The 336162-nt window shown below is 69.9% G+C and carries 272 protein-coding genes, 17 pseudogenes and 1 riboswitch; of the genes and pseudogenes, 119 read left to right on the forward strand and 170 right to left on the reverse strand.

Annotated elements, in window-relative coordinates:
• Window positions 1-127: 127 nt before the first annotated feature.
• Window positions 128-970, reverse strand: coding sequence for an IS5 family transposase (locus PV364_RS16480; protein WP_319660753.1), 843 nt, complete (start codon window positions 968-970; stop codon window positions 128-130).
• A gap of 370 nt (window positions 971-1340) precedes the next feature.
• On the opposite strand from PV364_RS16480, the pseudogene PV364_RS16485 reads away from it, so the two are divergent.
• Window positions 1341-1763, forward strand: a pseudogene (locus tag PV364_RS16485) (transcriptional regulator); the annotation flags it as partial.
• Between the two features lie 84 nt (window positions 1764-1847).
• Here the strand turns inward: PV364_RS16485 and PV364_RS16490 are convergent.
• The 13 genes from PV364_RS16490 to PV364_RS16550 form a co-directional block, all read right to left on the reverse strand.
• Window positions 1848-2450, reverse strand: coding sequence for a hypothetical protein (locus tag PV364_RS16490; RefSeq protein WP_319660754.1), 603 nt, complete (start codon window positions 2448-2450; stop codon window positions 1848-1850).
• A 220-nt stretch (window positions 2451-2670) separates the two neighbouring features.
• A complete protein-coding gene (locus PV364_RS16495) occupies window positions 2671-3558 on the reverse strand; it encodes an SDR family oxidoreductase (protein ID WP_319660755.1) in 888 nt (295 codons plus the stop codon).
• A 55-nt stretch (window positions 3559-3613) separates the two neighbouring features.
• Window positions 3614-3997 (reverse strand): MmcQ/YjbR family DNA-binding protein, encoded by a 384-nt coding sequence (locus tag PV364_RS16500; RefSeq protein ID WP_319660756.1) that lies wholly within the window; start codon window positions 3995-3997, stop codon window positions 3614-3616.
• 55 nt (window positions 3998-4052) lie between these two features.
• Window positions 4053-4970 carry an NADP-dependent oxidoreductase gene (locus PV364_RS16505; RefSeq protein WP_319660757.1) on the reverse strand — a complete coding sequence of 306 codons (918 nt, stop codon included), beginning with the start codon at window positions 4968-4970 and terminating at the stop codon, window positions 4053-4055.
• Between the two features lie 51 nt (window positions 4971-5021).
• The gene (locus PV364_RS16510) at window positions 5022-5651 is read right to left on the reverse strand and encodes a nitroreductase family protein (RefSeq protein WP_319660758.1); all 630 of its coding nucleotides are present in this window, start codon (window positions 5649-5651) and stop codon (window positions 5022-5024) included.
• 7 nt (window positions 5652-5658) lie between these two features.
• Window positions 5659-6501 carry an isocitrate lyase/phosphoenolpyruvate mutase family protein gene (locus PV364_RS16515; RefSeq protein WP_319660759.1) on the reverse strand — a complete coding sequence of 281 codons (843 nt, stop codon included), beginning with the start codon at window positions 6499-6501 and terminating at the stop codon, window positions 5659-5661.
• Between the two features lie 271 nt (window positions 6502-6772).
• The gene (locus PV364_RS16520) at window positions 6773-7246 is read right to left on the reverse strand and encodes a GNAT family N-acetyltransferase (RefSeq protein WP_319660760.1); all 474 of its coding nucleotides are present in this window, start codon (window positions 7244-7246) and stop codon (window positions 6773-6775) included.
• A gap of 27 nt (window positions 7247-7273) precedes the next feature.
• The gene (locus PV364_RS16525; protein ID WP_319660762.1) at window positions 7274-8542 is read right to left on the reverse strand and encodes an MFS transporter; all 1269 of its coding nucleotides are present in this window, start codon (window positions 8540-8542) and stop codon (window positions 7274-7276) included.
• 124 nt (window positions 8543-8666) lie between these two features.
• The gene (locus PV364_RS16530; protein ID WP_319660763.1) at window positions 8667-9047 is read right to left on the reverse strand and encodes a nuclear transport factor 2 family protein; all 381 of its coding nucleotides are present in this window, start codon (window positions 9045-9047) and stop codon (window positions 8667-8669) included.
• A gap of 334 nt (window positions 9048-9381) precedes the next feature.
• Entirely contained in the window at window positions 9382-10767 is a 1386-nt protein-coding gene (gene lpdA / locus PV364_RS16535; protein ID WP_319660764.1) for a dihydrolipoyl dehydrogenase, read from the reverse strand.
• A 102-nt stretch (window positions 10768-10869) separates the two neighbouring features.
• Window positions 10870-11466, reverse strand: coding sequence for a TetR/AcrR family transcriptional regulator (locus tag PV364_RS16540; RefSeq protein WP_319660765.1), 597 nt, complete (start codon window positions 11464-11466; stop codon window positions 10870-10872).
• Between the two features lie 25 nt (window positions 11467-11491).
• Window positions 11492-11833: a GNAT family N-acetyltransferase gene (locus PV364_RS16545; RefSeq protein WP_319660766.1), complete on the reverse strand. Its 342-nt coding sequence runs from the start codon at window positions 11831-11833 to the stop codon at window positions 11492-11494.
• A 99-nt stretch (window positions 11834-11932) separates the two neighbouring features.
• Window positions 11933-12847 (reverse strand): NADP-dependent oxidoreductase, encoded by a 915-nt coding sequence (locus PV364_RS16550; RefSeq protein ID WP_319661027.1) that lies wholly within the window; start codon window positions 12845-12847, stop codon window positions 11933-11935.
• 607 nt (window positions 12848-13454) lie between these two features.
• On the opposite strand from PV364_RS16550, the gene PV364_RS16555 reads away from it, so the two are divergent.
• Window positions 13455-14084 (forward strand): TetR/AcrR family transcriptional regulator, encoded by a 630-nt coding sequence (locus tag PV364_RS16555; protein ID WP_319660767.1) that lies wholly within the window; start codon window positions 13455-13457, stop codon window positions 14082-14084.
• Between the two features lie 9 nt (window positions 14085-14093).
• Here the strand turns inward: PV364_RS16555 and PV364_RS16560 are convergent, their stop codons facing one another.
• A complete protein-coding gene (locus tag PV364_RS16560; RefSeq protein WP_319660768.1) occupies window positions 14094-14438 on the reverse strand; it encodes a GNAT family N-acetyltransferase in 345 nt (114 codons plus the stop codon).
• A gap of 185 nt (window positions 14439-14623) precedes the next feature.
• Here PV364_RS16560 and PV364_RS16565 point away from each other — a divergent pair, with 185 nt between their 5' ends.
• Window positions 14624-16597 carry a SpoIIE family protein phosphatase gene (locus tag PV364_RS16565; protein ID WP_319660769.1) on the forward strand — a complete coding sequence of 658 codons (1974 nt, stop codon included), beginning with the start codon at window positions 14624-14626 and terminating at the stop codon, window positions 16595-16597.
• A gap of 214 nt (window positions 16598-16811) precedes the next feature.
• On the opposite strand, the gene PV364_RS16570 is transcribed toward PV364_RS16565, so the two are convergent.
• The gene (locus tag PV364_RS16570) at window positions 16812-17018 is read right to left on the reverse strand and encodes a hypothetical protein (protein ID WP_319660770.1); all 207 of its coding nucleotides are present in this window, start codon (window positions 17016-17018) and stop codon (window positions 16812-16814) included.
• Window positions 17019-17317: 299 nt separating this feature from the next.
• Here PV364_RS16570 and PV364_RS16575 point away from each other — a divergent pair, with 299 nt between their 5' ends.
• Window positions 17318-17506, forward strand: a complete 189-nt coding sequence (locus tag PV364_RS16575) for a hypothetical protein (protein WP_319660771.1) — start codon at window positions 17318-17320, stop codon at window positions 17504-17506.
• 118 nt (window positions 17507-17624) lie between these two features.
• Here the strand turns inward: PV364_RS16575 and PV364_RS16580 are convergent, their stop codons facing one another.
• Window positions 17625-17924 carry a muconolactone Delta-isomerase gene (locus tag PV364_RS16580; RefSeq protein ID WP_319660772.1) on the reverse strand — a complete coding sequence of 100 codons (300 nt, stop codon included), beginning with the start codon at window positions 17922-17924 and terminating at the stop codon, window positions 17625-17627.
• 174 nt (window positions 17925-18098) lie between these two features.
• Here PV364_RS16580 and PV364_RS16585 point away from each other — a divergent pair, with 174 nt between their 5' ends.
• From PV364_RS16585 to PV364_RS16595, 3 genes and pseudogenes are all read left to right on the forward strand, one after another.
• The gene (locus PV364_RS16585) at window positions 18099-18299 is read left to right on the forward strand and encodes a phage tail protein (RefSeq protein ID WP_319660773.1); all 201 of its coding nucleotides are present in this window, start codon (window positions 18099-18101) and stop codon (window positions 18297-18299) included.
• Complete coding sequence (locus PV364_RS16590; protein WP_319660774.1) at window positions 18296-18844, forward strand: hypothetical protein; 549 nt, start codon at window positions 18296-18298, stop codon at window positions 18842-18844. The genes PV364_RS16585 and PV364_RS16590 overlap by 4 nt, the downstream gene beginning before the upstream one ends.
• Window positions 18845-19002: 158 nt before the next feature.
• Window positions 19003-19730 (forward strand): annotated as a pseudogene (locus tag PV364_RS16595) (helix-turn-helix transcriptional regulator).
• A gap of 147 nt (window positions 19731-19877) precedes the next feature.
• Here the strand turns inward: PV364_RS16595 and PV364_RS16600 are convergent.
• The 3 genes and pseudogenes from PV364_RS16600 to PV364_RS16610 form a co-directional block, all read right to left on the reverse strand.
• A pseudogene (locus tag PV364_RS16600) lies at window positions 19878-20222 on the reverse strand (transcriptional regulator); the annotation flags it as partial.
• 156 nt (window positions 20223-20378) lie between these two features.
• Window positions 20379-22826 carry a S8 family serine peptidase gene (locus PV364_RS16605; RefSeq protein WP_319660775.1) on the reverse strand — a complete coding sequence of 816 codons (2448 nt, stop codon included), beginning with the start codon at window positions 22824-22826 and terminating at the stop codon, window positions 20379-20381.
• Entirely contained in the window at window positions 22823-24073 is a 1251-nt protein-coding gene (locus PV364_RS16610; protein WP_319660776.1) for a S8 family serine peptidase, read from the reverse strand. The genes PV364_RS16605 and PV364_RS16610 overlap by 4 nt, the downstream gene beginning before the upstream one ends.
• A 1077-nt stretch (window positions 24074-25150) precedes the next feature.
• Between PV364_RS16610 and PV364_RS41255 the strand changes: the two genes are divergently transcribed.
• Both PV364_RS41255 and PV364_RS16620 read left to right on the forward strand, forming a co-directional pair.
• A complete protein-coding gene (locus tag PV364_RS41255; protein ID WP_415924569.1) occupies window positions 25151-26401 on the forward strand; it encodes an ISAs1 family transposase in 1251 nt (416 codons plus the stop codon).
• A gap of 177 nt (window positions 26402-26578) precedes the next feature.
• Window positions 26579-28396: an acyltransferase family protein gene (locus tag PV364_RS16620; RefSeq protein ID WP_319660778.1), complete on the forward strand. Its 1818-nt coding sequence runs from the start codon at window positions 26579-26581 to the stop codon at window positions 28394-28396.
• Between the two features lie 97 nt (window positions 28397-28493).
• Here the strand turns inward: PV364_RS16620 and PV364_RS16625 are convergent, their stop codons facing one another.
• The 3 genes from PV364_RS16625 to PV364_RS16635 form a co-directional block, all read right to left on the reverse strand.
• Window positions 28494-29741, reverse strand: a complete 1248-nt coding sequence (locus tag PV364_RS16625; protein WP_319660779.1) for a HAMP domain-containing sensor histidine kinase — start codon at window positions 29739-29741, stop codon at window positions 28494-28496.
• A 1-nt stretch (window position 29742) separates the two neighbouring features.
• Window positions 29743-30459, reverse strand: a complete 717-nt coding sequence (gene cseB, locus PV364_RS16630) for a two-component system response regulator CseB (protein ID WP_319660780.1) — start codon at window positions 30457-30459, stop codon at window positions 29743-29745.
• A 276-nt stretch (window positions 30460-30735) separates the two neighbouring features.
• Entirely contained in the window at window positions 30736-30879 is a 144-nt protein-coding gene (locus tag PV364_RS16635) for a hypothetical protein (RefSeq protein ID WP_319660781.1), read from the reverse strand.
• A 112-nt stretch (window positions 30880-30991) separates the two neighbouring features.
• Between PV364_RS16635 and PV364_RS16640 the strand changes: the two genes are divergently transcribed.
• From PV364_RS16640 to PV364_RS16650, 3 genes are all read left to right on the forward strand, one after another.
• Window positions 30992-31324, forward strand: coding sequence for a transposase (locus PV364_RS16640; RefSeq protein ID WP_319660782.1), 333 nt, complete (start codon window positions 30992-30994; stop codon window positions 31322-31324).
• On the forward strand, window positions 31321-31560 hold the full coding sequence (locus tag PV364_RS16645; RefSeq protein WP_319660783.1) for a hypothetical protein: 240 nt from the start codon (window positions 31321-31323) through the stop codon (window positions 31558-31560). Before PV364_RS16640 ends, PV364_RS16645 begins: the two co-directional genes overlap by 4 nt.
• A gap of 157 nt (window positions 31561-31717) precedes the next feature.
• Window positions 31718-32083 (forward strand): DDE-type integrase/transposase/recombinase, encoded by a 366-nt coding sequence (locus PV364_RS16650; RefSeq protein WP_319660784.1) that lies wholly within the window; start codon window positions 31718-31720, stop codon window positions 32081-32083.
• Between the two features lie 591 nt (window positions 32084-32674).
• Here the strand turns inward: PV364_RS16650 and PV364_RS16655 are convergent.
• The 5 genes from PV364_RS16655 to PV364_RS16675 all read right to left on the reverse strand — a co-directional run bounded on the left by PV364_RS16655 (window position 32675) and on the right by PV364_RS16675 (window position 37921).
• A complete protein-coding gene (locus tag PV364_RS16655; RefSeq protein WP_319660785.1) occupies window positions 32675-33046 on the reverse strand; it encodes a toxin Doc in 372 nt (123 codons plus the stop codon).
• 1 nt (window position 33047) lies between these two features.
• The gene (locus PV364_RS16660) at window positions 33048-33281 is read right to left on the reverse strand and encodes a hypothetical protein (RefSeq protein WP_319660786.1); all 234 of its coding nucleotides are present in this window, start codon (window positions 33279-33281) and stop codon (window positions 33048-33050) included.
• A 651-nt stretch (window positions 33282-33932) separates the two neighbouring features.
• Window positions 33933-34793 (reverse strand): hypothetical protein, encoded by an 861-nt coding sequence (locus tag PV364_RS16665; RefSeq protein ID WP_319660787.1) that lies wholly within the window; start codon window positions 34791-34793, stop codon window positions 33933-33935.
• Window positions 34794-35027: 234 nt separating this feature from the next.
• Window positions 35028-36863 carry a DUF2201 family putative metallopeptidase gene (locus tag PV364_RS16670; RefSeq protein ID WP_319660788.1) on the reverse strand — a complete coding sequence of 612 codons (1836 nt, stop codon included), beginning with the start codon at window positions 36861-36863 and terminating at the stop codon, window positions 35028-35030.
• Window positions 36860-37921 carry a MoxR family ATPase gene (locus tag PV364_RS16675; RefSeq protein WP_319660789.1) on the reverse strand — a complete coding sequence of 354 codons (1062 nt, stop codon included), beginning with the start codon at window positions 37919-37921 and terminating at the stop codon, window positions 36860-36862. The genes PV364_RS16670 and PV364_RS16675 overlap by 4 nt, the downstream gene beginning before the upstream one ends.
• A 558-nt stretch (window positions 37922-38479) precedes the next feature.
• On the opposite strand from PV364_RS16675, the gene PV364_RS16680 reads away from it, so the two are divergent.
• Complete coding sequence (locus PV364_RS16680) at window positions 38480-39073, forward strand: hypothetical protein (protein WP_319660791.1); 594 nt, start codon at window positions 38480-38482, stop codon at window positions 39071-39073.
• Between the two features lie 224 nt (window positions 39074-39297).
• Window positions 39298-39581, forward strand: a pseudogene (locus PV364_RS16685) (hypothetical protein); the annotation flags it as partial.
• Between the two features lie 69 nt (window positions 39582-39650).
• On the opposite strand, the gene PV364_RS16690 reads toward PV364_RS16685, so the two are convergent.
• From PV364_RS16690 to PV364_RS16700, 3 genes are all read right to left on the reverse strand, one after another.
• Window positions 39651-41267 carry a metallophosphoesterase family protein gene (locus tag PV364_RS16690; protein ID WP_319660792.1) on the reverse strand — a complete coding sequence of 539 codons (1617 nt, stop codon included), beginning with the start codon at window positions 41265-41267 and terminating at the stop codon, window positions 39651-39653.
• A gap of 847 nt (window positions 41268-42114) precedes the next feature.
• On the reverse strand, window positions 42115-42510 hold the full coding sequence (locus PV364_RS16695; RefSeq protein ID WP_319660793.1) for a hypothetical protein: 396 nt from the start codon (window positions 42508-42510) through the stop codon (window positions 42115-42117).
• Between the two features lie 1234 nt (window positions 42511-43744).
• Window positions 43745-45142, reverse strand: coding sequence for a helix-turn-helix domain-containing protein (locus tag PV364_RS16700; protein ID WP_319660794.1), 1398 nt, complete (start codon window positions 45140-45142; stop codon window positions 43745-43747).
• A 536-nt stretch (window positions 45143-45678) separates the two neighbouring features.
• Here PV364_RS16700 and PV364_RS16705 point away from each other — a divergent pair.
• Window positions 45679-46275: a DUF4232 domain-containing protein gene (locus PV364_RS16705; RefSeq protein ID WP_319660795.1), complete on the forward strand. Its 597-nt coding sequence runs from the start codon at window positions 45679-45681 to the stop codon at window positions 46273-46275.
• A gap of 276 nt (window positions 46276-46551) precedes the next feature.
• On the opposite strand, the pseudogene PV364_RS16710 reads toward PV364_RS16705, so the two are convergent.
• A pseudogene (locus PV364_RS16710) lies at window positions 46552-46792 on the reverse strand (IS630 family transposase); the annotation flags it as partial.
• A 237-nt stretch (window positions 46793-47029) separates the two neighbouring features.
• Between PV364_RS16710 and PV364_RS16715 the strand changes: the two are divergent.
• Window positions 47030-47203: pseudogene (locus tag PV364_RS16715) on the forward strand (IS630 family transposase); the annotation flags it as partial.
• Here PV364_RS16715 and PV364_RS16720 read toward each other — a convergent pair.
• The gene (locus tag PV364_RS16720) at window positions 47172-48152 is read right to left on the reverse strand and encodes an NADP-dependent oxidoreductase (protein WP_319660796.1); all 981 of its coding nucleotides are present in this window, start codon (window positions 48150-48152) and stop codon (window positions 47172-47174) included. The pseudogene PV364_RS16715 and the gene PV364_RS16720 sit on opposite strands and share 32 nt — an antisense overlap.
• A gap of 102 nt (window positions 48153-48254) precedes the next feature.
• Between PV364_RS16720 and PV364_RS16725 the strand changes: the two genes are divergently transcribed.
• Complete coding sequence (locus tag PV364_RS16725; protein ID WP_319660797.1) at window positions 48255-48821, forward strand: helix-turn-helix domain-containing protein; 567 nt, start codon at window positions 48255-48257, stop codon at window positions 48819-48821.
• A gap of 418 nt (window positions 48822-49239) precedes the next feature.
• Here PV364_RS16725 and PV364_RS16730 read toward each other — a convergent pair whose 3' ends face one another.
• Window positions 49240-50181, reverse strand: coding sequence for an aldo/keto reductase (locus PV364_RS16730; protein WP_319660798.1), 942 nt, complete (start codon window positions 50179-50181; stop codon window positions 49240-49242).
• Between the two features lie 85 nt (window positions 50182-50266).
• On the opposite strand from PV364_RS16730, the gene PV364_RS16735 reads away from it, so the two are divergent.
• On the forward strand, window positions 50267-50938 hold the full coding sequence (locus PV364_RS16735) for a TetR/AcrR family transcriptional regulator (protein WP_319660799.1): 672 nt from the start codon (window positions 50267-50269) through the stop codon (window positions 50936-50938).
• A 355-nt stretch (window positions 50939-51293) separates the two neighbouring features.
• Here the strand turns inward: PV364_RS16735 and PV364_RS16740 are convergent, their stop codons facing one another.
• Window positions 51294-55943 (reverse strand): family 78 glycoside hydrolase catalytic domain, encoded by a 4650-nt coding sequence (locus PV364_RS16740; RefSeq protein ID WP_319660800.1) that lies wholly within the window; start codon window positions 55941-55943, stop codon window positions 51294-51296.
• A gap of 772 nt (window positions 55944-56715) precedes the next feature.
• Here PV364_RS16740 and PV364_RS16745 point away from each other — a divergent pair.
• Window positions 56716-60021: a GH92 family glycosyl hydrolase gene (locus PV364_RS16745; RefSeq protein WP_319660801.1), complete on the forward strand. Its 3306-nt coding sequence runs from the start codon at window positions 56716-56718 to the stop codon at window positions 60019-60021.
• Between the two features lie 538 nt (window positions 60022-60559).
• Here PV364_RS16745 and PV364_RS16750 read toward each other — a convergent pair.
• Complete coding sequence (locus PV364_RS16750; protein ID WP_319660802.1) at window positions 60560-60994, reverse strand: SUKH-3 domain-containing protein; 435 nt, start codon at window positions 60992-60994, stop codon at window positions 60560-60562.
• Window positions 60995-61489: 495 nt separating this feature from the next.
• Here PV364_RS16750 and PV364_RS16755 point away from each other — a divergent pair, with 495 nt between their 5' ends.
• Window positions 61490-62119: a DUF6461 domain-containing protein gene (locus PV364_RS16755; RefSeq protein ID WP_319660803.1), complete on the forward strand. Its 630-nt coding sequence runs from the start codon at window positions 61490-61492 to the stop codon at window positions 62117-62119.
• Window positions 62120-62471: 352 nt separating this feature from the next.
• Here the strand turns inward: PV364_RS16755 and PV364_RS16760 are convergent, their stop codons facing one another.
• The 9 genes from PV364_RS16760 to PV364_RS16800 form a co-directional block, all read right to left on the reverse strand.
• Complete coding sequence (locus PV364_RS16760; RefSeq protein WP_319660804.1) at window positions 62472-63146, reverse strand: 2OG-Fe(II) oxygenase; 675 nt, start codon at window positions 63144-63146, stop codon at window positions 62472-62474.
• A 67-nt stretch (window positions 63147-63213) separates the two neighbouring features.
• Window positions 63214-64890: a B12-binding domain-containing radical SAM protein gene (locus tag PV364_RS16765; RefSeq protein ID WP_319660805.1), complete on the reverse strand. Its 1677-nt coding sequence runs from the start codon at window positions 64888-64890 to the stop codon at window positions 63214-63216.
• A gap of 131 nt (window positions 64891-65021) precedes the next feature.
• Window positions 65022-68096 carry an adenylate/guanylate cyclase domain-containing protein gene (locus PV364_RS16770; RefSeq protein WP_319660806.1) on the reverse strand — a complete coding sequence of 1025 codons (3075 nt, stop codon included), beginning with the start codon at window positions 68094-68096 and terminating at the stop codon, window positions 65022-65024.
• A gap of 161 nt (window positions 68097-68257) precedes the next feature.
• Window positions 68258-69955 carry an MFS transporter gene (locus PV364_RS16775; protein WP_319660808.1) on the reverse strand — a complete coding sequence of 566 codons (1698 nt, stop codon included), beginning with the start codon at window positions 69953-69955 and terminating at the stop codon, window positions 68258-68260.
• Window positions 69952-70650, reverse strand: a complete 699-nt coding sequence (locus PV364_RS16780; RefSeq protein WP_319660809.1) for an iron-containing redox enzyme family protein — start codon at window positions 70648-70650, stop codon at window positions 69952-69954. Before PV364_RS16780 ends, PV364_RS16775 begins: the two co-directional genes overlap by 4 nt.
• 3 nt (window positions 70651-70653) lie before the next feature.
• Window positions 70654-71670, reverse strand: a complete 1017-nt coding sequence (locus PV364_RS16785) for a radical SAM protein (protein WP_319660810.1) — start codon at window positions 71668-71670, stop codon at window positions 70654-70656.
• A complete protein-coding gene (locus tag PV364_RS16790) occupies window positions 71645-72742 on the reverse strand; it encodes a radical SAM protein (RefSeq protein WP_319660811.1) in 1098 nt (365 codons plus the stop codon). Before PV364_RS16790 ends, PV364_RS16785 begins: the two co-directional genes overlap by 26 nt.
• A gap of 6 nt (window positions 72743-72748) precedes the next feature.
• Window positions 72749-73393, reverse strand: coding sequence for a GAF domain-containing protein (locus PV364_RS16795; RefSeq protein WP_319660812.1), 645 nt, complete (start codon window positions 73391-73393; stop codon window positions 72749-72751).
• Window positions 73390-74292 (reverse strand): S8 family serine peptidase, encoded by a 903-nt coding sequence (locus PV364_RS16800; protein ID WP_319660813.1) that lies wholly within the window; start codon window positions 74290-74292, stop codon window positions 73390-73392. Before PV364_RS16800 ends, PV364_RS16795 begins: the two co-directional genes overlap by 4 nt.
• Window positions 74293-74799: 507 nt before the next feature.
• On the opposite strand from PV364_RS16800, the gene PV364_RS16805 reads away from it, so the two are divergent.
• Entirely contained in the window at window positions 74800-75834 is a 1035-nt protein-coding gene (locus PV364_RS16805; RefSeq protein ID WP_319660814.1) for an XRE family transcriptional regulator, read from the forward strand.
• A gap of 235 nt (window positions 75835-76069) precedes the next feature.
• On the opposite strand, the gene PV364_RS16810 is transcribed toward PV364_RS16805, so the two are convergent.
• A complete protein-coding gene (locus PV364_RS16810) occupies window positions 76070-76948 on the reverse strand; it encodes an NmrA family NAD(P)-binding protein (protein WP_319660815.1) in 879 nt (292 codons plus the stop codon).
• A 285-nt stretch (window positions 76949-77233) separates the two neighbouring features.
• Here PV364_RS16810 and PV364_RS16815 point away from each other — a divergent pair, with 285 nt between their 5' ends.
• From PV364_RS16815 to PV364_RS16835, 5 genes are all read left to right on the forward strand, one after another.
• Window positions 77234-77896, forward strand: a complete 663-nt coding sequence (locus tag PV364_RS16815) for an HAD-IB family phosphatase (RefSeq protein WP_319660816.1) — start codon at window positions 77234-77236, stop codon at window positions 77894-77896.
• Window positions 77897-78078: 182 nt separating this feature from the next.
• A complete protein-coding gene (locus PV364_RS16820; protein ID WP_319660817.1) occupies window positions 78079-78963 on the forward strand; it encodes a GNAT family N-acetyltransferase in 885 nt (294 codons plus the stop codon).
• Window positions 78964-79882: 919 nt separating this feature from the next.
• A complete protein-coding gene (locus tag PV364_RS16825; RefSeq protein WP_319660818.1) occupies window positions 79883-81133 on the forward strand; it encodes an IS256 family transposase in 1251 nt (416 codons plus the stop codon).
• Window positions 81130-81597 (forward strand): hypothetical protein, encoded by a 468-nt coding sequence (locus PV364_RS16830; protein WP_319660820.1) that lies wholly within the window; start codon window positions 81130-81132, stop codon window positions 81595-81597. Before PV364_RS16825 ends, PV364_RS16830 begins: the two co-directional genes overlap by 4 nt.
• Before the next feature lie 213 nt (window positions 81598-81810).
• Complete coding sequence (locus PV364_RS16835) at window positions 81811-82611, forward strand: hypothetical protein (RefSeq protein ID WP_319660821.1); 801 nt, start codon at window positions 81811-81813, stop codon at window positions 82609-82611.
• Window positions 82612-82939: 328 nt separating this feature from the next.
• Here PV364_RS16835 and PV364_RS16840 read toward each other — a convergent pair whose 3' ends face one another.
• A complete protein-coding gene (locus tag PV364_RS16840; RefSeq protein ID WP_319660822.1) occupies window positions 82940-83536 on the reverse strand; it encodes a CGNR zinc finger domain-containing protein in 597 nt (198 codons plus the stop codon).
• A gap of 181 nt (window positions 83537-83717) precedes the next feature.
• Between PV364_RS16840 and PV364_RS16845 the strand changes: the two genes are divergently transcribed.
• Complete coding sequence (locus PV364_RS16845) at window positions 83718-84461, forward strand: metallophosphoesterase (protein WP_319660823.1); 744 nt, start codon at window positions 83718-83720, stop codon at window positions 84459-84461.
• 7 nt (window positions 84462-84468) lie between these two features.
• Here PV364_RS16845 and PV364_RS16850 read toward each other — a convergent pair whose 3' ends face one another.
• Window positions 84469-84645 (reverse strand): hypothetical protein, encoded by a 177-nt coding sequence (locus PV364_RS16850; RefSeq protein ID WP_319660824.1) that lies wholly within the window; start codon window positions 84643-84645, stop codon window positions 84469-84471.
• Between the two features lie 31 nt (window positions 84646-84676).
• On the opposite strand from PV364_RS16850, the gene PV364_RS16855 reads away from it, so the two are divergent.
• The gene (locus tag PV364_RS16855; protein ID WP_319660825.1) at window positions 84677-85096 is read left to right on the forward strand and encodes a hypothetical protein; all 420 of its coding nucleotides are present in this window, start codon (window positions 84677-84679) and stop codon (window positions 85094-85096) included.
• Window positions 85097-85325: 229 nt separating this feature from the next.
• Here the strand turns inward: PV364_RS16855 and larE are convergent, their stop codons facing one another.
• The 7 genes from larE to PV364_RS16890 form a co-directional block, all read right to left on the reverse strand.
• A complete protein-coding gene (larE, locus tag PV364_RS16860; protein WP_319660826.1) occupies window positions 85326-86150 on the reverse strand; it encodes an ATP-dependent sacrificial sulfur transferase LarE in 825 nt (274 codons plus the stop codon).
• Window positions 86140-87321 (reverse strand): nickel pincer cofactor biosynthesis protein LarC, encoded by a 1182-nt coding sequence (larC, locus tag PV364_RS16865; RefSeq protein ID WP_319660828.1) that lies wholly within the window; start codon window positions 87319-87321, stop codon window positions 86140-86142. Before larC ends, larE begins: the two co-directional genes overlap by 11 nt.
• The gene (gene larB, locus PV364_RS16870; RefSeq protein WP_319660829.1) at window positions 87318-88007 is read right to left on the reverse strand and encodes a nickel pincer cofactor biosynthesis protein LarB; all 690 of its coding nucleotides are present in this window, start codon (window positions 88005-88007) and stop codon (window positions 87318-87320) included. The genes larC and larB overlap by 4 nt, the downstream gene beginning before the upstream one ends.
• Window positions 88004-89284 (reverse strand): nickel-dependent lactate racemase, encoded by a 1281-nt coding sequence (larA, locus tag PV364_RS16875; protein WP_319660830.1) that lies wholly within the window; start codon window positions 89282-89284, stop codon window positions 88004-88006. Before larA ends, larB begins: the two co-directional genes overlap by 4 nt.
• A complete protein-coding gene (locus PV364_RS16880) occupies window positions 89281-90234 on the reverse strand; it encodes an amidohydrolase family protein (RefSeq protein ID WP_319660831.1) in 954 nt (317 codons plus the stop codon). Before PV364_RS16880 ends, larA begins: the two co-directional genes overlap by 4 nt.
• Complete coding sequence (locus PV364_RS16885) at window positions 90231-91163, reverse strand: aldo/keto reductase (protein WP_319660832.1); 933 nt, start codon at window positions 91161-91163, stop codon at window positions 90231-90233. Before PV364_RS16885 ends, PV364_RS16880 begins: the two co-directional genes overlap by 4 nt.
• Before the next feature lie 229 nt (window positions 91164-91392).
• Window positions 91393-92112: a FadR/GntR family transcriptional regulator gene (locus tag PV364_RS16890; protein WP_319660833.1), complete on the reverse strand. Its 720-nt coding sequence runs from the start codon at window positions 92110-92112 to the stop codon at window positions 91393-91395.
• A gap of 304 nt (window positions 92113-92416) precedes the next feature.
• Here PV364_RS16890 and PV364_RS16895 point away from each other — a divergent pair, with 304 nt between their 5' ends.
• The 7 genes from PV364_RS16895 (at window position 92417) to PV364_RS16925 (ending at window position 101138) form a co-directional block, all read left to right on the forward strand.
• The gene (locus PV364_RS16895) at window positions 92417-93724 is read left to right on the forward strand and encodes an enolase C-terminal domain-like protein (RefSeq protein WP_319660834.1); all 1308 of its coding nucleotides are present in this window, start codon (window positions 92417-92419) and stop codon (window positions 93722-93724) included.
• Window positions 93721-93936, forward strand: a complete 216-nt coding sequence (locus PV364_RS16900; RefSeq protein WP_319660835.1) for a hypothetical protein — start codon at window positions 93721-93723, stop codon at window positions 93934-93936. Before PV364_RS16895 ends, PV364_RS16900 begins: the two co-directional genes overlap by 4 nt.
• Window positions 93937-94024: 88 nt before the next feature.
• Window positions 94025-95095, forward strand: coding sequence for a sugar ABC transporter substrate-binding protein (locus PV364_RS16905; RefSeq protein ID WP_319660836.1), 1071 nt, complete (start codon window positions 94025-94027; stop codon window positions 95093-95095).
• Between the two features lie 20 nt (window positions 95096-95115).
• On the forward strand, window positions 95116-96624 hold the full coding sequence (locus PV364_RS16910; RefSeq protein ID WP_319660837.1) for a sugar ABC transporter ATP-binding protein: 1509 nt from the start codon (window positions 95116-95118) through the stop codon (window positions 96622-96624).
• Window positions 96617-97678, forward strand: a complete 1062-nt coding sequence (locus tag PV364_RS16915; protein WP_319660838.1) for an ABC transporter permease — start codon at window positions 96617-96619, stop codon at window positions 97676-97678. The genes PV364_RS16910 and PV364_RS16915 overlap by 8 nt, the downstream gene beginning before the upstream one ends.
• A 135-nt stretch (window positions 97679-97813) precedes the next feature.
• A complete protein-coding gene (locus PV364_RS16920) occupies window positions 97814-100234 on the forward strand; it encodes a glycoside hydrolase family 95 protein (protein ID WP_319660839.1) in 2421 nt (806 codons plus the stop codon).
• 472 nt (window positions 100235-100706) lie between these two features.
• Window positions 100707-101138, forward strand: a complete 432-nt coding sequence (locus PV364_RS16925; protein ID WP_319660840.1) for a VOC family protein — start codon at window positions 100707-100709, stop codon at window positions 101136-101138.
• Window positions 101139-101209: 71 nt separating this feature from the next.
• Here PV364_RS16925 and PV364_RS16930 read toward each other — a convergent pair.
• Window positions 101210-101970: pseudogene (locus PV364_RS16930) on the reverse strand (transposase); the annotation flags it as partial.
• 124 nt (window positions 101971-102094) lie between these two features.
• On the opposite strand from PV364_RS16930, the gene PV364_RS16935 reads away from it, so the two are divergent.
• The 4 genes from PV364_RS16935 to PV364_RS41260 all read left to right on the forward strand — a co-directional run bounded on the left by PV364_RS16935 (window position 102095) and on the right by PV364_RS41260 (window position 105168).
• The gene (locus PV364_RS16935; RefSeq protein WP_319660841.1) at window positions 102095-102658 is read left to right on the forward strand and encodes a dihydrofolate reductase family protein; all 564 of its coding nucleotides are present in this window, start codon (window positions 102095-102097) and stop codon (window positions 102656-102658) included.
• Window positions 102659-103396: 738 nt separating this feature from the next.
• The gene (locus PV364_RS16940) at window positions 103397-104278 is read left to right on the forward strand and encodes an NmrA family NAD(P)-binding protein (protein ID WP_319660842.1); all 882 of its coding nucleotides are present in this window, start codon (window positions 103397-103399) and stop codon (window positions 104276-104278) included.
• A gap of 337 nt (window positions 104279-104615) precedes the next feature.
• Window positions 104616-104933: a hypothetical protein gene (locus PV364_RS16945; RefSeq protein WP_319661036.1), complete on the forward strand. Its 318-nt coding sequence runs from the start codon at window positions 104616-104618 to the stop codon at window positions 104931-104933.
• A 58-nt stretch (window positions 104934-104991) separates the two neighbouring features.
• A complete protein-coding gene (locus PV364_RS41260; RefSeq protein ID WP_401979896.1) occupies window positions 104992-105168 on the forward strand; it encodes a hypothetical protein in 177 nt (58 codons plus the stop codon).
• Here the strand turns inward: PV364_RS41260 and PV364_RS41265 are convergent.
• From PV364_RS41265 to PV364_RS16965, 4 genes and pseudogenes are all read right to left on the reverse strand, one after another.
• Window positions 105139-105372 (reverse strand): annotated as a pseudogene (locus PV364_RS41265) (MarR family transcriptional regulator); the annotation flags it as partial. The gene PV364_RS41260 and the pseudogene PV364_RS41265 overlap by 30 nt on opposite strands.
• 48 nt (window positions 105373-105420) lie before the next feature.
• Complete coding sequence (locus tag PV364_RS16955; RefSeq protein ID WP_319660843.1) at window positions 105421-105852, reverse strand: STAS domain-containing protein; 432 nt, start codon at window positions 105850-105852, stop codon at window positions 105421-105423.
• Complete coding sequence (locus PV364_RS16960) at window positions 105849-106943, reverse strand: B12-binding domain-containing protein (RefSeq protein WP_319660844.1); 1095 nt, start codon at window positions 106941-106943, stop codon at window positions 105849-105851. The genes PV364_RS16955 and PV364_RS16960 overlap by 4 nt, the downstream gene beginning before the upstream one ends.
• A complete protein-coding gene (locus tag PV364_RS16965) occupies window positions 106940-108562 on the reverse strand; it encodes a SpoIIE family protein phosphatase (protein WP_319660845.1) in 1623 nt (540 codons plus the stop codon). The genes PV364_RS16960 and PV364_RS16965 overlap by 4 nt, the downstream gene beginning before the upstream one ends.
• An 855-nt stretch (window positions 108563-109417) precedes the next feature.
• Between PV364_RS16965 and PV364_RS16970 the strand changes: the two are divergent.
• Window positions 109418-109860, forward strand: a pseudogene (locus tag PV364_RS16970) (hypothetical protein).
• 200 nt (window positions 109861-110060) lie between these two features.
• On the opposite strand, the gene PV364_RS16975 reads toward PV364_RS16970, so the two are convergent.
• A complete protein-coding gene (locus tag PV364_RS16975; RefSeq protein ID WP_319660846.1) occupies window positions 110061-110819 on the reverse strand; it encodes a class I SAM-dependent methyltransferase in 759 nt (252 codons plus the stop codon).
• A gap of 121 nt (window positions 110820-110940) precedes the next feature.
• Between PV364_RS16975 and PV364_RS16980 the strand changes: the two are divergent.
• A pseudogene (locus PV364_RS16980) lies at window positions 110941-111114 on the forward strand (IS5/IS1182 family transposase); the annotation flags it as partial.
• Between the two features lie 106 nt (window positions 111115-111220).
• Here the strand turns inward: PV364_RS16980 and PV364_RS16985 are convergent.
• A complete protein-coding gene (locus PV364_RS16985; RefSeq protein WP_319660847.1) occupies window positions 111221-111589 on the reverse strand; it encodes a nuclear transport factor 2 family protein in 369 nt (122 codons plus the stop codon).
• Window positions 111590-111659: 70 nt separating this feature from the next.
• On the opposite strand from PV364_RS16985, the gene PV364_RS16990 reads away from it, so the two are divergent.
• Window positions 111660-112535 carry a LysR family transcriptional regulator gene (locus PV364_RS16990; protein WP_319660848.1) on the forward strand — a complete coding sequence of 292 codons (876 nt, stop codon included), beginning with the start codon at window positions 111660-111662 and terminating at the stop codon, window positions 112533-112535.
• Between the two features lie 97 nt (window positions 112536-112632).
• Here the strand turns inward: PV364_RS16990 and PV364_RS16995 are convergent, their stop codons facing one another.
• Both PV364_RS16995 and PV364_RS17000 read right to left on the reverse strand, forming a co-directional pair.
• Window positions 112633-113643 carry a WGR domain-containing protein gene (locus PV364_RS16995; protein ID WP_319660849.1) on the reverse strand — a complete coding sequence of 337 codons (1011 nt, stop codon included), beginning with the start codon at window positions 113641-113643 and terminating at the stop codon, window positions 112633-112635.
• A 231-nt stretch (window positions 113644-113874) separates the two neighbouring features.
• Entirely contained in the window at window positions 113875-115068 is a 1194-nt protein-coding gene (locus tag PV364_RS17000) for a DUF4241 domain-containing protein (RefSeq protein WP_319660850.1), read from the reverse strand.
• A gap of 928 nt (window positions 115069-115996) precedes the next feature.
• Between PV364_RS17000 and PV364_RS17005 the strand changes: the two genes are divergently transcribed.
• On the forward strand, window positions 115997-116839 hold the full coding sequence (locus tag PV364_RS17005; protein ID WP_319660851.1) for an enoyl-CoA hydratase/isomerase family protein: 843 nt from the start codon (window positions 115997-115999) through the stop codon (window positions 116837-116839).
• 69 nt (window positions 116840-116908) lie between these two features.
• On the opposite strand, the gene PV364_RS17010 is transcribed toward PV364_RS17005, so the two are convergent.
• Window positions 116909-117055 (reverse strand): winged helix-turn-helix domain-containing protein, encoded by a 147-nt coding sequence (locus PV364_RS17010; protein WP_319660853.1) that lies wholly within the window; start codon window positions 117053-117055, stop codon window positions 116909-116911.
• A gap of 93 nt (window positions 117056-117148) precedes the next feature.
• On the opposite strand from PV364_RS17010, the gene PV364_RS17015 reads away from it, so the two are divergent.
• Together PV364_RS17015 and PV364_RS17020 are read left to right on the forward strand one after the other, a co-directional pair.
• The gene (locus tag PV364_RS17015) at window positions 117149-117850 is read left to right on the forward strand and encodes a DUF6882 domain-containing protein (RefSeq protein ID WP_319660855.1); all 702 of its coding nucleotides are present in this window, start codon (window positions 117149-117151) and stop codon (window positions 117848-117850) included.
• A 391-nt stretch (window positions 117851-118241) separates the two neighbouring features.
• Window positions 118242-119363: a helix-turn-helix domain-containing protein gene (locus PV364_RS17020; RefSeq protein WP_319660856.1), complete on the forward strand. Its 1122-nt coding sequence runs from the start codon at window positions 118242-118244 to the stop codon at window positions 119361-119363.
• 45 nt (window positions 119364-119408) lie between these two features.
• Here PV364_RS17020 and PV364_RS17025 read toward each other — a convergent pair whose 3' ends face one another.
• On the reverse strand, window positions 119409-120020 hold the full coding sequence (locus PV364_RS17025; protein ID WP_319660857.1) for a TetR/AcrR family transcriptional regulator: 612 nt from the start codon (window positions 120018-120020) through the stop codon (window positions 119409-119411).
• 444 nt (window positions 120021-120464) lie between these two features.
• Between PV364_RS17025 and PV364_RS17030 the strand changes: the two genes are divergently transcribed.
• Both PV364_RS17030 and PV364_RS17035 read left to right on the forward strand, forming a co-directional pair.
• Complete coding sequence (locus PV364_RS17030; protein ID WP_319660858.1) at window positions 120465-120932, forward strand: nuclear transport factor 2 family protein; 468 nt, start codon at window positions 120465-120467, stop codon at window positions 120930-120932.
• 146 nt (window positions 120933-121078) lie between these two features.
• Window positions 121079-121963, forward strand: a complete 885-nt coding sequence (locus PV364_RS17035; RefSeq protein WP_319660859.1) for an alpha/beta hydrolase — start codon at window positions 121079-121081, stop codon at window positions 121961-121963.
• A 1710-nt stretch (window positions 121964-123673) separates the two neighbouring features.
• On the opposite strand, the gene PV364_RS17040 is transcribed toward PV364_RS17035, so the two are convergent.
• Both PV364_RS17040 and PV364_RS17045 read right to left on the reverse strand, forming a co-directional pair.
• Window positions 123674-124936, reverse strand: a complete 1263-nt coding sequence (locus PV364_RS17040) for a hypothetical protein (protein WP_319660860.1) — start codon at window positions 124934-124936, stop codon at window positions 123674-123676.
• The gene (locus PV364_RS17045; protein WP_319660861.1) at window positions 124929-126470 is read right to left on the reverse strand and encodes an alkaline phosphatase D family protein; all 1542 of its coding nucleotides are present in this window, start codon (window positions 126468-126470) and stop codon (window positions 124929-124931) included. The genes PV364_RS17040 and PV364_RS17045 overlap by 8 nt, the downstream gene beginning before the upstream one ends.
• 1160 nt (window positions 126471-127630) lie before the next feature.
• On the opposite strand from PV364_RS17045, the gene PV364_RS17050 reads away from it, so the two are divergent.
• Window positions 127631-131224 (forward strand): S8 family serine peptidase, encoded by a 3594-nt coding sequence (locus PV364_RS17050; protein WP_319660862.1) that lies wholly within the window; start codon window positions 127631-127633, stop codon window positions 131222-131224.
• A 1046-nt stretch (window positions 131225-132270) separates the two neighbouring features.
• On the opposite strand, the gene PV364_RS17055 is transcribed toward PV364_RS17050, so the two are convergent.
• The 3 genes and pseudogenes from PV364_RS17055 to PV364_RS17065 all read right to left on the reverse strand — a co-directional run bounded on the left by PV364_RS17055 (window position 132271) and on the right by PV364_RS17065 (window position 135125).
• A complete protein-coding gene (locus PV364_RS17055) occupies window positions 132271-133242 on the reverse strand; it encodes a cytochrome P450 (protein ID WP_319661029.1) in 972 nt (323 codons plus the stop codon).
• A 291-nt stretch (window positions 133243-133533) separates the two neighbouring features.
• Window positions 133534-134901 (reverse strand): annotated as a pseudogene (locus PV364_RS17060) (NAD(P)/FAD-dependent oxidoreductase); the annotation flags it as partial.
• Window positions 134898-135125: a ferredoxin gene (locus PV364_RS17065; RefSeq protein WP_319660863.1), complete on the reverse strand. Its 228-nt coding sequence runs from the start codon at window positions 135123-135125 to the stop codon at window positions 134898-134900. The pseudogene PV364_RS17060 and the gene PV364_RS17065, both read right to left, overlap by 4 nt.
• Before the next feature lie 602 nt (window positions 135126-135727).
• Here PV364_RS17065 and PV364_RS17070 point away from each other — a divergent pair.
• A complete protein-coding gene (locus PV364_RS17070) occupies window positions 135728-136285 on the forward strand; it encodes a GNAT family protein (protein ID WP_319660864.1) in 558 nt (185 codons plus the stop codon).
• 87 nt (window positions 136286-136372) lie between these two features.
• Here PV364_RS17070 and PV364_RS17075 read toward each other — a convergent pair whose 3' ends face one another.
• A complete protein-coding gene (locus tag PV364_RS17075) occupies window positions 136373-137398 on the reverse strand; it encodes a cytochrome P450 (RefSeq protein ID WP_319660865.1) in 1026 nt (341 codons plus the stop codon).
• Window positions 137399-139101: 1703 nt separating this feature from the next.
• On the opposite strand from PV364_RS17075, the gene PV364_RS17085 reads away from it, so the two are divergent.
• Both PV364_RS17085 and PV364_RS17090 read left to right on the forward strand, forming a co-directional pair.
• The gene (locus PV364_RS17085; RefSeq protein ID WP_319660866.1) at window positions 139102-139263 is read left to right on the forward strand and encodes a hypothetical protein; all 162 of its coding nucleotides are present in this window, start codon (window positions 139102-139104) and stop codon (window positions 139261-139263) included.
• Window positions 139264-139473: 210 nt separating this feature from the next.
• A complete protein-coding gene (locus PV364_RS17090; RefSeq protein ID WP_319660867.1) occupies window positions 139474-140937 on the forward strand; it encodes an amidase family protein in 1464 nt (487 codons plus the stop codon).
• 1478 nt (window positions 140938-142415) lie between these two features.
• On the opposite strand, the gene PV364_RS17095 is transcribed toward PV364_RS17090, so the two are convergent.
• The 4 genes from PV364_RS17095 to PV364_RS17110 form a co-directional block, all read right to left on the reverse strand.
• Window positions 142416-143012, reverse strand: coding sequence for a cation transporter (locus PV364_RS17095; RefSeq protein WP_319660868.1), 597 nt, complete (start codon window positions 143010-143012; stop codon window positions 142416-142418).
• Window positions 143013-143244: 232 nt separating this feature from the next.
• Window positions 143245-144078: a helix-turn-helix transcriptional regulator gene (locus tag PV364_RS17100; protein ID WP_319660869.1), complete on the reverse strand. Its 834-nt coding sequence runs from the start codon at window positions 144076-144078 to the stop codon at window positions 143245-143247.
• Between the two features lie 495 nt (window positions 144079-144573).
• Window positions 144574-145443 carry an NAD(P)-dependent oxidoreductase gene (locus PV364_RS17105; protein ID WP_319660870.1) on the reverse strand — a complete coding sequence of 290 codons (870 nt, stop codon included), beginning with the start codon at window positions 145441-145443 and terminating at the stop codon, window positions 144574-144576.
• 296 nt (window positions 145444-145739) lie between these two features.
• The gene (locus PV364_RS17110; RefSeq protein WP_319660871.1) at window positions 145740-146669 is read right to left on the reverse strand and encodes an SDR family NAD(P)-dependent oxidoreductase; all 930 of its coding nucleotides are present in this window, start codon (window positions 146667-146669) and stop codon (window positions 145740-145742) included.
• A 1329-nt stretch (window positions 146670-147998) separates the two neighbouring features.
• Here PV364_RS17110 and PV364_RS17120 point away from each other — a divergent pair.
• The 6 genes from PV364_RS17120 to PV364_RS17145 all read left to right on the forward strand — a co-directional run bounded on the left by PV364_RS17120 (window position 147999) and on the right by PV364_RS17145 (window position 153295).
• Window positions 147999-148736, forward strand: a complete 738-nt coding sequence (locus tag PV364_RS17120) for an SDR family oxidoreductase (protein WP_319660872.1) — start codon at window positions 147999-148001, stop codon at window positions 148734-148736.
• 82 nt (window positions 148737-148818) lie between these two features.
• Entirely contained in the window at window positions 148819-149325 is a 507-nt protein-coding gene (locus tag PV364_RS17125; RefSeq protein ID WP_319660873.1) for a nuclear transport factor 2 family protein, read from the forward strand.
• Between the two features lie 216 nt (window positions 149326-149541).
• A complete protein-coding gene (locus PV364_RS17130) occupies window positions 149542-150450 on the forward strand; it encodes a LysR family transcriptional regulator (protein ID WP_319660875.1) in 909 nt (302 codons plus the stop codon).
• Between the two features lie 567 nt (window positions 150451-151017).
• Entirely contained in the window at window positions 151018-151884 is an 867-nt protein-coding gene (locus PV364_RS17135; RefSeq protein ID WP_319660876.1) for an alpha/beta fold hydrolase, read from the forward strand.
• A gap of 503 nt (window positions 151885-152387) precedes the next feature.
• Window positions 152388-153014, forward strand: a complete 627-nt coding sequence (locus tag PV364_RS17140) for a hypothetical protein (RefSeq protein ID WP_319660877.1) — start codon at window positions 152388-152390, stop codon at window positions 153012-153014.
• Between the two features lie 113 nt (window positions 153015-153127).
• Window positions 153128-153295, forward strand: a complete 168-nt coding sequence (locus PV364_RS17145; protein ID WP_319660878.1) for a hydrophobic protein — start codon at window positions 153128-153130, stop codon at window positions 153293-153295.
• A 605-nt stretch (window positions 153296-153900) separates the two neighbouring features.
• Here the strand turns inward: PV364_RS17145 and PV364_RS17150 are convergent.
• The 4 genes from PV364_RS17150 to PV364_RS17165 form a co-directional block, all read right to left on the reverse strand.
• Window positions 153901-155115, reverse strand: coding sequence for a phospholipase D-like domain-containing protein (locus PV364_RS17150; RefSeq protein ID WP_319660879.1), 1215 nt, complete (start codon window positions 155113-155115; stop codon window positions 153901-153903).
• A 98-nt stretch (window positions 155116-155213) separates the two neighbouring features.
• Window positions 155214-156059, reverse strand: a complete 846-nt coding sequence (locus PV364_RS17155) for an RNA polymerase sigma factor SigF (RefSeq protein WP_415924564.1) — start codon at window positions 156057-156059, stop codon at window positions 155214-155216.
• 219 nt (window positions 156060-156278) lie between these two features.
• A complete protein-coding gene (locus PV364_RS17160; protein WP_319660880.1) occupies window positions 156279-156710 on the reverse strand; it encodes a response regulator in 432 nt (143 codons plus the stop codon).
• Window positions 156707-157063, reverse strand: coding sequence for a hypothetical protein (locus tag PV364_RS17165; RefSeq protein ID WP_319660881.1), 357 nt, complete (start codon window positions 157061-157063; stop codon window positions 156707-156709). Before PV364_RS17165 ends, PV364_RS17160 begins: the two co-directional genes overlap by 4 nt.
• Window positions 157064-157930: 867 nt before the next feature.
• Here PV364_RS17165 and PV364_RS17170 point away from each other — a divergent pair.
• Window positions 157931-158422, forward strand: coding sequence for an SPW repeat protein (locus tag PV364_RS17170; protein WP_319660882.1), 492 nt, complete (start codon window positions 157931-157933; stop codon window positions 158420-158422).
• A gap of 109 nt (window positions 158423-158531) precedes the next feature.
• On the opposite strand, the gene PV364_RS17175 is transcribed toward PV364_RS17170, so the two are convergent.
• Window positions 158532-159212 carry an HSP18 transcriptional regulator gene (locus PV364_RS17175; protein ID WP_319660883.1) on the reverse strand — a complete coding sequence of 227 codons (681 nt, stop codon included), beginning with the start codon at window positions 159210-159212 and terminating at the stop codon, window positions 158532-158534.
• A 127-nt stretch (window positions 159213-159339) separates the two neighbouring features.
• Here PV364_RS17175 and PV364_RS17180 point away from each other — a divergent pair, with 127 nt between their 5' ends.
• The 6 genes from PV364_RS17180 (at window position 159340) to PV364_RS17205 (ending at window position 163096) form a co-directional block, all read left to right on the forward strand.
• Window positions 159340-159774 carry an Hsp20/alpha crystallin family protein gene (locus PV364_RS17180; RefSeq protein WP_319660884.1) on the forward strand — a complete coding sequence of 145 codons (435 nt, stop codon included), beginning with the start codon at window positions 159340-159342 and terminating at the stop codon, window positions 159772-159774.
• A gap of 114 nt (window positions 159775-159888) precedes the next feature.
• A complete protein-coding gene (locus PV364_RS17185) occupies window positions 159889-160278 on the forward strand; it encodes a DUF2267 domain-containing protein (protein WP_415924565.1) in 390 nt (129 codons plus the stop codon).
• Between the two features lie 83 nt (window positions 160279-160361).
• Window positions 160362-160796, forward strand: a complete 435-nt coding sequence (locus PV364_RS17190; protein WP_319660886.1) for a DUF2267 domain-containing protein — start codon at window positions 160362-160364, stop codon at window positions 160794-160796.
• Between the two features lie 267 nt (window positions 160797-161063).
• Complete coding sequence (locus PV364_RS17195; RefSeq protein WP_319661031.1) at window positions 161064-162029, forward strand: LLM class F420-dependent oxidoreductase; 966 nt, start codon at window positions 161064-161066, stop codon at window positions 162027-162029.
• Between the two features lie 663 nt (window positions 162030-162692).
• Complete coding sequence (locus tag PV364_RS17200) at window positions 162693-162842, forward strand: hypothetical protein (protein WP_319660887.1); 150 nt, start codon at window positions 162693-162695, stop codon at window positions 162840-162842.
• Window positions 162843-162871: 29 nt separating this feature from the next.
• Window positions 162872-163096 carry an ATP-binding protein gene (locus PV364_RS17205; protein WP_319660888.1) on the forward strand — a complete coding sequence of 75 codons (225 nt, stop codon included), beginning with the start codon at window positions 162872-162874 and terminating at the stop codon, window positions 163094-163096.
• 69 nt (window positions 163097-163165) lie between these two features.
• On the opposite strand, the gene PV364_RS17210 is transcribed toward PV364_RS17205, so the two are convergent.
• From PV364_RS17210 to PV364_RS17235, 6 genes and pseudogenes are all read right to left on the reverse strand, one after another.
• Entirely contained in the window at window positions 163166-163687 is a 522-nt protein-coding gene (locus PV364_RS17210; RefSeq protein WP_319660889.1) for a hypothetical protein, read from the reverse strand.
• A 151-nt stretch (window positions 163688-163838) separates the two neighbouring features.
• A pseudogene (locus tag PV364_RS17215) lies at window positions 163839-164051 on the reverse strand (catalase-related domain-containing protein); the annotation flags it as partial.
• Between the two features lie 61 nt (window positions 164052-164112).
• Window positions 164113-164370, reverse strand: a complete 258-nt coding sequence (locus PV364_RS17220) for a DUF6479 family protein (RefSeq protein WP_319660890.1) — start codon at window positions 164368-164370, stop codon at window positions 164113-164115.
• A gap of 518 nt (window positions 164371-164888) precedes the next feature.
• On the reverse strand, window positions 164889-166064 hold the full coding sequence (locus tag PV364_RS17225) for a zinc-dependent alcohol dehydrogenase (protein WP_319660891.1): 1176 nt from the start codon (window positions 166062-166064) through the stop codon (window positions 164889-164891).
• A complete protein-coding gene (locus PV364_RS17230; protein WP_319660892.1) occupies window positions 166061-166999 on the reverse strand; it encodes an SRPBCC family protein in 939 nt (312 codons plus the stop codon). Before PV364_RS17230 ends, PV364_RS17225 begins: the two co-directional genes overlap by 4 nt.
• Window positions 167000-167953: 954 nt before the next feature.
• A pseudogene (locus PV364_RS17235) lies at window positions 167954-168515 on the reverse strand (hemerythrin domain-containing protein).
• Between the two features lie 28 nt (window positions 168516-168543).
• Here PV364_RS17235 and PV364_RS17240 point away from each other — a divergent pair.
• Complete coding sequence (locus tag PV364_RS17240) at window positions 168544-169716, forward strand: PP2C family protein-serine/threonine phosphatase (protein ID WP_319660893.1); 1173 nt, start codon at window positions 168544-168546, stop codon at window positions 169714-169716.
• 403 nt (window positions 169717-170119) lie between these two features.
• Here PV364_RS17240 and PV364_RS17245 read toward each other — a convergent pair whose 3' ends face one another.
• Both PV364_RS17245 and PV364_RS17250 read right to left on the reverse strand, forming a co-directional pair.
• A complete protein-coding gene (locus PV364_RS17245; RefSeq protein ID WP_319660895.1) occupies window positions 170120-170593 on the reverse strand; it encodes a hemerythrin domain-containing protein in 474 nt (157 codons plus the stop codon).
• Between the two features lie 367 nt (window positions 170594-170960).
• A complete protein-coding gene (locus PV364_RS17250; RefSeq protein ID WP_319661032.1) occupies window positions 170961-171152 on the reverse strand; it encodes a DUF5670 family protein in 192 nt (63 codons plus the stop codon).
• Window positions 171153-171324: 172 nt separating this feature from the next.
• Here PV364_RS17250 and PV364_RS17255 point away from each other — a divergent pair, with 172 nt between their 5' ends.
• Window positions 171325-171510 (forward strand): CsbD family protein, encoded by a 186-nt coding sequence (locus PV364_RS17255; protein WP_319660896.1) that lies wholly within the window; start codon window positions 171325-171327, stop codon window positions 171508-171510.
• 410 nt (window positions 171511-171920) lie between these two features.
• Here the strand turns inward: PV364_RS17255 and PV364_RS17260 are convergent, their stop codons facing one another.
• The 8 genes and pseudogenes from PV364_RS17260 to PV364_RS17295 all read right to left on the reverse strand — a co-directional run.
• Window positions 171921-172910 carry an amidohydrolase family protein gene (locus tag PV364_RS17260; protein WP_319660897.1) on the reverse strand — a complete coding sequence of 330 codons (990 nt, stop codon included), beginning with the start codon at window positions 172908-172910 and terminating at the stop codon, window positions 171921-171923.
• Window positions 172911-172947: 37 nt separating this feature from the next.
• Window positions 172948-173430, reverse strand: coding sequence for a (2Fe-2S)-binding protein (locus PV364_RS17265; RefSeq protein WP_319660898.1), 483 nt, complete (start codon window positions 173428-173430; stop codon window positions 172948-172950).
• Complete coding sequence (locus tag PV364_RS17270; RefSeq protein WP_319660899.1) at window positions 173427-174359, reverse strand: FAD binding domain-containing protein; 933 nt, start codon at window positions 174357-174359, stop codon at window positions 173427-173429. Before PV364_RS17270 ends, PV364_RS17265 begins: the two co-directional genes overlap by 4 nt.
• Window positions 174356-176668, reverse strand: a complete 2313-nt coding sequence (locus PV364_RS17275) for a xanthine dehydrogenase family protein molybdopterin-binding subunit (RefSeq protein WP_319660900.1) — start codon at window positions 176666-176668, stop codon at window positions 174356-174358. Before PV364_RS17275 ends, PV364_RS17270 begins: the two co-directional genes overlap by 4 nt.
• Window positions 176669-177026: 358 nt before the next feature.
• Window positions 177027-177515, reverse strand: a pseudogene (locus PV364_RS17280) (transposase); the annotation flags it as partial.
• Between the two features lie 195 nt (window positions 177516-177710).
• Complete coding sequence (locus tag PV364_RS17285) at window positions 177711-178703, reverse strand: ribosome-inactivating family protein (protein WP_319660901.1); 993 nt, start codon at window positions 178701-178703, stop codon at window positions 177711-177713.
• A 1129-nt stretch (window positions 178704-179832) separates the two neighbouring features.
• A pseudogene (locus PV364_RS17290) lies at window positions 179833-180138 on the reverse strand (integrase core domain-containing protein); the annotation flags it as partial.
• A 16-nt stretch (window positions 180139-180154) separates the two neighbouring features.
• Window positions 180155-180400: pseudogene (locus PV364_RS17295) on the reverse strand (IS30 family transposase); the annotation flags it as partial.
• Between the two features lie 37 nt (window positions 180401-180437).
• On the opposite strand from PV364_RS17295, the gene PV364_RS41270 reads away from it, so the two are divergent.
• Window positions 180438-180833 (forward strand): hypothetical protein, encoded by a 396-nt coding sequence (locus tag PV364_RS41270; protein ID WP_415924570.1) that lies wholly within the window; start codon window positions 180438-180440, stop codon window positions 180831-180833.
• A gap of 30 nt (window positions 180834-180863) precedes the next feature.
• Here the strand turns inward: PV364_RS41270 and PV364_RS17305 are convergent, their stop codons facing one another.
• Entirely contained in the window at window positions 180864-181175 is a 312-nt protein-coding gene (locus PV364_RS17305; RefSeq protein ID WP_319660902.1) for a helix-turn-helix transcriptional regulator, read from the reverse strand.
• A gap of 116 nt (window positions 181176-181291) precedes the next feature.
• Here PV364_RS17305 and PV364_RS17310 point away from each other — a divergent pair, with 116 nt between their 5' ends.
• Window positions 181292-181726: an STAS domain-containing protein gene (locus PV364_RS17310; RefSeq protein WP_319660903.1), complete on the forward strand. Its 435-nt coding sequence runs from the start codon at window positions 181292-181294 to the stop codon at window positions 181724-181726.
• A gap of 268 nt (window positions 181727-181994) precedes the next feature.
• Window positions 181995-182534 (forward strand): phosphate-starvation-inducible PsiE family protein, encoded by a 540-nt coding sequence (locus tag PV364_RS17315; protein ID WP_319660905.1) that lies wholly within the window; start codon window positions 181995-181997, stop codon window positions 182532-182534.
• Here the strand turns inward: PV364_RS17315 and PV364_RS17320 are convergent.
• From PV364_RS17320 to dnaK, 12 genes are all read right to left on the reverse strand, one after another.
• Window positions 182508-184685: an FUSC family protein gene (locus PV364_RS17320; RefSeq protein WP_319660906.1), complete on the reverse strand. Its 2178-nt coding sequence runs from the start codon at window positions 184683-184685 to the stop codon at window positions 182508-182510. The two genes, PV364_RS17315 and PV364_RS17320, sit on opposite strands and share 27 nt — an antisense overlap.
• Window positions 184686-184992: 307 nt before the next feature.
• Window positions 184993-186168, reverse strand: a complete 1176-nt coding sequence (locus tag PV364_RS17325) for a glutathione-independent formaldehyde dehydrogenase (RefSeq protein WP_319660907.1) — start codon at window positions 186166-186168, stop codon at window positions 184993-184995.
• A gap of 313 nt (window positions 186169-186481) precedes the next feature.
• On the reverse strand, window positions 186482-187603 hold the full coding sequence (locus PV364_RS17330) for a hypothetical protein (protein ID WP_319660908.1): 1122 nt from the start codon (window positions 187601-187603) through the stop codon (window positions 186482-186484).
• A 256-nt stretch (window positions 187604-187859) separates the two neighbouring features.
• Complete coding sequence (locus tag PV364_RS17335; RefSeq protein WP_319660909.1) at window positions 187860-189605, reverse strand: FAD-dependent oxidoreductase; 1746 nt, start codon at window positions 189603-189605, stop codon at window positions 187860-187862.
• Window positions 189605-189868, reverse strand: coding sequence for a UBP-type zinc finger domain-containing protein (locus tag PV364_RS17340; RefSeq protein WP_319660910.1), 264 nt, complete (start codon window positions 189866-189868; stop codon window positions 189605-189607). The genes PV364_RS17335 and PV364_RS17340 overlap by 1 nt, the downstream gene beginning before the upstream one ends.
• A 298-nt stretch (window positions 189869-190166) precedes the next feature.
• Entirely contained in the window at window positions 190167-190616 is a 450-nt protein-coding gene (locus PV364_RS17345; protein ID WP_319660911.1) for a DUF1931 family protein, read from the reverse strand.
• A gap of 281 nt (window positions 190617-190897) precedes the next feature.
• Window positions 190898-191347 carry a thioredoxin gene (gene trxA / locus PV364_RS17350; protein WP_319660912.1) on the reverse strand — a complete coding sequence of 150 codons (450 nt, stop codon included), beginning with the start codon at window positions 191345-191347 and terminating at the stop codon, window positions 190898-190900.
• A complete protein-coding gene (gene clpB / locus PV364_RS17355; protein ID WP_319660913.1) occupies window positions 191344-193983 on the reverse strand; it encodes an ATP-dependent chaperone ClpB in 2640 nt (879 codons plus the stop codon). The genes trxA and clpB overlap by 4 nt, the downstream gene beginning before the upstream one ends.
• Window positions 193974-194381 carry a chaperone modulator CbpM gene (locus tag PV364_RS17360; RefSeq protein WP_319660914.1) on the reverse strand — a complete coding sequence of 136 codons (408 nt, stop codon included), beginning with the start codon at window positions 194379-194381 and terminating at the stop codon, window positions 193974-193976. Before PV364_RS17360 ends, clpB begins: the two co-directional genes overlap by 10 nt.
• On the reverse strand, window positions 194378-195331 hold the full coding sequence (locus PV364_RS17365; RefSeq protein WP_319660915.1) for a J domain-containing protein: 954 nt from the start codon (window positions 195329-195331) through the stop codon (window positions 194378-194380). The genes PV364_RS17360 and PV364_RS17365 overlap by 4 nt, the downstream gene beginning before the upstream one ends.
• 6 nt (window positions 195332-195337) lie before the next feature.
• On the reverse strand, window positions 195338-195958 hold the full coding sequence (locus tag PV364_RS17370) for a nucleotide exchange factor GrpE (RefSeq protein ID WP_319660916.1): 621 nt from the start codon (window positions 195956-195958) through the stop codon (window positions 195338-195340).
• Between the two features lie 8 nt (window positions 195959-195966).
• Window positions 195967-197859, reverse strand: coding sequence for a molecular chaperone DnaK (dnaK, locus tag PV364_RS17375; protein ID WP_319660917.1), 1893 nt, complete (start codon window positions 197857-197859; stop codon window positions 195967-195969).
• Between the two features lie 449 nt (window positions 197860-198308).
• Between dnaK and PV364_RS17380 the strand changes: the two genes are divergently transcribed.
• Window positions 198309-200102, forward strand: coding sequence for a helix-turn-helix domain-containing protein (locus PV364_RS17380; RefSeq protein ID WP_319660918.1), 1794 nt, complete (start codon window positions 198309-198311; stop codon window positions 200100-200102).
• 193 nt (window positions 200103-200295) lie between these two features.
• Here the strand turns inward: PV364_RS17380 and PV364_RS17385 are convergent, their stop codons facing one another.
• Complete coding sequence (locus tag PV364_RS17385; protein ID WP_319660919.1) at window positions 200296-200673, reverse strand: MerR family DNA-binding transcriptional regulator; 378 nt, start codon at window positions 200671-200673, stop codon at window positions 200296-200298.
• Window positions 200674-200749: 76 nt separating this feature from the next.
• Between PV364_RS17385 and PV364_RS17390 the strand changes: the two genes are divergently transcribed.
• Window positions 200750-201478, forward strand: a complete 729-nt coding sequence (locus tag PV364_RS17390; protein WP_319660920.1) for an SDR family oxidoreductase — start codon at window positions 200750-200752, stop codon at window positions 201476-201478.
• A gap of 270 nt (window positions 201479-201748) precedes the next feature.
• On the opposite strand, the gene PV364_RS17395 is transcribed toward PV364_RS17390, so the two are convergent.
• Window positions 201749-202918 carry an alpha/beta hydrolase family protein gene (locus tag PV364_RS17395; protein ID WP_319660921.1) on the reverse strand — a complete coding sequence of 390 codons (1170 nt, stop codon included), beginning with the start codon at window positions 202916-202918 and terminating at the stop codon, window positions 201749-201751.
• A gap of 106 nt (window positions 202919-203024) precedes the next feature.
• Between PV364_RS17395 and PV364_RS17400 the strand changes: the two genes are divergently transcribed.
• A complete protein-coding gene (locus tag PV364_RS17400; RefSeq protein ID WP_319660922.1) occupies window positions 203025-203639 on the forward strand; it encodes a TetR/AcrR family transcriptional regulator in 615 nt (204 codons plus the stop codon).
• A 297-nt stretch (window positions 203640-203936) separates the two neighbouring features.
• On the opposite strand, the gene PV364_RS17405 is transcribed toward PV364_RS17400, so the two are convergent.
• From PV364_RS17405 to PV364_RS17415, 3 genes are all read right to left on the reverse strand, one after another.
• Window positions 203937-204932: a hypothetical protein gene (locus PV364_RS17405; RefSeq protein WP_319660923.1), complete on the reverse strand. Its 996-nt coding sequence runs from the start codon at window positions 204930-204932 to the stop codon at window positions 203937-203939.
• Between the two features lie 232 nt (window positions 204933-205164).
• On the reverse strand, window positions 205165-205839 hold the full coding sequence (locus PV364_RS17410) for an alpha/beta hydrolase (protein ID WP_319660924.1): 675 nt from the start codon (window positions 205837-205839) through the stop codon (window positions 205165-205167).
• A 357-nt stretch (window positions 205840-206196) separates the two neighbouring features.
• Window positions 206197-207123 carry an EamA family transporter gene (locus tag PV364_RS17415; RefSeq protein WP_319660925.1) on the reverse strand — a complete coding sequence of 309 codons (927 nt, stop codon included), beginning with the start codon at window positions 207121-207123 and terminating at the stop codon, window positions 206197-206199.
• Between the two features lie 21 nt (window positions 207124-207144).
• Between PV364_RS17415 and PV364_RS17420 the strand changes: the two genes are divergently transcribed.
• Window positions 207145-208713: a PLP-dependent aminotransferase family protein gene (locus tag PV364_RS17420; protein WP_415924566.1), complete on the forward strand. Its 1569-nt coding sequence runs from the start codon at window positions 207145-207147 to the stop codon at window positions 208711-208713.
• 95 nt (window positions 208714-208808) lie between these two features.
• On the opposite strand, the gene PV364_RS17425 is transcribed toward PV364_RS17420, so the two are convergent.
• Window positions 208809-209138: a LysR substrate-binding domain-containing protein gene (locus PV364_RS17425; RefSeq protein WP_415924567.1), complete on the reverse strand. Its 330-nt coding sequence runs from the start codon at window positions 209136-209138 to the stop codon at window positions 208809-208811.
• 56 nt (window positions 209139-209194) lie between these two features.
• Here PV364_RS17425 and PV364_RS17430 point away from each other — a divergent pair, with 56 nt between their 5' ends.
• Both PV364_RS17430 and PV364_RS17435 read left to right on the forward strand, forming a co-directional pair.
• A complete protein-coding gene (locus tag PV364_RS17430) occupies window positions 209195-209422 on the forward strand; it encodes a hypothetical protein (RefSeq protein WP_319661037.1) in 228 nt (75 codons plus the stop codon).
• Window positions 209423-209703: 281 nt separating this feature from the next.
• Complete coding sequence (locus PV364_RS17435) at window positions 209704-209856, forward strand: winged helix-turn-helix domain-containing protein (protein ID WP_319660927.1); 153 nt, start codon at window positions 209704-209706, stop codon at window positions 209854-209856.
• Window positions 209857-210062: 206 nt separating this feature from the next.
• Here the strand turns inward: PV364_RS17435 and PV364_RS17440 are convergent, their stop codons facing one another.
• The 7 genes from PV364_RS17440 to PV364_RS17470 all read right to left on the reverse strand — a co-directional run bounded on the left by PV364_RS17440 (window position 210063) and on the right by PV364_RS17470 (window position 221278).
• A complete protein-coding gene (locus tag PV364_RS17440) occupies window positions 210063-210722 on the reverse strand; it encodes a hemerythrin domain-containing protein (RefSeq protein WP_319660928.1) in 660 nt (219 codons plus the stop codon).
• A gap of 362 nt (window positions 210723-211084) precedes the next feature.
• Window positions 211085-213871 carry an AAA family ATPase gene (locus PV364_RS17445; protein ID WP_319660929.1) on the reverse strand — a complete coding sequence of 929 codons (2787 nt, stop codon included), beginning with the start codon at window positions 213869-213871 and terminating at the stop codon, window positions 211085-211087.
• A gap of 583 nt (window positions 213872-214454) precedes the next feature.
• Window positions 214455-215225 (reverse strand): IclR family transcriptional regulator, encoded by a 771-nt coding sequence (locus tag PV364_RS17450; protein WP_319660930.1) that lies wholly within the window; start codon window positions 215223-215225, stop codon window positions 214455-214457.
• Window positions 215226-215728: 503 nt separating this feature from the next.
• Window positions 215729-217798, reverse strand: a complete 2070-nt coding sequence (locus PV364_RS17455; RefSeq protein WP_319660931.1) for a SpoIIE family protein phosphatase — start codon at window positions 217796-217798, stop codon at window positions 215729-215731.
• A gap of 640 nt (window positions 217799-218438) precedes the next feature.
• Window positions 218439-219461, reverse strand: coding sequence for an NADP-dependent oxidoreductase (locus PV364_RS17460; RefSeq protein WP_319660932.1), 1023 nt, complete (start codon window positions 219459-219461; stop codon window positions 218439-218441).
• Between the two features lie 19 nt (window positions 219462-219480).
• Window positions 219481-220584, reverse strand: coding sequence for a Gfo/Idh/MocA family oxidoreductase (locus PV364_RS17465; RefSeq protein ID WP_319660933.1), 1104 nt, complete (start codon window positions 220582-220584; stop codon window positions 219481-219483).
• 79 nt (window positions 220585-220663) lie between these two features.
• The gene (locus PV364_RS17470) at window positions 220664-221278 is read right to left on the reverse strand and encodes a nuclear transport factor 2 family protein (RefSeq protein ID WP_319660934.1); all 615 of its coding nucleotides are present in this window, start codon (window positions 221276-221278) and stop codon (window positions 220664-220666) included.
• A gap of 191 nt (window positions 221279-221469) precedes the next feature.
• Between PV364_RS17470 and PV364_RS17475 the strand changes: the two genes are divergently transcribed.
• Window positions 221470-222051 (forward strand): helix-turn-helix domain-containing protein, encoded by a 582-nt coding sequence (locus PV364_RS17475; RefSeq protein WP_319660935.1) that lies wholly within the window; start codon window positions 221470-221472, stop codon window positions 222049-222051.
• A gap of 544 nt (window positions 222052-222595) precedes the next feature.
• Here PV364_RS17475 and PV364_RS17485 read toward each other — a convergent pair.
• Window positions 222596-223066: a MarR family winged helix-turn-helix transcriptional regulator gene (locus PV364_RS17485; protein ID WP_319660936.1), complete on the reverse strand. Its 471-nt coding sequence runs from the start codon at window positions 223064-223066 to the stop codon at window positions 222596-222598.
• Between the two features lie 179 nt (window positions 223067-223245).
• Here PV364_RS17485 and PV364_RS17490 point away from each other — a divergent pair, with 179 nt between their 5' ends.
• Window positions 223246-223758, forward strand: coding sequence for a hemerythrin domain-containing protein (locus PV364_RS17490; RefSeq protein ID WP_319660937.1), 513 nt, complete (start codon window positions 223246-223248; stop codon window positions 223756-223758).
• Between the two features lie 134 nt (window positions 223759-223892).
• The gene (locus PV364_RS17495; protein WP_319660938.1) at window positions 223893-225422 is read left to right on the forward strand and encodes an MFS transporter; all 1530 of its coding nucleotides are present in this window, start codon (window positions 223893-223895) and stop codon (window positions 225420-225422) included.
• 266 nt (window positions 225423-225688) lie between these two features.
• On the opposite strand, the gene PV364_RS17500 is transcribed toward PV364_RS17495, so the two are convergent.
• Together PV364_RS17500 and PV364_RS17505 are read right to left on the reverse strand one after the other, a co-directional pair.
• Window positions 225689-226348: a response regulator transcription factor gene (locus PV364_RS17500; protein ID WP_319660939.1), complete on the reverse strand. Its 660-nt coding sequence runs from the start codon at window positions 226346-226348 to the stop codon at window positions 225689-225691.
• Window positions 226345-227529, reverse strand: coding sequence for a sensor histidine kinase (locus tag PV364_RS17505; protein ID WP_319660940.1), 1185 nt, complete (start codon window positions 227527-227529; stop codon window positions 226345-226347). The genes PV364_RS17500 and PV364_RS17505 overlap by 4 nt, the downstream gene beginning before the upstream one ends.
• Window positions 227530-227738: 209 nt before the next feature.
• Here PV364_RS17505 and PV364_RS17510 point away from each other — a divergent pair, with 209 nt between their 5' ends.
• A complete protein-coding gene (locus PV364_RS17510; protein WP_319660941.1) occupies window positions 227739-228347 on the forward strand; it encodes a DUF308 domain-containing protein in 609 nt (202 codons plus the stop codon).
• A gap of 156 nt (window positions 228348-228503) precedes the next feature.
• On the opposite strand, the gene PV364_RS17515 is transcribed toward PV364_RS17510, so the two are convergent.
• Window positions 228504-228788: a DUF3040 domain-containing protein gene (locus tag PV364_RS17515; RefSeq protein WP_319660942.1), complete on the reverse strand. Its 285-nt coding sequence runs from the start codon at window positions 228786-228788 to the stop codon at window positions 228504-228506.
• Window positions 228789-229061: 273 nt separating this feature from the next.
• Between PV364_RS17515 and PV364_RS17520 the strand changes: the two genes are divergently transcribed.
• A complete protein-coding gene (locus tag PV364_RS17520) occupies window positions 229062-230009 on the forward strand; it encodes a HAMP domain-containing sensor histidine kinase (protein ID WP_319660943.1) in 948 nt (315 codons plus the stop codon).
• A gap of 2 nt (window positions 230010-230011) precedes the next feature.
• A complete protein-coding gene (locus PV364_RS17525) occupies window positions 230012-230671 on the forward strand; it encodes a response regulator transcription factor (protein ID WP_319660944.1) in 660 nt (219 codons plus the stop codon).
• Window positions 230672-230865: 194 nt separating this feature from the next.
• On the opposite strand, the pseudogene PV364_RS17535 reads toward PV364_RS17525, so the two are convergent.
• Window positions 230866-231074 (reverse strand): annotated as a pseudogene (locus PV364_RS17535) (hypothetical protein); the annotation flags it as partial.
• A 106-nt stretch (window positions 231075-231180) separates the two neighbouring features.
• Between PV364_RS17535 and tatA the strand changes: the two are divergent.
• Window positions 231181-231405 (forward strand): Sec-independent protein translocase subunit TatA, encoded by a 225-nt coding sequence (gene tatA, locus PV364_RS17540; protein ID WP_319661033.1) that lies wholly within the window; start codon window positions 231181-231183, stop codon window positions 231403-231405.
• Between the two features lie 683 nt (window positions 231406-232088).
• Here tatA and PV364_RS17545 read toward each other — a convergent pair.
• Complete coding sequence (locus PV364_RS17545; RefSeq protein ID WP_319660945.1) at window positions 232089-232997, reverse strand: NmrA/HSCARG family protein; 909 nt, start codon at window positions 232995-232997, stop codon at window positions 232089-232091.
• Window positions 232998-233096: 99 nt separating this feature from the next.
• On the opposite strand from PV364_RS17545, the gene PV364_RS17550 reads away from it, so the two are divergent.
• Window positions 233097-233657, forward strand: a complete 561-nt coding sequence (locus tag PV364_RS17550) for a helix-turn-helix domain-containing protein (protein WP_319660946.1) — start codon at window positions 233097-233099, stop codon at window positions 233655-233657.
• Between the two features lie 157 nt (window positions 233658-233814).
• On the opposite strand, the gene PV364_RS17555 is transcribed toward PV364_RS17550, so the two are convergent.
• Entirely contained in the window at window positions 233815-234777 is a 963-nt protein-coding gene (locus tag PV364_RS17555) for a zinc-dependent alcohol dehydrogenase family protein (protein WP_319660947.1), read from the reverse strand.
• 162 nt (window positions 234778-234939) lie between these two features.
• Here PV364_RS17555 and PV364_RS17560 point away from each other — a divergent pair, with 162 nt between their 5' ends.
• Window positions 234940-235581 carry a helix-turn-helix domain-containing protein gene (locus PV364_RS17560; RefSeq protein WP_319660948.1) on the forward strand — a complete coding sequence of 214 codons (642 nt, stop codon included), beginning with the start codon at window positions 234940-234942 and terminating at the stop codon, window positions 235579-235581.
• 118 nt (window positions 235582-235699) lie between these two features.
• Here PV364_RS17560 and PV364_RS17565 read toward each other — a convergent pair whose 3' ends face one another.
• Window positions 235700-236095 (reverse strand): helix-turn-helix domain-containing protein, encoded by a 396-nt coding sequence (locus PV364_RS17565; RefSeq protein ID WP_319660949.1) that lies wholly within the window; start codon window positions 236093-236095, stop codon window positions 235700-235702.
• Window positions 236096-236255: 160 nt separating this feature from the next.
• Between PV364_RS17565 and PV364_RS17570 the strand changes: the two genes are divergently transcribed.
• Both PV364_RS17570 and PV364_RS17575 read left to right on the forward strand, forming a co-directional pair.
• Complete coding sequence (locus PV364_RS17570) at window positions 236256-236987, forward strand: alpha/beta fold hydrolase (RefSeq protein WP_319660950.1); 732 nt, start codon at window positions 236256-236258, stop codon at window positions 236985-236987.
• 539 nt (window positions 236988-237526) lie between these two features.
• The gene (locus tag PV364_RS17575; RefSeq protein ID WP_319660951.1) at window positions 237527-237682 is read left to right on the forward strand and encodes a hypothetical protein; all 156 of its coding nucleotides are present in this window, start codon (window positions 237527-237529) and stop codon (window positions 237680-237682) included.
• Window positions 237683-237832: 150 nt separating this feature from the next.
• On the opposite strand, the gene PV364_RS17580 is transcribed toward PV364_RS17575, so the two are convergent.
• Window positions 237833-238306, reverse strand: coding sequence for a VOC family protein (locus tag PV364_RS17580; RefSeq protein ID WP_319660952.1), 474 nt, complete (start codon window positions 238304-238306; stop codon window positions 237833-237835).
• 502 nt (window positions 238307-238808) lie between these two features.
• On the opposite strand from PV364_RS17580, the gene PV364_RS17585 reads away from it, so the two are divergent.
• On the forward strand, window positions 238809-239435 hold the full coding sequence (locus tag PV364_RS17585) for a CGNR zinc finger domain-containing protein (RefSeq protein WP_319660953.1): 627 nt from the start codon (window positions 238809-238811) through the stop codon (window positions 239433-239435).
• Window positions 239436-239555: 120 nt separating this feature from the next.
• Here PV364_RS17585 and PV364_RS41275 read toward each other — a convergent pair whose 3' ends face one another.
• Window positions 239556-240449 (reverse strand): HAD family hydrolase, encoded by an 894-nt coding sequence (locus tag PV364_RS41275; RefSeq protein ID WP_415924568.1) that lies wholly within the window; start codon window positions 240447-240449, stop codon window positions 239556-239558.
• Window positions 240450-240528: 79 nt separating this feature from the next.
• Here PV364_RS41275 and PV364_RS17595 point away from each other — a divergent pair, with 79 nt between their 5' ends.
• From PV364_RS17595 to PV364_RS17610, 4 genes are all read left to right on the forward strand, one after another.
• A complete protein-coding gene (locus PV364_RS17595; RefSeq protein WP_319660955.1) occupies window positions 240529-240930 on the forward strand; it encodes a RidA family protein in 402 nt (133 codons plus the stop codon).
• Between the two features lie 187 nt (window positions 240931-241117).
• Window positions 241118-241666 carry a GNAT family N-acetyltransferase gene (locus PV364_RS17600; RefSeq protein WP_319660956.1) on the forward strand — a complete coding sequence of 183 codons (549 nt, stop codon included), beginning with the start codon at window positions 241118-241120 and terminating at the stop codon, window positions 241664-241666.
• Between the two features lie 449 nt (window positions 241667-242115).
• The gene (locus PV364_RS17605) at window positions 242116-243750 is read left to right on the forward strand and encodes an ABC-F family ATP-binding cassette domain-containing protein (RefSeq protein WP_319660957.1); all 1635 of its coding nucleotides are present in this window, start codon (window positions 242116-242118) and stop codon (window positions 243748-243750) included.
• Between the two features lie 82 nt (window positions 243751-243832).
• Window positions 243833-245488 carry an ABC-F family ATP-binding cassette domain-containing protein gene (locus PV364_RS17610; RefSeq protein ID WP_319660958.1) on the forward strand — a complete coding sequence of 552 codons (1656 nt, stop codon included), beginning with the start codon at window positions 243833-243835 and terminating at the stop codon, window positions 245486-245488.
• A gap of 88 nt (window positions 245489-245576) precedes the next feature.
• Here PV364_RS17610 and PV364_RS17615 read toward each other — a convergent pair whose 3' ends face one another.
• From PV364_RS17615 to PV364_RS17625, 3 genes are all read right to left on the reverse strand, one after another.
• The gene (locus PV364_RS17615; protein ID WP_319660959.1) at window positions 245577-246311 is read right to left on the reverse strand and encodes a GNAT family N-acetyltransferase; all 735 of its coding nucleotides are present in this window, start codon (window positions 246309-246311) and stop codon (window positions 245577-245579) included.
• Between the two features lie 231 nt (window positions 246312-246542).
• A complete protein-coding gene (locus tag PV364_RS17620; protein WP_319660960.1) occupies window positions 246543-247385 on the reverse strand; it encodes a GNAT family N-acetyltransferase in 843 nt (280 codons plus the stop codon).
• Between the two features lie 251 nt (window positions 247386-247636).
• Entirely contained in the window at window positions 247637-248209 is a 573-nt protein-coding gene (locus tag PV364_RS17625; RefSeq protein ID WP_319660961.1) for a TetR/AcrR family transcriptional regulator, read from the reverse strand.
• A gap of 1265 nt (window positions 248210-249474) precedes the next feature.
• Here PV364_RS17625 and PV364_RS17630 point away from each other — a divergent pair.
• Together PV364_RS17630 and PV364_RS17635 are read left to right on the forward strand one after the other, a co-directional pair.
• The gene (locus PV364_RS17630; protein WP_319660962.1) at window positions 249475-250566 is read left to right on the forward strand and encodes a PP2C family protein-serine/threonine phosphatase; all 1092 of its coding nucleotides are present in this window, start codon (window positions 249475-249477) and stop codon (window positions 250564-250566) included.
• A gap of 121 nt (window positions 250567-250687) precedes the next feature.
• On the forward strand, window positions 250688-252229 hold the full coding sequence (locus PV364_RS17635; protein WP_319660963.1) for an ATP-binding SpoIIE family protein phosphatase: 1542 nt from the start codon (window positions 250688-250690) through the stop codon (window positions 252227-252229).
• A 104-nt stretch (window positions 252230-252333) separates the two neighbouring features.
• Here the strand turns inward: PV364_RS17635 and PV364_RS17640 are convergent, their stop codons facing one another.
• From PV364_RS17640 to PV364_RS17650, 3 genes are all read right to left on the reverse strand, one after another.
• On the reverse strand, window positions 252334-253740 hold the full coding sequence (locus PV364_RS17640; protein WP_319660964.1) for an FAD-binding oxidoreductase: 1407 nt from the start codon (window positions 253738-253740) through the stop codon (window positions 252334-252336).
• 314 nt (window positions 253741-254054) lie between these two features.
• Window positions 254055-254618 carry an NAD(P)H-dependent oxidoreductase gene (locus tag PV364_RS17645; RefSeq protein ID WP_319660965.1) on the reverse strand — a complete coding sequence of 188 codons (564 nt, stop codon included), beginning with the start codon at window positions 254616-254618 and terminating at the stop codon, window positions 254055-254057.
• A 699-nt stretch (window positions 254619-255317) separates the two neighbouring features.
• The gene (locus PV364_RS17650) at window positions 255318-256277 is read right to left on the reverse strand and encodes a helix-turn-helix domain-containing protein (protein WP_319660966.1); all 960 of its coding nucleotides are present in this window, start codon (window positions 256275-256277) and stop codon (window positions 255318-255320) included.
• 329 nt (window positions 256278-256606) lie between these two features.
• Between PV364_RS17650 and PV364_RS17655 the strand changes: the two genes are divergently transcribed.
• From PV364_RS17655 to PV364_RS17665, 3 genes are all read left to right on the forward strand, one after another.
• Window positions 256607-256969, forward strand: coding sequence for an HIT family protein (locus PV364_RS17655; protein WP_319660967.1), 363 nt, complete (start codon window positions 256607-256609; stop codon window positions 256967-256969).
• A 494-nt stretch (window positions 256970-257463) separates the two neighbouring features.
• Window positions 257464-261609, forward strand: coding sequence for a carboxypeptidase regulatory-like domain-containing protein (locus tag PV364_RS17660; RefSeq protein ID WP_319660968.1), 4146 nt, complete (start codon window positions 257464-257466; stop codon window positions 261607-261609).
• A gap of 756 nt (window positions 261610-262365) precedes the next feature.
• The gene (locus tag PV364_RS17665; protein ID WP_319660970.1) at window positions 262366-266055 is read left to right on the forward strand and encodes a S8 family peptidase; all 3690 of its coding nucleotides are present in this window, start codon (window positions 262366-262368) and stop codon (window positions 266053-266055) included.
• 202 nt (window positions 266056-266257) lie between these two features.
• Here the strand turns inward: PV364_RS17665 and PV364_RS17670 are convergent, their stop codons facing one another.
• From PV364_RS17670 to PV364_RS17720, 11 genes are all read right to left on the reverse strand, one after another.
• Window positions 266258-267850 carry an aldehyde dehydrogenase family protein gene (locus PV364_RS17670; RefSeq protein WP_319660971.1) on the reverse strand — a complete coding sequence of 531 codons (1593 nt, stop codon included), beginning with the start codon at window positions 267848-267850 and terminating at the stop codon, window positions 266258-266260.
• Entirely contained in the window at window positions 267847-269226 is a 1380-nt protein-coding gene (locus PV364_RS17675; protein ID WP_319660972.1) for a phenylacetate--CoA ligase family protein, read from the reverse strand. Before PV364_RS17675 ends, PV364_RS17670 begins: the two co-directional genes overlap by 4 nt.
• Window positions 269227-269305: 79 nt before the next feature.
• A complete protein-coding gene (locus PV364_RS17680) occupies window positions 269306-270421 on the reverse strand; it encodes a GNAT family N-acetyltransferase (RefSeq protein ID WP_319660973.1) in 1116 nt (371 codons plus the stop codon).
• A gap of 70 nt (window positions 270422-270491) precedes the next feature.
• Window positions 270492-271406 carry a DMT family transporter gene (locus PV364_RS17685; RefSeq protein WP_319660974.1) on the reverse strand — a complete coding sequence of 305 codons (915 nt, stop codon included), beginning with the start codon at window positions 271404-271406 and terminating at the stop codon, window positions 270492-270494.
• Window positions 271407-271455: 49 nt separating this feature from the next.
• Window positions 271456-272421: a cysteine synthase family protein gene (locus PV364_RS17690; protein ID WP_319660975.1), complete on the reverse strand. Its 966-nt coding sequence runs from the start codon at window positions 272419-272421 to the stop codon at window positions 271456-271458.
• Between the two features lie 132 nt (window positions 272422-272553).
• Window positions 272554-273282 (reverse strand): TauD/TfdA family dioxygenase, encoded by a 729-nt coding sequence (locus PV364_RS17695; protein WP_319660976.1) that lies wholly within the window; start codon window positions 273280-273282, stop codon window positions 272554-272556.
• 9 nt (window positions 273283-273291) lie between these two features.
• On the reverse strand, window positions 273292-273999 hold the full coding sequence (locus tag PV364_RS17700) for a TauD/TfdA family dioxygenase (RefSeq protein WP_319660977.1): 708 nt from the start codon (window positions 273997-273999) through the stop codon (window positions 273292-273294).
• 50 nt (window positions 274000-274049) lie between these two features.
• Complete coding sequence (gene lat / locus PV364_RS17705; RefSeq protein ID WP_401979906.1) at window positions 274050-275444, reverse strand: L-lysine 6-transaminase; 1395 nt, start codon at window positions 275442-275444, stop codon at window positions 274050-274052.
• Between the two features lie 388 nt (window positions 275445-275832).
• On the reverse strand, window positions 275833-277143 hold the full coding sequence (locus tag PV364_RS17710) for an aldehyde dehydrogenase family protein (RefSeq protein ID WP_319660980.1): 1311 nt from the start codon (window positions 277141-277143) through the stop codon (window positions 275833-275835).
• Between the two features lie 256 nt (window positions 277144-277399).
• Entirely contained in the window at window positions 277400-278608 is a 1209-nt protein-coding gene (locus PV364_RS17715; RefSeq protein ID WP_415924571.1) for a PP2C family protein-serine/threonine phosphatase, read from the reverse strand.
• Window positions 278609-279302: 694 nt separating this feature from the next.
• Complete coding sequence (locus PV364_RS17720) at window positions 279303-279533, reverse strand: hypothetical protein (protein WP_319660982.1); 231 nt, start codon at window positions 279531-279533, stop codon at window positions 279303-279305.
• Between the two features lie 479 nt (window positions 279534-280012).
• Between PV364_RS17720 and PV364_RS17725 the strand changes: the two genes are divergently transcribed.
• Window positions 280013-281839, forward strand: a complete 1827-nt coding sequence (locus PV364_RS17725; protein ID WP_319660983.1) for a thiamine pyrophosphate-requiring protein — start codon at window positions 280013-280015, stop codon at window positions 281837-281839.
• A 184-nt stretch (window positions 281840-282023) separates the two neighbouring features.
• Here PV364_RS17725 and PV364_RS17730 read toward each other — a convergent pair whose 3' ends face one another.
• Window positions 282024-282476, reverse strand: coding sequence for an endonuclease (locus PV364_RS17730; protein WP_319660984.1), 453 nt, complete (start codon window positions 282474-282476; stop codon window positions 282024-282026).
• A 580-nt stretch (window positions 282477-283056) separates the two neighbouring features.
• Between PV364_RS17730 and uvrA the strand changes: the two genes are divergently transcribed.
• Window positions 283057-285543 (forward strand): excinuclease ABC subunit UvrA, encoded by a 2487-nt coding sequence (gene uvrA, locus PV364_RS17735; RefSeq protein ID WP_319660985.1) that lies wholly within the window; start codon window positions 283057-283059, stop codon window positions 285541-285543.
• 877 nt (window positions 285544-286420) lie between these two features.
• Window positions 286421-286987, forward strand: a complete 567-nt coding sequence (locus tag PV364_RS17740) for a type 1 glutamine amidotransferase domain-containing protein (protein ID WP_319660986.1) — start codon at window positions 286421-286423, stop codon at window positions 286985-286987.
• 96 nt (window positions 286988-287083) lie between these two features.
• Here PV364_RS17740 and PV364_RS17745 read toward each other — a convergent pair whose 3' ends face one another.
• The 3 genes from PV364_RS17745 to PV364_RS17755 form a co-directional block, all read right to left on the reverse strand.
• Window positions 287084-287515, reverse strand: a complete 432-nt coding sequence (locus PV364_RS17745) for a PP2C family protein-serine/threonine phosphatase (protein ID WP_319661034.1) — start codon at window positions 287513-287515, stop codon at window positions 287084-287086.
• A 182-nt stretch (window positions 287516-287697) separates the two neighbouring features.
• Window positions 287698-288858, reverse strand: a complete 1161-nt coding sequence (locus PV364_RS17750) for an ATP-binding protein (protein ID WP_319660987.1) — start codon at window positions 288856-288858, stop codon at window positions 287698-287700.
• A 38-nt stretch (window positions 288859-288896) separates the two neighbouring features.
• Window positions 288897-289862 (reverse strand): AraC family transcriptional regulator, encoded by a 966-nt coding sequence (locus PV364_RS17755; protein WP_319660988.1) that lies wholly within the window; start codon window positions 289860-289862, stop codon window positions 288897-288899.
• A 103-nt stretch (window positions 289863-289965) separates the two neighbouring features.
• On the opposite strand from PV364_RS17755, the gene PV364_RS17760 reads away from it, so the two are divergent.
• Both PV364_RS17760 and PV364_RS17765 read left to right on the forward strand, forming a co-directional pair.
• Window positions 289966-290670, forward strand: a complete 705-nt coding sequence (locus PV364_RS17760) for an SDR family oxidoreductase (RefSeq protein WP_319660989.1) — start codon at window positions 289966-289968, stop codon at window positions 290668-290670.
• Window positions 290671-291239: 569 nt separating this feature from the next.
• Window positions 291240-294146, forward strand: coding sequence for a S8 family serine peptidase (locus PV364_RS17765; RefSeq protein WP_319660990.1), 2907 nt, complete (start codon window positions 291240-291242; stop codon window positions 294144-294146).
• Between the two features lie 128 nt (window positions 294147-294274).
• On the opposite strand, the gene PV364_RS17770 is transcribed toward PV364_RS17765, so the two are convergent.
• Entirely contained in the window at window positions 294275-294841 is a 567-nt protein-coding gene (locus PV364_RS17770; protein ID WP_319660991.1) for a class I SAM-dependent methyltransferase, read from the reverse strand.
• Between the two features lie 132 nt (window positions 294842-294973).
• Here PV364_RS17770 and PV364_RS17775 point away from each other — a divergent pair, with 132 nt between their 5' ends.
• The 13 genes from PV364_RS17775 (at window position 294974) to PV364_RS17835 (ending at window position 310710) form a co-directional block, all read left to right on the forward strand.
• Window positions 294974-296212: a sensor histidine kinase gene (locus PV364_RS17775; protein WP_319660992.1), complete on the forward strand. Its 1239-nt coding sequence runs from the start codon at window positions 294974-294976 to the stop codon at window positions 296210-296212.
• Complete coding sequence (locus PV364_RS17780) at window positions 296209-296919, forward strand: response regulator transcription factor (protein ID WP_319660994.1); 711 nt, start codon at window positions 296209-296211, stop codon at window positions 296917-296919. Before PV364_RS17775 ends, PV364_RS17780 begins: the two co-directional genes overlap by 4 nt.
• Window positions 296920-297329: 410 nt before the next feature.
• Window positions 297330-298271 (forward strand): ABC transporter permease, encoded by a 942-nt coding sequence (locus PV364_RS17785; protein WP_415924572.1) that lies wholly within the window; start codon window positions 297330-297332, stop codon window positions 298269-298271.
• A gap of 1 nt (window position 298272) precedes the next feature.
• The gene (locus tag PV364_RS17790) at window positions 298273-299190 is read left to right on the forward strand and encodes an ABC transporter permease (RefSeq protein ID WP_319660996.1); all 918 of its coding nucleotides are present in this window, start codon (window positions 298273-298275) and stop codon (window positions 299188-299190) included.
• On the forward strand, window positions 299187-301274 hold the full coding sequence (locus PV364_RS17795) for an ABC transporter ATP-binding protein (RefSeq protein WP_319660997.1): 2088 nt from the start codon (window positions 299187-299189) through the stop codon (window positions 301272-301274). Before PV364_RS17790 ends, PV364_RS17795 begins: the two co-directional genes overlap by 4 nt.
• A 76-nt stretch (window positions 301275-301350) precedes the next feature.
• On the forward strand, window positions 301351-303042 hold the full coding sequence (locus PV364_RS17800) for an ABC transporter family substrate-binding protein (protein ID WP_319660998.1): 1692 nt from the start codon (window positions 301351-301353) through the stop codon (window positions 303040-303042).
• Between the two features lie 55 nt (window positions 303043-303097).
• On the forward strand, window positions 303098-303904 hold the full coding sequence (locus PV364_RS17805; protein ID WP_319660999.1) for a hypothetical protein: 807 nt from the start codon (window positions 303098-303100) through the stop codon (window positions 303902-303904).
• A gap of 10 nt (window positions 303905-303914) precedes the next feature.
• A riboswitch (SAM riboswitch) is annotated at window positions 303915-304028 on the forward strand.
• A 35-nt stretch (window positions 304029-304063) separates the two neighbouring features.
• Entirely contained in the window at window positions 304064-304180 is a 117-nt protein-coding gene (locus PV364_RS17810) for a putative leader peptide (RefSeq protein ID WP_319661000.1), read from the forward strand.
• 281 nt (window positions 304181-304461) lie between these two features.
• Entirely contained in the window at window positions 304462-306027 is a 1566-nt protein-coding gene (locus PV364_RS17815) for an ABC transporter substrate-binding protein (protein WP_319661035.1), read from the forward strand.
• A 4-nt stretch (window positions 306028-306031) separates the two neighbouring features.
• Entirely contained in the window at window positions 306032-306991 is a 960-nt protein-coding gene (locus PV364_RS17820) for an ABC transporter permease (RefSeq protein WP_319661001.1), read from the forward strand.
• Complete coding sequence (locus PV364_RS17825) at window positions 306988-307917, forward strand: ABC transporter permease (RefSeq protein WP_319661002.1); 930 nt, start codon at window positions 306988-306990, stop codon at window positions 307915-307917. The genes PV364_RS17820 and PV364_RS17825 overlap by 4 nt, the downstream gene beginning before the upstream one ends.
• A gap of 41 nt (window positions 307918-307958) precedes the next feature.
• The gene (locus PV364_RS17830) at window positions 307959-309620 is read left to right on the forward strand and encodes an ABC transporter ATP-binding protein (RefSeq protein ID WP_319661003.1); all 1662 of its coding nucleotides are present in this window, start codon (window positions 307959-307961) and stop codon (window positions 309618-309620) included.
• Window positions 309621-309633: 13 nt separating this feature from the next.
• The gene (locus PV364_RS17835; protein WP_319661005.1) at window positions 309634-310710 is read left to right on the forward strand and encodes an LLM class flavin-dependent oxidoreductase; all 1077 of its coding nucleotides are present in this window, start codon (window positions 309634-309636) and stop codon (window positions 310708-310710) included.
• A gap of 49 nt (window positions 310711-310759) precedes the next feature.
• On the opposite strand, the gene PV364_RS17840 is transcribed toward PV364_RS17835, so the two are convergent.
• From PV364_RS17840 to PV364_RS17865, 6 genes are read right to left on the reverse strand one after another with little or no spacing between them, the layout of a single operon-like run.
• A complete protein-coding gene (locus tag PV364_RS17840) occupies window positions 310760-311524 on the reverse strand; it encodes an ABC transporter ATP-binding protein (protein WP_319661006.1) in 765 nt (254 codons plus the stop codon).
• Entirely contained in the window at window positions 311521-312321 is an 801-nt protein-coding gene (locus PV364_RS17845; protein ID WP_319661007.1) for an ABC transporter ATP-binding protein, read from the reverse strand. The genes PV364_RS17840 and PV364_RS17845 overlap by 4 nt, the downstream gene beginning before the upstream one ends.
• On the reverse strand, window positions 312318-313193 hold the full coding sequence (locus PV364_RS17850) for an ABC transporter permease (protein WP_319661008.1): 876 nt from the start codon (window positions 313191-313193) through the stop codon (window positions 312318-312320). Before PV364_RS17850 ends, PV364_RS17845 begins: the two co-directional genes overlap by 4 nt.
• Window positions 313190-314155, reverse strand: coding sequence for an ABC transporter permease (locus PV364_RS17855; RefSeq protein ID WP_319661009.1), 966 nt, complete (start codon window positions 314153-314155; stop codon window positions 313190-313192). The genes PV364_RS17850 and PV364_RS17855 overlap by 4 nt, the downstream gene beginning before the upstream one ends.
• Window positions 314155-315672 carry an ABC transporter substrate-binding protein gene (locus PV364_RS17860; RefSeq protein WP_319661010.1) on the reverse strand — a complete coding sequence of 506 codons (1518 nt, stop codon included), beginning with the start codon at window positions 315670-315672 and terminating at the stop codon, window positions 314155-314157. The genes PV364_RS17855 and PV364_RS17860 overlap by 1 nt, the downstream gene beginning before the upstream one ends.
• 46 nt (window positions 315673-315718) lie before the next feature.
• Window positions 315719-316447, reverse strand: coding sequence for a DUF1684 domain-containing protein (locus PV364_RS17865; RefSeq protein WP_319661011.1), 729 nt, complete (start codon window positions 316445-316447; stop codon window positions 315719-315721).
• Between the two features lie 575 nt (window positions 316448-317022).
• Here PV364_RS17865 and PV364_RS17870 point away from each other — a divergent pair.
• The gene (locus tag PV364_RS17870; RefSeq protein WP_319661012.1) at window positions 317023-317571 is read left to right on the forward strand and encodes a GNAT family N-acetyltransferase; all 549 of its coding nucleotides are present in this window, start codon (window positions 317023-317025) and stop codon (window positions 317569-317571) included.
• 124 nt (window positions 317572-317695) lie between these two features.
• Here PV364_RS17870 and PV364_RS17875 read toward each other — a convergent pair whose 3' ends face one another.
• The gene (locus PV364_RS17875) at window positions 317696-318520 is read right to left on the reverse strand and encodes a helix-turn-helix transcriptional regulator (RefSeq protein ID WP_319661014.1); all 825 of its coding nucleotides are present in this window, start codon (window positions 318518-318520) and stop codon (window positions 317696-317698) included.
• A 272-nt stretch (window positions 318521-318792) separates the two neighbouring features.
• Window positions 318793-320226, reverse strand: coding sequence for an aldehyde dehydrogenase family protein (locus tag PV364_RS17880; RefSeq protein ID WP_319661015.1), 1434 nt, complete (start codon window positions 320224-320226; stop codon window positions 318793-318795).
• A gap of 293 nt (window positions 320227-320519) precedes the next feature.
• Between PV364_RS17880 and PV364_RS17885 the strand changes: the two genes are divergently transcribed.
• Both PV364_RS17885 and PV364_RS17890 read left to right on the forward strand, forming a co-directional pair.
• Window positions 320520-320948, forward strand: coding sequence for a pyridoxamine 5'-phosphate oxidase family protein (locus PV364_RS17885; RefSeq protein ID WP_319661016.1), 429 nt, complete (start codon window positions 320520-320522; stop codon window positions 320946-320948).
• A gap of 166 nt (window positions 320949-321114) precedes the next feature.
• Window positions 321115-322098 (forward strand): aldo/keto reductase, encoded by a 984-nt coding sequence (locus PV364_RS17890; protein ID WP_319661017.1) that lies wholly within the window; start codon window positions 321115-321117, stop codon window positions 322096-322098.
• A 114-nt stretch (window positions 322099-322212) separates the two neighbouring features.
• On the opposite strand, the gene PV364_RS17895 is transcribed toward PV364_RS17890, so the two are convergent.
• The 4 genes from PV364_RS17895 to PV364_RS17910 all read right to left on the reverse strand — a co-directional run bounded on the left by PV364_RS17895 (window position 322213) and on the right by PV364_RS17910 (window position 329047).
• The gene (locus PV364_RS17895) at window positions 322213-323379 is read right to left on the reverse strand and encodes an ROK family transcriptional regulator (protein WP_319661018.1); all 1167 of its coding nucleotides are present in this window, start codon (window positions 323377-323379) and stop codon (window positions 322213-322215) included.
• 208 nt (window positions 323380-323587) lie between these two features.
• Window positions 323588-326893, reverse strand: a complete 3306-nt coding sequence (locus PV364_RS17900; protein WP_319661019.1) for a PQQ-dependent sugar dehydrogenase — start codon at window positions 326891-326893, stop codon at window positions 323588-323590.
• Between the two features lie 140 nt (window positions 326894-327033).
• Entirely contained in the window at window positions 327034-328002 is a 969-nt protein-coding gene (locus PV364_RS17905; RefSeq protein WP_319661020.1) for a sugar phosphate isomerase/epimerase, read from the reverse strand.
• Window positions 328003-328096: 94 nt separating this feature from the next.
• On the reverse strand, window positions 328097-329047 hold the full coding sequence (locus tag PV364_RS17910; protein ID WP_319661021.1) for a hypothetical protein: 951 nt from the start codon (window positions 329045-329047) through the stop codon (window positions 328097-328099).
• A gap of 1370 nt (window positions 329048-330417) precedes the next feature.
• On the opposite strand from PV364_RS17910, the gene PV364_RS17915 reads away from it, so the two are divergent.
• Window positions 330418-331077: a hemerythrin domain-containing protein gene (locus PV364_RS17915; RefSeq protein ID WP_319661022.1), complete on the forward strand. Its 660-nt coding sequence runs from the start codon at window positions 330418-330420 to the stop codon at window positions 331075-331077.
• 258 nt (window positions 331078-331335) lie between these two features.
• Here PV364_RS17915 and PV364_RS17920 read toward each other — a convergent pair whose 3' ends face one another.
• From PV364_RS17920 to PV364_RS17930, 3 genes are all read right to left on the reverse strand, one after another.
• Complete coding sequence (locus PV364_RS17920; protein ID WP_319661023.1) at window positions 331336-332112, reverse strand: SDR family oxidoreductase; 777 nt, start codon at window positions 332110-332112, stop codon at window positions 331336-331338.
• A gap of 274 nt (window positions 332113-332386) precedes the next feature.
• Entirely contained in the window at window positions 332387-332584 is a 198-nt protein-coding gene (locus tag PV364_RS17925) for a hypothetical protein (RefSeq protein WP_319661024.1), read from the reverse strand.
• A gap of 29 nt (window positions 332585-332613) precedes the next feature.
• Window positions 332614-333216, reverse strand: a complete 603-nt coding sequence (locus PV364_RS17930) for a TetR/AcrR family transcriptional regulator (protein ID WP_319661025.1) — start codon at window positions 333214-333216, stop codon at window positions 332614-332616.
• 115 nt (window positions 333217-333331) lie between these two features.
• Between PV364_RS17930 and PV364_RS17935 the strand changes: the two genes are divergently transcribed.
• A complete protein-coding gene (locus tag PV364_RS17935; RefSeq protein WP_319661026.1) occupies window positions 333332-335569 on the forward strand; it encodes an MMPL family transporter in 2238 nt (745 codons plus the stop codon).
• Window positions 335570-336162: the final 593 nt, after the last annotated feature.

Here is a 336162-nt window from a genome sequence, read left to right on the forward strand (position 1 = left end):
GCAGCATCGACCGGCTCAGCCGCGGACTCGTGCTCGATCGTCATCTCACTCACTTGGCGTCTCCATGATCAACAGATCCGCCGTTTATTAGACACTCCCCCCTAAGGCCGCGCGGATAGGCGTGTGGTCATGGTCGGCGGTTCGGGCGTTCGTCCCAGCGGAGGGTCGTCCATGCCCGGCGGATCAGGCAACGTACAGTGATGATCGTGTCGGCGAGGTCGAAGAAGGCGTCGATGACCGTGGTCCGCCGTTCGTAGCAGCGGGCGAGGCGGTGGAAGGCGTTCTGCCAGGCGTGGGTGCGCTCCACATGCCAGCGCTGGCTGGCTTGGATGGGTGCCTTCTCGCCTTTGTGGGCGATGCGTCCGTGCAGACCCCGTTCGTCGAGCAAGATGCGGGTTTTGTCGGAGTCGTAGCCGGCGTCCAGGTGCACGGTGATGTCGTCGGGTAACGGCCCCAAATCGTTCAGGCGGTCCAGGGTCGGAGCGAGCAGCGGGGAGTCGTGGCGGTTGGCGCCGGCCAGTACGCGACCCAGTGGAATGCCGTATCCGTCCGTCATGCCCGAGCGTTTCAGGCCCTGTTTGCCGCGGTCGACCGGTGAGCGTCCGGCGGCCTCGCCGCCTCCGGGAGCCTTGGTGATGGAGCCGTCCACGGCGATCTGGTCGAGGACGAGACCGACGATCCGGTCGTAGGAGGCCAGCGCGATCTGCTTGAGCCGGGCGAAGACGCCCTGTCGTATCCACTCGTCACGGCGGCTGCGGATCGTGGTGGCCGAGCAGGTGGTGTCGGCGATCGCCTCGTAAGAACAGCCGAAGCGCAGCAGTTGCAGCATCTTGTCGAAGATGATCCGGTCGCCGATGCGTCGGCGGTGGCAGCCCAGTGGATGGTCCGGGTGGTACTCCGGCCGCTTGGGCAGCAGGGCCGTGAATTGGTCCCAGAGCGGTTCGGTCAGCCATGATGGAAGCGCGGGCACAGGTCTCCCCAGTGATCACGAAGCGTCGCAACTCCATGATCGCCGGGACCTGTGCCCGTTCTGCTTCCCGGGATCCCCAACCGCGCCTATCCGCGCGGCCTCTAAGTAACCCGGCCGCGGCAGATACGGCGAGCCGCCCACGCTCCTGGCCCTCCATGCGAGCGACGATCCGGACCAACAGCGCGACTCGGCAGCCCCAGACGCGCGCCGTGCCAGATGGCGTTCCGGAAACCGGCGTGCGGCGCTGTCGGACCCGCCTCAGCCACCCCCGTTGACGCCCGCGCACTCTGAGCAGACGTGCGGCGTGGCGACATGACAGGTACAGCTATCGGCGCGGCCCGACATAGGAACAGCCACCCCCACGACAGCCGAACCGCCCCACTCTCGCCACTTTAACTTCCTTGACCCCGCGTCCCGCCGCTTCTACCCCGACTGGGACCAGGCCGCCGACGTCGCCGTCGCCATCCTGCGGACCGAAGCCGGCCGCAACCCGCATGACAAGGACCTGCACGACCTCGTCGGCGAGCTCTCCACCTGCAGCGACGAATTCCGCACCCGCTGGGGCGCCCACAACGTCCGCCACCACGGCACTGGCACGAAACGCTTCCACCACTAGGCAGTCGGCCACCTCACCCTCGCCTACGAGGGGCTGGAGATGGCCGCCGAACCCGGACTCACCCTCACCATCTACACCGCCGAACCGGCCTCCCCCTCCGAAGAGGGCCTGCGCCTGCTCGCCTCCTGGTCCGCCACGCCCCAGACCCCCTCGTCCGCACCGCCCTCCGGCAGCTGACTTGTGCGCGGATCCCGGGCGCCGTGAGGGTCACGCGTGCGACGTGCGGCAGACGCCGCTGTCGGTCAGGAGGCACTTCGACGGTCACTGCTCGGGGGCGGACCAAGTCGCCACGAGTGCCTGCCAATCCGGAAAGCGCGGGCCGGAGACCGTCTCCCGCACGGGTGCACCGTTGAGCCAGCACACCTGCTCGGGGGCGCCGTCGCCGGTGTCGAACAGGCAGCACACTCCTCCGCTGTCCGCGGTGAGGTCGGTGAACACCTTTCTGACGTTGGCCGATTGCGCGAACAAGCGGCTCATCCCCGACGACGCGGCCCAGCACTCCACCGACGTGTAGCCAGGGTGCAGTACAGACGCGAACCGGATCGTCGCGTAGATGTACCCGCTCCGGATGCGCCCGTCCGCGTCGGGTTCGGATCCTCTCGCCTGCGCGTACTGAAGCAGTGCGTCATCGACGTCGAACAGGAGGGACATGTCGAGTTCGAGCGTGCTGCTCGTGGAGCAGTCGACCGGCTCTCCCGCCAAATGCGACGTGAACGGGAGAAGGAGCCGGTCACCGCCGGGCAAGGTGACATCGAGCGGCGGCACGGCAGGTGCCCGTGGTGCCGCCAGCGCGGCCAGATTGGTCAACGCCCTGGCGACATTCCCAGGACGCAGATAGATGTCGTAGCCATAGATCAGGCCCACTTCTCCCCATGCCGCAGATCGGACCGCACACCCTCTCACGACCCGCCCTTCGGGCGCTTGCCGGTTTCGTGGGCAGCGGTTCCGGCATGGCAACCCGCCGGAGGCGTGCACGCGTGAGGCGGCGGCCCGGTGCTCGGCGCAGCGGGCCGCCGCCTCAGGACGCGGGGATGCCGATGGTCGTCGTGGAGTTCACCGCCGCCGCGATCGTGGCAACGGGCCTTCACCCCAGGGACGGATAGTCGCCCGCGGCGAGGTCGTCGATCAGGCTCGGATGGGTGGGCTTCCAGCCGAACCTTTCCTGGGTCAGTGCAGCTGACGATGCCATGTCGAGGGCGAAGATGTGCCCGATGACGCCGAAGCGCTCCTGCGGCACCGACTCGACGGGCACCGACAGAACGCCGCCGATGGTCTCGGCAAGCGACTTCATGGTGTCGCCCTCGTCCGCCACCGCGTGCAGGGCCGTGCCGGGCGCGGCGTCCTCGAGCGCGATGCGGAACAGCGGGGCGGCGTCGAGCAGGTTGACCGCGGGCCATCGCTGCGTGCCGTCGCTGACGTATGCGGACACGCCCGTCTTCTGCGCGGTGGCGATCAGCACCGAGCAAAAGCCGTATGCCGAGGCGCGCTGGTGCACGGAGCGGGGCAGCCGCACGACGGAGGAGCGGATGCCCTGGGCGGCCAGGGCCAGGATCTCCTGTGAGGTGCGGCCGCGGCCGCCGGTCGGGCCGTCGGTGGTGTCGGGGTCCTCCTCGGTGGAGGTGTGGCCGGGCATCATCGGTGTGAGGCCGGCATGCACGAACGGCTTGCCGCTGCCGGCGAGTGCGGCCGCGAGGGTCTTCACGGCGCGCGCCTCCTCCTCGATGCCCTGGTCCATGTTGTTCCAGTCGTTGCTGAAGGCGAGGTTGACGACACCGTCAGCTTGCGCGGCGCCGGCGCGGAGGCTGTCGAGGTCGGTGAGGCCGCCGCGGAGCGGTGCTCCGCCGGCGGCAGTGACGGCCTTGGCCGCGGCATCAGATCGGACGAGGCCGAGCACCTCGTGACCAGCGGCGATGAGGTGGGGAACGACAACTGAACCGATGCTGCCGCTGGCGCCGGTGACGAATACACGCATGGGAGGCTCCAGATGACTGCTGCGACGCTGCGTCGCAGGACGGGCATGTCGGGGGTCAGACCTGGCGGTTGAAGATGTGCGGATCCACGGGTCGCCTGGACTTGGGAAGCCCGGCGACCACGAGACGGTAGGAGTCGGTCACGAGTTCCTCCACCAGCTTGTCGTCGATGGTGTCCCCGCCCTGGACGGTGATCCAGTGTGTTTTGTTCATGTGGTAGCCGGGGGTGATGTCCGTGTACCGCTCCCGTAGGGCTGTGGCGTCGTCCGGATCGGCTTTCAGGATCAGGACGGGACGGCCCGGCATGTCAGTCATGAGCATGAAGACCTTGCCGGCCACCTTGTGGAGCTCCCAGTCGGGGTCCGAACGTTGCTCCCGGTCGGTGCCGGGCAGTTCCGCAGTGCAGTCGCGTGCGATCTTCTGCAGTTCCTGTCCGTCCAAGGTGATCAGCTCCTTTGTCGTTCGGGTCCCTGGCGTATGCCGGGCCGTCCGCCGCCTACGGGAGGACGCGGATGACTGTCTTCCCGAGGCGTCGCGTGGTCGGGTTGAGGGCGCCGACGGCATCGTCGAGACTCGCGACGTCACCAATGTTGGTCCGCAGCCGTCCGTCCCGCACCCGCTGCACGATCTCACCGAGTCCGAGGCGATCGGCCTCGACGACGAAGTCCATGGCCAGGCCCTCGGCGGGCCGTGCTTCGACCGGGCCGACTACGGACACCAGCGCTCCTCCGGCCCTGATCAGGGCGGCGGACTGCTTCTGAACGTCGCCACCGATGACATCGAAGACCAGGTCGACGCCGCCGACGTCTTTCAGCGCGTCGCTGGCGAGGTCGAGGAACTCGTGCGCCCCGAAGTCGAGCGCCTTCTCGCGGTCGGCGGCGCGTCCGGTGCCGATGACGTAGGCGCCCGCTTCCCGTGCGATCTGGGTCACCATCGTCCCGACCGCTCCGGCCGCGCCGTGGGCGAGGACGGTCTGGCCGGACTGGAGGCGGCCGTGCTGGAACAGGCCTTGCCACGCGGTCAGGCCTGAGATCGGCAGGGACGCGGCCACCGTGAAGTCGACGTCGCCCGGCAGCGGTGCGAGGTTGCGTGCCTCGATCGCCACGTACTCCGCGAGGGTGCCGTCGCGGTGCCAGTCGGCGAGGCCGAACACGCGCTGCCCGATCGAGAGCCCCGCCGTGCCGTAGCCGAGAGCGGTGACCACGCCGGCCAGCTCGTGGCCGGGGATCGACGGAGTCTTGTCGCGGCCGGCGCGGTCGGTCCAGGTGGAGGGCCACTCCATCTCTGTGGGGACGAAGCCTGCTGCATGGATCCGAACAATGACGTCGTTGATCGCCGCGAGCGGCTCAGGCCGCTCCGTCAGCGTCATTCCGGCCGTTCCCGCGGCCTGGTCGGTGACCACAATGGCTTTCATTGGTATGGCTCTTCCTGGTAGGGGCGGAGGGTTTTGTCTCCGGGCGGGTGCTCAGACGAAGGTGAACAGCTCGTCCGCGTCGAAGCGCGAGATCGGGGTGGGGTACACCCGCTCCGGGTCGGGGTAGCCGAGGGCCAGCAGGACCGTCGTGGTGTGACCGCCTTCCCGGATCTTGAAGGCCTTGTCGACACTGGTCGGGTCGAAGCCCTCCAGCGGAGTGGCCTCCACGCCGAGCTCGGCGGCCGCCATCATGGTCAGGCCCACGGCCATGTAGGTCTGCTTCTCCATCCAGTGGTTCAGGTCCTTGTACCCGTAGGTGCGAAGGTCGAGGAAGTTCCTGGTCATGGATTCCCACAGCTCCTGCTTTGCCAGGTCGGGGAACCGGCCGTCGGCCCTCTCCTTGGCGAACACCGCCTCCAGGTGAGCGTCGGGCAGATCCGCCCGGGTGGTGAGAATGATGGTGTGCGACGCGTTGAGGATCTTCTCGGCGTTGTCCCGGAACCGTTCGCCCAGGTTGTCGGCGAGCCGTTCCTTGCCTTCCGTCGTGGCGAGGACGTAGAAGTGGTTGGGCTGTACGTTCACCGATGTCGGCGTGGAGCGCAGGAACCGCAGCAGCTGCTGGAGGGTTTCCCCCGGAATGGTCCTGCTGGGATCGAAATACCTGGTGAGATGCTTGTTCATGAGCTTTTCAAGATTCACGTGAATCTGCCTCTCTCGTGCGACGAATGGGTTGGGGCTGTGCCGTTCGGCGGGCGAGCAACTCGCTGATGCGTTCGAAGCTGATTCCTGTCGTCGCGGTGCGCAGGTCACCCGCGACGAGTGCCTTGATGGCCTGGTCGAGTGCCTGCATCGCGTGGGTGTAGAGCGCCGGACCCAGGCTGATGCGCTTGACCCCTGCCTTCTGCAGTTCGGCGACGGTCAGCACCTCGTCCGCCGGTGAGATGAGGACGTTCACCGGTGTCGGCGCCACGGCGGCGACGATCGCGACGAGTGCGTCGAGGTCGGGCGGGAAAGGGGCGTAGAGCACGTCCGCGCCGGCCTCCGCGAAGGCCGTCAGACGCCGGATGGTGTCGTCGAGGTCGGGCCGCCCCTGGAGGAAGTTGTCGGTGCGGCCGGTGACGACGATGCGCCCCTTGGCCGTCTTCACGGCGCTGCGGATGCGGTCGACCGCCTCGTCGAAGTCGCGGATCGGGTGATCGGGACGGCCCGAGGTGTCCTCGATCCCGATACCGGCCAGGCCGGACTCGACAGCGGCCTCCACGGTAGCGGCGACGTCCTCGGGCGTGTCGCCGTAGCCGTCCTCGAAGTCCCCGTTGACGGGCAGTCCGGTGAGACGGCCGAGCAGTCGCGCATGCTCAAGGTGCTCATCACGCGTGACTTCGTGACGTCCGTCGGGCCGACCGAGTGTGGTGGCGAGTGCCGCCGACGACGTTGCGATCGCCTCGAAGCCGGCATCGGCCAGCATCAGAGCCGAGAGGCCGTCCCACGCGTTCGGCATGACGAGGCCGCCGTCGCGGGTGTGCAGCGCCATGAATTTTTCATAGAGCTCGGAGCCCGGCATATCGAACCTTTCCCTGGTGATCGTTTTTGGGCGGTGAGGGGATTCCTGGCGCAGGGACCACCTTCCCCACCGTACCGCAGATCGGCCACTGCATAGGACTAAATGGTCCTCTAATTTCAGGCTTTGCGTCCGGCATATGTGCAGTTGAATTCCCGCTCTGTGGCGACAGAGGGCACGAATCGATGGACGAAAACGTCCTTCGGTGGTCAGGCGCTCCGTGAGTCGTGTCGTGACCGGAGAGCTACGCCAAGTCGTGCTCGATTGCGGTGAGCTCATCGTCGTGGCGGGCTGCCACGGGCTCGTGCTTGACGAAGGCGCCGGCACCGGGATGGACCGTGTCGATGAGGTCGGCGTACTCGGGGTTGCGGTCGATGAACTCTCCCACCACCGGGCAAATGACGGTGATCTTCTTCCCGCTCTCGCGGACTTCGTCCAGCACGCGGGAGATGAGCTCGGAGGCCACCCGGTTCTTGCGGTAAGCGGGGTCGACCCAGGTCGTCAGGAGTACGACGCGGCCGCCTACGAACCGGTACGAGAGCTCGGCGATCCCATCGTCACCGAGAGCGGCGATCCAGCGACCGTGCTCCGCGTCGTGGACGACATCGAGCACCCACCTGGACTCCGCCTCGCCGGGAATTGCCTCGTCCAAGGCGGCGATGAGCGCGGCGTTGTTCTCTTGACGGGCGGACGCCTCCGCCCCGAAATCGAACGTCATTGTCGTACTTTCTGTCGAGGGACCCGATCAGTGGGTTCGGTCAAACGGGCGTGGCCGGGAGTCGGCGAGGTTCGTCGTGATCCGCGTGCCGGTGTGCGGATCGCGCGCGGCGAGGACGCAGAAGAGGGTCGCGACGAGGGCGAACACGGCGTATCCGAGAGTGATCCGCGGCAGCGAGAGGGCGTTCGAGAGCTGGCCTGAGACGAGGCTGGGGAAGGCGGCGCCGCTGTAGCAGAGCAGGTAGACGGCGCTGAAGATCGGCGCCCGGTCGGCGAGGGTGCTGCCGTGGAGCAGACCGCGGGTGGCGGAGCTGATGGCGATCCCTTGACCGGTGCCGGCGATGACGGTCGCGGCGACGAACAGTGCCAGCGTGCCGATGGCGATCGCGGTGATGATGCCGATCCATCCGGCCAGGAAGACGACCATGCCGATTCGCTGGGCCGCGGCCGAGGTGAACCGGCCCCCGATGGGAGCACCGAGAACGCTGGGGGCCATGTAGACGGCGAAGACCAGTCCGAGCGTGAGCGCGCTGCGGGTGTGGAATCGGTCTGCGACCAGCGCCGGCATGAAGGCCTGGTAGAAAGCCCCGGTCGCCCAGGTCGCGAGGAACACTGCCGCGGCCACTGGGAGCAGGTTCCTGACCCGCGCCGGTACGCGGACCCGGGGCAGCAGGGACTGCCAGGCACCCGGCGTCGGCTTCGCGGTCTCCGGGCTGATGACGACGAGCACGGCGGACAGTGCGAGGAAACCGGCGCACGCCAGGTAGATGAGGTGGCGTGGCCAGGGGCCGAACTGGACCAGGGCACCGGAGGCGATGGCGCCGAGCGTGAGGCCGAGCATGGGTCCCTGGCTGGAGGCGACGGATGCCAGCCATTCCGGTCTGCTGGGTGCGGTGTCGACGATGTAGGAGGTGAGGCTGCTGCCGGCCACCCCCGTACCGATACCCATCAGGAGCCGGCCCGACAGCAGGGTCCCGATGTCGTGCACGTTCAGCAGGAGCAGGCAGCCCAGCAGGAGCAGGCTGAGACTGATGATCGCGGTGGGCCGTCGGCCCAGGTGATGGGAGAGTCGTCCCAGCACGAGCAGTCCGGCGATGGTGCCGACGGCATTGCTGACGATGGCCAGCGAGATGCCTGCGTTGGTGAACCCGTCCTCGGCCCGGTAGGTGTTGAACAAGGGGATCGGTGCGGCCGACGCGGCAAACGAGGCCACCAGGGCGACCACCGCGGCGGAGAAGGCCAACTGGAGCGTCGTGCCCCGGCGGGTCAGGTTGATCACTGGTGCCAGGTCCTGCATCGAGCAGTGCCTTTCCATGAGTCGGTACGTCAGATCCCGATGCGGGGCTGTGGTCTGCCCGCATGTGGCCGGCGCCTGTGCGGCCGACCGTGCCGGCGGCCGTACCGGCGCCGATTCGGCCGGGTCAGGTGCCTGGGGCGATCGCGCAGGCCGAGACGCAGACCCAATTGCCGTCACGCTTCTGGTAGGTGTCCGTGTAGAGGGCTTCCTGATGCGCGCCGTCGGCGAGCAGGGTGTAGGTGGCACGGGCGTGGATCAGAGCGACGTCACTGAGGATGCGGATTTTGACGTCGTGCACGGCGAGATCCTTAAAGGGTCGCGGCTCGGCGATGTATTCGAGAAACTCGGCACGGTTGCGTGTGACGCCCGGAGTCTGAACGACGAAGTCCTCGGCGAGGAACTCGCTGAAGCGCTGCACGTCGTTGAACTGGTCGGAGTGGACATAGTCGTTGTTGAGCTGGTCGAGGATCGCCAGGTCTTCGATGGTCTGCTTGGTGTCGTTCATGTGTCTGTTCCTTCTCTGCGTGGTGTGGCGTTCACTGCAGGCCGGATCGACGCGGCGAATGTGGCCGTAAGGGGGGAGGCCCGCAATGGGGAATGCCTCACGGTCGCTGTGGAATGCGGCCGTCGCGCTATGGAGGGCTCCGGACGAAAGCCACTGCTTGCGACGAACTCTCTTCAGCGTCTCAAAGACAAAACGGGACTGTCAAGTCCTCTTGTATTTGGTATTGCTGATCAATGTCCCGGAAACGTGCAGGTCAAGGGCGAAATGCCTCAGATTGACGCCATGACGTATGGACTGCGTAACTCTTTGTGGTGGCGTGCCAGCGGTCGCCGTATCAGACCTGCACATGCAGCGGTTTGCCGGTCAGCGCGAGAGTTGCCTCACCGAGCGCGTCGCCCTGCGTCGGGTACGCGTGGATGAGGCCGGCGACGTCCTGAGGACGCGCTTCCCAGTTGTAGATGAGCTGCGCTTCCCCGATCTGCTCACTGATCCGGTCGCCGATCATGTGCACCCCGACGACTGCCCCGTCCTTCCTCCGGACGACCTTGACGTGGCCTTCCGTTCTCAGCGTTCGGCTGCGGGCGTTGGTCGCGAGATCGTAGACGACGGAGTCGATGTTCTCGGCCCCGTACACCTGCTCGGCCCTGGCTTCCGTCAGGCCGACCGAGGCGATCTCAGGGCGGGAGAACGTGACGCGCGGGACGCCGTCGTAGTCGATCGGCACGGCACTCTGCCCGGCCAGGCGGTCGGCGACGAGGATGCCCTCGGCGAAGCCGACGTGTGCGAGCTGCGGAGTGGGGACCAGGTCTCCGATGGCCGAGACGGTGGGGACACTCGTGCGCATGTACTCGTCCACCAGCACGTGTCCCCTGTGCATCGCGACGCCCGCCTCCTCGAAACCCAGGCCCTGGGAGACCGGGCCTCGTCCGACGGCCACGAGCAGGAGGTCCGCTTCCAGCGTCCTGCCGTCGGCCAGCCGGACGCGGATACCGTCCTCCGTGTACTCGCTCCCGGCGAAGGGGACGCCGAGGTGGAGGGTGATGCCGCGCTTGATGAACTCGGCCTCCAAGCGGCCGGAGACGGTCTCGTCCTCCGCCGGGACAAGGTGCGGCAGCGCTTCGACAACGGCGACCTGGGCTCCGAACGACGACCACGCGGACGCGAACTCGACGCCGATGACGCCGCCGCCGAGCACGATCACGGACGCGGGGACGTGGTCGAGGGCGAGAGCGTGATCGGACGAGATCACGCGCCGTCCGTCGATCTCGAGTCCGGGCAGGGTGCGCGGAACGGACCCGGTGGCGAGCACGACGTGGCGGCCCGTGAGCCGTAGGCCACCGACATCGACGGAGGTCGCCGACGACAGCCGGCCCTCTCCCTCCACGTAGGTGATGCCGCGTGCGTCGACGAGGCCGGTGAGCCCCTTGCAGAGGCTCGAGACCACGCTGTCCTTGTAGGCGTGCAGGGCCTCCATGTCGATGCCTCGAAAGGACGAGTGCACTCCCACGTCACGGCCATGGCGCGCCTGATCGGCCAGTTCTGCCGCGTGCAGCATGGCTTTGGTGGGGATGCAGCCGTTGTGGAGGCATGTGCCGCCGAGCTTGTGGCGTTCGACCAGGGCGACGCTGAGGCCGAGCTGGGCCCCGCGCAATGCGGCCGCGTACCCGGCGCTGCCGGCCCCGAAAACGACCATGTCGTAGGGCTCTTTGTTGTCGCTCATGTCCTTGTTCCTTTGGGGTCTGCCGCGCGGATTTCCGGTCGGCGCGTGTGTTGTCCGTAGGGGTCGCGAGATGCGGCGCGCAGGGGCCTCGTGCGCCGCGTATCAGTCCACGGTGTAGGTCTTCACGTGTGCCAGGGCCATGTCCATGGCGACGCGCATCGGTTCGACGTCACGTGCCACCTGGGCCAGCACATAACTTCCTTGCAGCGCGGCCATCACGGACACAGCGAGCTTCGCGGGATCGACGTGCTTCTTGAGCGAGCCGTTCTCCTGCATCCGGCGCAGGCCCGCCGCGATCAACTCCTGCCATTCGCCGAACTTCTCGGCGAGCAGGTTCCGGGCCGCGGGATCGTGAGGCGCGCGGGATGCGACGAGTGCACCCAGTGCGCACCCGTAGGCCCCGTCCCGCAGCGAGTTGAGGCGGATGATCGACTCGTTCCAGTGTTCCAGGGCGCCAAAGGAACTCATCCGCTCCAGGTGCTGCTGGTCGCGTTCGAGAATCTGCTGGGCACGCAACTCGATGACGCTGTGCACAAGCTCGTCCTTGTCCGCGAAACAGCGGTTGAACTGGGACTCGGTGAGCCCGCTCGCTGCCAGCACGTCCTCCAAGGTCACCGAGTTGACGCCCTTGACGTAGAAGAGGTCCGCGGCGGCCTGGACCAGGCGAGCACGCGCTATGGCTTCGCCGGCGATCGCCATTCTCTGCCCTTCTGAACAATTCGCCTCAGTTGCGGGCGTCGTCGACGGCCTGCGGGCCGAGGTCGAGGTCCTCGCGGAACCGGGGGTACCTCTCGATGAAGCGGTCGATGACGGGGCACCGGTTGGTGACCGCCGCCTGTTCCTGCACCAGATCGAACAACGCTTCGCGGATCAACGCGGTCCCCAGACCGCGGCCGCGGAATCCGTTTTGGACGTAGGTGTGCGTCAGGCTGTACTGGGTGCCCTTGCGCTCGTAGGCGAGCAGGCCCGCGTAGTTGCCGTCCTCTTGAACCTCGTAGAACCTGTTGTCCTCGTCCTTGAGGACCCTGATCGAGCCGCTCGTGTCAGTCCACAGCACCTTGGTCATGGCCGTTCCTGTATCTGTGCCGGCCCCGCCTGGATGACGGGGCACCCCTGTCGATCACCGGGCGGAGCGGATCGCTCGGCCGGCAACGTGGATGAGCCCTCAGCGGACGCGGATGATGGTCTTTCCCTTGACCCGCTCGGTCGGATTGAAGGCCGCGACGGCGTCATCGAGCGTCGCGACATTGCCGATGGCCGTGCGGAGCCGTCCGTCCCGCACCCGCTGGACCACCTCGCGCAGTTGGGCGCGATCGGACTCGACAACGAAGTCGACAGCCAGACCGTCCGCAGGTCGCGCCTCTGGCGGGCCAGCGATGGTCACCAGCGTCCCTCCGGCGCGCATCAGGCCCGTGGACCGCTTGCCGATGTCGCCGCCGATCACGTCGAACACCAGATCAACTCCGCCGGCGTCCTCCAGCGTGTCGTTGTCCAGGTCGACGAACTCCGCCGCGCCGAAGTCGAGCGCCGTCCGGCGATCGGCGGCACGTCCGGTGCCGATGACGTAGGCACCCGCCTCGCGTGCGAGCTGCGTCACCATCGATCCGACCCCGCCGGCGGCGGCGTGCACGAGGACGGTCTGACCGGGCTCAAGCCGACCGTGCTGGAACAGCCCCTGCCACGCCGTCAGGCCCGAGATCGGCAAGCTTGCGCCGACCGTGAAGTCGACATCGCCGGGCAGCGGCGCGAGGTTGCGTGCTTCGACGGCCGCGTACTCCGCCAGCGTGCCGTCGCGCGTCCAGTCCGTGAGGCCGAAGACCCGCTGTCCCACGGACAGGCCCGTCGTGCCGTAGCCGAGGGCGCTGACCACGCCGGCGAGCTCATGACCGGGGATCGACGGCGTGCGGTCGCGGCCGAGGCGGTCCGTCCAGTTCGAGGGCCACGTCAGCTCCCCCGGGGTGAATCCGGACGCGTGAACCTCAACAAGCACATCGTTCCCCGCAGCCTCAGGCGTGGGGCGCTCCGTCAGCCTCATTCCGGCCGTCCCCGCGGCCTGGTCGGTCACCACTATCGCCTTCATCGGGTACCTCCCTGGAACCGTCGCCGTCCGCGCGCCGCGCACGGTCGGCTACAAGTTCCCAAAAGTGAACTAAAAGGTCCGCAACTATGATCCGACCTGCACTCTAACAGGTCGCTTAAGTCGAATGACTGGTCGAGATGGTCCTGTTTCCAGATGTGCCGTGATCCGTCTCGGGGCCTCGCGGCGGGCGGGCGACCGGCCACTGGGGCCGGTACCCTCCTGGGAACCCTGCAGGGGTCGACTTGCCGCAGATAGGGCGCGAGCGCGCCACACACGCCAGTCTCCGGGCTCAGGCCTTGATGGGCACCTTGAGGCTCCCGCGCTCCGCCCTCGGCTCCGCCGAAGGGACCGTGTCGTCCAAGCGTCCGCACCGCGCCCACAAGGACCGGCCGTCGCGCAGCGAAGCCGCGTCCATGCTTGACCGCTCCCCGCTCCCCGCTGCGCGTCCAGCGATGTGCGGAGGTGGTCCGCGCGGCAGGCATGTCACGCGCACCCGCGAAGAGTCGCACCTCGTGCGGCTCGCCCCAGTCCGGAGGCCGGACGGGCACTCGGCACCGCTCTCGGGCTCTTCCGTGGACTGGTGATCGCCCGTAGTAATATCGGGCACATGTCCGTCGACGATGCTCCCAGGCAGGAGCGGCGCCTGACCTCACGCGGGGCTGTCACCCGCGACCGAATTGTTCAGGCCGCTGCCGAGCTTTTCCATGTCAGGGGCGTCAACGCGGTCTCACTCGACGACGTACGAGCGACGAGCGGGACGAGTAAATCCCAGCTCTACCGCCACTTCGCGGACAAGGACGAACTGGTCCACAGTGTCATCGAGTTGCGGACCGGCCAGGTACTGAACCGTGATCGGCAAATGCTGGAGCGGATGAATTCCCTGCGCGCGCTCGAACGGTGGAGCGACAAGCTCATCCAGCTCAACTCCTTGCAGAACGGTGCCTACGGGTGCGCACTGGGCTCGCTCGTCAGCGCGCGGGCGGCGCAGGACCCCACGTCGAGGAACAAGCTCGCCGACACGTTCGCGGAGTGGCAGCAACTCATCTCGGCAGGCTTGAAGCGCATGCAGGCCAACGGCTCGCTGCGTGAGGAGGCGGACCCGGAACAGCTCGCCACCGCCGTCATGGCTGCCCTGCAGGGCGGCTACTTGCTGGCCCAGACCGCCCAGGACGTCGAGCCGATGCGCGTCTCCATGCAGATGGCGTTGGCCCACGTGCGCTCCTACGTCGTGGACTGAGCCGGATTCTCAGCTCGAAGTCGAGACCCAGGTGCCTGAATGCTTGGCGTCGACCAGGCCGATGTACTCGGGATTTTTGCGCATGAACCGCTCGACCACTGGGCAGTAGTTCGAAATGGTGTTTCCGTGGACGCGCAGAAAGTCCAGGATGCCCTTGATGAGGACATTGGAGAGGCCGCGCCCCCGGTATGCGTCGTAGATGACCGTGTGCATCAGTACGCGTCGGTCGCCAATTGCCCGGTACCCCATGTGGCCGGCCGTCTCACCGGCTACGGATATCTCGTAGCGATGCTCTTTCTCATTGTTGCTCACTGTCACAGCCGATTCCGCGTCTGAATACAGCACGTCGGGCATCCCGGTCCTCCAGTTCTTCGTGCGCGGCGCGTCGCAGCCTAGATTAAGAGGACCAAAAGGTCCAGTCTGGATCGAGGGTGCGCCGTTCCGGATCCTGTACGGGGAAGGCGCGACCTGCTCCGCGGCGGATAGGATTGTTAGGTCTATCGGGGTCATATCGCTCGATGATGGTCAGGGAGCGGCAGATGGACGCCTCGGACGAACTCCTGCAGCGGGCCACACCGTCGGCTCTGTTGACCCTGAACGGTGTCATCCGCCGTCTCAACGCCGCCATGGCCACGACGCTGGGCAGGCTCGGCGACCAGTGCGTGGGGCGCCGCTTCACCGATCTACTGTCCGAAGATCAGCGCAGGTCGGCGAGGAGCCTGCTGGCGCACGGCGCCACGACGAAGCGGCTCGCCATGCGGGTGCTGGAATTCCCCGGATCGGGGGAGGCGTCCGTGCTCTGCCTGGTCGAGGCGCGGCCGGTGACGGACCCCGCGGACGGCGAGCGGCTTGTGTGGGTGCATTCGCTGGACGCCCGCCATGACCTGGGCGCCCTGCTGATCCCGTTCGACCTGGCGGCCAAGGCCGCCGGCCTCGGCCTCTACATGTGTTCACCCGATGAGCACCGGATCGAGTGGCTGGGGGGCGAGCCCTCCCTGGCGACGCTCTTCCCGCAGGCGTCGATGTCCCTGCCCATGGTGATCCGGCGTGTGCACCCCGAGGACCGGAAAGACGTGCAGCGGCTTGTGCGCTCGTCCGTCGCCCAGTCCCCGTGGTTCAGGGCGCGGTTCCATACCGAGCACGAAGGATGGCGCACGCTGGCCGGCCAGTCCCGCCGCGTCAGGCTGGGGTACGACGGTCCCGAACGGGTCTTCGGGGTGATCCACGACGAGTCCACGATGGACGCGCACCGCAAGGACATTTTGGCCGCGGTGAGTGCGGAGCGGCAGCGCGCCGACGAGATCGCCGCGTTCTCCTCAGCCCTGTTCACCGCCGCCAACGAGCAGGATCTCCAGCAGGTCGTCCTGACCCGACTCGCCGCGACGTTCGGCGGTTTCGGCGCCCTCTTCGCACTCGTCCACGACGGACGTCTGCGGGTCTCCTCGGACGCCGGGATCCCTACCTGGCAGGCCGATGCCCTGCTCGGTCTGTCGCTGGGTGAGGACCGGCCGCTGCCCTGTGCCATCCGTACCGGTCAGCCGCAATTCATCGCCAACCAGGAGGAATTCGCGCGGTGCTGGCCGAGCGATGCCGCTGCCGCTGGGTCGCAGGCACCGCCCGGCCCCGACGTCGCCATGTCGATCACTCCTCTCAGTCCGCCGGGCGACCGGCCCCTCGGCGCCTGGGCGGTGACGCACGACTGCGAGGACCCTCCGTCCCCGGAGAAGCGCGCCTTCATGACCACGCTGGCCGATCTGGCGGGCCAGGCCCTGAGGCGCATCCGTCTGCAGCAGGCCCACGTCGAGCTGTCCACGGCGGTCCAGCAGAGCATGCTGCCCACCCTGCCCGACCATCTCCCGGGCCTCGAGGTCGCCGTCCGCTACCAGCCCAGCCGCGACGGGCTGGACATCGGCGGAGACTGGTACGACGCGTTCTTCCTGCCCGACGGTGCGGTGGCGCTGGAGATCGGCGACGCGCAGGGGCACGACGTGGACGCCGCGGTCTTCATGGGTCAAGTGCGCTCGTCCATGCGCGCGATCGCCGCCCACGAGCCCGAGCCGGCAACGGTGTTGACACGCACCAACGAGTTGCTCACCACGATGGACGCACCACGCTTCGCCAGCTGCACCATGCTGCACGTCGATCCGCGCGACGGTCGGGTCATCGGCACCAGCGCCGGCCACGTCCCCCTGCTGCAGGCCCGCGACGACGGCAGCCACCGCATCCGCACCCTCCCCGGTGGGCCCGTCTTGGGCGTCCTCCCCGACATCGACTACGGGGAAGAGACCTTCATATTGGAACAGGGCACCGCCCTGGTCCTGGTCACCGACGGCCTGGTCGAGGGGCCGGGCCTGACGCTGGAGGCCGGACTGGAGCGAGCGGGCACGCTCGCCGGCCAGGCCCTCCACGACCGGCTCGACGTCCAGGCGACAGCGGATCTCCTCCTCGACGCCGTCGTGGCCGCGGACCATCTCGACGACGTGGCCGTCCTGGTCATCCGCCGCACGCTGTGAACATGCGGGGATGGTCGGCAGGTCTGCTTTGCCCTGCGGCTGGATCCCTCGCAAGGGTCGTGCGGCGTCCTGCCCATATCGCTGAGGGGGACGGGACCGCGCGGTGGCTGTCCGGCGACTACCCTCCCGCTGCCAGCGCGAGGCGCTCACTCGCCAACTCGAGCCCTCACTCGCCAACTGAAGCGCTCAGTCACAGCGACAGCGCTCACCGGTGTCAGTCCGGGATCTTCCAACCTCTGATCTCGAGGTGGGTGAGGGCTGCCGCCGGCTGCAACCGGCCGGTCTCCACCAGCCACCCCACGACCGCGGCCGTGACGTCGCCGCGAGCGGCGTCGACCCGAGCCTGGAACTCGCGGGCGTCGAAGCCGCTGTGCAGGTCGGGATGTGCGGTGGGAAATGCCCCCGCCTCGGAGCGAAACACTTCGGCTTCGCGTACGACACGGCACAGGAGCGCTCATCCGCCCACGATCGTAGTGATCCTGAGGAGTTCCTTCATGGAAGAACCGGGTCCGGCTGCTTGGGGTAGGTGGCGATGGCGGGCAGGCCAAGGCGGATGCTCTCCCGTGCCCGACGGTTTTTGCCCAGTCTGAAAACGTAACGGTGTTCTGTGGACATACGCTGTGTTGCCCCATGTCGTGTTGCGGCTGAGGAAGTCAAGTGGCGTACGAATGGCGACTGTTCTGGGTTGGCGACGGGGGTGTTCCTGCTGGGGACCGACCCGTGCCCGGCTGGGAAGACTTGGAGGAACGCGAGCGGGCGCTCCGGCTGCGCGAGCGGCAGCCGATCCTCGTCTCGCCGGATGGCCGGGTCGATCCTCGGCTGAGCGAGTGCCTACGGCGCTCGGCGTTCTCGGCCAAGGCCCAGGGCACGCCGCGGCCCAGACCTTCGACGAACTTCTCCGTGCGGTGAAACGCAAACTGAAAACGATCCAGTACCGGCCCGACGTCATCGCCGGATGCCTCGCCGGGACCGGCCTCACACTCGAACCACCCTGACCGACAAGACCAGTCAAAGATCAGTAGGCTGTCTATTCACGGAAGTGTCGTTTGCAGTCCTCGACGAAGCTGGAGAACTCGCGTAGCGCCCAGATGATCTCGATGTCGAGATATTCTCTCAGCGGGAGCGTTGCCATGAAGATACGATCCAGCTCATCTGCGGATTCCGCATCTAATAGGGCAATGACGCGCCGCTGGCCAGCCACTTTGTACATGTGGACGGCATTTACCTTACCGCCGACCTCCTCTTGCTCTCTTACTTGATAATCCCACATTTCATCGAAGCTCATGCGACCCTCGATGTTCCAGCGCATCTGGACGTAGAAAAGCATGCCGCACACCCCCAGGGCTGTTGCAAGGTTAATTGATCTTACATGTGTGCTGGTCAGGGTTCCGTGACTGAGATGAACGAAGCTCGATGACCTGACAAGTCTTCGATGAGCAACGGAGCTTCGGTGCTTCCTGAGTTTGCCACGTTCTGCCGGTGTCCGGGGTGTGCTGGAGGCGTGTCACCGCCACGAGCCGACCGACATCACAAGTTCAAGTTCAGTACGCTCAACGCCAAGAAGGAGCCGGTCCGCCGGTTCGAGGACCAAAACGCGATCGTCAAGGCCTGGGACGGCCCTGCTCTGCAGGCCGGGGAATCCAGGGCGGTGGTGGAGCAGATCTCCATCGCCTACACGGCGATGGAGATCGTGGACGTATGACGTCCTTCATGGTGCAGACCCTCGCCGCCACCGGCGGACTCCAGCGCGAGTTCACCTACGACGGGTTGCGGGCCACCGAGGCCAAGTTCAGCAAGGGCGGGCGCCGCCCCGTGCCGGCCGACAAGACCGCCGACGTACGAGTCGCGTACCTGGAGGGCCGCTCGATCGCGGCCCTCGACCGTGACTACGGCGTCAGTCGCGGCGCCATCCGTACGGCCGTCGCCGACCTCGTGACCGACCGCACCGCTATCGAGGGAGATGCCCCCGCCCCGGAGCTGCCGGTCACCCTCGGCATGCCGGGCAAGGTCGCCGACTTCCTCCGCACCGCCGAACTGGAGCCCGCCGAACGGGCGGCACTCGACCAGGGCGTGACCGTACGGCGCGGCCAGGGCTACACCCTGCTCGTCACCGCCGTCCCGGCCGTGCACCACCGACTCCTCGCCCGCTGCCAGCCGCTCGACGGCGGCCCGGGCCTACCCGCAGTCCCGGCCCAGCGCAAGGCCCGCCGCGAGTGCGTGAACCGCGTCAGCACCCTCACGCCCTGAACAAGATCGTTCTCACTCAGTCTCTTCACTGGCAGGGCACCTAACCAGGGACAATCGATACCAGCCAGACACAGGGGAGGAGGCGACCGGTGGCCCGAGACGAACTGGCCCGCTTCTTGCGTGACCGTCGCGCAGCTCTGCGGCCCGAGGAGGTCGCCGTGCCAACGGGGTCACGTCGCCGCACCGGAGGGCTGCGCCGGGAAGAGATTGCGGACCTTGCGCACATGTCGGTCGACTACTACGTCCGCCTGGAACAGGCGCGCGGGCCAAAACCCTCCCCGCGGATCCTCGACGGCCTCGCGGCGGCTCTCCGCCTGGCCCCGGCCGAACGCAGCCACATGTTCCTGCTGGCCGGCCAGACCCCCTCTCCGCCCATGGCACCCCCGCGGCGTGTACGCGGGCACATCGCCAACCTGATCCATCGGCTCCCGGACACTGCCGCCCTGGTCACCGCGGCGAACTACGATGTCCTGGCCTGGAACCCGTTGGCCCAAGCGTTGCTCGGCGACCTGGATTCCCGGCCGAACCTGGCGCGACGCCGCTTCCTGCTCCGCGAGCAAGTCTTGACCACAGGCCACGAGGACTTCGCCGAGATCGCGGTCTCCCGTCTGCGTACCGCCGCCGACCGCTATCCCCATGACGAGAGCCTGTCCGACCTCCTGACGGACCTTACGGCCGGCAGCCCGGAGTTCGCGAGATCTGGGCCTCGCCCTCTGTGCGCATCCCCGGACACCGTACAAAGACCATGGTCCATCCCGAACTCGGAGAGCTTCGTATCAACTGTGACGTGCTTCCCCTTCCCGAGGACGACCAGCAAGAGGTGTTCATGACGGCCGACCCCGACACCTCGACCGCCCGCGCCCTGCGCCGTCTATCCGGCCACTGAACCTTGATGCGCTGCCACCCTGGCTGGTAATCCACCGTTGTTGCCAGGCCGGCATTCACGATCAACACCGCGCCACTCTCACCTCGGGCGGTCCAGCCCGCCCTGCAATGCGGCGGGCAGGGAGGGCACTCGAAGGCACGCTCGTGGTCAGGAGCCCGTCGGCGTCAGGTCCTGCAAGCCCACCACCCGCAGCAACTGCAAGCGCTCGTAAGACTCCGTGCCCGGGCGGGCCGTGTGGACGACGAGCTGCTGGTGGTGGTCGGAGTTGACGAGGATCTCGCAGTCGAGTTCGAGGATGCCGATCGCAGGGTGCCGGAAGCGTTTCGTGGAGGCACGGCGTACGGCGACCTCGTGTTCGTCCCAGAGGCGTGCGAACTCCTCGCTCGTGGCGCGTAGTTCGACGACGAGGGCGGCGGGTTCGGGGTCCGTGGGGCGGGTCGAGGCCGCTGCTGGTGACGGATGGCGCGCCGTAGCGATGAGGTGGTCGACGATCCGTGCCGCAGCCGGCACACGCCCTGTCCGTCAACGAGACTGTCATCGCCCTGCTCCGCCCGAGGCCGGACCTGGCCTGACTCGTGTGCGACGGGCGGCGCCGCAACCGGCGCCCGCACCCGAATGAGGGTGCGGGCGCCGGCCATTCGCGCGGGACTACTTCAGGCCGAAGGCCCGGGTGACGGTCTGGGTGATGCCGCCGCCGTTGTGCTGCTTGGCGGTGACGCGGATGGACACGTAACCCGCCCTGGCCGGCGCGTGGAGCTGCGCCTGCCAGGTGCCCTTGGCCGCCCTCAGTTCCTGCGGCTGCCAGGAGGCCCCGTCGTCGTAGGACACCTCGAGCTTGACCGAGGAGACCCCGTCTTTCGCGTCGTCACTGCCGAGGACGACGGGTTTGACGGAGAAGTCCGACGTGCGCTTTGCCCACCCCGCGAGGTCCACCGCCGTGTCGTAGTCGAGCTGGACCAGCGGGATGGGCTGGTCGTCTGCGGTGCTGGACTGGAAACTCCATTCGGTGTGCGTGGTGGCGGAGTAGGGAGTGATGTCGGTGTCTCCCCGTGTGTCGACCACGAGCCGGTAGGGGAGCTTCTGCGGGGCCAGACCGCCCACACCGAATTCGTCAGGCCCGTCCGGGAAGTTGCCCATGATCTTCGTGTCCCCCTGATAGAGGGCGAAGTCCCGGTCCGTTGACAGGTGCGGTGCGCTACCGCTGTGGGCGGATCCCCCGTCTCCGTAACCCTTGATAATTCCCTGCATGAAGTCGCCGTACCGGTGCGGTAGTTCGAAGCTGAGGAAGCGCGGGCGGATGATGGGGCCGTACCAGTGCTCGCTCTGCACGCTGCCCGGACGGTAGCTGACGATGTCGGTGTAGGTTGTCATGCCGTCGGCGACGCCGGCGTACTGCTGCCATCTCACGTCGGCGGACACCCAGTCGGTGCGGGGGCCCGGTGCGACCGGCTCCCTCGGGAACACCACCGGGGGCACCCGCTGGTAGACGTTGTAGGGGAAGGCGGCCGGGCGCTCCTGGTACGGCGGGTTGTCCTCCCGGCTCTCCCGGATCTCCTTGCCGGCGGGCGAGGCGAAGACGTTGTCGACACGGGCGAGGCTGCCCGGGTCGGTCGCCGCGGAGGGGTCGTCGGGGATGCCGCCTTGGTGGTAGTCGGCCAGATCGTACAAATACTCCGGCGAGGGATGGGCCTCCACCTTCAGCTTGGTCGTCCCCGGGGACGTGATCGCCTTGATCAGATCCGCGCCCTCGTCGACGGTGACGGACGCGACCGGAATGGGCCCGGCCGTGCGGCCGTCCGGGTTGCCGTACCAGTCGACCAGGCGGCCATCGGCGTTGTTGACCACCAGGAGAAACTCCGCACCCGCGGCGCGGGCGGCTGCCATCCGGTCGGCCGGTGTCACCTCGGCGTCGGCGCGGACGATCACGGCCTTGCCGCGCGCGGACAGGCCCGCGTAGTCGGCGGGCCTACCGGTGCCGGCGAAGACGGCCTCGACGTGCGAGGCGCCGTCCTGGAACGGGGCGGAACCTGGCTGCACCAGCACGGTGTCGTCGAGGCTGTGCCGGCCGTAGGTGATCTTCAGCGGGGTCTGCTTGGCGCGGATCCGGGTGGTGAAGACGAAGCTGCCCTTCTTCACCTCGCTCTTGGTCGGAAGCGCCCACAGGCTGTCGTACTCGGGCGAGATCATCATGATCTCGTACAGCGCCTGTGCGTCCTTGTACGTGGGCTCGCTGGAGGTGAAGGACCGGTAGAGGTCGACCCTGCTGGTGGTCACGGCCGTGGGCTTCGGTGTGTCCACCTTGACCTGGCGGATGCGCGACGCGTCCAGTTCCACCTCCCGGTCGGCCTTGAGTTCCACCTCAGGCTCGGTCAGTACGGCGTAGCCCAGGGAGTGCGGCCCGTTGCGGCCCTCCACATCCATCATGGAAACGAGGGTGTAGGAGCCGGGAACCCAGCGGCTGGTGAGTCTGCCGTCCGGGACCCACACGTAGGTGCTCTTCCCGTCGGCGCCGACGATTTCGACGCCGCCGCTCACGGGCTTGCCTGCGGAATCCTTCAGATGGACCGTCAGGTCGTATCTCTCGGACTCGACGGACATGCCGACAGCCGTGTGCACGACGCCTGCCCCGGAACGCGCTATGACCTGGGCGCCGTACTGGCCCGCCGCGAGTCCCGTCGGGGCCGCGACGACCTCGACCGTCGAGGTACCGTGCGCCGGGACCGTGACGTGGTCGGCTGCCAGGGTGAACGCCCCCGCAGGCGAAGCACCGCGGTCCACCGTGAGACGCAACGTGACAGCACTGCCGGTGGTGTTGATATAGGTGATCTTCCGCTTGACCGGATCGTGCTTCCGGTCCTTCGTCCAGCGCACCAGCCCCACGTCCACGGACCCGGTCGCGACCACCTGGTCCCGAAGGTAAGCGGCGCCGACGTCCAGGCGACCGGCGCCTGCCTGGTAGGGCGTGTAGTCCGGGGTCAGCGCGCTGGTACTCAGCAGCGTGTCCTTGATCTGCCGAGCCGACCACTGCGGGTGCTTCTGCGCCAGCAGTACCGCCGCACCAGTGACGTGCGGCGCCGCCATCGAAGTGCCGCTCATCGTCTGGTAGTAGCCTTCGGCACCACTGACCTGCTGCGAGTTCGCCGCCAGCACTCAATGCCCGGCGCGGTCAGGTCGGGCTTGAGCCCGTCGTCCTTGAGTCGCGGCCCGGTGCAGGAGAGCGCGGCGAGGACGTCGGAGGAGTCCACCGCGCCAACGGTGAGCGCGGCGTCCGCGGTGCCCGGAGCGTTGACGGTGCACGAATCGCCGGTACCCGGAATCAGATTGCCCGCGGAGATGACGAACAGCGCGCCCGTCTCGGCGCTCAGCTTGTTCACGGACTGGCTCATGGGATCGTCCTGGGTGTGCATCGCCGCCGTGCTCAGGCTCATGTTGATTACCCTGGCGTGCTCGGTGCGCGCCGCCCACTCCATGCCGGCGATGATCCCCGAGTTGGAGCCCGAGTTGTCGTCCCCGAGGACCTTGCCCACGATCAGGTCCGCGCCGGGGGCGACTCCCCGTTCCTTCCCGCCGGAGGCGGCGCCGGTACCGGCGACGGTGGAGGCGGTGTGGGTGCCGTGGCCGTTGCGGTCGACGACCTCCTGGCCCTCGACGAAACTGCGGGACGCCACAACGCGATCGACCAAATCCGGGTGGGTGAAGTCCACCCCGGTGTCCAGAACGGCGACCCGGACGCCCTTGCCCGTACCGCCGGCCTTCCACGCCTCGGGCGTGCCGATCTGCGCGTTGCTCTCCGCCATGGTCCCCTTCGCCTTGGCGTCGAGCCACACATCGTCGACACCGGCGGCGAACGCTGGACCCTCCGCGTCGTCCGCGTCGTCCGGGTCGTCCGAGCTTCCTGCGGTCCGTGCAGCCGACCGCGAGGCGTCCTGTCCGGAGGCGTCGGTGAGCGCCGACCAGAAGGTGGCGGCTGTCGACCGCTGGGCCTTGACGGCAGCTCCGTTGATGGACGGAAGCCCCAAGGTGGTCTTCGCCCCCGGCAATGCCGTAACGGACGGCTGGGCGTCCTGGGTGTCACCGCTCTTGCGAGCGGTCGCGTTCTCGGTGCGAGTGATGATCAAGGGAAGTGCGCCGGTGTGGGCGTCGTCGTAGCCCTGAGCCAGCAACTGCGTGATGTTGAAGAGCTGCTTGTCGAGCCGGCCGGTCGCGATGTAGCGCAGCGCCTCGTCGGGGTACACGAAGGTGTCGCCGCCCTCGACAGCGACACGCACCGAACCCCGGGCTCCCGGCGCGCGCTGGACGTCGTCCACCGACACCGCCCCGCCCGCCTGCTGAGTTGCCTTCACCTTGTCGCCGGTGATCAGTGTGACGGCGAACGGCGCGGGTTGCGCCCCGCCCTGGCCGACGGCCGTGGACTGCGGAGGCGAGGGAGGCGTGACGCCGGACGCTGTGGGAGAGACCAGTAGACCGGCAACAACTGCTGCGGCAAGGGAAGTCGCAGATCTTCGGGTTATTGGCACTCGCAATGAGTCCTCCTGAGTCGATGTTCGAGCGCATCTGATCATCAACTTCATGGAGGTGTAAAGTTATTGAACTTCCGGCTGGCGGTCGATATCATGCGGAATTCTGTTGACGCTTCGCCCATGGGCCGGCGGCGGGGCGTGAACGGCGCAGCGGTCGCGACGTTGAGTCACTCAAGTCAACTAGCCTTATCCGAGTCCGTGTTGGTGACGGACGACGGTACGGAGACGGAGTCCGCGCGAAAGGACAATCCCGGCCTTCAGCGAGCGTGAACAAATGTGCGCGATGGCCCGCTTTGGCGGAATGTGAGCTGTCCGGAATCCTGCCGACCGGTACCGCTGCGATCTCCGCGATCATTTACGCGAGTGAAACACCGCCGTTTCCTCGCTTTGACGCGATCCCTGTGGAATCGCAACCCGGAAACACGCGCAGGCTCCACGGGGACAGGGGACTTCACCGCCTGAACGTTTCGTTCACCGTCCCGTCACTTACCGGCCATTTCGTGACGGCGGTCGGCACCCGGCAGAGTGGGCGGGCCACTTGGGTACATGGCCGCGGGCTCCGGCCCCTGCGCAGCACCAGGTCGACACGGTGGGCGACAGCCGACTGCCCTGAACTGCTCTCGGGGGCAGGGCTGTTGCAAAGTCTTGATGATCTTGCATGTGTGCAGGTCGGGTGCGTGAGCGAGCCCGAGAGGCGTGCCCGTGTCCGACACAACGAAACTCCGGTTGGTGCCGGTGACCTCCAAGTCGCCTGCGCCCAACGGAGTTTCGATGTGCCGTCAGTCTGCCACTGTGTGTCTGGTCAAGTCCCCCTCTCGCGGGCAACGCGCCGAGGCGGATCTGGTGGTGCGGCTCGCTGGGCTGTCCGACCCGCGTGACCGGCGCGGCCGCCGGCACCCGATGGTCGCAGTCCTGCTGACGGCGTGCGCGGCCGTGGTCGCCGGGGCGAAGTCCTTCGCCGTGATCGGCCAGTGGGCCCGCTCCGCGCCGCAGGGGACCCTGGCCCGGCTCAGCACCCGCCAGGCCACCGCCTTCGGCGTCCGTATCCCACCCAGCGCCGCCACGATCCGCAGGGTCGTGGGCGCGGTGTGCCCCGGGGGCCTGGCCGACCTGCTCGGAGCCGACCCCGCGGGCGCGCAGACCCTGGCCGTGGACGGCAAGACCGCACGCGGCTCCCGCACGGCCGGCACGCCGGCCGCTCACCTGCTGGCCGCGTTCACCGGCACCGGGCAGACCGTCACCCAACTCCGCGTCCCGGACAAGACCAATGAGATCACCTGCTTCGCGGCCCTGCTGGCCCCCTACGACCTGGAAGATGTCACCGTCACCGCCGACGCCCTGCACACCCAGCGCGCGCACGCCACCTACCTCGTCGAGGAGAAGAAAGCCCACTACGCCTTCACCGTGAAGCGGAACCAGAAGAACCTCTACCGGCAATTGGCCACTCTCCCGTGGGCGTTGGCGACGAAGAAGCACTACGACCGCACCGCCGGCCACGGCAGGCTGGAGACCCGCGTGATCCAGGCCCTGACCATCACCGAACTCGGCAGTTCGACATCCCGCACGCCACCCAGGTCGCCCGCATCACCCGCCACCGCACCGACCGGCGCACCGGCAAACGGACCCGCGAGGCCGTCTACGTCATCACCGACCTGGCCTCGGGGCAGGCATCCCCGGAGCGTCTCGCGAAGATCGTCAGGTCGCAGTGGGGCATCGAGAACCGGCTCCACTTCATCAGGGACACCGCCTACCAGGAGGACAAGTCGAAGATCCGCACCGGTCACGGCCCCGAGAACAAGGCAACCCTGCGCAGCCACGCGAACAACGTCCACCGCTCGGCAGGGCACACCAACATCGCTGCAGCCGTCCGCGAAGCCTCCTACGAGCCCTTCACTCGCCCCCTCGATCTCCTCGGCATCGCCTGACCAGCACACCTACATGGTCACTGCGACTTTGCAACAGCCCTGGGTCGAGGCACCCTCGAACCGCGCACCCGACAGCCGGCGTCGGTCGGTCTCCGCGAGGGAGGGGGACGTGCGTCCTGCTGCGACCCGGGGCCCAGCCGAAACCCCCTCCATGAAGCCCGCCTTCATGCGCCGCCCTGCTGCCAGAACCCCCTGCACGACAGATACCCGCGCGCCTGATGCGTGACTGATACACGACGGATACGGGACGGCCGCGCGGGCGAGCGTAAGCGGATACGGCACTTCGGCCGTACGGACACACGGCTCACCGAGGGTGTTCCGGAACCGGTACGCGACTCCTCGCGCCCCAGTCCCGGAGGTCTTTCATGGATTCTGTTCATATACGTTCATCAGTGAGCACGGCGTGACGAGCCGCGTGATGGTGGCCAGCCGTCCCCCGGGGGCGTCCCGGTCGTCCGATCGTCACCGGTACGTTCCGGCGCTCGACGGGCTGCGTGCTTTCGCTGTCGCCGTTGTCGTCGTCTACCACGTCCACCCGGCGTGGCTACCCGGTGGCTTCCTCGGCGTCGACGTCTTCTTCGTCCTCAGTGGATTCCTGATCACCGATCTGCTGATCACCGAGCGAGCAGTCAATGGCTCCATCGACATGTACCGATTCTGGGTCCGCCGTGCTCGAAGACTGCTGCCCTCCCTCGCACTGGTCCTCCTGGCGATCACAGCCGTGTCCACCGCGCTCCGGCCCGCCCGGACGACTCCGGTCCCCGGCGCTCTCCTGTCCGCGGCCGGCTTCACCAACAACTGGTGGCAGATAGCCACCCATACCTCGTATTTCGCCACCTTCGGCCCCCTGCCGTCGTTCCAGCATCTGTGGACACTGAGTGTGGAGGAGCAGTTCTACCTGCTCTGGCCCCTCGTCCTGGTCGGATTGCTGCTCATTCGCAACCGCACCGCATCGATGGCTGTGGTCCTCGTCATGGCGGCTGCCTCTGCCACCTGGATGCTGTTGCTGTACCGGCCGGGCGACGATCCCTCGCGCGTGTACTTCGGCACGGACACCCATGCCTTTCCGCTGTTGCTCGGCGCGGCCCTTGCCCTGGCCCGCCCGGCTCTCCGGGGTACCGCCGGCCGTCCTGCACGGCTGCTGCCGCTGTGCGAGATCACTGGTCTTCTCGGCCTGGCGGTGTTGCTCGCTCTTGCCGCCACGGTCTCCCAGGAGGACGAACTGCTCTATCCGTACGGCTTTTTGGCGGCCGCCCTCGCCACGGTTTCGGTCCTGCGGAGCGTTCTGCAACGGGACGGATGGCCGGCCAGGCTTCTGTCGAACGCTTTGCTGCGCTGGATCGGCAAGCGTTCCTACGGGATCTATCTGTGGCACCTACCGCTGATCGCGCTGGCGGCTCCGGACGACGCAGGCTCAACCCGTGTGCCTCTCAGGCCCATCGTCGCGGCAGCGCTCTCGGTGGGGTTCGCGGCGGTGTCCTACCGCTGGGTCGAGCAACCGGTACGGCGCCTCGGCTTCCGAGGAGCCTTCCGAGAGGTGCTCCGATCGCTGGCCAAGGCGGAGTCGTCCAGCCGCTTCAGGCTCGTGACAGCCAGGGCGGCAGTCGCAGGAGCGGCCGCGACAGTGTTGCTGGCGAGCTGCGGACTGGCCACCGCGCCACATTCCGCAAGCACTTCATCGGCCGCGGTCGCCGCCGGTGAGGCGGGCCTCGAAAGCGACTCCTCGGTGCCTCTTTCACGCCGGATCACCGCCATCGGTGACTCCGTCATGCTGGCGGTTGCCCCGGCTCTGCAACGGAGATTCCCGGGAATCAGTATCGACGCGAACGTCGGCCGCCAGCTGCGCACAGCCCCGGACCTGCTCGGCACCCTCAAGCGGAACCACTCGCTGGGACACACCGTCATCATCGGTCTCGGTACCAACGGGCTCGGCGGGGTGCAGGACTTGAGAGCCGCCATCGAAGAGATAGGCCCTGAAAGACGCCTGCTGATCATTACGGTCCATGCCAAACGCGACTGGTCGCGGAGGGTCAACGTGGACATCAGACAGGCCGCCGATGAGCACCCCCGCACAGTCGCTGTCGCCGACTGGGACAGGGCCGTTGCGGGTCGTGAGGACCTCCTTGCGGACGACGGCATACACCCCGGCCCCGGCGGCGCGAAACTCTACGCCGACACCGTCGCGAAGGCCCTGGCAAGGCTCCAAAAGCACGGATCATGACAGCGGGATGCGACGACGGCGCGCCTTCGGCACTGAAGCGGCGGCCGCACGCACCGCCCGCAGGCGGGCGTGCGTCCACCAGTCGGTGAGGGTCCTTTCACCAGGAAGGGCCCGACGTCCTGCTGGAGGACGCGGAAAAGCGGAGCGTGGCCACCGCACCGCCTTCCGGGGAATTGGAGAAGGAGAGGTCCGCACCGATGACACCGGCCTGACCTGAGGCGATGATCAGGCCCAGGCCGTGGCCACGGCCTCGCTCGACCACCCCTGTGCGGAATCGTTGCGGTCCGTCGGCCAGGAGTGTTACGGGGTAGCCGGGGCCGTGGTCCCGTACCGTGATCACTGTGCCCTTCAGCGTCACTTCGACCGGTGGACGGCCATGCCTCTGAGCGTTGGCCACAAGGTTGGCCACGATCCTGTCCAGACGGCGCGGGTCGGTTCGGACCTCCGCCGCCCCGGTCATGTCCAGCTCTGCCGCCAGCCCGATCCTGGCCAGGCATTCAACAAGGAAGTCGTTCAGGCGCACCGGTCGCAAGTCCGCCTGCTCCCCGCCCGCGTCGAGGCGGGACACCTCCAGCAGATCCTCTACGAGCGTCCGCAACACCCGTACCCTGCCCCTGACCATCTCGGTCGCCTCACTGTCGGGAAGCAGTTCGGATGCCGTGAGCAACCCCATGAGAGGTGTGCGCAATTCGTGGGCGACGTCGGCCGTGAAGTGCTGCTCGTCCAGGAGACGCTTTTGGAGGGAGTCGGCCATCGAGTCCACGGCGGCCGCGATCTCGGTGATCTCGTCGCTGGCAGGATGTGCCGCGGCGATGCGCGCGCCGAGGTCGCCGCCCGCGATGCGACGCGCCGTGACTGCCACGCGCCGCAGTCGTCGGTTCGGCAGTTCCGCAGCCAAGGCAGCCATCGGAACCACGACCGCGAGCACGGCGATCGAGGCCAGCCACATGTGGCGGTCGAGTGCCTGCAGGTTGCGGAGATCCGGGCCCATGTCGATCCGCACCGCACGGACCTGTCCGTCGACCCGGCGGGCCGCCCACATCCAAGGTTCTCCCGGGCGCCTCGCGTCGTACCAGGTGACCATGGATTGGTTTTCCAGCTGCCGGCGAACCGGTTCAGGCAAGGCGCCGGCGTCGTACGCCTCGCCTGCGTCGACATCCGCAAGCGCCGCCAGCGCACGCCCCCTGCCCTGGGTCAGAGACCACTCGCTCGTGCTGTGGTGGACCAGGAGACCAACCGCCAGCGCAACCGCGCAGGAGCATGCCGCAGCCAAAGCGGCGATCTTCCACCGCAGCGACCTCCAGTTCAGCGATGCCCCCAGGGCATGGATGAGTCGGGAGCTCATGTCAACGACGCAGCTTGTAGCCGAACCCACGAACCGTCTGGACATGGTCCGCCCCGATCTTCTTGCGCAGCCTTTGAACGGCAAGATCGACGACACGTGTGTCACCATCCCACCCGTAGTCCCACACGTTCCGCAACAGGGTCTGGCGGTCGAGCACGATCCCCGGGTTCGCCACGAACTCCAGAAGCAGCCGCAGCTCCGTGGGGGTCAGATCCACCCGGCGACCGGCGACGAACACCTCCAGCCCCGCCGCGTCGACGTCCAGGTCTCCGAAGGTACGGCGTTCGGAGCTCCCGGGCGCCACCGCCTCCGCAGTGAAGGCAGCGCGACGCAGCGCCGAGCGAATCCGGGCGACGAGCACCGACGTGTCGACCGGCTTGACGACGTAATCGTCAGCACCGGCCTCCAGGCCCGCGACCACATCCAATCCGTCGCCCCGCGCCGACATCATCAGGACCGGAACGGTACTGGACTCCCTGACTCTCCGGCACAGGCCGATGCCGTCTAGTCCCGGCAACATCACGTCCAGCAGGAGCAGATCATGCGACTGCTCCCGAAAAAGCTCCAACCCGTCCAAGCCGTCACCCACAGTGGTGACCCGGTACCCATAGCGCTCCAGCGCCAGGGCCACCGCCCTGCGGATCACCTCGTCGTCCTCGACCAGAAGGATCGACGGATGGCGAGACCTTCCTGGTTCGCCGGCGGTCGCGTGTTCCATTCGAAGGGCTCCAAGGGTCGCCGTACATGCCGTACAGGGGCGCGGCAGATGCCGCCGCACAAGAGATCGCTACCGCGCAGGATCAGGCAGCCACCGCGCAGAAGGGGATCACCACGCCGGCGCGCCGAGCAGATACCGGGCCTGCGGACACCGGGTCCACCAATGGGAGCGCCGACGCGGGTCCGCGCCCCGGCCAGGCATCCGTAAAGACGGTGGACATGACGACGGACCAGGAGTGGACCTGGTCCGTCGGCATGTACTCATGTGGCCCGACTCCTACTGGACGGTGGTGGCCGTGCTTCGCCGCAGCAACTCGGTGAGCGCCTCGCGCTCTCCACCCAGGGTATCGAGGTACTCCGACAGGCAGGCGCTGACGATCTCGAACGGCCTGTCAGTGATCTGGCCGGGCATCGTCTTCATCACATCGATCATACGGGTGAAGCGGTCATTCACATCGGCGCTGAGCCTGCACACGGGCCGCTGCTGTGCTTCCCCTCGTAGCGTGGAGTCGTGACTCGATCAGGAGTTGAGGGTGGCGAAGCGACGTAGCTATGACGCCGAGTTCCGTGAGGGGGCGGTTCGGATCGTGCTGGAGACGGGCAAGCCAGCCGCGGTGCTCGCACGGGACCTGGGCGTGCACGAGGGCACGCTGCAGACGTGGGTGAGCCGGGCACGCGGGTCCGCGGAGGCTGGCAAGGGACCGTTGAACGAGTCCGAGCGGGAGGAACTGGCCCGGCTGCGGGCGGAGAATGGGCGGCTGCGCAAGGACAACGTCGAGCTCGGCATGGAGCGCGATCTCCTCAAGCGATGCATGGTCCTGTGGGCGAAGCAGCTGACGCGGACCCGGCAGCGGTTGTCGGGGTGATCAGCGACTGCAGGACCGAGGACAAGATCCCGCACACCGTGGCCTGCCGCACGCTCGGCGTCTCGACGGCCTGGTACTACAAGTGGCGCAAAAGACCCGCGAACCCGATGAAACGCGAGGTCAGACGAGCAGCGCTGACCGAGCGGATCAAGCACTTCTTCACCGCCTCCGGCAGAACCTACGGATCGCCGCGGATCGCGCTCGACCCTGGGCCGAGGGCTGGCAGGTGTCGGTGAACACGGTCGCAGAGATCATGGCCGAGCAGGGCTGGTAGGGCCGTGAGCCGAAGAAGCGCAAGAGCCTGACCCGGCAGGGCAAGCGGCCCGCTGCCCGGGACCTGGTGGGCCGGCACTTCGACGCCGTCGCCTCCGACGTGCCCTGGTGGGGGGCGATATGACCGAGATCGGCACCGGGGAGGGGAAACTGTACCTGGCCACGGTGATCGACCTGTTCTCCCTCCGCTGCCTGGGCTACGCCATGGGCGCCCGCCACGACGCCGCCCTGGTGGCCGCCTCCTTGCAGATGGCGGCCGCGACGCGAGGTGGCGACGTGGACGGAGTGATCTTCCACGGCGATCGCGGCAGCGAATACACGTCCGCGGCCTACAGCGACCTGTGTGACAGGTTGGGTGTGGTGCAGTCCATGGGGCGGGTGGGCTCGTGCTCCGACAACGCCGCCGCCGAGGCCAGGCGCGATCCTGCTCAGCAACATCCCCGAATCAGCCACAGCCCGCCCGCAAGATCATGTGACGAGCCTTGAGTGACGGGCAACCTGCCTCCGTAGCAACATCCGTGCTTCGCTTGCCGGCAGTGGCCGACATCGATGCCGTCGCCGAGCTCTACAGCGCGAAGTCGAGCTGCTCGACGCCGGTAAAGGTCACCTGCAGACCAGCGGCACGACGTCCGCGGTCGCGGAAGTAGATCTCCCCCGAGCTACCGCATACGGGCCCGGGACGACTTTGGGATCGGGCGGGTCAACGCGCTCTGCACGGCCTCGTCCAGGCTGTCCTGGAGCATACCCATCGGGCACGTCCTCGCCTGCCGCAAGCAGATCGGTCGTCTGTGCCGGCCGCAGGCGGACGGGCCGCTCTTGGCCCGGTACGGCCATCCAGGCATCCGGAAGCGTTGATCAGGAGTCGGCATCCAGGTCGGAGACTGTCGGCGCTGGTGGGCCCGACTCCGCCGCCCCTCTTGGGCGCGGCAGGTGAGCGGCCCCCGCTGTCGTGTGCCGCCAAGCCACAGGGGGCAGAACTACACCACCCGGAACGCGGGGAAGCGAACCACAGGATGGTCAGAACCCGATGTCGCTCCCCCGGCGTTTCAAGCGCCGCCAGTGAAAGGCGCAGGCAATTCAGAGCCGCCAGCGGCGGATCTGCTCAGCGCACGCGTACACATCCGCGCGCCCGGCACGGACCTGTCGTGCCAGGTCGCCGAGTGCACCGTAGGGAGCATCGACGGCTTCGCCGGACGCCGCCATATAGGCCACCGCGATCAGCGCTCCGTACATCGCGTTACGGGCCGGCAGCGGGCGCACCGAGACGATCTCGTGGAAGAGCGCCGCTGCACGCCAGGCTGCGTCCACGGTGTAGTCCAGCTTCGGAGCGTTGACCCGGTGCCGGGCGACTGCTGCGACAAGGCCGGAGAAATCGTGCACCGACGGCTCCTTCGGCAGGACCTCGGCCTGACGTTCGAGCAGCCAGCGGATGTCGACCTGCAGCTCCACCTCAGGCGGCCCGTCCGTTGGCGCTGTCCGGCTCTTCTTCCGGGAACGCCTCGGCGAACTCGGCGGCGTGCTTGGCCAGGAACGCAGCGGCCGTCGCGGCCCCGTTGTCGAGACGGGGGTCGCGCTCGGCAGCCTGCGTGATCAATGCGGTCACCGTGGTGCCCTCGGCCTCGGCCCGCGCGACGAGACGGGCATGAACCGCGTCATCGAGCCGGATATTGATCTGCTTCGTCATACTCACAGTGTATAGCAGATCGCTATACACTGGAAGCGGTCGCGGCAGTCGGCATCCCACGAGCCCTCCCAGGGCCGTCTGCTCTCACATCCACCCCGCCGGGCAGGACTCCCACGCCCCGGCGCAGGCTCATCGCAATGCTTCCTGGGGGGCGTCTCCCCCGCTGCACTGCGCTGATCAGTTGGTGTCCATTCCGTACAGCCGCAGATGGGCTGCACGGCCCTTCTCAGTTACTCCGGTGCCGCTCGAGGACCCTCGCCGTCTCGAAATCGGGACCCGCCGCCGACACGAAGAAACGCTTTAGGGCGACAGCCGCTCGCTCCCGCAGCTTGCGGTCGCCGGCGGCAGCGCGGATCGCCGGCAGGGCGCGCGCGCCGCGTAGCCGAAGCTGTCCGGCATGCAGATGTGGCCTTCGGACGGTGTTCGAGGCAGCTCCACTGGGCAGGCTGACGGAGGACTCGACGGCGGGGTTGTCGCCTCAACAGATGACATTCGGGTCGGCCGGAGACCCCACCTACTGGACCTGGAAACGGGGACGGTCACATCGCTGGGCTCGGCCGCCGGATCCTGGGCCTGAAATGGGCCACGAACATGAACTGCGCGTACTCATGGCGCCGCCCGACGACTGGCAGGTCAAGAACGGCAAGGGGCTCAGTGGGTGCTGGCGACGAGGCCGGCCAGCGCCTCGGCAGACTCAGGGGCCAGTCGGTAGAAGCCCTGGAGGCTGACCGAGCGCTCCAAGCGGCCGTTCTCCACGAACTTCAGATTGCGGGTCTTGCCTCGGTTGTTTCGCCAGGTGAGCGTCGGCAGAAGATCACCGGGTATCGGCGTGTCGAAGCGTACGGGCGTCGCGTCCACGTGGACCGCCGTCGCACCGCAGCCGCCGGCGCCGAGCATCGACCAGTCGTCGTGTCCGGGAAAGTGCGGGTCGTGCCACGTCGCTGGGGCCGTGCCGCAGCAGTCGCCGCGTTCCCTGTCGATCACGCGCATGCGGGACACCACGAAGACCTCGCACCGGTTGACGTGCAACGCATACACCTCGTCACCGGCACGGGCGCCTGACCAGGTGGGCAGGGACTGGTGGATTCCGGAGTAGGCGACCGGCGGCCGCTCACCCACGCGTCCCGCCCTGCGCAGGGCACGGCAGGTGTCGTGTGTCCACAGAACAGTGAAGGCATCAGACATGCGGTGATCGTATGAACGGGGACTGACAATCCCTGTGATGGCGGCGTCTTCCGACGAGCGCCGGAACTGAGCGTCCTGGCCGTAGGCCGAGCCCACGGTGACCCAGGCGATGGGCAGTGAGGAGGCCAGTTCGCGCAGGATCATGTCGCGCGCGAGTTCGCCGTTGGCGGCGAAGGCACGCTCGTCGGGGAAGTGGGCTGCTCCGCGTTCACTCGAGGGCACCGGCCGCGACCTGGCCGTTCCCCAGCGGACGCCCGCCCGTTCCTTTCCGAGGCGAGACGCGCGAGCGCGGCCACGGACGTGCCCAACCGCGAGTTCATCCGGCAAGCAGCGCTCATCCCGCCCAGCGCCACCGCAACCGCGTTCCTGGAAGCTGCGATGGAAACGCATGGCCACCCGCCGTCGAGCGGCCCGGCGACCTTTGAGGCCGTCGCGGCAGGGGATCAGGACAGGTCCGACCCCATGAGGCTTGGGCTGGTGCCTGCCCTGGACCACTGCGAGAGCAGGCTCCTGCTCTTCGTGGTCCAGGAGGGCTCGTTCCCCCAAGAACGGCGGCCGGTGTCAGCGCATCCGGAAGACCGGGCCGCGTGCCGTGAACGGTAGTACCGCTTCCTGCGGTACGAGGAAGGCGTGCTCGCGCCGGATGCGAAGGACGTCGCACTCACCGTCGGTGATCACCAGGATCGGTGCCGTGGCCGGAAAGTCCTCGGCCCGCTGCAGGAGGTCGACGGCCGGTTGCAACAGGGTGCCGCCGCGGCCCCGGACCCGGACCCGATGGGCGATCTCTGCGACAGGCAGGTAACCGGCGTCGAAGGGGGCGGCGTCGCAGAAGACCACGCGTGCCCCGGTCACGTCGCGGGCTGCGGCGTAGGAGGCGATCGCGCCGAGGGCTTTGCCCAGCAGCATCCTGCTCATGGACAGCGAGGTGTCCAGCACCACTCCGAAGGTGCAGCGTGCCACTTCCTCGGGCGGAAAGCTGCGGCCCGCGCGGGGGATGTGCGGCGTGGAGGCCTGACGACGGGCGGGACGGGCGTAGCTGCGCACGGCTTCGGGCCGAGGCACGTACTCGTCGAACCAGCGCGCCAGTCTGGCGTCCCAGGGAAGCGGCGGATGGGAGAGCGCCTGGATCTCCTCGACGAGTCCGGCGGGCAGGAAGCCGCGTTCGCGCCGGTGCAGATCGAAGCCCTGGCGCAGTCCGCGCCGGTAGAACTCGTCCAGGTCCACCCAGGTCGGGGCGGTTTCGCCGGGACGAGGCAGGGCCTCGCCGAGGATGTCCCCGAGTCCCTTGCCGCGCAGCGTGGCAAGACGGCGCATCCTGCGCTGGTCCCGGGCGATGCGGTCGTAGATCTCCTCGGTGGACAGTCCCGCGAGCCCGGGGTCGTGGAGCAGTCCGTCGGGTATCTGTCCGACGTCCATCTCGACCAGCCAGCCGTTGATGACGTAGTCGGCGGCGACGTTGAACAGGTACGGGTCGCGGCCGCCGAGGCGCTCGCCGTGGCGCAGCGCGGCGTGCAGCATCTCGTGGGCGAGGACGAACCGCCATTCCTCGTCGCTGTACCGGCAGAGGGGGTTGAGGTAGATCTCGCCCGCCTCCGCATGGACGGCCGCCACCGAGATCTGCTGGGCGCGCGCCAGTTCGGCATCGGCCACCAGCGTCATGCCTGCGGCGATGCCGCCCAGGAGCGGGTACGAGGTGACGAACCAGCTCAACGCCCTTTCCCAGGGCCGCTGGGGCCGGCGCGCGCCAGTGAGCTCCTCGCGGCGGCCGCCGGCGAGGTCCATGGCCGCCGACATCGTCCGCGTGAGGGCGCTCGCGAAGGCTGCGGTCCAGTCCTCGGGCGGCAGCCAGGGCCGGTGCCAGGGGCGCAGCAGTTGATCGAGGTCCGAGCCGGCCGTTCCGCATGCGGCGTACTCGGGCGGGATACCGTCGCGACGCCAGCGTGCGGCCAGTTCGTCCTCGTCGCCGCCCGGGAAGCTTTCGGGCAGGGCGATGGGCGCGCGGCCCACAGGGAACGTGGCCAGGAAGCGGTTGACGACCGTGCAGCGAGCGGCCAGGTCGTACCGGTCGGGCTGCTCTCGTGTGCCCTGGGCTGCTGGAACGTGACCGAAGCCGAGGTGCAGGAGGCAGTGGGCCAGTACCCAGGCCCATTCCTCAGGCTCCGTACGACGCAGCGGGTCGGCATGGACGACGCCGTTGGACGTCACCGCGGCCCAGCCGCCGCCCCGGGGGTGCTCCGTGCACTCCTTGCTGCGGCACAGGGTGCCGTTGACGGCGGACAGGGCGGCGAGCGCGGTGTTGCGCCGCAGCAGGTCCACCCCGGCGGCGAACGCCTGGGCGGCCGGGTCGTCCTTGGCCTTGGAGCGGTCCCGCGACGTGGAGCCGCGCGCCCCGCTCACCGGCGCGCCTCGACCAGCCGGGGCATGTCGCGGGCGGCCTCGAACAGGAACCACGAGGGCAGCACGGGATTGTCGTCGTCGCCGTCGGCAATGACGGTCTGGGCGACCTCGACGGAGATCTCGGCCAGCTGCACCAGCAGGGACTTGGCCCGGTAGGCGGTCTGCCGGACAGCCACGGAAGCGTGCTCCTTGCTCGCCGGGAGTTCCTTGATGAGGCGGCCGCGGAAGGAGTCGGCGAGGTAGTAGAGCAGGTCGCGGTCCTCGACACGATTCGGCCAGGACGCGTCGCCCTTGAGGATGGCCTCCAGGCCGTAGGAGTGACGGACGATCTTGACGTAGCCGCAGAAGGCCACGGCATGCGTGGGGGTGAGCATGCCGTGGGCCAGGACCTTGAGCGTCTCCTCGTCCAGGGCCGGCCCGAAGGAGTGCAGCGCGTCCGAGAGCATGTGCCAGGACCGCGGGGTGGAGAAGGGCTCCTCGGTCTTGGGCGGAGCGGACCACAGGTGGTCCGGCCGGTCGGTGAGGTGGTCGGTGATCCACGGATGGATGCCGGCGGTCGCCGCCCAGACCAGCCAGTCCGAGGCCGAGGCCCGCAGATGGACATGGGCGAGCCGGTTGACCAGGGCGGAGGCCATGGGCCGGGCCAGGGCGTTGTCCGTGGCCCGGTTGCCCGCACCGATCACGATGCTTCCGGCCGGCAACTCGTAGGAGCCGATCCGTCGGTCGAGGATCAGGGAGTAGAACGCCTTCTGCACATCGGGAGTGGCGGCGTTCAGCTCGTCCAGGAACAGGCAGTACGGCTCGTCACGGGCGATGGTCTCCGGGGGGCAGAACCGCGAGCGTCCGTCGACGATCTGGGGGACGCCGATGAGGTCCTCCGGAGCGAGCTGGGTTCCGATGAGGCTCACGCACTCCAGCCCGAGCGACTCCGCGAACTCCCTGACCAGGGACGACTTCCCGATGCCGGGCGCGCCCCACAGGAAGACCGGCCGGACGGTGGCGAGGTTGAGCAGCAGTTCGGGCACCTGGGAAGGCGAAACGGTGACGACACCCTGCAAGCGGGGGCTCCTTGGCGGATCGGCGAGGGAAGAACGACGGGCCGCCGCGCGCTGCGCGCGGGGCGGCAGTCAGTGTCACCTTCGGCGGCACCCGCGCGCATCCGCTTTTTCAGGGGGGAGGTCGTTCTCCGCGCGGAGCGGCGCGGCTGCGGCGTCGCCGGTCTGGCCGGGCGCCGCCGGCATGCGGGCGTGCACCACGCCCCGCAGGGGTCGCTCGCGAGGTGACGCGAGGGGGAAGCGCCTGCCTTCCGCTGACGCGGCCGCCAGTTGGAGCGCGTGCTCCGCTGGCGCGGCTGCGCTGCGGAACTGCCGCCACGGGCCGTGCGGCTCGGTCTCCCAGCGCTCGAGCGGTGGCTCCGCTTGGTAGCCCTGATCGCAGTACGAGCGAACCCTTTGCGCAGCACGGCACGGGCGTCCCCTTCGTTCTGGACTTCCCCGTTTTCCTCCATCTGCAGGACGTCGGCGAAGGTCGCAAAGACCTGCTCCAACGGTGAGCCGAACGGCAGGAGCTGAGGCGCGGACGGGGCACGCACGGGTGGCTCGCCTAACCTGAGGCCGGTGCTGGCCGAGAACAGTCATGAAGGCGGGGGGAAGTCCATGGGGACCTACCGGCAGACCGTTGTGGACCTCGATGCCTCAGCGCAGGAGGCTGTGGTGTGGGGCGAGCGTGGCAGGGATTGGCTGGAGGCGGAAGGGTTCATCCGCCTGGTGCCGTGGCAAGACGGCGTGGTGCGGTTGGCCGGGCCACGCTGGCGGGAGGCCGTCGACCTGGTCCCGTGGGACTGGCGGGCGCGGATCGAGGAGTTGGAGGAGGAGCCCGGCGGGGAGGTGCGGGTCGTGACGGGTCGTACCGTCTTCCTTGCCGGTCCGGGCGACGTCCCTTCCGCGATCTGTCCCCGCTGCCGAAACGCGACCCCCGCCTGGCCCGCTGAGGTCGTCACCACCTGGTACACCACGGGCGCCGCCGACCTCGGCTGCCCGGCTTGCGCTTGTCGCGCCCCGCTTCCCGACTGGGACTGGACGCACGACTACTTCGCCTTCGCCTACCTGGGCTTCCAGTTCGACGACTGGCTGCCCCTTGATCCTCACTTCACTGCCGCCTTCGGAAAGGCGCTGGGCCACCGCATCCGGGTGCTCGAGGGAAAGTGGTGAGATCGCAGCAGAGGTCGGCGTGTCGGCTGTGGGCGGGACCTGCCAGGGGGCGAGATCGCGGGCCCGTAAGCTTCTCGCGACGCGGGAAGTCGCCGGACCCGCCCGCGATAGCTCGATGCGGGCCCCGATCTTCGAGTCCCGCCCCGTGGTCGCTGCTTCCTCATGTCATGTGTCAGGGGTCAGGCCGGCCGTGCGGTCGGCGAGGTGGGGCCGTAGCGGCGAGCGATCTGCGAAAAGGGCTACGGGGTGAACGCGTCTGCGTACGCGTCGCACGCAGGGGCGTCCAGTCCAGCGAACGATCAGGAAGTCCCCGCTGGGCCGTCGACCGCACCATGTCCTGGCTGACCGGCTGACCGGCTGCCGCCGGCTCAGCCCCCGCTGCGAACGAGACCCCCGCAGCTGCTCGGCCTTCCTCGGCCTCGCCGCCGCCCGATGGTGCTACGAGCTATGCGTTCGACTCACCGCGTCGGGCGTGGTCCAAGGAGCGCGACCGTCGGCAACCTCCTGACCGGCAACGCCCGGGCCGGACGTCGTCCCGGCCCAGGCGTTGCCGGCTACTGTTGCCGGTCGCGGTGGGTCAGTGGTGGCCGTTGCCACCGTCACTGCGACGGCGCTGGAGCGTGAACTTCTCGAAGACCGACAGCTCACCTGTGGGCGTGATGATGTTGTAGTAGGTGACGTGGATGCGGGTCATGTCACCGGGGCGACGGCCCGGGTCGACGGCGAACTCGGCGAAGCCGTACGGATGCTCCGCGTCGCGGACGCCGATCCAGACCGCCGTCTCCTGCTCCTTGACCGAGTTGAACTTGCCGACGTGCTCCGTCTGGACGTATGCCGAGTGATGCCCGTGACCGTCGGCGTCGTCGGTGGTGAAGCTGTTGTTGGTGATGCCGGACACGCCGCCACCGCCGAGGACCATGTGGGTGGTGCCATGCTCGCTCTCGATCACATCGAGAGCGGTCTGACTCGGGTTGGGGGTGAGGGTGACGCTGCCGGGGACGACGCCGCGCACCGCCAACGAGCGCTCGTAGTCGTGCTCGTGGCCACAGACCACCAGGTCGACGCCGTACTTGTCGAACAGCGGGCCGTACGCCGCGCGCAGTGCGAGATCGGCGCCGTTCGCGGCGGTCGCCGAGCTGATCATCACCTGGTGCATGCAGATGACGATCCAGTCGATGTCCTTCGAAGCCCGTGCCGACTTGAGCTCCTTCTCCAGCCAGGCGAGCTGCCGACCACCGGAGTAGCCGTTGATGTAGACGTCGCCGCCCTCCTGCAGGGCGATGTCGTCGTTCTGCAGGGTGATCACCTTCACCGAGCCGACCGTGAAGGAGTACCAGAGGTTGTCGAGTTCGGGCTGGGTCTCGGTCGAGGGCAGCTCGAAGTAGGTCTGGTAAGCGTCGAGACCGAGTTTGCCGTTGCCCAGCTCGATCTCATGGTTGCCCGCGGCCGGCATCCACGGACGGAATCGCGCCGAGCGGCTGTTGTTGGTGAGGAAGTCGCGCCAGACGCGGATGCGGTCGGGCCCGGTGTTGGCGTAGCAGAGGTCACCGTTGAGGAGGTGGAACAGCGGGCCGACCTTCTCGATGCCGGTGACGATGTCGGCAGCGGCGGGCGTGGCGTTCGGTTCGAAGTCCCGGCCCGAGGCGTCGGCAGGGTTCGCTCCGGTCTTCCACGTCACACTGGGCGCACCCTGGTCGCCGAAGCTGGTGAAGGTGAACGGAGCTCTGCCGGACGGCGCCGTGTGGAAGGTGCCGGCGTCGGGGGTGGCGCCGTCGTGCTGGGCCGCGTACAGGTAGTCGGTGTCGGCCTTGAGCTTGCTGATCAGCGCGTGATGGACCCAGACGGTCCGCCCGGAGGTGCCGTCCACGTAGGTCTTCGTCTTCGCGTGCGCTGTGGAACCGAAGCCGCCACTGAGCGTGCCGTAGACCACCCGGGGGTTCTTGACGGCCGCGTCGGTGACCCACGAGACGACCATCTGGCTGCGCGGGTCGGCGCCGAAGGTCAGGTGCAGGCCCTGGACAGGGGTGGTGGCCGAGCCGGTGGTGAGACCGGTGACCTCCGACGTCGCCGGAACCGCCTCGGCGGTTCCGGCGCCGAGGACCAGTGGCCCGGCGGCGGCGCCGGACACTGTCGCGCCGAACAGGCCGAGCGCGTTGCGACGAGAGATTCGGGTTTGCTTGGATTCTTCGGACATTCCGGGGGCCTTTCGCGTCTTCGGGTGCAGTCGAACACCGACCGGACAGCAGCGGTTCGAACCTCACGGCGGACTGCGGCTGGCCAGTGGTGCGCAACACTCACGGACGCTAGGAAGAACGTGCCAACCAGCGCGTCGGGACGGGCATGAACGCCAGATGCCAGTCACCCCAACGGACGGTAACTCCCAACGGCCTGGCTCTTGCGGGCGGCCGGCAGCGCGGCCGGCCACCCATCACGTTCACCGGACGATCCGAACGCCATCGGCGAGGCGGCGCGGCGCGTGCGGCCCTGCTACTGGGCGGCGGGGTGGCGGATGGTCGGTGATTCAGACTGCCGGTATTCAGTCTCCCGCAGGCTCAGTACGCGGGAACTGCCTTCGCGTTCCCGTCTGTTGCGATCCGCAGTCCCTTCGGCCGCTCCGGCTCGCCCCCATTCCCGCACCCCGCCATCGTGCCCATCACCGCGGCCGCGCAGACCGCGGCGCGACACGAGACACCCACCCGTTCGACTTCGACATGCCCATCCCTGACACCCGTCCCGGCCCCTGGCATCCGCCGTTGAGGGGCCCCTGACAGGGCATCGCACACGGCATCGCAAGCAGGCCGTCACCGGGTTCGCAGTGTCCTGGTCCGGAGATGTGTGAGCGGTAGCGGCAGATATGGTCGACGATCCGATCGCCGGTCTTGGTCCCCTTGAAGGGCCGAGCGTTGTCGTTCCGGGTCTGCGGCGTCGCTCCAGTTCGGCGAACCATCGGTCGACCCGGGCTGATCCAGGATGGTCAGGTCAGGGTGAGATGCAGCTGGAACCGGGGATGCCCCATCAGCCATCGGTGGATGAGTGGCCGGTCAACCGGCCGGACTTGCGTCGGATCCGAGCTTCTTGACACAGGCGTCATCGAGGGCCACCAGGGTGATCACGCCGTCGTCATGGAGGTTCCGGTAGTCCGCGACCACAGTCCAGCCGCGCTGCTTGAGGAGCGCGATGGCCTCGTAGGTCATCCCGGAGATGAACTTGCGCTTCTCCGGCTTCCGAGCCTGCAGCCAGTCACGTTCGCGCAGCTCGCGTACCAACGCCTCCCAGCGGGGTACGTCGAGTGGGGTGCTCTCAGTACCACGGCTCTCGAAATCGATCCCGCACGAGTTGAGCGTGCCCGCCTCGGCGTCCTCGTTCATGCGGGCGTATTCCGGCACGGTCAGCGAGAGGCCGACGGCCGCAGCCGAGGTGTCGAGGTCCGCCCGCACGACCTTCTCCGTGAGCGGCCCGGTGCCCGCGGGCCGAGGCTGAGGCGACGCCGGAGCCGGGGTGGCGGACGCGTCGGTGCCGGCGTCGCTGGTGCCGCAACCCGCAACTCCCAGCGTAATGACCGCTACTGCCCCGGTTGCCCACTTCATCCCGCGCACAGCCGAACCCTCCCCGGTCGGGGCCTGCGTGCCCCGTGATCAAGGAAGGAGTATGTCACGCGGCTCTGACAGAGCGACACGGATTATGCGGCAGATCAATTGCGGGACAACCTTTGGGCGAGACGCCGAGGCATCAGGTATCAATGCAAGACCCGACAGCGCGCAGCGAGCCTTTGTGCTGACGCGTGACGCTGGTGGTGCCGCTGTTGGTTGGGCAGGCCGCAGAGAGGATGGCTTTGTCAGGATGCCGTCATCGGGAACGCACGTGCGTGGCCCGTGTCGCCGACCCCGAAACCCGGGGAGGCGCTGAGCCTCGCTGAAAGGCTGCTGTCGGTCGCGTCTTGCACAATCCGAGCAGATACCCGCACGCCTTGGCGACCAGCGACTGGCAGGCCGTGCTGGTGTCGCCGGTGGCGACGGCAAGAACGGGGCGGTTGGTGTCGTTGGCGCCTCGGAAACCACCGGCTCAGCGAAAAACGTGCAAACTCTGACCCATGTTTCATCCCGGTCCAAATAAGTCGCCGCACACAAGGAACTGGGTTCGCAGCCTTGACTGCCGGCAGTGTTGCATTTCCCTGCCGGATTGCGAAGACCCTTTTCACAGCCACAGGCTTGCACCGACGGCTCTCGCAGGCTGTGCAGCCCAGCATGACCTCGCGCCGCTCGTACCGGCCGGCCACTGCGCCTCCGAGGGGCGCGGCGAGCACGGCGGGCAGCAGGGCCGGCATGGTGATCATCGAGTAGAAGCCGACCTTGCGGGTGCGCTGGTAGACCCATACGCCGAAGCCGAAGGCGGTCAGGCTCGCGCCCGTCAGCAGGATCGTTCTGGCTCAGCGCCAGCAGGGCGAATCTCCTGAGGTCGCGCAGGTCCTGACCGGCGGGCCGGGCTGGACGTGCCGGGACTGCGGGTGACGGGCTGCCGGGCTGCCGGGCGCGGCATCCGCTGCCGGACGGGCGGTGATCGGTGCGGAGATGAGGTCCGCCGGTTGGCTCGCCTGGTGATCCTCGTCGGCACCCCACAGGAACAGCCCTCTACCTGGCACTTTCCCGCTGCCCGCCTGAGATCCGGGCCCTGTCAGCCGCCCGCTTCGAAATCCTCGTGAACGGCCGTCATCGGGACCCAGCCACCGGGGTGGCGATACCAGTAGTGCGGTAGCCCCTTGATGGTCGTGGTGCGGAACGGGCGGCCGTGGTCGTCGATGCGGACCGAGCCGGTCCGGCCCTGCGACGACCAGTCGAGCTCGAGGTACCAGTCACAGGTGCAGGCCCCCGTGCGCGCGGAGAGGAACAGGACCTCCGGCTCACGCAGAGACACCCGGTAGGGGAAGTCGATCGCGGGGGCCGGCCTGTCCGGATCGTTGCCCGGCACTGAACGGGCCAGGGGCCGGTGCGCGTCCAGATTCACCGAGAAGTACCGGGGAATGAGGACGGCGCCGCAGCCCTCGTACATGGAATAGGCGATGCTTCCGCGCGCGGCGGCAGCACTGCGCCCGACCATGCGCACATGCAGCGCCGTCAGGACCACGGCGCCCGAGCCCCGGCCCTGCACCGTGATCCGCAGATTGGTGGTACGCCCGTGCACCGCCCCCTGGGACGCCGCCCACACTGCGGCGTCCGCCGGGGCGGGGGGCGGCGGAACTTGACGCGGTGGCCTGGCCATGACGTAGTCGTGGTCGCATTCGAGCTGCCAGACATGGGAGTTGGCGGTCCAGGTGAGCGGCGCCCCGGCGGAGACCGTGCCGGTGTCCGCCCGCTCCTCACGCGAGCTCTCGCCGCTCCCTGCGGCCGGTGCCGAGGGTTTCGACGAGGATCGCGCGGAGGCCGACGGCCCCTTGCCGCTCGCGGAAGGGGCTGCGGCCGGATGTGGCCTGCCGTCGCTCCGCGGCGCCGATGCCGAGGCACTCGGCGAATCGCGGCCCGAGACCGCTGACACTCGGTCATGCGAGCTGTCGCGAACGGCAGCGGATGCGGTGAGACCCGCCAGCGAGACGACGAGCGACACCGCCAATGCCGCCACTCGCAAGGGCCGTCGCCGGGGGCGCCCGTCACGGGAGCGCCGCTCCGCCGACGAGACCCGTTCCCGACCGGGACGGGCCGGCGAGCCCCGCTCGGCGGACTCGTCCGCCGAGCCGTCCGGACTCCCGGCCGTGGGCGGCACGGAATCGCCCCCGTTCACTCGTGACGTGACTGCTCGGCGGGCACCGGACGAGCGCTGTCGGCGCCGTTCCGCGTCCGCCAGGATCCACCGGCGGTGCAGGTCCTCGCGCTCCTGCCAGGAGGCTCCGCAGAGTTCGGCGAACCGCTCGACCACGCCGAAGTCCGCCGGCACCACCTCCCCCGCGCAGTAGCGGTGCAGGGTGGAGGCGTTCATGCTCAGGCGGCGGGCCAGCGCCGAGTAGCTGCGGTCCGTGCGGCTCTTCAAACGCGTCAGCAGGGACGCGAACTCCGCCGCCTCGTCACGGATTGCGTCCAAGCGGTCCGACCTCGCATCCGTTCATCGGTTCCGCGCCTGCATGGCCCCGATCCGCGCCGGCCACCAGCTGCCCTGCCTACGTGCACGCAACTGGGGCCGGGGCGGTTCCGCCCTCACGCCATCCCTCTCTTCGTCACCTCCGTCACGCATGGCCTCGCCGCCAAAAGGTTGTTTCTGTGCTCGGCGCCCGTGGCGCCGGCCGTCCCACCTCCGGCCCGCGGAAGTCCTCCGTCCCGGAGCGGCATCCCAGGGACGTGCGTCTTCCCAGGTCACCAGCACTGGGACCGTCCCACCGTTGCAGCCCGCGCGGCAGCTGTTGTCCCACGGCCACAGGGCACCCGACGCTATGCCCGTCGCACCGGCTGAACCGGCCGGAGCACCCGCCTGTACCACGACAGCCGTTCATCGAAATGCCCTGGTGTGCCCACGGCCCCGGAAGGGACGGCGGTGTGGCGCGACCGTCTGGACGCACCTGGCTCCCCAGTTGCGGACCGCGGCCGCGTGCGACCTCGTGACGATCGAAAAGGAACTCCCACATGAATATGAAGTACCCCGCTGCCCGCCTCGTGGCCGTTGCGACGGGCCTCGTCCTCGTGCTCGGATGCGGTGTCTCGGCGCAGGCCTCCGCTGACGGGCCGCAGACGGCCAAGAAGCAGACCCGCGAGGCGGCGACGCACGGCACCAACGCCACCGTCTCCGCCTGCTCCCAGAAGGACCTCGGCGTGTCCGCCGTGAAGGAGCCGGCGGACAGCACTGACGCCAGGCACCTGCTCCTCACCGTCCAGAACGCCGGCGACAAGAAGTGCAACGTCTACCGCTACCCGCTCGTGCGGCTCGGCGACGGCCGGACCACGGCCCCCGTCATCGAGGACAGCGCCCCGACGCCCGGCGAGCCCGTCACCCTCGCACCCGGTCAGGAGGCGTACGCCGCCCTGCTCGTGAACGGCCCCATGGACGAGTACGAGGCGAAGAGCATCACGCTCAGCCTCCAGGGCCGTAAGCCTGGCAGCACAGCCGGCAAGCCGATCGACGTCCCCATGCCCGTCGAAACCCTCTACGCCAACGACGGCCAGCGTGTCACGTACTGGACGACCGCCCCCGGCTACGCGCTGGACTTCATCATGTCGAGGTGACGCCCTTCGACCGGACTGCCGGTCCAAAAGCCGGCCGGGCAGACCGCTCCTCTGCCCGACCGGCCGGGCATATACGGACCGCCGTCTTCAGTGCCTCTTACGGGTCAGTGTGCGCCCGGTGCAGCGATGGCGCCGGGCCCGGCAGGACGCCGGCACCGAAGGGCTGCGGTCGGCGGGGCCGGTGTCCTTGCCGAAGCTGAGTGACCGGTTGTTCGTGGTGCTGGAGCGGGAGTTGGCCAAGGGGCCGGTCGCGCACGGCTGGCCGGACCGGACCACGCCGAGCTGCTGGTGTGCTGTGATCAGCAGGTCGCGGCAGTCGGTCCAGGTGAAAGCGCCGACCGCCGCGTACGTGGTCCTCGTGCCGTCTGGGCCGGTAGATCAGGCGGGAGCGTTCTCCTGGCTCGCAGCAGGCCAGCTCGGCGATGGAGCACCGTCGTCGGGAGCGTCCATGCACGCGGACGGCGGGCGTGTGCCCGCGCAGGGACCAGGTGCGTCGGTCGGCCGCGTGATCGGGAATCCAGGGGTCTGACCCGCGGGACAACTGGCAGTGCTTGCCCAGTTCAGGATCCGTCGGCTCCGGTTCCGGGCGGCGCCCGCTGCCACCGGGCCGGCAGGCGTGTCCCGACAGGCTCAAAGCCGTTCTCCTCGCCGTCGATCCTGAGCCGCGCGAGTCGCTGCCTGGTCTCAGCAACCCGTACCTGATCGCTCGATGCGCGGAACTCGACGAGACCGGCGATGCGGCCGTCTTCACAGGAACCCCGTCGAGGGGATCTGGTCGCCGCTACGGCGCAGCTCCCAGGCCAACACCGCTTTCACCGACCCCGGCCACCTCATCCGCGCCCTCCGCCACGGCCTGCGAAAGATCCCGTACCGCAGCGACCTCATCACCGGGTGCCTCACCCAAACCGGACTGATCCCGCCGACACCACGCCCGCAACCTCACTGGTGCGGGTCATGTCGAGGACGATCTTTCCCCGTCGGGGCGGTTGTGCGGCTGTCTCGTGTGCCTGCGCCGCCTGATGAGCCGGATAGATGTCCCGGACCGGGACGCGGAAGCGGCCCCGCTCGGCGAGCGCTGTGGCTGACGTCAGCCCGTGGACGCCGTCGGGCTCGCCGCCGAGGCGGCCCACAGACAGCCTGACCCCGTAAGCCGATGCCCCGAAGTCAGCCAGGGTGACGACGCTGTCCGAGGTGCCGGCCAGTTCGATCAGTTCGCCCAGCGACCCGGCCCCCGCCACGTCAAGTGCCCGGTCGACCGGAGCGGCGGTCACCGCGCGGACCCGGGCCGGAAGACCCGGCCCGTAGTCCACGGGTTCCACCCCCAGTTCCCTGAGGAACTGATGACTGTCGGGGCGCGCGGTGCCCAGCACGCGGGCGCCGCGTGCCACCGCGAGCTGTACGAGGATGCTGCCGACGCCGCCGGCCGCACCGTCCACCAGCAGCGTCGTGTTCCCCCGTATGTCGAGCAGGTCGAGGGCGCGGGTCGCGGTCTCGATGCCGGTGCCCGCCGCGCCGGCTTCGGCCCACGTCATGCCGTGCGGTTTGCGGGTCCAGAAGTCCAGGACCGCGTACTGCGCGCTCGCCCCACCCAGCCGTGCCACGTCGACCGCGCCGAAGACCTCGTCGCCGACGGCGTAACCCGATACCTCAGCACCGATCTCGTCGATCACCCCGGCGGCATCGACGCCGGGAACATGCGGAAGGGCGAGGTGCTTGCCCGCCGGGGACGAGCCTTCGCGCAGTGCGAGATCGACGGGTGAGACCGCCGCGGTCCTGACGGCGATACGGACTTGGTCGGGGCCGGGATGGGGCTCTGGCACGGTGCCCAGGGTCAGGACCTGCGGCGGGCCGAACCGCTTGAACTGCACAGCAAACATGATCACCTCTCCCGCCCGGAGTCTCCGCGCGTTCCATGAGGTAAACATGGTTCCGGAGCACCTGTTCCACTACAGGGGAAGACGATAGGGACGCGGGGAAAAGTGACTCGGAAAGTCAGGGCCGACGCGGCCGACAACCATGACCACATCATCGCGACCGCCCGCGAGGCTTTCGCCGTCGAGGGCGTGGACCTCCCCATGCGCGAGATCGCGCGGCGCGCCGGGCTGGGCATCGCGACACTGTACCGACACTTCCCCACCCGCACGGACTTGATCAGCGCGGCCCTTGCCGGGCATGTGGCCGCCTGCCGGGCTGACATGCAGGCCGCACAGAAGGAGCCGGACGCCTGGACCGCGCTCAGCGGAGCCATCCGCCAGTTCGCTGAACACCAGATCCGGGCCCCCGGCCTCAACGAGGCACTGCTGGGCTCGCACACCGCAGGCGACGCCTTTCGTGCCGACCGGCAGGCCCACGCGGCAGCACTGGAACAACTCGTCGCCCGCGCACACCAGCAGCACGTCCTGCGGCGAGGAACCACCGTCGCAGACGTCCGCGTCGTCCTGATGGCGCTGTCCTCGCTCCGCCCCACGCAGGCCACCCGGCGGCCCGAGGCGATCCGCATCTTGCTGGACCTGCTTCTGGCGGGGCTCCGCACGCCCGGTCACTGACCTGCCGAGCGGCCGGGCCGCGCCGCTTGCCCCTATCGTGTCCCGCTCGGTCGCCTTCTTGTACGGGGCGCGCGCCGAGCCGAAGTCACCGCTGTGGGCGAGATGTCGCCGCACAACCAAAGCTCGTCCATATCCGCCCGAAGCCCCGTTCACCGCCCAGGAGATCGACCTTCGCGAACGACTCCAGGCACAGCGAACGTGGAGACCGGCTGCCCCAAGTGGCCCGTGCTCGCCGACGCGGGCGGGTTGGCCCGTGCGGGAGCGGACTCCGGGTAGCGATGGTGCTCGACCTGGTGTGGTCGTCCGCATGACCGTCAGGCTGAGGCATCCTCCGTCGGTGGCCGCGTGTGCAAGGGCCGCAATGACATCTCACCGCGAGCCGGCGCCTGCGGCGAGCAGGTCACCGGCCGTGCGTGAGTCAGCCCTGCGCGGCGTCCCCCTGTCCCCGCGGGACGGCATCGAGGGAGGCCAGCGTCGCGTGGTCGAGTACGACCGCACCCGCCGCGATGTTCGCTTCGAGGTGCTCGGCGTTGGCTGTGCCGGGAATGAGGAGGACGTTCGGGGCATGGTGGAGGAGCCACGCAAGACCGACCTGGGCGGGGGTGGCGCCCAGGGATCGCGCCGCGGTGACGACGGCCGGCTCGTCGGTCACTTTCCGGAGGCCGGGAACGGCGCTGCCGAGTGGGAAGTACGGTACCCAGGCGATGCCTTCGGCGGCGCAGAGGTGGACCATGTCCTCGTCGTCGCGTGCCACGAGGCTGTACGCGTTCTGGACGCAGGCGATGCCCGCCGGAAGGGCTCGCCGCAGGACGTCCGGGGTGACGCTGCTGAGCCCGATCGCGCCGATCTTGCCCTCCTCGCGCATCGCGACCATGACCGCGAGCTGGTCGTCGACATCGACCACCTGGTCGCCTTCGGCACGCAGTCCGGGCCCGGTGTCCGTGCGCCGCAGGTTGACCAGCGGGATTCGGTCGAGTCCGAGGCTCTTGAGGTTGTCCTCCACGCTTGCCCGGAGTTCCTCGGGCCGCTGCGCGAGGCGGAGCCGGACGGCTCCGCCGGGGTGGGAGTCGGCGCCGACCTTGCTGGCGACCAGGACGCCGTCCTCCGGCCGGATCGCCTCGCGGATGACGTCGTTGACGAAGCCGTCGCCGTAGAACTGGGCCGTGTCCACGTGGTCGACGCCGAGCTCGACCGCGCGCCGCAGGACCGCGACAGCCGCGGCGCGGCCACCGTGCGGCTGCAACTGCATCGCCCCGTATCCGATCCGGGAGACGGTTCGGCCGGCGAGGAGTGCGGGGCCGCCGGGGCGGGAAGCGCCGGTGGGCGTGGTTTCGGCGGAGGGGGTATCGATAGGAGGCATGGACATCCCGTCCTCATGCGATGATGGAAGAAACGGAGGAGCATCCGTTTCATTGCACCCTAGCACTACCGGAGGTTCCTCCGCTTTGAGTCCCCGCAATCCGGCGTCCCCCGACGTCCCAGCCGACCCCGCCGTCGCCACAGCCCGTCCGGCCCGCGCCGACGCGCGGCGCAACCGCGAGAAGCTCCTGACCGCGGCCCGGGCCGCCTTCGCGACCGCCGCCGAGCCGGTCGTGCTCGAGACCATCGCCCGCGAGGCCGGAGTCGGCATCGGCACCCTCTATCGCCACTTCCCCACCCGCGAGGCACTCGTCGAAGCCGTCTACGCCGCCGAACTCGACGAGGTCACCACGAACGCCCCCGCCCTGCTCGCCGAGTTCCCACCCGAGGCCGCGCTCCGCGCGTGGATGGACCGGTACGCGGCATTCCTCGCAACGAAACGCGGAATGATCGACGCGCTTCGCGCCGGCTGGGCATCGGGGAGCATGGCGACCCCGACCACGCGAGAGCGCGTCACCTCGGCGATCGAAACGATCCTCACGAACGGGGTGCGAGCGGGTTCGTTCCGGGCAGACGTCCATGCCGAGGACGTCACCGCCATGCTCCTCGGCGTCTTCCTCTCCACGGCGGCCAGCAACACCCCGGAGCAGACCGGCCGGCTCTTCGACCTCATCGTCGACGCGCTGCGCCCACCTGCCGGGCGCCGAAGGACCGGCCCCGCAACCAGGACCCCGACGACCGGGAACGTGAACGGGTGATGTCAGGTCGGTTCGCCTGACGGCGGCCTCGCCGCCACCGGCCCTGCCATTCGCGGGTGACGAACCCAGGGAACGGCAGGCCGGCACGTGTCCCCACGGTCGCGGCACCCGCCGAACGCCTGTGCCCGACGAATCGAGTGGCCCGTGACCGACGACGTCCTGTCGATCATGCCTCCGATCCCCAGTGGCAGCCCGCCCTGGCGGCGGCCGAGCGGACTGCTGCGCTCGCCGCGGACCTGGCTCCCGGCCCCCCGGAGGCGCGGACGGCTTCGCCCACTTCGAGAGCGCCGCGGGTCGTGTGCCTGAGCACCCCCACCGCGGGGGTGCTCAGGCACACGAGGTGTCGCGGGCCGCATCAGTCGGCCGGCATCACCCACACGTCGGCGATCGAGGGGTCGTAGTCGGCGCCGGTGTCCTGGAAGCGGAGCCGCACGGTGCCGTCCGACGTGCCGGCGGAGGGGTCGACCACGAACTGGTGGGTGATGGTGCCCTGGCCGCCCTCGCTTCGCTGGAGGTCGACGCTGTGCACCACCTTGCCGTCCACCTGGACGTCGTAGGTCTTGCGCCGGGCGCCGTCGAAGGTCTCGACGATACGGACCACGAAGCGACCCTTGGTGGGTACGGCGGCGTCGAACTCCAGCCAGCCCCCCGGGTAGGAGGAGTGGGTGTAGCGCCGTGTCAGCCCGGCTTCGATGTTCGTCCCCGAGTGCTCCGACGCCGTCAGCCGGTGGGCGGACTCCGACGGCCCGTCACCGAGGTCGATGTGGTCGCTGGACTGCGCGGGCGGGGTGGGCAGCGAGACCGCGATCGTGCCGGTCGCCTGCTCCGCCGGCGTCGAGCCGGTCGCCGCGGTGACCGTGGCCGCCTGGCCGACGACGGTGAGCGGCACCGTCACGACGGCCTGGACCGTCCTCTTCTCCCCCGGGTTCAGTCGGTAGCCGACCGGGTTCGGCGTCGGCCAGCCGTCAGGGAGGGCGAGCGTGAGCTTGCCGGACTGCACCACATCGGTGCGGTTGGTCAGCACGGTGGCAACGGTGGCCTCCTGGCCCGGGCCGGCCGGGTCAGGCGTAGTGGACACACCGTCGATGGCGACGCCGGGGGCGACCGGCAGGCCCGCCGACACCGGGAGCGTCGCCGTTCCTCCCCCGTACTGGTAGGACACCGAGCCGGTGAGGTCGGCCATGGACGCCTGCGCGTCGGTCGCCACCGTGATGTCGTAGGCGTGCTCGAGCGTACTGCCCGCACCCGTGGTGGACGCGTGCCGGCCCACCGGCTTCACCGTCCAGCCGCTGGGTGCGTGCAGGGACGAATCGACGCCGGTCAGCGGCCGCTTGCCGGTGTTCTTCAACGCCACCGTCACGCGGACGACATCGCCCGGGAGGATCTCGTCGGCCGGCACCTCCAGGCCGGCGACTGCGCCGACCAGGCGCGACGATGCCCGCGACAGGGTCTGCTCGATGCCGGTCAGCGCATCACGCAGCGCCGTGGCCGCCGTCTTGTCGATCGTGCCCTGCTCGGCGTACGTCCGCGTCCATCGGTCGAGGTCAGCCACGCCGGCGAGCGCACGGTGCACTGCGGCGGCGGTCGGCCGCTCGTCCGCGCCCTCGCTCTGCAGGCGCCAGGCGGCTGCGAGCTCGGTCCGCATCAGGGCGGTGCGCACCTGCAGGTGGCCCTTGGCGATCTTGCCGGCCCCACGCACCTGCAGCGCGTCGACACCGTCGGAGAACGACGCTGCCTGCGCCCGGGCCGCCCCCAGGTCCCCGAGCACCGGGTCGACCGCGAACGCGTAGTGCCCCGAGCCGACCTCCAGCACGACGTCCCCGCCGGCCTGTTCGACGTATCTCACGTCGTCGACCTCGCTGATCGGCGTGCCGCCCTCGGTGACCGCCCAGCGGTTCGCCGCCGGGATGCGCACCTGCGCGGTGGTGTTCGCCGGCACGGTGACGTCGAGCTTCATCGTCCCGCTGGTCGTGCTCCACGCGCTGCGCACCGTGCCGTACGGCGTCTGGTGGCTGAAGTCGACGTGGTCGATGCCCTCACCGGGCTCGGGGGCGATGAGCACCTTGCGGTAGCCCGGCTCGGCGGCCGAAACGCCCGCCATGGTGCGGTACATCCACTCGCCGACCGCGCCGTACGCGTAGTGGTTGAACGAGTTCATCCCCACGTCGTTGAAGGTGCCGTCGGGGTTGATGGAGTTCCACCGTTCCCAGACCGTGGTCGCGCCCTTCCCGATCTCGTAGCCCCAGGACGGGTAGTCCTTGTTCTGCAGCAGCCGGTAGGCGATGTCGGAGCGCCCCGCCTCGGTGAGTGCGGGCAGCAGTCCGTCGACACCGAGGAAGCCGGTCGACAGGTGGTAGTCGCGGCGCTCCAGGGTCTTGACGAACTTGGCGACGACCGCGTCGCGCCGATCGGCGGGGACGAGGCCGTTGGTCAGGGTCAGGATGTACGAGGTCTGGCTGTCGCCCTTCACGGTGCCGTCGGCGCCGATGAACGCCGCCTGGTACGCCGACCTGATCGCCTCGTAGCGCTGCTGGTACGCCGCCGCGTCGCCGTCCCGGCCGATGGCGGCCGCCATCTGCGCGAACTCGCGGGTGCTCTTGGCGACGAACGCGGTGTCGAGCACGTCGGCCGGGGTCGCGTCGTCGAGGTTGAGCCAGTCGAGGTAGCCGCCGGCGGAGCGGATGTGGCCGGTGGAGTCGGCGTCGAGGAAGTCGACGTAACCCTTCATCATGTCGTAGTTCTCACGGATGACGTCGGTGTCGCCGTACGCCTGCCACACCGTCCACGGCACGTGCACGCCGGAGTCCATCCAGCCGGCCGACTCGTAGCCGCCGTCGAAGCGGCCGGGGACCACGGGGGCGACGCCGGGCAGCGAGCCGTCGGGCCGCTGGGTGTCCCGCAGGTCCTGCAGCCACTTGGTCAGGAAGGACTGTGCGTCCATGTTGTAGACGGCGGTGCGGGCGAAGACGTTGATGTCGCCGGTCCAGCCCATCCGCTCGTCGCGCGCCGGGGTGTCCGTGGGGATCGACAGGAAGTTGCCTCGCATGCCCCAGACGATGTTGCTGTGCAGCTGGTCGACCAGGTCGGAGTTGGTGTCGAGGCTGCTGGTGAGGTCACCGTCGGTGCCGACGACGACACCGGTCAGGTCCTCGGCCGCGGGGGCCTGGTCGACGCCGGATATCTCGACGTACCGGAAGCCGTGGAAGGTGAACGACGGCTCGAAGGTCTCCGGCTGGTCGGTGGCGAAGGTGTAGTGGTCGGTCGCCTTCGCGGTGCGCAGGTTCGCGGTGTAGAGCGTGCCGTCGGGGTTGAGCACCTCGCCGTGCCGGATCGTCACCGTGCGGCCCGGCTGGCCCTTGAGGGTGAGGCGTACGTGGCCGACCATGTTCTGCCCGAGGTCGTAGAGGTAGACGCCGGCGGTCGGCGAGGCGATCCGCTTCGCGGTCCTGAGCTCCTGGGTGACCCGTACGTCGACGGCGGTCTGTGGCTCGAGTACGTTCACCGGCTCGTCGCGGACGTCCGCGGTGGCCCAGTTCGCGTCGTCGAAGCCGGGCTTGTCCCAGCCGCCGACCTGCTTCGCCACGCGTGCGTCGTAGGACTCGCCGTCGAGCAGGTCGGCCTCGCGGGTCGGACCGCCGGTGGTGGTCCAGGTGCCGTCGGTACGGACGGTGGCACTGGTGCCGTCGGTGAACTCGACGAGCATCTCGGCGATCACCGAGTCGTCCTTGCCGTACACGTCGGTGCCGAACATGGCGACCTTGCCGCTGTACCAGCCCGGTGCGACCTCGGCGCCGAGTACGTTGGCGCCGGCGCGGACCTGCCGGGTCACGTCGTAGGTCTGGTAGTCGATGTGCTTGTCGTACGCCGTCAAGCCGGGCGCGAGTTCGGCGTCGCCCACCCGCGCGCCGTTGAGCCGCAGTTCGTACACGCCGCGTGCCGATGCGTACACGCGTGCCCGGGCGACCTTCTTGCCGCCGAGGTCGAACTCCTTGCGCAGCAGCGGGACAGGCTCGTCGCGGCGCAGCCAGGCCTCGCCGCCCGCGCTGTCGACGCGCAGGCCGCCGGCGGTCACGGTGCCGGACGCGAAGGTGCGGTCGCCCGCCGGGAAGGCGGTGTCGACCAGGAGGGTTCCGTCGTCGCTGGTGACCGTGACGTCGCGGACCAGACCGCGCTCCGCGCCGCTGGTGCGGAAGCCCATCGTGCCGGGGCCGCCGAACGTCGCATCGGTGCGCTGGTCGAGCTGCTTGCCGTCGACGGTGGTGGTGATCGTGTCGCCGTCGACGGCGATCGCGTAGTCGTGCTCGGCGGCGAAGTCGAACCCGGCCGGGAACGGCGTCGCCTTGAGGACCGAGTAGTTGCTGTTGCGCTTGACGTGCGGGCGCAGCGCGTCATCGGCGTCGCTGATCTGCCACATGTAGGCGTTCTCGGTGTCCTGACCGCGGAAGTAGACGCCGAGCGCCCCGTTGATGTCGGAGGCGGTGAACTTGATCGTGTAGTCGGTCCACTTGGCGCTCAGCGCCGGTGTGTCCGCACCGATCCACGCGGCGGTCCACGGCCGGTCGCCCAGAGCGGTGCCGAACGTGGCGGGCGCGCTCCACTTGGAGGCGATGCCCCGGTCGTCCCATACGCGGACGGACCAGACGTAGTCGGTGTGCGGCTGCAGCGCGGGACCGCCGTAGCGGACGTCGACCGACTGACGGGAGGAGACCTTGCCGCTGTCCCAGACGTCGGGCTTGGCGAGGCGGTCGGCCGAAGAGGCGACGTGGATCTCGTACGCCCGCTGCGTGACGCCGCGGCGCTCGGAGTCGAGCTGCCAGCCGAGGGTGGGAGCCGTCAACGGGATACCGAGCGGGTCGTCAAGGGCGTTGACCGTCAGATCGCCGACGCTCGTTGCAGCGGCGGCGGGGGTGGCGGTGGCGGCGGGTGGACTCGCTGCCGTCGCCGTCGCGGGTGCCACCACGACGAGGACTGATGCAGCGACCACCGCGGCGATCTGCTGACGCACGGGCGCTCCTCCAGAAAGGGGTACTGAAACGCTTCAATGACACCCTGGCGGCGATCACCCCTCCATGGCAACGAGTTGGACAGATTTGATGGAACAGATTCGAGAGATCAATGAATCGGTTTAAGTCGAGGGTGCCATCCCCTCCACGATGCAGCGGGCCGATCCGGTGGCCCGGCCCCTGAGCCCGTCGCCCACGCTTTGCGACGGGGCCACCGGTCGGGCGATGGCTCGCTGTTCAGGGGCCGGCGCGGAACGGGCAAGCCCCATCGCCGGGTGAGCGCGGTGTCCGACGTCTCGACTCGCCGCCCGAGGACTCCGGCTCAAGCCGCCGGAGCGCCGCTGTCGTCGCTGCACCGATTCGTCATGGCTCGCGCCGTGGCGGCCAGGGCAGCGGCGGGGTGGCGACGGATCGGAAGGCACGGGGTGCCGTCGCAGATCGCGACGCCCGCACCATCGGCGCGGATCGAGGACAGATCCGAGGCCGGCCGGCGACGCGCGTCCGCGAGCGGCCCTGATAGGCGCGCCCCTCGTGATCGTGCGCGAGCGGCGCTGGGCACATCTCGCTGCACGCGCACTCTTGACACCTGGCGATCAACCGGAGGAGCATCCTGTCCGCACCCTGACAACGTTGTCTAATGAGGCGTTGTCCGGACTAAATGAAGGGCAGACAACGGTGTCAGACATACAATCAGGTCGTTCTCGCGCGGGGCGGTTCCGGCCGAAGCTACGCTCCCCACGGCGCCGGACCCCCGGCGGCGCGGCGGTCGCCCTCGTGGCGGCACTCGGTACCGTCCTCTCCCTCGCCGCCGCCGTCCCCGCGACGGCCGCGACGGCCACCTCGGCCAGGGGCGAGGTGCAGGACACCGTGGCGTACGTCGATCCGCTGATCGGCTCGACCAATGCGGGCAACACCTACCCCGGCGCCGTGCAGCCCTTCGGCATGCTCGCCTGGAGCCCGCAGAACACCCGGGGCCAGATCTCGACCCCCGCTCCCGGCGGGTACGAGTACGGCGCGACGAAGATCCGCGGTTTCAGCCTCACCCACCTCAACGGCGTCGGCTGTTACGGGGCCAACGGCGACATCCCCGTGATGCCGTACGTCGGCGACGTCGACTCCTCCCCCTCCGCCGACGCCACCGACGCCAAGTACGCCAGCTCGTTCTCCCACGCGGACGAGACCGCGGAGGCGGGCTATTACAAGGTGGGGCTGGCCAGCGGGGCGTCCGCGGAGCTGACCACGACCCCCCGCACCGGCTCGGGACGCTTCGGCTTCCCCGCCGACAAGCCCGCGAGCATGCTGTTCCGTACGTCCAACTCCGAGACGGGCAGCGGCGACGCGACCGTGCGGGTGGACAAGGCGGCGCGGACCGTGACCGGCTCCGTCACCGCCGGCAACTTCTGCGGCCCGATGAACGCGAACAACACCCACGACCTCTACACCCTTTACTTCACCGCGCACTTCGACCAGCCGTTCGCGAAGGTCGGCACCTGGACCGACACCACTCTGAACCCGGGATCGACCTCGGCCTCCGGTGGCACCGGTTACGGCACGAACGGCATCCCGGCGGCGGGCAAGGGCTCGGGCGCGTACGTGACGTTCGCTCAGGGCACGACGCAGGTCCAGGCGAAGGTGGCGATCTCGTACGTCAGCGCGGCCAACGCGGAAGCCAACCTCAAGACCGAGAACCCGCCCCGCGAGACCTTCGCCTCGGTGCGGTCGCAGGCGGAGTCGGCGTGGCGGCACGAGCTGGACAAGGTGAAGGTGAGCGGCGGCACCGACGCCCAGCGCACCACCTTCTACACCGCGTTGTACCACTCGATGCTGGAACCGACGCTGACCAGCGACGTCGACGGGCGCTACCTCGGCGCGGACCTCAAGCCGCACCGGCTGGCGAAGGGCCAGAAGGCGCAGTACGGCACCTTCTCGGGCTGGGACCAGTACCGCGCACAGGTGCAGTTGATGACCCTGCTCAACCCGAAGGCGGGCAGCGACTACGCCCAGTCCCTCTTCAACTACGCGGGCCAGCGCGACGGCGAGTGGGACCGCTGGCTGCTGGAGAACGGCAAGACCAGTGTGATGTCCGGCGATCCGTCGGCCGCCGCGCTCGCCGGGATCCACGCCTTCGGAGGACGCGACTTCGACGTCAAGGGCGCGCTGCGCTCCCTGATCACCGCGGCGACCGTGCCGACGGCGAACGACTCGGACAGCGCGGGCTGCAACGTGGAGTGTGTCGGGCAGCGCCCGGCGCTCGACAAGTACCTGAAGCTCGGTTACGTACCGTCGGACGGCTGCCACTGCTGGGGCGGCGCGGCCGAGACACTGGAGGACGCGGCGGCCGACCACGGGCTGTCGGAACTGGCCGGCGCCATCGGTGACCGCGCCAACCAGAAGAAGTTCCTGGAGCGTTCGGGCGCGTGGAGGTACGTCTTCGACGCGAACGCGACCCCGCAGGGCGGCTACATGCGGGACAGGAAGGCGGACGGGACCTGGGTCGGCGGTTCGTTCTCGCCGAGCACCGAGAGCGGCTTCGTCGAGGGCACCAGCGCCCGGTACACCTGGATGGTCTACTCGGACGTGGCGGGCCTCGCCCGCGCGATGGGCGGCAACGAGACCGCGGTGAAGCGGCTGGACGCGTTCTTCCGTACACCGGACGGCGCTTTCGACTTCTCGGCGCAGGACCCCACGCGCTTCGACCCCACCAACGAGCCCGACATCAACGCGCCTTACCTGTACGACTACTTGGGGGCGCCCTGGAAGACCCAGGAAACCGTACGCGCGGAGCTTGACAAGCTGTGGACCGACCAGCCCGGCGGCATTCCCGGTAACGACGACGCGGGCACGATGTCGTCCTGGTACGTCTTCTCCGCGCTCGGCATGTACCCGCAGGTGCCCAGCCGGGCCGACCTGGTGCTCTCCGCGCCGCTGTTCCCGCGCGCGGTGATCCGTACCGGGCACGGCAAGAAGATCACGGTCAACGCACCGGGCGCCTCGGCGGAGAACCTGTACATACGGGGTCTGCGGACCGACGGCAAGAAGTCCGACAAGCCGTGGGTGCCCGCCTCCTTCGTCACGCACGGCGGCACCCTGGACTACACGCTGGGCAGCACCCCGGACAAGTCCTGGGGCAGCGCCCCGGCCGACGCCCCGCCGTCCTTCCGCGAGGGCGGGGTGCCGTTCTTCACCGGGACCGCGCCCAGCACGGTGAAGGTCGAGCCGGGAAGCAACGGGACCGCCTCCCAGGTCAAGGTGCAGACGATCGAGGACGCGGCCGCCACGGTGCACTGGAAGGCGACACCGCCGAAGGGCATCACTGTGACGCCGTCGGAGGGTGACCTCAAGGTGCCCGGCGGTGGTTCGGGCAGTGAGAAGTTCACCGTCACGGCCGCGGCCGACACCCGGCCCGGCTTCTACACGGTGCCGGTGACACTGACCTCGGCGTCCGGCGCGGCCGTGCCCAGCACGTCGCTCGCGGTGACCGTCGCCACGCGGGACAGTGTCCTGTGGAACCTCAACAACACCGGCATCTCGGCTGACGACAGCAACCCGCAGGCCAACTTCGACGGCCAGGGCTGGAGTTACTCGGCAAAGGCCCTCGCGGCAGCGGGCGCGAAGCCCGGTGGCACGGTCTCCGCGGGTGGCTTCGACTTCACCTGGCCCGCGGTGAACCCGGGCGACCCGGACAACATCGAGGTAGTGGGCGGTGGCGCGCCGCAGGTCCTCGACCTGTCGGCCGGCTCCCCGGACGCGACGAAGCTCAGCCTGCTGGGCAGCGCCATCAATGGCACGACGACGGGCACGGTGACGCTCACGTACACCGACGGCACGACCCAGGAGGCCCCGATCGGGTTCAGTGACTGGACGCTGGGCGGCGGCACCCAACAGCCGTCCTTCGGCAACGTCGTGGCGCTCCACACCCCGTACCGCGATGTGTCGGGCGGCGGGGTGGACCAGGTGGGTACGGACGTCTTCGCCACCGCGCCGATCTCCTTGCAGGCGGGTAAGCGGCTGGCGAGCGTGACCCTGCCGGGCGCGACCGACGGCGGCGTGATCCACGTGTTCGCGGTGGCCACGGCCTGATCCCGCGACGGGGGGCGGGGTGGGGACGGCCGCGGCCGTCCCCACCCCGCCCCTTTCGCGCGTGCGCTCGCTTCGGTACGTACTCCGGGTCCCGGAGGGGAAGGCCGAGCCGGGCCAGTCGTTCCGGGCGGCGGGCAGTGCCTCCCGCTCGGGGCCGACGCCCCTCGGGGCCGGTGATCGGGCGGCCGGTTCGTGACCGGGGGCGCCGTACCGCGGTCGGTACGGCGCCCCCCGGTCGCCGGCGGAACTGCCATGCAGAGCCGAAGTCCAGCTTTGCCCCCGAATCTCCGATTCACGGCTGGAGCGAGTACCCAACCCTGGTCGCCTGACGCGCGATGCCGACCCGTGCTGAAGCTCCACGAGCCTTTCGGCAGCGGAGAGATCCGACGCGGATCCGTAGCGCAAGACCACACTCGCCGGGCGGAACGGCAAGTCGCACAGGACAGGTTCCATGACGGCGAAGAGCGCGTCGGCATCAGGGCCGTAGGCGAAGAGCGCCACCTCCCCGCCCCCGAACTCGTTACTGGCACGGTGCTCCCTAGGGCCGCGTGAAACGCTGGACCTCTCCTGTCAGGCAGATCAGCCGGTCCAGCGCCTCTTCGAAGGACTCTGCGACCAGCCAGTGCTCCCATTGGGTGTGGCAGACCGTGGTACCGCGCGCTGACACGTAGAGGCCGTCAACGTACATCAGCGCGACGGGGAAGAACTCCAAGGGGCCGAAGCGGTCAGCCAACTCCGTGAGGATCTCCCGATCGGCCGCCAGGTTGGGGTCGAAGCGGAGCAGGTCGACGTAGAAGTTGGCCCCGTCGTGGCCAACTGGTTCCACGGTGAGCCCGTGTAGCGCTTCTAGGATCGAGCGGGCCAGCGGATGCATCGGCAGGCCCCAGTCGGCGAACTCCCGCGCCTTCCCGCTCATACCGACGTGACGTTCAGGCCACCAGCCAGCATGCTCCAGCATGGCCTGGGTCGCCATGTCCAACCGTTCCGGTTCGAAGACTCTACCCAAAGCTCTTCCAAACGGGTCGTGGCTCTGTCCTGCGGGCCCCAAGACACCCCAGTCACGGGATGGCGGTGAGCGTATCCGACAACGCCCGTCAGGGCGCAGCCCTTATGGACCTCGCGCCCCACGCTGACCACCGCTTCACACGTCCGAGCCCAGGCACATACGGACAGCAGAAACCCCTGCCGACTCACGGTGCCCGGCTCCGCCCACGTTCGGCTCAGTCCATCGCTATGCGGCGACGTTGGGGCTGGCGGGCGATGTCAGTCCGGCCTTCTCCCGCTGTCGGCGCGCGACGCGGACGGAAAGCGCGATACAAGAGGCGGAGTTCGCTGAGAACCCCAGGCGCGGCGACGGTGGAGCACGCAAGGATCACGACTCTGGGCCCGCTGGCTGAACATTGACCCCTGTCCCGCCGCTGTCAGCGCTCCCCGACAGGATGTGCCCACCATCGACAGGGGAGGGCTCATGAGTGACGGCATCCGGTGGCTGATCGACGCGGGGGATCGTTGGATGGACTGCGTCACCTTCGCGCGCGGCATCAGCCCGGAGGAACTCGCGATACGGCTTGGTGCGAAGCCAGGCTCGTCGGCCCCGCTGCTGACCGCCTCGGAGGCCTGGGATCTCGCCTACGGGTGGGACTCCGTGATCGTGCGGGTCGGTTCCTCGGACGGATGGTCCTTCGCTGTGGAGTCCGGGCTCCCGCAGAGTGCCGACGTCCTTGAGGAACTGTCTCGGGGCGGGGTGGAGATCGTCCGCCTCGACCCCCAGCCCGATCACCCGCCGATGCAGTTCGCGTACCTGCGAGACGGTGCTCCCGTCTGCTCCTTCGGCATCACGGAAGAGGGGATCCGGTGGGGTAATGACCCGGACTTCCTCCTGCCGGACCTCATCCGCACGGGGGTCCTGCGTGCCGATGGTGAACGTCTGCACGACGACGGCATGGACTACGCGGCTGAGAAGCGCCGGACGTTCGGGGTACTGGAGCACCGGTTCGGGCTGTCCCTGCCCCGGAAGCAGGTTGAGGAGGTGCGGCTGCCGGCCTATGCGCTCTACGAGAGCCCCGGTTTCGTCTGGCCTCCACCGGAGCGCAGCTGACCGCGCCGACGGTGGAGCGATCGATCGGCCGGCGTCCTGGCCGGGTTGGGTCGGAGCCTCGGCGGGGGCCCCCACGCCGGTCCGGAGAGTGGGGCCCGCAGGCTCCCCGCCCGGCTTGGATCCCGCGAGCGGCCGTCGTTGCTCCGAGCGGGCCCCCGACGCGGTCATCGGTCGTTCACCCGGATTGCCTCCCAAGCGGGGCTTCGGGTGGTCCGACCGCACGACAGCCGCCGGGAGCGGGGACTTGGGGGTGCGACCAGGGCTGTGTCGTGGTGGGACCCCGCCCGGTCGATGCCGCGGAAGACCTTGTTCAAGCTCTTCTTCATACCTGTGTCTCACGCGACGGTTCAGGTCACGCCCTGCGCAGAAAGAACCCGGCGACCGACACCCGGAGCCGGTCCCCGGCGTGGGGTTCCACCTTCTTGATCATGTGGGGGACGCCCGACCGGATGACGACGAGGCGGTTCGGCAGCGGAGCGACGTAGTGCCCGATCTGCTCGGTGAGGCGGGCGTGGCGTCGGGCGACGGGAAGGACGCCGGACGGCGCCGGGCAGACCAGTAGTTCCGCTCCCCAGGAGGGCTGCCACTCGGGGTGTGCGTAGAAGACGAAGGAGGCCGCCCGGTTCCCGGAGTCGTCGTGCCAGGCGAGCCCGCTTCCTTGGGGGTAGAGGAAGGGCCGGTAGCTGAAGGCGTGCCAGTCCTCGCCGAAGCGGCCGGTCCAGGGCAGGAGTTCCGGCGTCGCCTCCTCGATCTGCTTCGCCACGCAGTCGGTCGCGGCGCCCGTCGGGTGGTTCGCGTGGTCGGGGAAGCGTCCGGTGAAGTGGCCGTCCGGGTCGTGTATCGTGCCGGGGCCGCTGAGCGGGCTGCCGTCCAGCAGCCCGTACACCTTGTTCCACGCGCCCTCTCGGCGGCCGTGGACGAAGTGGAACTCCTCGTCGCGCAGCCGCTCCCACAGCGATCCCGCGGCACCAGGGTCGAGGAAGTCGTCGAAAACGGCGAAGTCGGGTGTCCGGTGGGTCAGTCGCACGGTGTCCTCCGGTGGGATCGGGTCGGTGGCGGCGGGACTCGATTCGTCGCCAGGGGTCCAGAGGTGGCTAGGGGTGAACGGCCGGCCGACCGGCTGCCGAGGGCACCGGCGACCCCGTTTCCGGGGCGGCCGCCGCTTCTTGGAAGAGGCGCTGTGCCATCCGGATCCCGGTCGCGTCACCTTCGCCCAGCACCCGGCGCACCATCTGCGCGGTGTCGTCGACGCGGCCGTGGGCCAGGTGCCAGGTGGCCACGTTCAGCGGGGGCAGCCACGCGGGCATGCGTGCTTCCTTCACCGGTCCTTCGTCGATGAAGCCGACGTTCGGGCAGTCGGAGAAGCGGTCGGCGAGATAGGCGGCCAGCTCGCGCGGGGGCATGGGTGCGCAGTACACGAGTGGGGTGAGGAGCTCGCCGGGAGGGATCAGCCGTGGCGTCTCGCCGGGCCGGGTGACCGGGCCGGATGCCCTGTACAGGTGCTGGGGGTCGAGAGGTGTCCGTGCCAGCGGAGTGTGCGGGTACACCCGCAGGCCGCAGGAGTAGTTCACGGACACTCCCCTGTCGGCCAGTCGGCGTATGTGGCCGATGGCGTTCTCCAGGCTCGCGGCTGATTCCCCCGGCTGGCCGAACAGGACGCCGACCTGCACCTGCATCCACGGCGGCCTGCGGCGCAGCAGCAGTCCGAAGGTGTCCTCGACGTCGCGCAGCCGGTAGTTCTTGCGGTGGCCGCGCAGCATGCGGTCGTCGAAGGCGTCCACGGAGAAGCTGGGGCGGACGCATCGGGACCGGACCAGGGCGTCCATCAAGTCGGCGGAGAACGGCTTGACGTTGAAGTAGCCGTGCCAGGTGACGGCCTCGGCGTAGCGGCTCTTCGCCAGTGCCTCGCACACCTCGATCAGGGCGCGCTCGTAGGGCAGGTTCACTTCCGGCGCGGCCAGGTGGAAGTGGGTGAGCCCGTACCGTCGCACATAGTGCTCGGCCTCCTCGGCGACGGCCGCGGCGGGGCGTTCGTCGACCCGCCGCATGTTGACGTGGTCGATGCAGTACGAGCAGCGCAGCGGGCAGCCCGCGTGGGAGCGCAGTGCCGTGGGGATGCCGCGTGCCTTGGAGAAGAGCACGTATTCCGGGGCGATCGCCGGAAGGGCCGTCGAGGGCCGGGACAGGACGCCGGTGCGCGGGGGTGGGGCGGTCGGGATCGAGCCGTCCGCGGCGCGGGCCAGGCCGCCCGGCAGCGTCGCGAGCACGCGGGCCGTCCGGCGCCGCAGGTCGCGGGTCCCGCCGTCGGCCAGGGCACGCAGCAGTTCGGTGAAGGCGGCCTCTCCGGGGCCGGCGATGCCGAAGTCCAGGCCGAGCCGGTCCATTACCTCCGCCGGGCAGGATGTGAAGGCGGCGCCGCCGGCCACCACCGGCAGTTCGGGGTTCCAGGCGCGCAGGACGGCGGTGAGACCGGCGATCGGCTCCAGGTAGTCGACCACGTCGATCCAGCGTCCGTCGGGGCCGGGTTTCGGGTCGCAGGCGACCACCGCGTTGTCGATGTTGCGCACGGACAGGGCCACCAGGTGGGGCCTGGTGCTGTCCAGGACCTGCGTCAGGCGCGCCCGCGGGTCGAGGGACTCGAGGAAGGGGTTGCACATGCTGGTCTCGACGGGCAGTGCGAGGTCGTCGACGGCTGCGCGGATGACCTCCAGTCCGTAGGGGCTGACGGGCAACACCTGGTGGGGGTTGGCGTACAGCAGGAGAACACGCACGGGCGGCTGCTTTCTCGAGGTTCGTCGGGGCGGTCCGGGGGTCTGTTCCCCCAGGGGTCACGGGCGGGCCAAGTCCTCCTGGGTCCGGGGCCGGGACCTCGGCGGCGTGCCGCGGATTGCGGGGCCGTTCATCACGCCGGGCGCGGCAGCCGCACGCCGCGGTCCTGCTTCCGGTCCACCAGTTCCCCGAGGACGCCCAGGGCCCGTTCGGCGACGGGCAGGCCGGTGCGGCGGGCCAGGGAGGCCGCGCACAGCAGCGGGCTGATCAGCGCGCCGCTGCCTCGTACCGCAGACAGGTGGTCGAGGGTGGCGTCCAGGTATGCGGCCGCGGTGTGCCGGTCGCCCGCCGCCAGGGACCGTGCGGCACGGGCCTGGAGGACCACCGCGTGTTCGACCCACGGGCGGGTGGGGTCGTCCTCGGGTTCCGCCGTGGTGGCGGGATCCTGGACGGCGAGGGGTTCTCCGCCGATCGCCAGGGCGAGTTCGACGTGCAGGCGGGCGATGCGCGCCTGCTGGGTCATGCCCAGCGCATCGCACCGCTCGCCCTGGACGGAGGACCAGTGGGCCGCTTCCGTCCAGTCCCCGGCCCTCGCGGCGAGCACCGCGCGCCAGCCGGCGATCATGGCCGCGCCGGTGCCCTGCCCGAGTTCGCGCAGCGACTCCTCCGCCTCGTCCATGGTGGCTTCGGCACCGGCGAGGTCCCCGGCCATGTGCCGGACCAGGGCCAGTGGCACCGCGATCGCCGAGGACAGCAGGCGCGACCCGGCGACCTCCCGGTGCAGGCGCTCGCAGTCCGCCAGGGCCGCCGGGACCGGGGTGTCGCCGTTGACCAGGGCCATCGCCAGATTCGCGTAGATCTCCGTCCGGCCGAGGCACTGCGGTGCCCCGTCGGCGGCCCGCAGCGCCGCGTGCAGCTCGCGTTCGGCCGCGGGGTGGTCGCCCGAACGCAGGGCCTGCAGGCCCGCGTACAGATGTGCTCCCGCCCGCGCCTCGGGGCTGTCGGCGCCGACGGCCGCGAGGTAGTGCGGGTCGTCGGACACGGCGGGGGCTTCGCCGGTCACATAGGTGCCGGCGTACAGCGCGTTGAGGCGTGCGTGGATGCCCGCGGCCTCGGGGATCCGGCCGGGATCGGCGGCCAGCACGCGCCCCACACGTTCCAGGGCCTCCTTCGGCATCCCCCGGCTGCCGAGGGCGTACGCCTCCAGGACGTCGATGTCCCAGGTGGCCGGGCTGTCGTCGGGGGTCAGCCGCCGGGCTCGTTCGGTGAGGCCGAGCACGAGTTCGGGACGGCCCCGCGACAGCGCGAACCGGGCGGCGGCGCCCAGTGCGCCGACCGCGGCGGAGGCGGCCCCGGTGGTGCTGGGGGCCGAGGGTTCCACCCCGCGCAGCGCGGTATGCACGGCTTCCCAGTGCCCCGCGAGGAGTTCGGCGACGGCCGGGCGGCGCTCGGCGACGGACTCCACCGCCCGGGCGAGCCGGGTGTGCACGGCGGCGGTCTCGGCGAGTGTCATGCGGCGCAGCGCGACCTCGGCGACCACCGGGTAGGCCGGTGCCAGCTTGCCGCGGCGTGCCTCCGCCTTGGCCAGCAGCCCCGCCTCGACCAGGGCCGCCGCGGCCGTGGCGACCTGCGCCGACGGCATCAGTGCCGCCAGGTCCTCCAGTGCGAGGTCGCGTCCCGCGGCGGACAGCAGCGTGAGCAGCTCGCGGGTCTGCGGGGCGAGCCGGTCCAGCCGTGCGCCGAGGGCGGCGTGCGCGGAGGGCGGGACCCAGTCGTCGCCTTCCTGCCCGTAGCGGCGCAGGGCGACCATCTGCTCGATGTAGAGCGGATTGCCGCCGGCGCGGGCGGCGATCTGTGCGGCGGTGTCCGTGCCGCCCGGTCCGGCGGTGGAGTCCTCGGCGTCGTCCTGGCGCACGGTCAGGAGCCGCTGGGCGAGCAGGCGGGCGTCCTGTTCGGCGAGCGGCGGTACGGTCAGCCGGTGTGCGGCGCTCCCGGTCAGCGCGGGCGGAGCGGTGACGCCGACCAGGACGACCGCGGTCTGCGGCAGTCCGGCCACGCACAGTTCGCCCAGGACGTCGGTGAGGACGTCCGGCATCCATTCGGCGCGCTCGACCACCAGCGCCAGGGGACGGTCGCCGCGGAAGCGGGCCAGTGCACTGCCGAGTGCCCGTACGAGCTCGCCGCGGTCCTGCGCCACGGCGCGTTCGGCGCGGCTGGACAGGCCGGTGACGTGCGCGGTGACTTCGACACGGGCCGACTGCGCCGCGGCGGCCTGTTCCAGTTCGTCCTGCAGCAGGTAGCAGGCCAGGAGGCCGAGCCCGGATCCCGCGGGCGGGCAGGTCAGCAGGGCCGTCGCGTGCGGGGGGCAGCGGTCGAGGGCTTCGGCCACCAGCCTGCTCTTGCCGACGCCGGGCGCGCCGTCCACGATCAGCGGGCGGGCGGCGGGCAGTTCCAGGGCGGTCGTGAGGGCGGTGGCGAGTTCGCCGAGGAGTGCGTCGCGGCCGAGGACCGGGCCGTCGCCGGACCGGGGCGCGGCGCCGGACGCGCCGACGACCCAGGCGGGAACGGCCTGGTCGAAGCCCTTGGCGGCGACCGGTTCCACGGCGTGCAGCGGCACGTCGTCGGGTAGTTGGAGGCGGGTGGCGAGGTCGACGATGACGCCGTCGTCGGGGGCGTACTGCTGCAGGCGCGCGGCCCGGTTGAGTACTGATCCGATGACGAAGCTGGAGGTCCGGGCGCTGACCGCGACGTGCCCCGAGGCGACCGCGGCCCGTACGGGGAAGTCCCCCGCCAGGAGTTCGCCCAGTTCCGCCGCGTAGGCGCGGGTGCCGCGGACGATCGCCGACGCGGCGGCCACCGCCGCGGCGGCGGCGGACTCCCCGTGGGCGTCGACGCCGAAGACGGCGACGACCGCGTCGCCGATGAACTTCTCCACCTTGCCCGCGTGTTCCTGCACCAGGGCGCCGACGCGGGTGAAGTAGCCGTCCAGCACCGCGGCCCAGCGGTCGGGTTCCAGTGTGGTGGCCAGGCCGGTGGAGCCTACGACGTCGCAGAAGACCACCGATACGAAGCGCAGGCCGCCCGGGGTCTCCGGCCGGGCCAGTTCGGTGCCGCAGGCCATGCAGAACTGGGCCGCGGGGGGATTGCGGACGCCGCAGTCCGAGCAGTCTTTCGTTGCCGGCTCGGCCAAGCTGTCGGGAACGCTCATGGTCTCCTGCCCGTTCACTCATGGACGACCGGGTGGTTCACGGCGCTTGCACCGCCGTGAACCACCCGGTCCTGTGCCGGTGTGGAGTCATGACCCGCCGTCGGCCGCGGGGCCGCCGGAGGACCGGTCACCGCCGTCGGCGGGACGTGGTGCCTGGCGCATTACCAGAGGTAGCCGCCGCTGGGGTCGGAGACGACGTGGCCCTCGACGTCGGCGCCGGCCGCTTCGACACGGGACTTGACGCTCAGCAGGACGCCGATCTCCTCGTCGCTGAGGGACTTCAGGACCTCCTGCTGGGCCTCGGTGGCCTGCGCGACGACGAAGCCCGCCGCTGCCAGCTTGTCGATCTTCTCGCTCATGGTGGTGTCCTCCTTCGAAGAGCCCGCGCGCCTGTCGCGCGGGACTGCGGGGTCCCGGCGCGTTGCGCCGGAGTCGAGGGGGGCCGAACCGGTGGTCCGGCCGGGGCCCGTGGCGAGCGCGGGTGGGTCTCCCCCGCGGTCGTGCCGGTCCTGGTGGGTCGTCGTGCCGGCCCGGCCGCCTGCCGTGGCGATGGCCGGGCCGGCCGGCGTGCGAGTCTGCGTGCCCTGCGTTGCCCCGGCTTCGGCGCCGGCGGCCTTGCCGTCGCTCGCGCCGGTCGTCTCCGGCTCGGTGGGACGGGGTACGCCGCCGAGCCGGACGGCCACCACGAGCGCTACCAGCAGCAGGGCCGTGCCCGCGGCGAGCAGGAGCCGGCCGATGCCGAACCCGGCGACCAGGAGTGCCGCGAGCGGCGGGGCCAGTACGTTGAGCAGAACGGGAACTGAATTCATGAGCGCCCATACCCGGCCGGTGAGTTCCACCGGCGTCTGCGAATGGACGACACTCGGAAAAGTGACCAGGATTCCTGCGCTCGCGATTCCCAGCAGAAAAATAGCACACAGCCAGAGTGCCGGGTCAATACGTATTCCCCGAACGATGGAGAATCCGATGAAAACGATGATGCAGCCGATGACGGACACGGCCGCCGCCATGGTCACGAAGGGCCTCAGCCGCGTCGCTATCCGCCCCATGAGCAGGGATCCCACCACGCCGCCCACTCCGACGGCGGACACCATGTAACCGATGTACGAGGGCCCCATTCCCAGCGCCGGGACAATCAACGCGGCCATGGAGTCGTAGAGGAACACGACGAACATGAGACAGCACATGACGAACAGCAGGGAACGGAGGATGCGCGTTCCGAAGACGTGGCCGAAACCCTGTTTCAGCTCCGTCAAATAGCGTGATCCCTTTTCCTTGGAAGGCTGTGACGTACCGCGCAGGGCCCATACGCACAGCACCGCGAAGACAAAGGTGCAGGAGTTCACAGCGAAGATGGCCCGGGGTGACATGAGAGCGATCAGCAGACCGCCGAGCGCCGGACCGAGGATCTTGACCGACTGCGTCGCCGTCTGCAGCAGCACCGTGGCGGACGGGATGTCGCGCTGCTCCACCGTCGCGCGCAGCTGGATCTGGCCGGCGATGCCTGCCGCGGAGCCCAGCGTCGAACGCGCCAGGACCAGCGCGGCGGCCCAGTACGTCCCGGGCGCGAACACGAGCCCAAAGGTCAGCACGGCCTGAACCGCGTCCGTCACCAGCAGCGTCCGCCGGGACGGCCGGCGGTCCAGCAGCACCGCCAGGAACGGGCCGGCGAGCATCGGCAGCATGCTCGCGGACACCACGAGCGCCAGATCGCCGGCGCCGCCGTGCCAGACCGTGGTCACCAGCACCAGCAGCGCGACCTGGTCCAGCCAGTCACCCAGCCCCGAGACGACCGAGCCGCCGAACAGCAACCGGAAGTCCCTGACGCGCAGCAGCCCCCATGTCCCCGGCCGTCTCATCCGGCAACGGCCACGGGTACGCGCGCCTCGACCCGGGTCACGACGGCCTCCATCACCTCGATCAGCCCCCGCATGGTGTGCAGCGCGCTCACGCCCACCAGATCCTCCAACTCGGCGTCGAGCGGCAGCCGGTCCACCAGACGCAGCACGTCGTCCCGGTGCTGCACGTCCAACTGCGCGTGACGCGCGATGGTACGAAAGGCATCTGCCGGCAGCCCGGTGCGCGCCGCCAGGTCCCCGGCAAGACCCGGCCCCGGCGGGTTGCCCTCCAGCACCGCGATGTGCCCGATCAGCGCCACCGGATGGACGTGCCGCAGCCAGTAGTACTGGGATCCGACGAGCGAGGCGATCGCCGGCCCGGGCACCGCCGTTGGCAGCTCCGCGGGGTCCCCGCCGGCCAGGGCGTGGTCCTCGGCGACCCACTGGTCGTGGCCGTACTCCTCACGGATGTGCTTGGACAGGTAGCGGCCCAGCATGTCCGCGACCGGATCACCCTGGCGGGCCACGCACTGCTCGGTGGCGGCCAGCATGAGGGGTACCGTCGCGCGGATCGTGCCGTGCAGCGTCTTGAGCCACTCCACATACATCACGTCGCTGCGCGAATGCGTCCACATCCGACGGGACGCGGCGTCCACCGCCGGCATCAGCAGGCCGGTCTTCTGCCGGAGCCTGCTGGACCGCGACTGCTCCTCCACCGGTCAACCCCTTCCAGGTGTCTCGTCCGTTGCGGCCAGCAGCCCGCCCAGTGCCCGCACCGCACGCGCGGCCGAGGGCGAGGTGCGGGCGACGTCGTACGACTTCCAGCACCCTGCGCAGACGTTCTCGAAGCGCCCCTCGCGCAGGGCCTCGAAGCCGGGCAGCCGCGCGGCCCCACCGGGGCCGACGCTCCCCATCACCGTCAGCAGCGCGTCGCCTCGGAAGGCCGACAGGGCTTCGGCCACGTCCGCGGGACCGTGAACACGGGTGCGCAGCTCGATCGGTCCGTGCCCGGTGATCAGCGCCTCGTTGCAGCAGGGGATCACCACGCCGTCGTAGCGCACGGTGGGCGAGCCCAGCAGCGAGCACGCCGCCAGCGCGCTCACCTCGTGCAGCCGCCGGATGGCGAACACCTCCGAGCCGCGGCCGTAGCGCAGTGGCGTGATCAGCTTCGTCTCGGCCCACTCGTCCCATCGCGGGCCGAACGCCTCTTCCAGAAGCGCCTCCGCGTCGCGGGCACCGTCACCCTCGTCCAGCGCCTGCACCACGATGTGGCTCCCCGCGTCACGGACCGCTCGCAGCGCGGACACGAAACGCGGGCCCGAGACGCCCCCTTGGTGAAAGCCGTCCGTGCTGAGGAAGACCGTGGAGATCGCGGGCAGCAACCGGCGGACCCAGGACGGAACGCCGCCGTCCTCGCGCGCCCAGTAGCCGCTGGTGAACACGACGGTCTCCAGCCCGGCGGCGGTGAACTCCCCGATCGCGTAGGGCAGGGCCCGCTGCTCGGCGAACGGCTCGCCCCCCGAGACGGCGACCGACCGCAGCCCCTCCAGGTCCCGGATGCCCGCGACGACGTCCCGGAAGACCTTCCAGTCCACGACCCGGCCGCCGTCGGCCCTGGCGTCCACCGAGCAGTGGGCGCATCCCACGGGGCACTGATCGGTGATGTACAGCAGAATCGATTCTCCCGCGCTGCGGCGGGCCGCTTCGGTGTCAGCGAGCGTGGGCCGGCGTCCCATGGTCCTCCTCCGATCCCAGAGCGACGAGTCCACCGTGCCGGGAGCGGCGGCTGGAGAACGCCGTCGCGTCCTGCCGCTCGACGACCTCCCGTGCCGTGCGTTCCAGCAGCCGGCCCGAGTCCGTGCGCAGATACGCCGTCAGGCGCTGCTCGGCCTCACGGTCGCCGGCCAGGCCGACGCAGTTGCCGCACATCCCCTTGTCGCACGCCGCCTCGGAGAACCGGCCCGCGACATAACTCGGGCCGAGGGCCCGCAGCGCCCGGAACATCTCCCGCTCCAGCAGGAGCTCGCGCAGTTCCGGCCACGACTGGCGCGCCGCGTGACCGAGGATCAGGTGCTCGGGCTGCCGCCGCTCCACGAGGTCCTGGTTGCAGCAGGCGTACACCGTGCCGTCGTACGTCACCAGCGGCCAGGTCACCCGGTCGCACGGGTCCACGGCGGCCACCGGCTGGCCGGACGTCGGCGTGGGTGTCAGTCCCGCCAGGCCACGGCCGCGGCCGATCGCGCTGAGCGTGCCGACCAGGATCGGCACCTGGTCGTCGAACTCCCGCCGCACATCGGCGATCAGACCCGTCAGATAGGGGTCGTCGTCGTTCCGGCCGGTGATCTGGAAGCTGACGCCCGGCACGATGTCCCGGATCAGGTGCATCGCGCGGAAGACCTCCGCCCGGCTCACCTCGCGTTCGTGGAACTCGTCGAGACTCGCAGCGAAGTGGTCGACCTCGCGGGCGGCCGCGGCGACGGCAGCCGGCAGGCGGCGCCCCTCCCGCGCGAACCACATGCCCGACAGCACGTACGACCGGGTGCCCACCGCCCGCGCGGCCCGTGCCAGGTCGCCGACCAGCCGCGCGCGAAGCAGCGCCTCTCCCCCGGACATCAGCAGCAGATCGGGCCGGGTCTGCGGATCGAAGGAGTCCACCAGCCTGCGGAACGGTAACTCGGAGTGCTGCTCACTGCTGAGCGAGGAGTCCGTGGAGCAGTGCGCGCAGGACAACGGGCAGCGGCGGGTCAGGGCCAGGTAGACGCCGGCCGCGGCGATACTGCGCCGGGCGCCGATCTCCAGGAGATGCACGTGCGCTCACCCTCTCCCGCGCGCAAGGGCTCCGGCGATCTCCTCGAGGGAGCTGAGAACGCGCTCGGCGGAGGGGTCGTCGGACCGGGCCAGCGCGGTCACCAGGGACACCAGCCGCTCTGCGGTGGCCGCGTGGGGAGCGGACGGGCCGGGCGGGCCACCCGCGATCGCGAGCGCCGCCGAACACTGGCGGGCCAGCTCCGACACCAGCTCGATGACCGCGGCCTCACCGCGCGAGCCCAGATCGGGGTCGAGGACCTCCATGATCCCGAAGATCGAGCCCGCGGTCTCCAGCGGCGCCGCCACAATGGTCTTCGGCACCAGTCCGGTGGAGGCCGCGAAGTCCTTGTTGAACAGGGGGTTGTGCTCCAGGTCGTCGGCGATCACCGCTTCGCCGCTCTGGAACACCCAGCCGGCGATCCCGCTGTGGTCGGGAATCTTCCAACCCAGCAGATGGTCCTCCCGCGGGTTCGACGTGGCCTCCAGGACCAGGGAGTCGGCGCCCGCGTCGTGCAGGAAGATCGAGGATGCGGGAGCGCCGAACACGAGCCGCGCCAGCCGCACGGTCGAACGCAGGATCTCGTCACGCCGCGACAGCGCGGCACCGGCCTGCGCCCCGGGAGAAAGATCGTCATTCCCCGCTGACGTCATATCCGGGCTCCTTCGCCTGGGTCGCTGATTTCCATGAAATTATCGGACAGGGCGGCGAGAACATGCTTGATCTCGCCGACAGGAAGATTCGGGTGTTTTCCGAGAATGCGAGCGACGAAGCCGCTCACATGCGGAGTGGCGAAGCTGTTCCCGGAAAGCAGCGAGCTCGACCCGTCCGTCCACGGAACCGAGATCTTCACACCCGCCGCAAAGAATTCCACGGGCGGATCCGCACTGACCTCGATACGTTCGGTGTCCTCACTCTCGTGCGAACCGACGGAGATCACGGAAGGGAACGTCCAGGGAAAACTGCGCACCGGACTGTTGTGCGCCGCGGCAACGATGGCCACCCGGTTGAAGTAGGCCTCGTCCGCGATCTCATGGAGGGCCGCCTTGTAATCGGCCTTGCGGGAGGACAGGCTGAGGTTGATCACGTGGAACCGTTCGGCGACCGCCCAGCGCAACGCGGCCAGTAGGGCGTTCCCGTCCCCGCCCAGCCCCGGCCCCAGCATCCGGACGCTGGTCAGCGCCGCTTCGGGGGCCACTCTGCGGATGATCGCGGCGCAGGCCGTGCCGTGACCCGCCGCATCGCCCTCCGCGTCCGGGACCAGGCGGTATTCCGCCGGGGATCCGTCGGCGGCGACACGCTCCACGGTGAACGCGCCCTCCAGCGGGGCGACCTCGGGATGGTCCGGCGTCACACCGCTGTCGATGACACACACCCGGACCCCGGCGCCGCGCGAGTCACCCCACGCCCATGTCCGGTCGATCGCGTCAGATCCAGGGAATTGAGATCGGTCGACGAGTTTTCCCGAATTCATATGGGCGAAACGAACGGAGGCCCGCCGCGTCCCCGATATGGTCAAGTGCACCGTCCAGTTCGTTCCGGAAAAATCCACGCCGAAAGGAACCGTCCAGCCGGCGCCTTGCGAAAACGAAGTCCGACACTCGCTCGGCCGGCCTGTGCAGAGATGACATTAGGACGACGTGTGAACGACCCGCAAGGGTCTCCCGAAAATTTCTCCGAGACACATCCGTCCGAACCCCGGAGTTACCCGCACTTCATCCACCCCAAACACGGTCGCCCGCATAACGCAGAGAAGCCAATGAGAAAGATGTTATTCAACGCGACTCCTGTGACATACGCGCCAACCGACGGTTCGTGATCAAGCCGGCTCGGCCGGCACCGGGTAAAAGGTCGGCCGCCGCAAAGATGCGAAGAGCCTCGATCAGGCCGAGGCGGAGCACGCGGCCGACGAGTAGACGCTTCGGGTGGAAGTGCGATAGGGGATTCTTCGGCGCTGAGTGAGAGTTGACGGACCTGCGTCGCCGAGGGCCTTCGGCCTCCCGGTGAGCGTCGTCGACACCGCATCTGGCCGCAGTGGCTGCACGGCACCAACCCGAACGTGACCGCGCTCGGCCCCTACAACATCGTTCCCGCCCTCAGAGAGGCACTGAGTACCGTGGACCGCCGCATCTTCCTGTCCGTCACCGGAGCAGCACTTACCGCCCTCGCGGCCGGCTGGGCAGCCGGCGACACCCACGCGCAGTCCGAGACGGCATCCGGGCCGCCGGTCGGGGACGAACTGGTCGCCATGCTGGAGGAATCCAGCGCAGGGCTGACCTCGCTGCCCACCGAACAGCGCCAGTACATCCCCGACTTACTCGACGCCCACCTGACGACCGTGACCAACCTGCTCGAGAACGGCCGCTACCCCAAGCGCGTGGGCCTGCGCCTGCATACCCTGGCCTCCAGCCTCTCCCAGACCGTCGCCTGGCACCGCTTCGACGTCGCCGACCACCCGACCGCCGCGAAATTCTGGATCGCGGGCCTGCGCAGCGCCCACGCCAGCGGCGACCGCGACATGGGCGCCGCACTCCTTGGTGATCTCGCATACCAGGCTGCCTGGCGCAAGGACCACGTCACCGCGGCCGGCCTCCTGGAACACGCCCTCACTCGCAGCGAACACCCCGCCGCCCGATCCTTGTTGAACCTGCGTCTCGCCCGCACCCTGGCAGCACAGGGAGAACGCCGCGCCGCACTGCGGTCGCTCGACGCGGCCGAGCGACTGCTGGACACCGCCTCCGGCAGCGAGCGGCCCGCCTGGCTCTCCGAGGCCGACCTCGCCGTCGACTCCGGGCAGGCCCTGCTCGACCTCGGCGACACCGCCCGTGCCCACCGCCTCATCGGCGAGGGGCAGGCCTTGCTGCCCCCCGCACGGGACAAGACCCGAGGTGTCTTCCTGGCTTATCGCGCTGCGAGCCACCTCAACCTGCGCGAACCGGAACTCGCCGCGGCCACCGCCCGGGAATCCCTCCAACTGGCCCGCCGCATTGGGGCACCCCGCTGCGTCCAGCTCGTCCACGACCTCATCCCGCGCTTCCGCAGCTACCGCAATGCAGAGGGTGTCCCTGAACTGCTCCACCTCGCCGCGAGCTGATCCGACAGCGCGCGGGAGATCGGGCGGGGCAGTGACTCCCGCCTCGGAGGCGACCGCGCAGGTGCACCTGCAGTTGCAAGCGCAGGCGGACAAGGGGCCCTCCAAGGGGCGTGCCCTGCCCTGCCCAGAATTGGCGGCGCGAACGAGTCTGTCGACGGGCCTCACCGGCCGTTGCGACAGACCTGACAGGACACCCTCCCAATCAGTATCCGGGCTCAGCCGTGCAGCTCGATGATCACGACGGGTAGTGGAGCTCGAAGAGGGAGCGGTTCTCGTTGACGAATTCCTCGACGGTCACCAGCGGCCGGCCGGTGATGGTCGGGGCCGCAGCACTGACGCCTGCCAGACGCCCCTCTTGCTGGTCAATGGCGGCCGCATCGAAATGCTTGAGTTTGGCCGTGTCGTCCGCAAGACCGATCATCTCGAGGAACGTGGACACGGTGACCTGTTCGAAGGGAAGGTCCCTGCCCAGCACCCGGCCCACCTCGGCTGCGAGTTCCTGGTGGCTGTACTCCACCGGGCCCGTGAGCGTGTAGATCTGGCCGCCATGCTTCTCGGGCGAGGCGAGGATCTTGGCGGCGGTCAGTGCGATGTCACGGCCGGCGATCGGAGCGAAGCGGCCGTCCCCGTTGAAGGGCATCACGTAGCGGCCGTAGCGGATGAGCCTGGAAATGTAGAGCAGCCACTGCATGAAGAAGGTGACCCGCAGGTGGCTGGTCGGGACTCCGGACCAGTCGAGGACCTGCTCGGCCAGCCAGTGGTTCTGGGTGGTCTTGCTTCGCGCGTAGGGGCGGGATTGGATCTGCGACAAGTTCACGATGAGCTCGAGATCTTGCTCCTTTGCGGCCTGCGCGAACATGACGGCCGCCTCCACGAGGCCCTCCCCCAGAGGGAAGTTGAAGTAGGCACGCTGGACCCCTTCCAGGGCGGCACGGACGTCGCGGAAGTCGAGGAGGTCACCGAGGACAACCTCCGCCCCCGCCGCGCGCAGTTCCTGTGCGCGTGCATCGTCGCTACGGACCATGGCGCGGACGTTGAAACCGTCAGCGAGCAGGTAGTCGACCATCGGCCGACCGGTCGCGCCGTTCGCGGTCGTGATCAGGATCGTGGTCATCACATCTCTTCTTTCCGCTGCCGCCCGGTGTGGTCGCGGGATGCGCACCGAGTTCGAGGCGATCACCGCACATCGTTAGATTACCAACATAATCCACGAGGTCGGATCGTGCATCCGGGGCCGTGACCTGCGCGCCTCTCTTCGTCGATCTTCAGCGTCGGCCGACCTCTCGACCGATGAAGCGCGAGAGGAAGAGATGCCCCGGGCGGCTGGGGCGAGGATCGGAAGGAGGCGGGGCAGTGCAGTCCCGACCCGGCCTTCGCGAGATGGTGGCATCCTTGGCGGGTGGTCTCATCCGATCATGCGGGCGCCGCGTTCTTCGATGTCGACGGCACCCTCGTTCCAGGCACGAGTTCGTCGGCCTTTCTGGCCGGCTTCCTTGGTCATCGCGAGGAGCTGGTCAGGGCTGAGGACGCCTACGCCTCGGGTGTCCTGGACAATCGGCAGGTCTCCGAACTGGATGCTGCGGGCTGGGCCGGGGTTCCCGAAGACCAGGTCTGTGGCCGGCTCGACGGGCTCCCCTTGGTCTCGGGCATCACGGAGACCGTGGCATGGTGCCGGCAGAACGGGTTGGTGCCCGTGCTGGCGACCCTCGCCTGGTCGCCCGTCGGCAGCTACCTGACTGACCGCTTCGGTTTCCACACGTTCAGCGGACCTCGGCTGGAGACCGCCGACGGCCGGTTCACGGGCCGGGTGGCCCGTCACTTCGACGAGTACGACAAACGCGATGTCGCCCTCGCACAGGCCCGAGAGCTCGGGGTGGCCCCCCGTTTGTGCGGAGCCATCGGAGACAGCCGCTCCGACCTGCCGCTCTTCGCATCCGTCGGGTTGAGCGTGGCGTTCAACGCATCGGCAGGAGCGCGCGAGGCGGCAACCGTCACGGTGGACGACGACGACCTGCGAAGCGTGCTTCCCGCTTTGCGTCGCTTGCTCACGGCCACTCGTTGATAGCCGCGACCAGGACGGGCGCCTCGTAGCGGACCGCGAACCTGTCGTACCTCGCGGCTACGGCCCGGTGGCTTGTGAGGCGGTTGCTCCCCCACTCGACAGCGTGTCGCTCGCAAGGGTCGGCGCGGTCCGACTTCGGCGGCCGGCCGCCATCTCACCCTGCGCAGGGGCAAGATGGGCGCATGATCCTTCGCCTCTTGCGCGACACCGACGAGGACGCCGACGCGATAGCGGTCGTGGCCTCCGCCGCCTTCGGCGCCTCCGATGCCCTGCCTGGCGGCGACCCGCCCGAGGAGATGCCTCCCGAGCTGGCGCCTCTGCTGCGGCGGCGCAACCGGTACGTCGCACGGACCGACCCCGGTGGCTGCTGGCTGGCCGTGGACGAGACCTCCGGCATGCCGCTCGGGGTCGCCCTGTCGACACGCCGCGAGGGGACATGGGGCCTGTCGCTCCTTGCCGTGCTGCCCTCCGCGCAGCGGCAGGGGGTCGGACGCGAACTGCTCGCCGCCGCCATGGCCCACGGACGCGGCTGCCTGCGCGGCATCATCTGCAGCTCCCCCGACCCCCGGGCGGCGGCGACCTACCGCCGGGCGGGCTTCACGCTGCACCCGGCGATGCGCCTGGAGGGTGCCGTCCGCAAGGGCGACCTGCCGGCGCCGGACGGGGCGGTGCACGAGGGCTCGGCCAAGGACCGCGACATGATGGACTCCGTCGACCGGCGCACCCGAGGCAGCGCCCACGGCCCCGACCACGACCAGCTGCTCACCGAGAGCGACCTGCTGGTGGTCGACGACCTCGCCGGAAGCGGCTACTGCTACATCGACCGGTACGGGAACATACGGCTGCTCGCCGCCACCTCCCGCCGCCTGGCGACCCGGCTGCTCACAGCCGCGCTGCTGAGCCTGCCCGAGGGCACCCCGGCACAGGTCGGCAATCTGACGGCCGAGCAGCAGTGGGCGGTGGACGTCGGCCTGACCGCGGGCCTGGAACTCAGCACGTCCGGCTGGATCTGCCTGCGCGGGGTGCGGCCGCCGGAGCCGTACATCCCCTCGGGCTTCTTCGGGTGACGTCGGAAGCACGTGGCGTGCCTTCCCTGCCCCAGGCGCTTGACTTCGTTCGGCGTCGGACCTTGGCGAGAACCGGTTCTCGCTCGGTCTCGGCATCGGCGGTGCGCTGACCGGGCCGGGCCCCGGGCCGGACAGAGATCCGGACCCCGGGCAGAGGCCCACCACGTGCGGCGGAGGATCGTGTTCGGTTCAGCCGCACCACCAGCGGCTGGCCGGAGAGGTCCTGTGACGCAGCCTCGGAGAGATCATGGCGATCTCTGAGCACACGACCTGGCCGAGACGGTCTGGTCGGCGGCCATCCTCATGGCGGACGACCCGAAGACTGTCACGCGGCATGTCGAGGCCCGCGCGGACGGGCACAAGCCGTACGAACGCCAGCCGCGGAGTCGCGACGGCAAACCGCCGGAAGAGGGCCAGAACGAGCGCGGCAACTTCACGCGGCGCGCCAGCAGGACATGAGGGGTCAGCGACGCGCCGCAGATGACCGTCGGCGTTCAGTGCACACGAACAGTTCGTGGAGTGAGCCGCCGTAGAGTCGTGAACTCCCGCGGCTGTGCTCGAGGATCAATCGGGAGCAGCGGTGACGGCTACGGTGTGCGTTTGCGAGACAGACGGCATTTGGTCGAACTGGCTGCCACCGAACCGAGCAGGCTGCAGACGACCTGGAGCCTGGGTCCCGTCTGCCACTCAAGCCGAACAGCCGCGGACAGGGGTGTCAGAGCTGACCTTTAGGCTCCCATTCATGATCGGCGGGGTATGCCCGCAGTACGTAAAACGGGGCTGGGGTGGGCTGGTGGAGAGCAATGCTCAGGATTTGTGGATCGGTTTCGGGAGGGCACGCGGAGGGCGTACCTTCCCGAATGATCCGTAAGGTCTCCGAGTAGGCCCGCGTTGCAGCGCGGGTCGGGAAGGTACGCCCGTGCTCAGCGTAGTCACCGACGACGGCTCCACCCAGGCCGGCTCCCTGATCGACGAGATCGTGAGGGAAGGCGCCCGCCGGATGCCGGCCCCCGCGTTGGAAGCGGAAGTCAATCGGTACATAGCCGAGTTGGCGGCCGCGACTGACGGGTCCGGTCGGCGTCTCGTTGTCCGCAATGGCCACCACCGGCCCCGGACGGTGGTCACCGCGGCCGGGCCGGTCGAGGTCAAGGCCCCGCGGGTCAACGACCGCCGCGTCGACGAGGAGACCGGCGAGCGTAAGCGGTTCTCCTCGAAGGTCCTGCAGCCGTGGTGCCGCAAGTCCCCGAAGGTCTCCGAAGTACTGCCGCTGCTCTACTTGCATGGCTTGTCGTCGGGCGACTTCGTCCCGGCGCTTGAGCAGTTCCTCGGCGGCACTGCCGGCCTGTCGGCAGCGACCGTGACAGGTCTGACCAGGCAGTGGAGCGAGGACCATGCCGCCTTCCAGAATCGGGACCTGTCGGATCGTGACTTCGTCTACGTGTGGGCTGACGGCGTCCACCCGACGGTCCGGCTCGGCCAGGCTCACTCGTGTGTCCTGGTTCTGCTCGGGGTCCGGCTGGACGGCACGAAGGAGCTGATCGCCCTGGCCGAGGGCCTGCGGGAGTCGACCGAGTCGTGGGCCGACCTGCTGCGCGACTGCCGCCGGCGCGGGATGCGTGACCCCGAGCTGGTCATCGGCGACGGTGCCATGGGCCTGTGGCGGGCGCTCGCCGAGGTGTTCCCGGCGGCCAGGTCGCAAAGGTACTGGGTTCACAAAGCCCGCAACGTCACCAACTGCCTGCCCAAGTCCGCGCAGCCCGGCGCGACGAAGGCGATGCAGGAGATCTACAACGCCGAGGACCGCACCCACGCCGAGAAGGCGATCGCGGCGTTCATGAAGACCTACGGGGCGAAGTTCCCGAAGGCTGTCGCGAAGATCACCGAGGACCGGGACGAACTGCTCGCCTTCTACGATTTCCCCGCCGAGCACTGGATTCACTTGCGGACCACCAACCCCATCGAGTCGACGTTCTCCACGGTCAAGCTGCGCACCAAGGTCACCCGCGGCGCGGGCAGCCCGGCGGCCGCGCTCGCGAAGGTGTTCAAGCTGGTCGAGTCCGCTCAGGCGCGATGGCGTGCGATCACCGGAGCTCACTTGGTGTCCCTGGTCCGCGCCGGCGCGCGATTCGAGAACGGCGTCCTGGTCGAGCACGAGGAGCAGGCCGCATGAACATTCACGACATCCTGCAGGACCCGGACGAGCACGTCCGCTTCGCGGCCTACCTCGACAAGCTGGAGCACGTTGGCGACCCGGACGAGGTTGACCTGGTCAGCCGCGTGCTCACTGATCCGGACCAGACGATGGCCCAGTCCGCTGTGCTGCGGCACCTGGACCGTCGAGCCACCGGGCTCTACGCCGGTCCCGCCTACGAGGGGTGGGCGCAGAGGATGACCCAGGCCACGATCGACCGTCCCTTCCTGGCTCAGCGCCTGCGGGAGTGGTCGCTCTTCCGCGCCATCACGCTCAAACTGCCCTGGCAGCCGGACGACCTGCTCGCGTCATCGAACTGGCTCCAGCTCAAGACCGCCGACGGGACAAACACCGAGGCCATCGAGATCCTCGCAGAAGCCGGCCGCACCAAACGGATCCGCAGCACTGCCAGGACCAGCCTCACCCACCGCAGCGAGAGCTGAAATCAGCTCACCCACAACTCTTGACTATTGCTCGCTGGTGGAATGGGACGCCGGAGCGTCACGGCTGTACAGGGAAGTTCTGCGGGTGCGGTTGTCCTGGTTGCTGTACTCACGCTTCGTTCTCAGCACGCTCCAGGCGCTCGATGGCTTTGCGGCACCATCGTCGGGCAATTCCGATGGCGCTGCAGGTCGTCGAACGACAAGACTGCACCGGTGACCATCCTGCCGCCGAAGCTCGGTTCGCTTCCTCTGCCAGTGCCGGACCCCCGTAGCCGGGGCACCGTTCTCGACTACGCGGGCATGCACGCCCTGGTTGCTTCCCTGGTTCTGCCCGGCAACGCGTCGATGCACGTCATGATCGCGATGGAAACCTCCCGGGAGCTCCTCCGGCACTCCTACTACCGGTACGAGTTCGCCACCGTTGCTGTCACGCATTCTCTGCTCGCCCTGGAACACGTCCTGGCCGAGCGTCTGGCCGTCAACGAACCACTCGGAGAGCTGATCAAGCGAGCCACCGACACAGGGCTCATTACAGCGGATCTCGAAGCCGAACTCGACCGAAGCCGACTGCTGCGCGACAAGCTCGCGAAGGGCGCCGTGACAAGTGCCGCCCTCACCCCAGTCCAGGCCATCACAATGGTGCATGCCGTCTTTGACGCTGTCTCGCTATGCCTTCGAGAAGCCAGGGCCGCCGAGATGAGTGAAGGGCAGCCCGTCGACCGACTCGCCCGACTGTGGGAGGAACACTGCCGCGCGCCGTATCCCCCAGGCTTTCGTGGAGTGGACATCGAGGGAGTGGAGCTGATCCTCCAGGACGCCGACGTCGCCGGCCTCGTCCAGAGAGAACTGAGCGGCGGACTCGACGACAACGGCATTGCCATCCTCTGGGCCTGCATCGCCGACCTCGACAAGATCGCGCCCTTGATCAATGAGGAGTACTGCGTCTCCTACTTCGGGAGACTTCGGGCGGCGGCCGGACTCATCGCGGCGCGCCACCTCCCTGCAGCGACCTGACCGCTGGAGTGCTTGAGGCTCGTCACGCTCGTAAACGGACGGCCGGCCTCGGCTCGATGTTCCAGTGAATCTCCGGGGAAACCGGCCTCGTGCTCCAGGCTGTCGACTCCCGCCAGGACGGCGTTGCGACTGCCCTCGCTGGTCTGGCAGTACGCGGCCACCAAGCCGCCGATCGCATGCACGGCCTGGACGACAGCAGCGAGGACGTCCGGCGACAGTGCGCGGAGGCAGTTGGCGCCCGCAGTGAATGCGGAAGTAGGCAGATCTCCTCGATCGGCCGTCATCCCTGGTTCGAGCGCTGCTGTCACCAGGGCCGATGACCGGGGCCCTACGCGCCCGTGGCCGCGCGCTGCCGTCCGTAGTGGCGGGCGACCCGGGCCCGGTTGCCGCAGGAAGGTTTACACCATTCCTGCCGTCCATGGGTCTTGAGGAAGTACCGGACGCACCGAGGTGCCGTGCACGCCCGCAGCCGCGCCCGATCCGGGCCGGTCAGGAAGTCGATCACGGCGCGCGCCAGCGTCGCGACCAGACGGGTCCGTGTGTCGCCTGCCGAGGAGGCCAGTCGGACGGTGGGTTCGCCGTCGCCCGGCCAGTCCAGCTGCGGGACGACCGGCTCGGCTGCGGCACACCCGTTCAGCAGCTCGAGCGCCTCGGCGGCCGGTATGAGCCGGCGCGCATCCGCCGGGCTCGGCGGAGCCGGGCTGACCGCCCTGGCGAACAGGGCCCGGGCGGCCTGCCGCAGCGCGATGATCTCGCCGTGCAGTCGCACGTCCACGGTGAGCCCCGACGTCGCCTCGGCCGAGGGTTCGCCGTGCGTCGCCAGCCACGCAGCCGTCTGCTCGGCCGTGGCCAGGTCGTCAACGACGCCCCCATTCCCGTCATGGCGAATGGTGCTCACCAACTCCAGCGCCAGACAGCGCTCCATGTCGCCGCTCCCCCTCTCTACCGGACGATCGGGCACCACTTGATCACAAACTCTTGATCACCTCAACGCCCCTACCCTATGGTCACTAACGCCAAAGTGAAAGCTATCCATTAGCTGCCCTGGTCCGACCCTGCCCTGTCCTGAGCGGAAGGGTGACCACGTAAGCAAGGGAGACAGATCAATGACAGTCCTGCTCGCACAGATCAGCGACCTGCACCTGGACGGCAGCGAACGGGCGACCGAGCGAGCCGCGCGGGTCATGGACCACCTGCGCGACCTGCCGCACCCCATCGACGCCCTCCTGGTCACCGGCGACATCGCCGACCACGGCACGCAGAGCGAGTACGAGGAGGCCGCCAGGCTCCTGTCCGCACCGTTCCCCGTGCTGACCTGCCCCGGCAACCACGACGTGCGCCCGGCCTACCGCAAGGCCCTGCTCGGCGAGGCACCCGGCGGGCAGCCGATCAACCAACTCCACCACGTTGCCGGTACGGCGGTGCTGATGTGCGACTCCACCATCCCGGGCCGGGACGAAGGGCTGTTGGAGCAGCAGACCCTCGACTGGATCGACACCACCCTCGCCGGCCTGCCGTCGTCCATGCCGGCGCTGATCGCCTTCCACCAACCGCCGGTCGCGCTCCACCACCCTCTGCCCGATTCCGGCATGCTCCGCCGGCCGGAAGGCCTCGCGGCCGTGCTCGACGCGTATCCGCAGGTCGTCGCGGTGATCACGGGGCACGCGCACACCGCCGCCGCCTCGACCTTCGCCGGCCGTCCGCTGATCGTCGGACCGGCCGTCACCTGGACCCTGCGGATGCCGTGGGAAGGCGACCGGCCCGCCGACCGTGACCAGCCGCCCGCGCTCGCCTTCCACGTCCTGGACGACGCGCACCGCCTCACCACGCACTTCCGCGTCGTGCTCTGACGGCCCCTCAGTCGCAGCCACCGCTGTGCACCCGTCCGCCGTCGCCGGGTTCCTGGCGTCGGTCTTCCCGCTGATCGCCACCCCCGGCGCCAGCCTGGCCCTGCTCATCCGGCAGGTCACCGAACACGGCCGCCGCCACGCGCTGCCCGTCATCCTCGGCACCGCCGGTGGCCTGTACGTCCACGCCACCCTCGCCATCGCCGGGCCGGCCCGCCGTGGCCATGCACTCCGGCCGTGCCTACGCCGCGGTCCGACTCGGCGGCGCCGTCTATCTCATCGGCCTCGGCCTGTGGACCTGGCGGTCCGCCCACGTCGGTCCGGCCGCCGACGGGCCCGGCGGCCGCCCGGCGACCCGGACCCGCCTTTCTCCATGCACTGCTGGCCAACGTCCTCAACCCCAAGGCGGCCTCGATCCATCTCACCCTCGTCCGCAGTTCCTGGACCGACATCAGCCGCTCGCCGGCCAGGTCCTCACCCTGGCCTGCGCCCACGCACTGCTCGTCACCGCCTGGCTGCTGGGCTGGACCGTCCTGCTCGGCCGGACGACGCAGGCACTGCGACCCGCGGCTGCGGCACTGGGGACGAGAGCCACGGCCGTCGTCCTGCTCGCCATGGGCATCCGATCCATTGCCTGAAGGCCCTGCCCGCGGGCTCCACGTGGCGCTCCGACGCGCCGGTCCAGCGGCTCGGTTCACCTCGACCCGGCGCTCGCGGACCCGGGCCGGATCCGCGGACACCTGTCACGGCGGGTCGGGCGTCCTCCGGCTACGCGCAGCCCATGTGCGAGCAGTCACCATCTGCCGGCAGCACCGAGGGGCGGTCCGGCCCGTACGAAGGCGCACGGGCCGAGGCCAGGCGGGCGGGTCAGACCTCGGAGTTGAGCCGGCCGGAGCGAAACGGTTCGACCTGGTGGGGCAGGTCGGCGAAGCCTGCTTCTGCGAGCGCTCGGGCGAGTCCCGGCAAAGCCGCGATGCGGGCGACGAGGAGCGGGTCCACCTCGATGCGGGCGCGGTCCCCGAGGTCGCGGACGCGGAGGTCCCGCACGTTCACCCCGGCCTCGGTCGTCAGCGCCCGAACGGCCCTCTCCGCGCGGTCGATGCGGGCCAGGCGGTGAGAGGTGACCTCGATCCCGTAGCGGACGCGGCTGGCGAGGCAGGGGGTCGCGGGTTTGTCCCAGGTGGGCAAGGCCCAGTGTCTGCTGAGGCGGCGTACGTCCGCCTTGGTCAGGCCGGCGTCGAGGAGCGGTGTGCGGATGCCGCGCTCCCGCCCGGCGCGGATGCCCGGACGGTGGGGGTCGGATGCGTCGTCGGCGTTGGTGCCGGTGGCCACGACGTCGACGCCGTGCTCGTGGGCGAGCGCGGTGATGGTGTCCAGCACCTCGGACTTGCAGAAGTAGCAGCGGTCGGGCCCGTTGGCCCGGTATCCGGGCCGGGTCAACTCGTGCGTGCGCGGCGTGAGATGGATGATCCCGAGGTCGCCGGCGAGGTGCCGCGCACGGGACAGCTCACCGTCGGCCAGGCTCTCCGAGACGGCGGTGACGGCCAGGACGCGCTCAGGCCCGAGCGCCCGTGCGGCCGCGGCGAGGACCAGGGCGGAGTCGGCGCCGCCCGAGTAGGCGACGGCGAGGGAACCGCCGAGCGCGCGCACGCCGTTCAGCAGCCGGCGCTCAAGGGTGTCGTCACTGTGCACGGTGTTCCTCCTGGCTCGTCTCCGTCGCCCCTTCCCGGCTCAGGCGCAGTGCGCGCGCGGCGACGGCGCGCAGGGGCAGACCCAGCGCCGTGGCCGCGGCCGCCACGTCGTCGTGCTCGGGTTTGGCCGCGTACGGACCGTGTTTGACCCGGATGGCGTGTCCGTCGACGTCGACGGTCTCGAAGGCGCGCGGCAGCGCGGTGCGGGTCGCGGTGATCCGCCGGATGCCGAGGGCACCGGTCTCGGCCAGGACCATGTCGCGCAGCCGTCCTTCGTGGTGCGCGGTGGTGAGGAGGTGCAGGACCTGCGCGGGCCTGCCCTTCTTCATCACCGCGGCGGTCGTCCAGGCGTCGAGGGCACCGGCGTCCAGGAGGCGGGTGATGAGGTGCCCGAGGAGTTCTCCGGTGACGTCGTCGAGGTTGGTCTCCAGGACGACGACTTCCTCGTTCGCCGTGGTCGGGACCGGGTCGCCGAGGGTGACGGAGACGAGGTTGGGCCGGTCGGACAGGCGGCGCGACCCCGCCCCGTAGCCGGTGGCGCCCAGTGTCATGGGGGGCGGCGGGCCGTAACGGGTGCGGACGGCGCGCAGGAGTGCGGCGCCCGTGGGTGTCACCGTCTCCCCGGAAAGGTCGCAGCCCCTGACGGCCGCTCCGGTCAGCAGGGCGAGGGTGGCCGGCGCCGGGCAGGGCAGGACGCCGTGCGCCGCGTTCACCTCGCCGCGGCCGAGCGGCAGGGGCGAGCTGATGACGTCGGTGATGCCGAGGGCGTGCAGGGCCGCGGCGTTGCCGACGATGTCCACCAGGGTGTCGTGTCCGCCGAGTTCGTGCAGATGGACGGTGGCGGGGTCGGCCTCGTGCAGTCTCCCCTCCACCTCGGCGATGGCCGTGAGGGCGGCGACGGCGAGGGTCGCGACGGGGCGGGGAGCGGCCCGGGAGGCCATCTCGATCACCTCGGCGGCACGCCGCTCGGTGCACGGATCGGTGACCTCCACGCGTACGCGGGTGGCGGCCAGTCCGTGGTCGGTGACGCGTTCGGCCGTCAGGTCCCAGCCGGTCAGGCCGGTGGCGGAGACGGCGGACCGGATCCGGTCGAGCGGTGCCCCCGCGTCGATCAGGGCGCCCAGCAGCATGTCCCCGGCCAGTCCGGTGAACGGGTTGATCCAGCAGATCACCTGGCACCTCCCGGGTCCGCCGTACCGCGGGACCGGGCGATGCGGTGAACGGCCATGGCCGCCGAGAACCCGGAGTCGATGTTGACCACGGTCACGCCGGCGGCGCAGGAGGCGTGCATGGCGAGCAGCGCGGTCACGCCGTCCAGCGAGGCGCCGTACCCGGTGGAGACCGGAACCGCCACGACGGGGGCGGCCACCAGACCGCCGACGACACTGGCGAGGGCGCCCTCCATGCCCGCCACGACGATCACCGCGTCCGCGGCCCGCAGCAGACCGCGGACCTGCAGCACGCGTTCGAGTCCCGCCACTCCCACGTCGTGCACGGCCGTCGTGTCCAGCCCGACGGCCGTGGCCACAGCGGTGGCTTCGGCGGCCACCGGCCGGTCGGAGGTCCCGGCGGCGGCCACCACGACGGAGAAGCCCGATGCGGCGGCAGGTCGCCAGAGCAGCAGCCGGGCCTCCTCGTCGTACGATCCGGACTCCACCCGCCCCAGGACGGCCGTCGCGGTGTCCGGGGCGACGCGGGTGACCAGGACGGGCCCGGTGTTGTGCTCCAGGAGGCCGGTGACGATGCCGGCGATCTGCTCCACGGTCTTGCCGGGGCCGTACACGACCTCGGGCAGTCCTTGCCGTGCCTCGCGGCCGATGTCGACGCGTGCGTATCCGAGGTCCAGTACGTCGTTCACAACCGGCTCCCTTCGATGAACGGGATGGTCTGCGGACCTTCCGGCAGGACGCACAGGCGGGCCTGCGGGCCCGCGGCGGCCAGGGCTTCGGCGACGGTCGCGGAGATGTCCCGGGTCTGCCGCAGGTGGGCCGCGGCCAGTTCGTCGTCACTGAGGTAGGAGGTGTGCATGATGACCTGACTGCCCGACTGGATACGGGCCTGGATCTGCACCTGCCACTGGTCCGGAATCGTCTCGGTGCGCGCGGAGATCTCGTTCAGGAGCGCCTGCGGGGACGGGGCCGAGGCCAGGACCCGGCGGTAGGAGCCGTGGTCGGGGAAACCGTCGCGGCACTCGGCCGCGCACACGATCGTCCCTCCGGGGCGGACCACCTGGTAGGCCGCCGACATCCCCTTGACCGCCTGGTACAGGTTCTGGTCCAGCGGGAAGCCGGAGTTGGTGGTGACGACGACGTCGAACGGTGCCCGCACCGGGCGCATCGCCATGCGCGCGGCCGCGGCCGTGGCGGCGGCGTGCATCGGCGGCAGATCGCCGCCGAACGCCGCGACGACGTCCTTGTCGCGGTTGAGCACCACGTCGAACGCGAAGGTGACACCGGTGGCCTCCGCGATGGCGCGCACGTCGTTGTGAACCGGGTTTCCGCGGGTGATGCCCCAGGTGGCGCGCGGATCGCCGATCCGGGCCGCGTCGTGCAGCACGAGCACGGTCTCCAGACCCGCCAGGCCGGGGGCGACGAGCTTCGGGCCGCCGGAGAAACCGGCGAAGAAGTGGGGTTCGACGAAGCCCGTGGTGATCCGGACGTCCGCCTCCACCCACTCCCGGTTGAGCCAGACCGGTACGCCGTCGCCGTGCCTGCCCATCCACGTCAGCCGCGAGGCGTCGCGGGCGTCGTGGTTGACGATCCTCACCGTGTCCGCGATCTCGTCGCCGAACATCGTCCGGAGTTCGGACGCGTCGTTGCCGCGATGGGTGCCCGTCGCCACGAGGATCACCACGTCCTCCCTGCGGACGATGCCGTCCAGCTCGTCCAGCAGGGCCGGGATCATCAGGTGCCGGGGCTGCGGCCGCGTGCCGTCGCAGGCCGAGATGGCCACCGTCTGCCCCGGGCGCACCCTCTCGGCCAACGGGGGCCCGGCGACCGGTTCGCGCAGGGCCGCGCGCAGGACGGCCGCCTGGTTCCGGGCCGCCGGGTGGTGGACGGGCTCGACGACGGTGGTCCTGTGCGGATCGACGTCGATGTCGAGCCCTGACTGCCCGTAGGCGAGACGTACTTTCACCGGACCGCCTCCACGGCCTCTGCGTCGTCGGCCCGCCCCCGACGGTGCCGCTCTTCCAGGCGATAGGCGCGTTCCGCCGTCGCGCGGAAGACGTGGGAGCGCTCGGCCTCGGTGAGGCCGTCCGTCAGTGCCTCCGCCGCGCCGACGACCTCCTCGTGCGAGGCGGCCGGCAGGCACACCGGCCAGTCGGAACCGAACATCACCCGCTCGGGACCGAACGCGTCGAGCACCACGTCGGCGCAGGGACGCAAGGTTGCCACGCTCCAGCGGTTCCGGCCGGCCTCGGTGGCCATGCCGGACAGCTTGCAGAACGCGTTAAGAAGGGCCGCCAGTTCGCGGACCAGCGAGGTCCAGGGCTGCATCTCACCGGTGGCCACGGGGGGTTCTGCCGGATGGTCGAGCACAAAGGTGAGTTCCGGCAGCTCCCGGACGGCCTCGATGGCCGCGGGCAGTTGATGCGGACGGACGAGCAGGTCGTAGGCGAGGTCCGCCCGCGCGACCAGGCGCAGACCCCGCCGTACATCAGGCCGGCTGAGCCAGCGGGGGTCCCGCTCGTCCTGCACGAGGTGCCTGGTGCCCACGAGCAGTTCGCCGCCCGGTGCCGCCCGCAGGGTGTCCAGCGTGCGCGGGAGGCGGTCGGACGGGAGGTCGACCCAGCGCACGACCCCGGCGACGGTCCCGGCCGTCGAGGCCAGGGTCAGGAAGTCCTCGGTCTCGCCGGTGTCGGGCAGTACCTGGACCAGGATCGTGCGGTCGACGCCCGCTGCCTGGCCCGGCGGCGCCAGGTCCTCCAAGGTGAAGTCCCGCCGCACCGGGGCCGTACCGGGTGCGTCGAGCCACGCGTGCACACGGCGCCGCGGACCAGGACCAGGGCTGGGAGCGGGGCCGTGCGTGGCGGACGGGGACGGTGCCGGCCGCCGGACGTGGTGGTGTGCGTCGATCCGGCTCATCGCTCCTCCGCTTCCAGGACGTCGAGCTCCGGCCACAGCTCCTCGGGGATCGTCATCGAGGCGAGCGCGGCGTTCACGGTGATCTCCTGTGCGCTGCGCGCCCCGACGACGACACCGGTGACAGCCGGATGGCGCAGGGGGAACCGCAGCGCGGCGGCGGCAAGCGGGACACCGTACTCGGCGCAGCGCTCACCGAGGGCCCGGGCGTGGCGGAGGACCGCTTCCGAAGCCGGCGCGCGGTCGTACACGGCGTCCGGGGCCAGGTTCGCGAGGATGCCGCTGTTGAAGACACCGCCGACGAGGACGCCCACCGCGCGTTCGGCGCACGCGGGCAGCAGTTCGTCGGCCGCGCTGCGGTCCAGCAGCGAGTAGCGGCCGGCCACGAGCACGCAATCGAGGTCGGTCTCGGTCACGAAGCGGGTGAGCATCGCCGTCTGGTTCATGGCCGCGCCCATCGCCCGGACGGCTCCCTCGTCGCGAAGCCGGGCCAGCGCCGGGTAGGCACCGCTCACGGCCTGCTCCCAGCAGCCGTCCGGGTCGTGGATGAAGACGATGTCGAAGGCGTCGAGACCGGAGCGCTCCAGGCTTTCGGCGAGTGAGCGGTAGACGCCGTCGGCACTGTAGTCGCGGACCGTGACGAGACCGGGCGCGCCATGGAAGGCCTCGTCTCCCGGGGCCGGTTCCCCCGGTACGGGCAGCCGGCCGACCTTGGTGGACACCGTGGTCTCCGCGCGCGGGTGCCCGGCCCCGGTGAGGAACGCGCCGAGCCGCTGTTCGGCGAGTCCGGCGCCGTCGTGCGGGGCGGTGTCGAAGTACCTGATCCCGGCGGCCCAGGCGGCCTTCAGCGTCTCGGTGGCCTGCCGGCGGCCGGCGGCCGAGGCGAGGCCGCCCAGCGGCGCGGTGCCGAGCCCGACGCGGCTGACGCTCACCCCGGAGCGTCCCAGAGGTACCCGTTCGGTGTACCAGGGCCGGATCGCGGGGGGCATCAGGCCCGCCCGAGGACGTGCCGCCTGCGGCTGGGCCGTTCGATCTCCGCCCTGACGACGTCGCCGGCGCGCGGGAATCCCATCGGGCTGCTCCTCGTCGTCGGTGTCACGTGCCCGCCGGCGGGCGGCGGGTCGTTGGGCCGGGCCTTCGAGCGGACGACGCCGTGTCGGGTCACCGCCGGCCCTCCGGGACGTCGCCCGTGGCACCGGAGGCGGGTTCGAGGTGCTCGCGCAGCCACTGTTCGGTGTTGCTGACGTGCAAGAGGGCGGCCGCCTGCGCCAGGGGGGCGTCACCGGCGGCCAGCGCCCGGTGGATCGCCTCGTGTTCGGCGACCGTCCGTCCCGCGGCGTCGTCGTCGACCAGGCCACGCCAGACACGGGCACGCAGCGTCCGCCCGGAGATCCCCTCCAGCAGGGTGGCGAGGGTGGCGTTGCCGGTGGCCGCGACGACGGCACGGTGGAAGGCCGCGTCGTGCTCGTTGAGGCGCTCCACGTCGTCAAGGGCCGCCCGCATCGCCTCCAGATGCCGTTCGACCTCCCGCAGTCCCGCGGCCGAGATCCGCGTGGCGGCCAGACCCGTGGCGATCGGTTCGAAGAGCCGGCGCACCTCGGTGAGCTCCAGCAGAGTGTCGCCCCGCAGCAGCTCCACCGCCGAACCGATGCTGCTCAGCAGCAACTCCGGTTCCAGGCTGGTCACATACGTCCCGTCGCCCCGGCGGATCTCCAGCACCCGGGCGACGACCAGCGCTTTCACCGCTTCCCGCATGAGGTTGCGGGACAGGCCCAGCTCCGCTGCCAGTTGCTGCTCGGGCGGCAGTTTGGCGCCGGGCCGCAGCTCGCCCGAGTGGATGAGGTCCCTGATGCGGTCGATCGCCTTGTCGGTCAAAGACATCCGTCTGCTCCCTGCTCGTCACCCAGGCGGCGGCAGCGTAGCAATACATCCCATCACTGCGGAATACATGGGATGGCCCGCACTCCACGCCCGATGTGGGACTGTCACATATCTGCAGGTCAGAAGCGTCTCGCGATCCTTTGCCTGCCGGGGGTATGGACATCCATGCGAGCCGACTCTATAAATCCATCCAATGTCCGACGCTGGTCGCAACGAAGAGAACATCTCGTTGACACATGAGGACGGGTGGTTGCCATGAAGCGGGGAGTGCGCCGGAGCCTCCGAGCCGGAGGCGCCGGAAGCGATGACTGAGCTGATCACCGCAGTCGAAGCGGTCGACGTACGGTTCCCCACGTCGCGGGAACTCGACGGTTCCGACGCCATGAATCCCGAACCCGACTACTCGGCCGCCTATGTGACGGTCCGTACGAGTGCCGGGGCGGAGGGATACGGACTCGCCTTCACCGTGGGCCGCGGCAACGAGGTGGAGGTCGCCGCCATCAGGGCCCTGGCGCCGCTGGTCGTCGGACTGCCCGTCGAGGAGGTACTGGCCGATCTGGGAGGCTTCTCGCGTCGGCTGACCGGCGACAGCCAACTGCGTTGGCTGGGCCCGGAGAAGGGGGCCATCCACATGGCCGCCGCAGCCGTCGTCAACGCCGTCTGGGACCTGTACGGCCGCCGTACCGGCAAGCCGGTCTGGCGTCTGCTGGCCGAGCTCTCCCCGGAACAGCTGGTCGACCTCGTCGACTTCCGCTACCTCCAGGACGCCCTCACCCGTGACGAGGCGCTGGAGATCCTGCGACGCGCCGAGCCCGGCCGCGCCCGGCGTACCGCGCACCTGCTGGAGCACGGCTACCCGGCCTACACCACGACTCCGGGCTGGCTCGGCTACGACGACGAGAAGCTGGTGCGCCTGTCCAAGGAAGCGGTCGCCGAGGGCTTCGGGCAGATCAAGCTGAAGGTCGGCGCCGATCGCGAGGCGGACGTACGCCGGATGCGGCTGGCGCGCGAGGCGGTCGGCCCGGACGTCAGGATCGCCGTCGACGCCAACCAGGCGTGGGGCGTGCGGCAGGCGATCGACTGGATGGCGGCGCTCACGCCCTACGACCCGTACTGGATCGAGGAGCCCACTTCCCCGGACGACATCCTCGGCCACGCCGCCATCCGCAGGGCGCTGGCTCCGGTCAAGGTCGCCACCGGCGAACACACCCACAACCAGGTGATGTTCAAGCAGCTGCTCCAGGCGGGCGCGCTCGACGTGCTGCAGCTCGACGCCAGCCGCACCGCCGGGGTCACCGAGAACGTCGCCGTCCTGCTGCTGGCCGCCAAGTTCGGCGTCCCGGTGTGCCCGCACGCCGGCGGGGTCGGGCTGTGCGAGATGGTGCAGCATCTGGCGATGTTCGACTACGTGGCGGTCAGCGGCACCACCGAGGACCGGGTCATCGAGTACGTCGACCATCTGCACGGGCACTTCACCGACCCGGTGCGCATCCGCGACGGCCGCTACCTGGCGCCCATCGCTCCCGGTATCGGCGCCGAGCTGCATCCGCGGTCCCTGGAGGACCACCGCTATCCCGACGGCCCCGTGTGGGCCGCAGAGGCCGGCGGATGAGCGCCCCCGAGTCAGCGGGCCCGAAGGCGCTCGGGACCGGCGCCACCTGCGGCATCCGGCCGGCCGCAGCCCGCCTGCCGGCGTTCCGCGGGGCCAGGACCGCCTGCCCCGGCCTCACCCCCGACGACGTCCCCGAACCCCTCACCGGCATCAGCGCGGACGCCGCCGCCGACGGAGGCACCGGAAGCCTGCCCGGCCGCCCGCGCGCCTGACCCCGGCCCCTCCCCGGACTCCGGCACGCCCGCACGTCCGCCGGCGTACAGCCCCGCCCCTGCGACCCACCGGCAAGGAGAACGAGCAATGGAGCTCAGATTCACCCGGCACGTATGCTTCGGCGGCCTCGCCGCCCTGACCGCCTTCGCACTCACCGCCTGCGGCGACTCCGGATCCTCGTCGGGCACGGGCGGCGGTTCGACGGTGATCGGGGTCGACTACCCGCGCTCCGACACCGACTTCTGGAACTCCTACATCAAGTACACCCCCGAGTTCGCCAAGGAACTCGGGCTGGACCTGAAGACCACCAACTCGCAGAACGACGTCGCCAAACTCACCGCCAACGCGCAGACCTTCATCAGCCAGGGCGTCAAGGGCGTCGCGATGGCGCCTCAGGACACAGCGGCCATCGCGCCGACCCTGGCGCAGATGGAGGCCAAGAAGATCCCGGTCGTCACGGTGGACACCAGGCCCGACACCGGCAACGTCTACATGGTGGTCCGCGCCGACAACCGCGCCTACGGCGAGAAGGCCTGCCAGTTCCTCGGCACCAAGCTGAAGGGCGAGGGCAAGGTCGTCATGCTCCAGGGCGACCTCGCCTCGATCAACGGCCGGGACCGCACCGAGGCCTTCAACGAGTGCATGGCGAAGAACTACCCCGGCATCAAGGTCCTCGGTGAGGCCACCAACTGGGACGGGGCGGTCGCGGCGCAGAAGCTCCAGACCGACCTGACCGCGCACCCCGACATCAAGGGTGTCTACATGCAGTCCAGCTTCGCGCTCGCCGGCACCCTGCAGGTGCTCAAGCAGAAGAACCTGCTGGTCGGCCCCGATGACGAGAAGCACGTCTTCATCGTCTCCAACGACGGAATCCCCGAGGAGCTCAAGGACATCGCCGCCGGGAAGATCGATGCCACGGTCTCCCAGCCCGCCGACCTGTACGCCAAGTACGCCCTCTCGTATCTCAAGGCGGCGATCGACGGCAAGACGTTCAAGCCCGGCAAGACCGACCACGACAGCACGATCATCCAGGTCCGCGAGGGTCTGCTGGAGGATCAGCTCTCCGCCCCGCTCGTGACCGCGGACGGCGGCACCTACGGCGGGGTTGCCAGCCTCAAGAGCGACGACCCGTCCCTGTGGGGCAACAACCTCGGCTGACCGGAAGGGCGGTACACACCATGGTCACGGCTCATCCCGTGGTCCAGGCGTCGGGGCTGACGAAGCGGTTCGGCTCCACGGTCGCGCTGCACGACGCCGGGATCACGATCAAGCCCGGGGAGACGCACGCGCTCGTGGGCCGCAACGGGGCGGGCAAGTCCACCCTCGTCTCCGTCCTCACCGGACTTCAGGCACCGGACGAGGGGACGGTGGCCTTCGACGGCGCGCCGGCCCCCCGGCTCGCCGACCGGGATGCCTGGCGCAGGCGGGTGGCCTGCGTCTACCAGAAGTCCACCGTCATCCCCCAGCTCACGGTCGCGGAGAACCTCTTCCTGAACCGGCACGGCCGGGGACGGGGTGGCCTGATCAGCTGGCGCACGGTCCGTGACCGGGCACGCGAGGTCCTGCGGACCTGGTCGGTCGACGTGGACGTGCGCACCCCCGCCGGGGAACTGAGCATAGAGCAGCGGCAGTTCGTTGAGATCGCCCGCGCGCTGTCGTTCGGCGCACGCTTCATCATCCTGGACGAGCCCACCGCGCAACTGGACGGATCGGCCATCAACCGGCTGTTCGCGCGGATCCGGGACCTCCAGCGCCAGGGCATCACCTTTCTCTTCATCAGCCACCACTTGCAGGAGGTCTACGAGATCTGCGACATGGTCACGGTGCTCCGCGACGCCCGGCACATCCTCACCGCCCCCGTGGCGGAGCTGCCCCGGGCCGAACTCGTGGCCGCCATGACGGGCGAGAACGCGGACAGGGGCGGTGAAAGGCGCCGCCGGCCCGCCGGCTCCCACTCCCCCGCCGTACTCGCGGTGGAAGGCGCGGCTGTGCGGGGAACGTACCGCGACGTGTCCTTCGAGATCCGGGGCGGGGAGATCGTCGGTCTCGCCGGCGCGGCCGGCAGCGGCCGTACCGAGGTCGCGGAGACGGTCGTCGGACTCCGGGCCGCCGAAACGGGAACGGTCCGGATCGCGGGGGTCCGGCCGCGGCCGGGCAGCGTCCCCGCCGCGCTGGCCGCGGGTGTGGGGTTCGTCCCCCAGGACCGTCACCACCATGGGCTCGTGCCGGAGATGTCCATCGCGGACAACGGGACCCTGACCATCCCCGAACGGCTCGGCTCAGCGGGCCTCATCGACAACCGCCGCCGCGACGCCTACGCCCGCTCGATGATCGACAAGCTGGAGATCAAGACACCGGGGCCGCAGCTGCCCGTCTCCGGACTCTCGGGAGGCAACCAGCAGAAGGTCGTCATGGCCCGGGCCCTGGCCAACGATCCGAAAGTACTGGTGCTGATCAATCCGACCGCCGGCGTGGACGTGCGGTCCAAGGAGTTCCTCCTCGGCAAGGTCGAGGCGATCGCCGAGTCCGGCACCGGGGTGCTCATCGCCTCCGACGAACTCGACGACCTGCGCACGTGCGACCGGGTCCTGGTGATGTTCCGGGGCCGCGTCGTGGCCGAGAGGGCCGGAGGCTGGCACGACCACGAGCTCGTGGCCGCGATGGAAGGAGTGGACCTCGATGTCTGACAGCGCGGCCGCGGCTGCCGAGAAGAGCCCGGACGGCGGGTCGCCCGACGCCGCGGGCGCGCGGCCGGCCGCGGCGACCGGAAGCGGTCACCGGATCGCTCTCGCACGACGGCGCGACCTGGCGCTCGTTCCCGCGATCATCGCGATGGCGATCGTCGGCCAGTTCGTCAATCCGGTATTCCTCCAGGCGGACAACCTGATCAACGTCCTGCAGACGATGTCCGAGATCGCCCTGCTCGTCCTGGCCCAGACCCTGGTGCTGATCGTCAAGAAGATGGACCTCTCCCTGGAGTCCACGATGGGGATCGCACCCGGGGTCGCCGCCTGGCTCACCGTCCCGGCCGGCGCGACGCACGGAATCGGCCTGCTGCCCGGCGGCTGGTCCGTGCCGGTCACCTTGGCGGTGGGTCTGCTGATCGGCGTGGTCAACGCCCTGTTCATCATCCGGTTCGGCCTCAACGGCTTCATCGTCACGCTCGGCATGCTGATCGTGCTGCGCGGTGTCCTGACCGGCATCTCCGGTGGCCAGACGTTCTTCCAGCTGCCGCCGTCGATGCTCTACCTCGGCACCGCCCAGTGGGCGGGCATGCCCGCCTCGGTGTGGATCTGCCTGCTCCTGTTCGCCACCGGCATCGTGGTGCTCGGCTTCACCAGCTTCGGCCGCTCCTTGTACGCGATCGGCGGCAACGTCGACGCGGCGAAAGCGGCGGGCATCCGTACCGACCGTGTGCTGTGGACCGTCATCGTCACCGCGAGCGTGCTGGCGGCGCTGAGCGGCCTGCTGCTCTCCGGACGCCTGGCCTCGGTGGCCTCCGCCCAGGGCAACGGCTACATCTTCACCGTCTTCGCGGCGGCGGTCATCGGCGGCATCAGCCTCAACGGCGGCAAGGGCACCATGTTCGGAGCCTTCACGGGCATCCTGCTGCTGTTCATGATCCAGAACGTCCTGACCCTCGGCGGCGTTCCCGCGCAGTGGATCGGCGCCCTCAACGGCACGATCATCCTCATCGCCCTGGCGCTGTCCCGCATCACGGGCGGCAGGGCCCAGGAATAGGAACCCTCCGACCGGGCCGAGCCGGGCGACAGCCATCCGCGCGTGCGGACCGAGCGTGCGGACCGCGCCCGCGGTTCCGCGGCGCACTCCTCGGAACCGGCCCGGACACCTGCGACCGAAAGGCATGGCAACCCCGTGGAACGAAGAGACTTTCTCGTCGCCTCCGCGGCCGCTACGGCCGCGCTGACCGCCGGACTGCCGGCCGCCGAGGCGGCCGCGGCGCCGCATCCCGCTCCGGGACCGGAGCCGCACCCCGCCCCCAAGCCGTCTCCCCTTTCCCTGTGGTACGACAAGCCCGCCGCACAATGGCTGGAGGCCCTGCCGCTCGGCAACGGCCGTCTCGGCGCGATGGTGTTCGGTGGCGTGAACACCGAACAACTCCAGCTCAACGAGGACACGCTGTGGGCGGGAGGCCCCTACGAGCCCGCCAACCCCAAGGGCCTGGCCAACCTCGCGGAGATCCGGCGCAGGGTCTTCGCCGGGCAATGGAGCTCCGCCCAGAGCCTGATCGACTCGTCCTTCATGGGCATACCGGTCGGCGAGCTGATGTACCAGACCGTCGGAAACCTGCGCCTCACCGTCGCGGGCACAGGCGACGTCACCGGCTACCGACGGGAACTGGACCTCGACAGGGGCGTCGCGACCGTGACGTACAGCCGCGGCGGGGTCGCGTACCGGCGCGAGGTCTTCGCCAGCCACGCCGATCAGGTGATCGTGGTCCGGCTCACCGCCGGAGGCCGCGGCGGCCTGTCCTTCAGCGCGGCGTTCGACACTCCCCAGCAGGCCGGGACGGACTCCCCCGACCTGCTGACGGCCGCGTTGGAAGGTGTCGGGCAGACCCGCGAGGGAGTCACCGGACAGGTCCGCTTCCGCGCACTGGTCCGGGCCGACGCCCACGGCGGTACCGTGCGCAGCGAGAACGGCACGCTCACGGTGACCGGGGCCGACTCGGCGACCCTGCTGGTGTCCGTCGGCACCGGCTACCTCGACTACACGGATGCCTCGGGCGACCACCGTGCCCGCGCCGAGGGCCCGTTGAACGCCGCTGCCGCCGTCCCGTACGAGGAGCTGCGCGCACGGCACGAACGGGACCACCGCGCGCTCTTCCGCCGCGTCACGCTCGACCTCGGCACCACCGACGCGGCCGGCGTGCCGACCGACCAGCGGGTGGCCGCCTTCGCCGAGACGGAGGACCCGCAACTGATCGCGCTGCACTACCAGTACGGCCGCTACCTGCTCATCGCCTCCTCCCGGCCGGGCACCCAGCCCGCCAACCTGCAGGGCATCTGGAACGACCAGCTCTCTCCGCCCTGGGATTCCAAGTACACAATCAACATCAATACGGAGATGAACTACTGGCCCGCCGCCACCACCAACCTCCTGGAGTGCTGGGAACCGATCTTCGCGCTCCTCGACGACCTGTCCCAGGCCGGGCAGAAGACGGCCCGGGTGCAGTACGGCGCGGACGGCTGGGTGGCGCACCACAACACGGACGCCTGGCGCGGGACCGCGCCCGTCGACGGCGCCTTCTGGGGGATGTGGCCCACCGGCGGCGCCTGGCTGGCGACCTCCGTCTGGGAGCACTACCGCTTCACCGGCGACCGCGACGCCTTGCGCCGTCGCCTGCCCGTGGTCGAGGGAGCGGTGCGCTTCTTCCTCGACTCACTCGTGCTCGACCCCGGCACGGGACACCTCGTCACCTGCCCGTCCGTGTCGCCGGAGAACGCCCACCACAACGGTGTGTCGGCGTGCGCCGGGCCGACCATGGACAACCAGATCCTGCGCGACCTCTTCGACGGCTACCTGGCGGCCTGTGACACTCTCGGTGCCCCGAGCCCCTACGTGGAGCGGGTGCGTGCGGCCCGGGACCAGCTGCCTCCCATGAAGATCGGTGCGTTGGGGCAGTTGCAGGAGTGGCAGGAGGACTGGGACGCCGGCGCCCCGGAGCGCCAGCACCGCCATGTCTCCCACCTGTACGGCCTGCACCCCAGCAACCAGATCACCAAGCGCGGTACCCCGGACCTCTTCCAGGCCGCCCTGAAGACACTGGAGATGCGCGGCGACGCCGGCACGGGCTGGTCCCTCGCCTGGAAGATCAACTTCTGGGCGCGGGCGGAGGACGGCGCCCGCTCCTACAAACTGCTCAGCGACCTCCTCACGCCCTCCCGCACCGCGCCGAACCTGTTCGACCTCCACCCGCCGTTCCAGATCGACGGCAACTTCGGTGCCACGGCGGGCGTGACCGAATGGCTGCTCCAGTCGCACACGGACGAGGTCCATCTGCTGCCCGCGCTGCCTCCCCAGCTTCCGGACGGACGCGTCAAGGGCCTGCTCGCCCGCGGAGGCCTCACCGTCGATCTCGACTGGCGCGGCGGAGCGCTGTCCCACGCCCGCCTGGCGGCGCGGCACGACGGCACCGTCCGGCTGCGTACCGCCGTTCCGGTCGACGTGGACGCCCCCGGTCACCCGCGCCGGCCCCCTGTGGAACGTCCGGAGGACACCGTCGCGGTGTTCGAGGTCACGGGAGGCCGCGACTACACGATCAAGCCGCGCTGACACCACGGGCCGCCGCAGCCCGCGTCACGGTTACGGCGACTCGGGTACGGGTGTACTGACGGGTCCCTGCCAGGGTGATCGGCAGCCGCACCCACTCGAGTCGCCGTGCCGACCCGACCGGTACGAGGGGCCCCGGCGCCGATGCGCCGGGGGCCCTTCGAGGTGCACCGCGCCGGCGCGGCCTCCGGCATGCGGCCGGGTGGTGGCCGGAGGTGGCTGACGTGGTGCCGGTGCGGCCTTCTCGACGTAATGATCCGGCGAGGTGACCAAGGGTTGTCCCGTAACTGATCTTTGGCAGCACGAGAGTGGCTGGCCGGGATCGCATCCCAGATCCCCCCTTGGGGGGGAGGCACCGTCCTTGGTTCACCCCCGGACCGCACGACACAGCAGCGGACAGCGGGGGCCCTCCTCCCGACAACGTGCGGACCCACCCACCCAGGGAGATGAGCGGGACCTCTGTTATCGTGCGCCGATGTCAACGATCAAACAGTTCCAAGTGACCTTCGACTGCGCGGAACCTGCGCGCCTCGCTGCTTTCTGGTGCGAGGTGCTGGGGTACGTCGTACCGACGGTCCCGGAGGGCTTTGCCACGTGGGAGGAGTACCACCGCTCGCTGCCGCCTGAGGATGAGATCTACTTCGCATGCACTGATCCCTCCGGTGTGGGTCCACGCCTGCTCTTCCAGCGAGTTCCCGAAGGCAAGGTCGTCAAGAACCGGGTGCATCTCTGCGTGCGGGCCGGCGCCGGGCTCGTGGGTGACGAGCGCCTGGCCACACTCGAGGGCGAATGCGCACGGCTGATGGCTCTCGGCGCGAAACACGTGCTGACGCAGCGTGCCGATGACGTCAACGAGTCGTGCATCACGATGCAGGACATCGAGGGCAACGAGTTCTGCCTCGCCTGAAACTCCTCCAGGCTGCGAGGTGGGGAGCCGTCTCCCGTGGACCTCTCAGGTCCCCTATGCGGCAGGAGCTGTCCCGTGAGAGCAAGGTTGTGTGTGGGGGGGCGATGCCGAGCATGGCGTGGTGGACGCCGTCGCCGCGCAGGCGGCAGTCGCGGGAGGATCTTCCATCTTCATGCGGACGGAGCAGTGCTCGACGCGGGCGCGGACCTGCTTGTGCGATTTTGTTGTGGACCTGCTTCCAGTCGGGAAGCTCCTCGCCCGGGCGGCGGTGCGGCATCACCAGGCCGGTGCCCGCGTAGCCGCCGCCGGCGATCGTGGTGGTGTTGCCGACGGAGGCCCTGGCGCCGGACTCGGCCCGGGCCCGGCAGTCGTGCCGGTTGCCCGGCAGCGGTCGGCCAACCGCGACAACCAGGCGGCTGCCGGCGTCGATGACCACCTGGTGGGTGGTGGAGTAGCGGTAGTTCTCGGACTGTTCGGCCACCTTGTGGTCGCGGGTGGACACCAGCGTGCCGTCCACGATGAGCACGGCGTCCTTGGCGAACCGCTGGGGGGGCCAGAACGCCGGGAGCGGTCCTAGATGGTCGATGACCCGGTCGGCGGCGGACTTCGACACCCCGAACAGCGGGGTCAGTTGTCGCATCGTCAGGTTGGTCCACCCGTACGCGGCGACCAAGAGGACCCGGTCCTCCGGCGACAGCTTCCACGGCCGGCCCCGACCAGGGGCGACACCCTCACGGCGCAGCTGCGCCGCCAACTGGCCAAAGGCACGCGGGCTCAACCCGGTGAACGGGGCTGTCCGGGACGACTCAGACGCCGTGATCACACCAGCCACAACCAAGATCATCCCACCGCTAGATCACTTACGGGGCCCTTAGGCCCAGTGGATCTCGCGTCGCGATGAGTCCTGCGGCGTCCGGCGGTCGTACTGTCGACACCGTGACCGAGGAGGACTTCTGATGCGCAGCGTGATGTATTCGATGGGCGTCTCACTGGACGGCTACGTCGTCGGGCCGGACGGCCGCTTCGACTGGACTCCGGTCGACGAGGAGGTCTTTCGCTTCGCTACCGACGAGGTGCGAGAGGCCGGCGTCCACCTCTTGGGACGACGGCTGTACGAGGCGATGCTCTACTGGGAGACCGTCGACCAGAGTCCATCGCTCGACTTCTCAACGGTCGAGTTCGCCGCGCTCTGGAAGGCGCTCCCCAAGGTGGTGTTCTCCACCACCCTGTCAGCGGTGCAGGGCAATGCCCGCCTGGCCTCCGGCAGCCTGGCGGAGGAGATCGAGCGATGGCGAGCCGAGCCGGGGGACGGCACCATCGCGATCGGCGGGGCGACTCTCGCCGCCGAGGCGGCCGCATCGGGTCTGATCGACGAGTACCGGCCCAGGGTCTACCCGGTACTGGTCGGCGGCGGCATTCCGTTCTTCCCCCAGCACGAGCGCCGGGTGGATCTCGAACCGGTCGAGACCCGCACCTTCAGCTCAGGAGTCGTCCACCTCCGCTACCGCGTGGCGCGTTAGCCGACCGGTCCGCCGAACCCGGGGAGAACGGGCTGCCAGTGATGTTCCCTCAGCGAGACGACCTGCGCGAGGCGGTGTGAACCACCATCTGGGGCAGCCGAGTCGGACGGACAACACCCGACCGTCGACGCATCCAAGGCCCCTGGCAGGCCGATGGAGCGGCGCATCAGGGGGTCTCCGGACGACGGCCTGTCGGGTTCCGTACCGTGGCCCCCGGACTCGCCCTCTCAGCCTCCCCGGTCGCCGTTGCCGACGCGCGCGGAGTGGCGCTCGGCGGGCGTGCGAGCCGTCTGCTCAGGCAACCCCGACGCGGGGGCAACGTCCTGCTCGGGACGTGCGGGCGGGGCAGCAGTTCCAGCCCGCATGCGGGCACTGGCACACGCATTCCGGACTCTGGACCACCGCGTGATCGTCGTGCCGCTCGGGCGTTGCCGTCAGCGCGAGCCGCCTGCTCACGTCCTCCGGCGCGCGGGCCTGGACCCCGGCATCGGGGTCTGACCGACCCCGAGTTCATCGACTGACGCGGGGAACAGGGGTCCGGCATCCACGGGTTTGCCACCGCCGACCCCCGCCGCGGCACACGAGCGACGGGGGCTTCCCTCACTACGGTCGGCCCCGCCCGGAAGGCGCGGAGTTGCCGGCATGCGAGCAGCCCGCACCCTCGCGCCGGGTTGACTCGGAGGCGATCGGCAAGGCCCCCCGGGCTTCCGTCGCCGACCGCCTACCACGGAGGAATTCATGATCGTCATCACCACACCGACCGGCGCCATCGGCCGACAGGTCGTGGACCGCGTCCTGGACGGCGGCGAGACGGTCCGTGTGATCGTCCGCGACCCCTCCCGGCTGTCGGCGCACGTGCGCGCACAGGCCGAGGTGGTGCAGGGCTCCCACGGCGACGCCGCCACGATCACGAAGGCGCTCGACGGCGCCGACCGGCTGTTCTGGCTCGTGCCCCCGGCCGGGTTCCGCGATGCCGACAACGCCAGGCGCTACTACCTGGAGTTCACCCGGTCCGCCTGCCAGGAAGCCGCGAGCCGGGGCGTGCGGGTGGTGGGCGTCACCTCCCTGGGCCGCGGCTACCAGGGCGAGAGCGGGCTTCTGTCTGCCGCGCTGGCCATGGACGAGCTGATCGAAGCCAGCGGCGTTCCCTACCGGGCGCTGGCCCTGCCGTTCTTCATGGAGAACCTGCTCCACCAGGCTTCGGCGATCCGGGGACAAGGGGCGTTCTCCATGGCGAACGCCGCAGACCGGCCGCTGCCGACCATCGCCACCCGGGACGCCGCCGCCGCGGCGGCGGCGCTCCTCCTCGACACCTCCTGGAGCGGGCAGGTCCGCGTTCCCTTGGCCGGTCCCGACCATCTGACCCCCGACGCCATGGCGGAGGTCATCTCCGAGACCCTGGGCCGCACCGTCCGCTATCGCCAGGTCCCGCTCGCGGACTTCCAGGGCGCGATGCTGCGGCGCGGCGCGAGCCCGGCACTGGCGCAGGACATGGCGGACATGGTCGAGGCGCAGAACAACGGGATCTACGACGCCGAACCCCGCGACCCGGGCTCCGCCACCGCCACCGGTTTCCGCCAGTGGTGCCAGGACAACCTCAAGCCGGCCGCCCGGTCCTGACATGACGCCGATCGGCGTTCGGCCCAGCGCAGGAACGCACTGGCCCGTACGGCGACGGCGGCGGTCTGTGCGCGTGCCGCCTCGGTCGCCCGCTCCGGCCGCGTCCTCCACATCGACAGCAGGGCCGGGGCAACTGCCGTCGTATCTCGCCGTCTCGTGAACACATCCACTCGTTCGCTGACAATCCGCACACCTGGAGGCTTCCGGCTCCCCCAGGCAACCATGAGCCGGGAGCCCTGCGCCAGAGCCGAGCGGGTGTTCTGGATCGTCGACAACGGCTCTTCCTGCCGCGGTCAGAAGGCCGCCGACCGATGGTCGGCGGCCTTTCCGGGAACAGGTGGAGGTCGACTTCTCCGTCGTGCAACGCAAGGTCGTCTCGCCCGACGACTTCACCGAACTGACCAAGGTCGGGGACCGGCTTCGAGCCGACCTGGACGATCAGCCGGACAGGCTCGACCGGCGTACCGCCGATCACCAGGAAGAATCCCCGCCCGTGTCGAGCATGGCTGCCACCTTGCCGAGCACCCCGATTCAGCGTGCCGGCAACGACGGGGCAGTCGCCATGGCACAGACGACTCCAGGCTTCGGCGCAGGAATGGGGCTGCGAGGTGTGCGCCGGGTCTCCTGCCCTCCTCGTCGTCGGCGGCGGCGGTGAGCTGCGCGGCGAGTCCGGTGAGCCCTCGTGCCAGAGCACGCAGTTCACTCGCCGGCATGTGGTCGATGACCTGACAGAGCATGGCCTCGCGCTGCTCGCGGATGCCCTGGAGGTGTTTCTTTCCGGCGGGGCTGAGCCGGAGGGTGATTTCGCGGCCGCTCTCCGGAGAGGGGAGGCGTTCGAGGAAGCCGATGGCCTGGAGGCGGTCGCACATGCGGCTGACGTTCGGCGGTGAGGAGGCCAGCAGGTGGCAGACGGTGCGCATCCTTATGCCGTCCTGCCGGTCGACGACATACATCAGCCGCAGCTGTGAGGTGGAAGCGGGCGCGGTGGAGACCCTTGAGCGCTCCCACATGACGTCGAGGAGCTCGGTAAGGCTGCTGACGGTCTGGGCGGCCTCACGGCAGATCCTGCTGGGGGCGGCTTCGGATGCGGGCATGACTCCCCGTCGTTGTGTGCTCTGCCCGACGGCTGGCCGGGCAGTGGCTCAAGTGATGCCGTCCGGTCCGGTGAAGCGGGCCGCTTGTGTTCTCCCCTTGGCGATCGAGGGTTCTGCCACGTGCTGCTGCGAGGTCGTGGCGGGGGTGGGGGTCGTCGCCGTGAGGTGTGCGAGCGTACCGGTGATGTCGAGGAGCCGGTCCAGCTTCGCGGACCGGTCGTCCAGGTGCAGACGCGTCCCGGCCGCGGTGGTGCGACGGCTGATCATCAGCAGGACGGACAGCCCCATGGCGTCGACGGCGCCGATCCCCGCGCAGTGCAGGTGCAGGTCTTTCAGATCCGGCCGGGCATCGAGTTGGGCGGTGACCTCGTCCGAGAGCAGTTCGGCGTTGTCGCGGTCGAGGTCCCCGGTGATCTCTATGCGGACCGTGTCCTCGGAACTGGCCGTGACCAGTTGAAGTGCGGGGTGCTGTGTGGTCATGCGGGTGTTCCGGCGGCGGTGGAGTGGCCGGTCGTGAGGGCGTCGACTCCGCGCTGGAGGGTACGGGTGGCCCGGGGGAAGTCCTTGAGCTCACGCGCGAAGAGGTTCAGGGCCGGCGGCAGGGACAGCGCGGGCACACCTCGCGCCTGGAGGATCCTGGCGGTCCAGGTGATGAACCCGGTGAAGATGTCCACGTCGCCGAGGTACAGGGCGGTGGCGAGGAACTCCGCGATGTGCGCGAGGTCTTCTGCCGTGCGTTCCCGCTGCAGGTCGTCGTAGGTGCGCATGGCGGGGAACGCGTCTTCCAGGGCGAGGAAGACGGTGCGTACCAGGGAGTCGCTGCTGCGGGCCACCATCGTGTATTCGTGGTCGGCCAGATGCGGCAGATCGTCCATCTGCTGGTGGTCGACCTGCGGCCGCGGCAGCGGCCCCTCGGCGAGCCGGTCGGCGGCGGTACGAGCATCGGGAGCCCACGCATCGGCGCCCAGCAACTGCGCGTACCGGCCGTCCGGTCCGAACGCGGCGCCGCCGACCAGGACGGGTACTCCGATCGCTTGGCACGCGGTGATCGCCGCATGCGCGGTGGGAAGCCGTGTGGCGATCGAGCTGGACAGGGCGACCGCGTCGGCCTGCGTGGTGTGCAGGTGGGAGATCAGATGCGGTGCGGGGACCTGCGCTCCGAGGTAGTCGACATGCCAGCCGCGCAACTTCAGCACCTCGGCCACCAACCGGGCGGGCAGAGCGTGCCATTCACCGTCCACGCACGCCACCGTGATCCGGCTCCGGTCGGGAGTCCTCCGGGCGGCGGGGTGCAGGGCGAGCGCGGCGACGGCGCGTTCGTTGATGGACGTCGCGGCGTGCTCCTGCGCGACGCTGATGCGGTTTGCCGCCCATTCCTCACCGACTTTGCCCTGGACCACCGCGATCACGTCCAAGAGCACGGACTCCGGGTCGATGCCGTCGTCGAGGGCACGCAGGACGATCTCGGTGGCGGAGTACTCGTCCCTGGCCGCCACGGACGTCCACAACCGCTCGGACAGCTCACGCAGGCGGGCGCTGTCCGAGACGCGAGGCGGGGTGCTCGTGCTCATGCGGTGAACCTGCCCCGGGTGTGGCCGTTCACCGCGCTCAGGTGATGGGTGCGGGGGGCGGAGATGGCGACGACGGCCATGTCGTCGTGACGGCGGTTGCCAAGCCACTGGGAGGCGAGCATCTGGACGTGCTCCACGATGCCCTCGGACGGCATTCCGGCGCATCCGGCGAGGGCGCGCTTGAGTCGTTCTTCACCGAAGAGGGCGTCGCCCATCGGGCCCCCCTCGGCTTCGGTGATTCCATCGGTGTACAGGATGCAGGCCTCCCCGGGGGCGAGCGTGACGGTCGTGGTGCGCGCGGGCACGTCCGGCAGGGCCCCGACCAGGGTGCCGCGGGTGTCGGCTTCCTCGACGGTGCAGTTCGCGCGGATGATCAGCGGATTCGGGTGGCCGGCGCTGGTCAGCCGCACGTGCACATCACTGCCCTTGCGGACGGCGGAAGCCAGGACCAGGGTCGCGAACCGGGCGTGGTGGGAGGTCAGCAGTGCTGTGTTGAGCAAGGTGAGCATCCGCTGATGGTCGTCAGCCAGGGGCAGCAGCGCATGCAGGGTGCTGCGGATCTTGCCCGTGAGGACTGCGGCCTCCAGACCCTTCCCGCACACGTCGCCCAAAGTCACCAGCGACGGCTCGCCCTCCACGGAGGCGGGGTAGACGTCGTAGAAATCCCCGCCGATCCGCTCGTGGTCCGCCGATGGGCGGTAACTGCCGGCGAAGTCCACTCCGGCGATCTGGTGCAGTGTCGGAGGCAGCAGCTCCCGCATGAGTGTCTCGGTGATGGCCGCCTGCTCCGCGTACAGGCGGGCGGCCGACATCGCCGCCCCGGAACGTGCGGCGAAAAGGCGGGCGAAGACTTCCTCCTCTTCGGTGAAGGCGGCGCTGCCCTTCTTGCGCAGCAGGACCAGTGCACCGGCCGGGACGCCGTGCCCGGGCAGCGGAGTGATCACTAGTGCTCCGATGGGGCCGAAGCCTTCGGGAATCATCCATTGCGGCGCCACCGACGGGTCGATCCACCGGGAGGGCACCGGCGGGAACCCACGCAGGGCTTCGCCGAGTCCGGGCACGTCGTCGGGGTCGACCGCCTCCTGCGACGTGGTGGGGGCGCCGCCGCGCAAGCAGGTCACCACGGGCAGCCGCTGACCGCGGGCCGGTGCGATGGCCAGAGCCGCGTCCGCAAGGTTCTCGGCGGCCAGCTGCGCGGTGACGTCCATGCAGCGCCCCAGGTTGAGAGAGGAGAGCAGGATGGTGGATGCCTTCACCAGGAACGCGGTCCGCTCCCGCTCTGTGCGCAGGGCATCACGGGCGAGCTGGTGGTCGGTGTCGTCCACCAGCCACCACGCCACCGTGCCGTCGTCCCGCACGCTGGGGTACGCCTCGAAGCGGCGGGCTTGAAGGGGCCCGGACGCCGGCGCGCCCGGCTCCTGCGCGGCCCGCGGGCCGGCCGGCCGCATCGCCTGGTGGGCGGCGGCCAGCCAGGCCGGGACCACGTCGGCCAGGCGTCTCCCGGGGCGGGCCGCGGGCAGAAGTACTTGTGCGGCCCCGTTGCGCTGCAGGAGAGTGCCCGCCGCGTCAGCGACCAGGACCGGGTAGGGGGCACGGTCCCAGGGGAAGTCCGGCTCCATGTCTGCGACGGTCTGTGATCGGGTGGAGACCAAATATCGAGGACCCGCTGGGCGAATCCCTCACCTCACCAACTCGAAAGGAATCATTTCCTTCCGGCAACAATCCCCCATGGGTCGTACGCCTGACAACCCGCCCCCCTCCCCACCCCACCATCTGCACACATATGAAGGTGATGTGCGGGTGGGGAGCAGGCGGACGACCCCTGCGGTGGCCCGGCTCCGTCGCCGTTCGCGCCCGCGCCCCCTCCGACGGCCGGCGCCGCGATTCGGCGGAGGCCGCTTACAGACCCCTGGCGGTCAGGCAGAGTCGGGCACGCGACGGTGTTCTCGAACAGCATGCGGTGCGGGCCGGACCCCACGCCTGTGCGGGCGGCGGCAGTTGAACGACACCAGATGAACGTGCAGCAGCGGCTCCCCCGGCTCCCGATGGGTGGTGTCGGAAGGCAACCGCCAACCGGACTCCGGGGGCATGAGCATGGTGAATGCAGGCCCCGGCCCAGCCCACCACCTGGATCGCGCTCGATGTCGTCCGGGCCGGGGCAGTCGCGCGGCCGAGCGAGCACTGATCACCTACGACAGGTAACCGTGACCCCGCCCCTTGGACTCACGCATCTCGGGCATACCCGGTGGGTCGAGGGTCGTGTGGGCGTCCACCACGAGGTATCGCCGGCCGCCCGAAATTCCGTGGCACCGCACTCGCGCGTGCCGTTACCGTTCTCCTGCCCACAGTCACCCTGTCAAGGACGTGCCGTTGTACACCGAGTGAGTCCCCCCGAGCGCTGATCCGTCGCGCGTCGCACTTGTGCGCCGCGCTCCTTTTCGCTGCGGTCTTCTCACTGGAACCGGTGTATTTCCATGTCCAAGAACTGGGTGGTCGTGCCCACCTGCCTGCCGATGGTCCTCCGCCGTTGCCACCGATGCGCCTCCGGGCGCTTCCGGCTCCTGGACCTGCCCTACGACAACGACCCCTGCATGGCAGCCAGGCTGCTCCAGGGCCCGGTCGTACGGCGCCGGGACGTGGGCGGCTCGGCTCGGACCGAGCGCCCGGCCTGGCAGTCGCCGTACGGTCCGCCGCCGTACCGGGCGCACCGCGGCCGGTGGGCGCCTGTGCCGGGGGTTGCCTGGTCGCGGTCCGTTCTGCGGCGGGGACACCTGTGCGACCGGTGCGTCTGAGCGTCGAAGGTTTCGGCTCTTCGCGAGCCCTGGTCGAGAGACTGCCCGCCGAGGGGAACCTTGTGTCGGCAGTCCCCCTGAGCGGCAAGTTCCAGGGCGACTTCACCTTGACGCTCAAGCGCTGAGTCCGTCCGTCCCCGGGCCTGTCCGGCAGTATCCGATCCGCCGGACAGGTCCGAGGGCTGTCGCGTAACGGGATCTACCCCACGGCTGCCGAGACGGCGGTGGCGTCCGGCGCGTCACCGCCAGGCGTTGCCGTCGGTTCGCGGAGAGCCGCCCTGCCGGGAGTCCGCCGCCATCACTGCGTCGGTCGCGTGAGGCGCCGTCAGTCTGTTTCCAGGACGAAGAACAGGAAGCTCGGGCTTTGGGAGAGGGCGCGGAATTCGTCGGGGAACCGTTCGCGGGCGGCCGGGACGGGCTGTGGCTCGCTGATGACGGAGATCCGGAAGCCGGCTGCGGTGAACGAGTCCGTCATCGCGTGCAGCGGCCGGTTCCAGAAGCTCATGGGGACGACCCGGCCGCCCATGGTCCACTCCTCGGTCCAGTTGTACGTCGCGAGGTAGTGTGGCTTCTGCCCCGCCATGCGGTGCATGGCGTAGATGGCGAAGGGATGGTCGACGGACACGATCAGCCGGCCGCCGGTCCTCAGAACACGCCGTAGTTCAGCCAGCGTCGGGGTCCAGTCCTCCAGGTAGTGCAACACCAGGGAGGCGATGACGTCGTCGAATGCGTTGTCAGGGAACGGCAGCGGGTCACGCAGATCCGCCACCTGGAGCTCCGCGCCGTCGCCCAGCCGCCGTCGGGCCACCCCCAGCATCCCTGGGCTGGCGTCGACACCGGTCACGACGGCACCGCGGTCACGCAACTCGGCGAACAGCGGGCCGGCACCGCACCCGGCGTCGAGAATCCGGCGGCCGGCCACTTCTCCTGCGAGGGCCAGGATGGCGGGCCGCTCGTAGTAGGCGTTCTGGATGCCGCCTTCGTTTGCGACCGAGTAGGCCTCGGCAAGGCTGTCGTAGTCGTTCACCCGGGCCGGGTGCGCGGGTGCGACGTGATCCTCAGGAACTGCAGTCATGCCGAGCATCCTGGTCCATCCGTGCAGGCGGCGCGGCATATCGAGTGGATCGGCGCCGAAGTACGGTCGTTTGACAGAGGACGGGCGGGCGATCCCCGACGGCGAGCAAGGTGAGACGATCCAGCCGTGGCTGGTGGTCACGGCGCCGGAGCCGTCCTGGACAGTCCCGTTCACCGGACTGAGCCCGCGAGCGTTCCGCAGACCGATCACGTCCCTGCGCTATGAGGCGGACAGGGCTCGCCGAGGACGTCCGTGGTCGCTGCCGCGCGAGGACCGGGTCCTGCCGGCAGTCGCCAACTGGCGCTGCCCTCCCGTCGGAACCCTGCCCGCCACCTATCAAAGATCCATGACGGGACAGCCCTTGGGGCGCGTATCGAGTTGTGACCAACCCGGTTCCGGGGTCTTCCTCGTCAGCTCTGCCTCTCGAATCCCGCCAGCAGTGCGCGGGGATCGAAGGTCACCCGGATCCGGGTGACCTTCCCGTTCTCCGCGTGCATCCAGTTCGCCGTCGGGGTAGGCGGCGCAACGCTCGTATGCAGGTCGAACCAAGTGATCGCTTCATCGTTTTCCGCCACCCGCACCTTCACGTCGATCTTCTCCAGCACCTGGCCGAGCCCCTTCAGCCCAGCGAGCGCCTCCTCCACCCCAGACGCTGTTCCCAGCGCTCCGACGAAGTCGACATCCTCGGCCAGCAACCCCCGCAAGGTCTCGAAGTCGCCTGCTTCCCAGGCGGTGAAGTAGGTCTCGGCAAGCTCTCGCACAGTCTTCGTCGTCGTCATGCCGTCATCCTTCAGCCACCGCCTCCATCCGTCCAACAGATAGATCAGATGACTTCTATCATTACTGGCTATGGAGATTCACCAGCTTCGCTACTTCGCCGCGATCATGGACGAGGGCACCTTCACCGCTGCCGCTCATCGCCTGCACGTCAGCCAGTCCGGCATCAGCACCCAGGTGGCCAAGCTGGAGTTGGAGCTGGGCCAGCAATTGCTCGACCGCACCGGCCGACACATCCGCCTCACGCCGGCCGGCGAGGCCGTTCTCCCTCTGGCGAAGAGCGCCCTCGCCACCCTTGAGGCCATCCGGCACACCGTCGCCGAATTCGCCCATGCCGTCCGCGGCCGGGTCCGTCTCGGCATGATCATGGGCTGCTCGATCCCGGCCTTCCTCGATTCCGTCGCCGATCTCGGCCGTACCCACCCCGGTATCGAACTCAGCCTCCATGAGGGCTACTCCGGCGACCTCCAGGCCCTCGCTCTCTCCGGCTCTGTCGACCTCGCCCTGATCGGATACGCGGGCGACGTTGCCCCAGGCCTGGAGGTGAGCATCGTCCTCGACGAACCGGTCGCCGTTGCCGTCCCGGCCGGGCACCCTCTCGACCGGAAGGAACTGAGCCTCGCCGACCTCGGCGGAGAGAAAATCCTCTGCCTTTCCCAAGGCACCGGCATCCGGGCCGCCTACGAGGACTCCTGCCACAGGATCGGTCTCGACCCACGCGTGGACATCGACGCCAGCTCCCCAGTCACCCTGCTCCGTCTCGCTGAGCGCGGCATGGGCGTGGCCGTCCTCAGCGCGTCCTCCGTACACGGCACCGGCCTGCAGACCGTCCCGCTCACGGATGCCGCCACGCACGCCCGGCTCGGACTCATCATCCGCCAGGGCCAGTCCTCTCCAGCCGTACAACTCCTGCGCACCAGGCTCCTTGCCGCTCTGCAAGCCCGCTAGGGTGCGCTGACCACATGCCTTCACCAGGCGAGGGTTGTCTCCGGTGGGGCAGGCCGGAGTTGCGTCGTGTGCGCTCGCGGACGAGGCGCCAAGCAGCTCAGCCGTGGAGGAAGGAGGTGACTTCGGAGAACGGTGTGGTGGTCCCGGGTGTGAAACGCCTGGTCTCGCCTCGGAAGGAGCGGACCTCCAGCCAACTCTGCGCTGCCGCGGTCGGGAGGACGTCCAAGAGCGCCTTGAGGTCTGCGAATCCGAAGACCTTGAAGGTCTGCGTCCGCCGGTAGTTGGACGGCTGGACATCGAACCTGAGGTCGACGACCGGCTGTGGTGGGCGGCTCCAGTCGCTGCAGGGCAGTGCACCGTGGCCGCGGATTCGCGCGTCGACGAGGACTTCCGTATCCGCGTCGCCGATCTCGCAGTCGAAGATCGGAAAGGCTGTCGCGACGCGAGCGGCGATGGCTGGATAGGCGATGCAGGCTTGCCCAAGTGCCGGCGCGCAGAACAGGGCGTGAGTAAAGGGTCCCACCGGGGATGACAGCGGCACCTTGTGGTGGGATTGCCCGCCGAAGGGCAGATCGCGCCTGGTGCAGAGGACGGCCAGGAAGGACGACACGGTCGCGGGGTCATGGCACTGTCCGCGCACGGTGAAGCGAACGGCGCTGCGTCCCTGGTCTCGCAGCACGAAGTACTCGTGAAATCCCATCGGGTGGCCCGGGGCATGGCTGCGGTGGTACGTCTCCTCGAAGCCATCGATCGGCAGGTACTCGGGGACCGGCGCGTGCGACCGGGAGCTTGACTTGATCACGTCGAGGACGCGCGTCTGCTGGTCAAGTTCGGCGACGTCAAACGGCCGAGCGACCTCGGTGAAGCCCTTACGGAGCCATTCGTTGATCTTGCGGGAAGCGTGACGGCCTGCATGCTGTTCGTCGTCCAGCGTCGACGTGCCCGCCTTGCCGCTGGTACCTGTCCCGCCCCAGCGGAGGAAGCAGCGGATGCCTTCCTGGCGAATCTCCCGGTACTCGGTCTCAGCCCCCTGCAGGAGCTCGAATCGCCGCCAGCCCGTCACCAGTTCCTCCCGCGCGATGTGAACAGGGGTGCGGCGCAGTGCCAACCCGGGCCGTCCTCCGGCCGACACGCTATCCCGTGACTGAGCCGGTCGTCGCCACGCCGGGTGTCGTCCAGGCCGCCGCTGGGAGTGGCAACGGCTGCGATGTCAGGATCGGTGGAGCGAGGCGCCTGCCAGGCTTCCGGCCGGGCTACCGCCTGGATGGTTACGTCGGTGCCGAAGCAGCACGCAGCCTCGAGTGGACGTTGCAGGACATCCAGGGAGCGGGAGTCGATCTCACTCTCCCCCGTCGGCGGAACGGAGCTGGAAGTCGACGACGACGCAACCAACCTGTCCGTCATCGGTGCGGCCGATCCAGACGGGGTAGGCCCCGTCGCCCCGGCCGGCACGGAAGGCGATGAGGTTCGGTTCGGGCTCCGTGCCCGGCAGTTCGACGGTGAACTGGCTGCCGAGTGCTGCGAACAGGTCCTCGTCCAGCCGGTCTTCGATCACCGTCCGAGTCGCATCCATGAAAGCCGCTGTGCCGGTGTCCACGCCAACCCCGTAGAACTGGCCCTCGCCGAGCAGCCCCAGGTCCTCCTCGGGCCGGAGGGCCATTTCCCACTCATGGGGCGGGATGTCCAGGAACGTCACCCTGGCCGCAGCGACACCGGCCCCCCGTGTCGTGCGCAAAAGCGACAGCGTGACCGGGAACTCGCCCGGTGGCACAGCGACGGTCCGCGAGGTCTCTCCGATCCAGCCGGGGTCCGAGACCGCCAGTTGCCCTGAGGTGATCCGCAGCAGGCCGGCGTCAACGGGCTCGACGACGGCCGGCCCATCCGCAGTCTCGCACGCGCCCGGAATGAACAGTTGCTCGATTCCGCTGGCGCGCAGCGGTCCCGATCCTTCGTCCACCGACACGTCGTTCAGGACTACCGTCGTGGCGGGCTCGTGGCCCTGCTGGGCGAGGAACGGCGCGAACACCTGCCAGTCGCCGAATTCCGGTACGGGGCAGAGGAAGCTTTCGACGGGCGTCTGGAACCGCCGCACGGGGACGCCCGTCGGGCCGGCTGTCAGAGCGTGCAGTGCTCCCCTCGGTCCGGCGAACTCGGAGCTCACTTCGACCTGTCCGTCGGCCGAGACGGTCGTGGTCTCCTGAACATCCCAGTTCCAGGACGAGTGCTCCTGCTCGTGGGAGAACTGCCATCGGGTGCTCCTGTGAGCCAACAACATCCCCGCGCTGTGCGGCTTGAGGTCGATCATCTGCATGCGCCAGGACCTGTCGTCGAACAGATACACACGCCACATCCGGCGCGGCCAGTATTCGACCAGTGCCAGCGGTCGCTCCCGCGCGGACAGCAGAACCGCGTACTCCATCCCGGCAGCATGCCGGCGTGCCGCGACCGCGCGCGACATCGGGTCCGGATGGGTCATTCCCCTCTGGGAACCCCACATGTCGCCGTACGACACATCAAGACTGTCGAAGATCACAGCCGCGCATCTCCCCCCGTGGCACCAGCCGCCCCCGAGCAGTGGCGCTCGACGGGTGACCCCGCCGCATCGCACTGCCCTTCCGGAGCTTCGTCGTGCCGCCAGTCTGGCACTGAGGTGTGACACACAGGGTTGTGGGAGGCCGGCAACCCGGGGTTACCGACGATAGGGGCCGCCGCAGGTGACGAAACACAGCTGGTTCGGCGAGCCCCACCGGTGATGCGTGCGTTCGCGTCAGCGCCGACGCTCAGGGGCGGGAACGCGGGCACCCCTGCGTGGGAGCCCAACCCGGCGAAAGCCGCGCTACGGCCGGTCGACGAACGCACAGCACAGCGGTGCGTACCAGCGCATGCACACCGATCACCAGCGCCCGCTGACCGTGCGTCGGAAGCCGCTCCTCGGCGGCACGGTGCGGCGGCTGTTTCGGTACCCGCGACCGGGCCTCCCTGGCCGCGACGTTCGAACCGCGGTGACGACCAGCGCCTTTCCGGCCGACCTGGTCGGACGAGCCGTTCCCGATCACTCACGGACGGCCTTACGTCCTCCGTGACCCACGGATGCTGCCGATCGTTCGCGAGCTGTTCGCCGGTGAAGTTCGCGCTTCAAGGATTTGCACACGGGCTCGATGCATCCGACAACGCGCCCGCGACGCGGACCATGCGAATGGCCGAACGTAGCCTGGTGACGCACATCAAGTACGCAGGAACCCGGCAAACGCGCGTCAGCTGCACCGGATCGGAAGGGCTCACGGCGATGGTCCGTGCCGCCGCGGCCAGCCGGAATCGTGAGCTGGTGCGCACCCGAGGGCAACCGCTGACGATGAAGCAAACCATGCGGACCAGGACCGACGCCGGGGCCTCCCGTACACCTCACCCCTGTCGCATGACCTGCTCGGCGGGCGGGTCACTGCAAACAGAGGAGATGAATCATGAAGCAATGGACCCATTTCTCGGTGACCGTCGAGACCGGGCGTCTATGGAGGATCACGTTCGACAGCCCGCCGATCAACCTGGTCTCCCCGGAGATGCTCACTGAGCTTCCGCGGCTGGTCGATCAGATGGAGGCTGCTCCGGAGCTGCGTGTGGCCGTGTTCGAGTCAGCGAACTCCGAGTACTTCCTGAACCACTACGACACCTCCCGGGTCACCGAGACGCCCAAGGAACTGGGCGCAAGCGGCTACCCGCTGCTGATCGATGCGACCACGCGTCTGTCACGCCTGCCCGTCGTCTCGATCGCGAAGGTCCGCGGACGGGTCAGGGGTGTGGGGAGTGAGCTGATCCAGGCGATGGACATGCGTTTTGCCAGTGAGCGGGCATGGTTCTGCCAGCCTGAGACCGCCAACGGCAACGTCCCCGGCGGCGGCGGCCTCGAGCACCTGCCCCTGCTGCTCGGCCGTGCTCGCGCGCTGGAGGTGGCCCTGTCCAGCGACGACTACTCGAGTGACCTGGCCGAGCGGTACGGATGGGTCAACCGCGCAGTCCCCGACCGTGAACTCGACACGCTCGTCGACACCCTCGCCCGCCGGGTGGCCTCATTCGACAAGGAGTCGATTGCCGCCGTAAAGCAGCAGGTCAACCGATATACGTTGCCGTCCGCAGAGGATCTGCAGTCCTCCTACGACATTTACGTCCACTCATTCGGCTGGCCGGGATCCAAGCGCAGACTTCCGGCGGCGCTCGCCGCGGGACGCAACCGACCAGGCGACTACGAAATGCGCCTGGGCTACCACCTCGGACGGCAGCCGGAAGAAGACACACAGGCAAGTCCGTGAGATGGACCAGCAACGCTCGTCTCGAGAGCTGTCCAGAGAACGTTGGCGTTCCCCGATGGGACCGCATCGTCACCCTCCACTGCCCGCCGAGCGCTGCTGGCTGGACCAGTCGTGCCGTCGCAGCAACTCCCAGGCCCCGCGCACCGACAACGCCACCCCCGTCCGGCTCTCGATCAGCACACGGTCCGGGGACAGCGTCCAGCTGTGGACGATCACGTGATCACCCGCCTTCCCCACCTGCCGACGGCCAGGTAGTTGCTCCAAGGGGTCGTTGCCGACTGGTCAGTGTCCTCTGGCAGACTCCGCAGCATGGGATGGTTCATGCGCGCCCAGGAGACGGAGAGTGCCGGTCAGGCCGCAGAGCGGGCTGACCTGAGCGTGCTGCTCCTGCAGGGCGAAGACATGATCGAACAGCTGGGTCGTGCGCATATGTCCTGGGGCCTGGGATCGGCGGACCGCTGGGATCTCGACCAGACGACGGGCATGATCACCTGGACCTTCCCCGACAGGACAGCCACGGCACCGGCACAGATTCTCGGCAGCTTCAGCCCGGCCTCGCGCTCATGGCTGTGGGCCTGGGCCAACCAGAGCATCCTTCCGGACATGAGCCGAGACGCGCGCGTCTTCCGGGACTGGGCAGAGGCCAACGGGCAACCTTCTCTCGCCCAGCCGAGGATCGAGGCCGATGAGACAGCCGCTGCGACGCTCGTGGCCTTGGCTGTTCGGGTCACCGAGGCGACCGGCTATTACCGGGGCCCGGGAGGCAACTCCGCCGTCATCATCACGTTCGGTCCGGTCACCCTGACCTCCGCGGACGGCAGTGTCTCCGACGTCGACATCAGCGTCAGTCAGCGCGCGCCAGAGAAGTGGGCCGCGACCCGGCGCCTGGGCCTCAGTGCTCAAGCGCCCACGGAAGACCCACGCGGTCAGCTGTCCGTCACGGTCGCGGTCCGCTTTTGTCGGTGCGGTTCCCGGGGCGCTTGTTGCGGCGGTAGCCGGGTCCGTTCATGATGACCTGGTGGCTGGTGTTGATCAGCCGGTCCAGGAGCGATTCGCGTGATCGCTGACACCACCGCTCATCCACCTACACCTGAGCCTCCGGCGTCGCGGAAAAGCCGCTCCAACGTCGCGACATCGTTGTCACCCCTCGATCGTTCGCCGGCCGCCCCAAGGCCTGCAACCCGCCACACCACAACCGGCGCCCGTGAGCCGCATGGGACGCGCTCCGTGCCGTCGCCGACCATTCCGCTCGTGGATGGACCTGCTGTGGTCGTCTAAAGCAGGGAGCGGTGCCGGACTCCTGATGACGGCCCGTGCGATTTCACCGGCATGTTTCGGGTTTCCAGGGGTCCCCGAATCGCGTTTCTGCGGGTATCCCGCAGTCTTGCACGACACGCGGTCCGTGAGCGCGGCCGGAGCTTACGGTGGCAGGGCAAGGGGTTCCGCGATCTCGCGCTCGGCACACTGCTCCAGAACCCAATGCCACATGGAACTTCGCGAGGGCATCGTGATCCAGGCATTCTTCACGGACATCAAACCACCCGCGGAGCGGGCCGCGTACTGGACGGACGCCGTAGGGAAGGCGTTCACCCGGCTGGAGGTCCGCGCGCGGGAGGACGCAAAGATCCACGGTGCCATTCGGCAGGCATCTGTCGCGGGCGTCCACGTCGGGTCCCTGGAGGCGAGCCCGCAGCGCATGACGCGGACCGCGCCCCTCATCGCCGCGGACGGCGACAATTCGCTGGTCGTGAGCCTGCAACGGGCGGGTGCCGGCGTCGCGACCCAGGACGGCCGGGAGGTCCCGGTCACGGCCGGCGAGCTCGTCATCCTCGACACGCGCAGGCCCTACGCCTTGAACTTCACCGGCCCGGTGCGACAGAGCGTCGCCACGGTCCCGCGCGAGATGCTGGACCTCCCCGACTCGGCACTGCGCCTGGCCACCGGCCGGACCTACTCAACCGTCCAGGGCATCAGCGGCGTCCTCGCGTCGTATGTGAACGGGCTCGTCACCATCACGGACCACTGCAGTTGCGCGCCCGACCAATGCGCCTGCGCGCCGGCTTCGAAGGAATTCCTCGGGCGGGGGATCGTCGACATTCTGACGGCCCTGGTCGCGCTGGAAGGCAACGCCAAGGACGTGGCCGCATACGAAGTGCAGGAAACCCTGCTCCTTCGCCTGCGCACCTACATCCGCTCCCACCTGCACGATCCGTCGCTCTCCCCGGCATCGGTCGCGGCGGCACACCACATCTCCGTTCGCTACCTGTACCAGCTCTTCCAGGGCGAGCCCATGACGGTCGGTCGCTGGATCCAGCGCCTCAGGCTCGAAGGCTGCCGCCGGGACCTCGTGACCCCGGAACTCGCGGGACAGACCGTCGCGGCCATCGCGCACCGCTGGGGCTTCGCCAGCCACGCGCACTTCAGCCGCACATTCCGTTCGGTGTACGGCCTCTCCCCTGCCGAATTCCGGCGGGCCGGCCTCTCGCCGACGGGTACGGACCCAGACGTCGGCCACCGCGCCTGACAGGCTGCTCGAGACGCTCCTCAAGACCGGCCAGGACGACGCGATCTATTCGGACCGGAGCGGTTCACCGGCAGACAAAAAGCCATCCACAACAAGGTTCGCCAGGATCTCGGCGGTGGCGACCCGATCCTCGGGCGATGGCGCAGCGTCCCGTCCCAGCCGCTGCGCGAGGGGCTCCTGGGTCAGACCGGCCACCGGGCTGATGAGCGCGAAAAACAGCACGTCCAAAGGGACCTCTGGCAGACGCCCGGCCGAGGTCAGCGCTGCGACGCTCGGAGCGATCAAGGCCAGCGTCGGCCCGATGTAGTGCTGGTAGAGGTAATCCAGACGCTCGCTGTCCCGGGAGAACTCGTCCGTGCACAGGCGGTCCACCCATGGCCTGTCGACGGCCGTGCGGTAGAAGCGGACGATGATCCATCGCAGCCGCTCGGCGTCGTCCCCTTCCGGAGCGGCCTCCCCGCCGAGCTCCGCCAGCTGAGAGGTCAGGGCATGGTCTACCACGGCCCGCCAGAAGGCTGCTTTGGAGCCGTACCGGTCATTGATGAAGTTGTGGCTCACACCGAGGCGTCCAGCGAGTTCCCTCGCCGAGGCGCGGTCATACCCCAGCTCGGCGAAAGCCTCCAGCCCCTTCTGCAGGATGACCTGCTCCTCCGGCACCGGAGGAGTCTGCCTCCCTGGCCGCCCGGGTCGCCTGGTAGCCGGCCTCGCCTCTGCAGGCACACATCCTCCGTACGTTCAACCAAGCCGGGCGCCCGCGACAGGCCGCACGGTGGGCATCTCAGATTACCGGTCCGGTCGGGAGACCACAGAAACCCGCAGTGAGTCTGACATGCGTCACACATACGAGCCGGCTTGAGGGGGTCGGCGGTCACCACGTCGGCCCGGGCCGGCCGATGCCGCACAAGCAAGCCGTGGTGCAGCAGCAGGTCGCGCTGGCGGCCGGATGCCCCGCTTCTCACCCCGGGGCGAGAAGCCCAAGCCGAAGCACGTGACGAGGATGCATTAATATGACAGGTGTCAGGAAACGTGCGTGTCCCCGCCCCGCTGCGGCGCGCCCCGTCCGGAGCTTCAGCTCCGCCCAGCACAGGAACGGAACCCAACATGTCCGAAGCAGGCACGACCACCGACCCTTCCTCTGCCTCTGCCTCTGCCTCTGCCTCTGCCTCTGCGGGCAACATCGCATTGGCCAGCCGCCTCCTGAGCAGCCTTGGATCCGAGGAGGTGTTCGAATTCTTCGCGGACGACGTCGTGTTCGAGTACCCTTACGCCCCCTCGCTGGGCATGCCGGACAGACTCGAAGGCAAGGCCACCGTGGTTTCCCATATACGCTCGCTGTTGGCTCAGCTCACGGGCCTGACGGTGCGCAACATACATTCCTATTCGGTTGCTGGCGACCCTGATACCGTCTTCTCCGAATACGAGGGCGAGGCTCTGACTCGCAATGGCGGCACCTACCAGCAGATTTACATGAGCAAGATGCTGTTCCGGGACGGCCAGTTGGTCTTGCTCAGGGAGCTGTGGAACCCCATGAAGGTGATCGAGGCCGCCGGCGGTACCGCCACGGTATGACCCCCGGATCTCGGTCCGGACTCTCAGCGTTCGACCCTGTCCGAATCTGTCCAATTCATGGTCCCGGCTCACATCGGGTGACAACCGAGAGCCGCGTCGTAGCAGTGTGCCGTCATCCAGCCGACTGCGGGAAAGGACCGTCATGTGTGGAGACGATCAGAATGTTCACGATACCCCTGCCGGATCAACGACTGCTTGCTGTTGAGGTTTCCGGGCCCTCTACTGGAGTTCCTCTTGTCTACCATCATGGATCGTCGACATCGGGAACGCAGTTCCGCTTTCTTCAGCGCGCCGCCCATGATCGTGGCCTTCGGCTGGTTTCGTTCTCCCGCCCGGGCGTAGGAGCGTCCACTCGACTGCCCGGCCGTTCGGTGGCGGATACGGCGAACGACGTTGCTGCCGTGCTGGATCATCTCGGAGCTTCGAATTCGCTCCAGTTCGGCTGGTCCGGAGGTGGCCCCCACGCACTGGCGGTCGCGGCCCGGCTGCCCGAGCGGGTGGCCGGGACGGTGGTCATGTGCAGCGTGGCCCCGTACGAGGAGCTGGGGTCGGATTTCTTTGCCGGCATGGCCCAGAGCAATGTCGATGAATTCAAGAGGGCGCTCATGGGGGAAAATCTTCTCCGTCCCTCGCTGGAGGACGACGCTCAAAAAATGCGTTCAGCCAGTGCCGAGGACGTTCGCCAGATCCTGATGAATCTGCTGTCGCCCGCGGACCGTGTCCTTGCGACAAAGGAAGTGGCGGCAGACATCGGTGCGAGCTGGGCCGAGAGTCTGCGGCACGGAGTCGACGGCTGGGTCGATGAAACTCTCTCATATGTCAAGCCATGGGGATTCTCGGTACAGGAGATAGCGGTACCCACCGCGGTCTGGCACGGAGCCGAAGATCTGGCTGCGCCTTTCGCTCACGGCACGTGGCTCGCGCAGCATATTCCTGGCGCAACCGCACATCTACTCGAGGGACATGGGCACATGTCGATCTTTCTCGCTTCGGTCGATCAGGCCCTCGCCGAACTGGCCTCGACTCTCTGAGTGACGTGGTGACGATGCCGGGGACCGGCCGGGCCCGGCCCGGCCGATCACTCCCCGGCAAGCGACCCGGTGCAGGCGGACGCTGCTGTCCGGGCGATCCCCCCGGCGACGTTCTCGGGGAAGGCCCGCTTCCCGAAGCCGATCGCCGAGCCAACTCGGGGCCGGTGTCGACGCGCGAGTCCATCCAGCACTTCGCGGCGGGATGGGACCGAAAGGGCGGTCGGCCACGCAAGACGCCGCCGCCGGCGGCCTGAGCATGCGCACGGCGGCCCGGAATCCCCATCGGGGTTCCGGGCCGCTGTGCTGTGCCGTGGCGCGGATCGGGCCGCCGAATCCCGCCGCGCCAGACCACGTGCCGGGCCTCGTCGCGGTCTACCACCAGATGACGACGTATCCGTTGCCGCCAGCGTCACCGGGGTTGAGAGGACCACCGGCGCCGCTGTTGCCGCCGGTGCCCGCGTTCGGCGGTGCGGGCTGGACCACTCCGTCCACTGCCGGACGGCCGCCCGGGGTCGCGGGAGCAGTCGGGTTGCCAACGATGCCGGTCCCGCCGCTGGCGCCTTGCCTGGCTGTGCCCTGACCAGGGCAAGTGCCCGTGCCGCCGGCGCCACCCATCGAAAAACTCCCGCCCCCGCCGCCGTTGGCGGTCACGTTGTCGGGGCCGTTGCTCACGACGGTGTTGCCGCCTGTCAGACCTGGCCCAGGCCCGCCTGGGGCGCCCGGCCCTCCGGCGCCGACGACTACCGTCACCGGTCCGGTCGCATCAAGGACGCACCAGGCGAAGCCCCCGGCACCGCCACCGCCTCCAGTGTGCAGGCCGTCTGATCCCGCGCCGCCCCCGCCGGCACCCCATGCCTGGACGAAGACTGAGGTGACCCCTGCGGGCGGGACGAATGTGAAGGTACCGGGCTCGTCGTAGTCCATCAGGCCGTGAGCCGGGGCGACACCAGGTGGCCCCTGCGGGCCGGTCTCGCCCTGAGGACCGGCAGGACCAGCAGGACCGGGAGGCCCTGGCGGGCCGGGAATCCCGGGGCGCCCCGGGTGCCCGTGATGCCCGGGGCGGCCGGGGCAGTACCCGGGGAAGTCCGGGAACAGCAAGCACGGGTCCGCGAGACCGGCGACGGCGCTGGGTTTTGCGGCATCAGCCATGCCACCCTCGGCGCTTTCCGCATACGCGGCACCTGTCAGAGCACTGGACGTCAGGGCCACGCTCGCGGCCACCGTCCACATCCGCACACATACTCGGCGCCGCCGTTGAGGCGCCTGAGGCACGTCTATTCGAGACAACACGCCACCTCCAGCAAAGCGGCCCGCAACGCGCGGCAGCGCCGCTCACCAGAAGAGAAGAGCTTCGGAGGCAGCAGCGAGCCCACAGCAAGAATCGCCCTGCGTACTGACCAGTGCACTTCAGTAGCCGACCGGGTGATCTCAGCCTTCACGCAGCCCAGCGGCCCGCATCCCCACGGTTGGGGGATCCGAGCCGCTGGGCCTCGCCGGACGCCCGTCAAGCGAGGCAGACGTCCTCGAGCCAGGCGCATCGGCGGCGGCCACGGGGGCGGTACGCGACGCACGCCGTGCCAGGTCCTCGAACCAAGTGGCCGGTGATCCGGCAGCGGTGCTGGAGGACCGCGTTCTCGCGCGGTTCCGGAACCGGCTGCCGGATCTCCCCACGCGGGGTGGCCCGATGCTCGTCCGCGGATCGAGAGGACGTCACCAGTCCGAGTTGGTCGCCCCCAGACTCAGCAGGACCTGGTCGAAGGAATTGCCGTCGTTGTCATCGGTGTACGCCATGGAGAGTGTGCCGAACGGGGAGGAAGCCAGCGAGAGCTGCTCCTGCCGACCGGTCGTGACCTGGCTGACGGACTGGGCCGGCAACCGGCCGGCGAACGTGCCGTCGGGGTTGAGGCCCCGGGCCCAGACCGCTGGATCGGTGCCGGCGACGCTCCAGCCGACCACGGTGTCGCGCTGGTCGTCGATGCCGACAGTGGGGTTGCCGGCTCCGGCTCCGCTGGAGAGCTCGACCTCGGCGGAGCCGGCGGTGCCGGTCGCGGTGAACGATCGGGCCCAGACGCCACGGGTCCCGGTGTGATCGGACTCCCACGCCACGGCGAAGTCGCCGTTGAAGTCGGCGGCCACGGCTGGGCGCTGCTGCTGCCCGCCGCCGAGGCTGTTGGCACTGCGGCGGCTGAGTGCGACAGCCCCGTTCGCCTTGGCCAGCTTCACCAGACCGATCTGGTAGACGCCGTTGTTGTCGGTGTCCTCGTCCCAGACGACGACGGCGTCGCCCGAGGCGGAGGTCGCGACGTCGGGGTTGTGGTGCGCGCCGCCGGCCGCGTTGACCGTCACCTCGTAGGCCTTGGTCGTGGTCCCGGTGAAGCCGGCTGCCCTCACCGTCGCCGCCGCCGTGCCCTGGATGTCCTCCCACACCACGGAGAACGCGACCGCCGTGGTGCTGTTGGGCGCGCCGTCCGGATCGACCGCGACGCGCGGATGGATCTGCTGGCCGTCGGCGCTCGCATTGGCCTGGCCGGAGCCGAGGAGCGCGCCGGCCGGGGAGAGCACACGGTAGGTGATGTTGTCGTACCCGTTGCCGTCCGGGTCCTCCGCCCACACGACGACGGCGTTGCCCCGGTCGTCGAGTCCCACGTCGGGTTGGAGATGCCGCCAGGCCACGCCCGCGGTCCCGCCGGCCGAGAGCTTCTTCTCGTACGCCGAGACGCCGTTGCGGTACATCCGCACCCACACGTCGCTGTGCGCGTCGTCGCCCGGGTTGGTCGAGTCGCGGTCGTCCTCCCACACCACCGCGACGTCGCCGAGGCGGTTGGCCGCGGTCGAGGCGGTGTCCTGGTCACCCGCGGAGTCGCTGTTGGCGGTCGCCCAGGACGAGGGACCCGCCGCCGAGGCCGGGGCGACGACGGCGAGGACGGTGACCAGGCCGGCGATGGCTGCGCCGAGTACGGAGAGCTTACGCATCGGCCAACCCCGGCTTTCCGTCGTGGATGACAAAGGTCCGGGCGGTGGTCGCCGGCGCACCGTGTTCCGTCACCGTCGCCACCGACCGGAAGTCGGCTGTGAGCTGCGACGGCGTGATGTGCGTGCGGACGTAGCCGCGCCGTTCGGAGTAGAAGCGCAGATGCGGGTTGAGCGATCCGTTGGGGATCGCCGTGGTGGCGCTTCCGTTGCCGGTGCTGGTGATGGAGGTGCAGACGAGTTCGGAGCCGATCGTCGCCGACGACGGATTGGCGTAGTCGGCCTTGAGGTCGTTGCCCCACGACGCGTGCACGTCGCCGGTGAGGACGACCGGGTTGCGTACGCCGCGGTCGATGATGCCCTGCTGGATCCGTGCCCGGCTGCCCCGGTACCCGTCCCAGGCATCCATGTTCATCGCGCCGGCCGAGTTCACGTTGCGGGCGAAGAAGACCTGCTGGCCGATGAGGTCCCAGGTGCTCAGGTGCTGGCCGAGTCCGTCGAGCAGCCATGCCTCCTGAGCCGCGCCGGTGATCGAACGGGCCGGCAGATCGGCGTCGGCGCAGACCTTCGTCCCGTCGCCGCAGGCCTGGTCGTCGCGGAACTGGCGGGTGTCGAGCATGTGGAACGTGGCGAGGGTGCCCCAGCGGACCCGGCGGTAGAGCTGGATGCTGTTGCCGGAGGGGGTCGCGGCGGCCCGCAGCGGCATGTTCTCGAAGTAGGCCTGGTACGCGGCGGTACGACGTGCGGTCCACTGGGCCGTCGTCAACACGGGGCTGCTGTCGGCGCGGACCATGTCGGCGTAGTTGTTCTCCACCTCGTGGTCGTCCGGCACGACCAGCCACGGCGCGATCGCGTGCGCGGCCTGCAGGTCGGGGTCGCTGCGGTAGAGCGCGTAGCGGCGCCGGTAGTCGGCCAGCGACACGATCTCGCTGCCGAGGTGCTGGCGCACGGCGCCGGCGGTGGCGCCGCCCTCGTAGATGTAGTCGCCCAAGTGCAGGATCAGGTCGGGGCGGTCGTCGGCCATGCGTCGGTAAGCGGTGTAGTAGCCCTGCTCGTAGTGGGCGCACGAGGCGAAGGCCATGGTGAAGTCTCGCCCGACCGTGTTCGGAGCCGGCGCGGTGCGGGTCCGGCCCACCGGGGAGATGAATCCCTGGGCCCGGAACCGGTAGTAGTACTCCGAGTCCGGGGCGAGTCCGCCGGCCAGCACGTGCACCGCGTGGGCCTGTGCGTAGCGCGCGGTCGACGTACCGGAGCTGACGAGGGTGGTGAAGTTCTGGTTGGTCGACACCTGCCAGTCGACGGCGACGTCGGCGTTGGGCATGCCGCCCTGACCGTCCGCGTTGGTGGGTGCGGGAGCCAGACGCGTCCAGAGAACCACGCTGTTGTCGTCCGGTTCGCCGGACGCGACACCGAGAGTGAAGGGGAACGGAGTGGAGGCGGCGGCCGACGGCTGGGCCACCGCCCCGAGTTGGAGCGCTGCGACGCTCGCGGTGGTGAGCCCGCCTAGGATGAAGATGCGGCGACTGAGGTTGCTCATGGCCGCAGATGCTCGCGGTCGCAGGTGAACTTCCCGCCCCGCGATGAGGGCGGTCAAGTGACATGACAAAGCCGCGAGTTGGTGGGTTTTGTATGGGTGTCGCGGGTGTTTGAGCTGGGATTGCGCCGCTGATCAGCCGTTGCGGTTCAGCCGCACTGTTCACATCCTCGGCCTCCGTTCACCGCCCGTCCAATGACGGCCCTGACACGCAACCCGTCCTTCATCTGCCGACATGCCTCGACCCGACGAGCAGCACATCCTGACGGGCCCTCACCTCGCACGCTGGGGAGTCCAGTGGATACCACCGATGTCTCCCGGAACGCGCCAAGGCATCACGCCGGTCGGATGCTCGCAGCGGCCGGCGAGAACGCAGCCGCCATGCTCGGTGTCCGGCGACTGCACAACCTCACCCTCGGCGGGTAACCCTCCGGAGCAGGTGAAGGCCCACCCTGCACAAGACGGCGTGCAGATCGTTTACGGGACAGCCCTTGGGCCCAACAGGACCCGCCGGTCGGCCGTGTACCGAGGAGGCCGGACTCGTCGAACGCGTAGGCACGTGACCGAAGTCGCCAGTGGATTGCGACGGACCATCCCCGCCGCCCGTATTGTTTCGCAGACCTCATTTGCATGAATCCGGGCGCCATCTTTCTTGGATATGCGCGCCATTTGTTTCGTCTCCATTGAACCGAATGCCGGCCGCCCCCGGTCCGGAGTCCAGCCGGCTCGGGTATTCGCATTCTTCGACGAGTCCTCGACCTCAACTCGCCTGCAATCCAGCCACGTTGAGCCATGCCGGCGTCTTTCGGGAGGCCATTTCTCTCACATTGGGTCTGATCATGTCTTACGTGATGTCGAATCTGCCGGTACTGTCACGCGAAACAAGGTCCGACAGACCGGCAGGAACTTTGTGCCGCGCTGGCGGCCGACCATGCTCATCTCGGAAAGAATCACTCTTATCCATGCGAAGAATCAGAAATTCATCTGTACCTGCCGGCAGACGCGTGGCGACTGCGGCCGCTGTGGCGCTGGCCGCCTTGGTGGTCCAGCCGCTCCTGCCCGCCTCGGCTGTTTCCGGGGGTGGTGCGTCGGAGCGGGCGTCGATCGGGGCGGCGGCATCTCGTCCGGCCGCGCGCACCGTCACGCTGATCACCGGTGACAAAGTGACGGTAACCACCGACGCCCTGGGCAGGGTCACCCGTTCCGTGCAGGGTGTGGACGGCCGGCTCACCGGCGTCACGACCTACAAGGTCGGCAAGGACGTCTACATGTACCCCGACGCGGCCGTTGGTTACGTCGCGGCAGGGAAGCTGGACCGTGAGCTCTTCAACGTCACGAAGCTGCTGGCGGACGGTTACGACGACGAGCAGCGCAGCAGCCTGCCCCTGATCGTCACCTATACCGACGCCGCCGTCCGCGCGCGGACCCAGGGCGTGCCGTCCGGCGCCGCCAGGACCCGCACCCTGAGCAGCATCCAGGGGGCGGCGCTGTCCGAGTCGCGGTCCAAGGCCGGTGACTTCTGGCAGTCGCTCACCGGCGGCACCGCGACGGCGAGCGGCCGCGGTGCCGATGCCGATGCCGGTCGCCAACTGCACGGCGGGATCGCGAAGGTCTGGCTGGACGGGAAGGTCAAGGCCGCTCTGGCCGACACCACCGCGCAGATCGGCGCACCGCAGGTATGGGCAGGCGGTGACACCGGCCAGGGGGTGGACGTGGCCGTGCTGGACACCGGTGTGGACACGCAGCACCCCGACCTGGTCGGTCAGGTTGCCGCGAGCGAAAGTTTCGTGCCCGACCAGGATGTCGAGGACCGCAACGGCCACGGCACCCACGTGGCCTCGACCATCGCCGGCACCGGCGCCGCTTCCGACGGCAAGGAGAAGGGCGTCGCGCCCGGCGCGCGCCTGCACATCGGCAAGGTGCTGGACAACGAAGGCAGCGGCCAGGACTCCTGGCTTCTGGCGGGTATGGAGTGGGCCGCCCGCGACCAGCACGCCAAGGTCATCAGCATGAGCCTGGGCGCCGGACCCACCGACGGCCACGACCCGCTGAGCGAGGCCGTGAACCAGCTCAGCGCCGAAACCGGTGCGCTGTTCACCATCGCGGCCGGCAACGACGGCCCCTACACCGTCTCGACGCCCAGTGTCGCCGACGCCGCGCTGTCCGTCGGCGCGGTGGACACCTCGGACACCCTGGCCGAGTTCTCCAGCACCGGCCCGCGTCAGGGCGACGCCGGCCTGAAGCCGGAGCTGACCGCACCCGGCGTCGATGTGCTGGCGGCCCGCTCGCAGTACGCCGAAGACGGCACCGGCTACTACCAGACGCTGAGCGGGACCTCCATGGCCACCCCGCACGTCGCCGGCGCCGCCGCGCTGCTCGCCGCCGCCCACCCGGACTGGACCGGTCAGCAGCTCAAGGACGGCCTGGTCAGTACCACCCACGCGACTCCCCAGTACAGCCCGTACGAGGGCGGCAGCGGCCGCCTCGACGCCTCCGCCGCGGTCAAGGGCACCGTGTTCGCCACCGGCAGCGTGTTCGGCGGCTACCGCGACGCCTCGGCTCCCACCGGCCAGAAGACCGAGAAGGAGGTGACCTACACCAACACCGGGAACGCCCCGGTCACTCTCGACCTGGCGATCCAGGTGCCCGCGGCTCCCGCGGGCGCGTTCTCGCTGTCCGCCCGCCAGGTGACCGTCCCCGCGCACGGCAGCAGCAAGGTCACCCTCACCACCGATTTCGGCCTGATCAAGGGCGACACCACGACCTCGGGACAGATCCTCGCCACCGGCCCGTCCGGTGCCCTGCTGGCCCACACCCTGATCGGCGCCTACCTCCAGGCTCCGCGCTTCACCCTCACGCTCAACGGCAAGGACCGCAGCGGCCGCCCGATGACCGGCGAGGTGTACCTGATCAGCGAGAAGACCACCATGGGGCCGCTGCAACTGGACGCATCGGGCACCGGCACGGTGAACGTGCCGGCCGGGACGTACCTGGTGACCCTCGAGGGCGACGTCCAGGGCGCTCACGGACCGCACTCCAAGGGCAGGGCGATCCTGACCGCCCCCGAGGTCGTCGTCGAGAAGGACACCACGGTGAACCTGGACGCGTCCGGCGCGAAGCAGGTCTCCGTCCGGACCCCGCAGGAAAGCACCCCCGCGGACACGCGCATCGACCTCTACCGCGGGTTCGACAGCGGGAACTCCCTGATGATGCAGCGGTGGCCCTCCACCGAGTACGACAGCGTGTGGGCCCTGCCCACCAAGCCGGTCACCACGGGCACGTTCGGGTTCGGCGGCGACTGGCGCCTGACGGAGCCGGCCCTGACGGTCGCCTCCGACACGCGCACCTTCGACGACATGATCGTCGCCCGCGGACAGACACCGCTCAAGGACGGTACGCGCCGGCTCAAGGCCGTCTTCGCCGGTGAGGGCGGCAGCGACGCGTACGCGGGCCTCAACGCCTCGGGCAAGGCCGTCGTGGTCCGGCGCAGCGATTCCGTCGGGCCGGCCGAGCAGGCGCAGCAGGCTGCCCAGGCCGGCGCGAAACTGCTGCTGGTCGTCAACGACAGTGACGGCCGCCTGGACCCGTGGGGCACCGACCTCGACAACCCGTACGCCCAGGAGGGGAACCCGCCTCCCCTGACGGTGGCCTCGCTCACCGCGGACGAGGGCGACGAGCTGATCGCCCAGATCAAGCCGGGCCGGAACATTCCGCTCGAGGTGACCTACCAGCCCACCACGGACTACCTGTACGACATCAGCAAGCACTGGGACGCCATCCCCTCGGACCCGACCTACCGGCCGGAGAGCGGCGACCTCAATCGGGTGGATGTCTCCTTCCGCAACAACCGGCCGGCGCGGGCCCTGGAGTTGCGTTCCGCGGTGTGGCAGACCTTCTACGGGTCGAACCCGCTGCCCACTCCGGCCCAGGCCGAGCGCACCGACTGGGTGTCACGCGACACGGACTGGGTGGAGCAGGCCGATGTCAACCAGCAATTGCAGATCAGCAGCGACTTCGTGAAGCGGTACCCGAGCGGCACGACCTCGCACCTGGCCTACTTCGGGCCGATCCAGCGTCCCCGGTTGAACAGCACCTTCGTCCCGGTGCGGGTGGGCGACCAAGTGCTGGCGGTCATCCCGGGGTGGGCCGACTCCGAGCCGGGGCACGTCGGCAGGACCCTGTTCAACACCGGTGTCCGCAACAGCGTGAAGATGTACGAGGTACTGCCTGAGGGCGATCCGCTCCTGCTCAGGGAGTCCACCACCGACACCATCGGCAGCCCTCGGTACCCCCTCACGCTGGACAGTCCCGACAAGCGGCCGTACCGCCTGGTCTCGGAGAACGCCCGGGACTTCTGGGAGAACGACTACTCGGTCACGACCAGGACCGAGTGGGGCTTCACCTCCGCGCAGCCCGCGCCCGGCACCTACGCCGTTCTGCCGCTGATCCAGCTCGACTACACGGTCGAGGGCATCAACGCGGAAGGCAAGACCGGCCGCCATGCGGCGATCACCGTCACTCCCTCGCACCTCGCCGGAGCTCCCGCCTCCGACACCATCGGAACGGTCGGCCTCGACATCTCCTACGACGACGGCGCCACGTGGCAGCACGCGGCCCTGACCCGTACCGCAGCCGGCTGGAGCACCAGTCTGAAGGCCCCCTCCAAGGCGAAGTTCGTGACCCTGCGCACCAGCGCCGCCGACAACCAGGGCAACACCGTCACACAGAAGATCAGCCGGGCCTTCGGCCTGAAGTAGGGACCCACCGGGCCGGCCCGGGCCGGCCGACCCATGGGCGGGACCGCATCCAGCGGTCCCGCCTCAGGCCGACAGGGCCACCGCAAGCCCTGGATCCCCGCCTCGTGTCCGAGGTGCCCCACCGGGGTTGCCGATGGGCGCAGCCCTGGCATCACGAGAGTGAGACGAGGAGCCCGGTTGCTCCCGCCGGCACTCCAGGCTGCCCGAGGGCGCGAACGTCGGCCTCGATCGTTGCCGGGTCCAGGACGCCGGCACGCACGGCGCGGTAGCGGATGACCGGTATCTACACTCAGTATCCAGCTGGCGTCAGTGGGCGCCCCTCCCGGTGCGACACCCGGTCAGTACATGTGATTCCGGGAGCAGATGACCGGCAGCGCGACCTCGATGCCCGGGCTGCCGTCGCCGCAGGGCGGCCGGGACGCGCACCCCTTCGTGCACACGAAGGAGCCGAACGGCCCGTTCCTCAGGGATGCGACGGGGAGCCGATCGCATGCGGGTGATCACCCCCCAGTAGTCGGCGATGACGCTCTTTCCGTCCGCGACAGCGGCCGAGGGTCCTGACGCCGACGCCGCTATTACACCCGGGGCATGGTCGCCAGTGCCTTGCCTCGGCGGGACGACTGCAGCGATTGGGGCGGCAGCGACCCCATTGTCGTGGTGGGGTTCGTGGATGCGCCGTAGGGGTTGTTCTCTTCCTGGTGATTCTGGCCACCGCCGTGGTGGCTACGGTTGGGCCTCCTCATGGTTGACGGACTGCACCGCGCCTCGTCACCCAGTCGGCCAGGTACTCGCAGCGCGCGGCCGCGTACGGCGGCAGCCATTCGGCGACGTCCTGACCCGACTTGGACCGGTTGGAGCGCGCGGTGACGGCGACCAGGGCGCGTGATTCATGGAGGTTGTTGGCGTAGGACTGACGTTGGGCGGCAGGGGCCTCGCCGTGCTCCGATGACAGGTGCTCCTGCGGCGCGCCGAGCTTCGGCCACCCTGGACAGTCCGCCCCGACCCGTGATCAGACTGGCTACTTTCATCTGCCCGCGGCTGCCGTATCAACGGTCACATTGCTCGATGTCCAGATGGAGCGGGCCCCGAAGAACGGGGCTGGGCCGGTACGGCGGCGGGTCGGCGACCAGCCTGGGGCGTTCGAGCCGGCGTACCAACTCGGTCAGCGCGATCTGCGTTTCCCGCCGGGCCAGCGGGCCGCCGAAACACAGGTGGATGCCGCTGCCGAACCCCAGGTGCTGGTTGTCGTGACGATCCGGGTCGAAGCGGTCCGGATCCCGGAAGCGCTTCGGATCGCGGCTGGCTGAGGCCAGCACGAGCATGATCCGCGAGCCCTGGGGGATGACGGTGTCGGCTACGGTGACGTCGCTGTAGGCCACCCGCCAGGGGAGGATGTGGACGGGGGGCTCGTAGCGGAGCAGTTCCTCGACCAGTGGCACGACGAGATCCGGTTCGTCGCGCAGTCGCTGCAGCATCTGCGGGTGGCGCAGCAGTGTCAGCACGCCGTTGGTGATGAGGTTGACGACGGTCTCATGGCCGGCGACGAGGAGCAGTCTGGCCGTGGCGACGATTTCGGCGTCGGCCATCCGACCTTCGGGCCCGTCGTCGTTGGCCAGCCGTGACAGCAGGCCGCCTCCCGGTCGGCGGTGGCTTCGTTCCACCAGGTCGCCGAGGCACTCCCGCAAGTCACTGCGGGCCCGTACGCCCTTGTCCAGCTTCTCCTTCGGGTCGGTCTCGGGGTTGTAGTCGACCGAGTTCATCAGGTCGCGCACCCAGCGGTGGACATGCGGTTCTCTCTCGCGTGGCACGCCGAGCAAGCGACAGGTCACGGTCACGGGGAAGGGGAAGGCGAAATCGTCGACGACGTCGATCCGCTCCTTGCCCGCGACATCGTCGATCAGGCCCGCGACGACGGCGGTCAGGTCGCTTTCCATGCCGATCACCAGCCCCGGGGTGTGCGGGGGGCCGAAGTGGCGCATCGCCATACGCCGCAGGCGATCGTGCTCGGGCGGGTCCATGTGGATGAACGACGACGCGGCCCCTCCCTCGACCGGGGGAGGCGGCTGCGACAGATTACGCAGGTCGGAGCTCAGATGCGGGTCATTCAGCACGTCCGTGATCTCACGGTACGTACTGATGACGTAGCTGCCGTCCTCTTGCCGAGCCACCGGCGTCTCACGCAACTCGGCATACAGCGGGTACGGGTCCGCCCGTGCGGAATAGTCGAAGATCCGTTGCAGGGTGCCGGATGTCGCGGTCGCGGTCGTCCGGTCTTCCCCCTGCGGATGCCGATGCCGGTGCACGGCCGTGACGTGGCGCCCACCGGGGTCCTGGCCGGTCACGACCACTGTGGCGCCCTGAGCGAGCTGGATGGGGCCGGGGAGGCCGACGGGCACCGGTTTCATGTCGGCCGGCTGGTCCGGCGTGGGACATGGGGGCGGGAAGGGCGCGGCCGTCTCGATCAGGCGTCGGTAGTGGTCCAGCCACGTGCCGTTGTTGAAGCTCACGGCAGCCGTGACACGGCCCCGACAGCCGTATGCGGTGACGAAGCGGTGGTCGTCCAGCGAGCCCTGGGTAACGGCCACTTCGTCGGCGAAGGTCGGCACACCTACGGACTTGATGTTGACGCCGAACTGGATCGACCAGAACAGCGGGATGGACCGGTGGGGCCGGCGGTCCTCCGGGAGGCTGACCATGTTGTGTGCCGCGACCTGTGCCTGCTCCACGGCGTTGGCCCAGTGCTCCATCGAGATGAGCCGGTTCTCGTAGAGGGGGTTCGGGCAACGTGCCACGTCTCCCGCGGCGAAGACGTCGTCGGTGACACGGCCGTTGATGTCGAGGGCGCGGCAGCCCGTGTCGCACGTGATGCCCCATACGCCCGCCGCCAGTCCCGACTCCCGCAGCCACTCGGTGTTCCGGACGCTCCCGAGAGCCACCACCGCCACATCGGCGTCGACCGTACTGCCGTCGTCGAAGTGAGCTCGGCGAAACCGTCCCTGCCCGTCGCCCTCCAGTCGGGTGACTTCGACACCGCACCGCAGGTCGACTCCGTGAGCGCGCTGCATGGTGGCTGCAACCTCGCCGATCATGGCGCCGAGCGCCCCGACCAGCGGGGCCGGTGCGAGTTCGGCGACGGTCACCGGGATGCCCCGCTTGCGGCAGACGGAGGCGATCTCGCAGCCGGTGAATCCCGCACCGATGACCAGCACGCGCGAGGGCCCGGCGGCGAGGGCTCGCTGCAGGTTCTCGGCATGCTCGCGTGTACGGAGGACGAACACTCCGTCCAGGGCCGCCTCGGACTCGACGCACCAGGGCCGGGCCCGTACCCCGGTGGAGATCAGCACCCGGTCGAAGGGAACCTCGCGTCCGTCAGCGAGTCGTACGTGGTTCGTCGCGAGGTCCAGCCCGCTGGCTGGCACGCCACGCAGCCACTCCGCATCGATGCCACGGCGGCGCGGCAAAGCGGTGCCCTGGGCCGGCACCCACCCGGTCAGTACTTGCTTGGACAGGGGGGGCCGGTCATAGGGCTCGCCCAGTTCGTCACCGATCATGGTCAACGATCCGGCGAAGCCCTCGTCCCGTAGAGCCTCGGCAGCCCGCAGTCCCGCCAGGGATGCCCCGACGACCACGATGCGGCCATCGCGCTTGAACGCACGCTGGTGGTCGGCGCTGGTCATGGCTGTGGGTCCGCCGGCGGTGCGTTCCGCGCCTCCCGCTGGTCGACCAGGATTGCCTGGACCGGGCAGGAGGCCGCGGCGCGGAGCACCTGGTCGCGCCGGACGTCATCCGGGTTCGGGTCGTACATGAGCGCTTCCTCACCTTGCATCCGGAACGCCTCCGGAGCCAGGAACGCGCACTGCGCGTACCCCGCACATCGGGAAAGATCAACGACAACCTTCACCCCGGCCTCCACAGGGAGTGGCCGCTGCAGTCCCTCGAGCCGACGCCGCTTCGTCGCGCGAAGGATTCCCCCCGGCACCTGCCCCGGGAGGCGAGAGGGGGTGCACCGGGCTCGTCGGGTCACCCCGGAAAGAATTGATCATCGCGGCTCAGCGATCGGCGCCTGACTGGTGACGGAGCCCAGCTGCGGCTGCATTTGCTACGCAAGCGGCGTCCTGCGGATTGCCGTTCCGACGAAACCCGTATGGCTCGGTATGCCGGAAAACCGTCACAAATCCAGCGTAACAGTGGCACGGACACCGGCGCGTCCGATTGCCCGGGAGACGTCGGCATCCAACGGGGCACGCCGTCGATCGCGTGGACAGGCTCCGAAACGGGAGCTCGATATTCACAGCCGTCGCCACGGGTACCGCCACGAGATGCTCGCCGACCTCCCGCCTCAGGACAGCCGCACCTCGGTTCAGTCGAAAGGAGTCTGCCGCAGTCGGACTCGCGTCCGCTGCACGCCCCGCTGCTCCGGCGGTTGACACGGAGCACGGCGGGCACCGTCTGCCTCGGCGTGCCTGTCGGCCTCGCGCGCACGGCAGCGTGATCAAATGGGGCATGGCATCGTCCTGGACCGGTAATCGGGTACGCCTGCGCGCTGTCGAGCCCGACGATTGGACGGCATTCGCGCGTTTCGCCGACGATGACGGGCCGCGAGAGGGCCGGCTGGATGTGCCGAGGTCTGCCGAAAGCTACCGTGCCTGGGCGCAGGAGCAGGCCGTTGCCGACTGCGACGACGACCGCTTCCGGTTGGCGGTCGAAGCGACGGCCACGGGAGAGTTGGTCGGTACAGTCGGCTCACATCGCACCGGCCCCCGCTCAGGCTGGTTCGAATTCGATATCACCATCGGCGTCGGTCATCGGCGCAAGGGCTATGCGACGGAAGCCGTGGTGCTCCTGCTGCGCTTCATGTTCGCCGAGCGGCGCTATCACAAGTGCCTGGCGGCGGTCTTGGCCCACAACGACGCATCGCTGGCACTTTTCCGTGGGCTCGGCTTCACCGAGGAGGGGCGCTTGCGGGAACACGTTTTCTTCGCCGGCCAACATCACGACCTCGTCATGATGGGCATGCTCCGCAACGAGTTCGACCGGGGACACACGATGAGCAAAGCGTGACCGGGATCCGAGGATGCGTGGAACGGTACCCGGAGTTCATTGTTGTTTGTGGTTCTCGGGCGGGACGCCACCGAGGCAGGGCAGCCCTCAGCCGCGCAAGGTCGCACGCAGGTGCAGGCCGGTGGTTGCGAGACCTTCGAAGGTGGTGACCCGGTAGCCGGGTCCCGCGCCGGGCGGCTCGCTCACGTGGTACCGGCGGGCCGTCTGCGCGGTCATGAGCGTGAGCATGGCCATGGCCAGAGCGGCTCCCTCACAGCCATGCGGCCCGGTCCCGAAGCCGAGGAAGACCCCGGGGTTCGCCGACGAGCCTGAATCATCGAGCCAGCGTTCGGGCCTGAAGCGGTCCGGTTCGGCATGTTCCCGTGCATCGCGGTGGGCGGTGTAGGGGCAGACGAGAACGGTGGATCCAGCGTCGATGGTGTAGTCGGCGAGCTGAGTCTGTCGCGGGGCGTGCCGGGTGAGCAACCAGCTCGGGGGATGCAGCCGGAGCACTTCGCGTACCAGCGCCTGGGTGTACTGCAGGTTGCCGAGGTGGGTGCTGGTCGTCGTGGCCGGGTCGTCGGGCAGCAGGGCGGCTTCGGCCGCTACGCGGTCCGCGGCCCGGACGTACCGGGCCAGGTGGAGCAGGATCCATCCAGCTGCCCGGGAGGGTGTCTCGAAAGTGGCGACCGTGATCCCGGGGAGGGTGTCGAGGATGACTTCTTCCGACAGCAGGCCGTAGCGGGGGGAGGGCCGGAGCATCTGTCCCAGCACGTCGTCACCGAGCCGGCCCGATGAACGGCGCCGGCGGACGACGGGCCGCAAAGCATGGGTAAAGGCGACTTGCCGCCGTGTGCGGAACCGCCGAGCCGGTGTGGGGACCCAGCGCGGCAACACCCAGTGCGAGGGGCGTACGAGCACCTCGCGGGCCACGAAGAGCTGCCAAGCCAGAGGCAGCAGGGCGGGAGCGTCTTCGGAGAAGAGGTAGCGCACGCCGATCTCTGCCAGCACAGGACGGACCAGGGGGAGAATCTCGACATCCCGGCCCGCGGGCCACTGGTCGGCAAATCGAGCGGTTCCGGTGGCGATCTCACCGATCTGGGCAGCAACCGCTTGCGGGCGCAGTCCGCGCATGCGGGCGGCGCGAGCGTGCAGCCGTTCCTGGGGCGTCGGCGCTCCGCCGGCCCGCTTCAACGGCGGGAAGAGGGGGGAGGACGGCTTGGGGAAATCCTGCGCGCGGCGCAGGACCGCTTCGCACACCTCGGCTGTAGCGGCTACGTAGACACCTGGCTCCAGCTGCCAGACGTCCCCGCACTCGTCAGCGCCACGGCACACGATTCCAAGCCGGTCGCGGCTCCAGGCCGCGAAGCTTCCTCCGGGCAACCGCGGCGGCTCATTCGCTCGGCCCATGGGATCGCCCCTGACTTCTCGAACCAGTCAGGCCCATATCGTCGGCAACATGGCCAGGAGCCGACGGGAGCCTGGGCGCCCGCCGACTTGATGGTCACACCCTGTCGTCGACGGTGTGCGTGCCCCAGTCGTGGGCCCCGTACGCACCGTAGTTGCGGGTGAAAGACAACTTGGCGAGCAGCTTGGCGATCATGAGGCACTCCTCTCGCTTGCCTTCCAACTCCCTCTACCATACGTCCAACTTCTACGCATATGGCGCATGGATGCAGGGCGCGTGCTTGAGGGCGGGTAGCAGCCGCCGACCCCCTGCCGGGACCACCTCGCAGACACCAGACCGACTGCGGTGACGGCCGTCACCGCCTCCACGCGTTGTCAGCGGTGGCGGCGACCACCAGCCGTATCCTGCGGGTGGGCGCGTCACGACGTGTCGGACCGGGACCAACGGTGAGGGGCGTCGCGGCCGCCATGGTCACGGCGACAGCCGTTCCGTGCTCCTCGTGCGTTTCCCAGCGCGGCGGGCCCTGGAGGCGACGATGGCAGGTTGTCCCGTCGTTGCAGCCCTGCACAGCTGCCCGCGTCGCTGCCGACGTGCTGCAGACGCCGACCGGGGCGAGTCCCACCTGTCACGTCCGTGTTGTGGCGCGGCGAGGACCATACTCAACGGGGTCACCTGGCTGTGGTGGCGCAGCAGGGGCGGCGGATGACCGCAGTTGACCGTCCTGACACCCTCTTCCTCGCTCCGTGGCCGGTCGGGAGTTTCGTGACAGGAGCGAGTGAGAAGAAGTGCATGGCGAACCATGGGTGATCGGATTTTCGTGGAATGGCTGCTCCCCGCAGGGTCCGCAGCTTCTGTGCCGTCCACACCGCCGGATACTGCCGCACCAACGAACGGTTCCTCGAACACGCGGGCGGGCAACGGCGCGGCGCTCGGTGGCGGGACACCCACGTCAGGGTCACCGGCCCCGCGGTGGACGGGCTGGCCGCGGCCTCCGCCCAGAACTGGGCCGACTGTCGGCGCAACGGGCTCTTCGACGACCGCGACCGCTTCAGCGAGCACGAGCAGAGCGGAGGCGCGATCGCCCAGGTCGTACGCGGCTCGGCGAGCGTCGGCTGTCAGGACATGCGCACCCTGCTCCTCGTTCGTGGTGATCGCCTCCGCGGAGCAGCGCACCCGGCTCGCGACCGCGTACTTCGCGCCCGACCCCCACTTCGTCGGCCTGCTCTGCCACGCGGCGGCGCGCGGTGTAAAGGTGTGATGACCTTGGCCTGCATCATCGTCGGCAGGTAGCGCCAGATCCGCACACCGCAGTCCAGGAACCGCGTTAGTACCGCTGCCCGCCCATCTGGCAGACGCGTTTGTCGGCGTACGGCCCCGGCAGCAGGATCTCGACTTCAACCGCCGCTCCCTCCACCACGACGAGGAGGTCATGCTGGCGGTGCTCGACCAGTCCTTCACGTCCGTCCTCGACGCCCACTTCGACAAGGACCTGCTGCGCAGCGCCCCCGTCGACGGCACCCGCCGGCACGACCGGCCGGCACTGGAGCGGGTCCAGGAGGTGGCGACCGCGCCCATCCGCCGCTTCGTGTGAGCATCATGGTGTCGCCCCACGAGACGGCCGCCGGGGCGTACGGACACCGGGCGCGTCAGCGCACCGCTCACCCTGGAGGGCGACATCGACGTCAACACCAACCCCGAACCGGCATCGACAGGCAGCCGGACCGACGCCGCCGTCGCGGCGGCGCACGAACCGTTCCCCGCCGACCTGGAGGTCGCGGCGGTCGCGGAGCTGTCGGCCCTGATGGCTTCGGGCCGCACGACGAGCGTCTCCCTCACCCGCGCCTACCTGCGGCGCATCGAGGACCTGGACGTCGGAGGACCGGCCCTGAACGCGGTGCGCTGCGTCAACCCCGCCGCCCTGCAGGAGGCCGCGGTGGCCGACGCGCGCAGGGCCGGCGGCGACCCAGGCGGGCCGCTGCTGGGCATACCGGTGCTCGTGAAGGACAACATCGACGTCCTCGGCATGCCGACCACCGCCTGTTCGGTGGTGCTCGCCGGTTCCCATCCAGCACAGGACGCGCCACTGGTGACCCGGCTGCGGGAGGCGGGGGCGGTGATCCTGGGGAAGGCGAACCTCACCGAGTTCGCCAACTACCTCACCGTCGGCATGCCCAGCGGCTACAGCTCGCTGGCCGGCCAGGTGCTCAACCCGTACGACCTGAGCGAGACGCCGAGCGGCTCCAGCGCCGGTTCGGGGGTCGCCGCCGCGGCCGGACTGGCCGCCGTCACCATCGGCACCGAGACCGACGGCTCCATCCTCAGCCCGGCGTCGGCCACGTCGGGGGTCGGGGTGAAGCCCACCCTGGGCCTGGTCAGCCGCACCGGCATCGTGCCCATCGCCTCCAGCCAGGACACCGCGGGCCCGATGACCCGCACCGTCGCGGACGCCGCCGCCCTGCTCACCGTCCTGACCGGCAGCGATCCCGAGGACCCGGCCACCGCCGGCAACCCGCTCGAAGGGCACGACTTCACCGCCGACCTGTCACCCGACGCCCTGCGCGGCGCGCGCATCGGCGTCGTCGCGGAACAGACGCCCGAGGACGGCACGGACGAACGGGCTCTGTGGGACGCGGCCCTGGACGCACTGGCGCGACGCGGCGCCGAGCTCGTCGACGTCGGCATCGAGGCGCGCCGCCGGTACGACGTCGCCTCCCCGGTGCTGAGCCACGAGTTCAAGCGCGACCTCAACGCCTACCTCGCGCGACTGCCCGAGGGGGCACCGGTGCGCACCCTCGCCGACGTGATCGCCCGCAACGAGGCCCACGCGGACCTGGCCCTGAAGTTCGGGCAGACGCTCGCCCTGGCCGCCCAGGCCAGGGACCTCGGACCGGACAGCGCGGACACCGTCGAGTACAAGGCCGCCCGCGCCCGGGACGTGGAGGAGAGCAAGGACCGCATTGACGCCCTCATGGCCGAACACGACGTCACCGCCCTGCTGTTCGTGAACAGCGGCAGCTCGTCCATCGGCGCCAAGGCCGGCTACCCCTCGGTCACCGTCCCCGCGGGCTACCTGGCGGCCAACCGCAGGCCGTTCAACATCACCTTCCTCGGGCGGGCTTGGAGCGAGCCGCTGCTGCTCGGCTACGCGTACGACTACGAGCAAACGACGCGGCTGCGCAGACCGCCGTCCGCCGTCAACCCCACCCTGCTGCGCCGCCGTCCCCCGGTCCTGCCGGCGCCGAGGACGGCGGACGCGGAGCACTGACGGGCGGCCGCTCGCGGGACCGCCCCTGCACCCAGTGGCTGTCCCGTGCTCAGCCCTCCCCGGCGTCCTCCATCAGGCCCCGCGCTATTCGGCGGTGGTCTCGCGGAGTTCCTCGCCCACGAGCAGCCGGCGCGTGATTCCCGGGGGAGTCCAGGAACGGCAGTCGCCGCGCTCAGCCGAGTCGCGGCCACTGTCGTGCACGCGTCGGTACAGCCCCGGCGGCAGCAGGACCCGCATTGCGCCGTGCAGCTGCGCGGTAGCCGGGTCCGGTCCGTGCCGGGCAGGCAGGACCGATTCCGCCCACAGGTGCCCAGATCTGCTGTCGTCCGCCGCTGTTGTCGTCAGCCATGGTTGTCAGGTTCCGAGGCACGTCGGCGCCCTCGCAGCTGGCGGTAGATGCGGTACAGGCTGAAAAGTGCGACGCCCACGGCAGCCGCTGCCGGCCAGCCCAACGAGCCCCCGTGGGTGGATATATCGCCGTAGAGCTTCATCAATGCAGTCCCGAGCAAGAGCCACGGCATAACCTTGTCCACGATGCCGCCATCTTCGAACGGATCTCTCACTGGCCCCCCTGTTCACCTGCTGTCACCGTCGTCCACATCCTCGCAGGTGATTCGCCGCGTATTCGAGGCGCTGGCCACCTGGCCGGGCTCGGGTGGTGGGCAAGCCAGGGATGACGTCCCGGTTCGGCGTGGCCCGGTGGCGGGTGCCGGCTCGGGGACGGCAGCTCCGAAGGGGGCCTGGACGGCCATGGCCGTGGTGGCGGCCGCGCCAGCGCTCCGATCAGAAGCCCGCCGACGGGTGGGCCGGCGCTGGTGCTGATCCAGTTGGTCGTCTCGAACAGACTGTTGGCACGAGGACGGTGCTCGGGCAGACAAGTGCCTTCAGGTGCGCCCCACTCGCCGCGTCGAACGCGACAGATGCCGCCGTCTGGAGAACTCCGACGCATACAACGGGGCGAAGGTGATCCCGTCGAAAGCATGGCGACCGGAACGCTCACCAGCAGCACCCAGCGGGCCAGATCGGCAGTGATTATGACCGGCCGCTTGTACTGGTGCTCGATACGCACACCGAGCGGCAAAGCAATCACCCCACTGACCACTGCGGACGACGCAGCCAGCAAAGAGACCTGGAATGCGGAGGGATCCAACACGAGGAGGGCAATCAGCGGCAACGCCCCATGCCGACGGCACTGCCTGCTGCGCTGACCGCGTAGACACCCCACAACCATCGGAAGTCCTGCCCGAGTGTGCTCCCCCGTATCAACCGAACCTCCCGAGCGTGAAGGCGCTCAGCGTAGGGACTCGGCCCACCTACCACCTCGTGATCAAGCCATCACCAGACGCACCTCAGAGCTGAGCTCAGAAGCAGGTATCCACTCCCGCGTGTCAGCGGCCAGTGTCAATTCCCCGGGGACGGCCAGATGGCGGTCCCCGCCAGCGGCCAGTTACGGGTCGTCTCTGCCTTCGTCCTCCCTGTCAGTGGTGGCCGGCGAAGATCTCCCTGACCTCGCGGATGGCGTAGTAGACGAGCACGTAGCCGGCGGCCGGGTCGGCCCACCACCAGCCGACGGCACTGTTGAGGACCAGGCCGAGCAGGACCGCGGCGGCCAGCAGGCCGTCGATCAGGGTGACCCGGCCCTCGGTCTGCAACACGGGGTTGTCCAGCACGGCGCCGGTGCGCGCCTTGCCTGCGGCGAGGGCGAACATCACGGCGGCGGTGATCGCCGTCCAGATGATGCCCAGCGGCGAGTGGTGCGGGTGGTAGCCGGCCACCAGCACCCAGGTGGACTGCACCAGGAGGTAGACAGCGAGCAAGGCGAACCCGACGCCTATCAGCTTCAGCGCGCGGCGTTGGCGGGCCTCACCGGTGCCCGACAGCTCCCAGACCACCGTCGTCGAGGCGCCGATCTCGATCAGGGAGTCCAAGCCGAACCCGGCCAGGGCCACCGACCGCGCCGACCAGGCGGCGATCGCTAGGACAACGATGCCGATCACATTCCAGGTGAGGGTCGCGTACTCCAGGATGAAGCCCCGGCGCAGCAGAGCCGGGCGGATGGTGTCGTTCGCAGTCACCGCCCGAGTCTCTCAGCCACCTGAGGCAGCCTCCAACCGGGCACGGAGCGTAGCCAGTCAAACGGCGGTGACGTTCCCGTTCACAGTGCCCGACGACGACCACGAGGTCTTCTTGCTCCACCTGAAAGGCCAACCGAACGGCGGCTGCGGGAGCCTGTCCGCTGCAACCCCATAGGACGCGGGGTCCAGGTCGCCAATGGATGGCCCGGCCACGCCAGACCGCGCGGGTCGCTCATCGGGGAAGCCTGGAGCTGGCCGTCTCGGCCTGGAGTTGGGCCAGCTTCTCCGCGGACGGGCTGCCGGGTTCGGCATGGAAGACGACGATGAGCTGACCGTGGGTCCCCGCCACGGTGAGCCGCTCGTACTGCAGGGTCATCTCGCCGACGCCCGGGTGGTTCAGCCGCGCTACGCCGGCGCCGCGCGGGCTGACGTCGTGGCGGACCCACAGGCGCTGGAACTCCGGGCTGGCGGCCGTCAGTTCGCCGACGAGTTCCACCACTCGTCCGTCTTCCAGTTCTGTCCCTACCAGGGCGCGGAGGCCGGCCACGGCACGGATGCTCATCTCGTCCCAGTTGAGGTACAGGCTGCGCAGGTCTGTGTCGAGGAACGCGGCACGGATGACGTTCACACCCGGGAGGAAGATCGGGGAAATGGCGGTGGCCAGCGCGTTGGAGGCGAGGACATCCATGGACCGGTTGAGGACGATCACGGGTGTTTGCGACCACCACGTCGAGATCAGTTGTCGCATCCCTGGGCTGACGTGGTCCGGTTCAGGGAGCTCGTGGTTTCGCCGCGGCGGACCGGCCAGTGCGTGGAGATGGGCGGTGGCGGGTCCGTCCAGCTGCAGGACGCGCGCCAGGGCGTCGAGGACCTGCGGTGAGGGGTTCTGGTCCCGGCCCTGTTCCAGTCGCAGGTAGTAGTCGGTACTGATGCCTGCGAGCAGTGCGAGTTCTTCTCGGCGCAGGCCCGGCACCCGGCGGCGGCCGCCCGGAGGGAGACCGACGTCTTCGGGCCGGACGATTTCACGGCGGGCCCGCAGGTAGTCCCCCAGTTGCTTGCCACCCATGGTTTCCACGGTACGTCGTCATGTGCGTACGGGAGGAACCGAAGGGCCCTGTGAGTGGACTGGCCATTGATGGAGCGGCGGTTTGTCCGCGCCTCACCAGCAGGTCAAGAGTCCGACAAGGAGGATGTGGTGCCGGTCTTGGCAGATTACTCCCGGTGACCTTCGGTCGCGCTGCGGCGGGAGTCGCAGGGAGCGCGGGAACACGGATGCGGTCTCAGGCCCCTCCTACGGAGCGCTGCTCCTCGTTGGGGAATGGGGGCCGGTGACGTTTGCCGTCACCGACGGGAACTCGGCGTGTTCGACCACGGAGGCGAGGGTGGCGGTACTGGGCGACGTGTCGGCCCTCCACAGCACCGTTGGGTGGATGGCCGTCCGCGTCATGGCCTGGTGGGCCATGACGCGGACGTGGCGCGTGCCAGGTGGCGTCGTTCTCACGGCGGTCGCCTTGCCCATGCCGGCCGCTGTGCCGCCTGGTGCGCAAACGGCGGCCGGAGTTCAGGCGGCCGGCGCCGGGCCGGGTACGCCGGCGGTGATGCGGGCCGCTCCGGGCAGGCCGCGTGCTCCCTCCACCGCCCGGGCGGTGATGTCGGGGACGCTGTGTCCCAGGGCCCGGACGGCGTCGTCGAAGATGTCCATGTCGATGAGCTGCAGCGTCGTCAGGTGCTCGGCGTTGCCGGTGGTGACGGCGCCGCCGAGGGCCTGCAGGGCAAAGCTCGAGCCGGTGCCGGAGCGCAGGAGGTCGACCAGGGCGGCGATGTCCAGGCCGAGGTCCTGGGCCAGTTGGAGGATCTCCTGGACGTTGCGCTGGTTCATCATCAGCAGGGTGTTGTTCATGAGCTTGCCCAGCTGGCCGGCTCCTGTCGGGCCCATATGGGTGACCTTCTTCGAGAAGGTCTCGAAGACCGGACGGCACCGTTCGACGATCCGCGCGTCGCCGCCGACCATGGTGGTCAATCGGCGGGCGACCGCTCCGGCGTTGCCGCCGCTGACCGGCGCGTCCAGGACGTGAATGCCCCTGGCTGCCGCCATGTCGGTCATCTCGTTGGCGAACTGGGGAAGGCCGGTGCCGTGATTGACGATGACGGAGCCGGGCTTCATGCCGGCGAGCAGCCCGCCGTCGGTGAGGACCTCCCGGATGTCGGAGTCCTCACGCAGGCACAGTCCGACGATGTCGCCGGCTGCACCGAGCTCGGCAACGGTGGTGTGGACGGTGTAGGGCAGGCCGTCGAGCGCGTCGAGCGAGCTGCTGCGGCGGGCCCATACCTGGAGCGGGTAGCCGGAGTCGGCGATTGCGCGGGCCATGGGTGCGCCCTGGTCGCCCAGGCCGATCCATCCGATGTTCTGCAGCGCGTGGTTGTTCGTCACGTAGCTCTCTCCTGGGGTGATGGTGCTCGGGCTCGGCGGTGCCGGTGACAGGGTGTCCGTGCACGGGCGTGTGGGAGGGCCGGCTCCGGGTTCCGCTCGGGTGGAGCGGATGGAGCCCGGGGTGGGTCCGGCCTCAGCCACCGCCTGGTGGCTGACGGCCGCGGCCCGTTCTTCGTGTGTGCGTAACTCGTTCGCGTCCGGCGGGCAGGTGCGGCGTTCGTGGCGTCGTCCGCCTGCGGGGGACTTCCACCGGCGAAGTGGAGGTCATGCCCGCGTTGGCGCGGGGGGTGGTGGCGTCAGCCGCGGCCCGCCTCGCGCAGGAAGCGGTGGGAGATCTCCCAGATGCGGTCGGCGTTGTCGGGGTCGAGGGCGTAGGGGGCAACGCCGCTGGTCCAGCCGTTGCCGTCGGGCACCTGGATGGCCTCGTTGCAGTCCTCGAAGTAGTGGCCGCCGACACCGGCGAGCTGCGGAGACGTGGCGACCAGGAGGGTGGTGGCCGCGCCCTGCTCCACGGTCTTGCGCAGCTCCACGGGGGTCCGCAGGCCGCCGGTGTGCTTCTGCAGGTTGGTGGCGATGGCGCCGGGCATCAGGGCGTTGGCGGTGATGCCGTCGGCGGCCCAGCGCTGGTTCGCCGCGACGGCGAACAGCACGGTCGCGGTCTTGGACTGGCCGTAGGCGCCGATGGCGTCGTAGGCGCGGTAGCGGTAGTTGATGTCGTCGAAGACCACTGGGGAGATGAGGTGTCCCTGGGAGCTGACGACGACCACGCGGGCTTCGCCGTCGGCGGCCAGCGCGCCGTGCAGGCCGTTGGTCAGCGCGAAGTGGCCGAGGTGGTTGGTGGCGAACTGCATCTCCCAGCCCTCGGGCGTGCGCTGCAGTTCCGGGATGGCCATGACGCCCGCGTTGTTGACCAGCAGGTGCAGCGGGCCGCTCCAGGACCTGACGAAGGCCGCGACCGACTCCTGGTCGGACACGTCGAGGCGGCCGACGTGCACGTTCTTGTTGCCGGTCGATGCGGTGATCTCGGCAGCGATCTTCTCGCCCGTGTCGGTGTTGCGTACGGCCAGGGTGACCTCGGCGCCGATGGAGGCGAGGACACGCGCCGTCTCGACGCCGATACCCGAGGACGCGCCGGTGACGACCGCGCGGCGGCCGGTCAGGTCGATGCCTTCCGCGACTTCCGCTGCCGTGGAAGAAAATCCGAAGGAAGTGGTGATGCGAGTCATGGTGTTGAAGCCCTGCCTGTCGTGAGGTTCCTGGCGGCGAATGGAACGCCATTACGGATTTCCGGTCCCGACCTGTCGCGCAATCCCGGGCGAGCGCATTGACGAGAACAGTCCGGGGCATTACCGCTCAGGCCGACACAGCAATACTGGGCGAGGGCTCGATGCGGAGCCAGAACCCTGCGAACCCTGGGACTGGCAGGGCTATGCCCGGCCTCGTGCCGATTCGCCGGAACCTCTCGGACGGGTCCCGCGGAGCCTGGTGGGCGCAGGGCCGGCCATGTGCGGCGTACAGCGCCTGGCCTCCCGGTACGCCTTCTCAGAATGCCCTCGGCAGCTTTCCGCGTGCCCGTCGCGGACTGATCAGGCCGGAGGACGCGGGGATCGGCACCGGAGGGCGCAGGCGAGTCCTGGGCCTGGGTCGGGAGGAGCTCGCGATGCTCGCCGGCATCAGCACGGACTACCGGCTGGGCTTGGAGCAGGGGCGCGACGTTCAGGCGTCAGCACACCACCCTGCGGATACCGCATGCACCGGTCCCGCGACGCCGCGCCGCGCTCTTGCCCACGGTCGGCTTGAGTGGCCTGGCGCGTAGCAGCGTCATGGTCGCTACCTGTGCGTGCCGCGGGGGCCCGCCAGGCCGTCACACCACCCAGGCGCGCCCCCATGCGCCCGCCGCGCTCCCCCGAACCGTGCCGACACACAGCGGTGGCGGGGTTGTCCAGATCTTCGCCCCTGATGAGGCGGGTTTGGGCGGCCTGCCGGAACCGGGCGGACAGACCTGTGCATCCGAGGATGGTGCCGGCGCCGCTCCCGATGGTCAGTAGGGCCGGGCACCGGACCCTCACCCCTTCCAGAAGGGGAGTCGCGAGAGGGTATAAGAAAACACGTGGCCGCCGAGTGGGTGATCCGGTTCCCTTTGTGGTCAGATGGAACTGGCGGGACCGCCTGCCGGCTACTTCCCTCTCACCCTTTACCACTTCAAGCCGGCGGACATTCACTCCCCGCGGGTCCGCGCCGTAGCATTCGGTACTTTCGGAAGTAATTATCATGCCCTTTCCCGCATATTCTCGGAAGTACGCAATCCTGGGTTCCCTCGCGTCCGGGACGGCGTTCCGGCCTTGCCCGGCCCGGCCTGCTGTGGGCGCCGTCAGCCAGGTCGTCGAGCACGGGCGGGCACCGGAGCGGGGCATGGAGATCGCCCACAGGTCCCGAACCCGGCGCTGTACCGGTCGCGGCAGAAGCAGACCCCGACCACGGCCGAGTCCGGCCACCGGCCGACACCGACGTTCGACAAGCTTTGGCGCTATTGCCATACAAACGAAGGAATCACCATGGACCAAGAACTGAAGGACCAGACCGCACTCATCACCGGTGGCACCGCCGGCATCGGCCTGGAGACCGCGCGGCTGTTCGTCCGCGAGGGCGCCACCGTCGTCATCGCGGGAAGAAACCCCGAGCGGGGTGCCGAGGCTGCCGCCGAACTGGCGGGCGGTCCTGGCACAGCGCGGTTCGTCGCGGCGGATCTGGGCGACCTCGAAGCCGTCGCCAGGCTCGCCAAGGACGCCGGCCCGGTGGACATCCTCGTCAACAACGCCTCTCTGTTCCCCGTCGCGGCGACCGTGGAGCAGGATGTTGAGTCGTTTCAGAAGATATTCGACACCAACGTCCGCGGCACGTTCTTCCTCACTGCCGCGCTCGTACCGGCCATGATCGCCAAGGGTGCGGGAAACATCATCAACGTCTCCACCATGGCGGCCGTGATGGGTGTGCCCGGGGCCTCCGCCTACAGCGCCACCAAGGCTGCCCTGGCCTCGTTCACCCGCAGTTGGGCGGCCGAGTTCAGTCCCAGCGGTGTCCGCGTCAACTCGGTGGCACCCGGCCCGACCATCACCGACGGCGTTGTCGCCGAATGGGGCGACGGTGTGGCCGCGCTCGGCCAGGGCATCCCACTGCGCCGTACCGCCGGACCCTCCGAGATCGCCGAGGCCATCCTTTTCCTCGCCTCGTCCCGCTCCAGCTTCTTCACCGGCGCCAACCTCGCCGTCGACGGTGGGGCGACGGCCATCTGACCGCCCGTCCAGCGGGTGGCCAGCGGCCGTATCCGGATCGCCCGCCGCACCATGGACCCCCGCAAGGAACGTGAGAACTGTCATGACCAGTGCCGACACGACCACCACCACCGCCGCCGCAATCGGTCTTCTCCAAGACCGGGCGGCCATCGCCGATGCCATGCACCGCTTCGCCGCGGGTCTCGACCTCGCGGACGCTGAACTGCTCACCTCCTCTCTGACCGAGGACGCCGTGGTCGACGTCACCCCGGCGACCGAAAAGATCGGCCTGGAGTTCCCCGTCCTCGGTCCACGGGGGATGGTGGTCGGCGCGCTCATGGCAGGCGTCGGCCCGCTCGACACCAGCCACAGCCTCAGCAACCTCCGCATCGATGTCACCGCCGACACCGCCACCGTGCGCTGCAATGCGCAGGTCATGCACTTCCCGCCGGGCGAAGGCCCCGACCCGGCACGGACCCGGCACGCCCTGCTGATGAACCGGTACACCGCCGCGCTGGTCCGCCACAGCGAGACGTGGCGCATCAAGCACCTCCTGGGCGAGCTCGCCTGGTTCCAGGGCGACCCGGCGGTCCTGGGCTCCCCAACCTGATCCGGCCCGGCCGGCACGGTCCCATCGCCGGGGGCCCGGTCTGTGCGTACGCGATCGCCGCCACGCCGAGGTCGGGCCACAACCACGGGCCTCCAGTGCGGGTGTGCCTCACCCAGGGCGGCCCGGAGCACCGCCGGTGACGCCCGTCCTCCCGGGGGGCATCATCCCGGGCCGTTGCTCGCTGGATCATCTCTGCCAGGAAGGGGCCTTGACGCGATGGAGATCCGAGAGATGCGGGCCTTCGTGGCCGTCGTGGACGAAGGCGGCCTGTCGGCGGCAGCACGCGCGATGCACGTCAGCCAGTCCGCCCTGTCGCAGACGGTCCGCTCACTCGAACGCCAAGTAGGTGGGCGGCTGCTCGTGCGCGACCACAGTGGAGCGCGCCCGACAGAACTCGGCGTGACACTGCTCGCCCGGGCGCGGGCTCTCGTCGAGGAGCACGACGAACTCATGGCCACCCTCACTCGCCCCGCTGCCCCAGTGGGACGACTGCGCGTGGGGGTCCCACTGGAACTTCCCACGGACCTGCTGCCCATGGCGATCGCGGAGGTCAGCGCCACATATCCCAATGTGCCCGTGGACCTCCAGCACGCGCCCAGCACCGCACAGCTCGCGGCTCTGCGAGCCGGGGAGATCGAGATCGCCCTCGTGCGCGACCGCCCGACAGACGCCGTTCTCGACAGCGTTCTGGCAGTGGAGGAGTCCATGGGTGTCGTCCTCACCGTCTCGCGCGCGGATGAACTGGCCGACGCCGGCGGTGTACGGCTGCACCGCCTGAGCGGCCTGTCCTGGGTCGGCTTCGCCCGATCCGACGCGCCGGCATGGCACGACCAGGTCGTTGCCACCCTTCACAGCCACGGCATCACGGACATCGACAGCGCAGGAGACGATGATCGCCCTGTCCCGCGTGAAGTGAAATTCGCGGCAGTGGGAACGGGTCGCGCCTTCGCCCTCGCCTCACCGGCCTGGGTCCACCCCCTGCCCGGAGGGCTGGTCTGGCACCCCCTGATCGGCAACCCGGTCGTCCGCCACACCTGGGCCGTCTGGCGAGCCGACTCCCGGCAGCGCGAACTCGCCGCACTCGTCGCGGCGCTGGCGTCTCCGATCGCGTGTGGCCCGGGGTGATCCGCTCGGTCGGCTCAGCGTCACCGACCGCGCGGGGACGCGGGCGCAGTGCGGCTGCCGACTCGCAGTCGGCACGAACGCGGCGAAGCCGGAGCCTCGGCGAAATGCTCGCCGGGGCGACCGGGGTCCGTGATGCTTCCCTCCGCCGAGTAGCTCACGTGGATCAAACGGCCGATCAGCGCCGCGACGGCAGATTGCCAGACGTGAGCGGGAGTTGTCGGCGCGTCGGTGACGCCGCCGCCTGCCGGAGCCCCGAGGCCGGAGCGCCCGCCCCCCCACACCCGTGAAGATCCCCCGCGGCAGCGAGCCGGAATGTCCGGAAAGGCCGGCGCTCCCGTCATTTGCACCTACGGTAACGGGGCCACTTCACCCCGACGCTGCGCTGGGGCCCGCCCCCGTTTCCAGTGGCCCCGCCTCGAAGACGGGTCTAGCGTTTGACGGAGAACGAAGCGTCAGAGCGTTGTGCCACCGTCAAAGGGGACGAACTCGCGTCGATGGTGCCGATGTCCGGCCACGTCGATTCCCGGCTTGATTGCGTTCCATGCTCGGATACTTCTGGAGGGCAGCATGCTCCCCACCCATCACCGCACGGCGGCCATCGAGGGGCAGCGGGTCTTCTACCGCGAGGCCGGTCCTGCCGGTGCGCCGGTCGTCCTCCTCCTGCATGGATTCCCGAGCAGTTCCCACATGTTCCGTCACCTCATCCCTGCGCTTGCCGACGACTATCACGTGCTCGCGCCGGATCACATCGGCTACGGACAGTCCTCCATGCCCAGGGTCGACGAGTTCGAGTACACCTTCGACAACCTCACGAAGGTCACCGCCGGACTGCTCGACAGTCTGGGCATCAGCCGTTTCTCCGTGTATGTCCACGACTACGGTGCCCCTATAGGGTGGCGGCTGGCGCTCGATCCCGCGTACGAGGTGACCGCGATCATCTCGCAGAGCGGTAATGCCTATATGGAAGGGTTTGCCAAGCCCTTCTGGGACGACCTCTTCGCCTACGCCACGACCCCCGGAGCGGACACCGAGCCAGGCGCACGAGCCAAGTTCACGGCTGAGACGACCCGTTGGCAGTACGAGAACGGCGCTCCGGACAAAAGCCTGGTCAGCCCGGACAACTGGCTGCACGACCAGACTCTGCTGGACCGGCCCGGCAATGATGAGGTCCAGCTGGCGCTTTTCCGGAACTACCCGACCAACATCGACGGCTACCCCCAGCTGCAGGAGTACTTCCGCACCAGCCAGGTGCCGCTGCTTGCGGTCTGGGGCGAAGGCGACGAGATCTTCGGGCCTGACGGTGCGCGGGCGTTCACGCGCGATCTGCCGGACGCGGAAGTCCACCTGCTGCCGGCCGGGCACTTCGCCCTGGAAACCCACCTGACCGCCATCAGCGGCTACATCCACGGATTCCTCGGCCGCGTCCTCAGCTGAGCGCGACCGAGGCAGGTCCCCGCCTCACATGGCGGCGCGGGGCTCGGAGGCCGGCATCGTCCCCAGAGGCCCGGAGTAGGTTGCCGGCGGACGGCGAGCAAGTCCTCGACGTCGACACACCGCTCTACGGCGACCCGTACTCCGTGCCCGCGGTGCTTCCACGGTGCCCACGGCCTCCCCGCGGGTCCCTTTCGAACCCGGTGGGCCGCGGCCTTTGCCCGCGCGATCCACGGCCCGACGTGCACCTGGTCAGGGCAGCGTGGAAGGACTGTCGCCAGATCTACGTCCGCGACGCCCGGCCCCTGGTCGGCGTCCCCCCGGCCCCGCGGGCTGCACGCCGGGCGGGCCCCGGCAGCATCAGGACCGGGCTCAGGACCCGGCGGGCGTGGGATCCGCGGGCTCGTTCGTACCAGCTGCGCTGGCGGCGACAGCCGCGGTGGGTGACGGTGAGGGAAAGCCGAGGGCCACCGTCGTCTGAGATCGCTACCCCAAGGAGCGCGAGCATGTCCGAACGCCATACCGTCCTGCGGAGCTTGCACGATGTGGGACTGGCCGCATGGCACGGCGGCTCCCTGATGGGCGCGGTCGGCCTGAACGGCGCTGCCCGGGCCGAAGGTGGCAACGAGCGTGGAAACGCCCGGATCGCCGCTTCGGGCTGGGAGAAGTGGGCACCGGTCAACGCCGCGGCGATCGGCTGCCACCTGATCGGCGCCGGCGGCCTGCTCGCGGTGAACGCACCCCGCGTCGCCGTCCAGCAGGGCGTGGCGACCTCCACGCTGGTCAAGACCGTGCTCACCGGGGCCGCTCTGGCCGCCACCGCATACAGCGGCCTGCTCGGAAGGAAGATCAGGCTCGCGTCCTCCGACCGGCCGGAGGACGCGCAGAAGGCCACGGAGCACCCCGTCGACCTGACCACCGCGCAGCGTCATCTGGCATGCCTGCAATGGCTGGTGCCGGCGCTGACCGGTGGTCTGGTGATCGTCAACGCCCTGCACGGAGAGCAGCAGCGTCCCACCGAGCAGGTACACGGCATGTGGCAGCGCGCCCGCTCCCTCGCCCAGCACACCCCCTCACTGCCCCCTCACGTGCCCACTCACATGCCCACCACCAGCTGGCATCTGGCGTACTGACGCGCGCGACCGCGACACCTGCGAACCCGCGGACCGCACCCCGAGGCGACTCCGGCCTGCGCACGCGTAGTGGCCGGTCCGCGGGGCAGACGCAACGTCAGGAGGTTGACGACATGGTTCCTTTGCTGCTTGTCCTGCTACTCGCCCTGGTGCTGTTCGGCGCCGGGTTCGCCCTCAAGGCCCTGTGGTGGATCGCCATCATCGTGCTGGTGGTGTGGGCCCTCGGCTTCGTCTTCCGGGCCGCCGAAGGCGGCGGACGCCGCCGCTGGTACCGATGGTGAGCTGACACCATCCAACTCCAAGGGTGGGGCTCGTGCCGCCGACATGGCCGCGAACCCCACCCTTCGTACTTCCCACCCGCTCCGGGGGGTGGACGCAACCAAGGCGGCTCGCCGTCAACGCGCGGCGGCGCGCTCCGCCAACCCTGTTCCCCGAGGCCGCCCTGTTCCATGCGTGCTGCATTTCCAGAGGCCAGGGACGGCGGGCCCCGCGCTCGGGGTCGGACCGACGATGCGGTCACATTTCCGGTCGGACTCCGCGCGTCGGCCTGGGAGGCCGTCGTTCATGGCAGAGGCGCCGCTAGGCTTCCATCGTTGTCTGTCCTTCGCGGACAGGGCCCGGGGCCCCGCCGGCGACGCGGGGCCCCTTGTTCACGACGGTTCGACGCGGCCGGGACTGTCGGACTCTCCGAACCCGGAACTGATGCACCGGCATTCTGCGCAACGGACCTCCTGATGCGCGTTGTCCAGGGACTGTGCGTCCGTGAACTTCTCACAGCGAGTGACGCTCGATCCCCCGGAGGCTCTCAATTCGCGGCGGCCCTCTGCACCGGAAAGAGACAACCTTCAATGGCCAAGGGTCCGGCCCCCCGTGACCCGTCCCCAGGTCACAGAAAGCGCCGCACGGGGATGACGGCTGCTTCCTTCAGTCGCTGCGGCAGGGACCGGCGCTTCCACCGGTCCGCCTCGATCGCCTCGCTGCGTGTCAGGTCGTGATCGAAGTCGTCGTCCAGGATGCCGGTGAAGGTCTCGTCGAGGACGGCGAGCATGACTTCCTCGTCATGATCCATCGAGCGGCGGTTGAAGTTGGTGGAGCCGATCAGCGCGGCGACCCGGTCCACCGTCATGATCTTCGTGTGGAGCATCGTCGGCTGGTACTGGCGGATGTCCACGCCGGCTGCGAGCAGCGCCGCGTAGTGGTGCTGGCCCGCGAGTTGGCAGGCGCGCTGGTCGGTGTGCGGGCCGGGGAGCAGGATCTGGACCTGGACGCCACGTCGGGCGGTGGCGCACAGCAGGTCGATGAAGTACGGGTCGGGGGCGAAGTAGGCGGTTGAGAGGCGAAAGCGTTCCTGTGCGGAGGAGAGCATGACGCGGATGAGGGTCTGCAGGTCCTGCCAGCCGAAGCTGGCCGAGCCGCGCACCACCTGCACGGTCGAGGAGCCCGGCTGGGTGTGTTCGCTGAAGCGGTCGCGCTCGTCGAACAGTTCGTCGTGGCACTCGGCCCAGTTCTGGGCGAACGCGGCCGCGATCCCGTCAACCGCGGGGCCACGGACCTTGACGTGGGTGTCACGCCACTCCTCGGGGGTGCGGGCGTTGCCGCACCATTCCTCGGCGATGCCGACCCCGCCGGTGAACGCGGTGTGCTCATCCACGATGAGAGCCTTGCGATGGCACCGGTGGTTCTGCTTGAGCGGGGAGGTCCACACAGGTTTGCGGAACCAGGCGACCTGCACTCCGGCGGCGTCCATGTCGTCGAGGAGGTCCTGTTCGATCTCCTTGGCCCCGAAGCCGTCCAGCAGCAGCCGCACCCGCACACCGGCGCGGGCTCGGTCGGCCAGAGCAGCGGCGAAGTCGCGGGCTATCTGGCCGCGCCAGTACACAAACGTCATCATGTCGATGACGTGAACGGCCTCGCGGACCGCCGCCAGCATCGCGGGGAAGATCTCGTCCCCGTTGCGCAGCGGAACAAGCTCGTTGCCTTCGGTCGCGGCAACCCCGATCAGCCTTTCCAGACGCCGGCGCAGACGCTGCTTGCGCTCCTCCGCCTGCACCAGGCCGTCGCCACCCGGCTGGGGTGTGACAAGGGTCTTCTCGATACTCATGCGGTGCTTCTCCTGGAAAAACAGAAGTCGAAAAGGTGGGTGGGGCCGGCCACCTTGCCGCTGGCCCCACACCGCAGTCCCGGGGGCGCTGGTCCGGACTACTGGAGAGCTTGGGTGCGCAGCCGGGTGAGGATCCGGGTCAGGAGACGGGAGACCTGCATCTGGGAGATGCCGAGGCGCTCGCCGATCTGTGCCTGCGTCATGTCGTGGCCGTACCTCAGGGACAGGATCAGCCGGTCCCGCTCCGGCAGCTGCCGGATCAGCGGCTTGACCGCCTCGATCTCCTCCACCTTGCCGAAAGCGTTGTCGTCGTAGCCCAGCCGGTCGGCCCAGCCGGTCCCGCTGTCGCTCTCCTCGGTGGGCGGTGCGTCCAGGGAGGCGGCGGAATAGGCGTTGGCGGCCGTCATCGCCTCCACGACCTCGTCCTCGCCGATCTCCATCCGGGCCGCGAGCTCGGCGACCGTGGGCGCCCGGTCCAGCTCGACCGCCAGGAGGTCGGTCGCCTTGGCCAGGTCCAGGCGCAGCTCCTGCAGCCGCCGCGGCACGTGGACCGACCAGCTGGTGTCGCGGAAGAACCGCTTCATCTCCCCCACGATGGTCGGCAGCGCGAAGGTCACGAACTCCACCCCGTAGTCGGGATCGAACCGGTCGACCGCCTTGATCAGGCCGATCGTGCCGACCTGCAGGATGTCCTCCATCTGGTCCGCGCGCCGGGAGAAGCGGCGGGCCGCGAAATGCACCAGCGCCCCGTTCATCTCGATCAGCGTGTTGCGGACGTACTGGTAGTCGGCGGTGCCCTCTTCCAGCGTCTGCAGCCGCGCGAACATCACCTTGGAGACCTGCCGGACCTCCGGGGCCGTCATCGTGCCGGACACCTCCGGCAGCTCCTCCGGCGCACCGAAGTCTTGCGCCGTCTCGACCACGTCATCGGCCACTACCTGCATCCCAGCGCCCTCCTCAACCTGTTTCCTGGTGCGTTCTGCACTTCCAAGGCATCGCCCATCTGCCCCGGATCACGCCCGGCATTCGAACCTTCGGCGAAACGAGGCGGTGGCCGGAGTCGGGCAGGGCCGGGCGCCTGGCCGGGGTCGGCTCGGCGCGGCCTGGGGCGGCCACTCGAAAGGGCAGCCGGCAGGTCCGCGAGCCGTCCCGCGGCCGACACGCTACTGCCGTGGGAGCTTGGTGACGGTGTCGAGGTAGAAGGCGTCGATGCTCTGCACGGCGCGCTCGAAGTCGTCCAGGTTGACGGGCTTGGTGACGTAGGCGTTCGCGTGCTGCTGGTAGGCGCCGGAGACGTCGGCGGGCGCGGAGGAGGTGGTGAGGACCACCACCGGGATCGTCCGCAGGTCCTCGTCGGTCTTGATGACGGCCAGCAGTTCGCGGCCGTTCATGCGCGGCATGTTCAGGTCCAGCACGATGAGGTGCGGCCGCGGGTTGCCCGGATCACGAAGGTAGTCCAGGGCCGCCATGCCGTCCTCGACCTGCGTGATGTTGCGGGTGCCGCGCGCGGTGAGGGCGTCCTCGATGAGCATCGCGTCGGCGGCGTCGTCCTCGACCAGCAGCACGTCGTAGGGGCGGGCGGGGGCGATCATCATCGAGAGCTCCGGGGAGTGTCGTGGGGGGTGGGGTCGTGGGTGATCAGTCCCGGCCATCGGCGGCGCGCGCCCTGCCGGGTCATGTTGGAGGCCCTGCCGATCTGCGGGTAGCCGGCACCGGCGTCGGCCGCCTCGTGCGCAGCGTTCTCTTCCAGGCGCTCGATGGCCTGCCGGAGATGAACCAGCATGTGCAGACGTGCCAACGCCTCCGCCTGGGCGGGCGACTGCTCACCCCACGGCAGGCGCTCAAAGGCACGAGCGACCAGGTCACGAACAAGGTCGTCGACCGCGCCGGCGGTGAGCGCGGCGATCTCCTCCTCGCTCATCCGCAGGGAGAAGTGGATGCCAGGCATGTTCACACCATAGGCGCGCGCCCCCGAAAACGACAACAAGAGTTGTCACCCGGGGGCTGCGGTCGAGGTCGGCGCCCAAAGCGCTTCGCGTCTTGCACCTCACCACGCCAGTCGCGTGGTGGCGAGCGTGACGGTGGCCGACGCCCTGGAGGGCACCGCGGCACGGTGAGCTGAGCAAAGACCCGACCCCCGCCGTAGTCGTGCGGCGGGGGTCGACTCATGGTGGAGGGTCCGCCTGGGGGTGAGCGGAAACCTCTGCTCCGACACACTCTGGTGCCGATCTTGACGGCGTGCACGCCGGGCGCGGCCGGTTGCGTGAGGGGCGGTCCCGCCCTGAGGGGCTGTGGTTCCGCCGGGCGGGACCGCACCACCAGGATGCGGCCACCTCCGGCGGCCGGCCACGGGTCACGGCGACAGAGCCCCTGCCGCTACCCGGCAACAGGGGCCCTGTCATGGCTGGCGACCGGAGGGGGCCCAGCATGCCTGCCGCTCCCCACCCTGCCCAGCCTCGCCGGATGGCGCCCGTCGACTGCCGCCCCTCGGGTGGCGGCGTCCGGCGCAGCCCTGTGCGGAGACCCCGGACCACGCCGGACCGATCGTCGCGCGGCCCCCGCCCGAGACGGAAGCCCGGCCGGGACGATCGGAACCGCTCTTCCAGAATGCGCCGCAATTCCGCCGGGGTCAGCCTTGCCGTGGCATCACTGGCGCCGTGGACCCCCACTCACCGCGTGGGCTACTTCCGTAACGCTGATGCCGGCGCAGCAGCAAAGGGCAAGCCTGCTCCTGCACACAGGGTGACCGGACTCGGGTGCGCGAGTGCGGGTAGACGGACCAGTGGAATGTCCGACATGACAGGAGATGGTCAGTATGTCTCGCACACAGCCCGGCATCGAACAGCACCCGGATCTGCTGGAGCTCCGCGCCGATTACGAGCGTGCGACCGCGACCAATCGCGGTCAGGCAGTAGAGGCGATGGGTCTCCTCATAGGCACCTACCTGGCTGCTTCACCGTGGATCGCGGGCTTCAACGCGATTTTCGGCTTCAGCACGCTGTCGACGATCGCCGTCAACAATCTCATCGCCGGTATCGCGTACGCGCTGCTCATGGGCGGCGTGGGACGAGGCTTCGAGCGCACTCATTCCAAGGCCTGGGCGGCGGCCGTCATCGCCCTGTGGACGATCATCTCGCCCTGGTGTGTCGCGGGTGACGTCAGCAACTGGCGCACCATCACCAACAATGTGATCGTCGGGGTGATCGGCCTGGTGGTCGCGCTCGCAGCGGCGACAACGCGCCCCGGCAGCGCCCGCACGGCGGGGCACACCATGTCGGACACCCCTGGAGGCATGAGGCGCGGCTGACACAAACTGGCCGCGGAACGTCGCCGCAGATGACGCCAGATGGCCACGGCCGCTCACTGCGTCAAGGAAGGCGACTGCGGCTCGGGCGTTGATCCGGGAGCCGACTTCACTAGTCCCTACGGCGCTGCTGATGGCTGCTCTCGCGTAGCCGGTCGGTGTGACGAGTGAGGCTGCCGACGGCCGCGGCGAGATCGGGGTGGCCGGACTCCAGAAAGGGATGTGTGGCGGCGAGGGGAGCCAGCAGCCTGGCCGCGTCGTCGTGGGCCAGAGCGCGGTCCACGGCTGCGACAGCGGGGCGTGCCGATTCGGGCAGGTCGGTCAGAGCGGTGACCTGTGCGGCGAGCCGGCGCAAGTCGGCGGCTTTGTCCCGGGCCCACACATTGACCGAGCGATCGGCGGCCCGGCCGTCGCGAGTGGCTTTCACGCGCTGCTCCCCCGTGGTGCCCGCCGCTCCCGGCCGTAGGCGGAGATAGCGGCGCTCGGCCGCCTGCCGGCTCGCGACGCCGAGCGGGTCGGCCAGGTCGGCCCAGCTCGCACCAGCGGCGCGGGCGGTCTCGATCAGGCCGCTTTCCCAGCGGGCCAGCTGCTCGCGCACCTCACGCAGAAGGATGAGTGAGGCCAGTGCCTCCGCCGGACCCTCGTCAGGACCTGGTCGCGGCGCGGTGTCGTCCGCGGCACGGGCGACACGAAGGGCCTCCTCGATGGAGGCCAGGGCGATCGCGGCGGCGGGGAACGGAACGGCTCGGTCGTCGGCCGTTCGGGCGGTCGGGTCGGTCGGGTCCGTCGCCAATGGAGGCACCCCCTGTTGTCGTCCTTCCGACGACGTCTTGTTTGTCATCGCTTGGATGACATGCTACAACGGAAGGCAGGTGAAGCGCATTGGCAGTTACTGCCCGAACGCTTGGAGGTGTTTCACGATGTTGATGCGCACCGACCCCTTCCGTGAACTGGACCGTCTGGCCCAGCAGCTGGTGGGAGCGACCGGCACCTGGTCCAGGCCCACCGCCATGCCCATGGACGCCTTCCGCGAGGGCGACCAGTATGTGATCCTCTTCGACCTGCCCGGCGTCTCGGCCGAGGCGATCGACATCGACGTGGAACGGAACATGCTCACCGTCAAGGCCGAGCGACGGCCCACGGCCAAGGCCGAGGACGTGCAGATGGAGCTGTCCGAGCGGCCGCTGGGTGTCTTCTCCCGGCAGCTGGTGCTCGCCGACACCCTCGACACCGAGCACATCCAGGCCGACTACGACGCCGGCGTGCTCACGCTGCGCATCCCCGTCGCGGAACGGGCCAAGCCCCGCAAGATCTCCATCACGTCCTCAGGCGACCGCAAGCAGATCAGCGGCTGATCCCGGAACCGGACGGAACCCCGCACCACACAGGCAGCGGAGGACGGACGGCCATTCCTTGGTCATGCCGGCCCCGTCCTCCGCGCCAGACAGCAAGGGGGCAGATCCGTGGTCATGCGATCCGAAGCATTCCTGGCGCGGGTTCAAGAACGCGGCGAGTACTCCACACCTCAGGAAGCGGACCGGGCGGCCCGCGTGGTCCTCGCCCTTCTGGGCGCACACGTGGTCGGCGAGGAACGCGCCGAACTCGCCGCACGGCTGCCCGAGACGTACGCGCTCATCCTGCTCAACCCCATGCAGGCCACCGAACCACTGGACGCGGAGCGGTTCGTGCGGGCCACCGCCGCCTGGATCGAAGGCGCCACCGACCAGACCGCACGGTGGGACGTGGGCGCGGTGCTCAGCGTGGCCGCCGAGGAGGCCGGACCGGGCCTTCTGCGACGGCTCCTGCTGCAACTGCCCCCCGGCTACGACCTGCTGTTCGGCCATCTCGGACCCGGCTGACCACGGTCGGCAAGAGCGAACACCTTCCTCCCCTCCCCCTCCCACCGCATCCAGCGCACCAAAAAGAGAAAGAGCACCCGCAGATGTCCCAGCAACTCCAGTCAGCGCGCCCAGCAGCGGCGATGTCGTTCGAGCAGATGGTCGAACACGTCCGGTACGAGGGCGCCTACGCGACGAGCGAACAGGCCGAGCAGGCTGTACGCCACGTGCTCGCCGCCCTCGGCCGGCAGCTCACCGGCGAAGAGCGCGTCGCCCTGGCCGCCCGGCTTCCCCTCGACGCCGCCCTCGAGCTCACCGCCCAGATCCCCGCCACCACCCCCCGGACCGGCTTCGGCTTCGTCAGCGACCTGGCCCAACGCACCGGCGGCACCCCGGCCACCGCACGCTGGGATGCCGGCACCGTCTTCGCCGTCGTCGCCCGACTCGCCGGAGACGACCTCATCACCCGCATCCTGAACCAACTGCCCAACGGCTACGCGCTGCTGTTCGGCCGCGCCGAACTCACACTCTCCGCCTGACCCCGCACACCGCGGCCAGACCCCCGAACCGGCAGCCGCGGGGCCCGCGGCTCCGGTCCGCCCCACGGAGTGCGTCAGCCTCCGGCAAGCAGGTACACAAGCAGCACGGGAATGCAGACGGCCGCGACGACGAGCACGACAGCGACGACCGTGCACAAAGGGTCACGCAGCGCGTCCAGTGATCACGGGCGGCACACGCCGGCGCGGTGCGCCGGCGTACCCGCGTCACCGCCGTTTTCCCTGGACGTCCGTGGGCAGCCGCCCGGTATGACGCAATTCGGATACACGATGATGACCGAGCAGGCTGGCCCTCAGGAGCTGGTGAACCATGTGGTTCGCGCCGAGGAGGCCGGCTTCGACTTCTCCGTGACGTCCGACCACTACTTTCCGTGGCTGAAGGAGCAGGGTCACGCGCCGTACGCCTGGAGTGTGCTGGGCGCGGCCGCGCAGGCGACGTCCCGGATCCCCCTGATGACCTACGTCACCTGTCCGACCATCCGCTACCACCCGGCCGTCGTCGCGCAGAAGGCAGCGACGATGCAACTGCTGTCCCGGGGGCGGTTCCGGCTGGGGCTTGGGTCTGGGGAGAACTTGAACGAGCATGTGGTCGGTGGTGGATGGCCCTCGGCGAACGTCCGCCAGGACATGCTGAACGAGGCAGTGGAAATCATTCGAGCGCTCTTCGACGGAGGCTACGTCAACCACCGGGGCGAGCACTTCGACGTAGAGTCAGCGAAGCTGTGGGATCTGCCCGACCGCCCTCCGCCGATCGGGATCGCAGTGTCCGGGGCACAGTCCTGCGAAATGGCGGCCCGTCTCGGAGACCTGATGATCGCCGTCGAACCGGACGCAGAACTGGTGACCGCGTTCGAAGAGCACGGTGGGATGGGTAAGGCCCGCGTCGGCCAGCTCCCTGTCTGCTACGACCCGGACAGGGGTGCGGCCGTGCAGCGGGCGCACGAGCAGTTCCGCTGGTTCGGGAGCGGCTGGAAGGTCAACGCCGAACTCCCCGGCCCCCCCGCCTTCGCCTCCGCGAGTTCGTACGTGCGCGAGGAGGACGTCGCGCGGTCCATCCCCTGCGGCAACAATCCCGAGGTCTTCGTCGAAGCGGTACGCCCGTATGTGCAGGCGGGATTCACCGAGGTCGCTCTCGTACAGGTTGGAGGTGACGCTCAGCTCACGTTCCTGGACTGGGCCGAGAAGACGCTCCTGCCCGCGCTCCGGGAACTGTGAGCCGCTCCTGGGCCGAGGGTTGCCAGCACCCCTCCTCCCCGGTGGAATTCCCGCCGCCATGCGTGGCCCTGCCCGCCCCCTGCGACGCGGGCCGGCAGGGCGCGGCGTCACCGGGCAAGGCGCATGCTGGAGGTCGGGTGCTCCTGCGGCTCGGAGCGTCTGCGGGGCTCAGCACATAAGCCGGCCCCCCGCTCAGGCGATGGCACTCTCCGAGGAAGCCGGGAACCGCGCAGGGCGGCCTCACCGTCGGACGCTCCCACTCGCGGTGGGCTCCCAGCAGCGAAGTGACCTCGGCTTCGTGGTCACGGAATCGGCCAGGGGCGTGGTCACGAGTCCCCAGGGGGAACTTGACCACGGCGGAAGCGTGAATACCCCGGATCAGGTGGTTTGACCCGCGAGTGACTAAGTCCACTGGTACGCGGGCCGGTCGAAGAACCAGCTCGCGGCCTCGTTGGGGGTAGACCGCAAGACGATCAGGAAGTATCTGGCGCCAGCGGAGGCTTCGGAGATGGCCCCGGGTGGGCCGCCCACGAGCGAGGCGGACTGGGGCAAGCTGATCAAGAGCTGGTTCCCGAGCCGGCCCGGCGCCGACTGAACCAGGTCACGTGGGCAGAGATCGAGCCGCACCGCGACCGGGTCAAGGGGCTGCTGGAGACGACCACGGTGACCACGATCCATCAGCGCCTCAAAGACGAGGGGAAGTTGACGGTGTCATTGTCGACGTTCCGCCGGTGGGTGACCGAGACCCTCCCGGACGAGTCGGTCCGGTCGAAGGTGACGGTGCTGCGGGACGACGTCGAGCCGGGCTCGTAAGCCCAGATCGACTACGGCTTCCTGGGTCCGTGGAGCAACCCGAGCACAGGCAATACGAACTGGTCTCCGAGCGGCAAGGGCGCTCGCTGATCATCACCAGCAACCGGGCTCCCAGCGACTGGTATCCCCTCTTCCCCAAGCCCGTCGTCGCCGAGTCGCTCCTGGACCGGCTGATCAACACCAGCCACCAAGTAATCATGAACGGCCCCAGCTACCGGCCGAACAAGCGTCCAAAGAACCCCACTGACAAGTGACTTCTCCCACCGCGCTTGGCCGGTCTGATCAGGTTGACCAGCCACACTGATCAGGCCGGCCGGCGGCGTTCACTCGTAGACGCGGGCCGCACCGAGCTGCCACGCCACAGAGGCCCAGGTCACCGGTTCGATCGGTGGGACGCCCGGGAACGCCGGTGGCCTGCCTAGCCTGGCCCCGAGCCAGGCCTCCCACGACTCCAGGAACTGGGCCATCGAGCCGCTCGCCCAGCCGCCGCCGTCACCGGCCCAAAGTCCCTGGGCCAGCCTGTCCTGCGTCCAGGCACGGTCCCGGGCAAAGTCGGCGGCCAGGGCCAGCAGCAAGACTCGTAGCTCTCCAGGAGAAGAGACCGGCGGCTCGTCTCCAAGGGGCGCCGGCTCGGCGAGCCCGACCGACGGCGCGTCCAGCGCACTGAGCAACTGGTCGGCCAGGCCCTGCCAGCCGGGCTCCGGACCCTCGTCAGGCAGGGTGCCGGCCCAGCGGAGCAGGATGTCGTCGATCTGCGGCGCATCGGCGCCGAGGCCCTCGAAGCGCCGACTGAGGCACCGCAGCAGAACACGGAGGTCCTCGCCGGTCTCCACGTTGTTCGTCACCGCGCGAGAGTATGGCAACGAGCTCCGGCCCATCGACCGGATATCAGGGCGGTCAGGCATTGTCGCGGCGCATCTTCCGCCTGCGGCCCGAGACGTCGAGCCGGTGGGGAATTATCTGGCGTTCGACCTGGGGAATTCGCTGACCGTCGATATGGCCCACCTGCGACAGCGTGGGACTGAGTTGTACGTCCGCGAGCGGCTCGGAAGGCTCGGGGGCGGGCAGACCCAGGCCTTGGACGACCTGCCGAGCTCGAAGGTGCAGGGCCGCCACGATGTGCTCTCGCTCGGCGGGGTTCATGCTGAGCCAGAACAGCCGGGGCTGGCTGAAGTGGTCGTCGAACGATGCTGGCGCCTGACGCACCTTCGCGGGGGCCTCGCGATCGGGGTGGGGTGCTCGGTGTACGGGCCGGCTCCCGCCGCTGCGCTCAACCGTGGCGGATGCCGTCCTGATGGCCGGGACCGTGGTCCGGCTGCGGAGGCATCCCGTGCTCCTCGCGCGTGCTCCACGCTTTGGCCCGGGGCTGTGCGGCCTGCTCAGGAGCCGGTTGCCGCGCCCGATACCGACGACCGACCACGACCGCCCCCACGAGAATCACCACGAGGACCACACCCACGATCAGCGGCACGGTGCCGACCACCATGGCGTGCGATACGGCGAGCTGGATTTCGTTCAGTGATCGCATGTGAGTCGGCTACCCCTTCGGCGGCGTTCAACGCCGGGGGCCTGCCCGTCGCCGTACTCTCCGGGCAAGGCCCCCTGGCAGACGTCCAGGTCGGCCGCGCGCTTGAGGAGGGCACGGAAGTCGGCGACGGCGCACACGGCAACTCAAGCAGTGCCTTGCGTACCGTCTGCCTGCCGCTCTGATCCGTACCTCTCCCGGAGACTGGATACGGTGCGGCGAGTTGTTGCCCGTCCGAGATATTCGGCAGGGATTCGCCCCGCACGGCCCATCAATGGGGCGCACGGCGGTGCCTGAGCCCGCGGCCCATCCGGGACGGCGAGCCGGCACCTCAGGGAAGAGATTCCGGGGGGAGAGGCCGACGGCAGTACTGTACGCAGCATCCGGACCGGGCGGCCTGGCCGCCAGCGCAGGACAAGGCCGCCCACGTCTCAGCGTGTCTACTCACACTCTTGAGGGCCGGGCCGGCACGGCTCGTCGGCGTCAACGACGCATGGTGCCGCGGTTCATCGGTGCTGCCCTCACGGCGTGAGGACGACCTTCTCGCAGCCGTCCTTCTTGTTCTTGAAAAGGTCGTAGCCGGTCGGTGCTTCGGTCAGGGGCAGCCGGTGGGTGATGACCCTGGTGGGGTCGATCTCGCCCTGCTCGATCAGGCCCAGGAGCGGCTTCATGTACTTCTGCACGTGGCACTGCCCCGCTCGCAGGGTCAGGGACCTGTTCATCCAGGCACCCGCCGGGAACTTGTCGATCAGCCCGCCGTAGACGCCGATGACTGACACCACTCCGCCGCTCCGGCAGGACAGGATGGCCTGGCGCAGGGCGTGGGGCCGGTCGGTCTCGGAGCGGACCGCCTGCTTGGCCCGGTCGTAGAGGCGCACGTGGGAGGCACCGTGTGTGGCCTCCAGGCCGACCGCGTCGATGCACTTGTCGGGGCCCCGGCCGCCGGTGAGTTCGAGCAGTGCCGACCGTACGTCGGTGTCCTCGAAGTCGACGGTCGTGTAGCCCTGGGCAGCCGCCATGTCGAGCCGGTAGGTCTCCTTGTCGATCGCGATGACCTTCTGCGCACCCAGGACCCGGGCGCTGTCCATCGCGAACTGGCCGACCGGGCCGGCGCCCCAGACGGCGACGACGTCACCTTCCTGGATGTCGCACATCTCTGCGCCCATGTACCCGGTCGGCAGGATGTCGGACAAGAACAGCACCTGCTCGTCACTGAGGTCCGACTCGATTCTGAGGGCGTTGACGGCAGCCAACACCACCCGGGCGTACTCGGCCTGACCTCCGGCGAAACCACCGGTGAGGTGGGAGTAGCCGTAGATGCCGGCGGTGGGGTGGCCGAAGAACTTCTCCGAGATGCCGGCGTTGGGGTTGGTGTTCTCGCAGCACGAGTACAGCTCCGCCCGGCAGGACGCGCAGACGCCGCAGGCAATGGGGAAGGGCACCACGACCCGGTCGCCGACGCGCAGTTTGTCACTACTGACGCCAGGGCCGACCTCGACGACCTCTCCCATGAACTCGTGGCCCATGATGTCGCCCTCTTGCATGGTGGGGACGCAGCCGTCGAGCAGATGGAGGTCGGAGCCGCAGATCGCCGTCGAGGTGATCTTCACGATGGCGTCGCGGCTGTTCAGGACCGTCGGTTCGGGGACGTCCTGCACCTCGACCGAGTTGCGTCCCATCCAGCAATTCGCCTTCATGCCAGGGCCTCCTTCAGTTCGCCGTCGGTCAGCGGTCGGGCCGGGTGCTGCGGGAACTCGCCGCGGGCCCGCTTGCCGCCGGGAGCGCCCTCGGAGCGGACGACCTCGCCGGTCTCCGCGACCTGCTTGAAGCGGCGCAGGTCGTCGTCCAGCTGCTGGTGCGGTTCCTCGCCGAAATAACGCGCCGCGGCCCTGCCCAGCGCCCCGCCGGGTACGTCGTAGCGCAGCGTCACCCCGATCTCCGTGCCCCCGCCGCCGGGGGCGGGCTCGAAGCGGACCTCGCCGGAGTTGTCGATGTCGGAGCCGTCCACCGACCGCCAGGCGATCATCTGGCCGGGGACGTCCTGAGTGGTCTCGGCGTCCCATTCGACCGCCTTGCCGAACGGCGCGCTGGCCCGCCAGTGACTGGTACGCGGGCCGGTGACGTGCACCTCCTCCAGGTGCCCCATGAAGTCCGGCAGTCGCTCCAGGTCGCTCCAGAGGGCGTAGACCTCGTCCGGGGGCGGGGTGACGGTGGTGGTCGCGGTCAGTTCCACGGGAGTGCTCCTATGGGTGCGGGTCATGGCCGCGTAGACGTCCGTGGCCGTGATCGCGGTGACCGCGGCGGTCGCAGCGACGGTGCGGCCGAAGCCGCGACCGTTGTGGTTCTTCATGGCCCGGGTCAGCATCGTCAGATCCATGAGGTCGCCGCCGACACGGCCCCAGAGCCAGGCGGGATGCGGCCGCCCCAGCAACCCGGCCGCCGCCACCAGCTCGCGCACACCGACGACGGTCGTGACCGTCCGGTGCCGGGACGCGTCGTCCATGCCCAAGGCCCGGGCGAAGCCCGCCGGGGCGACGACCTGGGGCACACCCAGGAGCGCGCTGGCCCAGCCGAGGCCGCGTACGAGCGGATCGTGTCGGAGGGGGGAGGTGGAGCGGGTGTCTGTCTTCATGGGTGCTCCTCACGTGCGATGGGGTGACGGGAAGGCAGGGCCACTTGCGTGAGGAGTGAAGGCTGCGTCGCGGACAACGCCGGGGTTTCCGCGTGGCCCGTCCGATCCTCGACTCGTCACCGAACCGGCAGCGCAGTCGCCGGGTCGTGGTGTGGACTTGACTGGCTTCATCAGGCCTGCCTTCCGTCCTCCCGAGCCGGACAGGGTTGGCCGCCGCTGCTCAGGTAGGACGCGATCACAGGCGACGCCGGCGCGTCCGGCCTCGGCCGAAGCCGGGGTTGGACGCCGCTCGTCGGCCGGCCCGGTCGGGGCGGCAGGCGCGCGATGAGTCCTGCCGCTGGGGATGTCTTATGTCACTCCTCTCCGCGATGGGCGGAATCAAGAGATTTCAGCCGATGCCGGAGCCGGAGCAGTCATCGGGGACCGGCGGGAAGGTGTGGCCCTGCTCGTCTGTGCTGGTGAAGCAGTTACCGTTTCCACAGGTCCACTCGGCTGATCTGCAAGGCCCTGTCACCGAGGGCCGGAGGCCCTTCGGGGAACCACCGCACGGGCAGGATCTGGCTGTGTCGTCTTCGCGGGTCGCCTTACCTGCGTGGCTTCGCTGAAACCCCGCGCGGCGCTCACGCCGCGGCGTGGTCGCCGAGGTGTCCGTCTCGGATACCCGGCCGGCTGTCCGCGACCGCGGAGCCGTAAGCCCTCGCAGGGCGCCGAGCGCCAGGAAGTCGCCGCACGGCCCGGTTCTCCGGGTATTCCCGCAGCCGTGTACAGCGCCACCCATGGGCGCGGGAAAGTGTCCCACACAGCGATTCGGTCGGCGGGCAGACAGGGCGACGGCGCCAAAGGGCTGCGTGCCTGCCTGGCTCTCTCGCGGGCCGGCAGGCAGGTCATGCCCGGGAGCCGCTCACCAGGCCACCCGGCAGTACAAGAAGGTCGTGCAGGGTGGCGGTCCTGCAGTCAGGACCGGCCGCGGCCGCTGACGAAGTCGCTGACTCGGTCTACGAGACCTGCACCGGGTGCGAGCAGCTTGTTGGCCGGCGGGGTGTCGGGGGCGCTGGGGTGCGGACGGGTGGGCGCCGTCTTCCTGACGGTGCGGACCTTGTCGCCGAGGCCGTCGGGCTGCTTTGCGGAGCAAGCCTCGGCAAGCATCGGGAACAGGCGCTGTTCCTCGTCCTTGACGTGCTCGCCTACCTCGGAGATCAGGCTCTGGATCAGCTCATCGAACTGCGGGTCGTCACTGTCGCGCTGTACGAGTTCCTTGAGAGTCTTCTCGATCGCGGCGTGATCCTTCAGTTCCTGGTCCGCGAGTGCATCCTTCCGGAACGGGTTTCCGGACGGCAAAGTACAGGCACACCTCCTCGGCCGCCGAGTGACGGACGAGTTCCTTGGTCGCCTCATCCATCAGACGACGGCGTTCCTCATCACCCCTGGGCAGTGCCGGCCCGTGTCCTGCGGATGCGGCGCTGCGCAGCCTCACGTGTGATGGGAATCGGGGTGCGTCGCAGATTGGCAGGACCATGGGCTTCAGTGACACAAGTGACCCGGTCATGGACGCGTTGCTGGACACGCTGCATCGTACGGAACCGGGACGGCTCGCTCGCGTGATCCAGAATATTTACGCCGATGCCGGCCTGAGCCGGGTGGGTATTTTCGTGGCCGACCTGCAGCAGAAAGCGCTGGTGGAGCTGACCGACGCACGGAGCACCCAGCCGCCTCAGCGGTTGGCCATGCATGCCAGTCTCGCCGGATGGGCTTTCCGGTCCGAATCGTTGCGCATCCAGCCAGGTGAGCAGGACCGGGTGGTGCTGTTCGTGCCGATCATCGACGGCGTTGAACGGCTGGGCGTTCTTCGCGTGGAGACCCTGGCGCTGACAGCCTCGACGATCCGGCGTTGCCAGTCCCTTGCTGCCGTGGTGGCCATGGCACTGGTGACCAAGGGTGCCTACAGCGACGAGTTGGCTTGCAGCCAGCGTGCCACAACGATGGGGGTGGCCGCGGAGATGGTGTGGGCATTCCTGCCTCCCCGCACTATCGGCACCGAGCTGATCACCTCCAGCGCCGTCGTGGAACCCGCCTACGAAGTCGGCGGTGACGCCTTCGACCACTCCGTCAGCGACGACGTGCTGCACGTGGCCGTCACCGACGCCATGGGACACGATCTGGCCGCTGGCCTGACGTCCTCGGTGGTCCTGGCCGGCTGCCGCAACGCCCGCCGTTCCGGCGCCGACCTGCCTGCCATCGTGCGCACCATCGACGACCATCTCGAGCAGCTGTTCCCCGACCGCTACGCCACCGGAGTCCTTCTCCAACTGCACATGACCACCGGCCACCTGAGGTGGGTCAACTGTGGGCATCCTGAGCCCTACCTGCTGCGCGAGGGCATTTTGGTGTCCGGAGCCTTCCACCAGGAACCGTGTCTGCCCCTGGGCATTCGGCTCCCCGAAGATGAGCGGGCAGTCCACCACATCCAGCTGAAGCCCGGCGACCGAATCCTTGTCTACACCGATGGCGTCACCGAGGCCCGGCTGACCGGAAAGAGCTTCGGGGAGGACCGCTTCATCGACTACATCAACCGCGCCGTCGCGGCGGGAGAACCTGCACCCGAAGTCTTGCGGCGACTCGTCGACGCCATCCTCGCCTCGCAGAACGGGCGCCTGAGTGACGACGCGACCATACTCCTCTTCGAATGGCACCCTCTGCGTGAAGCACAGGGACGGTAACCAGTCGCTCAACGTCGCGGCAATGCTGCTGCGAGGAAGCCCTGCGCCGTACGGGGGTATACGCGCTCTCCCCAGGTCTCGCCACGGAAGGGAAGCGGTGGACCAGGGGTCGACATTGGGGTCCCCGTCGCAGCCGACGCATACCCTGCGTACATGTAGCCCACAAGTCGGTCGCGGGCCCGTCCAGTGGACAGAACGCCCAGCCGGGGGCCCAGCGCTGACCTGTGCCAGCGCATCCCGGCCGGGCGGACCAGCACACCCTAGAGCCTCGACGGACCTCCATGCCGCAGCAACACACAGGTTTACGCCACCCCCGCTGCCGTCCCGGTAAAGCGGAACCACGCCACGTCTGCCTGCCCTGCATGAGCGATCGACGGCGTCAGCGAGAAGCGGGAGTGGTCGCCTATTCCTTCGCGGAGGGCACCGCCAGCGGATCGCGCGGTGCGTCCGCCTTCGCTTTGTGCATCTGCTCGCCCAGCTCAACCAGCAGGTTACGGCCCATGGCCTTGCGTACCTCCGGGAACCAGTCCTGTTCTTCCTCCTCGACGTGGTGGCGGACGTTCTCCATCAGGACGGTCATCTTCGCCTTGAAGCGTTCGTCCTCGGGGTCCATGTCCTTGAGCTCCGACAGCATCCACACCACGGCGTGGTGCTCCTCGACGCTCTCCAAGACGTGGTCGGTGGTGTCCGGCGCCGCCTCCCGCGCAGCGGGGTAGAAGATCTTTTCCTCGATCCAGGCATGGACCGTGAGCTCGCCGATCACCTCATCGACGATCGCTCGCCTCTCCTCGTAGGCGCCGGCGTCAGTCTTCTCGAAACGCTTGAACAGCTTCTCGACCGTCTTGTGGTCGTCCCGAAGCAGCACGATGCCGTCCACGGAGCCTCCTCGTCCTGTGAGATGGCGGGCACCGCTCGCCAGTGCCGCTCACTCCGCCTACCCCCAAGGGCGCATTCAAGGGCCGGTACCTCCTCGGAAGCACCCGAACAGACCGCCCGGCACCGGCGCAGATCCATCGCCATCTCGCCACCCCGGCAAGGGAAGCGCTGCCCAGCCGTGTTCATGACCCAGCCGGTCGGGCCGCGCAGAAAGGAACGCAGGCTTCCGGAGCCACTTCATCGGACATGCCAGAACCGGGTCTGACGCCGCGGCACGTACGAACGTGGGCGGGGTCCAGCCACTTCTGGCTGGGCCCCGCCCACGAGGGCGCCACCATGCGTGGCGCCACGGTCGCTGCGCTGTGCGTCTACCAGCGATACCAGCGGCCCCTGCGGCCACCGCTCCCGGTGGACCGCGCGACGAAGCCGAGCAGCCACAGAACGAGAACGATCACCGCAATCCACCACAGCGCCTTCAGCGCGAAGCCCGCACCGAACAAGATCAGGGCCAGAAGAAGTACCAGAAGCAGGGGAACGATCGTTATCGACCTCCTCGACACCGCGTGCCCCTGACCTCGACCCGCAAGCACGCGAAGACCATGCCTCTTCACTGGCCGAAGGGCCCACGAAAACACGCCGCGGCCTCTCGGGTCGCTCGGCATGTTTGCGGCACTTCGCACGGGTCAGACGAAGCCACAGCACACGTCGTCGATGCCAAGGAAGGTGAGCGGGATGACTGCCAGCGAAAAGGCCAAGGCGAAGACCGAGCAGGCCGTCGGCAAGGCCAAGGAGACCGTCGGCGAGGCCGTGGGCAACGAGAGGCTGACCGCCAAGGGCCGCGCCGAACAGGCCAAGGGCGACGCCCGCGAGGCCAAGGAGAAGGTAAAGGACGTCGGCCACGACATCGCCCGCCCCTGACCCGCGGCGTTCAACGGGTCCGCAAGACTCCGGGGCCGCTCCCGTCATGGGCGTCATGGGGGGCGGCCCCTCGCGGGAGTTGCGAGTGCATCGGGTGCTCGCATCCGCCGGCCCGACACGGACCAGGCGCTCCTCGTTGATGCCGCGCAGCGGCCCGTGGCAAGACGGCTGGGATGTGCGGGAGAACGCGACGGAGCTGCGCCGCGGCGTGCTGCGCGGCAGCCTGCGGAACCTGTCGTCCCGGGCATTGCTCACCAGTTGCTCAAGCTCCAGCCCGCGCCTACACCCCGCCTCGCCATCGACCCATGTGCCGGCAGCAGTGCGCGCACCTGCGCGGTCCTGCGGACACGGACGTTGCGAATGCGGTATTCGCCGGAGTTCTCGGGGGTTCGGTCAGCCGGGCACGAGGTTCAGTCCGGGTTGGGGATGCCGAGGAAAGCCCGGCCGTTGGTTTCGAGTGTTTTGGCGTCGAGGCCGTGGTCCAGCAGGTAGCGGACCGGTTCGGGCTGCGCCATGTCGAAGGGGTAGTCGCTCCCGCACAGGATCCGGTCCGGTGCGGCGTGGGCCGACAGCAGTCTCAGTACTTCGGGATCGTGGGTGACGGTGTCGAAGTACAGCTTGGCGAAGGAGTAGGCCGGAGGTCGGCCGCTGCCGTGCCGTACGTCCGCCCGTGAACGCCATCCGTGTCCCCATCGTCCGAGCAGTGCTGGGGCACAGCCTCCGCCGTGGACGAAGCAGATGCGAAGCCCCGGCAGTTCTTCGACGACTCCCGTCAAGAGCACGGACGCGACGGCGGTGGTGGTCTCCACCGGGTTGCCGATCAGGTTGACCAGGTAGTGGTCTTCCCACTCCGGGCGCGGCAGCTGCATCGGGTGGACGAGGACGGCCAGACCTGTTTCGGCGGCGACGGCCAGCACTTCGCGCATGCTGCCCGTTCCGTAGGATTGCCCCTGGCGCAGAGGTGGGACGGCAACACCTGCGATGCCCGCCATGCTTTTCAGGCGCGTCATCTCCTGACGGGCGGCATGCACGTCATCGACGCGGACCAGTCCGAGCCCGACCAGGGTGCCGTCCGAGGACCCGACTGCCTCCGCGAGTTGGTCGTTGTAGGCCGCGACGTATTCGTCCGCGTCGCCGGGCGCGAAGACGGGGAAGGCAAAGGGCGGCGCCGAGACAACGCGGGCGCCCAGGCCCGCTTTCAACGTGTCGGCGATGACCGCCTCGATGTCGGTCATCGCCGTGGTCGGGAAGAACAGCGGGCTGTCGCCGAGGTACAGCTCTCCGTCGCGGTCGTTCATGCCGCCCAGGGGGAAGCCCGGTGGGAGGGAGAGCAGTTCCCGGGGCAGCCAGTGGGCGTGGACGTCGATGATGCCCGCGCGAATGCGTCCTGTTGCGGACATGTCTCCTCCTCAACCGGCCGGGTTGGCGCGAGGCAGGTCAGGTCGCGGGCTGCCGCGGTTCCCGCGCTGCACGCGTGATCGCTCGGCGGATGGGTTCATAGCCGGTGCAGCGGCAGACGTTGGATCCGACGATGTGGTCCACGCGCTCGGGGTGATCGGCCAGGTCCGGGTCGGCTTCCAGCGCCCCGGCGGCCACCATCAGGAAGCCGGGCGTGCAGAAGCCGCACTGCAGGGCGTGCTCGGCGGAGAAGGCCCGCTGCAGAGCGCTGGGCTCGCCGTCCGGTGCGGCGAGTCCCTCCACGGTCCGGACCTCGCTGCCGTCGCACTGCACGGCGAGCATGAGGCAGGAGCGCACGGCCTCGCCGTCCACGAGCACGGTGCAGGCCCCGCACACGCCGTGCTCGCAGCCCAGGTGCGTGCCGGTGAGCCGGCAGTCCTCCCTCAGCACGTCGGCCAGGATGCGCCGGGGCTCCACATCGAGGGGGTAGTTCGCGCCGTTCACGGTGAGGGTGATCTTCATTGGCCGTCTCCCTGGGACTTGCCACTGCGGGACCGGTGGTCGTTCGCCGCCTGGCACAGGGTCCTGGCGGTCACGACGGCGATGGCGTGCCGCCGGTATTCGAGGCCCGCGTACGGTTCGGCGATCGGGTCGGCGTCCTGCTCGGCGGCGATGCGGCCCGCGCGGGCGAAGGGGTGGCTTTCCGGCAGCTGGTAGCCGTCCGCGGGTGGGCCGATCTCGACGCCGGTAAGGGCTTGCTCGGCGGCGTGGGCGCGCAGGGGGCGGTCGGCGCAGTTGACCAGTCCGATGCGTGCTTCGCGGATCACTCCGTCGTGCGCGGTGAGGACGGCCGCGGCGGCGACCTGGGCGAAGCAGAAGTGCGTGCGCCGGTGCTCGATGAACCCGACGCCGGTGTCCTCGGTGAGCAGCGGATACGTCACCGAGGTGATCAGTTCTCCGGGTCGGCGTTCCGTTGTGAGCGGGCCGTGGAAGTAGTCGCGGGCCGCGACCGTTCGGGCGCCCTGGCGTCCTTGCAGTTGGATGTCGGCGTCCAGGGCCATGGCGATGGCGCACCATTCGGAGGCGGGGTGTCCCCAGCCGAAGCTGCCCACCATGGTCCCGCGTGACCGGATGGGCGGGTGGGCGATGTTGACGACGGCGAGGGCGAACAGCGAGCCGAGGGGACCTGGCGCGGCCTGCGCGGACTCGAAGACCTGGTGCCTGATCAGGGCGCCGACCTGCAGTGTGTTGTCGATGACGCGCAGGTGGTCGAGTTCCGGGATGCGGTTGATGTCGACGACCAGGTCGGGGCGGATGCGCTCCAGGTGCATCTCCAGGAGCAGGCTCTGGCCGCCGGCCAGGACCTGGGTCATGCGGTCCCCGTCTGCGAGGGCGTCGAGGGCCTCGGGCACGGTGCGGGGGGCGATGTAGTCGAAGGCTGCGGGCTTCACCGGTTCTCCTCCTGCTTCGGTGCCCTGGCGGCTCGCCAGATCACGTCCGGGGTGAGCGGCATCTGCAGCAGGTCGGGATCGGCCGGACGCAGTGCGTCGACTACGGCGTTGACGATCGCGGCCGGCAGGCCGATGCAGCCGGACTCGCCGGCGCCCTTGGCGCCCAGTGGTGAGTTGGGGCTGGGCGTGCAGGTGTCCTTGACCTCGATGGGCGGAACCTCGGTGTAGGTCGGCAGGAGATAGTCCAGGAGCCCGTTGTCCAGCATCGGGGTGCCGGCGTCGTCGTAGGGGATGGCCTCGTACAGGGCCTGGCCGATGCCCTGCAGCGCAGAGCCGAAGGCCTGAGCGCGGACGATGTCGGGGTTGAGTTGGACCCCGCAGTCGTCGACCGTCACCACCTTCAGCAGTTCCACGGTGCCGAGTTCGGGGTCGACCTCGGCGACCGCCACGTGGGCGCCGAAGGGGAAAGCCATGCCCGTCTCGAAGCGGTCCTCCACGCGCATCGGGCCGGTGGCCTTGACCAGCTCGCTGACGTCCATGGCCGCCGCGCCGTCGTGGGCGGCGTGCACCGCGCCATCGGCCCACTCGACCTGTTCCAGGGGCAGATTCCACAGCTCTGCGGCTCGCTGCCTGGCCTCCGTGATGACCAGTTCGGCGGCGTGCTGCAGCATCGCACCGGCGACCTGGGCCGTGCGGCTGGCGAACGAACCCAGGCCCTGGGGCTGTTCGCCGGTGTCGCCCTCGATCAGCCGGACGCGCTGTTCATCCACCCCCAGGGTCTTGGCGACCAGCGCGGGGAACACCGTTTCGTGGCTCTGGCCGCTGGAGGCGGCGCCGCACCGCGCGGTGATCGTGCCATCCGCGGCAACCTCGATGCTGCCGAACTCGTGCAGGCCGCCCGGCTCCCCGCCGGAGCGCTCGACATAGCAGGACAGGCCGATTCCCAGGGGCTTGGCGGCCGGATCCGTCCTGCGCCGGGCCTGCTCGGCCCGCCATGCGTCGTACCCGACGGTCTCCAGCGCCAGGTCGAGAGCGCGGGCGTACTCGCCGCTGTCGTAGGTCCGCCCGGTGGGGGTCGTGTAGGGGAAGCTCTCGGGCGGGATGAAGTTCCGGCGCCGCAGCTCCGCGGGGTCGAGCCCCAGCCGGCGGGCCATCATGTCCATGCACCGTTCCAGCGCCATCACCGCCTCGGGCCGCCCGGCACCCCGGTAGGGGTAGGTGAGCATGGTGTTGGTCAGGACCGAGCGGACGGTCGAGTGGACCCGCGGGGTGGTGTACGCGCCGGTCGCCATCCAGGCCGTCTGCATCGGCAGCCCCACCCCGAGGTGAGGGTAGGCGCCGACGTCGGCGTCGATGTGCAGCTCGTAGGCGAGAAGCCGTCCTTCGGCGTCGGCGGCCAGGCGGGCGCGCTGGTCCTGCCCGCGGCCGCGCGTGGCGGCCGTCATCGATTCCAGACGGTCCTCGATCCACCGGACCGGTCGCTGGAGTTCGACCGCCAAGAAGACCGCCACGACGAACTCCGGGAACGAGGCGCTCTTGCCGCCGAATGCGCCACCGGTGTCCGGCACCACCACCCGGATCTGCTCCTGCGACCAGCCGAGCAGTGCCGCCGTCTCACGGCGCAGCCGGTGCGGCATCTGGTGCCCCGACCAGATCGTCAGACGGTCGCCCTCCGGGACGACGAGGATCGTCCTGCACTCCATCGGCGTGGGCATCAGGAGGTTCTGGCGGTACCGGCCCTCCACCACGGCGGCCGCTTCCCGCCACACCTCGTCCTCGACGGGACTGCCGGTCTCGCCCCGCAGGGCGATGTTGCTCAAGCCCTCGAAGAGCCGCGTCGCATCCGTGGCGGCCTCGGACGGCGTCACCACGGCGGGCAGCGGGTCGACCTGGAAGGTCACCTCGGCCGCCCCGTCCTCGGCCCGGTAGCGGTCCTCACCGAGAACGACCGCGACTGCCTCGCCCGCGTAACGCACCCGATGCTTCACCAACGCCGGCCACTCCCGGCCGGCAACCGCCTCGTCCGAGGACAGCTTGGCGAGCACGGTGTGCGGCACCGGAGGCAGGTCCTGCAGGTCCGCGGCCGTGTGCACGCACGCGGGCAAGTCCGCGAGATCCGCGGCGGACCAGGCTCCCACCACACCGGGCACCTCGCGAGCCGCACTGCAATCGACCGCGCGCAGCAGACCGTGACCGACCTTGCTCCTCACGAACACCGCGTCAAGACAGCCCGGCACATCGATGTCGGCGACGTAGCGACCCTTACCCGTGAGCAGCCGCTCGTCCTCACGCCGTGACCAATGATGCACAACCACACCTCTCACTGGTACTGGCTCAGGTTCCGGGTACGACGCCGCCCGGTCCCCATCGGGCCTCACACCCGGGGTCCCGCATCGCGACAGACCAAACACGCGTTGAAGCGGTTGTAGTGGAGCTTAAGCACCCCGCCCGAGTCCGCGCATGTCGAGCGTTCGGGCCACCGCTTCGCATCGCTTCAAACCCCAGGAGTGGCTGACCGCCCCGGCAGGCGTGAGGAAGCCACCAGCGACGGGCGCCTGGCCGACCTGCGCCAGCCTGAACTGGACCTCAACGCAGTCCTGTTACGACTCGAGGTGAGAAGGCACTGACCACGTTGCCGAGGCGGTGCTGATTGCCTGAGCTTGATCTTTAACCCTGCTGCTGTTTCGAGCGGACGTGTTCGGTGAGGGTTGCGACTCGTTTCGCGGTCTTGCCGGGCTCGTAGTGTGGTGCTGGCCTGCGGTTTTTCGATCCCGGTGGGCGTCCGGGGTCGGGCTTGGAGGGTTTGGGCACCGCTACCGGGCGGGGCGCCTTCGCGCGGAGGTGCCGGAACCCCCGGCGGACGCGAGCGGGGGTGAGCCGGCGGGGTTCGACGGGGCGTTCCCAGGGGCGGCGGAGGTCCTCGGCGAGTGGTCGGGCGAGGCGGAGTTGGGTGTGGGCGGCGATGATCAGCCAGGTCCACAGGTCGGCGGTGTGTAGGTCGCGAACCTTCGGGACAGTCCGGCCGAGGGTCTGCTTGATCAGGCGGAAGGTGTGTTCCAGGTCGAAGCGCCGGAGGAACGCCTGCCAGCGAAGGTCGACGTCGGCGCCGGTCATGCCGGTGCGTGAGGACCACAGCCAGACGGGCTTGGGGTCGCGGACGCCGGTGATCCAACTGGAACCCGGCGCCACCCCGAGACGACACTCGGGCCCTCAGCCTGCCAGCCTCCGCCACCCGCAACAAGATGGTCCGCCGACTCCGTCGGCGGACCATCAAGAAAGACCGAGGCCAGGCGTAAGCGTCAAACCAGAATTACGCCAGGGCCACTGCTACTGGGCGCGCACGGGACCGAGTTACAGTTCTGTGTGCCACCAGTCCTCAGTGGGATTGACGTAAAGAACATTCCCCAGGCCCATCCTGAGATAGCGTGTCGCGTCAGTGGCACTGTACAGAGTGCCAACATGGGGGCCGACGTAAACAGGCGGGAAACCCTGATTAGCGAACGCGCGATTCAGGGAATCAGAAATCGCCCGCCAGTGGCCTTCAAGTTCCTGCTGAGCTGCCGGGATCCCCACCCTTTGAGTACCAGACATCACGCCTCTGAAGCTGCCTTCCACATCGTTGAATCGGGCCGCTTCGGAAGTGAACTGGATTAGGAACAGTAGTGAACGAGCCATGGTCGAGCTGTATTGGTCGTTCTGATTCACGTACAGAAGATTATAGACCGAATTGTTCAGGCCGAAGGAGCCGTAGAAACTTGCATCCAATTGCGACCTGTCGTACGGGTTTCCGTTGACGTTGCCGGTGCGCGACACCACGTCATTATAGTCGGCCCCGTAGGGAAGTTGCTGCATCGTCCCCAAATTGGGGAGCAAACCAGCACTCGAGCCTGCCGTTCTGCTCAGGTTTTCCATGACCTCTGGCAGGTTGTAATTCTCCTCGGAATCCGGCCTAAACCAGAACGTGACGCCGGCTTGATTAGTGAATCCGCGAAGGTACAGATTGTGGGGAGAAATCCAAAGCCGTAGACTCTGTCCATTCACGTTGATATCTGCTCGAACGAGCGAGGTTGCCGCATTCTGCGTGGCGTACACCCCGCCAACAGAGTGACCCGCAGCATTCCGAATGCTGGCTAGAAATGTTGAGTACTGGATTACAGCGTTACTGCTGGGACCTGAACTAATATCCAGCCACACGTGGGATATCTGACCAGATGGGGTGTCCGCTTTGGCCGGCCCTGCCGCAAAGGCCAAAGCTGCTGCGGCCATAAAGAGAGCCACAATTGAAGCGAACAATCTGTTGATTGTGCTGCGACCCAGCACTGGGAACAGCGATTGGTTTAGCATGTTATTCCTTTCGTCAGATGAAAGAGGGCTGGGCTAGACAGTGCCATGCACCTCTTCGGAGAATTCTGCACTATTGCATATACCACTCGGCGAGCCAGGCATTTGGGCGAGGCCGACAGAGGAAGCGGAATCAATAGGGCGACTCAACCGATCGACCGTCAGCACGAAAGTGACAGGAATCGAGTTCTCCGGACGGCGACTGATGCCGCTGGTGACTCTATGAGTCTCCTGTGGCCTTTATCGCGCGTTCCCTACCCTCAGTCGCGTCTTGCCGCACGGCGCTGACCCAGCCCAGTTGGCATGCGCTGGGTCGGCGGAGACATCGGCCTTGAACCGAGGGGCATTCCGCCACTCCTTAATCCTGCAGGGGTGCAAACGTCGACCCTCGAACGCAGCCGATGTGCTTGCCGTGTCAACTACATTAACATGAGAATGATGGACATCATCCAGATGTGCGTGTTACGTCAGCCACACCGCCAAGGCGGCGGCCGACATGTGCCCGCTGCACGCTGCGGGCATGCGGTCGAGCGCCGCCCCGTTTCGTGGACTCCGGGTATTTGGCCCTTGGTTCGGTCCCGCACCGCGCAGACCAGACTTCGAGGGGCCTGGACATGACCGCAGCACCAGACCAACTGCCACCTGCCCAGACCTCGAGTTGCCGCCGGGTGCGGTCATCGGACTGGCCGAGTTGGCATGGGGGCGGGTGCGCTGTGGGGCGCGGTGGGAGCGTCGTGCGGGTCTGGGCGGGCTTTCGGTCTCGGTGGGGCCGGCGGCGGGTGAGGGTAAGCCGCTCGTCCGGATCACCGGACACGGGGACTCTTCCGCCAGCGTCTCCTGCATCCGACTGCCGGATCCACCGCGCTTCTAGCCTCGATCTTGCATGAGGGTCCGTCAGCTTCCTGACGGACCCTTTCGGCTTGTTCCGGGACCGAGATTCGTGCAGGTGGGCAGGCTGGTGGCCCGGCTGTCGCGTCGGGTGGGCGCCGGCTTCCACGGCTCCGGTCGGGTGGTCCTGATCGTGACGACGGGAAGTTGCTGGTCAGCCCGGGTCTGGTAGGGCTGTGAGCCGTTGCAGGGCGTTGGTGATCACGTCGGTCCAGGGTGAATCGCCCTGGGTTTGGTGGAGATCTCAGATGGTGGTTGTGACCTGTGGTTTTGTGGCTGCGGTGTAGTAGGCGGCCTCGTATTCGACGGGCGGGACGTGGCCGATCTCACCGTGGAGTCGGCGGTGGCAGTACCAGTCGATCCACTCGGCGGTGGCGAGTTCGACCTGGGCGAGTGTCTTCCAGGGTCGGCCGGGCTTGATGAGCTCGGTCTTGAACAGGCCGATCGTGCTCTCCATCAGGGCGTTGTCGTATGCGTCGCCGACGGAGCCGATCGATGCCGCGATGCCTGCTCGGTCGAGATGCTCGGTCAGCGCGAACGATGTGTATTGCCTGGACTCTACCGGTCGTTGCAACACCGGCTTGTTGGAGCGACAGTAGCTGCTCGTTGAATGCCTCGGCCGGGGTCCTCCAACCGAGTGTCTTGCGGGGTCTGGTGTTCAGTGTGTGAGCGACGGCTTCGATTTCTTCGGCGGACCAGCGCGAGAGGTCAGTGCCCTTCGGGAAGTACTGGCGCAGGAGTCCGTTGGTGTTCTCGTTCGTGCCTCGCTGCCATGGGCTGTGCGGATCGGCGAAGAACACGGGGATGCCGGTGGCGGGCAGCCGCCCGGCCGACCGGCAGCTATGGCACATGATCGGCGAACTGCGGACACACAGCGACCGCTTCGCGGAACTGTGGGACTCCGGCGCGGTCGGCCGACACGAAGCGGCACGCAAAACCATCGACCACCCGCAAGTGGGACCGATGCGGCTGGACTGCGACGTACTCACCGTGGCCGGCAGCGACCTGCGCATCATGATCTACACCCCCGACCCTGGCACCGAGGACTCCGAACGCCTCACCCCGCTCACCCCGCTCGACACACGAGCCATGTCGAGCACTCCGCCCTGTCACCGTCTCTGGAGGGTACGGCCAGGTGGCGTGAAGGGATCTGAGCCGGTCGGCGGTGCCAGGCCTGCGTTGCCGGTGCAGGTGGGCGGGCGGGCGGGCGGGCCGGGGTGCAACTGCGTATCCGCTCATTCGTAGCAGCTTGCAGCAGCGGCGACGCTGCCGGCCTCAGGGCGCCGGGGGTTCGGTGATCAGTGCCAGGAGGCCGGCGATCTCGTGGTCGGACTCGGCCGGATGACGGAACATGGCGCCGGGGACGATCTCGTATCGGTTGCGCCGACCCTCCCGGGACCTGACGAGGTATCCGCCCTCCTCCAGGTCGGAGACGATGCCCTGCACCGTGCGCTCCGTGAGGCCGCATGCGGAGGCCACGTCGCGGAGTCTGATGCCGGGGTCGCGGGCGATCATGATCAGCACCCGCGCGTGACTGGTGAGGAACGTCCACCTTGGCTGGTCCCGGTCCTGTGCGTCTCCGTCCATACGCCCCATCATGCGCTCGCTGTTTCCGGATTATCAACCCACGAAAAATATTTCGTGATTCATTTGACGTACGTCGCCGGTCTGGGCATCATCACAGGTGGCAGGAAGTCCCCCTGGTGGAGCAGCGGGAGCCCACGATGTCGCGGCCGGACCACACCCACGAAGACGACGACACCGCTCTGGACCCCTGGGCGCTGCCCGTCCATCTGCCTCCCGGAGGCACGCGGAGCTTCGCCGGCCGGGCCACGCTGAGCCTCGCCACGCGCGGAACGGACGGAGTGGTGGCGGTGATCACCGGGGAAGTGGACGCTGGATGCGCCGCGGACCTGGAACGCTGCCTTGTCGCGGCCATGCGCGCCCATCCCGAAGGCCTCGAGCTGGACCTGTCCGGGGTCACCTTCTTCGATTGCGCGGGCCTCAACGCGCTACTGAAGGCCAGGACCTTCGAGGCCCGCGGCGGCGGCAACCTGACGATCAAGGTCATGAGCCCGCGCGTCGCGCGCGTCCTCGATCTGACCGAAACCCGCACATTGCTTACTCGCAGCCTCTGACAACAGTGGGTGGGCACTGTGCGCAGCGGATGTCGAAGAAAGCTGTTCGGGGTGGTCTCGCCCCGTGTCGTGAACTCCACCTGCACTTGCGCGCAGCAGTTCGTCCACGGCGGCGCGTAGCGTCCCCGTCGCCTTGTACGGGTCGTTGTGGCCGGTCCGACCGCATCCGACGCCGCCGAAGACCTGCATCCATGAACCTCGGGCACCGACGAGATACTGTCCACCCGTTCGGCAGCACGCCGCGCCTGCGGGCCGGGGCACACCTAGCATGCTGCCTGTGCGACTCACTCTCCCGAAGACCGAGGGCGGCGGCCGGGTACAGGGCCTCCTGCAGTTCATCGAGGACGGCATCCATCTCGTTGTCGCGGCGCTCCTCGTGCTGCTCGCCGGGCTTCTGACGGTCGGGGTGGTCCACGACGTCATCAGGTCGGTCCAGGGGCCGTACCGGCAGGAGACGGTCGTTCTTTCCACTCTGGACAACGGCCTTGTGCTGTTCATCGTGGCCGAGCTGCTCCATACCGTGCGCCTCACCATCAGGAACCAGACCCTGGACGCGGAGCCGTTTCTCGTCGTCGGCCTGATCGCCGGCGTTCGCAAGGTGCTCATCGTGACGGCCGAGGCGGAGAAGTCCTTCCGGTGGAACGTCGAGGGGGTCGAACTGCTCATCCTTGCGGGGCTGATCCTCGTGATGGCGACTGCGGCGTACGTGTGGCGGCGCTCGACGCGGCCGGGAGACTACTTCCCGCTCCAGGAGGCGCGGCGCCAATCGTCGCCGACGCCGTCACCCACCCCGGTGCGCGGGTCCTGATCCGCCGTCTTCCGCCGCAGCGGCCGCCCGCATCCGCTGCTCCTCGCGGGCAGAGCCGACGTCCCGTTCCAGGGGTGTGCGGCTGACGGCCGTCGTGAGGTCCTCCAGGGCCCGCTTCTGGAGTTCCGCCCCGCGCCGCACTACCGGGCTCCGGTCCCCGGCGGCGGCGCTTTCCCACGCTTGGAGCGCCTTCTCCACGCGCCCCCAGTCCGGATTCCTGTGCTCGCGCACGTCGAGTGCCGCCTGGGCGGTATCCGCCTCCAGGGCCTCGGCGAACCGCTGCGCCTCGGGGACGAGACGGCTGTCGGCCTGCGGGACGTGGCTCTCCATGAGCATCGCCGCCCGGCCGAACCCCTTGAGTGCGTCCTGCGCCTCCTCCGCCTCCCGTGACGTCAGCCCCCTGGGCCGGACCGGTTCCTGCCTCGCCCTGTCGTGGGCCCTTTGCCAGGCAGCGCGAGCCTCCCTGCTCGCCAGCAGTGCCCTGCGCATGGCGGCGCGATGCTCCCGGGTCGGTTCGGCGTGGCTGCGGAGCACCGCGGCCGCGTAGCGGCCGTTGGCCGCGAGCCAGTCCGCGAGCCGGTTCGGCAGCCGGGGCGTCTCCCATGCGGGGAACACCACGTACGCCAGCATGGCCAGGGCCCCGCCGAGCAGGGTGAGCACCACCCGCTCCGGGACCGTCTGCTCCCAGGCCTGGCCGCCCATGCCGAGCAGGAAGACGACATATGCGGCAGTGAAGCACTGGGAGTAGGCGTAGCCGGTACGGATCAGCGTGTACGACAGGCCCGCCGAGACCACGGCAAGCGCGCCGGACACGTGGGGGTCCGGGCCCAGGGTCTGCACCAGCGCGGTGGCGAGCGCGACCCCCGCCAGGGTCCCGGCGAGACGGGCCACCGCACGCGCGTACGTTCGGTGGAAGTCCGGCCGCATCACCATCACCGAGGCGACGGGCGCCCAGTAGCCGTGAGCCAGGGGTAGCCGGGTGGCGATCAGATAGCCGAGCGTGGCGACCGCCGCCAGGCGGATGGCGTGCCGGAACACCGGGGAGTCGCGGCGGAGTTCACGGCGGACCGCCCGGACGACGACCGGGAGCAGCCGGAACATGGTCGGGCGCAGCAGGATTTGGGCGCCCGCGGGGCCGGGTGGCGTGGGCGCCTCTTCGCGCGCGCCGCCGCTCCCGGCGATCTCCATCGCCTCGCCGAGTAGTTCCACGAGCCGCTCGGCGGCCTGCCGGGCGGGCCCCTCCAGCACCTCGTGCTCGTCGTCGACGTGCAGGACCTCCGCGCTCTTGGCCGGCACCTCGGCGGGAGTGCCGCGGCGGATCGTGCGGGCAGCCGCGTCAAGGACGTCGGCGGCCGCGTCGAGCAACTCCCGCGCGCGGTCCCGGCCGGGTCCCTCCGCCGGGGCGCCGACGTCCGGGTCGGCGAGCGCGGCGACGACCGGACGGATGCGCTCGGCCAGACCCCTGGGGCCGTGGAGCACGGAGGGACGGGTGCGGGCCTGTGATGGCGTCACGGCGGCCGCGTCCCGGGCCGTCATCAGCGGCTCCGGGTCGAACGGGGCGGTGGGGTCGTGCCGCAGCCGACGGGCGTAGTCCGCCACGGCGGCCAGGGCGTCGGCGAGCGCGTCACGATGCGCCCCCCAACGGCGGATCGGGAACAGCAGGATCAGCACGGCCTGCGCCACGCCTCCGAGCGCGATGATCCCGGCGTGCTCCAAGGCTCGCCCGACGCTCGTGGGCAGGGTGATGGTCACCAGCATGCTGCCGACGGTCGTCGCGGCGACGATCCCGGCGGTCGATCCGACGGCCCACGCCATCCCCGCGAGAAACGCCCAGACGGCCAGCAGGGGGAGGAAGGTCACGAGCCGACCCGCAGCCAGGTAGCCCACGAAGGTGCTGAGCGCCAGACCCGCGCCCGCGCCGAGCGCGATCACCTTGCGTGGACGCCAGGTGCGCTGGAAGGTGGCCCCACCCGCGGAGTAGGCACCGAGGGCGGCGGACGCGGCGTACGCAGGGGAGACCAGCCACAGCACCGGCCCGAGGACGATCGCCACCCCGGCAGCCGTACGCAGTGCGAGCAGGGGTTCCAGCCGCGTCTCCTCGATCGTGAGCCCGGATCGCACGACCTCCCCGAGGGCCCGCAGCCACGTCACGGGTGCGAGCCCAGCCGGAACACCCTGCCGAGTCGCGTCCGGCCTGATCGAGGTGTTGCAGCCGTCGGGCAAGGAAACCTCCCCCTCCTCGCGAACGGGCGGGCGGCCGCGGCGGCTGCGACGGGGCGCAGCCAGGCGGACACTGCTGAGCGTCAGCCGTCCGGCCTACCGGGCCGCGCGGGCATCGCCGTTGGTCCAGGTCCGCCCGGAGCGCGGGGAGCGCCCGAGCCCCGGCCGGAGGACGGGCGGACCGCCGCCCGTCCCCGGCCCGGTCCGGGGGACCGGTGGGACGGCGGACCCGGGACGCTTACCGCTTGTGGCCGTTCCCGTGGCCGTTCGGATGCAGGACCACCTTGGTCCAGCCCTCGTCACGGGCGTCGAAGTGCTCGTAGGCGGTGGGGGCCTCATCCAGGCTGAGTTCGTGGGAGACGACGAAGCTCGGCTTCGCCTTCCCGCCGGCGATCAGATCGCGCAGCGCCCGGTTGTACCTCTTCACCGGTGCCTGCCCGGTGCCCATGTGCTGGCCCTTGAACCACATCATGCCGAAGTCGATCGGGACCTTGCCCTGCGCCTCCAGCTCCCCCTGAGCCTCGGCGCCGCCGGGGTCCCGGGGCAGGAACACGCCCACCACGCCGATGTCGCCCGTGAACCTGACCGAGTCGATCAGTCCGTTGACCGTGAGGCTGGCGTCCTCGTGCCCCTTGGAGTCGTGTGCCTGGTAGCCGACGCACTCACAGCCGTTGTCGGCGCCCAGACCGAGGGTGGCTTCCTTGACGACCTCCGCCGGATTCTGCTCGGCGGTGTTGATCGGGATGGCCCCGATCTCCTCCGCCTTGCGCAGCCGGTCGGGCTGGTGATCGGCTACCCAGACGCGGCCGGCGCCCTTGATAAGGGCGGAGTAGGCCGCCATCAGCCCGACGGGACCGGCCCCGAAGACGATTGTCTGGTCGCCCGGTTTGACGTGGGCCATCTCGGTGGCGTGATAGCCGGTGGGGAAGATGTCCGCGAGCATCACGTAGTCGGTCTGCCGGTCGGCGGCGTCCTCGCCCAGACGCAGCGCGTTGAAGTCGCCGTAGGGCACCCTCAGCAGTTCCGCCTGGCCACCCTGGTAGGGGCCCATGTCGGCGAATCCGTAGGCGGCTCCGGCCAGGGCCGGTTCCGGCTGCATGGTCAGGCAGTAGTTGGTCAGACCCCGCTCGCACTGCTTGCAGAACCCGCAGGCGATGTTGAAGGGCAGGACCACGTACTGGCCGACCTGGACCTTGCGGACAGCCGAGCCGACCTCCACGACCTGGCCCATGTTCTCGTGTCCCAGGGTGCGACCGGACTCGAACGAGGTGCGGCCCTCGTACATGTGCAGGTCCGAACCGCAGATGTTGGTAGTGGTGATCTTGACGATGATGTCGCAGGGGTGTTCGATCTTCGCGTCCGGTACGTCCTTCACTGTGACCGTTCGCGGGCCTTCATATACCGCTGCTTTCATGATGGCTTCCTTTGGTGCCGCGGCATGACCGCAGCACGGCAGGGATGGAGACGGCGCAAAGCGCCTGACTCCGGGAGTGGATGCGACGGGGTCCGTGGCTCCGGCCTGCCTCTGTGGGCCGTGCCCACGGTTCCGATGGAACGGTGATGCCGCAGCCGGGCCCGTCAAGCGGAACCCCGGCGCTCCGGCGGCGTATCGTCCGAACCCGTCGGCCCCACGACGCGAAATATCCACGCATCGATCGACCAGCGGAATCTTCGAACCCGGACGACCACCGACAAACAACGCTTCTCCGGCCCACGTTACCAGTTGGCTAGTCACCATGGCCGTCCTGGAGCAAGTGGCGACGTTCCTGTTCACGCTTGGAGTAAGCGGCCGCCCGGATCGCCTCGTCGCTCTCCAAGCCTGACCCCAGCGCGCCGCCAACGGTGGCGACCGAAGCGACGAACCAGGACAACGTCCAGTATTCCGCGGCGTGAAGCGGGGTCCCTGTCGTGGAGGCGAACACGTGGCCGTTGACGATGAACAGAGCCCACACCAGGTTGATGACGATCAAACCGCCGTAGCAGACGAGCACCCCGATACCCACGGTCATGACCGTCGAGGCGTTGTAGAGCCTCGCCCTCTGCCTCGCCTCCCGCGAGACCTCTGCTGATCGATGCCACAGCTGCGCGTCCACGATAAGCCAGCCGATCATGAGCGCGACGGACCCGACCGTGGCGATCACAAGGCGTGGCGCGCTCAGGGACTCGGCCAGCATCCAGATGGTGGAGTTCACGGTGGCGACCGCTCCCGTGGCGAGCGCGGCCGCAAGGGCTTTCGACAAGCCCGGCACCAAACGCCACGGCCGGTTGGCGCGGACCATACCGACGAGCACCCTCAGGTAACCGCGCGGCCCGCTGACGACGTATCGAAGATCAGCCGTCTCCTCCGCACCGACCTGCCCCGGGCGAACAGGCGCGAAGCGACTGACGAAGGGCCCCAGGAGCTGCTCGGTCTGCGGAGGGCCCCCAGCCCCGGGGGCCCGGGGGCCCGCCAAGCTGAGGACGGCTTCTTCCACGGCCCGCCGGGCCCTGGTCTGCAGCCGCAAGCCTCCCAGCGGAGGAAGAGACAGCAGGGCCAAGCCGTGTTCGTGACTCAGATCCACAACGAGCCTGCGCCCGTGTGAGTGCAGCGGAAGGTCGGTGAGGGCCACGACGATGTCCCAACTCTCCGCTCTTCCGCGGTCCATGATCCGGCGCATCAAGGTGGGCGGGTCCTCTGTCCCTGCGGTGAACGGCTCACTGACCACCTCGACGTCGAAACGCCGCCCCTGGCCCCACTTGTCGGCGAGCCGGGCAGGAAGTATCCGGGCCATGCGCTGCGCGATCTCCGTCGGCGCGTCCGGATCCGCCAGGAGAGCAACGACCGTCACGCCCTGAGACGACACCCGCATGACTCCTTCTCGACGGCTGCCCCTGCGATCGCCCGTGCCCACAGGATGCCCCCGAGGTAACGCGGACGCGGCGTGACACGCTGGCCCCCGCCGGCGGGTGCAGGAGGTACGGCCGGCCCTCCTCCACCTTGCCCACCGGCATCACCTGCCTCCACGCCGTGCTGTTCGTGCTCGTCGAGTCACCGTCACCGCGGCGTTCCCGCTCACTCCGGAGTCGTTGCGCCCAGTCGCCGGGCACCAGTCCGATGCCGGGTCACTACCTCTCCCCCGCCCGGTCCGTCCCGCCCATGGGGGGGCCGGCAGAGCGGACCAGACTTCCCGTCTTTCCCCGGTGCTCGTGCACGAGGCGGATCGCCATGGCACCCTCACCGGCCGCCGAGGCCACCCGCTTGACCGAGCCGCTCCTGGCGTCGCCGGCGGCGAAGACCCCGGGAAGGGTGGTCTCCAGCAGCAACGGGCCCCGGCCGAGCGAGTCCCACCGGGTCGGGTCGGCCGCCGCCTGGGCGTCGGCGCCGGTGAGGACGAAGCCCTTCTCGTCCAGGGCCAGCACGCCCCGGAGCCATTCCGTGTGCGGCCGGGCCCCGATGAACACGAACAGTGCCCCGACCCGCAGCTCCCGGCGCTCACCTCCTGCGTTGTCCTCCACCATCAGCGACTCCAGCTTCTCCTCCCCGAAGGCACCCCGGACTTCGGTGTGGAGCAGCACCTCGATCTTCGGGTGCCGTTCCACCTGGTCCACCAGGTAGCGCGACATGTCCGCGTTGAGGTCGTCGCCCCGGACGAGGAGGTGGACCCTGGACGCGTGGTTCGCGAGGAACAGCGCGGCCTGCCCGGCGGAGTTCCCGCCGCCGACCACCGCGACCGGATCCGCCTGGCAGAGACTTGCCTCGTGGACCGTCGCGGCGTAGTAGACGCTGGTGCCCTCCAGACGGTCGATGCCGGGCACCTCGAGCCGGCGGTACCAGACGCCCGAGGCCAGCACCACGGCGCCTGCCCGGGTCCGGGACCCGTCGGTGAAGGTGACGACGTACTCGTCGTCCTGCGAGGTGAGCCCGCTGACCTGGGCCGGCACCGAGAGGCGGGCACCGAACTTGTGGGCCTGGAGCACCGCGCGTTCGATGAGCTCGCCCCCGGAGATGCCCGACGGGAAGCCAAGGTAGTTCTCGATGCGAGACGTGGTACCGGCCTGGCCTCCGGTGGCCACGGCATCGACAGTGACCGTGGCGAGTCCGTCGGAGGCACCGTACACGGCGGCGGCGAGTCCCGCGGGGCCCGCACCGACCACCATCACGTCACACCGCCCGGCCTCCGGGGAGGGGGCGGGCATCCCGATGAGCCGGGCGAGTTCGGCGTTGCTCGGGTTGCGCAGCACCCGCTCGCCCTTCCAGAGGACCACCGGAGTCTCCTCGGGGCGGATGGAGAACCGGCGCAGCAGCGCCTCCGCCTCCTTGTCCTTCTCCAGATCCACCCAGCGGTGCGGCAGCCGGTTGCGGGCGGCGAACTCACGCAGCCGCAGCGTGTCCGGTGAATAGCAGGACCCCAGGATCCGGAAGCCGGCGCCGAGGCCGATGAGCAGATACCGGCGGCCCAGGTAGGCGCGGAGGATCAGGTCGCCGAGGACGGGGTCGCGGCCGACCAAGGAGCGCTGCCGCTCCACCGGCACGGCCAGGACCTCGCCCGCCTCGCGCACCACGGCGGTGTCGAACGCCGCCTGGCCCTCCAGCAACCCGAGTTCACCCAGGAATCTGCCGGGTCCGTGCACGGCCACCGTGCGCTCGCCGGGCCCGCCGAGGTCGTGGACCATCTCGACGGTCCCGCTGAGGATCGCGAGGAACTCCCGGAACGGGTCGCCCTCGCAGTACAGCACCTGACCCTCGGCGGTCCTCCGGCGCTCACCGTTCGCGGTGAGTGCCTCGAACTGCTCCGGTGTCAGGCGCGGGAACGCCCCGTACCGGTCCGGTGTCTCGTGGACCGCGCTCTGCTTGTGCTCGGCCGCGCTCATCAGACCAGGGCCTCGTGGACGTAGCACCAGCGCCAGTCCTCTCCCGGCTGGAAGGACCGCACGATGGGGTGACCGGCGCTGCCCGCGTGCTGCCTGGCGTGCTTGAGGGGCGAGGAGTCGCAGCAGCCGACGTGCCCGCAGGTGAGGCAGAGCCGCAGGTGCACCCACGGGGAATGCACCTTGAGGCACTCCTCGCAGCCCTCCGGGGTGAGCGGCGTCACCGGGCGTACCAGCGCCAGGTGCGGGTCGGGCATCGTGACCATCAGGGTTCTCCTTCCGTGGGTGGGACTGCTCAGCAGCGGCCCGTGATGGCTGGAACGTGTCGGTGGGGTGGTCGATGAAGGGGCGGGCACGGTACGCCTCCATCACTCGTTGCCCGCGTCGTCGGCGAGGTTTCACAGCACCAGCGCGCTGTTCCCAGCCCCGCGCAGCGGTCCCTTGGGCCGGGGATCGCCCGGCTGCGGCGAGCCGGCAGGCCCTGCCTCAGGGCCTGCCGCGTTTCCGGCGGGGGTCGCAGACCGCTCTTGGCGGCACCCTGGACGCGGATGCGGCGATCGGCACTCACAGCAGGAGGTCGAAGACTGCTCGGGCCTCGTCCCAGTGCTGGGTCTGGGGGTTCTTCAGGTCGGGGTGGAGGACCTTGAGGCTCTGGGCGAGGGCCAGGCTGAGTCCGCCGATGATGTCCGGATAAGCCGCCTCGGTCTCCTCGTCGGGCGTCCGGTCCAGCGCGGGGTGAGTCGCGAGCTGTTCGAGAATCGGCTTGATTTCCACTTCCTGGTCGATCTTCTGGAAGTGATGGATGCTCTCCTGCAGGCCCTTCGTGATCGGCAGGTCACAGGTCCGGATGATGTCGCGCCCGTTGGCCTTGGCAGTGGCCTGGGCAACGGTCAGCAGATCGTAGAGCTTGGCATCGACGAAGTCGCTGTAGCGCTTGAGATCGTTCTTGTCGACGTCCAGCCCCGCGGCCGCACGGAAGAACCTTTCGAACCTGGCGATGGACATCACGGTCATAACGGCAACCTCCGACAGTGGGCGCCGGGGTGGCTCCCGGCCCCTGGGTTTCTCCGCCAGCCTCGCCGACGGGGCACGTGAACGCCTACGCATGTCGGGACCAATCGGCCTCCCTGACTTGCCCTGCCAGGCCCAGGCGTCCGACTCCCCGGGCAGGCGGACGAGCGTCGTGTTGTTCGGCACGCTGCCGGGTGAATCGGGCCCAGGCAGACGCGGCCTTGCGTTCGTGTGCGGCCGAGCGCCGACGTGGCGTCCCGGAGCCCCCGGCACGGCCGCACGACTCACGTGGTTTGCCGGCCCGCCATTGCCTGCTCGACCCACGAGCGCAGGACGTCCGCGGGTGCCGCGCCGGCCTGGCGGGCGACCGTCTCCCCGTGGTCCAGGACGAGGAGGGTCGGCACCGCCTGCACCTCGAATCGCCGGCTGACTCGTGGGTTCTTGTCGACGTCGACCTTGACGAGCTTGATCCGTCCGGCGAGGTCCCGGCCGACCTGTTCGAGGGCGGGCGTGACCATGCGGCAGGGACCGCACCAGGTGGCCCAGAGGTCGACGACGACGGGCTGGGTGGCGTTGTCCGCGACTTCGGCGAAGTCGTCGTCGCCCGCGTCGACGATCCAGGGCAGTGGCTGCTTGCAGTGCCCGCATGTGGGGCGTCCCTCGCCGGCCACCGGAATCCGGTTGTCACGCCCACAGTTCGGGCAGGTCACAGTCGTCGTCCTGGTGGTGTTCACGCTGCTCTCGCTTCCCGGGCCGCGGCCGGCTGGTCGTAGGTGACGACCAGCTCTCCGTGTTCGGCGTCGACGCGGACCGTGGCGCCGTCCTGGACGTCGCCGCGCAGCAGGGCGCGTCCGATCAGCGTCTCGACCTCGTGGGAGATGTAGCGGCGCAGGGGCCGGGCCCCGTACACCGGGTCGTAGCCCTGGTGTCCGATCACTTCCCGGGCCGCATCGGTGAGTTCGACGGCGATGCGGCGTTCGGCGAGCCGCTGCCGCAGTTCGTCGAACTGCAGCTCGACGATCCGCTCGATCTGCCGCTCACCGAGCGGCTTGAACAGCACGATGTCATCGACGCGGTTGAGGAACTCCGGGCGGAAGTGCCCGCGCAGTTCGCCCATCACCAGGGCTCGGGCGTTCGGCTTGATCTCACCCTCGGCGGTGGCGCCGTCGAGGAGGTGCTCGGAGCCGATGTTGGACGTCATGATGATCACGGTGTTGCGGAAGTCGACGGTGCGACCCTGGGCATCGGTGATGCGGCCGTCATCGAGGATTTGCAGCAGGGTGTTGAAGACATCGGTGTGCGCCTTCTCGATCTCGTCGAAGAGCACCACCGAGTACGGCTTGCGCCGTACGGCCTCGGTGAGCTGGCCGCCTTCCTCGTAGCCGATGTATCCGGGCGGTGCGCCCATGAGCCGGCTGACGGTGTGCCGTTCCTGGTACTCGCTCATGTCGAGGCGGACCATGTTCTCCTCGGAGTCGAACAGGGTACGGGCGAGGGTCTTGGCCAGCTCGGTCTTCCCGACGCCCGTGGGGCCGAGGAAGATGAACGATCCGATGGGGCGGCGAGGGTCGCGGATGCCGGAGCGGGCTCGGATGATGGCGTCGGTGACGAGCTTGACGGCCTCGTCCTGGCCGATGACGCGCTCGCGCAGGATCTCGTCGAGGCGCAGCAGCTTCTCGCGTTCGCCCTCTTGCAGGCGGGCGACGGGGATGCCGGTCCAGGCGGCGACGATCTCGGCGATCTCCTCCTCGGTGACGACCTCGCGCAGCAGCCGGTCCTGACCCTGTTTGGCGGCCAGTTGCTCCTCTTCCGCGGCGAGTCGCCGCTCCAGGTCCTGGAGGCGACCGTAGCGGAGTTCGGCGGCGCGGTTGAGGTCGTAGGCGCGTTCGGCCTCCTCTGCGTCGTGGCGGACCTGCTCCAGTTCCTGGCGCAGTTCCTGCACGCGGCGGATCGCCTGCCGTTCGGCCTCCCACTGGGCGTGTTTGGCGTCGGCCTCGCCGCGCAGGTCGGCCAGTTCCCTGCGAAGCTCCTCCAGGCGGGCCTTGCTGGCGGGGTCGGTCTCCTTGGACAGGGCCGCCTCCTCGATCTCCAGGCGGGTGACCCGGCGGGTGATCTCGTCGAGTTCGGCGGGCATCGAGTCGATCTCGGTACGCAGCCGGGCGCAGGCCTCGTCGACGAGGTCGATGGCCTTGTCGGGCAGGAATCGATCGGTGATGTAGCGGTGGCTGAGGGTGGCCGCCGAGACCAGCGCCGTGTCCTGGATCTTCACGCCGTGGAACACCTCGAGGCGTTCGCGCAGTCCGCGCAGGATGGAGATGGTGTCCTCCACGCTCGGCTCGTCGACCAGGACCTGCTGGAAGCGGCGTTCGAGGGCGGCGTCCTTCTCGATGTGCTTGCGGTACTCGTCGAGCGTGGTCGCGCCGATCATGTGGAGCTCGCCGCGGGCGAGCATCGGCTTGAGCATGTTGCCCGCGTCCATGGCCCCTTCGGCGGCGCCCGCTCCTACGACGGTGTGGAGTTCGTCGACGAAGAGCAAGATGCGCCCCTGGGCGGCCTTCACCTCGGCCAGCACCGCCTTGAGGCGTTCCTCGAACTCGCCGCGGTACTTGGCACCGGCGACCAGGGAGCCCATGTCGAGGGCGAACACCGTCCTGTCGCGCAGGCCCTCGGGGACGTCGCCGCGAACGATGCGCTGGGCCAGGCCCTCGACGATGGCGGTCTTGCCGACCCCGGGGTCGCCGATGAGGACGGGGTTGTTCTTGGTCTTGCGGCTGAGGATCTGGGTGACGCGGCGGATCTCCGCGTCACGGCCGATGACCGGGTCCAGCCGCCCGGACCGGGCTTCGAGGACCAGGTCGCGGCCGTACTTCTCCAGAGCCTCGTAGGCCACTTCGGGGTTGGCGGAGGTGACGCGCTGGTTGCCGCGGACCTGGGTGAGCGCGCTCAGGAACGAGTCCCTGGTGATGCCGGCCTGTTTGAGCAGTCGCCCGGCGGCGGTCGAAGAGCTCTCCTCAGCCAGGGCGAGCAGGAGGTGTTCCACGGACACGTACTCGTCCTTGAGGCGCTTGGCCTCCTGCTCGGCGGCGTCGAGCAGGCGGGCGAGGCGCTGGGTGACGAAGACCTGGCCGGGTGCCGCGCCGGGGCCGGTGACCTTCGGGCGGCGGGAGAGTTCCTCACGCACGGCCGCGCGCAGTTCCTTCGGCTCGGTCCCGGCCTGCTGCAGCAACCGCGGGATCAGACCGTCCTCCTGATCGAGAAGTGCGAGCAGCAGGTGTTCCCCGTCGACCTCGGTGTGCCCCATGCCGACGGCCGCTGTCTGGGCCTCCTGGAGGGCTTCCTGGGACTTCTGGGTGAGACGGTTCATGTCCATGGGGGTGTTTCACTCCTCGTGCCGCGGCCGCGCAAGGCGGCTTCGAGCAGGCTGATGCGGTCCAGCAGGTCGAGAACCAGGCCGATGGATGCGTAGTTGAGGCAGAGTCCGGTGCGCAGCCGCTGGATGCGGGCGAGAACCGTCGGGGCCGTGGGGTCGAACACCAGGTCCCCCACGGCGTCGCGTTCGGCGTCGACAAGGCCCAGGGCGACGAAGCGGCGGATCAGATCGGGATGGAGGCCCGAGCGACGGGCCACGGCGTCCAGGGTGAGCCTGGGGGCGGGCACGAGCCCGTACCGGACAGCCGTCGAGGCGGTGATGTCGGCGCCCGTTCGTACCGGACGAGCGCCCGCGGCGGCCCGGCCGATGCCTGCCGCTCCCGCGGGTCGGTCGTTCATCGCGTCCTCCTGGGGTCGAAGGAGGAGGTGGCGGCGAGCTCCTCGAACAGTTCGCGCTCCCGGTCGCCGAGGGTGGGCGGCACCATGATGCGGAGTTCGGCGTACAGGTCGCCGTCGGCGCCGCGCGGGTTCGGCATGCCCTCGCCGCGCAGCCGCAGCCGCCGGCCGCTGGACGAGCCCGCGGGCACCGTGACCTTGGCCGTGCCGCCGCCGGGGGTGCGTACCGGCACGGTCGCACCCAGGGCCGCCTCCCAGGGGGTGACGGGGACTTGTATGTGCACGTCGCGGCCGTCCAGCCGGAACCGGGGGTGGGGCTGGATGCGCACCCGCAGGTACAGGTCGCCCGCGGGGGCGTCACCACTGCCCCGGCCGCCCTCGCCCACCAGCCGGATGCGCTGCCCGTCGGTGACGCCCGGCGGCACGTCGACCTCGTACCGCCGCGGCTGCCCGGTGGGACCGGCGAGCGTGACGGTGCGGCGGCCGCCTCGGAAGGCCTCCTCGACGGTGAGCGGCAGCTCGGCCTCCTGGTCCGCTCCGGGGACGCCGCCTGAAGCGGCGCCGGCTCCGAACATGGAGCCGAGCAGGTCCTCGATGTCGATGCCCTCCGCGCCGAAGTCGTCGCCGACACCAGTGGCGTACCGGACGCGGGGACCGCCCCCGCCTGCGGTCCTCCGACCGCGGAAGCCGCCTCCCGCTCCAGCCGCGACCCGTTCGTCGAAGTCCTCGGGGACCTTGCGGAAGTCCTCGCCGAAGCGGTCGTAGCGGGCCCGGGTGTCGGGATCGGACAGGACGCTGTACGCGTCGTTGAGGTCCTTGAAACGCTCCTCGGCCCCGGGGTCCTTGTTGACGTCGGGGTGGTACCTGCGGGCGAGTTTGCGATACGCCTGCTGGATCTCGTCCTGGGTCGCGCTCCGCGACACCCCCAGCACCTCGTAGTAGTCCCGTGCCATGACCGGTCACTCCCGCTTCGCGACGGTCACCGCGGCGGGCCTGAGCTGCCTCTCGCCGTCCCCGTAGCCGGGACGCAGCACCTCGACGACCGTGCCCGACGGGGCCTCCGGGTCCTGGACGACGCCGACCACCTCGTGCCGGGCGGGGTCGAAGGCGACGCCGGTCTCCGCATGCCGCGGGTAGCCGAGCAGTTCGAGGACGTTCACCGCCTGGTCGCGTACGGCCCGGACGCCCTCCACGATCACGCCCGGGTCGGCGCCGGCGTGGGTCAGGGCGCGTTCGAGGTTGTCGAGGACGGGCAGGAAGGCGGCGGCCGTGCGGGACCGCTCGACGGCCCGCTCCCGCTCCAGTTCCCTGGCATGACGCTTGCGAAGGTTGTCGAGGTCGGCGAGCGCGCGCCGCCGGCGGTCCTCCAGTTCCCGGATCGTGGTCGTGTACGCGTCCTCGGCGGGCGCGGGGGCGGCGACGTCGGCGACGTCGGGCCCCGGTTCGCCGTTCGCCGCTTCCGGCCGGGGCGGCGGGCCAGGTTGCGGCACATCCCCGCGCGGAGGGCGTCCGGTGTCGTCCGGGACCGGTTCGACCGGATCCGAGGGGGGCCGCTCGGGTTCCTGGGGACGGCTGGGCATGGCGCGCCTCAGCTCCTGTCGAACTCGGCGTCGACGACATCGTCGCCACCGGCGCTCGCGGGACCGCCGGCGGCGGCGTCCTGGCCGGGACTGCCCGTGGGAGCGGCGCCTTGATGGGCCGCCAGCCCGGCGAGCACCTGCTGCAGTTCGGAGGTCAGGGGCCGCACGCGCTCCACACCCGCCTCCTCCTTGACCGCGGCCCGGGCGTCGGCCACGAGCATCTCGGCGCGTGCCTTCTCGTGCGCGGGCGCTGCGTCGCCCAGTTCGGCGAGGGTCCTCTCGACCTGGTACGCGACCGCGTCGAGTTCGTTGCGGGCGTCGACGGCCTCGCGCAGTGCCTGGTCCTGGCCCCGGTTGCTCTCGGCCTCCTGCACCATGCGTTCGACCTCACTGCGATCCAGGTTGGAGCTCTCGCTGATGGTGATGCCCTGTTCCTTGCCGGTGTCCTTGTCGCGGGCGGTGACGTTGAGGATGCCGTTGGCGTCGACGTCGAAGGTGACGTCGACCTGCGCTTCGCCCCGCGGCGCCGGCCGGATGTCGGTCAGCTGGAAGCGGCCGAGCACGCGGTTGTCGGCCGCGGACTCGCGCTCGCCCTGCAGCACCACCACGTCCACCGCCGGCTGGTTGTCCTCCGCGGTGGAGAAGGTCTCGCTGCGGCGCACCGGGATGGTGGTGTTCCGGTCGATGATCTTGGTCATCACGCCACCGCGGGTCTCCACGCCGAGCGACAGCGGGGTCACGTCCAGCAGCAGGACGTCCTTGACCTCGCCCTTGAGCACGCCGGCCTGGATCGCGGCGCCCAGGGCCACGACCTCGTCGGGGTTGACGCTCATGTTGGGTTCCTTGCCGCCGGTCAGCCGGCGGACCAGCTGCTGGACCGCCGGGATACGCGTGGAACCGCCGACGAGGATGACCTCGTCGATGTCGCTCTCGCCGACCTTGGCATCGGCCATCGCCTGCTTGACCGGCCCCAGGCAGCGCTCCACCAGGTCGCCGGTGATCTGCTCGAACGTGGACCGCATGATCGAGTCGGTGAGGTGCTTGGGGCCGGACGCGTCGGCGGTGATGAACGGCAGGCTCACCTGCGTCTGCGTCACCGAACTGAGCTCGGTCTTGGCCTTCTCCGCGGCCTCGAAGAGGCGCTGCAGTGCCTGCGGGTCGTTGCGCAGGTCGATGCCGTTCTCCTTCTGGAAGTCGTCCGCGAGGTAGTCCACGAGGCGGCGGTCGAAGTCGTCGCCGCCCAGGTGGCTGTCGCCCGCGGTGGACCGCACCTCGACCACGCCGTCGCCGACGTCGAGGATGCTCACGTCGAAGGTGCCGCCGCCCAGGTCGAACACGAGGATGGTCTCGTGCTGTTTCTTGTCCATGCCGTACGCGAGGGCAGCCGCGGTCGGCTCGTTGATGATCCGCAGCACCTCCAGGCCAGCGATCCGGCCGGCGTCCTTGGTGGCGGTGCGCTGGGCGTCGTTGAAGTAGGCGGGCACCGTGATGACCGCCTCCGTGACCCGCTCCCCGAGCTGCTTCCCGGCGTCGTCGGCGAGTTTGCGAAGCACCTGTGCGCTGATCTCCTCCGGCGCATAGAGCTTGTCGCGCACCTTGAAGCGGGCCGCTCCGCCGTCACCCTCGACGACGTCGTAGGCCACAGCCCTGGCCTCGTCGGAGATCTCGTTGAAATGCCGGCCTATGAACCGCTTGGCCGAGTAAATGGTGCCCTTGGGGTTGAGGATCGCCTGGCGCCGGGCCAGCTGTCCCACGAGACGTTCCCCGGTGTCGGTGAAGGCGACCACGGACGGTGTCGTACGGCTGCCCTCGCTGTTGGGCACGACGGCGGGCTCACCGCCCTCCCACACGGCGATCACCGAGTTCGTGGTGCCTAGGTCGATGCCCACTGCCTTGGCCATGAGGAACTCCTCCCGGTGCGGCGGTATGCGCCGGCACTGCGGATCTGATCGGTACGGGTCACCGCTCCGACATAGGCCGTAAAGGGCGGCGAGCAGGGCGCAGGCGGGTCCGCCCGGTCCGGGGCCGCGGAGCCGGCCGATCACCGCACGGGGAAGGGCCTCGCCCACCACCGCGTGCCCGGCTGACGAGGCGTACGGCACCCCCAGACAGCCCCAGACTCGCGAACCGGGCGGCTCTACGCCTGCACCCGGCAAGTCAAAGAACAGCCGAGCCGGTCACCCCGCGAGCACCAGACCAAGACTCCGGACATCTCGGATAAGTCAGAACTCAGGGGGCATACGAAAAGGGTCGCCGCGACCTCTCGGCGGCCCCGGGTGAAGGGAATGACCCGTGGCCGGCTGCTGGGCCCGGACCGTGTACCACCCACTCGGGAGAACGGAGTGATCCCATGGCCCGCAGCCAGGCGCACCATCTCCACCGCCGCTGCTCCAACCGGGAGAGCAGCCTTCCGCGGTGCAACTGCGGGCGGCACCTCAGGGCCGCGCGAAGAGGGCCACGTCCGCTCGTTCCGACCCCGGCCGACCATGCCCCCCACGAACTCGCGGCGCTCTCCCGCGCCCAATTCGACACTTGGGACGAAGGCGAGATCCTGCGCCTGGCCATGAACCACATAGCCGCCGCAGGGCCGTACAGCGCCGAGGCCGGATACCTCAGGGTGGACGGCGACCTGGTCCCCGGCCCCGGGGACGGGCCGGCCCGTGCCCTGGGCGTGGACCAGCAGGTGCGGGAGCTGGCCGGGCAGGACGGGCCTGTGAACGTACCCGACCGACCGTGGGGCCAGGCCCTGGGGCTGCGCGGACTCCAAGGACTCCACGGCTACCTCGTGGTGACGTCCCGATCCAGGCCCACCGAGGCCGAGCGGTCCCGGCTCGCCACGCTCGTCCGGCAGACCGCTGCCGCCCTGTCCGTCGCCCTCGCACACCGCTCCCGCCGCGAGGACGCCCTGGAGCTTCATCGGCTCAGGGGGGAACGGACGGCCCTTCAGCGGCAGCTGATCTCCGTCATGGCTGAGCTGGGGTGGCAGCAGGCCGTTCACGCGCTCACGGCCGACGTCGCTGCCTCGGGCGGCGGCGAGGAAGCCATCACCCGCGCACTGCACGAGCTCACCGGACTCCCCGCACTGGTCGAGGACCGCTTCGGTCGGCTGAGATCCTGGTCCGGCCCCGGCCGCCCCGACCCCTATCCGGAACCGGATCCCGCGCGCCGGGACGAAATGCTGCACGCCGTCGCCCGGGAGGGCGGGCCGGTGCGGATCAAGGACCGGCTGATCGCCCCGGTCCGGCTGCACGGAGAGATCCTGGGCGTGCTGGCCCTGGTCGACGCCCAGGACGAGGCCGACTCGCACACCGTGCTCGCGCTGGAACACGCCGCAACGTCGCTCACCCTGGAGCTGGCGCACCTGCGTCGTCTGGCCGAATTGGAGCTGAGGCTGCACCGCGAGCTGGTCGACGACCTCCTGGCCGGGACGGACGAGACCAGCGCCTACGCCCGGTCCGAGGCAGTCGGACACGACCTGCACCGCACCCAGTACGTCGTCGTGGTGCAGTGGTCGAGCCGGACCGCGGACGATTCCTTCACGCAGACGGTGAGCCGGGCAGCCTCTGCCGTGGGCATGCGCTCGCTGTTGACCGGACGTTCCGACCACGTGGTTCTGGTCGCCGACGACAGACCGCACACCCGCGCCCTGTACGAGGCGCTCGCCCGGGAGACCGGGACAAGGTCCGGGACGATCGGGGTGAGCGCCCCGTGCAACTCCCCGGACGACATCCCCCACCGCTACCAGGAGGCGCGGCGCGCCCTGGAAGTACGCCGCCGCTCCCGCGAGAGCTACGGAACGGCGTTCTTCGACGAACTCGGCCTCTACCGCATCCTGGGACCTGGCAACGACTTGCTGGAACTGGAGACGTTCGTCCGCGAGTGGCTCGGCCGGCTCATCGACTACGACTCCCGGCACCACGCAGCCATGGTGGAGACCCTGTCCCGGTACTTCGACTGCGGCGGCAACTACGACGAGACCGCCGAATCCCTCGCGATCCACCGCAGCACGTTGCGCTATCGGCTCCAGCGCATCCGCGACATCAGCGGCAACAGCCTCACGAACGTCGAGGACCGGCTCAACCTTCAGGTGGCGACCCGAGTGTGGAAGATCGTGCTGGGCGGACCCGACCGATGCCGCCGATGAGACGGACACGGCACTGTCCGGTGCGGTCGGCAACGCCATTGCCTCCGATGTCCAACCCACTCTCGCGGCGTTGAGAGCAGCTGGACTGAAAGCGGCGGGTCATCAGCGACGTCCGCGTCGGCGTCCGCCCCGCTCTCCCGCGCAACGACCCCTCATCGGTCACATCACTGGTGAGACGCCCGGCCGACCGCGGCTACGGGTGCGTATCCGTGATCGCGATGACCTCGTCGAGGCGGTCCAGGGCGGCCTGCAGGTCGTCGATCTTGCCCTGGATGCGCTCACGCTCGGCGCGCAGCATGGCTCGTTGCTCGGCGTCGGTATGGCCGGAGACCCAGCACGGAAGGAGTTCGGTGATCCTTCGGCTGGTCAGGCTGGCGGCGAACATCTGCTGGAAGAAGCGCACCAGGACGATGGCGTCCTGCCGGTACAGGCGCTGGCCCGACGGGCTGCGCTCAGCGATGAGCAGCCCCTGCTGCTCGTAGTAGCGCACGGCGCGCACCGAGACGCCCGCACCCCGTGCCACCTCGCCAATGCGGATCAACCGCTCGGCCGCCGCCGCTGTAACGGTCATGGTGATTCCTCTCACCCCTGGCCATGACGACCAGGACTTGCCTCTGACGTCAGCGTCAGGTTTTAGCGTACCGGACATGGACATCAACAACTCAGTCGCCCTTGTCACCGGAGCCAACCGCGGCCTGGGCCGCGCCTTCGCCCAGCGTCTGCTCGAACGGGGCGCCCGCAAGGTCTACGCGACGGCCCGCCGACCGGAGAGCGTGGACCTGCCCGGGGTCGAGGTGCTGCCCCTCGACATCGCCGATCCCGCATCCGTGAGGGCCGCCGCCGAGGCCGCCCCGGACGTCTCGCTGCTCATCAACAACGCGGGAATCAGTACCGGGACCGACCTGGTGACCGGTTCGCTGGACGCGGTGCGGCACGAACTGGAGACCAACACGTTCGGCCACCTGGGAATGATCAGGGAGTTCGCGCCGGCGCTCGCCGAGAACGGCGGGGGCGCGATCGTCAACGTCCTCTCCGCCATGTCGTGGTTCGGGGGCAAGGGCGCCAATGCCTACCACGTGAGCAAGGCCGCCGCCTGGGCCATGACCAACGGCGTCCGCCTGGAGCTCGCCGAGCAGGGCACGCTCGTCACAGCGGTCCACCTCGGCATGGCCGACACCGACATGGCCGAAGGCTGGCCCGTGGCCAAGATCGCGCCGTCGGACCTGGCCGACGCAGCGCTCGACGGAGTCGAGGCGGGCTCCGCCGAGGTCCTCGCCGACCAGTGGAGCCGGGACGTCAAGTCCCGTCTGCCCCTGACGCCCGAAGAGTTCAACGCCGCAATGGACCGCGCCCTGGCGGCCCTGATCGCGGGCTGAGGGACGACGTCGGTCGTGGCGTCAGGGAGCAGCCGGGGGCCGGTCGGCGGGGGCAGGACGATCTCGTCACCGTTGATGTCTCCTCTGGAGCAGGACCGGCAGGCCGTCCGTGCCGACGTACGGTTGCGCGACGGTCTCCGGGCCGAACCTGCCGGGTCAGGAGTCCTGGCAGGACGGTCGGGATGCTGGATGCTCGGTGACGCCTGCCGGAGCGGCGATCCGCAGCCGCTCCGGCAGGACTCGACCTGATCTGCGGCCCGCACGCCGGGGTCAGTGGGCGAGCAGGGTGTCGAGCCAGTCGAAGGCGCGCTGGTGGAACAGGGAGATGGCGCCCTCGTGGCAGTGCTCGCCTGCGCCTTCGTCCTCGCGGAAGAGGATCAGTTCCTTCTGGCACGTCATCTCGTCGACCAGGCGCTGGGGCTGGCCCTGGAAGAACTGGTCGTTCTCGGCGTCGAGGACGAGTGTCGGGCAGGTGATGCGGTCGGCGATGCCGGCCATGGTGTACGGCTCGGTCGCCTTGACGAGCTCGTCGAAACCGGACACACCCAAGGTCCACCGGCCGTTGCGCACCACCCACCGCACCTGGGTGTCCCGGGCCATCATCTCCTCGATGCCGCCGGGCATCTCGGCGGCGCGGTCGGCCAAGGTCTTGACGACGGTGTGGAAGTCGTAGACCCCGTCGTGCAGCACGCACGCGGCGATGCGGTGCTCGAAGGCGGCCGCCCGGGCGGCGAGGTAGCCGCCGAGGCTCGTGCCGACCAGTACGAGCTTGTCGGCGTCCAGTTCGGGCACGGTGAGCGCGAAGTCGACGGCCGGGGTGACCACGGCCTCCCAGTCGGGCCGGAAGTGCAGGCCCTGGTCGCGGACGGTGCTGCCCTGGCCGGGGCCGTCGAAGGTGAGGACGTTGTAGCCGCGCCGCAGTGCGCCCGCGGCCAGCGCCAGGTAGTTCTCCTCGAGAGTGGAGTCGTACCCTCCGTGGTAGATCAGGGTCGGGCGCGGGGTCCCCGAGTCGTCGGCGAAGAACAGATAGCCGGGCAGCGCGGTGTCCTCGTAGGGGATGCGCACCGCGCGGGCCGGGGTGCCGAGCAGGGCGGCCGCGTCGGCGAACGTCTGCTGCGAGGCCTTGGCCAGCCGCGCCGACTCGGCGTCGTGGGCGGGGTTCTCCCGGCGGTAGAAGTCGGCGGCCCGGTAGTAGTTGGACGCGCGCAGCAGGGCTTCGCGGGCGCTGACCCGGTGACCGGCGGCCAGCGCGTCCCGGCCGATGCGCTCGACACGCGCCGCCGTCGCGCCCCACCGGGCCGACCAGGCTTCCTCGTCTCCCTCAGGGATCGTCCGGCAGGTGACCAGGACCTCACCCAGGTCGGCGCCGCCGTAGGCGGCATAGCCTGCGGCCCGCAGCGCCTCGAAGGAGAAGGACTCGTCGTCGTAGAGGAACTTCATCTCCGGCTCCCTTCCACTGAGGGAACGGAACAGCACCGTTCCGTCTAGCTCCGACCGTAGCATAGGGAACGGTGCTGTTCCGTTCGTTATGCTCGTGTGCGTGGCAGTGCAGCAGAAGAAGGGCCGGCCGGTGTCCGGCGGGGCGGTCCTGCGCGAGCGGGTGACCGAAGCGATCACCGAAGCGGCCTTCGGTGAACTCGCCGATGCCGGGTATGCGAGGTTGTCGATGGTGGCGGTGGCCCGGCGTGCCGGTGTGGGCAAGGCCGCGCTCTACCGACGCTGGCCCTCGAAGCAGGCAATGATCACAGAGTTGATCCGCAGCAAGGTCACCGAAACACTCCCCCGCACTCCGGCTACCGGCGCCCTGCACACCGACCTGCGCGAACTGCTGGCGGCCTACCGCAGCCAACTGGCCAATCCGCTGCTCGCCCTGATCGGGGCCGAGCTGCTCGCCGAATCCCGCCGCGACAGCACCCTGGCGACCATGCTGCACACGGAAGTGGCCGCGCCGCGGCGGCTCGCGGCACGCGCGATCCTGCAAGACGCGATCGACCACGGCGAACTCCCGCCCACGCTGGACATGGATCTCGCCACCGACCTGCTCATCGCGCCCCTCGTCTTCCGCATGGTGCTCATAGACGGGCACAGCGACGACGACTACCTCGAAACACTGACAGCCGCCACCCTCGCAGCCCTGAAGGCGGCCGTCCGCCGTCCCTGACCGTCAGGGCGGTCCGGCGACGGGCGCCGGGCTGCTCCACGTGCGGGGCTGGTGGTGAGCAGTCTGCTCACCACCAGCAGCGTCTGCACACGGTTCACCGCCGTCATGCCGGCCCTCCACGTGGTAGGGACCGGACCCGTTCAGCCTCGGAACCGGCCCTCGCACGCCATCGGCGACAACGAGCGCCGGCTTCCCGGAACCTGTGCGGCGACTGCGCGAAGCGGTGCGAGGCCGGGCGGGCGGGCCCGGTCCTCCTCGCGCCCTGCCGCGAGCCGACGCGAGACGGTGGGGGCCCGATTACTGCATGATCGTGCGCGGCAGGTGCCTCGGGTCGGCCAGGCAGTAGTAGAACTGGAGGACGTAGCCGCGCCCGATCTGGATCCGTGTGGGCTCGTAAGCGAGCGGATACGCGCCCGGGTCCGCCTCGACAAGCTCTCGGAGCTCCACCGCGGTCCAGCTTCCGCCACCCGAACCGCGCTCGCCGCCGCCGACCGTCAGCAGCGCCTCCACCGGGCCGCCGCACTCGCCGCAGCACAGCTCATCGTCGGGTTCCGCCGGGTCCCGGAAGGTGAACTCCGCCGGCCATCCGCCCGCCTTCCAGCCGGGCGCGACGGACAGCTCCCACTGGTACTCCAGCGACGCTCGCTTCGACCAGGCCGTGATGCGCTGCTGCAGCTCCTCGCCCAGCAGATGCAGCGGCGGGAACTCCAGGATCTCCTCCGGCTGCAGGAGGCACGGCTGTGGCACATGGTCGTCAAGCTCCACGTATGCCGGCTCCGGCGGCTCGGCCAGCACTTGCCGCACCTCGGCCGCCGCCCGCCACCGCAGCTGCACCGCGGGCCAGCAGCCTTCGATGTCCGGCAGCGGCAGCCACAGCACCTGGAGTACGTCCGTCCCTTCCGGGAAGGGCAGCCCCGGCACGTCGCGCGCGTACAGCTGCGCGACCGGTATCAGCGGCATCGGCCCGGACGACGTGATGTCCTCCGCGTCGTAGCCGTCCATCAACCGCGTCACGGCGAGTCGCTGCGCCGGCGTCGGTTCGGGCAAGGTCAGCAGCGTGCGCAGCTCCCGTATGTCCGCGAGCGTCGTCACCGGCATGAACGGCAGACCCGGCGACTCGAATACCGGCCACTCCTCGTCAGCGGGCCACAACAGCGGCCCGCCCACTGAGCTGTCGTGCACGGTCGGCGCCCCCGGCACAGGGTGCAGCCGCACCGCCGTGCGGGCCGACCCCGCCAGCTCCGGAAACTCCACGCTCACGTCCACCGGACGCGGCGGTGTCGTACGCGCCATGCCTCCCCCTCAGCGTTTACCGCCACCCCTTCCAGCGACAGCGCCCACCATCAAAGCACCCCCCTGTGACACCCTGGAGTCCCCCACCGGTGCGGCTCGCCGCACTGGAGCTTCACCACCGGCATCGCCGCCCCGGTCAGAGGCGCGGCATCCCGCTCAGCACGCCCGCCGAAGGGCGAATGATGCCCGGAGCGGGCCGTCTTCCCCGCCCAATGTACCGGGACGGTGAACATCACCGGTGACCTGTCGCACGCCCGGCCGATCGCCAGGTCAGCCCACCGATGGGGGGCCTTCTGAGGATCCCCGACCGGTCGGGGCGGCGAAGTGTTCTCGTGACGCGGTAGTCGGCGAAGTAGGCCGGCAGAAGGGTGCCGAGGTAGCGCTCCTTCGACGTGTTGTCGACGACGTCGAGAGTCCCGGACATCCGGGCCTCCCACACCCGGCCCGCCTCGGCGGCCTCAGGCCGGTCCGGCCAGCGCCGGACGAACACGGCCATCTCCTTGGTGGCCGCCTCCATCAGTTCCGGTCCGTATACGGGCGCGGTGTCGTAGAGGACCAGTCCGTCGAGGCGTTCGGGGTGGTCGAGGCCGAACTGCAGCGCGACGAAACCGCCGTGCGAGTGGCCGAGGAACCAGGCGGTCGGTGCCCCGAGGCCGTCGAGTACGGCCGCGGCGAAGCGCGCGTAGCGGGACATGGAGTAGTCCCCGTCCGGCAGCAGGTCGCTGTCGCCCGCCCCAACGGGGTCCAGGTAGACCATGGTCAGATGCTTTTCCAGAGCGGGTATGCGCAGGTACTCAGGGTGTATGCCGGGGCCTCCCGAGTGAACGAGGCACACCGGCCCGGTCCCCCGTGACCCGGTGGACCTGGCGCACCCCGTCGACCATGACGGTGCGCACCTCGGCGGCACGCTCGCCGTGCTCCGCCTCGTGAGGGATAGCGTTCATACCCACACGATGCGGTGGCCCCCGGAATGGTTCGATCGGCCTTCAAGATTTTTTGCGGGGCGCCCCGGCGGTCGCGCGGGTGGTACAGGCGCAGTCTGTCGTCACCCTTCACGTCCAGGAAATGCACCCAGACCACGCTGGGCGGGCAGTGGAACGGGTCCTCCGGCGGGCTGCTGATGGCAGCCTCCCAGATGACCACCTCACGGCTCGCCACCACGTTCAGCAGCTTCTGACGCACGCCTTCAATCAGAACGACTACGCGCCCCTGATTCGGCGCCCACGTCACGCAGCCCTCTGATCTCGGCTGCTGTTGTCAGCTGCTACCTGGAGCGTGCGGAGGCGGGAGGGTCCACTCGGACGGCCTCCGCGGCAGGGACGTGGTGCGGGCGCAGACCCAGCACCAACCCGAGGATCAGCACGGTGATGCCCAGCCATACCGACGGGCTGGGCATGCCGCTGCCGGAGATGCCGCCGACGGCCGCCGCGGCCAGCGGCGCGATGCCGGTGAGCAGTCCGGCCCGCCCGGATCCGACGGCGCGGACCGTCGAGTACCACAGGACGAAGGCGACCGCTGTCACCATCAGCGCCAGATATCCGATGGCGGCCCACTCGGGACCGGTCAACTCCCGCGCCGCCGAGGGGCCTTCGCAGGCCGCGGCGAGAACGGCCAGCAGCGCGGCGGCCATCCACATCGCGTGCACGGACACCCCCCACGGGGAGTGCCGCCGCAGGACCGGAACCGCGAGAAGGGTGAAGGCGGCCTCGCAGGCCAGGGCCAGCGCCGCCCAAGCCACCCCGACGGCGTCGGTGCGCCCCGTGCCCTCCACCAGTACCGCTCCCGCCACGACCACGGGGGCCGCCAACAGGAGCCGCCGGCTGGGCCGGCGCCGTTCCAGCGCCGGGCCCACCACCGCGAGGACCACCGGTACGCACGCGACCGCGACGGCAACCGCCGCGGGCTCGGCGTGGTCGACGCCCCGGATCACGGCCACGTTGAACAGCAGCAGACCGGTGACGGCGATCCCGGCGAGCCACAGCCACTCCCGTCCTCGTGGCCACACCAGGCGTGTACCGGCGAGCCGGGCGACGACGAGCAGGATCACGGTGGCGATCGCGTAGCGAATCGCCTGCGGGGTGAACAGCGGGGCGTCCACGAGGGTGTGCGAGACGGTGACGCTGCTGCCGACCAGCGCCATCCCGATCATGCCGGGCACGAGCGGGGCGAGGGAAGCGGAAGGTGTGTGCATACCGCTCACGCTGCCTGCACAATGGACTTCATGGACAGGTCCACAAAGGCGTCGGTGGAGGGGTCCAAACAGACGGAGGATCCAGCGGACGAGGTGCCGGACCGCGGTACTTCACCGGGCTCGGACTTCCTGCAGCTGGAGATCGGCCGGGTACCCGCAGGCGGGCGCACTGCCTGGCTCACGGACCAGCTACGGGCCGCCATCGCCGACGGCCGGCTGCGTGTCGGAGCGAGGCTGCCCGCCAGCCGGGTCCTGGCGGAGGAGCTGCGCGTCACCAGGGGCGTGGTCACCGAGGCCTACCGGCGGCTCGCCGAGTCGGGACAGATCGCCGGTCGGGGCCGGCTCGGGACCGTGGTCGTGGCGGCTCCCGCCGCTCCGTACGGACGCGCACACGACATTCCGGGGACCGGAGCCGGATCCGGGGCCGCGATCTTCACTTCCGGGGACCGCGAGGGCGTCGTCGACGTGCTGCGGGCCACGCCCTGCCGGATCGACCTGTCACCGGGTGTCCCCGACCTCGCCGCCTTCCCGCGCGCCGGGTGGTTGCGCGCCGAGCGTGCCGTCCTCGCGGACGTCACCCCGGCCGACTTCGGCTACGGCGATCCCAGGGGCGCACCCGCCCTGCGCCGGGCGGTCGTGGGCTGGCTGGCGCGCAACCGCGGCATCCGCGCCGACCCCGACGAGGTCGTGGTGGTCGCGGGCGTGGCCCAGGCTCTGAGCCTGCTCGCGCGGCTTCTGCTGGCGGACGGCATCCGCCGTGTCGCCGTCGAGGACCCCGGATCCCTCGGAGCGCGCCAGCAGTTGGAGTACGGAGGCCACTCGATCGTGCCCATCCGTGTGGACGCGGGTGGCCTCGACGTCGGTGCGCTGCGTGCCAGTGGCGCCCGGGCGGTGCTGCTCACCCCGGCCCACCAGTTCCCGACCGGTGTCGTCCTCGACGGGGAACGCCGCCGAGAACTGCTGGGCTGGGCCGCCGAGGGCGGGGTGGTGATCGAGGACGACTACGACGCCGAGCACCGCTACGACCGGCCGCCGGTGCCCGCGCTGCGCTCGTTGATGCCCGAGGGGGTCTGCTACGCGGGCAGCGTCTCCAAACTGCTCGCGCCCGCACTCCGCATCGGATGGCTCCTCGTACCTCAGGACCGGCTGGACGCCGTCGTGGCGGCCAAGCGGTACGCCGACCTGGGCAACGGCGTCCTCGCTCAGCTGGTCCTCGCCCGGCTGATGGACTCCGGCGAACTGGAACGCCATCTGCGCCATGTCCGGGGGCGCCACCGCAGGCGCCGCGACGTGATGCTCAAGGCCATCGAGGAGCACCTTCCCGGTGCCCGCGTGCACGGGACAGCCGCCGGCCTGCACCTCATGGTCACCTTCGGCGACCGGCCCGACGGCGCCCACGACTCCGGCCTGTGCGACGGCGCCCTCGCCGCGGCGGCCCTCGACCGGGGCGTGAAGGTCCATCCGCTGTCCTGGCACCGGATCGGCTCCGGGCCGCCCGGCCTCGTACTCGGCTACGCGGCGGGCCCGGCGCACGACATCGAGCGAGGCATCGCGACCGTCGGTGCCGCCCTGCGCGGACTTCTCCCCTGACGCCAGTCCGACTCAAGTCGTGGGACCCGCGCAGTGCGTGCCGCCGAGCTGAGCCGGCGGATCACCGCCGTCGACCGGGTCGCTCGCCGCGATGATCAGGCGTTTGGTGCTGTGAACAGTGCCTGGACGGTTTCGGTGGCCAGGTCGCGCAGCCGGCTGTGGGCGCGGTCGCCGTCGTAGCGCTGATGCCACAGCAGGTACAGGGGGACCTCGGGCAGCGGGAGTGGCTGCGGAAGCGTGACCAGCCCGAGTTCGTCCCTGGCTGTACGGGTGACCGCGTCAGGAAGGGTGACGACCAGGTCGGTGCCGAGCACGAGGCGCAGCGCGAAGGCGGCGGCGGGGCCGGCGGCGACGACGCGCCGCTCGAGGCCGCGGGCGGTCAGGGCGTCGTCGATCGGATCGCGCAGGCTTCCCCGCCTCGACACGGTCAGGTGCTCGGCGGCCGCGTAAGCTCGACGCTCAACAGGCCCTCGGTGAGCGGGTGGCCGGGTCGCACGGCGACGAGCAGCCTGTCCTTCCGGCCCTGCGCGGGGCCGGGGCGGTGTGGGACACCTTCCCCGGCGTTGAGGACCCCGACGACCCCTGGGCTGAGGAGGAGTTGGCGAGGCGGTTGTTCGGGGCGGTGGGCGACCGTCTCGGGCTGTCGCTGCCGCGTCGGGAGATCGAGAAGGGACTGCTGCCCGCGGTGGTCTTGACCTCGCCGTTCTGAACCGGAGCAGCGGGGGCGCCGCGGCTCTCGACGCGACGCCCCCTGTGGGCGAGGTGGTGCGATGGGTTGTTCGCGATCGTGGGTGCACTTCCGGATCGCGCCGTCGTAAGAGCACGCCGCGCTCATGCTCGTACTCGGCCGGCACGGGTCCCCGTCCGGCAGAGGCTGGTTCGGGTTGAAGGATCCGAACCCGGCCACCGAGCCACTGTTGTCGTAGCTGCCCCGCCGCTGACCGGGTTCAGACGGCCCGCGAGCGAGGACACGCCGCTGTTGTAGGTGGAGTGAACGTACGGCCGGACCCTGAGCGATCACCCGTTCCCCAGGACGTATCCGACGAGGGGGTAGCCGCCCTGGTCAGGCGGCACGGCTGGACCTGCCGAGTCCCGGCTCGCCACGCGATCGAACGGGACGAGGCGGCGGTGGTGAACTCCTGATGGTGGCATTGGACCGCCGCACCGAACGGGGCGACGTCGTCGCTGGAGCCGGGACGCAGGCGCACCACCGGAACGCCGGTACACCCTCCTCAAGCCTCAACCCGCACGAGGCAATTCACTGGTGGCCATGCCCCGAGAAGGGCCGCGCATCCACCCGTTACCGGGAGGGGCTGACGCGCCGCCGTCCTGCGAGGCCGACGGGCCGCTCAGGCGCCGATGCGGGGCGGTGTGGCAGTGCCGTGGACCCGCTTGGCGTGCGCCGCGTACTGGCGGCGTGCCATGGCCGGGGCGAGTAGCCGAACGGGCAGTGGGGCCGCCGCGAGGACGGCCTTGACGACCTCGGGGTCGCCCTCGTACATGGCCATTCCGAAGACGAGCGCCATGTCCTTCTTCGGGGTGACCGCCGTGCCGTGCTCCGCGAGCTGGTGCCACTCCTTCTGGGTGAGATGCTTCTCGACCAGCGGCAGGATCTCCTTCTCTTCCAGCGCCATGTGCTCCACGAGGGCCGTCGTCAGCCTCTCGAACGCGTCAGCGAGCCCTTCGCCGCCCTGCGCGGTTGAGCGCCAGTGGTCGAGCAGTCCGGTGACCTCCGTGTGCCCGTCCTCGATGGCCTGGTGCTGCTGCTCCATGGTCGGCACGATGGCCGCCGCCTCCGCTCCCCCGCGCTCCACGAGTCTGGGCCACAACAGCAGGTCCTCGCCCCCGTGGTGTTGGTGCAGGACGGCGCACACGAGAGCGGCGTGGGCGCCGACAACCTCCGTGCGCCGGGTGTCGCCCGGTGCGACGGACCGGATGAGGTCGGGAAGCAGCCGGAATTCCCGGCGCAGCCCCGCGTGGGCCATGTACATGTCGCGTGTGTCGGCCATGGGTTCATTGACGAGTGGAGCCATTTTCTCTTCCTTGTATCGCGGCCGCGGCTCCCGTCACGGGGTGCGGCCGTTCTTCGTTGAGCGGGCACGACTCCGTCCACGGCCGGACCGCAGGTCAAGCGGTGCGGATCACGCCGCTTGCTCTGCCGGAAACGCAGAACGGGCCGCAGCCGCCAGAGGAGCATGCCCATCGGACGCGTCCCACCGCATCGGCCAGATGACCTGACCACGCGGCCCAGGTAGGGATGACGGAGCGGTCTCAGGCGACAGGGGCGTCGAGGACCCACCCCCTGGACTGTGCCGTTCTCGCGGTCGGCGCAGCTGCCGGGTTCAGGCCGGACGGAACCGCCGCGACGAGGTCATTGCCGGTCCAGGTCGGCCAGGGCGTCGCGCAGAGCCGCGCGGGTGGTGATTCCGAGCTTGGGGAATACCTGGTACAGGTGGCCGCTCACGGTGCGGTGGGACAGGTGGAGCTTCTCGGCGATCTGCTTGTTGGTGAGTCCGGAGGCGGCGAGGTGGGCGACCTCCGATTCCTGTGGCGTGAGCGCGGCTGAGCCCGACGCACGCCGGGCTGCCCACCCGGCTGCCCTGAGTTCACGTCCGGCCCGGTCGGCCCACGGCCGCGCGCCGAGCTCCTCGAAGATGTGCAGCGCCGCCAGCAGTGCCCTTCTGGCAGCGCTGGTCATTTTCGCTTTCCGTAGCCGTTCGCCGTAGGCGAGGGTCACACGCGCCCGTTCAAAGGGCCAGTCGTCGATGCCGGGAAGCGACAGAGTCCGCTCGAACAGCGCCGTCGCCTCGTCGTTCGCCGTGGCCGCCAGGGCCGCGGCGCCGCCGACGAGCAGCGCGAGCCGCGGTGAGACGCTCGCGGTCCCCGCTTCCTGAACGGCCCGCACGTGGGCGGTTGCCGCTGCCTGGCGGTGGGTGCGCACGGCCGCTTCCACCAGGTCCATCACCACCCAGAGGGCATGGGGGACGTAGCGCGCCAGCGTGCCGGCGGGGCTGATGGCCTCCGCGTGCCGGAAGGCGCTCTCGAAGTCCCCATCCGCGAGGGCGGTCAGTACCCGCAGGTGCGCGGCAGCGGTCATCATCTGGCCTGCCCCACGGGAAACGGCCCAGGACGTCATCGCGTCGGCTGTCTCCGCGGCGGCACCCAGGTCACCGCGTGCCGCCGCGACAAGCGCCTTCTCGTACCGGAAGTACCAGGTGTAGGACGGGTAGTCGACCTGCTCCCTGAGCAGGAGACCTTCGTCGGCCAGGCGGATCGTCTCGTCCCACCGGCCGGTGTTGAAGGCGTCCTGGCACAGGAGCGGAAGAACGCCGAGTTTCTTGACGGGCAGACCCGCGTCCTGCTCCTGGCTGTAGATGCGGCGGGCAGCGTCGCGCGCCCCGGGCAGCCTGTCCACGTAGACGCCCGCGGTGCCGACGCGCACGATCCTCGTCGGATCGCTCTCCTGGGACAGCCCGGCGAGCAGTTCGTCCAGGCCGCGCAGCGCGGCGGCGCTGACCCGTGCGGGATCGCCGAGTGCCGCCGCGGACACCGTCATCACCGCGGACACATCGGGCACACGCTCCACGATCCCGTGGAACGCGTGCCACAGTTCCTGCCGACCGCCGAAGTGGCAGAGCAGCATCAGCACGTAGAGGGCTTCATCGAGCGCGGGGTCGTAGGCGTCGCGCCGGTGGAGCGTCTTCTCGATGGCGTTGACCATCACATGGTGGGCCATGTCGATGTCCCCTGTGCCGTTGAGCATCAGGTGGACCGCGGTGGCCGCTGAGTAGAGGGAGGCGTGGTCGTCGGTCCCCGCTTGCCGGGCGCCTTCGAGGAGGTGGGAGGCGTTGACCAGTTCGCCGGTCGCGTCGGCGCTGATGAAGGCTGCCTGGGCGAGTCGGCGGGCGCGGTCGGGTGCTGCGGGGCTCAGGTGTCCGGCTCGCGTGAGGGCCCGGACGGCGGCGAAAGCGTCACCACGTGTGACCACCTGGTGAGCGCTGCGTTCGAGGAGGGCCGCGACCTCCTCGTCGGGTTCCACGGACGCCTCGCCCAGATGCCACGCCCGGCGTTCGAGCTGCTCGTGCAGCACGTCGGCGATGGTGCGGTGTGCCGCGCGGCGCTCCGCGGTGGTGGAGGCTCCGACGATCGCCGAGCGGATCAAAGGATGGCGGAAGCTGAGGTGATGGTCGCCCTCATCGATCCGGACCAGGTCGTCGTGTTCGGCGGGGCCCAGATCCACCAGCGTGGCCTCGACGGAAGGGAGCCGTCCCGCGCGTTGCAGGAGAGCCAGGTCGCCGGTCCCGTCCAGCGCGGCGATCAGGAGCAGACGGCGAGAGGCGGGAGGCAGGCCCGCCGCACGCGCGAGGAAGAGGGCTTCCAGACGCCGGCCCAAGGGCAGGACCTCCGGAAGGCGTTCCAGTGCGGCACGCTGGGGTCCGGTCAAAGCGGTGGGCAGCTCCAGCAGCGCGAGCGGGTTGCCTTGGGCGGCGGTGACGATCCTGTCCACCACGTTCCCGGCAAGATCCGGGTGACGGAAACCGACGAGTCTGCGTGCTGATCGGTGGTCCAGCGGCAGGACCTCGTGTTCGGGCAGGCCCGCACCGTCGAAGAAGCTCCCACGCCCCCTGCGGGCCGCGGCCAGGAAAGTGACGGGGGTGCCGGCGAGACGGCGCGTGACAAGGCCGAGGATCACCGAACTGGCCCGGTCGATCCACGGAAGGTCGTCCACGACCAGCAACAACGGCTGTTGCGCGGCCGCACGACGAAGCAACGCCAGTGTGGCATTGGCGACGACGAGGCCGCGGGGTGGCGAACCTGTACCGAAACCCAGGGCCACCCGCAGCGCCTCACGGTAGAGGTCGTCGAGCGCCTCGATCTCCTCATGGAGGGGAAGCAGCAACTGGTTGAGACCGGAATACGTCATATCCGTCTCGAATTCCGCGCCCACCGCCCGCAGGATCCGGACACCGGCCGCCGAAGCGCGTTGGGCGACCGCGTTCAGCATGGCGGTCTTGCCCACCCCGGGCTCGCCCGACAGCAGCAGCGCCCCCGGGGCGTCGGCCGGACGGTCGAGGAGGTCGTCGATCAGTGCGAGGTCCTGCCGACGCCCGACCAGATTCTCCGGTTCGCAGTCGTGCGAACGGTGATCGCGGCTCACGAACGTCTCCCAGTTGCTTCGGATCATGCAGGGTGTACAGCGTCGGTCCACCCCGCTGGTGCAGTTGTTCCGCCGCTGCGAGGCAGCCGCAACGGGTCCGGAAGCCCGTGGCGCCCGCCGAGGCGGGATCCTGGACCGGACCGCGGTTCGCGCCGGCCCCGGTGAGGCACCCACTGTCCTCTGAACGCCCACTGCCGGGGTTTCGTGCCGGGCGCGGGCAGGGTGCCGGGCTCCTCACGGGGCTCTCCGTGCTCGGCGCGTGTGGGGGTCGCCGGCCTGTTCGCCACGCGACACGTCCTCGGTAGTCATGGAGCAGATCGACGCCGATCCCGATCGGCCGGCCAGCCTGCTTGCGTGATGAGGCCCGGATCGGTCGGTGGCGGGCTCCTCCCGCGCTCCCCCGGTCACGGTCCGGGGCAGTCGACCGAGGAGCCCGAGAACCGGCTGGACGCGTCGGCCGATCGGCACGGCCGGTGTGTGGGGAGAGTGCCGACGACCGCGGCACGGGCGAGCGGGTCCGTCCGGTCGGGCAGGGTGTCCGCGGTGCGCAGAGGGCATCCGCGCCCCTCGCCTCTCAGCAGGTTCATCCGCACGCCGCCAGATAACGCGACATGCCGATGGCAGAATCCACCACTCGGCGGGCGAGTCCGTCAACCCGGTCGGTGGTCCATCTCCGTGTCTCTCCTCCGAGTGTCACAGCGGCCATGACGGTGCCGTCCGCGGCAAATACAGGAGCGGCCAGGGTGCTCATGCCGTGACTTCGTCCTTCGTCGACGAAAGTCCAGCCGCGCCGGCGAAGCTGCTCCAGGTGGCCATCCGGGGTTTCTGGTTCGACGCCCGACGACGGGAAGGAAGCGAATCCGTCGCCCCGGGCGATCCTCAGGGCATTCAGGTCGTGGGCCATGAACACATGGCCCGCGGCACTACCACGCAAAGGCTGCACGCGGCCTACGTGCCCGGGGCAGGGAAGCGCGTGAAGTGAATGCGCCCAGAACAGGGTCACGTGGTGGCCGTCCTGGCGGATCTGCAGACCGCAGCATTCGCCGGTCCGGTCCCGCAGGGCCGGCAGCAAGGACCTGGCCGCTTCCAGGAGGCCCGAGGCCCCGTCGGCCGAAGCTCCCCACTGGATCATGCGCAGCCCGACGCTGTAGAAGGAGCCGTCACGCTGCAGCAAGTGCCGGTCAGCCAGTTCCGGCAACAACTCCATCACGGTCGACGACGGCACGTCGGCCAGGCGGACGATGTCCGACACGTGCAGGTGCGGCGTTTCCACCGAGAAACAGTCCAATATGCGTGACGATGCCTGGAGGACTTGCGCGGCAACGTTTTCGGCTGGTGTCTCAAATGCCGTCACAGTTGCCTCCTACGGGTCACACCCGCCCTGCCCGGTGGCTGAAGTCAGTCCATATCGGAGAGTGTCCCGACGTTGTTTCCATCCAGGTGATCGCCGCCCTCACGGGAGCGCGGCTCATGGAGATATTCCGCCGTCTTTCCGCGACGGGCATGCGAGGCCTCTCCCTTTCCGGATCGCCATGAGCCCCTGTGGTCATGTGCCGACACGGAATCTCCGATCCGGGTCCTGTTCGAAGCCCGAGCCCGGTGATCGCCGTGATGGTGGTGAGCGTACGCATCGACACGCGGCGGAGCATGAGTAACATGACCTGTTTTTCCTTGGCGCTGCCCCGGTCATCCCGCTCGGCGAAACCGGTTGCCGTCGCCCTGCCGCTTCGCCGAACGGTGGAAGCGGCCGGCGTCGGCGGGGTCCAGGCTCATGACGGGCCACGTGGACGCACTCCAGTGCCGCGGCCTCATCGCGGACGGCTCCGCGTATGCGCGCGTTCGCGTCCACGCCCGGCATCAGGCCGGATCACCGGAGATGACGAGGGTGCGCGCCAGCAACAGGGCGATGTCGTCGTCGGAGGGCGTCCTGGCCACGACTGTTTCGATGACCGCCGAGCAGAGACTGTCGAGGTCCGGGGCCGGAAAGGCGAGAGCGCCGCGCAGTCGTTCAAGTCCTTGGTCGATGTCGGAGCCGCGGCGCTCGATCAGGCCGTCGGTGTACAGGGCGATCAGGCTGCCCTCCGCCAGTTCCGTGTCGAGCGATTCGTAGGCGCCCAGCCCCAGTCCGATCGGCGCACCGGCGGGGACATCGGCAAAGGCGACATCACCGCCTGGCGAGACGATCGCGGGCGGCGGATGTCCCGCACTGGCGATGGTGCAGTGCCGGGTGCACGGATCGTAGACCGCGTAGACGCAGGTGGCGCCCATGACAGGTGACGTGAACCCGGTGTCGTCGGGGTGGTCCTTGGTCATGTCTACGACGAGTCGGTCCAGGCCGGCCAGTACCTCAGGAGGTGACAGCGCCCCGTCGGCCAGAGTCCGGACGACCGTCCGCAGCCGTCCCATCGTGGCCGCCGCGTTGAGGCCGTGGCCGACGACATCACCGACCACCAGGGCCACTCGCGCGCCGGTCAGCGGAATCACGTCGAACCAGTCGCCGCCGACGCCGCCGTGGGTGTCCGCCGGCAGGTAGCGCGAGGCGACCTCGACGGCGCTACCGCCCCACAGCTGATCCGGGAGCAGCTCACGCTGCAGGGTGAGGGCGGCCGCTCGTTCCCGGCTGTAGCGGCGCGCGTTGTCCAGGCTCAGCGAGGCCCGGTCGGCCAGCCCCTCGGCGAGGAGCAGGTCGCCCCTGGTGAAGGGGGAAGGGTTCTCCGTGCGGACGAAAACAGCGATCCCCAGCATCGTTCCGCGCGCATGGAGCGGAACGATCATCAAGGTGTGCATCCGCGTCTGCCGTATGACCCGGGCCCGGGTCGGGTCGTCGTCGAGCCATGTGCCCGGGGAAGTGTCGAGCCGCGGCTCGAAGTACGGCTTGCGGGAATGGAGGACAGTGGTGAACGGTGATGACGGGGGGACGAATACGGGAGTCCCGATCTCCGCGAGAGACTCCGGGAAATCGGGGTGGATCGAAGCCGCTCCGGCTCGGCGGAAAACGGGGATGCTGGTGTCCGTGGAGTTGAGGCGTTCCAGCGGCTCCTCCCCGAGGGGCACCACGTCGGCCAGATCGACGGTCACATAATCGGCGATTCCGGGCACGGATGCATCTGCCAATTCCTGAGCCGTTTTCATTACGTCAAGCGTGGTTCCAATGCGGGTTCCCGCGTTGCTCAGCATGTTGAGTCGCCCGCGCGCTCTGCTCTTCGTGACATTGACAGCCATGGTGCAGATGCCCACCGCTTCGCCGTCCGCGTCGTCGAGGCGGAATATGGAGACCGAGTAGACGCGTGCCTCTTTCTCCCGTGTCGCAGGCCTCCACAACTCGTGATCGAGTACCGGAACCCCTCTTTCCAGGACGCTGCGCATGACAGCCTGGAGAAACATGGGGTTGTCCGTGGCCAACAACTCGGCAACGTGGCGTCCGACTTCCGGCCCGAACCGGAACGGGCTCTCCCGTTCGCCGCTGTCGTTGAACCAGGTACATCGCAGGTCCCGGTCCCAGACGACCATGCCGATCGGCGAACGCTCCATGAGCGCTGTCAGAACCGACGGGTCAGGACGTGTCGGTGCCGGGGGCACGGCTGAACCCGCCGACCACACGAACAGCTTTTCTTCGCTGTGGGCGAGGTGCACGGGGACGGCCCGAAAATCCGTCAAGGCTGTACGGCCGTCGCGGCACCTGATCTCCACCGTCCCGGACCAGGGACGGCCGGATGCCAGCTGACAGAGGCAGTCCGAGTCGGCGGGAGCTGCCAGAAGTCGTCTGGCGGGATGGTTCAACACCTCTGCTCCCTGGTAGCCCCAGAGGCGTCGACCGGCCTCGGTCCACGCGATCACCGTCAGATCGGCATTGACCACGGCCACTACATCGACCGGTTGGAAGACCCTTTTCGCACCCGGCGGGGCCACGGGCTGATGAGCGGACATGTATCGACACCTGCCCGTCGGTTTCGTAGCTCCTTCCATGCTTCCACAGCTCCTACGGCTGGGTATCCGCCGTAGGTCCGGCGCCCGGGTACTGCTCCGGCCTCGCGGGCCATGCCTGGCAGGACCCGGCCTCCACATCCGGAGCGACGCCACCAGGGCGCTCCGTCACCGGTCAGGGATGGGTGCCTCCCGCCCCTCCCCCGGCCACTCGGGACGGACTCGATGGGTGCCCGTCGTACCGAGGCCTGCCCCAGCCTGGAGGGGGTCGGCGGTCGGCGGTTCGGGGGCCGTGTCGCAGCACTGACCCAGGACTCGCTCTCTGGGGGCGGACGTGGCGCCGTCCCGGTGCCGGTGCCGGTGCCGCGGCCGTGCCGCTTCGAGAACGCCCTGCCCGGGGCGTGCGGTCACGAGAACCCCGGCGCATGTGGCGGCTCCACCGAGTGCCCAGCACAGGGCGCTGGCGACGGGGTCGATGGTGAAGGCCCGTTTGCGGCGGCCAGTAGGTTCGCCCAGGCGATTTCCGAAGGTGAGCAGACCGCCGCAAGGCAGGCCGGCGCAGTGTCGTGATCACGCTGTCGAGGAACACCATCAGCCGGGCGACGGAGATCGACAACAGCGCGCCCACTGCGCGCAGGGCGGTTCAGAACTCCAGGACGATCCGTCCCCGGACGCCGCCCGCCTCCATCAGGCGGTGTGCTTCAGCAGCACGATCGGCGGGGAATGCGGCGGCGACGCGCAGGGTGAGACCGCCCGCCTCGACCTGGGAGCGCAGAGCGTCCAGCCGGCTTCGGTCGCCCATGTATTCCGGGACGTAGGCCGGAAGCTTCCGCAAGGAACGGCGGCGCAGCTCATCAGGGCCGATCGCTTGGGAACCTTCACCGAGCAGCGTGACGATGACGCCGCCGTCGCGGACCGCCGGGGCCATTGCCGCGGATCCGACGGCAGCGGCGTCCACCACGCCATCCACTCCACCCGGCACGGTGCTGAGGATCCGCTGGGCGGCGCCGGCTCCCCGGGGCACCACGGTGTCTGCTCCCAGTGAACGCACCAGTTGCTCGTCGGCCGGCGCAGCGACGGCGACCACAACCCAGCCGGCGGCCCGGGCCATCTGGGTGGCGAACCCGCCGACCACGCCCGCCGCGCCGGTGACCGCGAGCGTCTGTCCTGCGGACAGTCCGGCGAGGTCGAGTGCGAGTTGCGCGGTCAGGCCGTTCATCGGCAGGGTCGCCGCTTCGGCGTGGGTCGTCCCGGCGGGAGCGGGTGCGACCGCATGCACGGGCAGGGCCAGGTACTGCGCGTAGGCACCGCCGCCGGGCAGCGTCGGGTTCGACGCCGCCATGACCCGGTCCCCGACGCGCAGATCGGTGACCGTGCCGGGGCCGATTTCGTCGATCACCCCGGCTGCCTCCATGCCCGGCACGTAGGGGGGTGCCGGGGATGTCGGGCCGAGGGCGCCGTTGCGCAGATACCGGTCGCCCGGGTTCACCGACGCGGCGCGCACCCGGATGCGCACCTGACCAGGTCCGGCATGCGGTGCGGGCACGTCGAAGACCCGCAGAGCCTCCGGCCCCCCGAACCGGGACACCCCTACCACCTTCATGTTCACTCCCATTTTTGACCGATCGTTACATATTTTGGACAGGGTGATGCCGGTCAGACGCACTGGTCCGGACGTGCGCCGGTCAGCCAAGAGTCTGGGCCGTCCGTTCGGCGGAGGCGCTCTCAATGGCCCGCAGGAGCCGGTGACGTGCATGGGCGTGAGTGAAGTCCGGCACGGTGTGCGTACCGTCACGCAGGTCCCTGGCCAGGTTGGTGTACAGGGCGGCGACGTTCCGTGCCGGGCCGGTGAGGCCTGCGGGGATGTCGGCGGCGTACTCGGCGGGCACCTCGACCGGGGCAACGGTCGTGTCCGTCCCGAAACCGGCCTGGAGCGCCAGCTCGGCGACCTGGATGTTGCCCCAGGGAGCGGTCAGGACGATGTCCCCGTCGGTGCCGTTGATCTCCCAGCGGAAGTTGTCGCCGCGGGAGGTTCCGCCGCGGTAGAAGACCGAGGCCGCGGCTCCGCCTTCGAGCGTGCCGACCAGCGAGATCTGGTCCGCGGCCGTCACGGGTACGACCTTGTTGTCGTCGTCGGTCACCGTGACCGACGTCCGGCCCAGGACGAGGTTGGCCGACACGTGGTCGAACTCGCCGAGCGTGACGTTGAGCGCGTCCACGGCGTGCAGGGCCGCGCCGGTCAGCGGGGTGGCGCCCTGCGTCCGGTCGTACCAGTACGCGCGTGCCGTGGTGGTCTCCGGCCCCCAGACCATGCCGGAGGCGACAAGAGTGGTGCCCATGACCCGGCCGATCCGACCGTCCGCGATCAGCTTGCGGACGTAGCGGAGTTCGGGGTGGTAGCGCCCCTGCAGGCCAATAGCGGTGCGCACGCCCGCGGCCGCGGCACGCCGGGTCAGTTCGGTGGCCTCGGCCAGATCCATGGCGAGGGGCCACTCGGCGTAGACGGTCTTGCCGGCGTCGATGGCCGCCGAGATCAACTCCCGGTGGTGCGGGACCTTCACGGCGACCACGACGACGTCCACGCCGGGATGGGCGAGGAGGTCCGTGTGGTGGTCGAAGGCGGCCTCGACCCCGAACTCCTCGGCGGCGGCCTCCGCTGACGCGCGGCGGGAGGTGCTGACGGCACGCAGTTCGAAGTCCGGATGTGCCGCGAGGGCGGGTACGTGGCTGATGGAGGCCCAGCCTCCCTGACTGCCGCCGATGATGCCGACGCCAATGGGGTGGTTCATGTTGTCACTCCTGTGGGACGCGCCGATGGAAGAGTGGTCCGACGGGGGTCGCCGGGTGGGGTGTCGGGCACCTGGGCACCTACTTCTTCGGTGCCTCGGGTGCCGGGGTCCAGTTGGGGACGGTGTCCACCCGGAAGCGGGACAGCACAGTGCTGGAGATGTACCAGTGGCCATGGATCCGCTGGTAGGTGTCGTGGTACTCGCCGTAACCGTGGAAGCCGTTCTTGTAGCTCGAGCCGGCCGGGAAGCTCACGTAGTCCTCCATCGCCCAGATCCCCGTGGCGCGGTCGCCGTTCACGGTGATCTCCGGCAGAAAGCCCTGATGGGCTGTGGGAGCGTCCCCGAGCAGTGCCGCCGTCTTCTCGGCGAGCTCCTTGCCACTGTGGTACTTCACACTGACGTCGATTGTCGGGTGGGGGGTGAAGAGCGCGGCCAGCTGCGACCACTGCTTGCTGTCGATGGAGCGGAAATAGCGCGCCTTCAGCTGGCGGATGTCCTCGATGTCGGCCAGTCGCTGCACGGTGGCCGCGTTCGAAGCGGACGGGCCCGGCGCCGGGTGATGCTGCGCGGCCGCGGGCTGGGAGGCCCAGGCCGCGGCTCCCGCGCCGCCGCCTGCCAGCAGTGCGGCCACTGCTGCCGCGCCGGCGACGCGGGAGCGCCACGGGGATCGGGTGGGCGGTGTCTGTGCGGTCATGGTCTGCTCCTTGCGGGTTCCGCGGCCCTCGGGGGACCGCGACGGGGTGCGCCGTGAGGCGCAAGGCGATGTGCCGCCTGAGGGCAGTGAACTATATATGGAACGAAAGGTCAAAATATTCTTCCCGGCACCCCGGGGCGCCCGTGAAGAAATCTGTACCGCTCGTTCCCGTCGGGTGTATGATCGCGACCATGGCACGCGTGAGGGAGTTCGACACCGAGACGGCCGTGGACGCGGCGATGAGGGCTTTCCGCCGGAAGGGCTACGAGGGCACATCGGTGCAGGACCTGGTGGACGCCACCGGCGTGGGCCGGGGCTCGCTCTATGCTGCCTTCGGCAGCAAGGAGGGCCTCTACCTCGCGGCCATGGACCGGTACCGCGAGTGCTACGCCGTACCCCTGGTCGACCTGTTGCGCGGCGGCGCGCCCGCCCGTGAACTCCTGCGCGAGGTCTTGGTGGCGACCGTGGACGGGGTCGTGCGCGACGGCAGCCGGCAGTCCTGTCTGATCGTCGGCGCCACCACCGAGCGGGTCGCCCACGACGCCAGGGTGGCCGCACACGTGCGCGCAACGACGTCCTCCATCGAGGACGCCCTCCGCGACGTCATCGCGGAGGCACAGGAAAGCGGTCAGCTGCCCAGCGCCCGCGACCCCCGCGACCTGGCCAGGTTCCTCATGGTGACGATGCAGGGATTGAAGGTGATGGGCGCCGTCAATCCGGACCGGGCCTCGCTGATGGCGGCCGCGGAGGCCGCCCTCGCCGCACTCGACTGAAACGGTGACCGACGCGGCGTCCGCCGCCTCCTGCACCCCGTCGACGGGCGGGACTCCACCGAGGTGCCCTCCGAACGCGCGTCAACGACCACGACCTTCCCGGACGGAACATCCAGCCGGGTCCCGTAGTCCACGAAAATCCCCGCCAGTTGTGCCAGGCCATGGCGGCGCAGCCCCGCGGTACGCCGGTGCCCTCCTTCAGGCAGCCCGGCCGTCTCCGGAGGTACCGTGCCGCATCAACGACGCACTGCGCTGCCGAAGTCCACGGTCATAGTCCCGCGTCTCCCGGCGAGTCGCTCACAAGACACGCAGTCACACGACAGTGGGAGATGACAGCGGGACGCGTCCCACCCCGCCCTCGGCGCGGTCGTGAGGTGGATCCGCCGGTCGGGAGTCCTGATGACCGCTTGGCGTGCCGTCCGGAGCCGCCTCACCGGCCCCAGACATCCTGCAGGTGCCGGCCAAGCAGCCGTGGCGGACAGCAGGCGTCACCGCCTACCCAGGCTGTGGCACGCCGGCGACCGCGTCGCGACGAGGTGACCGGCTACTGGGAGATGTTGAGCTCCGCGGCCACCTGGCAGGCGTGGGCGACGGGATCCTCCGCGTTCACATGACTCGCGACCGCGCACAGCATCGCGCGGAACTGGTCGCGCACCCCCTCCGGCAAGACGCCGAGAAGCTGATCCTCGACCCCGCGAACCCGACCGCGCAGCTCCTCCCATCGCCGGGCACCGTGCTCGGTGGCGACAATGCGCCGACTCCTGCGGTCGGCGGGGTCCGGCCTGCGCTCGACCAGGTCGGCCCGTTCCATGTCGTCCAGGAGATAGGTCATGACGGTCCGATCGACGCCGAGACGTTCGGCCAGCAGCCGCTGGCCGTTGGCCTCGCCCCGCACGGCGGCCATGAGCACCAGATACCCGCGCGAGCCCCCGGGGACTTCGGCCGCGGCGGCCTCGACCGCCTTCGCGTAGGCGCGGAACACCACGCCGACGGCCAGTCCGAAGTCCTCCTCCAAGCGGGGAGCCTCGGCTCCCGGCCCCGTTGCACCGCCGCTGCCCAGTGAAATCACGGGACCACTGTAGTTCACCTCGGCAAGACATATCTTCTGCTTGACAGACGATCTGTCTTACATAAGATCTCCTCGGGATCTTTTGTCGAGCGCAGTGCTCTCAGGACGGTGAAAGGTGGAGGTCCATGCCCCGGATCGCAGACCCCGAGCACACCGTGCTCTCCGAGCTGAAGTGGGTCCACGAGCATCTCCGTCGTGACCTGCGCGCGTGCAGGGAACTGGCCGCGGACGTGTCCGCGGGCGCCCCGGCCGCGGAGGTGCAGGCACGCGTGCACGACCTGCGGACGCGGGGGCCGCTGTTCCAGCTGAAGGTGAACTGCCTGCAGGCCTGCACCTTCGTCCACCGCCACCACGCCCTGGAGAGCGCGAGCCTGTTCCCGGCGGTTCGCAGCCGGGCGCCGGGCATGAACCCGGTCGTCGACAAGCTGGAGGCCGACCACCGAAGCGTCTCCGGCCTGGCCGACGCCGTGGAGGCGGCCGCCCACGCGCTGACGCACGGAGGCGAGACGGCCGAGGAACGCACCCGTCTCGCCGATGCCCTCGACAGGCTCTCGGAATTCCTGCTGGCGCACCTCGCCTACGAGGAGACCTCGCTCGCCCCGCTGCTGAGCCAGTGGCAGGGAATTCCTTACCCCTGACGGCAGCCGGCCTGCGCCCACCGCGACCGCTTCGTCACCGTAGGCAGCCGGGCCCGCCCAGCCGTCGACGCCGTCCCGGCGTCCTCGCGTACCGGAACCCTCGGCACGCGTTCCCTGAACAATGGAGAAATGACGTGACTGCGCACACCGCAGACGCTCCCGCCGTGACCCGGCCGAACGACAGCAAACGCTGGATCATCCTGGCGCTCACCTTGATCGCCCAGTTCATGGTGACCCTCGACGCGACGATCGTGACCGTGGCTCTGCCCTCGATCCAGACGGACCTGGGCTTCGCGACCCAACTCGACCTGCAATGGGTCATCAACGCATACGTGCTGTTCTTTGGCGGCTTCCTGCTCCTTGGCGGCCGCGCCGGAGACCTCTTCGGACGACAGCGCCTCTTCCTGTCCGGACTGGCTCTGTTCACTGGGGCCTCACTGGTCAACGGCCTCGCCAACGACACCTCCATACTGGTCGCCGGCCGCGGAGTCCAGGGATTCGGCGCCGCCCTGGTCTCCCCGGCGGTCCTGTCGATCATCATCGTGACGTTCCCGAACACCGCAGAACGAGTCAAGGCGCTCGGCCTCTTCACCGCCGTGACCGCCGGCGGCTCCGCCGCCGGCATGCTCTTCGGCGGTGTGCTCACCGACTACGCGTCCTGGCGGTGGATCTTCCTGGTCAACATCCCGATCGGCCTCGTCGGCATCGTCGGAGCACTGCGCACCATCCCCAACACACGGGCCGCACAGGGAAGTCTGCGCCACATGGACCTGCCGGGTGCCGTCAGTGTGACCGGCGGCCTGACCGTCCTTGTCTACGCGATCGTCAACGCCCAGAGCTGGGGATGGGGATCGGCCCGATTCATATGGCTGGTCGCGGTCGCCGTCGCACTGCTCACCGCCTTCGTCGTGATCGAGCTGCGCACCAGCCACCCGCTGATCCGCCTCGGCATCTTCACCAAGCGCACGATCTCCGTCGGCAACGCCACCATGCTCACCTTCTCCGGCGGCCTCTTCGTGATGATGTTCTTCCCGACGCTCTACCTCGCCGCGAACCTCGGCTACAGCCCCATCAAGATCGGCCTGGCCTTCCTGCCCTGGCCCGTCGCCATGGCGGCCGCCGGCACCCTCGGACAGAAGCTGATCGGCAGAACGGGACCGCGACTGCTGCTCGTGACCGGCCTCCTGTTCGTCGCCGCCGGACTGCTGACCTACCTCCGGCTCCCGGTCCACGGCGCCTACGCCACCGACGTCCTGCCCGGCCTCCTCCTCACCGCCATCGGCGCGGGGCTGGTGTTCACCCCGGTCTTCATTGTCGCCACCACCGGCGTCGCCGCCGAGGAAAGCGGCCTGGCCTCCGGAGTCATCAACACCTCGCAGCAGCTCGGAGCGGCCCTGGGTCTTGCGGTCATCAGCACCCTGGCCACCAGCCACACCACCCACCTGCTCTCCGGCGCCGGCGACCGGCCCACTGCTGCCGAGCGGTCGTCCGCCCTGGTCGAAGGATTCCAGCGCGGATTCACCGTGGCGGCCGCCATTCTCGCCGTCAGCGTCCTCATCGCCGCATTCGGCCTGCGCAAGCGCGACTTCGGCCAGGAGCCCGGAGCCGGAAACACAGACGGTGCCGAAGAAGCGCGGGAGAGGGTCCCGTCTGCCGCCGGCTGACCACCTCACCGTCCGTGGTCCCAGTACCGGACACGCCATCACGCCGGGGCGACTGGTACTCCTGCCCCCAGCAGCAGAAGTTCTGGACCCCCGGATCGACGTGAAGGACATCAGTGGCGACCGCAGAACCGCAAAGGCACGCCCCCGGACCACGGGGGCGTGCCGCGTCGTCCCCGCCCTCATCCGTCGGACCTGGTCCCACGGAGCGGCCGCGTCGCCGGCCGCCGGTCGGGGACGTCGGCCGGCCGGCTGATGACGCGCCCGGCTCAGGGGTAGAGGCCGGCCCGGAAGGCGAACGAGACGAGCTGCGCCCGATCACGTGCGCCCACCTTCGTCATGGCCCGCACCGCGTGCGTCTTCACGGTGAACGGCGACACGGACATCTGGGCCGCGATCTCGTCGTTGCCGAGACCGCTCGCGACGAGAACGACCACGTCCCGCTCCCTGGGTGTCAGAGCGCCGAAGCGTCGCAGCAGCTCCTGGTCGATGACCGGGGGCGGCCTGTCGGTCATGTGACCGATGAGCGCGGCCGTCGCGGCGGCCGACAGCGCACCGCCGCCGCCCACGACCTCGGTGATTCCGGCGACGAGTTCAGCGGGGCTCACGGTCTTGCTCAGGAATCCGTTGGCGCCCGCGCGCAGGGCGGCGAGAACGATGTCGTCCTGGTCGAAGGTGGTCAGCACGATCACCCGCGTCTTTTCGGGTGGATGCTCCGCGCGGATCCGGCGGGTGGCTTCGACACCGTCGATGCCGGGCATCCGGATGTCCATCAGGACCAGGTCGACGGGGTGCTCCCGGAGGAAGGGGACGGCCTGGAGCCCGTCGGAGAGATCACCCACGACGACGAGACCCGGGTCGAGCCGGAGCATCGCCCGGATTCCGGCCCTGATGTCGTCCTGGTCGTCGACGATCAGAATCCGCGTCATCGGACGACGGCTCCCAGGGGGCTGAACTCCGCGTGGACCCGGAATCGCCCGTCGTGGCTGTCGATCGTCAGCCGCCCGCTGGAGGACTCGACGCGTTCGCGCATCCCCACGAGTCCGAGCCCGCTGCCCGAGTCGGAGCCGCGGGGTGAGGAACCGACGCGGTTCTCCACGGTGACGCAGATCCTGCCCTCGTGCTCGCGCACATCCACCGACGCCGTCCCCTCTCCGTGCCGGTAGGCGTTCGTGAGCGCTTCCTGAACGACCCGGTAGACGGTCACGCCGACGCTGGGCTCCACGAAGCCGGCGGGGATGTCGATGGAGGGCCGGATGTCGAGGCCGATGCTCTCGAAAGAGGCGATGAGTCCTTCCAGGCCGCTGAGCGCCGGGGTCGGCCGGAGTGCCTCGTCGTCGGAGACGTCGTCCCCGAGCCGGAGGAGCGCGAGGATGCGCTGCGTTTCGACGACGACGGTGCGGGCGCTGGACCTCGCCGAGACGAGGGCCTGCCGGGAGGACTCGGCGTCTTCGGGCAGTCCGATTTCCGCCGCACCGAGGTGCAGGCTCAGCATCGCGACCTGGTGGCCGATGACGTCGTGGAGGTCCCGGGCGATGCGGAGCCGTTCCTCGGTCACGCGTCGGGTGGCCTCGATCTCGCGGGTGGCAATGGCGCTTTCGGCCCGTTCCTCCAGGGTCCACCAGTGGTCGCGATGGATGCGGAGCGCGGCCCCCGTCGCACCTCCTGCCACAGCCGAGAAGACGGCGGCGGCTCCCACGACCGCGCCGCCGCGGAATCCTCCGAGCGTCATGAACGCCCCGAGGAAGAACGCCGCCACGATGGCGGTTCCGGCCAGCGGCTGCTTTCCCCTGAGGGTGACCGAGAACAGCACGAGCACTGCCATCATCCACACCGACAGGGGGTCGTCGCCCACCGCTGTGACGGCGAAGGACGCCGCGCTCGTCACGACCAGTCCCGCCCACGGCCGCCACCACGAGAGGGCGACGCCGATGCCGGCGAGGAGCACGGACAGGGCCGTCGGCCAGTCCGAACCTCGCAGGATCACCGCCACGATCTGACCGGTGAACACCAGAGCCGCCAGCGCGTAGGCGACTCGGTGCAGCACCTCGGGGCGGCGGACCCACAGCGGTGCCGCGAGCCCGTCCTGAGTGTTCTGCGCCTTGCCCATGAGCCGATTCTCGTTCACGTGTGCGGCGGTCGTGTACTTCGAACGAAGTAGACCGCGCGGCTGCTCCGGTCGATCGGGACGGCGGAGCACAGGCCGTCGAAGCGGACGGCAGAACTACTTCGTTCGAAGTACGCGGCGCCAGCCGAGGCCGCTGAGACTCGTCATCGAGGCGACCGCCTCACACCGTCGCGATCACCCCGGGACACCCGATGACTCAGACCACCGCAACTTCCACCGCTTCCACCACTTCGACCCCGGGCGCGACGACGCCTTCCGGGCTCCGATCGCTCCACCTGATCCGGGTCGTCTTCTCCCTGATCTGGGTGGCACTCGTCCTCACGACCTCCGGCTCGCTCGTGTCGGCGGACAGCCCCACAGGGATCGCGGCCGTGCTGCTCGTCGTCTATCCCCTGTGGGACGCCGCCGCCACACTCCTCGAACGTCGTCTGGCCGGCACCGGCTCCGCGGACCGCGTCAGTACCGTCAACCTGGGTCTCGGCCTGGCCACCACCGCCGTAATGATCATCGCCGTGTTCTCCACCATCGGCGCGGCCCTTGTCGTGTTCGGCGTCTGGGCCCTCCTTTCCGGAGCCATCCAGCTCGTCGTGGCGATCCGCCGCCGGCGCACCGTCGGCGCCCAGTGGCCCATGGTGATCAGCGGTGGACAGTCCGTACTCGCCGGCGCCACCATCGCTGCCACGTCCGCCTCGGCGACGAGCAGCCTGTCCACCGTCGCCGGATACTCGGCCTTCGGTGCCTTCTGGTTCCTTGTCTCCGTCATCGCCCTCGGCATCCGCAGCCGACGCGGGAAGCGCTGACCACCGCCGAAGCGACCACCACCTCTCCCAGAGGCGTATCGAGGTGTCGGACCGGCGCCGGCAACCGCTTCGCCCGCGCCGGGGCGGCGGGCTCCTGGTGGCCGCAGCAGCGGTACCACCCGTGATCGTTGCCGGGAGGGCGTGCCCTGGGGCGTGTCACGGGAGGTCGGGGCGGTCCGGGTCGTGTGGCGAGGTGACCAGATACGTCGCTATGCCGGCGCCGACCAGGCCCGACGCGAGAAGCAGCCCCTGGGGAAGGGTCATGCCGACGATCAGCATGGCCACGGAGAGCGCGAACAGCGTCCAGGCGGGGCCGCGGCGGCACCGGTACTCGCGCGGCCGGCGCGGGCGCCCCGTTCGCAGGCCCCGGGCGAACTGAGGGTCGCTTCGCCGTGTCTGCGCATCGAGGGCGTGCAGCGGGTCGGTCTCGGGCTGTGTCATGACCACTCCTTCCGGAGGCAGCACCTCGGGGGTCCATGCCACCGTCACACACAGCCGTGCGACGTCACCATCGGGTCCGACACCCATGTGTGCGGGTGCCCGACACCCACATCCGGTCGGCGGGTGGGTGCCGGCACCGATGGACATCCCCACGCCCGACCCGGCAGGCTGACCTTGAGAGCCCGAATGCCCCCTCGTCGGCAGCCGCCCCCCCACCGGGGAACCCCGGCCGGACACGGCCGCCGGCGCGGTGACGGGAGAAGAAGCGGTGTCATGCCCCTGTTCTGGCGGATCTTCCTGCTCAACGCCGTCGTGCTGACCGCGGCGACCGCCTTGCTGCTGGGACCGGTGACCGTCTCCACGCCCGTCCTGCTCACCGAGGCCGCCGTCCTCACCGCCGGACTGGCCGCGATGCTGATCGCCAATGGCATGCTGCTGCGCGTCGGACTCGCCCCGCTGCAACGCGTCACGCGGGCCATGACCACCACCGATCTGCTGCGGCCGGGCGTACGCCCGGCGGTCGGCGGTCAGGGCGAGGTGGCCGAGCTGATCACGGCCTTCAACGCCATGCTCGACCGGCTGGAGGCAGAGCGCGCCACCAGCGCCGCTCGCGCCCTGTCCGCTCAGGAGGCCGAACGCGGGCGGATCGCCCAGGAACTCCACGACGAGGTGGGCCAGACCCTCACTGCCGTCCTGCTCGAACTCAAACGCGTCGCCGACCAGGCACCACCGGCCCTGCGCGACGAACTCCGCCAGGTCCAGGACACCACCCGCGCCGGTCTCGACGAAATCCGCCGCATCGCCCGCCGGCTGCGTCCCGGCGTCCTCGAGGAACTCGGACTGGCCAGCGCGCTCAAGGCCCTCACCGGCGAGTTCACCGGCCCCGCCCAGGCCGTGCGCCACGACATCGACACCAACCTGCCGACCCTGAACAGGGACACCGAACTCGTCCTCTACCGCGTCGCCCAGCAAAGCCTGACCAACGCCGCACGCCACTCAGGCGCGTGCCGCGTCGACCTCACCCTCAAGCACACCCCCGCCGGTACGGAGCTGAGTGTCCGCGACAACGGTCATGGCATCCGTGGTGAGCCCGAAGGAGCCGGCATCAGCGGCATGCGGGAACGCGCCCTCCTCGTGGGCGGCGACCTCACCCTGGGCACCGGTCCCGACGGGGGCACCGAGGTGCGTCTGGTCGTTCCCCTCCGACACGGAGGAAGCTGACCATGCCCGAGGCCACCGAGACCCGCATCCTCCTCGCCGACGACCACCGACTGGTCCGCCGCGGGGTACGCCTCATCCTCGACGCCGAGCCCGACCTGACGGTCGTCGCCGAAGCCGGCAACGGCGCCGAAGCCCTCGAAGCCGTCCGCGCCCACGACCCCGACCTGGCCATCCTCGACATCGCGATGCCTCGTATGACGGGCCTCCAGGCCGCCCGCGAAATCTCCCGCACCCGGCCCGACATCCGCCTCCTGATGCTGACGATGTACGACAACGAGCAGTACTTCTTCGAAGCCCTTGCGGCCGGCGCCTCCGGCTACGTCCTGAAATCCGTCGCCGACCGCGACCTCATCGAAGCCTGCCGGTCCACCATGCGCGGCGAACCCTTCCTCTACCCGGGCGCCGTCAACGCCCTCATCCGCAACCACCTCGAACGAGCCCGGCACGGTGAACCCCCGCCCGAGCGGGCCATCACCGACCGCGAGGAGGAAATCCTCAAACTCATCGCCGAAGGCCACACCTCCCAGCAGATCGCCGACCTGCTCGTCATCAGCGTCAAGACCGTCGAACGCCACCGTTACAACCTGCTGCAGGAACTCGGCCTGAAGGACCGCCTCGAACTCACCCGCTACGCCATCCGTGCCGGACTCATCCAGCCGTAGGCCGCGTGAAAGGGCGCGGAACTCCCCCATCGCCCAGGGACGGTGGAGCCCTCGACATCGAACAGCGGCCCCGGCACCGAGTGCGGCGGACCGTGCCGCAGGTGAATCCACGTGGCGGGCAGTCTCCGATCGACGAACACCGACCGGTGCCGGGCACCTGCCCCGGCCGCACGCTGGACGGGTGCGGTGCCTGCTCAGACGGTGACCAGGGGCGATTCCACGGCGCCGGTGCGGCGCAGTTGCTGGCGGCGCAGGAGGCCGCCGCTGAGTGCGGTGATCCAGGACTGCCGCAGCACGAGGTACATCGGCTGCCGGTAGGGGATCTGCTGGGCGGCAGCCAGAGCAGGCAGCGCGGGGATGCGCGGTCCAGGCGGAAGGCATGGGCCGCGCAGGCCGCCTGGACGGCGGGCCGCCGTTGTCTGCGGGCAATGCTGGTCGCATACTTGCGCAAGCGAGCAATCCTGTACGAGGCGGCGGACCGCCTCTCGAGCGTGAGAGCGGTGGCAGCGATGTTGAGGAACGGACTGGAGCCCTGGCACCTTTTGCTGGTCGTGGTGGTCGCGATCCTGGTGTTCGGCTCGAAGAAGCTTCCGGACACGGCTCGTGCCCTGGGCAAGTCGATGCGCATCCTCAAGAGCGAGGCCCGGGCGATGAACGACGACGAGACGGTCGGGGCCCGGACGACAGACCCCGCGACGCCGTCCGCGACTGCGGGCCGCACTGCCCAAAGCTGAACTGGCCCCTGCGCCGGACGTGTCCGTGAGGCCGGCGTTCACCGCGGAAGCGGCGACGCCCGGCACCTCGCGTTGCTGACAGGGTCCCGAGCGGGGCGTCCAAGGCACGCACACACCCTGGCGCTTTCACCTCGCCCGTCGGGCACAGAGGCGCGACACGCGACGGAGTCCAGCCCAACCGTCGGCCGTACGGCAGCCCGTACTTCACGCACATCTGGCACTGCCACCCACAGCCTTCGGCGAAGCGCCTTGTCCCTCGCGGCCGTCCCTGACGCACGGTAACCGCGGCTGAGCGGTGCGCCACCGGATCACGCCGAACCCGAACACGGGTATCAGCCGGGCGGGGCGGGCATCGGGGCAGGACAACACGGCGGGCGCGTTCGGCACGGAGGTCCTCAGTGTCGGTGCTGCGCATCCCCGCGCATGACGGCGGTCGATGACGGGGCGGTAGACGGCGGGCGCGGGTCACGCGGCGCTGGACCGCGGAAGTCAGGACGGGGGCCGGACGGTGCGGCCGCCGATCCAGGTCGCCCGGTGCTGTCGAACGCCTGCACGGTACGGGAGCGGGTCGCCGGGGATGCCGCCCATACGGCGGCGGGCCAGGATCGGCGCTTCGGGTCGGCCTGGCAACAGGGAGCCGACGCCCTCGGCCTGACCCGGCAGGCTCGCAGCGCGGATCGGCGTCACCCGGTGTCCCCGAGGTGGTCTCGTGCCCAGGTCTCGAAGGTGGTGAGGGGCAGACCCAGGTCCTGCGCGAACTCGGGCCGGGCGGGCTGGGATTCCTCGTTGATGTGGGCCTGTGCGAAGCCCATCCCGGGCATCCCGGCGGCGGTCGCCTCGTCTGCCGTCATGTCGGGTGCGGTCAGCTCGGTGCCCAGCGTCCGGGAGAGGATCCCGGCGATGTCCGTCATGGTCAGGAAGTCGCCGGCCAGTTCGAGCTCCACCCTGTCGAATCGCTCCGGCGCGGCGATGGCCGCGGCGGCTGCCGTGCCGATGTCGTCGACTGCGATCAGGGACAGCCGGGTCGCGGGCTTCAGCAGGCTCACCAGGCCGCCGTCGACGCCGCGGGGGAACATGATCTGCGCGCTGGGGAGGAAGTTCTCCATGAAGAAGCCCGGCTTGATGAGCGTCCAGTGTGCGAAGCCGGCCTCGCGGACCCGGTCCTGGATCCCGGCCTTGGCGGTGTAGTACGGCTCCATCCAGGCCCAACGACCCTTGACCCAGCTGACGTGCTGCCCCGCACCGGAGACGGAGGTGTGCACGAACTGCGGGACCCCGGCTGCCCGCGCGCCGTCGATCAGGTTGCCGGCCTGCGCGACCTCGCCTTCGAAACCGCGGCCGTCCATGTCGGGCATCTGAACGGAGAAGACGGCGCGCGCTCCCGCGGCGGCCCGGCTCACGGAGCCGCGGTCGTCGAGGTCGCCGGTGACCAGTTCGACGCCGAGCGCCTCGACGGCCTTGGCCCGGGCGGTCGAGGGGTCGCGGACCAGCGCCCGAACGGGGATCCCCGCCCTGCGCAGGGCCCGGGTGGTGGCACCACCTTGCCGACCGGTGGCACCGACGACCAGAACAGGGGCGGAGTGGGTGGTCATGCTGCTCCTCGGATCGCGTCCCGAAATAAACGGCGGGGCCCGCCATTTATTTCGCGTACGATACGGAGGACCCCGCCACTTAGCAAGCACGGAGACGCCATGACGGTCCAGCGCGCTGACGCCAGGCGCAATTACGCACGGATCCTCGCCGTGGCGGAGGAGGAGGTCGCGGCGCACGGCGCCGACGCCTCCCTGGAGCAGATCGCCCGCACGGCCGGAGTCGGATCGGCCACCGTGCGCCGCCACTTCCCCAGCCGCCGGGCCCTGCTGGATGCCGTGTTCAGCCACCGGATCGACGCCCTCTGCGCCCGTGCCGTCGATCTCGCCGACGCGGACGACCCACGCGCCGCGCTGCTGGACTGGCTGGGCGCGCTCACCACGTACGCAACCACCGCGCGCGGCATGGCCGATGCGCTGGTCCAGGACGGGACGGACGACGCGGACCACGTCAATACCTGCGCGGTACGCCTGGGCAGCGCGGTCGATCCACTGCTGCGCCGTGCCGCACGGGCCGGAGCGGTGGCACCGGAGGTGACCACCGCCGACCTGGTCTCACTGGTCACGGGCCTCGCACTCGCCACGGAGCATCATCCGGACCCCGCCACCGAGGCGAACCGGCTGCTCGCCCTGACGGTACGGGGGATCAGCCCGCAGGGGTGAGAAGGCCGGCGAACCCGCGGTGGCGGCATTCCCCGGCGCAGAGCCGCAGCTCCGTCGGACGGTCTCCGGAGACTCGCGGGGCGGCTTCGGACGACGCGGCGGAACACCCCCTTCACGCCCGAGTTCCCCTGTTCCGTTGCCAGGCACCTGTAAGCGATCAGGGCACCAGCACGATCCTCCCGAACACCTCTCCAGCGTCCATCGTGCGGTGGGCCAGCGCCGCCTGGTCGAGCGGCAGCACCTCGTGCACGAACGTGCGCAGGTCCCCGAGCGCGGCATCGGCGAACTGGGACGCCCGTACGGCCTGCCGGTCGGCGCCGGGCACGGTGTCGGAGCTGAAGGTCGCGAATGACAGTGATCTGCGGAAGGCATCCATCAGCCGCATGCCGAAGTCCGCGGGCGGCTGCCCACCGACCACACCGACGGCCACGTACCGTCCGTTGGCGTTCAACCTGTCCAGGAAGAGGGGAAGCTGGGGCCCGCCCACGACATCGATCACCACGTCGAAGCCCGCCGGCGCGTCCTGGCCGCCCTCGCCGGAGCGGTTCAGGACGTGCGTGGCGCCCAGTTCCCTCAGTCGGGCACCGCGCTCGGCCGATGAGGTGGTGACCGCCACCGAGCCGGCGCCGTCCCTGGCTGCGAGCTGCACCGCCGTGATCCCGATGCTGCCCGCCGCACCGCGCACGAGCACCGCCTCCCCGGGCGCGAACCGGGCCCGCTCCAGGGCGAAGTGGGCGACCACGCCGGAGCCGCCGAGAGCGACCGCATCGGCGCCGGTCAGGCCTTGGGGCAGCGGCAGCACATCATCGACCGAGGCGACCGCTTGCTCGGCGTACCCACCGGACAGGCCGGTGAACGCCCATACTCGCCGCCCGATCCACGACGCGTCCACGCCCTCTCCCACCGCGGTGACGCCTCCCGCGACCTCGCTGCCGAGGAGATGGCCCGCCCGGAAGCCGTGGGCGGCGAGCGTTCCCCGGCGGATCACCGCGTCCACGCCGCCCACTCCGATCGCCTCGGTGGCGATCCGCACCTGCCCCGGAGCAGGAACCGGTACGGGCATGTCGATGACCTCCAGGCCATCAGGGTTTCCGAACGTCCTGATGACGACGGCTTTCATCTCTGCTCCTCGGGTCGGTGGACGGACGCACATGACTGCTGCGACCGTGGGTATCGAAGCGGTCCCGCCGCCGGGGCCACCGCCGGATTGCCGGGCCGGGGCGGCGACACCGCCATCGGAACGTAACGGACGCCCCCGTCCGCCTGGCCGAAGTGAGAGACGATGACCAGCCATGTGCCTCAGACCGTGCGCTCCGACGCCCGCGACAACCGGTCCCGCATCCTGGACGCCGCCCGCGCGGTCTTCGGCGAGGAGGGCCTGAGCGCACCCATGCGCGACATCGCCCGGCACGCGGGCCTCGCCCCCGCCACGCTGTACCGGCACTTCCCGACCAAGCAGGCACTGATCGCGCAGACCTTCACCGAGCAGCGCCGAGCCTGTCACGCCGCCGTCCGCGACGCGCTCACGGACGCGGACCCGTGGCACGGATTCCAGAGCATGATCCAGCGGATCTGCGAACTCCACGCACACAGCCGCGGATTCGCCGACGCCTTCATGACGGCCTTCCCCGAGACCATGGACTTCACCGCCGACCGCGAGCGAACCGTGCGCGCGGTCGCCGAACTGGCCCGCCGTGCCCATGAGACCGGCCGGCTCCGCGCCGGCTTCGTCGTCGACGACCTGATCCTCATGCTCACTGCCCACCGGGGCCTCCAGCACGCGCCCCTTCCGGCCCGGCTCATCGCCTCCCGCCGCTTCGCCGCCTACGTGATCGAGGCGTTCCGCGCCCCCGAGGACGGGAGCGCCCACGCCCTGCCGCCGGCACCACGTCTGCGGCACGCGCACTCACCCAGCACGACGTGAACCCGGCAACCCCCGGTGCCTCCGCGCCGGCCGGCTCCTCGCCGACCTCGGGATCCCAAGGGCCGGCCGTGCCCAGTGCGCCGTACCTGCCGGCCGGTGAGTGCAGCCCGAGCGCGGGTCAGGTGGACGGGGTGTCGTGGCGGGCGTCGTACACGGCGCGGGCGGCATCGATGTGCGTCAGGTGCGTGATGCTCCACTCCAGCAGGGGTGCGGTGGCTTCGCGCAGGGTCCTGCCCATCGGAGTGAGTTCGTAACTGACGTGCGGCGGCATGACGTTGAGGACGGTCCGGGTGAGGATCCCGTCGCGTTCCAGGCCGCGCAGAGTGACGGTGAGCATGCGCTGACTGATCCCGTCGACGGCCCGCTTGAGTTCGGTGAAACGGCGCGGCCCCTGGCTGAGGTTGCGCACGATCAGCAGCGACCACTTGTCGCCGACGATGCCGAGCACTTCACGCGCCTGGCACGGGTCCGCCGGCCGTGCCGGCTGCGACTCGCCGCCTGCTGGGCCGCTCATGGTTACCTCCACAGAACCGGGGCACCTCAATGTGCCGTATTGATCGGGGCGCGGCAGGTGCAGCACGATGATGCCGGTTCCTGAAGAGTACCGAGGCACGGACAGGAACCGTGATGTTCCCGCGCTCTCCACCCCCCGAAGAGGAAGAACGTCCCCCTCCATGTCAACTTTTCTGCTGGTTCACGGTGCCTGGCACAGCGGCCGGTGCTGGGAGCGGGTGGCCCCGCTCCTGGAGTCCGCCGGACACCGGGTGTTCGCGCCCTCGCTGACCGGCTACGGCGACAAGGCACACCTGCTCGCGCCCGACGTCGGTCTCGACACGCACGTCGAGGACATCCTGAAGCTCATCCACGAGGAGGAGCTGACCGAGGTGGTGCTCGTGGGCCACAGCTACGCGGGGCTGGTCGTCTCGTCCGTGGCCAACGAGGTCCCGGAACGGATCGCCCACCTGGTGTACCTGGACGCCATGGTCCCGGAACACGGCGAGAACGCCGTCGACGTGCAGCCCATGACCCAGAACCTGATCGATCTGGCCGCCCGGTCCGACACCGGCTGGCGCATCCCGCCGTTGCCCGAGATGCCTGCGCCTCTCGGTCTGTTCGGGGTCACCGACCCGGCGGACGTCGCCTGGCTGCGTGCGACGCTCTCCGACCAGCCGGTGCGCTGCCTGCAGCAACCGGTCCGGCTCGACAACCCCGCCGCGGACTCGGTTCCGCGCACGCACATCCACTGCGTCGGCGCGGAACCGGAGGGCATCGTGCGGCGGCCCGTCCCCGCGACGCAGCCCAACGGCTCCCCGGCGCGAATACGGGAACTTCCGACGGGACACGACTGCATGATCACCATGCCCGCGGCCCTGAGCGAACTGCTGCTTGAATGCGCCCTTCGGTAGCACCCGGACCGTGATGGCCCCCGCGAGCCCGAGTAAGGGGTCGCTGACGACATCTTGCGCGGGACGAGCGGGACACACACCGAAAGCGGCACAGCCGTGGATCGTTGGTTTCGGCTGTGGGCCGGGATTCACACGTGACGGCGCGACAGCACTCCCGGTCGAACCGCACCCCTCCCCGCGCCGTCGGGGCCGATCCCGCCCAGCCGCCACCAGTTGAACCGCTCCAACGGACGTGCTCTCGTGCGGCGCCGGATCACGTGCACACCGGAGGGGCAGGGCGGTGGCGGCGGCGGAAGCAGCTCTGCCTCCCCGACCGGCGCCGGCACCCCGTTCAGCTCCTCGCCCGTGGGCACTTCCGACGTGAACGGCCAAGTGACGATCAGTCACCATCTCCCGGACCTGACCCTCACCACGACCAGCCCGCTGCCCGACGCCACCCAGAACACCCCCTGCGGACGACCGGCGGCACCGGCAACCCCACCGCGACCATCACCGGAAACGACCGCGCCACCGCGCTCATCGGCACTCCCGGTGACGACGTGGTCCTCGGACTCGGCGGCAACAGCAACGACGCCCTCTTCGGCGGCGACGGATTCGACGTCCTGGACGGAGGCCCCGGCACCAACACCAGCAACGGCGGCCCCGGCCTCAACCTCTGTCCCCGTCCCCTCACCGGACCCGGCTGCACCCTGTGAGGTAGCCGACTGCAGCGCAGCAAACGAAGGGCGACGACCCACCGGGACGGCAGCCGGCCGCCGACACCTGTCGGCGGCCGGCTGCCGTCCGTCTCGGGGTTGCCTTCGGTGCCTCGTGCCTGCGGCGCAGGTTCTTGGGCTGTCGTCCTGTCAGCGGCCGGGGAAGCGCTGCGTGATCTCCTGGAGGACCCAGCCGTTCCCGTCGGGGTCACTGAAGGTCAGGAACGAGCCGTACGAGGCACGCTCCGGGTGCGGGCCGGCCAGTCGGCCCTGACCGTCGAGGCGGTGGGTGATCTGCCCGTTCTCGTGGCCGTGGTAGAGCAGTCCACCAGCGTCGTGGAACATGTCACTGACCCGGATGCCGCGACGGGAGAGGTCCGCGTGGGCCTCCTCGATGTCCGAGACGACGAGGTAGAGGCCCTGGGCCGAGCCCGGCTCGGCGGACGTCAGGCCCGTGCCGAACATGATCGACGCTCCGGAGCCCGGCGGTGTGAAGTGCACGGCGCGCCAGTGCTCGCCGACGGCCTTGTCGAGGTCCAGGCGGAATCCCACCTGCTCGTAGAAGGCCTTGGCCCGATCGACGTCGGATACGGGCAGCACAGTGAGTTCGAGCTTCATGTCCATGTGGAGGTCGTTCCTTCTTGATGTCGGCGGGTCTCACGAGCGTGAGGTACCGGTTGCCTCGGAGCCTGGGGAGGCACCTTGGCTTGCGGCCCCAGCGGAGGGCCGGGGTGATCTGCGGGACGGAGGCGCGTGAGCCCTGCGCCCGCTCGCCGGCGGATCTTCCGCTCCGCCCGTTCGCCGAAGCGCACGGGGCTGGCCTTCCCAGCGGCTCACCATCTCGGTGTTATGACCGTAGGAGATTAGATCGCAACGAGCAACCTTCTCGACGGTGACGGACATCCCATTCGGCGGGGATGTCCGTCACTCCACCGCTTCCATCAGGAGCCCGGTGCACGGGAAAGGGCCGGAGCGCGGCACGTATCACCGCACGGGGAGCGTTGCCCTGCCGGGACCCGGCGCTCACCCAGGAGGCGTACTGCCCACCAGGCAAAGTTGCCACTGATGCCGTTTTGTGCCTAACATTTCGGAGTCGCCCTTCCACTCCGCGAGGAGGCCTCCGGCCATGCCCTCATCCACCACGGAGCGCCGTCCGATGACGCAGCCGCCAGGGGCCGACACCTTGCTGCGATTCGTCAACACGCACCCTGCGGGCCCTCACCGACTCGCGGAGCGTTTCGAGAACGCGGCGACCCTGCGCGCGTGGCTGCGGGAACACGGTATGGACGCACCGGCCACCCTCGTCACAGACGCTGACGCGACCAGTGCCCGGGAGTTTCGCGATGCCTTGATCACCGTGCTGCTCGCTCACGCCGGAGATCAGGACATCACGCCGGGGATGCTCGCGGAGACGGAGGAATACCTGCGCGAGATGGCTTCGAGGTATCCGCTGATGACGGTCGTCACGTGCTCGGGGGCAACCCTGACGACCGGGCAGACCGGAATCCCCGGACTCTTCGGCTCGGTCCTGGCGGCCATCACCCAGCTCGCGATGGCAGGCACGTGGGACCGAGTGCGGGCATGCCGGAACCAGCCCTGTCATTTCTGCTTCTTCGACCGGACGCGCAACAGCTCTGGCGCGTACTGCGGCCCGAAATGCGGCTCTCAGGCGTCCATGCGCGCCTACCGGCAGCGAAAGAAGGAGCTGGCGTCCGGCGCGGACGCCGACGGCCGGCGCGATGCCGCCACCTGAATCGTGCCCGCCCGCTGGTCGCGGTCGCGGTCACAGCGCCGCGCCGCCTTGTCCGCCGGTCGCAGCGTGGTTCATGCCCTCGTATGCACGCTCGGCGGGGGCTTCTCGCGGACCAAGCGGTCAGCGGGCGGGAATACCGCAGGCCGCGAGTGCGAGGTGCAGTCGTTCCTCGGTCACCGTCGTCAACGGCGGGACGAGCAGGGTGGGGATCCCGGCTTCGACTGCCGCGCCGTCGTGGCTGGAGCGGTCGCCGACCATCAGTGCCTCTTCGGGCCGCACCCCGAGCCGGCTGAGGGCGACGCGGAAGATGGCGGGGTCGGGCTTGGACACGCCGTGTTCGAAGGACAGGACGAACTCGTCGACGTACACGTCGAGGCCGCGCTCCAGGAAAGCGGGGCGGATGTCGACGTGGATGTCGCTGACGATCGCCACTTTCAGTCCGGCTGCCTTGAACGCCGCGAGAGTGGGCGGGACATCGGCGGCAAAGGCGTTCCCGGCCGCATCGGACAGCGCCGTGTACATCTCCTCGGCCAGGACCGAGTCCGCTCCCGCGGCATCGATCCACCGATCGTAGCTGTCACGGTGCGCCGCGGCCGACAGGTCCGCTCCCGCCCAGCCCCGCACGACATGAGGGAGCTTGCCCGCGGCGCTCAGGGCTGCACTGACCCGCTGGACCTCCGCCTCGGACGAGTCACGCCCGAGTCGCCGCAACGAGTGTCGGATCCACGAAGCCCCCCTGGGCCCCGTCCGGGCGGGACCCCATTTCGGGACGATGAGTGTTCCGACCCAGTCGAGCAGGACAGCTTTGAAGAACGGCACGTCTCCCCCGTGGTCGTGCGGCTCGCGATCACCGGCGAGCTGCCGCCCGTCCGTGACCGCATCGCTCTCGCGAAGTCGCTGACAGCGTACTGGCGCCGATCTCGACACCTGCACCCAGCACTGCCTGCCGGCCTCCCGGCTCACGACAGGCCATGGCACAGGGGTCCGCCGGCGCCCCGCGTGGGGCGTCGTCACACTTCTGGGCCGGTTCCGGTCTCAGATGTCGCCCCCCCTGTCCACACGGACGGGCCCACAGGAGATCGAGGAGAGAGCCGTGACCGTCCAGTCCCAGGAATTCGCATTCGGTATGCCGTGGGAGTCGCTTTACGGATACAGCCAGGCCGTGCAGGCCGGTGACACGCTGTACATCTCGGGGCAGCTGTCGCACGAAAGTACCGGGGCCTTCATCGGGGAGGGCGACTTCGAACTCCAGATGCGCACGACCCTCGGCAATCTCGACCGGGTACTGGAGCACTTCGGCGCCACCCGCGATCAAATCGTCGAGACCACCATCCTTGTCAGGGGCCTGCGCGAGCATTTCGACACCGTCGCCCGACTGCACGCCGCGTACTGCGGTGAGCATCGCCCCACCAGCACGGTCATGGGGGTCTCGGACCTCGCGCTGCCCGCCCGGCTGGTCGAGATCGGGGCGGTTGTGCGCCTCGACGTGAGGTGACGAAGCAGCGCCGATAGGGGACTTGCCGTCCCGACCGACCAGTCTGGCCGGTCCCTGTGACGCGGAGGTGGAGCAACGACTTCAGGGGAGATGGACGGTGCCCAAGCCGCCAGGCCGGCACGCCCGACCGTCCGCCGAGGCCGTAAAACGGTGGACAGCCTTGCGGCACTGGGCGAGCATCTCCGCAATGAGCAGGGAACTTCTCTCCGTCCCCAAACGCGTCCGCTTCGTCGAGCTCAGCGCGAAGGCGCTCCGGGCGCTGGCCGAGGGGGACCTCGCCGGCGGCAGCGCCGAGGCGGGGGTCGCCCTCGACGAGTACTTCGTCTCCGACCGGGCCCGCGGGATCTTCGGCTATCGCGCCGGTCAGCTCGCCGAGGACCCGTCTGTCGCGCCCTGGATCGTGCGGGCCGCGGTGTCAGAGCCGGACGGGGCCGTTGTCGGCGACGCCGGGTTCCATGGGCCGCCGGACGAGGCCGGCATGGTCGAGGTCGGCTACACCGTCGTACCCGCGTACCGCCGCCAGGGCTATGCCCGCGCCATGCTGGCAGCGCTGCTCGTGAGGGCCGCCGCCGAACCCGGTGTCAGGACCGTTCGGGCCACTGTCAGGTCCGACAACGACGCCTCCCTGGCCACCATCGCGGGCTTCGGTTTCACGTGCGTTCGCGAGCGGGGGAACGAGCGCGACGGGCTCGAACTCGTCTTCGAGATCCCGGCCGACGCGATCCAGGCCGAATAGCAGTACGGCGGCGGTGGCATCGTGAGCGTCCTTGTCGGGCCGTGCCATGGGAAGGGCCGCACAGGTCGGGTGAGTTGTGAAGCCGGCCTGGGCCGTGCGGCCCGTCCCCATGGGGAGGCCGCCCGGCAGAGGCCATCGGGCGTGGCGCGCCGAGGTCCGTCCCCCCTACGCGGCAACCTGCGGGACCGCCGATCGCGATCATGAGCAGGGCCGGTCGAGAACACGGGACGGAAGCGTGTTGTTATGCTGGCCGCTGACACAGGACGAGCAATGAGGAGTCACAGACGTGGCGGGTGACGACGACATCTCCGGGTGAGACCCGGATCTGACGGCCACCGGCCGGCGCTCAGGAGCGCTGCCGAGGTGGTCCGTTTCGTCGTACCCCTTTCTCCCACGTCTGCCCAGGGCAGAGGTCTGCGCTCTGCCCTCGTACCTCCGAGGTCACTTCCATGTCCGACGTCGCTGTCATCTGCTCGAACGTCTCCTTCGCCTGGCCCGACGACACCCCCGTCTTCCACGACCTGTCCTTCTCCGTGCCCCCCGGCCGTACCGGCCTGGTGGCACCCAACGGCTCCGGGAAGAGCACCCTGCTCAAGCTGATCGCCGGTGAGCTGAAGCCCGCCACGGGCTCGGTGTCGGTGAACGGCACGCTCGGCTATCTCCCGCAGAGCCTGCCCCTGACCAGCGACCTCACCGTCGCCGAGGTGCTCGGCGTCGCCGCGGTGATCCGCGCGCTGGACGCTGTGGAGTCCGGGGACGTCGACGAGAGGCACTTCGCCACCATCGGTGACGACTGGGACATCGAGGAGCGCACCCGCGCCCAACTCGACCGTCTGGGTCTGGCCGGCCTCGCCCTGGACCGCAGCCTGAGCACGCTCAGCGGAGGCCAGGTGGTCTCCCTCGGGCTCGCCGCGCAGTTGCTCAAGGGCCCCGACGTCCTCCTGCTCGACGAGCCGACCAACAACCTCGACCTCCAGGCCCGGCACAAGCTCTACGACGTGCTGTCGGACTTCAACGGCTGTCTGCTCCTGGTCAGCCACGACCGCGCGCTGCTGGACCGGATGGAGCGCATCGCCGAACTCGGCAGCGACGAACTGCGCTTGTACGGCGGTACTTTCACCGAGTACGAGGAGGCCGTCCGTGCCGAGCAAGAGGTCGCAGAGAAGAACGTCCGCAACGCCGAGCAGGAACTGAGGCGGGAGAAGCGGGAGTTGCAGCAGGCCCGCGAGCGCGCCGATCGCCGGGCGAGCAACGCCGCGAAGAACCTGAAGAACGCCGGGCTGCCCAAGATCTTCGCGGGCAACATGAAGCGCGGCGCGCAGGAGGCAGCGGGCAGGTCCGGCACGATGCACGCCTCCCGGGTCAGCGATGCCAAGGCCCGCCTCGACGAGGCCGGGCGGGCCCTGCGCGAGGAGCAGCGGCTCACGCTGGAGCTTCCCGGCACCCAGGTGCCCGCCGGCCGCAACCTGTTCCTCGGCGAGGGCATGCAGATCCTCCTGGGCGACAAGGAGGTCTTCGCGGCGGGCGGCGTCGACCTGAGCGTCCGGGGCCCCGAGCGCATCGCGCTGACCGGGCCCAACGGCGCCGGCAAGACCACCTTGATGCGGCTGGTCACCGGGGCTCTCGCCCCGGAGAGCGGGGAGGTCAAGCGCAACGACGGGAGGATCGCGTACCTGTCGCAACGCCTGGATCTGCTGGATCTGGACCGCACTGTGGCGGAGAACTTTGCCGCGTTCGCGCCCGAGCGGCCCGAGGCGGAGCGGATGAACCTGCTCGCCCGGTTCCTCTTCCGGGGCGCGCGGGCCCATCTGCCGGTGGGTGTCCTCTCCGGCGGTGAGCGGCTGCGCGCCACCCTGGCCTGCGTGCTGTGCGCGGAACCGGCCCCGCACCTGCTGCTGCTCGACGAGCCCACCAACAACCTCGACCTGGTCAGCGCGGGCCAGTTGGTGAGCGCGCTCAACTCCTACCAAGGTGCCTTCATGGTCGTCAGCCACGACGAGCGGTTCCTGGCCGAGATCGGGATCAGCCGCTGGCTGCGGCTGGCCGACGGGGTGCTGCAGGAGACGGGGGCACCGGCGGTGTGAGCCGCCGACGTGTGACGTGGTCCGCGTCCGAGGCCCTGCGCCCGGCGGACCGAGAACCGATCACGCCAGGACGGTATCCCCCGTGCCCCAGCCCGCTCTGCTCGCCCACGACCTCGTCCGTGACCTCGGCGGACGCCGCGTCCTCGACGGCGTCTGCCTCACCGCTTCCCCCGGCCACCGCATCGGCCTGATCGGGGAGAACGGCGTCGGCAAGTCCACCCTGCTGCGGCTGCTCGCCGGCGTGGACGAACCCGACGCGGGAAGCGTCACCCGCCCCCGCGACGTCGGCTTCCTCCACCAGGAGATGCCGTTCGACGCGGACTCCACCCTCGGCGCCGTACTGGACGAGGCACTGCGCGAGGCCCGTGAGGACCTCGCCGAACTCGACCGGCTCGGCGAGGAGCTGGCCCGCGTGCCCGAGGACGACCCCGGCCACCGGGAACTCCTCGACGCCTACGGCAGACGCCTCGAACAGGCCCAGGACCGGGAGTCCTGGGACGCCGACCGCCGCGCCGCGCTGGTACTGGGCGGCCTCGGCCTGGGCGCCCTCGGCCACGACCGGAGCCTTCGCTCGCTCTCCGGTGGGCAGCGCGGCCGGCTGGCCCTGGCCGCGCTGCTGGTCCGGCGGCCGTCCGCGCTGCTCCTGGACGAGCCGACCAATCACCTCGACGACGAAGCCGCCGCCTTCCTCGAGGCACAGATCCGGTCCCTGCCCGGCACCGTGGTGGTCGCCAGCCACGACCGGGCGTTCCTCGACGCCGTCACCACCGACCTGATCGACCTCGACCCGGCAGTGGACGGACCCGTCCGGTACGGCGGCAACTACAGCGCCTACCTCTCCGAGAAGCACGCCGAGCGGCAGCGCTGGGAGCGGCGGTACGCCGAGGAGCAGGAGGAACGGGAGGAACTGCGCGAGTCGGTGGGCGTGACCGCGCACCGGGTCGCCCCCGACCGGGGCCGCGTCGACAACGAGAAGATGGGCTACGGCCATCGGGCCGGCCGGGTACAGAACTCCGTCTCCCGCCGGGTACGCAACGCCACCCGGCGCCTGGAGGAACTGGAGCGCACCCAGGTCACCGAGCCACCGCGCCCCCTGCGATTCGCCGCCGGGGACCTGGCGAGGCGGGGCGAGCAGAGCTCGGAGCCGCTGGTGGCACTACGGGACGTACGGGTGCCGGGCCGGCTGGCACTGGACCGCCTGGAGGTGGCGGCGACCGACCGGCTGCTGGTCACGGGCGGCAACGGGGCCGGCAAATCGACGCTGCTCGCCGTCCTCGCCGGACAGCTCCCTGCCGAGGGCGAGGTGCACCGCCGGCGCGGGGTGACGGTGGGGCTGCTCACCCAGGACACCGTGTTCAACCGGCCCGCACGTACCGTCCGCGACACGTATGAAGCGGCGGTGGGTCCGGCGCGGGCGGCGAAGGTGCCGCTCGGCTCGCTCGGCCTGATCCACGGGGCCGACCTGGACCGACCGGTCGGGGAGCTGTCGGTTGGGCAGCGCCGCCGGCTGGCGCTGGCAGTGCTGGTGGCCCGCCCGCCCCATCTGCTGCTCCTCGACGAACCGACGAACCACCTCTCCCCCCGTCTGTGCGACGAACTGGAGGAGGCGCTCGGCACCGGACCCGGCGCCATCGTGGTCGCCAGCCACGACCGCTGGCTGCGCCGACGGTGGCAGGGCCGGGAACTTCGACTGGCCCCTGAGCCCGACCGGCGGTCGAGCGGCATCACGGCTCCCTGACATCCATCACCGCCCCCCGTACGCGGTTGCTCCCAGCCGCGGGCAGCTGCGGTTGGAGTACCCGGTTCCGTACAGGGGGCGGATCAGGCTAGGCGGGGAAGGTGAAGAGGCGGTACTGCGATACTTCGACGAAACCGAATCGCCGGTACAGCGGCTCGCCGGCCGGGCTCGCGGCGAGTGCCGCCAGCCCCATGCCGCGATCCTGGCCCACGCGGAGCGCCGCCGCCGTCAAGGCTGTGCCGATGCCGTGCCGGCGGTGCGTGTCCGCGACGTGGACGATGAAGATCCCGGCCACGTCGTGGGCCGCGATCACCACGGTCGTCCCGACGACACGGTCCTCGAGGACCGCCGCCAGACGCACGATGTCCGCGTTGTCCCGACGTTGCGACTCGATCCGCACGATGTCGGGTTCGAGGCCCGGTGCGACGCCCATGGAAGCGCTGTACGTGCGGACCAGTTCTGGCAGCCGGCCGTGACCGGTCAGCTCCTCGATCCGCAGGCCGGCCGGTGGCTCGATCGGATCGACCGCCAGGTCGAGCGGTCTGACCATCACCGGGATCGTGGTGAGCTCCTTCGCGCCGCGCTCGGCGAGGGCGGACGACGTGCCCGCGGGGCTGTCCGGGCCGACCCACCACCACCAGGGCACTCCCGCGAGCCGGTCCCGCGCGTCGGCGGTGGACCGCTCCACCGCGTCCAGGGAGCGGACACGGACCACTCCGTTGAACTGCGGCTGGGCCAGCCCACTGCGGAAGTAGTCGAGCTCACCGTCAACGCGGTCCCCCGTGCCCCAGCCGGTCAGGTATTGCCGGAAGTTGGCGGTCACGGAGGCCATGGTCCCGGGGTGCCACAGGTCTCGCCGGCCGCTGCCCGGGGATGCGCCCGCCGCGAGCGGTTCATCAGTTCTGCTCGATGCGTCCGTCATGGGTGTTACCTCTGTCCGAAAGCCTCGGACCCGAACGGCCCGCGGGTGTCTCGTGGTGTGTCCGGCCGGCTTCACATCGTTGCCTCGCCGACCGTGTGATCCAACCGTGGGACCGTCCACTGATCTCGTATGTTAGGGCGCCAGGATGCGGTAGTCGGAGACGGGGCTGTATCCGATGCGCTGGTAGACGCTGTTGCTCGTCGGATTGGCGAGGTCGGTGAAGAGGAGTACGTGTTCCGCACCGGCGTCGCGTGCTGCTTGGGAAACGGCCGCGGTGACGGCGGAGCCGTAGCCCCGGCCCCGATGGTCCGGCGGCGTGTAGACGGGGGTGAGGCGAGCCGTGCCGGCTACCACCGACGTCATGGCGGCCATGGCCACCGGTTCGTCCTCTACCGTCCACAACCGCCAGCCGCCCCGGCCTATCCGCTCGTCGATGAAGGTGTCGAGATCCGCCCCGAGCGAGCCGGCTTCCGTGACGAAACGGGTGCACCAGTCATGGAGAAGCGCCCGGTCCCCGGCGGTCGCCGTCCGCGGTGCCCCCGGTGGTGCGACGCCAGGGCGCACGAGCTGGTCAAGACGGTAGAGGCGCAGGTGCGGCCCGCTCTTCGGCGTGGAGCCGGTGGCCGACTGCCATGCCTCGGAGAAGGCACGGACCGACGAGTCGTCGACCAGGAGCTGCGTGAACGGCTGCGCCCGGGTGGCCAGCAATCCGGCCAGGTGCGTTGCCGCGACCGGGGAAAGGCGGCTCGAGGTCAGCAGGTGCGGTGGCATCCACACGAACGCGGCCGTCGTGGCCGTCTCGTCCGGTTCCCGCCACCAGCCCAGCACCGCGGACGGGGTTCCGCCCCCGGACCGCAGTTGCTCGATCGTGTCGAGCCCGGAGAGCAGCATGGTGTGCAGGTCGGGATGTGCGGCGAGAAATGCCCCCGCCTCGGAGCGAAACACTTCGGGCTTGTCCGTGGTGAACCAGGTCACGGGGTTCGGTCTCCTGCTTGTGAGGGGGCGCGGTGGCAATGCACGGCGCCGCAGAGGTGGTTGGGGCTCCCAGCGACAGCGCGTGCGGCTGACGAGCCTTTTCGGGCCGGCCGGCCTCGGGCTTCGACGGGAGGCCGGGGCGCCCCGGCCCGGCGCGTCCCGGTCGGGCCCAGGGCGCGGGGGCCGGCACGCCCTCCGCCGACACGCCTACGGGACGCCGAGCGGGTCAGGACACCGAAGTGGCGTGCCCGTCAGCCGTGTGCCGGCTGATCGCTGCCGGCAGCGCTCGCCACCGCGGCGTGTGAAGCCCGCAGGATCTGTTCCGACACAGGCGTGCCCGCGGTGGCGCGGGCGAGAATGAGGCCGCCGACGAGCGTGGCGTAAGCGGCCAGACCGGCGTCACCAGGCGCGATCCACTCCGCGACCTTCTGGACGCCCTTGGCGTAGGTCTCCCTGTGCTCGGGCTCACGCGCGACATCGCCGGCGAAACCGGCCGCGGGGCAGCCGGTGCCGGGGTTGTCGCGATGGTCGACAGAGAAGTAGGACTCCAGCAGCGACTGCCACGCCGCCTGGTGCTCCCCGGTCTCCTGGTCCAGAGCCTCGAGGTCCTGCAGGTTGTCGGCGAACGCCTTGGCGGCCGCTTCTTCGACAAGCGCGGCTTTGGAGGCGAACTGCTTGTAGAAGCCCCCCTGGGTGAGGCCGATCGACTTCATCACATCCGCGATGCCCACCTTGGCCACACCGTCCTCACGGAACAGCCGAGAGGCCGCGGCGACCACTCGCTCCCGGTTGGCCTTGGCTTCTGCTTGCGAGACGCGACTCATCTCTCACCCTCCGTAGTGCCCGCCGGTCATCTGCCGCGTCGCGGGCTGTGACGAGGACGGGCGGGCAGACACCTCGACGCTAAGATTATGCCTGCCGTCTATCCCCTGCCGCAGCGGCCCGTGGGTCGCACCCCAGTCGGCACAGCGGACCAGCTCCCGCGGGGCGACGACCGGTCGGCAGGCACCCGCAGCCGCTCCCCGCACCGGCGAGTGCGCACGAAACCGTCCACGTTCCACGGAGCACGGATGGCGCTCCCGCATGTAAGATGGCACCTACAATCTAATATGGGCGTTGCCGCCCCGGGGGCAGGGATGGGCACCCATCCGCTCAAACAGCCCTCACCCAGGGGTCGTTCCGACATCGCGCCGGTGACGAGAAGGACTTCGCCACCGGAGCCACGGAGACGGCGCTCTCACCGCAGCCGCTTGCGGACGGTTCACCGCGTCGCACACACGACCCGTACGACGCCGAAGGCCGTTGCCCGCGGGTGCCGTTGAGGCCCTGCCGCGGTCGCCGGCGGCCGTCCGACCCGAGTCGCGTCGGGGACGGTCATGACCTCACCAGCCCGCAGAGGCGGGTGACCCGATCCCACGGCAGACCCCCGGGTCGTCCAACCGCCTTTCACGTGCCCCGCGGTGAAGCGTGGTGGGACGCGACGCCGCTCATGCCGCACCCGACCCGGACGGAGGGGGTAACGGCTCGCTTGACGCACCGAACCGCACGTCGCACAGTTGAAACGCATATCGGCACACAACTTCCACCATACGAAAAAGTGAGGGACGGCGGAGCTGTGACGCCAACAGAGCCGCAGACATACCGAAGACGGCACAGCACCGGCGTGGACCCGCACCTGGTCTCCCTGCCACTCTGGGACACGCACCAGTCGACCCCTCGCGCACCGCGAGCCGTACTGAGCGGCCCGACGCGCTGGGAGGCCGCTGCCCGGCCTGTCCCTCTGGCCGGACGATCACCGGTATGACCGCCGCCTCGCCAAGAAGACCATTCGCCGGGGGCGCACCGCCGGTGGACTCATCGAGCCTCATCCTCACTCTCCACGCCGCGATGGCACGAAAGCCGCGCCATGTTGATACGACGCAGCACCTCCAGGAAAGTCGGGTCACTCCCCCGACTCGTGACGCACCTCTGCCCTCGCTCGCCCGCCGCCCAGCGCGCGGCCCACGACGGAGCCCGCTTGCTCCCGGCATTCGGCCCCCAAGTGCGCAAGCGGCCGAAAGCTTTTGACCGGGGCACCGGACCCTTGGGCATGCGCGGACACGCGGTGCCTCCGCTCCTGCTGATCACGGCCATCACCTTGGGCGCGTCGTTCGCCCCCCTTGCGGTCCACCTGTCCCCGCTGCTCGTGGCGGCTCCCACGTGCACGGGAACGTTCGCACGAACACGCTTCACGGCCGTCGTCGCGCTCGTGGCAGCCGCGGCGGTGCTCCTCGTGGACAACCACGACGGCCTGCTCCACTCACCGCTGCTGCCCATCCACATCGGGGCGGTGCTCATAGTGTCCGCGTTCGTCCTCGCCTCCCGGGCCATGCACGACCGCGATCTGAGGGAGCTGGCTCAGGTGCGGGCTGTCTCCGAGGCCGCTCAACGAGTGCTGCTGCGCCCGATCCCCCCGAAGGTGGGCCCCTTCCGCATCGCCTCGATGTACCGCGCCGCGGCGGCACACGCTCTGGTGGGCGGTGATCTGTACGCGGCGTCCCGCACCGGCCGCACCACGCGCGTCCTCATCGGAGACGTCCGGGGGAAGGGTCTTCCGGCCATCGAGGACGCCTCCGCCGTGCTGGGTGCCTTCCGTGAGGCATCGCAGCATTTCCGCACACTCCCGGAGCTCGCGGCCGCGCTGGAACGCAGCGTCCGCAGGCACCTGAGCGAGTTGACGGCTGACACCCTCGACAGCGGCGAGCGATTCATCACCGCCCTGCTGATCGAACTCCCCGACGACGAGGAAGTCGCCAGAGTGGTCAGCTGCGGACACCCGCCACCGCTGTTGCGCCAGGGCAGCCAGGTCACCCTGCTGCCCGTCGCCCGGCCCGCCCCGCCGCTGGGGCTCGCGGCGGAATCCCCCGACGCCTTCTGCCTCGACACGGTTGCCTTCGGCCCCGGAGACACCCTGCTCCTGTACACCGACGGCCTGGCCGAGGCCCGCGACTCCGCCGGCGAGTTCTTCCCCGTCCTCGACCGTGCCGGTACATGGACCTGGGAGTGCCCGAGCCGCCTCGTGCAGCACGTCAGCCTCGACGTGGACCGGCACGCGGGCAAGAAGAACCTCCAGGACGACCTGGCCCTCGTCGCTGTCCACCATCCAACGCACCGCGTCCACGGCGGACAGGCGCCGCCGTGATCCTCCACAGCCCGAAGGCCCGCACACCCGCGCACAGACCCCGGCTCCCGCGCCACACACCATGCGCATCGTCCGGCAGGCACTGCGCACCCCGTCAGAAGGGACGGTGACAAGGATGGCCATGCCCAGACTCCTCCTGCTCCGGCACCCGAGTGCGCTGCTCGCCGTCTATCTCGCCGCGACCTGCGCAGTGCAACTGGAAGTCTCTGCGGTGGGCTTGGTCCGCTGGTCGGACTACTCGGTGCTGGCCCCCCTGATGGCGGCCGCCCTGCTGCCCGTCAGACACACTCTGATCGTCGGAGCCTGCACGCTGGCGGGCAGTGTGGCCATCTACGGTTTCGTGATCCCGGGCGTGTCGGAGGGGGGCCGGACGGTGGTCATCGCCGCAGCCCTTCTGTCCTTCGGTATGAGCCTGCTCATCTGCCGGGTCCGGCTCCGCCAGAAGGCCGGGTGCGTCTTCGCCGTACGTCCCGGAAGGCGTGAGGAGACGGGCCGCATCGTCTCCGCACCACGTGAGGCCACTGGCGACCCGTGCGCCTTCTTGTGGGAGGCCGGACCGGCGCCTGGGCGCCTGCCGCAACCCGCGGCCATGGAACTCGCCTACTGCCGGACCGACGACGGAAGGCCGCAGGCCCACTGGCTGGACGCGATCCCGCTGTCCGGAGCCCGCGTGGCGCTGGTCGCCGGCAGCGTGACCGAGGACGGAGAGCCGGCCCCCGCCCTGGTGCCCGAACTGCGTGCCGCGGTGCGCACGCTGGCGGACATCGACGTGCAACCGGACGAGGCGCTCACCCATCTCCACGACGTCATCCGTCGGTTGCGGCCCGACGAGAGCACCCGCGATGTCACGGCAAGCTGCCTGTACGCCGTCTACGACCCCGTCACCGCGGACTGCACCCTCGCCTGCGCCGGGCACCCCGCGCCCAGCGTCATCGCCCCTGACGGTGTGATCACTGCCGTGGACCTTCCTGCCGGGGTAGCGCTCGGGCGCGCGCGGGCGAAGGTCGGGACCGCCGAGATCCGGCTCAGGAAAGGCAGCGTGCTCCTGCTGCCCTCGCACTCCGCCGCGCCGCCCGATCCCGGGAAGGACACCGATCGACTCGAGGCGCCCGAGCAACTTGTGGACCCGAAGTCATCGCTCACCGACACCTGCCGTGCTGCTCTGGAGGCCTTTGTGGCAGCGGGAGCACCACGCCGGTTGCACGTGCTCGCCGCCCGTACCCGCACGCTCGACGGCACCACAGTGGCCACCTGGGACCTCCCTGCGGACCCCGCGGCTGTCTCTGCCGCGCGACAACATGTCACGGCCACCATGAGGACATGGGGCCTGGACGACGCCACCTCCACCACCGTCCTCATCGTCAGCGAGCTCGTCACCAACGCCATCCGCCATGCCCAGCCACCGGTACGGCTCCGCCTGATCCGCTGCGCCACGGGCCTGACCTGTGAGGTCACCGACGGCAGCACCACCTCCCCGCACCTTCGACGCGCCTGCACCTTCGACGAAAGCGGCCGGGGACTGTTCATCGTCGCCCAGCTCACCCAGCGCTGGGGCACCCGCCACCACCCGCAGGGCAAGACCATCTGGGCCGAGCACGCCTATCAGGCCGACGAACCCGTAGGGGAGGAAGAGCAGGCCCTGCGGGCCGGGCTCGTCTCGTGACGGCCGGCATTCGCGGGGACGGCTCGGTGCCGCGGCGCCTTTTACGGGCGACCGGGACCCCTGGGGGCCGGACGGTCGAGTCCGGCCCCGAAGGCCCAGCCCCGTCAGCCGGGCGAGATGTTGTGGTTCACACGGAACATGTTGGTCGGGTCGTATGCCTTCTTCGCCGCAGCCAGACGCCGGTAGCGCTCTGCGCCGTAGACCTCGCTCAACCGCTCCGGGTCGGTGGCCTCTTCGATGGAGAGGAAGTTGACCATCCTGCGCTCGTCCGCCCAGGGCTCCATGGCATCCATCACCTCGTCGAGCTTGCCGCTCAGGAACTCGGCCTGGTCCGGGGCGCCCACGCCGATTCCGAAAAGGACGAAGGGGAGCCCTCGGCTGGAGACGGCGTTGGGTACCGCGGGCTCACGGTCGAGTGCGCCGCCGAGCACGCGGATCTCGACGCTCACCAGCGGGGAGCCCGACCCGGGGCCGAGCAGTTCGATCAGCTGGTCGGCCGCCTCGGCGGGAAACGCGCGCAGCATCGTCGTTCGGTCGTAATAGGGCATGGGTGCCGGGGGGTCCATGTGGATGGCCCCCATCGCGGTGAAGGGCATCTCGCCCACGGTGTCGATGAGCGCCGGGGCGGCCGTACGCAGGGGGGCGATCAGCCGCTCGCCCTCGGCCACCGGACCGAGGTAGGCGATCCGCACGTGGACCACGAACGCCCCCCGGAGCGGCTCCGGCAAGTCGGGCAGCGGAGGCAGCCGCTGCACGGCCACGGAGGAGGACATCTCCTCGGGCATGTCCGACTGCCAGGTGCGCCAGGTGTGCAGCACATCGGCAAGTCGTTCGCCGGGGAAGTAGATTCCGCCGCCGTAGAAATGGGTCACCGGGAACAGGCCGAATTCCAGCGCGGTGACGACGCCGAAATTGCCTTTGCCTCCGAGCAGGGACCAGAAGAGTTCGGGATCACTGTCCGCTGTGACATGACGCAACTCGCCATCAGCGGTCACCACCTCCAGCGAGCGGACATGGTCGGCCGCGTATCCCCGGCTTCGGCCGAAGACCGGACTGAGTCCTCCCCCGAGGGTGTACCCCGCCACGCCCACCAGCGGGGCGGAACCGCTCATCGGGGCGAGCCCGACGGCGGCGGCCTGGTCGATCACCTCCTGCCAGACCACACCGGCCTCGACCCGTGCGCGCAGCCGGCCGGCGTCGACGGCGATGCCCTTCATGCGCCGGGTACTGATCAGAACGCCGCCCCGGGCAGCGCCGACCTGTTGGTGCCCGGTGGTCTTCACCGTCACCGCCCGGCCCTGGCGGGCCGCGAAACGGATCGCCGCCTGTACGTCGGCCGCGTCGGCGGCACCGACGACGAGCGCGGGCTCCAGGGGGGCGTTCAGGTTGTAGATCCGGCACTCGGCGTCGTAACCCTCGTCGCCGGGCAGCAGAACCGGGCCGCTCACCAGCGATGCGAGTTCGGCCGCGTCCGCGGAAGCGACCCGTGCGAACGGAACGTCAGAAGTCATGGGATCCCTCGTGAAACGGTGCCGCAAGGTGAACGGGCAACTGCCCGCCGGGTCACCCCGCGCGCGCAGACGGGAGCTGCACAGGTGCGAGGAAGGCGGCATATTCCCGGCGGCAGACAATGGGTTTTTATATCACACGTATCATCTAAAGATTCCCGGTCACGCTGTTGCCGCTCAACTGCTCGCGCTCCACTGGCCATCGTCGATGGACGCCGTGCACGACAGAGACCCCGTCTCGCCGGGTACGCCCGCGACGCCCGTCCGGCACTTCAGCAGGGCGGCCCGGGGAGACAGGGCACTCGGACAGCGGCTGATCAGGCGCCGGCACGCAGCGGCTGCAGGGCCTTCGACCAGCTGACGACCTGGTCGAGCATGGCCTCAACGGCGGGCTGGTGGTGCGGGCCCGGCTTGAAGTCGCTGTAGTTCTCGAAGTCGGTCAGGAGGGACAGCGCGACCTGCGCACGCACCGTGGCGATCTGCAGCTCACTCGCGATGAGGCGGAGGTGCTCGACGGCCCGGGTGCCGCCGCCGGAGCCGTAGCTCACGAACCCCGCGGCCTTGTTGTTCCACTCCGCGTACAGGTAGTCGAGCGCGTTCTTCAGGGCACCCGTGGTGGAGTGGTTGTACTCGGGGGTGACGAACACAAAGCCGTCGAACTCGGCGATCTTCGACGCCCACGCCTTGGTGTGGGCGTTCTGGTACTGCCCGAGCGACGGGGGAAGCGCCTCGTCCAGGAGCGGCAGCGGATAGAGGGCAAGGTCCACGAGCTCGAACTCGGCGTCGGAACGCTGCTTGGCGACATCGAGAACCCAGTCCGCCACGGCGGCGCCGTTGCGCCCCGGACGGGTGCTGCCGAGGATGATCGCGATCTTGGTCATGTCGAGCCTTTCGTTGGTACGGCTTCACGTCAGGCACGCACTGGTACCCGGCGCCGGGATGTGACGTGCATCGGTGGCTCCGGAGACGGTTCCGGTGCGGCGCCCCGCCCACTCAGAGGGCGACCGGGGGCCGGACGGACCTGACCCTCGCCGAGGAGAGCCCACGCGAGGTGGCCCTCCCGGGGCGCCCCTCCTCGTCGACCCCCGCGGGTTCGGTGCCTACGACGTCGTCGGCGGGGACAGTAGGACGAAGCAACCGAGAAGGGCAACCAGGGAAAAATGCCCGATACGTCCAGAGATGAACGCGGGTTGCCGGCCGGCGCGCCGCGCGAGTCGCGCTCGTGAGCAGCCCGTCGGCGGCCCTTCGCGCGCCGCCCTGCATGCTTCGGCGGGGCGCGGTGTCAGCAAGACGTCACACCGCGCAGCGGCTGGGCACCCAGGGGGCCGGCTGTCCGGGACCGGGCGCCGGACCCGAATCCTTGCACGGCGAGGCAAGCCGGTGGGCGGATCCGTGCACAGAAAGACAAAACGACGATCCGTGTACCGCTTAGCCTGGAAACATCGGAGAACGCGCACTCCGGTCCCCCGGTGACGGACAAGGGAGTCGGAGGATGGAGCGCTTTTGTCGTGACCCCTGCTGCGCGATGAAACCGGTCCGGACTTCGGACGGGGTCGCAGCGTTGCCGACGGAACGTCCGTTCAGTCCGCCGCTTGTCCCGATCGCCACTCGCGAGGACTCACGCCGTACGTCGCTTTGAATACGCGGCTGAAATGGGGTGCGCTGGCGAACCCCCACCGGTGCGCGATCGCCTCGATCGTCATGGATCGATGCACGGGCGATGCCAGTTCTCTCCTGCACTCCTCGAGGCGCTGCGTCCTTATCCAGTCGCCGAGGGTGATTCCGGCCCGGGACAGGGTCAGGTAGAGCTGGCGTACGGAGACATGATGCTCGGTGGCGATACGTGCGGCGGTCAGGTCGGATTCTGCCAGGTGGAGGCGGACGTATTCCTCGACGCGCTGAAGAAGTGTGTGGTGCAGAGGCCCTCTGGCCAGGTCGTCACGGTCCAGGCTCGTCGTGGCCACCGCCCTGATCAGGTCGACGCAGGGCTGCGCGAGCATGGCGGCCTCGGCATCACCGACGGCCGCCCGCTGGCGGGCCAGCCGGGCGAAGAACGCCGCTGCGGCAGCCACGAGCGGGCGCTCCGAACCGATGCGTGCGGCCGCGACCTGACCGAGCAGGGACGATCGCAGCCCCAGCACGTGCGTGGGAACGCGAACGACGACCGCACTCACGGCATGGTCAAAGGAGATGTCGTAGGGCTTCGCATTGTCGATCACCGTGAGATCGCCCGCCCGGATCACTCCCCGCTTGCCTCCCTGACTGAACCGGGTGACCCCCGTCTCCTGCAGTACGAGGAAAACGTGCGGCACCATGTCCTCTTCGACAGGAGCGTTTGCACGCCGGAGGCCCGCCACATTCCAGTCGATTCCCGCGACTTCCACCGCACCCACCGTGTTGATGTCCGCAACCACCCTCAGGTGAGCCGGATCCCGCGGAAGGTGCACCTCTATCCGGCCGTTCACCGACCGCGAGAGTTCACGAATGGCATCCGCGCGATCACCGGGAGGCAGCGACTCCACGTCGAACCGAATTGCCATTGAGCTCTCTCCAAAGTGACCGCGGGCAGGCGTTGCGGGTAGGTCTTCCACGGTACAGCGACAGTGTCTGCCTTACGATTTCACCCGATTCAGGCCGGGAAGCGGGTGGCGCGGCCGCCGTCTCAACGCCGTGCAGATCGCCGCACAGAGCCGCACTGCCGTGCTGGCCACCCGTGCGATGACTGGGGTGAGTCGGGCGCGGGCAGGTCCACGATGGTGGCGGCGCCACCAGCAGCGGGGCGACAAGGGCCGGGCTCCACACCCTAGATGGGACTGCCCGTCAGTACCCTATGAGGCATTGGTTCCCACGCGTGAGGATGTGGCATCCGGTGAGCACCCCTGCGGTTTCCGACTTCTACTGCGACCAAGCGCTCTCCGGACTCACGCCCGTCACAGTGGTGGCGGAGACAGAGACGGTGCTCGCCTTCGAGCACACGCGACCGTCCCATCCCGTCCACATCGTGGTGGTGCCCAAGGCGCACGTCCCTTCGCTCGCGGATCTCGGCGAGGAGGGCCCGGTGCTGCTGACCGACGTCATGATGGTGGTCGGCGAGGTCGCGGCGAAGGTCTCCGCCCAGTACGGCGCTTGTGCTGTGATCACCAATCTTGGCCGGTATCAGGAGTCGCAGCACTTCCATGTCCACGTCACCTACCGAGGTGATGACGACCGGCCGCACCCCGAGGGCTGCTGAGCCACGACTGCCTCTGAGGGACGGGGTCTGGCCGTGAGCGGTCGACGATGAGCTGGATCGTCGGTCCCCTCACCGCGGTCCGTCGAATCCGGTTCCGTCAGCCGCCCCCATTGAGGGCCCGCACGCTGACGGAATCGATCGCGCACCGGGACGAGTCCACCTGGGACGGCGTCCCAGGCGCCGGCGCGGTCATCGCGCCGTCGCCGCGGGACGAGCCGGGTCGAGAATCCGGCAACCCACCCCCGGGGGTTGGCGCCTGCTCGAAGTGGCCTCGAAGGACACGTGCGAACAGCCCCCAGTGGCCCGATCAGGCCTGCGCGCCGTATTGACAGCCATCTGCAGTGGATCACTAATGGAGCCCGCAGTGAATGGATTCATTCGGCCCGCTGTCTGCACAGCGGATCAGGTGTCACCGGCCAGACGGGAACGATTACTTGCTCATATCACGAAAGCTCACGCGATGCGGGCGGCACAGAGTTACGGCGGTCCTGACGGTGCTGAGCCTTGCGGTGCTCACCGTGCTGGGGACGCAGGCGTCGGCCGCCGCACAGACGCCGACCGGCGCGACGCGCCCGGTGGCGGACACCGCCAGGGACAACGGCCTGTCCACGGAGCCCTCCTGCTCCACGCCGAAGAGGAATGAATTCGCTTGTTTCGCCCTGCGCCGCACGGACCTCGCGGTCGCCAGTCGGGCGGCGGAGCCGGCCGGATACGGCGCCGGGGACCTGCGGAGCGCCTATGACCTGCCGTCCAACGGCGGCAGGGGCCAGACCGTCGCCGTGGTCGCCGCGTACGACGACCCCACCGCCGAGCAGGACTTAGCGGTGTACCGGCAGCAGTACGGACTGCCGGCCTGCACGACCGACAACGGCTGCTTCCGCAAGGTCGACCAGCGCGGCGGCAGCGACTACCCCCAGCCCGATCCCGAATGGGCGGGCGAGATCTCGCTGGACCTGGACATGGTCTCGGCCGTGGCACCGAGCGCGCGCATCCTCCTGGTCGAGGCCGACAGCGCCGACCGCGAGAGCCTCGGGGCCGCGGTCGACCAGGCCGTCGCGCTCGGCGCCAAGTTCGTCTCCAACTCCTACGGTTCGTATTACGACAGTTATCCCGGGGGCGGTGAGGACCCCGCCGAGACCACCGACACGCACTACGACCACCCCGGTGTCGCCATGGTCGTCGCGTCGGGCGACCTGAACTACGGGGTCCCCTATCCCGCCGCCTCCCCGTACGTCACCTCGGTCGGCGGCACCTCCCTCGCACGGGACCCGAGCGCTCCGCGCGGCTGGTCGGAGTCGGTTTGGAGCAACGGGAACGACGGCACCGGCTCGGGCTGCTCCGCCTACCAGGCGAAACCGGCCTTCCAGAAGGACACCGGCTGCCCCCGGCGTACCGTCGCGGACGTCTCGGCCGTCGCCGATCCGGCAACCGGGGTGGCGGTGTACCAGACCTACGGGCAGAGCGGCTGGCAGGTCTACGGAGGGACGAGCGCGGCCACGCCGATCATCGCCGGGGTCTACGCGGCCGCCGGAACGCCGGCGGCCGACAGCTACCCCAACTCCTACCCCTACGCCGCCGACAGCGGCCTCAACGATGTGACCAGTGGGTCCAACGGCGAGTGCGACCCGTCCTATCTGTGCACCGCGGGGCCGGGATACGACGGGCCGACCGGACTCGGCACTCCACGCGGCCTGGGCGCGTTCCGCGGCGGACCGCGCGGGGCGGTCTCCGGGACGGTGACGGACTCCGAGACGGGCGAGCCGCTGGCCGGTGCCGCGATATCGGGCGGTGACGTCGTGGTGCACTCCGACGCCTCGGGGGCCTACACGCTGTCTTTGCCGGCCGGAACCTACGACATCGACGTCGAGGCCTTCGGCTACGCGACCGTATCCACACCAGAGGTTGTGATCGCCGACGGGGCCGCGCTGACGAGGAGCTACGCGCTTCACACGGTGCCCAGCCGCACGATCACGGGGAAGGTCACCGACGGTTCCGGGCACGGCTGGCCGCTCTACGCCAAGATCGTCGTGGACGGCTCGCCCGGTGGCCCGGTGTGGACCGACCCCACCACCGGCGTGTACAGCGTCACGCTCCCCCAGAACCGTGCGCACACCCTGCGGATCACCACCTCCCTCCCCGGCTACGAGGAGGTCGCCCGGCACCTCGCGGCCGGCACGTCGGCGCAGAGGCTCGACATCCCGGTACCCGCCGACGTCTGGTCGGCCGGCGCCCCCACCTACGCGCCGCGGCTGACCGGCCCGACGCAGGAGTTCACCTCCACCGACTCCGCGCCCGAGGGCTGGTCGGTCGTCAACGCCGAAGGTACCCAGGGCGGCTGGGCGTTCGACGATCCCGGATCGCGGCCCAACACCACCGGAGGCGACGGCGGTTTCGCGGTCGTGGACAGCGACCACTACGGCTACCCGGCCACCCAGGACTCCAGCATGGTCAGTCCGCGGTTCGACTTCACCGGCGTCGCGGCCCCCGAGCTGGCCTTCGACACCGACCTCGTGCCCTTCCTCGGTCAGACCGCCGACCTCGACGCCAGCACCGACGACGGCAGGACCTGGAAGAACGTCCGTTCCCTGACCGACGACGCGGCCGGCCCGACGCACCTCGACGTGCCCCTGGCCGCGTACGCGGGCAAGCCCTCGGTCAGACTGCGCTTCCACTACACCGCCTCGTACGCCCTGTGGTGGGCCGTGGACAACGTCGTCATCGGAGGCCGGGAACTCACCCCCGCACCGTCCGGACTGATCACCGGAACCGTCACCGACGCCAACACCGGGACGGGGCTGGCATCCGCCGCCGTCACCGCCCGCGACGAGCCGGGCCTGAGCACGATCACGGCGGCGACACCCGACGACCCGAACCTCGGCGACGGCTTCTTCACGCTCACCGCGCCTCTGGGCCGGCACGCCCTCACGGCATCGACACCGCGCTACACCGAGCGGACCAGGACGGTCACGGCCCGCGCCGACACCGTCGTCGCCTCGTCGTGGAAACTCGCGGCGGGTCAACTGTCCCTGACGACCGACCCGATCGAGGCGACCGCGATCCTGGGCAAGAGAGCGACGCACCAACTGACCGTCACCAACACCGGAGGCGCGCAGGCCACCTTGACGGTGGCGGAACGGGCGGGCTCCGGCGGCACCGACCAGGGCGCACCTCTCCACCGCGTCACCCAGCGCCTGCTCCCGTCGTCCGGCACCGACGGCCACTCCGCGCAGATCGACGGCCGCACGACGCGGACCGCCGGGCGCGCGGCCGCCCCTGCCGCGGCCGGGCCCTCGGGTGACGCATGGAAGCCCGTCGCCGACCTGCCCACGGCCATCATGGACAACGCCGTCGACACCTACGACGGCAAGGTCTACTCGGCCTACGGGTACGACGGCGAGGACGACACCGGCGACCTGTACCGTCTCACCCCGGACACGGGAACCTGGACCCGGCTCACCTCGTCCCCGCACCCGCGCCGCGCGCCCGCCCACGGTTTCATCGACGGCAAGTTCTACGCCGCCGGCGGCTGGGGCAGCAGCACGGGGGGCATCGACCCGGGCCTGGACATCTACGACCCAGTCCGCAACACCTGGACCAGCGGCGCGAAGGCACCCAAGGCCTACGCCGGATCGGGAAGCACCGTCCTGGACGGCAAGCTGTACACGATCGGCGGTTGCGCGGCCACAAGCTGCGGCACGACCGACGCATCCGTCTACGACCCCCGGGCCAACCGCTGGTCGGAGATCGCCCCGTACCCGGAGCCCATCGCCTGGCAGTCCTGCGCCGCCATCGGAACCAGGATCTACTGCGCGGGCGGGGAGAGCGGAGGCGCCGTCGCCGTGTCCTCCGCGTACGTCTACAACCCCGCGACGGACACGTGGTCGGCGCTGCCCGACATGCCGATCCCGCTGTGGGGGGCGGCGTGCACCGCGGCCAACGGACTGCTGCTGATCTCCAGCGGAGTGACCGACGACAGTCAGCTCACGAACCAGGGCTTCGCCCTCGACCCCGCTACCGCCACGTGGGACGCCCTGCCCAACGCCAACACGAGCACGTTCAGGAGCGGCGGCGCGACGGGCTTCTACAAGGTCGGCGGCACGGTCGACGCCTACGAGCTCTCCCCCACCACCACCGTCGAGCTCCTGCCCGGCTACGACCGGGTGGGACTGTCGGAGGTCAGCTGGCTCGGCGAGTCCACCAAGAAGATCACCCTGGCCCCCGGTCAGAAGGCGCAGCTCACGCTCACCCTCGACACCACGGCGCTGGAGGTCGCACAGCCCGGCGACTTCGGCGCCCGGCTCGCACTGTTCACCGACACCCCCTACGCCCTGCCCGACATCCCCGTCTCCCTGCACGTCAGCCCGCCGAGAACGTGGGGCAACATCAGCGGAACGATCCTCGGGGCGACCGCCACGGGAGGCCCGGCCCCTCTGCCCGGCGCGACCGTGCAGATCGACAGCTGGGCCGGCTCCCACACGCTCACGACGCGTCCGGACGGCACCTTCGGGCTGTGGCTCGACACCCGTGACAACCCGCTGACCGTCATCGTCGCCAAGGATGGCTACCGGCCGACCGTGGCCACGGTGCGGCTCCAGAAGGCAGTCACCGTCACTCACAACGTCACTCTGAAGCGGTCGTAGCGGCCACGGCCTTGGCACGTCGGCGCTCTTGCGCCCGCAAGCGCGTCATGCCGACGGTCCGCCGAACCTCCCCCCAGGGGGCGGTCGGCGGACCTCGGCCGCACCGCCGCCGCTCCGTGTCCTGCTGACGCGGATAGGCCGGCGTCACGTGATCGTGCCCGGCCGACCGCGCGAACGACGAGGCCCTGCTCACGATCCGCAAGCCATGGGCCCGTCATGATGGTGGGATGTAAATTCCCCGAGTCCATTCGGTTGCCTGTCAATTCCCACTGACAGCGTGTGAGACGGCCACAACCCAGCCATCGAGGCTCCCACGAGAAGGTACGGGAGGGTTGCGAATCGAGTGCGGGGCGAGCACAACCTGCACAGCTGTGACGAAAAGGGACGGTGTCCCTGACATAACTTCCGGAACAATCCGACATCAGGGGTGACCTGCCTGCGCGGGCCACTGGTAGAAGCGTGGTGTCATCGGTCGTGCCACGCCCGGAAACAACGTCGACTACATGTCAACTTGGTGTGAATTCAGGCGACTCGAGCCCAGTACATTACTCCGCGCAGGGCTGATCTCTTCAGCCGTTCATCAACTCCGGAGTTACTGTGAGGCTCTCCCATCCCCGAAGACATGCGATGTATGCGGGCGTCGCTCTTCTCGTCGCTCTAGTGCCGCCTGTCACGGCCCACAGTGCTGCTGCTCTCACGCAATCGCCCACAGCGCCGACGGCCCCGAGCGACAGCACGCCCCACGCGCCGGCCACGGTGACACTGATCACGGGCGACAAGGTGACGGTGACTCCCGGAGCCGCCGGGACGGCTCCCGAGGTGAGCGTCAAGCGCGCACCGGGTGCGACGGGTTCGGTCCGCGTGTCCACCGAGGGCACGGGCACCTATGTGTACCCCGAGGAGGCCACGGCCTACATTGCGGCCGGTCGGCTCGACAAGGAGCTCTTCAACGTCACCCAGCTCATATCCCAGGGCTATGACGACAAGCACACCAGTGAACTCCCGCTGATCCTCACCCACACAAAGGATTCAGCCACCCTCGCGGACGGTGCCGCGAAGAGCAGGACCACCCAGCCCGACGCAGCGCTTCCGGGCACCGAGACCACGCTGAACCTCCCCGCCGTCCACGGCGAAGCGGTCCGCACCCACCGGTCGAAGGCTGCCGCCTTCTGGTCGGCTCTCACCGGTCCGGCCCGGCACCAGGCCAAGCCGTCGACGGACCGGGACAGCGGCACGCCGGACACCGCGGTGGCGCCGCCCTTCACCGCGGGCGTCGACCAGGTCTGGCTCGACGGCCAGGCAAAGGCCACCCTCGCCGACTCCACGGCGCAGATCGGGGCCCCGGCTGTCTGGGCTGCCGGCGGCACCGGCGCCGGGGTCCGCGTCGCCGTTCTCGACACGGGCATCGACGCCGAGCACCCCGACTTCGCGAAGCGCATCGTGGCGTCCCGGAGTTTCATTCCGGGCGAGAGCACCGCTGACGTCCAAGGGCACGGCACCCACACCGCTTCGACCGTCGCGGGGACCGGCGCCGCGTCCGGCGGCACCGAACGGGGAGTCGCCCCCGAGGCCGATCTGCTGGTGGGCAAGGTCCTCAACAACCAGGGGTACGGGCAGGACTCCTGGATCATCGCCGGCATGGAGTGGGCGGCACGGACCGAGCACGCCAAGGTGATCAGCATGAGCCTCGGCGACTCGACCCGGCACGGCCAGAACGATCCGGTCAGCCAGGCACTGAACAAGCTGACCGCCGAGACGGGCGCACTCTTCGTCGTGGCCGCGGGCAACGGAGGACCCGGCCCCTACACCCTGGGAGCGCCGGGGACCGCGGACGCCGCGCTCACCGTCGGTGCGGTCGACCAGTCCGACGTGCTCGCCCCGTTCTCCAGCGCCGGGCCGCGTCTGCTCGACGACGCTCTCAAGCCCGACATCACCGCGCCCGGTGTGGGTGTGCTGGCAGCGCGCTCGCACTACCTCAACGACGGGAGCGAGGGCTATTACCGGTACCTCGACGGCACCTCCATGGCGACTCCGCACGTCGCCGGGGCCGCTGCTCTGCTGGCGCAGAAGCATCCCGAGTGGACCGCGCAGGACATCAAGAACACCTTGATGAGCACCAGCATGCGGACCCCCGACTACACCCCCTACCAGGCCGGCACCGGCCGGGTGGCGCTGCCCTCCGCCTACGACGCCGAGGCCTTCGCCACCGGGTCGGTGGACGCGGGACTGGTCCCCTGGTCGTCCACGGCGGACCGCCGGCCGATCTCACGCACGATCACCTACACCAACGTCACGGGCAGCCCCCTCAAGCTGGATCTCTCCGTCGACGCGGGCAGCTCTCCCGCGAAGGCCTTCGCGCTGGGCGCCGCCCATGTCACCGTGCCGGCGCACGGGACCGCGCAGGCCGAGCTTGTGGTGGACCCGAAGGGGCTCTCCCCGGGTCAGTACTCCGCGCAGGTCATGGCGAGCGGCCGCGGTCCGGCCGGCCGCGTCACCATGCACACGGTTGCGGGTGTCTCCGTCGAACCCGAGAAGCACAACCTCACCATCAAGCTGAAGGACCGCTCCGGCCGGCCCATGAGCGGTGCGGTTCTGATCACGGGTGACAACGGTGCCGACTCCAGTGTGTACGTACCCGAGGACGGGACGCTCACCAGCCGCTGGCTCCCCGGCACGTACACGGTCCGCAGCTACGAGGACGTGCAGGGCCTGCACGGGCCCCACTCGCTGGGAGAGGCCGTGCTGGTCGATCCGGAGGTCGATCTGACGTCCGACCGGACGGTGGTGCTCGACGCCTCGCAGGCCCGCCAGGTGAAGGTGGCGACACCCAAGCCGACCGCCGTCGTCCAGAGCAGGATCGACGTCTGGCGCTCCTTCACCTCGACCGAGCCCGACCCGGCCGCCGAGGACATGTTCGACGCGGTGTTCCCCCCTGTCGCCTACGACAGCCTGTGGGCCCTGCCGACCAAGGGCAAGGTGAAGAAGGGCAGTTTCGCGTTCGGCACCAGGTTCCGCGCGGAGCAGACGCCACTGGCGGTGTCGTACGGCGGACATCACCTCGACGACGCGCTGCTGCAACCCGGCACCAAGGCGCTGCCTGACGGCACCTCCCACCTGGACGCCGTCTTCGCCGGCGACGGTTCGCGGGCCGACTACGCCGGTCTGTCGGCACGCGGCAAGGCCGTGGTCGTCCGCCTCGGCGACGTGGTCTCCACGGACCAGGAAGCGGCGGCCGCAGAAGCCGGCGCCGCGATGCTCGTGGTCGTCAACAGGGAATCCGGCCGCCTGGGCGACCTGTGGTACGGCAAGCCGGACTTCACGACGACCGGGCCGGTCCCGGTCGCGTCGGTGACCCTGGACGAGGGCGAGGAGCTGATCAAGGAGATCTCCAAGGCCGGCAGGAAGCAGGTGAAACTGGCGGTGGAGGTCCACGCCACACCCGAATACCTGTACGACCTGGCCGACTACCACATCGGCGCGGTGCCCGAGGATCCCTCCGCCGACACCGATCCCCGCGACCTCGCCCGGATCGACCTGGACTTCGCGCTGGCTCCCGGTCAGGCCGGCGTCGAGAAGCGGAACGACTATCCCCCGTACCAGTTCCCGGGCGAGTCCTCGCTCCAGTGGCCGGGCACCGTGCACCTTCCGTTCCCGTCGGCTCCGGTCGTCGCGGGGACGCGCACCGACTGGGTCTCCGGCAACGGTGTCCGGTGGCAGCAGTTCGCCGCGGTGAACTCGTACACGACGCACACCGACACGGTGACCTTCACGCCGGGCAGCAAGCAGGAGGACCGTTGGTTCGGCCCCGTCACCCGGCCGCGCCTGCTCAGCGACGACGTTCTGCACCGCTTCCCGGACGGGGGGTTCGGCGCCGACATCGACGGGGGCGGTGACGCGGGATCCGCGCACAACGGCGCGTCCACCCACTTGACCGCGTTGTACCAGGGCGACCGGAAACTGGCCGAGACCCCCTTCCCCAGCCTCAACGTCGGCGACGTGGCACCGGAGAGGCTTCCGTACCGGCTGGTCGTCGACACCACCGGCGACCCGGCAGGCGGCCCCTACTCCTCCACCACCCACACCGAGTGGCGCTTCACCTCCGGCGCGGTCACCGAATCGCAGGCGATCCCCCTGGTCCAGCTGGACTACACGACGGACCTCGACCTTCAGGGCCGGGCGAAGCGCAAGACGGACATCGCCATCGAGCCCACGGTGGTCGGCGGATCCACCGCGAAGGACGCGGTCTCCTCGGTCCTGCTCGACGTCTCCTACGACGACGGAAAGACCTGGCACGCCCAGAAGCTGAAGGAGAAGAAGGGAACGTGGCAGGCGTCGCTGACCGCGCCCTCCGCAGCGGAGTACGTGTCGCTCCGGGTCACCGCCGCCGGGCAGCAGGGTGGCGGTGTCACTCAGACCATCACCCGGGCCTTCGGCCTCAAACCGTGAGGAAGGCGAGGTGAGGCTGAACTGAGGGGCCCGTCGGCCGGACCCGAGGGGAGGGGCTGAATGGCCCCTCCCCTCCCCCTCCCTCCCCGACACCGGAGGCCGGCGAAGCTGGACCGACCGCGAGAACGGCAGAGCCCTGCTGTCCGATCCGGCGGCTACGGGCCCCCGACCTGGTGCCGGGCCGGCACCTTCACCGCCCCGGTCACGGAAGGAGAAAGCCCGGCTCGCCGCGCAGCTGTGCCGTGTCCATCTGCGCCTTCTGCAGTCCTCCCGACCAGTCCCAGTTCACCGCCTGCCAGCGGGTGAACTGGTCCAGGACCCACATGCCGGACTGCCGTGAGCCGTTGCCGGAACGCCCGTTCCCGCCGAACGGCAGATGAGCCTCCGCGCCCGAGGTGGTGTTGTTGACGCTGACCATGCCGGAGCGTATGGCGCCGCTGAAGCGGAACGCGGTGGCGGCGTCCCGTGTGTAGATCGCGGAGGACAGACCGTAGCCGGGCAGCTCGGCGAGCTCGACCGCCTCGTCGAGGGTGCGGAAGGTGGTCACACCGACCAGCGGTCCGAAGGTCTCCTCCGTGAAGAGCCGGTCGTCGGGCAGGACTCCGTCGACGATCACCGGGTGGTAGTACAGGCCCCGGGAGGGGTCACCGCGGAAGCCGGACCGGGGAGCCGCGGCGGTGATCCGGCCGGTGGCGGTCGAACCGAGGACCCGGTGGGCGTCGCGGATCCAGCCCAGATGCTCCTCGTGGTTGCGGGCGAACCGGTCGTCCATCAGCGGGCCGTAGAGCACGTCACCGTCGGCCGGGTCACCGATCACCGCGTCCTGGGCGGCCTGTGAGAAGCGCTCCAGGAAGGCGTCGTGGACGTCCTCGTGGACGATCACCGTCCCGAGCGATGTGCAGCGCTGGCCGGCCGTGCCGAAGCCGGAGAACAGGGCACCGTGCACCGCCAGGTCGAGGTCGGCGTCGGCGCACACCACCATGGGGTTCTTGCCGCCCAACTCCAGGCAGGGCGACTGGAGATGGCGGCCGCACAGCTCGCCGATCCGGGTGCCGACCGCGCTCGAGCCGGTGAAGCCGACCTTCTGCACCCTGCCCGCCGCCAACGCCCGCTCCAGCCCGGCGAAGGTTTCCCGCCCGTCGGCCAGCACGAGATTCAGCACGCCCTGCGGCAGCCCGGCCTTCTCGCAGAGCGTGAACAGCGCGTGGGCGCTCGCGGAGGCGTATTCGGCCGGTTTCCAGACCACCGTGTTGCCGGTGAGCAGCGCCGGGACCAGGTACCAGGACGGGACGGCGACCGGGAAGTTGCCCGCGGTGATCACCAGCGCCGTGCCCAGCGGCCGGCGGTAGGTCGCCAGGTGCTTGTCCGGCATCTCGGAGGGCACCGTCTGGCCGTACAGGCGGCGCCCTTCCCCGAGGAAGAAGTCGCAGGTGTCGATGATCTCCTGGACCTCTCCGAGCGACTCCCGGTACGGTTTGCCGACCTCGCGGGTGACCAGGGCCGCCAGTGCCTCCTTGTTCTGTTCCACCAGGCGTCCGAGGGCGGCCACCACCCTGCCGCGCACCGGCGCCGGGACGGCGGCCCAGGCGGGCTGGGCCTCGTTGGCGGACGCGAACGCCGCGTCGAGGATCCGGGCGTCCGCCAGCTGGACGAAGGCCACCGTCCGGTCGGTGCGCGACGGGTCCACCGACGCGTACAGCCGCGGGTCGTGGCCGTGCGTGGACAGCGGCTTGCCGCCGACGACGGAGGTGATCTCGGGCGTTGTCACGTCCAGCATCCCTTCGGTGGTCCTCAATGGTTGTCCTGGGCCGGCGCTGACAGCGGGACGACCCGCTTGATCTTGCCGCTGGCGCGGTCCGGGAGCAGCGCGTCGACCCGTTCGCAGCCGACGCGGACGTCCCGCAGCCCCGCCTCGCCGGAGACCAGCTCGGTGACCCGGTCACGCACCCGGCGCTCCAGTACCGTCCACCGCGCGCCCTCGGCGGGTTCGCAGCGCACCAGCAGCCGGTCCGGCGCGATCTGGACGACCTGGTACTGCCGCAGCCCCTCCACGGCCAGCGTCCACAGGGGCAGTTCGGGCATCCGGGCGCGGCCGGTCCGCGTGCGGATCTCCAACGTCTGTGTGTCTCGGCCGAGGGGGAAGGTGAGTCGGGTGCGGGTGTCGTCGGCCCACGCGGCGACGTCGCCGATGCGGTAGCGCACCAGCGGGAGGGTGCGGCGGTAGAGGGTCGTGACCACCACGCGCCCCGGAACGCCGGGGGCGGTCACGGGGGTGCCGGCCGTGTCGAGCAGTTCGACATGGTGGAGGTCGTCGTAGAGCGACAGGCTGTCGTCGCAGGGGTCCTCCTGGTAGCCCAGGGGGCCGGTCTCCACGGTCGAGTAGCTGTTGTGCGGGGGGCGCCCCCAGTGCCGGGCTATGCCGGCGCGCTGTTCGGGTTGCAGCGCTTCGCCCACGCTGAGCAGGTGCGTGCCCGGCAGCGCGGTGCCGGCGGACGAGGCCAGTTCGCCCAGTGCGTGCAGCTGGTGGGGGCGGGTGAGGAGCACGTCGGGGCGGACGTCGTCCACGGTCTTCAGCAGTTGCTCGGGCTCGGCGAACACGTCGGCGAGCACGGTCTCCAGCGCTCCCCCCAGGTAGTACATCCAGGCGTTGCCGCCGTTGTGCCGGTCCAGCAGGCCGACGTAGAGCAGTGACCGGGCGTCGGGGCGCTCCGCCCGTACGGCGCGGTGCAGGAACGCCTCCACCGTCCGGCCGAAGTCCTCCACGGTGTAGACCACCGGCAGCGGCCGGCCGCTGCTGCCGGAGGAGGTGAAGACCAGGTGGTCGTCGTCGTAGCGGCTGCCGAGCCGGAACGGTGCCGCCGCGAAGGCCGCGGCGCTCGCGGCGGTCACCGGCAGCCCGTCGGCGAACGCGTCGAAGTGCCCGGCCAGGAACGTCTTGTCGAGCACGGGCGGTCCTTCGCCGGTGTGACTGTCCCACAGCCGGGCGTATCCGGGATTGGCGGTGCGCAGCCCCGCGGCCAGCGCTTCGGCGGCCGCGGCGTTGGCCGCGCGGCGGTCGGCCGGGCCGGCCGGCAGCGCGGCACGGTGGGCCCGTTGCCGCCGGAAGCCCTCCGCGATCCGCGGATCCTGCGTCGTCGGGGCCGGTGTCGGCGTGGGTGCGGCACTGCTCACGCTGTTCCCCTCTCCGTTCGCGTCTGCGCCCGCCGGACGCCGGTCGTGCTGCCCCGCGGCTCTCACCGGGGGCGCCGGTTCACCCGATGCCCAGGAGTGTCCGCGGCGGTTGCGGCAGGCCGACGGCCGTCAGCTCCGCGCGGGCGTGGGTGTCGATCCGGTCGACCCAGTCGGCCAGGGCCGGGCGCAGTTCCTCGGTTCCGGTCGCGGCGGCGTACACGGGCCGCAGTGAGCAGCCGTACTTGCGCTTGATGTAGTACGTGCTGCGGCCGAAGTTGACGATGCGGCGCCTGTTCTCGACGGCATAGCGCACCAGTTGGGAGTACAGGTAGTTGTACTGGCCGTACCGCGGGAGCGAGTCGTAGTCGAGTCCGATGCTCCAGGGCGCGAGCTCACCGCCGGCGTCCAGGGCGAGGCAGGCCAGGACGGGGCGCCCACCGCCGTACACGGTGAAGACCACCGCGGCCGGCCCGAGGCGGTCCATGACGGTGCGCAGGAACTGCTCGTCGAAGAAGAGGGGGCTTCCGTGGTGCTCGGCCGTGCTGCGGATCAGCGCGGCCATGGCGGTGGTGTCGGCGCCGCCGCGTTCGACCGTGCACACCGCTCCGGCCGCCTCACTGCGCTGCATCGACTTGCGGATGTTCTTGCGTTTGCTGCTGGGCAGCCAGTCCAGGTACTCCTCGAAGCTGTCCCAGCGGACGGGCAGCATGTTGGTGCAGGACAGCAGCCCGGTCGCCCAGCCGCGGTCCCGCAGCTCACCGAGGAGCGGGGCATCGCCCGGCACCAGCGGCAGGAGCACCGCCGGTGCCCGGCCCGGCAGTCCGATCACGTCGCCCATCGCGTCCAGCACCGCCGCCCGGTGGGCGGCGGTGCCCAGGATCTCGCTGCTCTGCGCGTACAGGCTGTGCCCGACGAGCAGGGCGGTTCCCGCGATGCCGGCGTCGACGTACCTGCTGCGGAACATCTCCAGCTTGGGGCACGACTCGGTGTGCAGCAGCGGCGCGACCGCATGCGGCAGCCCGTCCGGGCCGGTGACCACCGCGTGCCGGGGCGCCGCCCGCACCATGTCCGCGTCCTCGATGGCGGCGAGCCACTCGTGGCGGTGGAAGACGGACCCGCCATGGCGTTCGACGAGCGCGTTCCACGCCGCGGCCGGCACCTCACGGACGCTGTCCACAAACCGTACGTCGGGCATCGGTCTCCAACGGGCCGGGTCCGCCGCGAACGGCGGACCGTCTTGTCGGCGCTGTCGGTTCAGCCGCCGCTCACGGGGTGCTGCTGTCGAGTTCCGCGGGCGTCTCCACCCTGCCCCGCTCGGCGAGCCAGGTGGTCACCTTCGGGGCGAGGGCGATCACCGCGACCCCGAGCAGCACGCAGAGCACTCCCAGGGCCTGCAGCGCGGTGAGCTTCTCCCCGAGCACCAGCCACCCGGACACCAGGCTGACCACGGGGACGAGGAGGGAGAACGGAGCGGTGCGGGACGGCCCGACCTGCTGGATCAGGCGGTACCACAGGAAGTTGCCCAGACCGGTGGCCAGCAGCGCGATGTAGAGGATCGCTCCCGCGGTCTTCGCGGACATGTGGATCACGGCGTCGTTCTGGCCGTGCTCGAAGATGCCCGAGAGCAGCAGCATCGGGGGGATGACCGACACGGACTGCCACACCGTCATCCTCCAGGCGGACAGGCTTCCGGCCTTCTTGAGGACGATGTTCGACGTCGCCCAGCCGAGGGCACCGAGCAGCACCCACAGGACACCGCCGAGCGGGGCGTTGCCGCCCCCCGACAGCGCGATGGCCAGCAGTCCGCCGCCGCCGAGCAGCAGCCCGCACCACTGCGGGCCGGTGAACGATTCGTTCAGCACCATGCGGGCCAGGATGATGGTGAACAGTGCCTGAGCCTGGATGAGTGTCCCCGCCATGCCCGCGCCCACCCCGGCCTTGAGGCCGAGGAAGAGGCCGGAGAACTGCACCACTCCGTACAGCAGGCCCACGGCCACGATGTACCGCCAGGGCAGGCCGCCCCGCCGTGTGAAGGGCAGGAAGAACAGGGCGACGACTCCGTAGCGTAGTGCCACCAGCAGGAAGGGCGGCAGGCCCTGGACGGCCTCGTCCGCCACCACGAAGTTGAATCCCCAGATGAGCGGGACGAGGAGGGCCAGGCTCAGGTTGCGCAGACTCATGCGTGCTTGCTCTCTCACATGTCGGGGGCCGGGGAGGCGACGGAACGCCTCAGAGGACGGACGGATACAGGTCGGTGGAGATGTACTTCAGGCCGGTGTCGACCGCGGGGACCACGATGACGGGGTCGCCTCCGTGCTCCCCGGCCCACTGGAGCGCGGCGGCCACGTTCGCCCCGGTGGAGGTGCCGGCGAAGATGCCCTCCTCCAGCGCCAGCCGGCGGGCGAAGGCTCGGGCGTCGGCCTCGTCGACCGTCAGCGCGGCGTCGTAGAGCTCCCGCCTCAGCAGCGGCGGCACGAACCCGAGGGCGATGCCCTCGATGCCGTGGGTACCGGGCTCGCCGCCGGCGATGACGGCCGAGGTGGAGGGCTCGACGACGCCGACGAACGTCGACGGGTCGTGCCCCTTGAGCACGTGGGCCACGCCCATCACGCAGCCGGCGGTGCCCACGGAGGCGATGAAGGCGTCGATGCGGCCGTCCGTCTGTTCCAGGATCTCGCGCCCCATCGTGCGCTGGCCGACCGCGTTGTCCGGGTTGTTGAACTGGTCGGTCCAGTAGGTGTCGCCCTCCTCGGCGAGCTGCCGGGTGCGCTCGATGATCCGCGGCATCAGATCCGGGGTGATCTTGCCGCCGACGCTGGGCTCGATGACGACCTCGGCTCCGAGCGAGGTGATGGTGCGGATCTTCTCCTCGCTGAAGGCGTCGGAGGTCACGATCCGCAGCCGGTAGCCCTTGACCGCGCAGACGAACCCGAGTGAGGATCCGGTGCTGCCGCCGGTGTACTCCACGATGGTGGTCTTGCCCGGCTCGATGCGGCCGCGGCGCTCCGCCTCCTCGATCATGGCGAGCGCCATCCGGTCCTTGTAGCTGCCGGTGGGGTTGAAGTACTCCAGCTTCATCAGGACGGTCGCGCGCAGCCCTCGAGTGAGCCGGCGGAGCGGAACCAGCGGAGTGTTCCCGATGGACTGCAGCGCGGTGGGCAGGGCGGGGCGAACCGGGAGGGTGGTGTCGGTCATCTGGACTCCCTCATCGTGGTGTCGGCCGTGGGCGGCGGGTCTTGCCGGGATGTCGTCACATGAGCGCGCCCCGCGGGGTTCGGCGGGGAGGGTGCGCAGCCGCAGCGTCCCGTGGCTGCGCACCGGCACGGTTCAGTTCTCGTCGAGCCACACCCGGCGGAGCAGGCGCCTGCGGTCGCTGTAGCCCGTGCGGGAGTGGGTCATGCGGTGGTTGTCCCAGATCAGCAGCGACTGGGGCTCGTACCGGACGGCGACGTGGTGCTCGTCGAAGAACTCGACCCCGCGCTCGTGCACGGACTTCAGCAGCGTGTCGTCATCGATGCGCACGTTGTTGATGCTGAACCGGACGATCGGCGGCCGGCCCTCCCGCAGTTCCATGAAGGGGTGCAAGCCGGTGCGGCCGAGCTGCATGTCCTTCACACCGTCGCTGGAGAAGTAGGTGTGCCGCCGGCTCGTCAGGACGTCGCGTTCCTCGTCGGTGAGCGTCTCCACGAAGCCGTACATGTCGGCGAGGGTGGTGTGACCGCCCTCGTCCTCGTTCGGCACCAGGCACCACAGCGCCAGGTACTTGGGCGGCCTGCCCGGGTACTCGTAGCACTCGGTGTGCGGGAACAGGGGGTTGGTGTTGAGCGAGTGGTAGACGTTGGCGTACCGGTCCTTGGCCTCGATGGACCAGATCAGCTCGCCGTCGTACTGCGGCATGAGCGGGCCGATCTGCTGCAGGAAGCCGACGTGGTCGAAGCCCTCCGGGATGCCGTTGACATAGGCGTACCCGTTCGTGTCCAGCAGGCCGCGCAGGGCTTCGGCGGTGAGCAGGTCGTACGACAGATGGCTGCGGACCTCGTGCTGTGCGGTCGTCATCGGAAACTCCTACTGCTCGGCAATCCAGACCCGGCGCAGGTGGCGCTCAGGGTCGCTGAAGGCGTTACGGGAGTGCAGAATCCGGTGGTTGTCCCAGATCAACAGCGACCTGGGGGTGAAATCGATCTCCGCCTTGTTCTTCTCGAAGAACTCCTGCAGCCTGTGGCCGACGTCCTGGCAGAACGCGTCGGCGTCGGCGATGCACTGGCAGGTGAACCGCAGGATCGGTTCCCGCCCGGGACGCTCCTCGAGCACCGGATGCTCCGCCGACAGGCCCAGCTTCATCTGCTGCAGCCCGGCCGAGGAGACGTAGTGGTACGTGCGGTTGCGCAGCAGTTCCCGCTCTTCCTCGGCCAGCGTGTCCAGGAACGCCCGGCCGTCGGCCAACGTGGTCTGGCCGCCCGGATCGGAGTTGGGTACCAGGCACCAGAGCGCCAGGTACTTCGGCGGCGTCTCCTGCCACTCGTAGCACTCCGTGTGCGGTGTCAGCCGCTTGGTGTTGAGCGAGTGGTAGACGTCGTCGAAACCCGGTTCGGCCTTGATCGACCAGACCTTCTGGCCGTCGTACTGGGGCAGCAGGGGGCCCAGGAACTCGCCGAGGAACGCGGCATGGTCGAAGCCCTCGGGGATGCCGTCCACGTAGACGCTGCCGTGCTCGGACAGTTCGGCGGCGAGGCCGCCGGGATCAAGGCTGTCGAAGCCTATGCGTCGGGGCATGAAAGCGACCTGCGTCACTGCGTACCTCCGGATGAGTAACGACAAGGGGGTCAGGAGAGTTGTCCGACCGGAGCACGCAGCTCGGCCACCGCGGCACTGACGGCGTCCAGCCCGCGGTCGATCTCCTCCGCCGTCACGTTGAGCGCGGGACGAAAACGCAGTCCCCGCTCCCCGCACGGCAGCACCAGCACCTGGTGGCGCCGGTAGAGGTCCTCGATCAGCTGGTCCCGGCAGGCTGCGTGCGGCAGGTCGAACGCACACATCAGGCCGCGGCCCCTGACATTGCTCATCACGTCCGGGTGCTCGCCCGCGATCGCCCGCAGACCGGACACCAGCCTGGCGCCGGTCACGGCGGCGGAGAGGATGAGCTGTTCCTTCTCGATCACCTCGAAGATACGGGTGGCCCGCACCATGTCGGCCAGGTTGCCGCCCCACGTGGACGAGATCCGCGACGAGGTGCGGAAAACGTTGTCGGGTACCTCGTCCACACGCCGGCCGCCCATGACCCCGCAGACCTGGGTCCGCTTGCCGAAGGCCACCAGATCGGGCTGCAGGCCCAGTTGCTGGTAAGCCCAGGCCGAGCCGGTGAGTCCGCAGCCGGTCTGCACCTCGTCCACCACGAAGAGCGCGTCGTTGCGCCGGCACATCTCCTGCATGGCGGACAGGAACGCCGCACGCATGTGCCGGTCGCCTCCCTCCCCCTGGATCGGCTCGGCGATGAAGCACGCCACACGCCACCGCGGGTCGGCGAACGCGGCCTCGGCCTCCGCCAGCGCGGTCGCCTCGGCCTCGGCCAGCGCGGCGGAGGACCGGGCGTCCTGCGGGAACGTCACCGCCGGGGTGGTGATCCGCGGCCAGTCGAACTTGGGGAAGAGGTCCGTCTTGCGCGGGTCGGTGTTGGTGAGCGAGAGCGTGTACCCGCTGCGGCCGTGGAAGGCACCGGTGAGGTGCATGGCGACGAGGGGTGGCGAGTTGTCGCCCTCCTTGACCCCGAGCCGCTGCGCCTTCCAGTCGAAGGCGACCTTGAGTGCGTTCTCCACCGCCAGGGCCCCGCCGTCGATGAAGAACAGGTGCGGCAGGTCGGGGTCACCGAGCAGGCGGTAGAAAGCCTCGACGAACTGTGCGTACTGGACCGTGTAGATGTCCGCGTTGCTGGGCTTGTTGACCGCGGCGCGGCCCAGCCGCACGACGAATTCGTCGTCCCTGAGTCCCGGGTGATTCATCCCGAGAGGGGCGGTGGAAAAGAACGAGAAGAAGTCCAGGTACTTCGTGCCGGTCAAGCCGTCGAGCAAATAGCTTCCGCGACTGTCCTCGACGTCGAGAACCATGCTGTAACCGTCGAGGAGCATATGGCGACCGAGGGTCGATAAGGCATCGTCTGCATGCACAGGATCAACACTCCAAGCATCTCGGATGAACCGCGTCTTCCGTGAAGGAACACCCACTGGGCAAATGAATGCCCACAGGGATAGTGCGCTGTTCTCTGGTGCCTGCCCGCGAGTGGTACGACCTCGTCAAGTCCCGGCAGTCTAACGGACGTTGAGGCTGGCATGCAAGATCAACCGTGAATGAAAAAGCGCGGCGGCACGATGGGGAATCGGAACAGAACCGACCGGTTGTTGTATACATGCAGCGTGCACGAGTGTGCCCGCTTTCGCGGTGCGCGTTCGTTGTCCGAATTCATTCGGTGAGGTGGCCGGGTTACGGTGCCCGACAACACCGCCGACCGCCGGTCGGCAAAGGAAACACAGCCGTCTTCCGGACGACACATGAAACATGGCGCCGTCTTCATGCCGGCACAGGAAACACACCGCAGGGCTCCGCCCTCAGCCCTCAGGACGGGAGGCGCCCCGTGGACCCCGCACCGGCGGAGCCCACGAGCGCAGCGAGACGTTCGCTCGGGACGACGACGTACTGCCTCAGGGAAAGGTCGCGGAAGGTCACCGGCCCGCGAGGGCCCGGCACCCGGTCGATGTTGATACCGGTCTCGGGCAAGCGCAGCAGCTTGGAGCCGTCGAGGAGCCGGGTGGTGCAGTTGAAGAAGACCCCGGAGCCGGCGTAGGAGTTGATGAACTCCGCCGCGGCGGCCGGGTCCTCGGTCGCGACAGCCGCCGCGAGCCCGGAGGTCTCCTCGTTCGCGATCCGGGCCGCGTCCAGCGGTCCGGCCGCGGCGTCGATGGTCACGGTCCCCGAGCGGTCGAGGTCGAGGGACCACTCGTACCCGCGCTGGTGCGAGTGCGGGGGCAGCGAGGCCGCGATGCCCAGGCCGTCCAGGGTCTTGAGGACGCCGGGCAGCATCGACTCGTAGACGGACCGGTCGATGAGCAGGAGGTTGAGCCGGTTGCAGACCCCCAGGCGGTCGAGGCTTTCCGCGATGAGCTCGTGGACCACCTTCTCGTCCGCTGCCGCGCCCACGTACAGCACCCCACCGCCGTCGGCGTGCGCGAGCGTGCGGACACCGTGCCGGGCGGCCTCGCGACCGAGGTCGCGGGTGCTGTCGCCGCTGCCGCGGAGGATCACCAGCGGGATGAACTCGGGTGCGCGCACCAGCTCGTACGCCGCCGCGCGGTCCTCGCTGGGGACGAGCTGGATGGCCGCCGGATCCAGGCCGACCTTGTCGAGGGCCGGGGCGATCACCTGGTCCACCAGCGCGCGCCCGGAGCGCAGTGCGGCCGAACCGGTACGCAGCACGCCCGCGTTGCGCGACTTGAGGAACTGGGAGGCGATGTCCACGGTCACGTTCGGGCGCGCCTCGAAGTTCGCGCCGATGACACCGACCGGGCGGCGCCGCTCCATCAGGGTGAGACCGTCGGGGCGCTCTTCGACCACCCTGTCCAACGGCTCGTGCGGTACGTCCGCGAGGGCGAGCAGCTCCGTGGCCATGGTGCGCAGGCGCGGGGCATCGAGCCGGAGCCGGTCCTGGAGCGCCGGGGACATGCCGTTGGCCACGGCAGCGTCGAGGTCCTGCGCGTTCGCGGCGACGAGCGCCGGCTGGACCGACTCGATCCGGCGGGCCATTTCACGCAACGCCGCGTCGATGGTCGCGTCCGAGGCCCGGGCGAGCGCGGGGGACGCCTCCAGCGCCCCGGCAGCGCAGGCGCGCACCGCGGCGGCAGCGGGACCATGGTCATGATGGCTCGTCAACGCGGTCAGCCTCTCGCGCACGGACGGTCAGATTGCGTGGACCCACCGTAGCATCCGGGAGGGTCGCCGACGGCCGCGGCAGGCGGCCCTGCGACCTGTGTCCACATGGACAACGTCGCCCGGAAAACGGGGAGTTGGGCCGTCTCCCGTACCCGCGCAAGGACCCCGCGGGTGCAGATCGCGAGGTTGACGCGGTGCCCTTCCGGTCCCCTCGGCGAGAGCCCCGAATCCGGCACCGCCCAGGAAAGCTCGCTGATCACGGCTGATGCTTCCTGCGGCCGGCCGAGGCCTGCTGAGTGTCCGCGCCGGAGCTGACGTGCCGCTGGGTCTCCTGGGGGCCGTGCCAGTCCAGGCACATCACGGTGGCATCGTCTTCGAGCCGGCCGTCGGCGGCGTCCCGGACCGCGGACGTCAGCGTCAGCGCGGTCTCCCGCGGATGCAGGTCCCGGGTGCGCTCCAACAAGGCGGGCAGGTCGACCTTCTGCCCCTGATGTTCGAGCATGCCGTCGGTCAGCATGAGCAGACGGTCGCCGGGGCGCAGATCGAGGTCCTGAACCCGGTAGGCGTGCGGCACGTGCACGGACAGTCCGAAGGGATGGTCCACCTCGCAGGTGACCACCTCTGCGACCCCCTTGCGCACGCGCAGTGGCCAGGGGTGTCCGGCGTTGACGAGCTGGGCCCGACCGGTGTGGAGGTCGATCCGCAGGATCTGCCCGGTGGCGTGACCGTGGCCGTGGTCGCCCAGGGCCTGGTCGGCCCGACGGGCCTGCTCGGCCAGGTCGGCACCCGCACGGCGGGCACCGCGCAGGGCGCCCACCAGGACCGTGGCGGCCAGAGCGGCGCCGATGTCGTGACCCATGGGGTCGGTCACCGACAGGTGCAGGGTGTCCCGGTCGACGGTGTAGTCGAAGGTGTCGCCACTGAGATCTTCGGAGGGCTCCAGACTCCCGCACAGGGTGAACTGCGCGGCCTCGCACGACAGCGACGGGGGCAGCAGCTGATACTGGATCTCCGCTGCCAGGGTGGGGGGCCTGGTGCGTTTGCCCCAGGTGTAGAAATCGGTGAAACGCCCGTTGGCGATCACCACATAGGCCAGGACATGGGCGGCTTCCCCGACCGCGTGAAGGACATCGTCGCCGGAGGCGGTCGGCATGAGCAGTTCCAGCAGCCCGATGGCGTCCCCGCGGTTGGTGACCGGCACGATCACCCGCTGCCCCCGGCCCGTCACCTCCTGGTACAGCCGCTGGGTACGGATCACCTCCTCGTAGACGCTCCCGAACAGAGGGATCCGTTCCGCTTCCCGCTCGCCCCCCGCTGCCCCGGCGGTGGACAGCCGGGCCACCGCCTTCCCCGTCAGGTCCACGATGAGGAAGGAGACCTTCGTCGCCTGAAAGCGCCGCCGCAGGCTCTCCGCGACCACGTCGACGGCATCCGCCGGCGCCGCTGTCTCCGCCGCCGTCAGCAGCCGGGAAACTCCACTCTCGCCACCGGTCACGGCCGGCCCCTTCCACCACCCCTCTCACCAGCTTGGCCACCTCAGCGGTGAGCGTCAATCCGTGCCCGCTCACGGTAAAGATCGGCACAGTGACCTCCGCCGCTCCCATGGGCACCAACGGCAACAGAGCCGGCTCTACGCGGAAGCACTACGCGTACCGCTGCGAGGCGAGCAGGGCCGCTGCGGATGGTGACCCGTGGCCGTACCCCGGCCCAGGTGCGCGGCTGGGCACGGCGGGCACGGCCCACGGACCGCATCCCGCCGGTCACGACCTCGCGCAGCGCCCCTCCGTGTCCCGGTCGGCCGGCAACGGTGAGGACGCGGACCCGGCGGCGGGGTGAGTTCGCCGACAGCCGGCCAATACACCGCGAGTCGCTGTCGTCGAGGGCTCTACCGGACGAAGACCGCTTCGACGGCGACCGTGGTGCGGCCTCTGATCATCCCCATTCGGTTCCAGTCCATCCCGAACCGAGCACGGTCGATCCGCGTCTCGACTCTCAGGGTCACCGCATCGCGCGTCACCGTCGCCGACATCCTGTCCCAACTTGCGGTCAGCTCGCGAGGTGAGGCGGCGGCGTTCTTCCATTCGGCTGCGGCGGTATGAGACGTCGTCTTCGGGCTCCCGGGACGGGTGCCTCCGGCGGTCTCTTGCGTCCTCAGGTGATCAGCCGGTCTTGCCCCCGCTGGTACGAAGCTGCCGCAGCCGGGCGATGAGCAGCTGGATGACCGGAGTCCTGTCCCGGTGTTCGCGTTCGTACCGCAGTACTTTCTCCGCTCCGTCCCGGTCCAGCTCGCCCACCCGGTCCTCGACCGAGATCCGCGGCAGGTGCTTGTAGTCGGCTATCGGAAGGTCTTGCGTCACCGTCGCCGGAGCCATGTCATCAGGCAGATCCACCGAAGTCACTCCTCACTGTCTCCAACTCGGCTTCCCGCCGAACGGGGCACAAAACAGCCCGAGCGGCTTCATGGGTGCCAGGAGGCGGCCGGCCCATCTTCCGGTTGAGGAGCGGGCGGACGGCATGAGGTCGGCACTGCCCGGGGCACCCGCGCCGGCAGTCCTGGGCGGGCTCGCCGCTCCCGGGAACGTTAGGGACTTCGGTGGCCGGGCACGCGTGCCCCAGGGGCACGAGGCCCGTCCGGTAGGCGGCGGAAGGCGGCATGCATGGCGCGAGGCTCGGGGGCCCCAGCGGACCGCGGGCCGGCGCGGACGCTGTCGGGTCCGAGCGCATGCCGTGCAAGCACGCCGACGGTCCGCGTGGCGTTCCCGCGGTGAGCCCAGCGGGCCCCGTCCGCGGTTGCCGCGGCGGGACGGCCGGCTGCCGGCCGCCGCGGCGGTCAGGAAAGCCGGACAGACAGACCAGAAAGGGAAACCCCGTGTCGATCAAGGTCTCGGACTTCGTCCTGCAGCGCCTGCGGGAGTGGGATGTGGAGCATGTCTTCGCCTATCCCGGTGACGGCATCAACGGGCTGCTCGCCGCCTGGGGCCGGGCGGATAACAAGCCGGTCTTCGTGCAGGCCCGGCACGAGGAGATGGCCGCCTTCCAGGCGGTCGGGTACGCCAAGTTCTCCGGCCGGGTGGGCGTCTGCGCGGCCACGTCCGGGCCCGGGGCCATCCACTTGCTCAACGGGCTCTACGACGCGAAGCTCGACCACGTTCCCGTGGTGGCGATCGTGGGCCAGACCAACCGCAGCGCCATGGGCGGCTCCTACCAGCAGGAAGTCGACCTGCACAGCCTCTTCAAGGACGTCGCGTCCGACTTCGTCGAGACGGTGACCGTCCCCGAGCAGCTGCCCAATGTCATCGACCGGGCGATGCGCACGGCCCAGGCCAAGCGCACGGTCACCGCGGTGATCATCCCGGCGGACGTCCAGGAACTCGACTACTCCCCTCCGCAGCACGCGTTCAAGATGGTGCCGTCCAGCCTCGGCATGTCCTCCTCCGCCCCCGTGCCGGACGACGCCGACCTGGCGCGGGCCGCCGAGGTGCTCAACGCCGGCGAGAAGGTCGCCGTCCTCGTGGGCCAGGGCGCGCGCGGAGCGCGGGCCGAGGTGGAGCAGTTGGCCGACACTCTGGGTGCCGGCGTGGCCAAGGCGCTGCTCGGCAAGGACGCCCTGTCCGACGAGCTGCCCTACGTGACGGGTGCCATCGGCCTGCTCGGCACCCGGCCGAGCTATGAGCTGATGCGGGACTGCGACACCTTGCTGGTGATCGGCTCCAGCTTCCCGTACTCGCAGTTCCTGCCGGAGTTCGGGAAGGCCCGGGCGGTGCAGATCGACATCGACCCGTTCATGATCGGCCTGCGCTACCCCTTCGAGGTCAACCTCGTCGGCGATGCCCGGCGCACCCTCGCACGGCTGCTGCCGATGCTGGAACGCAAGGAGCACGGCGACTGGCGGAAGAAGATCGAGAAGGACACGGCACGCTGGTGGGAGGTCATGCAGCGGCGCGCCGCCGTCGCGGCCGATCCGATCAACCCCGAGTACGTCGTGCACGCCCTGGACAGCCTGCTGCCGGACGACGTGATCCTGGCCGCCGACTCCGGCTCCGCGGCCAACTGGTACGCCCGCCACCTGCGGATGCGCGGCTCCATGCGCGGTTCCCTGTCCGGCACGCTGGCCACCATGGGGCCGGGCGTCCCGTATGTGATCGGCGCCAAGTTCGCCCAGCCGGACCGGCCCGCGATCGCCCTCGTCGGGGACGGCGCGATGCAGATGAACGGAATGGCCGAACTGATCACGGCAGCCAAGTACCACGAGGGATGGTCCGACCCGCGCATGGTCGTGGCCGTCCTCAACAACGGCGATCTCAACCAGGTCACCTGGGAGATGCGCGCCATGTCCGGCGCTCCGCAATTCCTGCCCTCCCAGTCCCTGCCGGACGTGGCCTACGCGGACTTCGCCCGCTCCATCGGGCTGGACGGCATCCGCGTGGAGAAGCCCGGCGACGTCGAGGGCGCCTGGCGGCAGGCACTGGCAGCGGACCGTCCGTTCGTCCTGGACTTCCGCACCGACCCCGCGGTGCCCCCGATCCCGCCGCACGCCACGCTGGACCAGATCGAGGCCGCGGCCGCTTCCGTCCTGAAGGGCGACTCCGACCGCACCGCCATGGTCCGGCAGGGCTTCAAGGCGAAGGTGCAGGAAATGCTCCCCGGCCACAAGCACCGGGAGCAGGACGAGCACGCGGACCGCGAAGGACGATGACCCCTTCCGTCGAGGTGCGCACTGTCGCGATCCCCGCCCACCACCGCGTTCGGGGGTGACGGCACTCCGGGCCGATAGCGGCGACGTCGGCCGTGGCGCACCACGCCCCGCATGGCCGCGCCCGGAGATACGGACAGGATGTCCCTGCGCCCCCTCGTTCAGCCGCGCGCCTCCGCCACCTCGTTCAGCCGCGCGCCTCCGCCACCTCGTCGACGCCCCGCCGGTCGAGTGCCGCCCGGACCAGTGCCGCCGCGAAGGCCGCGTGAGCCTCCCGGGGCACCAGTTCGGCCAGTGCCTCAGGCTGCTGGGGCAGGCCCAGTCCCCGCGCGCCGTCGATCGCCTTGCCGTCGAGCAGGGGACCCACCTCCGGCCATACGGACTGCACCTCGCGGAGGCAGATGTCGACCCCGACCGGGCCGAACTGCGGGATCCGGCGCAGGGCGCGGCGCAACTCGTCCGGGTCCCTGCCCGCCTCGTCCCGCAAGCGGCGCAGGTCTCCGCCGTAGCGGTCGAGTAGCCGTTGCGCGCCCTTGCCGACCCTTGCCGCGGTTGGTTCGTAGCGGCGGTAGTGGCCCTTGCCGAGCGCGTCCACCCGCTGCTGCCAGGTCGCCTCGTGCCTCCGGCGATAGTCCCGCATACCGGCCGCGAAGCGTTCGCGCGGCCGCGGTGGCAACCGAGGCCTTGGTCCTGGCGCTGAGGCAGACCGCCGCGAGAGCCTGACAGAGCGGCTGCGAGGTGATCTGTCGTGATGCCCGTGTCCTGGGCGTAGGTGGCCCCCGTGTATGGCCCTCGGCCTGGAAATGAGCCCCGACCGTTGCACGGTCCTTCGCCATGTACGGTGCAAACGCGCTCGCCAGAGCGTGCCCCTGGGCTTCCCTCCTGATGCATGCTTCACCTGTCTGTGCAGGCCAGTGGCAGTGCGCCTTGCAGGGTGGCGAAGACCGTTCACGGGTTCACTCGCCTTCCGGAAACACCTCGGCCTCCACCGGAGGGTCATTTCCGGGCTCCGACGGCCACACCCGGGCGGAGCACCACCTCAGCGCCGGAAGGGAAATGTCTTCCAGCACCTCGCCCTGACGGCAAGAGGCCCTGCCCCGCCTGGGGGTAGGGCCTCTTCGTCCCCGCCTCGATTCGGGATACTCCGGACGCTCGTGTGAGCGGCGCCTGGTGACGGCACCTGTCGCGCGGTCCCCGGCGCGATCAGGTAATCAGGAACGGTGAGCAAGGACGCGACCGACCCCTTCGTGCATGTCCGGGGCGCCAGTGAGAACAACCTGCGGAACATCGATGTCGACGTTCCGCGGGACGCGATGGTCGCCTTCACCGGCGTCTCCGGTTCGGGCAAGTCCTCGCTCGCGTTCGGCACGCTCTACGCGGAGGCCCAGCGACGCTACTTCGAGTCCGTAGCACCGTACGCCCGAAGGCTGTTGCAACAGGTCGGCGCACCGCACGTGCAGGAGATCACCGGACTGCCACCCGCCGTGGCCCTGCAGCAGCGACGCGGGTCCCCCAGCTCGCGTTCGACGGTCGGCACCATCACCACGCTGTCCAATCTGCTGCGCATGCTGTACTCCCGCGCCGGCACCTATCCGCCCCGGGCCGCACGGCTGGAAGCCGAGTCCTTCTCGCCCAACACCGCGGCCGGCGCCTGCCCGGAGTGCCACGGACTGGGCGTCGTGCACGATGTCGCCGAGGACCTGCTCGTCCCGGACCCCTCGCTGAGCATCCGCGAGGGGGCGATCGCCGCCTGGCCGGGCGCCTGGCAGGGCGCCAACCTGCGCAGTGTCGTGAGCGGCCTGGGAATCGACATCGACCGGCCGTGGCGCAAGCTCAGGAAGAAGGAACGGGACTGGCTGCTGTACACGGACGAGCAGCCCTCCGTGTACATCGAGCCGGAGGAGGACCGCGTCGACTACGGCTACCAGGGCAAGTTCTGGAGCGCCCGCAAGCACGTCATGCACGTCCTCGCCGACTCCAAGAGCGAGAAGATGCGCGAACGGGCGCTCCGATTCGTCAGAAGTGTGCCCTGCCCCGCGTGTCACGGCAGCGGACTGCGGCCCGAGGCGCTCGCCGTGACCTTCGCCGGACGTTCCATCGCCGAGATCAACGCGATACCGCTCACCGAGGTCGTGGCGCTGCTGCGGCCCGTCGCGGGGCGGTCCAAGGCCGACGCCACCACGTCGACCGCCCGATCCGGGGAGACGACCGAGGTCGCGGTCAGAATCTGCGGCGATCTGGTGGCGCGGGTCGACGTACTGCTCGACCTGGGCCTCGGATATCTCAGCCTCGGGCGCCGCTCGACGACCCTGTCGCCCGGCGAGGCGCAGCGCTTGCGGATCGCCACCCAGCTGCGCTCGGGGCTGTTCGGCGTCGTCTACGTCCTCGACGAACCCTCCGCGGGCCTGCACCCGGCTGACGCGGAACCGCTCCTGGACGTGCTGGACGGCCTCAAGGCGGCGGGCAACTCGCTGTTCGTCGTGGAGCACGACATGGACGTCGTACGGCGGGCGGACTGGGTGGTCGACATCGGCCCCGCCGCGGGCGAGGGCGGCGGACGCGTGCTGTACAGCGGTCCGGTCGCCGGTCTTGAACGGGTCGTGGAGTCGGCCACGAGCCGGTACCTGTTCGGGCGGGCCCTGCCGCTCGAACATCGTCCGCGCGCACCGCACGGCTGGCTGCACCTGCGTGGCGTCTCCCGCCACAATCTGCACGACGTGTCCGTCGACGTACCGCTCTGCGTGCTGACGGCGGTGACGGGCGTCTCCGGTTCCGGAAAATCGACGCTGGTGACGCAGGTGCTCGCCGAGGTCGTCCGCGGCCACCTCGGACTCGTACCCGAGGATCCCGACGAGGCGCAGTTGGAGGTCGACGTCCAGGACGCGTCGGGGGTCGAGTCGTTCGACCGGCTGGTCCGGGTCGACCAGCGGCCCATCGGCCGAACTCCCCGGTCCAACCTGGCCACGTACACGGGGATGTTCGACGCGGTGCGCAAGCTGTACGCGGCGACGGACGAGGCCAAGGCGCGCGGCTACTCGGCCGGTCGGTTCTCCTTCAACGTGCCCGAGGGGCGGTGCGAGACCTGCCAGGGCGAAGGATTCGTCGCGGTGGAACTGCTCTTCCTGCCCGGGACCTACGCGCCGTGCCCGACCTGCCAGGGCGCCCGGTACAACGCCGCAACGCTGGAAGTCACCTACCGGGGCAAGAACATCGCGGAAGTGCTGGCGCTGTCCGTCGACGCCGCCGCCGATTTCCTGTCCGCCGTCCCGGCCGCCTTCCGCAGTCTCGAGACGTTGCGCGAGGTGGGACTGGGGTACCTGCGACTGGGCCAGCCCGCGACGGAACTCAGCGGTGGTGAGGCGCAACGCATCAAACTGGCCACCGAACTGCAGCGGGCCCGCCCCGGGCACGCGCTCTACCTGCTCGACGAGCCGACGGTGGGACTGCACCCCTCGGACATTGCCCTGCTGCTGCGACAGCTGCACCGCCTCGTCGACGCCGGCAACACGGTCGTCCTCGTCGAGCACGACCTGGACACGATCGCCACCGCCGACTGGGTCATCGACCTCGGGCCGGGCGGCGGCGACGCGGGCGGGAAGGTGGTCGCGGAGGGCCCGCCGGCCAAGGTGGCGAGGGCCCGCCGCAGCGCCACCGCGCCCTATCTCGCGGCCCGGCTCGCGCGCTCGGACAACGGCGCGAGGGGCTGAGCACCGGCCGGCCGGGGTCGGGCCCCCCACACAGAGTCGACCCGTGGTACGTCGGGCCGAGAGCTGGTACAGCACCTGGCGAATGCCACGGCGTCGCCGCCGGGGACGGTGTGCGGCCCTACCCTGTCGGCGACGTCCAGGGTGCTCACGCCCCAGTAACGGAGCTTCTCCTCCCCCATCAGGTCGGTGAATCCCGCACGGGTCTCCCGGAGTGGCCACCGTCCCCGCCAGTGCCGTTCCGCACAGAGCCGCCACAGGCTGCCCTCGCAGGCGGCGAAGGCACCTTCCCGGTCAACCGCGAGGTGGGCGACGGGGCGTTCACGGCGGCCGGCGTCGTGCGCCGGGTGGCACTGGAAGTGCCCGACATCGACATGGGGCCGCACTGGTCCGGCGGTGTGGGCATCGCCTTCCTGCGGCACTGCGGGCGCTGCTCAACCTGGTCGACCTCCACATCATCGCCTTGTTACGCCCGGGCCGCGGCCCGGGCGTAACACCGTGCAGCCTCCAACGCGCGAACGGCCGTACGGCTGGCCGGGCCTTGCTCCGCACTTCATGCTGCCCTGCCGGGGGAATAGGGAGTGCCCTTTTCGGCCTGGGGTGCGGAGGCGCTCACCAGGGGGCTGTGGAAATCTCGACCGCGTAACGAGCCGATGGCGGCGCGGCCGGGAGTGAGCGACCCGTACGGTCCTCGGTGAGGAGACGAGAGGCATGCCCGTGATGGGTGCGTCGACCTTCGCCGGATTCTTCAGCGCCGCCGCGGACCTCGACCTGGACAGGAACGATCTGAAGCGGTGCGGCGACTTCGTCGAGGCTGGCCCCGGCGGATGTCCCTGCCGCTCGCGTCGCACAACCAGCGACTCGTGAAGGGAGCAATACCATGACACAGGAACTCCGGGGGATGCGGGTCGGGATTCTGGCCACCGACGGCGTCGAACGCGTCGAACTCGACCAGCCGCGCGGTGCGCTGCACGGCGCAGGGGCGAGGACCGAGATTGTCTCGCTCCACCCCGGCGAGATCCAGGCCCGCCAGTTCGACCTCAACGCGGCCGGAACCTTCCCTGTGGACCGCCTGGTCACCGACGCCTCCGTCGACGACTACCACGCCCTCCTCCTGCCCGGCGGCACCATGAACCCTGACCAACTGCGGATGGACCGCCACGCGGTGCAGTTCGTCAAGGACTTCATGGCCAGCGGGAAACCGGTCGCATCGATCTGCCACGGCCCATGGATCCTGGCGGAAGCCGACGCGGTGCGCGGCCGCCGCCTGACGTCCTGGCCCAGCATCCGCACCGACCTGCGCAACGCCGGCGCGGAGGTCGTCGCCGACCAGGAAGTGGTCGTCGACGGCCAGCTGGTCACCAGCCGCAGCCCGGCTGACCTGCCCGCCTTCTGCGCGGCCATCGTGGAGCAGTTCGCCCGAGTGCACCACCCGATGCCTGGCTGACCGGAGACCTGGTCGCAACCAGCGGGATCAGGCGGTGCCCCAGTAGGGGTGGGCCTGCCGGGCCCGCTCCACTCCCCACGGGCCATCAGGATGACCTCAGGTCGCCGGCAGGCCGGCGGTGTGCTGAACGGCCACTGTCGCAAGGTCGTCGCCCAGCGTCTTGCCGGTGTGGCTGTCCAGGTCCTGGTTGACCTGCTGCAGCAGGGTACGGGGACACTCCCAGGTCCACGTGGCGGCCCGGTCGAGGACCGGGTAGAAGCACCCGGTGGTGTTTTGGGCTTCGATGAGGCCGTCGGTGTAGAGCAACAGGGTGTCGCCCGCACCGAACGCAAAGGTGTCCATGTCGTAGTCGTCCGGCCTTGTCCCCGACAGTCCCAACGGCGGTGCGGGCCGGGAGGCGTGCAGGACGGTGACCCGGCCGTCGCGCCTCACCAGCGGGCCCGGGTGGCCGCAGCTGATGACCCGCAGGACACGGTCTTCGTCGGGGATCTCGACCAGGAGGGCGGTGACGAACCGCTCGCAGCCCAGCCCCCGGGTCGCTGTCGGCCACCTGGGTCAGGTGCCTGCGGATGCTGCCTTCCAGGGCGGCAGCCAGTTCGGGAAGGGAGCCGCGCCGGTGGGCGGCCTCCCGAAAGGCGCCCAGCAGCGCGGCGGCGTCCTCGATCGCCGACAGGCCCTTTCCCCGGCGCTCACGATGAGGAGTGCCACCATCACCAACGTGGCGAAGTGGATGAGCAGCGGGTGCGAGTGCAGCAGGCCGTCGGCCTGGTCGACGGCGATCGCCACGGCGCTGACGGCCAGGGTGACGCCGGCCGCGAACCGCCCGCCGCGGGCCTGGGCCCGATGAGCCGATCTCGCCAGCTCCGCCGCGGCTTCCGCATCGAACCCGATGGCGGCCTGTGCCCGGTGCACGGCCTGCCGCTGCACGGGCGACGCCGCGCGGTGGACAGCCGAGCGCACCAACGGGTGGCGGAACACCACCTGGTGCCGATGGACGGCAAGCCCTCGTCCTCGGCCGCGAGCGCCGCCGAGGACGTGATCCGCAGACGTGCGGCGGCCCGCCACAGCAGTGCGGCGTCGCCCAGGGGCTCCGCCGCGACCAGCAGAAGGAGGAGCCGGGTGGCAGGCGGAAGTGCGAGGACCCGATCACGGAAGCTGTCCTCGATCCGCCCGGGCAATGTCGCGGTACCCGGCGGACCGATGCCCCCCGCGAAGGCGACGGCCGGTACCGTCCGGGACAATTCGAGCAGTGCCAGCGGATTACCGCGGGCCTCGACCGCGATCCGCTCCGCCACCGCCTCGTCCAACGGCGCGTGCGGAGCCGATCCCAGCAATGCGCGCGCGTCACCCGGGCCGAGTCCGCTCACCACCACCTCCGGCAGTCCGCGAAACCCGTCGTCGGTGCGGCGAGTGGCGAAGGCGATGCCGAGGGGATCCGCACCGATACGGCGCGCCACGAACCCCAGCACCTCGGCCGAACCGGGGTCGAGCCACTGGGCGTCGTCGATCACGCAGATCAGCGCTCGGCGGGCCGCCGCCCGCGAGAGCAAGCCGAGGACGGCCAGCCCCAGCGTCAAAGGCTCCGGCGGCGCCCCGCCCCGCAGACCGAACGTCACCGCCAGCGCGTCCTGCTGCGGTGCGGGCAACCGCTCCCGTACGGAGAGCAGCGGCGAGCACACCTGCTGCAGCACGGCGAAGGGCAGGTCCGTCTCCGCCTCGACACCGCCGCTCTGCACCACCTGGAAGTTGCCCGCCGTCGCCACCGCCTGCTCGAGCAACGCGGACTTGCCGATGCCAGGCTCTCCGCGGACCACGAGCGCACCGGCCCCGGCCCGACCGGACCGCGTTCTTCCAGCGGTCCAACAACGCACGTTCGGCGTGCCGAAGTCCGCGGCTCGTGGTCCGGTGGTCAGACGGCCGCAGTGGCGTCGCCTGCCGGGAAGCGGCCGCCCTGGGTGCGAGCGGTCGTCCTGAACCTGCCCGGCGGCTGAGAGCGTGCACGGCGGAAGGCCCGGCTGAAGGCGTAGCCGGAGGAGTAGCCGACCGCGGCGGCGATCGCGTCGAGGCTGTCGTCGGTGTCGCGCAGGCGCCGGGCGGCGAGGTCCATGCGCCAGCGGGTGAGGTACGCGCCGGGCGATTCGCCGGTCGTGGCGGCGAAGCGGCGGTCCAGAGTGGCGCGCGAGACCCCGACCTCACGGGCGAGGGCGGCGGTGGTCCACGCTCTGGCGGGTTCCTCGTGGAGCCTGGTCACGGCGGCCGCCACCACCGGGTCGTCAAGGGCCCCGAGCCAGGAGGGTGCGGAGGTGCCCCCGGAGGCGAGCCAGGCCCGCAGCACGTGGACGAGCAGTACGTCCACCAGCCGGTCGAGGACCACACCGGTTGCCGCTCGCGGGGCGGCGAGTTCTCGACCCAGCAGGCGCACGGTGTCCTGGGCCAGGCCGTCCGGGTCGTCGCCCGCACGCAGGTGGACCACCGCGGGCAGCAGCGCGAGCACCTGCGTCGAGACGGTCCGGTCGTGATCGTAATCGGCGCACAGGATGCGGGAGCGCGGCGGTCCGGTGCCGATCGAAACGGTTCCGGATCCGGTGATGTGCCAGTCGTCGAACGTGCGGGGCCCCGTGCGGGCCACCGCCGCCGGGTCGCTGCCGAGCGCGTGCTCGGCCCCACCGGGCATGAGGACGACGTCGCCCGGCATCAACTGGAGGGGCGGGCCGTCGGGCAGGCCCACCCAGACCGTCCCCGCGGTGACCGCGTGAAGCGATGCGCGCGGCGTGGCGGACGACCACCACCAGCCCCAGTCCTCACCGGCCTCGATGCGCGCGCCGACGGCTCCGCGCACGTCCGACAGGGCCAGTACCTCGGCGAGCAGATCCATACAGACAGGCTACCCGGCGGACGGTCTGGTCTGAGACAAAGGGGTATGCAATTGCGTCGTGGAGCCATCGAACCACTCACCGCCCGCGCCATACGGTCAACCCATGAAGATTTCCGGAAGTACCGTACTGATCACCGGGGCCTCCCGTGGGCTCGGCCGTCACTTCGCCGAGCAGCTCCTCGCGCGCGGCGCCAAGGTGTACGCGACCGCACGCGACCCCGAGCGCGTGGACATCGCGGGCGCCGAGCGCCTGCGCCTCGACCTCCTCGACCCCGCCTCCGTGACCGCTGCGGCCGCGGCCGCGTCGGACGTCACGCTGCTGATCAACAACGCGGCCATCAGCCTCTACCAGAACCTCGTCACCGGTGACCTGGACAAGATCCGTCGCGAACTGGACACCTCCTTCTACGGCACCCTCTCGGTCGTGCGTGCCTTCGCGCCGGTGCTCGCCGCGAACGGCGGAGGCGCGATCCTGAACGTGCTCTCGCGCCTGTCGTGGCTCTCCTATCCCGGGGCCAACTCCTACGCGGTCGCCAAGGCGGCCGCGTGGAGCCTGACCAACGGTGTCCGCCTGGAGCTGGCGGAACAGGGCACCCAGGTCACCGGCCTGCTGATGAGTTCGACCGACACGGACATGATGAGCGGTTGGGACGTTCCGAAGAACGACCCCGCCGACGTCGTGCGCCAGGCCCTGGACGGACTCGAGGCCGGCGTGCTGGAAGTCCTCGCGGACGAGGACACCCGCTTGGCGAAGGCGGCGCTGAGCGCCGACCCGAGCGAGACCTACGGCGAACTTCTCGCACCGTGAGCAACCCCCCTCGCCCCGCGGGCGGGTAGGCCCTGTCACAGCCGGAGGCGGTGACGCGTCGCCGCCGGGCCGCCTCCGGCGCCGTCCGTGGTCCGTACGCCTGGATCACCGGAAAGACTCCCAGGCTTTCTCCGCATTCCTTCCGCCAGAGGACACACCGCCGGTTGTGTCCGGGCTTGCGCACCGCGGTCGCGCCGAGGAAGCGCACATTATCGGAACACACCGCAGGAAAAGCGGAAGAGGGGCAATGTCAGCTGCTGGTGGACCATCAGAACTCCCAACGCGGCACATACGCCGGAAATCCCCCGTACCGGTGGGTGAGCACACGGTGCGGTCGGAATCACAGCTCACGAGGGGTCATTGACGGCTGGTCAGCAGCGGACGAACCCAGTGAGCGGATTGTCATTCGGCCGTGATCTTGGTTTAACCGGGTGAGGGTTGAGTAGGACAGATATTCGTAACCTTCACCTCATGGGAGGAGACTCGTGGCCACGAGCGCGAGCCTTCGAAGACGACGCCGATTCACCGCGGCGTCGATAGTCACCATATTCGCCACCATATGCGCTGGCTTGGGGACCGCCGGGCCGGCCACAGCACAGCCCGCCAGTTCCCTGCCGGACCTGAGGCTGGGTCAGTACGACCACTCCCGGCCCACCCTCACCGGTGGTGGCGCACTGCACTCCCCCGCACAGCCCAAGGCCGTCAACGGGCAGTACGTCGTACGGCTGCGGGAGGCGCCCGTCACTTCGTACGCCGGCGGCGTCAAGGGCCTTGCGGCGACCAGGCCCGCGAACGGGCAGGAACTGCAGCCGCATTCGGTTGCGGCGGACAGGTACCGGCAGCACCTGGGCCAAGCGCAGCGGGACGTACTCGCCGACTTCGGTGTCCGGGCGCAGCAGACCTACACGACCGCCTTCAACGGCTTCGCCGCGAAGCTGAGTGACGCTCAGGCCGCGAAGCTGGCCAGGGACACCCGCGTTGCGGCCGTGACGCCGGCCCGTCTCGTCAAGGCCGACGCCGCGACCACAACCGCGCCGGAAGGGCAGGGTGCCGGACAGGCGGCGGCGAAGCCGGCAGCGGCGCAGAAGGCAGCGCAGACCAAGCCGGTCCACGGCTCCGACGTTGTCATCGGGGTGATCGACACCGGGATCTGGCCGGAGAGCGCTTCCTTCGCCGCCACGATGCCGCGCCCGGCAGGCTGGCACGGCACGTGCCAGACCGACGAGAACTTCCCCGCGACCGCCTGCAACGGCAAGATCGTCGGAGCCCGGTACTTCGCCGACGGCTGGCTCAGCGCCTACGGTTCGCTCCCCGAGGGTGAGGTCCTGTCCGCGCGCGACATGAACGGACACGGCACCCACACCGCGTCGACCGCGGCCGGCCTGCCCGTCAAGCACGCGATGGTGCTCGGGCACGACTACGGGGCGATCTCCGGGGTGGCGCCCGACGCGCGGATCGCCGTCTACAAGGCACTGTGGGGCGGCTCGGGTACGGACGCCGACATCGTCGCGGCGATCGACGCGGCGGTGGCCGACGGTGTCCAGGTGATCAACTACTCGATCGGCTCGTCGATGGGCGACTACCAGCCGAACAGCCCGATCGGGGACGCCTTCCTCAACGCGTACCTCGCCGGCGTCTTCGTCGCGGCCTCGGCGGGCAACGACGGCATGTCCGGAATGATCAGCAACGCCGAGCCGTGGGTGACCACGGTGGGCGCGACCGTTGAGCGGTCCCACGAGGCGACCGTCCGCCTCGGCGACGGCTCCCGCATCGTCGGCACGTCGATGGACCGGCTGCCGTCGGACCGCCGCACGCCGATCGTCTTCGCCGACCAGGCCGGATCGCTCGACGACGGCGCACAGTTCTGCTGGCCCGGGAGCCTCGACCCCGCCAAGGTCAAGGGCAAGATCGTCGCCTGCGACTTCATCGACTCGGTGGCCGCGGTCGCCGCGGTGAAGGACGCCGGTGGTGTCGGAGTGGTGCTCTTCCAGTCGACCGGCAACGTGCGGCTGAACGTCATCTACGACTTCCCGACCGTCTACCTGTGGAGCGACGAGCAGGCGGGCAAGCTCTTCAACTACCTGTGGGCGCACCGTAGCGACGGAACCGCGTCGCTGGTGACGGGCGGCGACGGCAGCAGCCTCGTGGGGCTGCCGAGCGTGGCCGGCCTCTCGTCCTACGGGCCCGACCAGGTGCACACCGGACTGCAGAAGCCCGACCTGGTCGCGGACGGGATCGACGTGGTGGCGGCAGTTTCGCCCGTCTCCGGCGGACGGCTGTTCGACGCGTATTCGGGCACGTCCATGGCGGCCCCCCACGTGGCCGGCATGGCCGCGGTGCTGCGTGCCCGGCACGCGAAGTGGTCGCCCGGCGCGACCGCGTCGGCGCTGCGTACCAGCGCCACCGACACCCGGGGCACGACCAGTCCGCTGCGCCAGGGCTCCGGTCTGCCCCGCCCGGCGTCCGCCGACGACCCCGGACTGGTGATCGAGCCCTCCGCCGCCGAGCTCAAGGCCTTCGCGGCCGCGGCGAACCCGGACGGCAAGGAGATCAACCTCCCGTCGATCGCGCTGCGCGAGTACGACGGGACGAAGCCGGTCCGGCTCGTGCGGCGACTGACCAACGTCGGCACGCGCACCGAGACGTACACGGCGCGCGTCGACGGGCTCACCGGGATGAAGGTGACGGTCACCCCGCGCACGTTCTCGGTGAAGCCCGGCGCCACCAAGACGGTGACCATCACGCTCGAGCGCGGCACCGCCACCTGGGACCGCTACGCCACCGGCTCGCTCACCTTCAGCAGCGCCAAGCACCGGGTGCGGCTGACCGTCGCGGGGCGGCCGTGGGGTTTCACACCGCGGCCGTACGACGACACGGGCATAGAGTTCGGTCGCACCGGTGGGCAGGGCCAGGGGTTCCTCGAGCCCGGCTTCACCGGACCGCTCGCCGGGCGCACCACCGGGTACACGCCGGTGGCCTGGAAGGACAAGAAGCTCACGACCTCCGTCAGCGGGGGTGTCTTCTCCCCCGGCGGGGTGGGCACACAGGCTACGAAGATCGTGGTGCCGCGTGGCACGGCGGGACTGATCGTGCAGACCGCCTCGGACGACCCCGACACGAACCTCGACCTCTACCTCTACAAGGACGGCAAACGGGTCGATCGGAGCTGGGCATCCTGGCACAGCAATGAGCGCAGTGTCCGGTTCTTCCCGGAACCGGGCGTCTACACCGCCTATGTGCACGCCCAGACGGCGGCCTCCTCGGACGTCCCCTACCAGCTCGGGGTGACCGTCGTCCCCGAGCAGGCTGACCGGCACAACGCCACGTTGACAACGCCGGCGAGTGTGCAGCGCGGCGGAAGCGCTCAGGTGACACTGAACCCGGTGGGCCCGCAGCCCGACGTCGAGCAGTGGGCGTACACCGAATTCCGCACCGGCCGAACCACGGTACCCGGCCTGCTGATCAGCTCCCGCTGAGCCGCCGGACCAGTCGGCTGATCCGGTCCCGCTGAGCCGGAGGCCGGCCTCCCCGAAGGAGGCCGGCCTCCACAGCGGGGCCGGGGCAGACTCCTCGGGTTCTCACTGCCGCGCCGGCCGGTCCGCGATCACGGCTTCCGGGTGGCCCGGTACACGAAGGCGGGCGGAAGGTTCGGCCACACCACCGTCGAGCGCTCCAACCGGTCGAAACGGCGGGCCAGTTCGGCGGCGAAGTGCCGTGCCGGCGGAGTCCGGGCCGCGTGCAGATACGCGAAGGTGGTGAACCGCCCGGCGGGTGCGAGGACTTCGGTCACGGCGTCCAGGATGTGCCCGCGGCGTTCCCGCGGCATGACCGTCCACGGCAGCCCGGACACCACCGCATCGACCGGCTCGCCCACCGCGGTGGCCAGCTCGGCCGCCGATCCGCGTACCACCGTCAGCCGCGCGTCCCGCCGGCTTGCCGCCAGCCGTGCCGCGAGCGCCGGGTTGAGCTCGACCGCGACGAGGCGTGCGCCGGGCGCGAGCCGGGCGAGGATCGCATCGGTGAACACCCCCGTCCCCGGGCCGAGCTCCACGACGAGCCCGGCCCTCTCCAGACCGATGTCCTCGGTCATCGCACACGCCAGCCGCCGGGAACTGGCGGCTACCGCGCCGGTCGTGAGGGGCCGTCTGAGGAACTCGCTGGTGATCGACATGGCGGCCATGCTGGAAGCGCCCCGAGGAGCCGCACATCGTGTTCCCGGCCGGTGCGTGTACGACCACGGGAGGACCCCAAGGCGCCCCGCAGGACGATGTGAGGCGGCGGGCCCCGACCGTAGCGTGAGGCGGTGCACTGGCTGATCGAGACCCTGCCCCGCCTGCGCCGCGGCCACCCGTGGCTGGCGGACCTGCTGCTGGTCGTGCTGGTGGCCATGCCCCCGGTGATCCATCCGCAGCCGGGCTGGCGGCCGGTCTGGGTGCAGACGGGCGTCTACATGGCCCTGGTGCTGCCCCTGCTGGCGCGCCGACGTCGGCCAGTGCTCGTCGCGGCCCTGGTGACGTCGGCGTTCTGGGCGCAGAACCTCGGCCAGGTGTGGGGACAGGAATCGGGACGCGGCGCCGTCGCCCTGGCCGCGGTCCTGGCCACCCTCACGGTGCGTGGCCTGCGCCGGTCCGCGGCGACGGTGGTCTGTGCCACCGTCCTGGTACTGCTGTGGATTCCCGCATGGCAACGCGAGCCGGTGGGCCCGGGCGCTCGTGCTGCCTGGCTCACCCCGCTCACGGTGGGGCTTCTGCTGGCCGCTGCCTGGGTGTTCGGCGAATACGTCCGCGCTCGGCGGGCCTACGTCGCCGAGTTCGAGCGGCGGGCCGCGCTCGCCGAGTCGGAGCGCCTCGCGCTGGCCCGGGTCGCCGTCGCCGAGGAGCGGGCGCGCATCGCCCGCGAGATCCACGATGTACTGGCGCACAGTATGAGCGTCATGGTGCTGAACGCCGAGGGCGGCCGGCTGATGCGGCATGTCGACCCCGCTGTCGTGGACCGCACCCTTGGCGTCATCAGCACGACCGGCCGTGAGGCCCTGGGCGAACTGCGCCGACTGCTGGAGGTACTGCGCACGCCCGGCACCGAGGCCGGTGGGGCCGCCGAGTCCCTGTCGGACGATCTGCGGCGCCTGGTCGGCCGCCTCAACACGAGCGGCAGGCACGCGCTCCTGGAACTTCGTGGAGACGGAGCCGGCCTTCCCGCCGATCTCACCGTGCAGACGTACCGCATCGTGCAGGAGGCGCTCACCAACGCCGTGAAGCACGCGCCGCCGGACGCCACGATCCGCGTACGGGTCGACACCGGTACCCAGGGGCCCGGGCGGCTGGTCCGCGTCCGGGTGGAGAACTCGGCGGGAGCCGGAAGGGGAACCACCGCCGAGCGCCCCGCCCCGCTGCTCTCCTCCGGTCGCGGACTGGCCGGCATGCGCGAACGCACCGCGCTGTACGGCGGAAGGGTCGACGCCGGTCCCACACCCGACGGCGGCTACAGGGTCGCCGCCACCCTGCGCCCCACCGAGCCCGAGCCCACCGCGGAGACCGCATGACCGGCCCGACCCTGACGCCGACTCCCGCTCCGTCGTCGTCCCGCGTGCTGATCTGCGACGACCAGGAGCTGATCCGGATGGGGCTGCGGATGGTCATCGACAGCCAGCCCGATCTCACCGTGGTGGGCGAAGCCGCCGACGGCGACGCGGCGATCGCGGGCGTGGCCGCCCTGGAGCCGGACCTCGTCCTGATGGACGTCCGCATGCCCGGTCGGGACGGCCTCGCGGCGACGGAACATCTCTGCGCGCAGCCCCAGGGGCCCCGGATCCTCGTCGTCACCACCTTCGACCTCGACGAGTACGCTTACGCGGCCCTGCGTGCCGGCGCGAGCGGATTCCTCGTCAAGGACGCCCCCGCCGAGGAGATCCTGGTGACCGTCCGTGCGGTGCTGCGCGGAGAGGTCATGGTGGCGCCCTCGCTGACCCGGCGTCTGGTGGAGCGCTTCGTCCTGCACACGCCCGCGTCCGCGCCCGCCCAGCGCGGCCGTCTGTCGGCTCTCACCGAACGGGAACGGGACGTCCTCGCCCTGGCCGCCCGGGGACTGGCCAACGGCGAGATCGCGGACAGCCTCTTCATCGGGGAGACGACCGTCAAGACCCACCTCGGCCGGGTCCTGACGAAGCTCGGCCTCCGCGACCGGATCCATGCGGTGATCTTCGCCTACGAGAGCGGTCTGGTACGGGTCGGGGACGAGTCCGTGCGCTGAAGGGTGCGACTCGGCAGGCGCGGGTTGCCGGGGGCTGAGGATCCGGCCCCCGGACGGTGGGTGGGCATCCGGGCCGGCAGTGCGGGGCTGCCTGCCGTGGGCGGCCCGTTCATGACGCCGGCGTTGCATTCGTATGGCAGACGCCTGGGAAGTCTGGTGGCGAACGCGATCACGACTCCAGACTCTTCTGTTGTCGGTCCCCGATCAGGAAGCGACAGGTCCGGACACCGGCGCACCGTCGTGCCGGACCGCGTACGCGCACTTCACCATGTCAGAAAGCAGCGCCAGCATGCCCAGAACCGGCACACCCCCGCCGGCCCCCGCACCGTCACCGCCGCCACATCCCCCATCCGCAGGGAGGCACGCTCGTGCTCCGTCACCTGATCGGCAAGGCCGCCGGATGGCTCGCCATGATCGTGATCGCCACGAACGTGACGTACGTGCTGGCCGCGTGGTTCCTCGACCCCAGGTCCAACTACCGGGGACTGCCCCCGGTCCGTACGGAGGAGCAGATCGACCGTGCCCTGGCACCGTACGGCCTGGATCCGCGGGTCCCGCTGGCGGATCGGTGGTGGCACTGGTTCAGCGACGTGGTCCTCCATTTCGACTGGGGGAAGTCACCGGTCGGTGTGTCGGTGAACTCGGAGATCGGTTTCCGCGCCCTGGTCAGCGGCCAGTTGGTCACCGCCGCGACGCTCCTGTCCGTGGTGCTGGGTGTGGCGCTCAGTGTGTTCGGCGCGTCCCGGCAGTACGGCTGGTGGGACCGGATCACCCAGTTCGCCTCCGTGTTCCTGTTCAACGTCCCGGCGGCGGTCGCCGCCCTGGCGGTGGTCCTGGCCGGGATCTGGCTGAACCAGCACCTCGGGTGGCGCTTCCTGTACGTCGCCGGGGAGAAGTCCCCGACCGTCAGCGGGCTGTGGCCGACGGTCGCCGACCGGTTCCAGCACCTGATCCTGCCGACGGCGAGCCTGACCCTGCTGGGCTACGTCGGCTACCACCTGACCCAGCGTTCGCTGCTGCTGGACAGCGTGAACGCGGACTTCGTACGCACCGCGCGCGCCACCGGCCTGACGCGTGCCCAGGCGATCCGGCGGCACGCACTTCGCGCCTCGCTCATCCCGACGGCCACGTCGGTGGCGTTCGGCATCCCGGCGATCTTCACCGGCGCGGTGATCACCGAGACCGTCTTCGGGTGGAACGGCATGGGTCAGTACTTCATCCAGACACTCGCCAAGAACGACGTGCACGGCGCCGTCGCCGTGGCGGCCTTCGGCGCGGCGATGACCGCGGTCGGGGCGATCCTGGCCGATGTCGCGGTCGTCCTCCTCGACCCGCGGGTACGGGTGAGCTGAGATGGCGACCACGGTGACTCCCCTGCCCGGGCCGCTCGACGACGCCGCCGCGCTCCGGCTCGGCAGCGGACTGCTGTACCTGCGGCGGTTCGCCCGCAATCGCGGAGCCCTGCTCGGGGTGGCGCTCTTCGCGCTCCTGGTGTTCTTCACGGTGTTCGGGGGCCTGTGCACGCGCTTCGCGTACACCGACACCGACTTCACGGCGCTCACCCAGCCCCCCAGCGCGACGCACTACTTCGGCACCAACCAGGGTGGCAACGATGTCTACGCGGAGGCCGTGCACGGCCTGCGGCGCTCCCTGGCGATCGCGGTCAGCGTCTCGGTGCTGACGATCGTGCTCGCCGCCGTGATCGGCGCGGGCGCGGCCTACTTCGGCGGGCGCGTCGAGAAGCTGACCCTCACGGTCATCCACTTTCTGCTCGTCGTGCCGTCGTTCCTGATCCTGGCCCTGGTCTCGCACCACCTCGCCGGCGACTGGCGCGTGCTCATCCTGGTGCTGACGGTGTTCGGCTGGATGTCGACGGCGCGGGTCATCTGGGCGGTCTCCACCTCCCTGCGGGAGCGGGACTACGTGCTGGCCGCCGAGTTCATGGGCGTGCGGCCGTGGCGGATCGTCCTGCGGCACATCATCCCCAACCTCGGTTCCCTGCTCATCGTCAACCTGACCCTCGGAGTCGTCGCCACCGTGCTCAGCGAAACCGCCCTGTCCTTCCTCGGCTTCGGGGTCCAGACGCCGGACGTGTCACTGGGCACCATGCTCGCCGACGGCGCGGGGACCATCACCAGCGCTCCTTGGCTGTTCGGCTACCCGGCCGGCCTGGTGGTGCTGCTGACGGTGTCGATGACCCTCATCGGCGACGGCCTGCGCGACGCCCTCGACCCCACGTCGGCCACCGGGGCCCCGGGAGGTCGGCGATGACGTTCACCACCCCCCGGACACATCCCGCCACGGCGTCCGGCACCACGGCACCGGTGCTGTCGGTGCGGGACCTGCACATCTCCTTCCCCTCCGAGGCCGGTCCGGTCCCGGCCGTGCGCGGAGTCAGCTTCGACGTTCTGCCCGGGCGGACCCTCGGCATCGTCGGCGAGTCGGGGTCGGGCAAGTCCGCCACCGCGATGGGCGTCATGGGCCTGCTGCCGGAGACCGCCCGGGTGTCGGGGCAGGTGCTGCTCGGCGGCCGTGACCTGGTGGGACTGAACGACCGGCAGCTGTCCGCGGTGCGCGGCAAGGACATCGGGATGGTCTTCCAGGACCCGCTGTCCGCGCTGACCCCGATCTTCTCGGTGGGCAGGCTGCTGTCCGACGCACTGCGGGTGCACCAGCGCCTGACGAGGCAGGCCGCGTGGAACCGGGCGGTCGAACTGCTGGACCTGGTCGGCATCCCCGAACCGCACCGCAGGGCACGGTCGTTCCCGCACGAGTTCTCCGGCGGCATGCGCCAGCGCGTCGTGATCGCGCTGGCCATGGCGAACTCGCCCTCGGTCATCATCGCCGACGAACCCACCACCGCCCTCGACGTGACCGTGCAGGCGCAGATTCTCGGCGTGCTGCGCACCGCGCAGGCCGAGACGGGTGCGGCTGTCGTGCTCATCACCCACGACCTGGGGGTGGTGGCCGGTTACGCCGACGAGGTCGCGGTGATGTACGCCGGCCGGATCGTGGAACAGGCCGCGGCCGAGGAGCTGTACGGCCGCCCCACCATGCCCTACACGATCGGGCTGCTGGGCGCCGTGCCCCGGCCCGACGTCCGGGCGGACCGGCCCCTCGTGCCGATCGTCGGCGAGCCCCCGTCGCTGGTGCGGCTGCCGGCCGGTTGCCCGTTCGCGGACCGCTGCCCCGCCGCGGTCGACCGTTGCCGCGCGGAGGAGCCCGCACTGGCCCCGGTCGCCGGGCACGGGCAGGTGGCCTGCCTGCGCGCCGGCGAGCTGGCCGACGGCCGCCTGGCGAGGGAGTCGCTCTTCCCGGCCGCCGCGGACGGCGGGGAGAGGACCGCCGGCTCCCACGGTGAGGTGGTGCTCCGCGTCTCCGGCCTGGCCAAGACGTTTCCCGTCACCACAGGCGCGTTCCTCAGGCGCCGCGTCGGCACGCTGCACGCTGTCGTCGATGTCGGCTTCGAACTGCGGGCGGGCCGGACCCTGGGCCTGGTGGGCGAGTCCGGCAGCGGCAAGACCACCACCCTGCTGGAGATCCTGCGCCTCAAGGGGCCCGATCGCGGGCTGATCGAGGTCGATGGCACGAACGTGGCCGAGCCGGGCTCCGCCGAGCGGGCGCGGGAGCTGCGCCGCGCGGTGCAGATCGTCATGCAGGACCCCTTGGGCTCCCTCGACCCCCGGCTCCCGGTCTTCGACCTGCTGGCCGAGCCTTTGCAGGCGGTGGGCGCGGGCCGTGCGGAGATCCGCGCACGCGTGGCCGAACTCCTCGACCTGGTCGGGCTGGAGGCGTCGGTGTCCGACCGCTTCCCGGCCGCTCTGTCCGGTGGGCAGCGCCAGCGGGTCGGCATCGCCCGCGCGCTGGCGACCGAGCCGCGCATCGTGGTGCTCGACGAGCCGGTGTCCGCGCTGGACGTCTCCGTGCAGGCCGGGATCGTCAACCTGCTCGCGAAACTCCAGCGCGGACTGGGCCTGGCCTACCTGATCGTCGCGCACGACCTCGCGGTGATGCGGCACGTGGCCGACCGCATCGCGGTCATGTACCTCGGCCACATCGTCGAGACAGCCGCCACCGAGGACCTCTTCGCCGACCCCAGGCACCCGTACACCGAGGCCCTGCTCTCCGCGATCCCGGTTCCCGACCCACGGGTCGAGCGCTCACGGGAGCACATCGTGCTGCAGGGCGAGCAGCCGAACGCGTCTGACCTGCCGCCGGGCTGCGTCTTCGTCGGCCGCTGTCCGCTGTACCGGTCGCTCGACGAGGCGATGCGGGAACGCTGCCGCACCGAACGGCCCGCCCTGGCCGCGGCGGCACCCGGTTCCGGCCACCGGCACGCCTGCCACGCCCGCTGAATCAAGGCCCCCCACCCCGCCGGCACCGCGCCCCGCGGTGCCGCACGCCTCCACACAGGAACGGAACCACTCCCCCATGCGATCGCACATCACCCCCACAGCCGCGCTCGTCGCGGCCCTCGCGCTGGCCGCCACCGCCTGCAGTTCCTCCGGGTCCGGCACGCCCGGCGCCGGGAAGCCCACCGGCAAGGCCGCGGCACCCACCGTGGCCTCGGCGAAGGTCGACTACAACCCCCAGCCGTACGACAACATCAAGGACGGCGGGACCTACACCACCCCCGGCACCTTCGACGACCAGGGCAATCCGTTCAACGCCAACGCGACCCTCACCGCCTCCCGCATCTGGTTCTGGTACAACCCCGACGTCATCACCTACTCCCCCACCGGCGACGTGCAGTACAACCCGGACTACCTCAGCGACGTCAAGGTCACCACCACCGGCGGCAACCAGCGGGTGGTGCTCACCATCAACCCCAAGGCCACCTACAACGACGGCACCCCCATCGACTGGAACGCCGTCAAGGCGACCTGGCAGGCCAACAACGGCACGAACAAGGACTACAACGCGAGCAACACCGAGGGCTACCGCAACATCACCTCGGTCACCCGCGGCACCGACGACAAGCAGGCGATCATCGAGTTCAAGGGTGTGGACCCCTGGTGGTCCAGCCTGTTCACGACCTTCCTGCACCCCAAGGCCGCCACGGTCGGCGCCTTCAACGACGCCTACGTCAAGAAAGCGCACCCCGAATGGGGCGCCGGCCCCTATACGGTGGGCACGCTCGACACCAAGAGCGGCAACCTCACCTTCGTCCGCAACCCCAAGTGGTGGGGCAGGAAGGGCAAGCTCGACAAGCGGATCTACGTCAACCTGGACTCGGACGCCGCGCTCAACGCCTTCAAGAACGGGCAGGTCGACTACGCAGCCACCGGCAGCGCCGAGGGCCTCAAGCAGATCAGCGGTGTCAAGGGAACCGAGATCCGCCGTGGCGGCAGCCCCTTCGAGTACTCGCTCTACGTCAACACCAAGTCGCCGGTCCTGGGCGACGTCCACGTCCGCGAGGCCCTGCTGAAGAGCATCGACCGGGCACAGATCGCCACGATCCAGTTCCAGGGCCTCGACTACTCCGAACCGCTTCCCGGCTCGGCCCTGCTCTTCAGCTTCCAGAAGGGCTACAGCGACAACGTCTCCCCGCTGATCGACTACGCCCCCGACGACGCGAAGAAGGCCCTGGACGCCGCCGGCTGGAAGCCGGGCGGCGACGGCATACGCGAGAAGAACGGCACCAAGCTCACCGTGGGCTACACCCTCCTCGGCGACGACCCTCTGGACAAGGCCACCGCCAACGCGTTCGCCGCGATGCTCAAGCCGGTCGGCATCCGGCTGGAGATCAAGAAGGCCGACGAAGCGGACTTCGCGAAGATCCTCGGCGACCGGGACTTCGACCTCTTCCTGTCGGGCAACCGCTCCACGGACCCCTTCGGCGCACGCTACCTCTACCAGTTCTACGGCACCGACAGCGACTCCAACCTGACCGGCGCCGGAACCCCGGGACTGGACAAGGCGATCCACGCCGCGGCCTCGATCCCCGACCCGGACCGGCAGACCGCCCAGGCCAACGCCATCGAACGCAAGGAACTCGCGCAGTACGCCTTCCTGCCCCTGTTCAGCGGACCGTCCATCTACGCCGTGAAGAAGGGCCTCGCCAACGTCGGCGCCACCATCTTCGGCACTCCCCTGCCGGAGACCGTGGGCTGGCAGAAGTAGCCGTCCCACGGGCCCACCCGGGCCGGCCGGGACGCGCGTCGCGCTCCCGGCCGGCTTGCCGTGCTCTCGGAAGGAACGCCCATGTCCGGCCGGGGACTCCGGCGAGGGCCGCGACTTCGCCGCCCGCAACGCCGACGACGTCTTCTCCGCGCACGGCGACGACTTCGACGACGCACCGGCCTTCGCCGAGGCATCCGGCGTCGGCTGCGGGCGGCCTGACGACCCGACGACGACCTGCGCATGCTGCCCGGCACGGAGATCATCTTCGGCGCCACCGAGGACGAGGCGCAGGAAGAAGAAGCGCTGGATCCGCCGGCGGCAGGTGACTCCCGCCACGGCGCTGGGCATCGCGGGGCTGGTGTGGGGCATCGACCTGTCGGACCGCGACGCCGACGGCCCGCTGCCCGAGGAGGATCCCGTGGCGGCCGGGAACGACGTTTCCTTCGGCACCCGTCGCGTCGCCGACCCGCGCGCGGTCGTCGTCGAGTGGCGTGCCGGGGCGGAGGCGCACGGGTGGTCGCCGCAGGAGACCGTCATCGCGCTCGGCCCCCAGCGCGGCCATGTCGGCACCCCGTCCGCACTCGCCGACCGGTTCGCCTCCTTCGTGCGGCAGGGCGCGGTGGACGGCTTCAACGTCACGCCCTGCCTGATCCCGGACGGCCTCGACGACGTCGTCGACCTGCTCGTCCCGGAACTGCAGGAACGCGGCGTCTACCGGACCGAGTACACCGGCACGACGCTCCGCTCCCACTTGGGGCTGCGGCCGCCACTGACCCGTCGCCCGGTGCCCGGCGGCGTCGCGACGGAGGCTGAACGGACCGCCGGCTTCGCGCCATTGACGGACGGCGAGACCGCTCCGTAAGCTCCGAAACGGCATTGAGCGTCAGCGTCAAGCCCTGGCTGGCTGACCGGCAACCCTCCGACGCGGCGGGGTGCTCCAGGTGAAAGCCCGGCGGAGTCATCGGCGACTTCCGCAAGCGCGCGACTCCGTGGACGGGGTCCGAGAGGGGGAGGACAGGGCATGCGGCACAACGGCCACCTGAGCGCCTCCCTCGCGGCCGCGATGCTCTTCTCCGGCTTCTCGCGGCGACGCCACATCGATCTGCAGCGCTTCGCCAGCTGTCTGTGTCACAGCTGACCGGGATCCGCCCGGCCGGCTGAGCACGCGCGCCGGCCGCCACCCGCACCCCACGCCCTCCGCAGGGTGTGTTCGCCGCGCCCCTCGCCGGGCCCGCCTTCTCCTTCCCCTTTCCCAGCCTCTGAACAGCGTCACCTCGTCGCGGCAGCGTGCCCGACGGGGCGTCATGTCCGTGCGCTCTCGCTCGCTGCCGGTGCGCGGTGACACGAGTAGGAGAACTTTCGGTGACAACTCATCACGATGCACGCGCCGGCCGGGCCGCCGCTGCTCTGGCCGCCCTCATGACCACCGGCTTCCTGCTGACCGCCTGCGGTTCGGACACCGGTGATTCCGGCGGCGGTGGCGGACGGCACAGGTCCGGTGGCACCCTGACGTTCGCGGTCGGTTCCGACGCCGGCTGCGTGGATCCGCAGCAGGTCGCCAGCAACGACACCATCTACTCCCTGCGCCAGGTCGTCGACTCCCTGACCGACCAGGACCCGAAGACCGGCAGGATAGTGCCGTGGCTGGCCAAGAGCTGGGACGTCAGCCCGGACGCCACGACGTTCACCTTCCACCTGAGACCGGGCGTCACCTTCAGCGACGGTTCACCGCTGACCGCTCAGGTGGTCAAGGACAACTTCGACGCCGTACCGAAGCTCGGCGCCCTGGCCACCCTCGCCCAGGGGTACCTCAGCGGTGTGCAGAGCACGACCGCCGTCGACCCGACCACGGTGCGGGTGAAGTTCACGGCGCCCAACGCCCAGTTCCTCCAGGCGACGGCAACGCACTCGCTGGGGATCGAGTCGTCGGCGAGCGTGCGGAAGTCGCCGCAGGACAGGTGCAGCCAGGGAGTGGTCGGATCCGGGCCCTTCGTGCTGAAGCAGTACGTCCAGAACCAGTCGATCACCCTGGCCAAGCGGACCGGATACCAGTGGGGTTCCTCGCTGTGGACCAAGAAGGGCGAGGCGTACCTGGACCAGCTGGTGTTCAAGGTGGTTCCCGAGGCGGGCGTACGGGCCGGCAGCCTCCGGTCCGGCCAGGTGGACGCGATCGGCAGCGTCGGCAGGGCCGACGAGGCGACGCTCAAGGGCGGGCCGGTGAGCCTTCAGCGGCGGGCGAACCCCGGCGTCGTGTTCGGCCTGGGGTTCAACAACTCCCGGCCGATCCTCGAGGACGCCACGGTGCGGCAGGCGATCGGGTACGCCGTCGACCGGCAACAGGTCGCCGCCACGGTCTTCCCGACCGGCACCCGGCCGGCCACCAGCGTCCTGGCGCACACCACCCCTGACTACGCGGACCTGACCGCCGACCTGGCGCACGACGTCGCGAAGGCGGGGGCCCTGCTGGACTCGGCCGGCTGGAAGCCGGGCCAGGACGGCATCCGCACCAGGAACGGGACCAGGCTGAGCCTGACCGTCAAGTGGTTCGCGAACGCGGCCACGAACCAGCCGGCACTTGAACTGATCCAGCAGCAGCTGAAGGCCGCCGGCATCGAGCTGGTACTCAAGGAGCTGCAGATCTCCCAGATCGCCCAGGTGCAGCAGTCCGGTGACTTCGACGCGCTGTGGGGAAACCTCACGCGGGCCGATCCGGACATCCTGCGGACCTCGTACTCCACGAAGCTGGCCAACACCTACCGCGTGCCGTCGAGCCCGCTGGACGCGGTGCTCGACCAGCAGGCGGCGGCCACCGACGCCGACCAGCGGGCACAACTGGTGGCACAGGCGCAGACGTTGATCGTGCGGAACGCCTACACCGTCCCGGTGGTCGAGTTGCAGACCCAACTGGGCGTGTCGAAGAAGGTGCACCACCTCGACTTCGACGCCTCCAGCCGGATCCAACTGCACGACACCTGGATCGGCTGACGGCATGACCACTTACGTGATCAAGCGGCTCGCACAGGCGCTCGGCGTGTTGTGGGCGGCCTACACGCTGTCGTTCCTCGTGCTGGACTACCTGCCCGGTGACCCGGTGTCGGCGCTGGCCGGCGCAGGGGCGGACTCGGCCGCCATCGATCCGGCCCGGCTCGCGGCGCTCCGGCACCAGTACGGCTTCGACAAGCCGGTTCCCGAGCAGTACATCGAGTACCTCGGCCGGGCCGTGCGCGGCGACTTCGGCGACGCGATCTCCACGGGCCGGCCCGTGACCTCGACCCTGGCCGACGCACTGCCGCAGACCCTGCAACTGACCGGGGCCGCGCTGCTGCTCGCGGTCGCCGGGGGCGGCGCACTGGCGATGCTGGCGACCTTCACCCGGCGGCGGTGGCTGCGGCAGGTACTGCTCTCACTGCCGCCCCTGGGGGTGTCGGTTCCCACATTCTGGGTCGGGCTGGTCCTCGTCGAGGCGTTCTCCTTCCGGCTGCGCTGGTTCCCGGCCTTCGGCAACGACGGGCTGCGGGCACTGGTGCTGCCCGCGGTGACGCTGGCCGTCCCGACCGGCGCACTGGTCGCACAGGTGCTGGCCAAGAGCCTGTTCACGGCACTGGGCCAGGCCTACGTGGAGACGGCGCGGGCCAAGGGCGCCGGCCGCCGGCGCATCCATCTGCGGCACGCGCTGCGCAACGCGTCCTTGCCGGCGCTCACGGTGGTGGGGCTGCTGGTCGGGCAGCTCGTCGCCGGCTCCGTGGTCGTGGAGACCGTCTTCGCCCGTGACGGTCTGGGCCGGGTGACGGTCGCCGCGGTCACGGCGCAGGACCTTCCGCTGGTCCAGGGCGTGGTGGTGTTCGGCGCGCTGATCTTCGTACTGGCGAACCTGGCGGTCGACCTCGTCTACCCGCTGCTGGATCCGCGCATCGTGGTGGCCTCGGGCAGGAGGGCGAGTTTCGCATGAGCCAGAGCCTTGTCCAAGACGCCGCCGAACCCGCGGCGCAGGGCCCGGAACGGCCGGGGGGGCCGGGCGACGGTACACCGCCGGGTTCGCGGAACGGGGGCCCGCGGCGGGCGCTGCGGTTCCTGCTGCGCCGCCCCGGCCTGCTGGCGTCGGTAGTCGTCGTTGTCCTGGTGCTGCTCGCCTCGTTCCACCCGGAGCTGTTCACCTCGCGGAACCCGCTGGAAGGGACGCCCTCACAGAACTTCCGCGGGCCCAGCGGCGAGCACTGGTTCGGCACCGACGAACTGGGACGCGACCTGTTCTCCCGCGTGGTGCACGGGGCGCAACTGTCCCTCAAGGCAACGCTGATCGCCGTCGCGGTGGCGTTCGTGCTCGGCGGCCTGCTCGGTCTGGTGGCCGGGTTCGTGGGCCGGTGGGTCGACGACGTCCTGATGCGCTTCGTGGACGTGCTGCTCTCCATTCCCGCGCTGTTCCTGTCCCTGGCCCTGGTCACCGCGCTGGGGTACGGGACGGTGAAGGTGGCGTTCGCGGTCGGGATCGCCGGCGTCGCGAGCTTCGCGCGGGTGGCCCGGTCGGAGGTGCTGCGGGTGCGGCAGGCCGTCTTCGTCGAGGCGTCGCGGTCCTGCGGGGCCCGCTGGTACTCCGTGCTGGGACGGCACGTGCTGCCGAACGCCGCGGGCCCGATCGTCGTCCTGGCCACCCTCGAACTGGGGACGGCGATCCTGTCCGTGTCGTCGCTGAGCTTCCTCGGCTACGGGGCGCCTCCCCCGGCCCCGGAGTGGGGAACCCTCATCTCCGTCGGCCGCAACTACCAGGCCAACGCCTGGTGGCTGACGGCCCTGCCCGGCCTGGTGATCGCCGCGACGGTACTGGCCACCAATCGCGTCGCCCGGGCCCTGGACGGCGAATGGTCGGAGCAGCGATGAACCGGCCCGCGACCCGCTCCCGAACGCATACGGATGGGGACATGACCACAGCCCTGCTGGAGATACGCGGCCTGTCGGTGTCGTACGACACGCGCAGCGGTCCCGTGCACGCCGTGCGGGGCGTCGACCTGGACGTCCGGGCGGGCGAGGTGACCGCCGTGGTGGGCGAGTCGGGCTCCGGCAAGAGCACCACCGCGCACGCCGTCACCCGGCTGCTCGCGGCTAACGGCAGGATCGACGCCGGAACGGTCCGGTTCGGCGGGCACGACCTCACCACGCTGACGGAGGCGGAACTGCGGGTGCTGCGCGGCGCGCAGATCGGCCTCGTCCCGCAGGACCCTTCTGTGTCGCTCAACCCGGTCAAGCGCGTCGGCGAGCAGGTCGCCGAGGTGTTGCGCATCCACGGCCGGGCCAGTCGCCGCACCGCCGCCTCGGAGGCCCTGGCCGTACTGGAGCAGGCCGGGCTGCGCGATCCGGCCGTCCGCGCGCGGCAGTACCCGCACGAGCTCTCCGGCGGCATGCGCCAACGGGCGCTGATCGCGATCGCCATCGCCGCCACACCGAAGCTGATCATCGCGGACGAGCCGACCAGCGCGCTCGACGTCACCGTGCAGCGGCTCATCCTCGACCAGTTGCAGCACCTCACCACGGAGTACGGCACCGCGCTGCTGCTCGTGACCCACGATCTCGGGGTGGCCGCCGACCGCGCACAGCACATCGTCGTCATGTCCCAGGGCCAGGTCGTCGAGACCGGACCGACCCGGGACGTCCTCCGTGCCCCGCAGCATCCCTACACCCGCCGGCTGCTGGACAGCGCTCCCAGCCTGGGCGCGGCCCGCCCCGTCGCCGTCCGCGCGCCGTCCGCCGGCGATGCCGAGGCACCGCCCCTGGTCGAGGTCCGCAACGCGGTCAAGGAGTTCAGGCTGCCCCGCGCGGCGGGCGGGTCCCGGACGCTGCGCGCGGTCGACGACGTCAGTCTCACCGTGCGCCGCGGCCGGACCCTGGCCCTGGTGGGCGAGTCCGGGTCCGGGAAGTCGACCACCGCCCGCCTCGTGCTGCGCCTGACCGAAGCGACCTCCGGGCAGATCCTGTTCGACGGCCACGACGTCACCGACTCCCGCGGGTCCCGGGCCAGAGACCTGCGCCGCCGGGCCCAGCTCGTCTACCAGAACCCGTACGCCTCGCTGGACCCGCGGTTCTCCATCGGGGAGGTGATCACCGAGCCGTTGCGCGCCTTCCGGGTCGGCGACCGGCGCTCCCGGCTCGACCGGGCCCGCGAACTGCTGGACCGGGTGGCGCTGCCGGCCTCGGTCCTCGGCCGCCGCCCGGCGGAGCTGTCCGGGGGGCAGCGCCAGCGCGTGGCCATCGCACGCGCCCTCGCGCTCTCGCCGGACCTGGTGGTCTGCGACGAACCGGTGTCGGCGCTCGACGTGTCGGTCCAGGCCCAGGTTCTCGACCTCCTGGCCGAACTCCAGGCCGGCAGTCAGGTGGCCTACCTGTTCATCTCGCACGACCTGGCCGTCGTGCGGCAGATCGCACACGAGGTCGCCGTCATGCGGGCCGGTCGCATCGTGGAGACCGGAACCGTCGAGCAGTTGTTCACCCGCCCGGGCCACGCGTACACCCGCGAACTGCTCGCGGCGATACCGGGCCGAAGCACCTCCTCCCCCGCCGGCCCCGCCGCCGAGCCCGCCACCACGTGAGGACGCAACCCGCATGAGCACCGACCGGATCACCTCGCTGGCGTTCCTCACCCCGGGCAACTTCGACGACGAGGACCCGCACACCGGGCTGGAGGAGACACTGCGCCTGTTCGAGTACGGCGAACGGCTCGGCTTCGACGGCGCCTGGGTCCGGCAGCGCCACCTCGAACACGGCGTCGGGTCGGCCGCGGTGTTCCTCGCCGCGGCCGCCCAGCGCACCCGGCGGGTGGAGCTGGGGACCGCGGTCATCCCCATCGGGTACGAGAGCCCGTTCCGGTTGGCCGAGGATCTGTCGCTGGCCGACGTGCTGTCCCAGGGGCGACTGCAGGCCGGCTTCAGCACCGGCATGCCGCACGCCGAGTTGCTGGGGGACCTGGTGTACGACGGGGACTGGCGCAGTTTCGACCTGTCGTACGGCAGAATCGCCCGCCTCGTCGACAACCTGCGCGGCCGATGGCTGGGCGGCCCGGACACGGTGATCCGCTCCCCCGGTGCCATCCAGCGCCCGCGGCTGCAACCGCACAACCCCGGACTGACCGACCGCATCTGGTACGGCGCGGGCAGCCTCACCTCCGTCCGCTGGGCCGCCGAACACGGCCTGCACCTGCTGTCCGGGAACATCGTCAGCGCCGACGGGGACACCGACGACTTCACCTCGGCCCAACAGCGCATACTCTCCGAGTACCGGCGCACCGCGCACGCGGTCCGCCCGGAGGCACGCATCGCCCTGGGGCGCGTCGTCGTCCCGTTCGACAGTGCCGACGCCGCCACCCGCACCCGCTATGCCGACTACGCCGCCGGCCGGCACCAGCGCACACTGGCACCGCAGACCATCGGCACGCGGCGGATCCTCTTCGCCCCGGACCTCGTCGGGACCGCGGACCAGATCCTGGAACGGCTCACCGCGGACCCCGTGCTCGCGTCGGTGTCGGAACTCCGCCTCGAGCTGCCGTACGAGTTCCGTCACGAGGAGTACGAGCAGATCCTGCACGACGTACGACACCTGATCGCGCCGGAACTCGGGTGGCGGCCCGCCCTTCAGGTCGACCCCGACCACAGCCCGAACCCCGTGGCGGAGGCCGCGCGCTGAACGACAGGCCGAGCGGGCAGTCGGCCGGCCAGGGCCTCGATCGCCCGGGTCAGGCGGGCAGTCGCGGCACGCTGTCGATCAGCCGCCGGGTGTAGGGGTGGGCGGGGCGGCCCAGCACCTGGCCGGTGTCGCCCTGTTCGACGACGCGGCCGTGCTCCAGCACAGCGGTGCGTTCGCACAGGGACGCCACGACCGACAGGTCGTGGGAGACCATCACGAGGGTGAGCCCCTGTTCCCGCTTGAGCTCCGCCAGCAGGTCCACGACCTTGACCCGGGTGGTGACGTCGAGTGCGCTGACCGGCTCGTCGGCGAGCAGCACCCGCGGGTGGCACACCACGGCTCGTGCGATCGCGATGCGCTGGCGCTGTCCGCCGGAGAACTCGTGCGGGTAGCGGTGCAGCGCGTCGGCGGGCAGCCCGACGCGCTCCAGGGCGGCGGCCGCCTTCGGCAGTGCGGCGGACCGTGTGTCGATTCCAAGGGAGCGCAGCGGCTCCGCCACGATGGCCCCCACGCGCCGGCGGGGGTCCAGCGAGGAGTAGGGGTCCTGGAAGACGCATTGCACGCTGCGCCGGAACCGGCGCATCTGCTCCCGGTCGCGAAGGGTGAGGCCGGCGCCGTCGAAGTGGACACTTCCGACGGTGGGACGGGACAGTCCGAGCAGCAGGCGCATGAGCGTCGTCTTGCCGGCCCCGGACTCACCGACGAGGGCGAGACTCTCCCCCGCCTCGACGGCGAGGGAGACGTCCCGCACCGCGTCGGCCGTGCTGCCCCGGTGCCGCAGGGTCACGTCCTTCAGTTCCAGCACGGGCGTCACGGTGCGCTCCTCAGGTCCAAAGCGGACTCCAGTCGCCGCGCGCTGGCCACGAGGGCCTTGGTGTACTCATGGCGAGGCGAGCGGACGAGGTCACGGACCGTGCCCTCCTCGACGGCGCGGCCGTCCTTCATGACCAGGGCGCGGTCGGTCACCCGGGCGACGACGGCGAGGTCGTGGCTGACGAAGACCACGGCCATCCTCCGTTCCCGCACGAGGGCGTCGACGAGGTCCAGCATCTCCGCCTGGACCGACACGTCCAGCGCGGTCGTCGGCTCGTCGGCGATGAGCAGAGCGGGCGCGCAGGCCAGGGCCATGGCCAGGGCGACGCGCTGTCGCTGTCCGCCGGAGATCTCGTGCGGGAACGCCCGGGCGACACGCTCCGGATCGGGCAGCCGCACCTGTGTCAGCGCGTCACGCACGGCGTCACGCAGGGCGGCTCTCTTCAGGCCGGTGCGCCGGGCGAGGGGTTCGGCGATCTGCCGGCCCACGCGCATCAGCGGATCGAGCGCGGTGAGCGGTTCCTGGAAGACGATGGCCGCGTCGCGGCCGCGTACCGCGGTGAGCCGCCTGTCGGAGGCGCCCACGATCTGGGTTCCGGCCAGTTCGATGCTGCCGGTGGCGGTGATGCCGTCGGGCAGGAGGCCGAGGACGGCGAGCGTGGTGAGGGACTTGCCGGAGCCGGACTCGCCGATGAGACCGAGTCGTTCACCACTCTCCACGCTGAAGGAGAGGTCGTCGACGAGGGTGCGGCCGTCGGTGGTCCTGACGGTCAGCCCGCGTACGTCGAGGAGGCTCATGTGCGCCTCCGGCGGGCCGCGGGGTCGAGGGAGTCCCGCAGCCCGTCGGCGATCAGATTCACGCCGATGACGAGCAGGACCAGCAGGATGCCCGGGGCGAGTGCCCCGGCGGGGGCAGTGGTGAAGGTGGCCTGCGCCTCCTGGAGCATGCGGCCCCACGAGGCGTTGGGCGGCGGGGCGCCCAGGCCGAGGTAGGACAGGCCCGCCTCGGCCAGTACGGCGAGGCCGAACTGCAGGGCGAGGTTCACCACGAGGGTGGGCCAGATGTTCGGCAGGACGTGGCCGAGCACGGTGCGGGGCCAGGACGTGCCGGACGTGCGCGCTGCGGTGATGTAGTCCTGCGCCAGCACGCGTTTGACCAGGATGCGGGCCAGCCGCGCGACGACGGCGCTCTGCGCCAGACCGATCGCGAGGACCGCGGAGCCGAGGGTCGCCGAGCGCGCCGCGACGATGAGCATGGCGAGCAGCAGCGTCGGGAAGGCGATCAGGATGTCGAGGAACGCGGACAGGGTGTCGTCGAGCCAGCCCTGTGCGAAGGCGGCGAGCATGCCCAGGGTGAGGCCGAGGGCGGCGGCGATGAGCACGGACCCCAGCCCCGCCTCGACGGCGATGCGCGAGCCCGCCATCACCTGGGTGAACAGGTCGCGGCCGAGCTTGTCGGTGCCCAGCAGATGGCCCCCGCCGGGGGCCGTCAGCCGTCCGCCGGAGGTGTCGTCGGCGGAGTAGGGCGTCCAGAACAGGGAGACCAGGGCGAGCAGCACGATCAGGCCGGCCAGGACACCGCCGACGACGAGCGTGGCGGAGCCCCGGAAACCGCGCCCGGCTCGTGTCGCCCGCCCGCTCCGGGCGGGTTCGAGAACGTCGGAGGTCATCGGGCTCCTCCCGACAGCCGTGCGCGCAGCCGCGGGTCGATGATCCGCTGGACCAGGTCGGCGACGAAGCCGATGACCAGCACGGCGAGCGTGGAGACGAACAGCACGCCCTGGATGACCGGGTAGTCGTGCTGCGCGATGCCGGTGGCGAGCATCGAGCCGAGACCCGGCAGCGCGTACACCGACTCGACCACGACCGCGCCGAGCAGGGTCGTGGCCAGCTCGATGCCGAGGACGGAGATCACCGGGACCGAGGCGTTGCGCAGTCCGTGCCGCCACATCGCCCGGCCGAAGGAGGACCCGAGGGCGCGGGCGGTCCGCAGGTAGTCGCTGCCCAGCACGTCGAGGGACGCGGAGCGCACGTAGCGGATCAGGGAGGCGCTCATCACCAGGGCGATGGTCACGACCGGCAGGACGAGGGAGCGGATCGCGTCGGCGGGCGCGGACCAGCCGTCCGGCGGGAAGCCACCGGCCGGCAGCCAGCCCGCGTTCAGGGCGAACACGGCGATGAGGATCATGCCCAGCCAGAACACCGGTATGGCGATGCCCAGTTGGGAGACACCGCTCAGCAGGGCCCCGTACCAGGTGTGCCGCTTGTGGGCGGCGACGAAACCGGCGGGGACGGCGATGAGAACGGCGAGCAGGAAGGCAGCCAGGGTCAGCGGGAGGGTGACGTTCAGCCGGGACGCGACCTCGGGTCCGACGGGCAGCGAGCTGACGAAGGATGCCCCGAGGTCGCCCTGGGCCAGCTGCCCGAGCCAGTGGGTGAACTGCTCGGGCAGCGGCCGGTCGGACCCGATCGAGTGCCGTGCCGCGGCGATCTGCTCCGGGCTCGCGCCCACCGCGGTGAGGGCGTTGGCCGGGTCACCGGGGAGCAGGCGGAGCAGCACGAACAGGACCACGCTCGCCAGGGCCAGTGACACCAGGAGGAAGACCAGACGGCGCAGGAGGTAACGCGCCATCAGCCCTTCTTCTTGATGTCGTAGACGTAGAACTGCGAGTTGAGACCGTTGAGCGGGTAGCCCGACAGCTTGCTGGTCGCGACGACGATCTGCGGGTACAGGTACAGCCAGTCGCTCGCCGCGTCCTCGGCGGTCTTCTCGTTGACCTTCTTCAGCAGCGCGGTCTGCTCATCGGTGGTGGCGGCCTCCTCGGCCTGCTGGACCCACTGGGTGACCTGCTTGTTGTCGTAGCCCCAGTAGAAGTCGGGGTTTCCGTACCAGACGAGGTCGCGGTCGTTGACGTGCTCCTGGAGCGTCGCCGTGAAGTCGTGGTTCTTGTAGACCTTCGTGTACCACTCGTCCGGGGTGATCGTGTTGATCGTGACGGTGATGCCGATCTTGGCCAGTTCGGACTTGATGAACGTGGCGGCGGTCGGATGCGGGTCGTAGTTCGGGGTGTCGAGAGTGAAGGCGAAGCCCTTGCCGTATCCGGCCTCGGAGAGCAGCTGCTTGGCGTGCGCCGGATCGTAGGCGTTGACCTTGGTGAGGTCCTCGTACCAGGGGTCGGTCGGCGGCACCATCGATCCGATGAGCTTGCCGTAGCCGCCCCAGACCGACTCCAGCAGCTTCTTGTCGTCGATGGCGGCCGACACGGCCTGGCGCACCTTGACGTCGGTGAAGGGCTTGGCCTTGTCGTTGAAGGCGAGCAGCAGCTTGGTCGTGGAGTTGCCGTCGCTGACCTTGTAGTTCTGGTTGTTCTTGAACTGGTCCAGGGCGTCGGGCGACTGCTCGCTGGTGACCACGTCGACGGCGTTGGTCAGCAGCGCGTTGTTGAGGGCCGTCGCGTCCTTGTAGTAGTGGAAGACGGCCTTCTTGTTCGCGGCGGCCTGGCCCCAGTAGCCCGGGAAGCGGCTCAGGCTCAGGGCCGAGCCGCGGGTCCACTTGTCCAGCTTGTACGGGCCGGTGCCGTCCTCCGTCGTCTTCAGGTTCTGGGCCTGGGAGTTGATGATCCAGACGTACGAGAGGTTGTAGACGAAGGAGATCGACTTCTGCGACAGCGTGACCTTGACCGTCCGCGCGTCGGGGGTGGCGATGTCCTTGATGACCTCGAGGTTGCTCTTGCGCGCGGACTGCGAGTCGTCGGCGATGACCTTCTGCAGGCTGTACTTGACGTCCGCACTGGTGAGTTCCTTGCCGCTGTGGAACTTCACGCCGTCGCGGAGGGTGAAGGTGTAGGTGAGCCCGTCGGGGCTGACCTTGTAGTCCTGCGCGAGGAGCTTTTCCACCTTGCCGCCGTCGGTGAGTCCGAACAGGCCCTCGTAGACGTTGCCGTTGAGCGCTTCGGTCACACCCTGGCCGCCGCCCGCGGTGTTGTCGAGGTTCTGCGGCTCGTAGACCGAGCCTATGTTGACGGTCGCGTCCTTGTCGTAGGCGCCGCCTGCGCTCCCGCCGGAGCCGGAGCCGCCGCAGGCCGTGAGGGTCAGAGCGAGCGTGGCGGCCGTCGCGGTGCCGTAGAGGGAGGTCTTCTTGAGGTTCATGGTGAAGGCGCTTTCGTGCTGCGGTGACGTGGCGTCTGCGGGCGATTCAGTGCTGCGCGAGGAAGCCGCCGCGGAAGACAGGAAGTTTCTCGCCGGCCTCGACGGGCAGGTGGAAACGGTTCTGCCGCGGCGGCATCGGACAGTTGTACTGATCGGAGAAGCCGCAGGGCGGGACGAAGGCGCGGTTGAAGTCGAGCAGGACGCGGTCGTCGTCCTGGGTGCGCTGCACGAAGAGGAAGCGGCCGGCGCCGTAGGTGGTGGCCCCGTTGGTGGGGTCCCCGAAGACCAGCAGCAGCGTGCCGTCGTCGTCGAAGGCGCTGAGGGTGTACTCGTGGCCGTCCACGGTGAGGGTGATGTCGCCCGGGACGACGAGGTCCCGCGTGCCGCCGTTGTCCCGCAGGTGCTCGAAGGCGATCCGTCGGGCGCCGGGCACGGGGGTATAGGTGGCGTGCACCACCCAGGCCGGATCGTAGGGGAAGACGTCGACGCGGTCGAAGTGCCGGATGGCCGGTGAGTCGGCGTCCCAGAAGCGCAGGCCGTTCTCCGGCTCGCCGGTGACGATGTCGGTGCGCTGGAGCGCGGTGACGGTCACCGTGTCCGGCTGCCCCTCGCCCTCCTTCTGCCCGTCGGAGTGCTCACCCTCCGGGAGCCAGCGGGTCTCCACGAGGGCGAGGTTCCCCGTCGGCGAGGTGAGGCTGCGATGGCGCTCGGCGCGCCACGCGTGCCACAGCCCGTTGGGGACGGACGCGGGTCCGATGGCGGTGGGGTGGGACACGTTGCACTCATTCGCGTAGAGGATCGCCGGCACTCACGCCGCGAGGTGACGCTGCGCGAAGAAATGGCCTATGGGTGTGTTCTTTATCCGCCAGGCGGAGATCCCACGTCAAAGGCGTCCCATATAGCGAGACGATTCTCGCCGGAAACGGATGCCGACATCGACTGTGTTCGCTCTCGCACGAAGCCACAAAGGCGCCTTTGAGCTGGGAAGACGTACCTCATCGCTGCACCCCGAGTCCGAGGGTGACCAGGTCCACGCGTGTCCACTATTCGAGACGATTGCTCGGACTGAGCGCGTCGGCCGCCGACTCTGTGACACCGCTGCGACCTCCGAAGCGTCACCGGCCCGCCACCCGGCGTCACCACCGGCGACCGTCCGGCCATGCCTGACGTGTGCGTCGGGGACCGCGGCCGGCGGGCGGCTCGGTCCTGACCCGCATGGCCACGGGGGCATCGAAGCCGACGGGGTACGGGAGCCGCCGAACGCTGTCCTCGGCTTCATCAGCTCGGCCATCGTCGGCGGCAGCGCTTCGCGGTGATCTTCCGCTCCGTACACGGCCCTACCATTGGCCCATGCCCACTACGCCGTCACGGGTCGACCTGCGTCCGCTCACCCTCGCCGACCAGGAGGAGTTCTGCTCGCTCGTGAGGGCCAGCGCCGAGCTCCACCTACCGTGGATGCAACTGCCCGCGACCGCGGAGGAGTTCCACGGATGGATGCACCGCTTCAGCGACGGCACCAACCTCGGCTTCATGATCCGGGTCAAGGAGACCGGTACGGCTGCCGGCATGGTCAACATCAACTCGATCATCCGGGGCCGCTACCAGGGCGCTTCCATCGGCTATGCGGCCTTCGCCCCGTCCGCGGGCCGGGGTTACATGACCGAAGGGGTCACCGTCGCCCTGCACCACGCCTTCGACGACCTGCGCCTCCACCGCCTGGAGGCCAACATCAGACCGGCGAACAAGGCGTCTTTGGCCCTGGTCCAGCGCCTGGGCTTTCGTTACGAAGGCCTGTCGCCCGCCTATCTCTACGTCAATGGGGCCTGGCACGACCACGAACGCTGGTCCCTCACCGCACCATCTCCCTGGACGGCCGATCCTTCGCTTCCCCAGGTCTAGAGAGCTTCAACGGCGCGGGTTCCGGCGGTGGGACGCGACCAGGCGTTTCAGCGGGTGGGCGCGCGAGGTGAGCGGGTCGGAACATACGGGCCGCCGCCCGGCCCGGTGCCCGCCGCCCGAACCGTCACGCGACGACCGACAGGAGCTGGAGGCTGGTGTGGCTCTCGGTGCCCGGCACCGCGGTGTAGACCAGAAGCCGCTGGGACTGGTCGGGGTCGACGAGCGTCTGGCAGTGCAGTTCCAGCGTGCCGACCTGCGGATGCCGGAAGCGTTTGGAGGCGCAGTACGGCCCCAGCACCGGCCGCTCGTGCCACAGCCCGGCGAACTCGGCGCTCTCGGATCGCAGCGCGTCGACGAGTTCGGCGGCTCGTGAGTCCGCGCCGTCCCGGGTGTAGGCGCCGTACAGGTCCGCCACCATCAGCCGGCTTTGCTCGGGGTGGTCGCTCTCCGGGTGCACAAGACGCGACGCGGGGTCGGTGAACCACCGGTAGTGCGCACTGCGGGCCAGTCCCGTGTGGCCCGTCTCGTCGCCTCGCAGCGCGGCCGCCATGCGCGTCTGCTTCAAGGTCTCGCCCAGGTGGTTCATGACCTGGGCGGGAGTGTCCTCCAGCCGGTCCAGGACGCGCATCATCCCCGGATTGATGTGGTCGTCACGCCGCCGCTGCCGGGGCTTGGCGTGACCGGCGAGTTGGAAGAGGTGGTCGCGCTCCTCCAGGGACAGGTGGAGACCGCGGGCGATGGCGGCGAGCATGGACTCCGACGGGTTGGGGCCGCGTGGCTGCTCGAGCCGGCTGTAGTAGTCGGCCGACATGTCACACAGCGCGGCCACCTCCTCTCGGCGCAGCCCGCGGGTGCGCCTGCGCCGGCCGCGGAGCAGCCCTACGTCCTCCGGCTGCAGGGCTTCGCGCCGTGCCCGCAGAAACGCGGCCAGTCCTGCCCGATCCGCCATCGTCGTCCTTTCGCTCTGCCGGCCGTTCCCGTGCGATCCGTGGGCCACGGGCCCCGCCTGCGTCAAAGACGGCAGCCACGGCCGAGGAGGTGACCCATGTGGGGGTGAGCAACGTGACGTGGCCGACGATTCCCATCCGAGGGAGGGTGTGCCGTCCGGCACCATCCCTCATGGGCGGCCGCGGACAGTGGTGCCGTCCACGGCCGCCCTCGGCACCCGGAGGGCTCGGGTGGGGGAACCCGTGCCCTCCGGGAGTCTTCAGCAGGAGGGCGTCAGCGGGTGATCGCCTTGCTCTCCAGGAACTCCTCGATGCCTGCGCGGCCCATCTCCCTGCCGTTGCCCGACTGCTTGTAGCCGCCGAAGGGGGCCTGGAAGTTGTGCTTCCCTCCGTTGACGTCGACCTGGCCGACGCGCAGGCGCCGGGCGATCGCCATGGCGTGCTCCTCGTCACCGGTGATGGCACCGCTGAGCCCGTAGACGGTGCCGTTGGCGATCTCGACGGCGTGGTCGTCGTCGGTGTACGGGATCACGGTCAGCACAGGGCCGAAGATCTCCTCCTGCGCGATGACGGAGTGCGGGTCGACGTCGGAGAAGATCGTCGGCCTGACATAGGCGCCGTTCTCGAATCCCTCGGGCCGCCCGGGGCCGCCGACGACGAGATGCGCGCCATCGGCGATGCCGCGTCGGATGTACCCGTCCACGCGCTGCCGCTGGGTCTCCGAGGCGACCGGGCCGATCCGCGTGGCCTCGTCCGCGGGGTCGCCGACCGTGTACTCCCCGGCCGCCGCCCGCAGCTTCTCCACCACGGTGCTCTGGAGATCCTGCGGGACCAGCATGCGGACGTAGGCGCCGCAGGCCTGCCCGCCGTTGGCCCAGGCGTATGCCAGGCCGCGCTCGACGGCGAAGTCGAGGTCGGCCTCGGGCAGGACGATGTGGGCCGCCTTGCCGCCCAGCTCGAGCGCGACCCGCTTGACAGTGTCGGAGGCGGCGACGGAGACGCTCTTGCCGGCACGGGTGGAACCGGTGAAGGAGATCATGTCGATCTTCGGGTGCCGGGAGATGGCTTCGCCGACGACCGGACCGGTGCCCTGCACGACGTTGAACACACCGTTCGGGATTCCGGCCCGGGTGGCGATCTCCGCGAACATCCGGGCACTCAGCGGGGAGATCTCCGACGGCTTGAGGACCACGGTGTTACCGGCCAGCATCGCGGGCACGACCTTGGTCACCAGCTGCTGCAGAGGGAAGTTCCAGGGAGTGATGGCACCCACCACGCCGATCGGCTCGTGGATGACGAGGGAGTTCTCGATCACCTCCGTCCATGCGAACCTCTCCGCCGCGGTGACCGCCGCCAAGGTCGAGGCCACCGGGAAGCCGGCCTGGGCCTGCCGGGAGAAGGAGATGGGGGCACCCATCTCCAGGGTGATGGTGGCGGCGAGCTCCTCGGCGTGCTCCTGCAGACCCTCGGCGAGCCGTCGGACGACGGCGATGCGCTCCGGCGGGGGTGTTGCCGACCACCCGGGGAAGGCGGCCAGCGCGGCGTCCACGGCCAGGTCCACATCCGCTTCGGTGCCCTCGTGCACGGAAGCGATCACGGACTCGTCCGCGGGGTTGACGACGTCGATCAGCGGGCCCGAGCCCTGGACGGCGCGGCCGTTGATCCAGTGGGAGGGCGGGGGGAAGGGGAACTCCCGGTCTTCGTTCATGGACACAAGGCAACGTCATTCGGCGCCTGGCATCCATGCTCAGCCATGCCCGTGATCGGGGTCACGCGGTCGGCGGTCGGCGGTCGGCAGGAGCGGGGTCGGTCAAGCGGACGGGCGACCGGGTCGTCCCCGTCGGGCCGTGGTGCCGCCGGCGGCGACAACTCCGACGCCGGCGAATGCGTTTCGGGCGGTACGTGTCCCCTGCGCCCGTGGTGCGTCTTCTCCGATCCCCGGGATCTCTGCCTGCTCGGTCTCGCGGAAGCGTTGTCAGCGGCCGGGCCTACAGTCGAGGCATGGAACTTTCACGGGACGAACGCGAAAGCTTTCTGGCCGAGTCGCACGTCGCCGCGCTCGGCGTCGCAGCCGGCGATCACCGCGGGCCCTTGGTGATTCCGATCTGGTATTCCTATGTGCCCGGCGGACTGCCGTGGATCCTCACCGGCGCGGGTTCCTCGAAGATGACCCTGATCAGGGCGGCGGGCCGCTTCAGCCTGCTGGTCCACCGCACGGAGCCGACGACCCGGTACGTTTCGGTCGAAGGACCGGTTGCCGAGACAGCCGAGGGGACCAGCGCCCTCCATCGCGCGATGGCCGGCCGCTACCTGTCCGGTGAGGCACTCGACAGGTTTGTGGCCATGGCCGAGGTGGAACTCGCCGACCACGTCGTGGTCCGTATGAGGCCGGAACGCTGGTTCACCGCCGATCTGGGCTCGACAGCGTAACCCTGCCGCTCCGCAGGCCCCCGGTGTCACAAACGCGCAGGCAGGACGGTCTCTGTCTGTGCGGACTTTCCACGGACTCCGCTGTACGTGATCGAGCGCATCGGGTGTTCCTCTCCTGGAACGGAGTGCGGGGTGACGGACGATGCCAACGGGAAGGGGATGCACGATGCGGACGGTGGACCTCGGTCGTCAGGGACTGCGCGTGCCGGTGCAGGGCCTGGGTGCGATGGGGATGAGCGTGGACTACGGCGCCGGGGACGAGCGGGAGTCCGTGCTCACGCTCAACCGCGCGGTGGACCTGGGAGTCACGTTCATCGACACGGCCGAGTCCTATGGCCCCTTCGAGAACGAGAGGCTGATCGCCCGGGCGCTGGGACACCGCCGGGACGAGGTCGTCCTTGCGACGAAGTTCGGCGTCGACTTCGCCGACGACGGCACGCCCGGCCCCTTGGACGGCCGGCCGGAACACGTCCGCCGGGCCGTGGAGCGTTCGCTGCGCCATCTGGGCACGGAGGTGATCGACCTCTACTTCATGCACAGGGTCGATCCCCGCACGCCCGTCGAGGACACCATCGGCGCGATGGCCGAGCTGGTCACCGCGGGCAAGGTCCGCTGGATCGGACTCTCCGAGGTGTCCTCCGAGACCATCCGCCGGGCCCATGCCGTGCACCCACTCACCGCGGTCCAGTCGGAGATGTCGTTGTTCAGCCAGGACCTGCTGGACAACGGCCGCAAGGCGACGATGGACGAACTGGGCATCGGCCTGGTCGCCTCCTCACCGATGGGCCGCGGCTTCCTGAGCGGCGCCATCCGCAGCGTCGACGACCTGGCGCCGGACGACGCGCGGCGCGGACTGCCGCGCTTCTCGCCGGAGAACATCGCGGCCAACCTCGTCCTGGTCGAACGCATACGGGAGATCGCCGGCGCGCGCGGCGCGACACCGGGACAGGTCGCGCTCGCGTGGGTCAACGCACAGGGCGCCGTCGCCATCCCGGGCACGAAGAGGCGAAAGTACCTCGAGGAGAACGCCGCGGCCGCCGACCTCGTCCTGACCCAGGACGAACGCTCCGCACTCGGCGCCGCCGTCCCGGCCCAAGAAGTCAGCGGCGCGCGCTACACCGCGCAGGCACTGGCGTCCACCAACCGCTGACCCCGCGCACCCGCGCCGGCCTCACCCTTCGGGCGTCCGGGGGGGGAGCGGGAGAGTGTTCCGTGCCGTGCTGGGCAGCATTGCATCGGGTCGTACCGTCGGTTCGACGGTCCGTCACAGATGCCTCTCGAAGTCGAGTTCGCTGGCGAGCAGTGCCGCGCCGGTCACTCCGGCGCGCGGGCCGAGTTCCGACAGCACGATCTGCAGGTTCCCCGTGGCGAGCGGTAGCGAGCCCCGGTAGACGACGCTGCGGATCTCGGCGAGCAGCAGATGGCCGAGCCCGGAGACGCCGCCGCCGATCACGATCATCGACGGGTTGATGAAGCTGACGAGCGTGGCGAGGACTTGTCCCACCCGGTGGCCGCCGTCCCGGATCAGGTTGACGCACGTGACGTCCCCGCCGGCTGCGCACTCCCCCACGTCCACAGCGGTGAGGACGCCGTCCGCCGCAAGGCGTTCGGCCAGCGCCGGCGACTGCCCCGAACGGGCGGCGGCGGTGGCGTCACGGGCCAGGGCCACACCGCCGAAGAACGCCTCCAGGCAGCCGGTCTTGCCGCACGAGCAGACGGGTCCCTCGGCCTCGACCTGGATGTGGCCGATGTCGCCCGCGGACCCCTCCGACCCCCGGTAGATCTGGCCGTGCACCTGGACCCCGCAGCCTATGCCGCTGCCGATCTTCACGAACAGCAGGTTGTCGACGGCCTTGGCGACTCCTCCGTACCGCTCGCCGAGGGCCATCACGTTCACGTCGTTGTCCACCACGACCGGGCAGCCGTGCGCCCGGGTGAGGGTGTCCCGGACCGGGAAGCGGTCCCAGCCCGGCATGATCGGCGGGGAGACCGAGATCCCCTCCTTGAAGCTGACCGGCCCCGGCAGCCCGATTCCTATCGAGTTGAACCGCGCGCACCCGGCCTGGTCCGCCATTTTGTGCAGCAGTTCGTTGACCCGGTCCAGGACCGCACGCGGGCCTTTGCGGATATCGGCGGCCTCGGCATACGAGGCGATCGGTTCCAGCCCTCCGTCGGTGATCTCGATGTCGATCGAGCTGGCACCGAGGTCCACCGCCGCGAACCGGATGTCGGGATCGAGTTGGACAAGCGTGGAAGGGCGGCCGCCTCGCGAGGTGGCCGGCCCCGCCTCGAGCACCCTTCCGGCCGCGATCAAACGGTCGAGTTCAGCCAGCAGCCTCGGCCTCGCCACTTCCAGCTGGTCGGTCAGCTGGGCGCGCGACAACGGCCCGAGGTCGCGCAACAGGCTCAGCACGCGGTACTGGATGCTCACAGGCTCACTTCCTGGGTATCAGCCGAATGTGTGACAAAACGTTAGGGGCGTAACTTCATAAGCGTCAATGGCTTTCACACAGATCGTCAAAAGTTAAATTCGAAACGAAGAAAGCATCGGTGCGTCGAGCAGTTACCCGACCGGAGTCCCGGCCCCGGGAGTGCCAAGGGGTGCTGCCCGGCGTGACGGCCGGGCAGCACCCTTCGCATCAGCCGGCCAGGCCTCCCTTCACGGCCAGGGCGTCGCGGGCAAGAGCGGTCCGCGCGGTCGCGTCGGTCACCAGCCTGGTGTCCGCCGCCAGTTGCGCGACCTGGTCCAGGACCGCGGCCGCCTGGTTGGTGCGCCCTGCGTCGGCGTGCGCCCGGGCCTGGTCGAGCCGGACCGTCAGCCGCTGCTGACCCTGCTCGGTCAGCCGGTTCTCCGCACGCAGTTGGGTGATCAGGGCGTCCAGCTCGTCGAAGGAGGTGCGGGTGGTGAAGTGCACCGTGCGCGTGGTGGTGTTGCCCGCCGCGTCACGACCCGTGACCACCAAGTCGTGGCCACCCAGCGGCAACCGCCACAGCAGCAGTGGCTGCCCGGGGGTGACGGCCGTACCGTCCAGCAGCGCGGTGGCGGCCGGCCCTCCGGAGACCGCGTCCGTGACCGAGACCACCGGCGTCGGGCGCTGGGAGTCCCCGTAGGCGGCGTCAGTCGTCACACCGGTGACCGTCACTTCGGGTCCGGTCCTGTCGATCCGCACGGCGACGGTGCCCACCGCGGAGATGTTGTTGGCCGTGTCCGTCGCCCGGTACCGGATGGAACTCATCCCCTCCGTGGAGAGGGTGACCGTGCTGTTCGCGCTCAGCCAGGTCGTTCCGCCGTTGAGCGAGTACTCCCGGCTCCTGACGGCCCCATTGTCGGTGGCGTTGACGGTCAGCGACACATTGCCGGTGTACCAGCCGTTGCTGCCGGTGGGCTGCGCCGGGTTGAGCGTGGCCGTCACCGTCGGCGGGGTCCTGTCGGCGATACCGGACCCCTGGAAGGTGAAGGAGTCCACGTCGACACCGCCCGAGGACGTGACGTAGAGCTGCCCGGTGCCGGTGGGAGCCGCGCTCAGCGCCGTGTTGACCGTCTGCCAGCCGTCGCCGGCCGGGACCGTGATCGTGGCGAACGGGTCGGACCTGGGTGTGCCCCAGCGCAGCGACAGCGTTCCGGCGCCGGTGGCGCGGGTCTGCACCCCGGTGATGCCGGCGAAGGACACCGGGTCGTAGCCGATCCAGTCGCCGTTGTCGAAGGCGGTCAGCTTGCGCTGTCCGGAGGCGGTGGCGTCATCGGTGATCACGACGCCCTGGGACGAGTCGTAGTGCTCGCCCTGCATGAGGGCGGGGTTGAGGACGACCTGGGCGTCGCTGGTCGCGGGCGGCACAGAGCCGGCGCCCCGGTCGGTGTAGGTGAGACCGAGGACTCCGAAGACGTTCTCCGTGTCACCGTGGCCCGCGTCGGCCGGGGTGGTGATCGCCCCCGAGCAACCGGTCCCGCTGCTCACCGGGTGACCGTGCTGGTTGTGGCCCAGGCCCAGGGTCCAGGCGGCCTTGGTGCAGTCGACGTTGGTGCCGTCCTCCGGATCGTCGATCCGGGTGGCGTACGGCACCACGTCGCCCCAGGTGAAGAATCCGCCGTTGGGCGGGGAGGTGAACGCCACCGTCGGTGCGGTGTTGCCCACGGTGATCTGCTTGCTGGTCAGGCCGGTCTTGCCCTCGGGGTCGGTGACCTTGAGACGGGCCCGGAGCTGGCCGTTGTCGGGATAGGTGCGGGTGGCCGTGGGACCGGTGGCCTCGAAAGTGCCGTTGCCGTCGAGGTCCCACTGGTAGGTGAGGGCGGAGCCCTCCGGGTCGGTGGAGCCGGTCGCACTGAAGGAGACGGTGAGCGGCGCCTGGCCCGACGAGGGGCTGGCGCTGATCACCGCGGTGGGGGCCTTGTTGCCCTCCGCGTAGTCGATCCGGTAGAGGCCCGCGTCGGGGTTCTGCCGGAAGAAGCCGTCGCCGTAGTCGAGGACGTAGAGCGCGCCGTCGGGGCCGAACTCCAGGTCCATGGGGTTGTCCCACGGCGGGATGCCGTTCTCGGAACGCTCGCTGTTCGGGAGGACGTTCTCCAGCTTGGTGACCGGTCCGTCCGGGCCGGCCAGGGTGAGGGCGGCGACGTAGTCCTGGGAGAACTCCCCGAGGAAGGCCTTGCCGTCCCAGTAGGCGGGGAACTTGCCCGGAGCGGGATTGGACTCGTCGTAGTGGTAGACCGGGCCGCCCATCGGGGCCTGGCCGCCGGGACCGCCGGGACCGCGGAAGGCCGTGAGCTCCGGCCACGGCTGGTCGGTGTCGCGGTCGCCGTACCACAAGGTGGCCGCCCTCGACGGGGGCAGCTCGGTGAGGCCGGTGTTCCAGCGGGAGTCGTTGACCGGCGCGGCGCAGTCGAAGGCGGGGCCGGGGGTGAGGGTGGCGAAGTCGAAGTCCCGGTAGGGACGGGTGTTGTCACCGGTGCAGAACGGCCAGCCGCTGTTCATCGCCGTGCTGGTGGTGTTCCACTCGACGTAGCCCATCGGTCCGCGGTTGGGGTCGGCGTTTCCGGCGTCGGGGCCGTAGTCGCCCCACGTCACCGCGCCCGTGGCCTTGTCCACCGCCATCCGGTACGGGTTGCGCAGGCCCATCACGAAGATCTCGGGACGGGTCTTGGGCGTGTCGACGGGGAACAGGTTGCCCGCCGGGATCGTGTAGGTCCCGTCCTCCTGCACGTGGATGCGGAGGATCTTGCCGCGCAGGTCGTTGGTGTTGCCCGAGCCGCGGCGCTCGTCGAGGCCGGGGTTGTAGGTCGCCGCGTCGTTGATCGGGGTGTACCCGTTGACGTTGGGACCCGACGCGGGGGTGTTGCCGCCGGTGGCCAGGTAGAGGTTGCCCTGCGCGTCGAAGTCGACGTCGCCCGCGACGTGGCAGCACTGACCGCGGTTGGTGGTAACGCGGATGATCTCCTGACCGGTGGACAGGTCGAGCTTGTCCCCCGTCCACTTGAAGCGGGTGAGGGAGTCGTAGCCCTCCCACTGCTTCCAGTACGCGTCGGTCTGCCCGGACGGCAGCCGCTCGGGGGCCGCGCCGGTGGGAGTGCTCAGCGGCGGCGAGTAGTAGAGGTAGACCCAGTGGTTGGTCGCGAAGTCCGGGTCGAGGGTGACGGTCTGCAGACCCATTTCCGAGTTCTGGTAGACGTCGAGGTGGTTCACGACCTTGGTGATTCCCGTGCCGGGGTCGGTCATCCGCAGATCGCCGTTGCGGGCGGTGTGCAGGACGCGCAGATCGGGCAGCACGGCGAGGTCGATCGGCTCGCCGGTCTCCTTGCTGAGCGTGACCTTCTCGTAGTTCGACCAGTCCACGGCGGGGTCGGCGGCCGTGCTCGCGTGGTCCGTGTGTGCGTCGTCCGGGTGGGCCTGCGCGGCCGGTGCCAGGGCCAGACCGCCCAGCATGGGCAGCGATGCCAGGAGCACCCCGGCCATGAGGCCTCTCAGGGTACGGTACACAGTGATGCGTCTCCTTGGTCTGTTCGGGTCAGGAGGTGCGCAGCCGGGCCGGCCCGCCGGTTGCGCCGTGGCAGCGGTACGCAAACGGCGGGCTCGGCCCGATCGGGTGCCTGCGATCAGGCCAGCAGCTGCTTCAGGGCGGTGAAGCTGCGCTGCGCGGCGCCGAACGAACCCGGCGGGTTGGGCTGGGTGTTGGGCGCGGTGTCCTGCTCCCAGATGCCGATGTGGCTGCCGCGGGCTCCGATGTCCCGGATGAACTGCTGGTACGGAAGGACGCCGGCGCCGAACTCGACGATGGAGTAGCCGTCCGCACCCGAGCTGGCGGCGCCGTCCTTCATGTGGAACAGCGGGTACCGGTAGGGCTGGTTGCGCACGTAGGCCGCGGGGTCGAATCCCGGCCAGCGGTGCTGGCCCACGTAGGCCCAGTACACGTCCAGCTCCAGGTAGACGTAGCGCGGGTCGGTGTTGCGCAGGAACACGTCGTACAGCCGGACCGACGGCTGGTCGGTGGCGAAGGCGAACTCGCCGGCGTGGTTGTGCTGGTACAGCTTCAGGCCGCGGGCGGCCGCCGCCTGCCCCCAGGCGTTGAACTCCTCCGCGGCGGCCAGGTAGCCGGCGACCGTGTTGGAGTTCGACGGTGCGTTGGCGGTGCCGACGTGCGGCATGCCCAGGATCTCCGCCGCGTCGAGCTGGGCCTGGAGGTTGGATCTGAAGTCCCCGATGCCGACGTGGCTGCCGATCGCCTTCAGACCGTTGTCGTCGAGCAGCTGCCGGATCTCCTGGACCGTGATCTGCCGGCCGAGGATCGAGGTGTTCTGGGTGTAGCCCGCGAACTCGACCTCCTTGTAGCCGATGCGCGCCATCTCCTCCAGGACGACCCTGAATCCGAGCGAGCTGACCTTGTCGCGGACGCTGTAGAGCTGCAGGGAGATGCGGTCCTTCGGGATGGACAGGATGCTGGTCGCGGCGGAGGCGGACGGCGCCGTCGCGGCGCCGACGATCGAGGCGGCGGCGACCGCCACGGTGGTGCCGGCGGTGGCCCGCAGGAAATCCCTGCGGTCGAAGGATTTGTCCAGGTGGCCCACGGTCACTCCTTGGTGGATGGGGCGAAGCAGAGTGGGGTGTGAGGTGCGCGGCGCTGACGGTGCGGAGCGCTTGTTGCCCGTGGACGGGCCGCCATCACAGCCCGGTGCCCGCGGCGGCCGCTGCGGCCTCCGCCTGCGCGGTACGCTCCGCCGCCTTCGCGGCGAGGTCGGCGCCGCGGTCCTGCGAGGCTGCCTTGGCGGCCCGGGCGAGCGACGCCGAGGGCGCGGCGGTGGTCGCGGCGATGCCGCCGCGAACGCGGGCCAGTTCGCCTACCTGGAGGGCGGGGCTGTTGTCGCTGGCGGTGAGCTTGCCGCGGACGATGATGTTGTCCAGGACCGCGTTCGCGTTGTTGCCGGTGACCGCGAGGTCGCCGCCGAGGTAGGTGGCCTGTGCGCAGGAACTGAGCGGGCCGTCGCCGCCGAGCTGGAGGGTGTCGGAATTGTTCTTGTACGCCGTGTCGCCCTCGACTTCACTGGCGCACAGGACACCGCCGAACGTGTTGGCGTTCACCGTGAGCGTCTTGCCGACAGTGCTGTCGTATACGTCGGTGTAGAGGTTCGCGTCGCCGGAGACGGCGCCGGAGACGGTGGTGCCCGAGATGTAGAGCTCGCCCGAGGAGGCTCTGACGTCTCCCTTGACGGTCGCGTCGACGCTGTACAGGAAGCCGCCGACGGCCGAGATCCCGCCGCTGGCCGCGGTGTTCTGTACATGCACGCCGAAGGCGCCCTGCTCGGTCACCGCGCCCTTGACGGTGCTGTCGGTGATGTCCAGGTAGGCGTTGTCACCGACGGCGACGGTGCTGCTGAAGGTGACGCCCTTCGCCACGAGGTCGGCGCCGGCCTCGATCGTCACCGCGCCCTTGACCTTCGTACCGGTCAGCGTGCACGACGCGCCGGCCGGCACGACGAGGGTGCCGTTCACGGTGACGGCTCCGCCTTCTCCCACGCAGGTGGTCGTGAGCGCCGCCTGCGCGGGCGCCGCGATCGTGACCAGACCTCCCGAGGCCACCAACGAGGCTGCAACGAGGTATGAACGGATCTTCATGGAGCTTCCCTTCTGCTGCGGTTACGGCCACGGCGACATGCCGCGGCCGGGAACCCCCGCCACGGCGGGGTGCTGCGGAGTGCGGGACATCTGTCACAACGGAAACCCGCTACTCGCGGCGGGCGGGCGGCGCTGGGCTTCTCGTCGGCGGTGAGGACGCGTCACATACGGCCCCGGCAGGCGGGGCTGGTTACAAGGCCGCACTGGCGTTACATCGACGCAACATCGCGTCGGTCGGCTGGAACGCTAACCGGGGTCCCCGGCGGTGTCCAGAGCTTTGCCCGGAGTCACCCCAACCTTTTTGGCGAACCGTCAAAAGATCGTCGCCAACCGCGAATTGAATCCAACGAAATGCGGGATAGCGTCTTGACAGCGATGACGCTCTGCCGCACGCTCATGACGCTCAGCCACCCAGTCAGCGGTTCCAGGCCCATCGTCATCCGTGACAGGAGCGCTCATGCCGGCCGGATTGTGGATCATCGGAGCCCGTGGCCCGGTCGCCACCACGGCGGCGCTCGGTCCGCCCGCCTCGCGGACCGGACAGGTCGAGCCCACCGGTTGCGCGACCGAGCTCCCCCTGCGCCGATGCGGGCCTTCGCCGCCGGTCCGACCTGGTCGTGGACGGCCGGGCCGCTCGCCCGCGCCGGCGCGGTCCCGAGCCGTCTCGCCGATGCCCTCGCGGATGAACTTTCCCGCGTGGACGAGGAGTTCCGGACGGCGCCCCGACCCCGGCTCCGGCGGAGGGACCACCCGGGGCAGCGGTCGGCGAGGCGATGGGGAATCCATCGCGGCGGCCGGTTCAGGCCGAAGGCCCGGATGACGGTCTGGGTGACACCACTGCCGTTGTGCTGCTCGGCGGTGACGCGGAGGGACACGTAGTCCGCGCGGGCCGGCGCGTGGAGCCGCTCCTGCCAGGTGCCCTTGTCCGCCCTTCAGTGCCGAGGACGACGGGCTTGACCGACAAGGCCGACCTGCGCTTCGCCCACCCGGCGACGTCCACCACCGTCCGCGGTTCCGACCGACGTTCTCGCCGGGCGCGGACAGCGCGCGGGCGTCGCGGCGGCGTATGCGGCCGGTTTCCGGACCACCCGGGTTACCCGTGAGCAGCGCCGGGAAGCGCCGGGACCGGATACCAGGCCCGGACGGCGCTGGGCGGTTACGGGACCGTGACCCCATCAGCCGGAGGCGGTATCCGACGCGCTGGATCCGCAGGTCGAAAGTCCTCGGATCTGCGGCGACTCGGCGTCTCCATGTGGCACTGAGCTCCTAGACACCTGGCGTCCGTCGCGATCAGGCTTTTCCGGCCGGCCGCATGAGCCGACCGTTCCACAAGCGATCGAGGACCCGTGAACCCGAGCACCGACGAAGCCATGGCCGATGTGCGAGACATGTACATGGCCCACACCATGATCCGCCGTGAATTCGGACTGCTCCCGCAACTCGTACGGGACGTCGAGCCGTACGACACCAAGCGCTCGGAGGTCGTGGGCTCCCATGCCCAACTCGTCTGCGACATGCTGCACTTCCACCACGAGGGCGAGGACGTGATCCTCTGGCCGCTGCTCCACGAGCGTGGCGGCGAGGAGGCCGAGGCCATCGTGCCGGTGATGGAGGAGCAGCACCACGCCATCGAGGCCGCCCACGGCGCGGCGATGCGCCTGCTGCCGGAGTGGAGGTCCACCGCGCGCGGCGGGCACGAGCTCGCCGACGCGTTCGACCGGCTGCTGGCCGTCCTGCTGGAGCACATGACGATGGAGGAGGAGCGGATCCTCCCCCTTGCCGAGAAATACGTCACCGCGACCGAGTGGCAGGAGCTCGGCAAGCACAGCATGAGCGAAGTGCCGAAGAAGGCACTCCCGCTCGCCTTCGGCATGGCCATGTACGAGGGCGACCCCGAGGTGATCAAGGCGGTCCTCGCGGAGGCTCCCGGTCCCGCCCGACTGGTTCTCCCGCTTCTCGCGCCGCGCCTGTACGCCAGGCACGCCAAGCGGGTGCACGGCACGGCCACTCCCCCGCGTGTCACCCGCTGACCACCTGTACGCGCGTGCGTACCTCCGACCCGACGACGGCCGCGCGCCAAGCCTTCACCAGGTACGCGGAACCGTCGGCGGCGCGGTCGCTTTGAGGGAAAGCAGAGTGGGCCGCGCCCGTCCCGCTTGGCACAGCACGTAGAGCCGTGGGCACGGTGTCTGCGCGAACGTTCTCCGACGCCCGATGCGGCTCGCGGCAGGACGAGGGCAGACCACGCGAAGCAGGGGATGGCCGCTCGGATCACACCTGACGGCAGCTCAGCTCGGCTGGCCGGTGGGCATGATCGTGACCTGCTGGAGGTTGACGTGCGCCGGCTGGGAGACGAGGAAGCCGACGGTACGGGCGATGTCCTCGGCCGTCAGCCATTCCATCGTCTCCTTGGCGCCCGCCAGCCACTCCAGGGCACCGGAATCGGTCACGTGACTCTGCAGCTCCGTGCCGACGATGCCGGGCTCGATGGCCGACACGCGCACGTTCTTGGGACCGAGCTCCGTACGCAGGTGGCGCGACAAGTGTGTGACGTAGGCCTTCGTGCCCGAGTAGACGGCGAAGTTGGGGAAGATGTTCTGCGCGGCGATCGAGGAGGTGTTGACCAGGTCGCTGACGCCGCGCTCGGCAGCCGCCTCGACCAGCTGCGGAACGAACGCTCCGATGAGGTGCATGAGGCCGGTGATGTTCAGATCGATCTGCCGCTGCCACTGGTCGGTGGCGAGCTCCTCGATCGGGGCCGGCAGCATCACACCCGCGTTGTTGAACAGCAGGTCGGCGCCGCCGAAGTCGTTCTTCACCTTGTCGGCGGCGGCACGCACCGCCTGTGCGTCGGTCACGTCGACCGCGATCGCCAGGGCTGTGCCGCCTTGTTTCTCGATGCGCGAAGCCAGGACGGCGAGCCGGTCCTCGCGGCGGGCCAGCACCGCGACCTTCGCACCGAGCGACGCCAGGTGCTCGGCAGTCGCTTCTCCGATACCGCTGGAAGCGCCGGTGACGACGGCGACGCGGTCAGCCAGGGGCACGGCAGAGGTTTTCGAGGTCATGGCGGTACCTTCCCGTGATCGTTTGGGGGCGGCAAGCCGACAGGCCGCCGCACCCCCGACCGGGGCCCACTCGGCTGACGACATCACCGCCGTCCTCGTCCCGCCCGCTCGCCCGCCCGGGAGGGCGAGGTGCCTGTCGTCCGGGCCGCCATCGGCGCGGTCACCGCGGCGGCACGGTCCCCCGCGTCGGCAGGGGGCCGTGCGCGCGCGGGGTCCCGGGAACGAATCGGGGTCCCGGGCTTCGTGACGCTGCGCGGTCTCACCGACCCGGCCGTCACCGGCGCATGCTCGCCGCGCGGGTCGCCGAGCGCGGGCCGGCCGAGGCGATCGCGTTCGTCCTGCACGGCCGCACACGCGACGGGCGGACCCGGCCGGGCGCGCTGATCCCGCCGTCCGGTCCCGCGCCGCGGTCGGCGGTGCGGCCCGCGTCGCGCCGGTCCGGCACGGCGGCGGCCGTATCTGCCTGATCCACCCCGGGGGGCGCTCCTCCGGACGCGGGAGTCAGCGGCGTGCGCTCGCGGTCATGCCCTCGATGCCGGCGGTGAGGAAGGCCATGGCCGCGCTGATGGCCTGGTCGCGGCCGCTGCCCTCGGGGTGCTGGAAGATCTCGGTGACCACGGCCGCGGCCGCGGCGGCGGCGAGGCGGGGGGCGATCCCGTCCGGGGCCTGGCCGGTGTCCTCGGCGATGATGCGGGCGCCCTCCTCGATGGCCGCCGCCATCCGCGCGGTGCGCACCGCCCGCAGTTCCGGGTTGACCTCGAACATGCGCTGTTCGAGCTCGTCGGACTCGTCGTAGCAGGCTGACTCCTTGCGCAACCAGCCCTCCAGGGCGTGCATGACGCTCTCCCCCGCGGCGCGGCCGCGCAGCACCTCCGTCAGGTGCAGCACCGTGGCATCGAAGGACGCGAAGGCGATGTCCTGTTTGGAGCGGAAGTACAGCGTCACCGTGCGCGGGGACACCTCGGCCGCCGCGGCGATCTCGGCGATCGTCGTGGCGTCGTAGCCCTGCGCCGCGAAGAGCTCGAAGGCCGCGCGTGTGATCGCGGCCCGTCGCCTGGCTTTGCCCCGTTCGCGCAGGCCGTCCCCCGTCGCAACCTTGTCCATGCCGTCCAGGATAGCGGCGGACCTGCGTTTTTACATCGCGGCGTAAAAATGCATTACGCTGCAAAAATCCTGCGGGACGGACAGCTGCCGACCCTCGAAGCGAAAGAGATCTGCCGTGGCGAAACGCTTGTACGCGCTGGGACGTTGGGCGGCGCACCGCCGGTACCGGGTGCTCTCGATGTGGGTTCTGCTCCTCGCGCTGGCCGCCGGCCTGGGCACCGCCCTCGGCGGAAAGGCGACGACGGAGTTCTCGGTGCCGGGCATCGAGTCCCAGCAGGCCCAGGACCTGCTGAAGGAGAAGTTCCCGCAGGCCGCGGGCGGCACGGCCCGGGTCGTGTTCGCCGCACCCCAGGGCGCGAAACTCTCCGGCGAGCAGGAGCGGCGTGCCATCGCCGCGACCCTCGAGGAGGTCGCGGCGGTGCCGGGCGTCGTCAACGTCTCCGACCCGGCGAAGACCGGCGCGGTGTCGAGGGACGGCACCATCGGCTACGCCGACGCGCTGTTCGGCAAGCCGGCCAACAGCGTGCCCCAGTCCGCCAAGGACCGGCTCGCCGACGCCCTGGACCCGGCGAAGAAGGCCGGCCTGGAGGTCGAGCTGGGCGGCACCGTGTCCACGCCGCCGGCCGAGGTGGGCGGCCCGGCCGAGGTCGTCGGCGTGGTCGTGGCCTTCGTGGTGCTCGCGCTCGCGCTCAGCTCACTCGTGGCGGCCGGGCTGCCCCTGGTGACGGCCCTCGTCGGCGTCGGGGTCGGCGTGATGACCGTCCAGTTCCTGTCCCGCTTCATAGAGATGACGAATACCGCGACCGTCCTCGCGCTGATGATCGGCCTGGCGGTCGGCATCGACTACGCCCTGTTCATCGTCTCCCGCCACCGCGAACAGCTCGCCGATCCCGAGCAGGACGTGCCCGACTCGATCGCCCGCGCCACCGCGACGGCGGGCAGCGCCGTGACCTTCGCGGGCGTGACCGTCATCATCGCGCTCGCCGCGCTCGCCACGACCGGCATCCCCTTCCTCACCGTGATGGGCCTGGCCGCCGCCGGAACCGTACTCCTCGCGGTCCTGGTGGCCCTGACCCTCGTACCGGCCCTGCTGGGCTTCCTCGGCGAACGGCTGCGCCCCAAGAGCGCACGGCCGGGGGCGAGTTCCCCGCGGACTCAGGCGTCCGGCCGCGAGCGCAAGCCCGGGTCCTGGGGTCTGGCCTGGGGCCGCCTCATGACACGCTTCCCCGTCCCGGTCCTGGCCGTGAGCGTCCTCGGGCTGCTCGCCCTGGCCCTGCCCGCCGCCGGACTGCGCCTCGGACTGCCGAGCAACGAGACCCAGCCCGCCTCGACCACCCAGCACAAGAGTTACCAGCTCCTCACCAAGGGCTTCGGTCCCGGATTCAACGCGACCCTCGTGGTCGTCGTCGACGGCACCCGCGTACCCACGACGCAGCGCGCGACGGTCGTCGAGCAGGTCGCCGAGACCGTCGGCAAGGATCCGGACATCGCGACCGTGGCCCCGCCCAGGGCCACCGAGGACGGCGCGATCACCGTGCTCGGCGTCGTGCCGAAGACCGGCCCCGACGACCAGAGGACCACCGACCTGGTGCACCGGCTGCGCGACCAAGCGGTGACCCCGGTGACCGACGCGGGCGGCACGGCCTACGTCGCCGGTGCGACCGCCGCCGGAATCGACGTGTCGGCGAAGCTGTCCTCGGCGCTGCCGCTGTTCGTCACGATCATCGTGGTGCTCGCGCTGCTCCTGCTGATGCTGGCCTTCCGCTCGATCCTGGTGCCCCTCAAGGCCGTGCTCGGCTTCCTGCTGTCCATCGCGGCCGGCATCGGCACGGTCGTATGGGTCTTCCAGGACGGCCACCTCACCGGAGTGTTCCAGGTCGCGGCGGCGGCCCCGATCGCGTGCTTCGTCCCGGTCCTGCTGATCGGCGTCCTGTTCGGGCTCGCGATGGACTACGAGGTGTTCCTCGTCAGCCGGATGCGGGAGCACTTCCACCACCACCGGGACGCGCGGGCCGCCGTCGAGCACGGCGTGGAGCGCAGCGGCCGGGTCGTCACGGCGGCGGCCCTCATCATGGCGGCCGTCTTCGGCGGCTTCATCTTCAACCACGACCCGACCGTCAAGACGATCGGCTTCGCGCTGACCGTCGGCGTCCTCATCGACGCCTTCGTGGTCCGCCTCACCATCGTCCCCGCGGTACTGAGCCTGCTCGGCCGTCACGCCTGGGCGCTGCCCGCGTGGCTGGACCGGGCCGTGCCGAACGTGGACATCGAGGGCGACTCCCTGCCCCGGCGCACCACGGAGACTCGAAAGGCTCCCCTCGCCGCGGAACCCGTACGGGCCGGCAAGGACTGACCAACCACCGCGGAAGGCCGTGGAGGGCCGGGACCGCAGAATGACGGCGTACGGGGCACTGGGTCGGAAGCCCCCATGCCCGAGCAAGCGGCTGATGGCCCGCGTGGGCGCCGGCCACCGCCTCGAAAACTTCCGCCTCGCCTGACCCGCGCAACACAGCGGCCCGGCCCCCACGTGGGGATCCGGGCCGCTGTTCGTACGCGGAGACAGACATCACCCGGTCGGCTACTGAATGTGCATGGGTCACTGCGGACAGCCATCCTTGCTGTGGGCTCGCTGCTGTCTTCAACAGCGTTTCTCTCCTGGTGAGCGGCGTCTGCCGCGCGTTGTGGGCCCCTTGCTGGAGGTGACGTGTTGTCCCGAATAGCCATACCTCGGGCGTGGTGGGCAGTGGCCGCGAGCGTGGCCCTGGTGTCCAGTGCTCTGACGGGTGCCGCGTATGCGGAGGGCGCCGGCGGCGGTCAGGCCGGCGCTGTGAAGCCCGGCGCGAAGAGCGGTCTCGCGGACCCGTGCTTGCTGTTCCCGGACTTCCCCGGGTACTGCCCCGGCCGCCCCGGGCATCACGGGCACCCGGGGCGCCCCGGGATTCCCGG

This window comes from Streptomyces sp. MI02-7b (assembly GCF_033793585.1).
In the GTDB taxonomy this organism is placed as follows: domain Bacteria; phylum Actinomycetota; class Actinomycetes; order Streptomycetales; family Streptomycetaceae; genus Actinacidiphila.

Excerpts from the sequence above, each read along its gene's own strand:
- PV364_RS16605 (WP_319660775.1), bottom strand. The coding sequence starts at position 22,826 with ATGAGCGGCACTTCGATGGCGGCGCCGCACGTCACTGGTGCGGCGGTA.
- PV364_RS17015 (WP_319660855.1), top strand. The coding sequence starts at position 117,149 with ATGGGATGGTTCATGCGCGCCCAGGAGACGGAGAGTGCCGGTCAGGCC.
- PV364_RS16495 (WP_319660755.1), bottom strand. The coding sequence starts at position 3,558 with ATGCGTGTATTCGTCACCGGCGCCAGCGGCAGCATCGGTTCAGTTGTC.
- PV364_RS16965 (WP_319660845.1), bottom strand. The coding sequence starts at position 108,562 with ATGGAGCCGGACTTCCCCTGGGACCGTGCCCCCTACCCGGTCCTGGTC.
- PV364_RS16530 (WP_319660763.1), bottom strand. The coding sequence starts at position 9,047 with ATGAACGACACCAAGCAGACCATCGAAGACCTGGCGATCCTCGACCAG.
- PV364_RS16985 (WP_319660847.1), bottom strand. The coding sequence starts at position 111,589 with ATGACGACGACGAAGACTGTGCGAGAGCTTGCCGAGACCTACTTCACC.
- PV364_RS17005 (WP_319660851.1), top strand. The coding sequence starts at position 115,997 with ATGAAGCAATGGACCCATTTCTCGGTGACCGTCGAGACCGGGCGTCTA.
- PV364_RS16880 (WP_319660831.1), bottom strand. The coding sequence starts at position 90,234 with ATGAGCCGGATCGACGCACACCACCACGTCCGGCGGCCGGCACCGTCC.
- PV364_RS16580 (WP_319660772.1), bottom strand. The coding sequence starts at position 17,924 with ATGCTTTTCTACGTCCAGATGCGCTGGAACATCGAGGGTCGCATGAGC.
- PV364_RS16625 (WP_319660779.1), bottom strand. The coding sequence starts at position 29,741 with ATGAGCTCCCGACTCATCCATGCCCTGGGGGCATCGCTGAACTGGAGG.
- PV364_RS17100 (WP_319660869.1), bottom strand. The coding sequence starts at position 144,078 with ATGGGTGGCAAGCAACTGGGGGACTACCTGCGGGCCCGCCGTGAAATC.
- PV364_RS17185 (WP_415924565.1), top strand. The coding sequence starts at position 159,889 with ATGCGATCCGAAGCATTCCTGGCGCGGGTTCAAGAACGCGGCGAGTAC.
- PV364_RS16840 (WP_319660822.1), bottom strand. The coding sequence starts at position 83,536 with ATGGAGCGCTGTCTGGCGCTGGAGTTGGTGAGCACCATTCGCCATGAC.
- PV364_RS17635 (WP_319660963.1), top strand. The coding sequence starts at position 250,688 with ATGCCCAGACTCCTCCTGCTCCGGCACCCGAGTGCGCTGCTCGCCGTC.
- PV364_RS16520 (WP_319660760.1), bottom strand. The coding sequence starts at position 7,246 with ATGACGTTCGATTTCGGGGCGGAGGCGTCCGCCCGTCAAGAGAACAAC.
- PV364_RS16910 (WP_319660837.1), top strand. The coding sequence starts at position 95,116 with ATGGTCACGGCTCATCCCGTGGTCCAGGCGTCGGGGCTGACGAAGCGG.
- PV364_RS17550 (WP_319660946.1), top strand. The coding sequence starts at position 233,097 with ATGACGGTCCAGCGCGCTGACGCCAGGCGCAATTACGCACGGATCCTC.
- PV364_RS17220 (WP_319660890.1), bottom strand. The coding sequence starts at position 164,370 with ATGCGATCACTGAACGAAATCCAGCTCGCCGTATCGCACGCCATGGTG.
- PV364_RS17180 (WP_319660884.1), top strand. The coding sequence starts at position 159,340 with ATGTTGATGCGCACCGACCCCTTCCGTGAACTGGACCGTCTGGCCCAG.
- PV364_RS17930 (WP_319661025.1), bottom strand. The coding sequence starts at position 333,216 with ATGGACAAGGTTGCGACGGGGGACGGCCTGCGCGAACGGGGCAAAGCC.
- PV364_RS17240 (WP_319660893.1), top strand. The coding sequence starts at position 168,544 with ATGGACGCGTTGCTGGACACGCTGCATCGTACGGAACCGGGACGGCTC.
- PV364_RS17900 (WP_319661019.1), bottom strand. The coding sequence starts at position 326,893 with ATGGCCGGGGTGCTCCTGGCATCGCTGCCCATGCTGGGCGGTCTGGCC.
- PV364_RS17585 (WP_319660953.1), top strand. The coding sequence starts at position 238,809 with ATGCCCTCATCCACCACGGAGCGCCGTCCGATGACGCAGCCGCCAGGG.
- PV364_RS17315 (WP_319660905.1), top strand. The coding sequence starts at position 181,995 with ATGCTGCCTGTGCGACTCACTCTCCCGAAGACCGAGGGCGGCGGCCGG.
- PV364_RS17195 (WP_319661031.1), top strand. The coding sequence starts at position 161,064 with ATGACGCAATTCGGATACACGATGATGACCGAGCAGGCTGGCCCTCAG.
- lpdA (WP_319660764.1), bottom strand. The coding sequence starts at position 10,767 with ATGAGCGACAACAAAGAGCCCTACGACATGGTCGTTTTCGGGGCCGGC.
- dnaK (WP_319660917.1), bottom strand. The coding sequence starts at position 197,859 with ATGGCCAAGGCAGTGGGCATCGACCTAGGCACCACGAACTCGGTGATC.
- PV364_RS17560 (WP_319660948.1), top strand. The coding sequence starts at position 234,940 with ATGACCAGCCATGTGCCTCAGACCGTGCGCTCCGACGCCCGCGACAAC.
- PV364_RS16720 (WP_319660796.1), bottom strand. The coding sequence starts at position 48,152 with ATGTTTGCTGTGCAGTTCAAGCGGTTCGGCCCGCCGCAGGTCCTGACC.
- PV364_RS17625 (WP_319660961.1), bottom strand. The coding sequence starts at position 248,209 with ATGAGTCGCGTCTCGCAAGCAGAAGCCAAGGCCAACCGGGAGCGAGTG.
- PV364_RS16515 (WP_319660759.1), bottom strand. The coding sequence starts at position 6,501 with ATGGCGCTGCACACCCGCGACGGCGGCCTCGTCATGCCGAACGCGTGG.
- PV364_RS17825 (WP_319661002.1), top strand. The coding sequence starts at position 306,988 with ATGAGCCAGAGCCTTGTCCAAGACGCCGCCGAACCCGCGGCGCAGGGC.
- PV364_RS17875 (WP_319661014.1), bottom strand. The coding sequence starts at position 318,520 with ATGGCGGATCGGGCAGGACTGGCCGCGTTTCTGCGGGCACGGCGCGAA.
- PV364_RS16845 (WP_319660823.1), top strand. The coding sequence starts at position 83,718 with ATGACAGTCCTGCTCGCACAGATCAGCGACCTGCACCTGGACGGCAGC.
- PV364_RS17835 (WP_319661005.1), top strand. The coding sequence starts at position 309,634 with ATGAGCACCGACCGGATCACCTCGCTGGCGTTCCTCACCCCGGGCAAC.
- PV364_RS16555 (WP_319660767.1), top strand. The coding sequence starts at position 13,455 with ATGTCCGTCGACGATGCTCCCAGGCAGGAGCGGCGCCTGACCTCACGC.
- PV364_RS17570 (WP_319660950.1), top strand. The coding sequence starts at position 236,256 with ATGTCAACTTTTCTGCTGGTTCACGGTGCCTGGCACAGCGGCCGGTGC.
- PV364_RS17770 (WP_319660991.1), bottom strand. The coding sequence starts at position 294,841 with ATGTCGATCACCAGCGAGTTCCTCAGACGGCCCCTCACGACCGGCGCG.
- PV364_RS17045 (WP_319660861.1), bottom strand. The coding sequence starts at position 126,470 with ATGAGCAACCTCAGTCGCCGCATCTTCATCCTAGGCGGGCTCACCACC.
- PV364_RS17455 (WP_319660931.1), bottom strand. The coding sequence starts at position 217,798 with ATGTCCGCTCATCAGCCCGTGGCCCCGCCGGGTGCGAAAAGGGTCTTC.
- PV364_RS16590 (WP_319660774.1), top strand. The coding sequence starts at position 18,296 with ATGACGTCCTTCATGGTGCAGACCCTCGCCGCCACCGGCGGACTCCAG.
- PV364_RS16900 (WP_319660835.1), top strand. The coding sequence starts at position 93,721 with ATGAGCGCCCCCGAGTCAGCGGGCCCGAAGGCGCTCGGGACCGGCGCC.
- PV364_RS17800 (WP_319660998.1), top strand. The coding sequence starts at position 301,351 with ATGCGATCGCACATCACCCCCACAGCCGCGCTCGTCGCGGCCCTCGCG.
- PV364_RS16750 (WP_319660802.1), bottom strand. The coding sequence starts at position 60,994 with ATGGCGACCCAGGCCATGCTGGAGCATGCTGGCTGGTGGCCTGAACGT.
- PV364_RS17145 (WP_319660878.1), top strand. The coding sequence starts at position 153,128 with ATGGTTCCTTTGCTGCTTGTCCTGCTACTCGCCCTGGTGCTGTTCGGC.
- PV364_RS17420 (WP_415924566.1), top strand. The coding sequence starts at position 207,145 with ATGGACTTCATGGACAGGTCCACAAAGGCGTCGGTGGAGGGGTCCAAA.
- PV364_RS17645 (WP_319660965.1), bottom strand. The coding sequence starts at position 254,618 with ATGACCAAGATCGCGATCATCCTCGGCAGCACCCGTCCGGGGCGCAAC.
- PV364_RS17600 (WP_319660956.1), top strand. The coding sequence starts at position 241,118 with ATGAGCAGGGAACTTCTCTCCGTCCCCAAACGCGTCCGCTTCGTCGAG.
- PV364_RS17125 (WP_319660873.1), top strand. The coding sequence starts at position 148,819 with ATGACCAGTGCCGACACGACCACCACCACCGCCGCCGCAATCGGTCTT.
- PV364_RS17850 (WP_319661008.1), bottom strand. The coding sequence starts at position 313,193 with ATGACCTCCGACGTTCTCGAACCCGCCCGGAGCGGGCGGGCGACACGA.
- PV364_RS17255 (WP_319660896.1), top strand. The coding sequence starts at position 171,325 with ATGACTGCCAGCGAAAAGGCCAAGGCGAAGACCGAGCAGGCCGTCGGC.
- PV364_RS17565 (WP_319660949.1), bottom strand. The coding sequence starts at position 236,095 with ATGAGCGGCCCAGCAGGCGGCGAGTCGCAGCCGGCACGGCCGGCGGAC.
- PV364_RS16935 (WP_319660841.1), top strand. The coding sequence starts at position 102,095 with ATGCGCAGCGTGATGTATTCGATGGGCGTCTCACTGGACGGCTACGTC.
- PV364_RS17230 (WP_319660892.1), bottom strand. The coding sequence starts at position 166,999 with ATGAAGACAGACACCCGCTCCACCTCCCCCCTCCGACACGATCCGCTC.
- PV364_RS17030 (WP_319660858.1), top strand. The coding sequence starts at position 120,465 with ATGTCCGAAGCAGGCACGACCACCGACCCTTCCTCTGCCTCTGCCTCT.
- PV364_RS17640 (WP_319660964.1), bottom strand. The coding sequence starts at position 253,740 with ATGACTTCTGACGTTCCGTTCGCACGGGTCGCTTCCGCGGACGCGGCC.
- PV364_RS16560 (WP_319660768.1), bottom strand. The coding sequence starts at position 14,438 with ATGCCCGACGTGCTGTATTCAGACGCGGAATCGGCTGTGACAGTGAGC.
- PV364_RS16540 (WP_319660765.1), bottom strand. The coding sequence starts at position 11,466 with ATGGCGATCGCCGGCGAAGCCATAGCGCGTGCTCGCCTGGTCCAGGCC.
- PV364_RS17365 (WP_319660915.1), bottom strand. The coding sequence starts at position 195,331 with ATGGCACGGGACTACTACGAGGTGCTGGGGGTGTCGCGGAGCGCGACC.
- PV364_RS17890 (WP_319661017.1), top strand. The coding sequence starts at position 321,115 with ATGCGGACGGTGGACCTCGGTCGTCAGGGACTGCGCGTGCCGGTGCAG.
- PV364_RS17345 (WP_319660911.1), bottom strand. The coding sequence starts at position 190,616 with ATGACCGTGATGTCCATCGCCAGGTTCGAAAGGTTCTTCCGTGCGGCC.
- tatA (WP_319661033.1), top strand. The coding sequence starts at position 231,181 with ATGTTGAGGAACGGACTGGAGCCCTGGCACCTTTTGCTGGTCGTGGTG.
- PV364_RS17160 (WP_319660880.1), bottom strand. The coding sequence starts at position 156,710 with ATGATGATCGCCCCCGCCCGCCCCTACGACGTGCTGCTGGTCGAGGAC.
- PV364_RS17730 (WP_319660984.1), bottom strand. The coding sequence starts at position 282,476 with ATGCGGGACTATCGCCGGAGGCACGAGGCGACCTGGCAGCAGCGGGTG.
- PV364_RS17170 (WP_319660882.1), top strand. The coding sequence starts at position 157,931 with ATGTCTCGCACACAGCCCGGCATCGAACAGCACCCGGATCTGCTGGAG.
- PV364_RS16525 (WP_319660762.1), bottom strand. The coding sequence starts at position 8,542 with ATGCAGGACCTGGCACCAGTGATCAACCTGACCCGCCGGGGCACGACG.
- PV364_RS17490 (WP_319660937.1), top strand. The coding sequence starts at position 223,246 with ATGCCCCGGATCGCAGACCCCGAGCACACCGTGCTCTCCGAGCTGAAG.
- PV364_RS17130 (WP_319660875.1), top strand. The coding sequence starts at position 149,542 with ATGGAGATCCGAGAGATGCGGGCCTTCGTGGCCGTCGTGGACGAAGGC.
- PV364_RS17325 (WP_319660907.1), bottom strand. The coding sequence starts at position 186,168 with ATGAAAGCAGCGGTATATGAAGGCCCGCGAACGGTCACAGTGAAGGAC.
- PV364_RS16915 (WP_319660838.1), top strand. The coding sequence starts at position 96,617 with ATGTCTGACAGCGCGGCCGCGGCTGCCGAGAAGAGCCCGGACGGCGGG.
- PV364_RS17545 (WP_319660945.1), bottom strand. The coding sequence starts at position 232,997 with ATGACCACCCACTCCGCCCCTGTTCTGGTCGTCGGTGCCACCGGTCGG.
- PV364_RS17920 (WP_319661023.1), bottom strand. The coding sequence starts at position 332,112 with ATGACCTCGAAAACCTCTGCCGTGCCCCTGGCTGACCGCGTCGCCGTC.
- PV364_RS17110 (WP_319660871.1), bottom strand. The coding sequence starts at position 146,669 with ATGACTCGCATCACCACTTCCTTCGGATTTTCTTCCACGGCAGCGGAA.
- PV364_RS17335 (WP_319660909.1), bottom strand. The coding sequence starts at position 189,605 with ATGAGCGCGGCCGAGCACAAGCAGAGCGCGGTCCACGAGACACCGGAC.
- PV364_RS17415 (WP_319660925.1), bottom strand. The coding sequence starts at position 207,123 with ATGCACACACCTTCCGCTTCCCTCGCCCCGCTCGTGCCCGGCATGATC.
- PV364_RS16960 (WP_319660844.1), bottom strand. The coding sequence starts at position 106,943 with ATGAGCACGAGCACCCCGCCTCGCGTCTCGGACAGCGCCCGCCTGCGT.
- PV364_RS17330 (WP_319660908.1), bottom strand. The coding sequence starts at position 187,603 with ATGCGGGTGTCGTCTCAGGGCGTGACGGTCGTTGCTCTCCTGGCGGAT.
- PV364_RS17075 (WP_319660865.1), bottom strand. The coding sequence starts at position 137,398 with ATGCGCGGACTGCGCCCGCAAGCGGTTGCTGCCCAGATCGGTGAGATC.
- PV364_RS17515 (WP_319660942.1), bottom strand. The coding sequence starts at position 228,788 with ATGACACAGCCCGAGACCGACCCGCTGCACGCCCTCGATGCGCAGACA.
- PV364_RS17820 (WP_319661001.1), top strand. The coding sequence starts at position 306,032 with ATGACCACTTACGTGATCAAGCGGCTCGCACAGGCGCTCGGCGTGTTG.
- PV364_RS41255 (WP_415924569.1), top strand. The coding sequence starts at position 25,151 with ATGGTCGCAGTCCTGCTGACGGCGTGCGCGGCCGTGGTCGCCGGGGCG.
- PV364_RS17370 (WP_319660916.1), bottom strand. The coding sequence starts at position 195,958 with ATGCCCAGCCGTCCCCAGGAACCCGAGCGGCCCCCCTCGGATCCGGTC.
- PV364_RS17785 (WP_415924572.1), top strand. The coding sequence starts at position 297,330 with ATGATCGTGATCGCCACGAACGTGACGTACGTGCTGGCCGCGTGGTTC.
- PV364_RS17650 (WP_319660966.1), bottom strand. The coding sequence starts at position 256,277 with ATGGCAATTCGGTTCGACGTGGAGTCGCTGCCTCCCGGTGATCGCGCG.
- PV364_RS17760 (WP_319660989.1), top strand. The coding sequence starts at position 289,966 with ATGAAGATTTCCGGAAGTACCGTACTGATCACCGGGGCCTCCCGTGGG.
- PV364_RS17305 (WP_319660902.1), bottom strand. The coding sequence starts at position 181,175 with ATGGACGGAGACGCACAGGACCGGGACCAGCCAAGGTGGACGTTCCTC.
- PV364_RS17555 (WP_319660947.1), bottom strand. The coding sequence starts at position 234,777 with ATGAAAGCCGTCGTCATCAGGACGTTCGGAAACCCTGATGGCCTGGAG.
- PV364_RS17860 (WP_319661010.1), bottom strand. The coding sequence starts at position 315,672 with ATGAACCTCAAGAAGACCTCCCTCTACGGCACCGCGACGGCCGCCACG.
- PV364_RS17150 (WP_319660879.1), bottom strand. The coding sequence starts at position 155,115 with ATGAGTATCGAGAAGACCCTTGTCACACCCCAGCCGGGTGGCGACGGC.
- PV364_RS16785 (WP_319660810.1), bottom strand. The coding sequence starts at position 71,670 with ATGGGACGCCGGCCCACGCTCGCTGACACCGAAGCGGCCCGCCGCAGC.
- PV364_RS17680 (WP_319660973.1), bottom strand. The coding sequence starts at position 270,421 with ATGCCCGACGTACGGTTTGTGGACAGCGTCCGTGAGGTGCCGGCCGCG.
- PV364_RS17500 (WP_319660939.1), bottom strand. The coding sequence starts at position 226,348 with ATGACGCGGATTCTGATCGTCGACGACCAGGACGACATCAGGGCCGGA.
- PV364_RS17855 (WP_319661009.1), bottom strand. The coding sequence starts at position 314,155 with ATGGCGCGTTACCTCCTGCGCCGTCTGGTCTTCCTCCTGGTGTCACTG.
- PV364_RS16925 (WP_319660840.1), top strand. The coding sequence starts at position 100,707 with ATGTCAACGATCAAACAGTTCCAAGTGACCTTCGACTGCGCGGAACCT.
- PV364_RS16940 (WP_319660842.1), top strand. The coding sequence starts at position 103,397 with ATGATCGTCATCACCACACCGACCGGCGCCATCGGCCGACAGGTCGTG.
- PV364_RS17140 (WP_319660877.1), top strand. The coding sequence starts at position 152,388 with ATGTCCGAACGCCATACCGTCCTGCGGAGCTTGCACGATGTGGGACTG.
- PV364_RS17505 (WP_319660940.1), bottom strand. The coding sequence starts at position 227,529 with ATGGGCAAGGCGCAGAACACTCAGGACGGGCTCGCGGCACCGCTGTGG.
- PV364_RS17510 (WP_319660941.1), top strand. The coding sequence starts at position 227,739 with ATGACTCAGACCACCGCAACTTCCACCGCTTCCACCACTTCGACCCCG.
- PV364_RS16810 (WP_319660815.1), bottom strand. The coding sequence starts at position 76,948 with ATGACCACGATCCTGATCACGACCGCGAACGGCGCGACCGGTCGGCCG.
- PV364_RS17385 (WP_319660919.1), bottom strand. The coding sequence starts at position 200,673 with ATGACCGTTACAGCGGCGGCGGCCGAGCGGTTGATCCGCATTGGCGAG.
- PV364_RS16690 (WP_319660792.1), bottom strand. The coding sequence starts at position 41,267 with ATGTCCGAAGAATCCAAGCAAACCCGAATCTCTCGTCGCAACGCGCTC.
- PV364_RS17915 (WP_319661022.1), top strand. The coding sequence starts at position 330,418 with ATGGCCGATGTGCGAGACATGTACATGGCCCACACCATGATCCGCCGT.
- PV364_RS16770 (WP_319660806.1), bottom strand. The coding sequence starts at position 68,096 with ATGAGCGTTCCCGACAGCTTGGCCGAGCCGGCAACGAAAGACTGCTCG.
- PV364_RS16955 (WP_319660843.1), bottom strand. The coding sequence starts at position 105,852 with ATGACCACACAGCACCCCGCACTTCAACTGGTCACGGCCAGTTCCGAG.
- PV364_RS17790 (WP_319660996.1), top strand. The coding sequence starts at position 298,273 with ATGGCGACCACGGTGACTCCCCTGCCCGGGCCGCTCGACGACGCCGCC.
- PV364_RS16905 (WP_319660836.1), top strand. The coding sequence starts at position 94,025 with ATGGAGCTCAGATTCACCCGGCACGTATGCTTCGGCGGCCTCGCCGCC.
- PV364_RS16705 (WP_319660795.1), top strand. The coding sequence starts at position 45,679 with ATGAATATGAAGTACCCCGCTGCCCGCCTCGTGGCCGTTGCGACGGGC.
- PV364_RS16895 (WP_319660834.1), top strand. The coding sequence starts at position 92,417 with ATGACTGAGCTGATCACCGCAGTCGAAGCGGTCGACGTACGGTTCCCC.
- PV364_RS17120 (WP_319660872.1), top strand. The coding sequence starts at position 147,999 with ATGGACCAAGAACTGAAGGACCAGACCGCACTCATCACCGGTGGCACC.
- PV364_RS17055 (WP_319661029.1), bottom strand. The coding sequence starts at position 133,242 with ATGGACCCGCCCGAGCACGATCGCCTGCGGCGTATGGCGATGCGCCAC.
- PV364_RS16795 (WP_319660812.1), bottom strand. The coding sequence starts at position 73,393 with ATGACGTCAGCGGGGAATGACGATCTTTCTCCCGGGGCGCAGGCCGGT.
- PV364_RS17870 (WP_319661012.1), top strand. The coding sequence starts at position 317,023 with ATGCCCACTACGCCGTCACGGGTCGACCTGCGTCCGCTCACCCTCGCC.
- cseB (WP_319660780.1), bottom strand. The coding sequence starts at position 30,459 with ATGGAACACGCGACCGCCGGCGAACCAGGAAGGTCTCGCCATCCGTCG.
- PV364_RS17265 (WP_319660898.1), bottom strand. The coding sequence starts at position 173,430 with ATGAAGATCACCCTCACCGTGAACGGCGCGAACTACCCCCTCGATGTG.
- PV364_RS17475 (WP_319660935.1), top strand. The coding sequence starts at position 221,470 with ATGGCACGCGTGAGGGAGTTCGACACCGAGACGGCCGTGGACGCGGCG.
- clpB (WP_319660913.1), bottom strand. The coding sequence starts at position 193,983 with ATGGACATGAACCGTCTCACCCAGAAGTCCCAGGAAGCCCTCCAGGAG.
- PV364_RS17700 (WP_319660977.1), bottom strand. The coding sequence starts at position 273,999 with ATGCCCCGACGCATAGGCTTCGACAGCCTTGATCCCGGCGGCCTCGCC.
- PV364_RS17630 (WP_319660962.1), top strand. The coding sequence starts at position 249,475 with ATGCGCGGACACGCGGTGCCTCCGCTCCTGCTGATCACGGCCATCACC.
- PV364_RS16550 (WP_319661027.1), bottom strand. The coding sequence starts at position 12,847 with ATGAAGGCGATAGTGGTGACCGACCAGGCCGCGGGGACGGCCGGAATG.
- PV364_RS16755 (WP_319660803.1), top strand. The coding sequence starts at position 61,490 with ATGAGTGACGGCATCCGGTGGCTGATCGACGCGGGGGATCGTTGGATG.
- PV364_RS16730 (WP_319660798.1), bottom strand. The coding sequence starts at position 50,181 with ATGCCTCCTATCGATACCCCCTCCGCCGAAACCACGCCCACCGGCGCT.
- PV364_RS17340 (WP_319660910.1), bottom strand. The coding sequence starts at position 189,868 with ATGGTCACGATGCCCGACCCGCACCTGGCGCTGGTACGCCCGGTGACG.
- PV364_RS17070 (WP_319660864.1), top strand. The coding sequence starts at position 135,728 with ATGGCATCGTCCTGGACCGGTAATCGGGTACGCCTGCGCGCTGTCGAG.
- PV364_RS17885 (WP_319661016.1), top strand. The coding sequence starts at position 320,520 with ATGGAACTTTCACGGGACGAACGCGAAAGCTTTCTGGCCGAGTCGCAC.
- PV364_RS16775 (WP_319660808.1), bottom strand. The coding sequence starts at position 69,955 with ATGAGACGGCCGGGGACATGGGGGCTGCTGCGCGTCAGGGACTTCCGG.
- PV364_RS17465 (WP_319660933.1), bottom strand. The coding sequence starts at position 220,584 with ATGAACCACCCCATTGGCGTCGGCATCATCGGCGGCAGTCAGGGAGGC.
- PV364_RS16660 (WP_319660786.1), bottom strand. The coding sequence starts at position 33,281 with ATGACGAAGCAGATCAATATCCGGCTCGATGACGCGGTTCATGCCCGT.
- PV364_RS16510 (WP_319660758.1), bottom strand. The coding sequence starts at position 5,651 with ATGAACAAGCATCTCACCAGGTATTTCGATCCCAGCAGGACCATTCCG.
- PV364_RS16975 (WP_319660846.1), bottom strand. The coding sequence starts at position 110,819 with ATGCTCGGCATGACTGCAGTTCCTGAGGATCACGTCGCACCCGCGCAC.
- PV364_RS16890 (WP_319660833.1), bottom strand. The coding sequence starts at position 92,112 with ATGTCTTTGACCGACAAGGCGATCGACCGCATCAGGGACCTCATCCAC.
- PV364_RS17830 (WP_319661003.1), top strand. The coding sequence starts at position 307,959 with ATGACCACAGCCCTGCTGGAGATACGCGGCCTGTCGGTGTCGTACGAC.
- PV364_RS17260 (WP_319660897.1), bottom strand. The coding sequence starts at position 172,910 with ATGTCCGCAACAGGACGCATTCGCGCGGGCATCATCGACGTCCACGCC.
- PV364_RS17605 (WP_319660957.1), top strand. The coding sequence starts at position 242,116 with ATGTCCGACGTCGCTGTCATCTGCTCGAACGTCTCCTTCGCCTGGCCC.
- PV364_RS16545 (WP_319660766.1), bottom strand. The coding sequence starts at position 11,833 with ATGACCAAGGTGCTGTGGACTGACACGAGCGGCTCGATCAGGGTCCTC.
- PV364_RS16830 (WP_319660820.1), top strand. The coding sequence starts at position 81,130 with ATGAACATTCACGACATCCTGCAGGACCCGGACGAGCACGTCCGCTTC.
- PV364_RS17520 (WP_319660943.1), top strand. The coding sequence starts at position 229,062 with ATGCCCCTGTTCTGGCGGATCTTCCTGCTCAACGCCGTCGTGCTGACC.
- PV364_RS17440 (WP_319660928.1), bottom strand. The coding sequence starts at position 210,722 with ATGGCCGACACACGCGACATGTACATGGCCCACGCGGGGCTGCGCCGG.
- PV364_RS17470 (WP_319660934.1), bottom strand. The coding sequence starts at position 221,278 with ATGACCGCACAGACACCGCCCACCCGATCCCCGTGGCGCTCCCGCGTC.
- PV364_RS41270 (WP_415924570.1), top strand. The coding sequence starts at position 180,438 with ATGATCGGCGAACTGCGGACACACAGCGACCGCTTCGCGGAACTGTGG.
- PV364_RS17845 (WP_319661007.1), bottom strand. The coding sequence starts at position 312,321 with ATGAGCCTCCTCGACGTACGCGGGCTGACCGTCAGGACCACCGACGGC.
- PV364_RS16990 (WP_319660848.1), top strand. The coding sequence starts at position 111,660 with ATGGAGATTCACCAGCTTCGCTACTTCGCCGCGATCATGGACGAGGGC.
- PV364_RS17880 (WP_319661015.1), bottom strand. The coding sequence starts at position 320,226 with ATGAACGAAGACCGGGAGTTCCCCTTCCCCCCGCCCTCCCACTGGATC.
- PV364_RS16820 (WP_319660817.1), top strand. The coding sequence starts at position 78,079 with ATGATCCTTCGCCTCTTGCGCGACACCGACGAGGACGCCGACGCGATA.
- PV364_RS17910 (WP_319661021.1), bottom strand. The coding sequence starts at position 329,047 with ATGAAGATCCGTTCATACCTCGTTGCAGCCTCGTTGGTGGCCTCGGGA.
- PV364_RS17780 (WP_319660994.1), top strand. The coding sequence starts at position 296,209 with ATGACCGGCCCGACCCTGACGCCGACTCCCGCTCCGTCGTCGTCCCGC.
- PV364_RS16650 (WP_319660784.1), top strand. The coding sequence starts at position 31,718 with ATGACCGAGATCGGCACCGGGGAGGGGAAACTGTACCTGGCCACGGTG.
- PV364_RS17580 (WP_319660952.1), bottom strand. The coding sequence starts at position 238,306 with ATGGACATGAAGCTCGAACTCACTGTGCTGCCCGTATCCGACGTCGAT.
- PV364_RS17795 (WP_319660997.1), top strand. The coding sequence starts at position 299,187 with ATGACGTTCACCACCCCCCGGACACATCCCGCCACGGCGTCCGGCACC.
- PV364_RS17695 (WP_319660976.1), bottom strand. The coding sequence starts at position 273,282 with ATGACGACCGCACAGCACGAGGTCCGCAGCCATCTGTCGTACGACCTG.
- PV364_RS17040 (WP_319660860.1), bottom strand. The coding sequence starts at position 124,936 with ATGCGTAAGCTCTCCGTACTCGGCGCAGCCATCGCCGGCCTGGTCACC.
- PV364_RS17360 (WP_319660914.1), bottom strand. The coding sequence starts at position 194,381 with ATGAACGACCGACCCGCGGGAGCGGCAGGCATCGGCCGGGCCGCCGCG.
- PV364_RS17685 (WP_319660974.1), bottom strand. The coding sequence starts at position 271,406 with ATGAGTCTGCGCAACCTGAGCCTGGCCCTCCTCGTCCCGCTCATCTGG.
- PV364_RS17525 (WP_319660944.1), top strand. The coding sequence starts at position 230,012 with ATGCCCGAGGCCACCGAGACCCGCATCCTCCTCGCCGACGACCACCGA.
- PV364_RS17740 (WP_319660986.1), top strand. The coding sequence starts at position 286,421 with ATGACACAGGAACTCCGGGGGATGCGGGTCGGGATTCTGGCCACCGAC.
- PV364_RS17405 (WP_319660923.1), bottom strand. The coding sequence starts at position 204,932 with ATGGCGCGTACGACACCGCCGCGTCCGGTGGACGTGAGCGTGGAGTTT.
- PV364_RS17815 (WP_319661035.1), top strand. The coding sequence starts at position 304,462 with ATGACCACCGGCTTCCTGCTGACCGCCTGCGGTTCGGACACCGGTGAT.
- PV364_RS17225 (WP_319660891.1), bottom strand. The coding sequence starts at position 166,064 with ATGAAGGCGAATTGCTGGATGGGACGCAACTCGGTCGAGGTGCAGGAC.
- PV364_RS17165 (WP_319660881.1), bottom strand. The coding sequence starts at position 157,063 with ATGCCTGGCATCCACTTCTCCCTGCGGATGAGCGAGGAGGAGATCGCC.
- PV364_RS17380 (WP_319660918.1), top strand. The coding sequence starts at position 198,309 with ATGGCCCGCAGCCAGGCGCACCATCTCCACCGCCGCTGCTCCAACCGG.
- PV364_RS17390 (WP_319660920.1), top strand. The coding sequence starts at position 200,750 with ATGGACATCAACAACTCAGTCGCCCTTGTCACCGGAGCCAACCGCGGC.
- PV364_RS17135 (WP_319660876.1), top strand. The coding sequence starts at position 151,018 with ATGCTCCCCACCCATCACCGCACGGCGGCCATCGAGGGGCAGCGGGTC.
- PV364_RS17810 (WP_319661000.1), top strand. The coding sequence starts at position 304,064 with ATGCGGCACAACGGCCACCTGAGCGCCTCCCTCGCGGCCGCGATGCTC.
- PV364_RS17190 (WP_319660886.1), top strand. The coding sequence starts at position 160,362 with ATGTCCCAGCAACTCCAGTCAGCGCGCCCAGCAGCGGCGATGTCGTTC.
- PV364_RS17155 (WP_415924564.1), bottom strand. The coding sequence starts at position 156,059 with ATGCAGGTAGTGGCCGATGACGTGGTCGAGACGGCGCAAGACTTCGGT.
- PV364_RS16635 (WP_319660781.1), bottom strand. The coding sequence starts at position 30,879 with ATGAAGACGATGCCCGGCCAGATCACTGACAGGCCGTTCGAGATCGTC.
- PV364_RS17285 (WP_319660901.1), bottom strand. The coding sequence starts at position 178,703 with ATGCTAAACCAATCGCTGTTCCCAGTGCTGGGTCGCAGCACAATCAAC.
- PV364_RS17085 (WP_319660866.1), top strand. The coding sequence starts at position 139,102 with ATGCTGGCGGTGCTCGACCAGTCCTTCACGTCCGTCCTCGACGCCCAC.
- PV364_RS17755 (WP_319660988.1), bottom strand. The coding sequence starts at position 289,862 with ATGGATCTGCTCGCCGAGGTACTGGCCCTGTCGGACGTGCGCGGAGCC.
- PV364_RS17395 (WP_319660921.1), bottom strand. The coding sequence starts at position 202,918 with ATGAAGTTCCTCTACGACGACGAGTCCTTCTCCTTCGAGGCGCTGCGG.
- PV364_RS16565 (WP_319660769.1), top strand. The coding sequence starts at position 14,624 with ATGGACGCCTCGGACGAACTCCTGCAGCGGGCCACACCGTCGGCTCTG.
- PV364_RS17090 (WP_319660867.1), top strand. The coding sequence starts at position 139,474 with ATGGCTTCGGGCCGCACGACGAGCGTCTCCCTCACCCGCGCCTACCTG.
- PV364_RS17690 (WP_319660975.1), bottom strand. The coding sequence starts at position 272,421 with ATGACCGACACCACCCTCCCGGTTCGCCCCGCCCTGCCCACCGCGCTG.
- PV364_RS16505 (WP_319660757.1), bottom strand. The coding sequence starts at position 4,970 with ATGAAAGCCATTGTGGTCACCGACCAGGCCGCGGGAACGGCCGGAATG.